Origin of the sequence: Bacillus sp. FSL R9-9497, from assembly GCF_038005805.1 — a bacterium.
In the GTDB taxonomy this organism is placed as follows: domain Bacteria; phylum Bacillota; class Bacilli; order Bacillales; family Bacillaceae_G; genus Bacillus_A; species Bacillus_A cereus.
The window spans coordinates 2,562,844-3,024,216 of record NZ_JBBOTY010000001.1; the positions used below are offsets into that span (position 1 = coordinate 2,562,844).

A 461,373-nucleotide genomic window follows, 5' to 3' on the forward strand; every position below is an offset into this window, starting at 1 on the left:
TATCAACAAAGTTAGTAGTAGCAATCGGTATTGGAGCAGCATTATACGGGATATTAGGACTTTGGGGATTTTCTATTGCACCGAATACATTTATTAAACCAGCATTAGCTATATTAACTGTTTTTGGAGCATTATTTGGTCCAGTGGCAGGACTGTTAATCGGACTTATCGGTCATACCGTAACAGATACGATTGCTGGATGGGGGATTTGGTGGGGCTGGGTTATTAGTTCAGGAATTATTGGTTTTTCAATGGGACTTATTCAAAAAAGAGTTGGTTTTAGTGTGAAAAACGGGTCGTTTAACAAGGGGGATATTTCTTATTTAGCAATTACTGGGCTAGTTGGTATTGTCATTGCTATTATATTTGCTGGGGCATTCGATATTATTGTGATGGGAGAACCATTTGACAAAATTGTTATACAAGTATTAGGAGCAACAATTTCCGATGTCATCGTTTTCTTAGTACTTGGATTGCCACTTACAATTGGTTTGGCGAAATCCAATAAGAAACATACACATTTAAAAATTGAAAAGTAGGGATGTTAACATGCAACCAATTATTTCGTTTGAACAATTCACCTTTCAATATAGGCATGCTGCGCAGCCTACTTTAAGTGATATTACCTTTCATATATACCCTGGGGAAAAAGTGCTAATTGCTGGACGAAGTGGTTCAGGAAAGTCGACATTAGCTCATTGTATAAATGGGCTAATCCCATTTTCTTACGAAGGGAATAGCACAGGTAACGTTTTAATTGCCGGTAAAGACCCGAGGGAAGGAAGTATTTTTGAACAAAGTAAACTGGTAGGAACAATTTTGCAAGATCAAGATGCTCAATTTATTGGTCTGACAGTAGAAGAAGATGTAGCTTTTTATTTAGAAAATGAATGTGTAAAGCAAGATGACATGAAAAAGATTGTTTCGGACTCATTAAGAAAGGTGAAGATGCATATGTTTCATAAACAAAGTCCACATGAATTATCAGGAGGTCAAAAGCAAACAGTTTCTCTTGCTGGTTTATTAACAACAAATGCGGATATATTATTGTTCGATGAACCGTTAGCTAATTTAGATCCACTAAGCGCCTTACATACGATAGAACTTATGAAAGATATACATGAACAATATAATAAAACGATTGTTATTATCGAACATAGAATAGAAGAAATTTTAAAACTGGATTTAGACAAAGTTATATTAATTGATGAAGGTAAAGTTATTGCGATAGGAACACCAAAAGAAATCTTAGCGTCAAATATATTACCACGTATCGGCTTAAGAGAGCCTATTTACATCGAAGCATTAAAGAGATTACATTTTGATAGTAATAATGACGTAATATATCCAATGGAAAACCTTCAAAAAGAAAAGGTAAGCAACGTTATAAAAGAGTGGATGGAGAAACAAGTCATATTAAAAGGGAATACTAAAAACAAGGAATTACTTAAAGTGGAGAATTTATCATTTTCATACCCTAATAAACAAAAAATATTAGAAAATGTAAACCTTTCAATATATGAAGGAGAAATTGTGGCACTGTTAGGACATAATGGAGCAGGGAAATCAACATTAGCTCATAGTCTTATAGGCATAAACAAAATGAAAAATGGGAAAATCTTGTTAAAAGGTGAAGATATTAATTCTTGGTCTATTCGTAAACGTGGGGAAATCATATCTTACGTGATGCAAAATCCAAATCATATGATTACACAGCCTACTGTTTTTGAAGAAGTTTCATTTACATTAACATTACATAATTTTTCTAAGGAAGAAATTAAGAATAAAGTAGAAGGAACTTTAAAAATTTGTGGTTTATATCCATTTCGTAATTGGCCAATTCAATCGCTAAGCTATGGGCAAAAAAAGAGATTAACAATCGCATCTGTATTAACAACAAATCCTAAGCTTATCATATTAGATGAACCGACAGCGGGACAAGATTATTATCATTATAAACAATTTATGTCGTTTATTAAAACTTTAGCTAAAAAGGGTATTTCATTTGTTTTTATCACTCACGATATGAATCTCGTACTAGAATATGCAGACCGTGCAGTAGTTCTACATGAAGGGAAAATTATTGCGGATAATACAGTGTCTAATGTATTTGGTGATCAAGAAACGTTTCAAAGAGCCAACTTAAGAGAGAGTTCTTTAACCAAGCTTGTTAAATTTAGTGGGATTGCATCTCCAGAAAAATTTATGGAGCTTTATTTAGACAGTAATAGGAGGGAGGAAGGTGCATAGTACATATTTTCATCGTATGGATGGGGTAGTGAAATTGTTTTTATTTATTTTTTGTATGACGCTTACTTTTTTATTTTTTGATTTTCGGGTGTTGCTAATATTATTTATTATTGGGTGTATCGGACTCAGCGTTGCTAAAATTCCATTTCGTAAAATTTTAATTGTTTTTAGTGTCATATTTACATTTAGTTTATTAAACTCTGTCATGATTTTATTTATTACACCAACTCATGGATCTGAATTAACTGAATCATATACCGCGTTTTTACATGTTGGATATGCAACGATTACATATGAAACATTATTTTATGCAGCTACACTTTCATTAAAGTATTTTACGTTATTACCATTTACACTTCTTTTTATTTACACGACAGATCCAAGCGAATTTGTAAGTAGCTTAAGTAAACTTGGTATTCATTATAAGATTACATATGCAATAAATATTGCACTACGTTATATTCCTGACATCCAGTCTGAATATAAAATTATTAAACACGCGCAAGAAGCAAGAGGAGTGGCTTTTGAAAAAGGAGAAGCAAGTTTATGGGTTCGTATGAAGAACCGTGTTTTAATTTTCTGGCCACTGATCATTCATTCTCTAGAAAGAATAGATACGGTTTCAAATGCAATGGATTTAAGAGGATTTGGAAAGAAGGATAAACGTACATGGTTTTATACAAGTAAGGCGAAATGTGAAGATTTCATCGCTTTATTTGCCGGTTTTTTCATATTCATTGTTGCGGTATATTTAAAATTAAACGTATTTCAAAACTTTTGGTATCCGTTTTAAAGCACTCTTACATGAGTGCTTTTACTTATTTTTATGTAGACATGCTCAAAAAAGGGATATACACATAATGTATAATACGAACCAGTTAAAATGATCAACTACCTATTAGTTTTCAAACCAAAAGGAGGAGAAAATATGAGTTACGGTGGTTCTTGTGGTTTTGGTGGAGGTTTCGCTTTATTAGTTGTGTTATTCATTCTATTAATAATTGTAGGATGCAGCTGCTGGGGCGGAGGATACTAATTTTTAATTAGTCTTCACAAATGTAAACTAAAAAAACATTGAAGATACTTATGTATCGAAACAAATAAAAAAGGAGCGACTATGCTCCTTTTTTATTTGTTTTAATGCGTATTCTTACTATATTTCGGGAACGTAATCGTTAAAGTCGTTCCTTTACTAACGATACTTCTGATTTTTAAACTTCCATGCATCGTCTCAATAATCTTAACAGCAACCATTGTACCTAAACCAGTTCCTTTTGTTTTTGTACTAAAATACGGTTCACCGAATCGATGTATTTGCTCCTGTGACATTCCAACTCCGCTATCTTCAATTCGTATTTCAACTTTACTATTATTGATAGATGAGGAAATACTTAAGGTACCACCATTAGGCATTGCTTCAATACTGTTTTTTATTAAGTTTAAAAAACATTGTTGAAAGTGCTGTTTATTACCAACAATGGTTGCCTCAGAAAAATCCTGTGTAATATGTATCGTATTCATATTACACAATGGCAATATCATATTAATAACTCGATTTAACTCTTGTTTTACTGAAATTTGATCTAATTTTTCTGGAGCAGGTTTGGCAAACGTTAAGTAATCATCGATAATTTCTTGGGCACGATTTAACTCTTCAAGTATATGTTTAATATATTCGTCTCTTGATTCAGGAGTTAAATTTTGTGTTTTTAAAAGCTGTGTAAATCCTTTTACAACCGTTAAGGGATTCCTGACTTCGTGCGATATACTTGCAGCGAGTTGGCTAACAATCTCCATTTTTTCCATTTTAATTAATTTTGAGCGCATTAATACAGCATCTTTAATAACTTCATTTATATAAACAATAAATAACATTAAAGTAGTCGGTAATACCATGAAATAAATAATATACAAATTATTCACTTCAAAATCTGATAAGGTTAATACAATTAAAGTTGTAAATATTGCTAGGAAAAAGGTTAAAAACATGGAAAAAGCTACTTTAAGTTTTCTATTATATGTATTAAATTTTGAAGATGCGAGTGCTGTAACGATGAACATTATTCCGTAAACAACAACTGTCAGCATGTTAAAGCCATAAAATAAAAATCTCGTAATTAATAAAATTGTAAACAATATGATACCGACAGGGAATCCACCATAAAGCGTACCTATTATGACCGGAATTTGTCTTAAATCATGAATACAACTTTCATCCATATAGATAGGGTATCGCATACATAAAATAAGCGGGATACTAGAACAAAGGGTAATCAGTAGTATTTTATATTTCTTTAAATAGTGCCGGCTATCATATATGAAATAAAAAACAAATATACTACATAAAATGTATAGAAGATTATTTAATACGTTTTGATTAATATAAACAAAGTCCATAATATTTGCCTCGTTATTCTGAATTTCCTTTTCATATGTATTATACATGATAACATGTGTTAAGCTGCACGAAACTTGTTAATAAAATTCACTTGTTTTCGCGGTATTTCTAGAAATAATATTTTATTTAACTGCTAGATTTAAAGCTGCTTTTACTATCCAATGCAATAGGAGTATGGAATTATTTAAAATACCATTATCTAGTGCTGATTTATACTATTCTTGAATGTGCATAACATTTAATTTCTGAAGTGCAATCATTCCTATGTTAGTTATAACATGGTGGGGCATGTTGCTACTATAAGAAACGTAGATATTCTTTTCTATACGTTTCATTTTAATTTCTAACCACTGAACCAGATAGTCTTTTAAAGCAAGCTTAGACGGCTCCACAAAAGTCCCTTTATTTAACTCCGTAATTTTTTTCGCCTTCTTTTTTGTCTTATAACCAGTAAACCACTTTTATCTTCTTTTTACTGTCTCTGGATCAGGACCGATATCAATAATGATGCAATATTTATTTCCTCTTTTTCGAATATGTCCTTTCACTTAAAACACTCCTTCATTTGTTTTGAATCATGTTGTATAAGTCTAGTTGTAATTTTGCTGCTATGAAAATTACATAGTTGGACATATCAGCGATGGATATATTTTACCATATATAAACTGAATTGATTATTTAATATATTAGTTGTTTTTTTACAAAAGTTAATTTTATAAAATGATTTTGTATATTTGAAGCAATATTTTTATTTAAAACACCTTATTTGGAATAGTACATCTTGTATATATCATATTTTGTACAATTAATATTTTCTTATTTTAGAAATGATTTTAATTTGGAGTGAGATATATGGAGAGGAAAAAGAAATGGGAAGGATTAAACTCTAAAAATCCATCTGCTGATTCACTGGATTCGAGTTTAATAGGACCGACATTGCCACCGATTTCTTCATTTACTCTACCAACGGGATTTGAATCTGCATTCAGAGCTTTCAAATCTACTGATCAGTCCGTTACTGCTAATACACTGTCTATAGTAACATTTGAAACTACACAATTCGATTTAAATGGTGAATATGATGGTGTATCAACATTTATACCGCAACAAGATGGAGTATATTTAATTATTACTACTATAATTTTTAGTCCTACTGATCATACTCTAAATTATGTGACGGAAGTATTTATAACAGTTAACAGTGCTTTAATAGCAGGAGATGATAGCTTTTTTGGTGGAAATACTGGGCTTTTAAATGCAGTAACAGTTTCTACCATTGTACAATTGAATGCAGGAGATATGGTGCAAGTCCAAGCCGGTAGTACCATAGATGGCGTTATTGCATCTCCGCTTCTTACAAATTTTCAAGCTGCGAGGTTTCCATTACCAGTTCCAAATACATTTTTCTTGTTAAATAATTTATCTGCAGATTGGAGTAAAAGGCCGTTTAGTAGAAAAACATAATTATGTTCATTTTAAAAATAGTGTGAAGAAAATGATGAATTTAAATTAATTTTGTCTATTAAGAATAAGAAAAGCCACTTAGATAAGTGGCTTTTCTTATTTTTAAATTATGGGATATACCTTAGAAGATATCACTCGAATGAATATTACTAAATTAGCAATAAGATACTCAGAGAGATTTAGTCGTGAAGCTAGTCAAATTCGTAATAAAAAAGAGCCATGAGTGGAAAGGTTCATAACTCTTTTTGTAAGGGTAATGATTTTATAGGTAATAATCATCATGAAACCCTAAAAATGTAAGTTGATTAATTTCTATAAAATTTGAATTTTATAGAAAAAGAGCGACTGACAACAGCTAACTGCTTAGCAGGTTCTTTAAGATAAAAAAGAAGAGAATATAGAGGTTCATTCTGATTGTTTGAAGGTAATGAAAGAAAGAATATCACATACTATCGATCTTAATAAAAACTATGTTTGTTTTTCATTTTATTCACAAATAGTTCCAGTTGCTATTCCTGTTGGAGCGAAACCTACTGGGACATTAGTGATAACAGTATTCGTGGCAATATCAATAACAGAAACAGTATTACTACCTTGATTTGTAACATAGGCACGAGTGCCATCAGGTATGATAGTTACCTGATCAGGGGATAAAGCAACAGGAATTGTATCAATCACAGTATTTGTCGCCACATTTATTACCGAAACATTATTGCTAACTTTATTTACAACGTAAATAAGATTTCCACCTGGTGTAATATCTATACCAACAGGTTCGGTACCTACGTTAATTGTATTAATTACGGAATTGGTAGCGGTGTTAATAACAGAAACAGTATTGCTGTTCTGATTCGTGACATACGCACGAGTGCCATCTAGTGTGAAAACGATTATTCTAGGGCGAATGCCAATAGGAATGGTAGCGGTAACTGTGTTAGTAGCAGTATTAATAACAGAAATTGTGTTACTTAATTCGTTTGCAACATATGCAAAGGCTCCGTTTGGAGAAACAGTTATTCCTTGCGGAGCGATACCAACAGGGATGGTAGTGATAACTGTATTAGTAGCAGTATCAATAACGGAAACGGTATCGGAAAAAATATTAGTAACATAAGCACGAGCCCCATTGGGTGAAACTGTTACTTCAAGAGGTGCATTATCTACAGTAATTGTAGCGACTACTGTATTTGTTGCGGTGTTAATCACTGATACTGTATCATCTGCAGGGTCATCGATTGCTCCTGCGTTAGTAACATATACAAGGAAATTACATCCAGGTCCAGGTGGTCCGGTTGGCCCGGTCGGCCCAGGTGGTCCAGGTGGACACTCACAGTCTCCAGTCGGCCCAGGTGGTCCTTCCGGCCCCTGAATACCTTGCACACCTTGAGGTCCAGTCGGCCCTTCTAATCCTTCAGGCCCTTGAATGCCTTGCACACCTTGAGGTCCAGTCGGTCCTTCTAATCCTTCAGGCCCTTGAATGCCTTGCACACCCTGAGGTCCAGTTGGCCCTTCCGGTCCTTCCGGTCCTTGAATCCCTTGTATACCCTGAGGTCCAGTCGGTCCAGGTGGTCCAGGAATTCCCATTCCGGTTCCCGAACCAGTCGGCCCAGGTGGCCCTGGCGGTCCTTGAATGCCTTGCACACCTTGAGGTCCCTGAGGCCCTTCCGGCCCTTCCGGTCCCTGAATCCCTTCTACACCTTGAGGTCCTTCCGGTCCTTGAGGTCCTTCAGGCCCTTGGATGCCTTGCACACCTTGAGGGCCTTCCGGCCCTTCCGGTCCTTCAAGTCCCTGAATGCCTTGCACACCTTGAGACCCCTGAGCTCCTCTAGGTCCAGGAATTCCTCTAGGTCCTGTTGCTCCAGTCGGCCCTGGCGTTCCGATGTTACTCAATAACGAACTATTCAAGATTCCTTGTAAAATTAGGTTGAATGTTTGCTGTAATAAGGGGTCTGATATATTTGAACAACTGATAAGTGAAGACAAGCTTTGGAATAGAAATTGGAGTAACGCTGAGATTTGAGTGAGAGATGCAGTAGGTAAGGAATTGATTAATTGATTTATAGTTCTTATGACTAAATTTCTATTTGGTGTACTTGGTTGTACTGCTATTAATAAATTATTTAATGCCTGTAATGCAGATTGGAGTATTTCTATAGTTGTTGAATTTGGTGTTGTGAAAAAAGAAAGAATAGCTTGATTTAATTGGCTTATTATTTGTAATAATTCTTGTTGTTGAGAACTTGAGAGAAAAACAGGTGTACAGCAATTACTTTGATTACAAGGGGATATAGAAATAAAGCAGGGCTGCTGGAATTTATCACAAGGATTTGGTGAGTTTGATTTTTGATTATATCTCATAAGTAACCTCCTTTTTAAAAAATAAATGTTAGGTAAGTCTAGATAAATTATTTTAGCAACTATGTTTAAAATGTTTGTGGGTATATGTTTAATGTTTTTTTCTTCAAAGTATATGTAAACAAAATGGAGATGTTCTTAGGGGACGTATAATCAATGCTTAATTACTAATAAAGATTGTAATCATAGGAGGAGAAATGAAAGTTACAAAGTAAAATATACAAGCTATTAAATTTATCCCGCATTAACGGGTAGTAAGATCCCCACCTCAAAATTCAGCGGAAGCAAAGAAGTTAAGTGAGGGATCAACTGCCAATAAAAGCTCCATTGGTTCAACTAATAATAAGTGGGGATAAACACCCCACCAATTATTAAAGTTTCACTTTATAAAATCAACAAAAGCGTTATTTTAGAAAAAAAGGTGACTCAGCAATTCTGTCAGCCGAGTCACCCAGTACTATCGATCCAAATAATATTTTTTTATATGTAGTTATAGCGGTTTCTTAGCGGCTAACCCAAAATGGCGGTCGAAGAACAAAGAATTTTATTTTAGAAAGTATTAGATTTTACTATGTTAATGCTACAACAGCAAGAGTTAAGCCCAATGTATTTAATGTATTAGAATATGGTCCTACATTAACAGTAAGAGTACTTGTTATACCTAAAGGTGTAGTGAAAATAGCGGGTGCTGATACAGAAGTGAATCCTGCAGTATATCCCAGAGAAGTACCAGAGCCAATGATTGGATTATTATTCAAATACATAGTGATACCTGCCGAATTACCTCCTGGTTGAATGATAACTTGCACTTCATAGATTGCCAAATAGGTTCTTCCACCTTCAAGTAAAACAGTTGTTGGTGGTGTGAATGAGATTGCCGTACCATTAGAATTTACCACGGTATCTAGTGGAATCGCAGAATTTACAGAGACTATTGATGGGGTAGTTTGAACAACATTTAAACTGTTAGCCGTGGGGGATGGACAAGTGCAAGGTTTGTGAATGTTAGAGTTATTATCATTTTGGTAATTCACAAATAATCAAGCTCCTTTGCGTAAGATAATTTTTTATCCTATATAAAACGTAGCCTTTTTGTATCTAAGTTATTTTTAATAAGTTTTTAAAGATAAGTCGAATATTGTTGGTCAGTCAACTCTTAAAAGTATTTGATACTCTGGGATTTTAAAATGCATCTGATAAATATATATGAATGTTTTTTTAAGGACATTACTGTAAGTTAGGAAACATAATAAAATAGTTATTTGGGCATAAAAAAGAGCACAATATATGTGCTCTTGGACAAGAAAGGTAGATTTCTATGAGTGGATGACTCCATACAATAATATATGCTTGTCCAGTTAAAAGGTGAAATGTTTTAATAAAATAGTTATTTGATAGAATTTTGATAAAAAGCGATGATCATTAATTCACTCCTTGACTCATGACAATTGCTTATGTATTGAAAAGTTATTCAGCTATTTGAAATATAGTTTCATTAGGTCTGGAGAATCCATATAGTTTCCTTGCGAACTTTAAAATACCTTCTTCGCTCTCTGTTAAAGTTTTAACATCGTTTTCAAAATAACGTCCTATTAGTTCTAATTCAGACAATTTTTTCTTTTCTTTATTAAGTGTAATTTGTTTTTCTTGAATCATATCTTCTTGTTTGTAAATGCAGATTTGAATGGAAATAACCATAGGTAGCATAAAAGCAAGTGCTAATAACAGACGACGTCTTAGTTTTTTATTCGTTTGTTGATTCTTATTAGGGTTAATTTGTTTTTTTGAGATTGATTGTTGTGGTGTTAAATTTGGGACACTCCCCATTTTAAAGCCTCCATTACTTATGTATAGAATTTAAATTGTTTAAAAGTATTATATATGTTAAATAGATAATTTTGAATCTATTTGGATAAAGGGGGGGATTAAATTTAAATAAAAACGTTATTTGAATAGAGAAGTCCTAGATTTAGGGGGTCTAGGGCTTCAAATCTGAGCATATCTCACACGGCATTATAAAGAGAAAAGAACGTACTGAAGATAACATATGAATGTTTCATAAATGTAATAAAAAAGCGCCCTATGACTAAAATGTATATTGAAAAAAAGGTTCACATCATATTGTATGTATGTTTTTTATGATGGTGCAATTTTGAAACAAAAACGTTATTTGAATTATCAATGCGAGTTTTACATTATTAAAGGAGGGAGAAGGGGGGAATAGAAGTATAATTCTACTTTTCCCTAAGAATAAATAGATTTGATTAAGGTTGAGTTATATTCGTTGTGACACAACTTGCTTCGAAATTATTGTTAAATACAAGTGTACCTTCACCAGTAAATGGCACTCTAATAACTAGATTCTTACTATCATAATCAAATTCTGTTGATAGTGAACGTGATCCGTACTCAACGGAGGAGAATACAAGTTTACCGTTAGAAATATTATAAATAAGAGTTAAACAAAGTGGCTGAGTTAATCCTGTGATAATGCAAGACATTCTATTTAAACCTCCTATCTTCTTCCTTATTAATAGCGTATGCAAATAGTACAAGCTTTGGCACAGTAGAAGCGGATAGGGAATGATGTAAAGATAGAAACTTTTAATAAAAGTGCTATTTTAATCAAAAGGAAGAATGAACATTGAACGTAAAGGAGTACGTCGTTTATAAAAGTGAATCATCTCTATGGATTGGAACTATACAGGAGTACGCTGAGTATATGATCGTACTTCCTGCAACAGTTCGTTTTTATACAAGACCAGTGTATCAAAGTAGAATAGTAAGTCGGAAGAATGCTAGGAATTATATAACTGTTACGGAGGTGAGGAAGATTAATAAAAATTTCATTTTGTAGAGAAATGGTGTGATTAAGTATGGGCATTGAATACGGAATGTTTGTATTAAAAAAGAGCAGACTTTAACCTACACATAAAAGTGCTGGAATTGTTCTAAAGGAAGGAATATCTGAAATATAAATATAATTGAGGGGAGTGAAATAATAATGGAAACTAGTACTTTTTTAGGGCTGTTCTGGGGGTGGATGACGGTTATCGTATCGGGAATACTTTTCGTCCGTCCATCGGTGCTACGTGAGTTAAAAAAATTAGTGGTTGAAGACAGAGGGTTTGGTATTATGTATGGTTTTCTATCGATTTTCCTAGGATTAGGTACTGTAATTCTACATAATGTATGGGTATTCAACTGGCAGGGATTCCTAACGGTTATTGCATGGCTTGCATTATTAAAAGGAATTTACATAATTGCATATCCTGAACCCTCTAAGAAAACAGACTTTGAAGTAAGGATACTATCAACACGTATAGTACTCGCTATCATTGGTGCTTTGGCTTTATGGATGCTTATAGTAATCTATATAAAATAATCTTTTTTTAATAAATAAAAGAGCCTGATATGAGAGAAAAGGCCTTTTCAAAAATTGCAATAGTAGGAAAAAGAAATACTTATATTGTCATCACCCTGTACCATCCATTTTGTTTAAAATATGGGGAGTTAAACTCACACATTAGTACACAATTGGAAATATAATCAGTATGTAAAGAAAGAATATGTGAATTATTTAAACAAAAAGTGCTAACAAGTTTGCAAACGAACTTGCTAACACTTATACAAAATATACATAAATTATCGCTGATATGTCTTCCTCAATAATAGCCATAATAAATTAGAACACACTAGTACGAAACGCTCATAAAACCATTTTTAATTTACATGATAATAGTATAAACTCTATATTTCTTTTAATAATTTAGGGTTATATCTTTTCTGCATTAGATGCTTTTAACCACGCTTCGTAAAATGCTGTAACTGATGCATAACGTTCTGCACGATTTTTATTTACAGCACGATACGCTACCTCATATAATTCCTTACTTGCTTTCCATTTTATAAAAGAACGATCTTTTTCACCGCCTAAAAGTGAGAAAGCCATTGCTCCCATATTAAATACATTTGTTCTTTCATCAATTGTTGCGTTTAGTTCAAATTCCTCTGGTGACATAAAACGGGAGGAACCCCATAGCCGGCCCATTTTATTTATGTAAGGTTTCTTACTGTATAAATCTATATCACAAATTTTTGTTTCTTTTGTATTAAAATTATATAAAATACTACCGTCATAAAAATCTATTGCTACATAGTTTTTCTTTTCTACATAAGTATGGAAAGAAAAAATGGAATGTAAGGAATGAATTCGTTCTATAGCAGATAAATGCCTAAATTTATAAAATGGTGAGTTTGGATTTTTATATTTTTCAGGAGGTGGGAAACTCCAATGCGAATGAAGACATTCACCATCAAACCAATCGAAAATTAATACATATCCAGATTGAACTGGAAAATGATCAATTAGTCTTATGAGCGATTCATGCTTTAAATCTTCATAGATAGTAACTGAATTTTTTAGCCTTTTAATAGCATCACCCGTTGTTCCTTCATATGCAATTGTTTGTGCTCCTGCGTATTTGATAAATTTCTTGTGACCATCTTTTTCTACACCAAAACTTATATTACCTGAGTCTTGCTGGTCAAAAACTGCAAATACGGTCCCTAATTTAATAAGCCAATCAAAATTATGATATTCTTTTAATTGGAATGTTACACTATTTAACTGAATTTCGACGGAATTATCTTTCATAGCTTACCTCACATTTAATATAATTAAGTTGTACATTCCACTATTCGACATATTTTATGGAAATCCTATGCTAACAATATTGAATTTTATAAATATAATGATAAATACTTATAAAGAGGTGAATACAATGGATCAACAAATTGTTATTAAACCGTATCAAAAAGACTGGGTTGAAGAGTATATAAAAGAAAAAGAGAAATTCTGTTCCTTGTTAGGACAAGAAATAATTGCTGTTGAACATATAGGAAGCACAGCAGTAGAAGGATTAGGAGCTAAACCTCTTATTGATATGATGATTGGCGTAACAGAACTGCAAATAACTGAAAAGTGGATTGAAGTTCTATCGGAAATTGGATATGAGTATGTTCCAAAAGATGCAACCAATTGGCGTTTTTTTAGAAAAGGAAAGTGGAGAGCGGGTACTCATCATTTGCATGTTTATATTTATAATAGTGACGAATGGAGGAACAATATTTTATTTCGTGACTTTCTAATAAGCCATGAATGGGCACGTAAAGAATATAGAGAATTAAAAGAGATACTTGCTATTACATATGCTTTTGATCGTGTTTCATATACAAAGGCAAAAGCGCCGTTTATTCGAAAAATATTAGAATTGGCTAGAACTCAATGAATTTATAGATTCTTATCTAACTAGTTTTGAAACCTCTTCCTACACTTTTTATAGGGAGGGGATTTTTTGTTTTTTCATGACTAAATATATAATTTCTAATTATTGGAGGCAAACTATTTTATTTATTTTGATATTTCTAGTACATTGGAAATATTAAGGGGGAATTAAGCAATGAAAGCTATTGTACATCAATATAAAAAAGGATTAGAGGGAGTAGGATATAAATTTTCACCTAAGATAAGTCCTAGTGCAGGTGAAGTAAAAGTAAAGTTAAAAGCTGCCGGGTTAAATCATAGGGATTTATTTATTATAAATAATAGAAAAGAAATGGATCTACCATTAGTAATAGGGTCAGATGGATCAGGAATTGTTACAGAAATAGGAGAAGGAGTTTCAAATATTACACTACATACAGAAGTTATTATTAATCCTAGTATTGGATGGGAACATGCTACTGAAGTACCGGAGTTACCGGAAGTGCTAGGTGGGCCGAAAGATGGAACGTTTGCTGAATATGTAATTGTACCAGTTGAAAATGTTGTAGAAAAGCCGTCATATCTTACTTGGGAAGAATCAGGTGTTTTATCTTTATCCGCATTAACTGCATACAGAGCGCTTTTTACTAAAGGTAGATTGAAGCGCGGCGAACACGTTTTAATTCCGGGAATAGGCGGTGGTGTTGCTACATTTGCCATGTTATTCGCGAAAGCAATTGGCGCAAAAGTGAGTGTTACTTCAAGGGTAGAGAATAAAAGGGAACTTGCTGCGAAATATGGTGCAGATATTTCTTTTCATAGTGCCGGAAATTGGGGGGAGAGCTTACAAGGTGAAAAAGTAGATTTAATAATAGATAGTATAGGTCCAGCAACTTTTTTGAAATATTTTGATGTATTAAAACCAAACGGAAGAATCGTGAATTTTGGTGCAAGCTCAGGAGATAAAATTGAATTACCATTACGCGCGCTATTTTACAATCAAATTGATATTATGGGAACATCCATGGGTAGCCGTGAGGAATTTAATGAGATGATAAAGTTTATAGAAAAACATCAAATTAAACCAATTATTGATAAAGTTTACTCGTTAGAAGAAGCAATTCGAGCACTAAGCCGTATGGAACGTGGAGAACAATTCGGAAATATTGTACTTCAAATGAATTAAAAAATATGATTTTACAATTAGTATATTTAAATGAACATGTTATGTATTCCAAACATGAAAAAAATACGAATCGCCTTATTATAAAGGTTTACGAACTTTATACATAAATAGCGTATAAAATTTGTTTTATAATTGTCACATGAGCAATAGTAAAATGAGAATTAGATGAGAAAAGTTTAAGCCCATTTTCATAATGGTATTGTATACTGTGTAAATCAAGAACACTTGTAAGTAGGGAGAGAGTATTATGAATTACACAGTATTTCGGTGGTTTAATAATTTTGCTGATTCATCCAAACTATTTGATACGATAATGGTTGCTATTACAAATAGCGCTGCATACGTAGCCGTTCTATTTATGCTTATCTTATGGTTTAATAATGGAAAGAAAGAGAATGCAATTAGAAAACAATATACAGTTTTATATACGACGCTTTCGGTTATTATTGCATTAGTAGTAAATGTTCTTATACACGCAGTATATTACCATCCGCGTCCGTTCGTATCACATGATGTACACCAATTAGTGCCACACGCAGCAGATTCATCATTCGTTAGCGATCATTCTGTACTTGTATTTTCAATCGCCTTCGTATTTATTCTTAGAGGAGAAAAACTGAAATATATCGCGCTATTATGGGCAGTGCTAGTCGGTATATCACGTATGTACGTAGGTGTTCATTATCCTTTAGATATACTTGGTGCAGCATTCTTAACGCTTATTACGAGCGCTTTAGTAATGCAAAGTACACGTATGTTTGAACCAATAGCGAAACTTGTATTCAAAATGTATGCATTAGTAGCGAGACGAATTCCTTTCTTAGCGAAATATAATCATATCACGTAATTTTCTTATAAAAAGTTCCCCTTTGGACATCCAGAGGGGAACTTTTTTATAGGAAATACGAAAAGAGTGTAGAGTGCTCTGTAATCAAGTTGTACTGATTAATATTCTGAAATTTCACGCACCGTATTTAATATATATAAAATAATGACACAAAATAACAACAGTTAGTTTCGTATTGTTTTAAAGGAATTAAAAAGAAAACTTCGAAACATATAGTATCGTAAACAAAAACTACAAATTATAAAACGCATCTTCGTACGAATCCATTCCAAAAGAGAGGAGATAAGTATGCAAAAACTTCAAACGAATAAAGGCGCTCGATATATGATGATTGCTTTTATTGTTTTGTTTCTTATTATGATTTTGCGTATAGTCTATATTCAGGCAGTAGGAGTCGTGCATAATGTAAATGTAAAGGACCTCGCGGATGAACAACATAATAAAAAAGGTGTTTTAGAAGCGAATCGTGGCACTATCTATGACCAAACGGGAAAGGTGTTAGTACAAGATTCTACAACGTATCGAGTTGTTGTGAATTTAAAAGGAAAAGATAAAGTGAAAAATAAAGATGAAACCGCACAACAATTAGCCGATGCGCTTGAAATTGATAAAGAAGAAGTATTAAAAAACTTTCATGAAGGGCGTACGCAAGTTGAAATTGGGAAAATTGGTCGGAACTTATCTAGGGAAAAGAAGGAAAAAATTAATGATTTAAAAATACCAGGTGTATCTTTTATGTCGGAAAAAGCAAGAGTGTATCCGAATGAAGACTTTGCATCCTATATACTGGGTTTTGCTAGACCAGATGATAAAGGGAATACGGAAGGGAAGTTTGGGCTTGAAAAGTGTTTGGATAAATATTTGCGCTCGACAAACGGGAATATAGAATATGTGGGTACACGAAGGGGGATTCCGCTTACAAATGATATAGGTAAAGTAGAACCTGCTAAAAATGGGAATAACGTGTATTTAACGCTTGATAAACAAATTAATAGCTTTTTAGAAGAAGCGATGAACAAAGCACAAGAGCATTATGATCCTTCTATGTTAATTGGCATTATTGCTGATCCAAAAACAGGAAAGGTTTTAGCGATGTCTAGTAAGCCTAGTTACAATCCTAATGTAGGTGATATCGAATACTTTTTAAATGATCCGATTGCAAATGCATATGAACCAGGTTCAACTATGAAAGTTTTTACGTTAGCAGCTGCCATTAATGAAGGTGTATATAACGGAAAAGAATATTTTCAATCTGGAAAATATTCCGTTGGTTCCTCTGATATAAAAGATCATAATGGTGGATTTGGATGGGGATCAATTACATTTGATGAAGGTTTTGAAAGATCATCAAACGTAGCTTTTTCTATTTTAGAAGATCAGTTACTGAAACCAAATAAATTTAAGCAATATATGAATAAATTTGGATTCAATCAAAAAACAGGAATAGATTTACCTGGAGAAAGTAAAAATACTTTATTATTAAATACGCAAATTCAACAGGTTACAACTTCTTTCGGTCAAGGTTCTACAGTAACTCCGATTCAATTAATCCAAGCGGCTACTGCTATAGCAAATGACGGGAAAATGATGCAACCATATATCGTTGATAAAGTTGTAAATCCAACAAATAAAGAAGTTATTATGGAAAATCAACCGAAAGAAATTGGGAATCCGATAAAAAAAGAAACAGCGGACAAGGTTAGAAGCTTAATGGAGCGTGTTATAACATCTTCAAAAGGAACTGGTACAATGTATAAAGTGGATGGTTATCCAATTGGAGGTAAGACAGGAACAGCACAAATACCGAATCCTGAAAACGGCCAATATATGGAAGGGAAAGAGAATTACATTTTCTCCTTTTTAGGAATGGCTCCAATTGATGATCCGGAGTTAATCGTATACTTAGCTATTAAGCAGCCAAAGTTAAAAGGAGATGAGTATGGAGCTCAGCCTCTTGCTGAAATATTTAAACCTGTTATAAAAAACAGCCTTGAATATTTAAAGGTGAAACCGTATACAGAAAAACAAATAGCTGATGCAACGAAGCAATCTCAATTAAAAGTACAAAATTATGTAAATCAATCGATGGGTACAGCAGAGAAAAGTGTAGAAAAAGAGAAGCTACAGCCAATAATTTTAGGAGAAGGAAAAATAATAAAACAATATCCACAGTCTGGCGAGGTCATGAGTGAAGGGGATCGTATATTTTTATTAGGGAATAACGCACAAATGCCAAATGTAAAAGGTTGGTCCATGCGTGATATTATGTATTTCTCTAAGCTTTTGAAATTAGATTTGAAAACTTCTGGTACAGGTTATGTAACGAGCCAAAGTATTGAAAAAGGACAAAATTTACAAGAAGGAGATACACTAGAACTAGAATTAGAACCGCCGTTACAACCGTTAACAGAGGCGAATACGAATTAATTCAAACTTGTTGAAGAACCTATATCCAATAGGTTCTTTTTTAAAAATTTATGAGTAATTTCACGCACCGTATTTTTTAGAAAAAATAATAAATAAAATACTTAACAGTTACTAAAACAAAAAAACTTACATATATTGAAATTAGAACGATTGTTCAATTTTTGTATTAAACGATGGAAGGAGTCTACATTGAATAAAAGACGATATGATAGTGATTTAGCCAAAGAAATAATAGGAGAAAAAGCGATAGAGTTATTTTCCTTAAAAGGGTATACAAAAACCTCCATTGATAACATTGCTAAAGCCTCTGGTTATAGTAAAGGACATATATATTATCATTATAAAAATAAAGAAGAATTATTTGTTTATTTAGCTAAAGACAGTATGAAAAACTGGCATGATAAATGGAAAATGGCAGAAAAACAGTATACAAACGCAACTGAAAAATTATATGGAATGGCTAAATTTGTACTTTATAATTACAAAACGCCGTTATTAAGAGCGGGGCAAGAACTTGCCTCTGATCCGAGCACGAATCCTTCTACAGTTCAACAACTTTATGGTTTAGCTGTTGTCCCTTTAAAGGCATATCAACAAATTTTAGATGAAGGTATAAAAAGTGGTGAGTTTTATATGAAAAATGTTGAGGGTTCATGCCTTTTATTAGGTTCATGGCTAGGTGGATTATGTCAATTCATTCATTCAATTGAAATGGAGAAATTAGAAGTTTTATTTGAAGAAGCTATTAAAATTTTTTTACTCTCTATTTCAAACAAATATATGTAGCGTGACACGCGAATTAGAACGATTGTTCAAATCCTTACACTCGTCCGTTTTCATTATATGTATAAACAACAGGAGGTTATTTATATGGATGAGCAAAGAGTCGCAATTATAACTGGCGGCGCTTCTGGTATTGGTAAAGCTTTAGCCATTCAATTAGCAAATAAAGATATATTTGTAATTATCGCTGATATTAATGAAGCCTGTGGCCAAAACCTTGTGAATAATATAAAAAATAATAATCAACTAGCTAGGTTCGAATATTTAGATGTTACTAACGCTGGATCCGTAGAAGAACTTATTATAAAAATAGTTAATGAGTTTGGTAGAATTGATTATATGTTTAATAATGCAGGAATTGCTATGTATGGAGAAGTATACGATATGTCTTTGGATGATTGGAAACATATTATTGAAATAAATTTATTAGGAGTAATTTACGGAACACAATTGGCTTACCAATTCATGAAAAAACAAGGATTTGGTCATATCATTAATACTGCTTCTGCAACTGGTTTAGGACCAGCTCCCCTTTGTACCGCGTATGCAACAACCAAACATGCTATCGTAGGTTTAACAACTTCATTACATTATGAGGCGGAAGAATACGGTGTAAATGTAAGTGTGCTTTGTCCAACTTTTGTAGATACACCCATATTTAAAAAATCAATTGCAATTAATATGAATAAGAATCACATTATAAAACAACTAAAAACAAATAAGCCAATTTCAGCTGACAAGTTTGCTGAAATTGCACTGAAAGCTATTCATAAAAATAAATTAGTAATTTGTCCAATGCCATTAAAAAAAACGATGGACGTATTCTTTACTTTATTTCCTTATCTTCATAAAAAGCTAATGCGTTTCGTATGTCGAATTGGTCGTAAAGCAAAAATGACGGAAATATAAATATCTGATTATTTTTTATTTACAGTTAAAAATAATTGTGATAATATGGAAAAAATCAAATGCAGTGAAGAGAAGAGTAATAAAATGAATTTTTCACAGAGAGCTCCATTTAGCTGAAAAGGAGTAAAAATTCTTTATTGAACCAAGCCTCTGAGCAGCGCATCGGAACCTATTATTAGGGGATGGTGTGACGGGAGCTCCCGTTATAGAGCTATGGTATAAGCATGAGTTAGAATGCAGTACCTGATAAGGTTAATATGGTGACATATTAACAAACTAGGGTGGCACCGCGATGATAAATCTCGTCCCTAAGATTAAAAGTCTTGGGGGTGGGATTTTTTTATTGTTTTAAAACAATTTGGAAAGCGGGGGCCAAAAATGAAAAACTTTCTTAAAGATTGGAAATATCCTTTATTACTACTGTCCGGTGTTGGTATTGCGAATTTAGGAGCATGGATTTACTTAATAGCATTGAATGTACTTGTCTATCATATGGGCGGATCAGCCTTAGCTGTTGCTGCTTTATATGTAATAAAACCATTAGCCACTTTATTTACAAACGCTTGGTCTGGGAGTATGATTGATCGTTTAAATAAACGGAAATTAATGATTCACCTCGATATATATCGTGCGTTATTTATCGCTATTTTACCTTTACTTCCGTCACTTTGGATTGTTTATGTATTTGTATTCTTTATAAGTATGGCCAGTGCAATTTATGAGCCAACTGCTATGACGTATATGACGAAATTAATTCCAGTAGAACAAAGACAACGTTTCAACTCATTACGTAGTTTAATAGGATCTGGTGCATTTTTAATTGGTCCAGCGATAGCAGGGGTTTTATTAATTGCGAGTACACCAGAGATTGCTATATATATAAATGCTATAGCATTTCTGTTATCAGGATTCATTACATTACTTTTACCTAATCTTGATAAGAAAGAAGCTTCGGATACAACAAGTAATACATTATCTCTTACAGTATTAAAAAAAGATTGGAACACTGTTATAAATTTTAGTAGAAAACATGTGTATGTCGTATGCGTGTACTTCTTATTTCAAAGTATGTTCGTATTAGCAACCGCTACTGATTCACTTGAACTATCGTTTGCGAAAGAGGTATTACTACTAACAGATAGTGAATATGGTTTTCTAGTTAGTATAGCTGGTGCAGGATTTATTTTAGGTGCCATAACAAATACAATTTTGTCAAAGAAATTAGCACCTTCACTTCTAATTGGAATAGGATCATTATTCATTACAATTGGTTATTTAATTTATGCTTTTTCAAATGTATTTTTAATAGCTGCTATTGGATTCTTTATTTTATCTTTCTCTATGGCGTATGCAAACACAGGATTTTATACCTTTTATCAAAATAATGTCCCTGTCCATATCATGGGACGGATTGGGAGTATATATGGGCTTGTGATTGCTGGCATCACCATTTTAATTACGATTTTGTTCGGAGTTGCAACTCAATTTATTTCTATACAACTTGTGGTTATTGTAGGCTCATTGGTAATGCTGCTTATAACTATCATATTGTGTGTATTTACTTTATTGCCCTCACATTCTAAAGTGCATTCCTCTGAGTCAATCAATTCAAAATAGTAATCTTGGTTTTGATTTACGGTATTCAATTGGAGGGTTTACCCTCCTATATATGGAAATATAAGAAGGGTGAACAATATTGATAAACGAGGGTGGTTTTTGTAATGAAAACAAAAGATCAAATAGACAGCATTGTAAAAGAAATGCATCAGCATATAGATTTCTCTGGGATAATTTTAGTAAAAGAAGAAAAAGGCTTAGTCTATGAAGAGGCGTTTGGTTACGCAAATCGCAATGAATGTATAAATAATACGCTACAAACAAGGTTCGGAATTGCCTCCGGTTGTAAAATATTCACTGCTATCGGTATCTGTCAACTTGTTGAGAAGGGGATAATTACTTTTCAAACAAAGTTAAAAGAGTGTTTACGTATAAACTTTCCAAACTTCAATGAAGATATTACAATACATCACCTTTTGACGCATAGTTCGGGTATTCCAGATTATTTTGATGAAAGTATTATGGATAACTTCGAAGATCTTTGGGAACAAACTCCTATGTATCTATTAAAAAATTTAAAAGACTTCTTACCATTATTCCAAAGCAGAAATATGATGTTTGCACCTGGAAGTAAGTTTCACTACAATAATGCAGGTTTTATCATACTGGGATTAATAATCGAAGAACAGACAGGATTTGAATTTACGGAATATATAGAAAAAAACATATTCAATCCAATTGGTATGAATGATTCTGGCTATTTTTCTTTAGATAGTTTACCAAGACACACAGCTTTAGGATATATAAAAGACGAAATTAACCAAAATTGGAGAACAAACGCCTACTCTATACCAATAAAAGGTGGTTCTGATGGTGGTGCTTTTATTACTGCGCCAGACATGCTGAAATTCTGGGAAGCGTTATTTAACTATGAAATCATAAGCCGAGAATATACAAACATGCTTTTAACTCCTCATATGCAAGTAAATAATAATCAGTCTTACGGCTATGGAATATGGATTGAAACAAGAGAAAACAAGATATTCAAATATCATGTAATGGGATATGATCCAGGAGTCAGTTTTCGCTCAGCCGTATATCCAGGCTTAGGTATTACAGTAGTTATTCCGTCAAATAAAGGAGCGGGTCCTGAAAAGATAATGAAAGAATTAGAAAACTCTTTTTCATAAGGTTAAAAGAGTTTATGAACGCATTAATAAATGCAAAAAAGACGTACTATTTATTTGTACGTCTTTTTTGCATAAACAATGCTTAAAACTGATGGGAAATCACATTCTATATTTTATAATTTTTATTAGCTAGTATATTTAAAGTATGGAATGAAAAGAAGCGAATATAATTTTCAAATGTAAACAAGTAAATAGGAGGACTCTAAATGGATATTCTATTTGTTATTCTACTTGTTGTTTTTATAATGATATTAATGCAAGGTAAAGAATATAAAGTGAATATTAATCGTATTTGGTTCATTCCGACTTTGCTGTGCTTTGCGACAATCCAGTCTATTATTCATATGGGACAATTAACTATATTGAAAGTATTACTATTCGTTGTAATGCTGGGGATTGGATTGGGTCTTGGAATGATTAGGGGAAAAGTTTTAACATTTCGATTAGATAGTGAAACAGGTCATGTATTACGAAAAGGAAATTGGTTAAGTACAACTATTCTACTTGCCATTCTAGGTACGAAGGTTTTGATTAAACAAAGTATGTTTTCTAGCAGTACTCACTATACATTAATGGTTGTAACAAATACCTTTTTATGTATCACATTAGGTACTGTAATTAGTAAACGATATTATATTTGGAAAAAATATAATGAATTAATACAAAAAACATGAAAGTATTCATCCATTGTTTAACAGCGCCGTGAACGGTAATACTAAATAACATTGAACTTTTACAACAAGGGATGATAATATGATATTCATTTATACAGATTTTGGCGGAACACATTCAACTTCACTTGCTGCAGCTTATCATTTAAATAAATTACCAACGGATCGCAAGTTAACGAAAGAAGAAATTTTGAATGTAGATTACTTTAATAAATTGAAAACAGAAGATATGGGCAAAATCATTTTTCATGGAATAGACGAAAATGGTAATCCGGTTTATACAATTGGATGTGGTGCATCAAAAGTCGTTGTACCTGCGATGAAACATTTAGGAGAGATTTTGCAAAAACATTATCAAAGTCATGAAAAGATTATTTTTTCTAATACATCACCAACAGTGCCTTTACCAATGACTTTCGGTGGTCTGTTTTCTAGAAGATTTCACATCGACTTCATCGGCGTACCGTTACTCGTATGGGGAGCGAAACTTTGCTGTGATAATATACAAAGGCTTGTTAGTTATACAAAAGAAGCTGGCCGATTAACGAATGATTATGTTGTAATTTTAGATAATGAAACTTTTAAATAGTATATGATAACAAGAAAATCGAGCAAATTCCTTGATTTTCTTTTTTATTTGTGAAATAGACAAGAAATAGTCACATTTAATATGCATCTACTATAGCCAAAACAATAAAGTCCTGTTACTATTACAGGGATATTCTCTTTTCGTAACATAAATATATAGAAAAGTCAGAAAAGAGGAATTGAATTAAGGGAGGAACAACATGAAGCGTGTTGCTTGGATTACTGATAGTACAACTGCGAGTTTTAAAACAGAAGGAGATAACTTTGTTATTCCAATTGAAGTTATTATTGATGGTGTGTCGTACAAAGATTGTGAAGAAGGTGTGCGTGAGCGCGTCTATAATGCGTTAAACGAAGGTAAAACTGTCACTACATCACAACCTAACATAGGGGAAATGGTAGAGTTATTTTCGAAATGCAAAGAAGAATATGAAGAGGGATTTGCAGTTGCTATTAGCGGAAAAGTAAGTGGAACTTATCAAAACATGAAGTTAGCTGCAGACATGGCAGGTTTCCCATTAACGGTATTGGATAGTGAAACAACAAGTTATCCAATGGATGAACTAATTAGAAAAGCGAAATCGTTATACAATGATGGTATGACGTTACAAGATATACACAAAACATTAGTAGATGAAAAAAGAAGACCTTTCCACGTATTCCCGAAAAGTTTAAAAGGCCTTTACGCAAGTGGACGTGTAAAGGGAGTTCAATTTTTACTTGGAAGTTTATTAAGTGTCAACTTAATATTAGAAGTAAAAGGTGGAGAGCTTTTACTTGAAAAGAAAGTTCGCAAAATCCAAAAATGTCGAGAATACATTAAAAATGAACTCGAAAAAGAATTACCAAAAGTACTTCATATGTTCCATGCTAACGATAAAGATGGAGCTGAGGAATGGATTTCAGATATTAGAAAAGCATTCCCTGAAATGGACTTTAAACTATATCCATTACCAATTTCATTTGCGGTTCATGCAGGTGAAGGTACAATAGCAATTAGTTATTAAGAGGAAAACCCGTGAATAATTCACGGGTTTTTTATTTAATTAAATTGAAATTGGAGGCATATCACGTCGCCATCAAACAAAAAGGCTCATTTTATTGTTTTGAGGAGCAACCAATCCCTCAACTTGATTTGAAATTAAAAATATAAACCTTTGCCTACTGGCTGAACAGTTTCTAGAACAGTATCGACCATTTCTTCATTGATTAGGGTTCTTATAATCCAGGCTGAGAGATCTTGAGCAGCAAAACAGCCTGCAGCAGTCGAGATATTTCCTTCGTTTACGAAACTTTGTTCAATAACGTCTACATCAAATTCTTTAAGCTGTTCTACTACGGACGGATATGTAGTGGCTTTCTTACCTGTTAGTAATTTTTTAGCTCCTAGTAGTAATGAACCAGAACACATAGATCCTATTAATTGTCTTTGAGGATCTACATGAATGCTATTCAGATACTCTTGATTTTTATATAAATTTTGTACACCCTTACCACTTGCAAATATTACAGCGTCAGCAGACGGAATATCAGATATGCTTCCTGTCATGGGAATACGTAAGCCAGACATGGATATATGAGTTTTTCCCGTTCCTAATAGTTGAACGTCCCAATCAGAAATACCGCCAACTAAACGTACACGATTTAATAAATCCCATGGTAGAAAAACATCTATATCAGTAAAGTTATCAAAACAGACTATTGCAATTTTCATTTTCTAATCCCTCATTCCGTATGTATGTCCCCTAATTTAGAATATAAACTGCTCCTTTTTATGTTCTATATTAAGTTGTAAATTCCTGTATATTCTATGCGATGGAAATTTAATTAAATAAAAGGATTATACACCTATAAAATATGTGGCATTCAAATATCCCATACATAACGTAAATAATGTTGTTTCGAAAGTTTAAAGGGTTTTTAAATATAAAAATAGAAATCTATATAAAAAAATATATAAATGGTAGTGATGCTATGAAAATAGGTAAATTTGGAGAATTAAATAACATAAGTATTGATACAATTAGACATTATATGGACCTGGGTCTCATTATTCCTGAAAAAAGGGGAGGGCATTATTTTTTTGATGAGTATTGTCAAATAGATTTAGAACTTATATTACATTACAAAGATCTAGGATTTAGCTTGAATGAAATTAAAGAACTATTTTTTTATAAAAATTTAGCGAAATCTATGAATTACGAAAATGATACTTTTTACCAATCTTTATTTAAATTGAAATATGACAAGATGGAACAGGAAATAGAGCTTTTGGGGAAGAGGCGGGATAAATTAAAGGAAGTGTTACATAATTTATCTATAGAAACTGAAATTTCGAGTTCAATTTTAGGGGTAGATTTAAAAGTACTTCATTTATTTAAATGTGTTAAGTGTAACGGAAATTTAATTCTTGAAGATGGCATTATCAATAAAAATCAAATTATTGAGGGAAAGTTAATTTGTAATTGTGGTGAAGAATACGCGATTATTTCAGGGGTTTTAACAGCTGGCAACTCATTGAAAGCGTGTGAAAAGACATCACTTGAAGATTCTATTTCGGATTATATCCATGAAACTGATACTGCTTTTTTGGAAAATGTTCAAAGAGGAGGAGAATGGGCGAAAAAGAAACTAATGCAACTAGATTTAAATGAAAAAATACTACTTGATTTAGGATCTGGTATTGGGTTCTTTTTACGAAATATTTATGAAGAACTACCGGAAGAGTGTTTATATATTGCTGTTGATCGAGATTTGAATAAACTTTTACTTTTAAAAGATGTAATTGAGAGAAGAAATGTGAAAAGAAATATTGTATTTATCTGTGCCGATTTTCTAAACATACCTATTCAGAATTATTCTATTGATATTGTAATTGATCAATCAGGTACAAGTAATTATAGTTTTGAACATGAGGAGTTCTTATTGTGCGAATTAAATTCCTTTTTTAAACACAATAGTTATTTATTAAGTTCGTTTATTTTATTTAATAAATTTAGTATAAATAGCCAAATTGCACCTAGACTCAGAGTGAATTTTACATCTGTAAAAGTAACGAAAGAAATCCAAAGTTTACAGTTTCAATCGATTGATGAAAGTACTTCAAATTATTTGACACGAGGAGGAAAGTACGAGGATTTCTTTGTTCAAGGAGAAGAAATTTATACATATTCATTTTTCGGAAAAAGATAAGGGCAATCCCGTCAAAAAAAGTCCGGTTTTATAACTGGACTTTTTTGACGATTTATATTTATACTCTTTGCGATTAAAAGACAAAGAGTATGTTAATCTACATGTTTAGCACTCACATGACACTCTCTTGTCGATGTATGTCTAGTAAGAGAAAAGATAGCCAAACCTAAAGACAATAGAACTAGAGATCCACCAACCCAGGCCATATTGGCGACATTATGTACTTGTTTTAAAGCTATACCTCCAACTGCAGAGCCGAGTGAAATTCCTATTTGTAGGGCTGAATTATTAAAACTTTGCTGTATATCTGACGTATCCGGGGCAGTTTGGATTAAATAACTTTGTTGAGGTGGTGCAAGCCCCCAACTCAATGCAGCCCAAACTATCATAACAGGAATAAATAGGATAATAGAAACTGCCGTAAACGGTAATATAAATAAGATTAGAGCAAATAGAGTAATAACTATCACAATACTTTTTTGAGCGCCTATTTTATCTGATAATACACCGCCAAACGCTCCGCCACTTACTGCAGCTATACCAAACACTAAATAAAATATGCTAATCCAATAAGGGCTTAGGTGAAACTTATTTTCTAAAAAAGGAGTAAAATAAGCATATAAAGTATAGTGTCCTGCTAACATAAACATGGTAGCTAGATGGGCAGATCCTAGTTTAAGACTACAAACGGCCTTTAATTGGATAGATAAAGGAGTTCGGTTTTCCTCTCCAGGTATTTTATCTAAAAATACTGAAATTAAGATAATAGACCCCAATGATAAAATAGCTATACATAAAAAAATAATTCTCCAGCCAAATGTGTTTGAAATTAATATGCCTAGTGGTACTCCTAGTACAAGTGAAGAACTAATACCCATATAAATTAATCCTAATGCTTTTGCTCGATAAGCGGGATTAACAATTTTAGCTGCAATTGTTAGGGAAAGTACTACAACTAAAGCAGTACTCATAGCAGTTAAAATTCTTGCTATCATCATAAAAGTAAAGTTCGGACTAAAATAAGTAAGTAGATTACCAATTAGAAAAATGTAAAGTGAAATAATATATAATTTTTTTCTTTCCACTTTACTTGTGAAAATCAATAATACAGGACCTGCTATTGCATAAGTAAAGGCGAAAATTGTAATTAATTGACCAGCGAAACTTAATGAAACATTAAAATCTTTAGCGATGTCTGGCAATATTCCTCCAACGATAAGCTCTACAAGACCTACCGCTATCGTTGCTAAAGCTAATATAAATACTTTGAAATTCATTTTTTATATTCCCTTCTCTGCATTATTTACCGTAGAACAAAAAAAACTCCTGACTACAAACGCTAAAAGACGCATTTTGTAGTCAGGAGTTGTTGGTTCCTGGTAGAGACCCCCAAGCCATATTCTTGGAGTTATACATGATTCTCATATGTAATTAATCAACGTAATAGAAGATACCATATTATTTTTTAGATTTCAATAAAAAATTTGCATTTGTACATGTGATCTTATTAATCATTTTATTTTTTATCGTTGTAGGATGCACTAATATCTTCAGTTGATGTGCACGGGGTTAACCCCATCTTTTTTCATTTCTTTGTAGTAATTTTTAAACACAGTGTATTGATATTGGGTTAACCCGAGAATTTACACTTTATGTAATACAAAGAAAAGTGAGGGGAAAGTGATGGGAAGTTTACGATTACATATAGAAAATAAAAAAAGAAACCAAGAACTAAGAAATATTTGTTTATATTCAATTGCAAAAACAGTATCACTATTCGGTAGCTCTATTTATAGTTTTGCATTAGGATTGTATGTTTTACAAATAACCGGATCTGCGTTAAATTTTGCGATTACGCTCATATTAGGAACAATTCCAATGATTGTTATGAATCCATTTGCTGGTGTCATTGCTGATAAGGTTGATAAAAAGAAACTCGTCGTTTGCATGGATGTATTAAGCGGGTGCTTATTAATAACTGTTTATATATTAAGCAACTATTATGGATTAAACTTATTCATTATTTATACTACTACCTTTCTTATGACAGTATTTACAACGTTTTTTGGAATAGGATTAGAGGCCGTAAAACCGAATATGGTTACTAAAGAACGGTTAATGAGTATTAATTCTATAAGTAAAATTATCGATTCTATATCTTTAATTTTAGGGCCTATGTTAGGGGGCATTGTTTTTGCAGTCTTTGATATAAAAACTTTTATCATTATTAACGGCATTTCATTTATCCTTTCGGCTATATCCATATTGTTTATAAACTTTAAATTGTGCGAGCAAAACATAAATGAGGAATGTTCAATTAGAGAAATTAATTTTATTGAAGATATAAAGGAGGGATACTCTTACTTATTGGAGCGGAAAAGCTTAAAAAATACTTTTAGTATTTTAATTTCACTTAATTTCTTTTTAGGCTTTGCTGTAACTGTTCCATTGCCATACATTATTAACACAGTTCTCAATCTTAGTTCTAAGCAATTTGGTATGATTCAAGGGACTTTTCCGATAGGTATGATAGTTGGTGCAATATTAGTAAAAAAGATAACTGATTGTTTTTCTTATTCTTATCTATTGAAGAAAATAAGTTTTATGTTGGCAATTTTTATGATAGTTTCAGGAATACCTGTTTTATTTAAATCTATTGTAGTAAATAATTTGGTATATGTTACTACGTATTGCATGATTATGTTCTTTTTAGGATTTATGATAGCACAAATTGATATTCCTTTAATGTATTTCATGCAAAATGAGATTCCTGAAGAATATAGAGGAAGAGTTCTTAGTATTGGATTAAGCTTAGGTAAAATAATGCAGCCAATAGCACTTGCAATATCAGGACTATTATTAAATTTTATTCCAGCCTATACGCTTCCCATTGCAGGGGGGATTGTATTTTTTATTTTGAATAAAATTTTAGCAAATAAGTTAAATTTAGAAATTTATTCAAAAGATTATAGTGTTTAACGTAACTTAAAAAGCGCAGGATTAGAATCCTGCGCTTTTCTATCGTAATTCAGCTGTTTTTCTAATAACGATCTTATCAATTTCATCTTCTTCATCACCAATAAATAATCCTCGTTCTTTTAAATATGCTTCAAAATATAAATCTGCTTCAGCGCGTTCGTCATATGGCTTTACAGAGAGAACGAAACCTAATTTGTTTTGTTCTTCTAAATGAGAAGTGGAGATGTAAGCCGGTACATTATGGCGTAAAAAGAGTTCTTTAACCGGAATAATCATATCTTTCATTAATTTCGTTAGCATACCCATTTCAAACTCGAAATTAAAGCGATCTATACTAGATAAATCAGCGAATACTACACCGATAAAACCTGTATTAAATACTTCTTGATATTCTACATCTTCGTCATGGCCGCCGTAAAAATTCTTTTCGATTAAATAATTGACAAAATAAGAAACGCCATCACTTTGTTCAAATGGTTTCGTTGAAAGAACAAAGCCAATTTTCTTTTGTTTATGTAAATACACACATGACATGTATGCTGAAATGTTATGTTCTTTAAATAAAGCACTTGTTGCTCCAGAGAGACCATCTAATACGTGATGAACAATTTGAAGTTTTTTACGAGCGAAATAATAGGATTTCTTTTGTAACTCCAATGTATCAATAAAGACAGAGCCGATAAAGCCTGTATTTGAAATAATAGGTGCTTGCTTTTTTCTTCCTCTGCGCTTTAATGGAGCCATTGTTAAAATCATCCCTTCATGTACGTTTAAAATAAAAAGAACATTTGTTCGTATATTTATATTTTACTATTAAAACGCTATAAAGTAAAGGGTTTTTGATGAAAATATAACAAAAAAGACACCTTATAAAAGGTGCCTTAAACGCTGTAGGGAATAGGGTTTACCCTAACTATTTATATTATGATACAGAAACAATCTCTTCTGTATCTTCTACATCTAAATGACAGTCCATAGTACGAACATCTTGATCTTCATGACTTCCGAAATAAATAGTAATTTTCATATGTATCGCTCCTTTATTCTAGGAATACCTAAAATAATTACTAGTAATGTTAATATTTATTATATACCACTTTTTTCATTCCGACAACGTTATATCATTTTTAATTATTTTAAACTATAGAGCACAATTTAAAGAGGTACTTTTTATAGAAAAAGGTAAATTTCTAATATGTTATATTTAATATAGAAGAATTCGAGGAGTACTTTTTATGAAAAGGAGAACTATTGATGAATTATAAACAACTACTAATAGATAACTTTGCATTTAAAACTTCATATGTTGCGCAATTTGTGCCCGGAATGAGTATAAAAGAAACGCAAGATTATATTGCTGTTGATTGCGGATTACCTGCCGATACATTCAATATCATCACTCTACTAAACAATAATTTAACGGTAGGGATAGAGAAATTATATAAGGAGGTAGACTACTATAATCAAAAGAAAATTCCAATGAGTGTTTGGTTATGGGATGAAGAGCAAGAGCGGGATATAAAAAGCGAGTTAATTAAAATTGGTTTAAAAGAAGTGGAACAGAATATTGCGATGGTAGCAGACTTAAAAACAATTTCTCCAACAATAAACATGCCAGTAAGTTTTACAATTCAACAGGCATCTTCACCTGCACAAATAAAAAAATTTGGAGAAATGTTAGCTAATCTATTCGGCACATCAGAAGAAGGTATACATGTACAAGCATTCTATAATCAAATTTCTAATCTTGATTTATGGAACAGTGAAAATATGAAACTATTTTTAGGATTTTATGAAGGGGAAGTCGTAACTGTTGGTTCATTGATATGTTCAAAAGATAGTATTGGTATTTATGATATCGCAACTAAAGAGGAAATGAGAGGACGAGGATTCGGATCTACTATGTTCAATTTCCTTCTGCAAGAAGCACAAAAATTAAAAAATATGTATTGTGTGTTACAAGCTTCACCCGATGGAATCAACATTTATAAAAACTCGGGATTTCAAGCTATCGGCAAAATGACTGTATTGGAAAATCGACATTTAATTGAGTAAATCATTCAAGTTAAATCGTCTTTATATAGGAGCTTATAAATCGTTATGAAAAAGATATATCTCGTTACAATAATTTGTGCCTTTATAGTAATAAGTATCTTTGTTTTTCAGAAAATAAATGAACATAAGTATACTAAAGCTATTAATCAATCAAATCATATAAAAAATATCGCACATAGAGGTGCTTCTGCGTATGCACCTGAACATACAATAGCAGCATATCAATTAGGCCAACAAATGAATGGAGATTATATAGAAATTGATCTTCAAATGACAAAAGATGGACATTTAGTGGCTATGCATGATGAAACATTAAACCGTACAACGAATGGTACTGGGCTGGTAAAAGAGCATACATTAGAAGAAATAAAGCAACTAAATGCTGGCTCTCTTTTCAATGAAAAATATCCGAACTTAGCAAAGAAAGACTTTGAAGATGCTAAAGTTCCAACACTAGAAGAAATTATTGAAACGTTCGGGAATGGTGCAAACTATTATATTGAAACAAAATCACCAGATGAATACGCTGGTATGGAAGAGAAGCTATTAGAAATTATAAAGCACTACGAAATAAGTGATAACGTTATTATTCAATCATTTAGTGAAGAAAGTCTGCAAAAAATTCATAGTTTAGATGTTACTTTACCGCTAGTACAATTACTACCTTACAAAAAGGCAGTTCAATTAACTGAATTAGAGATAAAAAAGTATAAAACATACTGCATCGGTCTTGGGATGAACTATAAATATATTGATTCCGCTTATGTAAAGAGAATAAAGAAACACGGATTAGAAGTTCATCCATTTACTGTAGATAATGAAAAAGATATGAAAAAGTTACTTTTATGGGGCGTTGATGGGATGTTTACTAATGATCCGGATCGTTTACATTCAATATTATTGGATTTGAAAAGTCATGAATAAGAAGTGTTATTCATAAAGGAAAAATTTACACAACCTGTATATTAGGATTATCAATGCAAGAAGGCATGTAGCATATAAAAAGAAAATACCAAAAACCGCAACTGGAAGACTTAAGTTGTGGTTTTTTTATTGCTTCGATTTCAACTTACAAAGTTTGAAGCTAGAAGTGAAAACCTTTTTAGCTGAATTGGCTTCCTATGTATTTGTACTTCGTATCGTTGTAGGTATATGTACAACCCGTGAGACGAGTTTTGCATAGGATAATAGAAAAGGAGATGTTGCATATTGAAATACCACAATAGAAATGTAAGTAATCTGAATAAATTAGCGGATAATACGAAAGCTGCAGCTTTTAAGTGGTATCAGTACTGTATCGACAATGGAATTGAAGTATTAATTTATGAAACAATCCGAACGGTCGAGCAACAACGTGAATATGTTCGTAAAGGAGCATCACAAACGATGCGCTCATATCACTTAGTAGGACAGGCATTAGATTTTGTTCCAATTCAGTCGAATGGTACAGAAGATTGGAATGGCTATAATAAAGAACCGTGGGCATCAGCAATTCGTTATGCTAAACAAATTGGTTTTGAATGGGGCGGTGACTGGAAAGGATTTGTAGATAGCCCGCATTTGCAATATAACTACAAAGGATATGGAACGGATACTTTTGGAAAAGGTGCTCAAAACGTAGTGGCTCCTCCCACGTCGAATGATAGTGTAGGGATTGCTTATATTAACGGTAGTAATGTAAATTTACGAAAAGGACCTGGTACTGGATATGGCGTTATTCGTCAATTAGGGAAAGGAGAGTCCTACAAAGTATTTGGGCAATCAAATGGCTGGTTAAATCTCGGTGGCGATCAGTGGATTTTTAACGATCCATCATATATTCGTTATATGGGAGGAAATGTGCCAACACCTTCACAATCATCAAATGAGGGTATAGGTGTAGTTACTATAATCGCTGATGTATTACGTGTTCGTACCGGCCCAGGAACAAATTACGGCATTGTGAAAAACGTGTATCAAGGTGAAAAATATCAATCATTTGGATATAAAGATGGTTGGTATAATGTTGGTGGAAATCAATGGGTTTCTGGTGAATATGTTACGTTTGTAAAGTAAAAATAAGAGCCGTCCTGTTGGGCGGCATTTTATTTTAAATATTCATAGGGCGAGCACTCATGATATCATTCGTGATACATAGATTATAATTTTTCATTCTAATAATCAGAAAGTAATCAAAATGTAATTAATTTCAACTACGCTTTTTATATTTTTTTGATACACTGGCTACGAGGGGGATACCAATTAAGGTGGGTAAAAACCAAAACCATATTGGCGGAAGTAAATTTATAATGGGAATATGGATGCCGACATTTACTAAAAGTGCGGTGACTGCACCTATATAAGAACCTAACATACCTCTAATGTGGTGATGGAGCCAATTTTTCCAACGTTTTTTTCGTGCAAGGTATCCATAAATCGCAAATGAATAAGAGAAGATTGCTACATAAAATAAATATGCGATTTTATCCCAGTTTATAATGGATAATATAATGGCAGTAACGGTGATAACGACATAGGATGCGTGATATATTTCACCCCATTCCGTATGTTTACCTTTCTTCTTTTGAGCAACCATCGCTATTATCCCAGTTATTAAACATATCATTCCAAATAATATGTGGATGGTTAAAAGAATGTTGAAAATGCTCATCATAATTCCTCCCTTTTTATTTTTATAGTATTGCAGCATAGGAGAAAAGTTGAAACATATTGTTTATTCACTTTAATATATTGAAGTAAAGGTACTTCAAGAACAAGTTTAAACGGACAAATTTTTCTTGAGTTTAGTGAGACACGTATTACGTGAAATGAAGGAGAGACTTCCATGTTTACATCTATTACATATTTACAATCAGGGAATGACAAGCAACAAAAAGTATATGATGTTTTGAACAAACTAAATATTATGGAGGATTTAGCTTTATATAATCCCGTTCTTTGCGGGACAATCCCTATAAGAATTGATACTCCTCAATCTGACTTAGATATTGTAATGGAAGTATATAACTTTGATGTTTTTGAGCAGGAAATGAGATCTTTATATGGTTCTTATAGAGGGTTCAATATAAAAAAGAAAAAAATGAAAGGTACTGAATCGATAAAGGTGAATTTTGAATTCGAAGGTTTTGAATTTGAATTATTTGCTCAACCTAAGCCAGTGCGTAATCAAAATGCATATAGACATATGATAGTGGAGCACATGTTATTAATGCAGCATCCCCATATAAGGGAAGAAGTTATTCACTTAAAGGAACAAGGTTTAAAAACAGAACCTGCTTTTGCTCAAGTATTAAATATTGACGGAGATCCTTATGAAGAACTTATTTTATTAGGGCAGGAAATGAAATTGTGGTAAATAAGATACGTAAAAAAATCCTCCAAAAACAAAAGAGGATTTTTTTATGCTGTTAACTTCCGAATTAATTCACTGAGCAATTTAACCCCGTAAGTCATTTGTTCTGGAGAAGCATATCCATACGATAAACGAATGTACTGATCTGATTCTTCTTCATAAATACGTCCCGGGTTTAAAAGAATTCCTTTTGATAGTGCCTCTGAAAATAGTTTTTTCATCGGAATGTTATGTACAACCTTTAGCCATATAAAAACTCCACCACTAGGAATATCCCACGATGCAATATCTGCACAATATTTATTTAAAGCTCGTATCATTATTTGTCTTTGTTCTTTCAGGTGCATTCTTACGTTTGCTACATGTTCTTCATAAAAACCTTCATTTATCCATTCAGCAGCTACTCTTTGAGATAAAGAACTCGATCCATAGTCTGTTTGCATTTTTATATCTGACAATCTATCAATAACAGGTTCTGGTCCGATTATCCATCCAATTCTAAGTCCTGGGCTAAGTGTTTTAGAGAGACTACCAATATATAATACATGTTCATGTTTATCCATCGACTTTAAAGGAGCTGGAGGTGATTCATCAAGCCATAACTCTCGGTAAATATCATCCTCGATGATAGGCAATTTCTCTTTTTCACATATTTTTAATATTTCTTTTCTTCGCTCTTTGGACATCAATATCCCCGTTGGATTTTGAAAACAAGGGATTGAATATAAAATATTATTCTTTTGACTATATTTAATTCGTTTTAATAAGTCGTTAGGTAAAATACCGTGATAATCCATTGATATACCGGATAAATTTATATTTGCTGATTGAAAAACATGAAGTGAATATAAGTAAGAAGGTTGTTCAAGTAAAACAGTTGATTTTCTATGTAAAAGACCAATTGATATTAAATGTAATGCTTGGAGTGCACCAGACACTATTAATATAGAACCCGGTGATGCATGTATTCCAAATGATCTTACATATTTGCTTATTGCTTCACGTAACGGATAAAAACCTTTTTGTTCTTCGTATCCGAAATAATCTAATTCCTCACTGACGTTTTTTATTATAGATTGCATAGTTTCGAGCGGGAAAAGATGAGGTGCAAGTTCACCTTTACTAAGATGGATAAGCGTTTTATTTGCTTCTGCTGCATTTATTTTTCGCACCATTAACTTACTTGGTTTATGAATACCTGTCTTTACATATTCACTCCAATCAGGCGGGGGATTAGTTGCTAATAATGACCATGTATTATTTGTTACAATTGTTCCTGCTCCGATTTGTCCTTGAATTAAACCATCTGCCATAAGTTCATCTAGCGCAGTTATTACAGTACTTCGATTTACATGAAATAATTTTGCTAACTGCCGCTGACTAGGGATTTTACTTCCAATTGGCCATTCTCCGTTTTCAATTTTTTCTTTCATATAGTCTATTATCTGCCGATATTTGGGCACTTTTTTATCGTTTGTCATATAAAAAACTCCCTCGTTTATTTAAAAGATTCAAAGTGGTTGGTTTTTCCGATAAATAACTGGTTGAAGACATTGTATCAACTATTAAATATGATGAAAAGAAATAATTGGTAATTTAAAAATGGTTGGTTTATTAGGGAGGGAGAGAAAACATGCATAATAAAAAATGGGATTTACGCATTATATGTGCTCACGCTTTTACAATTCTTATATGGGGAACTGCTTTTCCAGCAATTCGTATGGGGCTTGAATCTTATACGCCGGAACACCTTACTTTACTACGCTTATTAATCGCTTCATTTATACTTTTGTTATTTTCATTTATATACAAACTACGACTACCGGATTTAAAGGATATCCCAGCAATTTTTATATTTGGTGCTTTAGGGTTTACTATTTATCACATCGCATTAAATTACGGCGAAAAAACAGTCAATGCTGGATCTGCAAGTTTAATAATTTCAGTCACTCCAATAGTGACGGCAATTCTTGCTTTTGTTTTTTTGAATGAAAAAATGAAATTAAATGGCTGGATCGGTGGTGTAATGAGTTTTGCAGGAATTGCCTTAATTTCATTTAGCCAAGGCGACGCTATTCAATTAAATAGCGGGGGGTTATTTATATTATTAGCGGCGATTTCAGAAAGTCTATTTTTCGTTTTCCAAACATCTTACTTAAAAAAATACGGCTTCTTACCATTTACCATATATACAATTTTGTCTAGTACTATATGTATGCTTATTTTCTTACCCGGAGTTTATCAAGAAATACTAGCAGCTCCTCTTGAAGTTAACTTGAGCGTTATATATTTAGGTGTCTTTCCAACAGTACTCCCGTATATTGCATTGGCCTATATTATATCTCGTGCTGGTGCTTCTGAAGCAACAAGTTCTCTATATTTAACGCCAATAACTGCGTGTTTCATTGCTTGGATATGGTTAGGAGAAGTGCCAACTTTAGTTTCGATAATTGGCGGAGTGATTACTATACTTGGAATTGTGATTGCTCATATACCAGTATTAAGAAAAGAAAAACATGGGAATTTAGCAAATAATCAATCCGTATAATGTAATTCAATAATGACTTTAAGATACTTTTTTATATAGTTTCTTTCTTATGTTGATAAATATAATATTTTGTATTTCAGTTAAATATTGTATGTTACATTTTATGTAGTAAGCATTTTAAAAGGAGCTGACAACATAATGAATGGAAAAAGAAAAATTTTCACATGTATTTCTATTGTAGGAATCGGACTAGCTAGTTTTTCTAATTCTAGTTTCGCAGCAAGTGTAACGGACAATTCAGTACAAAATTCTATTCCCGTAGTTAATCAACAAGTAGCTGCTGCAAAGGAAATGAAACCATTTCCGCAGCAAGTTAATTATGCAGGTGTTATAAAACCGAATCATGTTACACAGGAAAGTTTAAATGCTTCTGTAAGAAGTTACTACGATAATTGGAAAAAGAAATATTTGAAAAATGATTTATCTTCTTTACCTGGTGGTTATTATGTAAAAGGAGAGATTACAGGTGATGCAGATGGGTTTAAGCCACTTGGAACTTCAGAAGGTCAAGGGTATGGGATGATAATTACAGTATTAATGGCTGGTTATGATTCGAATGCTCAAAAAATCTATGACGGTTTATTTAAAACAGCAAGAACTTTTAAAAGTTCTCAAAATCCTAATTTAATGGGATGGGTTGTCGCAGATAGTAAAAAAGCACAAGGTCATTTTGATTCTGCTACTGATGGAGATTTAGATATTGCGTATTCTCTTCTTCTTGCTCATAAGCAGTGGGGATCTAATGGAACAGTTAATTATTTGAAAGAAGCACAAGACATGATTACAAAAGGTATTAAAGCTAGTAATGTTACAAATAATAACCGACTAAATTTAGGAGATTGGGATTCTAAAAGTTCACTTGATACGAGACCATCTGATTGGATGATGTCACACCTTAGAGCATTTTATGAATTTACAGGTGATAAAACTTGGCTTACTGTTATTAATAATTTGTACGATGTTTATACGCAATTTAGTAATAAGTACTCTCCAAATACAGGACTTATTTCAGATTTCGTTGTAAAAAACCCACCACAACCCGCACCTAAAGACTTCTTAGAGGAGTCAGAATATACAAATGCATATTATTACAATGCTAGTCGGGTACCATTGAGAATTGTAATGGACTATGCGATGTACGGCGAGAAAAGAAGTAAAGTCATTTCTGATAAAGTTTCTTCGTGGATTCAAAATAAAACGAATGGAAATCCTTCTAAAATTGTGGATGGTTATCAATTAAATGGATCTAATATTGGTAGTTATTCAACTGCTGTATTTGTTTCACCGTTTATTGCTGCAAGTATAACAAGTAGCAATAATCAAAAGTGGGTAAATAGCGGTTGGGATTGGATGAAGAATAAGAGAGAAAGTTATTTTAGTGATAGTTATAATTTATTAACTATGTTATTCATTACAGGAAATTGGTGGAAACCTATACCTGATGATACAAAAATACAAAATCAAATAAATGATGCAATTTATGAAGGATACGATAATTAATTAAATTTGAGAATGGTTACTCAAGAAAGGAATTAGCATACGCTAGTTCCTTTTTAATATTTTGTAAAACATTATCCATTCTAAAATTTGCATAGATATACTTGCTTTTTTCATATACATAGTTACTAATGACTCGATTTTTTCGTGAGAGGAGCGTATTTCTTGGAAAAAGTATTATTTTTCGGAGACCCAGGTATTGATGACTCATTTGCCATTATGTATGGCTTACTGCATCCCGAAATTGAAATTGTCGGTATTGTAACTGGATACGGAAATGTTGAGCATATACATGCTGCACATAATGCAGCGTATATTTTACAGTTAGCAAATAGACAAGACATTCCTGTCATTAGTGGTGCAACAAAACCACTTACAGAAGAAATTACTACGTACTACCCTGAAATTCACGGAGCAGAAGGATTAGGTACCATCCATGTTCCAGAAAGCGTATTATCTATTCCAATATACAATTTTGGCAGTATTGCTGCGATTCTTATAAATTACGGAAAAGATTTAACGATTGTTGATGTAGGAAGATCTACCTCGTTAGCAATTGCTTTTAATTTGTGGAATGATTTAATGCTAAATGTAAAAGGAATCTATTTCATGGGTGGTGTTTTTTTAGAAGTAGGAAATGTTACGCCGTTAGCAGAGGCAAATGTGTATGGAGATCCTATAGCAAGTAAAATTGTTTTCCATCAAGCAAAGAATTTATTAATATTCCCTTTAAATGTAACAAACAAAGCTGTGTTAACACCAAATGTGTTTGACTATATTCAAGCTAATTCAAAGAATCCATTCCATACGATAATGAAACCAATGTATGATTACTATTTTTCTGCATACCAAAAACTTAATCCATCTATCGAAGGGCCATTGCTTCATGATGTGGTTGCTATAAGTGGATTAGTAAATCCAAACTTTTTTGAATTTGTACATCGTACAGTGAATGTTGATACATACGGAGATACGAAAGGACAAACATTTGCTGATTTTCGCCTTAGCTCTATATCTGAAGGAGCCCATATAGCATTAGAAATAGATGAACAAAAATTCATTCAAGATTTTATAAAAATTATGTTATAAGTTGTTGTCGAAAAAGGGAATTATTTCAATGCGTTGAATATAAACATACATCCTCTATATAAGGGAGCTTACAATATTGAATATCCAGTTAAAGGTTGTTACGAGAGAAAATTGGGAAGAAGCATTAAAACTACAAGTTAAAGAAAATCAGTTGAAATTTGTTCCACCCGTAGCAGTTTCGCTTGCTAAAGTATATATAAAACCAGATGGTGACAATGTAGAGTACATACCATTCGCTATATACCATGGTGACCTTATGGTTGGTTTTGTTATGCATGCTGTTGTAAGAGAGACATCGGATATGTATTGGATTAACGGATTTATTATTGATCAATCGCAGCAAGGTAATGGTTATGGAAAAGCAGCATTACGAGAAAGTATTAATATAATAAAAAATACTTTTAAATCGTGTAAAGAAATAAGATTAACAGTACATAAAGATAATCTCTCTGCAAAGAAATTATATGAACGATATGGTTTCATATCATTAGGACAAGAGTATGATGGTGAGCAAGTATATCGTTTATTTGTTTAACTATTAGGAAGTAAAGGTGTGAAATGAAATATGCAATTTACTGAAGTGAAAATTGAAGTGTTCATTCCTGAAGAATATATTGAAACATTAAGGGATGAATTAAATAAAATTGGAGCATGTAAAACGGGCGAATATGACCATTGCCTTTCCTATAGTTCAGTGAAAGGATATTGGAGACCTTTAGACGAGGCATCTCCTTTTAATGGAGAAATTGGGCGAATATGCGAAGGGCAAGAATGTAAAGTTGAAATAAAGTGTAAACGAGAAATTGTAAAAGATGCTCTTGAAGTTATTAATGATATTCATCCGTATGAAACACCTATGATTTATATTATACCAATACTAAATGACTATTTTGAGCAACTATACATTGAATAACTAGGAGGGATATCAATTGAAAAGTAAATTCCATCATATTGTACGAGCAGTCATGATAAAAAATGAAAAAATATTAGTTGCTGAATATATTGGCCATCATTATTTTTTACCTGGTGGCCATATTGAAATTGGAGAATCAGCAGAGAATGCATTAATAAGAGAGCTAAGGGAAGAACTTGGAGTAAACTGTAGTATACAACAATTTTTAGGAGTCATAGAAAATCAATGGCAAGATAAAGAAGTGCTTCATCATGAAATTAACCACATTTTTGAAGTAGAGTCACAAGATTTACATACGGACTTAACACCGAAATCTAGCGAGTCTCATTTAGCATTTCACTGGATAGATTATAATAAAGAAGCCTTAAATCATTATGAAATCATGCCAATGCCATTAGTGAAGGAATTACTAGAAAGAAAGTTAAGTGATGAACTACTAAATTGTTGGATAAGTAATTTTTAAATCACTCTATTTATATTAAATAGGTCCATCGCAAGGATATAAAGAAAATAGGCTAAAAAACAAGGTACATCACCTAGTGTAAGTTCATATTTTGTTGATGTACGCATTTAGTCTATAGTCTTGTTTCTATTTTGTTTACAAAAATATATAAACTTTAACGTTTGGGCGAAATTTATATTTATAAATGGAGGGGTTCGTAATGAATCAGTTTCAACATGAATTACAAACATTAAACCTTAATGATTATCAAACTGGTAATGTTGTGTATTGGGATCAACAACAAAGTCAATATCCATATTATTACATCCAAGGCGATGCACGTCGTTGTGGCGGATGCGGAGGTTGTGGTGGACGCTGTGGCGGTTGTGGCGGCGGCAGATGTGGTGGTTGCGTAGGTTGTGCCGGATGTTTTGGTTGCTTTAATTGCTGGAACTGGTGGATCATTTAAGTATAGAAGATCAAAACTATTTTACATGAAAGAAAGGTGTAAATACTGTTTATACTTTTCTTTCATGCTGTAATTTTGTATTAGGATTAAGGAGGATTTATTTGTATACATACGAAAAGTTGACTTCTTGGGTAGAGAATATAAAAGAAAAAAATCATAGTTCTGCTACAGCACTTTGTATTATAAAAAATAATAAAGTCGTATTAGAGCATTATAGCGGTTATCACTCAAATACAGCGACTAATAAAAAAGTAACTGCATCTTCGCAATTCAACGTTGCTTCTGCTAGAAAAAGTTATTTAGGATTAATGATAGCGTATGCGCTTTACGAGGGGAAAATAAACTCTATTGATGATGAAGCGATAAAATATTTTAAAGACTTTGATCCTGCATTGCTTGGTAAAACAACGATAAGACATTTAGTAACACATTCGCACGGATTAGAAGAAATGAATGACGGGACAATTTTTCGTGAATTTGAACCGGGACAAGCATGGGCATATAGAGATATTAATGTAAGAATGATGACACGTCTTATTTATCAGCTATATAACAAAAGTTTTCCTGAATTGTTAAAGGAGCGTGTTTTTAAGCCTGCTAATTTTCAAGAAACAGGTTGGAGAGTTCAGCGAGATGAAAATTTAGTTGGCGTTGTTAATAATCCAAATGAAGACGCAATTAGTGAAATTGGTACGGTAGATGACGGTACTGAAAAAAATCTGTTTGTCTCAGCTAGAGAATTTGCTTATTGGGGCAACCTTCATTTAAATCAAGGTGTGATAAACGGTAAGCAAATTGTTCCAAAAGAAGTTATAAAAATCGCTACGAGTTTGCAGAGTCCAACATATGTAAATAAAGAGCTACCACAAAATGGCTTGTTTTGGTTCGTTCAAAATGAATCTGCACAATTAAGCGAACTTGGTGAACGTGTTCCAAAAGGGTCATATCAAATATTAGGGATTACTGGACCGACTATTTTAGTAATACCTGAATATAATGTAGTTGTTGCAAAAATGTATAACAAAAGATATAACTACGGCGGTGATAATTACTTATATTATTTACGTGAATTTAGTAATTTAGTCGCTGATACATTTAGTAACGGTAATAGGGCATAATTACTCCTATAACAAAAAGGAGTGATTGTAAGTGAAAGATAAAGTGAACAAAAATAAAAAACAAAATATAAAAGATGTAAATACAGAGCAAAATGCAATTTATAGCGATCCTAAAGATGCAGCTAATATGCAAACTGTACCGCAGCCGAAGGATTTTGATGAAATCGAATATTAATTTTTCATCCGACTATATGATGAATGAAAAATACGTCTTAAGTCTCATCACATATAAGAAATTATTTGATAACATATATACATAAGCATTTGAAAATGGCTTATCTTAACAAAGCTTTCTTTAGAAACATCTGATATAACCTGCAAAAGACACTTCTTTATGAAGTGTCTTTTTGTGTATATGAACTTAATTACCATTTTCCGTACAGTATCTTGCAATTTACGATGGATATACTAACTGTGAAAATTCATGTCAAGATAAAAGAAGGGGACAGTTAGTATGAAACAAACTTCTATAAATCCGTTACTAATTGTTCTAGGTACAATCATTGTTCAAATTGGCCTTGGAACAATTTATACATGGAGTTTATTTAATCAACCCCTTGTAAGTAAGTTTGGATGGAATCTTAATTCGGTAGCGATAACTTTCTCCATAACAAGTTTTTCTTTATCATTCTCAACTTTATTTGCAGCAAAATTGCAGAAAAAATTAGGACTTCGGAAACTTATTGCTACTGCAGGAATTGTTTTAGGACTCGGCTTAATACTTAGTTCACAAGTTTCTTCCTTACCACTCTTATATTTATTAGCTGGTGTTGTTGTTGGTTATGCGGATGGAACAGCTTATATTACATCACTATCTAATTTAATTAAATGGTTTCCAAATCGGAAAGGGCTTATTTCAGGTATATCTGTATCAGCGTATGGAATGGGCAGCTTAATCTTTAGATATATAAACGGAAATCTTATCGATAACCTTGGTGTATCACAAGCATTCTTATATTGGGGTATTATCGTGTTACTTTTAGTGTTAATCGGATCGTGCTTCTTACGTGAGGCAATTGTAAGTAATGCTGTAACTGAAACATTACACAATGACTATACTCCGCGTGAAATGATGCGAACGAAACAAGTATATCTGCTATTTTTTATGTTATTCACCTCGTGTATGGGTGGTTTGTATTTAATCAGTATGGTAAAAGATATCGGCGTACAACTTGTTGGACTTAGCGCAGCAACCGCTGCAAACGCTGTTGCTATGATTGCAATCTTTAATACAGTAGGTAGAATCATTCTTGGGACGTTATCAGATAAAATCGGGCGAATGAAAATTGTCTCTGCAACGTTTATTATTATAGGTTTGTCAGTCTTTACTTTAAGTTTTATTCCGCTAAATTACGGAATCTATTTTGCTTGTGTAGCAAGTGTCGCCTTTTGCTTCGGCGGTAATATAACTATATTCCCAGCTATTGTCGGAGATTTCTTTGGATTAAAAAACCATAGTACAAATTATGGGATTGTCTACCAAGGTTTCGGATTTGGTGCGCTTGCAGGATCATTTATTGGAGCGATACTCGGAGGATTTCAACCAACTTTCATTATAATCGGTGTTTTAAGTGTTATTTCCTTCATTATTTCAATATTAATCCGCCCACCAAATGCAGAGAAGAAAAAGGAACTAAAACATTTACATCGGAAAGTAGCTTGATACTAAAAAGAGTCCTAATATAGGGCTCTTTTTTATGTAGAGAGAATAGAGTTATTTAATTTAAAATGAAATGATTTGAGAAGCAATAAAGTTGTTTATTTCTTGATGAACTAAGTAGCAGATACGTAGAATATTCATATTGTTTTATAAAGGAACTAACATGTTGTTAAAAAACATTTAGAAAATTACAGTTAACCAACTTTGTGATGGAACGTTCACTTCATTCATAGATCATTATTTTCTTATAAGTTTACAATGAAAGTAGTTGGCTTATATTGATTACAACCATAATTTCTTCTGTTGTGGCATTCGCTACAACAAATATTGACGACATTTTTATACTGCTTATTTTATTTTCACAAGTAAGAACAGAAGTAATTAGGAAAGAAGGAAGAGCTGTCCGCGAAAAAGCTATGAGAAAAAAGCTTTATATTGTTATTGGACAATATGTAGGGTTTAGTATGATAATTTTTCTAAGTATCGTTGGGTCTTTAAGCTCTTTTTTCATTCCTGTTTCGTGGATTGGGTTATTAGGATTCGTGCCAATTTATATGGGGGTTAAAGGACTATTCTCGCTTCGTTCTAACAAAAGTAATGAAGTTATTGATAACACTTCCGATTCATTATTTAAAGTAGCTGCGATTACATTAGCCAATGGAGCTGACAATATCTCAATTTATATACCAATGTTTGCTAGTCAAACTCTTGAAGCAAATATCGTTACATTAGTTATCTTTTTTTCCATGATAGCGATATGGTGTTTTATTAGCTACAAATTGATAAGAGCTCCTATTCTAGCTAAAGCACTTGAGAACAATTGTCATATTATTGTTCCAATTGTTCTAATTGGTTTAGGAATGTTCATTCTTTTTCGCAGTGATACAATTGGACTATTCTCCTAAGGTGTTGAAATAACGGAAGTTTTCATAAAAAAGAATTGAACAATTTTAATATTTTTTTGACCAATCACATTCATTGAGATTAATTGGATTCTACACAACGTATATAAGTCTTATTACAGATGAAATGTAGTAGGGCTTTTTTATTTTAGTGAAATGAAACAATTGTATTAGTCATCTACGACTATTATTTAGACAGGACATTAGAATTATGAAGTTGAATAGCTATCGTAAAAGGAGTGTGACACTTAAAATGAAAATAGTACAGCAGTGGGTACAAGAAGATAGTGATTACATAAGAGAGAAAGTAATTGAATACAATCAAAAATATCTTGCAGATGAAGAAAAAACACCTTCAGAAAAGGTTAGTTTCATAGTAAGAAATGAAAAAGAAGAAATAGTAGGTGGGGTAACAGCAATAACTTTTTGGCACCATGTCCACGTTAACTTTCTATGGGTTTCTGAAGAATATAGGCATGAAGGTTACGGAAGCAAGTTAATAAAGCTTATTGAAGAATTTGCAATTGAAAAAGGGTGTAGGTTAATTAATTTAGATACTTTTAGTTTCCAAGCACCTGATTTTTATAAGAAACATGGATATAAAGTAATTGGAGTAAGTGAAGATCATCCGAAAGGACATAATCATTATTATTTAGAAAAACGGTTAAAAAGTATATAGAATTTGTTAACATTAGTATTTGGAATACAAATGCAATAAGGGCGAGGTTATTATTAATTTCAGTATTAATTGAATCAATTTTTATACTAAAACTGCAAGAACGTACTTTGGATAATCTGCCTAAGGTACGTTCTTTTTTATATCAGTAGCCTATTCTTATTAACTCCACCAATAGCGGTAAAGGCAAGACTTAACTAACTTATATATATTAAAAGGAGTTAATGGTAGAATGAATAGAAGACAGAAAATTCCTTTTATTTAAAATAGAGGAGGTACATATGAAAAAAGTTAATGTTACATACGCGATTTTGTACGATAAAACTAATGAAAAGATCTTAATGGTAAAAAACAAAGGGGAAAATGGTTCTTATTATACATTACCAGGTGGCGCAGTTAAACTAGGAGAAACATTAGAAGAAGCAGTAATTCGAGAAGTAAAAGAAGAAACAGGGTTACATATAAACGTAAACGGGATTTTTTCTATCAGCGAAGCCTTTTTCGAGGAAAGAGATCATCATGCCATTTTCTTTAATTTTCTAGGCGAAATAATCGGCGGGGAGACATATATATCAAGGCCAAAAGAAATCGAAGAGATTACTTGGATGGAATTACATAAAGCAGCACCGTATTTACGCATACCAGAACATTTACTATATTTATTACAAAAGAAAGAAACAGTACCTTATTTTTTTAATGGAACAATCGTTCATCAATCTTCATAAAAATATTATCTCATGTAAGGCGGGGAAAACATGGAGTTTATCGTTAATCACAAACAATTCACTCAAGCACTTTCAGAAGTCAACAAAGCAATATCAACAAAATCTTTAATCCCTATATTATCTGGTATAAAAATAACTGCAGATCAATCTGGAATTACTTTAATTGCAAGTAACTCGAATATTTTTATTGAAAAATTCATTCCTGTTTTAATTGAAGACGAAAAGATTGCAACTATTTTAAAGGCAGGAACTATTGTTGTACCTGCAAAGTATTTCATTGAAATAATAAAGAAAATGCCAAGTGATATAGCAATAAAAAGTAAGAATGAGCAAATTATTAAGATACAATCAGAAGAAATCACATTAAGTTTAAATGGATTTCCTGCAGATGAGTTTCCGAATGTACCGCTTATAGACAATCATGCAGAAATCAAAGTAGAGACAGAGCAATTGATTGAAGTATTTAAACAAACAGTCTTTGCGGTAGCAAAAAATGAATCTAGACCTGTTCTTACTGGGGTGCATATAGAGTTATCTAATAATAAGTTAATTTGTGCTGCAACTGACTCACATAGACTAGCGATACGCGAAACATTACTTTCCTCAGATGTAAAAGCAAATTGTATTGTACCAAGCGCAACCATTAGTGAACTTCTAAAATTAATGAACAGCAATTCGGAATTCGTATATATCTACCTTTCAGAGAGTCATATTATATTTACGCTCGGAACAACTACATTATATTCAAGACTAATTGAAGGGAAATATCCTAATATTTCTAACCTTATTCCAAATGATTTTAAAACGATTATTAACGTAGATAGAAAAAAGATATTACAAGGTGTAGACCGATCAAGTTTATTAGCAAGTGAATGGGCCAATAACAATGTTAACTTAGAAATCATAAACGAATCCACAATTAAAATTTCTTCAAACGCTTCTCAAATTGGGCAAATATCCGAAACGCAACAAATAGATGCAATTCAAGGTGAAAAACAATTAAATATATCTTTCGATGGGCGTTTTATGGTTGATGCTTTAAGAGCAATAAAAGAAGAAACGATTACTTTAAGCTTTGGCGGTTCTATGAGACCGATATTGATTGAAGCAGGAGAGCAATCTGCAGCAGTACATCTTATATCGCCAGTAAGAGCTTATTAAGGATAGAGGAAGGGATTAATAGACAAAGCAGCAATGGTAATCTGAAATACAAAGCAAAATAATAATAACCTGAATATAAAAGCCATAGATTAATCGATATGGGGTGAGTACGATGAAGAAAATAATTGTTTTACTCATGGGTATAGTTTTAATTATTTTTGCTTTTTATCAATACAACAAAAAAGACTATGCAGCTAAAAGTACTAACTTGTATGTAGAAAACTTTAAAGGGGAAAATGATTCAATAAAAATACAATCTGCTATTAATAAAGCAGAGTCTAGTAAAATTAAAACTGTATTGCTTGATGATAAAAAGTATAAAATCACGTCACCAATCATTGTTAAAAAAGGTGTGAAATTATTATTTGGTTACGGATCCCAATTTGTAGTTGAGGGAAACTTTAGAGTTTTAGAACTAGAGAAAAACGCATCCATTGAAGGAGCGTATATAACTATTGACGATCCTAAATTTAACTCTGAAGTTATTTATTTAGACGGTAAAAATAAATATTATAACACTTGGAACAAAACACAAATAAAAGATATAAATATTATCAATTGGACGGAAACGAATAAAGGTACCGGAATTTCTTTATACTCTGCTGGAAAAGAAAATGAAATTTCGTTTGTTAACTTCGAAAATATTAAAGTTGTAGGAATGGAAACTGGACTGAAATTAGTAGCGAAAAAACCGAGCACCGGACAAGCTTGGATAAATGCCAATCGTTTTATGAACTTTTCTTTAGAAGACTGTGTAAATATGATTTATATGGATAGTCAAGTAACTACGCCAAATGAAATTAGTGGGAATCAATTTACAAACCTTCAAATACAGCCTTCAAATAAAACAAAAAGCATTATACAGGTAAGTGGTCAACACAATGAATTTCATGGGATGGTGTGGGATTTAAATAAAATAAAACATGAAAACGAACTCATTGAACTGACTGATAAGAGTATGAATACAGTGGTTGAAATATCCAGTGTACCAGCAAATAGAGTATTAGATAGTGGGAGATCCAATATAGTGAAATAAGTTTAAATACAGAAAAAAGAGCGAATTCTTTATAAGAGGATTCGCTCTTTTTATATTTTAAAATTAAATTTTCTTCCACCAAGCGGATAAAGGATAGTCTGTAGATTTTAACGTAATAGATTCGCCAATTTGTGGCGTTGTAATTTTAACTCCTAAACGGTTAGCTTCTTTCGTAACACGTTCTATCGGCTCACTCCATTCGTGTAATGCTAACGTAAAAGCACCCCAATGAATCGGAAGAAGTAATTCTCCTTTAACATCAATATGAGCTTGTACCGTTTCTTCAGGCAACATATGAATAGCAGACCACCTCGGATCATATTGCCCGCATTCCATTAATGTAAGATCGAATGGACCGTATTTATCACCAATTTCCTTAAAGTGAGGGGCATAACCGCTATCACCACTAAAGAAAATTTTAGTCTCTTGACCAAGAATAAGCCATGAACACCATAATGAACGATCTCTATCTGTCATACCACGTCCAGAGAAATGCCTTGCAGGCGCACATACTAACTTAATATTATCAAACGTAATTTCGTCCCACCAATTATGCTCACTAATTTTACTAGGTGAAACACCCCATTTAATAAGATATTGTGCAACTCCAGTTGGAACATAAAAGTGTTTTGCGCGATTTTTTAACTGCATAATACTTTTGTAATTCAAATGATCATAGTGATTATGAGAAATGACAATCGCATCAATTTCTTGAAGGTCATCACGTTCTAAAGAAAAAGCACCACTATAGCGTTTACTATTAAACAAAGGAAATGGGGAAGAGGCATCTCCAAACATCGGGTCTAATAACAGTTTTTTACCTTCTATTTTCAAAAGAGAAGCAGAATGGCCAAACCATGTAACACTCTCTAACGCTTCATTATCTTTATTTGATAAAACAACAGGCAAATCCTTTATAGGACGCAGCTTTGATTTCATTTTAAAGTAATCCGTCATTAAACTTATAATATCTTTCGGTTTAAAACTCATATCAGTATGCATTTGATTTGTATATTTCTTATTCATTCGTTCTCCTTTTTATGATTAACAATATACGTATGTTGTTATTGTAGCTATTTGTAGTTTAAACGAAATCATTTTACCTTTCACCTTAAATGCAGTTGCAGTACATTTCATAAATTTGTTAAATTCATTATTCTTATATGCAAAATAAAAACCATGTAGCAGCAGATAAAATCAATATTAAGTAGATGTAAATTGTTTTAATTTAGTAAATTTCTTCTTATAAGCAACAAAGAACGTATGTTTCGTTATATGTTATAGAAGAAGATAAGTCTCAAATTATTAAAAGGAAGGAGAGGATGTAAGTGCAAATAGAGCGAAAAAAGAAATCAAAATGTAAACTATCAAAAGCTGAAATCATTCATATGTATGCAGAAGGGGAAAGTACTTCAGAAATCGCCATGCTTGCTAATGTGTCTGCAAGATATATTCGTATGGTTCTATCAGACAGCAACGTTCCAAGGCGCGCTATAGGGAGCTGGAAGAGAAAGTATGACATAACAGAAAATTATTTTAAAACGTGGTCAAATAATATGGCTTATATTTTAGGATTTATAGCAGCAGTATATCACAAAAAGAAAGTTATATTTTAGAAGATATAAAAAAAGAATTAAACACCAACCAGCCACTTTATCAAAACAAAAAAACAGACGTATATATGCTAAACATTAATAGCAAAACAATAAAAGACGACCTTATGAACATACATGGAATCATGCCATGTAAATCATTAAATATTAAATTTCCATTCGTGCCTGAAGAATATTTACATCATTTTGTTCGTGGATATTTTGATGGGGATGGTTACGTCAAGTATGAAACGTATACAGTAAGCTTTGTAGGAGGATCATATAGCTTTATGAATTCTTTAAATCAGGTACTACAAAATCACAATTTACCAGCCGATTTACTAAATCAAAATAAACATTATCGCGTCATTTTAACCGGGAGAAAATCAATACAACTATTTTCAAATTGGATTTATAAAGACAAAGATATTTATTTGCATAGAAAATATGAAGAATTTCAGAAAGAAAGTCTAAGTCTAGATCAATTAAAAGATCGAAACCTAAAAAGAACCCAATCTGCTGTTAAGCAGAGAAAACAAAATTTCCTTAAGGAATATATGAAAAATAAATGTATCGCTAAAACTTGTTCCATTTTAGAAATAAAGGAACCAACTTTTAAAAGTTGGTTAAAAAATGATAATCAATTTAAAAAAGACTATGAAAGAATTCATTCATTATAAAAATACAAAAAACCTTAGTATATCTATGCTAAGGTTTTTAATTTGAGATTATTAGAGGATACTTATTTTCGTTTATAGAAGTTAGTAAATACATAAATCTTACAATGAATTTACTAGTAAGGGAGGGGTTATGAAGTGTTTACTAATAATATTCCGGAGAATATATTACATACAGCTTATGAAGCTAAAATGATTTTCTCTGGAGATAATTCGCCATCTATAAAAATAAAAGGAACGAAACTTCAATATTTACTTGTAATGCTTCATCTTGGATCAGTAAAGATTTAGTCTTATTGTTTAATGAAAACGATAAATCTTTAAAAGAATACTTTGCCAGCAGCAGATACTCAAAAGAAATTACTTATGAAGAGTTTTTTATCTGGTGGTATCACTTTTTCTATACAAAAGTAACTGAAGAATTAATAAAACAAGGTGTAATTATAACAAGCACAAAAAAAATCAAACGTACATAATCCATCAATAACTTTAAATTAAAGTGCTAATACACTTTTACAAATGTAGCAGCTAAATCGATAAATAATTATTAGTAAATAGAGGATAATCTGAAATCAAAACCTAACATTAAGAAAATGAAATGTTTAAAGGGGAGAAGAGCCTTGCAAAAGAAATTTATCAATCCAGAAACGATGCCATCAACTTTTGGATACTCGCATGTAGTCGAAGTTACAAACGCTAAACGAACAATTTACATATCTGGACAAGTAGCGATTAACACTGACGGTCAAATAGTTGGAATTGACGATTTAGCTACACAAACGCGACAAGTATTCGAAAATATTAAAAGTGCATTGGAAACTTCGGAATTAAAATTTAATGATGTAGTCAAATTAACATTTTTCTTAACAGATATTTCTCAAATGGCCATTGTGAGAAATATTCGAGATCAATACATTGACACTAATAATCCACCAGCAAGTTCAGCTGTAGAAGTTAGAAAGTTAATTAACGATAACTTATTAATTGAAATCGAAGCAATCGCTGTAGCAAACTAGTTATAAAAAAATATTCGTCATCATAATACAATTCGTTTAAAATGAACAGATTAAACGAATTGTATTTTTATTATTTAAAATCTAATTTATATCCGAAAATATTATTATCAATAGCTAATAAAGCGAATAAATACATAACCAATCACACATTACTAATTCGGTGGAAAAGGGGATCATAATAAACGCAACTAAAACTTAGTAAGTTCATTACTTTTTTACAGTTAACATAATATATATTATAGGCAGTTGTAGAAAGAAAGTGATTACAGGTATCAAAAACCAAGTAAACTATACTTAATGAGATGAAACAGAGATTTTTAGTGAGATTTACACAAAATCTTATCTAAACGAATTTCTACAGTTTTTATCATTTATTTTGCTATAAATCCTTCACAGCAAATTCAAATCAATAATCCATTAAGAATTATCGAATCAAAAACATTTTTGATCGACAAGAAATTTTTTATACAGAAAAACTATTGCTATACAAAATATAAATTATTATATTCATTTTATGTTTTACTTTATGAATTTGTTGCTATTTACACACGTTTTATAACTTTAGATTATTTGTTGCTATTTATGCTTGACTTTCATTAAACTCATTGTTTTTTTATTCTAGTTAACATAACACTTATTTTTAAAATAAAAAAATCCTCCTCACCTTCAGGAAGATTTTTTATTTGCTATTATTTTATTTATATCTTCTAGTAACAATCCCAATTGTAAATGACATTGGAAAAATCTAGATTTAACAGCTCTTCCTTACGTATAAAGAAATTAGCAACCCCAGAATCGCCCCACATAATATTTAATGAATCGTCTGTATCAATTTGCAGCAATAATATGTCATGTTGCTGGTATTTTTCTTCCCATTCTCTCGGATCTGTCTGTGTGAAAAATGGATATCCACCAATTTTATGTCCTTGATCTTTACATAAATCATCATACAGTTCGCCTAATTCTGTATTATTTTCTTCATCAACAATTTCTTCCCAATCAATTTTATCACTAAAAATCATTTCAAATCGATAATCTCTTGGTGTTACTGGCTGATATGCCAACTCAAACTTTAGTTTTGCTGCTTCGGGTATGATAAAATTCTCTAAATCTAAAGTGTTTAAATAACTAAAATCAGTAATCACCTTAGTTAAATCCGCTGTGATTGTAGAATGATAAACAATTCGAAAGTCTTTTTGGCTTGTGGGATGATCAAAATCTGCTCCAAAAAGATCTTCTTCAGCACTTATGAAAAACTGTAACATTCCATGTTGAGGCATATGTTCAATGTTAGGTATTTCTTCAAGGTTTAACTGCGCAAGTAGCATCATAGGTTGTCCGTTTGAGTCTTTAGGATGCTCTTGATCTATAGGTAAATACGGATATCCACCAAATTTACTTTCAAAAAGCGTTGTCTCTGCTTGCGTTCCAGACACTTTAATATACGGTTTCACACTTTTTTCTAAAATACTACGATACTGTTCTAGTTCTTTCGGAATTTGAAGTTGATACGTATTCTTCACTACATTTGCCTCCCTTTAGTAATGAATTGAAAATGCCTTACTTAATTATATAGCAAGAAATAGCTTCGTGAAAAATTGTTAAAAGTCCGTTTTCACCCTCGTTTTTTGCGCACTTGGTGGACAAAGTAAATTGTGTTCTAAAACCTTTTTATTAATAGTTCGAATTAAATCCGCTGCTTCTGCCGTATTTGTATTTTCTTTTAGTCTTTCTTTTAAATCATCAATTTCTTTTGAAAGCTCAATCCACCTAGGTAAAACATGATTATTTGCTAAAGTTCTATAAAGTTGCTTTTCAGGATTGTACGAAAGATCTTTATCAAGATTAAGAGGTTTCCCTTTACCAGGTAAATTATCAAAAGCTCCTTTCTGTTCTGCTTGTTTAACGATAGAACTAATATGATCCTCATACGTATACGACCAAACTTTCTCATCTTTTACTAAAATCTCTTGTTTTTTTAGTTTTTTATCTAGTTCTTCTTGATTCATAGCTTCTCTCTCCTTTTTATTTTTTAGTGTCGTTTTTGTAAATTCCAATGCCCTTAATCCTTCGAATAGCTTTTCTCGCCACCACACGCTATCATGATCGCCTTGAAACTCTTCATAAGTAATTTGGTATTCCTTTTCTTTTAAAGCTTCATACAGACGTCTATTAGCCGTTAAAAGAGGTTTGTTTTCAAGTTCTCCTACTGCTATGTAAGAATAGAGATGAGTCGCATTAGAATCTATTGATTAAATTTGATTTTCAATCCAAGGAATTGCATTTTCATAATCATCTTTTTTCCAATGTACGGATCCAGACATTGACAACACATTTCCGAAAACATGTGGATTTTGAAGTGTTGCATAACAAGCTGCTAAGCCACCAAGACTGAAACCAGCAATTGTTGTATGTTTTGCTTCTTAATGCACACGATACTTCGCCTGAATCCACGGAAGTAATTCCTCCTTGAAAAATGCATTCATTTTATCGTTATAAGTTAGCTCTTCTAATCGATCGACAGGATCTATAGCAACAGCAATACAAGATGGGATTTCATTTTTGTAAATTAAATAATTAAGTGTTTTTGCGATTGGAAGGTTATGAATGAATGAATTCTCATCAAATACAATGAGAAGTTCTTGAAGATGTGAAGTGTGAGAATAATCATGAGGCGTATAAATATGAATTTTACGTGTGTTATTTAAAATCGAACTATAAAAAGAATATGTTTCAATCTTTCCGGATGGATAATCATTTGAAGGAAAACGACTGCTATACTGCACGTCCATACCTATTTTTAACACAAACTAAAAATTGTATTAAGATGTTAGGTATCTAGTTAAGTTATTTATTAGAAAGTTTATTAATTGCTTGAATAGAAAGTTCCAACGCTTTTATTCTTCTTGTTAAAAGTGTTCTTTGCGGACTACCAGCTTTAGATTTATCATAGGCTCTCTCAATTGATGGAAGCAAGCCAGTAAGGACGTTACGAGCTTCTTCTAACTCTTCTTGGCTATACATATGATTTTCTTGATTCCAAACGTTTTTTAGCACTGCTAATCCTAAGCAAACAGCTTTAAGTCGTTTTTTCACTAGTGTAGTATTTGCACCTTTTTGAGTCATCTGAGATAGTGCATTTTCAAGTTTACGGATTGTTGACTGTAAAGACTGTATAGATTCTACTTTATCTACATTTGATACGTTTTCCATATTAAACCTGTCCCTTCTTCGTTTCTAAATTAGTTTTCTTGATATTTGATAATACCATTTAGAAGCGAATTTTACTCGAAATATTTGAGTTGGACATGAATTGAAAGGAAAACAGCTAACAAGCTTCTATCTCCTCCCTCTTACATATTCTATATGTACTTCTTTTTTCTCGTTAAAATACCTACATGGACAAGGTGTTAATATTGTATATTTTATGAACAAAAAACGTACAAGCAGCATCACTTGTACGTTTTAATTTTTATTCAGTAAGATAATAAAGTAATAGCTTACGGGTCTTTTCATAATTTATGAAATCTCTATATAAAATGGGATAATTCATAATCTCCTGTTCATTATTATTAAGCACGTAACTTAAAGTACCTGCTGTATGCATCCAATAATAATTTAAATCAGCGCTTATACAACCATCTTCTGTAAACGTATTATTAAAATCTTTTCTTATTTTTCGAATGTCACAATTCGGAAACGGTTTATACAGTGGACTAGGCATGTTCTGCAATTCATTAAAAATAACCTTTTTACCTACCCCCCTTTATTTCTCTAGCCAATTTAATAAGTTTTCATAATGATATTGAGCATCGATATACCCAAGATTATATAAATTAACGAGCTTTTCCTTATTTCTTTCTATTCCGCTTATAGGAAGCTGTACACTTGGTTGAATTACATAAAAATTATCTTTTTGTTCTTCTTGATTCATATAAGATATCGTCTCGTTATAAAAACGATAATGGTCTACTAAATTCTCTGCGATTTTCGGATATTTTCTATATAGAATTTTAGCTAGACCAGAAAATTTATTTCGCTGCTTCTCGTATCCTTCTGGCTTTGTCATAATTACAACGTTCTTTTCATAACCATCAGTTTGAGCTTTTAAAACTGGTATAGGATCTATAATTCCTCCATCTAGTAATTTTCGATTATTATATTCTACAGCAGGTGCTATAAACGGCACAGAGCTGGATGCACGGATGATTTTTAAAATATCATTTCCATGTTCTTTTTTATTATAATAAACAGCTTGTCCTGATTCGCAATCAGTCGTCCCTATAACAAATTGTTCATTACAGTTTAAGAAAGTTTGAAAATCAAATGGAACAATTTTATTAGGTACTTCATCAAATAAAAAGTCCATTCCAAATAATTCACGTTTTCGAATTAAATTTCGATAAGATATATACCTGTAATCTGATACTAGCTCTGTATTTACTTTCTTATTTCTCCCTTGTTGACGCGACAAATAGGTTGCTCCCATACAGGCTCCAGCTGATACGCCGACTACATACGGAAAGAATAAGTTCTTTTCCATGAAATATTCGAGTACACCTGCAGTATATAAACCTTTCATTCCTCCGCCCTCTAATACTAAACCGATATTCTTCATTCTATATCCCTCTGCTTCTTTTTTCTTAATTTCATATTAGCATAAGATTTTAAGATGAGGTTATATAAACTAATTACAACAATAACCAGAAACTACTAAAGTAATGTGATAATATCTTTGTGAGTAACATGTTACAATATAAGTAATTCATTCCACATATATTAAAGGAGGAATTTAATATGGGTTTATTTAGCGGTATTTTAGGAAATGCATCAAATACGAGTTCTGAAAGTGTAGAACGTGATTTAGAGAAGATTATGCTAGACGATGAAAAAGTAGAGCATGCTTATAAATTAATTCGTGATCTAATCGTATTTACAAATCGTCGTCTTATATTAGTAGATAAACAAGGAGTAACTGGCAAAAAAACAGAATACCATTCTATTCCTTATAAAAGTATTACACAATATAGCATCGAAACGGCTGGGCATTTTGATTTAGATGCAGAACTTAAAATTTGGGTGTCTAGTATGGAGGAACCAATTACGAAAGAATTTAAAGGTGACGATAGTATTTTAAGCATTCAAAAAGCGCTAGTAACCTTTACGACAAAGTAGTGGTTTTTGTATCTTTATTCATTTTCAAAATTACTAACCCGAGTATTTTGGAAGAACATACATTATTTTTGTATATTTAATCTAAAATAACATAAAAAGGTAAAGCGTATTTTAAATGCTTTACCTTTCTTTTTTGTAATAAACAAGTGTAGTTTTATCATTTAATTTCTTTATTACTTCTGTTCTTTTATACCCCATTTTCTCGTATAGAAAACAATTTCTTTCTTCTTCTAAAATCGTAGCAAGTTCAAAACTTCGTGCTTCTGGAAACATTTCTTCGATTAAAATAAGTACCTTCTGAGCAATTCCTTTCCCTTGATAGATTGGATGAATAAACATTGGACTAATCCAAAATTTATAAGGTAGTTCTTTTTGGGATATACATATCGCTCCAACAAGTTTCGAATCTATTATCATCTTATAAAAATTACTGCTGGGATTATTTATTCTAAAAATAGTTTTTTCAATAGATTCATTTGCTGGATTTGTTTCATAGTCTTTATATTTATGTAATAAAGAGCTAAATGAGTCTATTTGCATTTGAAATATAACTTCTGCATCAGTTTCTGTCGCCTTCTCTAATATAATCTCCATGTTACCAATTTAGACGCTTTCTTAAAGAAGTAATATGAGCTGTATGGTGACGACCATGCCATGCGTATAGTCCTATTGCAACAGCAAGTTTTGTTTCACCAGTTTCAGGATGGTTAAATGTCTTTTCTAAATCTTCAATTTCTAGAGAATATAAAAGATTAACCCATCTTTTATGTAATGAATCTAGCATTACTAGTGAAACATCTACCGGTAATTTTGAATCAGGTAACTCTGCCCACTTCTCTTCTTTATACGGCTTAATAGTTGGATTCTTTTCTGTCAGTGCTAATTTAAAGCGTATGTAGCTATTCATATGGCTATCAACGACGTGATGAACTACTTGACGTACAGTCCAACCTCCAACGCGATATGGTGTATCTAACTGCTTCTGATCTAAATCTTTAATTGCCCTTGTTAGTTCATTAGGTAAATCTTCAATTTCTTGAATCCATGTATCAATCATTTCTTCAGTTATAGGACGTTTGTATGTAAATTGGCCAATTGGATAACGTAAATCATTCATGAATAAGTCCTCCTTATTATAAGTGTGAAGTATTTCTCCAAATATAGTGCACAAACTTCACATGTTCTCCATTTAATTCTACAGATGTTATATCTGATTCGTTTTGATAAGAAGAAAATCCGCTTTTTTCTAGTACAATTTGTGATGCGAGATTATTAGTCGTTGTTTTAGCATAAACTTCAGTAATTTCATTATTTTTCGCTACATCTAAAATTAATTTTACGGCTGCTGTTGCAACTCCTTTTTTAGTAAATTTTTCTCCGACACGATACCCGAGCGAACTAATTCGAGTTTCCGTATCTATATCTACTAAATTGATTCGCCCTACAATTTCTTTTTCTTCATTACGAATTAAATAAAAATAAGAATCTCCATCTGCCTGTTCTATTAATAAATCGTCTAGTAGTTTTTGGAAATATTCAAATTCAAAATATTTCGAGCCACGATTTGGTACCATTGTTTCAAAAAAAGATTTATTTGTAAGTTCAAACGTAAATAAATCCTTAGCATCTTGTTTCTTTAGTTGCTCTATGTATATTTCCATTCCGTATTCTCCTTCTTGATTTACTAACTGTTATACATTCTTTTTTAATCAATTATATTCCTGCTATTTCTTTCGATTAAGTAATACAGATAGTAGCACTTTCGGATGAAAGAGATGAAATGGACTACGAATTAAATTCATCACTCGTACTAACCGAATATAAACATCAGAATTACTTACGGATAGTCGATATATTTGCTTCGTATACCATAGTTGAAATTTTTGTTTTGTAGTTAATTCTCTCTTTAGTTGCGGGTGACGTGATATTTCTGTTGTTGTCATATCCCAAGGGGTTTCTATTATAGTAGCTGCCTTTTTATAAAATTGTTGTGTAAATGTTTTATCAAGTTGTTTTCTATCTTGCAAAAGTAATTGCAATTGGTGAGCCTCCATAGCAGCAACTGATACGCCTTGGCCGAAAACGGGATCAAAACGACATTGCGCATCTCCAACAACTAATAATCCTTCTGGTACATTATTCACTAAATCAAATCGCCGGCGTACTTGATAAGGAATTTTGTATGTCTTTATATCAGTAATTCCCTCAGCCTTATTTAAGAAGTCTGTAACATTAGAAATTGATAGATTTTCAGCAAAATCATAAAACTCATCATCTGTTTGTGGTGCTTTCTCATTTGCGTATCCACTAAAAGTAACAAAATAACGATTATCTTCTATCGTTTGAATAAGAACGCCATAAGGGTTATCAGGGAAACTAGGAGACATTAGCATATTACAACAGTCTAACTCCTCATTTTCTTTAAGTTTGAACATTTTCGTTGCGTAAAATAAATCAATACGAACTTTCTCTTCTTGTACTTTAATTTCGTATTCTCGTAGCCACTCTATACTTTTCGAGCCAAATCCACTCGCATCAACTACAAGATCCGCATGAACTTCTTCTTGTGTGTTTGTCTCTAAATATTTAACTTTTACTCCACACACTTTGTTAAGCTTTGCATCTACCAATACCCCTTTAACCAATGTTTCATATTTAATAGTAATATTTGAAATTTGATGTATTCGTTTTTGAATATGCCATTCTAGCAAAGGACGACTTTGTTGAATCATATGTACTTCCCCTATGAACGGTTGTTTCCATAGACCGAATTGATGCCATTTCAAATCACGCGTAAAGTTGTTTATAATACTACCCGCTTCTATTAATTCGTTCGTAATATTAGGAAACAATTCTTCAATTGCGTTTTCTCCACCTTTTAATAACACGTGAGGATGATTACTTTGTGGAACTCTTTTTCTCGAAGACTTTCCATCCCATCTTTCACCAGCTTCTATAATGATTACTTCTTTAAAAGAAGTTGATAATGCTTTTGCTGCAAACTTTCCTGCCATACTTCCACCAATAACGATAGCCTTATTAAACATATTTTCCCCCTTAATAAAAAGAGATCCTGCCTTGTATGAATGAAACAGGATCTTAAACTAATTAACTTCTTTATCATTATACTTAAAATACATCAGTAAATTGCAACATTAAAATTAAAATACCTAATCCCCATACGTAATACGCGAATCCTTTTAAGGAGTGACGTTTTAAATATTGAATCATCCATGAAACGGCTATGTATCCAAAAAACGCTGCTGATAACGTTCCGACAATTAAAGATGTGCTAGAAATAGATTCTGCTTTCCCTTGAAAAACGTCTACAAATTGCAAAATGATAGCTCCAATGATGGCTGGTGTCGATAGTAAAAAAGAAAAGTAAGCAGCAGTTTCACGGTCTAATTTTCTCCATAATGCAGCGACAATTGTCATTCCAGAACGGGAAATGGCTGGAAAAATAGCAGCAGCTTGAAATGAACCGATAATTAATGCGTCTTTATATGTTATGTCATCCATTTTTTTACGACCATTCTTTTGTTTATCTGCCATGTAGAGAAAGAATCCGGTCACTAAAAACTCCCAACCGATCGTGATTCCTGTTTTTGAAATATCTTCAAAGAAGTCTTTAAACAATAAACCAATTACAACTGCGGGTATTGTCCCAACGATAAGTAATAACATGAGCTTTGAAAATGGGTTTTTAATTAAATATATAAATTCTTTTTTGTAATAAATAAAAACCGCAAGTAAAGTCCCAATATGCAGCATCGTATCTAAAAATAAGCCAGCCTCATCTAATCGGAACAAATGCCTTCCTAAATAAAGATGTCCGGTACTACTGATTGGTAAAAATTCTGTTAAACCTTGAATTATACCTAGTATGAAAGCTTCTAACCAATTCATGATGGTCTCCTTTCTCTTTTGCTTGTACCAATATATGAGGGTTAAATTTTCGATATGAAAAAAACTATATTTCTCTATGAATTTACTTTTTATTTATGGATATATATGTAAAGAGGGGTAAGGAGGGTTATTATGTGGAAGCACACAAAATTCGGTAATGTATTACTTTGGGTGGGCCCTATCCTTGTATTTTTAGGACTATGTATGACAAATGTTATTTCAGATATTCCTTTCTTTGAGGGAAAACATAAAACGGTTGGTATTGTACTTATATTTATAGGTGTAATCTGTTTTGTTGCTGCTAATCATTTGAAAAAAGGAGAAAGATATGAAGAATAAATCTAAATAAAAAACAATCCTTGCATATTAGCTAGGATTGTTTTTTATTAATGTTGATTATTTGTAGAATACTTTATCAACGTTATATTTCGCTTTGTATTCATTAATGATATATGTTTCGTAAATTTCTCTTTCTGTTGGATCTTCTACGATACATGCATCAATGCGGTATACTTCATCACGGTGATTTTTAATTGGTGAAACATTATCTTCAAAATGCTTCTTAATACGTTGTCTAATTTTACGAGCTTTACCTACGAAAAGAAGTTCGTCATTAATATTGTAAAACATAAAAATGCCGCCTTTATCTCTAGGGAACAAGTGGAAATCGATAAATCCATTAATTGGAGTAATGATTGGCTCGTCTCCTTTAATAACTTGTTTACGTTCAGTAATTGAAACATCAGCTTCAGGAATATTAATTTTAATCAAGTTCATTCACGTCCTCTTTTATTATAAAGATAAATAATAGCATACATAAGTAAGAAAAGCTATGTTCAGAGGCATATTTCATTTTATAATTCAAATATTATAGGTGTATCATGTAAACTTTTCTTCCAAATCATATGATCACTGGATTCTCCCCAGTAATCTTTCAATACATAGTTAGGTTTTCCAAACTTTTTCGTCCATATACTTTGCGCATTTTTATATCCACTATCTAAACAATATTCTGTTATCCCTCTGCTAAGTAATGTAAGAAACATTGTATGTAGTAATAAACTCCCTATTCCCTTTCTTTGATACTCCGGAAGTATGAATACAGTTCCTATTTCATACAAATTTTTAAGTACACCACCTGTACAACTATTAATCAATGTACTTGCTGGACCGATTTCGATTGTTCCAATGATTTTATTGTTACTTGTATCAATTGCTAATAAAAAGTAACGACTTTCTCCGTTACTATCAAAATCACTTTTCAAATACTGCTTTTTTGAGTTAATTTCATTTTCTATGTCATCCAATAATTGTGACAGTCCTTCATTTTTGTATGTATTTGTAATAACTATACGGAAAAATAAATATAGTTCATCTACATCATTCAAATTCGGTCGTCTAACTGCAACGTTAGTCATGAATTCAATCTCCAATCCTCATTATGCCATTGTCAATACAACACTTTATATAATCTATTCATCATTATTCTGCAAAAACCTGCATAAATCCAACAGTATAGAAAGCTCATTATAAATATTGATAAAATAATTTTTATATCCATAGTTGTATGAACAGCAGGACCAAGTACCGGAAAGTGGAAAACATCGAGAACGATCATAATACCTATAAGTAGACAAGTTGCTGAAAAAGAAACAATCCATATTCTCCTCTTTAATTTTAAAAAGGATACTCCTAAGGCTAGACCTAATAAGCCTGTAGTAAAAGGAAAGACAATTAGTTCACTGGGCTCAATAATAAATAATAGAAAAATAGTAAGAATATAAGAAAGTATTCCCTCACGAATAGAATAGAAAATAGCAAAAAAAATCGGTAATGTCGAAAATGGACTAATGAGCAAACCTATACCAGGAACTAAGTTCCCAGCTGCTTGAAACATGGTGGCCAATGCACTCATCAAAGCTGTAAGTACTAACTTATTCGCAAGGGACAATTTTCTTTTATGAACAAAGCTCGTATCATGTTCTATCATCAGTTGATACCAATAACGTACAAACCAATTCATTAAAATACCCCCTAAAGATACCACATTCATTACTTTCTATATTATTCATACACTTATGGTTTATGAGTTGCTTTCTATTTGTTATGAATTACTATATAATAAAAGACTTTTAGGGGGATAAATTGTGCGTGTTGAAACAAAATGAATTCCTTGGATTATTAAACTGCGAGTATATATCGTATCAAGGAATAATTTCAAAAATGGTACCTTTGTTAAAATCAGTTACTTTCATAGAACTGTAAACTCCTAAATATAATTTAGTTTGATCCGAATTTGTTCCTAAACTCATATAATAAGCTGCTTGCGTACCAAAATCATAATTGGTTTCAATAGCATAAAAGTCAGCATGTTTACCGTCTGTACCTGCTCTAGTATAGGCTAAAACACCCTTAACTGGAGACTGAGATTCTCCTTTCTTGGCAAGGTCAGTAAAAACAACGCTACCTGTTAAATTTGGAATTGCATTTCCCATATATGGCTGAACTCCTGTAAGTGAAGTTCCTCCAAACTTATCTGTTCTAGAATCTTTATGAAAATAACTAAGTAGAGGCAGAATACGCTTCACTGAAGTTTGTATTGTTTCATCATAATAAACCATTGTTCTCTCATCCGAAGTCTGATTCTCAGAACAATGTCGTATAAAAGAAGTAGGTAAATCCCCTTCCCATCCTCGCCACCCAAAATTGATAAACCCATCTTGATTGGGAGTTAACCTCATAAAATGCATTTGAACAAGTTCTGTTACCAGTATAGGTTTATATTGAACAAATGAAAAAATAGACTCTACAATATCTTGTCCGACATTTCCGGCGTATTTGATATATTGATTATAAAACCTTTGAAATGAAATGCCGGTTATATTACGTACTCCTTTTGCAATTACTGTAAGTGTTTCTTGTATAGATAAAGGAAGTTCATTAAAGCGTGTAACTACAGGAGGGTTATTTATAAATGTATTTTTACTTACATCGATTTCAATTATTTTTCCTGCTATTTCTAAATCATCTTGGCTTAAATTAAATGGATCATAACCTGATCCGCCATCTCCATTTGTAAAAACAAGTTTTCCAGTCTCAGGTGAAAAGTTTAAACTATTGACTCCGTTATGATTAAAAAATGGTCTTCTTACATTCAGTAATGTTCGTCGCTTTTGAACTTGACCATTAGATTGTAAAGTCCATTCTTCCACTGTATCAATGTGATCATATTGCGTATTTCTATTAACCCACTTTAAATTTAACGTTTTAGGGTCACAAGGATTCGGTTTAAATTGTTCAGAAAGTGCACCTGGTCCTTGAGTTCCGGCTACTGAATAATGAAGATAAAATAACCCATTTTGATAAAATTGTGGATGGAACGCAAGTCCTAGCAATCCGCGTTCATCATAACCGCTACTAGAAACACCTTCTTCAAATGTACCTAATTTAATAATTAGGTGACGAATATCTAAAAATGTCTTTATAACTCCGTCCCCTATGTAAAAAATCTCTCCTAATTGAGTTGCGATAAATAGTCTTTCGGTCGATTCACCTGGAAGTATCGTTGTTTTCAATACAGTTGGTAAATTTACGTTATGAACAATGGGTCGTAAACTAACTTTAACTTTTGTCAATTAACTGTACACCCCTTTTTCTTCTTTTTTATAGAAGAATATGATTAGAGTAGTTCTGTTAGTATCAAATAAGTTTTATTCCTTTTTATTACAATTTTGTATATAATATAATTATAAATAATCTGGGGGACGAACTATGATAATCGTACTACAAATCATCTTACCACTAATTTTCGCAGTCTATTTATTTACCCTCTATCGTAAAGGGACGTATGGATCAGCTTCATTCCTTTTAGCAGTCATGATAGGAATTTTCGGTTTAGAGAATATTTTTCAGCATGCTAGTCTAACAGATCATGCTATTTATCCATATTGGGGCAGTTTGAAGGCTGTTGTTATCGTTTTATCAGTCGTATTTCTATTTAAAAAAGGTGGTTTAACAGGAAAATATTGATTTTTAATGCGTTACATATTTTCTTGTTAAATTGCTTTTATTTTATAAAAGAAGAAATATTTATGTGAAAACAAGAAGGGATGTGTTACATATGTCTATAAATATTATTTCAATAGTTTCTATCATAATATGGATTGTGTTAATTACAGAACTTATAAAACCTTCAAAAGAACAGAATGGACGAAAAATAGTAACTTTAGTAACTGCTGGTTCCGCATCAACACTTATTTTGACGGTTTCATTTATTCAAAATATCCCGTTTTGGAATTGATAGTGATATAACTAACAAAAATATGTATAAATAAAAAGATTAGGGTTCACTCCTAATCTTTTTATATTTTGAGGTAGCACCACATGCCCAGCAAGCTAAGGTCTTGAAGTAGCCCCTAAACAAAATTTAAAATTTTTCTAAAGTTATTTATGTGAATTTAACTCATTTTCAGGAACATATGTGGTCCTTTTATAATTTGAAGTTCTTTTTAAGCTTCTTATATTTTCTATACGAACGTCTAACAATGTTTAACATAAAATACGGTATTTTAACAGAGAAAGGCAATTTATAAATGAAAGGAAAATAAAAGGTGAAATATGCCTTTTCTAGATCCCTCCACTTACTATCTTCTTTTGTTTTTAAGAAATCAGATACATCGACTACATATCCCCTTCCTTTTTCCATCATCACATTTTTCCCGTGAACATCACAAGGAGTTAATCCTTGTTCCCTCGCATACTCTAAAGCTTTATTTATATCAAGGATTACCTGCTTAGGAATTTTAATCCCCTTATGAAGGGCATCGTATAAGGTAATTTCTTTTAAACGTTTCAATACTATGAAATTTTCCCCTTTATATATAAGCTTTGAATAAGAAGGATGATCTCCAATTCTTCGGTATACTTCTGACTCTTTTTCAATTCCTTCTCCTTCTCGCACGTAAACTTTCACTACCCAATCTTTGTATTCTCTGTGCATGAATACTGCGGCATAATTACCTGTTCCTAAACACTTCCAAAGTCTAGGAATACCTTTAACTACTACAGGCTCGAATTCATCATCACTTCTTATACTTACCTCTTTTAATAATTCGTCATTTATCAATCCCACAAAACTATTTATACTCATCATTTCCACTCCGGTTTTGCTAAAAGGGGGCCCACCCACATTTTAACGAAAATATACACTAAGCGAATTTTAGCATAACATGCCAAATCTATATTACTCTATTTTATAATCTAAAACATTGTTTAGAAATGTAGCAAGGGTTTGTTAATGGTTCAATTCTTCTTTCACTACTATTTTTGTTAGCTAACACTTTTATTGTTTTAATAATCTTTTGTTTAATTCCCACAATGCTGTTTTGTTGCTATCCCATTTCAAAAACGTTACTGCTTCCTCAAAGCATAACCATTTATAATTAAAGTGTTCTTTAGATAATGATATGTTTTTTGTAGGAACTTTAACTCCAAAAGAAAATTCTTTTATTACATAAACCTCTTCTCCCCAAAGGAATCCTCCAACTACATCCTCTACTGGTAGTGAAGACACAGAATCTAATTGTATATATGGACATTCTCTTGTAATACCAGCCTCTTCAAACGCTTCCCGTTTTGCTGATTCAATAGGAATCTCACCGTCTTCTCCGCCACCAGCTATTCCTTGCCAATAACTATAATCACTTCTTTTGAAAATAGCATATTGAATGGAATTAGCAGTTTTTATATAAGGAAATATCAATACTTGATATGGCGCTCTCATTGCTTAAGCTCCTCTCGAAAATAAGTTTTAAATAAATATAAACAAAGAGCCGACATCACAATTCTACATTATTAATGCAGGTTTATAATGTCGGCCTTCTATTTTTAAAGAATTTTATTTTTCATAACCAGGTTTACTCTTAACAGAGGAAAAACTGCTTATTCCCTGTCGAATGTGTTTAGCATGGTTTTTCCTAAATGTTAGCAGTACCCTATATTATTCAATTGCGCCAGCAACATCATAATCATTTAAATCTAATTCAATCGGTTGTCCGAGCGCTAGTTTAGCAAGTTCCGCTCCTAGATATGGACCAGCTGTTAAACCCGAAGCCCCTAATCCATTCGCAACGAGAATTCCTTCAAAGTTAGGTAGTGGTCCGATAACAGGTAAGAATCCTGGTGTAAATGGTCTGAATCCAACTCTCGTTTCAAGCATTGTAGCATTTTCTAAGCCAGGTGCAATTGCTAATGCCTTATGGAATACTTCATGTAAACCACCTGCTGTTACACGATGATCGAAACCAGTATCATTCTCATGTGTTGCACCAATTACGACATGCCCATTGTCAAACGTTAAAATATATTGATCGTTCGGTGGCATAACAACTGGCATATTTTCTGTTGCTGTATTCTCGATTTGCAGATGAACAATTTGTCCTTTTTGGAATGTAACTAAGAAATTAATTCCTAATGGATTCAAGATTTCGTTCGCCCATGCGCCTGCAGTTACAATAACCTTTTCCGCTAAAATTGTTTCATCGTTTACTGTAACTCCCGTAATATGATTTCCTTCACGGACTAATATAGCATCGCCTTTTATTAAAGTTGCACCATGTTTTTTCGCAGCACTTATTAATGCATTGCGTAATAATCTTCCATTTACTCGTGCAGCACCACTAATATGAACAGAACTATATTCGTCTGATAATGCTGGGAATAATTTTTTTGTTTCTTCAGCTGATAAGCGAGTGATTTCACCAATCTCTGGGGCATCTTCACGTCGTTTATAAGCTCGCTCTTCCATTTGATCTAACTTTTTCTCGTCAGTATGTAAACTAATTGCACCTACACGATTATATCCTGTGTCAGTTTCACCGTCTTCTTCTAATTGCTGAATTAACGAAGAATAGTAACGTGCACCGCCTTTAACAATTTTATACCATGCTTTATTACGACGCTGCGATAGCCATGGACATACAATACCTGCTCCTGCATCAGTTGCTTGCCCTAATTGTTGGCGATCCACGATAGTAACATTCGCACCTGCCTTAGCAAGATGATAAGCAGTAGACGCTCCTAAAATTCCAGATCCAACTACAATATACGATTTCATCTCAAACACCTTTTCTCTTTTGCTAATTATATAAATATAAGAACATTCCTTAGTATAATAGAAGGAATGTTTTTTTCAATGTACTCATCACAATTAATTGTTGCAGCATTGTGACTTTCTTAATCATTATTTTTTCTTCTTACGGAATAATTCAATTGTTTTATAGCCTTGTGAAAGGATCTCTATCATTTTCTCTAGACGTTTTTCACGTGTTTTTTCTTGTTTTACAGAAAAAAGATTACGTGCCCAATCTTTCTGATATCCAGGCGTTAAACTTTGATAAAACTTAAGTTCATTCGGATGATTAGCTAATAATGCTTCAACATCTTTAATTCGATCTGCATAATCGGCAACACATTGACTCATAGCAGATGTTTTCGTTGTTTTTTTCTTCTCGCGTTTTAAACCTACAACAGTAAAGACTTCATCCATACTTACCATTCGTGCAAATTTAATATCACTTTCTCCCACATAACCATCTTCTCCAACATTTAATGCCGGAAACATCTCATCACGGTGAATAAACGTACTATAACGAGCATTACCTTTTTTCGGATATGCGAAGAATACGTAACCTTTTTCAATTAGTAATTCTTCATTACTTATAATAAAATTCGTTTGTTTCACCATTTCATCAAGCGTTTCTACAAATATAAAGATAGCATCGTGTTCTTTTGAGAATGCAGTTTCTTTACCTGTAAAAATGTCATAATCACTTGGTTCGTTAATAACGACCATATTTGTATACTTATTAAGTTTCAATTTATCAATAACTGACATATTAATCTTCCTTTACATTCAAAATTCATTGTACATACTTTTGCGTACTGTTCTAGTGTATTATATGTATTAAGAAAATCAACTTTAAATCGTATTATTCTGCTGCAAAAGAATATAATTCTTTACTAGATGGGGTGGTTTTATGCCATATGTAATCCGAGATGAAGGGCTAGTTTTACAAGGGGATGATGGAAAAGAACCAATTTTTCATACATATGAAGAAGCGGAGGAAACATTAAAAACATTAACTATACCGCAGTTTCCGAAACATATTAGAAGAAAACCATTTACACCAAAATAATAAAGATAGCCGCTTCTGAATAAGAACCGGCTATCTTTATTATTCATAACTTAATAGCAAATAAAGTATATAAAAACTCTTTATATTGATCTTCTGTAATTTCACGCTTAGTTTTTTCCCCATGAATAATTTCGGTTAAACTTGTATTCGTTAATGAAATATGGCCAGAGTTCGTCAACTTTACTGCAATTGGTCCTTTATTAAAAATAGACTTCTCATCTTCTATCACTCTTCTTTGAACATCGTTTACTACTATCTCATTAATATTAGGTTTATAAAAAGCATGACAAACTTTCCATTCTCCATCAGTATCTATTCTTTCTAAAACATAATTTCCTTTACTTGTATCTTTTCGTCTCACTCGGTACGAACCATTTTTTGAAGAAACAGACTCGCCAGTAAAAGGTACAGGAACAAGAGGTACTAACGAAGCTATACCTACATCAATTAAATACTGTAGATTATCATAAGTTAAAATAATTGTTATATGACCATCCTCCAGTGCCCATGCATTTATATCATTTTTATACACCGTACCTAATGCCAGTTGTACATCATAGCCACAGTCTTTTAAGAAATAGTAAAAAAGAGTATTTAATTCGTAGCAAAGTCCACCACGGGAACTAGTTAAAATTTTCTCTCGTAAGTTTTCCAGAGAGATTTGATTCGTATTTCGTGCTATAACATCTAAATTCTCAAATGGTATAGTGTGTGCAAACGAAAAGAGTATGGTAGGTAATTCTTCAAACGTTACATCATTACATTTTTTAAGATTTAATCTTGTGAAAAGCTGATCTTGTAAACTTGTCATATTTAGCACCCCTTAAAAATTTATAAGTTTAAATAATATATGCTGATTGTAAATTTTAAGGGGCACTGTAACAACGTACATTTCATTTAACTGTACCGGTACAAAAATTACGATTCACGAGGTAAATTAATAGAAGGCGTCATTACAAATGCCTTTTCTGTAATTACTTCTTTTTGGAGTAGATCAAAAGCTACGAATATAAATTTAATAGTTTATCTATAGGCAAATTATTAATATCACTTAAATCAACAAAATATTGAAGTTGCCACATTTGACTCTTTTTAGCTTGATTGCTAACAGTGGTATCCCAAACAGGATAAATTCTCATTGCCATTTTCCCTGTTTGACTTTGTGTTCTCAATATTTTTTCTTTAAGAAGAATCTCTTTAGGAAAAATAAATTGTCCTAGTTTATTATCAGCAATACAAGTGATTACTAATAAATCAGGAGCAGCTTCATAAGAGAAAGCTCTATTTCGCATATTTTCATCTTTCTCCCAAAAAGAAACAAATTGACCAATTTTATTAGGTGTAACTTTTGATTTTCTAAAACGAATAGTTTTGTTATTTAAATGGAATAAACATCCTGCATATTCTGCGTTTTGCTTTTCTTCTTTTAGATTCGTAATCATTAAGTTGTTAGGTTTGTAAACTATATTATTTAAATTTTGGATTATATTATTAAAATTGTTCAAGAAAACTCCCCCTTTATTCATCTCTTAGTTTACCACAAACATCAGTTCTTCTATATCGTATATAATCATGAACTAAGTGAAATGGGGGAATTTAGCGGGATATAATTATTACTTTAATGTACTTAGTTTTTCAATTGCTTGTTGTTCAGTTGCTAAGTAAAAAATGTCATTCCCTTTATTACATTCATAAATAAAATCCTTTAAGCTTTTACTAGTATACATAGAGAAATCTCCAACAATAGCAATCTTTACCTTGTAGTTTATAAACTTTTGAAGGATATCGCCCGCAAGCCGTGTTTTTAGATCAAAGAAATCTTCATTTATTAAAGATTTATGGATAATAATATGTTTCGCATCTACCTCATATTGAACTGTTGCCATAGTATCTAATGCAGACTGAACATCCGATATTAATACCTTATCGTTTCTAATGACCGCAATATTGATTCCATCGATTACTACTTTCTTTATTTCCATAGTCCCACCCCTTTATAATTTACAGAGTATGAGTAAAATTGTTTTACAAAACTTCGTATTAATCATAGATTAAATTAGCCGCAGCTATTAAAATTGCCTCTATTTTTTATTGTAAATATATATTTTTTTTATTACTAATACGGTCAATGAAATTAATGATAGTTTCTCTTTTTTATATTTTTGAATGTATATATATGAAATTGCTTTTACTTGTTATAAAAATATTGTGGAGTAACATAACTTAACAAACTATCCAAAGTGTTAATCTCGGCATATGGTTGTATTTTGGTCGTATTCTTGATTTTTTGAGGGTTAAACCACACACCTTTTATATTTGCATTTTGAGGACCAACAATATCCTTTTCTAAGTCATCCCCAACAAATAAAGTATTTTCCGGCTGTAAATTTAGCTTATTTAATGCTAGTTCGAATATACGTTTATCAGGTTTACTAAATCCCACTTCTTCAGAAATAATGATTGTTTCAAAATACCTATTTAAATTCGTATTAAATATTTTAGCTTTTTGCCTCTGAGTTGAGCCATTTGTTATAATTCCAACTTTAAAGTGCTTCTTTATTTGATTTAAGAAATGAATAGTATTTTGGTCTATTGAAAAACATCTAGGGAAATTTTCATTCCAAAAATCTTGGATATAATTGTGTGGCAATCTATATTTCGGCGCGAATTCATCAAATAATGATTCTAAAACTATCGTTTTATCACTAATGCCGTATTCCCTTTTATCGTATTCTTTGAATTTCTGTAACATATTGTTTTTGACTGTATCACTAACATCCTCATAACATTTTTCTAAAACTAATAAAAACAAGTTATCTACTGCCTTATCCCTATCAATTAACGTATCATCTAAATCAAACAGCATCGCTTTATAACCCATCAAATAATTTCACAACCTTTCTCACATGATTTAAATAATCCTTAGTTCAACTTTAAGCGTTTACTAAATTAGCAAAAAAACTCTAAAGTTTGTGAAGTACACTCTATAATTTCGCTAGCTTTTTTTATATTGAAATTCATTTCCGTTTCCCCTTTTAGTAAGTAGCGCAAGTATATGTTCACACAGTTTAAGAAATCACATGCAGTTCCCAATATTATACATTGGTTTTTTAGAAATATAAATCGTTCAGCTTTTCATACGATAAGTTTTTTCAAGCATACAATTATTTTTTCATAAAAAGGAATATGGCTAATCATATTTTTTGGAGAATACACATTCTTGAAAATGAAGCTAATACGTTAAACGTCCTATGAAGTTCCTATTGTATCTCCACATAAACTCCAGATAGTACGGCTATAATGACTACCAGAGGTGATATTATGAAAAACTATCATATTCTCGTGGTAGAGGACGATCAAGAAATTCAGGAATTAATTAAACAATTTTTAATGACACAGCATTATACAGTGGTAGTCGCTTCAGATGGACTAGAGGGTATGACACAATTTAATAAGCAATCATTTGATTTAATTCTTCTAGATGTCATGATGCCCAATCTTAATGGATTTGAAGTTTCTAAAATGATTCGAAGTCAGTCAAACGTACCAATTATTATGCTAACTGCGTTGGAAGAAGAGGAAGATCAAATGAAAGGATTCGACCTTGGGATCGATGACTATATAACAAAGCCCTTTTCATTTCATGTTTTGATTAGACGAGTCGAAGCTGTACTTAGAAGAAGTTATGATAAAAATGTAAATAATCATTTGATATTTAAAGAAGTGCGTATTGATGTGGATGCATATAGAGTATATGTAAATGACGTTGAAATTATATTAACGACAAAAGAGTTTGAAATTCTACAACTACTATTTCAAAATGAGAGAAAAGTACTCACAAGAGAAAATATCGTTGAAAAGGTTTGGGGTTACGATTATTTTGGAGAAACACGAATAATTGATACACATATTAAAAACCTACGCAAAAAATTAGCTATCCCTTATATTAAAACAATAAAGGGTATTGGATATAAAATTGATGAATAGTATTGTGAAACTCATGAAAATGAAGCAAATTACTTATAAACTCTTTATGACTACATCTCTCATTTTATTATCCTTTGCAGTATTGATTTATTTAACTTTATACTTCTTTCTCCCTACGTTTTATGAGCAATATAAAACAGATCAACTTCAAACAGGGATAAACGAAATCATTGATAAGTCTAAAAATCTTACGTTTCAAGATGCGATACCACTTTTTGATGAATACGCCAAAAAAAATAATGCGATGCTTTATCTTCAAAATAAAGAAGGAGTAATTATTTACTCTCCTTCATTTTCTTTTATTCAAAGTGGTACCCAAAAAACAGTAGTTACTAAAGCAACACGATTCGAGAATGCAAGTACCCTTAGCAATTCATATAACGTTACGAAACCAATTCAATTTCAAGATGGTAGTTTAACGCTTGTAGTGTTTGCTACATTTCAACCGATTGATGAAGCTTCACAGGTTTTAGTACGCTTTCTCCCCTATATTAGTATCATTGTGCTTGTTATTGGTATAGGAAGTGCTTATTTTTATTCCAGGTTTATTACAAAGCCACTTATTTATATTAATGAAGGTGCACAAAAGATGGCAAATTTAGATTTCTCCGAAAAAATTGAGGTTCGCTCTACAGATGAGTTAGGAGAATTATCTAATAGTTTGAATGACATGTCTATTAACTTGCAACAAGCTATGTTTGATTTGAAAAAAGCAAATGAACAATTAAAAAATGATATTGAAAAAGAAAGAGAAATAGAAACAAAACGCAGAGAGTTTTTTGCGATTGTAGCACATGAATTAAAGTCCCCTCTTACTGTAATGAAAGGATACTTAGAAGGAATGATATACAATATTGGCCCTTATCAAAATCGCGATCAATATTTAAAGAAAAATCATCAAATTATTGAAAGTATGGAACAATTAGTTCGTGAAATTTTAAGCGTATCGAAATTAGAACAACACACCTTCAAACTAAAAGTAGAGGAAGTTAATCTTTCAAAGTTAATAGGTGCAATCACAAAAGATCTCGAATTTTTTGCTTCTCAAAAAAGCATTGAAATAATAAAAGAAATTGATTCTGACCTTTCTATTTATACCGATTGTGCTATTTTAGAAAAAGCATGTAAAAATATTATTCACAATGCGGTTATGTATTCACCACATAATGAAAAAGTCTATATAAAGTTAAGTGAGGATTCGAAACAAGGTCAAATCGAAATGCAAATTATAAATACAGGTGTCAATATTAAAGATGAAGATTTACAACAAATTTTCAAACCATTTTATCGAATTGAAAAATCAAGAAATCGAAATACTGGAGGAAATGGTTTAGGGCTATATATTGTTAAGCAAATTCTTGAAACGCTAGATATAAAGTATTCAATAAAAAATATGGAACATAGTGTGCAATTTTACATGAGTATTCCATTATCTAAACATAAAAACAAACAAACTCTCCTTTAAATAGGACGAGTTTGTTTGTTTTTGTAGTAAGTATAAATTTATTAACAGGTTTTTCACTTAATGGACAAATGCTGCTTCTTAAATGGCGATTATCATAAGTAGTGACAAACTGTATTCAATTTACATATTTATCTTCTACTATAATAGTAAAAAAACGAAATTCCGCTTAACAGCAAATTAGATTCTCTTATTCGAGATGCATTTCATCTATGAAGATGAAAAGGAAGATGAAAAATGCATATTTCCCTCCATTTTTCAGATTAATTTAGAATTCTTTTATGATAAGCTATATGTAAAGATTAAATATAAAACATAAAGGATGATTCATATGCAAATAAGACCAGAGGTAAGTGAATATAACTCCTATTATGCAACGTATACCAACTTGGTATCAGACGGAAATATCATACATATTCTAGAACAACAAATGAAGGAAACAAATCTTTTATTAAAGGGAATTTCTGATAGTGAGGGACTTTTCCGGTATGCTCCTACTAAATGGAGTATAAAAGAAGTAATCGGTCATATAGCAGATACAGAACGGATTATGGCGTATCGATTGCTATCAATCGCTCGAGGCGAGACAGCAGAACTTCCAGGCTATAATGATGATATGTATGTTCTTAGAGCTGGTTTTGATAAGCAATCTATGCAAAATCTTCTTGAGAATTTAATAGTTGTTCGCCAATCTACCTTGTATTTACTTAGAAGCTTAGATAAAGAAGCTTGGTCACAAAGAGGAAATGCGAATAATTCTGAAGTTACAGTTCGTGCATTAGCATACATCATTGCTGGTCATGAGCTTCATCACCTTCAAATTATAAAAGAACGTTACCTTGGTTCTGATTTATATCCAGCAACTTAATATTTGAAGAAAAAGAGTCCTATTTATGTAGTGCTCTTTTTCAGTATTTATAACGGATTAGCGCTTAGAACCATGGCAATTAAATGCATTTATTTATAAAATTCACCACATAATATTTATGCTATCCCCTCTTATTCTGTACATAATTTTCTTTAGGCTGATATACTATAAACGCAATAGTTCTGGAAAGGTGATGATAGTATGTATGAACAACAAAATAATAGAGATAGAGATCAAAAAATGATGTTTTCTATGCAGGGAGTTCCCTCAAATAAAATTAACATGAATCAATTACCTAAATGGATTAGAATTTTTGGCTATTGTGCGTTTGGTTGGATAATAGTATTTAGTTTAATTATGATTGTAGGTTTAATTCTGCAATAACTATACAGAGTAGGTAAACGGGACGATATTTAGGTCATACATCTAGGTAATGTCCCATTTTTTATGTGTGATTATCCCATGATATAGGCAACCAATTATAATAAAAAGAACCTGTAGAATATCCTACAAGTTCTTTTTATTATATTATTAAAACGGGAACAACAAACTATTTTAACATTCAGTACAGGGAGACCATTTTGATTATGGCTTGATTTTATTATAAATCAAATATAAGCTTTTGAAAGGTCTAGATTTTGAAAATTATGTGAATTGAAAAGCTACGATGTTTATATTAGATTTCATTTACGACCAACTTCTTCTTACTTAAATACACTGCACGATCTGATTTTTTAGCAACCTCCTGTGAGTGCGTCACAACAATAATGCATTTATTCTCTTTATGTGCAAGTTCTTGAAATAGTTCTATTATATCCATTGCAGTTTCCTCGTCGAGGTTTCCTGTCGGCTCATCTGCAATCAGTAAATCAACATTACAAGATAGTGCTCGAGCAATTGCTACACGCTGTTGTTGTCCACCGCTTAGTTGCAGGACGTTTCGTTTCGCTTCAACTTCTGTGAGTCCTACCCTTTCTAACAATTCTAATGCTCTTGCTGTTTTATTTTGCACTTTAACACCTGTAATTTCCATTGCTGTTAAGACATTTTGAAGAGCTGTCATATAGGTTATTAAGTTATAAGATTGGAAAATTACAGATACATTTTGATTACGGTATCGATCCAAACCAATTTTTCTAATATCTTTGCCATTATACAGTACATAACCATTTTTAGGGACATCTAGTCCACAACCTAAGCTTAGAGTTGTGGTTTTACCAGATCCAGATGGTCCTAAAATCGTGTAGAAATGTCCTTTTTGAAAAGAAAAGTTAACATTTTCTAGTATCGCTACATTTTTTCCATTACTTTCATAATAATAATCCAAATTTTTAAACTGTAAAATTGTCTCCATATCGAGCCTCCTCATTCATCTTTTAAAAGAATTTGTTTTGGGTTTAAACGTAGAATAGATAATGCCGGAAGAAGCGTTGCTATTATAGCAATAGCTAGTCCAATTCCACCCATTTTCCCTACATCTTCTCCTGTTACACTTACATCAATTTTATCAATTGGATCTTCTTTTTGATTTTGTAGAGTACCACCAGGTCCAGCCATCATTACAGTACCATGTTGCGAGGTATCTGTTTCTTCGCTTGCAGTAGCAATTTCATTCGAAAGTAAATTATCCCCGATATATTGAGAAACTTTAGCTCCTGTTGTTATAGATAATCCAAATGCTAAAATAGCGACACATACTACTTCTACTACGAACTGTGCCATCAGTTTCCACTTTTTCTCTCCAATGGACAATAGAATCCCCATTTCCTTACGACGTCCTTTAATTGATAGCATAATAATTAATCCTAAAATAATCGCACCTGCAATCGATACAATATAAATAATCATTTGAGAAGTCGAAGAGATATTTTCGATAGGACCAATCATTTGCTTGTACAATGAATCATGCGCATCTAATTTATAATAATTAAAATCAATATTAGATTTTTTTGCTTCTTTTTTAAATGCATCAATATATTGTGGATCATTCAAGAAATACACGACTTGAACACTACTTATACCTTGGTCTACTTCTAATTTTTTCATAGTTGAATGCGGCATATATAGTTTATTAGCTGGATCCATAATAGGAGGAGCCTGTTGACCCATTGCTTGCTCATTTGTTTCGTAAATACCGATAATTTCAACTTCAAGGGTTTCCTTCTTATCCCCTGATTGCACTTTAACTTTGTCTCCTAATTTCAAATTGTTTAATTCCGCTAATCGTTTTTCCATTAAAGCTACATTCTGATCCTTCATTTGCTCTGTTATTGGTTTTCCATCAATGATTTTACTTTTTCCGTTTTTAAAGCTTTCTTGTAATGCAGTCTTGCGAACTCCCTCAATCATAAAAGAAGCATTCATATCTATTTCTGTACCAGAGCTTGAACCGCCTCGCGCAGCCGTCATTCCCACTTTACCTTTTCCTTCTTCTTCTCCTTCTGAAGCTCCTACTAGTTTAAGCCCATCAGAAATACCGAAAGTGTTAGCTATGTAATTATAATCTTTTACATACTTGGACTTCGCTAATTGATCTGTTTCTTTTGCATCGAGCTGCGGCGGATTTGGCATTTCTCCAGTTTCCTTAGCTTTTTGACCTATTTTGTCGAAATCAAGACCTAAAGTAACATCTGCACCAAGTTTTTTTCTTGCAGCATCCGCTGCTTTTTTTGATGCATTTTGGATTGTGAAACCTGAAAGAACCAAATTTGTAACAATCAGAAAAACTGCCATCAAAATTAATGATGTTCCTATCCTTTTTTTCATACTGAGAATCGCTCGTTTCATAAAATTCATTTTTCTTACCTCCTTGATAACTTGTATTCTATATAGGTTATCTAGAGTTTATATGGAGCTAATCGGTAGTTTAACTAGAGATATAAGGAGTTTATGTGTAGTTATTCATTTACCTGTTCAAGAAAAACTAGAACACAAATTCAAAAATGCAGTCGTTTTTGAATATTGGTAAGGAGTTAGTCAATTTAAGAGATTTATAGAAAAGAGAGGTTAAGCTTAATTTAATGTATATAATATAAAAAATATATTTATTGTATAATTTCTATACAATAAATATAGAGAAGCTATTTGTGAATATCTAGATGGGAATTGTTAAGTTCCTCATAGAAATTACATCTTTTAATAAGAAAAGAAACAAGTTAACATTCTTCTTAAATTTTAATATAAATTATTTATAGTTTTATTTTATTGCAAGATTTATAATATAATATACAAATTTATCACCTATTTTTATAATTCAAGCACCTACTATTAGGAAAAGAGAATATTTCCCAATTAATTTAAAACATAAATTTTGTCTATGTTTTAAACAATATGTATTTTGGAGGAGGTTAATTTGATTTTTTCAAAACTCATTGATCGGTACGCCTTATATGATTTACACAAAAAAAGAAGTGTAGCGTTTCAGTTTACTTCCCTTTCTAACACTTCATTAAATATAAAGAACATAGAATCTTTTTATAAAGTAAAACCATCACATTTTCATTTTGACATTAAGCATTCAAAGCAGGAAAATGAATACATGGTTGGGCAATTCAACTATAAAAGTTCGGTTCAATCCGGTGATTCACACAACGACTCTGTAACTGGGGAATTATTCTTACATAAAAATGAAAATGCACCTCATGTTATCTTTGTTCACGGTTGGAGAATGGATTCTAACGAACGTGTGAAAAAAATATTCCACGATCATATGACCAGCCTGAAGTGGAATATGTATTATTTCACTCTACCCTATCATTTTGAAAGAAAACCCGATCAATCCTTATTCAGTGGAGAGTATATGGTAAGTGCAAATATTGAACGAACATTACAAGCAACTAGACAAGCGGTAGCTGATTTACGAGCTTTGATTAAATGGATTAAAGCAAATAAAAAGGGGCCCCTGATTCTAATAGGAATTAGTTTAGGCGGATTTATTACTAACTTAACCTCTCTTGTTGAAGAAGAGATTGATGTGTTAGCATCCATTTTCTATGCAAATCGACTTTCTTATTCTATTTGGAATACAACTCCAGGTAAATTTATTAGAGAAGACTTGGAACATCATGGTGTTACGTATGATGATTTAATAGATTATTGGAAAATCACTGAACCGAGTCAAGCATTACCAAAAGTACAAAAAGAAAATATTTTATTAATTTCAGGTAAGCACGATCTATATGTGCATTCTGAGGATACAGACTACTTGTGGGAAGCTTGGGAAAAACCTACACGATATATTTATACATGCGGGCATGCCGGGATCGTTCTTAAACGTAAAAAAATTGCAACTGATACTATCAATTTTATTCAAAATCGATTGAACGCCCCGCACTTATCCAATGCCATGCCTTAAATCGCGAGATTACTAAGTACAAAATCTTATACTTATATTGTTATATTTTTTACTAGTCACCTTTGTAAATCTTAGCCCCAAGCCTTACACGATTGAAAATGAAATAAAGTAAATAACTAAAGAACTAATTTACCATATGGAAAAACATCGCTCAGCATTTTCACCAGTGGTCCCTGTATATGCAATATTACATACAAAAATATTTATTTATTACGTTATTTATTTAAAAATAAATTATTCATCCATTAATCTATACCATCCTTATTTACATTTATGGATACCCTAATTACATATGAAAAAGAGAGAAGAACATTGGTTAGTTCTTCTCTTTTTGTTTATTTTTAAGGTAACTATCTATAAAATTTTGCTTTTCATAATTCTTCATGAGTCTAGAAAATAAATTTTTCTAATGTACATAATTACAACGACATTAAAACACTTTGCTCTTAAATCCGCTACTTGTATTATTAATTGCATGAAACTCCTTCTTGAGAAAGGTTTTAATTTCCGAATATTCTGTTGACCGTTATAACATATCCAATTTACAATTTAATTGTGGTGTTCTTTCACAATTAAACTACTTAGAATACACTTCATTTATTTGAAAACAATTACAAATAGAGGTGCTAAAATGAAAACTAGAGTAAATCCAGAATTATTACAAGGGTTAGAGATGTTTCCGGATCTCGATTTACGCCCAGAGAATTTGCAATCAATCAGAGAAGGAATAGCTCAAATGAGACCACCTACCGTTGTTGATGACTCTCTTTCTTTAACAGATAAAGTCATTGTTGGGCCTGATGATAATCCGTTACCATTACGAATTTATCGTCCAAAATCAAATCATGAATCTTTACCTGTCTTATTATGGATACATGGTGGAGGTTATATCTTAGGGTCTATAGATGATAACGATGATACTTGTATGAGGTTTGCAAAAGAAGCTAGCTGTGTGGTCGTGTCTGTAGACTACCGCTTAGCACCTGAACACCCTTACCCAGCACCAATTGAGGATTGTTATTCAGCTTTAAAATGGATTGCTGATAATGCAAAGTCATTAAACATTGATTCGAATCGAATTGGGGTTGCAGGAGTAAGCGCTGGCGGTGGACTAACAGCAGCATTATCATTATTAGCCCGAGATCGAAAATATCCTTCAATTTGTTTACAAATGCCACTATATCCAATGATTGATGACAGAAATGATACACCTTCAGCGAATGAAATTAAAGAGGGATTTGTTTGGAACCAAAAGGCAAATGAAGCTGGCTGGAAAATGTATTTAGGAGAAATGTATGGAACGGATCAAATCCCTGCCTATGCAGCACCTTCTCGAGCTGAGGATTATAGTGACTTACCGTATACTTACACATTTGTTGGTCAATTAGATCCATTCCGCAGCGAAACATTAACCTATATAAGCAAACTAGCACAAGCTGGTGTTGATGTGGAGTTTCATTTATATCCAAATGCCTATCACTGGTTTGAAGGGTTAAATCCAAATGCCGATGTATCTATTTATGCTGTGAACGAAATAGTACAAGCAATAAAGACTGGTTTCAAACGAGTATCCAAGGTTGAGGCTTAATCCCATTACAAGAGAAACACTTATAAATAGTATATATGTATTTATCATTTAAATATAATAGCCGATTCTAAATAAGAATCGGCTATTAATATGTAAAATCCGCCTAATATATCAAGGTTGAGAAACAGATATAAGATGTTTAGGCGATGTGTTTATTTCCTCTGCTAATGCTTTTATGTTCATCATGATTTGAAGTATTTCTTCTTTTGTTGTCCTTGGGTTGATAGAGCAAAGTCGAATTACTACTTTTTCTTTTAATTTAGTCGTACTTAGCATAGCAAATCCTCTTTGATTAATTTCTTCCACCAATTTTTTGTTTATTTCATGAATTGTATCTGTAGATGTTAGCTCACATGGAATATAACGAAAAGTAACAATTCCTAATTGGGCAGGTGTTACTACTTCCCAATCTTTTTCTTTCCTTAAAAACTCTTCAACTTGTTCAGCTAGCATAATGCCATGATCAATTGCCTCACGAAAAGCTGTAACTCCGAATGCTTTAAAAGAAAGCCATACCTTTAATGCTCTAAATCTACGAGAAAGTTCAATTCCACGCTCCCCAAAATTCACTTTTTCTTCTATATTAGTTTCTGTATCCTTAATATACTCTGGGATCATACGAAATGTTTCACTTAAATATTGGCTATTTCGAATAAGTACACAACCAACATCATAAGGCTGAAAAAGCCATTTGTGCGGGTCTAACGTTAAAGAATCGGCACGATGAATTCCACTTAATAACTCCCTTCCTTTTTCACTGAGAATTGCTGCAGCCCCATAAGCCCCATCCACGTGTAGCCATATATCTTCATCACCACATACATCAGCCAATTCATCGAGGGAGTCCACCGCTCCGCAATTCGTTGTCCCTGCATTAGCAATAACACAGAATGGTTTTTTCCCTTTTAATCGATCTTCTTTTATTTGTTTTCTTAAAGTACTAACTGAAATTTTTAAATCTTCATCTGTCTCAATTCGGCAAATTTGATGCTGTTTAAAACCTAATACTTTAAGTGCTCGATCTACAGAAAAATGAGTTTGGTTAGAAAAATAAACAATCGCATTTTCTATGTCATTATTCAGCTTGACCTGTCTCGCTACAGTAAGTGCAGTCAAATTAGCCATGGAACCACCACTGACAAATAGTCCTTCAGCTGAATCAGGGAATCCTAGCATTGATTTTAACCAGTTAATTGTCGTTAATTCAATTTGTTCGGCACCTGCACCTACTATCCAAGCTGTAGGAAATACATTAAACCCACTTGCTAAAAAATCTGCTAATACACCAACATAATTATTAGGACCTGGCACAAAAGCCATAAAATGAGGATGATCCACATGAGTAATTTGATTAAACACATTGTTATTAAGAAAATAAAGTAATTCTTTTGGATTAGATCCGTTTTCCGGAATCGTTTCAATTAGCTTGTCTCTAAAAATATTACTATCAATCGTTTCTGAAACTGGTTTACTTTTTAAATGATTCATATGATCAACAATCAAGTCAACCGCTTGATATCCTAACTGACGCATCTCTTCGGCTGATAACTGCAAGTTTTTTGTCATTTGATTTACTCCTATTCTATTTAAAAAGACGAGTTCTTGCTCGCCTTTTTAATTTTTATAATTTGTAATCACCAATTGCTTGTATTGGATTTTGAAGAATCATGTTGATTAATCCATGGATGTGATTTAATATTTCCTGTATTTTCTCTGCTTCATATACCGTTTGATCAAATCCAAACTTTATTGTAAGTTTTTCTTCAGGGAAGCACATAATTCCATACTTTACATGTGGCTCATCAACAACTTCGTAATCCGTGATAGCAAAATGTCTGTTTTCATTTGAAGAAAAGATTGCTGGATTAGTTGGATAGTTTTCAAAAACCCAAAGATGGTCAGTCAACTCAGTTTTTAATTCACTTTGCTTTTGTATATCAACAAATGAATAGTATGCATACTCATTACATTTCAATGTCTCTAGTTGTACCTTTTGCAGGAAATCCACAAAAGATTGCGTTTCTGTCCATGCTAATCGGATAGGCAAAACATTTGTGAACAGCCCGAACATATTTTCAATTCCTTCTACTTCGGGAGGTCTGACTGATACTAGATTAGGCAATACTACTTCTCTCGTTCCGTTAAATTTGCCAAGTAATATTCCCCATACAGCTAGTAGTGCTGTATTCATAGTTATATTGTTTTTAGTTACAAATGTCTGTAACTGATTAGTCAAATCCTTTTCTAATGTTAAATCCATAAAAGTGAAGTTTAACCCTTCACTTCTAGATGGGACTTTCTTTTTAGGAATACTAATTTTCTGATTGTATCCTGATAAATAATCCTGCCAAAAATGACGTGCTTTCTCATGATCTTGTGCCAAAGTCCAGTCTATGAATGTTTCAAAAGGTTTTACCATAGGTAACTCTGCCGTAGTTCCCGCATTTGTTGTTTCATAGAGCTGGAATAATTCGTCTATCAAAATGCTGACGCTCCAACCATCACATAATAGATGATGGGAACTCCAAATTACCTTATGCTCGTTATTACTTAGTTGGAATATACAGAGACGGGTCATAAGTTCATCATTTTTAAATCCTTGACTTAAATTTTCATTCATCCACTGATCTAGGAATTCTTGCTGTTCTTGTTTCGTCATCTCAATTAAGTTTTTTATTTCTGAATTTATTTGAACATCATATAGAACAGCTTGCCAAGGTTTTGCTTGTTCATCTTGCACAATTATTGTTCTTAAAGAATCATGACGATCAACTAATTGTTGGAAACACTGAATAAAGAGTTTAATATCCAGCTCCCCCTCAAGTGCCCAAATTGTTTGTTCAAAATATGCATTTGTATCAGGTTCATTCGTAGCGTGCTCATAAATAACTTCCTGGAAAGGTGCTAACGGATAAATACGTTCTATTTTTATATCCGGCATTTTTTCTTGTATTTTGGTAAGTGTATGTTGATTAAGTTGTTTATCTTTAACATTTAGTAATATAGCTTTATTATCGTTCATTATATTTACATCATTTGTTTGTGAACTTGAAAACTGGTCTAGCTTTTTAACAAATTGAACCATGTCCCTTAATATAGGAAATGAAAATAGATTTTTTGGTTCAAGCTCGAATCCTTGTCGATACAGTCTAACGGACACTTGAATCGCTTTTATCGAATCTCCACCTAAGGCGAAGAAATGATCATTTACTCCAACTTGATCTATTTTGAGTACTTCTTGCCAAATACTAGTTAATATTTTTTCCATTTCAGTTTTTGGGGCAATAAATACTTCATTTTTTTGTTTCTCCGGAGTAGGAAGCGCTTTTCTATCTAATTTCCCGTTTGGAGTCAGGGGTAATTGTTCCAAATAAACAAAATAAGAAGGAATCATATAATCTGGCAAGTGATCTCGCAAATGCTTTCGTAGTTCTGTTGTACTAATATTTTGCTCAGTTACCACATATGCAACTAAAAATTTTATTCCGTTCTCATCTGTTTGATCAATTACGACAGCATGTTCGACTTGTTTATAAGTTAGAAGACAATGAGAGATTTCTTCTAACTCTACTCGATATCCCTGAATTTTCACTTGGTAATCTTGGCGGCCTAAAAATTCAATATATCCCTCAGAATGCATTTTTCCACAATCTCCTGTTTTATATATAAGACCAAAATCAGGATGTGACACAAACGCTTCATTTGTTTTCTTTTCATCATTTAAATATCCTTTAGCAAGGCCCACTCCCCCGATATATAAATCTCCAATTACACCAACAGGGCACATTTTCTTTTCATAGTTCAACACATAATACGTTTGGTTTGCCAAGGGCATCCCGTATGGAATACTATTCCAATGTGATTCCACCTGTTTGACCGGATAATAAATTGACCAAATCGATGCTTCTGTTGCCCCTCCTAGTGAAACTACTTCTGCAATCGGAAAATGTCTTTTTATTTTTTCTGGTAAAGAAAGCGGAATCCAATCTCCACTATGTAAAACTAAACGTAAAGAAGGATATTCAAAATGAGAACCTACTTGATCCAATGCCAAATCCATGATTGCAGGCACTGTATTCCAAATTGTAATCCCTCTACGTTCGACAGTGCGGATTAATTCTTGCATGTCTCTCGGATCACGAATCATTACTAACATTGCACCTGTGCTTAAAGCTCCGAAAATATCGTATACAGATAGGTCAAAACACATGGAAGAGATACCAATAATACGATCATCTTCATTCACCTCATATTTTTGATTTATGTCTTGAATAGTATTTGTAACCGCTTGGTGAGTAATAATTACTCCTTTTGGTTTTCCTGTACTTCCTGAAGTGTATATAATATAGGCAATATCTTCTGAACCAGCAATAGCGGGCATATCTTCTGTTGTATAAAATGACAAATGATTTTCTTCATAAAGACTAGGTTCTAATAAAAGCTTGCATGAGCTATTTTTTAAAATATATGTTTGGCGATCTAAAGGATGATCGGGATCAATCGGAACATAAGCGGCACCTGATTTTAAAATACCTAACATATTAACAATTGTCTCAACTCGCCTTTTTGCTAAAAGACCCACTTTGTCACCTAGACCAATACCTTGCTCTTTTAAGAAGTGGGCAATTTGATTAGAACGTTTATGAAGTTCCGAGTATGTTAACCATTCTTGTTCAAATACCACTGCTACTTCATCCGGCGTACGTTTTACTTGGTCTGTAAATAATTGATACAGGGTAGTTGAAGGTATTTTTTCTGTTGTTTCATTGTATTGCTTAATTAGAGTTTGATCCGATTCTTTCATCTGCAAAGATGTTATATCGCTTTGTTTCACCAATTGTTCCAATAAGTCAACAAATTGGGAAAACATTGCTTCTATTACATCAACATCAAACAACTCTTCAACATAGTTCCAGCTAATTAATAACTCTCCATTTTTTTCAATTACTACATTATCCAAATACACTTGTGGAGTCCGAGCATGAATATAGCGAAGAGAACCAAGTTGTTCCCAAGAGAAAGCACCTGCACCTGCTAACATCGAGGTGAAAACGATTGGCATAACTGCTTTTGGCGTCATTTGATGATATCGAGTAAAATCTCGAATAAAGTTAACTCCATCGTAATGACGATGTTCAAGGCCATCTAATAAAGTAGCTTGCGTTTCTTTTACTCTAGTAAAGAAAGTTTGCTCTGATTTTACATCAACATCCAATAAAATAAGTGATGTGAAATCTCCAACAATCTGTTCTACTTCATCATGAACAGGATAACGGTTAAATACAGTCAAGTTAATTGCTAATCGACGTTGATTACTCCAATATGCCAACACATCACCATATATTGTACAAAGTAGAGCGGAAGGCGTTACCTCTTTCTCTTGTGCTAACTTTCGTAGCTTTGTCCATTTTTTATTATCCAGGATTTTTGTAAGTGATTGGAATTTAGGAGTAGCAATCTCTGCTGGATCCTTTTTTAACAGCAAAGAAGGTGCAAAAGGAAAGTCAGGAAGCTTACTTGTCCAATAATCTTTTGCTGTTTTATATTCTTCGCTTTGTTCCATTTCATCATAGATAAACATATAATCTTGAAAATCAAAAGATAAAGATTCTAATTTTTGATTTGGTTTATAATAATAATGCAACAAATCCTGTCCAACAATGTTCATGCTTGCTCCGTCCATTAATAAAGCATCGTATCGAAAACATAATAAATACGTGTCTTCTTTTAAAAGAAAAGCTTTCAATTCAAACAAAGGCCATTGCCCCAAAGGGAATACATGGTTAGTCATTCGAGAACGCTCTTCTTGTAAGCGAGCATTTTGATTCCTATCATCTAAATCTATGAGACTCACTATTTCAATCTCGTAATCAGGAACGCTTTGTAATATTTGCTGTTTTCCCTCTGGTAAAATTACAGCTCGCAACATTGGATGACGATGAATTACCTTTTGAAAACTTTTTGAAAGACGATTGATATCCAATGCTGTTTCATATTCAAAATATGTTTGAGGGGAAATACCACTTAATTCAAACTGTGAATTCCGTCCTATCATATACGCGGTCTGAACTTCTGTTAAGGAAAATGGCTTAGACAAATCTTTAACATGAGTTGGTCTACTTTCAAGGTTTTCCTCTTTATGCTCTAGCTTTACACAAGAACTCAGTTGAGCGATTGTGGGGTGCTTAAAAAAATCTGTTGTACTTATTTTTAAGCCGTCTTTTCTTAATAAATTAATTACCTGAAGTGCTTTAATAGATTCTCCTTTTAATGCAAAAAAATTATCATGAATACCGATTCCCTCGATCTCCATAACTTTTTCCCATGCACGCACTAATTTTTGTTCAAGTTCATTGCGCGGAGCAACGTATGGAATTGATACATAATCTGTTTGTGTTATATCCAACAATCTTTTTCTATCCACTTTTCCATTTGGATTCAATGGAATCTCTTCTACCTGAATCATTTTTTCAGGAATCATAAACTCAGGTAATTTATCACTTAAATATTTTCTGATTTCACCAAAAGACACCTTGTTATCCGATACATAGTAGGCAGCTAATAATTTCCTATTTCCATACACTTGATCAACAACGATAGCCTGGTTTATTTCTGGATATTCCCTTAATCGAGTTTCGATTTCTCTTAATTCAATCCGATACCCCCGAATTTTCACTTGATGATCCATTCGACCTAAATATTCAAGTTCTCCATTAGGCAACCAACGAACGAGATCACCTGTATGATACATCATTTCCCCTGCCGCAAAAGGACTCGGTACAAACTTTTCATCTGTCAGTTTATTTTTACCAAGATACCCTCGTGCTACCGCTACGCCAGCAATGCAGAGTTCACCGGGAATTCCAAATGGTTTTAATTGGCCATACTTATTCAATATATAGGAATGATAATTCGGGTTAGGTTTGCCAATCGTAACTTCTTTGGAAGTGCTCAAGTCTTTTACTGTTGCGCAAATGGTTGTTTCTGTGGGACCATAAATATTTAAAATTGTTGCTTCACTGATACAACGAATTTTTTCAACCAAATCAATGGGAAATGATTCTCCTGCTAATAAAATAGATTTTAAATCTTTTAGAAAATTTGCCCCTTCTGGATCACTCAAAATCACTTCCATTCGCGATGGCGTTGATTCCCATAAATCCACCTTATGTTTTTTGACTAAAAGAGCCAATTCTTTTGTTGCAAACTGGTCCTCTGTAGCAATTACTACTTTTGAACCTTGCGTTAAAGGAAGACATATTTCTAACAAGGAAATATCAAAAGATACACTAGCAAGAAACAAGAATGATTGATTAGCTTTTACTTTTTCTCTCATTACATTTAAAAAATGAACTAGCGATTTTTGTTCGATCATTACCCCTTTTGGATTTCCTGTCGATCCTGATGTGTAAATAACATAAGCCAAATCATTAGGATTATGTTCTCGTACTAAATTACTTTCTTCACCTTGGAAAAGATATTCTTTATCAAGATACAGTACTTCACCCGCAAATTGCGGCAATACTTCCTCTGTTCGCTTACTAAGTAAATATTTTGCTTGACTATCTTGTAACATATATTCAATTCGTTCAGTTGGGTAGTTAGGGTCGATTGGTAAATACGCTGCTCCTGCTTTTAAAATCCCCATCATACCAATAATCATTTCTAATGACCGATCTACCATAACGCCAATAATACTTTCTTTTGAAACACCTTTACTTTGAAGAATAGAAGCCAATTGATTCGCTTTCTTATTCAATTCTCTATATGTCAAAGATTGATCATTACAAACAACAGCAATTTGATCTGGAGTTTTTAATACTTGCGCTTCAAACAAATCTTGAAATGATTGAAACAAATCTATGCCCGTTTGAAAAGTATTCAATCCTTCTAACAACTCTTTTTCTTCTTCTGCAATAATACAAATATCTTTCAATGCCAAATTCGGATTTTGTGAAACTTGCTTTAAAACATAACAATACGAATTGGCAAACTGTTGCAAAGAAGAGAATGAACGGGACTTGCAAGAAATTTGAAATTCAAATTCATTATGTATTTCATTCCATTTTCTTCGTATCCATAGGACTAAATTATTCTCTGCGTATTCTTCTAGCGAATTTTCATTATGTAATCCTTCCATCCCGATTACAATTTGAAAAGGAGTTAAATTGTGTTTAACTAATAATTCAGAGAGCGGATACTCCTGATTTTCATACCCGAATAAAGTCGTTTGTTCAATCTCATTTACTAATTGTTTAAAGGTGTGATGCGGATGGATTTCACTTCCTAAAGGAATCAACTTATTAAGATTCTCACTTTGTTCAAGATTCTTTTCAATTATAGGAATACCAATAGTAATTCTTTCTTGGTCTGTATAATGTGCCAAACAAACCCTTAAAGCGGCTTGAAACCAGCTAAATAATAATAAATCTTGAGACTTACTTATTTTTTGTATACTTTTACTAAATTCTACATTCACTATGACTTGAACGTACTCACAAGGTATTTCTTTATTTAGTTGGTAATCGCTATTAAATTTAAATACAGAAAAATCGAGAATCTCGGAAGATAATTGCTCCTTCCAAAACGCTTCTACTTCTTTATTTTCATGAATCGAACTTCGATCTTTAATGTGCATTTTTATCTTTATCCCCCTAATATTCATTTCTTCTACTCGTTAATTTTTAAGCCAACTTCAAGCCCATGGAGAAACACTTGATGATTATCCAAACATAAAAATTGCTGAATATCTTCAAATTTCATATGACCAACTGAACAAACCCCTAAATTTAATGTCTCAGCAACTATATTTAAGGTAGCAGTGATAATGCCTGACTCAATACAAGCAAATAAATATCCATCTGAACCGTATTTCGGGATGGAAGCGTTCGCATTATAAACCAAATAAACTGAGAAGGCAGATTGAGTAAATAAATCCTGATTAATTAACTCATGATCACTTTTGATTACTTGATCAATGCTATTTACAATCACAAGACTATTTTTTGATGGGTTATAATAATAAAATCCAGCTTTCATACCCTCTATACGTTTTGGTTTTACATAAACAAAGATATCAATGGGATAGAGCCCGCCTGCACTTGCGTAATGATAGTATATTTTTTCTTCCCTAACCTGTTTTAGAGTTGATAAGAATCGGGAAAATTCCGAAAAACTAATATGTTTTTCCATATCAAATTGACGACAAGATCTACGTTCCTTGATTATAGTAGGTAGCTCATTTGTTGTTTCAAGTTGAATTTCGGTCGACCGTGCAGCAACGTGCGTGCGATTTAATTGTTCACTCATATACTTATCTAACTTTTCTTTAGAAAAGCGAATCTGGTTGCTATATGGATTGGAAAAAATCTTTTCTTGTGAAGAAAATACTTCTCTTGGGTGTAATATGTTACTTACTAACACACGATTTTTTATCATGAGCTCTATGTTTTTGTGTGTCTCTTCTACATTTCCTAATGAAAAGCGCTCTACTAGTTCACTGATTTTCACACCTTTTTGAGCCATAAAATAAAAATCAGGAAACCACTCAGACAGAATACCTGTAAATCTCATTTCCCCGATCAAAACTTCATTATGCAACTTCTCCCAATGCTTAATCGGAGACCAGTAATAAATTTTCTCGCTCATATAACCCTCCATAAACGTTTAACTTATTTTTGAAATGCAATTTTCTAATCTACAAAATTTTTTTTAGATTCTGCTCCTTGTCTCATAGTGATTATAAATACATGCACTTTAACGAAACTTGAAAATAATGAAATAACTTTTTCTTCATTAAAATTTTTTATTTCATCATAAAAAATGATTTTTTTTTGGATATTTCACATCCTTTCCCATAGTAATCCTATAAGATATAAACCATTTATAACATTGAGAATATTCATGTATTTCCAATGTGAAATTATTGTAATGGATTGGAGAGCGGTTGAATATAGTTATTAAATCAAATAATGTTGAGAAAGTTTTATTTATTATATCGATAAAATTTTATGATGTAATTTATTACAAATAGATTAAGAAAAGAGTTTTAAATTTTTCTTAATCAGTTAGTGTGAAAATATCACATACTATTACATACAATCGAGTTACTTACATTTCATATTCAAAATAGAGAAAAGACACCTTGAATGGTGTCTTTTCTCTATTTTAATTCCATATACTTTTTACGCCTTTGTTATTTTTAAACGATTTGTAGGAATTAATACAACTCGAACATCTAGTTCGTTATATGTTCGAATATATAATAAACATTATCTGAATTACGAATGTATTTCAGATAATTTTATAAATAAACTCAAAGATATCTTCTTCTCCTACTGCCATAAAAGAAATAATCTATTGCTTATTTCTTTTATTAAATTGTAATATAATTACAGTATGTGAAATTATATTACATTAACTTTAAAAGCGAAGTGAGAATAATCTTCACTTCGCTTTTTTCATTTGCAATCCTTGTTAAATTTGCTCAATGCAGTATTTATTTCCACATTCTTCGCTTTTATTTAATCGGTTTCTCTGTTTTTAAGACAAATGAACTTAATGCAGGAACTTTAATTTTATTGTCATGGACAACATAAAGTGGTTTACTTCCCGCCTGCTTGCTGTCTACTAGTACTTTCCAAGGCCCTTTCGATGGAAGTGTTATTTCAACAGCTTCTCTATTTGCATTGTGAGCCACTGTAAAGTATTCATTTTTATTCCCCTCTATTGTATAAGCTACAGTATTTTTCGGAGCATCAATAAATGATACGTGTGTTTTTATTTGCTCTGCAGATGTCATTCGAAAAGCTGAGTACTTTTTGCGTAATTCTATTAAACCCTTCATATGATCTACTTCATTATTAAACGTTGCACGGCGCAGCCAATCCATCTGGTTAATTGAGTCTGGAGATTTGTAACTATTATGATCACCGTATTTCGTCCGCATAAACTCTTGCCCTGCATGTAAAAATGGAATTCCTTGTGATGTTAATAAAATCGAAGAAGACAATTTGTGCATTTGTGTTCGCGCTTCATCGCTGTCACCTGGATTAGTTAACTCAAGTTTATCCCATAATGTATGATTGTCATGTGCTTCCACATAAGTTAATACCTGTTCCGGATCTTGATAGGTAGACGAATTTGTATCATAGTCAATACCTGCCGTAATACCTTTTTTAATACGATTTTCCATGTTTTCCTTTCCATTTATAAAGCCATTTTCTTTTTCCTCAAATACACTACCTTTCAACCCATCACGTATATTATCGTTAAAATGAGCAATCCCTTTCATTTTCTCTGCATTTTTTTGATTTGCTTTCAGCTCAGCTGCAAGAGGTGTATTTAAATCCCATCCTTCTCCGTGTAGTATAATAGAAGGGTCAATTTGATTAACAGCTTTACGTATTTCATTCATCGTTTCATAATCATGAATACCCATTAAATCAAAACGGAATCCATCTAAATTGTATTCTTTTGCCCAATATGTGACGGAATCTATCATAAATTTCCTCATCATTTTTCTTTCTGAAGCAGTATCATTTCCTACTCCAGTTCCATTTGCAAATGTTCCATCTTCATTGTAACGATAATAATAACCTGGAACTAACTTATGAAAATTAGATTCAGCAGCATTATACATATGGTTATATACTACATCCATCACTACTCGAAGATTATTACCATGTAGTGTTTGAACCATTTGCTTTAATTCAGTTATTCGCACAGTCGGCTCATAAGGATTTGTAGAATAGGAGCCTTCTGGAACGTTGAAATTTTTAGGATCATATCCCCAGTTATATTGCGGTTCATTTAAAGTCTCTTCATTTACTGAAGCATAATCAAATATCGGTAAAAACTGAACGTGAGTAACACCAAGGTCCTTTATATGATCAAGTCCTGTTTTTACACCTCCTGGCCCTTTTGTTCCTTTTTCTGTTACACCTAAATACTTCCCTTTCTGTTTAATACCACTTTCAGGTTGAATGGAAAGATCGCGTACATGTAACTCATAAATAATAGCATCTTCCGGATTTTTAAATTTTGGCTTTTTGTTTGCTTTCCATTTTTTCGGATTTGTTTCTTCTAAATTAACGACTGCACCTTTATCCCCATTTACAGAAGCAGCACGCACATATGGATCAACCGCTTCAGTCCACTTATCACCAATTTTGACCTTATACGTATAAAAGAGCCCTTTTTGGTTCCCCTTTAGTTCTGCTGTCCAAGTTCCCTTTTCACCTTGTTGCATGTTTATTTCAGTACCTATTTTATCGTTCCATTTTTTATATGTAACTAACTTCGCTTCACTTGCAGTAGGAGCCCATACACGGAACTTTGTATGTTGCGGAGTATATGTATTCCCTAAATCGTTACCACTATAATAAAATAAATTATCAAATTCCTCGCTACGAATGACTTTACCAATTTCAGTATTCGTATCAGCTAAGTTTTCTATTTTAAGTTTGTATGTTTGTTTTAAATCAATTTTCTGTTCCGTAATTATTTTAACCTTATTAGTAATATCTCCACTGTTTATATCATAAGGACTAATATCCTTAATTTTAATGCCTTCAATTTCAATTTTCTTTTCCCTAATATTAAATGGGACATTAGTCGTTACAGTAATTTCATGGAAACTATCAATAGTTGCTTTTTGAATTGAGAGATCCGATGAAGGTTTAGAGTTATATACTTTTTCATCACCCGAAAGAATCCATACTTCAGCACGACCGTCCTTTATATTTTCAATCCAACGATCTCCACCATCTTTTTCCCATTCATTTGTTCGAACTATAAATCCTACACGATTATAGTCACCGTCTATTTTTATCTTAGCGTATTTTCCAAATTCATCTTCACCAGTAAATTCATAAGATGTACCATTTGCATTTTCACCCCATAACCAAAGATTCCAGTCTTTTGTATTTCCAAGCTTCTCTTTGTAATGAATGATAATTTCAGTTGTTTTCGAATTTGAAATTGCCTTCACACTCTGAAAGGAGAAAACAGATGATAACATAACGATTATGGTAAGTAATAAGAATGATTTGTTAATTAACCTTTTTGTAATTTGCACCACATACACCCTTTCTTCAAATATTACTAGCGATTTATTATGCTTACACTGAATAACACTGCTTAAATTAATCTAGAAATCTCTTTTAATTCACCTCCATATTGGCTATTTTCACGTATGTATTTCAATGACCTTTTAATACGAAAGCGTTTGCATTAATGCTTAAAAAAATAGATTTGTTAATGCCTTCATATGTTTGTAAATGCTAAAAGGTCAGGGAAATCATTTTAAAGCAATCGTTTGTTATCGCTTTCATTTTATAGACTTTCTATCAAGAGGTCAATATATTATTAATTTTCTGTTTTTATACACTTTAAACCTTATTGATTTGTCACTACTTCTTAAAGAGAAAACGCCTCATTATTGCTTAGTCAGTTTATTTTCAATAATACATTGCTAAGTAAAAAAACAGCTAATATCCTTAAAATGATATTAGCTGTTTTTCATAATGTATTAATATATGAATGAGAACTATATTTCTAAATTACTTAATTTTTGCTGCATCAAATGCTTTTTGAACTGCTTGAACTTCAGCTGTATTCGCACCATATTTATTAGTTGCCACTCGAATACATGCTGATCTCAATTCTTTGAAATTAGAAGTCATGTTTAACTCATCTGTATTTGCATAATAGAAAATATCAAACATTTTATCTTCACCAATTCCTTTAACAGTTACTCCGTTATGAGTTCCGCCTTTTGCAATGAGATACGCAACTTTATTAATAATACTTGAATTAAAATGAACACCGCCTTGATCCCATCCATTAAAATCGTTAAATTCACTGTAATCATCTGGATAAGGTACTCCTAGTGAAGATGGAACAGAAGCTGGGTTTTCCATATCACGGAAAACAGATCCTGTTTGTTCTCCCATTGTCCAGTTAAAGTTTCCATTATTTACGTATTTCTCAATAGATGTTCCCATAATATCAGATAATGCCTCATTAATCGCACCGGATTCCCCGTAATATTCAAGATTAGATTCGCTAGAAGTAACAGCATGTGTAAATTCATGTCCAGCTACGTCATATGCTTTAACAATAGGATCGCCATATACAAGCATACTTCCATTATTAGCACTTAATGCATTCTGCCAATTTTTCGGATCATTCGTCTCTTCAGAATCCCAAGCGTGTACAACTGAAACTACTTTTTGTCCCTTATTATCAAAGCTATTACGCTTGTATTTATCTTTATAAAAATCAAATACTTTTGTTGCTAAGTAATGAGCGCTTACTGCTTTTGGATCGTTAAATGTTGCCGAAGTACTAGTCGCTAATGTACCAGGATAATAGCTTTCTTCTTTAGTAATATCTCTGTAATTCACATCATATGTTTCAATGCCTTGCCCTCTTGTATAATCAGCAAGAGCATATTTGCCATTACTTTGTTTAGAGATACCAAATGAACGAGAAATACCTAAATCATCTTTTCCTGTTCCAGTTAATGATGTAAGACTGCTTTGTTTACTTTTCTTTAAAGCTCCAACTAGTTTGTCACTGGCTTTTAAGTTAGATTCTTGTACCATATTTTTTAACATATCACCATTTTGTGCATTTATTAAATAAGTACCAGAAACATAGGTTGGTGTTGCAGCTTCAAAGGTAACTTGGTATGCATTTTTAGCTTGTCCATTATTTTCATCAACAAAAATAACCTCTTTAACTTCTGGCTCAGAAATAAACTTGATATCGTTCCCGTACTTCGTATAAATAAATTGTTTTGCTTCATCTTTTGATAGATTAATAGGTTTTTTCAATTCTTCTTGTTTTAAATTTTGCGCGCTATCACCTGAAACACTTTTAATAACACCCTTATTATCTACGTGTGCAGTTAATTGATGGCCATATACTTCTTTTCCTTCGTATGTTTGCTGCATACGCACAAGTGTAGTTCCATCATACGAACCACGTTTTTGAAGGACTTTATAATCTACCCCTGCTTCTCCATTGACTTGTTTTTGGGACAGAGCTTGCTCTGTTTTCTCCTTAAGTGCATCCTTTACTACATTTTCTGGTGCCTTTTGTGACGGCTGTGTAAGTTCACCCGAACGGAACGATTCCTCTTGAATTTGAACTTGTAGTTGATCTGTTTCCTCTGCATGACCTACGCCATATGGTGCCACAGCTGTTAAAGCTAATCCTGTTGTTAATGCTACCTTAGTTAATGTCTTTTTGTTTTTCATTATTTCACCTCGTATAATTTTTGAAATAGAAAGCTTGTACAAAGTATACTGTCTATTCCTGTCGGAAAAAAGAGAAAATACGAAATTTATGTAACATTATGCAAAATTACATAAATTGTGGTCAATATTATAAATAATGAACGGAACACATATGTACATTATTTTGAATAAAAGAGAATCCTTATAGACACTCATCCAATTGGTTAGTTATTAATTATCTATATTCATTCTAATAAAAGTATACTTGCATCTAAATAACAACATAAAAACCCACTCTTTACTATTGTAAGAGTGGGTTTCATACTATTAAAATAACAATTACTATAAGAAACCTTATAATTTATATTTTTTTAGTAATCCTATTAAGTTTTTTATAAAATTCACCTTTTGTCTTTGCATGATTAAACTCATTTGGATTAATATTTGCTTTTTGTGCGAGTGCTACAATCTCTTCTTTTGAAATTGAGTCTTTCGTATTTATAGATGCTATATTTGTGTATTTTCCGTCTTCTGTTTTTGGAATTTCTAAAATCCCTTTATTCACAAGATCAACTACAGCCTTATGCTCTGAAGAATGTAAATCTACACCAGTAATTTTCCAATTACGCATAACTTTTGGTGTGTATACACCGTTCTTTACCTCTTTTAAATATGTAATAGCAAGGTTACGAATGGTTCCACCAGTTTCTCCAAATGCATTCTCTTGTTTAGATGACCAAATTTGTTCAAACTTACGCCCCTCTAAAGCTCCCCCTTTTGCCTGAAGAGCCTCCATTCTATATGCATTCATTCCCAGCGTCATAACATCGCTCGTTTTGATTGGTTTGTTTGTACGAATAGAGCGTAAATTTGTAATTCTACTTCCATATGGTTTTGTTAAGTCAATTTCGTATTTTACGCCTCCAAAGAAATCGTTCGTACTGTATTTAGATGCACGGCGGGTTTTATCAAAGCTAACGGTTACATCTCCGGCACGAGATGAGTTAAAATATCCTGCTGCCCATTCCATATAGTCTTTTAAATCTTTTCCAGAAATCTTATATACTGTAATTTCTCCCAAGGCATATTGGTAATTGTACGCAATATCTTTTTTCTTAATAGGACCTATATCCAAACGGGCATAATCATTATCAATTTGATGGGCTACTACATCCGCTTTACTGTAGTAGAGCATGACTTCATGAAAGAAATCTGATAAAGGTGTTTCTTGAATCTGAACACTTGGAATACCTTTTATTTCATTTTCAGGAACAAGATTTCTCCCCTTTAATTGAGCGACTACAACATTTGCATCTCCTCTCGCATATTCGTGAAAAGGTGTTAATGTTTCTTCAAGTGTAGGATCAGATAATATCGTTGTTCCATCAGCATTTTTTACAGGTATAGCGGTAGCAGTTTTATCTTTTAAAACCAATTTCCCATCTTGCTTTGTAAAAGTAAGGTCAATACGTGAAATATGTGTTCCATATTTATCTGGTTCTGTAATAATTACGCCATTTACAACTTCTTTTTTTACAAGTTTATGCATATGAGCCGCAAAAATAGCGCTTAGTTCCGGACAAGCATTTGCAATATCTTGAACACCAGTACCAGGGATACCATTCTCATTTTCTAATCCCATATGCATAACTCCTACCATTACATCTACTTTACCTTCTAATTCCTTAATTGCCTTTTTCGTCTCTTCTACCGGATTTTTCACCACTAAACCATCTAAGTGATCTGTCCCTTTTTCAAAATCACTAATCATTGGTGTATTCATACCAATAATCCCAACTTTAATTCCACCTTTTTCTACAATTGTATATGCAGGAAGAAAGCGCTCTCCATTTTCCTTATAAATATTTCCTGCTAACGTTTTTCCCTTATATTGCTCACTAACTTTTTTCAATGTATCTAATCCAAAATTGAATTCATGATTTCCAAATGCCCAGGCGTCATATCCCATTGTATTCATCGCTACCATCATTGGCGATTGTGGTTTATCGTTGAATAATTCTACTGAGTTTCCTTGAATTGTATCCCCAGCATCTACTAATATGGTATTTGGATTTTCTTGACGGACCTTCTTTATAACCGTATAAAGCTGCGTCAAACTTCCACTCATATTTGCTCCATCAAGCGCATAATCCCAAGGCATAAATCTACCATGAATATCTGCAGTACCTAACAATGTGATATTAACTTCAGATTCCTCAGCCTTAGAGATAGGTGGTTTGACTATTACTGCTGTTCCAAGCAGTAATAGAATTACAAAGTAACATACATAGTTCTTCCATTTCATTTTTTGCATAATAATAATATTTCTCCCCTTTTTGTACTTTCATAAAGTTGCTTGAACTTTAAAAATGTAACTTATTATTCAGGAAACTTCAACTACAAAAGATAATTTTGAAGGTGGTTCTGTTGCAAAATAAAGAGAATAAATTGCATACATCCCCTAACAGAATTGTATTTTATCGTTTCCTGACAGAATACCCCTTCCTTAAGCGTGTGAAGAGTACTTTCAAAATAAGGACATATCATTCATCATCATAAAATCATTATTTCAATTTACTAAAATTCGCATATAAAATATGTTATGATGATTAATTTTTTGAATTTCATTGTCGAAGTATTTCCTTCTCAATGAAAATACTTCCAAAAAAATAACCCCGCTCTTCATTTAAGACGGGGTTACACTTATACAGAAAATCGGATAGTTTCATATTTTCTTAAGCTTATTGGTTACTTTCAACTAATTTCATTCTATTTTTGTTTTCTTCTGAATCAATATGAATCAACCGTTTTCCCTGTTTATAATACGCATCAATAAATAGGGAATGATTTTTACTTTTCAATTTCACAAAGCAATTTTATCTCTTTTATTTGTGAAATATGACGCTGTTCATGTAAATAAATCAGTTCTATCCACTGATCAAGGGATAATTCTCCAAGAGCTGGATGCATCACTGCTTTTTTCGCTAATATAGACTCATCTTCTATTGTACTCAGGAAACGCATCAATTCTTTTCTTGATTCGTTTAGCATATTGAGCATTTGCTCCACTTCAAATGGTTCTATACTTGGTTCAATCATTTCTGGAGCTATAAACTTTTTCGTTCTATCTAATAAAATAGTGTGAATTTCTTTACGCTCATTTTGGGTACTATCTAACTTTTTTAATCCTGATGAAATAACTGTTATAACTCTCTCATCTAATAAAACTAAATGATGACAAACTTGTGCAATACTCCATTTATCCTTATCTGGTTTCCTATTAAATTGAGCATCACTCAACAAAGTAATTTCCTCAACTAATTGATCTCTCGTTTCATAAAACTTGTCATTTACAAATGTATCCATGTGGATTCTCCTTTCATTGCAACCTACATACTTAAATTCCTACGCTAGAAATATTATCTTCAAAAAAAGTTTTTCTTTCACTACTATTCCAATTTCATTTTAAAGCTACAAATGAAATTATTTGTTTTTTATATCTTTTTAATTGGCACAAATAAATTAACCTTTAACTTTCCGTCTAGATCTTCAGCAACATTATTTAAGCAAAACTCTAAATTATCTCTATCATAATCTGCATCATACTCACTATTTGGTAGCCACTCTGCATACATGTATTGATACGCTTCACTTAATTTATGAGGTTCATCATAGAACTGGTATAGACCATATGTACCTACATCTAATCTTTTAAATTGCACATCATGATGCTTTTCTTTATCGAAGTTTTCAGGAATCGTAACACATGCATCATGCCGGCACTTATGACTTGCAACAAGTTCAGGATTATCTAATGATATTCCGATAAATGATTGCTCTGGTGGATAAAGTTTATTTTCAATTGACCAATTTAGTAACTTTCCCCAGTGATCTTGTGGTTCAAAGTAGCTACCAGTTCGTCTTATATATGCTACTTCTAATGGTGGTAATTTTTTTATAAAAACTTTCATTTACATCTTCTCCCCTATAAATATGTACACTGTTTATTTAGCTTTCTTTAAATATTTATTCCTTCTTAAATAAAAAGAATCCTCTAATCACATGAATTTTAATTGAAATACAATTGATTACTATTACTACTACTAAAGTAGTATGTACTTTCATACTTTTATTTGATTTTAAAGTCTTTTTAAATCGATATATTGATTGTAAGAAAATAAAAAGGTGGAGGATTTTAATTGATTAAAGGAATATACGAAGCGCATTTACCAGTATAATGTCCTATCAATTTATCATTAAATAAATGTAAAAAACGACCCTATTTATTCATTTTTAATGCGTATGTATGTACATTTGTTAATTTATTCGATATATTATGGGTATTGAATGATTACGTAAAGTGTATAGGTCGCTTATATAACACCTTATATTTTTATATCCGTGAAAACTACAAAGTGTATGAAAATCCATTTGTCAAATGAATTTAGTGTGGAAGGAGGTTTGTGGTTACTTCATAGGGTATAATAATCAGTTTTTTACTGATAAAAATATAGGAGGCGACATAATGTTTCGTACGATTTCAAATTTCATGAGAGTAGCTGAGATAAGAAGGAAAATCCTTTTTACACTAGCGATGTTAATCGTTTTTCGAATTGGCACGTTTATTCCAGTTCCTCATACTAACGCAGAGGTATTAAAAGTACAAGATCAAGCTAACGTTCTAGGTATGTTAAACGTATTTGGCGGAGGAGCATTGCAACACTTCTCAATCTTTGCTGTAGGTATTACACCATATATTACAGCTTCCATCATAGTACAATTACTACAAATGGATGTTATACCTAAGTTTTCGGAATGGGCAAAGCAAGGAGAAATGGGCCGTAAGAAATCAGCTCAATTCACTCGATACTTTACAATCATTCTCGCATTCATACAGGCCATCGGAATGTCTTATGGCTTTAATAATATAGCAGGTGGACAATTAATAACAGATCAAAGCTGGACTACATACTTATTTATTGCGACAGTTTTAACTGCAGGTACTGCATTTTTACTTTGGTTAGGCGAACAAATTACCGCTAACGGAGTTGGTAATGGTATTTCGATGATTATCTTCGCAGGTCTCGTTGCTGCGATTCCAAATGTTGCAAATCAAATTTATTTACAACAATTCCAAAATGCTGGAGATCAGCTATTCATGCACATAATAAAAATTGTTTTAATTGGACTCGTAATTTTAGCGATAGTTGTTGGCGTTATTTACATTCAACAAGCTGTACGTAAAATACCGATCCAATATGCAAAAGCTGTTTCAGGAAACAATCCATATCAAGGAGCAAAAAACACTCATTTACCTCTTAAAGTAAATAGTGCTGGTGTTATACCAGTTATCTTTGCTTCTGCATTTTTAATGACGCCACGTACAATTGCGCAGCTCTTCCCTGATTCAAGCGTATCAAAATGGTTAGTTGCAAATCTTGATTTCGCACATCCAATTGGAATGACACTTTATGTCGGTCTTATCGTTGCTTTCACATACTTCTACGCATTTATTCAAGTAAATCCTGAACAAATGGCTGAGAATTTGAAAAAGCAAAATGGATATGTTCCTGGTATTCGTCCTGGTAAAGCAACTGAACAATATGTAACTAAAATTCTATACCGTTTAACATTTATCGGTGCAATTTTCTTAGGTGCTATTTCTATATTACCGCTCGTATTCACGAAAATTGCTACGTTACCACCTTCTGCTCAAATTGGTGGTACAAGCTTACTTATCATTGTCGGTGTAGCACTAGAAACTATGAAGACGTTAGAAAGCCAGCTTGTAAAACGTCATTATAAAGGCTTTATTAAAAAAGTGAATTAATTATAAAAAACACAGTTGGTTATTTTTCCAACTGTGTTTTTTATTTTATCAGTCCTGTAATATACAGGGCTGTTGCTTTATGGAACTACATCTCCTTCTCTAATAACCGCCCTTTTTTGAAATAAGCCCGTAGCGTTGAACGATTGGCCAAAAATACACCAATCAATATAAGACAAGCCCCCATTCCCATTGTAGGATTTAAAGGTTCCCCTAAAATGATATATCCCACAATTATTGCAATTAATGGTGATACATATAACCACGTCGATGGAAATACTGGATTTGTTTTTGATAAGAGCCAGTAATATAATCCGTGTCCACCAATCGATCCGATAAATATGAGATATAAAATAGGCCATTGCACACTCCATGAAGTTAATACGGTTACATTGGGTTGTTCTACAATAATAGATGTGATTAGTAGTAAAATCCCTCCATAAAACATTTGAATACCGTTAATAAGAAATGGTGATACATTTGATAGATCTGAAAGTATTTCTTTCGAACGAATAGAGCCTATTCCGTAAAATAACTCTCCTATAACTAAAACAATACAAGCAATACTCCATATGAAACTTACTTGTTGATGCATTCCTGGTAAAGAAACAAATATAACACCTATTAGTGCAATAACTAAAGCAACGAGTTGTTCCTTTTGTAATTTCTCCCTATTCCTCTTTGCTTGTATTAACAAAATCATCATTGGTCCCGTAGCAGAAAGAACAGCAGCTAATCCCGAAGAAATATATTGTTCTGACCAATATAAACTTGCGAATGTCATAAATGTTAAACAAAATCCAGCATACATAATGCGTTTTGAAAATATATGTGGCATAATTTCTTTTCGCTTGAATTTAAAAATAATCATAAGGATTATGCCCGCTAAAAAGAAGCGAATTCCTGCTGAAAACAACGGTGGCGCCCCTGCTTCAATTCCAATTTTTATCGTTAAAAATGTTGTCCCGAAAATAATACATACTAAAATGTAATTAAAAATGACCATTTTGCTTCCTCCTTTTTACTCTTAGAATGAGTATAGAGGCTATGGTGTATAACAGTGTATCGGTACATATAACAGTTACTTCAAGTTGTAGTTGATTCCCTATATATTTTTCGCTTTAATTAAGTTAAAAAGAAAAATAGGTGAACCTATGAAAATTGTATTGCGTAAAGAAACAAACATACCGTATTACAAGCAAATATATATGCAAATTGTTGACAGAATACAAAGTGGTATGCTTTCACATGGTGAATCTCTTCCTTCTTTACGTTGTATGGCCACAGATTTACAAATCAATGTATTAACAGTTCGTAAAGCGTATAAACAGTTAGAAACGAAAGGGTATATACGCATCGAACAAGGAAAAGGTGCTTACATATATAAACGGGTAAAGAAAGATTTCAAACCAATTCCGTATAAATGGCAACAAACGAAAACGATTAATGTTATGCGTTCTCAATATGCAATGAATAAGCACCGTAAATATTATAATTTTTCACAAGCAATTCTGTATCCTCGTCTGTTACCAAATCCATTTTTGGCAGATGAAATGCATAAATTGCTGGATAAAAATCCGATGTTGTTAGCAACTTATGGGCCAGTTCAAGGCGATTATGAATTGCGAGTTGAAATAGCAAATTACTTAAATGAACACCAGAAATTAGTGACAGACCCATCTCAATTATTAATTACAAGCGGAGCACAACAAGGAATTGATTTAATTGCTCAAACATTATTAAAACCTGGAGATATTGTATTAGTAGAAAGTCCATGTTACAGTGCTGCGCTTGATGTTTTCATCAATAAAGGTGTTCAAATCATTCCCGTTTCTCTTGATAATCATGGAGTTCGCTCCGACTTAATTGATGATATTTGTCAAAGTAAAAATCCCGTTTTATTGTATACAAATCCAACCTTCCAGAATCCGACAGGTACAGTAATGAGTAAAGAACGAAGAATGGAACTTATAGAACTAGCGGAGCTATATCAATTTTTTATCATTGAAGATGATTCTTTCGGAGAAATATATTTTGAGGATGCTATAATCCCGCCCCCAATCAAAAGTTTTGATAAAGATGGCCACGTAATATATATAAAAGGATTTAGTAAAACGTTAGCACCAGGACTGCGTATCGCAGCACTTATTGCCGATGGCCCTATTTTTGAATGGCTATATGCAGTAAAAGGTTCGATGGATATCGGTAGTCCTTTATTAACACAGAAGGCACTTCTACCATTTTTACGTGCAGAACGTATGAAAAACCATTTAGAAAAATTACGTACAGCTTTACAAATGAGACGTGATTTAACAATTGATATATTGTCGCCATTAAAAGAACTAAACTTTGAAATACCAAATGGAGGTTTTAATTTATGGGTGACACTGCCTGATTCGATAGATCCCTTTACCTTATTACAAAAAGCAAATGAAGTAGATGTCTCTTTTTTACCAGGAACGGCTTGTCTATTAAATTACGAAACAAATGATAACCAATTAAGAATTAGCTATTCAATGTTAAACGAGAAAGATATGGAAATTGGATTAGAAAAATTACACGATACAATACGAAACAGTATTTGTTAGAAGTAATATCACAATAGCTAACAATAAATAATACCCGCAAATGAAAATGTATAGTATGGGATATTATTTATTGTTGAGCTTTTTCGTTATTCTGAACAACCGGTTTTAAAACTTGCCTTTCTTTTAATTCTTCAACACTACCATATTGATCAATAACAATTGCTTTCATTTCCTCTCCTCCTTGCTGTTTATTTTAATAACATACAATTATTTCTCAAAATTTTTTTCCTTGAATTAACATATAATTATTTTTGGGGGTAATTATGCAAGAAGCATTATAAAGTGAAACTTTAATCAACCCTCGCCAATTGGGCTTTTTCGGGCAGTTGGTCCCCTCCCAACCTCTTTACTTTCCCTGAATTTTGAGACGGGACTCTTACTGACCAGCAAATAGCGGGATGAATTCCAATACGAATCTTACACACATCTTAGAATCATCCAAAACTGTTTTATTAATTAAATTCAAAAGAAATGGGGCTAACTATATGAGTGAAAAGATATTTAAAATAAACGAAATTGATATATGTACAGAAAGCTTTGGAAACCCTAAGAACCCTGCTATTTTATTAATTATGGGTGCTACATGTTCCATGGTTTATTGGGATGAAGAGTTTTGTGAGCTGTTGGCTAGTACGGGGAAGTTTGTTATTCGCTTTGATAACCGTGATGTTGGACGCTCTGTTACCTATGAACCTAGAACTTCCAATTATACAGTAACAGATATGGCTGAAGATGCAATTGGAGTACTAGATGCTTATCATATTGATAAAGCTCACCTATTTGGTATGTCATTAGGTGGTATGATTGCTCAAATTGCCGCTGTAAAACATCCCGAAAGAATTTTGACGCTAACTTTACTAGCGACTAGTGTAATAGGATCTGATGACAATACTCGCGATTTACCTCCAATGGATGAAAGGATTTTAACACATCATGTAAATGGCACAAGTATAGATTGGACAAATAAAAATGATGTGGCAGAGTATTTAGTTTCAGGATCTCGTCTATTATGTGGATCAGAACGAATATTTGATGAAAATAGAGTTTATAAACAAGTAAAACAAGAAATAGAACGCGCAAACAATTTATTAAGTATGTTTAATCACGCTTTACTTCAAGGTGATGATGCATATGAGGGTGTACTTCACTCCATACAAGCACCTACATTGGTTATTCACGGAACAGACGATACAGCACTCCCATTTGAACATGGCCTCGCACTAATTGATGAAATTCCAAACTCAGTGCTATTAACTCTTAAAGGGGCAGGCCATGAAAACCATCCAGATGACTGGGAAAGCATAATTAATGCTGTTTCTAAACATACATCTAAAATTTAGATAAATAACTAATGGAAGGGGCACAAATTGTATTGTGCCCCCTTCTATTTACAAACAAAACCCCATCACTGTATTCGTATGTATAGTGATGGGGACTTCTTATATTTTTCTATGTTTAAAAAAATGGACAATCTAATTGATCAACAGATTCCCATAATTTTTTTTTTGCATTTTCGGTGGATGTATTTGTGTCTAGTGTCATGTTTTTAAAAGGGTTTACCTCGACTTTTAATAAGGATGAAGGCTCCACATATAATGAGAAAACATGGCTGCTTGGTAAAGCTTTAGAAACGTCAATATCTCCTACTTGTTTAAATAGTTGCTGCGCAGCAAAGAAGAAGAAATTAGTTGGATTTGATTGTTTATTCAGCCACGCAAGCATTTCAGGTGATACCGATTTATGAATATTGATTTTTACTCGATCACCACGTTTATATCGCCTAGATCGCATACTTCCACCAACTAACTTATCGTTAAGTTTGTAAATCCTAACTCTTTTTGCTTATGCTCTCTATATTTTGGCGAACAAGTATAGACTAATAATCCTCGTGCATTTGTAAATAACGGATTATCTACAAAGATTACATTTTTGAGTCGTCCTTTTTGCTTTAAAATCATTTTTAAACTGTTTTTAATAATTACTGCACCCCCGCCATAAATAAACACGTATGGATCGTCTTTCATATCATCAATTTTATTTATAATATCTGTTGCAACACGTGCTGCTAAACCTAATAGTGCTGGCTGTGATTCCTCAACTAATAATGTATTTCTCGGATGCTTATCATTTAAATAAATTTGATTGAATTCTGTAATACTATCAATCGTTTTAGTTGGATACTTCCGGTTCCATCTCGTAATGATTTGTAGTAACGTCTCTTTTACACCATAAGATAAACCTTTACTTAGTTGCGGACGGAAATTCACCCCTAATGAAACGACTTCTTCTGTCGTCCCTGCGCCAATATCAAAAGAGAGTAGCGTTTTATCTACAAAATCAATTTCAGAAACTTGATTTTGCTCACATTCTATTTTATGTTTCACAACATTTCCTTCTTCATCGTATACAATGCCCCACGTCCCAGAAGCACCCTCAGGCAGGCATTTACAATACTCAATTGAAACATTAATTGTCACATCGCGTCCGTTCGGATAATGGAAAATAACCTTATGATTTCCCATATAACGTTTTGCATTTTCAGCAGCTATTTCTTGTGTAATAAGTTGCATAGGAAGAGCGACAGATAAATCATAACGAATATTAATATGGCTAGAAGTTGGACTTTGACGCATAGCGCTTACCGCCAAACCTGATAGTATTGTAATAACCATTAACTCATCCGTTGACTTATTTGATTTCTTCTCTACCTCAGTACCTTTTAATTGATCTTGAATGACTTTTTCTCCAACGATGTATCGTACATTATTTAGCATTAACGATGGCGAACTTATAGTCACATCAATGTGGTTTTCTAATTCAGATAATGAAACATCTACCTCATCTAAGAGTCCTGTAGGCTCACCTATATATAAAGAATAAATACTCGGAATAAAAATAGGGTCTTGCCCTTTCACCATTAACTTCAAACCGTTGTTTCCTGCATCTGCACCAGCTTTTAAAAGTATAGACATAACTACCCCCTAAATTAATCTGACATCCCTTCCAAATATATGCGAGCCCATTCTTTTACATTCAAATGTATTGTAATTTTTTATTTATCATAGAACTAAAATATTACATACTTACATATTTCATGTAAAAAGTATTTGACATGATACTTTTCCAATTTTATACTTATATTTGTAAAGAGTTTTTTACAATCGAGGGGGCAATTATTTATTGAATACTAAAAAAACTATTTTTATAATCATTGTTTTAGCATTAATTGCAATACTAGTACATGGCACATATAAATACATAACTGAAGGTTCTATTTTGGGCGGTACGATTTTTGCTATTTCGTTAATACTTAGTAATTTAATTAATTACATTACTTGGGGAGATCCCCACGGTGTATCAGAAGAAAGTCAAGATGAAATGGGACAACAAATTACATATAAAAGCTTTAAAATTGCATATTTTGTGCTTGTAGTTGTAATGTTCCTTATATTAATCTTCTCTGAAGGATTTTCTATGGGGGCTAATTTAGATGGAGTAAAAAACCTCCCTCTGTTCATCGCAATTTGCTCTTCATTCTTTATTTATCCTATTGTCGAACTCGTAGTTGCAAAACAATATAAATAAAAAGATGAGGTTTTCTACATGTAGAAAACCTCATCTTTTTATATTTACATACCCTCTACAATTGCTTTTAATTTGTTCACAGTCCGCCAATTCCTAACTGTAGCTGGTGTATGTAACTTCTGAAACTGGTTCATTAATTTAGAATTTCGAATGCTATTTTTGAAAAACAAATAAACGACCTTCTCATCTATATAGCAATCTTCAAGTTCACTTTTAAATATAAGCAATTGACTACTCTCTTCTTCAGAAAGTACATTAGCTAAAAAAGCAATATGAACACTTTCTCCTTCTAACAATGAATGAACTTCATACGGACATTGCTTAATAATATTTATAAATTCATCATGTGTTCTTAGCATGACTGGAACATCGAAATCAAATTCATTTTTTATTTCCATTTGTATTCGGTCTTTTAGAAAGTTTATATCTTCCTCAGATTCGAACACTATATTACCACTTTGTATATACGTTTTCACTTGTTTTAACCCTATTGATTCAAACACTCGTTTTAACTCAGCCATTTTGATTACTTTATGTCCACCGACATTGATTCCTCTTAGTAATGCAATATAAAGTGTCATACTATTCCCCCCACAATAAAATGAACTTATCAATTGAATCGATTTTCCCACTCATATTTCTCGGATATTTGTTTTAATTCTTCTAACATATCATGAATAGATAATACCTCAAATAAAATAATATACTCACTTGAAAAATGGTGATGATAATGATTTGGTTTATAATCTTTTAAATCATTTTTATAACTCCAAGTTGAGATATTAAAAAATTCACAAACTAACACTGTAAGAAAAACTGCAATCCCAGTTTTAATCACTCTTCCCCCAACGATATTCCATTTTCTATCTTGATTCATTTTTTATATCCTTCATTTCTATTTCATTTTATATACATATATTATATATTGTTAAAATAAAAAAACCTACTACATGAATATTCAAGAGTAAGTTTTCTATCTCATTATTTCATTATAGACAAATGCATTATTATTTGTTGGCCTATTGGTCCCATTCTTCTAAAACCTTTATCTTGGAAGCCGACTTTTGCATATAAATCTTGTGCAGGAATATTTCTTTCATTCACAGCAAGTACAACTTCATTTTTTATTGGAAAATAACGTTTTACAAACTCGTCTAATAATAACAATGACTTTTTGGCGTATCCTTTTCTTTGTCTATTGTGATTTATAGAAAATGAGGTTAAAAGTAAAGCGTTTTTATTGTCTATAAATTCCTGTACTCTATCGCCTGTTTGCAATGAGAAAAGACCCACCGGTACCCCATTGTAATCTAAAATAACAATCACATTTTTTGTACGATCACTTTTTGCTTTCTCCAGTAATGCGCTTGGATCTGATGTAAACTGAACTTGTTCACTTGGTAAAGTAAATGTTTGTATAACTTCTTTATATTTCTCCTTATACGGAACTAATTGAATTTCCCCTGTGTGTATGTTCATGCTAAACTCTCCCATTTTTTAGCTTATTAACCTATACCTTGCTGTGCTTTTGAATGCACTCTTCCATCTAAAAAGGTAATTTCAAAAAATGAATTTGGATTGTTTCCTTTCCAAGCAAAAATTTGTTTAATTTGTGTAGAATGTTCTACCCCTTCTTCTATAAGTAAATCTCCTTCAAAACCAATTAAATCTTTCACTTCTGTATAAGTCATCCCTTCATTTATACTCGAGAAATGATTTATATTGATAGACTCTTTCTGTTGCTTTTCCATCACAGTAGAAGAAGTTGCTGTTTGATTTTTCACTTCTTTTCTCTGTTCACACGCTGTCATACTGAAACCTAAGCATAAACTAAACAATATACATGCGCTTTTTTTCATCATAACAGTTGTCCCTCCCATCATAATTAAACCATATTTTCCCTTAAAAATAAACTGAATATTTAATATTATATTTAAAAACCTCGTACAATTAAGTACGAGGCTAATTTCATTTATTCAAATGATTATTTGATTGATCATTCTGTTCTTTTCTTAACTCTTGTTCTTCATCTTTTGGTAATTGTTTATCATTATCTTTAATTGGATTCGTTTCTCTATTTTCTATCATATCATTTGGAACTTGTGGCATTACTCGGCCCACAATAGCGGCTAATTCATCTAGTATACCTTCACCTGTTTTTCCTTTTTTAATTTGCTTTCCAATTTGTTTGAGGCGTTCATACGTATCAACATCTGCTACAACGACTGCATTAGCACCGTCAGGGTCATTTTTTAAACTTTCTGCAACAGAGTATTTAATTGATTCAACTCGAGTTCGATCAAGTTTTGCTTTTACATCAATACCTACAATAGCATATTTTCCAACAACGACCGCGGTTGCATCATTCACACCTGGCACACTTGCCGCTAAAGATGCTAAATGATCTGCTGCTTTTTCATTTGGCTTATTTGATTTATTCGTATAATTAACATTTTTCATTGAAACATTTTTTTGTTCCGTTTTTTCGTTTGGATTGTCTTTTTTTCCAATACTGCATCCAGTTATAACAAAGCAAAGCATCAATATATATATTAGAGTTTTCATTATTTTCACCACTTCACTATTAAGGTTTAATCATAAATTTTTTCAACAGCTTGCATTTTCTTTACCTTTTCCTCGGCCCCGCTATTAGCATTAATGAATATTTGGTACGTATCTTTTCCTAAAGTGCCTACAAATTCATAGCAAAGTACTTCATTATGCAAATCATTGACTACTAAAGCTTTACGTTCTTCCATGACTTTTACATCCGGATTGATTTTCTTTCTTGCTTCTGCTGCAGTTAGCTTTGCCGATGGAACTGTTCGCTTTTGATGTGATGCTAAATATTCTTTTGCGGAGAACCCAACAATAGAACCATCATCTAAAGCAATTTTCATTTGGATTGCTTCTGGATAAATTCGTACTCCATTTTCATTTACTACATACGTAAATACACCAACATTATCATATTGAGAGCTATCATAAAGCTCCATATTATTAAACTTATGGTCCTTTAAAAATTTCAAACCTTTACTACCTGCATCGTTTAAACTAACTTTCTGTTCTTTAATTTCGCGGTTATTCATAACCCAAATTGGATATCCGCCTTTTCCGGTAATATCCATATAGAACTCATTGTTCGTTGCTTCATCTTTAATTTTCACACTATAGAAGGATTCTTTCGCACCTTTTCCGCTTTTCTCAACATCTACTTTTTCATTTCCTTTTAAATTCAAAAATGATTTGGCAATTTTCGCCGCTTCATCTTTAGAAATTGCCTTTCCTTCCGCTTCAAATCCGCCTTTTTTATTTTTTTGCGCACTTGTAAAGGTCGGTCCGAAGTTTGTAGAAGAATATGATGTTACGTTTTTCTCTACAGTTTTCAATCCATCAATAATTGTGTTATCTGCTGGATCGCGATTTGATGCAAGTGCCATTTCTACATCCATCCAGCGTAAATTATTTTTCAAAACAAGATGTTGTACTTTTCTTAGTTCATCTTGTATATTTCCTGCATTTGAATATAAAGTTTGCAACGTTTTATATTCTTGCTCATTTAACGGTTCTTTTTCTAAATCACGAATGGCTGCACGGTAACTAAAATCACCGATATTCGCTAAAAATTCTTCCGTTTTATTAAATGGCATTAATGTTAAAGGAAGTTGTCCTACATCTGAGCGAGCTTCAGATGTTAAACGCCATACATCTGCTAATGCAGGTGATAAAGATGATCGTGAATTCATCGCAAGTGTTGTGCCAATTTTATCGTGTAATAAATCGACTTCGTATGCTAAATCATGGAATGCACGTTGATAGCTATTTTCCGCTCGAATTAAAACCGCATTTTTCTCTTGGTGCTCTTTATAGCCCCAATATCCTGTTCCTACTACACCGACTGTTAATAATACAATAATAATACCTCGTAACATTGTCCCACCTCCGCTCTATTTACAGAAAATATGTTTACCGATTTTTTTAATTTGTGGACGAGTCCAAATCCATTTACTAGTCGCAGTATCTGGATTGAAATAATATAAAGCATTTCCTGTTGGATCCCATCCGTTAATCGCATCTAAAACTGCTTTTTTTGCTGTTTCATTTGGCGTTAAATATATTTGTCCATCGGCTACCGCTGTAAATGCTCTAGGCTCAAAGATTACACCTGAAACAGTATTTGGGAATGATGCACTTGTAACACGGTTCAAAATGACAGCAGCTACTGCAACTTGTCCTAAATATGGTTCACCGCGTGATTCTCCGTATACTGCGTTTGCCATAAGCTGAATATCATTTTGAGAATAACCGTTCGGAACATTTGTCCCTTTATTTTGAGGTGGTTTATTCTCTTGTGCAGTGCCACCACTATTTCCTTTATTCGTTGTCGTCCCTTTATTAGCAGTTGACTTGTCATACTTTGTTGCTTTCACGAGCATTTGCTTCGTTTTAGCTCCAGCTAAACCATCAACGGGTAATCCGAATTTCTCTTGAAAATTCCGAAGTGCCCAATATGTACCCCATCCGAAAACACCATCCGCTTTTCCCGTATAAAATCCGTTATATTTCAAACGAGATTGCAGTTCAATGACATCTTCGCCAGATGCCCCTCTTTGAATGACTTGATTAGAAAAAGCTTCTACATTCTTTAATTGTATACTACTGACCATTAAAGACAGTCCTATGAACGCAAGTAAAACTGCTATTTTAAAAATAGCCTTTTGGCGCATAATTTTCCCTCCTTAATTACGGAAATGATTTCTTGGTTATGTTTTGTAAAAGCCTCGCTTTTATGTAAAGAAGACAAAAAAATCCAAACTCATATCGTTGAAAAAATATGTAAACAATATACAAAAAAGATAAAAGGAGTTCATCATGAAGAAATTGTTAAAGCGTGTCGCACTTGTCATTCTGTTCCTAACAACATGTTCAAATATATATACAGGCTCATCAATTGTTCATGCGCAGCCGCCGTATGCCAAATGGGGTAAGCTTGCCGTAGAAAAGACGAAAGAACAATACCCAAAAGCAGAAATTATTGACTATCTTCATATAGGTAGAAAACCAAAAACAGTTCAAATAACTGTTGAAAAATTTAAATTGTGGTTACGTGAAGATGGAAAAGAATACGGTGTTTTTGTTGATGTAGAATTTGAAACGAAGACGGAGAAATTTATAAAGTTGTCGTTTCAGAAGACGAGTAGATAAAGTGAAACCTTAATCAGTGGGGGTTTTGTTCATCTCCCACTAATCATCAGCCCTCACCAATCGGACTTTTACGGGCAGCCCGACAAATAGCTGGATAAAGTGAAACCCCCACTGTTAAAAACAGACACAGTGGGGTTCTTGCATTTCTAAAATTCTTTTCTAAAGTTTCGATTCCCTAAAAATCTTACCAATATACAAATAGCACCGATTACAACTGCTATCCCTATACTGTATAAAAGTACTTTACCATACCCACCTATTCTTGGATCTAAAAACGGATATGGATACCAATTCACGATTGGGCCACGTATTAAGCTATATACAACGTAAAAACACGGGAATAAGAGCCAACTTGCAGATTGTTTCCAAGTGATTTTCTTAATAGGTGGATTTAAAATCCAATCTAAAAGCATTGCAATCGGCATGATATAATGTAGCACAGTATTTACCCATGGTATTGCCGTTTGAAGTGACTCTTCTAACCCTCTTAGTAACAAAAAATAAACGAGTCCTGTCGTAAGTATGTATACCGTTGCCGCACCACGAAGTATACTAAACTGTTCTGAGCGACCAAATGTAGCTGTTCCGATACTGCTTAAAAGGAGAATACATGCAACTAAAATGTTACTTTCGATAGTAAAGAAACTAAAAAAGTTAACTGGATTGAACGGTTTCACTTGTGCCCTGATTATGAATTGCGTAATAATGGCGCTACATACTAGAAGACTTAAACAGAATCTAAATAAAGATAAAATTTTTTCATCCTTCATACATTCCCTCCTTTTCTTATATATAATTAGAAATTCCCTGTACATGCTCAATAAATAGTTTTAATGGAACGAGCCCACGTTTTGGCATATGACTACTTATAATAGCTACTACTTCTAACTGAGGAATGATAACGATGTATTGTCCGCCGTATCCCATAGCGAAATATATACAATACGGTATGTGAAATCTTTCGGTATGTAATACCCACCAGTGATATCCATATGCGCCGACATGTTCATATGTTTCAAAATGCGCCCTACTTGACTCTTCTAACCATTTCGCTGATACAATTTCTTTTTCATTCCAATATCCATTTTGCAAACATAATTTTCCTAATTTTAATAAATCGGTAGATTTCATTTTCATACCGAAGCCGCCGACATATATACCCTGCGGATCTTGTTGCCACTCGTATTCGTTAATTTCTAATGGATTAAATAAATATTTCTTTGCAAACCGCTCTGTCGACATTCCAGTAGCTTCTTGAATAATATAGCTCAGTAAATGAGAAGAACCTGAATTATAATTCATTTTTGTAGCAGGTTCTTCAATTATTGGCTTTTCTAATATGTACTGTACCCAGTTCTCTGATTCTACAAAGTCATTTGGGAATACTACTCCATTCCCAAACTCTTTCCAGTCCTCACCAGTAGTCATTGTTAATAAGTGATATAGTGTTAAATTATGTTTTCCCCTAGGTACATTTTCAATCCACTCTGTGATCGGTGTATGTATATCATTTATATAGCCCTTATCAACTGCAATACCAATTAATAAAGATACGATACTTTTTGTAATCGAATTTATTTTATATAAGTTATTTGCACATTCGGGTGTTTTATAATACTCAGTTGTTAATTGTCCTTTTTGATAAACAAGAAATGTATTCACTTTTTTCTTTTCGAATTTATTTTCTAGTTGCTTGAAATCCAAAACTTTACCTCCATTTAAATAGTTAATCCATTTATTATATCTTGTTCCTTCATTTTAAACATAATTGTGCTCAAATAAAAATAAACCTGTCAGCCATAATGAACTGACAGGTTTATTTTTATAATTTCGTACGAACATTCCAAAGCTCTGGGAAGAATTGTTGATCAAGTACTCGCTTTAAATAAGAAACACCGGAGGATCCACCTGTACCCATTTTATGTCCAATAATTCTTTCTACTGTTTTCATATGACGGAAACGCCATTGTTGTAGCCAGTCTTCAATATCAATCAATTTTTCAGCAAGCTGATATAAGTTCCAATATTTTTTCACATCCGCATACACTTCTAACCATGCTGCTTCTACTGTTGCATCTTCTTCATAAGGCTGCGTAATATCACGGTTTAACACATCTTTATGAATAAGGAATCCTTCTTTTACTAATGCTTGAATCGCGACATCATATAGACTTGGTGCATGTAGCGCTTTATGAAGTCGTGCATGTAATTCTGGATCCTTTTCATAAATTTTTAATGCATGTGGCGTTTTATAGCCAAGTGCATACTCAATCATACGATATTGATACGATTGAAAACCTGAAGCTTGACCGAGTGAATCACGAAACTCAATATATTCTGATGGTGTTAATGTCGCAAGAATATCCCAAGATTGAATAATTTGAGACTGAATTTTTGATACACGTGCTAACATTTTAAAAGCTGGTTGTAATTTATCTTGTTTAATAGATTCAATCGCCGCATTTAGCTCATGTAAAATGAGCTTCATCCAAAGCTCACTTGCTTGGTGAATAACGATAAATAACATTTCATCATGATGGTCTGATAATCTTTTTTGAGAAGATAGTAAACTATCTAATTGTAAATATTCCCCATACGTCATATTCTCTTTAAAATCCGTATGAATCCCTTTTTCCATAATTACTTTTTCATTTTCTTTCATATTAGCCAAACGCCCCTTTTATATGATTCTACTTATATTGGTCTAATAACGGCTCGAACTGGACTTCCATCTGCATCAGTTAATGCAAGTGGTAATGCAATCAATTCATAATCACCGTCTGCTACATGATCTAGTACGACATTTTCTAAAATATGAATTCCATGTTTAAATAATTGATGATGCGCTGCTAATTCTTTATCATCTAGCGGATCAACTGATGGTACATCTACTCCGATTAAACGAATACCTTTCTCCGAAAGAAAAGGTGCTATGTCTGCACGTAAATGAGGGATCACATCTGGAAATTCTTCAGCTTTTCCATGTGAAGATGTACGTAATAATAATCGTTCTACACCTTCTAAATGAAAGCTTTCTAATTCCTTTTCCCCGATGCTTTCAAGATTAGAAACGTCAATAATCCGTGCTGGGCCAACATAAACTTGAACATCTAAATCCAATACTTTCTTTCCATCATTATCAAAATGAAATGGTGCATCAATATGAGTGCCTGTATGAATACTCATCGTTAACTTTCCAACATTTACCGAGCCACTTTCTTCTTTTGACCATGAAACTTCATATGAGAACGGTGTGTCTCCTGGCCACGTTGCAATATCATTATTTAGCGGTTGTGAAATATCAATCCACTCTGATGTTTTCATGCTTATGCCACAACCTCTCGCTTATTTTCAAACTGTTTATACTCTTCTTCTTTCATAATTTTCTTTAATATTTGTACAGATTTCCACACTTCTTCATATGTGTTATATAAAGCGACCGGCGCCAGTCTTACTCCATTAGGTGCTCGGAAATCAGGGATAACTCCATTTGCTTTTAGCGCTTTACAAATACGTGCTGCTTCTGCATGTTCTAAATATATGTGCCCGCCACGTTTTTCATCCTCTAATGGATTTCCAATTGTAAATCCGAAATCTTTTAATTCGTGATCAATTAAATTCAGCATATATCTTGTAATATGTAAAGATTTTTCGCGTAAACGTTCAATACCAGCATCTTTAAACATTTCAAGAGAACCAATTAAAGGTGCTGTACTTAATACGTGCGGTGTACCAATTTGATAAGCACCTGCATGATCGGCAGCTGTTAATGTATGCTCCATATCAAACTGCTTATCTTTTCTAGAACTAAACCATCCAGACAACCCTGGCAGTCTATTAAAATGTTTACTATTTACATAAATTCCTGCAACGCCACCCGGTCCTGCATTTAAATATTTATAATTGCACCAAACAGCAAAATCGACATCCCAATCTTTGAAATGATGCGGAATAGATCCTATTGAATGGCATAAATCAAATCCAATATGAATACCGCGTTTATGAGCTTCCGTTGTTAAACGTTTCATATCAAGAATTTGACCACTTCTATATAAAACAGAAGGTAATAAAATTAAAGCGATATCATCTTCCATCGCATGGATAATATCTTCTTCAGAAAGTGTTCTACCATCTCTGCTTTTCACTCTTACTAAATGTTCATCTGGATCTAATCCTTTTAAACGAATTTGACTTTGAAGTGCATATATATCTGACGGGAATGTTAATTCATCCGCAAGAATTTTTGTACGTATTCCTTTCGGCTCATAAAATGTGGCAATCACTTGGTGTATATTTGTCGTCGTGGAACCGGTTACAATAGTTTCTTCTGGTAAAGCTCCAATAAGAGGTGCAGTCAACTCACCTAATTTCTCCGAGAGGAAAAACCACGGATGCTCACCCTCTGTCCAGCCGTCAATGCCATACTCTTTCCATGAATCTAGCAAAGTAAGTAACGATTTCTCTGCTCTTTTTGAAAGTAGTCCTAATGAGTTTCCATCTAAATATATCGTTCCTTCTTTTTTATAGAATTCAGTTTGAAAATCTTTCAGTTCATCATGTTTATCACATTCAAGCGCATATTCATAATTCGGTTGAAATGGTTCTTTATACATGGTGTCACCTTCTCTTAATTTTCTTTTTATTCTAACTAATTGAAATATATCACCTCAATTGATACGACGTCAATGATATTATGTCAGTTGACTTTATATATGAATTTCTTTTACAATACAGTTATATTTTCAGATATTTCAGTGTAAAGAGGTGATTCTTTGAAAAACAGTACCCTTTCATCAAGAAAACACCGCTCCTTAGAAACCAAGAAGAAACTATTACACTCTGGTTACACTATTTTTATACGTAACGGATTTCAAAAAACGACAATTACACAAATTATTAAACATGCAGAAACCGGATATGGTACAGCATATGTATACTTTAAAAACAAAGATAATCTCCTTATCGTTTTAATGGAAGATGTTATGAATCAATTTTATGATATTACCAAGCGCTCCTTTTTGCCTCAAACGAAGGAAGAAGCACATAAAATGATTCAAAATCAAGTTAGAGCATTTCTACAACTAGCAAAGAAAGAACGAGCTATTTTACAAGTTGTAGAAGAAGCAATCGGATTATCAAAAGAGATACGTCAAAACTGGGACGAGATACGGGAACGCTTCATAAACAATATTACGCAGGATATTACATACTCTCAAGAAAGTGGATTAGCACAGCCTGAATTAAATAAAGAAATTGTAGCACGTGCTTGGTTCGCAATGAATGAGATGTTTCTTTGGACGATTGTGAAAAATGATAAAAAATTAGAGTTAGAAGAGATAATACATACATTGACGGAAATGTATACGACGGGGTTATATAAATAGCACACCTGTAATAAATACGGTGTGCTATTTTACATTTATAAAAATATTTTATCTGGGTATGGCAATGCTAAAAGGGGCTTTTCAGATAAAGGGAAATATTTTAGTTTTAACGATTCGTCATCTATCGATCTTAACTCGCCACTAGTAACTTCACACTCAAACACAACAACAATATATTCTACTTCATCACCATTCGGATATATATGGCGGTACTTTTCTCCTCCAAATACTCCTTTTTGTTTTTTTACTTGTACTTCCAATCCTGTTTCTTCCCAAACTTCCCGAATTACTGCTTCTTCTGGAGTTTCCCCAAGTTCAATTGCTCCAGCTGGCAAACTCCAGTATTCCCCGCCAGGATATTGAAACAAAATATCTCCCTGCCCATTTTTTATAACAGCAGCTACACTTGGCATGAATATTAGTTCATGTCCTAATTGCTCACGGATTTTTTTATAATATAGCGACATAGACATAAAATTCTCCCCCACTTCATTAGTAAATACCTTTATTTCCTGACATCTATTGTATAATAATACCAATAACAATTCCTATATAGAAAGGACAAGAAAATGTCTCAAGAACAACTAGTAAATAGTTTTCTATCATTTTTAGGTGCTACAAAACAGCATACTAGCTTAAAGTTTTTAAATGAACTTATTAAAGCTCATCAAGAAAAAGTAAAGTGGGAAACTCTTACTAAAATAATTGACTGGAAAAAGGTAATAAAACAGGTCATTTTTTTCCTTCCATTGAGACATACATATACCGTATTTTCCAAGGTAAGAAAAGAGAACATAACCTTACCTCTTCTGAACTTACTTATTGGATAACAAAGAGATTTTGTATTGATAAAGAAATATAAAAAAGAGCTTTTAAGATTTCCAATGAAAAATCTTAAAATAATAAAAACGTTACTCAATCCTTTGAGTAACGTTTTCCTCTTAATATTTCTTTAATATTAATTTTCTTTATTATAAGCAGTTTCTACACATTCTGCTAGACGCTCCATTTGTTCCATAGTTATACCTCGTGATATCCAGCCTGTTAACTTATACATAATTTTATAATAAAAATTACTAGGTTCATATTCTGAAATTACTGTTAGTGCTGTACCTTCCTCATCTTCTTCTAACATATAAGTCATTGCTGAATATCCTTGCTTCATTTCACTACCAAGTGAAATAATATGCGGTGCATCGTATTCAAGGATTTCTACTTCAGCCTCGAATATTTTCTTACCGACTTTTTGAACAGTAATATATTTATCTCCTACACGTGGATTCTCTTTATCCATATTTGAAGGATAGCGATTTTCTATTATAAACGTATTCCATTCTTTTATTTTTTCATCTTCTATTATGTAGTCACATACAACATCCAATGGTGCTTTTATTACTATTTCAATTGCAAAACTCATTATACTGCCCCTCTCAAATACCCTATCCATTTCTATTTTAACTAAATCATTATGCCATATTTTATATAGTGAAATACAAGTAGAATTTCAACTTTTTATTGTGAGGGGGATTCAATAAATAATCATTTTTTATTAATTTAAAAACTTATTCATATAAAATATTTTATTAAAGATACAACAATTAAAAACAAAGCCACGAGTAGTAAAGCAATTCCTATACTTCTATTTTCTTTTCGGTTATTTTTTAAATTTTGCACACCTAAGCTAACTAACATAAACCCTAAAAGCGTTTGTAAAATTAGCATACTCAGTTCCGAAGTATCATTCCAACTATAAATGGAATACCCCATTATAATAATTGCAAGTAAAACAGTTACGATCCTATTCATACGCAAACCCTCCCTTTTTAAAAAGAAACCGCTAAGTTTTCTTAGCGATTTTATTAACAATTTATATTTAGTAAATGTGCTTTTCATGAATTTGATATAAGTCAAAAGAATTTCCTGTCCAATATAACTACGCATGTTAGCCCACTTTTTCTTTATTCAGTCTACTTACAATTCCAACAATAAATTTATATTCAACCCTTCTCTTCTTATCTTTCTTAAAACCCTCTTTCGTATCAAAAATAAAACAAGTTTTCCGAAACCAAATACGTACGTATAATGACTCAAAATAAATAGGTTTTATAATACCTCGTTCTTCAAATTCAGTCCCATCTTTATTTTCAGTTTCCGTTCGAACAAACCACCTATTCCCGATTCCAATTTCAATGTACTTCACACACTAACCTCCATTAGGAAATTTCCCTTCTAACAATTCTATTATTTCCCCGGTAAGCGCACATTCCGACAGAACATGAGCCCACAAAGAAAAAGTAGATTACAAAAATCTACTTTATAACTTATATTTTTGCATTCGCTTATAAAATGTACTACGGGGTACATTTAATAGTTTTGCAGCTAACGAAACATTTCCATTTGTCTTTTGTAATGCTTCAATCATGCTATCACGCTGTATTTTTTCACGAAAATGTAATGTATGTTCTGTTTTATTTTCAACTTGTAACTCAAGTTGTTGTTGATTTCCCCTCATTGTTTGTAACAAAAAAACTACTTGTTTTTCGCATATTTCCCGTCCTTGCGACAAAATGTAAATGCGTTCTAATACATTTACTAGTTCCCGAATATTTCCGGGCCATGTATGTTGTAAAAATTGATTGTATATACTCTTTGGAAATACAACATTCCAATTCTTCCGTTCGCAAAAGTGTTGTATAAAATATGGGATATCCTCTTTTCTTTCTATTAACGATGGAACATATAACGGATAAACGTGCAAACGATAATATAAATCTTGACGGAATTTCCCTTCTTCTACTAACCGTAGTAAATCTTTATGTGTGGCAGTAATAATACGAATATTTACTGGTACCGATTTTGAACTCCCAATTGGAGTTATTGTGCGTTCTTGTAAAACACGCAATAATGCTACTTGCATCTCTGGTGGTACTTCACCAATTTCATCTAAAAATAATGTTCCTCCGTTTGCTTGTTCAAATTTCCCTTTATATCCTTGACGTCGCGCACCTGTAAATGCACCTTCAGCATAACCGAACAATTCACTTTCCATTAATTCTTTAGGCAAAGAACCGCAGTTAACAGCTATAAAGGGCCCGTCTTTTCTTGGACTATTTTCATGAATCGCTCTCGCAACATATTCCTTTCCTACTCCTGTCTCACCACATACATACACACTAGCATCAGTCGGTGAAACAAGCTTAATTTCTTCTAGTGTGTGTTGAAATGCTCTGCTTGTCCCGGTAACTCCTGAAAAAGTAATCCCTTTTATAAATGTGAGAGCAGAATATGTATTCATTTGTTTATTTTCCTTTAAATACATACATTTCCCAATCATTCTTTCATTACTATATACTGGTATCTCTAATTTAGTTTCCAATCCATGGTGCATTAACTCTTCAAGTTTCATTCTTGACCAATTATTTATTCGTTCACGAACGCTCTTACTCGCAGAAACGATAACATCACGATGATTACAAATAACTACTTGTTCATCACTATCAATGACATCTAAAAAACGATGGATTAAGTGTAATTCATTTTGATGAACTCTTATGCTACATTCACGTTCTATTGCATGTGCCATTGAAGTTACCATACCGAGCATATATGGATGCGAAAATTCAATTGGACATGAGAAATTTAGAACACCAATTAATTTCCCGTCATCGTTATGAATGGGAGCGGCCGCACAACTCCAGCTATGAGATACCACGGAGTAATGTTCAGTACCACTTATCATAATAGCTTCTTCAATTTCTAGCGCTGTTCCAATTGCATTTGTGCCAACAGCTGCTTCCGTCCATTTTACACCTTCAATAAAATTAATATGTTTCGCTCGCTTTAACGTTTGTTTATTTCCACTTAACGATAGAACATAACCATCTGGATCGATTAATAATGCCATCATTTGTAGTTCATCAATGGTTTTTCTCATATTTTGTATTTGAGGTAATGCTATATCAAGGAAAATTTCACTCTTTTTCTTTTGTTCTTGAAAAAAAACAGAAGACAAAATTTTCTGACCTTTACTCATATGAGGATTCACATTTGCTTGTTTACATCGGTACCATGATTCTGAAATTCTTTCGTTTATACGGTTCGAATCAAGGACTCCTTCATCAATAAACTTTTTCCATGTATGTAAGTAAAACGGTGAAGCTAACATTGTATCATCTCCCTTTTAATTGTTTTGGAGATTTATAAAACATACTTTTATTATAAAACTGAATAAAAGCGTTTTCAATAAAACTAGCAAGACGACACAAATATGTTAATAATTTGAATATCCTAATGCATTTCTTTATTCTTTTTTAGTAGCACTATATTTTGTATAATGGACGCAAAGAAAATACATAACCAAAACCACTTTTGTGGATTACCATTTATAAAGAAAACAATCACGGCTATCGCAAATAAAATAGTGGATGCTAAACTAAAATATAATTTTGTTCTAATTTCTATTATCCCTCACCCCTCTGTTACTTTACAGTACATACTAACTCTTCATTTTTCATCTCTACTATGTACTCCTGTAAAACATATTCTTTCCCGCCATGGTTTTCATACCATTCATGTATTCTTTTAATATGCCTCTCGTCACTTCTAATTTTCGATTCTATTTCTTTATACTGTTCATAACTATCATATTCCCATATGGCAAATACTTCATACGTACCATTCTTATTATCTTTCATCCAGCGTCCTATTAGCCTAGAACCATGCTTTAACTGATTAGGTAAGTTTGTGTGATTGAAATGATCATTAAATACTTCTATGAATTCATTTTTCACTACATAGTACTTCCTTCTGTAAAACATACTTCTTCACCTCTTTCATGAAAAGTATTAGTAAATCTTCCCATCACTACCGTATTATAATACTTTCCATCCGATAGTCTTTTGTCATTTTTCAAAATGCCTTCTACTTCAAAACCTAATTTTTTATAAAGATGAATAGCTTTCTCGTTTGTCTCTAATACTTGTAAAGATATTTTATTTACTGCATTTTCGTCAGCCCATTTAATAGATTGTTGTAATAGGCTCTTCCCCATTCTATATCCCCAAAACTCTTTTAAAATGCAAACACCAAACTCCACTTTATGAGATAATCTCTTAAAATTTGATCCTTCACACCTTGAAAATCCAACGATTCGATTGTGCACTTCTGCAACTAAAAAGAGATTCTTCGTTTCTTCACTATCTGTTTTTATTATTTTTTGAAACCCTAGGTCATCTATAAATCCCTCTCCAGCATCTCTATCCATATTTTCAGTTTCTCCATCAATCTGAACTCTAATTTTTGATAACTGCTCAGCATCTTTCTCAGCTGCAGAACGAATTGTATAAGTTAATCCATTTATATGAAACTCTTGCTCTTTTACAATCATGTCAAACTCCTTTCAAATCAATATAATGGCGCTATTACAACTTGTTTACCTTGTTTCTCAAAGTCCTGAACAGTTTCTTTACTCGCCTGTTCGTCAGTTATAATAATGTCAATTTCTTTTAAAGACTCTCCTCTTATAAAACAATCTATTCCAAGTTTATTATGCGGAGCTAAACAAATATTTCTTCTAGCAATTTCACTTACTCTTTTACTAAAATAAGCAACTTCAGGTGTTGCAGTACTAATACCTTGTAATGAAATGCCTCCACCTGTAGAGAAATAAAGATCAATAGAAAATCTACTTATCAATTCAGAGGCAAGTGTATCAGTAATATTCCCTGAAGGTTTTACTTTTCCGCCAATTAAATACGTATCAATATTCTTATATTCTCGTAGATAACCAGCTATTTCTATAGAATTCGTAATAACCGTAAATGATACTTCCGGTAAATATTTCAGCATCGCATTATGAGTGGAAGCCCCGCCAATAAAAATTGAATCACCTTCTTGTATATAAGATACCGCAACTCTTGCAATTGTGTCCTCATATATTGAGCTATCACTATAACGTTTAGCTGGTTCCGCGGCTAAATTTCTCACTCGCGTAAGTTCAATTGCACCTCCGTGCGTTCTTTTTAATAAACCATCCTTTTCCATAATAGACAAATCTCTTCTTATAGAATCAATAGACATATCAAATCTTTCCGCAAGATCCTTTGCGATTACTCTTCCATCTGTATTAAGTAGTTCTAAAATTTTCTCTCGACGCTCTTCAGTAAACATGTTATCACCACCGTTATTGAAGATTCAGAAACTTAAACTTTATTTTAATTATATGCATGCCTCTTCTGTTTTACAATATTTTCAATTCTTATTTATTCCGTTTTATACAGTCTTCTCCCTCTTTCTATCCTGTTAACTTGACAACCAAATAAATGTATATCTGTATATTACGCAAAAATACTTCCATTCACCTTCCTATTGATGTAAAATTATTCCTATATTTTACTTTTTAACACAGAAAGGGATTACTATGAAATCATTAATCAAAACGACATGTACAGCATTATTATTTACTGGAATATTGACAGGATGTAATAGCAATACTACATCAAAACAAGAAAAGAGCGCTCTCGAAAAGAATGCAATGCACTATGGAGAAATAGTTAAAAACGAATACTATAGAGCGACAGTTGAAAATGCAAAGTTTGAAAAAATAGACAAAGAGCGGCGCCTTACTACTCGTGTTATGATTAATAATGTTCGGGACGATGGACAAACTATTGATCTTTCGGAAATAAAATATTTCATACAAGATGAAAAAACTGGTCAGAAATATGAAGGTGAAGCTCATCCGATAGATGACGAGCACTATAAAAATGTTCCACACGAATTCTCTTTAACTACTGACGTTGTGTTTGAACTGAAAACTTCACCAAAAGATTTAAATAATATGTATTTATACATAGATAGCAAAGCTGCGCCGTTAACAGATACATATTGGAAGCTTGATAATTTAGTATCTAAATAGAAAGACCAGTCTTACATGACTGGTCTTTTTACATTCATACATTTACCTTTCATTAACACTTATATTCATTTTCTAATAACAACTTGAATAACATCAGCTAAACCAGTGTGCCCTTTCCCTTCAACTCGCTCTTGTTCTCCATTAAAGAAATGAATTACCTTATGTTCTTCACACCAAGTAAGAATATCAATTGGATCATACAGCATATCAACATCTTTTGGTCCACCAGTACTATAGTTTATTTGTTTTTTTGAGTAAACCTCAAACATAATTAAACCACCAGGCTTTATCGTTTGTATCATTTTACCTAATATCATTTTTTTATAATCATCATGAAAATGTCCAAATACCATAATTGCTGCATCATATTCATTTTCTGGCAAACTATCAGCTAATAAATCTACTTTTTTTGTATGCACGTTTACATTATGCTTCTCTGCCAATTTTTTTGTCTTCTCTAATCCATCTTCCGAATAATCAATAGCTGTTACTTCGTTCCCTTGTCTTGCTAGAAATACAGCATTTCTACCTTCTCCCTCCGCGAAAGCTATTACTTTATTGTGATTTGCTAAACGAAATGCTTGTTCTTTAATAAATGTATTAGGTTCTTCCCCGTAAAAATATTCATCTGATTTATATCGATCATTCCAAAATTTAGTCATCATCTTCTCTCCTTCTTCATATCATTTTCTAACTACAATTAAAGATATCAAAGAGTCTTTTTATCCTTAATTAATTTAAAAATAAAAGCAGATTAAAAATCCACTTTTATTTTTTTCGCAAGATCTACGATTTTTTGATTTCGTAACTCTTCTTCCATTTTCTCTTCTGCTGCAAGCATTACTTCATTAATTAAACATCCAGGTTTGTCATGTAAACAACATTCAAACAATGATGTTTTACCTTCAATTGCATGTATAATATCTAAAAATGAAATATCTTCCCAATTCTTACTAAGCGAGTAACCGCCCTTTGGACCAGATGATGAATGTATCATCCCTTCCTTCGTCAACTTAGTTAGTATTTTAGACAAGTACGTTGGTGAAACATTTTGCATTTCTGCTAATTGGTGAACACTAACTAACTTATTTGGTGTAGCCTTTGCCAGAAAAAGTATTGTATGAAGAGCATAATTTGTAGCTTTAGAATATTTCATAGTACAGCCCCTATTGTAGACTTCATGTCTCTACAATAACTTTATTTTTTTATTATGTCAAACGTTTGTAATGCTCCATAAAAAGTTATTTCTTCACAAGTAATGCATCTGCCGCGCAAATCGTCACTTCTCTAAATGGACAGTCAAATAAAACACCTAGTTCAAAACCATCTTCAGTAAGAGCTATTTCATGATATAACCACCAAGCATCTTCAAAGTTTTCCGGCATAGAACACTTTGTTACTCCTATAAAGTGAAACTTTAATCAGCGGGGGTTTTGTTCATCCCCCACTGATTATTAGCTCTAACCAATCGGGCTTTACGGGCAGTTGATCCCCACCTAACTTCTTTGTTTTCGCTGCATTTTGAGGTGGGTGTCTTACTGCCCGTTAATGCGGGATAAAGGTTACTTCAAGTTTATCAAATTCACTAAAAGTACCACTGCAATCTAATATGATAGACAAAGTATCTTCTGACTTTCTCTTTACTACTTTAATTACACTATCGTGTAGTGATGTCTTGTGTAACTGAGCGACATTTGACGGAAGTTTTTTCTCAATGGAATTAAAATATTCTACGTATAATTGATCTAATTGTGCCACTCTTTTCTCATAATCTGCTGTCCACTTTTGCATACGTTTTTTCAGTTCACCTGATGGGTATTTTGAATTAGTTGTGATGTTTTGTATAATTGAGTATATCGATTCAGGAAGGAATTTTAATAAATCTATTTTCCTTTTCTCCATTTCCTCCTTTAAACTTTCTATATCCATTTCCGACCATTCTTTTATAGAATCTATAAAACTTACAAATTCTAAAACTTGCATTTCTTTATACCAATCTCTTGTAAAATATTTCAATGACACCTCTCCTAAAACATCTTTACATCCAGTAAAAACAATATATCCACTTATTGTATCATTCCAATAACCATTCTTTCTAAAGAAAAAATGTAAAACTATAAATATTCCGCCTATTATTTCTAAAACTTCAGAATATTTACAAAAGTATAAAATTAGAATACATTTTAGCTGTACAAGATTCACCTGTACAAAAATTCAAACAAAAAGGGATGGTTATATGTTGAAGAAATTAGTAGCAGGGACATTAGTAGCGGGTTTTGCACTAACTGGAGGACTAGGTGCGGTAAGTGCTGAAGAAAAAAGTAACACAATTAAGTCATTTGATTATTTAAAAGTGGATGAACAAAATGTTAATTCATTTGCAAAATTAAGTGATCAGGATAAGAAAGATATCCAAATTACTATGGTATTACCAGAGCAAAATGAAAATGGAGATTGGCTAGCTTATGGTTTTACTAGCCGTGAAACATTAGATGCGTATATTGAAAAGGATAAAAAAGCAATTAAAAATAAAATTAATCCTTTAGGTAGCGGTGCTGGTAGTACTGATTTTTATGAACATAAAGATAAAGGTGGCCAATATATTTACTGGAGTAGCGGCTTTAAAAACTTACCATCTAGCTGGAATGACAGAATTTCTTCTGTAAGTACAGCGTCACCTTCTGCAAGTTATTCAACGACACTTTGGGAGCACACTTCAACACAAGGATATGGAAAAGGCGTTTTATTTAAACATGCTGATTGGTACGGTAAAACTGCTAATTTAGCTGCTGATTGGAACGATATTACTTCAGCGATTGAAATTAAATAGTAATAAGGTATTATTAAAAGTCAAACCACTATTCTCTTATTTATTTAGAGAATAGTGGTTTATTATATTTCCCTCTAAGCATGTACAGCATGTCCTACCGCTTGCATTAACGCTTCATGAATCGCCTCAGATAAAGTTGGATGTGCTGCAATATAATCTCTCATTATATCAGCGGTAACTTCTGTATGAATCATTGCGGTTCCTTGACCAATAAGTTCAGTTGCATAAGGACCGATAATAGAAATCCCTACAATTTCTTGGTATTTAGGTTCCACAATGACTTTTACTTTCCCTACTTGTTCTCCTAAAATAAGAGCTTTTCCGTTCGCTGTAAAAGGAAATTCTCCGATGAGAATATCACCATATTGTTCTCTTGCACCTTTTTCACTTAACCCGACACTAGCTATTTCTGGAGCTGTGTATATACATCGAGGCACAGCGTGATAATTTACTTTCACGTCTTCTCCACTTGCGTGTAATGCTGCTTTCGTTCCTTCATGGAAGGCAACGTGAGCAAGCTGAATTCCACCGATCACATCACCAGCTGCGTAAATATGTGATACGTTCGTTTGCATATGTTCGTTCACAGCAATCCCTTTATTTGAAAACTGAACCCCTGCTTTTTCTAAATCTAATTGTTGTACACGTGGTTTTCGGCCGACAGAAATGAGAACATATTCCGGGTTAGCTTCTTGGATACTACCTTCATATTCAAATGAAGCTTGCTTCTTATAATTATTTAATCCTTTTAAAGCAGCTCCTGTAAATATTTCTACGCCATCACTTTCTAATTTCTCTCTTAAAATATGTGCGATATCTTCATCTTCACCTGGTAATAATTGCGGTGCCATTTCAACAATCGTAACTTTTGTCCCAAGGCGACTATAAATACTTGCAAACTCACATCCTATTACACCACCGCCAACGATTAACAATGAAGATGGTACACCCTTAAGAGACATCGCATGGCTACTATTTAAAATCCATTGTCCATCAAACGGAGCGAATGGTAATTCTGTAGGTTCGGAACCAGCTGCGATAATAAAGCTCTCTCCATCAACTACTTCTTCTTTATTTCCTTGTACAACTCGCACACGATGATCCGTTTCGAATTTCGCTTTTCCTTTTACAACTTTAATTTTATTTTTCTTCATTAAATATTGTATTCCTTGGACGAGTTGCATTACGATTTGTGATTTCCTCGCCTGTATTTGATCCCAATCAATTGATATACTTCCTGTATTAAGCGTAACCCCATAATCATTCGCTTTTCTCACAATGTCATGTACTTCAGCACTTTCTAACAGTGATTTCGTCGGCATACACCCAACATTTAAACACGTTCCGCCAAGGTCAGCTTCATCAATAAGAGTGACCTCTTTTCCATTTTGAGCCGCGGTAATTGCCGCTACATATCCAGCTGGTCCGCCTCCAATTACAACTAGTTTACTCATTCTCTCACCTCCTCTTTATAAAAGAATTGTTATAGGTTCTTCTAAATAATGTTTAATTGTGCGTAAAAATGCTGCTGCTGGTGCACCGTCTAGTACACGATGATCGAATGTTAAACTTAAAGGTAACATACTACCTTTTTTAATTTTTTTCCCTTTATATACAGGAACATGTTCAATTGCGCCAATACCTAAAATACCAGTCTCAGGTGTATTTAATACAGGTGTGAAATATTCAATACCAAAGCTACCTAAATTACTAATTGTAAATGTCGTTCCATGCATATCATCACTACTTAAGCTACCTGCTCGTGCCTTTTGTGCCATATCCTTAATCTCTTTAGACAACTCTACTAAAGATAAATTATTTGCAAAGCGAATAGCTGGAACGACTAATCCTTTTTCTAATGCGACTGCCATGCCTAAATGCACAGGTTCAAATTGATGAATGGCATCATCTATATAAGCACTGTTCATTTCTTTATGCTCTCTAAGTGCTAATACAACAGCACGAGAAACGAAATCCGTAATGGTTAGTTTGTTTTCGTATCGTTTTTGCACAACTTCCGCTATGTCTTTATGTAATGCAACTAAATCTGTAACATCTACTTTCATCGTTAACGTTAATTGCGCACTATTTTGTAAGCTTGCATGCATACGACTCGCAATTGCTTTTCTCATACCAGTAACAGGAACGACTGTACTTTCTTCTTGTTCAGGTACTTCTGGATTTGCTACTCTTTCTTCTAGCGCCTTTAATACATCTGCCTTTGTAATCCTTCCGCCAGGACCTGTACCAACTAATGCCTTGATATCCAGATTTTCAGACTTTGCAATTTTCTTCGCTACAGGTGAAATTTTAATTCTTTGCTTCGCTACTTCTTTCCCATTTGGTTCTTGATTTTGTACTTCTATATTAGATGTTTTTTCTTCTACCACATGTGTGCTTTCCTGCATTTCTACTTTTTCATTTGGTTTACCGATGTAGCAAATTACAGTACCAGGCGGCACTCCTTCATCTTCACTTACAGCTATATCAAGTACCGTACCATCAGCTGGCGCTTCAATTTCCGTTTCAATTTTTTCTGAATTAATACTAGCAATTAGTTCTCCTTTTGCTACATTATCGCCTGCTTTAATATTCCAGCTCGTAATAATACCTTCTTTCATCGCCATACCTAACTTCGGCATTACAACTTCTACAGCCATGTGTCTCTCTCCCTTCTCATCGTTTTATTACACATGTAATAAAGATTGGTCTCCAATCATTTCTGATACAGTTTCAATTACTTTTTCTGGCGTTGGCAAATACAACTTTTCAAGTGGTGGTGAGAACGGAACAGGTGTATGTGGTGCTGTAATTCGTTTAATAGGTGCATCTAACAAATCAAAACCTTTATCCGCTACAATTGCCGCAATATCTGTTGCGATACTACATCTTGGATTCGCTTCGTCAATAACGATAAGACGATTTGTTTTTTCAACAGATGATAAAATAGTATCTTCATCAAGCGGTGATAAAGATCGTGGATCAATTACTTCTACTTCAAGCCCCTTTTTCGATAATTGCTTTGCAGCTGCAAGTGCTGTATGAACTTGTTTTCCGATTGCGACAATTGTTACATCAGAACCTTCTCGTTTAATATCTGCTTTTCCTAAAGAAATTGTATAATACCCTTCCGGCACTTCACCTTTCATATTGTAAAGTGTTTTATCTTCAAAGAAGATTACCGGGTCGTCATCTTCAATTGCCGCTAATAATAAGCCTTTTGCGTCATATAGAGTAGAAGGAACGACAACTTTTATACCTGGAATGCTCGTAAATAAGGCATACAAACTTTGTGAATGTTGTGCAGCTGCGCTAAAACCTGCACCGTGCATCGTACGTACCGTAACTGGCACTTTCGCTTTACCACCAAACATATAGCGGAATTTTGCACCTTGGTTTAATACTTGATCAAGACAACTACCGATAAAATCATTAAACATTAATTCAGCTATCGGACGTAACCCAGTTGCAGCAGCTGCCATCGCAGCTCCCATATAACCCGCTTCAGAAATTGGTGTATCCAATATACGATTTCGGCCAAACTCTTGTACAAGTCCTTTCGTAACACCAAGAACACCACCCCAAGCTTCATCATCTTGCAGATGATCAACTTGTGCACCGCCTGCAACGTCTTCACCTATTAAAATTACATTTTCATCACGACGCATTGAGATTTTCATTGCTTCATTAATTGCAGTTGACATACTTACTGTTCTAGTCATATTTTTTCACCCTCCTCTTATTTGTAAGAAACGTATACATCTTTTAATAATTCTTCATCGTCTGGGTATGGACTATTTTCACTAAATTCAATGGATCTTTGTACTGCATCATCTACTGCTTTTTCCATATCAACAAGTTCAGATTCCGTTAATAAACCTTCATGAATTAAATGCTTACGGAAATTCACAATCGCATCTTTTTCATTTAAATGTTCTTCTTTTTCTTCTGATGTTTTATATGTTTGCGCTTCACCTTCAAAATGACCGTAATTACGATATGTCATACATTCAATAATTGTTGGACCATCACCATTACGCGCACGTTCCACTGCTTCTGCAGCAGCTTTATATACAGCTAGAAGATCTTTTCCATCTACTTGAACACCTGGAATATTATAAGCTTTTGCACGATCCGCAATAGAATCACAACTTGAAGCATATTCAAATGTAGTTGCTTCACCGTAACCGTTATTTTCTGCAATAAAAATAACTGGTAACTTCCAAATCGCCGCTAAATTAACCCCTTCATGGAATGTTCCTTCATTATTTGCTCCGTCACCGAAGAAACAAACACTTACATCTTTTGTTCCTTTATATTTAGCTGTCAATGCTGAACCGCAAGCAAGTGGGAACCCCCCGCCTACAATGCCATTAGCACCAAGCATTCCTTTATCTAAATCCGCAATATGCATGGAACCGCCTTTACCTTTACATAATCCTGTCGCTTTCCCGAAAAGTTCAGCCATCATACCATTTAAATCACAACCTTTTGCGATACAATGTCCATGACCTCTATGTGTACTTGTAATACTGTCACTATCCGTTAAGTGGGCACATACACCAACTGCTACCGCTTCTTCACCTGCGTATAAATGAACGAAACCTGGCAAAACGCCTTGCGCGAACAATTCATGCACCTTATCTTCAAACTTACGAATCTCTAACATTTTTTCGTACATCCAACAAGCTTGTTCTTTCGTAATTTCATTCTCTTTACTTTCAGTTGTTTTTAACATATCCAGCCCTCCTATTTTCTTGATCATCTTTTATATTGCAAGTACCGTGCCAAATTCTAATCCTTGATTTAATAGGTTTTCTCTTTTCTTTCATAATAAAAAAGTGGACAAAATGAGACATCTGTCTCGTTTTGTCCACTTTTGTTCACCTAATTTGAGAACTATTATTTTATTCATTATCAAAGCTCTGCTGTAATTTTCGGATGTAAATAATTTGGCCAATATGATATGCATTATGAGTTGTTACATTCGCTAACACTTCCCACCACTTTACAGAAACAGGAAATCCTACTACATCACTTTCAACCTTTTCTTCATTTAGAAGATTTTGCCATTGTAACAGTTTTTCTAATAGTTTTTCCCGTAATTCATCGAAAGTTTGATTATCTGAAAGCATAAAACTTTTGTTATTATCTCCAATAGCGGGTACTGCATTCACATTTGATTCTTTATACCTAGTTTGCCACGTTGAGTTCCAATACAGTAAATGTTGTACAATTTCAGCTATACTATTACTCTCTTCATTCGGTTTCCAGAAAGCTTCTCTCTCAGATAGATCTTTCACTGCATCTGAAAATGGAATATACCAACTGGGATCGTTTGCATTCGCCAACAATTGATCTGCTAATACATCCTTCACATGGACCATTTTTCTTCCCTCATTTCATTATCATATTAATATACACTACTCTATATACGCTCATTCCCTATAATCCCCTTTTTTACATACAAATTGATTTCATACTGAATGTAAGAATAATAGATTTTCTTATCATAACTCGTTATGATAAAAGAAAAAGAAAGCTGGCGGAAAATGAATAAAAAAATCGCAATAATTACAGGAGCCTCAAGTGGATTTGGACTATTAACTACACTCGAACTCGCAAAAAAAGATTATTTAGTTATTGCTACAATGCGGAACCTTGAAAAACAAGTGAACTTACTATCTCAAGCCGCTCAACTCAACTTACAACAAAACATAAAAATTCAACAATTAGATGTAACCGATCAAAACTCTATACATAACTTCCAATTATTTTTAAAAGAAATACAAAAAGTAGACCTACTTGTTAATAATGCAGGATATGCAAATGGCGGCTTTGTAGAAGAAATTCCAGTAGAGGAATACCGTAAACAATTTGAAACGAACCTATTTGGAGCTATATCAATTACCCAGCTTGTCTTACCGTATATGAGAAAACAAAGAAGTGGAAAAATCATTAATATAAGCAGCATTAGCGGCCAAGTTGGATTCCCTGGTTTATCTCCTTATGTATCTTCAAAATATGCATTAGAAGGCTGGAGTGAATCGCTTCGCTTAGAAGTAAAACCTTTCGGAATAGATGTTGCTTTAATTGAACCAGGTTCTTATAACACAAACATATGGGAGGTTGGGAAACAACTAGCTGAAAACCAATCTGATACAACATCTCCTTACAAAGAGTATATGGATAAAATACAAAAACATATTAATAGCGGTAGTGATACATTTGGTAATCCGATAGATGTTGCTAATAAAATTGTAGAAATTGCTGAATCTAAGCGTACAAATTTACGATATCCAATCGGTAAAGGTGTGAAATTTATGATCTTTGCGAAGAAGATTCTTCCTTGGAGATTGTGGGAACACCTTGTTTTGAGAAGCTTTAAGAAAATGTAATAAACTTTTTGAAAACTATTTTGAAAGGGATGCTAATTAAATGTTAGGTTTACCGTATGGGAAAGTGTTTTTAGTGCCGTGGACTGAAGAATGGGAAATTGAGTTTATGAAAGAGAAACAACTCATTGAGGAACAAATTGGCGAACATATTTTAGCGATACACCATATTGGTAGTACTTCTATTCCATATTTAAGTGCAAAGCCAATTATTGATATAGCAATTGAATTAGAAAATTATACGGACGGTATACATTGTATTAAAAAGTTAAAACTACTAAACTATAAATATAGAAAAGAAGTATTACCCGAAAGATACTATTTTAATAAAGGTGAACCAAGAACTCATCAAATTCATATGTATGAACAAGGGAATACATATTTAATAGAACAATTACAATTTCGTGATTACTTAATAGACAATAAAACTGCACGCATGCAGTATGAACAGTTAAAGATTCAACTTTCACAAGCTAATCCTACTGATAAACATAAGTATGCAGAGGATAAAACTAATTTCATTACATCTATATTAACTAAAATAAATGCTTAAATAAACAAGAAACCATTTAGTAGTAAATGGTTTCTTGTTTATTAGTTATTTCATTTAATTACTTGAAATAAATTGGACTATATTACGGTTATCCCCTTCTAAATAACTTATGATGCCTTCAGGATATGTCGGCTTCTCCTGTAATTCCTCTAGACTTTTCCAAATTAATATAATATCCTCATGCTCTTTATGCCTTATTTCATTTGTAATGATTTTTTCAACAGTCCCCCAATGTATCAATGTACAATGATGACCTTTTTCGTTGTCCCACTCAAAAATGTGTTCATTTACAATTGCTAACTCTTGAACATCAACTTTCAAATCGTATTCTTCTATTAACTCTCGAATTATTGCTTCTTTTGACGTTTCACCAAATTCAATAGAGCCACCTGGAAAACGATAAAATGATCCATTTTCATCGCATTGTACAAGTACTTTAGAATGATCTTCATTTAAAATCATTGCTTCAGCACGTAATTTAGGATTTTTCATTTTGTCTCCCCATTCATTCCACATATGATTAAATCCAATAGGTATAAAAGAAAAAATTAAGAATAATTCCTGTTATTACTAATAGCGGAACCGTTCCTAAAGAAATGACATATTCCCTCGATTCTTTATCAAATTTCCACTCCATAAATGATTGAAAGCAGTATAAAGTTATTAAAAATAAAATGGGTAAATTACTAATATAAACGGGATTTAAAGTAGCACATATCATCGTAAAAATTATATAAGAAATAATAAGAGCCCTAGTGCCCCATTTATGAAAGTTGTTTACATATTTACTATTCCAGTCTGTTTGTTTCGGGATATTTAGTTTTTTCCTCACTACTTTTTCAAAAACAACTAAGGATATAATCCATACTATTAATAAAATTCCTTTAACCCAAAACAGTGATGTTTCCTCCTTTACCTTTTCTCCGGCTGATCACTCGGATACGTAGCATTCCTTTTATTTTCTACGTCCCAACTAATAATTGTCGCACTATCACGTCCCAACTGATGATGCACGTGTTCTAAAACATTGTGAATATTTTCTTTAAGTGTTTTATCATTTCTGTTCATAGCATTATACAAATTTACAGGTATTTCATATCGGCGTTCCCCGCATTCTAATACTCCATCTGTCACCATTACAATTCGGTTCTTTCCAGTACGTAATTCACGAATACCTGATGAATAGCAAGGAACAGGTAAATCAAATTTGTTTACATTTCCAATCCATTCGTAAAAATGACGTTGATTTAATGCATATTGTCCTAACTTATGTAACTCTTCATGAAATACATACACTAAACAATCACCGATAGAAAGCCACCATATATAATTTTCTTTCCTTACACATAGTAAGCAAGCTGTTTCACCTTTAATTTTTTTGCACTTTTCCTTAAATGAAGATGACTGAAAAATTGTAAGTATATGATTTTCAACAGACTGAAATACTGAATTAATTGGTTCATTCAAAATTACTTTTATATTTTCATATTCTTTTTGGATTGTATTTACTACTAACTCAACACTTTCCGCACTATTATGTCCATCTAGAATAGCTGCAAATTCCCATTCACCATTTGACCAAACTAATGCACCATCTTCATTCTTTTTCGCTCCAGCACTTTTATTCCCGCCATATTTACCAAGTACAATATCACCATATTGTTTAACTGAAATTTCTCCTAAACACATTTCTATATTTCCAACCCATGAATATTGTGTATTATTTGTTGTATGCATACTCATTTACCATATACTTTCGTATTCTTTCACATAGTTTTTTTATTTTCTCTTCGTCACCATATGGTGCGCCAGTCCATTTCGCTATCTCGGTTGGTGACCAAAACTCTTTTGGTGTATTCGGATAACGCGGAATAATGTGCATATGCATATGTGGTACACCATTTCCTGAAACAAAAGTGTAAATATGCTCTGCACCTTCGCTTTCTTTTAGCGCTTTACTTACTCTACTTGTTATAAGTCCGAACGCTTTCGCTTCTTCATCTGTTAGTTCAGCAAGGCCAGGTACATGTCTTTTTATATCTATCATTACATAACCCAGGTATGTTTCTTCACTATCCCAGTGGACATGTCCAACGTAAACGAGTTCATCTTCGTAAATAGCTCCACCTGGAACTATAATATTTCCTATATGTTTTTTGCAAATGAAACAGTTTTGTTCTATTTGATTGTTTGTTGACATATCCATCACCTTCCTTTTCATATATAATATCACAATAAAAGGAAAAACAGGTTTCATATTCCGAATTTTCATTCTTTTGATACAATAATTTTTGAAATGAATTTACATCTCATTACTTCTTCAAAAACGCAATCCCAATTATAATCCCAATCACAATTCCGATTACTAAATTATTTGTAAAGTGCCCTTGAAATACACCAATTACAACCCCTATACCGACACCTATTGCCAAAGCATCATTTCTTTTTTTATTTTTAGCCAAAATTACATCTCCTCCCACCATTTCTCCCTAAATAACATACATTTACTTGAATGTATTAATATACGCACTATTTCGCTTAAATATTTCCAAAAAATGTCCTGTAACTTCACATATAATATTTTCCATTTTCTGTACATACTCCTTTTATATTGGAAAATTTTCAAGTAACTATTAATTATACATAGGCATTTACTATAAGAAAGCTTCGTAATTTATTGAAGGAGGAACGATTCAAATGTATCCTCATTGGAATCCAAATATAAATCAACAGTATGTTTATTCCCCTCATCCCGCAAGGAATACATTGCATCATGATTCACAATATATGATGCAGCGTATTGCAAGTCTTGAAAATCAATTAACTAAATTAATCTCATTAATCGAGGAAAATAATCAATTAATTAAATCAATGGAACAACAAAAAAACCAAGTTTGTGCACCAGCTGGAGGTTCTGTTATCGTTCGTATGTGATCTGGATGCAATAAAAAACACACTTTGTATTATAAAAGTGTGTTTTTTATTCATTATTTTCTTTTCGTATGGAACCCTTGTGTAATTCGATCTAATATAATTGCGATTACTACGATAGCTAATCCAGCTTCAAATCCCATTCCGATATTAACTTGTGTTACAGAGCGATATACATCAACTCCAAGTCCTGGAGCTCCTACAAGTGATGCTGTTACAACCATCGATAACGAAAGCATAATGCTTTGGTTCACACCAGCCATAATCGTTCCGGTTGCAAGTGGTAATTGTACTTTAAATAGTTTTTGTGATGCTGTGGATCCAAATGCATTCGCTGCTTCAATTAAATCTTCTGGAACTTGTCTAATTCCTAAGTCAGTAAAACGAATTGTCGGTGGCATTGCAAAGATTACTGATGCAATAATTCCAGGTACTACACCTACTCCGAAAAATGTAATCGCTGGAATAAGGTATACGAATGCAGGCATTGTTTGCATAAAATCTAATGTTGGTTTTAAAAATTTTGAGAAACGTTCATTTTGAGATGCTAATATACCAATTGGAATTCCGACAATAATTGAAATAATAACAGACGTAAGTACGAGTGCCAATGTTTGCATCGTTTGTGCCCAGTAGTTAATATTCAAAATAAATAATAATCCAATGAGCGTAAAAATGACTAAAGATAATTTCCTCGTTGTGTACCAAATGAGGAAACATAAGATAATAATCATCAATATGGCAGGTATTATTGTTAAAAAATTAGTGAGTAAATCAACAAATCCGCCAATAATATAAGAGAATCCTCGGAATAAGCCTTCAAAGTGCTCATATAAACTTGCAACAAATGAGTCGACCCATTCCCCTAATGGAATACGCGGTATACTATTCATCGTCTTTCACCTCTTCCTCAATGTTTCCTGCAAGAGCTTGAATGACACTTTCACGTTTAATAATTCCTCTTAGCCTTTTCTTCTCATCGATTACTGGTAACGGATATTTCATCTCCGCCATTTTTGCATAAGTCTCTTCCAGTAAAGTATCCAAATACACATGCGGAATATCATTAAGTAATAAATCAGCAATCGGCCACTGTTTTTGTACTGCTTTACTCGCATCATCCGCAGTTAATATACCTAAAAACTCATACTTTTTGTTTACAACATATACAGTTGAGACACCTGCATTCCTCATAATTTGAAGGGCTACACGAGGTCCACGATCAATTAATAAAGTTTCTGGTCGTTTTAAAATAGACTCAGCCGTAATTACTTTTCCTAAATTCACGTCCGCAACAAACTTTTCTACAAATTCATTAGCGGGGCTCATCATAATTTCTTCTGGTGTTCCAATTTGGACAATTTCTCCATCTTTCATTAATGCGATACGATCTCCAATTCGAAGCGCTTCATCTAAATCATGCGTAATAAATATAATCGTTTTTTCCATTTTATCTTGTAACTCTAACAATTCATCTTGCATTTCTTTTCGAATAAGTGGATCTAATGCACTGAATGACTCGTCCATTAGTAATACATCTGGATTATTCGTTAGTGCCCTTGCGATTCCAACGCGCTGCTGCATACCACCACTAAGTTGACTTGGGTAATTATCTTTATGATGATCGAGTCCTACTAACTGTAGCGATTCTAACGCTTTTTTCTCTCGCTCTTCAACCGGAACTCCTTGAATTTCTAAACCATATGCAACATTTTGTATAACTGTACGATGCGGAAATAGAGCGAATTTCTGAAATACCATACTCATTTTCGTTCTTCTTACTCTCCGTAACTCTTCTTTTCCCATCGTTGCGATGTCTTCACCATCTATGTATATATGACCTGCAGTTGGTTTAATCAATTGATTTAACATACGAACTAGCGTAGATTTCCCGCTACCAGACAAACCCATAATAACGAAAATCTCTCCAGAGTAAACTTCAAACGTTGCTTTTTTCACCCCAACGTTCATTCCTGTCTCTTTTAAAATTTCCGATTTACTTTTTCCTTCTTTTAATAAGGAAAGGGCCCTTTGCGGATGTTTCCCGAATACTTTTGTTACGTTTTCAACACGCACCTTTGTATTATCCATGTCACTACTCCTTTTCTACCCATCTATTCACATAGTGTTGCGATTTTACAAAGAAATATTACATAAAAATGACATTCATAAGATTTCTTTAAAATTCTCGTTTCCGTTCATAATAAGAATGCTTACTTATACATTTATTTTATAAGGCAAACGTTACTTAGGAGGTTTTCGATGCGAAAGAAAATTTGGTTTATATGCCTTGCATTATTTATTACTATGATTTTCACTTCATGTAATGCAACAAATGCAAATTCGAAAGGAAAAATTAAACTTGGTGTAACAAGTTGGAAAGAAAATATTGCAACCGCAAACATGTGGAAAGTTTTATTAGAAGAAAAAGGCTACAAAGTTGAACTTATGTATTTAGAAAAAGCCGCAATTTGGACTGGTGTCGCTCGTGGTGATGTTGATGCGAATTTAGAAGTATGGCTACCAGTTACAGATAAACCGCTAAACGATCGTTATAAAGATGATATTGTCTTAAAATCAAAATGGTACGAAGGTACTGGACTAGGTTTAGTCGTCCCTTCTTATATGAAAAACATAAACAGTATCGAAGATTTAAATGCTCATAAAGATGAACTAGAGAATAAAATTGTCGGTATCGAACCCGGTAGTAGTCTTATGAATTTAACGAATAAAGCAATGAAAGAATATGATATAAAACTAAAACTTGTCCAATCTTCTGAAGCTGCGATGATGAGTGAACTAAAGAAAGCATATACGAAAAAGAAACCAATCGCTGTTACGCTTTGGAATCCGCATTGGGGCTTTTCAGAATTTGACTTAAAATATTTAAAAGACCCTAAGAAAGTATATGGTGAAAAAGATGACATTTATTACTCTGTTCGTAAAGGTTTCGAAAAAGACCATCCGGATATCATAAAATACTTTGACAAATGGAAGATGAACGATGAACAGCTTGGTACGTTAATGGTCGAGTTAAATAAAACGAAAGATCCCGAAGAAGCGGCGCGAAAATGGATTAAGAAGAATCAAGCGCTAGTTGATGAATGGGTAAAAGATTAATAAAAATAGGCTAGAGGGTTAGCATATCCTCTAGCCTGTTTTTAACTTATTTTTTCGTAACAACGTCATCTACAATCCCATATGCCTTGGCTTCTTCTGCAGTCATAAAATAATCTCTTTCTGTATCATGTGCTACTCTTTCAATCGGTTGGCCTGTTTTTTCTGCAATCATTTTATTAATATCATGCTTTAACTTTAATATTCTTTTCGCAGTTATTTCAATTTCTGTTGCTTGCCCTTGTGCACCACCAAGCGGCTGATGAATCATAATTTCACTGTTAGGGAGAGCAAACCGTTTTCCTTTTGCTCCTGATAATAATAATAATGCACCGAATGATGCCGCAAAGCCCATGCATAGCGTTTGCACATCTGGTTTAATTAAATTCATCGTATCTAATATTGCAAAACCTGCTGTCGTTGAACCGCCAGGGCTATTGATGTATAAGAATATATCTTTTTCTGCATCTTCTGCTTCTAAAAATAATAATTGCGCTACGACACTACTCGCTACTTGATCATTAATTTCTGAGCCGATAATAATAATGCGGTCTTTCAATAACCTTGAATATATATCATAGGAACGTTCTCCTAATTTTGTTTGTTCTACTACATATGGAATTGCATTCATTTTAAATCCCTCCAATACTTGTTATGCTGCGTAAAGCATATAACTGTAGGAAGAAGGGTTTTTCACATTAAATAATAAGACTGGCTGTTTAGATGGTAATTTAGTAAAATCTATTGTCGGAAGAAGCTTCGTTAATAATTCTGGTCTTTCCTCACGAATAGATGTTACAACAACTTCAATATCCTCTGTGAATTCGACTATCTCAATCCCTTCTTCACTTACAGTTTTCAGCCTATTTCTACTCCGAAATAAAGAAGCTTTCACTGCACCTTCTGATACAGAACACAATTTAGCAATATCAGCGATACTATATTGAAAAACATCTTTTAATAATAAAATTGCGGATTGCTGTACATTTAATGAAGACAATACTTTCCCTACCATTTCATGCAAATCTGCAATGTTCTCATGTGGTTCTTCAAAAGTGATTTGTGCTCTTATTTTTTCATGAACAGACTTAGACTTCATCTGATCTAACCAACGATTTCTTGCTATTTTATAGACGAGTGTCATACAAATATCTTTATTTCTATATTTTTGAAGCACTTTACACACTGTTTCTTGGGCGAGATCTTCCCCATCCCATTTGTTTTTCGTTAAAAAAGTACAGTATCTTTTTAACTCTCCATATTGTTCAATTAAAAAGTTTATATTTGAATGATTCATATCGATATGGTTCTTTGAAACATGAGTTACTTTTGTGCACAAAATAACCACTCCTTTTCAGCGCTTACTTAATAAACGATTCAACATTAAAAAAAGTTACGGGGATATAAAAAAATAATGTTTATGTTCAATAATTCGCGGTCATAAATATGTTATGTACAATTTTACGTGAGGAGGAACAAATTTGCCAAAATTAACAATTGAAGGTGCGGGAACTTTTGATGTGAAAGAAGGAACAAAGTTAGTATTAGCAATTGAAGATAGCGGTGTCAACATTCTTCATCGTTGTGGCGGGAATGCACGTTGCACAACTTGTAGAGTAGAAATACTAGCAGGTGATTTCTGTGAAGCAAGTGCGAATGAGAAACATGCAATGACGGAAAAAGGAATTGAAGATCATTTACGATTATCTTGTCAAATGCGTGTACATAAAGATATAGTCGTTCGTCCGGTACTTACAGTTGAAAATTCAGGTCTTGATGCCGGGCCGCGTCCGGCGGAGTAAAGCGATGAATTTAAAACAGCTCGCTGGCGAATATGCCGCTAACTTTGTAAATGATGGCATGAAGATTGGGCTTGGTACAGGTTCTACTGTATATTGGACAATACAAAAATTAGGTGAGCGTGTAAAAGAAGGATTATCATTTCAAGCTGTACCAACATCAAAGGAAACTGAAGCATTAGCACATCAACTAAATATCCCCCTACTTTCGTTAAACGACGTACAAAGTCTTGATCTTACAATTGATGGAGCGGATGAAATTGATTCAAATTTACAACTTATAAAAGGCGGTGGCGGTGCATTACTTCGTGAAAAAATCGTTGCCTCTTCCTCTAAAGAACTAATTATCATTGCTGATGAATCGAAACTTGTAACACATTTAGGTAATTTTCCATTACCTGTTGAAATCATCCCTTTTTCATGGAAACAAACCGAAAATAAAATTCAGTCTTTAGGGTGTCAAACAACGTTACGTTTAAAAAATAATGAAACCTATATAACCGATAACAATAACATGATTATCGATTGTATATTCCCTAATCATATTTCTAATCCTGCCCATTTACACACCCAATTAAAAATGATTACTGGTGTAGTTGAAACAGGGTTGTTTATAAGTATGACGAGTACAGCAATTATTGGCACTAAAAATGGGATAAAGAAATTGTAATAAAAGCTAACTTTTTAAAGTTGGCTTTTTAGTATGTTCTTCTTCTCTTAATAGTGCTTTATTATGATATACTAGGAAAACGCAAACTGATTACACTAGAAAGGACTGAACATTTTGCAATCCAAACTTATAACAGAACTTACTGATTTAGAAACTGCCTTTCATATTCGAAAAGAAGTATTTGTAAAAGAACAAGGTGTTCCTCTTACAGATGAATTCGATACATTCGATGAAATCGGAGAGCAATGTAAACATATTTTAGTTTATTATCATGATCTTCCTGTAGGCACAGGGCGTATACGATTTGTTGATGGTGTCGGAAAATTAGAACGTATTTGTATTTTAAAAGATTATCGTACATATGGATTAGGTAAAGTCATCATTCAAACGTTAGAAGAAATTGCTCGTAACGAACAAGCTACAAAAGTGAAGCTACACGGTCAAACACAAGCTGAAGGATTTTATAAAAAATTAGACTATCAAACTTCTTCTGATATATTTATGGAAGATGGCATTCCGCACATACTTATGACGAAAGTGTTATCATAATAAAAAGGGTAGTATATGAATCTTATGTATTCATACACTACCCTGTTTTATTAATAGAAAAGTGAATTCTCAAAATTACCTTTTGCATCAAAGCCCATCATCTTTTAGTTCATACCTAGGTAAAACTTACACTGTTTTCCATAATGATAATGCATAAATCCAGTTTGGATCACCATTTCCTTGATAACTCTGGACTGCTTCATATACTTTTCCTTCGTGTAGAACTCTATCTCCCTTTTTATATGCTTTTTTTGCATCCCACGCTTCATGTGAAGCGCTTTCAGTTTTTGTAGTAATTGTGAATATATCACTCTGTACGGATTCATTTCCAGCTACATCAACAGCTTTCACTACATATTTATAAGTAGTATTAGCGAGCAGATTTTTATCCAAATAAGAAGTTGTATTGGATGTTGCAATCTTTTTCATTGACCCTTCTGTTTCTCTATAAATATCATAATGGTCTACACCAATATTATCGTCAGATGGACTCCACATTAAATCCACACTTGACGCTGTCGTTCCCATACTATGTAATCCTTTTGGTTGTGTTGGTGCTTCTGTATCAGGAGTCTCAACTGTCGTTTTTACTGTAAGCGCTGTACTTTCTTTCGATACATTGCCAGCTGCGTCAATTGCTTTTACAGTATAAGAGTATTCTGTACTTGGTTGTAACTTCTTATCAATAAAATGAGTCCCTGGTACTGTATCAATCATCTCTCCGTTACGGAAGATTTGATATCCTTTTACCCCTACATTATCCGTAGAAGCGTTCCATGTTAGTTCTACACTATTCGCTGTTACTTTTTGCGTCTGAAGTCCATTTGGACTACTTGGCGCTTCTATGTCTGGTTTCACATCATTAATAAGATTAACATCAATTACATTATAGAATGCATTTGCTGTATCAGCTACATCCCATACTGCTAAAATCACATGATATCCACTACGATCAGTAGGTACATTGATTTTATGAGTTAAATTATTTGAAGCTGCAGAACCATCATGTTGTACAGTTCCAATTGGTTCGAAATCTGCTCTTGTTAGCGCTTTATTTGGATTCCATCCTTTTTTAGTAATATAGTAATGCCACTTACTCGTTAAGTGAGGCGCAGTATACTTCCAAGTAAATGTATTTTCCCCACCAGTGATTGTATTTTTAAACCAACGATTTTCTGTTTGTTGATCTAAAATACCACCAAATTTTCCGCCTGCTGAAGCAATTTGTCCATCTACTGGACCACCTTGCGGGAACCCTTTTGGAGCTTCTAAACTTTGTGGTTCATACATAACACTTCCACAGTTTACATTTAGCGCACCATAAGTTGGACTACATAAAGCGGATCGGCTACCGGGCTTTTCAACAAAACCGTGCGCATAAGCATTTTGAGGAATAAGTGTCGTACTAATAATTCCAGCTGTTAATGCTACAGCTCCTAAACTTTTTTTGTTCATTTTCATATTTTGTAGTTGTTTTAAAAATCGATTATTCATGCTCATGTCTCCTTCTTGTTATACTTTGTAGTGGAATGTGGGCTTTGATGTAAAAGAATAAAAAGAGACAAACTTGTACCGATGTATGTATTAATTATGCATACACCGCAGTGAAAATATATTTTTTCCTTGTGAAACATTTCACTTTATGAATATATCATGACATAGAACTCGCCTAAGCATGTGCAGAAGTTGTGCAGAAACAGTGAAATTATTACTAACATATAAAACCACATCCTGAAATCATAAAGTAAAACTTTAATTAGTTGGGGTTTTACGGTCGGTTACTACGGGATAAAATAAAAGTGTGCAGCAGAAATTGTAGACTTAGTTCTCAAAATTCACATTTAGTATTTTCATTTAAACAATTCTTCTCTTCTTACAACAGAAAAGTGTCTATATCATTTAATATAGACACTTTTTTCATGTATAACTTTATATTTATTACTGATCTACAAATGTAAAAATTTCATCAACAGCTTCCTTATATCCACCCGATGTTCGGAATGATTCCTTCAAATTCAAAGCAGCTTCTTTATATGAAGGGTTATTTAAAATTAACTCCACACTTTCACGCAATTTCTCCACGGTTAATTCATTCATATGTAATTGAACTCCTGCTCCAAGACTCTCCACTTGCTTTGCGATTGCTGGCTGATCTGCACTTTGCGGTATTACAACGAGCGGAACCCCGTTATATAGTCCTTCATGCGTACTGTTCATCCCGCCGTGTGTAATAAATAGTTTCGTATAAGTAAGCAGTTCGGTTTGAGGCACATAGTTTTTCACAATGAAGTTTTTAGGGATTTCGCCTAGATCACTTATTTTTGTTTTATTGCCAATAGACATAACAATTGTATGCTCACTATTCTCAAAGGCCTTCATACACAGTTTATAAAAGTCAATCGCTTCATTAAAAACAGTACCTAATGAAATATAAATCGGACTTTTTTCTTCAATTGAAGTAAAATCAACGTCTCTGTTTTTCATTTGTGCAGAGATAGATGGTCCTACAAATTTATATGTTTCATCAAACGTATCACCAAAAGGCTGGAACTCCTTAATTGTATACACAATAGTAAGGGGTGCAGGATTACAGAAAACTTCATACGATGATTTTATTTCAACACCATATTTTTCAGTAATTCCCTTTGTTAAGTTTTGAAAATCATTCTGTATTTTATCATGAATTTCTACTGGGATATTTTTTGACAGATGACCTAACATTTGCTCAAAGGATTTTTCATCCTGCGCAAAAGATGTGCATGAATTTATGGCTGGAAGTTTAAGAATTTGAGCAATTAAATGGCCACAACCAAACATAGAATCATGAATCATGTAATCAAAATGTTCACCTTCAATTTGTTCTAGAACGCTAGATATTACAATATTCGCTGTATGTAGAAGGCCGTTTATTCTTTCCTGTAAATAATTTCTGCCTCCAGATAGAAACGCTTTTATAAATTTTTGATCATCAATCGTTCGTACAGTAGCACCTGTCTTCTCAATCCGCTCCCTGAAAGCTTCTATTGAAAAATAAACGACCTCTTCACCACGAGAAATCAATTCTTCTACAACTTGTAAAGTTGGATTTATATGTCCTTCTGATCCAGCGTTAATAAATAAAACACGCGCCATAATAAACACTCCTTACGTTAAATCGTTTCTATGTTGGCAAGAGTACGGATTTTCTCCATACCCTTTTCTTAGTTGTTCGTAGCATGTTCCTACTAAATTGACCTAGCGAGTCTAAAACCGAGATCATCTATATGAAATGTAGGATGGCTTCGACGACGACAAGTAGCGCCGCACCCTCTCGCTGTTTCAGCCCAACTACCACCACGAAAAATGCGGTATGATCCGTACACTGTTTCATCATACAAATCATAACACCATTCCCAAACGTTCCCTAGCATATCATAAAGTCCCCATGCATTCGGTTCTTTTTGGCCAACGTCATGAATCTCTCCATTTGAATTTTCATTATACCACGCTATATCATGAAGTTTCCCGTATGTATATCCGGTTGTACTTGCTTTACATGCATATTGCCACTCTGCCTCACATGGTAATCGGTAGCCATTTGAATCTAAATTACATTTCACAATTTGACCACCATCACTAATAGAATAATATTCTTTTAATCCCGCTTTTTTTGAAAGTACATTACAAAACGCAATGGCATCGTTCCATGAAATATTGACAACTGGTTTATGATTTTTATCAAAATTATTTAATGTACTATTTGTAATAGCATCATATAGTTCGATTGTTACAGCATACTTCGCAAGAAGAAATGGTTGAATTTGCACTAGCCATTCTTTTTTTATTCGATCATCTCTTAATACTACCTCTCCAGCTGGAATATTTACCATTAATGAATCAATTAGTTGAATTAAATCATTAGTCATTTTCTATTCCTCCAAACGTTCATTTTATATGAATTTATAGTCATATACTCATTACAAAATACAATTTTCAAAAGCGTTAAATTTTCCATAATAAAAAACGATTAGTTTAATTAAACTAATCGGTAAGATTCAAAAAGAATTGTTGTGTCACATTCTATTATTATATGTGCTCTAAAAATTTCCGAACCTCATTTGGAGATTTTAAAACAATAACCTTTTTCTCTTCGGACAATTGCTCTAACCCTTTTAAAATTGTAGGTCGTTTAGCATTAGGATATTTCCATATCCATTTAAAAAATTGCAAATCAAATCTTTCTTCACATCCCGCGCCCATATCTGGTCTTTTTTTATTCCGGTATTTTACAATTCTTTTAAACGCACGATAAATACAAATTGTTCTATGAATATCAAGGAAGATAATTGTATCAGCTGCATTCAGTCTGATATCCATCGTCCCGCCATAATTCCCATCAATAATCCACTTCTCATCTTTAATTAAGTTATTTTGAACTGCTATTTGTTCTTCTCTCGGAACACCTTCCCAATTCGGTTTCCAAAATAATGCATCAAGATGATGCACCTTAATATTTAATTTATTTCCTAACTGCCTTGCTAATGTAGATTTTCCTGAACCACCAGAACCAATTAATATTATTTTTTTCATACCTTTACGATACCTTCTATAACTTCTTCAATAGCTTCCTTATTAGCAAAAATCCAGAAGAACATTTCTTCATTTAACTTTAATAAATCTGGTAACTGGACAAAATAAGCAATAAAGATAATTTGAATTGAAAGCATAACATACCAAATGGCTTTTAGTTCTTCTTTCGTTAAATCATTTTGTTTATAATAACCTTCAAAGACTTTGCTAACGATATGTAACCATTTCCCTCTTAATTTTTCATCACTAAATAGCTCGCTTAATATACTTGTACAGCAATAACATAAATCAAATATTTTTACATTATTTTCCAAAATCTCAAAATCTATAAACCCTTCCAGTTTATCATCTTTAAAGATTACATTTGATAGATGCATATCACGATGAATAATTTGTCTCGGTAATGGATGGACCGTTTCCTTGAAAGCTGCGTGCATTCGCTCCATCTTTTGAATTACCTCTCGATGAACATGCTCATTCTTTTCTAAAATCGGTATAGCCCATTCAAATACCATCTTATATAAATCTCTTTTTATTAACTCATGGTCACTATTCACCGAATGTAATGCTTTGTGCAGATTAGCTATTTCTTCTCCAATTGTACTTGCTAGCCTTTCCAGCTTATTCGTATCTTTTATTTCTAAAACACTTCCGGCAACATACTCATATAAGCAATAATATTTTTCTTTATATAATACATATTGTTCATCATTTTCTGTCTTTACTACTCTCTGTACTTTAATTCCCTTTTCATACAGTTGCTTCAAAACATCGAATTCAACTAGAAGTTGCTTTATCGATCCCGTTCTCTTTAAAATGTACTCTTTATTCTTGCATAAAACCTTCGCTACTTTTGGTTGCATTACAGTAGCTGTGACATGTTCATTTCGAAACCAAAGCTTTGCAATTTCCAGTGCTTGTTCCATTTACAATACCCCTTTTACAATTCTTATTTCTTCCGAAAAATAACCTCACACAGTATTCCCACTCCAACACCAATTGTATAAGCCACTAAATCACTCCACAAAAAACCGTATCCCAACACGAGTCCGCCCAAAGTCGTTCCACGAATGCTATCTATCCATTCCGCATGATACAATTGGCTCGCTTCAATCCCGTAGCAAAACATTAAACTAATAAAAGCCAACTTCTTCGTCTCTGTTTTAGGAAACAAAAATCCAAAGCCAGTGAAAATCATTAATGCCCATAATGCATCACCTAAATAATCATTTAATAGATGTGGTAGTGCAAAAGCAAACTTTCTTGAGCTAAGACCTAAAATAATAACAACTATAGTAAATAGTGCATATACTACTCTATTTCGTTTCGTATTCATTTTAAAGTCTCCTAATATGTAATGTAAAACTGTAAATAGCTAGTAAAACAAAGTTATTTTACTAGCTATTTATTGATTGCTTTTATGATAAGAAAATGTGGATTCATATTTAAATAATGATATGATTTTTCGCTTACTTCTTTCATTTTTTCAATTGCCTTCGGTTCCACTATCTCTTCTAATACAAAATAATTTGTAGTTTCATTTAGTATGTCTTGTAATGATCTTCTAAAAAACTTGACTTCAATAGTAATATTCGGTTTAACCCAAGTATCTATTAATAACTGTTTTTCAAAATAATTTTCACATGGAAACTTTGTGAAATCCATAAAAGGATGATGAATAGAATATATAAGTTCTCCACCTGGCTTCAATACACGACGAAATTCTTGAAATACTTGATTCCAATTTTCTATATAATGAAGAGTTAATGAACTTACAATCACATCATACGTATTATCTTCAAATGGCAATGTTTCTTGCAGATCATGACAAAGGAACGTCGCTTCTTTTCCTATATTTTCTTTTGCTGCTTTTACCATTTCAGGACTTACATCAATTGCTGTAACATTTGCTCCTCTTCCTATGAATTGAGAAGTATACCATCCAGCTGCACATCCAGCATCTAATATCTTTTTTCCTTCTAGTTCCTTTGGAATAAGCTCCATCATCGCCGGTCTTTCATAATAACTGTTATATGGATTTGCGAAATCTAGATTTTCTTTATATGTACTCGCTAATTTATCATACGTATCTTTAATCGAATCTTTCATTACACACACTCCTAATACATATTAATCCATTAACTCCTGCTGCTTTTTCTTTGAAAATGATTGTAGTACTAAATCATACGACCAATCAATCATTTTATTAATTTGCTCCTGCTCTATACCCTTATGAATATAAACGGTATTCCAATGTTTTTTATTCATATGATACCCTGGAATAATTGTTTCTGGATAATCTTCTCTTATTCTTAATGCGACTTCTGGATCACACTTCAATGTAATCGCAGCCTTTTCACCTTCTTCATGATTTACTATCGCAAATATTTTATTATTAAGCCTCATACATGTTGCACTCCATCCATCTGGAGAATCTTCTGTCGCTTTTCTTTTCGATAAACAGTACGCTCTTGTTGCATTCATTTTAATTGGCACCTCTTATTCTTTCCCTGTTTGATTACGATGCATCACAATTTGCTTCGTTGCTTGAAATTGCTGCTCACCGTAAAACTTTATTAGCTTCTCTCCGCAAAATAGACTAACAATATCAATATGAGATATTTCTCGAAGTAATATTGTAAGCATTTTCTCTCCAATACCTTTATTTCTTACATTCTCATGTACGACAACATCTTCAATGTATGCTCGAAAAACACCATCAGAAACGACTCTAGCAAATCCAACTAATTCATTTTCTTCCCATACTCCAATGGCTATGCTATTCTTTAACATTTTTTCAATATCGACTTCTTTTCTTTCTGGCCACCAACCGACAGAATCATAAAGCTTCTTTATTTTTTCTGCACAGATTGGTTGTTCTTGTTGCAATTTATACGTGTACATATGCTTTCTCCCATCAATCAGTATACATAATATTATTATAATCTCTTTTCAAAAAAGTGCTGACTATGACCTTTCGGATGATCTTCAACGATACCATACTCTCGGTAACCATGCTTTTTATAAAATTCTGGCGCTTGAAAACTAAATGAATCTAGCAATATTAATCTGCACCCTTTTTCCTTCGCAATTTCTTCAATTTTATGTAAAAGTTGGCTCCCCCAACCGTCATGACGAGCTGATTTATCAACCCATAAAAAGTCGATATGAAGATGATAAAAATACATCGTACCTGTTACACCACCAAATATTTTTCCTTCTTCATTTTTTACTACGAGACTTACTTCTTCCATCGGCTGTTTTACTTCATCTGTTAAGATGGACATATTATATTGAATGACTTTATTTTTAATGTATTCTCCTTCAATACGTGTACCGTTCTCTATATGTTTCATATACATTGCTTCCTTTCAACTTAGTAAGCTACATTTTATTTTTCCCCTTTAAAATACTAATCAAAACGAATCCACCATATGTAACAAAGCATGAAAAGCCAATTATCCCTGGTACAGAGACATAGCCTACCCTACCCTTATGTAACTTATAACTGCAAAACAAGCGATAGACAATGAAATAGATAGCCAAAATATAACAGCTATTTTTCTTCGTCCTCGTTTCGATGTACTTTCTTTCTCTTCAGAAACACGTGTGCCAAAAAGCAATACAATACAAATAAGAATTGCTGCAAAGTAAATTGTATCTAATGACAAATTGTGATCATATAGTGCGATTCCAACTTCAAGAGCAATAATCGTTAAAATTAAAATAATGATTGTTGAAGTCTTTAAGTTTCTTTTCAATCGCTCACTCCTAGCATGCTTTCACTATATTCTTTGTATATGTACTTTAAAACTACTGCAAAAGCTTCATCTACCTCTTTATTTTCACGGCGATTCGGTAAATCTTTTCCCCCAATCACATAAAGAAGTGGAAATTCGTTAAACATTCCTATAATACCAATATTTATTGTAGCTGTGAGTAATCCACCTGTCATATGAGCTATATGATAATATGGAATTTCTTCATACTCTCCTTGCTGTCTTACCATGCCGCTAATAATTGGTTCCCATAATTCTGGTTCTGATTTATAACCTTGAAAGGTTTGTATGAAAAGGGCAAGAACTTCACTTAATTCTCCAACATTTTTCTCATCTCTAGCATTCTCTTGTATATGAATTTTTGAAAAGTACGTTTGTGCGTACATTTTCACAGCATCCCATCCACCACAGTGCATTACAACTGACTGTGCAACGTAACTATCATGACAAGCAATCATTACCTCTACCGCTTCACTAAGTGTTAAAGAAGTTCTTCCTTGTAAATGCGGATATAACTGCGCACTATCTTCATGTGGATTAAATTTAATGTAATGAAGTATATCATTCCAATTATGTTTATTTTCCTTCACCATTTGCGTTACTACAAATCCAATGACTAATTTTGCTGCTGATGCTAACGGAATATTTAATTCACTATTATACGAAGCAACTATACGATTATTTTTTGTAGAATAAATTGCCATTCCCACATAATTAGATTGTACCTCTTTTATTTTATTTATAACAGTTTCCATTTCTATCCCTCTTTTTATATCGTTATATTAACTTCTAATATTTCAACATTGAATGTAAAAAACCTTTTCATTAGCTATTAAAATAAGAAAAAGGTAGCATGAATTTTTTCTTGCTACCGAAAAATATTTATTCTTCTATAGGATTTTCAGGACCGTTAAGTTCCAGCTGATAAAAAGCTAAATCTAGCCATTTATTAAACTTATAACCAGCTTTTTTTATTGTTCCTGCATGAACAAATCCATAGTTTTGATGCAAGGCAATACTTTTCTCATTCTCTGCATCAATTCCAGCAATTAAGGTCATATACTCTCTTTCCTTTGCAATTTTGATTAATTCCTTCATTAATGAAGACCCAATGCCATTTTTTCTATATGCCTTATCTACATACACAGAATGTTCAACTGAATATTTATAAGCAGGCCACGTTCTAAATGGGCCGAATGTCGCAAATCCTACTACTTTATTATCTAATTCATATACAAAAATTGGATACCCTTCAGCCTTTTTTTGTTCATACCAATCTATTCTATTTTCAAGGGTTACAGGTTTATACGCATATACAGCTGTTGTATAAAGTATCGCATCGTTATAAATATCTAAAATGTATGCTAAATCTTTTTTCGTTGCTTCCCTTATCATTGTTTTCTTCCTTTCATCATGTTCACCTTATATCACTATCTTTTCAATAGTTTTATTTTATCGAAATTTCCGATTTTTATCTACATACGAATACTAGCTTTTCGGAAACCGTCAAATATATTTATTGCAGCAGATAATGTGTAAATTACAATTCCACCGCCAACTAACCACGTTTTAAATCCCTCTAGGGAAATAGTAAATGCATTTGCCAAATACGTAATAAACCCTGCGTTAAATACATGTGGATTTACTACAATTACAATGAATACTATCGTCCCAGCTACCTGAAGAATAGCATTCCCAATCGCCAATCTTTGAGTCCATTGTCCCTGCACTAATTTATAAAGGGATATACATATTTCAAAAACGATCATAATTACAACGATTGGCCAGTACTGCAATAAAACATCTTGATTAAAAGTTGGCGAGACAAACTTCAGTCCATTTGCCGTACCGTTATATACGCCAACAAGATGATTCGCATAAAAGTAAAGTGTAGCCCAAACTGCTGTCCACATTAAACCTCCAAAAACTTCAAACTTCGAGATTGCTTTTTTCTTTGGAATATACGAGATGTTTTTCAAATCATCTGGTGTCCATTTTTTTAAACTTGTCGTCAACGGCTCAATACCTTTGTCTGTATCTGTTCTTTCTAAAATAACAAACACAAGTGTCAACCAGAAAAATACATGGAGGCCCACTTCAAAAATTTCCCCAATGCCTTTACCTATCAATTGAAAAATAACATTTAATACTGCTTGATCACCACTATAGCCTATAAAATTTTCTGCAACCATTGATATGAGTGCAATGACAGCTGCGATTGGTATAATCATTTTTAACAACGTTGTATATACATCAAAATAACGTGGTCCAATTAAATGCATCGGTCTATCCAAATAACCATTAGCCAATGAAACCGGACTCCCCAATTTTTCGAGAACGCTCTTTACATCTTTCTCATTATAATCTTCAGGTAACATATCATCTATAGTTGACCTTAGTTCAAGTGTAATATCTTCACGATTTTTTTCAGGTAATCTCTTCGCAACCTCTTGGATATAGAGATCAATTAAATTCATTCTCTTCCTCCTCCTTTAATAAGTTATAAAGTTCTTTCGAATCCTTTATCCATTCTTTTTTCAACTGCAAAAATATTTCTAATCCATAATCACTTAAAACATAATACTTACGAGGTCTACTCTCCGTTTTATCCCAACTACTCGTCACTAATTCCTGCTTTTCTAATCGGCGAAGTAGTGGATATAAAGTACTTTGATCAATTGTAACCCCTGATTGCTCCAATAACTGGACAAGTGAATATCCGTACTGCGGCGTTCTTAATTGACTTAAAACAGCTAACGTTAATGTCCCTCTTCTTAACTCAGTAATTAACGAGTTTAATAAAGTATCCATTCACTCACCTCATTTCCATTACTATATGTCATACAGTATGTGTTTTATACTATGTATCGTACAGTATTAATGTGACAAAAACTATAATTTTTTACCAAAAAACAGATAATGAACAGCGCAAATTATATGATTTGTGCTTTTTTAGCTAAGTTATATATAACACTCTAAAAGGTAACAACCTTAACTACTAATTTTGAAGTTCCAGTAATGCTATATTAAGTTACAAATATCGTATACATATGATGTGAACATAACATCTCACTATAGGAAGCTATAAAAACGGTGAATTACCATGCTTGAATGATTCCCGTTTTCAGCACCTAATCAACGTTATTTCCTTCATAAACTTCATCTTGTTCAAAATCTCTATTTTTGTTTGGTTTATTAGAGGAAAATAAAAAAACAATTAAATTAGGTTAATTGTTTTTCAAATACAAAATCTTTATTTTTTTAAATAACCTATGATATTCGAAAAGACAAATTCTCCAAATGCAAGTGGTATATAAATAAACCATAACTTTAATATTGCCTTTGTTTCTTTGTGATCAGAATCCCCCATTAAAACCAACCCTATCCTTTATTTTCGAATATTTTGATTTTATTTCCAATAACAAGAAGATTATACCATTTACAAATTTAATAGTCTATGTTTTCTAAAAATTAAATAAACATATCCCCTCAATATTCAGATAAACATAATAACTTTTTTCGTTTCATCTTCAAAGTCAATAATGGGTCCTGTTAGAATCGCTACATTACCAATCGATTAGATCCCGTGACCAATAAAATCCATCTTAAATTCTTCCCACTTTAATTTATGTAATGATATAGCAACACTAAATTTTCAACACGTGCTTAATAGATTGGGGACTTATAATGGATAAACCTCTCACTGCATTACAAACTATTATTATACATATGAATACAAATGAGCATTGGCATGATTTTATTTGTTACTGTCAGCATCGCGAAGCGGGACTTCGAAAATTAGCTTTTAAACATTTAGGGACATTTATTACAAATGCAAAAAAATGGGAATCAAAAGTTCAAGAAGAGTTTGCCATTTCGCTGTTTACTATTTTAGATGCATTAAACGAAAAAGATGAGGTCTTAACTTTCTCACTAAATAGTTTTCTAATTGACATTCTATATAGATGGACAGAAAACAACCCATTTGATTCAAGACCTTTTAGATGGATAGGAATTTATATGGACTCTAGCAATAAAGAAGACGATTTAGAAAAATTCCTTCGAAAAGCGATTGAATTAGGTGGTGATACCGAACAAGAAGCTATGATATACCTAGTTTCTAATTACATCAATACTTTAGAATTTGGCACACATGAATTCCCTTCAGGTTATTGCGGAGATTTAAGCGAATGCATAGAAAAACTTCCCTATATGCTTCAATTAATTGATAGAATTCAGAATAAGAACATAAAGGAGCAAAACATTGGGCAAATACAAGAACAACTACATCTTATTCTAGATTGGTTAAAACACACACAAACTCTAGTAGATGCCGTTCGTATATGGGAAAAAGAACAAACTAAGGAATTAGAAAAGGTCATTGTATATTATTTACACAACAGCTCAAGTCATTAATTCATCTTGTACAGAGATAATAAAGTTGTTTAAAACATAATAAAATTGTTTAAAAAACGCTAGTCATGTTATTCAACAATCGGGCTATATTAAGGAATAAATCCTTGTAAAAATTAAAAATATTTGAAATAATCATCATTAAGTTGAAGCAGAGCGATTGCAGAAAAAGGTGATACGACTTTTTCTTACTTAATAATTGCACGATAGTTAAAAAATTCAACTAATTATATTCCGAAAGGGTGTGTGTAGTATCTTATCAACTAATGTTTTTACTTATAAATCTAAGGATGGAAAAACAATAATAATTAGAGAAGCTAAAGAACAGGATGCAGAAAGAATACTAGATTCTGCTTCAAAAGCTTTAATAAACGCTCCATACATGCTAAGTACGGTTGAGGATGTAAAAAAGGTGCGTATCGATGTTATTCAAAAAACGTTAAAATCTTATCATGAAAATCCAAATTATGTACAGTTTATTGCTGAAGTTTCTGGTAAGTTAGTCGGTGCAATAGATTTTAAGAACGGAAACAAAGAAAAAATCAGTCATCAAGGGGCTTTTGCGATGAACATACTACCTGAATATCGAAATTATGGTATTGGAAGAGCTCTTCTAGAAACGTTAATCAATTGGGCTAAAAATAACAGTAAGATTGAAAAAGTTTGTCTTGAGGTAATGGAAGATAATCTAAGTGCAATCCAGTTATATAAGAATCTAGGCTTCTTTGAAGAGGGTAGAAAAGCAAAGGGTGTAAAATTGGATGGTGGCTATCAAGATTTAATATTAATGGCTTTATTCGTTTAAAATTGAACATTATTCAAATGTAGTGTAGTGCTTTGATAAAAAGGATAAATCTTTTACAAAAAATACCCCCTACTTTCTAAACCACGAGTAGGGGATTATGGCGTTTTAATAGACTTAGGAAGATAGATACCATTCGTTGATAATAGGACCATCATCCGTTGTGGATTTGAAATAAAGTTTGATTATTTTTTATCTATTTTATGCCACAATCGCACCCTTTAGTTGAATAAAGGAACAATTATCTATGCAGTGATCCTTTCTAGTAGTATAAAATTAAATGTAAATTAAGCTAAAAGTCATTATATTTCGTTATCACTGATTTAGCCCTTTCAATAAGCTTATTTTTTATGAAATCAGGTTCTATTATTTCTGCTTCTTGTCCAATATTCCAAAGTAGTTCAACATAAAACCACTCTTCTGAAGGGTTAATATTCTTTGTTATTTTCGCGGTTCCATCTGAATTGTATTCCATATTATCTCTTAACCATGATATGCTCTCAGCTTTTCTTTTTCCTTCTTTGCTTAAACTCACTTCGAGCTTTATGAGATTAGATTCACACTCAGAATACAGCCATTCTTTAACATTCGAATGGACATTAGTGGAATGAGAAGTAGAATTAATAATTGTTTTTTTTATTCGATCTACTCTGAAAAGCCTTATGCCTCTTCTCATTCTACAGTAAGCGGGACAATACCAATACCCGTCATATACGTATAAGCCCATAGGTTCTATCTCTCTATAGATTTCATCTTCAGTTGTTTCATATAAGATATTAACAGTTTTCTCTTCTACAGATGCATCATAAAGGTTTCTTAGGACCCTTTTATCTACTTTAATATTTGGTTGCCACATCAAGATTTTGTCTCTAGTATTCTCAATTGCATCGGAAGTTTCCTGAGGAATCATATTGAACAGTTTATTTAAAATTACATTATATGAAGTAGAAAAAGGAGTGGCGCCAACATATTGCATGGCATCTATTGCAAAAAATAAAGCTATTATTTCATCCTCACTAAACCAAATAGGAGGGATCATTTTATTTTTTAGTGTACTAAATCCTCCATTTCTACCTCTTTCTGAATAGACTGGAAAGTAAATTTCACTTAGCTCCTGTATATCTCGGAGGATTGTTCTCTCTGAGACTCCTTCGGATTTAGCAAGTTCCTTTGCAGTAATGGAATTATTATTGTTTAATGCCAGCATGATTCTAATGATACGTTTAGTTTTAGACATTTAATCACCTTTTTCATAAAATATGACAAAATCTGTCTTATTTATAGTATAAGCTAATTTTAAACTAAGTGAAGGAGGCTAATGCAAAAATGAATACCATCGAATATATTACTGAAACGAAAGAAGTATTATTTTCACGTAAAAACTTAAAAAATGAAGAGATATCTGCGAGATTAATAACTGATTACATTGTAAGTAATGGTGTAGTTTACGAGAATATAGGCTCTTGGGTTGATGATGTAGTGAGAATTAAACTTAAAAAGTTGAAGGAAGAAACAACTTACCTAACTCAATCAAAGAAATACAACTTTAGATGTGTTGAATACCGAAAATATGAAGATGAACCATCGCAAAGAGAGGTGCTTCATGTTCTTGAGAAAGAAAGTACTTCTGACTTACTACCTCATCTTTTAATTTTTAATCATTCTCTACAGGCGAGACCATTAAAAAGATGTGCGTCAGAAATAGACGAAGATCGGGAAATATTTGTTGTATATTATTTAGATGATTGTGAATGTGAAAAATAAAGTGTATGCTGAAGACCCTACTTTCTCGATATTGAGAAAAGGCTTTTATTTTTTAGAACTCACATTTAAAAATAAATGTACATTTGTTCTCATTAAATTATATATTAATCATTATCTTTATTCATTATTATTTATTTCTACAGCTATAAATTAAAGACTTAAATTAGCAGCATGTAGTCTATTAAAAAGTACATTTTTTTCTTAAAGCACTACAGAAACGACTTTATTGTTATATTTTTAAGTACAGTGAAGTATCTTATATCGAAAATTAAATAACTTTATTGTCATTTTACACGTCTACCATTTTAATATAAAAAAGAGGATTTTCATACAGTACTAGAAAATCCTCTTTTTATATTTATCCCACATTAGCTTGCAGTAAAACTCCCCACTGATTATAGTTTCACTTTATTTTAATCCTTTAATTAAAGGTGACGCTTCCCCACTATGGAAAATCCATAAGTCATGAAGTGATCTCGTACATCCGACATATAGTAACTTTGCATCATGTTTTGTGTTTTTGTAATGTTCCTCATCCACATCAATTAAAAGCACCGCATCAAATTCTAAACCTTTCGCTAAATAGACAGGTACTACTGATATACCACCTTCATATTTACTTTGGTTTGCTTCAATTACGTTTACCGTTAATCCTGCATTTGTTAATTTCACATATATATCACGGCATTCATCTTCTGTTCTTCCGATTACCGCAATTGTTTTCACATCTGCATTTTGCAAATGTTTTACCGTCTTCACAATTTCAGTAAATTGATTTTCCGCATGAATTACTTTCACATCTTCTCCACTGCGGAAGACTGGTGTTGCGAGTCCTACTGGGATTTCTGCATTTTTAATTATTTCATTTGCAAATTCAATAATTTCTTTTGTAGAACGATAACTTCTTGTCAATTCATAATAACCGGTTTCTTGGAATACTTCCTTAAAAGCATTCCAATCTTCAATTCCTTGGTAATCATAAATCGCTTGCGATAAATCACCTAATATAGTGAAAGAATTACCTAATGTAATTTCTTTTAATACATAAACTTGGAAAGGCGAAAAATCTTGCGCTTCATCAATAACAACGTGATGAAACTTCTGCCCGATTTCAATCCCTGTTATACGATGATGTATGTATATTAAAGCTGGTAAATCTTCTACATACACTTCTTTTTTACGACAACTCTTTTCTGTTTCTTTAACAAGTTCTTCAGGTAATACCTCGAGTATTTCTTTACTTTTTACTATTGAACTATACAGTGAAAGAGCACTCATTTTCGGCCAAAACTTCATATATGCGTTCAGTCTCTTAGTCGCTTCTTTTTTAAGTAATTTTTTCTCGTTTGTTTCCCCGAATTTTTTAAGTTCAATTTCAATCCAGCGCTTCATTCGTCCTACTAATCGTTCTCTTCTTTTCTGTAAAGGATAATGTTTATATTCAACTTGCATCCATTTTTTAATATCTTCTACTGGAATAGTCGCTCTATCCCACGCCTCAAAATCTTTTGTCGGAACTAACTCATTTTCAAATTGGATCATTCTCTCTTCAATAAACGTCTTAAATTCCAACGTACCCTTTAATTTACCTAGCATTACCTTCTTTTCATCACGATTAATTGAAAATGCTTCTTTCAATTTTTCTTCTGTCTGCTTTAGTTTCACTGAATCATCTAACGTACGTAATGCCCAATCCGGAAACGTTGTTTGACTAATATTTCCTACACCTAATTCAGGAAGTACACTCGAAATATAGTCTAAAAACAGACTATTCGGCGCAAATACGATCATTCTTTCTGCTTCTAATTGTTCACGATATTCATAAATTAAAAAAGCAAGGCGATGTAAAGCAATTGTTGTCTTTCCGCTCCCTGCAACCCCTTGAATAAGTAATGGTAAATTTCTTTCCGCTCGAATAATATCATTTTGTTCCGATTGAATTGTTGAAACAATATCCTTTAGCTTATTATCTTTATTCTCACCTAATCGATATAGAAGAAAATCATCGGCATGCGATACATCTTCATTTCCTTTTACATATGTATCAACAACACGTTCAAGTTCTCTTTTTCGAATGGAAATGTTTCGTTTTAAATACACATCACCTTCTACTAACCCATCTGGTGATTGATAAAATGCTAATTCTTCTCCACCGGTAAATGAATAAAACATACTTGCGACAGGCGCTCGCCAATCAATAATGATTGGCTTCATCGTGTCCATATCCGAAACCCCTACTTTTCCGATATAAATCGGCATAACTTCTTCTTTTCCATCTTCCTGAAAATCTAACCTTCCAAAGTACGGCTCTTGCACACCAATACGTAAGTTTTGTCTATTAGACTCCCTCATACTTTCAAGAATTTGCTCTTTAAAATCTTCTCCATAATAAACCGGGGTTTTTTCAAGCTTATCCAATTGCTCATCCATCGTATGTAAAGTATCCTTCATTTTTTGTAACTCATCTTCAAATATGTTGCTCATTTCGACGATTCCCTCCTGTCCGTTCTAATTTTTCAGTCGAAGTATCATTGTATTAAAAACCCAATCATAAAGTCAATAGTTTCCATTTAAATTTTCCGAAAAAACTTACTTTTCATCTTTCTAATTTAAAAAGAATATGCAACATCTAAATCACAGAAATACACATATAGTATAGTGATGCATACAAAAGATACTACTTTCTATTTGTCTACTATTTAATTTATCTATTAAAAAACATTGTAAAAATGAAAGACTTTAATCAATGGGCGTTTTACTGCCCACAAATAGTAGGATAAATAAAAGTAAAGGAGGCTCTTCAAATGAATGTCGCGAAAAAGAAACCGTTAAAGTTATATTTACTTATTTTTGTATTCACTGTTTTGGCCAGTGGGTGGATTGGGGTATTTCTAGATTCTCTTCTAACAAATCAACCTGAAGGAAACACTTTAGGTATGGGATTATGGCTAATATTACCTTTCCTCGTAAGCATTTTACTTAGAGTTATTAGCCGAGATTGGAATGATTTTGGCATCAAGCCAAATTTGAAAGGAAATTTTATATGGTATTTCACTGCACTACTTATTTATCCATTTGTTACAGTAATAACGATAAGCATATCGCTCATTTTTGGAATAGCTCATATTTCTAGTTTTGATATATCCACGTTATTGTCACTCATAGTCATGTCTACTATTGGTAACTTTATTAAAAACATTTTTGAAGAGTTTTCTTGGCGGGGTTATTTAACTCCAAAGTTGATTGAACTAAATCTAAACGATTGGTACATTTATATTATTTCTGGTTTCATTTGGGCACTTTGGCATGCTGCTTACTATCTAGTCTTTTTACCAAATGAGTATTTTGAATCTATCTCAAGATTAAATATGCTTCTATCTGGCTGTATCCTTATGGTTTGTTGGTCAATTATGTATGTTGAAATATATAGACTTACAAAATCCGTCTGGCCATGTGTTATCATGCATGCGATCGAGGATGCTGTTCCTACTGTTTTAGTTACAATAACAGGGATTATTACTCTTACAAACAGTAGTGATTTTTGGTTAAATCCTATTAGCGGGGTCGCTGCTACTGTTTTATTTCTCGGAATTGGAATCGTACTAAGAACTATAAGAATAAAAAGAGAACGACAATTATTCACACAATAAAAAGCAGATAATGAATTCGTCATTATCTGCTTTCCAATTTTTAAAACTACCTTATTATATTTTTTGATACATAAGCCAGTCACCAGAGTCTATCACTTTCTTTAACATCTTTTTATCCTGAGCGATATACACATATGCCTCAATTTCCCTATCAGCAACATATACTGTTTGCGTGATTCGATTATATAAATCAGTCTCCGCATTGCCTGTATATTCTTCTAGTTCATCTAACTTACACAATATCTCATCATTTACTACATAAATTTCTCCATACACTTGTTCTTCAATCGAATAAGTCATGGCTGGATATCCTTCGTTCGTATCAAATAATTTTCCATATGTCCAAGCTCTGTCTGCGATGCATGTTGCACCTAGCATATAATGAGCATTCGTTTGTCCTCTTCTTAACGTTCCATAAACGAAAACATGATACATAAATTCTTATCCCCTTTATATGCCTCTACTTTCTTATTTGTAAATAAGCACGAATCATAAAGTAACTCACTTCATTCGGAAGCTGTTCTTTAATAGATTTCAGACCACCATCTGCATTTTGAACGGCAGTTTCAATAAGAGATTCATACTCTGCTGAAACAAAGCTTTGCCAATCTACTTCCATTCCATCCTCATAGCAGCGAATTAAATGGTTTTCGATTGTTTGTCTTGATAAGTTACGTTCTTTTGCAATCTCATTCAAATCAATACCTTGTTTATACATTTCATACGTTTCTAAATGAGAATTTGCGGACGCTTTTCCTGACTTTTTACGCTCTGAAACTACTTCTGTCTTAATCGTTTCAGCATAATTTGGATTTTCCTTAATAAAATGCTGAACTGCTTGTAAGAAGTGCGAGCCATATTTCACAAGTTTGTGTTCTCCGATACCTTTTACCGTCAACAATTCGGAATCACTTTGCGGCATTTTCACACACATATCTTTTAATGTTTGGTCAGAGAAAATAACGAACGGAGGTACACCTTCTCCTTGTGCAATTTCTTTACGTACTTCACGAAGCACTTCAAATAAAGGATGGTCTTGAACAATTTGTCTTGTCTCTACTCGTTCTTTTCGTAAAACATTCTCTTTACCAAGTAATACTTCTTTCCCTTTTTCAGTTACTTTTAACGTCGGATAAGTGCCATGTTCAACTGCAATTAACTCGTCTGAAATTAAAAACTCAATAAACTCACTGACCTCTTTTACACTACGGTTCGATAAAAGCCCATACGTTGGTAAAGTATGAAAATTAAATTCAATAACTTTTTTATTCTTCGACCCAGTTAATACTTGCGCTATCATTTGCTTTCCAAAGCGTTGGTTGGTTCTAATCATGCATGATAAAACCATTTGTGATTCTCTTGTCACATCGATGCTCTCGCGATTGTCTGTACAATTACCACAGCGTCCACAATCTTCTTTCGGTTCTTCTCCAAAGTATTGCAAAATGAATGATTGTAAACATTGTTCTGTATGACAGTAATCGGTCATATTTTGCAATTTTTCAAGTTCATTTGAAAAACGTGATTCTCCAGTTGATTGATCAATTAAAAAACGCTGTACTTGTACATCTTGAGAAGAATATAACAATATACATGTACTATCTAATCCGTCACGACCAGCACGTCCTGCTTCTTGATAGTAACTTTCCATATTTTTTGGAAGCTGATAATGAATTACGTAACGAATATTCGATTTATCAATACCCATCCCGAATGCAGATGTTGCTACCATTACACTTACTTCATCTCGTAAAAAGAGTTCTTGTTGCTCATTTCGATCAATATCACTCATACCAGCGTGATATTTTGATACAGAAACTCCTGCCTTCATTAAATCTTCATATAACTGATCGACTACTTTTCTAGTAGCTGCATATATAATCCCAGATTCCTTTTGATTTTGACGAATATAATCCGCCAAATATGCATTTCGATCTTGCCCTTTAATGACAGAAAACGATAAGTTCTCACGCTCAAACGTTGTCATAATTGTATTTTCTTGATTAATTTCAAGTGTATTACAAATATCATCACGTACTTGCGGTGTTGCTGTTGCTGTTAATGCTAATACGAGCGGCTTTTCTGGAAGATAATCTAATATGCGATGTATATGTAAATAACTTGGACGGAAATCATGTCCCCACTGTGAAATACAGTGTGCTTCATCAATCGCAATCATAGGGATTTTCATATCGATAAGTTGGTCAACAAACTCCATCGAATCAAGACGCTCAGGCGCCACATAAAGTAACTTGTAATGTCCTTGTTTCGCTAATTGAATTCGCTGATTTGCTTCTGCAATAGATATAGAACTATTAATATATGTAGCTGAAATGCCATTCTGTACCAATGTATCTACTTGATCCTTCATAAGTGATATTAAAGGTGATATAACCAACGTCGTTCCTTCAAATACTAATGCCGGAATTTGATAACAAATCGACTTACCGCCACCCGTTGGCATGATACAAACCGTATCTTTCCCATCTAGTACATTTTTAATTGTTTCATCTTGTCCTCTTCGAAACGAAGAATAACCAAAGTAGGACGCTAAAAGTTCTTGTGCTTTAGTAAACAAAAAAGAGTCACCTGCTTTTCTTTATCTTTCATCTACTTCTATTATATCAATCACTTATGCGACTTGAAAGGGATGATTAGATGCTTATTGTTTTTTCATTATTCTATGTTTCTTCACTTATTTAATATGAATTAGCATCATTATTTTATATGTTTTACAACATTTATAACGTAAATCCAGTACACAAGAAGAAAGAGTTTCAATTTAAATGTTCATTTTATTTCCCTTTCTTGAATACTACTAATCGTATACATATAAATTCAGGAGGTTACTATATGAAACATCGTAATATGAGGTCCATCACGGCAAAAACGAAAACAAAACAACTCCAATTCTCTAATAATGATGCGTGGAAATATGAATCATACTATAAGTATCAGCCATTATTCTCTTATAAAAAGCTTTTTAATTTTCTTTCTCAACTTTTTAAACGTTAATATATGCGCAAAAAATATATTATTCACAGAAGTTTTCTCAATATTAAACATATAGACTTACTACAATTGAGTTGTTAACATATATAATAATCTGTTGGATAAACCCCTTAAGTTGACCTGCTTATATTAGCAGGTCTTTTTCATGATTACATACTTCTGTGTACCTCGATCTCACTTCCAAGTCTTTTCTCCATTTTATAACCATATTTAACTCCCAACAATTAATGATAATCATAAATTGTTGGGAGTTAAATTGTTCGTATATAATTATGCAATTCTTCTTTCTCAATACACAAAACACATTTTACTTGTTACTATAAAAGTACTCCAGATGAGTTTTTTGCTCATCGACATTATCTAGTTATTGGGATCTGCCGCGGGAAGCAGGTCCCTTTGACTGTATGAAGGTCCCAATTTCATTTGGACACATTTACCAGGTTTTTTCAAAAGAATTTTATGATAACATTACGTAGTCGAGTCCGACATCTCGGCAATACCCTTTTGAGGGTCTGTAACTTCCCTTGCAGACCCTCTTTTACTTTATATTCAAATTATTCATATATATCACAACATCATTCATTGAATTTCTCCATTTCAAATTCCCTAAAAATAATCTAGGACACGGAACTAAAAATAAATCTTCATCATACTTTGAGTTATACATGTTCAAAGGAGTGTTACTATTTATGTATTCTTATTGGCAATCGTATTACTCCCCCTACCATAACCCTTATGTAAACTATGATTTATCCGTACGGAACTACCGAATTAGTAAAAATGAGAATTTTTTAAAAGGATATATGCGTTCTTTATGGGAACAACACGTCGCTTGGACGAGATTGGCTATTATAAGTATAGTATTTAATTTACCAGATGTTAACGTTACTGTTGGACGACTTCTACAAAACGCAACACATATGGGACTATCACTTGAACCATTTTACGGTGAAGATGCAGTAAAAAAATATAGTGCATTAATTAAAGTTCACTTAGTAATTGCAGCGGATCTTGTTAAAGCGGCAAAAGCTGGTAATCAAAATGCAGCGGCCGCTATAGAGAAAAAATGGTACGCTAATGGTGACGCAATTATTGAATTTCTTAACAGTATCAACCCATATATAGATAAAGAAGAATTTAGAAAAATGTTTTATGAACATTTAGCACTAACGAAAGCAGAAGCACTTGCCTTCCTAAATAAAGATTATGAAGCAGGAGTAAAACTTTACGATAAAATTGAAAAAGAAGCATTAGAAATGGCTGACATGATAACAAACGCAATCGTAAAACAATTCCCGCAAGTCTTTCAATAAAGTGAAACTTTAATCAGTGAGGGGTTTGTTCATCCCCCACTGATTATCAGCTCTCACCAATCGGCTTATTTAGTTTTCTCTCCATGATATTTCACCTCTCCTCTTTACATTTAGCTTATATCGATATATTTTATTAATATCCGTTTTTTATAGGAGGAAATAGTTTGATTAACGCGATTGGTCTCGTTTTTATACTTACAAATAAACACGAGAAAAAAAAGAAAGTTTACTTAAATGAAAAATTTGCACTAATAGATATTATTGATTCTAAAGAAGTATTTGATGATGAAGGGAATCCTTTAGTAGAACTAACATGTAAATACAGTATATATTTAGATGAAAAATATTACTGTAAATCTCTCGATGATTATACCGGACAAGTCTTTCCTTTCTTAAGTGCAAAAATAGGAAAAGGTCTTCTAAGAAACTTAAACTACTACTTTTCTTACGTTGATGCCTATGATAAGAAACCACCAGTTAAAGAAATAAGACCACTTATGAAACAAGTAACTAACAGATAGCCAAAAATACCAAAAAAAGAAAGCATCTAACCCTGGATGTTTTCTTTTTTATTAAAAACTCATTAACTTTCATCCTCTTCTAAAAGTATGTATCCAAGCATATTTTAAATTAAAAACATTGGAGGATTAGAGTGAATGAAATACTCAGAAACAATTATAAGCAAACGACTTCGAATACTTAAAATGACGGGTATGTTTTTCATGCTAGTGTTAATAGCATGGATTGGCTATACAAAATTACTTTATGAAAACGGCTTTCTTCAAGAAAAAAAGAATTCAGTAGAAGTAATGAACACTAGCATTACAGGAGAAATAGAGCAGCTTTTTCATATAAACTTGCAAGGTTATCGAAAAACAAGCCTTGATGCTGTTATAGAAGCCAGTAAAACCGATCCAAGTGAACTATCCTTAATTGAACTAGTCAACAAATCCTGCTCGCGAGATTGCATAGGCGAACCAGTAACATATGTAAACTCAAATAATGGATATATCTTTTATAAGGAATCTAATGGAACTAATGTAGCTATAACGGTTAAAAAGAAAGACACATGGGTAATTGTAAAGAAATCTGTTCAAAATGGAATATAATCACCCCAAAAAAGAGTACGATGCGTACTCTTTTTTATTATTAATACCCTTCCTCTTCATGCCTACAATGGCATTTCGCTTTTGTTTTACAATGACATTTTTCACACTCACACTTCGGTTTCTCTTTGCAACAACACTCGTGAAAATCATTGCGCTTACATCTCCCAAACATTAAATCATCCCAAAATTTATTACAATCTTGAAAATGTCCACAATGACAAGTATTTCTCATAAATATGCTTCCTCCTTGATAGAATTCATCATATTCTATGTTTGAAAGTATACAAAGGCTTGTTTATTAGTCTATTTTCTCCATATTATAAGTAGAGTTAAAAGATTAAATAAAAATAAAAACCGTCACATGACGGCTCTTATTTTTATTTAGCAAACTACTCTTTTGTATAAAAATATTTAATTCCTTTCATATCTAACCAAGCAGTTGCTTTGTCCAGTTCGTTCCCTTGACGATAATCTGTTTCGAAATACACAAGCCCTTGGTTATCTCCACGAGATATTATTTTAGAAATATATCCAAGCTTATCCATCATTTGAATCATGTCAGAAATTAAATTTACACCAAATTCATAAGTAACTACTTTGTTATATTTATTCACTATAATTCCAACCCCTTCTTGTTTTTTTATCGGCTCAACAATTTGATTTGTAAACCAAGCTAACGGCTTATTTCCAATCAGCTTATTTAAATCACACTTGCCGATACCAGCCACATTGCCTGTCTCTGTGTATTGCCAAATATCACATGGATAGGCCGGTTTGTTACCACCATAACGAGGAATCCATACAAAATCACAATTGACATTTGCCATTCCAAATGGAGCATACATATGATGAGCAATATATAAACCGACTTTCTTAGCTCCTAATCTGCGTAATTCATCAATAAAAGCTTGTGCACCCGCTCTCATATCGTTCATTGTTCTTACTTCTACGTCAACTACCCAAACTGTTGCATTTTTATCACCACGGTTCCAAAAGTCTCTTGCTTCTATCCGTGCATCCTCTACTGAAATGAAACGACAGAACGCATAATTACCAAACGGAATATTCCTTGCTTTCATTGCTTGTACATAATTTTTATATAAAGGATCTACATAGTTTGAACCATCTTGCACACGTGCAATTACGAAATCTAATTGTGGTGCTGCGATATCCCAGTTAATGTCGCCATTCCATTTCGAAATATCTACAATATAACCCATTATTTAACATCTCCTTTTTCATTATTATATTCAAAGCTTGTTTTTTTGTTATTATCAACTAATAAATAGTATGAGAGGTATTATATTATTGGGTAATAATTTAAAATTCGGCTTATGTATTGAGAAAACAAAATATTATTACGGGTTTAATAAGTAAAGATTTACAAAACTCTAAACTATATAAAGTGAAACGATAATTAGTAGGAGGCTACGAGCAGTGTAATTCCCACCTAATTTCTTAGCTTCATCCGAATTTTGAGGTAAGAATTTTACTTCCCGCAAATAGCTTGATAAATAAAACCACCTTTCTGACAGGTGGTTTTGTGTACTAATTTACATATAAATTGTCCATATTTTTATAGTTACTTAATATACTTGTTAACTAAAAATAAGACAATTTTTAGTTTTTAATCAAACCAATTTTCGTTTTATCTCACGTACTCATAGTACCATTTACGTGCATCTAACCAAGCTGTAAATTTATCGATATTCCCGGACGGATAGCCATTCGTTATAGCATAACCAATGCCATCTTTTTGAACGACAATTTGTCCATCAATACCCGCATCAACCATAGCTTGAGCCAAAGCTTGTAAATTACTAAATGCTACACCACCAGTTTTTACTTTGAGCAAATTCGCTTCACCTCCTCCAGTTTGTCCTGTAAGAGCAAATACAATAGAATTAGCGATTTTATCAACATTCCATTTTGCCATGTCGGATTCATTATCAATAAATCCTAATTCAATAAGAATAGCCGGTGCCTTCGTTCCATTTAATACTGCTAAATCTGTACGTTGTTTCGCACCTCGATCACGCCATCCAATATCTTTTGCTAGTTGAGCTGAGATTTTAGCCGCCAAATCTTTCTGATCATAATATAAAACCTCAACACCCTGTCCATTTCCATCACTTGCATTAAGATGAAAAGAAATAACTAAATCCACAGCATGGGAATTGCTATTCCGAATGATATTATTTAAATTTTGTGATTGAGTTGCCCCTACCTCGTCCGTATCGTCATAAACCGTGTGTCCTAGGGCTCTTAACTTAGCCGCCACGGCATCTTTAACTTGCCTATCTAGAACGTGTTCTTTCCGATTCCCGAAATTAGCACCTTGAACAATACTATTGTGTCCTCCGTGCAAACTATATCTAGCCATTATTCATCAACATCTCCTTTCTTAATATCTTATTCAAAACTTGTCTTATTGCTATTCCCACTTACAATCTTAACTGTGCCCATACGTCCTACATTTTCTAAAAGTGACGCAATTTGTTTTCGATATAAAAAAGCTATCGCTTCATAAATCGAATGATTTATTCTCTAAATTACTTTTACATGAATGACGACACGAACAAAAAAGCATCACCCTTTCGGCGATGCCTAAAAACTCTATTTTACTTTTCAGCTCCCTAAATAAATAGAGTTTAAAATCACTGAAACTACACCTATATTTCCTCCCCTTCCTTCACAGCTTCTTTCAACCTCTGCAACATATACCCAATCCCTTTACACCCCTCTAGCGGATATGTAATCATTTCTTCTGGATATAGCTTTGTCACTACTTTTTTATGCTTCTTCCCTGCTAATAAGACGATTTCGTCAAACTGTAATAAACTTTTATCTACCATCTGTTTTTGTAATTGCTCTATACTTATTACCTCATCGCTTTTTGAATCAAATGCAAGATCATAGTTTTCTAATACAATATCACTTGGTCTTAAAAATCCATGTTTCGCTGATAATATAACCCAGTTTTCGAAAAACATAGTTGCGTACGCCTGACATGCTTTTCCGAACGGACTAATATATACATCTTTTGCTTCCATCGGTCCGTAGTCTGAATGTTTATCCCAAATTTTCTTTTTTCCACATGGAATTATACATAGCCTTTTCATATATATTTCTACTCCCTTTACTTTGGTAAATAAAATTCGTTATTTTGTACATTTTTCTCTCGAAATACTATATAATAATTCTGAAAGTTAAAATTACACATTTTACCATATACGTACTATAGATTACTCTCATTGCAAATATTATAATACCATAAAATTTTTTCATTTTTTCTTCAAAATAATGAAAGTAAATTATAATACTAGCATGTATTAATAAAGCAATAAAGGAGGTTCATAAAAATGAAAAATATTATCCCTGCACTATTAGTCTATTTTATCGTTTGCGTTATTTCCGTTATCATCCCAGCATCTGAAGGCTATAATTATGTCGGCTGGAAGTTATTTGTTGGGCAAGTGTATGCGATACCTATTTTCTTCATTACTACGATAATCACATTTTATATAAACAAGAAAAAATCTTACGAATAAACGATTATAAGGATAGCTAACGCTATCCTTATTTTAATTCGTTAATCAAAACTTTATATCCTTTCTTCTAAAAAGTTAAACGCAGTTCCTCCGAAATCCAGCTCTCTAATTTTGAAACAGATTCAATATTTTTTCAAAAAGCCCCTGTAATTTACTTTTCAATACTTCCATATCATTAAGCATACACAATGCGACTGTTTAAAAATTAAAAATTTCTGCTTATTATAAATAAAAAAGGACAAGTAGCCAATCTGACTACTTGTCCTTACTGTTCATCTGTACGCAATACGATTAAGCTTGGAATGCTTCTGTTAATACTGGTACGATTTGTTTTTTACGAGATACAACACCTTTTAAAGTAGCTGTATTGTTTTCTAGTGATACGTTGTATGCTTTCTCAACAACGTTTGCTGCTTTACCGATCGCAAGACCGACAGAATCGTTAGTTAAGATATCAGTTACAACGAATAAGAATAGGTCTAAACCTTTTTCTTCTACTACTGCAGAAATTACTTTTTCAAGTTCCGCTTGGTGTACAAGAACGTCGTTTGTATCAACAGCGTTTACTTGTGCGATTTCAACTTTCGCATTACCCATTTGGAATTCTTTAGCATCAAGAGAGATTAATTGCTCCATTGTTTTTCCGCTTAAGTCAGCACCAGCTTTTAACATTTCTAAGCCGTAGTTATCTGCATCTACACCAGCGATTTCCGCTAATTCACGAGCAGCTGCTACGTCTTGTTCTGTGCAAGTTGGAGATTTGAATAGTAAAGAATCTGAAATGATTGCAGATAACATTAAACCTGCAATTTCTTTACGAATTGTTACGCCATTTTCTTTGTACATTTTGTTTAAGATTGTAGCTGTACAGCCAACTGGCTCACAACGATAGTATATAGGATCGCTTGTTTCAAAGTTAGCAATACGGTGATGGTCAATAACTTCTAACACACGAACTGATTCGATATCGTTAGCACTTTGTTGACGCTCGTTATGGTCAACTAAAATAACGTTGTCCACTTCGCTTGCTACTGTCTCAACAAAACGCGGTCCTTCTACTTTAAAATAGTCTAACGCAAATTGAGTTTCACCGCTGATTTCGCCTAAACGTACAGGCTCAGCATTCATTCCTAATTCTTTTTTCAATTCTGCATAAGCAATTGCAGAACAAATTGCATCTGTATCTGGGTTTTTATGCCCGAAAACTAGTACTTTTTCCATGTTTTCCACCTCTTCATGAAAAGGATATCTTAAAGAAGCAAATATGACAATATTTAAAGCATATTTTTTTATAAATAATTGCACTTTCTTCTATATTTTTCATCATTTTCATAAAAAAAATCATCTAAAATGAATTAGATGATCGAAATGTATGTTTCAATTAAAATAGTGTAGGAGCTTGCACTACATTGTTAAAAGCGAAATTTGAGGATAAGCCATTATTCAAAAGGTTTACATCTATAACTTGATAAAACGCATTTCCAGTGTCTGCAATTTCCCAAACAGCTAAAATAAGATGGTATCCACTACGGTCAGTTGGTACATTCGCTTCGTGCGTTACTGTTGTTCCTGGTCTAGCTCCACCGTCATTTTTCACATAGAATGGCACTAAATCTAAATCTGATCGCGTCAAAGGTTTATTGGGATTCCAACCTTTTTTCGTAATATAGTATTTCCACTCTTTCGTACTATGAGGAGCCGTTAGTTTCCACTTGAATGTATTCGTCCCGCCATTTAACGTAACTTTCTTCCACCTATCTACAGTTTGAACATCTAAAGCGGGAAAATGACCAGCCCCTGCAATTTGTCCATCAGAAGGTCCTAGTTGCGGAAATCCACCTATTCCTTCTACGCTTTGAGGTTCATATTGAATCGGTCCACAATTTACATTTACCCCTTGCTTACATAAATAAGATCGGCTCGCTGGTGATTCTACATATCCATGAGCTGAAGCCATTTCTGAAAATCCAAATGTTAATAATCCCGTAAGTAATACGCCACCACTTAAAATAACTTTCTTCATCTTTTGTAAACTATTCTTTTTCATTCTTTCATCCCCTTCCCATAATAAAGCGAAAATAACTATAGTTGGCTAGTCATCTTCTCTACATTTATTATAAGACGAGAATCATTACTAAAAGAACCCTCTAAAAACTTTCTCAAATTCATTTAGTGCGTTAATTAGATTATAATTAACTATTTTAACACCGCCAGAAAAATATAGACGGTGTTAAAAATAGTCGTTTATTATTCACTTACTAATAATTAAGCACTCTCCCCGTTTGATTATACCTTAAATGTTTTTATAATAAATAACCGTAGCATCTAACTTTCCATTCGGAGAAATTGCATACCCTGGTATTGTTCCAACTTCTTGGTAGTCTAGTGATTTGTACAATTTATTGGAAGGATCTCCTTCTCTAGTATCTAATACTAAAAGAGACCTGTTTTCTTGCTTTGCTCGTTCCTCTGCTTTTTGCATAAGCGCTCGTCCAATACCGTTACGTCTAAAGTTTGGATGAGTCATTAATTTACAAATCTCAGCTCTATGAATTCCGTTAGGCTTTGTAACTAACTGTAATTGAATACTCCCTGCTACTTCGTTGTTTATTTTAGCCACATACAATATCACTTCTGGCGCTAATACTGTTTGCCAATACTTTGTTGCATCTTTTTGTTCCAGTGGAGGCAAAAAACCAATTGATGCCCCATCATTTACAACCATTTTCAAAAGTTTCGAAAGTTCTTCTATATCATTTTCTAGTTTCTTAATTTCTTCAATTACTAAATTTCGCATTACTTTTCCCCCTTTTGTTTCATTGTAACAATTTTTAAAGAAGGAATAATGAAATAATAAGAGGAATTTATAGTAAGATATGATTTTTTGTGAAAGGATAACGATATGAAATATATATTAGATAGAACATACGCAAAAGAATTACTCGAATGGGCATATGAACAAAACCCGGGCCCTTGGTTTGAACATTCACTACATGTTGCTCATGCAACTGAAAACATAATTATAGAACTTATAAAAAAAGGGTACAAGCTAGATGCTGACATAGCATATAACGCTGCCCTTTTGCATGATATCGGAAGATACAAAGGTTTTACCAAATCGGTCATTCATTCCTATGATGGTTATATGTATATGAATGATTTAGGGTATACAGGAAACGCTGTTATTTGTGTGACACACTCATTCCCATGCAAAAATGAACATATAGATATCGCAGCGGAATGGAGTCTCGTTCCTGACCATATGAGAAGCCGGTTAGTTGAAATATTAAATGAACATTGTAACTACGATTTATACAATAAAGTAATTACTCTTTGTGACGCTCTTGCTGATGCGGATGGCTTTACTACGCTGGAAAGAAGATTAATTTCTGTTGGTTTGCGTCATGGTACAACATCTCATACATCTTTACATTGGAAAGGGTTTTATGCGATTAAGAAAGAATTAGAAGCTTTAATCGGTAAGAGTATATACACAGTTCTTCCTGATGTAGAAAAATCTATTTATGAAGATATAGAATATTAAATTGAAAACGATAAAAATTTGTATGTATGTTTCTAAACAGAAAAACAAAACAAAAGCCATTGATTATATGAAACAATTGAAGCTTTTTACAAAACCTTAAAACTAAATAAATAGTTGTTATTTCTCATTCCTACTAAATTTAAAATTCTCCCATTATTGTATAACCATAAATTGAACCCATCCTAGATAATTTTTATACTCAAATTTAATTTCACATAAAAAACGTTTTAAACATAAAGTTTAAAACGTTTTTTTATTCAATGCTTTTGATTTTTCAGTTCTGTTAAACACTCTTGCACTAAAGTTACCGCTTGACTCATCGCAGCTCCGCCAGCAAATGCTGCTGAAACACCACATGCTTCCAGAATCTCTTTATCCGAACATCCTTGATCAAGACAACCTTTTGTATGATAAATTGTACAATACTCATCTTGCGTTGCTAAACTAATTCCTAATGCAATAAGTTGCTTTTCTCTTTTTGTTAAAGCACCCTCTTGAAAACAAGCTTGCGTGAACGCATTATATGTCTCAGCGATTTCAGGAATTTGATTTGTAAAACTACCTATACCTTCTTTATAATGATGTAGAATATCATTTATCGAACTATGTTGCTCATGTTCCATCTTATTCCCTCCAGTCATATTATCCATACTTATTGTAGTATGTGATAATATGGAGGTAATATACCTTCTTTTAAATTAAGAATTTTCAGTTAATTTAAGTTATAATTTTAAATTATCATCTACAATAACTTTTTCTCTAGAACTTTTTCTTTCAACCTCTTTACTTCTTTCTTCCCAAAATGTTAATCCTTCAATCCCCACATTTTTAGGATTAAATACTGGATCTTTCCCTTCTTTTTTCTGCGTTTCATAATCTTTTAACACTTTTAATGCGGTTTTACTTAAAAGTAAGATTGCGATTAAGTTTAACCATGCCATACTACCGATTCCTAAATCTCCAAGATTCCATAAAAGCGACGCTGATTCAACGCTACCGATGTAAACCATAATTAAAAATCCAAATTTTAAAACTGGTTTTAACCAGCCATACTTCAGTTGACGATCTAAATAAGTAAGTGTTGTTTCAGCGATATAGTAGTAAGCGAGTAACGTTGTAAATGCAAAAAAGAAAATCGCAATTGAAATAAATATTGGACCAAACCCTGTTATCACAGTTTCAACTGCTTGTTGTGTATAAATTGGACCAGCTTCCACATTTCCTATGTTTTGTACAATGGTGGTTTTCCCTTCAGGTATAACATTGTACATACCTGTTATTAAAATCATAAGAGCTGTCGCTGTACATACGACAATTGTATCGATATATACGGAAAACGCTTGAACTAATCCTTGTTTTGCGGGATGCGATACTTCAGCAGCCGCCGAACTATACGTCGCTTCTCCGACACCAGCAACGTTTGAAAATACAGCGCGTTTTACGCCCCATGCAATAGCTGCACCAACAATTCCACCAAACATTTCATTTACACCAAATGCGCTAGAGAAAATTAAAGCAAACATACTTGGAATCTCCGTTACATTCGCAATTAATATGATACATGTAACAATTACATAACCAATTGCCATAAATGGAACAAGCATTTGAGAAACGCCAGCAATTCTCTTTACACCACCAAAAATAATTGCTGCTAGTAACAAGACTAAAAATATACCAGTTATATATTTGCTAATACCATTAGAGTTTTCAAATCCAACTGCGATACTACTAGATTGAATACCTGGTAATAAAACGCCATATGAAAGTGTTACAACTACTGCTACAATGACTGCAAACCATTTCATTTTCAAACCTTTCTCAATGAAATATGGAGTACCGCCGCGATATTCATTCCCTATTTTACTTTTGTATACTTGAGATAATGTTGATTCTACAAACGCGCTCGCTGCCCCTAACAAAGCCATTACCCACATCCAAAATACAGCTCCAGGACCGCCGAAAGCAATTGCTGTCGCTACCCCTGCAATATTACCAATTCCAACTCTTCCTGATAAGGCTAAACAAAATGCCTGAAAAGATGATATTCCCGTCTCTGAACTCTTTCCTTCAAATAATAGTTTAATCATCTCTTTAAAATAACGGATTTGCAAAAAGCGTGTTGCAATCGTGAAATATACGCCTGCCCCTAATGCAAAAACAACTAAACCGATACTCCACACTTGCCCTACTAACCATTCTACTAAATTCTCCATCCAAATCCCCCTTATCATTCTTTTGAAAAGCAATTTTGTATATAAAAAAAACGGACAACTATTATCAAACTTTCTAGTTGTCCGCATCTTTAATTATTTCATCCCTCAATTTTTATCAGTAAAACGCCCTATTACTTTATATTTACCCAAACACTTTTCACTTCTGTATAATTATCAAGCGCATATGAACCTAATTCGCGGCCAATACCAGATTGTTTATATCCACCAAATGGTGCAGCTGCATTTTCTAAGTTATAATCATTAATCCATACTGTTCCTGCTTTTAATTTATTTGCCACTTGATGACCCGTTTTGATATTTTGCGTCCATACACCCGCAGCAAGGCCATAGGATGAGTTGTTCGCTCGTTCAATTACTTCTTCTGTCGAATCAAATGGCAGAACAACAACAACTGGTCCAAATATTTCTTCCTTAACGATTGTCATATCGTCTGTAACGTCTGTGAATACAGTTGGCTTAACGAAATAACCCTTTTCAAGTGCACGTTCACCACCAGCCGCAACTGTAGCGCCTTCTTTCTTCCCTTGCTCAATGTAATTTAACACACGCTCTTGTTGTTTCTTAGATACGAGTGGACCCATTTCCGTTTCTTTCTCCATACCTGCTCCAAGTTTTACGTTGTTCGCCATTTTCACAAGTGCATCTACTACAGTTTCATAATGTTTACGATGAACAAACACACGTGATCCTGCGCTACAATTTTGACCGTGATTATACATAATACCTTGGAATGCACCATTAATCGCTTCTTCCAAGTCCGCATCTTCTAAAATGATATTTGGTGATTTTCCGCCAAGCTCTAACGTTACATGCTTAATCATTTCTGCAGACTGACGCATAATGTACTTTCCTGTAACAGTAGATCCTGTAAAAGCAACTTTATCAATGTCGTGATGATTTACAATTGCAGCCCCTGCTTCAGGACCAAAGCCTGGTACAAAGTTTACAACGCCGTTTGGAAATCCAGCCTCTTTAAAGAGTTTCGCTGCATATAGTAAAGATAAAGGCGTTTGCTCTGCTGGCTTTAATACAATCGTACAACCTGTCGCCAGTGCAGCTCCCATTTTCCAAGAAGACATAACAAGCGGAAAATTCCACGGAATAATTTGTCCTACAACACCAACAGGTTCATGTCTCGTATAATTTAAGTAATCTTTTGAAATCGGGATTGTTTGCCCAATAATTTTTGTAGTCCATCCTGCGTAATAACGATAATTTTCTACAGTCGCTGAAATATCATCATCAAGTGCTACTTGGTATGGCTTTCCATTATCTAAAGCTTCTAGTTGCGCTAATTCTTCTCTATGTTCTTCAATTAAATCTGCTAATTTATAAATAAGATGCGCTCTTTCAGCAGTAGTCATTTCTGCCCACGGGCCAGATTCAAATGCAGATCTTGCCGCTTTTACTGCAGCATCAATATCCTCTTCTTGCGCTTCACATACGACAGCTAGAACATCTTCTGTTGCTGGATTGTACGTTTCAAACGTCTTTCCGCCAATAGCAGAAACAAATTCGCCATTAATAAACATTTTAATTTCTTCATTTAAAAACGCTTCCACTTTTGGTTTCAGCTCAATATTTGTCTTTAACATTATGTCCTCCTCCTTATTTAAACAGCTGCATGAGCTGCAATATTTGATAAAATCGTTTGAAGCTTTTGATCTTCTTCTACAGTTAACCCTAGTCTTGGATAGCGAGAAGGTCCTCCCGCTTGCCCATGTAATTCCATAGAACGTTTAACGATTTGAACATATTTCCCTGATCCTTCAAGAAACTCGCAAAGCGGTAAAATAGCATCGTTTATTTCCCACGCCTTTTCTAATTCACCATTTTGAAAATGCTCATACATTTTTGTAACGAGACCGGGAACGATATTTCCTGCTACTGAAACCCATCCCGAGGCACCAACTAAATATGATTCCATAACTAAATCTTCAGAACCACAGAAGACTTGGAAAGCCCCTTCACTTTGTCTTACTAAATCTCTCGCTTTTCGAATATCTCCGCTAGATTCTTTAATATGTGTAACATTTTCACACTCTTTTCCAATACGGAGCATTAGCTCTGTACTCATATCAACACCAGAAGTAAATGGATTATTGTATAACATAATTGGTATATTTACAGAGTTTGAGATTTCTTTAAAATGAAAATAAATCTCCTCTTCCTTCGGTTTACAATAGTAAGAGTTTATAATTAATGCACAATCCGCTCCGTGTGCTTCTGCATGCTTCGTATATTCAATTGTTTCTTTCGTCGTTTCCGCAGCAGTTCCAACAATAACTGGAATACGGCCATCAATTTCTTTCAAAACGGTTTCTACCATTTTAAATCGCTCTTCTTTTAATAAACTTACAAACTCTCCTGTACTTCCATTAATGATGATACCTGCAACGTTTTGTTCGATAAAGTAATTTACATTTTGCTTTACCCCATCCCAATTAATTTCCTGAAATTCATCCATCGGTGTTATTAATACTGGGAATGCCCCTTTAATTTTTTGCATATTTATCTCTCCTTATCACATTTTATTTTAATAAGAAACCTGCCGGAAATGGATCCGTAGGGTCTAATAGAAACGTCTGCATCCCTGTAATAAATCCTCTACTTTCAAAACGGAAAATGTATCCTAGTTCCTCCTTCTTCACTTTTTCCACAGTTATAAAACTATTAAATATACTTTCATTTTTAAAAGGTTTATCCGCCATATAATCATTTTTAAATAACGCATGAACATAGGATACAATAGTAGAAACAAAACCTGGCGAACGTACGATAAAGTTATCTTCATGAAATGTAATCGATTTTATATGGTTCTTTTCTTTTTGCGAAGGATCTACTAAAATAAGCCTTTTTATTAGCGACTGTTTTTGTATAGCCTGCAGTGTAGCTTCTCCCCATCTTTTCAATTCAGAAATGTTTTCCATGCGAATTTCTGGCGAATACGCACCTTTTTCTACAACTGCATATACTTTATCTGCTTGTATAAGAGAATAACTTACATTACCAACCTGTAAATTTTTCTCAATCATATAGCATAGTTTGCTTTCAAACGAAACCGATATAACTTCATCATTCTCTACATACGCATGAACTAAAAATATTCCACATAACGTTTCAATTTTGTATTGATTGGACTCTCTCTTTTTTAAATACCTACTTTCGAGTAACATCGTTATTACTGCAACAATGCCTCCATAATGAAGCGGAACCGAACCTTCATGATTAAAAAATAATACAGCTGCATCCACTTCATTATAGATAGATGGAACGACAATACACCCATTCAAACCGATAAAACCACGTGGTTCATTTAATAAAAGCTTCATCTCTTCTGCTAATTCACCTGAAAATTGTTCATTTAATTGCTCCAAACTGTAGTAGTATTTGCATGGTACGTCTTTCATTACACGAAATGCCTCGCCATTTACATGTACGTCTACTGCTGTATACATTTTTTGAATGTTCATTTTATATCCTCCGTTTCATGTTCCATCGGCGGAATTAGCAAAAATCCTTCTTTAAGTGGATCCATTTCATTGTAAAAAAATCTATGCATACCCATAAGCCAAGCTGATCCCGTAATTTTCGTTATGACAGCTTCAATATTTTCAACATGTGTCGTATTCATGACATATCCTTTAAATAAAGAACCAACGATACTCTCATGAATGAACTCTTCACCAATCTCGATTTCTTTCTGAGCGTATAATACAGCTAGCTTCGCAGATGTTCCTGTACCGCATGGAGATCGATCTATTCCGCCTGGTGGTACAACAACTGTATTTTTCACATGCGCACATTCATGAGTAGGATCTGTATAAAATTCAACATGTGTTAATCCTCTTATAAACGAATACTCTGGATGAGTGATTTCAAACTTCTCATTAATTGTGTTCCTTATATGAATCGCCTTATCGATGATTGTAGATGCATTTTCTGGTACTAATTCTAGACCTACTGATTTCGCATCAATAATGGCATAAAAATTCCCTCCATAGGCAATATCAGCCTCTATAGTTCCAATGTCTTTCACTTGTACAGTAATATTTTTCAATAAAAAAGCTGGTATGTTACAGAAAGATACTTCTTTTGCTTTTCCATCTTGAACAGCAATATCTACTTCAACTAAGCCAGCCGGTGTATCTAGTTTTAAAGAAGTAATCGGTTCAACTACCGGAATTAAACCTGATTCAACTAACGCTGTACATACACCGATTGTATCGTGACCACACATCGGTAAATATCCACCTGTCTCTATGTATATAACACCTATATCAGCCTCAGGATGACACGGGTCTGTTAATAATGCTCCTGACATTACATCATGACCACGCGGTTCATTCATTAACAATTTTCGAATCCAATCATACTCCTTTTTCATATGTAACATCTTCTCTGCTATCGTCTCTCCAATCAACTTTGGAAGTCCACTAATTAATGTCCTCGTTGGATTCCCACCTGTGTGTGTATCAATCGTCGTAAAGACTCTTTGTGACCTCATCCGTTTAACACCCTTTCTGTAAAACGACTCAAACGAAGTGGTTCAATAGGAATAATTGTCTCTTTTTCATTTAATAACTCTTCAATTACTTTTCCAGTAACTGCTGCAAGACTAATCCCATCACCTTCATGTCCAGCGGCAATGAAATAATTCGGAATATGTTCCACTCGTGAAATAATCGGTAAATGATCTTCTGTCCACGGACGTAAACCAGCGTAAGAACGAATTACCATCATATCTGCCATTTTCGGATAAAAGCGAATTGCTCTATTTGCGATACATTTAATGACTTCATTATTTATCCTCGTATGAAATCCTACAAATTCACGACTACTACCAATTAAGAAATTTTGACTTTCAGTAGGCTCAAATACGAGCGCAACCCCGTATTTTTCAGTTAAAGCATCCACTTTTCGTTTTCCGCCAAATTTAGAAATTAAATAACCGAATTCCATTACTTTACGGCATCCTACGTGTTGTTGCCTTGAAGCTACAATAATATGCCCTTTTCTCGGTTCAATTGGTATATTTATATTTAACATCTGACCAATCTTAGGAGCCCACACACCGGCTGCATTTACAACTTGTTGTGCTGTAAAAGTTCCATTCGTAGTTTCTACAACAAATGAACCATCCGTCTCTATTTCCATACTCTTTACTTCCGTCTGCTTAAAAGCTTTTGCGCCAAACTTTTGTGCCTCTGACAGAAGCGAGAAAGCAAGGAGATATGGATTCACAGTTGAATCCGTCGCACATTCTAAACCGCCTAATAAATCATCAGCAAAAAAAGGCGACTCTTCCCTTATATCTTGCCTATCAAGCATTCGAAACGGTAATCCAGCTTCTTTTTGCCGATTTACCCATTGCTGCGCAGCTTCCATCTCTTCGTCTGACTCACATACGAGAATACTTCCTGGTGCCCTATATTCAAATGAATGCTCTAATTCTTCACTTAAATCAGTTACTAATTTTTGACTTACTAAAGACATTTGACTATCAAATCCCGGGTCTTTATCAATGGCCAAAATATTCCCATCACACCGTGAAGACGTCCCGCTGACAAATTCCCCTTTTTCAATGATTGTTACGTCTCTTCCGTATTTTGAAGTGTAATAAGCGATAGAACACCCTATTATTCCACCACCTATAATTAAAACGTCGCAGTGCCTCACAATATACTCCTCCTTTCCTAGCCCTCTCACTTTCTTTTTATGCAATTGACGTGCCAATTCTGTACATATACAATTTTTATAAATAATATTTTTATTTGTAAAAATATTTTAAATTCATAGTAAATAGGTGTATTATTTTTTTATCACTGTCAAAATTTTTATACATAACAGGAGGACATTATGGAATTCTCATTTCCGACTATACAAGAATTTTTGGAAAGCGTTTTAATCAATCATACATGTAGCCTTGATCCCATTAAGAAAATAAACGAAAGGTTTTATTACCTCCCTTCTACTACAGAAGAATATAATTGCGCAATTATTTATGTAGATGACTCATTCACTGCATTAATTGACGCTTTTTCTTATGAATTAGCTGTTATCATCCTTAACGAAAACGATGAGCCGATATGCTGTATAACTTCTCAGCAAATGATTCCATTTCTTTATAAGTCCTACAATGAACTACAGTCATTTTATGACACTGTAATACAAACAACTGACTCTTCTGTTACAGTAATTGATAGTAAAGAATGCGTTCGAACTTGGACAGATGGTGCTGAAAAAATATTTTCAGTCAACCATAATGAGATTATTGGGCAACCGATTACTCGTTTTTTTGATTATAAAGACTTGGAAATTTTACAATCTTTACATGATGGAAAAAGCATAGTCGCTCAGTTCCATCAGCCTCGTCCCGATTTATTCGTATTAATTAATTCAAATCCAGTTTATTGTAATGATGAAATTATAGGAGCAGTCGTTTCAGAAACAGATGTTACAAATCAAGTCGCTTTAAATGAAAAACTATTTAATATGTCACATGAAATGCACCGTTTAGAACAAGAAGTGGCAAAGTATAAAGATGAATCCGATCCATTCCTTGCGATGAATGGAAAAAGTCCTGTTATACAAAGAACGATACAATTAGCTAGAAAAGTTTGTTCGGTGAAATCAACTGTTTTAATACTTGGGGAAAGCGGAGTTGGAAAAGAAGTATTTGCGAAAGCAATTCATGAAGCAAGTGAAGCAGCGAAGGCGCCTTTCATTTCGATTAACTGCGGGGCAATTCCAGAAGCATTATTTGAAAGTGAATTATTCGGTTACGAGCGTGGGGCGTTTTCTGGAGCAAATAGTAAAGGAAAAAAAGGTAAAATTGAACTCGCGCAAGGCGGTACTTTATTTCTTGATGAAATAGGTGAAATGCCACTTGATATGCAAGTAAAACTGTTACGTGTACTGCAAGAGCGAAAGTATTACCGAGTTGGTGGTGAAAAAGAAATTAATATTGATTTCCGTATTATCGCTGCTACAAATCGTGATTTACAAGAAGAAATGAGAAAAGGAACTTTCCGAGAAGATTTATATTACCGCTTAAATGTAGTTAGCTTGCAGATTCCACCGTTGCGCGAAAGACGCGAGGATATTATTGAATTAACCTATTCTTTCTTAAACGATTTTTCAATCAACTATAACAGACCAATTCGTGACTTACCTTCAAGCATTATGCATGAACTGCTTCATTACAATTGGCCAGGTAATATTCGCGAACTTCGAAACGTTGTTGAACGGCTTGTGGTATTCGCAACAGACGGAATTATAAAACAAGAATATTTACCATTTCATACGACTGAAACTTTAGACAACCATACAGCCCATTCCCTATTACTCAGCAACAATAATACAATCCTTTCTTTACAAGAAGAGATGGATGAGCATGAGAAAAAAGTTATCGAAAGGGCTTTACGAATTTTAAATGGGAATAAATTAGAATGCGCAAAACAACTTGGTGTAACAAGGGCTACTTTATATAACCGTTTAAAGAAACTTGGACTTCAATAAAGAAGCAGTATGCACCGATCAGGCATTTACAGATAGCCCTCTCCTCCTCTATATTGGCATGATTTTTGCATATGTAATTTGTGAAAACCGAACTAGAGGAGGAATACACATGACAAATAAAAACAACTTAATCGTTTGTCGTTGTGAAGAGGTTACATATGGGCAACTTCAATCGACAATTGCTGAATATAAATGCTCGGCAAGAGAATTAAAACTAAGAACACGTGCTGGCATGGGATTTTGCGGTGGTCGCACATGCAGAATAATGATAGATCGAATGATTGAAAATGCGAATCCTGACGTAACTCTTAATGAACTACCGTTAAAATATCAACCACCAATACGTGCAGTTACTTTTGGATCGGTAGGTGAAAGTAAATGAGTAGAATTACACATCACCCTATTTTAGGCACTTTACAAAGTAGTAAGCGTATTACCTTTCAATTTAACGGTCATCAATACGAAGCATATGAACATGAAACGATAGCTGCTGCCCTGTTAGCAAATGGAATACGGACATTAAGAGTTCATGAAGATAGCGGAACACCGCGAGGTATTTATTGTAATATCGGGCACTGTTCCGAATGCCGCATGACAGTAAATAATCAAACAAATGTACGCGCATGCTTAACTGTTGTAGAAGAAAACATGGTTGTTGAAAGCGGGAAACAGCATCCGAATATCGTGAGAGAGATGGTGAAAAAACGATGAGTGATGTAATTATTATTGGTGCAGGGCCAGCGGGATTATCTGCTTCTATTTCTTGTGCTCGTTTCGGACTAAAAGTGCTCGTTATTGATGAATTTATGAAGCCAGGCGGGAGATTGTTAGGACAGTTGCATCAAGAGCCTACTGGAGAATGGTGGAACGGAATAAAAGAATCGAAGCGACTTCATGAAGAAGCAGAATCACTTTCAGTACATATCAGGTGCGGTGTTTCGGTCTATAATTTAGATAGAGATGAAAACAATTGGTTTGTACATACTAATATCGGTACGTTAGAAGCACCTTTCGTACTACTTGCTACTGGAGCTGCGGAATATTCTATTCCCCTTCCTGGCTGGACACTTCCAGGAGTGATGTCAATTGGAGCAGCTCAAGTTATGACAAATGTTCATCGCGTGCAAGTTGGAAAAAAAGGAATTATTATTGGTGCTAACATTTTGTCTTTCGCCATTTTAAGTGAATTGCAATTAGCGGGAATTACAGTGGATCATATTGTACTCCCTGAGAAAAGCGAGTTAAGTCAAAAAGCTGGTGAACCTGAAGAAGTTTTAAACTCTCTTTTAAATGCAGCTCACCTCGCTCCTTCTGCTTTCTTGCGAATAGGTAGCCACTTTATGAAATTTGATTGGATTCGAAAAGCTGGATTAACATTCTATCCAAACAACGGAATGAAAATAAACGGAACGCCACTTCACCTTCGGAAAGCAGCTCTTGAAATTATCGGAACAGATCAAGTTGAAGGTGTACGTATTGCTAATATTGACTCTAAAGGAAATGTTATTAATGGATCAGAGAAAATATATGAAGCAGATTTTGTTTGTATTGCCGGAGGATTATACCCACTTGCCGAACTTGCAGCTGTAGCTGGTTGTCCCTTCCATTACATTTCAGAATTAGGCGGACACGTTCCTCTCCATTCCGAAACAATGGAAACCCCTCTTCCTGGTTTATTTGTAGCCGGCAATATTACAGGCATTGAAAGCGGAAAAATTGCGATGGCGCAAGGAACAGTTGCAGGTCTATCTATTGCTAAATATGCAAGCAAAAAACGTGATATAGTCGACCAACAATTATCTCACGCCATTCAAAACGTTCACTTTGTTCGTCAGAAAGCTGCAATTCAGTTTAATCCGATGGTAGATATCGGTAGACGAAAGATGAATGAAATTTGGCGTGATTACTCATCTACATATGCACATACTAAAAAGAGCTGCTGAGATTATTCTCAACAGCTCTCTTCTCTACTCATCTGAGTTATTAATTTTCGCTAATGCGTAAATGCCTTCTTCATCATCTAATTCAAGTTGTAATCTCGCTGCGAATGGATTGACATTATATTCTCTGTCAAGCAATAAGCGTAAAGCTTCGATTAAGTTTGCTTGAATTAAAATTTGCTGGCGACCATTTACCTCTACTTCCGCAGAGAAACCGTAGTCGTCATCATACATGAGTTCAACTAATACTTCTTCTGGACCCACTTGTCTTTTTTCAGCGATATATATACAAAGCGCATTTATAAGCTCTTGTTCAGAAATTTTTATTGTTTCCATGCTACTTCATCTGCCTTCTTCTTACGTTGGTCTTTGAAGTATTTAAATGCACGAACTGCTAACATTACGATACCAGCCATTACTAACATATTTACCATAAACGCTAATACAGAACCAAGAGCTCCCATATTTGCAAATAAGCTACCCATTAGTAAACCACCAAGACCACCTAGTAATAAACCTTTCATAAAGCTTCCTTTATTACTTTTTGGTGCCGTGTTTGTTGCTTTCGTTTTTGAATCTGGAGTCGTTTTTTGAGAATTTACATTTGAGTCTTTTTTGTTTAAATCAACTTTTGACTTTTGACCTGAACTTGGTGTAAATGATTTTTTACCAGATTTGTAACTTTTCGCTGCTGCATGATCTACGAACATAAAGCTACTAGCCCCAAAGATAACCATGAATGCTGTCATTACTGCTACAAGTTTTTTCAACATATTATATCCATTCTCCTTTTATATAGATATATGTGAAATCTATCTTTCTAGTAAATTCAGAATGATAGATTTGTTTTTAAGAACATTTTAAAGGTTCTTATGAACTTATTATATGAACTTTTGTCGAAATATGCAAGTATTATTTACTTTCAACAGTTTGGTCACAAAGGAAAAATTAAGCAAAACAGAATTGACTTTAAATGAAACAAAACATATTATAAGTTCATAAGAACTTTTTATTATTTTGGAGGTGAAAAGATGGAAACATTTCATCTCACACGAAACGAAATGGCTACCCTTCTTCTATCACTAAGAGGATGGAATACGAAAAAGCCTCTCGGTATTTTACAAGAAGCTTGGGCAAAGTCACATAAAAAAGATATTGAAAGCGGACAAAGCGTTACAGCTTTTATTACTACCGCACTTTCACCTATTTTTGAAAAGCTGATTAAAATTGACGATACTGATGTCGGTTTTTCTTTAAATGAAATAGTTGCGCTTGGCAATCAGATTGAAAACACAAGTTTCTCTGTAACTGCTATGCAAAACTGGGTGAAACGAGATATAAAAGAAATGATTGGCTCTCCTCAAAAAGGGAAAAAATATTCAATTGAACAAGCAGCCTTACTATTTATTGTCGAAGATTTAAAAACAGCACTTGATTTTGAATCCATTCGTAAGCTATTACGCCTTATTGTAAATGATCCAGCTGATCGAAGTGATGATTTAATCAATCCTGTTCATTTATATGTAGCATACTCTTCTCTATTTGAAGAACTCAATCAAGGAAATTGCTTACAATTAAATGCAACAGATACCGTTCATACAATTGAAAACATCGTAAAAGAAAAAGCTGATAAAATCGCAAGTAAGTTCGATCAAATTAATAACGAACAACGCGAAGCAATTCGTAACGCTATTATTATTGCGACCCTTTCTGTACATACCGCTTATGTACAAATGTTAGCAAAGCGTTACGTAACAGCAACTTTATTTTTACAGAACTTAGATGTGAAGCCTTAAAAAAACAAGCATCCCCCCGTCATATACCTAGGACAGGGGGATGCTTGTTTTCAATCAATATAAAATACAAAAATCATTTTACATCTAAGTTTCATTATAAAATAACTCTTGATTATGTATTATGTAAAAATCATTACTAACCTAACATTCAACAATGTTCATTTCTTTCTATTAAATTCCTATCAGATTTTCTCGATAAACTTAATTACTTCATCTTTATAATTATATTTGTCATTAATTTCTTGTAATAATTCAATATCATGCGTATGAGTTTTTCCTGTCTCTAACAGCTCACGATATAAATCAATGTAAGGAAGATTTTTATTCATGGCATTTTTATATTCCTTTTCTACATCGTAAAAAACCTTTTTAAACCTCACATCAGTAATCCCTGCCTCATCAATTTCAAGAATTGCATACTGAGCACGCAAGTCAGAATTTAGCTTATTCCACTTGTAAAAAGGTTGTCCAACTGTTCCTGGGTTAATAATTAATTGATCATTGCTACTATAGCGCAACAATTGATGGTGGGTATGAGCGTAAATCGCAATATCATAATCACGATCAAATAGCCGATCAAACTGTTCCTGATTATTAGTGGGCCACAAATCTCCTCCGTAATTTTTATTTTGTAGATTATGACTAATACTGATTGATAAATCATTAACCTGTTTTGTTATATGTAATGGTAAATTTTTAACATGCTTAATATAATTTTCATCCAGGTTTTCACATTGATACTGAACTAATCTAGAAACATAAATATCAGTTGCGTTATCAATATCAATATTTTTATTAAGAACGTCAAGAAAACTATCTTCCCAGTTTCCTTGTACATAAGTATCAACGTTAATACTTTCTAATATTTCAAACAAATCATTCGATCCAGGACCAGGCATAATTAAATCTCCTAAAAACCAATAATCAGTCACACCTTCTTTCATAGAATCTTCGATAACTGCTTTTAAAGCAGTTGCATTTCCATGTACATCTGCCAGTACAGCAATTTTATGTTTCATGTATTTTATTCCCTCCTCTAAATTTACGTTTCCATCTCATTCATTTTTTATTTTCGAACCAAATCAAATTGAATAGGCATATTCTTTTTTAGGCAATTTTACTATCTCTTGAATGAAATTTGATTTCTCTAAAATGTCCTCTAACTGCCCCTCACTATGGACGTAAATACCACCTGCATATGAACTGTACGCCTTTTTCTCAGTTATTATCGCTAAATTGTTATTTTCCTTTCTAAAATCACCCTCCACTCCTTTTTGAAATGATAAACTTTTAGTTGTTGAAACATAAAGTTGAATTAAAGATACTATTTCAACATCATCTGATTTTGCAAAGCACTGTATTTCATTTAAAATCATTTCATCTTGTAACGGAAGAAAGTCTTCTACTTCTAACTTCTCTCCTTTATGAAAGAAGTTTTGAAGTTCAGGAGTATAGAACGAAAGATTTTTCTCCTCTATCATTTTAAAAATTGTTTGCAGCAATATATCTTTTCCTATCACAAACGGATGGCCAAATCCATTATTGTAAAGCCCTTCTTTCATTTTCATTAATTGTTCGATGAAGGGGATTCCCGATTCTTCAATAACAAGTTTACCGTCAATTAAACGCATGTTAGCAATCAATCCTTCTATCTGTAAACCTTCTAATTCAAGCGATGAGTAATATAAATCTCTATTCCAAAAATCTAATTGATCCATTCCTAATGAATTAAATAAGAGCTCATCTATAATTGGAAAAAACCCATCTTCTGTTAAAGCTTTCGTTACATCATCTAATAATCTAGGTGTTTGATTTAAAATCGTACGTATTTCTTCGTCCTCTTGAATGATTCGTACCGTCCACTCACTATGATTTTCACCCGATATTTGCTGAAAAAAAATGTGAATATGGCCCATGTCCAACATCGTGTAGAAGGGCTACAGTAGATACTAGCTTTCGTTCATATTTCGATAAATGTATGTCACCAATCTCAGTAAGATGTTCTATCACTTTATTTACTAGTGCATATACACCTATCGAATGTTCTTCTCTTGTATGTATTGCGTTCTCATGTAAAAAATAAGTATGTCCTTGTTGTTTAATATACGCCAACCTTTGAAATGCTTTTGTATCTATCAATCGAAGGATATCTCTATCACGAATAGAGATTGGTCCATAAATCGGATCTGTAATATACATACGTTCTCCTCCTATTTTTGTAAATGAAAGGCCTATACCATTATACTTAATTTTCAGTCTATTATCATTGATATATGAGAAATTTTTAATAATCTTTTCATTAACCCTTCATGAAAACGTGGCTTATAATACTTTACTATAATACTTTACTATAATACTTATGAGAGACATAAAAAAGTTGAAATAGCAATCCCCTATGCAAATAAGGTATAATCTACACATGGTGAACCTTTTATGTGATTAAATAAAAGGTTCTTATACTCAAAAATTCATAAACTAGAAGGTGCAACAATGTTAAGTAGTTTTATTCATTCAGTATTAACGTTTTTTGAAGGATTAGGTTATTGGGGCATTATGCTTGGACTTATGATTGAGATTATCCCAAGTGAAATTGTCCTTGCTTATGCAGGATACTTAGTATTCAATGGAAGTATCTCATTTATAGGCGCAGTTGTATTCGGTACAATTGGCGGTGTTATTGCCCAAATCTTTATTTATTGGCTTGGACGATACGGCGGACGCCCTATATTAGAACGTTATGGAAAATATATTTTCATACATAAAAAACAAATAGATGCTGCAGAAGATTGGTTTAATCGTTACGGAACTGGCGTCATTTTTACAGCACGCTTCATTCCAGTAGTGCGTCATGCGATTTCAATTCCTGCTGGTATTACAAAAATGCCATTACTACGTTTCACTACATTAACAGCACTTGCGATTATCCCTTGGTCTATTATTTTCATTTATTTAGGTGAAAAACTAGGTGAAAATTGGGAGAATATTAACGATATTGCTGGTCCGTATGTGAAATCATTCGCAATTGGTGGCGTCGTACTTATACTTTTATACTTCGTTATAAAAAAATGGACAAAAAAGCGTAAAAATCTTACTTAAGAATATAACAAAAACCGCTATAAATTCATTTGGAGTTATAGCGGTTTTTTATTTATATTAATCTTCAGGAATTATATAACACCTTTCCATCTACATTTACATGGATAAGCAACCATTCAATCATTTCTTTCGTATATTATCTCAAAAAGGAGTGATTTCTCTATGCATTGGCAGCAAAAAATACCATACTTAATCGGACGCCCTATCGGTATTTCCTTCATAAATGGGCAAGGAACTTCTGGTGTATTATGTTCAGCGCACGATGGTCAATTATATGTGTATGAATACCTTTATCAAGCCCAGTTCGCAATGAAACATTATGATTATAGACAGGTTCAAGATATACATGCATTCCCAAATTGTCCTCACCAAAATCCTCTATACTAAAAAAATCAGAACGGCTCATAGCCATTCCGATTTCTATACTTTATTTCTCAGAATTAAATTTCTGCACTGCTTCATCAAAATAAATCCAACCTTTCCAGCCCAAATGAATTGTATCTTTTAAGAAATACTTATCATATTCATGACCAGAGAAATCAACTACTGGATATCCTGCTTTCTCAACCTGTTCTCGAACTTTTTTATAATACACTTCACGGCGTTCTTTCGGGAAGCCAGTATAATCATACCAAGGCCCATTTACAGGTACAGAAATAAAGAGTGGTTTGACATTTTTCTCTTTAAATAAATCTAAAATAATTTGTAAATCATCGTATTCTGGTGATTCATCATATGTTTCATTTGCTCTAAAGTTTTTTAAACCTTTTAGTTTTTTCTTCAGATTATTCTTATGATAATACGGATTTTCAATTCCGAATGTATTTGTAGTAGACTCCGCTTTCCCTTCTTGTTCTGCGTGTTTACGTGCGTCTTCCCAAGAAATTGAACGCAGTCCGATATTTGTTTTCTCTTTCATCGGTTCGATTTTAAATAAAGAGTTAAATAAATCTCTATGATCTAAAATATTTCGATGCATATAAGCAAGTGGTTTAACTAAACCTGCTTTTATGTTATGTTTCGTATCATTATATACAATACCTTCTAATGAATTTTTTAATATATCATCTTCTTGAACAACTTTATAATCTAATAGCCGTTTCGCGATTTGCTTCTTCATTTCTGGATTTATCTCATCATTAAAAATAAAATGATATGCTTGTTGTTTGGAGAAATTATTAGTGAAATCCCCTTGTGATACACCAGTCTTTGTAAACCATTGTGGTGAAAGAACAAAGACTACTTTTTTACCTTCTAATTCATCCATAGTAGATGTCATATTTAAAATATGAGCTAAACTTTGTGTACCACCAGTTCCAATTAAAAACGGTGTAAAACCAGCTGGATTTACTTTGAAATAATTAGACGGATGATATGCATCCATTCGTAAAAATTCTGATGAACCGTACATCGGTAAATACTGTGAATTCTCTAACATTTTTTGCTGTAAGAAAACACTTTGTAATTTCTCTTTTTGTAAAGAAGTTGCCGCATCTTCTACCTTCTTATCACTAATAAGCGACACTAAACTTTTCGATGGGATTAGAATGATAATGAAAAAAAGCACACACGCTAAAATTATAGGACCAAAAGCATGCTTCATTTTCATCTTCTGTCCCTCTTTCTATCGTTATTAAATTGTAACCCTTGTTTTTGACACGTCATCTTTTCTCTCCTTTTTCTCTATACATGTTCCATTCTATTTATCTATTATATACATGTATGTATTTCCTTACTTGTTCTATTAAGTCCTATATAAATAGCACAAAAAAATGTTTCCATAGAAACACGTTAATTATACAAGATTCTACATAAATTTCACACTGGAATTTTAGTAATAATTTTATTTTTTAACAATGAAAACACATATGAAATGTCTAGAATTCTTTGGATGATGTATGGAGTTCAAAATATGATAATAAGCGCCCGCTATGATCAACTTCATGGGTATATATAAACCCGAGCTTTCGTAAAAGTTTTTTCGAGCTCTCATTTTCTACTTTAACTCTAGCAATTATTCTTGTTACATTCAAAGTCTCTATTGCATATTTGATGGAAGCCTCTGCTGCTTCTAATGCATACCCATTCCTCCAATGTTCTGGGTCAAGGAGATACATAATTTCTATTTCACCTGTTTCATCTACCTTTCTTAAACCACAATGTCCTAAAAGCTTTCCTGTTTCACTATTAAATAACAACCATACTCCGAATTCAAACTGTTCCCAATGTAAGATAAGTTGCCCGATATAGTCATTTGTTTCTTCCTTCGACATTCCTCTTGATTTAGCCAGCCATTTGCCAACAGTATCTTTTTTTAATATGTTATAAAACTGATCAATATCTTCTACAATTGGTTTCCTCATGAATAATCTTTTTGTATAAATTACTTTCTCTTCTTCAAACATAGACATCATTTTCCCTCCAAATACTGTTTACAGACTAATAAATTATACCATGAACTATTTTTCTAACTTTAAATAAGAAAAAACAGACTATCACATACGTGAAGTCTGTTTCCCCATTCTTTTATTTTTGTAAATCTGCCCATTTTAAACTTGTAGCTGGACCAAATTGATGTACATATAAATCTTTCACATATGGTTTTTGTAAGTATGATAATCCGCGCTGGAATACCGGTGCAATTACTGCATCATCAAGTAGCATTTTTTCAGCATCTTGCATTGCTTTCCAGCGAGCCTTTTCATCATTACCTAATTCTGTTTTAATCTTCTTAATTAATGCATCATATTCTGGATTTGCATATTCTGTATTATTGACGCTACTTCCAGAAAGGAATACTTCTAAGTAAGTCATTGGATCCGGATAATCTGGTAACCAGCGTGATAACGACATTTCATATTCTTTCTTCTTCTCAAGTGCTAATTTTTGCGTATGTGGTTGTAATTTCACATTCACTTTTAATCCTGGTAAGTTTTTCTCAAGCTGCTCTTTAATGTACTCTCCAACTTTTTTAAAGTTTTCTAAGTCATAATTTAATAGTTCTAACGTCACTTCATTTGTACCTGTCTCTTGTTTCGCTTTCTCCCAATATTCCTTCGCCTGTTTTACATTTGTCTTATTAAACTCGCCAGCCGTACTTCTAAAATCTTTCTGATCTGGGCCCTTTAAAAATCCTTTTGGTACGTAATAGTTTGCTGCAACCGATCCATCATTTAAAAATGAATCTGCGAGTCCCTTCTTATCAAAAACTGTACTTAGCGCAAGACGTGCATTTTTATTTTTAAGAATTGGTACATTTTCATTAAATCGGAAGAAGTACATAACTGGATCTGTATATTGTTTTAGCTCTTTATTATTTTTATATTTATCTACGAATTCTGTAGAAATAACAGCTCTATCAACTTTATCTGTTTCATATAAATTTACCGCAGTTGAAATTTCTTTTACAATTTGATAGTTTACTTCATCTAACTTCACTTCTTTTTTATCCCAATACTTATCGTTTTTCTTCATTGTAAAGCTAGCTTCATGCTTCCACTCTGATAATGTAAACGGTCCATTATATACCGCTTTATTTGCTTCTAAGCCGTATTTATCACCTTGCTCTTTCGCATATTTTTCGTTAATTGGATAGAAGGATGGTAAAATTAATAATTTCGTAAAATACGGTACAGGGTGTTCTAGCTCTACGACGAATGTTTTATCATCCTTCGCTTTTACTCCTAATTCATCTAGACCTAGTTGTTTTTTATTTATCTTCTCAGCATTTTTTACATCGTACGCAATGTATGCATATTGAGAAGCTGTATCTGGATTAATCAATTGCTTCCAAGCGTATACGTAATCATGAGCGGTTACTGGATCTCCGTTAGACCATTTCGCATCACGCAATTGGAATGTATATGTCTTTCCATCTTTACTCACTTCATATTTTTGTGCGCCGGCTTCAATTACTTCATCATTTTTCGATAGACGGAATAGTCCTTCCATTACGTTATTCAAAACGTTAAACGAGACTGCATCTGTTACTTTCCCTGAATTTAACGACGGAATTTCACCCGTTTCTAGTAACTGTAATACTTTCTTCTCATCTTTCGGCTTTGTTGCAGTTTTTTCTTTTGCGCAACCAACTAAAAATGAAGAAACTAATAGAGTACTAACTAATGAGTAACGAACAACTTTTTTCATTTAAAAACCCCCTCTATTTTTAAGGTAAGTAACGACGAGCACCAGCGTATTCTTCTATATATCCTGGTGTATTTAGCGGTATAATCTCTACCGATCTTTCAGCTCTTGGTGAGTGAATCATATTGCCATCACCAATATACATTGCAACGTGATGGACACTACCTTTCCCTTGATCATGTGCAAAGAAAATTAAATCACCTTTTTGTAGATTTTCTTTATCAACTGCAACTCCTGCTCTTGATTGCGGTCCAGAATCTCGCGGAATTGTAATGCCGTGCGATTTGTAGATTGTATGCGTGAAGCCAGAGCAATCAAATCCAAAACCACTTGTACCAGCCCATATATACGGTAATCCTAAAAACATTTTCCCTGTGTTAATTAAATCATCAGCGGCCGGAGTTGGAATATCAGTTTGAGATTGGTAAACTGTTCCATCATTTTTACGTATCCATGCTTTTTGACCATTTGGCAACAATACACGGTATGAAATTGTGTCTTCACTTAATAGCGGCAGTCTTGTATTATAACTGACTTCAAGTGATTTATGTTTTTCAGAAGGGTTTATATATAAAATCGCTGTTGGTTTGGTTATTAAGACAAAAGGTTCATTTGTTTTATCTGCAAATTCTTGATTATATGTTAATTGTTTTTCAGGTATCCAGCCCGGATAACCTTCTTCATTTCGTGGTGTTGGCTGTCCATGCACTAATACCTTCACCCATTCGCCTTTCTTATCAATAACAGTTACTTCTTGACCGAGTAACGCTTGTGTTTCTAATTTATTTGCATTTGTTAACCATAGTTTCTCGTCAAGTGTCATTGATTTCGTCCATTTCCATAGATCCACTGGATTTGTTGCACTCGGTGTATCGATTGGCCTTAATGAATCAGGTACTGTCCATAACGTTGCAGCAGATACATCTATAAATGCTTTATTATCCTTCTTTTCTTCAGCATTTGCCGATGTAAACGATGAAAATATAAATAAAGTTGTTAAAAATGCAGTTCCTACTTTTTTCATATTTATCCCCCTTAAAAGATAGTTTACTAGTCTCTTCTCCTAAAACTTACTATTCACTGCCGATTGAAGGTTTATCTTTGATCCAGAATAAGTCATTCCTTCTGGCTCTTCCATTAACCAAAGCGGTGCATCAAGATCAAAATAATGAATATTAGGATGCGCTGCCGCTAAATGCGCAACAGCACTAACGGAAAGTGAAGACTCCATCATGCTGCCCACCATACACTTCACACCAGCTGTTTCTGCGATATCTGCAATACGCCATGCTTCACGTATGCCACCACACTTCATTAATTTAATATTAATGAAGTCTGCATATCTTCCTTGAACGAGCTTTAATGCGTCACTTGCTGAAAATATACTTTCATCGGCCATAATTGGCGTTTGCACACGATCTTTGACGTACTTTAACCCATCCCAATCTTTCGCGTGTACTGGTTGTTCAATAAATTCTATATTTAAATTACGATTTTCCATCTCTTGAATGATAGAGACCGCTTCTTTTGGACTCCAACCTTGATTCGCATCTAAACGTAATGTCGTATTTCTTGGTACCACATTTCGAATTGCCTCAATACGTTCCAAATCTAAATGCGCCTCTTTACCCACTTTAATCTTTAATGTTTGAAATCCTTTTTCTATATGTTTCTTCGCTTCTTTTGCCATTAATACAGGTTCATCCACACTCACTGTAATATCGGTATGAATTTTTTTCTTCCCGCCTAACAATGCATATAACGGCACATTTTGATATTGGCAATATACATCATATAAAGCGATATCTACCGCTGCTTTCGCACTTGAATTTCCAATACAACTCATTTGAATGTCCTGTAATAACTGCTGAAACTGAATGATATTTTGACCAATTAAACATGAACGCATCGGTCCTAAAATCGCTTCTTCTATTCCGCTGGTGAAATCCCCCGTAATAACTGGCGTTGCGGCTGCAGCCCCCTTACCAATCACTCCTTCGTCTGTATGAATATAAACATCTATACTTTCAATTTCTGTTACAGTACGAAGTGCGGTTTTAAACGGTGTATGCAGTTTTACACGTCTACGATTTACTTTTACATCTGTAATTTTCATTTTGTTCATCCTTTCGTTCCCCAATGAAGTGAAATCTTAATCCACCGGAGATTTATACCCACGAATTATTAGGTAAACCCATTGGACATTTACTCTTCTATCACTCTACTTTGTTTTCGTTTACTTTTGATGTAGAACGATAATGTGAAATAAAAAAATCCAGCCATAAGAATGATTCTTATGGCTGGATTTTGTCTATGATTGAGTAGACAAAGCAGCAATCTGATTATATTTTTTCTGTGCATCTTTTAGCGCTACAAGTAACGCTTTTTGAGAAGAACCGAAATATCGGTTCTTTACTTCCATTACTAATGCCGGGTCATTTATATTTTTATGTAGAAATAAATATTTAACAAATTGAGATGTTAATGCAATTGTCGCTGAGCAGTCTGCATCTACAATTTCCCCTGTATCCTTAACAAGTATAAATGCTACAAAATAGCTTTTAAACTTTTCAGTAATGGGATTATTTTGAGGTGCTTTCGCATCCCCTACGATATAAATTGTATTTGAAGCGTACACAGCTATCTTCCTTTCTTATACGAGGATAACGGGTTTCTTAATAGTCGTATGAGCGAGGAACTCAACGTTGATTAAAAAATATATCCGCTTACCTTGTATTATAATATAATTGACAGAATTTTAACAACATTTATTTCAATGCATATTCCATATTTATGAAAATAGCTTAAACTCTTCATTTCTACAATATGTGATTGTTCCTTGTACCATGACATTCATACATAAAAAACTGCACCCCCAATTGTTAGACGGCGTCTAACAATTGGGGGTGCAGTTCAATAGCTAACTGTTTTTTATTACTTTGGCATCACAAATATAGTTTCATTTGACTTAGAAAATTGATACTCTTTTCTCGCTAACTTCAAAATTTCTTCCTCATCGTCTGTTAAATTTTCTATGTTAGTCTTTAAAGAATCTTTATCTTTCTTTAAAGATACTAATTGTTTCTTTTGATCCGTAATCGTATCTTTCTTTTTATCAATTACTTCTTGTTGTTTCGTTAAAATATATTGAACATATAGAGTAGTTGCCGCAATAAAAAGGACCATTAAAATAAGTCGCCTTAACTTCTTTTTATTTACCCTACGCTTGTCACTAGGTTGTGATAATTGCTCTGGTATATTAGGAACATTTACTCGCTCGAGTTTCCTCATTCAAATCCCCCTAACCCATATTTTTCACTACCATCGGCACGTTTTCTTACTAAACTAAATTCTATTCTTATAAAATAAACTCCTTCACAAAAATATCCCATAAATTAACCAATTAAAGATAGCATTCGACGACATTTCCATATTTACACCGATTTTTTTTATACATGCTGCTATAAAATAGTAGTTTCTGTAATTCTTTTTCTACTATTGTAGAAGAGTTTTTTCACACACAAAATTCCTTCCCCACATATCCATGTTATAACATGCTTACAAGGAGGGGAAATATGCATTACCGCACATTAGGTAAAACTGGAATAACTGTTTCTGAAATAGGTTTTGGCGCATGGGCAATCGGTGGTGATGAATGGGGACCTGTTAACGATAAACAATCTATAACCGCTATAAAAAAAGCAATTGAATGTGGTGTGAATTTTATTGATACTGCGGATGTGTATGGTTTAGGACATAGTGAAAAGTTGGTGGCTACCGCGATTAAAGGACATCGTAATGATATTATCCTATCAACAAAAGGTGGTTTAATCGGACATCACTACGACCTTAATGGAGTTCCTGTATATGATACTCCCGAAAAAATCATCGCCGTATTCGAAACAAGTTTACAACGTCTTCAAACAGATTATATTGATCTTTATTTTTGTCATATTTGGTGGCATAATCGTAGAGAAACAGAAGCATTTCTACGTGCATTTGACATATTAAAACGTGATGGCAAAGTAAGAGCAGTCGGTGTTTCGACTCATGATTTACAATACATTCATCATTTCAATAACAACAACGAAATTGATATCGTACAACTTGATTACAATATATTAAATCGAAAACCGGAAAAAGATATATTACCATTCTTACAAGAGAAAAATCTAGGAGCTGTTATTCGTGGTCCATTAAAAATGGGCATTTTAACTGGAAAATTCACAAATAAAACAATTTTTCCAGATGGAGATTTACGCAAAGATTGGCCAAATGAAACTTGGTTTCAAGAAGACTTACAAACCGTAGAGAAACTTCGGTTGCTCTCAAATAAAAATCAAACCCTAGGGCAACTTGCACTTCGCTATGTACTCTCTCATCCGGCAGTAAGTGTTGTAATTCCTGGTGCAAAAACAGGAACACAAGCACAAGAAAATGCAAATGCATCTGTTCGCCCTATTTTGAGTGATGAAGAGCTTAACTATATTCATTCAATATAAAAAGCCCAATCCGGGCTTTTTATATTGGCAAACTAATATCATACTCCATTCGCTTCGCTGTGTCCTCCGCAACATGCACACCTAACAAGTTTTTCACAATATGAAATGCCATATTAATTCCAGCTGAAATTCCGGCAGATGTTATAATATGTCCTTCATCTACAAACTTTACATTTTCTATAACTTCAACATTTTGAAACTCATTTTTAAACTTTTCAATACTAGCCCAATGTGTTGTTGCTTTTAAACCTTCCAGTAAACCTGCTTTCGCCAGTAATAGCGCTCCTGTACAAACTGAAGTCATCAGCTTTACTTCTTTCATTTGTTGGCGAATCCATTTTATTACTATTTCATTTTTTATTTCATATTTTCTAGCACCTAGCCCACCCGGAATTATTAAAATATCCACTGGTGGTAAATTTTCAATACTATAATCTGGCTGTACCTTCAATCCATTCCTTGCTGTAATCATTTCCCCATTCTCGCTAACTGTATAAACAGTAAATGTTTTTTCTTCATTCACCTCAGTTACAGAAAAAACTTCAAATGGCCCTGCAAAGTCTAACACTTCTACTTCATTAAATAAAAATATACCAACACTCCATTTATTCATCATAAGTTCACTTCCTGTTTCAAATGATGTAAAAGGTGATTATATCCTTTTTCTAATGCAATATCATACGCTGTTTTCCCATCATTTTTCTTAATCATCTTATTAGCTCCATTTTTAAGGAGCAACATAATTATTTCTTCATTTCCTAATAATGCTGCTTCGTGGAGTCCTGTCCAGCCACCACTTTGCATAATATTTACATCTGATCCTTTTTCAATTAAGAAAGCGACAAGTTCACTTTGCTTGTTCGCAATTGCCGCTTGCAAAGGTGTATTTTCATTTTCGTTTTTCGCTCTACTATGTATATCTGCACCGCTTTCTAAAAGAAAACTCACTATTTCTTTCTGTCCAAAATAAGCTGCTAAATGAAGTGGTGTCCAGCCATCTTCACTACATTCGTTAACAATACTTGGACTCGCCTTTATAAACTTCACTACTTTTTCCTTATTACCACTTATAACAGCTTGTGCTATTGATTGTAAATGCTCCATAATAATCTCCCATCCTTCAAAATATTTAAGCATCTCCTTCTACATGTTCTATTAATTATTATATTTTCCTTTTAAAATCTTAAGTTTACATAATAATATTATATATATTACTTTTTTGTGCTTAATGCTGAATAGCAATAATGTTAAAAATACTACCTTTAAACAATGAAGACCATGATTTCATTAGAGTTACTGAAAAAGCAAGCAAAAAACTATACACATAGTTTTCATCATATTTGTTCAGTTGCATGAACTAAAACAGGTAATGTTTATTCTGCTATTTATGCTTTCAACATATCAAATAATATTATTCCAATAAAAAAACAATCCATTTTTAAAATGGATTGTTTTTTTATTTCTGTTTTATGCGGTTTATTTTATTTTTGTATTTTCAATGATGAAATAATTACATTTACAAAAATGAAACGCTACTATCTTAGCCCCTCTTATAGTAAGTTTTTCGTTTGAAAACAAAAATACAATTTCACCTTACGATTGAAAAAACATATGTAAAAGTTTCTAAAACAGCTGCCTTATCATACTAATCTATAGCAATTCTGTCTTCTTCCCTTACCTGTTTCCTTTAACACATACGATTTTAAAACTAGCGCCGTTAATGAATCTGTTAATGTTTTATATGATAAATTTGATAATGCCAATAGATCGTTCGTATATAACATTCTATGCTTCTCTAATAATAATAGTACTAATCGTTCAGACGGTTTTAATGCCTCATCACTTTCTAGTATAAAGTCTATATTTTTCATTTCTCTAATTATTACTCCTTATATAAAAAAATACTTTAGACGCTTATTTAATATAAAAATAATACATAACAAAATTATAAATATATTAAAATAGCACCATCTAAAAACACTATTATACTATAACATAGAAGTAGTGTTTACCCAAATAGGAAATGCTTTTTTATATCGCTTATAACATTTTTGCAAACCTACATAATATTTTGTACCATTACCCGCCAAGTTTTCTTCTAATTTTGCTGGTCATCCCGATGTATTTGTAATCAATGAAGTTCTTCTAAATTTATAAACAAATAAAAACGGTTCGTCTATCATGCCCTAAACATGAATGACAACCGTTTTCCAGCTTCTTCTTAATTAACATGTTCTATCTTAAATATTTCTTGCAATATGCGGCTTACTGTAATGACTTGTTTCACCGCCACCTACTACTACTTTACCGCCTTTTTCGAAAATTAATAATTTACTTGAACCATCTGCAAGAAGCACTATTACTTCAGCATTATTACTTGTTGCTACATAAATTACATAACCACTCTTTGATATACAAGTTTCCCAATTCGAATCAAATTCTGATCTTACTACACGATTTGAATACACTTGATTTTCAATTCTATCTTGTTCTACGTTTTCCAAATTGATTCCTCCCACTTCACTAAAATAGCATTTATAGGAAAATAACAGCCCTATATAAAATAGTAGCCGACTTTAACATAAATAGTATGTGTAATTAGTAGGAGAATGCTTGGACAACGAAAACGAAATAGACTTCAAAAATTTCACAATTGAAACTTCTCTTTAATCATTTCCGCTACTTCTTTTGCACTCAAATACGTGTTATTAATTTTTATATACTCTTCTTTTTCAATTTCACCATGAAGAGAGTTTAATCTATGCTTTTTCATCGTTTCTTTCAAATTATTTTCAGACCACTCAATATCTCTTTTTTTCGGTTTATGTTCTAATCTATTCGGGCTTTTATTTCGTTCTAATCTTTCATCTAATTCCGCTTCCAGCTCTACAAAATACACTGTCCCACCTTTTGATTCAAAAATACTTTCTACATGATGTATATAATTCCAATCCGCTTGGAGGTCAAATGCCCATATATACGTAAAAATCATTCCAGATAAATCACTTTTAGATACTTCTTCAAATATTTCATTACGAAATAAACTTACTAGTCTTTTTGCTTCTTTCGTACTGTAATCAAAAATTGGACTTACTAAATCAATTGTCATGTGGTTATGAAAAAGTTTTAAACCGGTTAATGTTGCTAATTCTTGCCCCACTGTCATTTTTCCAACTGCTTGTGGGCCAAATATTAATATAAGTTTCATTTATTTCCCTCCAATCTTTCTCTATAAACCATTACATAAAATTAAAAATAAGGCAGCCGATTTTAAATCGATTGCCTTATTTTTTATTCATAGTTTTAGTTCTATTCTTTTCGCATAGCTTCAAAAGTAATCATTTGATTTGCATTTGACGGTTCTTTTTCATAATCATATTCAGCAGAGCAAGTAATGTTAGAGAAACCTATACTTTCTAACAGAAGTTTAAACTCTTCTATTCCACACCAACGTACCGCAAAGCGTTGTAGTTCTGTTTGTACTAACTGTCCTTTACTCCACTTTTCATATTTCAAATATGATACAGTAACTTGGTTCAGCCAATCTATTTCAATTGATTTATTTTCTAATGTGATTCCGTCTCCACTCGGCAAAGAGAAAGTCGATGTATGAATTTCTCCAGTCTTCCAGTCATGCGGAAGCATAATATCTACGATTAATCGTCCATCTGGATTAAGATGTTCATAAAAACATTTCAATGCATTTATAGAATCCACACGATTTTCAATTAAACAAAAAGATCCAGTAGGAATGATAATTGCGTCATATTTATGCGGAAGTGAAAATTGTTGCAAGCTTCCTTCATATAAATTAGGATGTAAGCCTCTCTCTTTACAGCGCTTACGGCAAGAATCTAGCATTTCAGGTGAATAATCTATCCCATCCACTTTAAAACCAGCCTCTAGAAGCGGAATGATGACACGCCCTGAACCTACTGCAGCTTCGAGGATTCTTCCTCTACAATCTTTTAAACGTTCTTTGTAATACTCAATATCACCATTTAAAGAATAACCGACTGGTTTTGTGTAATCATACAGTTCCGTACAAAGTGTACTATAAAAGCTAAACATTTATTTTCTCCTCCGTTTTTACGTACGGAAGATTTCAATTCAACTAATCTTCCTGTACCTCTAATTTTAATGATATTTCGAAAGAGCTGACTGTCATAATATATCACTCACTTTCCATAGAATATAATGATATTGTATTACATAACCTTCCAATTTGAAATATAAAAATTAAAAATTCAGACTACAAATTAAAGAGCTTACTTTAGTAAGTTCTTTAGAAAAAATATTTATTTCACAATCGGCAATGTCACTTCACTTAATTTCACTGTAAGTTTCGTGCCAGCTTTCGGTCTAATTGTATAATCATAATCACTTGCAATTAAAACAACTCCGATTTGATGCCCCACTTTAAATACATAATCATCTGGCTGCATGTCCCATGTAAATGTATAATCTTTGCCCGGTTGAATCGCTGTTGAATTTTCTATACTCTTTAAGTTTTGTGGATCCATCCAGCCTCTCGTTACGATTTCCGGCTTCGCTCCTCCATAGTCAACAAGTAATGCTGTTAAATTTGATACAGATCGATCAATATTTCCTGTAATTGAAATCTTTGGTGTACCACTTATACGCGTATCTTTTTGCAGTACAGGCATTGTATATACTAATCGATTTGCTACTTCTAATTCTGGGTTTGCTACTAATTGGTTTGATTTCATTTGTGCATCATCTAAGACTGAGAAAACTTTATTAGCCGCTCCCATACTTAATGGTAAATTGACTGATTTATTACTTAAATACATACGGATTTTTGAAGGTACAGCCGCTGGATCTGGCCAATTTTTTATCTTTTGCCACGTTTTATTTTCTCGTTGCACATCAACCATTGGTTCATCCATAATTCCATTTTCAATTCCGTACAACCAATAATCTAACCATTTATTTTGTGTTTGCTGCCAGTTATTACTTGATGTCCCACCATGACCACCTTGGTGTAGCCACATTTTACGAGGAACATTATTTTCCGCAAGTGCTTCCCACCATTGCGCGAACTGTTTCGTCTTAACATTCCAATCGTTTAAACCATGAACAACAAATACACTCGCTTTTACATTTTTAGCATCTTTTACATAGTTACGTTTATCCCAAAAATCATTATAATTACCTGTTTTTCGGTCTTGTCCAGCCGTTAATTCTTTTATAACTTGTCCGCAAACTTCAGGATTTTCCCTTGTCAGTACTGCTTCTGCCATATTATCTGTATCTTCTCCTTGATATCCGCCTGGAGCAATGACTGCACCATTTGCACGATAATAATCATACCAACTACTAATTGCTGCGATTGGAATAATTGTTTTTAAACCTTCGACTCCAGTAGTCGCAACAGCATTTGGTAAAGTACCATTATAGGAAACTCCAGTCATACCTACATTTCCTGTAGACCAATTTGCCTGAACTTCCTCACCCTGTTCTGTAAATGCTTTCGCGCGACCGTTTACCCAATCAATAACAGATTTTGTCCCGAGTATCTCTTGTTCATCTCCAGTTGTAGGGCATCCATCTGATTTTCCAGTACCGATACTTTCGCCTAGAATAACTGCATAACCTCTTGGCACGTAATAGTTCCCATACGAACCAAGATTAACCGCTCCATACGGTTTTCCTTCATACGCATACAATTCTTCATCTACATTATATACAGGAACATCTTTTAATCCAGATCGATATGGACTCATTTCATAAATAACAGGAACTTTCACATTCGGATCTGTCTTTGGACGCATAACTTTTATCGATACTCTATCTTTCTTACCGTCTCGATCACTATCAACTTCTGTCTCTACATATAAATTTTCGATAATAGCTTCATCGAGAGAATAAATCGGCTTTGTCATCCCATTTTCTAATTCAATTTTCGTATTTTTAATCTCTTCCTTCTTCTCTGCATGCACATTCATAGTAAAGCTAGGTATAATTGTTGCAGATAGCATTGCTGACAGTGTAATTGCCATTTTCTTTTTACTCAAAATGTTCCCTCCCCTTATTCGTTCTCTTTTACTATATAACAAAATAACTGAAAATTCAGTTTTATTTTTATATAAAAGTTGAGAAACTCAAAGATTTCTTATTAAGTAAAATTTAATGCAGGTATGAAAGTATTTTCCCGCTTCCTCCTTCTTTATAAAGTAAAACTTTAATCAGCCCTCACCAATTGGGCGTTTACGAGCAGCAGGGCCACTTCTTTGCTTTCGCTGAATTTTGAGGTGGGGTCTTACTGCCCGGCAAATAGCGGGATAAATAGAGAAAAAGACAACCGATATTTCTATCGCTTGCCTTACATTCCATTTATTATTTTTCTAACTCTTTAAAGGTATCTTTCAAGTCTTTATCAGATACCTTTATATCTGCATTTTTAAGCAGTTCTCTAGTAACTTGTTGATGGAATTGAGGATCTTGTATACGTTGCTGTTCTAATTCTTTACGAATATTCTCTTTCTCTTCCTCATACGGTTTAAGCTCTTTTTTATCCGTTAGCTTAATAATATGATATCCGAAAGAAGATTTAACAGGTTCACTCAATTGACCAACTTCTAACTTATACGCAGCATCCTCAAATTCTTTCACCATCATACCAGGTCCAAATTCAGATAGTTCCCCACCTTTTTCTTTAGAACCTGGATCCTCTGAATATTGTTTAGCCAATGCCGCGAAATCTTCGCCACTATTTAATTTTTCTTTAATTTCTTTTGCTGTCTTTTCATCTTTTACTAAAATATGGCTAACTTGAAGCTTTGGCTTATAATGATCTTTAATATCTTTTTCCGTTACGGTTGCTTTAATAGCTTTTTCAAAAGCAAAAGTAAGCTTTAATTTCTCTTTCAACTGATCTTCATTTTTCACACCATTAGATTCCATATATGTATTAAAATTATCGCCCATCTTGTCTTTTAATTCTTTTAGTTGTTTCGTTACCTCTTCATCCGTAACTTTATATTTATCATTTAATACTTTTTCTACTACCATTTCAGATAAATTCTGTTTACCGTAGTTTTCTTTTAATTTTTTGTTAAAATCACTTTCTGAAATGCTTCCTGATTTTGTCGTTACAATATTATCTGATGAACCACATGCAGATAAAGATAACGTCATACCCATTAAAATGCTACCAATTACTAATTTCTTTCTTTTCAAATCTGAATACCTCACTTCATTAAATTCAAATATAACTATGTAAATATAACGTTTTCCTGTGAACTTCACGTGAATTTAATGAAAGTAGAACATTTGCTAATTCTCCATTTAATACATCAATTTTGAAAATTATGGTGATTCATCCTGTATCGCTAATCTCTAAAGCTGCAAAAAGGACTAATATTTTCATTAGTCCTTTTTCACATTTATATAAAATTGAATTTCTCTATCTATAGAGGAAACTCCATATTCAAAACCATGCCTTTCTAAAATACTTTTCACTATCGCTAGACCTAATCCTGTACCTGATTTTTCTTTACTACGAGAAGATTCTAGTACATAAAAAGGCTCCCAAATTTTCTCGATATCCTTAATTTTATCCGTAGGAATGCCATTTTTTATTTGGAAATATATACTTTTATTTCTATCTTCTAATGTAATTATTATGTTTTGATTTGCTGTATATTTTATCGCATTAGAAATTAAATTTTGAAACACCATTCTCATTTTATTTAAATCTGCATAAACGATTGTATCGCCCGCATTACAATTTACTTGCAAGTTAATTTCTTTCGAATCCAGTTCAATCTGATGCTTATCTAATATACTCTGGACCAGTGGTTCAATGGGGAATTCTTCTTTTTGTAAAATATCTCTTTCTAGTTTAGAAAATCGTAATAGTTCTTCAATTAAGTTTGATATTTGATCTGTTTGTTTAATAATTGTATCTACATAAGTCCCATCATCTAATCCATCTTTAATCCCCATAGAGTATGCTTTTACTAATGCGATCGGTGTCTTTAATTCATGCGTTACATCACCCATAAATCGTTTTAAATGTTCATTACGATCAGTTAAGTCTTGATGTGCTTCATGTAGTTTTTCACTCATGATATTAATACTATTGGCCAACTCTCCTATTTCATCATTCGTTTTCACTTTCGTTCTTTTAAACTGCAAATGTGAAATATCCTGAGCCACATCACTTAACTCTTTCAGTGGTGTCGTTATTATTTTTGAAAGTATCCACACAAGTAAAATAATAAGAAGGAGCGAGAAACATAGGATATATAAGTAAAATGTATTTAACGTATTTATAATTTCATTTGAATTCGCAATGGAAGTCCCAATTAAAATTATCGTATCATCTTTCGCAATATATTTAGCAAAAAAACTCGCTTTTACCTTTCCTTGATCGTACAGTTTATTCGATTGCCCTTCCGTCTTCACTTTCATAACTTCGTCTTTCGTAATCCAAAGCTTATTTAACGTTACTTTCTTTTTCGTAAGTTGCATGCGTAACGCGTCGTTCATAGCATCTTCTGACTGATTAATTGGCGTATACGCAATTGTAACATTATTTTCACTTTCAATTGTATGAATAACATCTTCTAAATCATTGACTGGCGCATTTTGTATTTGAGTTGTAAATTCATTTAAGTTTTCACGTGTTTTATAAATATTATATTTCGGCAGGAGAAAGTTAATTAATAATAAAGAAATTGTAAATATAAGAATAACGGTTAAAGAAATGCTGAGAAATAGCTTTTTCCCAAGTTTATTCACTTTGTTCCTCCAAACTATAACCCAGCCCACGATGCGTCTTAATAATATTTTCTCCAATTTTTTTACGCAGCCTTCTTACATGTGTATCAACCGTTCTCTCTTCTCCAAAATAGTCAAATCCCCATACAATGTCTAACAATTTTTTACGAGTTAAAATAGTTCCTTTATGATTTAAAAAGCATTTTATTAATTCGAGCTCTGTTTTTGTAATTTCTAACTCTATATCATTTTTATATACTTTATTTTTGGCGAAATTTATCTTTACATCTTGTACTTGAATAATATCATCATGCTGAATAAGTTTTTTCGCTCGTGTAATTAGTACTCCTGGATGAAATGGTTTTTTTACGTACTCATCTGCCCCACTTTGAAGCGCTGCTAATTCATCTTCACTTTCACTTTTCGCCGTAAGCATTAATACTTTTACGCTTGAATTCTTTTTTATTTCCTGACAGACAGTAATACCACTATGTTTCGGCATCATCCAATCCAAAATAGCTAAATCAATTTTTTCATCATAAAATATTTGAAGTGCTTCCTCTCCGTCTTTCGCTAATAATACTTCAAAGCCTTCTTTTTCAAAATAAGCTTTTAAAATCCTTAACATATCTTGTTCGTCATCTGCAATTAAAACTTTCATATTTTTTCCTCCATTGCTTTTAAACAAAAACCAATTGTATCATACAACATCTTTGTTACATGAATGTGACAGAAAAATATTTAAAGCTTTTGAGGGGATAGTAATGGTGAGGTGTTGTACTATGATAAAAAAAATCGGGGTCATTTCTCTTCTTCTATTTCTATTATCAACAAATGCGTTCGCAAATACAAATCAACAAATTGAAGTATTTGATTGTCAAAAAGAAATGGTCATCCAAAAACAATCTTTAGATCCAGTAATCCAAAAAGAAGCAGTTCAATACGCTAAATCAATTACTGGTCCATTTAAAAACTTAAATGTCGTTCCAAAAGATGGCTATATGATAAAAATCCCTTTATCTAAGCCGGTTTCTATTACTAATCAATGGTTACACACTACAATAGACGAAGTACTTATACTACTCCCACTAAAAGAAAAGCCTTATATTATGCTTTATGATGATGAAAATAATCCGCATTTTTATTATGTAAAAGGTAAACCAGGATTATTATTGAAACAAATGAAGGTTAAAACGTAATTGACTGAAAAGGAGTCACCTTATAAGCTAAATTTTAAAAGCTAAGGTGCTCTTTTTTATAATGACAATTTGGTAAATGAAATTATAAAAGTTGTTTCTAATATAAGGGTCGCACCTTCATATATATCAGCGATTTTTTAAGATATATCGACTTATCAACGAAAATACCTTTCCGTAGCTATTGTTTGGATAGCAATCTCTATAATACTTTGTAGTGACTTGATCCCTTATATAATCCCCCTTTCACAAATCCATTTGCAGTATAAAACACATCCCCTTGCTTCGTGTCAGTATGTAAAACAATCACTTCAAAATACTTTTCCGCATGACCTAATAGCTGGTTTAATAATAAGTTCCCTAACCCTATACGCCGATAATCCCTTAAAATATAAAATCTCCTTAACCGCCCAATCCTATTGTCTTTTATGTACGAATCTTTATTTAAACCTCCAACTCTGACTAACATATCCCCTTGGAAAATACCATATAAACATTCTCCAGTTTTATTGAATACATTTATTTTGTTTTTATATTCATTTATTAGCCTTATAAGGAAATTAAAGCCCTCTTCTTCACTGTCTTGAACGAGATGACTGAATTCATATTCCATTAAATTTTCTATTTGTTGAATATGTATATCTTTCAAGTCCACTCCCCCTAAGTACGAAAATACATAAAAATGCTCGAGAACCATTTATTCTGAGCATTTTTATGCTTATTACTTTATTTAATTCATAGTATGCATATACTTCACTTCATATGTAAATCGATAATACAGTCGATTAATTTTATTATGAAAATATAAGAGTCTTGTTACAATCTAGTGTGTCGTAAGGCTCTTTAAAGTTGTTTAATTCTTATTGAACTAAAGCATCTGTTTGTTTAAGTGTATACATTCACCATTTATAATTTCTCTCAAATATACTATCAGTTTATATATTCCTCATTCTTCTCTAACAGGTTCAAGATAAATTATAATTTGTTAATCGATATGTTTGTGTAACCACTGTTCAAATATCTTTAACTGTTCTTCGGTATGAAAGTAATGTTCACCCGTCTCCATAACTTCTAATTCACAACGATGTTTTTTTGTAAAATAGTTAATAGTTTCAAGTTCACACAGTTCATCCTTAGCTCCGTACATAATATATGTATCTGTATTCCATGTACTAATAGGATGCTCTTTTACATAGCATAAATAATCCCAATATAACTTTTGACCAATAGGTGTCTCTATAGTCATTTCTTTTTGCAAAAGCTCCGGTGTTACATTAAACCATTTCATCATATTTTCAATAATTCGTTCCATATTAACTACTGGTGATAAAAATAATGCCTTTTTTAGCACATCATTTTGATAAGCTAAAAGACTAAAATACGCCCCCATACTACATGCAAATACGTTTATTTCTTTCCAATGTACTTTTCCATAGTTCATAATTATAGATAATTCATTAACACAAAACTGTACTTTACAAGGAGTGTTATCATTTTTTCTTTCTCCATGCTCAGGTAAATCAAAGCTTAATACTTGATAACCTTTTCGATTGGCTTCTTCAGCTAATATTTGAATAACTGCATCTTCCTTATTTGACATATTTCCATGTACTGCAATAAAAACTTTTTCACTCTTCTCTCCCCACAAAACCGCAGGAATATTACTAATTTTAAAATTATTTTTAAGCATACTCCCTCCATAAAATAAGACATATAGGACTTGGAAAAAATGCACACACTTTATTTATCTCTGTACAGCAGGCAGTATCCGCTTTAACTCTATTAAATCATCTATTACTATATCAGCGTGAGCAAGTTCATCTTCTTGCGCAAAATCAAAATTGCACCCAATTGCAAGTAAACCGTTGTCTTTCGCTGCATTTATATCAGATAGCCGGTCACCAACTACCGCTGCCTCTTTTATATCATATTTGTTCATAATACTTTTAACTAAGTCACCTTTATTTAGCGATTGTATTTGTTCAATACTAAACGTTTCTGTCACCCACTTGTCTAAAGCATAATACGTTACGATTGCTCGTAAATATTCTTTCAAACCATTACTAGCAATGTAAATTGAACAATTATTTTCTTTTATATATGTAAATATTTCTTTTACATTTGGATATAAAGCGCCTTTTCCGCTTTTTATGTTTTCAATTAGTCTATCTAAAAAATATGCATCTGTTTGTTCTCTTATTTCAATAGAATGGTCCGGTAATAAAGCTTCCCAAACTTTCGGTAGCGGCACACCCATAATTTCACGGTATTTTTCAATCGATGTTACCGTATCCCATAATTGAAGTGATCTTAAGTGATCAAAAGTATCATCTAACGATAATTCTAAAATTTTATCTGTTTGAAATAATGTTCCATCCATATCAAAAATTAATGCTTGTAACATTCCTATCTCTCCTTTTGGACTATAGTTTTACCAGATATATTTTTAAGCATCTCAATAATAATTTCTGAGCAATAATTCGCAGCAGTTTTCGCGAAGTCATCATAAGAAACTTGAGCTTCATCATCTGCGCTGTCAGAAATACATCGTATAACAAGAAACGGTATATCATTTATGTAGGCGACATGTCCAATTGCTGCCCCTTCCATTTCTGTACAATGAGGTGCATATTCATCTATTAATTTTGCCTTTAACTTTGAATCTTCAACAAAACATTCACCACTTACAATTCTTCCTTCGTGAGCTTGAATATTTGAACTATTACTGTTACATGCTTTACGTGCTAACTCTATCAATTCCTTACTTGCAATAAACTCCTCTTGAAACGGGAATAATTTTTTCATTTGATTTTTACTTACATCATGATGGGTAACGTTAGTTGAAATAACTAAATCGCCAACTTTTACACCTGGATGTAATCCACCAGCAACGCCCGTATTGATGATAGAGTCTACATTAAATTTATGAATTAATGTTTGCACACATGCAGCAGCATTTACTTTCCCTACACCAGAACGTGTAATAATTACTTCTGTTCCCATGAATTCTCCAATATAAAATGGCATTCCCGCAATTGTCTGTTCTTCTTGTATTACTAGCTTTTTTAAAAGTAAATCTATTTCAATTTGCATTGCTCCGATAATGCCGATTCTGTTCATGTATGTAGTCCCCTTTATTAATTAATCCCTTTAATCCTCTCAGACATAACCGATAATAAAAATTTCGGAAGTACAAGTTGTCGCTTTAATCTTTTCGGCTGTGAGAGTAACCTATACAGCCATTCAGTTCCAGTATCCCTCATTATTTTTGGTGCTCTTTTTACAGTACCAGATATTATATCAATCATACCTCCGATACCAATAGATAGCGGAACGTTTAATGTTTGTATGTTTTCATAGATGAACTCTTCTTGTTTTGGTGAGCCTAGTCCTACGAGTAGTAAATGCGGCTTGAACTGCTTAATTTTCATTTTTATTTCTTCTATTTCTTCACCATTTACAAATCCATGCTGTCCTTTAAATTGTGCTCCTGGGAACTGCTCATTTAATTTTTCTAATGCCTTTTTATTACTTTCTGGCGCAGCTCCAAAAAGAAAGACACGATATTCATTGTCGTTACAATATTTTATTAAATCGTGAGTTAAATCCACCCCAGTAACACGTTCTTTCAAAGTTCCTTTTAATATTTTCGAGCCAATTATGACACCAATCCCATCCGCTGTTATTAAATCCGCAGATAGTAACATCTTTTTAAACTCCTTTGATTTTTCCGTATTTTCCTTTGCAGACATAACAATTTCAGGATTTGCAGTTACTACAAACCTGGGTTTCTCTTGTTGTTCATGTAGCCAACCTTTTAATAAACTTATAGCTTTTGCATATTCTAAAGTTGAAAAAGGTATACCTTTTATAAACTGCTGATCCACTGTACTCTCCCCTTACATAAGCTGCAAATATTTATCAATGTCTTTAGAAATTTGAATAAAAGCTTTATTCCAAAATTCATAATTTCTTATATCTATTTCAAAATGTTTTTTCATAAGCTCCTCTACTGGAGCCTTTCCTGTTTCTCGTAAGAACTCTTTATATTTCGAATGAAAAGTACTTTTACCTTCTTGAGCTATTTCTAATAAGCTAAAACTTACTAAATATCCAAATGTGTATGGATAATTGTAAAAAGGAACATCTGCTATATAAAATTGAATATATTTCATCCATACAAACGGCTGGTATTCACTTAAAGCTTTTCCATAAGCTTCTTTTTGTGCAATTATAGATAATTTCTCAATTTCATCAGCACTTAAAGGACCCTCTTTACATTTTTCATAAAATGTTTTTTCAAACTGATACGATGCTCGTATTGCCATTACATAATTAAAACTATTTCTTATTTTCCAGCTAAGTAATGACTTTTTCATATCTTTACTATCCGTTGTTTCAATTAGATAATTTAAGAGTACCGTTTCAAAGAAAATAGATGCTGATTCAGCCGTACTCATTGGCAAGTAATCATCTAAAAAAGATGTAGATTGTTCAAAACTCATATTATAAAAATGCCAAGCATGTCCTAATTCATGAGCGAGCACTCTTACACTATCTATACTCCCATCATAACGAATGGAAATTCGCGATTCTTTCTCACTGAAAAATGGAGCACAAAACCCACCTGGTGGTTTATTCTCTCTCGGTTCAGCATCTACCCAACCACTTTCTATCGCATTACGTGCAAATTCTGCTAATTCTTCATCAATATTCTTACATGCATCATAAACGTTTTGTATTGCTACTGAAAAAGGAATCATGACCTCATTACTTTCCTTTACCGTCATAAGTTCATGCCATGTAATTGAAGCTTTTCCTTTCTTATACACGTTTAAAGCACTTACTAATTTATCAAGGTTTTCTTCTGTCGCATTCCGCATTTGGAATAATACAGTTTCTGAAATGCCATTCGCATGAAAAGATTGTGTTAAAATCTCTCTATCTTCTATTTCATTACTCTTTGCATTACGCAATCTCCCTATTTGATTTAATACAGTAGCAAAGATTTCTTTTTCCTTATGTAAAGTACTTGTAAGTAACTCGAATACTTCTAATCTTTCCTTTTCATTATCACTATTCATTGCAATAGTATTTGCTTGTCCAAAGGATAATTGTCTATTATTGCGCTCTATTTCTATCCTATCCCGTAATTGTATGTACATATTTTCCCACGCATTAAGCTCATCTTTTATTAACTTAGTATTATCTGAAGTTTCCACTTCATTATGTTTTATTACTTGCTGTAATTCATTTTTTAGTTCCTTCACTTTCACGGTCAATTTAGTAAGGTCAGATGGTACACTTTCTTCAACTGATCTACAGTACAAATAGTATTCTGCTTTTTCAATAGCTTGTATTAGCTTTGAAAGAACCTCTACATCTTTTGTTACAAAATATTGCTCTTTCAACTCCAAAATCGGAAATAGAATATCCTCATTCGAATACAATCGATTTAAATCCCATCTAGCAATTTCTTGCATTTTTATAGCCACCCCTATTTTTACAAATAGTTACAGATATTTCTCCCCACACAATTATATATGAAATGGCAAAATTTCGATATCTTCAAATATTTAAATTCCTACAAATACATTCTTATTTATACTCTTTTCTTCTACCATTAAGTATCATTCCACATATAAAAAATACTCCCTCTACAAGAGAGCAATTCATATAGGAAAACTTCAAAAATTTTATCTTCACCAATACCATATCGACCGGTAATCACAGATTAAAGAAAAAAGGATTGATCAAATGATCAATCCTTTACTCTACTTCATTTAAGAAAAATAACGTTATAACGCCAGGTCCTGTATGTGCTCCGATTGCTGCACCAATTGTATTTACGATAAATACTTCACAACCGAATCTTTCCGTAATTAATGATTTTAATGCTTCCGCTGTTTCTAAGTCATCACCATGAGTCATACCGATTGTTTGACCTTTAAGGTCTTTACCACGTTCTTCCATAATATCAACAATTCGGCTTAATACTTTCTTTTTCCCTCTTACCTTTTCAAGTGGTACAAGTTTTCCTTCTTCCACGTTTAAGATAGGCTTAATGTTTAGTAAACCACCGATAAAACCAGCTACTTTACTTAAACGTCCACCTCTAACAAGGTACTGTAAGTCAGCTACAGTGAAGATGTGCTCCATATGGTTCATTAGAAAAGCGACACGGTTTAAAATATCTTCTTTTGATGCGCCGTCTTTTGCCATTTTAGCAGCTTCTAAAACGACAAGACCTTGACCAAGCGAAGCGCATTTTGTATCAATAATTTCTAAATCTAAATCTGCATATGTTTCTTTTACTTCCTCTTTAATGACAACTGATGATTGATATGTACCAGACAGTTCAGATGAAAAAGCTAAATATATACAAGGATTACCTTCTTTTGCATAAGAAACAAATTTTTCTTGGAAAGTTTCAAGCGAAGGCAATGACGTTCTATAAACAGCGCCTTCTCTCATTTTTTGCAATAATGTAACTGACTCTAATGTTACTCCATCTAAATACTCTGTTTCTGCTTCATCATATACACGGAGTGGAATTAAATCAATATCATATGCTTGCAGCAATTCTACTGGTAAATCCGCCGCACTATCCGTAATGATTTTAACACTCATTTTTAAACCTCTATTCTGTTATAAATATAAAATAATAAAATAAAAATAGTACTTTTAAATTATATACGTAAAACTTAAATGAAGAAAGGAAAACACTTTATATTGTATGCACTATTCTTCAAAACTTGAACTATTAATGAAAATGATTCTATTTTAAACATCCTTTTCTTATTATTTTTCTATAACACGAGTAATTTTATAAGTATTTTGTATCAGTATATTTTACTTCTTTAACTTAATATTATCTTTTCAAATTTATACTGTTTAAAATTTAAAAGCCAAATCCAATAAAGGAAATGGCTTTTAAATTTTCGTAAAATAACCAAACTTTATTTTCCATCACATTGTTTGTTTACATTCATACTTTGGTGATGTTGAATATTAGTCCAGTTATGATAAATATTTATAGCCTGTACTATAATTAAAACAGTGAATATTTACCTGTAAGATGCACTATATCTAAAAAAGGTTAAACATTTTATAAAATATTTAATTTTACTAGTAAAGCTAATAAAATTTGGAGAAGAATTTGAACATTTACTGCTATGTCTGTATCTGTAGTCGTAACTGTAACATTTCTAGAATTTCTAATAACAGTTTCTTGTTTATTAATTTGTTTAATAGATGATTTTTGAAACAATTCTTGTGCTACACGGTCAGCTTTTTCACTATCTGCTATAGAAATACTTATTATAACCACGATAGCTGCTTGTAATGCAGCTTGAATAGATAACGCAGCTTTTGTATCTGTAGTCGTAACTTCTACATCTGCTGAATCTACAATTGTAATAGATTCTTCAGAAATTTGGTAAGTTTTACTTTCTTGTGCTGCAGCTTCTGAAACGGTATCATTTTTAAAAGATGGATGAGGATTTGAGGAGTCTAATGCACTCCACCTTTTATTTTCATCTGAATGACATGTTTTTTTCATACATTCACCCCCTTTCAATCTAAATAATTATTAACTTGTGATTGTATTTCAGAAACAATACTTTTAATTTGCTGCTTTTTTTCTGGCGATAAATTTTTTAGTTTTTCTTCATTTATCCCATGCCTATTAAAAATATCTGAGAGTAAAAGGTCTATAATTATATTCTTTTGATCCTTATCAAACTTAAAGGAAGAAAACTTATTTAAATCATCCATTTACAATATTCACTCCTATCAGTTTTCTATAAAAATTTAGATTAACTACCAGCATTATATGTATTTAAATAAAAAATGCTTGGACAAGTAACTTAATCTTTTATTTTCACGGCTTTTTACTAATAAAATTAAAAAGCTGTCTTCTAATACGAAGACAGCTTTCCTTTACTTCACATATATAAGTTTTATTCACTGTTAAATAATAGGTTCACCTTTGTTATTGTGTAGTTTTCCACACTTAATTTCCCATCAATCTTGAATATTAATTCGGTCATAATGAGAAAGTCCAAGCTTGTACCACATATTACAACAAAAAATATTTACTTAGTGTGAACCCTTATAGCTAAATATAAATAGGATAGACACTTTATAAAATGTTTAGTTTAACTAGTAACGCTAATAAAATTTGAAGCAGAATTTGAATATTCACTGCAATATCTGTATCAGTAGTTGTTACGGTTACGTTTCTGGAATTTTTAATAAATGTTTTTTGTCTATTAATTTGTTTAATAGATGATTTTTGAAACAATTCTTGTGTTATTTTATCTGCCTTTTCACTATCTGCTATAGAAATACTTACTACAACCACAATAGCTGCTTGTAACGCGGCTTGGATAGATAGTGCAGCTTTTGTATCTGTAGTCGTAACTTGTACATCTGCTGAATCTACTATTTCAATATATTCCTCAGAAACTTGATCGATTTCATCTGTTTGTATAGCTTCTTCTAAAAAATTTGCATTTTTACTAAATGAATAAGAATTCACTGATTCGGAATCCTGTTTTTTTGGTTCAGAACCCCGATTTAATGGATCACGTTTTTTCTTTCTTCTACAAACTTCACAATCACACATAAAATCACCCCTTTTAGTCTAAAAAATTAGCAATATAAAAATATTGGCTAACTACTAGCATTTTATGTATTTTAAAAAAAATTGTTTGGACAAGTAACTGAATTTATATTTTATTTCTAATTCTTTTTTGTAATAACAAAAAGCTGCCTTCTAATAAGAAGACAACCCTCTTTTATTTCACATTTATATAAAAGACCCATACTTAAATACACTTAACTTCATATGATATATTGCATCCTTTCTTTTTAGAATGAGTAGTCGTTACTGAAGGGCACTTTTCGAAGTGCTCTTATCTTTAATCCCCCTCTTTTTCAGGAAGAATTTTTTTTACTAAATCCTAATATGATTTGTATCACTAGGGCTGGCGATTACCACATTTCCTTAATAGCTTCAATGAATACAGTAGCTACTAATTAAAATAACCCTATGATTTTCTCTACACTTAAACAATCGTACGTTACCGAACACATAAACTAATTTTTATTTTGACTATGTAACACTAAATTCACAAGATTATTATCCTATGTTTGGTGAAGCCATGATTTCAATGCCAGCAATCCCACACTTTTAACTAATAACTTAAACAAATGTGCTATCTCAAGGTTCTTTTGATATAGTATCTTATGTTCTATATAATGAAGAGAGCGCTAGTATTCCGAAGGAGGATGTATATGAGTATTCAATTGGCCACATCTAACGATTTAGAATGGATTAATAACCAATATGACTCAATAGGATTTGTACGGAGTGATTTAAAGAGAGATAAAGTTGCAATTATTACATATAACAACGAGTATGCAGGTGTTGGCCGATTAGTCCAAATAGATGAAGATACTTTAGAAATGGGCGGAATTTTTATTCTGCCTCAATTTAGAGGGCTACAATTAGCTGGTGAGCTTGTTTCATTTTTAGTAGAAACTGCAAAAAAATCACAAATACAAAATGTATATTGTCTTCCTTTTGAGGAATTAGAAAACTTTTATAAGAAATATGGATATACTGAAGTCGATACTACGAAAGAAGCAGTCCATCCAATCATTCTAAAAAAATATAATTGGTGTTTGGAGAATTACGATAAACACGTTCTACTCTTCAAATTGTAAATGTAATAAAAAAATATATTCTCAATCGTTTTTCTATCAGTACTCCTAATTGGAGCTAAGGATTAATCAAAGATATTTTATCTCTCCTTTTATAAATGGCTGATTAAAACTCAATGTTCTGTCAATACTATAGGTAACATGATTGTATTTCTCCATTCCCCCTTGGAGAAGAGCAGTTAGCTTTTGCTAGCTGCTCTTTTATTTTTTCAAAAAGTCACATAAATATCTTTAATTCCAAACATTCAAAAGATAAAATATGATAAAATTGTTATGAAGATATTTACCAACTAATAAATACGCCCTAGACTTACGTACTAGGGCGTATTTATTTTTTAGTATGTAACTCCTTCACTCATCTATTATCTACAAAATAAGTATCATATGCCTTATCAAATTCATATCCTAACTTTTCTGCTAGTTTAGCAGATGTAGTATTCGCTGCGTCCCAGTTTGGATACTTTCCATTTTCTAAGCAATCCAATATAATAGCTGCACTAACTACAGTTGCCAAGCCCTCTCTTCTATGATTGTGATCAGTCGCAACTTCAATTTCAATCCCGTCATTATAAATACTATACGAGGATGCACCGCATACAACTTCTCCGTTATATAAAATGCTATAACCTATACCACGGTTTATATAATCTTCTACCGAATGAAATTGACTTGTAAAATCTTCAGATATCTTATGTAATTTGGGGCTATTTGCGATATGCTCATCTATTCTTCTTAACTCATATTCTTTTGGAAGTGTTGATATAAAAGATTGTAATTTTGAACGATTAAAAACTTCTGGATTTCGTTTGAATTTATAACGTAAAAACTTATCTATTTTTCTTTCATGGAATGTTTCTAAGCGTTGTTTCCACTCTTCACTATTTACGATAACTAAAATTCTTTCTGGAATATTACGTAATAACTCTTCTGTTTCTTTCGTATTTGGGTCTCCAGCGTAAAATGTAAAAATCCCTACCGTAACTTGTGCTACTTTTGGATTTTCAAGGTCATTTACCCAAGCAGTACCCATATGCCCTTGTAAATAAGAAAGTAAAACAACGTTATTGAAATCCTCAAACATAGAAACTAGTTTTTTTCTTGTATGTATATTCGCTTCATATATCATTTACATTCCCGCCTTCTTTAGAATCAACTACTCTTAACATTTTCATGAGCGCTCCATAATTCGTATTCATATACATACCCACCTGTTCATCATAAAAGCAATTGACTATTAAATTAAAACTTCGAATATTTATAAAATATCAGTAAACATAAAATGATTATAACATCTACTAACTATGAAATGATCAACCTATAAAATAAGTCAACAATAAATATATTTCTTACCCGTTAACAAACGGTTTGAAGGACCAACATAATTAATTATGTAACAACCCTCAACAATAGTTTGAGGGTGCATTTAAATACATGTATTATAACTCATTTTTATAAATAAAAGATTCCGTCTCACCGTTCTTATATACTTTAGTCAATTTAACAACTGATTTGTACGTGTTAACGTCATCCTCTATCATTTTTTTATCTCTTCTATTTCGGCATCACCAGTTCCGCCCTCTATTTTTAAACAGTTCGAAATGGAAAGGTATCCGCTTGATGCCAATATAAAAATAAAAATCGTATCAGGAAAATTAATAAATAATAATCCGTAGTTTAAAGGGTCTCCAGCTGGATGTGATAAAAGTAATCGAAAACCTACCAGTTCAGGTACTTGAACAAAATCTCTAGAAACTCTCGGTTCACAACCCACTTACACTCCATCCCTTCTCTATATAGAATTGCTACTACATATATATGAGAAGAAAATAAGAAAAGCTTGGACAATATAACTTTAACGTAACATTATCGTTACCTACTCGTACATTTATATGGAAATTACACCAATTTTGAGTAAGGACACATAATTTTTACTATAAATACATATAACAATTTCATCTTTCATAAAAAAAACGTTATAATGAGGTGTAGCCTCTACGATTACGTTATAAAGGAGATTAAAATTATGGCTAAAATTAAAGTGTACCAAGCAAAAGAAGAAAATATGGATGCAGTAAAAAATATCATTGATGTTGAGGAACAAAACCCAACTACTGAAAATTTACAAAATCTATATGCGTGTGTATTAGATACTGAAGATATGGCATTGCCTGAATCATATATTGAAGAAGATATCTTAATTGATTCTATTGAAGTTATGGTTAACGCTTCTCAAAGCAAAGTAAGAGACTTAGGCGCATACGATGTAATCGAAGTTCAAAACAAAGGCAAGAAAACGCAAATTTTATTACTTGCAGACGAAGAATACGAAATTATCGAAGGCTAATCTAACACCGTACATACGAAAAAGCTCCTTTCCAATTGGAAAGGAGCTTTTTCATTACGCTTTTGATGTTTCACTCTTTTTATTCATTTGTTCTTTCTTAATTACCATACGCTCATTTCCCATAAAGAAAATGAATATGAATGCTAATCCAGCTGGTACCAATGCCCACATGAATGTTTGAACAATTGAACTAGAAAGAGCGTCAATAATTTTATCTAATATTTGCGGAGGGATTTGAGATCTTGCCGATTCTGATAAAATGGCTCTTGAATCCCCTAATTTTGTATTCATTTCCCCGCTCATCCCTTTAAATGCTTCTTCTAATTGATCTTGGAAACCTGTTCTTTGGATCATTCCGAAGATTGTAATACCTAGTGTCATTCCTAATGAACGAATGAAGTTACTCGTTGAAGTCGCAGATCCACGCTGTTCCATACCGAAGTTATGAATTGAAGCCATACTTAGTACAGAGAATGAGAAACCTACTCCAAATCCGATAATAATCATATAAACTGTTAATAATACACGACTTGTTTCTGGCGTTAATGTACTTAATAAGAATAATCCGATTAACATAATAACAGCAGAAATAATCATAATGTTTCGGTAGCTCAGCTTAGTCGTTAAAAATCCACCTAACTGCGCTGTTACGACTGATCCTAGCATCATAGGTAAAAGTAATAATCCTGAGTTTGTTGCAGTCCCGCCGTATACACCTTGAATGAATAACGGAATGTAAACAGTTGCTGACATAAATGCAGCACCGTAACATAATGCAATAATTGTACTCATTCCGAATAAGCGCTGCTTAAACATCTCAAATGAAATAATTGGTTCTTCTACTTTTCGTTCAATAAAAATGAATGCGATGATTAAAATAGCGAATCCACCAAATAAACTTAAAATAAAGCTAGAATCCCAATCATATTTTTGTCCGCCTAGTTCAAGCGCAAACATTAAAGAAACTACTGCACCAACTAAAGTAATTGCGCCAAACCAATCAATTTTTTGCTTTCTATGAACGCGTGATTCTTTATAAAAGAATGTAATAAAAATAAGTGCTAAAATGCCAAGTGGTAAGTTAATATAAAATACCCAGTGCCAGCTAATGTAATCGGTAATATATGCGCCAAGTAATGGCCCGAAAATACTAGATAATCCAAATACAGCTCCGAATAAACCACCCATTTTCCCGCGTTTTTCAGGTGGAAAAATATCAAAAACGATAGTAAACGCGATCGGCACTAATGCCCCGCCACCAATACCTTGAATGGCACGATAAATACCTAACTGTGTAATATTTTCAGCAGTACCACAAAGTGCCGAACCAATCATAAAGACAATTAAACCGAAAATAAAGAATCTCTTTCTACCATACATATCTGATAGCTTACCGAAAATCGGCATGCCTGCCATTTCTGCGACCATATAGGCAGAAACGACCCATACAAAGTTTTCAAGGCCTCCTAAGTCACCAACGATTGTTCCCATCGCCGTTACGACAATGGTATTATCCATCGATGCCATTAAAATACCTAGCAATAAGCCCGCCACAACAAAGCCGAGCTTATTATTCTTCTCAACCATATCTCTTGCTCTCCCTCATACTACTTATATTTGTTTATGTTCTTTTACGACTGCATTACCTTTTTGATTAAAACTAGTATGATATTCTACAACACTAATTTCACATCCAGGACCAATTGTGACGTTGTTGCCTCTTACCACTTCAGCGATCGTATGTTCTAAATAGATATCATCTCCTTCAACAATCGAAGTTTGGAGGCTCCCAGCATGACTAGTAAAAGGAATAAATCTCGCTTTTTTACGAACGGTAATTTTTTTACCACCAATTTCTCTTATCTTACTGCCTTCATAACGAAGTGAAATTTCAATATTTTCAGCATTAAGTAATCCATCACTTTCAAGACCACCAGTTAATGATAAATCTTCTACTTCAATATCTCCCTTTACATTTAAAGCACCTTTTACATCTACGAAATCACCTGAAAACTTTCCTTCAATATTTATCATACCTCTAACTTTTGTTTTTTCAATATGAGCATCACCATGAATTTGTGTATTACCATATACTTTTACATATTCCGCATCTACATTTCCTTGTACTTCGTTATCTCCATACACGACATAATTTTTCACTTTCATATTACCGCGTACATCACTCGTTCCGTACGTTTTAAACTCATTACAACTCATATCATTCGTAATTGTTCCTTCACCGCGAATCTTCACTTTATTATAATCTCCGCCTGCTGAATTACCAGAACCATTTACTGTCAGACTATGTGGATGTTCCATACTGATTTCTCCCTTCCGTTAAACCTGCTTAATTTCTTTTACATTTGCATTTTTATCAACAGTAAGAACACCAGTATATTCAATCAGTTCAATCTCACAGTTTGCTCCTACTGTAACATTGTTTCCTCTTACTGTTCTTATGTGAGCATAATCAATATCGATATTGTCACCTTCTAATAGTTCAGCTTCTAACTGCAAGCCAAACACTGTTTTAAATAGCCTACTAAATGTACCTGATCTATGTCTTACTTTAATCGTTTGACCACCAATTTCTTTCGCTCGACATGTACCGTGAATATTTATATTAATTTCATCTGCGTTTAATAAACCACCGATTGTAAATTGTCCTTCTGAAGAAAAAGTATCCACTTCACAATTACCGTCAATTGTAGCTTGACCATTGACTTTAAATTCTTCACCAGTGACATTTCCACCTATCGTACCTTTTCCTGCAATTTTCAAACTGTTTGCTTTTACATTTTGCGTAATTGTTGCTTTTCCATCAATTCGCATCGTTTCAGCATGAACTGTGCCATCAACTTTACCAGATCCGCTAATTCGTGCACTACTACTTTTCAAATTGCCAGTAACTGCACCGTAACCGTTACATTCAAATTGCTCACATTCAACATTTCCATTCACAGTTCCTTTTCCGTTTAATTGCACTTTATGAAACTCGCCGCCATTCGATGAACCGTAACCATTTATAATCAAATTATCTGTACGCATACTTTCTCCTCCACTACAACAATTTAGTTTTTAATGCTTCGGTATATTTCATAATCGCTTCGCGTAAAACGATTTTGGTGCCTTTTTCAAAAATTAAATCGTCCACGTTTGAAACTAATAAACATGTAGAAATCCCTAACTTTCGGACAATGATTAAGTCACAAGTTTTATGTTTAATTGCTTCATAATTTTCACGTAAAACTTGCAAGACCATTTTTCCTTCTTCTAAACTAATCTCTCCTGATTGTAGTAATTCTTCTAACATGTACACATAAAGAATATCTACAAATTGAAAATCTGCTCTTTTATTCGTTTGTTCTATGAAAAATTGTAAAACTGGTTCTGATGCAATCCCCTTGCGTAAAATGTCTTCCTTTGTTAAAAGAATTTCTCTCACACTCGGTGAAAACATGTTAGCTAGTTCATCAAGTGATAAATCCTCTTTCATCGTTTGGATTTTATCGATACGCTCTAATATCTTTTCTTTCGGAAAAAATGTCTCTTGACCTGTAAACGTTGATTTTCGTACAAACCAATCTTCCGGAATTAAATTTTTTCTTTTCCACCTATATAACTGTCCATATGAAATACCAGTTAGTTCTAATAAATCTTTTTTTGAAATTAAATCTGTACTCAACTGTATAACACTCCTTCCTGATAATAATGTAACATAACACTGTTACGCTGTAAATAAACTTTTATCACAAGTAGCGTAACAATGTGTAAAACAAACCTATTCCTACATACAAAAAAGGCTCTTACACACCTTATGAAAATGTGCAAAAGCCCTTATATATCAAGACTTAAACCAAATATTATAAAAATCAATCCAACCTTGTGAATTAATCATTATATTTTGAACTTTTTCATGTGTACTTACCTCTTGTTTATTACGATATAAAGGAATAATATGAATTTGACGTAACAAAGTATCCTCGATATCACGTAACAGTGTAACTCTTTTCTCTAATTCTTCTTGTCTAAAATAAGGAGACAACTTTTCATGAAAGTCCATGCTGCTTTGTCCATGAATAAAACTATTTTTTGTAAGAAACATATATAATAGACTATCTTCTATTCGTTCACTAATTGTGGCACTATCATGCATCATATCGGCCTTTTGTATCGTACTTACTTCCAATAGCTCTTCTATATCAAGAAAATTATTTTCTACACGAATCCCATATTTCGCACACTCTTTTTGTATCCACTGTGCATCTTCAACATGATCTCGTCCTGTAAATGTGTAGAGTTGTAGCACTTCATTATGATAAGTACTCCTTTTAATTAAACTTTCTACATCTTCCTCAATCTCTACAATGCTTTCACCTGCTAATATTAGTTTTTTTGCCACTTCTCCACGTTCTCCGCCGAGTTCTTGAACGATTGTATAACCATGAATGATGTTATATAACGCTTTCCGAAATAACTCATCTTGCATTGGTCCTTCTTTCGTAAGATTACATGTTATATATGTCACGTTCGACTCAAGCCGAGACAATTCTTTATTATGTTTTTCTTTATCTTTATACTGCGCCTTTACTAAAACATCGTATGTACCTACACCTTGTTCTACATTCCACAACTCAACACGATCTAAAAAAGGTCTTTCACGAAAATATAAAGGATGTCCTTCTAAAATGAACAGATTTTCATTACTTTTATATAATTGAAAAGGCCCGGTTCCAATTAGCCCTCCTGCTTCATCTTCATTCACGATAGAACACTGTTCTGCACTTAGCATATGTAAAAACATTCGATTTTCTGTATGTAATTGAATTTCGAAAACGTAGTCATCCACTGAACGGATACTTTCAACGTGTTGTAACATCCATGCGTGTGCATTATTTTCCAGCTTCATAAATCGATTCAACGAGTATATAACATCATGTGCAGTAAGTTGTTTTCCATTATGAAAGTGAACTCCTTTTCGTAAGTAAAACGTCCATATTTTTTCAGCGTCATTATATTCCCAGTGAAATGCAAGTCTTGGCTCTATAATGTTTGTATTACCGTCTACATACACGAGTGTGTCGAATATATGTTTTACCATATGGCATTCTGAGCGCATTGTAGCGTATACAGGATCTAATGTGATATCTAAATTCATTTGTACTTGCAACCGGAGTACATCTCTTCTCCCTTCAGATGTCATTTCAACCTTATGACCAAATATTGAATCCACCCAGGAATGATATTCTCCCTTTACTGATGGAAAATGTGAGCTATAGCGTTCCACAAATATACTTCCGCTTTTCACATCCCCTTTTTTCGTTATTTCTTTTCCTCTATCTAAAATTAAAGATATCGGGTGCTTTTGAAATATTAACTTAGACCGATTTCCTCTGCCGCGACCTGGAAACCACTTGATCCAATTTAACTCATCTAATTTTTTTATAATTAACTTACTATTGCGCTCTGTACAAAATAATGTACCAGATATATTTTGCACTGTTACTTCCAATCGTTCTCCCTCTTTTTTTCCTTTTCCATAAGCAATCCATAGTTCAATGTATTGATCTAAAATAAACATCATACTCCCCCTAAAAGGTGAAAAATCCTCCCTATAGTCTCTACCCTTTTTCCAACTCTCCTTTCATCTTATCATTTCAATATAGAAAGGAGGAATTAATATTGAATTATCTCTTACTTCGTTACAATAAACCTATTTTTATTAGATTGTGTGGTGAATTATTAACCCGAACGACTGAATCTATGTTAGCTCTCATTATGATTATTTACGTCAATAAAATGTTAAACGGCAATGTAATAATAACTATGCTAATTTTCGGATTACAGCCACTTTCAGACATTTTATTTACGCTTATTGCTGGAGGAATTACTGATAAATATGGCCGAAAAAAGATTATGTTACTCGGATTATTACTACAAGGTGTTGCAATCGGCAGTTTCGTTTTCGCTCAATCTGTTTTTATATTTGCACTGTTATATGTCATTAATGGTATTGGCCGTTCCTTATACATTCCAGCTCAGCGTGCACAAATTGCTGATTTAACAAAACAAGAGCAGCAAGCAGAAATTTTTGCTCTCCTACAAACGATGGGAGCAATTGGATCCGTAGTCGGCCCTTTAATCGGTGCATGTTTTTATAATACTCACCCAGAATATTTATTTATCGTGCAAAGTGTAACCCTTACGATATATGCCGTTGTTGTTTGGACCCAGCTCCCAGAAACCGTTCCACCTATGAGTAAGTCGAAACAAACAGTTGAGGCAAGTTCACCAAAGCAATTTATTTTTAAACATTATGCTATATTCGGTCTTATGGTTTCTACACTCCCTATTAGCTTTTTTTATGCACAAACTGAGACGAATTATCGTATTTTTGCAGAACATGTATTTCCTAATCTCGTATTCATACTCGCATTTATTTCAACATGCAAAGCCATTTTGGAAATCATACTACAAATCTTCCTCGTAAAATGGTCTGAACGATTTTCTATGGCGAAAATCATCCTTATTTCTTACGCCTGCTATACAATAGCTGCAGTTGGCTTTAGTTATTCAACGACGATATTGTCGTTATTCTTCACCTTACTCTTTTTAGTCATTGGAGAAAGTATTGCTCTAAACCACTTATTACGATTCGTTTCAGAAATTGCACCTCACAATAAACGTGGTTTATATTTTTCAATTTACGGTATACACTGGGATATATCTCGAACGTGCGGACCAGTTATTGGTGCAGTTTTATTAAGTAAGTTAAATGGAAGTATGCTGTTTTATATTTGTGCTAGTTTCTTATTAATTGGAGGTATTGTTCAAGCACTGTTTGTTCAAAATTTAGAACGTAAAAAAATCACGAACCAGCCTACACATAATTTATAGGTTACTACTTTTTCAGTAGATCAATATTTCTTATTGGATGAATATTAAAAAACAAAAGTGAAGTATTTCGCGTATGAAAGTATGTTTTATATGGCAGGAGACGTTCCTTATTTACAACTAAAAACACCTCATTTAAGGAAAGTGAGGTGTTTTTGAAATCACTTAATTTCTTATCCTGCCATTTTATTAATACTATCCTCTGGTGAAAATACAGAAATATGATCTACCTTACCAGTCGATTTTGGAATGACAAATTTCAGCTCATACTGGTTATTTACTTTGTATACATATATTTTATCTTCACCATTCTCTTTAACTGAAGATGGTTTTCCTAATGCTTTTTCAATTTCTTGTAATGTAATCAATTTTAGTTCTGCATGATATGAGCGTACATCAAAAACTTGTGACCCTTTATTAAATCCGAAAACAATATTTTTATTTGTAAAAGTTGCGTACATTCCGTTCCCTGCATATTCGGTTTTATTTGCTTTCCCCCACGCTTTTTCAATTTCTTCAATATCCCCTGTATGGGCTCCAAATGGTACATTAGGTACTTTTCCTTCTTTTGCGAGTTCAAACAAATCTTTAACGTGGTTAATTGATTTTTGATTAAGTGTTCTATTTTTCGAATCTGGGTCAGGCGATGGTTTTGTTGTTTTTTCATTGCTTGGTTTTGCTTCAGGATTTTTCTGTTCTTCTGAAAAATTACTTTGTTCATTTTTATTATTTTCCGAGGTTGGATTTGTTTCCTTTTTTTCGTCTGTCTCTTTACATGCGGCTAGCGCAAACATACATGTAAACACCAAAAATAACATAACTATTTTTAAATATATTTTCATCATCTTTACCCCCTATTGCATCTTATTCATTTCGTTAACCAACCCATTACACTACTTTTCAAATTATGTTTGTTCCAAAAAAGTCAGTGCTTCACTCTCTCCAAAAGCTTGTACAAAATATATTACAAAAGCTGTTTCTAAAAAGTAACCAAGTCTGTTATATCCGAAGTAACTACCTCCTGATAAACGAAACCATTTTCATCTCCTTATTTAAACCTTCTCTTCTCAATGATAATATCCTCTATCTATAACTTAAAACATGCTCTCACAACAGCTCCTTGAAACAGAAAAAAACCAGTAGGAAGTGATTACTCTTTTCCTACTGGTTAAAATAAAATTATACGGTAAATCTTAGCTTCTTAAAAAATGTAGCGATAGTATTTTTTACAGTTTCAAAATTATAAGCAAACGTGTTATCTCCACTTAATGATGAAATACATGTTAAAACTGCAGCTTTAATAAAAGCTTTTACATCTACAAGCATAAAATTAGCCTCCATGAATTTAATTACAATCATTATAACAGGTGTTTTACGATGCTAACATGAAAGTAATAAATAAATTTCTATTATTAATTTATCCCGCTATTTGCCGGGCAGTAAGATCCCCACCTCAAAATTCAGCGGAAACAAAGAAGTTAGGTGGGGGCCCTGCTGTCCGTAAAAGCCCGATTGGTGAGGGCTGATAATCAGTGGGGATGAACACCCCACTGATTAAAGTTTCACTTTATTTAGCTCACAGTACACCATTCCAATGTCATATAAAAAAGCTGCCCAAAAAGGGCAGCTTCAAATATGTATATTACACTTCGATTGATTTACCATCTTCAACAATATGATAAAGTAAATGCGCTAAATGATGAATTGGACCGTATTCTTCCTCTTCCTCATCTGTTTCACCTTGGAACTCAAGATCGTTTAAGTACAGTGCTAAAAATTGATAGTATAGTTTTAAATCAAATCCGTAGCACGCAGTTGGCTCTTCATGATCACCTTCGTATTGTAACATTAAGTATTGATCGTTTCCTTCTGCATCTTCTGCATCAAAGAATACGAAGAATCCAACGTTTGTATCTAAATCAAATAGATGACGAGTGCCTTTTTCTGTTGCTTTGTTAAAGTCCTCTTCACTTAATTTATGTACTGTTGTCGCTTTAGCATTATCTTCTTGATGGAAATTTACTGTGAATGTTTTCAATGCTGACACCTCCTGATTGTATAATACTAGCATAACATATAAAAAGGACTGCTTACAAATGTAAACAGTCCTTACATTCATTTTCGCATTGCTCGTAATAAGAAGCTTACGATGAAAATTAAAATGATCGCACCGATTAAAGCTGGAATAATTGCATATCCGCCAATGACTGGACCAAAACTACCAAGTAATTTCGAACCAACCCAAGAACCGATAATACCAGCAATAATATTACCAATTACACCACCAGGTACGTCTTTTCCAGTAATTAAGCTCGCAAGCCATCCTAATATACCACCGACGATTAAAGACCAAATCATATAATAACCTCCTTTACATTTCACCAATCAAAATATAATTAGAAACAATTGCTTACCATTAGTTATGTGACATTTTTCATAAGTTATTCATGTTGTTCAACTTTAAGATTTTTGAGAATAATACACACAGATTAAACCTTTTTTTGAACTAACGATTTATCCGACTTGTTATTACACACATTAAGGACAATCTGGCTTCAATATTGTTCGCATAAACTCTTCTTTAAAAGCTGCATAGTTAAAACCAACAGCAATTCTTTGAATCGGCCGATCATCAAACCTTGTTGGCTCAGCTATTTTTCTAAAGTCTGCTACACTTTGGCCCCTAGTCACATCATTTGTCGTACTAATCCACACTGCCGATTTTTTATATTCGAAAATACTGTCATTTATAAACGAGATAAACGGTAGTAAATCGTGTATAGGACTTCCACCAATACCCGGATATTCTTTTTTATAAAAGTTCTCATAATAAAAATCAATCATTGGTTTAATGAGTTTCGCCTGTCCAGTTCCTTGTTTATCTATTATATTGGCCATTTCAGGTGTTATAAGCGCGCCCTGTGTTACATTTAACGGGTATATGCTAGCGTTTTTCGCATATTTCATAACAATATTTGCTGCAATTGGATCACCATAAAAATTCGCTTCAGATACTGGTGTAACATTACCTGGAAATAGGAAAGCGCCGCCCATTATATAATACGAACAAATACGATCCATTATATTTGGATACAATAAAAATAACGTAGCAAGCGTCGTTAGTCTCCCTGTCGCCACAATTATAATATCTTCTGGACAAGGTTCGATTAATTTGATTAATTCACAAAAATTTTCTCGTTTACAAATTCTCATCTCAGGTGGAATAATAGGACCTAAACCGTGATCCCCGTGGATTTCAGGGAAAAACAAAGGCTCTTCAGCTGTCATCGGTCTACTCGCACCTTCAATAATTTTCACTTGTGTAGCATAGTACCTTTCTAAAAAATAAACATTTTCCGTAACGATATCTCGTGATACATTCCCGTACTCAGCAACAATACCTAGAATATCTAATTTACATGTTTTATTTGCATAAATTAACGCTACGGCGTCATCAATACCAAAGTCTCCAAAAAAGATAATTTTCTTATTAACTATTCTCACCCCTCTTGAGCATAATCTACTATTATTATTATGTAAAAAAGACAAGGCGGTGAAACAGCGCAAACTAAAAAAGCCGCCTATTTATTGGCGACTTCAATCTTTTTATAAGACAAATATGCAAGTACATTTTTACTTGAATCGTATTTCGGGTTATTTCCTTTTCTCGGCTCTCTCATATGTGTCTTTTCAAATCCAGGAATGTCTGGCATTTTCCCCATAAATTCAAGCATTTCTTCCTCAGTACCTTCAATGCGTACACGAATCATTATAACTATTCCTCAATTCTCAGTTTCTCTGTACTAAGTATATCGTACTTCAGAAAGACTGCAACACATTTATCTTTTTAACGTTGTACTTTTTTTACATATAAACATAGCCATTTCAGTATAGAACGATTCTACTTTATTATTTTTAAATTGAATATTAAAATATCCCTTCATTTCGTTTGGTGCTTTCATCATACATTCTGTTAATTTTTCACGCTTTTGTAAAGGGACATCCATCATATTACACCACCAGTCAAAATCAAACTTCTTATCAAAAGTAAGACATGACTGCATTTGCAAACCGTTTTTTTCTAATAAAGTAAGCCATTCTGTCTTTTTTAGAGCTCGTTCATGACTTGGGTCACGCTTTTTTTCTATAAAATTATAAAATGTATCATATTCATTATTTTCTGGCGAAACATTATCTATTAAGATGAATAATCCATTATCCTCCAACGTACGATTTACTTCATAAATAAATTGAGCCGGACTCGTAAAATGATGGGCTGCAATCCGGCATGTAATTGTATCAAAAAAATGGTCTGCAAATGGTAAATTCTCTGCATTCCCTGCTACAAAAGATACATTTTCATGACCATTCTGCTTTATAAAAACTTTTGCTTTTTCTAACATCTGTTCTGTTAAATCAAGTGCAACTACTTCTTCAAACATAGGTGCTAACATATTTGCCACATGCCCGCCACCAGTAGCAACATCAAGAAGACGATTATTATGACGAGACTCAACTTGTTGAACTACATATTGTAAATCCAGTCCTTTAGCATGTATTTTACTATTTACATATTTATCTGCATTGCTGCCAAACTGTTTTTTCACAAGCTCTTCTTTACTCATATTAGCATCTTCTTTCTATTGTTATTTACATATACGACTCATATAATTATTACAATTCTCTTAATGTATTTTCAAATCCTCTTTTCATCTCACTTCTTATCATATTACCTTTCATTAAAATAATATAATTTTGCATTTTATTATTAAACAAAAAAAGGCTATGGGAACTTCCCCCCTAACCTGAATAAATATTTACTACATTTTTATTTCTTCGTATATATCTATATAATATAAATCCTCTTTCAACTTCATAATAACATCTACTTCGTTATAAGTAGCCTCACGAGCATGTAAACCAAATTGATCCATACCAATCCATATCCACCCAGGTGTAAGATATAAAACATCTATATTAAAATAATCTAACTTAGTAAGCTCCGATGTAATAAATTTATCTTTATTAGCGATTTGTTTATCTATTAAACCGTATTCTTTCCCATTTTCAAATAGCGATATAAATTTCCCTACAATCGGATGTTCACGAACAATAAAATGATATTCTTTTTCTTCTATATTTACCACAATCAAACGAGAAACAGATAAATCAGGCCCTGAATTCGACATATTTGTTTATTCACCTCCTTATATAGGCTTCTTAAATATGATAACAAATGAATATTCAAATTAAGTTAATATAATGTAAAAAATAAAAAAGCTGATTTCTCTTTAGAAATCAGCCTTTATAATTTGATCAACTTTATTCTTTTACAAATTATTATAATGTTTCTTTTTCCTCATCATTTCCAGAAACTAAATTTCCTATAGCATCCGCTGTTACTTCCACTACAAATTCACAAATACCAGCTACAACTTCTCCAATTATTTCATCCATCTTTTTACCCCCTTATTTTATGTAACCTATTTGCATTATAGAAGAAACTGGTAAATACAAACTATCGAAAAAGGTGACATAAACCTTACAGAATTGTAAGCTCTTTCATCCCTTTACTTATCCCCTTTGAAACTCCAAGTATTTTTAGCAGACATATAGGCCATCATAATATGAAGCAAGTAATAATCTAGTGTCAGGAGGCGTTTAATATGTATTACGTAAAATTAATTAAAGGTCAATCTTTCTACGCTTTTGATCATCGTTTCTTAGTGTCTGAAGAAGAAGAGGTTTCAGAGAAAATTTATAATTACTTACGACGTAATGAATTTTTTGAAGTACGTAAAGAAGAATATTCTGCTTAATTACAAAAAGCATTAAGAAAAATATCATCTTATTGTGATATATTCTTAATGCTTTTATGTGAATTTCTTCTTTTCAATAATTATTGTTGACTCTATTAAATAATCTAGTATTTGTCCAAACTAATTATTCACTATTTTCATATTCTAGTATATGAGGAGGTGAAGAATATGACTCATATCATTGATTACCAAGCTACTCAACCTATTAGTAAAACTGGTGAAACAACTTTTGCAATCCCATCTTCTCCAAATAAAGCAATTTTAGCAAATTTGAAATTGCGAATTTCAAGTAGAGATTCACGTAATAATCGAGTAGAATTAATCGCTACAATTGGTATAGAAGGTATAACTGAGACTTCACAAGTTTTATTCCGAATTTTCCGTGATAATATTGAAATTTTTAATGCACAAGTAGGTATTGAATCTACAGATTCTGAACAATTCTATGTACAAACATTTCAAGCTATAGATCAAAACGTTAGCAGTGGAACACACGAATATTCATTAACTGTAAAAAACCTTACTAGTGGTGCAAGCGCAGAAGTTGTTGGCCCACTATCTTTTAGCGCTTTAGCTATTGGACAAGAGCGTAAATGTTGCTAAGTGAATCTAATATTTAATTTTGTACTTGAGAAAAGCGAGGCGTAGTTATACGTTCTTGCTTTTTTATATGTCCCCTTACTTTCTATTAGCTTTAATCATAAATTTTTTACGTTTTGATTCACTTATTTCATCAATTAACACATCAAATTTTTGACAAATCAAAAAGATTGAAATCCAATTATGAAACACGTAATATAGACTCTGACTCTAAAAAAGTTCGTATAAAAATACTACATAAATAAGGAGGTTTTATATACGCGTTTTTCATTTTAAAAGACGGAGAGGTTTTATGTTATGTGGCGTAATAAAAACGTTTGGATTGTTTTAATTGGGGAGTTTATTGCAGGTCTAGGATTATGGCTTGGTATTCTTGGCAACCTTGAATTTATGCAAAAATATGTCCCTTCTGATTTCATGAAATCAGTTATATTATTTATCGGACTATTAGCCGGTGTTCTAGTTGGACCTATGGCTGGCCGTGTCATCGATCAGTATGAAAAGAAAAAAGTTCTTCTTTACGCTGGGTTTGGTCGAGTTTTAAGTGTTATTTTCATGTTTTTTGCTATTCAATTTGAAAGTATCGCATTTATGATTGCATTTATGGTTGCTCTTCAAATTTCAGCAGCATTTTATTTCCCTGCATTACAATCTGTAATTCCACTCATCGTACGTGAGCATGAGTTATTACAAATGAATGGTGTACATATGAATGTTGGTACAATCGCTCGTATTGCAGGTACTTCACTAGGTGGAATTCTTTTAGTTGTGATGAGTTTACAGTACATGTATGCCTTCTCAATGGCAGCATACGCCTTATTATTCCTCTCGACTTTCTTCCTACAATTCGAAGACAAGAAATCAACAACACCAAGTAAACAAGCTGCAAAAGATAATAGCTTTATGGAAGTATTTCGTATTTTAAAAGGAATTCCTATTGCTTTTACAGCACTTATATTAAGTATCATCCCTCTATTATTTATAGCTGGGTTTAATTTAATGGTTATTAACATTAGCGAAATGCAACATGATCCTACGATTAAAGGGTTCATATATACAATTGAAGGTGTCGCATTTATGTTAGGTGCCTTCGTAATTAAACGTCTATCTGATCATTTCAAACCTGAAAAATTACTATATTTCTTCGCAGTTTGTACTGCTTTTGCACATCTGTCATTGTTCTTTAGCGATATAAAATGGATGGCTCTTACATCATTTGGTTTATTTGGGTTTAGTGTTGGCTGCTTCTTCCCTATTATGTCGACGATTTTCCAAACGAAAGTGGAAAAAAGTTATCACGGTCGCCTCTTCTCATTCCGTAATATGTTTGAGAGGGTTATGTTCCAAATCGTCTTACTTGGAACAGGCTTCTTCTTAGATACAATTGGGTTACAATATATGGTTCTCATCTTCGGAGTCGTTTCATTATTGATTATTTCTATTTCCCTTTCTAAGCAGAAACATTATGAAAAACAGCATTCACAATCTGCGAATTTATAAAATAAACAAAGAAGTATGGATCTAATATTGAATCCATACTTCTTTGTTTTATAATACGCCTATTTATTACGTTTATTGAAATTACCTAAAGGAGTATCCCCCTTTTATTTCGAATAGATTATAAAAAGTACTCTTTATAAAAGGAGTGGTAAAATGTCTGATGGCATCCAAGTATTTATTGTCCTGCTCTTTGCAATTGCTCTGTTTAGCATCCTAAACTTTTTAGCCATTTCCTTATCTGGACATAGTTTTAAAAAAAGAATCGTGGCAGGTTTCATATTTTTACTACTGACTCCCATTATCTTTTTGACTATCGCAACATTTGCTTCTATATTCGATGCAGGTACGTTAGCCTTTATGATCGCAAGCGTATATATATTAAATGGAATAGTAATTCTGCTTTCCTCTTTATTTATCCTCAAAAAAGACATAACATAGGCTATAGTACTAGCATGAATCTGACTTTACACTAGATTCATGCTTATTTAATTTCTCCTAAATTTTTATATGAAATTAAATAATTCTTTAAAAAAATTTAAACTTTATTTATTATAATATCCCTATCGTATTCGCACGTTTATTCAAATTTAAAAGAAAGGAGCACAAAATGAAAAAGGTTCTACTTACAATTCCTATACTAATCATCCTACTTAGTGGATGCAGCAATAACGATATATACGGTTCTTGGGAAGTCGTTGACAATAAAAAAGGTGAATGCCCTGTATATTATAAATTTGAAACAGTTGTCAAAAAAGAAAATAAAGAGGAAATTGTGCAAAATTTAGTAGAAATGCAAACAACAAAGAATAAAGACGATTTATATAAAGGCTCATTTGTCAAAAATTCTAATGTATATCACATTGATTATGGTAATTCATTTACATCGGACCAAACTTTAAAAGTTGCCGACGGTACATTAAATGTATACTTTTTGACAGCCGAAAAATTATGCACATATAAAAAGAAATGATTACATTTCAGAGGAGACGCAGAAAATATTTTCTGCGTTATTTCACTTTAGAAATCGTCCGCAAAAATAGCCCTTGTTTTCGTATTCTTTTTCATTCAAAACATGAGAAATATACTTAATAAAAACTAGAAAATACCTTAAGTTATATAAAATGAATTATATAATACACATTTCAATTAATATATCTACGCTATTTACATCGTTACTTTTCAAAATAGGCTAATCCTCCCTCTAAATTTATCAATCGTTTTAATTTTCATAAAAAAATGATAAAATGTAAACATGTGTTTTCAGAATAATTAAAAACGCAGAATGAAAGCACTGTTTTTAGGAGGGGTTTTGATGACTTACACGTTAGCAACTAGAATGAAAGCATTCCAATCTTCTATATTTAGTGAATTAGGAGCCTATAAAAAAGAAAAAATTGCAGCAGGTCATAACATGATTGATTTGAGCATCGGAAATCCTGATATGCCGCCCGCTGATTTTGTAAGAGAAACAATGGTACATACAGCGAGTGAAAAAGAGAGCTACGGGTATACATTATCCGGTATTCAAGAATTTCACGAAGCTGTAACTGAATATTACAACAACACTCATAACGTTTTATTAAATGCGGATAAAGAAGTTTTATTATTAATGGGTTCACAAGACGGGCTCGTTCATTTACCTATGGTTTATGCAAATCCAGGTGATATTATATTAGTTCCTGATCCAGGATATACAGCTTATGAAACAGGTATTCAAATGGCTGGTGCAACATCTTACTACATGCCTTTAACGAAAGAGAATGATTTCTTACCAGACTTAGAAGTCATCCCTGAAGAAATTGCCGATCAAGCGAAGATGATGATTTTAAACTTCCCAGGGAATCCCGTTCCAGCAATAGCTCATGAAGATTTCTTTAAAGAAGTAATCGCATTCGCGAAAAAGCATAATATTATCGTTGTCCATGATTTTGCTTATGCTGAATTTTATTTCGATGGTAATAAGCCAATTAGCTTCCTCTCTGTACCTGGTGCTAAAGAAGTTGGTGTAGAAATCAATTCTTTGTCAAAAAGTTATAGTTTAGCAGGTAGCCGTATTGGATATATGATTGGAAACGAAGAAATTATTCGTGCACTTACTCAATTTAAATCTAATACCGATTACGGTGTATTTTTACCAATTCAAAAAGCGGCATCTGCAGCACTAAGAAATGGCGCTGCATTTTGTGAGAAAAACCGCGATATTTATCAAGAACGGAGAGATACTTTAGTCGATGGATTCCGAACATTTGGCTGGAATGTCGATAAGCCAGCTGGTAGTATGTTTGTCTGGGCTGAAATTCCACAAGGATGGACTTCTCTAGACTTCGCTTATGCATTAATGGATCGTGCGAATGTCGTTGTTACACCTGGTCATGCATTTGGACCTCATGGAGAAGGCTTCGTACGTATTGCACTCGTTCAAGATAAAGAAGTTTTGCAACAAGTTGTTGAAAATATTAGAAATAGCGGCATTTTCGTCCTTGAAAAAGTAGATGAATTAGTTAAAAATTAGTTCCCACTCCCCTGCTTAACTTTAGCAGGGGTATTATTAATTGGAGGTACTTTCATATGCATATTAAAGACACGCTTCCCCATCGTTATCCATTTTTAATGATTGATAAAGTAACAAATGTAAAACAAGGTGAATCCGTTACAGGATATAAACTCATTACAAATAACGAATGGTTTATAAATGATAGTCAAAAACATATGCCTCATATGTTAATTGTAGAATCACTTGCCCAGCTTAGTGCATTTGTACATACAAGTGATTCTGAAGGACTAGGATTCCTCTCCTCTTTAGATGGAGTTGAATTCCACGGAAAAGCATATCCCGGTGATAAACTTGATTTACATTATGAGCTAACGCGCAATCGCCGAGGTTTTATTCTTGGTAAAGGTATTGCAACTGTAAACGACCAGCCTATTGTAACTATAGAAAAACTATTAATATATCAAGCAGATTAAAGTGTTCCTTATATCAGTTGGAAATATCTATTCTCAACCAATTAAGTAAATAGGAAAACATATTACGTAGTTAGGAGCAGGAAAATGGAACGTACTATCGGTATCGATGCTGGAGGCACATTAACGAAAATAGCTTATTTTAACGAAAAAAAGCTATTAACTTTTGAAAAATTTTATTCGCATGAACAACATAAAATAATAGATTGGATTAAAAACAACAATGGCATAAAACAAATATGTATTACGGGTGGTAAATCGAAACTATTACAGCATCTGCTTACAGCTTCATATAAAATAATAGAGCTAAACGAATTTGAATCTACTCTTGCAGGTGTCCAATACATATTAAAAGAAGAAAAACACACTATAAACAATTTTATTTTAACCAATATCGGTACAGGTACTTCTATCCATTATGTTTATAATGAACAATATATTCGCGCTGGTGGAACCGGAGTTGGCGGTGGGACTATTATGGGACTTTCAAAATTGTTAACAAATATAGATCATTTTGAAGATGTAATCCCTCTAACAAAAGTAGGATCTAGAAAAGAACTAGATATTACGGTTGGAGATATTTATAGTGGTATTCTCTCACCTATTGATAATAGCTTAACTGCTAGCAATTTTGGTAAAGCCGCTATTTCAGAATCGAAATATAATAGCTCAGACATACTTGCTACTATACAAGGACTTGTCGGTGAAGTCGTTACTGCATTAAGCCTTCAATTCGCTGAAACAAAAAACATTGAACATATTATTTATATTGGTTCGACTTTATGTAATAACGTACAACTTCAACATATTATGAGTAGCTACACCGAATATCAAAATAAAACACCAATCTTTTTACAAGATGGTGGTAATAGCGGTGCAATTGGTGCATTACTTCATGCTACGAAATAAAAAGCTGACTTTTGTCAGCTTTTAAAAAATGGCACTTCAAATTCAATAATTGATTCCCCATTCTCTCCAATTCGCTCCACGCTTATTCTATCAATCACACAATTTAACTTCCCATGAAAACTAGGAATCTCCTTCACTACTTCAGCAGCTAATTCGGCACTTTCTTTTCTTCCGACTGTTACATGTGGGATGTACGGAATGTCTTCTTTCAAAAATTGTAATAAAGGTCCTGTATACAGGCTATCATGTAGTTCTTCTATTTGTTTTCTTCCTCTATCAACTTCTAAAAACAAATAGTTTCCTACGCTAGTGATACGATTTGCAAACTCAATTTCAATTTTGCCTCCCCCTTTTGATACATTAAAAATATGAGATTTTAATTCATCATTTGAAATATTACTCTTAAACGGGAATACGATTGTTATATGCGGTGGAATTAATCCAAATAAAGGATCATGTTTATGTCTAATGTTCTCTATTTTATCGATGGACATGTTGTTTAGAAAAAGTAAAATTGTACGCATTTTTATCCCCTCAACTTTTCCTCATTATAATATGTATCATATTCTATGACAGCCTGCCCTTCAACAACTTGTTTTGCTTACCTATAAAAATAAAAAAACTTCTCAAATGAGAAGTTTTCATATAGCATGATTATTATTTTCCCGCCAAACTTTCCTAAACTTTATATAACAAGCAATTCTCCATGGAATAATATACGAGACAGCAACAACGTAAAATAATAAACCAATCGTTTGTTGATCTAAATCAACGATAAATTGTCTTGAACCATATCTTAAAACGACAAGTGCAATAAAAGTAATTAAAAAAGCTGCACTTTTTTTCGTATAAATATTCCCATCATCTCTTCGCTCATAATTTGTTAGTGCTATAAGTGGTACAGAGAAAAGAATCCCAATAAATGCTGCTATAGCCACTTGTAGTACAGCTGGATGTACGGGACCTAAAATCCATACAATACCTGGTGTTAAAAATAGTAATGGCCATAAAATACGTTTTCCCGATCCCTTTATTGGCTTATACATGGAGCGATAACGACGCCAAAATATTAGTAGTGCAATGCATAAAAAAACGGTTATTAATGAAGAAGTATCTCCCATTTACTCTTCCTTCTCCCCTAAAATAATTGTATTTAAATTGTATCTTCAAACGAAACCTTACGAATAAATAGAGCGCTAATTACAATATATATGCAAATAAGAACTATCGAAACTAATATGAAATTAGGTATTTCTAGTAACATTTTACTATTAATAAACACCAACTCTTTTATACCTATCCCTGCATACATTGTACTCGCCAATCCGAATAAAACTATTATACTAAAGGCCAATCCGAACCAATTAAATCTTTTCTGAACAATAGTTGTTGATTGGAATAAACAAGCTAATGTACTATAAAATATGAATTGTACAAAGAATTGTTCAATTGCAGATGCTCCTAAATTTACATGTTCTGTTTTATAAAATGTATCCTGTAAAAACAAAGCTTGAAGACATGAAAACAATGCTGATTGCAATAAATTAAAACATATTGAACCAATCAAAAATTGCAACCTAGTGACACCAAACGAGACGACTGTAGGAAAAATATCAAGTTGAATAAGAAACACGCTTATCACAATAAACATTACGATTACAATTGATGAATTATTGAAAATATCATGTAAAAATGCTACCTTTATTCCCTTTAAATCAGTTGCAGTCATTGTCCCTTTTATAAGTAATGCCACAGTCCAAAAGATAAGAATGGCTTTATACTGATATTTTATATGTAACTTCAACTGCTTCATTAACATCGTCATTTTATTTCACCACCAGTTATATGAATAAATAGTTTTTGTAATGTAATTCTATCAATTGATAACCCTTCTTTTTCAAGAGAGTAATAATCTTCATTAGAAAGTTCTTCCCATATAACAGAAATCCCCTTATTTCCATAAACTTCTCGATTTATAACTTTTTTATTAATTGAAAACTTACCTACTTTATCTTTTTTCCCTGAAATAATATGACCTTGTCGTAATAAATCTTCCACTGATGATTGAACAACAAGTGCACCTTCTTTTATGATGATTACATCTTCGATAACATGGGTTACTTCTTCTACTAAATGAGTTGATAATATAATTGTTCTTGGATGCTCACCATAATCTTCTAATAGTAAACTATAAAACAGCTCTCGATGTGCTGCGTCTAAACCGGTAGTCGGTTCATCAAAAATTGTAATCGGCGCCCTACTTGCTAATCCTTGAATAATTCCTACTACAGTTTGCATTCCATGTGATAATTTATGGTATTTGTCTTTCAAATTAAGTTGAAATCTCCTAGCAAGTTCTTCAGCAAACTCTTGATCCCAGTTTTTATAAAACATGTTACATAAATTAAAAATATTTTTTACTTTATCATTTAAATATGCAGCTTCTTTAACTCTAACAAAACAAATATTTTGCATTGCTTTACTATTTTCAAATACATTTTCACCAAATATTGATACACTTCCACTACTTGAAGTAATTTGACCTGCAAGTAAATTTAATAGTGTCGTTTTCCCTGCTCCGTTCCTTCCAAGCAAACCATATATTTTATGCTCTTCCAATGAAATCGTTACTTCATTTACAGCTATTTTCTTTTTATATTTTTTCGTTACATCTTTCGTTTCAAGTGCAATCATCCCTCTTTCCCCTCCTTCGTAATCTTTTGAATCATATCCATCAATTCATTTTTTGATATTTCTAGTACTTTCGCTTCTTCCCACACTTTAGGTAAATATTCAGTCATAAAAGTATTTTGTCTTTTTTTTAGTACGACTTCTTTCGCTCCCTTTGCAACAAACATTCCGATCCCTCTCTTTTTATATAAAATCCCCTCATCCACTAATACATTTACCCCTTTAGCTGCAGTAGCCGGATTTATTTGTAACATCTTCGCAAATTGATTTGTCGATGGAACTTGTTCTTCTTCAAGCAATATGTCTTTTAAAATATCAGATTCAATCGTTTCTGCAATTTGTAAGTATATTAATTTATTTTGCTCCAGAGTAGGTTTCACACTTTCACCACCTTAGGTTCATAGGTTCATTACTTGTGTAATTAACCATATCACATAAAAATGTTTTTTTCCATAAATTTCTTTTACAAAAAAAGAGAATCATTCGTTTAAGAATGACTCTCTTTCTAAAATTTCGAAGTTTCAACTCTTGTTCTCAAATTCTTTTCATTTATACCATTTTGACAAAAGTTAAATTGTTGTCCCTTTATTGACTTTGTACGATCTACTATTTGCCCTAAATGATAACTTGTATGCTCCACTAAATGTAATAAACTATGAAGTTCAATATGCCTTTTTTCTTCCCATACTTGTATATATACTTTTCCCCACTCATCAAATATTTCTTCAACAGTTTTTAACAAAGTTTCGGAGCTTAAATGTTTTATTGGAAAATATTCTTCAATTCCATTTTCAAAAACTATATTGGGATCCTTATAACGCCTTGTATTTCTCTGTAAATGTTCACAAATATGTAGTACGATTCCACCAATTGAATTAACAGAAGTCTCTTGTTTCCACAAATCTTCTTCACTAACGAGCCTAATTGCCTGTACTAACTTAGGTAAATAATGATCCTGCATTCTATGATAAGAAATTTTGTATACTAACTCCATCTTCTCCCCTCCATTATTTCAACTGGCTCACTGGATATTTAGCAAATAAAGATTTCCGAAAATCTTTATCTTCCACAAGCATTTTAATTTTTTCTTCATTGCCGTTAAAGAACTTTATAACTTTATTTTTATCCCATATATCTTTTTCTTTTGGAAAATCATCGAATATACTATGCAAAATTGATAACATTTCTTCCCTCGTTATCTTAAAGTTTTTATTCTCTACCTGAAACTCATAACTTTTTGCATTTGGCACTAAAATTACTAAATATATAGCATTAAAGAAAAAATTCTTCTTCATCGTATCCTTCTCATCAAACCAATACGTCTCAATCATTTCTTCTGTAAGAGCCCCACTTTCTTTTGCGCCATAGTTCACTTTTATATTTTCATTTTCTAAACTTATACTTTGAACTGTTCCACCACCGGTTAAATGATTAACAATTGCAACCACATCTGAGTTATTACCAACATATGTTCCAGCATATTTCTTAAAGTCACTAGGTTTCACATCACATATTTCTTTTATTCTTTCTCCGCTAGAACAAGCAGTAATAAATAAAAAAATTGTTAGCATAACAACTACATTACGATGCATATATTTCATTTAGCATCCCCCATTTTTATCGATATTTCGTTAATTACAATACATCTTCTCAAAACCCTTTAAAACATACGCATTTTAATCAAAATTAAAAATTTTCAATTTTTCCGTTTACAATTATCCATTAATTGTATATAATTACTAACGTAAGAAAAATATTCTAAAAGGAGGTCGAAGGAAATGATGAAATTACAATTACATGCATTAACTTTAGCGTTAACTGCACCTGTGGTTTCTGGACAATTAAATATGAATTCGACCACCCTAATGGAGAATTGAAAATCGTACTTTATTTCATTTAATTCATAAATTCGCCACAGGAGGTCGTATACTTTCCTGTGGCTTTTTCACGCCCAGCCATAGGAGAACTGTATCTTCCTGTGGTTTTTTTGCGCGATTTTTTAGTCTCTTACATTATTTTTCTAAGAAAGGAGCAACATTCAATGACTATTAGCGTATTGTTTTTAAGTATTACGATTCAAAGAAATACAATTTCCAAAGATGAAATTCTTCATAATGAGCAAATTGAAAAAGCTATGAATGATGTTAAGGAGCGCCAAGCACTTTACTGTGATTACCTGTAATTCCTTTTCGAAAGGAGGAATTCATTTATGACTTTTCATATTTTCTTTTTTACGACTGTACTTCAAAAAAATACTTTATCTGAAACTGAAATTAATCGTAAACAACAGTTAAAACAACTAACTGATAAAATAACTGACATTAAAAGTTCATACTACACTCAAATGTATTAAAAATATATTTTAAAGGGGTAATATATTCATGAAATTTAAAGCATTCTTTTTAACAATCACCATTCAAAAACGTAAACTTTCACAGAAAGAGATTTTACGTGAGCAACACATCCAAAATATTATGGACGAAGTAAAAGAACGCCAATCTTCTTATTACACTCGTCTTTTCTAAAACACTTATAAAGGGGCAATTATTTTATGAAATTTAAAGTATTCTTTTTAACCATTACCATTCAAAAAAATAAATTTTCCGAGTCTGAAATGCTTCATGAGCGACAAATTAATCAGGCTATGGATTCTGTAAAAGAAAGACAAAGTCATTACTGTAGTCACCTGTAATTTCTTATTACACTCGTTTTTTCTAAATCACTTATAAAGGGGCAATTATTTTATGAAATTTAAAGTATTCTTTTTAACCATTACCATTCAAAAAAATAAATTTTCTGAGTCTGAAATGCTTCATGAACGACAAATTAATCAGGCTATGGATTCTGTAAAAGAAAGACAAAGTCATTACTGTAGTCATCTGTAATTCCAATTCGAAAGGAGGAATTCACATATGAAGTTTCACCTATTCTTTTTAACCATTACGATTCAAAAAGAAACAATATCTCAAAATGAATTAAAACAAGAAAGACAATATAAACAAGTTATTGATGAAATTCGAGATCGTAGAAGCAAGTACTACACTCACCTTTAATCGTTTAACTATATAGAATTGAAAGGAGTCGATTATGATGATGATAGCACGCTGTAAGGAAATGATTTGGATAGTTCAGAGGGATTCCACATAGTTTTATAGAGCTTATATCACACAAGTTCATCGCTGAATTTGATGTATAAAAAATATATAATAAAATCAAATCAACCCGCTTTTAATTATTTTTTTATAAACAAAAGATACACCACTTAAAAAGAGGTGTATCTTTCTCAGGTTTTACTATTTCCGATTACTTCTCTTCGTCTTAAACAATCTCACTAAGTTCGAAACAACTGTTTTTGTTACTGCATAAACTGGTACTGCTAAAATCATTCCGATGATTCCAGCAAAGTTACCTACCCCTAAAATTAGGATAATAATTGTTAATGGGTGGATGTTTAATTTCGAGCTCATAATACGTGGTGAAATAATATTACTTTCAAACTGTTGTACAATTGTTACGATAATAATTACGTATAAGGCTTGCATCGGAGATACGAACAGTCCTACAATAACAGCTGGTGCTGCTCCGATAAATGGGCCTAAGTTAGGAATGATGTTTGTAAATGCTGCGATAATCCCTAAAACGAAAGCGTACGGTAAATCGATAATTAAATAACCGATAAAAGTAAACGCACCTACAAATATACAAACGAGCGCTTGCCCTTGAATATATGCAGATAATGTTTCGTTCGTTTCCTTAATGATACGAAGCCCCTCTTCACGGTAAGACTCTGGTAATAAACTTACCGCTTTCCCTGGAAAGGCATGTCCATCTTTAAACATGTAAAATAAAATGAACGGTACAGTAAATACAACTAATGCAACGTTCGTGATAATACCAAATAAAGCCGTTGCACTCGACGTAATTGTATTTGGTATATCTTTTAAGTATTCAATCGCATTTTTTTCAATTGTTTCAATGGAAACGTAGTTTTGTGTAGATAACCATTCAAACAACCTATGATGTGATAATTCTTGTATGTATACTTTTCCCTCTTTTATGTAGCCTGGCATATTTTTAACCAAGTCCATTAGCTGTTGTGAAATCGTAGGAACAACTACTCCAACGCCAACCGCAGTTAATGTTATGATAAAAAGATATAACAGCAATATCGCTAAATTTCTAGGTACTTTTTTATTCTCCAAAAAGATTAATACAGGATTAAATATGAAGTATAAAAAAAGCGCGATTAAGATTGGGAAAAATAATGTTGATATGAAGATACCAATCGGTTGAAATAAAAATGATATTTTTGTGCAAATAAATATGATTCCTACAACCATTAGCACTTCTAATGTCCAAAAGTGCACTTTTGATTTCAAAAAAATGGCCTCCTTTAAACTAGCACTTTTCTTCATTGTACCAAAATAAGTATGAATTTCACATAATATTTTCCTTTACAATATTCCAAAATACCAATAAATACACTACAATGAGATTACATACAAATTTGCAGGTAAAGGTGATAAAAATGACACAATGCATCATTTGCAGAAAAGATACGAAAGAACTTAGTGAACAATATGTCATTCCAGAAATATTATGTGGATATTATTTCACAAACTCAATTTGTGATACTTGTCATGAACAAATGACAACAAATATTGATCGTCCTTTAATTAGGCATAAATTGAGTCAATTTAAGATTGAACAAATGAAAAGACAAATTGATTCCCCACTCTATACGAATGAGCACGGTGAAGAACTTGCGGCTGCTGAGACTGATGTTGTCGAAGTAAGCGACGAAATTCTTTATTCTAATGCATTAATTATGAAACTATGTAAAAAGCACGATATTTCCTTACATAATGAAATTTGGAAAGAGGAACGTGTAACGAAAGTAGCGAGTTCTATTCAACGTGAATTGCTATTGGATAACCGTAAATATAAAATGAGTATATTAAAAATGGCTTATACATTCGCTGTACAAACAGTTGATGGCTACTTTGAAAATCAAGATGCGATTGATATCTCTACCATTCTCTCAAATGCAGATTTCGTGGAACTAAAAGAAAAAAGCATTGTACGTGATTTAAGCAAAAGTTCTTTATGGAATACGCTAAATACAAGTAGTGAAAATCATTACTTTATTTTACTTAGCGATAAAGACGGTCTGTTTTGCTTCATTCGTTTGTTTGACATCTTTGATGTTGTCGTTCATTTATCAGAAAAAAGATTTGACCTTCCATCACCCATTGTCGGTGTAAATAATGTGAATACACAGAAATTTTATGTCCAAAGTTTAAAACAGTATATGGATGGTCTGTTTAAAGAAAAAGCACCTACTATATAATAGGAACCAGAACGTACGGTCTCCTTTCTTGATGAAAAGACACTGTGTTATAATGAGTATGAAAAGAACAATACAATCACATAAACCAATTATAAATTGTATATAAATAAAAAAGACTAGTGTGCGGCTACACACTAGTCCACGTAACTTAGCAGATTGGATTGTTCATTTATCCTATTTGTTTCTTACAAACAAAACAACCCACATTCTATAGGCATAGGTGGGTTGTTATTTTTTGAGCTTGTCTATTAAAACGACGACGAACGTTAACAATGCAACGAGAAACAGTCCACCCTGCAATAGCAACGCTATTTCACTCACGAATTATCACCCCCCTCCTACTTGGAGAAGTGATAATTGAACAACCAACCGCACCTTAAGTTACCCTTTAATTTTACCATATTTTCTAATAATTTACGATGAAAACCCGCAAGCGAATAACTTGCGGTTTTTTTATACCGTATTAACAGGCAGTAAACAAAATGAAGCAATAAATAGGTGAAACTTTATTTCTCACTATTTTTTTAATGCATATGCATCAGCAATCATTTCACCAACAATTTTATTTTCTTCTTTCTTCTCGTCTTTCAATAATGGGAATAACAATTCTGCCACTTCATACGCTTCTTCTAAATGCGGATATCCTGATAAAACAAACGTATCAATTCCTAACAATTCATATTCTTTTATCCTTTCTGCTACTGTATGCGGATCGCCTACAAGTGCAGTACCTGCCCCACCTCTTACAAGTCCGATTCCAGCCCATAAATTAGGGCTTATCTCTAACGACTCTCTCGTACCTTTATTTAAATGGGTCATCCGTTTTTGACCAACCGAATCATATCTTGCAAATGTCTTTTGAGCAAGCCCAATTGTTTCATTATCCACATATTGAATTAAACGTTCTGCCTCTTCCCATGCTTCTTCTTCTGTTTCTCTTACAATTACGTGTAATCTAATGCCAAATCGCACTGTACGCCCCTTCTCTTCTGCAAGTTTTCTTACTTCTTCTATTTTCTCTTTCACTTGCTCTGGCGGCTCTCCCCACGTTAAATATACATCACTATGTTCAGCTGCTACTTCTTTTCCAGCAGCTGACGATCCTCCAAAATATATAGGAGGATATGGTGTTTGAACTGGTGAGAAGACAACTTTACTATCTGTAACTTTAATATGTTTTCCTTCTAAAGAGATCGTTTCACCTTGCAATGTCGATTTCCAAACTTTTAAAAATTCATCCGCTGCTTCATATCTTTCATCATGATCAAGATATAATCCATCTCCTTGTAGTTCAACTGGATCTCCTCCAGCTACTACATTAATAAGCAGCCTCCCATGTGAAATTCTATCAAATGTAGATGCCATCCTCGCTGCAACTGTAGGGGACATTAGTCCTGGTCTCACTGCTACTAAAAATTTTAGTTTTTCTGTTTCAGCAGCAAGAGCTGAAGCTAACACCCAAGGGTCTTCACATCCTTGACCAGTTGGAAGTAAAACACCCGTATATCCTAAATAATCAGCTGCCGCAGCAACTTGCTTATAATAACCATATTCAGCTGCTCTTCCTCGTTTTGTCGTTCCTAAATATCGACCATCTCCATAAGCCGGAATAAACCATAATAATTCCATACCTTTACACACCCCTTATTTATTTTGAATCGTATACTAACACATTCTATATAAATTACCCCTAATAATTTATATGTTAATTCCCTGTCTCACCTTTAAAGTTATCTCGCCATCTTAAAAACTTCACTTCTAGTAAACGTACTAGAGAGTCAGAAAACTTCCCAACAAATGCAAATATAATTATGCCGACAAATACAATATCTGTATTTGAAAATTGCCTTGCATCCATAATCATATAGCCAATACCTTCTGTAGACCCCATAAGTTCTGCTACTACTAAACTCACCCATGCAACACCTAACGATAACCTTGCTCCTAGTAAAAGGTTAGGCAATGCAGCTGGTAAAATTAGTTTCGTGATTAATTTTCTTTTACTAAACTCTAACACTCTCGCAACATCAAATAACTTTGAATCCACACCTCTAATACCTAAAAATGCGTTTACGTATAAAGGAAAAAATGCACCATCTGCAATTAATAACACTTTCGATGTTTCACCAAAACCGAACCATAATACGAAAAGCGGTGCAACAGCTAAATGAGGTACAGTTCTTAACATTTGCACAGATGGATCTAAATATTGCTCACTTCTCGTTGAAAATCCAACAATCGTTCCTAAAATGATTCCTAAGCCCCCACCAATAAAGAAACCAGCCGCAGCCCTAAATACACTAATACTTAAATGGCCGAATAACTCTCCTGTTTTAATAAGCTCTTGGAAAGCTAGAAAAATATCTAATGGTGTTGGTAAAACTGTTTTAGAAACAAGACCGAATACACCAGCTAACTGCCAAATTATTAATATAATAACCGGTATAGTAATCGCCCTTACTAAAACTTTTACATTTAACTTTCGCATCTTCTTGACGTTGTTTTTCTCAATCGTTATACTCGCTGGTTTAATAACAGCTTTCGTATTTCCCACTTTACAAAACCTCTTTTCACTTCGCTTTCAATGCTTTTTCTACGAAAGAATTATCTACAACTTTTTCCGTCTTAATTTCTTTCTTTATAGAACCGAGCTTATATTGAAAATCCGCTGTCTTTTGTTGTTCTGCTATTATTTCCTTCGTTACTGGAACTAAAATTGGTTTGTCGTGATTAAACACTTCTTTTACGATCTTCGCATCTATCTTTTTTACAGAAGTATATACTTTTATTGCTTCATCTAAGTTAGCATCTTGCCATACACGTGCTTTCTCATAAACTTTGAGGAATTTCTCAACTAATTCTGGATGTTCTTTCGCAAATTTTGTTCTCGTAATTAAAAATTCTGGTGAAGAGACATTTAATGTTTCACCGTCTGCAATCACCTTCGCACCTTTATTTAACGTATGTAATGATATGAAAGGGTCCCAAATCGCCCATGCATCTACTGATCCTGATTCGAATGCAGGCTGCGCTTCATCTGGTTGTAATTGAATGACATTTACATCTTTTGAATCAATCCCTTCTTTATCAAGTGCTCGATACAATAAATTAAAAGCACTACTTCCTTTTGCTACTGCAATTTTTTTACCTTTTAACTCTTTTACACTCGCAATTTTGCTATCTTTTTGAACGAGAATTCCAGTTCCTTTTCTCGCATAACTTGTATTGGCGATTTCGGTAAATCCAATACCTGCTGCTTGCGCTGAAATGACTGGAGAATTCCCTACTTCACCAAAGTCTAATCGGTTTGATGCGATTGCTTCAAAATAAGGAGGTCCACTTTGGAACTCTGTCCATTTCACTTTAACTCCTTCTTTTTTAAACTCCTCTTCAAACCACCCCTTTTTCTTTGCTAGTAATAGCGGGCTTAATCCTTGCTGTATACCAATTTGTATTGTTACATCTTCTTTCTTACTACTTGCTGTACTTTTTTCACATCCTAATAAACATACTGATATAGCTAAAACAAAAGAAAGAATTTTTAATTTTTTATACATATAAAATCCCCCTTTTCCTATATACTTGTTTGAATCAACCCTCCATATTCAAACTGCTGTAATACTTTCGTTCGAAGTTGTTGGAACGATTGAGAAGTTTTATTCCGCGGATAAGGCAAATTATTTTCAATCACTTTATGTATTTTCCCTGGTTTTGCACTCATAATGATGATTCGGTTTGAAAGATATATCGCTTCGTCTATATCATGTGTAACGAATATCATTGTTGTTTTCTTATGCTCCCAAATATTTAGCAATACTTCTTGTAAATGACTTCGAGTAAAAGCATCCAGCGCTCCAAAAGGTTCATCAAGTAATAATACATTTGGATCTCTTAATAACGCTCTCGCTATCGCAACACGTTGTGACATCCCGCCTGAAATTTCTTTCGGATACGATTTTTCAAAGCCATCTAACCGAACGATTTCAACCCATTCTCTCACCTTATCTTTCACATACTTATCTTTTAACGACAAATCTGCCGCTATATTTTCTTCAACTGTTAACCATGGAAAAAGCCTATGTTCTTGAAAAATAAAACCTTGTTTCTTGCTCGTTTTTAAGATAGGCTCCCCGTCAATAACAACTTCACCTTCAAAATCATTATCTAGACCTGCAACAATTTTTAGTAATGTACTTTTTCCGCACCCACTCGGACCAATTACTGTAACAAAATCCCCTTTCTCTAATTGAAAATTAATATTCTCTAGCACTTGAACCGTACCAGTTTGTTTCAAAAAATATTTTGATACCCCATCAATTGAAACAGTCATTTCTTCCCCTCCTTAAAATGATTCATATAAATGAACAGATTCAGTATTTGTGCAATAAAAAAACCAAAGGCATTTTATCAACAGATAAAATGCCTTTGGTTTCTCCAATCGGCAATACGTTATGGAATTAAGTACATATTATACAAATATTTCCGATAAGTCAACTAGGTTTTGTCAAAACATACATATGATTCGTTTGAACATTTTTACTGTTGTTTATTTGAACAATATCATTTACTTACTATTTTTTCTGATCTTTAATCTACTGTAACCAATAAGAAAACTCACACGCTAAATGCAGTTGATGGGATTTAATAACTAAGCGACGAAATTTCTACAAAAAAAGAGTAATTTCAAGAAATATGCTACTAACCTTAGATTTATTAAAAAAGTTAGATCGTATAACTTGAGACTACTCATTCCCATTCAAAATATTTATGTAATTAAATTTTATTTCCTCTGCACCCTGGCTGTCTCCAAAACTATTGGTGGCAGCTCTTTTTGAATGATTTCTTTTAATCCATAAAGAGCTTTCCTCACATAACCACCTTCGAAATTCCCTAATGGTTCTGGTAATTCATCTTCATCCAATATGAAGTATTCTCCATTTGGAAGTACCATAATATCGATGATTAAATCTTCAAAGGAAACCACTTCATCTTTTATTTGTGTGTTTTTTACGATATTAAAATAGGAACCTAAATACTTTCCTTTTATATCTCTCCATACGTATAAATTGTATGGACGATCTTTCCAGTAATATGCGATTGTATAACTTCCTTTTGGGATTGTTAACTTAGTATCATTTGCAGTCATTGTAAATGAATACTGCACCTCGTGAAATAAAACGATACTTTGTGATTGCTTTTCAAGTAATAAGCAATTGTGATCTACTATTGTTGAGTTATACTGGATTTTTCTTTCTATAATTTCAATTTTCGATGTAAGTAACTTATTCATTATTTTGTTTCCCCTTATGCTAGTTCTATCCTCAATTATATCCATTTATATAGCGATAAAGAAGTGTATAGTTTTTTATATAATGATTTATACAAGTACATAATAAAAACTCCTTCTTATTTAGAAAGAGTTTTTATTATGTAACTAACAGCACTATTACTCATGTTTTAACTTTTCCTTAACCGCATCATAAAATTTTCGTTCTTCATCAACATTCAAGTAAACACGACTTACTCTTTTAGAAAAGCCGTATAACAACTGCGCTTTCACTGGCTCTTTTAATGTTATTTCAAAAGTAGCAGGTTCTTTTATGAACTCCATAACAGTTGCATCCAATACCTGTTTCCCTTCTTTTGCCGTTAGCAATTCCCCCTTGTAGAACGCAATACTATCAATTTGTGTAAATGGCATAACAATTTTCTTTCCTAATCCGATTTGAATGATTACTTGTTCTTCTGTTACGACAAGGGGATTTTTGCGCATCGCTTGTATTTCAGCTATAAAATAAATCATCGCGTATACATTTAAAATAAGTAAAATCCATGCTATTACTGGATTCCACTGATGTAGTAAATAATGAAAACCAATGCTTTCAATTATTGTTGCATGAATAATCATGATATACACACCTATAGCACCAGTCTTTTTATGATATGAGTATACAGATTTACCTGTTGGTACTTTTTCACGCCACGATAAAAACGCATAATAGATTAACTTACACTCTGTTAGAATGACATCTACTAACTTACTTCTTTTCATAGTAGCGTCAAACGCTGCATCAATTGCATAAGAAAAGGAATAATTTTCTCTTCTATATTCTTTATATTTTTTTATTATTTTAGGAAGCACTCTAACAATTTTATAGAGAAGGAATAATTCTAGACCTACAAATGCAATTTCAGCCGCAACAATAATATAAGAGATGAATGAAAAAGCTTGTAAATAGTCACTTGGAATAATAAATCTTGCAAAAATATAACCAGCTATTACAACAGGAACTATATACGTTAACGAGTATCTTTTTCGAATAATGAAGAAATACGTGATGATTGGAATGACAAACATGCAATCTAATAATGACCCAAGCACAACTTCTTTCGGCGCAACTGGTACAATTGGAAGGGCATACAATAAATAGTTTGATAGCATAATTAAAGAGACGAGTCCAATCCAAATACCTTTTCGCCTTCGTGATAGTGTAGCCTTCATACGTTCACTCCTTTATTTAAAAACCTCATTTAAATGGTCTTTATAAAATGAAATGGCACGTTCAAATTCTTTTACTTCCTCTACTTTCACGACAGTTTCAAGTAATAATTTCATCGCTGATTCGTGATCGTTTACGTTATATTTTGCTAATGATAAAAATACTTTCATCGGAGCGTTCTCTGGGAATTTTTTCACCCCAGCTTCTAATACTGTAATTGCCTTTTCATATTCACCTATACAACGATATGTACTTCCTAAACCAATATAAGCACCGCAAAGCGATTCGCCATCAAGTCCATTTGCGATTGCCTGCTCATAATACGGAACTGCTTCTGTTTCTAGCCCCATTACATCATGTATCCACGCACACTGATACAGTACTTCTGCATCCTTTGTAAAGTTTGTTAATCCTATAAGCATCTCTTTAGACTGCGCATATTTCTTTTCGTTTCTAAGTTTAATAGCTTGCTTTAATAAATGTTCCATAGAATCCACTCCTCACCAATTATTCTGTGTATAGCTCTTGATTGGTATACGCTTCACATTCGTGTAAAAGTAAAATTCCCACCAATTAAAGTTTTGCTTACTTATTACTATGCGGATTCATTCTCATCTAAAAACTTAATTTTAAAAAGCAGTGACACGATTACATAATAACTCTAAGCTTTTGACAATTTCTTTCGCTGTTTCATCTTTCCCATTACACAACTTCCCTTTACCATCCTGTCCAATTACATAATGCACAGCTCCGCGCGAATATAAAGAATGTGGTGAATTCGCAATCATTACATTCGCCCTTGCTTCTTTCATTCTATTTTTTGCTCTTTCAAACAGTTCTTCTTCATTTAAATCACTTTCAAGTTTAAAACCAACAAGTACTGTTTCTGGGTCCCATTCTTTTATTTGTTTTAATACTTTTGGAGCCTTTTGAAAGTGAATAATCGGTGCTATATCACTTGAAATTTTTCCGTTCATATTAAGAACATTACCATCTTGATCACAAATTTTCTCCACAATCCAATCTGATCCAGCCGCTGCCATAATGACTGCATCAATCTTTTCATGTGATATGATACTTTTCATTTTATCTTGTAAATCAACGATTCCTTCAAATGGATGTAATTCTAACCCTCTATGTACATCACTCGGTTTCTCCGCAAAATAACCGTGTAAATATATAACATGTGCCCCTTTAGCTAGAAGTTCTTCTGCGATTATCCTTCCGATTGTACCTTTGGCCATATTCGTATGCCCGCGTACTTGATCCCATTTTTCTAGACAACCACCGCTCGTAATTAATACCTTTTTCCCCTTCATTGTAACCATCCCTTACTAATTTTTCTTACGAAACCATTCTGTTCCAAAGTCAACTATATCACGTTGTTTCATTAGACGACACGTTGCATTCCCTATCTTCCCATTTTTTACAGTTCCTTTTCGCTCAAACTCCACACCAATTTCTACAAACTTCTCAGATTCGTAATCCATTTCAAAAAACTCTTTCCATACTCTTTCACCATTTTCTATAATAGGTGCTCCTACTTGTATTAACTCACATGCACCAGAACGCACCTCGGATAAATGAACAGACGTATTAGAATCATATCCAACACCAATTAATAATACGTACCCGTCTAAATCATATATTTTTCTTAATGGAGATTCTTCTCCAAAGCTCATTGATAACGAATGGTTCATTGTTATTTCTACTGCATGTTTCCCCCATGCAGCAAAACTTCCTAACGGATGATTACTACGTACTACATTCGGATATGTACGAAAACATTCAACTATTTCACCCATTCCCCTTGTTGGGGTTATACGTGAATCAAATGCTGGGACGTTATCTCGGATAATTTGCCACCAGTCTTCCGGTACAGGTGGTCTTGACCAATGTTTCGGATCGGACAAATCCGAAGATTGCGTTGGCATTATTATCGTTCCTTCTTCCGTAACAACTTTCATTAATGCTTCTACTACAGCAACCGCACCACCAGATATCCACCCGATAGAACTTAGTGATGAATGAACGATAATTGTCATTCCTTTTTCGACTCCTAATGCTTTTAAATCTTTTGTTATTGTTTCGATTGTATTTGGAAATTGTGTACTTGCTACTATTTCATTCATTTTCATATTGGTTCCCCCACTAGCTACGTAAATTTAAACTTTTATATAAATATATTATCATATTTTTCTTAATTTTTAACTTAATCATTTTTCACATCTATAAAAAATAGTAATATTATTACACAAAAAATATTTGAATTATGATATTCAGATTTAAAACACAAAAAGAAAGTGAAGATTTTACATCCCCACCATAAAAAGCTGTTTTATACATAGACGAAAGAGCTCATCACAAATGATGAGCTCTTTGTTTACTTTATCCTTCAATTGTAACCCCAGTAAACATTGATAAGTTTCCCGTTATTTTCTCACCTACACGTAAAAATAAGCCTGCTGCTCTTCCACTTATACAGTGAGAGCCAATTAATAGTTTACCAGTATATGGACCATCCCATGTGTCAATGGTACAGTCAGGCATTTCTATGTATTGCTGGTATATCTTCCTTTGTTCAAAGTAATACTCTGTTTTATCTTCAGCTAATAATTCATCATTTTCGTATATAGATACTCCGCCACCTTCACGACCAAATACAGGTTTTGAAACGTATGATTCATGTCTTTCTAGAAATCGCTTATTTGAAAAATATGTTGGTAGAAAGTATTTATAAATAATGTCTTGCTCTTCTTCTGTAAAGAAAACACTTTCTTCATAAAGCTTCCAAATTAGTGCGAGTACACTTTTGTTTTGCATAACAAACGCGGCTGGCGGATTAATAATTTTCACTCTTTCTTGCGCAATATGATCTAAAAATTGTAAACCAATCCTTTTTCCATTCTTATCAACGTCCGTTACTAAATACTCTATTGGATACAGTCTATATAAATATTTTATTTTTTCTCCACTTGGCGTATATATACCATCTTCCGCAACGACAATGTCTTGTATTCCTACATAGTCCGTTGACTGATTTAAGCAATACGTTCTTAAAAACTGAACCGTTTGACTATCTTCATCGTGCCAATCATAACTAGTAAAATATATCGTCTCTTCAGGGCCTATATGATAGTCATGTTTAATTTGTTCCCATGCCTGCACAATATGCTCTTCTATATGGTTTGGGTGATTTACATCATGATAACGGCATAACACTTCATTTGCGACAGACGGTTCTAAATAGCCTGTTGGCGTATCACAATTTACTTCTATTAATTTTATATCGTCACCATTTACGATAAAATCAAACCTTGTAAAATATGAAAATAAACCATTATGTTTCATTCTCGCCATTTCCCACGCTTCAGCTGGGAATCCAAGTTTTTGAAAATCTTTTGTCGTATTTACAATATATTGATACGTTCTATATAACACATACATGATTTCTTCTGTCGCTTTTGAGATAGCAGTATAAGTTTTTGCTGGCATGCGATACATCCCTGTTGCCATATATTGATTCCATTCTTCATTCTCTAACAGACTAGGCCAAGTGAAACCATTCCTACTAGCCTCTTCTGCAAGTGAAAACCATACTTTCATATACTCTTCTTGCTCTCGTTCTGTATACATTACTCCATTACCCTTTCGTTTTAGGATCCTACTGGCGCTTTTGCGTTTCCAATTCCACTTGAACCAGAGTTTACTTTCGGTGTTGGCGTATTTGTATCTGGTGTTACTTTATTGGATGGATTTGGCTGCTGTTTATTTAAATCTACTTTATTGGAAATATTATTATTACCGTTAGAACCACCAGAATAACCACCGCTACTACCGCCACCTGTTCTACGCTCATCTTTTTCACGATATGGAATAACATTATTTGCATACGGTTTCTTCATTAAATTTGGTTTTGCTGTATAATTCATATTTGAAGTTCTACTCGCTAATAAATATCCTGCTACAAATGGAAGTATCGGTAAATGAGAGTTTTCATGATAAGATGAAAATGACGGATTATTTTCCTTGCATAACTCATCTGTCTCTACATTTTCATTGGTTGGGGCTTTATCATCACAATTTAATGTTTCTTGTTCATTTCTTTGTTTTGCACCATCTGTTTTAACAGCTGTACTTTCTTGCTGAGCAGTTTCTTCTTCATAATCACCACAACCTGTTAATAAAAAAGATGACACCCCTATTGAAGTAGCTATTTTTATAAACTTACTTTTCTCCATTCTCACGTGTTATACACCCATCTTCTTTTATCTATATTTTTCCAGATACCTATATTATATAATGAAATTATTATTTTTTTCAAACTATATTCAATATGTACAATTATATATTTTCATGCTATTTTTCCATGTAACAATGAAATCTTTCTATCCCTGGATATTTTTCTCCTAAACTTTTAACTTGAAAACCAATTCTTTTATAAAATTCTACCGCCCCATCGTCTGTCTCCGCTTCTATATAAGTCAATTGGTATACTCTTATAATCTCTTTAATCATTTGTAGTGCAATTCCTTTTTGACGATAATCTGGAGCCACTGCTATATGACATATTCGTGCTTTAGTTTCTCCGATTATTTCAATACCTAGACAAGCTTTTTCTTCATATTTGTACAAAGTCCCTTTATTACTTTGATAAAATATTATTGCCTTCTTTAAGCTTATTTCATTTCGACCGACGGCATATTGTAGCACATTTAATATTGAATCTTTTTCAATTTGTTCAACGCGATGTATATTCATACTTTCATCCCTTTCTATGAAAAAAGACTAGCTCTTAATAAAAAGAGCTAATCTCATTACGCCGTTATTTTTTCTTCTTTTTTTACAACGACAGCCACATAACTATGAAGTATCATTCCAATAATAACGAGACTCATACCAATCCAAGATAATGATGACGGAATTGGTGCAGATAACCAGATCAGCTCTCCTACTAGCGCAAATAAAACTTCACCAGACTGCGTCGCTTCCACTGTTGCTAATTTTTGCGGATCATCTTTCACAAGATCTGTTGCAAAGAAAAATAATACTGTCGCGATTAACCCAGAGCTAACTGCTACAATAAAACATTGAAGAACTTGGCTACTTGACGGTAATCCGCCAGTTGATACTTGGTAACCAGATAATAAAAACCAAAATGGTAAGCTTGATAAAGTCATACCGAGTACTCGCTGAAATACATCTAATTCCCCTTTACAAACTTGCATCATTTTTCTATTTCCAAGAGGATACGCAAATGCTGCAATAAGTACAGGAACTACACATAAAACGGTTTCACGAATACCTAATGAAGAAGCATGTTCTACTTGCATGAGAACAACACCGAATAAAATAATGCCCGACATAACTAATTCCTTCATCGGAAGTTTTTTATGTAGTGGATCCACCGCAAAAAATGGTGTTAACAAAATCCCTGCAACGATTGTAATTTGCCATGTTGATGCAACAAGCCAACCTGGTCCGAACGCTCCAGCAAAACTAAGTGGTGCATAAAAGAGACCAAATCCAACGATACTCCACACTAACCATTCTTTCGGATTGTTTTTCATATATTGAAAGAGTTGCTTTAAGTTCCCTCTATACATAACAATAAGTAATAGCATTGGAACCATAAAATAATACCGTAATGATGCACTCCAAATCCAGCTTCCACCTTCTAAGTCCATTGCCCTGTTTAAAACAAAAGTAAAGGCAAAGAAAAAGGATGCCAATATCCCTATAACAATTGCTTTCATTGTAAAACCCCTTGTATTTAATTTTTTATCTCTATGACATATATTTTAGTATACGCGATGAAAAATCTACATTCAAACTTACATTTCACTTTGGGATGATGAAGGAATTGTAGTAGATTTACATGGGAATAAAGTGCATTGGTATGAAATCGAGGCCATTACATATCAAAATTTTCAAGGGTCAAAATCTACTTTAATCTCGCCCCACTATACTCACCATGAAAATATACGCATCCGCTATAAAAGATGGCTACCAACTATTGCACATTCAATTTACTGGTTTTCTATTGAGAAACCAAAAGATTATCATAAAAATTTAATGATAGCTTGGGAAGAAAAGCGAACGAATAAAAACAAACGTCTCCTTTAATTATTATTTAGGGGCGTTCGTTCAAAAATTAAAGAATCTGTAGTTTATATTCTCTGTATAATTTCTTCAATCGACTTATATGGGCTTGATGATACCGATTATGATCTGCTATATGCCATATTCCCCATCTTATTGTCGCAGTTTCCCCTTTTTCATACAAAACTTCCCGCGTTAAATCAGTTTCTGTTAGTTTCATACATTCTTCATAAAACAATTTTTGCACTGCTTCATAATCTTGCATTAACTCTTGCAATGTGTTTTTTCTTAAACTTGGTAATTCTCCTACTTCATTTAACATAGGACCATATTTATTTTCAAATGCTGGCGGAACATCTTCTCCCTTGAAACGATACACCCAATGTAAATCAACAACTGCTAAATGCTGAAGTAACTGCCCAATACTATTTTCATTATTTTCAGACCCTTTATAGGATAGTTCGTTCTCTTCAGTACCTTCGACTAACCTTTGCAATCTATTAAACGTATCAGCAACCGTCGCATACAAAATCGCTACTTGAGGGTCCATATTTCTTTCTAAATAGAGATCTTTCATACAAAACTTCCTCTCTTAAAAGAACAACACCATATGTTCATCATCACTATACACACCATTCATTTTTATAGCCCTTTTTTCAATTCCGTATGTTTTAAATCCCATTGATTCATATAATCGTTTGGCTGGTTCGTTCGTTGACACAACCCCTAAATTCAATTGCTCTAGCTTCATCTCTTTTGCCCTTTCAATTGCTTTACGTATTAAATCACGTGCAAGACCACTTCTTCGATTTTCAGTATCTACATACATTGCAACGATATGTCCTTTATGCTTATATGCGTCTTTTTCTTCTGTTAATAAAGTAACTACCCCAACTAAACAATTTTCATTATTAAAAGCACCAAATGTAAAACTACTATTGGATGAAAGATTACTAGCAACTCGTTCAAGAGGATTTTCTTGACGTACTGCTTCTTCATAAGTCGTTATAAATGCTTCTGGATTTACTTGTAATGCTTGTAAACGTAACTCCCAATATTGTTTTGCATCCGCTTTTGTAAGTAATCGAATCATTTTATCTTCCCCTTTTTAATTTACATAATATTTTTATAGGCTACTTTTTGATTCATACTCTTCTTTTAATATACTGTAACGATTGCGATGAATGAACTTCCCCTGTCTCAATCGATCATTTCTCATTAACCCTTCGCATACAAATCCGGCACTTTCATAACTCTTTTTAGCTTTTGTATTATCTTCATCTACACGTAACCAAATTTTCTCCAATTCAAACTGAGAAAAACCTATTTGTAACATGCTGTTTAGAGCTGCCATTCCAAATCCTTTACCCCAATAGTCTTTATTTCCAATCGCAATTCCTAGTTCAGCATTTTTATTTGTTTTATCAAAATTTTTAAGGTCTACCCATCCAATATGTATACCTGCCTCAGTAACGATTGCCCTTTGTTCATAACCATTTTTTCGGCTTATACAAGCTTCAATCCAGTTTCTCGTATCTCCACGAGTGAATGGAGGATATCGATCTGGTACGACTAAATGCTTTATTACATCTCTATCTAATGACCATTGATAGCGATCTTCTACATCATCTAGTGTCAATTCTCTTAATTGAACATATGGTACATTCATTTTTCTCGCCCCTTTTTATTTACCAATAGAAAATCCTTCGAACACTCTTCCACCATACTGTTCTAACGTCTTTTCTATAAAATGAATTAATTCATTTTTCTCTCCCGTTTTATAAAAATGATCAAAAGCGGCTACAAATTTGTTTGCATATTGCTCATCATATCTTCTTAGCACTCTAATAAACCATTTTGAACTCCCAAGCCACTTACCATTTACTCTTAATACATATTCATGTACTAAATCCGCTAATAAATTAGCGATAAACAATTCTTCTTCTCTTTTTGTTGCACCAATAAAGTCATCTAAAGTATCTGTAATAAAATATCGCTTCTGCTTAATCGTTTCTTCGGACCATTTAGCTGGTCCTTTATGTAGTAAATCATTCGCTTCTTTTTTTAATTTCTCAATAATTTCCTTTTCCCCTTTTAATGCAATCCCTTCTGAAACTAATTGTGGTAACGACGGTCTCCCTCGATCACAATCCATTTTGAAAAAGGTTTTATATGTTTCAAAATTATGAACAAACACCTCAACAGGCCATCCATTACTATAGAAAGATTCTCTATAGCAAGAAGTTAAACTTTGGTCAACTATTACAATATCAAGGTCAGATGTTTTTGTCGCTTCTCCTCGTGCAACGCTTCCGCCGAGTAAAGCTACATCACAATTCGGAAATTGTGATGTAATTATGTTTTGTGCTGCTTCAATTGGTTTCATAACTGTTCCTCTTTTCTTATTTCACTTTCTTTTTTCAGCTCTTTCTCTCGCTTTTTTTATATAGCTTTCTGCATCTGGTGTTTTACATGACGTTGCACCGTGATCAACCTCTACTTTTCCAATTTCACGTGCAATTTCAATCGCTTGTCGCTCTAAGTCTTCATTGCGAATTCCTATTGTGATTAAAGCACTATTCATCGCTTCTTTTTTTCTATTTTTTTCATTATGTATATTTTCTTTAATCTCTTCTAAGTACGGAGAGAAGAAATCATCATGTAACGTTTTATTTTTAATCGCTATATTTGCTAATAAAGACCAGCCAGCTCTTCCAATCCATTCATCATTAGACTTTGTCCACTCTTCCATTCTTTCTATTGCAATTGGCGAAGTACATATAGATTTCATAAGAACATCCATTAAACAGTAATAATCAACATTCTGAATCCAACTATTAAGCTGTTCTGTCGCTATTTTTTTCGGATCTAAAATATAAGTTGCTAATGTCATTGCGTCCATATTGTTCGTTTCCCACAATCCAACTGCTAAATCGTGATCTTTTTTTATCTTCTTTTTTAACAATTTTAAATTCGCAAAACTAACTCCAAATAACGGCTCTTTCGCTCCGTGGTTTTTATACGTTTTTCGATTTTGTTCTGTTCCATATCCCTCTAGTTGCCGCATTACTTCCTCAAGTAGCATATACCCACCTCTTTATCTTTTATGTTGACTGTATATATGTATGTACGATATATTCTACATTACTTTTTGGTTTTCCTATATTTATTTTGAAAGTACGGTATGTGAAATTTCTAAACATCGCACAGCTACACCATCAAAAAACTGTATGTTTAACATGTACAGTTTTTTGATGGTAACAATTTTCCGTAGAATAAAATATTTTGTTTTTCGTCCGCTTCTTGTAAATATTTATTAATCATTCCAAGTGCTGCCCTACCCTTAATTGATCCTGTAGGGTTATGCCATTCACATTTAGCATAGATAGAAAGGTTCTTCGTTTCTTCGCATTCTAATTTAATGAGAGGTGTATTCCCGACATTTTTAGAAAACTCATACAAATGTTTTAATGTCATACTTCTATACCTCCTGCATAAATGATATTGATTACATTTATTCTTAACCAAAATACTTTCTACAATTTAATAACTCTCTTAACTAAATCTTCTTATATAAAAATCCCTACAAACGCTGTAGGGATTTATGTCTAAATCATTTTGTTACACTCTATTTCATATGAAAATAGTTTCCTTATTCAGATGCATTCATAAGCACAATTCTCCAACCATCGGGATCCTCTATTGTGGTTCCCTTTTCTATCCAATACGGGTTTTCTGGTTCCACCTCATGATAGCCCATATTACTTAATCGATTCACTATCTTTTCAATTTCATCTTTATTAGGCATATAAAAAACTAGTAAATTATCTTTTGTCGGTGCCGGACATGGACTTCCATTAACATGTGTAGTAAACTCCAAATGATACTCTTCATCTGGTAATCCAAACATAACCCCGTCATATCCTTCGTGATTTTGAAATTCCCCTATACGTTTTAGTCCTAATCCTGTTTCATAAAAACTGATCACTTCTTCAAATTTATCTGTTGGTCTTGCAATTCTAAATCGAACCCAATTCTTCATGCAAATCTCCTCCTTTTCATTTTTCAAAGCTTTATAGTAATTAGTATAAGTTACATATATTCCCTTTAACATCCCTCATTAGTGTGAGCTTCCTAAGTTGAAAGACCTATTAGTTAATAAACAATAGGACTTTAGTATAAATTGCTATTTTGCATTGTTTCTAATGTTATCCATGACTGCCCAATTTGATTAACATATGGCCTTTCCTCATTACAAATTTTACAGCGAGAAGGTGCTTATTCATTTTCGGGATACTGTACTCCACATGTAGTGCAAATATAATTATTCATATTCCCGCTCCTTTTTTCATGTAATTGTTTCTTTATCAATATTTTAATAAAAATCAAAAATATTCGAATCAATAATTGGAACGAAAACGAAGTGATACGAAAATATGATTTGGTGATTGAAAGTTTAAATAATAAAGTTTAAATTCATTCTATTTTTCAAAACTGCAATTGATATAAAATCTTGCATACTTTTGAGTAAACTTTTTTACACTTGTAAAAAAGTTTTTTTGCATTTCCCTACCTATAATTGCTAATATAGTAGAGTAGAACTTTTATAGAGAGAAGGAAAATTATGCACAATGGAATTCGAATGACAACTTTAGTAAAAAGGGCTATGTTAGTTTGTGCGGGGGTATTATTCACATACGAAGTGGCTTTTGGATCAGTACATACTGCTCTAGCTAGTACAGAAGATGAAGCAAAATCTGTTCAACTTGTAAGTGAGATTCAAACATCTCTTGCTCCGAAAGAAGCTCCAAAACATTATAACGGGCAAGTTAGAAAAGTCGCTTATTTAACATTTGATGACGGTCCTGGAAAATACACAGCTGAGCTTTTAGATATGTTAAAGAAAGAAAATGCAAAAGCAACATTCTTCCTAATTGGTTCAAACGTAAAAGCTTTCCCTGATCTTGTAAAACGCGAAGATGCTGAAGGCCACTACGTTGGGATGCACAGTATGACTCATAACTACAAGAAACTTTACACTGAAGGTCATTACGTAGATGAAATGAAGGAAGACCAAGGCTTAATCGCTGGTGTTTTAGGTAAATCACCAGTATTAACTCGTCCATCTTACGGCTCTATGCCAGGATTAAACGAAGCTCTTCGCAACAAAGTTGTAGAAAATGGCTTAAAAGTTTGGGATTGGACAATTGATTCTTTAGACTGGAAATATAACAAAATGCAAGTTGATGCTGCATCTGCTAAAATTGTAGAAAACGTTCTAGCTCATTCTACAAATCCAACAGAAGTTATCCTTATGCATGATATTCATCCACAATCAGTAAAAGCAGTACCTGGAATTATTAAAGGACTGAAAGAAAAAGGATATGAATTAGAAGCGTATAATGAGAACGAACACTTCCCATTAAACTTCTGGCATGATAATCGTATGTAATGAAAAGACTTGATTCCCTCTAGTAGGTTATCAAGTCTTTTTTATCGTTTTTAGAATTTCCTTATAGAGAAAACCTATACACGCTTGCACCATATCAATAGTATACGTCCCTTTCCTTTTATCAAATAAATTTAACTTTGAAATATCACATGCTATCTTTAACCTAGTTTAAATAAGTGGATGTTATATAATCGTATTTATAGTGCAAACTGAAGAAGCTTGGAATCAATTTAAGAAAGAAACGCGATAAGTAAAAAACTACAAAAGCGACTTATTCAAAATAAAAACATACATATCAGAATACAGTCAAAAAAGGATTGAATATACAATTTCAATCCTTTTTTTTATATTATCAACACTTTAGCACATATTACTCTTAAGGAGTGATATGTATATGGATTTTCTTTCATCTGAATATTTGTCTGCCTTGCTTGCCATTATTGTAATCGATTTAGTGTTAGCCGGAGATAACGCCATTGTAATTGGATTAGCAGCAAGAAGATTACCGAAAGACCAACAAAAGAAAGTTATCATTTGGGGAACCATTGGAGCAATCGCTATTAGGGCCCTCGCTACCTTAGTTGTCGTTTGGTTATTAAAAATACCTGGATTACTCCTAATTGGTGGTGTACTTCTTATTTGGATCGCTTACAAGCTGATCGCTGAGGGCAAAAATCATGATATTAAAGCCGAAGAAGGATTTTGGTCTGCTATTAAAACCATTATTATTGCTGATGCGTTAATGGGCATTGATAATGTACTCGCTGTTGCAGGAGCTGCCCATGGTAACTTTTCTTTAGTAATCATCGGACTATTAGTGTCTATTCCAGTAGTCGTATGGGGCAGTACATTAATTTTAAAATGGGTGGATCGTTTTCCTGTCATCATTACGATCGGAGCAGCCGTTTTAGCTTATACTGCCGCGAAAATGATTGTAGATGAGAAGTGGTTCGCTGGATTTTTCGAAAGTAACCCTTTCGTTAAATGGGCATTTATCATTATTATCATCGTCGGTGTAGTTTTCTTCGGAAAGGCAAAACAAAAAGCAACAGCTGGTTCTGTCTCATAATGATGGTATATTTACAAATAAAAGGCGCTATTCATATGAATAGCGCCTTTTATTATTTAGCTTCCCCTTCCGGAGTCGTTTTTACCTTTGTTTTGTTTTTATCACGGTTGTTATAGTTATACTTCGAACGATCTACTGGAGTGAATCCTTCCGGTGTGTAGAATCGTAATAAGTCACCATTTACGACTTGGTCAGAGTATTTTAGTGAGTTTTGAACCATTTGTTCATTTTTCTTTATTTCATCTGTAAATTCTACAGGTTTTCCAGTAGTTGTATCATAGTATTTGCCGTTTAGTGCAGTAACTGTTGGGCTTACGTAGTTACCGTTACGGAACGCAACGACTTGTTTATGATCTGGTGATAATAAATCAGAACCGAATTGAACATAATTCTTTGTATCTGTACCTAGTAAGTGTAATAGCGTTGGAAGAACGTCAATTTCACCACCATATTGATGTTGTACGCCACCTTTCACTCCTGGTACACGAACGATTAATGGTACACGTTGTAACTGTGCATTTTCAAATGAGTTCATTTCTTTACCCATTACTTTTGACATTGCTGCGTTATGATTATCTGAAATGCCGTAATGGTCTCCGTACATAACAATAATTGAGTTATCATATAAACCAGATTGTTTCAAGTAATCGATGAAGCCTTTTACAGATTCGTCTAAATAGCGTGCTGTTTGGAAGTACGTATCTACTGATGAATCACCTGTTGTTGCTGGTTCAATCGTTGCTTCTGCCTTATCGATTGGATAAGGGAAATGGTTCGATAACGTAATAAACTTCGTATAGAACGGTTGTTTCAACGTTTGTAATAACGGAATAGATTCATTAAAGAACGGTTTATCTTTTAACCCGTAGTTTACTACGTCTTTTTCATTCATATCGTAGTATGACGCATCAAAGAATTTATTAAAACCAAATGATTTATAAATATCATCACGGTTCCAGAATGTTTTGTAGTTACCGTGGAATACTGCTGATGTGTATCCTTGTTGTCCTAAAATAGCTGGTGCTGATTGATACGTATTATGAGATTTCGTTGTAAAGACAGAACCTTGCGGTAAACCAAACATTGAATTCTCTAACATAAACTCCGCATCAGATGTTTTCCCTTGTCCTGTTTGATGGAAGAAGTTATCAAAATAAAGTGTATTCGCATCTTTTGTAAATGAGTTTAAGAACGGTGTAACTTCTTGACCATTTAATTTGTAATCAATTAAGAAGTTTTGGAATGACTCTAAATGAATGTAAATTACGTTCATTCCCTTTCCTTTACCGAAATACTCAGGATTTGGACTTGCATAAGTTGATGTTAAATAATTTCGTACTTCTGTCATATTATCACCATCAGCTAATGCTCGTTCTGTCGATGCTTTCGCACTTTGAATTCCATCATAAATTGTGTAGTTGTATGCACCTAAATATTTCACAATATAATTACGGTCAAACGTTCTTGTTAATAATTCAGGACGGTCAGACTCTGCAAGACCTAAGTTAACACTGAATAATAAAATACCTGCTACAAATACTAGAGATAATTTATGCTTCGCAACACGAATTGGTTTTGGATTTGCAAATTTTGTTGCGACTAACACAATTAATATAATCGTGTCTAAGAAGTATAATGGATCATAAAGATGTAGCAATGCAAGAATACTACCACCTAAATCTCCAAAGTTATTCGTTTGTGTTAATGTCGGGAACGTAATAAAGTCACTGAAAAAGCGATAGTATACTACGTTTGCGTATAAAAGAATCGACAATAACAAATTAATGATAATTAACCAAATATAAGATCGTTTCCCTTTTGCAAATAATGCTAGTCCTAAAAATAGAACTGCTGAACTAAGCGGGTTAAAAAACAGCAAGAATTTTTGGATTGTGTTTGAAATTCCTAAATTGAATTCTGTTACATAAGCTGCATATGTTTTGAGCCACAATAAAATAACGGCAAACAGAAAGAATCCAAAATGATTGCTTAACACACTTTTGCTCTTTAATAAGAACTGTTTCATTTCTCCACCTCTTTTGATCATCCAAGGCTTATTTTTTTATAAGTCTGTCTCTCTATTCAAATTTTCTTCTTCAAATAGATTATCTTTATTTAACTATATGAAGAATATTAGTAATTATAATTTGAAGCTAGTATTTATTCAACTATTTCTTTCTAGACATTTTGACCTTGGTTTCTATTTAACAAAATAAATTTGTAACATTTCCTGTTTTCTCCCAAGATTCATCCACTAATTATGACACTCCATACTATATACCTTTATAAACTCATTCGCAAACTATTCTATCTCCAAATTTGGTACATATTTCACATGACAAAATAATACGATTTGATTATATTACTCCACTTACATTTCCCTTCTTCAACTAACTCTTTAAATCTTAAAGTCATTACATCCCTTCCATACATGAAAGAATTCTCCTGTTCATTAATATTATATTTGAATAATTATTCATTTGACCGACCAGCGATGTTACATTTTCTCGACAAAAAAACTCGCTCTAAAAAGAGCGAGTTTTTTCATTATATATTATTGACCTTTGTACATTGCATCTACTTGTTTTTGAAGTTCCTCATTTTCTAAGAACTCATCATAAGTAGCCTCTTTATCGATTACACCGTTTGGTGTTACTTCGATAATGCGGTTTGCAATTGTTTGCACGAACTGATGGTCATGAGATGTGAATAAGATTGTACCTTTGAATGCAATTAAACCGTTGTTTAATGCTGTAATTGACTCAAGGTCTAAGTGGTTCGTTGGATCGTCAAGTGTGATTACGTTCGCACCACTTAACATCATTTTAGATAACATACAACGAACTTTTTCGCCTCCAGATAATACAGAAACGTTCTTCTTAACTTCTTCACCTGAGAATAACATACGGCCTAAGAAACCACGTAAGAAGCTTTCAGACTCATCTTGTGGAGAGAATTGACGTAACCATTCAACTAAGTTGTAATCACTGTTCTCAAAGTACTTAGAGTTATCTCTTGGGAAGTAAGATTGAGAGGTTGTAACACCCCATTTGAATGAACCGCTATCCGGCTCCATTTCACCCATAAGAATTTTAAATAATGTTGTCATCGCAATATCGTTACGGCCGATAAATGCAACTTTATCACCTTTATTTAAAGTGAAGTACACATTATCTAACACTTTTTCACCATCAATTGTTTTAGAAAGACCTTCAACAGTTAATAAGTCATTTCCTACTTCACGCTCAGGTGTGAAGCCAACGAATGGGTAACGACGTGATGACGGTCTAATATCATCTAATGTAATTTTGTCTAATAATTTTTTACGAGAAGTTGCTTGTTTCGCTTTAGAAGCGTTTGAACTAAAGCGTGCAATGAAGTTTTGTAACTCTTTTACTTTCTCTTCTTTTTTCTTATTAGCATCTTGTGTTAATTTTAAAGCTAATTGGCTTGACTCATACCAGAAGTCATAGTTACCAACATAAAGTTGAATTTTACCGAAATCAAGGTCAGCCATGTGCGTACATACTTTATTTAAGAAGTGACGGTCATGGGATACTACGATAACTGTGTTTTCAAAGTTCATTAAGAAGTTTTCTAACCATTGAATCGCTTTTAAGTCCAAGTGGTTGGTAGGCTCATCTAATAATAGAATGTCAGGTTGACCGAATAAAGCTTGAGCAAGTAATACTTTTACTTTCTCTGCCCCAGTTAATTCTGACAATTTCTTATCATGAAGGTCTTCACCAATACCTAAACCTTTAAGAAGAATTGCAGCTTCTGACTCAGCTTCCCAACCGTTAAGCTCAGCGAACTCACCTTCAAGTTCAGCAGCGCGCATTCCATCTTCATCACTAAAGTCTTCTTTCATGTAAATAGCATTTTTCTCTTGCATTACTTTGTAAAGTTGCGTGTGACCCATAATTACTGTTTCTAATACTGGGAACTCTTCATATTCGAAGTGGTTCTGTTTTAATACTGCTAGACGCTCACCTGGCGTAATATGTATGTCACCTGTTGATGGTTCAATTTCTCCAGATAAAATCTTTAGGAATGTAGATTTACCAGCACCGTTTGCTCCGATTAAACCGTAGCAGTTACCTGGCGTGAATTTTATGTTAACATCTTCAAATAATTTGCGATCCGCGAAACGCAAACTAACGTTACTTACTGTAATCATTTGTGTCCTCCTACTAATACCGCTTATTTCAGCGTTTTCTCACCGATTGTCTTAAAAAATCGCATATTACGACTCAATTATTGTAGACTATAGCTATTATATAGTAGAAGCTGGATGAATAGCAACGGTTGATTACCTTTCTACAATGAAATCGGATAGTTTTTGTCCATTCCCCTAGCTATTTGTATGTATATCATCGACCTCTTTCTCATATAACCTTTCACTACTCATTCTGTAATATATCGGATTCATTTTCATCTGAAATATTATATACCGAAAAAACTGTAGAGAAATCATTCCCTACAGTCTCTTCTTATTTCGTATTTATTATTTTCTCTTTGTAACTCTTCATTTTACTCGTTAACCCTATTAACGCCGGTAATAATATCGGCATCACAATTAAAGCTAATAGAAGAAGTGCAACACCAACTACTGACGCAACTTGTATAAGTGTTAATACACCTGATGGAATTAATGCTGCAAATGTCCCGCCTAAAATTAGCGCAGCTGATAATACAACTCCTCCTATATGACGAGATGCAGTTACAATTTTCGTTACCGAATCCCCTTCTACCTCGTTATAGCGCATCATTACGAAAATACTATAATCCACTCCTAAAGCGACAATCATAATGAAGCTAAAGAATGGAACATTCCAGCTTAATGACTCTACATGTAATACATGTGCACTAATTTGTTCGCTTATACCGAGTGATGCAAAGTACGCCAATAGTAATGAGCCAATAATAAATATTGTGTTTAGTAATGAGCGTGTAATTACGATTAATACAATCGCAATGCCAATCAACATAATCGTAGCTGTACGTAAGAAATCTTGCCCTGTTACTTCTTTTAAATCAACGTTTCTAGCTGTTGTTCCGCCAATTGCTGTTTTCGCATCATGTAATTCCGTTCCCTTTACAGTGCCATCGATTGTTTTATTGATTTCTTGAATAATTGGCATCGCTTCTTTTGAATACGGATTTACATCTAAAATGATAGTCATTTTAGCAATTTTTCTATCCTGTGACATGTACGTGTTCAATGCTTTTTGGAAATCTTCTCCCTCTAGCACTTCTTTTGGAATATAAAACTTCTCAGAGCTCTTCGATTCATTGAGCTCCCCTAAATATTTCTGTGCGTCATGCAGGCCATTACTTACTTTTCCAAGCCCTTCTGTACTTTTAGATAAACCAGATTGTAATTGCCCCATCTTTTCTTGCAGGTCTTTAAGGCCCGTTAAAAGTTGTCCTTGCCCATCGTTTATTTTCGTTAATCCAGATTGTAACTCAACTGATTTATTTGCAATTTGTTTTGAACCTGAAGAACCTTCATTTAATCCATTTTTAAGATCGGCTGCTCCCTTTTGTAACTTATTAACTCCATTGCTCATTTCTTTTAAGCCGTTATCCACTTTCAGTAACGATTGATTCGCTTCTTTAAATGAACTCATCGCCGTTTTGTGCTGCGTTGCTAATTGATTTAATTCATTTGAAAGTACGCTTAATTTCTTTTGAGCCTCTTTAGCAATTCCTATCGTTTGTTGTATGTTTGGATCATTCGCTAATTCCGGTTTCGTTTGAACGAAATTGGTCATTAACATTTCAATTTGTTCATACCCCTTTTTCGCACCATCAATCGCTTGAGAAATACTTCCGAAGTATTGATCGTAAGAGTTTAAACCTTTTTCTAACTGTGCATAACCAGCATGCAGCTGCGACGTTGCATTAGATAGAACATTTATATTTTCGTTTACTGAAGCTAAACCACTCTCAATTTGCTGTGCTCCTTGTACACCGTCGTTTATGCCATTTGATAATTGATGTAAAGCTGTTCCTAATGCTGATACCCCGTTTTTCGCCTCGTTCGTTCCATCAATTAATTTTTGAACATTCGCAAGACTATTTGAATCATTACTTCCCATTTTATTTTTCGCATCCGTTAATCCATCATTAATTTCCTTTATGCCACCATCGGCATCTCCTAATCCTGTATTCAATTCTCCCGCTTGCTTATTTAAATATAATTCTTTTATCTTCTCACCAGTTGGACGTGTTGGTGCATATACTTCTGACACACCTTTAACTTTCGAAATTTTATCAGTTAATTCATCTAAAATTTGTAGAGAAGTTCCTTCATCCAGCTTTTTATCAGATTGAATGACTAATGTACTCGGTGAAGAGAAACCAGGCGGAAAATGATCTTCTATTACGTTAATACCCATCTTTGATTCATACTTATTATCCACTTCAAATAAATCATTGTAATTAAGTGTATTAGAGTATTTTAATACGAAAGGAATCGATATTACGAATACGATGATTAAAGCGACAAATGGCCTTGCTACTGAGTTTTTCGCAAAGAATCCCCATAAGCGACTATCCTCATGACCTTTAAATGTTTTAACTGGATAAAACATTCCTTTTCCTAAAAGCACCATAAAAAATGGATTTAAAGTCGTTAATACGAGTAATAATACTAAAACACCAATTGCTACCGCTGAAGTAGATTGATATAATTTAAAACTTGCTAACGCAAGTGATGCAAAACCAATTAGCACCGCTATTCCGCTATATAATACAGTTTTACCTGCTGATTTGAATGTTTCTTTCGTAGCTAAAAATGCATTTTCTTGTTTACTTAATTCTTCTTTAAACCTCGTATATAATAAAATGTTATAATCTGTTCCTACCCCAAACAGGACGACGACTACGAACACTTGTGTAAAGTTTGAGAATGGAAAATTAAATTGATCTACAAGCTGGGCAATAATCCCCATTGAAACTAAATACGATATACCAACTGTAAGAAGAGAAACAATTGGAACAACTGGTGAACGGAATACGAGGATTAATACTACAAGAATGAAAATGATTGAAATAACTTCTGTCTTTTTCACTCCCTCTTGAGAGGATTTAAGAAAATCACCCGCTATTAAGTCACTTCCTGTTAAATACGTTTTTACCCCTTTCGTTTGCACTTTTTCATGAAGATTATTTGAAACTTTTGATATTTCACCATGTTTTTTATCTATCGATATTTGCGTTAAAATAGTCGTATTATCTTTAGAAACTAATTGTTTCTCCAAGTCTTTATTGTCTAAATGTGAAACAACTTCCTTAATTCCTAATTGCTCTTTTTCATTTTGCAGGGCGTTGATTGTTTTTGTTATTTCCTTTTTTTGTTCATCTGTTAAAGCTGCCTTATTGCCACTATTAAAAACGGCTATAATTTCATACTTTTCAACCCCTTCTTTATCCATCTCTTTCATCATCTTGTCAGCAATACTGCTTTGCTTTGTATTAGGGATTGTAATTTTCCCTTTTTCTTTCACTAATTGATCCATATTAGGCATCGTTACGACCATTGTAATAGTAATAACTATCCATAATAGAAAAGATAAACTTCTCCAACTTTTTAACTTGCTCATTTGAATCATCTCCCAATATGAAATTCACATGTGGAATGAATATTCATTTCTACTCTTTTGAAAACAATTTTCGGAATGAACGTTCATTCCTATCATTCTATTAAATTATTAATTAACTTTATTAAACTAGGTAAATCGGAATGAATATTCATTCCTTCGGTTATAAAGATTTATTATCTCCTGTTATTCTTTTTCATACCTTTTTTCGGAATGAATGTTCATTCCTGTCCTTATAACGCTATAGAATCAAATGATTCTAATAGCATTCCAACAACTTTCTTCCAATTCCTTTACCAATTCATCTGTATATTCTAACTGCCCTGTTTCCATTACTTTAATTAATTTTTCTATTGGTTGATATACAATAATAATTAAAGCAATTGGTGGTAATGGACGAAGCAAACCTTTTTCGATTCCATCTTCAATCAAGTTCATGAAGAAACCCATGAAGTCCTCGAATATTTCATTACTATGTTCATCTAGAAAATAACTATCACAGTGAGAATTTGTAAAAAGAAAAGCATCTGCATTTTGTCTCGCAAATTCAAATAAACGGTTGTATGTATGGCTAAACTGTTCACGAATATTTGCGTCGACCGGGAAATCATTTTTTATTAATTCCGATAGTTGTAAAACACTTTTCGTAAATAAAGAATTAACAAGCGCTTCTTTATTTTCAAAATAACGGTAAATTGTACCTGCACCTACTTTTGCTTTTTCAGCAATCATGGGAATTGTTGTACCATCATAACCTCGTTCTGCAAAAAGTTGTATTGCAGCATCAAAAATATCTTCTTGTTTGTTTTTAGCCATTTTTCCACCTCAATTTCCAGGAATGAAAATTCATTCCGTTTTTAATTATAAATTAGATGCGCTAAAAGTCAAGTGTGTGGCAAAGTATAGCTGTGATTTTTTATCCCCTATTTATGAATGAAATTATATGAGCGATTTTCTAGATATATTGGCGCAATTTAAAATTATATCAGCGATTTTCAGGATATATCAGCGAAACTCTAATTATATCAGCGATTCTCAGGATATATCAGCGAAACTCTAATTATATCAGCGATTCTCAGGATATATCAGCGAAACTCTAATTATATCAGCGATTCTCAGGATATATCAGCGAAACTCTAATTATATCAGCGATTCTCAGGATATATCAGCGAAACTCTAATTATATCAGCGATTCTCAGGATATATCAGCGAAACTCTAATTATATCAGCGATTCTCAGGATATATCAGCGAAACTCTAATTATATCAGCGATTCTCAGGATATATCAGCGAAACTCTAATTATATCAGCGATTCTCAGGATATATCAGCGAAACTCTAATTATATCAGCGATTCTCAGGATATATCGACTTAACGAAAGAAGTTCACAATATAAGAGGAGGCTATCCCAAAATTTCACTTGGGATAGCCCGCCTTCATACATGCAAATTAAAAGAAATCATAAATAAACGGCTTACGCACTGGTACTAAATTCTCAAATGATCGTATTGCCTCGTCACTTCCACTAATGAATTCAAGTTCATTTAGTTCTAATGGCCGTTTATATCCAAGCATTATTGCCGATAACGCAGTTATATCCAGTTTAATTCCTTTTTCAGTTTTTTCTTCTACAATTGTTATTTCATGATTTGCAAGTCTCACTGTTATGTTATTCCACGGAGCAAATGCATCTGTAATGTTTAGGATCACTTCTTGCTGTACATTGTTCCAATTCAACTCATATTGTTTTAAAAACTGCTCCACATCTACAATTCTTCCCATAAAATATGGTTTTATTTCTGTCTTCACGCGTGGCTCTTGCAATGAATATAATAACGATTCGCTTTCACTTACTGTCATTTCAATTTCTTTAATCATAGAATCATGCTGACAAATAAAGTTCCACAGACCATTTCTTGCTTCATTATGCAGTGGTACAAATTCTTCTACTGTCATTTTATAGTTTTCTATTTTGTATAACATGTAACCTGCTGCCTTTTTATTTTCATCATAGTAAATCGCTAATGTTAAATCATCATAAACCGCTTGTAACCACCAGTTCTTCTCTCGAACTAACATACATGAAAAACGTTCTGCAAATGCTTCATAGAGCTTCTCGACTTCTTCTGGATGATTTTCTTTATTAAAACGTTTCACAGTACCATTTACTTGTTTTTTCATCACTAAATCGCTCTTACTCATATGACATTTGAGTAGATTCGCACAAAGTTCCCAGCCGTATTTACGGTAAAATGAAACAGCAAATGGATGTAACATAGAGACTGTAAAGCCATCTTTTTTCATTGTTTGAAGTGAATGTTGAAGTAGCTCTTTTACATACCCACTTCTTCTGTACTCTGGATACGTCGCTACTCCTGCAACGCCACCCATTTTAAATTTTTCTTTACCTATGTAAATATGAAACGGGATGAGGTGTAGTTTTGCAGCTAAGTCTTCCCCTTCCATAATGCCGTATATTTCATGACTTTCCTTCATTTTTGTAAGTTGCTGCTGTAATCGTTCCTCATCTACTGTATATTGAAAAGCGTATTCTGATAAACGTAATGCTTCTCTGAACTTATCTTCTTTTAATTGTATGACATTCATATAATTCTCCTCCATTCCCTGTTTGAATTATATCATAATTCTCACTATTATAATTCGGTAAGTGAAACTACAAGGACGTTTCAACAAAAAAAGCAGATACATCACGTATCTGCTTTCCATCCTTTTTATTTAGCTAATTTTTGAAGTTCGTCAAAGAATGTAGGATATGATACACCTACTGCTTCTGCATCTTCAATAATTGTTTTTCCTTCTGCCAGGCAACCAGCAATTGCAAGCATCATTCCGATACGGTGATCACCATAACTATTTACTGTATTGCCTTTTAGAGCTGATTTTCCGTAAATGATCATACCGTCATCAGTTGCTTCTATGCGAGCTCCTAGTTTCGTTAACTCAGCAACGACTGTATCAATACGGTTTGTTTCTTTTACTTTCAATTCATGTGCATCTTTAATTACTGTAATTCCTTCTGCTTGCGTTGCCGCTAATGCGATTACAGGAATCTCATCGATTAATCTAGGGATAATATCTCCGCCAATTTCAATTCCTTTTAATGAAGATGTTTCGATTGTAATATTTGCAGCTGGTTCTGATGCCCCTTCGTTAATTAGATCTACAGTGAACGTAGCACCCATTTTTTCTAAAACATCAATAATACCTGTACGGGTTGGATTCATCCCTACATTTTGTAATACTAGTTTACTATTTGGGATGATTGCACCTGCTACTAAGAAAAATGCTGCTGATGATACGTCACCTGGCACTTGAATGTCTGTTGCTGTTAATTTTTGTCCACCTGACAACTTCACTGTTTTCCCTTCGCGAGTTACTTTAACACCAAATGCTTCGAGCATTCTTTCCGTATGGTCGCGTGAAATATGTGGTTCTGTAACAGCTGTTACACCTTCTGCACGAAGACCTGCAAGTAAAATAGCCGACTTTACTTGTGCACTTGCAACAGGAGAAATATATTCAATTGCTTTTAAATCTCCGCCACGTATTGTTAACGGTGTAAATGTTCCTTCTTCTCGGCCGTCTATGTTTGCGCCCATTTGTTTTAATGGGTTTGTTACACGCTTCATCGGTCTTTTTGCGATAGATTCATCACCTTGTACGCAAGAGAAAAATGGTGTGTTAGCTAATATACCTGACATTAATCTGATTGTTGTACCAGAATTACCAACATCTAATACAGCTTTCGGTTCTTGTAAACCTTCTAATCCTTTACCAACTACAGTAACCTCATCACCGTTTTGCGTAATTTCTACTCCCATTTCTTTAAAACATGAAATCGTACTTAAACAGTCTGCACCGGGCAAGAAACCTTTAATTGTTGTTTTCCCTTCTGCAATAGAACCGAACATAACAGCACGGTGTGAAATGGATTTATCACCTGGGATTGTAATATTGCCATTCAATCCGTTATTAACAGGTTGTATTGTTCTTTCTTTCACGTTTTTCACCTTCTCATTTAAATTGTTTCATAAGTTTGGTATTCTTCTTCTCCAAGCGCTAGCTTTGCTTTCATACGATCTTCTTCCCTTTGGAAGCTAATACGTAATACCCCAAGCAGTCCTTCACGCGCTTCTAATATTTGCAAGTTCGTAATACTAATTTCCTCGCGCGCTAAAATGCTCGTAATATGAGCCAATGCCCCCACCTTATCTAATACATCGACGTATAAGTCGTGATAGGCAGGAATTGCCCCTCTCTTTCTTACTGGTAAAGAATCACGGTATTCTTTCGCATCTGCAAAATAGTTTTGAATCTCGCCTGCATCTCCGGTAGAAACTGTTTTATATAAATCTTCCATTTCAGAGATCCACTCTTTTAATAATACCATTAAATGCTCTCGATTTTGCTTTACAATATCACTCCACATTTTTGGACTACTAGATGCGATACGTGTAATGTCTTTGAAACCTCCAGCAGCTAGTTGATGAATGAGCGGATTATCTCCTGCATGTTTCTCAACTTGCTTTACTAAACCTGCTGCGATAAGATGCGGAAAATGACTAACGATCCCTGTTACATAATCATGTTCTTCCGTATTTAAAACAAGAAAATGTGACCCTGTTCCTTTTAACCATACTTTAAGGTCTTCCACTTGTTTATTTGGCACGTGATTCATCGGTGTTAAAATGTAAAATGCATTTTCAAATAAATGTGCCTTTGCACTTTCAACTCCCGTTTTATGAGAACCCGCCATCGGATGTCCACCAATGAAAGAAACATCCTTTGAAAATAAAGCTTCCGCTTCGTTCATAATAGACCCTTTTGTACTACCAACATCAGTCACTATAACATCTTCTCGTAAACGGAATGACGCAAGTTTGTGTAATAGCTTCTTCGTTTCTTCAACTGGAGAAGCAAAAACAATTAAATGTGCCTCTTCACATGCACGCTGTAAATCACCTGCTATTTCATCTACTACGTGTAATTCTTTTGCACGCTCTACTTGCTCTTTAAATATATCGTACCCTGTTATTGTTACATCGTGCTCTTTCTTAATTGCTAATGCGAGAGAGCCTCCTATTAAACCTGTTCCAATTAATACTACCTTTTTACGCATTGGCCTCATCTCGAGACTTATTTTTTTTATTTTCAAAGTGTTGTTTTAACACTGAAATCACTCCTTCATTTTGCTCCCTTGTTCCAACTGTAATACGGACACCATTTGGGAATGGACGAATAATAAATCCTGCATGTGCACAAGCTTCATAAATCTCTCCAGCATTATCTACCGGTAAAAAGATGAAATTAGTTTGTGACGAATAAAATGGTATTTCGTTTTCCTTACAGAAACTCTCGTATTGCTGTAATCCTTCTGTATTCACGTGAACTATTTCTTTAATAAACTCGTCATCACCAAAAGCAATCGTAGCTGCTTTTTGCGCTAATGAAGATACGTTAAATGGTAAACGTACGACATTTAATTTCTCAATTAGCTCTTCCTGTCCAATCGCATATCCAACGCGGAAAGAAGCTAATCCGTACGCTTTAGAAAACGTTCTAAGTACAAGAATGTTTTTATGTTTTTCTAAAAGCGATAATGTCTCTGGGAAATCTTTTGCTGTTACGTATTCATAGTACGCTTCATCAATGACAATTAACGTATTCTCACTAATACCTTCAATAAATTGATTCAATTTTCGATCATTCACATATGTGCCTGTCGGATTGTTCGGATTACAAATCCATACGATTTTCGTATTATTATTTACTGCTAATGAAATTTCGTCTAAATCGTATACACCGTTATTTAAAGGAATTTCTTTCACTTCACAACCTTCAATAATTGCATGATGACGGTACTGCGGGAATGTCGCACCAGCTGTCACGATGTTATCTCCTGCCTTGAGTACTGCACGACTTATGATTTGAATGACTTCATCTAAACCACTACCACAAAGTACTTGTTCCATTTGCACATGCAACTTATCTGCGATTGTTTGACGGAGCGTTGTAGCACCTCCGTCAGGATATAAAGCATGTTCCAACCAAGAATTTTGCAACTCTTCTAAAACTCTCGGTGAACAACCGAATGGATTTTCATTCGATGCTAATTTCACAAACGAATGATCTCCGTACACTTCTTTCATTTGTTCTGGTGATTTACCTGGTTTATATGGTTGTAATGATGATAGTTGATCTTTTACTTGCACATTAAACCCACCTTTTTATTAAAATTCTTTTGCGTAGTTATTGTGTTGCATAATGTTTTGTTTTAATAATTCCATACGATCTTTTCCGAATTGTTCGACTAGTGCATCTGCAAGTTCCCATGCCACAACAGATTCAGCTACTACACCCGCTGCTGGTACTGCGCAACTATCAGATCTTTCAATACTCGCTTGGAATGCTTCTTTCGTATCAATATCAACGCTTGCTAACGGTTTGTATAAAGTAGGAATTGGCTTCATCACGCCTCTTACGATAATTGGCATACCTGTTGTCATACCGCCTTCTAAACCGCCGGCATTATTCGTTTTTCTCGTGTATCCTTTTTCTTCATCCCACAGAATTTCATCATGCACTTTGCTTCCCGGTTGTCGTGCGGCTTCAAAACCTACGCCGATTTCAGCACCTTTAAATGCATTTATACTCATAATTGCACCAGCGAGTTTTGCATCTAATTTACGATCGTAATGAACGTAACTACCAACGCCAATTGGCATACCTTCTGCAATGACTTCCACAATACCACCGATTGAATCTCCACTACTTTTTGCGTTGTCAATCGCATTCATCATTTCTTGCTCTACTTCTTTATCTAAACATCGAACTGGTGAGTTTTCAGTAATTGTTTGAATTTCTTCAATTGATAAGTTTGAAATATGTTTTGCTTTTACTCCACCAATTTCAAGAACATGTCCTGCAATTTCCACGCCTAATTCGCTTAAAATTTGTTTTGCAACTGCACCAGCAGCTACACGAACTGTCGTTTCTCTTGCAGATGACCGCTCTAATACGTTTCTTATATCACGATGACCATATTTAATTGCTCCATTTAAATCTGCATGTCCGGGACGTGGTTTTGTAATTGTACGTTTCATGTCTTTACTTTCTTTTTCCGAAATTGGCTCTGCACCCATTACTTTCGTCCAATGTTTGAAATCATCATTTTTTACAATTAACGTAATCGGTGATCCAAGTGTCATCCCGTGACGAACACCACTTACAATTTCAACTGTATCTGTTTCAATTTGCATACGTCTTCCGCGTCCATGACCTTTTTGTCTTCTTAATAATTCTTTATTAATATGTTCCGCCGTAAGTGTCAAACCTGCTGGTACACCTTCTAAAATAACTGTTAACTGCGGTCCATGTGATTCTCCAGCTGTAATGTATCTCATTTCTCTTGCCCCTTTACTATTTTTTTGTACAAAAAAGTCCCTACTGAGCGCTCAGTAGGGACGATATTTATCGCGGTACCACCCTAGTTGTAGACTTCTTTCGTCTACCTCTCTTCTTCTTTAACGATCGTTCGACCGTCTTACCCTCCAAAAGTTGTCGGGAAAGATGCTCCAAGGCTGTAATTCATGCTTACCTTTGTACTGATTCACACCGACCATCAGCTCTCTTTAACAGTGAGATAAGCACTACTGTTTCCTCTTCAACGCATATATGATATGGAATTAAGATAATTTATTTTTGAAACCTTTTAACTCATCCATGAATCTATGGAATTCTGGAATGTCCATTTGTTGTGCAGAATCTGATAATGCAACTGCTGGATCTGGATGAACTTCAGCCATTACTGCATCTGCACCAATTGCAAGTGCCGCTTTCGCTGTTGGTAATAATAAATCTCTGCGTCCAGTTGAATGTGTTACATCAACGATAACTGGTAAATGTGTTTCTTTCTTTAAAATTGGTACTGCAGAAATGTCTAATGTGTTACGTGTTGCTCTTTCGTATGTGCGGATACCGCGCTCACAAAGAATAATTTGATCGTTACCTTGCGCAATGATGTATTCCGCTGCGTTAATGAACTCATCAATTGTTGCTGCTAATCCACGTTTTAATAATACTGGTTTGTTAACTTTACCTACAGCTCGTAATAAATCGAAGTTTTGCATGTTACGTGCGCCAACTTGAATTACATCAACGTAGTCTAATGCCATTTCAACATCGTTCGGATTTAAAATTTCACTAATAATTGCTAAGTCAAACTCGTCTGCTACTTGACGTAAAATTTGAAGTCCTTCTACTCCTAAACCTTGGAAATCATATGGAGAAGTTCTCGGTTTGAATGCACCACCGCGCATTAATTTTAAGCCTTGGTCTTTCATCGCTTGCCCTACTTGACGAACTTGTTCTAAACTTTCTACTGCACAAGGTCCCATGATGAACGTTTGTGTTCCGTTTCCAATCAATTCACCTTTTACATCAACGATTGTATTTTCTTGTTTCTTTTTACGTGATACTAGTAACGCTTTACGGTTATCATCTTCTTGTAACTCTAAGCTTGCTTTGAAAATCGTTTTGAAAATATGTTGAACTGTTGATGTTTCGAATGGTCCTTCGTTATGCTCTGCAATCATATCAAGTACTTCACGCTCACGTACTGGATCAAAGCGTTTCGTGCCTTGTACTTGCTTTTGCTCTCCAATTTTTTGAACAATTTCACCACGTTTGTTTAAAAGGTGTAATAGTTGTAAGTTAATTTCATCTACCTGTTTACGTAATTGATCTAATTCATGATTTGCCATTTGGAAATCCTCCTCTAATGTTTTAAAAGTATAGTAAGAGAATAAAAGATTCTCTATTTTCTGAACTGACTAATTATACAAATTTATAGTGGAATCGATACCTCTTCTTATTTTAAACTAATAATTCGTACAAAGACATGAACTACTAGTTAAAAACCCACTTTTTTGTACAAAAAAGCCCTACTGATCCAATCAGTAGGGACGATATTTATCGCGGTACCACCCTAGTTGTAGACTTCTTTCGTCTACCTCTCTTCATTGTTAACGATCATCTGACCGTCTTTCCCTTCATAAAGACAATACTATCTTTACTACGAAAAAGATGCTCCAGGACTGTAATTCGCTCTTGTTTATGTACTGGTTTGCACCAACCACCAGCTCTCTGTTACAGGGAAACAACAACTACTGCTTTTCCTTTCAATGCATGACTATTTAATTTTCAAGTTGAACCACTAAAATACAAAAAGTCCCTACTGAATAAATCAGTAGGGACGATATTTATCGCGGTACCACCCTAGTTGTAGACTAACTTTCCGTCTACCTCTCTTCACTGTTAACGATCAATTGACCGCTTTTTCCTCATAAAGACAAACTATCTTTATTACGAAAAAGATGCTCCAAGACTGTAATTCATGATTATCCCTGTACTGGTTCACACCAACCACCAGCTCTCTGTTACAGTAAGACTAACCACTACTGTGATCTCTTCATTGCACTTTGTTTATTCAAATGTTTTTGAAATTGAATAAGTATGATTCGTATTATAGAACGCTTTTCAAAACACTGTCAACAACTTTTTATATATTTTTTTAAATTCCACTTTCGTCCTATAATTCTTTTTGTAAATCACCCATTACAATTCCTATGCGAATTATTTCATTTTCTAGTAAATGTAAAACATATTCCTCTACTTCATACTGAACTAATAATTCTTTTATTTTTATGATTTCTTTTTCAAATAAAACGGCTTCGTGACATGTTTGTAGTAAAATAAAAAACACATTTGCAAATATTTCTTTATGCGCTTTCATACTTTCTTTTTTATGAAGCATTTCAATCAATAACTGCTTCATTTCCTCACCTGTACATTTACCATGTACACTTGAAAATGCACGAGACATAATACATAATCCTTTTTCTAATATTTCATCCATGTATAAAATAATACGTAAAAGCATTACATATTCTCTTGCAGTTATCTCACCCATTTTTGGTCGTTCTCGCAAAAATACACTGAGCCAAGCTGTCCAAAATTTTTGTTGTTCTTTTACACTTAATGTTTTGACGTAATAGCATAAAAACTGCATAAACTTAATTTTATTTTCTTCATTTTCTAGTATGAGTAACGGGTATAACCAATCTGTTTTTTGCTCCCAATATAGTACACATTTAATAAATACAAAGCTAAGCCACTTCAAGAAAGCTTCTCTCGTATGCGGATGTAATACTTCCAAATGTTCTATCGCATACTTAATAAATCGCTTCATTTCTGTAAATAAAGGTAAATTTATTTGCGTGTAACATAAGCCGGCCCATGCATATTCCGTAATCTCATTTTGTTTTTTTAAATCTAAGTATGGTAACAAATATTTTCGGCACCATTGTTTTTCAATATGATATAGAAATGTAATATCTGCTATTAAACGAGCAAACATAAAGTTTGTTCGTTCCGAATTAACTCTTACTTGTTCTTCAAATAAAAATAAATATTCATATACATTACGATCGTATAAATGATCATATGATAACAACTTTAATAATACAGCCGTCATTTTTCCAACTGGATGCTGAATTGATTCATTATAAAAATCTTGTTTCCCAAGCTTAAAGTCTGTATCACTCTTCATAACTTGAGGAAACACTGAAAAAGCAAATCCTTTTACAACACGTATACTATTCTCTTCTAACTCTTCTAGTCGATTACTAATTTCATATAGAAAACTACTAATTAACCAATGAAAAGCAGTATTTCTAACAAATTTCTGCAATAGCGGAATAATTTTTTGGATTTGCTCATTTGTCATTCCTCGATTATTTCGCCATTCTCTAATACAAACAAACCATACTTCATTACTTATTTCTTGCACTCCTACTAATTGGTATGCAAATGAAATACTCCACTCTGTGTTTAATTTACACGCTTTTGATAACATCTCTAAAAAATGACGTTGTTCAAAAACACCATCTTGCGAAAATTGCTGAACTTGCTTCATAATTTCAACATCTTTCAGCTGCAATAATCCGTCAGCAGTTACATTACAAGTAATGCTTTCTGCTGTATCTTCTTTCTTTTGTACACTGTATCGTTCAGAATGAAAATGAGGATGCTTTTGCTTCATTAACTCATACCCATTTGCCGTAGATGGGCTATTCGAATCACACTTGAATAATAAGTCTAATACGAGACATGCATCAAATACCCTCTCTTCTGTAAGATGCTTTATTACAGTTCGAGTGACTTCTTCTTTTGTTTTTTCTAAACAATGTGCATAATGCCTTTTTAAAAGTTGAAAAACTTCGTGTTTATAAGTGAAATCTAAAAGAAGTCCTTCATGTAACAACCATTTCATTTTGTCATCTACACGAACAAAAATATTTTTATTCATCGCATCAATTGCAATTCGCTTTTGAAGTACACTATTTGCTTCTATCATTTCTGTAATATAATAATCCGCTTTTTTCTCATTGTTTTCGCATAAATAAGTTAGACACTCTTTTACAATTCGTATTAAAAATGCAAGATCATTTTGATGAAACTCTTTCTCTACATTTTCCTTATTTCTTTTTTTCAGTGCCGTTTGTCTTAACGACAACATTCTCAATTTTTCTAATCCAATCATCATAATTGGAACAGCATAATAAGCGATATATGGCCTCATCTTTTCGTTCCAAATTTGCTCCACATGAGAAAATGTAGATACTGGTAAGCGACTCGATTCCTCGAGTTCTATTGATTCTTGCGTATCATTTCCCCATTTTCTTACACGTTTCAACTTCAGTTTTCCGTCTAAAATAAAAGTTAGTAACAATAAGGCAATTTCTTTATGCTCAGGAAAAGAACATTTTTGCAGTAACTTAGAAATCTTTTCTATAGAGCTACTATCTTTTTCAGCTGTTTCTAATAAAAGGAGTGTCCACCTTGCAAACAACAGCGGGTCCATCTTACTCTTCGTTTCGTTTAAGTAGTTACAAATTGTTCTCCATAATAACGGTGATATTTTAGAATAGTTTTTATAAATTAATTGAAATAATTCTTTCTGATGACTAAAAAGAAATTGTTCCACTAACCATTCTGCAAGTAATTCATCTACTTCATTATAGTTTGGCGTAAGCATAAACAAATTTTGTAATTTACCTTCTGCTTCTAACCATTCGACCCATTCATAATCATGAGCAAATTCCACAAAGTAACGTACTGTTTCAATTTTTTTAATCGATTGCTTTATGTATGATAATTGTTCCTGTTCTACTGACGGGGGAACCGTTACAATATCCCGAATACGCATTCTTTTCGTAATATAATTATCACCCATTAATTCAGCCCAGCGTTTTACCGCTTTTACGAGGGATTGATGATTATTCACCTTATTCGGATACACAATTGGTCTTATCCCTAAATGTTCCCAATGGTACGTATTTTCTCCTTGTGCGACAAAAGCAAATCGTCTTGTACTTGGTGGTAAACCAGTTGCTAAATATTTCATTACTGGGTCATTATGACTATATCCAACGAATAAAACGGTGTAATTTGAGAATAGATCAACTAAAAATCTTCTCGCCCACCCTTCTGTTAAGTAAGCCCTTCCAAAATCACCATCTGTTAAAATTAAAGCCTCTTTCTCCTGTTCTACATTACCATGTATGTAAGCAAGACCTTTAAAAGCTCTCCCAGTCGGTAAAGCTGGAGCGTAATAAACATTGATATCTCTATTTATTTCTTTAATTGCTGTTGTAAAATGTTGATCAAAATTTGTTGTTACAATGCGGATATCTGTATCTAAAGGAAATAGCCTTGGAATTGCATAATGCAATGGATTCGGTTTTGATTTCTCTATATGAACAAGATCTCTTGCGACTTGATGTACATCTTTTGTTTTCGCAATTTTACCAAGATAATAATCATGTGGTTCTGTTATTTCACGTTTTTCGACATATAACGTTTTTGCAATTTCATCAACTAAATCATCAAAATTCGGTAAGTTTGATTTCCCTTTCATAGAAACTCCCGCTCCAACAAATAACACTAACTTTCCTTGCTCAAGGTGATCAATTAACTCATCTGGAATTTCTACTTCTGAAGTAATCCACATCCTGGATTCCCCCTTACCTAAAAATGTCATACACTCTCATTTTACTATAACATTTTTTCATTGTTTTTATAATATTTAGACTAAATTCCGAACATGAAAAAGTTTTATGTAAATAAATCCGTTACAATGTATGAACTCCAGAATTTATTGAAAAACTATGTATAAATCGGAGGTGTAAATTTTGAATGATTTCACAGTAGTGCTTATCAAGTTTATATCGTGCATTATCGCATTTAGCATTGGGCTTGCTTTATTTTTCCCTGCAACGTTTGTTCAAATTATTTCATTCAGTCTCTTTGTTACAATCGTATCCTACATGTTCGTTGATAAAATCATTTTAAATCGAATTGGCAATACTGGTGCCATTATGTCGGATTTCTTATTAACATATTTAAGCGTATGGATTTTCGGTAATATTTTATTAGACAACTATATGCAAATTGCATGGGGCAGTATCCTTTCTGCCATCGTCTTCACTTTATCTGAAGTAATCGTTCATCGCTTCTCTAACTCTCATACAAGGCACAACAATGATAACATTCGTATTAATCGTCGCTTTGCATATGGTACAGAGTTTGCTGAAGAACAAAATATATTGGATAAAGATAAAAAAAAGTAACGTTTTAATACAGGAGCGCCCTTTTTAATTATGTGGTGCTCCTTTTTTGTATTTTTTCATTATGGTACGTGAAATTATATAAGTGATTATTTCAAAATACCGACTTACTAACAATATTTGACGCTATTTTTTCTAATAAAAAACTGCCTCTTATTTAGAGGCAGCCACTTTTAAGTCTTTTACTTCAACAACATCCGCAAACGCTCCCAATACTGCGTTATGATGTTTCACAATATCTTCAGCACGTAACACTTCTGTATTAAATGTACTATGTGCATCACTCACTAACGTTACTTTATATCCTTCACTACATGCTCTGCGCGTTGTCGTATCTACACAATACTCTGTTTGCATTCCCGAAAGAATAACGTGTTCAATTCCTTTCTCTTGTAACACTTCGCTTAAGTTTGTATTATGGAATGAATCTGGAGTCGTCTTTTCAACTATATTATCTCCTTCTTGCGGAGCGATGGCCGCATGGATTCGCCATCCATCCGTACCTTTTTCTAACGGGTGATCTTTAGGACCGTTATGTTGGATATAAATAACTGGAATACCATTTGAACGACATTCCTTAATAAGCTCTTGCAATGTTTGTAAAAACTTTCCCCCATTATGTACTGGCATTCCAGCTGTATACATACCCCCTTGCACATCAATTACGATTAATGCTTTTTTCATTTCACACATCCCCTTTGTTTGTATAAGCCATTATTATTGTTTATATTCCATCATCCAACAATCTTCTAATTTCCCCTCATGCAACTCATGTTCCTTTAAAATCTTTACTTTTTTAAATCCACTTTTTTCATAACACTTTATTGCTCGTTCATTATTTACTTTCGGATCCATTGCAATTGCTTCTGCTCCCATTTCACTCATAATATATGTAATTGCTACCTGAACGAGTTTTGTTCCAATTCCCTTTCCCCAATAGGCTGGTTCACCGATAAATTGGTCCATACCCCATACATTTTGTGATTCTTTATAGCCATATAACGCTTTCCACTCTGAATCCACTGGGTACATTTGTATGTAACCAATCGGAATGTTATCAAATTCTATTAAACATCTTTTTTCATTACTGTTTGGACTATGTATAAAATGATTAAGCACCTTTTCTACAGATTGCGGATTATCTCGTCCTTCGTAATAACGCAGGACTGCTGGGTCCGTTAACCATTTAGAAATGATAGATGCATCATCTTCCATTACGTATCTAATCAATAAACCTTCTTTTTGAAAAAGCATATTATACCTCTATTATTCCTTTATATTTTTTCTTGCTGTTACATCTTTCATTGCACCTACTAATGCATATGGTAGTAATGTAATCGCAAAAAATGCTGTAAATACGTTAAATTGCGGGATTGTATAGAGTGTGAACCATTCAGTGAAAAATTGAGAATTTAATATTCTATTAAAAAACTCTCCGCCTGGCCTAAAGTTTGGTGCCCACCCAGTGATTTCACACAAAATAAACAGTAACTGAACAATAAAAAATGCCCCTAGATAACGAAACCATGTCCGTTTCCATATAGGTTGTGCATTTTTTAATATATCCCCCATCTTACCCCCTCCTTAAATATCCATCATATTGATTATACACTTTCCTCACTTCATTTGTTAAAATTTTCTATATAATTAATACTGTTGGGGGGAATACATTATGTCTAATCCTATATTTACATCCACTTTAATCATTCTTAGAGGAAACTCCGCAAGTGGTAAAACAACGATTGCAAAACAACTACAAGAACATTTCGGACAAGGGACACTTTTAGTATCACAGGATGTTGTACGTAGAGATATGCTTAGAGTACACGACACAATGGGTAATTTATCACATGATTTACTATTTGAAATTACGAAGTACGGAAAAGGAAAATGTGAATTTGTTATTTTAGAAGGTATATTGAACAGTCATAGGTATGGTGAGATGTTAAAAGAATTAATTCGTTATTTTGATGAAAATGCATTTGCATATTACTTTGATTTATCATTAGAGGAAACTATTAGACGACATAACACAAGGGACAAACGACATGAATTTGGTGAAGATTCCCTACAAAAATGGTATAATCCGCACGATACTATTAAGGTTGCCAGAGAAACTATTTTTACAGATAACTTTACGCAAAAAGATATATTTGATGCAATTCTTAATGATGTTGCGATCAAAAAACAAGCCTAACATAATATGTTAGGCTTGTTATGTATTTTGTATTTCAGTTTTTATAATTAAACAATCTATACATAAATAATAGTATATATTCATTTCCCCAAACTGGAAATCAACTACTGAAATAAGTCCACGTTCCTCAATATCTTGAGTAATTGTAGCAACATATTTCATCTCTTTCGCACAAGTTGGACACGCCAAATCCTTTGGAAGATCATCATATAACGGTACCCCTAATAATCTACATACATATTCAGAACCGAACAAGTTAAAAGCTTCCCAGTAACTATCTTCATCTGTAGGTATATCTTCATTTTTCATATTTATAAGCTTTACCGTTGTTTTTGGTAATAAAACTGGTAACTTATATTCCTCTTCCATTATCCATTCTTCTGTATTTTGCTGCTGTATGATTTGAACAGTTTTCCCTCCATCACTTAACTGAAAATATTGCGGTTCCCATACCATCGCGCAGTTTAAACATGAAACGAATGGTAAAATATTTAGTTCATTACTTTTAAGTTCACCAAGTCTCCCATCTTTTAAATCAAAACAGAGAATTTGATGCATCTTTTCACCGCATAACTTACATACTGGCAAATTACAATCTTGACCGCCAAACTAATGATTATATGAACCTCTTCCTTCAATTACTCTATACCCTTTCCTTTCTTTGCAATGTGCACCATATAATTCTGTTGTCATATTCTATCCTCGCCTTTTATAAGAGTGATTCACAAAATGATAATAATTAAGACTAAAAAGCATCGTCTTCCTGAATAGTTTCCATAATAAATTCTTTTAAACTCGGACATATTTCTTCCATTTCGTCATCCGCGTGATACCAAATATATATTTGATCATCCATTTTTCCATTATTTATTTTAAAGCACAATTTATCCCCTGAACCATCGTCACCAATTATGATAAGGTTTTCTGACATATACTCATCTCTCATGTCAACATTTTGTCTAACTATATCATCCCAAGTTTTCGTTACATTTCTATTATCTTTAATCGGATATAGTACCCATTCCCCTATTTCAGCATTATTAACTAATTTAATAAGATCCCTATATTGATTTGGGAAAGCAGCACCTAACTTTTCTTCAGTTTCTTTTATTTGCAGCTCCAATACACCTTGTTTCTTTATTTCAATATATTCTCTTACTTCTTTCATGAAATACACCTATCCTTTGAACTTAATTACACTATTATGAGTGAAAGTGTTTAGTAAACGATTTGATCCAATTTATACATTTCATTATACGTTAATCCTTCGTTTTCAACATACTACTCTTCTCTACTTCTCAATAAACTTCTGTTCTACTTCCTTACCTCATTCTTAATAGTTTTATTTTCTAAACATCATACAATTTTTATGTTTTATTACAGATTTAGTAATAAGCCATTTATAAATCCTATTATCCTTCTACTAAAAAAATAAAAGCCAGCCTCAATAAAGAGAACTGACTTCTATTTGGATAATTATTGTTATTATAAAATTTTCACTTTAACAGTTTGTCTTCCCCAATTCATAGCTTTACTTTTTGAACCCATTAAAACATCAATACGATTACCTTTAATTGCACTTCCAGTATCACCAGCGATAGCTTCTCCATAACCTTCTACCCATACTTTAGATCCTAATGGGATTACTTTCGGATCAACTGCGATAATTCTCATATTCGGATTTGCCGTTAAATCATGACCCATCGCAGTTAAAACGCGTCCACCATATGTACCATTTTCACTTGGATCAGCAGTATACGCTGTCGCTACTACCGTTAATTCACGTTTAGCAGACTGTATGTTATTTTTAGATACTTCTTTCGCTCTCTCTTCTTCTTTAGCCTTTGCTATTTCTCTTGCTTTTTCTTCTTCTTTAGCCTTTGCTATTTCTCTTACTCTCTCTTCTTCTTTAGCCTTTGCTATTTCTCTTGCTTTCTCTTCTTCTTTAGCTTTTGCTATTTCTCTTGCTTTCTCTTCTTCTTTAGCTTTTGCTATTTCTCTTGCTTTCTCTTCTTCTTTAGCTTTTGCTATTTCTTGTACTTTTTCTTCTTCTTTAGCTTTTACTATTTCTTGCACTTTCGCTTCTTCTTTGACTTTTGCTTCTTCTTTAGGCTTTACTATTTCTTGCACTTTCGCTTCTTCTTTGACTTTTGCTTCTTCTTTAGGCTTTACTATTTCTTGCACTTTCGCTTCTTCTTTGACTTTTGCCTCTTCTTTAGGCTTTACTATTTCTTGCGCTTTTACTTCTTCTTTGACTTTTGCTTCTTCTTTAGGCTTTACTATTTCTTGCACTTTCGCTTCTTCTTTAACTTTTACTTCTTCTTTGACTTTTACCTCTTCTTTAGGCTTTACTATTTCTTGTGCTTTCGTTGTTTCTTTCGCTTTTGCTACTTTCTGCGTCTTTACTTCTTTCTTTTCTTTAACTGATTTTTGTACTTTCGCTACTTGCTTCGTTTTCTCTTCGGTTTTCTTTTCAGTTGGTGCTGTACTTGATAGGAAAGAAACGTTTGCATAAGCAGTTTTTCCTTTATACTCAAATTGCAGCCATCCGTCTTTTACTTGATGCGTTGATTCAATTACATCATCTTTTTTTAGTCTGCCAAGAATTTCTGAATCCGTGTTTGCTTCAGTACGTACATTTAACAAATTCGCCGTTACATGATATACATCTTTTGTAAACTCCGAACTTACAAACACTTCTTTACCATTCAACTCAATTTTTGACCAGCCATCTTCGGTATTTATGACTTTTAACTCTTGCCCATTCTTTACTTTTTCGACCACTTTTGATTCTGTAGTCGGTTTTTCACGTACGTTAAGTACATCTGCTGTTACGATTGTTTCTGCGGTAGCAGTTGAGGTAAACGCCCCCAATCCAAAAATAGTTGCGGTTGCTGCGCCAATTACTTTTTTCATATTAGCCTCCATTATATTTTTTCGAATTTTATCAAATGTCTCCGTAAAATTGTATAATTTTACATAATATCAAAACATTTGCAACAGTATATTAATATTGTTTAATATACCGTTATTAAAACTCCTTACTCCAATACTATCAAATTCTCATTTCTAATTCTATATATTATAAATCTCCTTATCTTTTATAAAAGCTCCATGCTCTTCTTCACACTAAATAGTTGTAGCAATTCCCGCCAAAAATAAACTTACGATTGCTAAAATTTGAGTAGCGACAATAGCCCCTCTTAAATGAAACTTATAATCTTTATATCCTTTCATACCTTCCGTACTAGGAATCACAACAAACCTTGGAGTAATCCAGCAAAAAATTAGCCAATCAATTATAAGTAAATCTACTAAATTGAAAATCATTAAAATACCAAAATTGTGTAAATAGGCATCCATATACATTAACTTTTCATGCTTATGTAGTATATATGTAGAAACGAAAGGACTACCGAAAAGAATAGTATTATATACAATATTAAAATAAATGCTTTGCTTTTTTTCATGAATCGATTTTGGAAAAACTACTTTTTGAATATCTTTCGGATAATCAGTTAACGAAAGTCGAGGATTATAATATAAGGACCCTAAAATCATTACAGATAGTACAATAGACATGATGACACCAACGTACATCATTTGTTCAAATTGATTCATATACTGTATTCACCCTTTTCTGTAATTACTATGATGGTCATTCACTTAATTACATATTGTATGTACGTACACAATCAAAAATTAACAACTAGCTTTAATAGCAAAGCAAAATTGTTGCAATGCAAATGCAAATTTAATACAGTGGAAGCCTAATTGATACAGATAGGATTGGTGAAACCTATGAAAATTGAACATATTGCAATTTGGGTAAATGACTTAAAATGTATGCGTGATTTTTATATAAAATACTTTAATGGTAAAGCAAACTCGTTATACCATAATGAAATGAAACAATTTGAATCTTATTTTATTACGTTCGAATCTGGAGCAAGGCTTGAACTTATGCGTAAAAAAGGGATTGAAAATAAGCCTAATTTAAACATAACCGGCTATGCTCATATGGCTTTTTCTGTCGGTAGTGAAGAACGTGTGAATGAACTAACAAAGGTGATAAAAGATGCTGGTTATCCTTTATTAAATGGACCACGTTTTACTGGAGATGGCTATTATGAAAGTGTAATAGGCGATCCAGAAGGCAATCAAATAGAAATTACGATTTAACTTACCCTTTTCCACCACCTCCGTATTTTTCCACGGATTAGGCGGTGCTGTTGCTGAGGTGCCAAATGAGCAACTGCTTACTTTTACCGAAAAGCACTATCAAACATATCAATATTCGCTACTTGGGAGCCACCAGAAGGTGCTGGTGGAAGTATTCGATGGGTGAAGACTTCCGTTTGGCAATGCTCCCCTTTACAAAAGGTGTCTATGTTAATACTCCTGACCTATCCATTAAAAATTGGCCAGATGCATACTTCAGTTGCAACTTTGACCGATTAATGGAAGTAAAAGCGGAATACTTTGCGAAAAATGTCTTTAACTTTCCGCAAAGTATTCCGCTTTTTTAAACTATATATTCCACCTAATATATCAAAATATAAAACATCCATTTTTTATGGGTGTTTTACAAAAAGAATTTACATAATATAATTATTAGTTGCTTTTTTTACTAAATATCTATTCAGCAATCGAAAGTAACACTTTCTCAAGGTCTTTTTTAGATAACATACTTTCGTTTATATAGCCATTCTTTTAATTGTACTTCATCCAAAGCTCCGTTCCCCTCTCATAATCCTTCACACTATATTCGCTCGTTTTTCACAAAAGGTTCATTTTACATGAAAATTTATTTATTACAATAAAAATATAAGGTATATTTTTATGAAAAGGAGGAATTCAATAATGAATACAGAGGATAAAATTCACGCTGAAAAAGTGTTAAAAAATCTATTCATCGGATCACAAGTTGATGGATTACAATTTGGTATTTCTCCAGACGCTATAAAAATTCATTTCACAAACTTTCACGACTCAGTTGATTATGACGGACAATTATATATCAATATCGAATCCAAATGGTGTTTATTTAATAAACCTCAAAAAAGCTACCCATTAAATGAAGATGAATTTGAAGTTTATTCTGAGAAAGAAGAATATGAAAGAATATGTAAGATAAGAAGACAAAAAGTTACCGATATACAACTTGGCTTAGAAAGCCCTCATTTAATTATTACATTAGAGAGTGGACAAATTATTTTTTTAAATGGTTTTCATGATTATTATGAATGTTGGCAAGCTGGTGTCCTATGTGAGCAATGGCTTGTAGTCGCTGCACCTGGGAATGAAATCGCCACTTGGGCTCCCGATGAGTTTACCGATAAGTAAACTGTCTTCACGAAGAAGAAACGAAGATATTTTATGAAGTACTATACTAATGAACTACATAATCATTTCTATTACACGTAAACAAAATGACGATTTTACTTTAATAGAACTCACTTTATTAAAGTTGAAAGGATGATAATGATGGCATGTGTCCATGATTTTGGAATAATTGACGATTTTACTTCTCAAAAAAATTACGAAGATTATACACCAGAGAAATATCATTGTATATCTGTTGATGATGATATTATCAGTAGTTTAAATCAAAATTTATCAATTATGAAAACCTACTTCCATACAGTCAAAAATCAGAAATACGGTTTAGCTTATTGTGGTATTACAATTATCCCGCCTGAATCATTAGCAATTTTCTATGAAACAGTTACATCCTCAAAGTTCTTCAGAAAATCTGATGAGCTGAATGAGTTAGCTTCAAAAATTGTACAAGCTGCAGCAGAACAGAAGTACATGATCCATTATGGGGTTTAAATGTAATTCAAAAAATGCTTAGGATTTCTCCGAAGCATTTTTTGTATGTTACTAATACATTTATTCCTTAACCAATTTAGTCAATGCTTGAGCCTATGGTCCCTTCTTTTACAAGTGAGGGCGCCCCTATTAATCTAAATAAGCGTCTCGTTTCCAATCTTCCAGCTAAACCATCTCCCGTGTCCTTCTGTTTCTCCAACCGTTTCACGATATTCGTTTCCGTTAATATAATAATCAATATGAAGGTCACGATCCCACATGTTGTTATACAGGTGGAATACATCACGTTTTGCGCCAATTTCTTGTATTTGTTTTTCTAACTTATGTTTTACTTGTTCTGGTATTTGATTTGCAACATGTGTATGGAAAATACAAATAACAGCTTCTTCACTTATTTGTTCAATAATAGATGATAATAGCTCTACACCGTCTCCTTCTATTAATTGGACAGATTCATTTTTCACTAAAGATGCAGCTTGATCAAACATCTCAAGCCTTTCTTTATGTTCTGGCCAAATTAAAGCACGTAACCATAAATAATCTTCCTCATTATGTAAATCATTCACATGTAAGTCCAGTCCAATTCTTTCTACGACAGATGGGCTTTCTTTTAGAAAATGCGGCACATTCGTCCCTCTTATTTCAGAAGTTACATGCACATTTGAATTTATATTTCCGTACATTTCATCCGTCCCGTACGAATAACGATATTGGTCCCAGAACAGTTGCAACCCAGAACTTGTCCCAATTTCAATTAACGCTAACGGCTTCTTCACTTTGTTAAATATGTAGCAGAAACTTGGGTATAAGTATGCGCACCGTCTTACTTCATTTGTTTGAACGAGTTTCGTTTGTAACAAAGTAATGATTTCTTCGCGGTACTCTTTACAGAAATCTTTAAAATGATTAAAAGCTTTATCTAAATTTGTATCAGCATTTTCAACTAAACTACTATAATACGTTTTTAAATGATGTTCTTTCCCTGCTAGCAATAAATAATGTACTGCACCTAATAGTAAGTTTGGGACTGGTTGACCTACCTGAGCATAGGACGATAGTGTAAGTACTTCCTCATCTTCAGCAATTTTCATTGATAAATATTCATATAAATCACTTGATCCTTTACATTCCTTTATTGAAAAGTTTCGAAATAAGTTTGAAATTTGTTCTTTTGTACACATTAGAGTCCCTCCTTTTTATTTTTCAGAATAATCTTACCATTTCAGAAAGAATAATCCCATAAAAAGGTACTCGATTTAGTCACTTAAGGATACGTAAGCTTTTTCGAGATAATTTCAAACTGTAATTTTTTTCTATTTACCACCTTAAAAGAGCTTGTTAAATAAGATTTTTAGCGAATAAAACGTTAAATAGTTTAAAATTATCAGATAACACTAGATATTTTAGTCTATTAATTATTATAATAGAGTATGAGATGGTTATATAATTGAGACAAAAAAGGTATACACCTAGGTGGGGCCTAGGCGGTGTTTCTCTTTTACGGCTTAGACATAGAAAACACCTACACTTTTTTGCCAATATAGGGGATGGAGAGATTATCATGAGCAACATGCAGCAAAAAACAGACGTTATCTTAATTGGTGCAGGAATTATGAGTGCAACGTTAGGCTCATTACTAAAAGAATTAGCACCAGAATGGGAAATTAAAGTTTTTGAAAAACTCGCAAGTGCCGGGGAAGAAAGCTCTAACGAATGGAATAATGCAGGTACAGGGCATTCTGCGCTATGCGAACTGAACTATACTTCCGAAAAAGCTGACGGATCTATAGATATTAGTAAAGCTGTAAAAGTGAATGAGCAATTCCAGCTTTCAAGACAATTTTGGGCATATCTTGTAAAGAGCAAATTAATTCGTAATCCACAAGATTTTATTATGCCACTACCTCATATGAGTTTAGTACAAGGGGAAAAAAATGTTGAGTTTCTAAAAAACCGTTTTGAAGCGCTTTCAAAAAATCCACTGTTTCAAGGAATGGAATTTTCTGATGCTCCTGAAACATTAAAAAAATGGCTTCCACTCATTATGGAAGGTCGCACATCTAATGAACCGATGGCGGCAACGAAGATTGACTCTGGAACAGATGTTAACTTCGGTGCATTAACACGTATGTTGTTTGATTACTTAAAAACAAAAAATGTCGAGCTAAACTACAAGCATAGTGTCGAAAATATTAAGCGCACGAAAAATGGTTTATGGGAAGTAAAAGTACACGATATGAATAGTGGTAAAATTGAGCATCATACTGCTAAATTCGTCTTTATTGGCGGCGGTGGCGGTAGCCTACCTCTACTTCAAAAGACTGGTATCCCTGAATCAAAGCATATCGGTGGCTTCCCAGTAAGTGGACTATTTATGGTATGTAAAAACCAAAAAGTTGTAGAGCAGCATCATGCGAAAGTGTACGGTAAAGCTAAAGTTGGCGCTCCGCCAATGTCTGTACCTCATCTAGATACGAGATATATAGACAATAAAAAAGCTTTACTGTTTGGACCATTCGCAGGCTTCTCACCTAAATTCTTAAAAACTGGCTCAAATCTTGACTTAATCGGTTCTGTAAAACCGAATAACGTCTTAACGATGTTAGCCGCTGGTGTAAAAGAAATGGGACTTACAAAATACTTAATTCAGCAAGTTATGTTATCACATGAAAAACGTATGGAAGAATTACGCGAATTCATTCCGAACGCGAAAAGTGAAGATTGGGATATTGTAGTTGCTGGACAACGTGTACAAGTAATTAAAGATACTGATGCTGGCGGTAAAGGAACACTTCAATTTGGTACAGAAGTAGTAAGTGCAGCTGATGGCTCAATCGCCGCATTACTAGGCGCATCACCAGGTGCTTCTACTGCTGTTCACGTCATGCTCGAAGTATTAGAAAAATGTTTCCCAAGCCGCATGGTAGAATGGGAAGAAAAAATAAAAGAAATGATTCCTTCATATGGCATTTCACTAACTGAAAATCCAAGATTGTTCCAAGACCTTCACACTTCTACTGGTCGTACACTTGGATTAAACGAAAAAGAAACTGTTCATAATTAATGCAGAAATAAAAAAACGTCCGATATATTCGGACGTTTTTTTGTCTACTAAAAATTATACTTATCAATATTATCTTTCGTAAATACAACTCGTTCTGGTAATACGATAATTCCGTTCCCTTCTGCCTCATAATCATATCCTTGAATGGAGTTTGGCTCTACTTTCACTTTTCCAATTCCTTTTACTTCGAAGCTATCCCCTACTTTTAACTTCTTCCCTTTTACAACAATTTCATTTGCTACATACGTTGCGAGAGCACCTTGTTGTTTTACATCCCATAAACCAAATTGTTGTACTGTTCCTCGTTTTACATAATCACGCATAACGTTCGGTGTAGAAAATCCAGTTACCACTACTTTTTTATCCATTTTTAAGTTTTCAGCTGCCTGCGCCATTGCTGGGAGTGCTGTTGCATCTGGACAAATAACTGCGTTAATATCTGGATACGTTTTTAATATGTTCTCCCCTACGGATAAAGATTTTTGTGCATTATTTTCACCGTACTGCGTCGTTACAATTTCCCAGTTCGGATATTTCTTTTTAATAATTTCTTTCGCTTTCGTTACCCATTGGTTTTGATCCGTTACTGTCGGGCTAGAATAAAAGAATGCTACTTTTCCTTTATCTCCAATTTGCTTAGAAGTCATTTCTATTAATAAGTTAGCAAGTTGGTCTGGTGTTCCTTGGCTTATATAAAAAGAACGATCTTTCGGATTCACATCAGAATCCCATGTTAAGACGGTCATTCCTTTTTTCTTAGCACGTTGTAGTGATTGCGATAAACCATCAACTGATGTAGAGGAAACCATAAGTGCATCATAGTTTTGGTTAATAAAATTATTTATATACTTTACTTGCCCTGATACACTCGCTTCAGACGGCCCATCATATTTCACTTGTACGCCTAGCTTCTCTCCCATCTCCTCTGCTCCTTCACCTCCCGATGTGAAGAACCCAACTCCTGTTAATTTCGGAATAAATGCAAATTTCACATCATCAGCCTTTTTCTTATTTGCCGTTTGGCTAGAACACGCAATTAAACCGATTAAACAAATACATACAATCAATACAATCCCTAGTTTTCTCTTCATGACATTTCCCCCTTATGCAAACTCTGTCTTTTCCCCGCTAAAAATTGATGTAATTTGAAATGTCTCATAATAACTGAAAGAATAAGGATAATACCTATTACTACATTGGATTGTTCATTTGTTAAACCCGTCATTTGCAAGCCATACTGCATGAGCCCAATGAAAATACTCGCCAGTACAGTACCGAAAATACTTCCTTTTCCACCTGTAATAAGTGTCCCGCCTAATACTACTGCTGTAATGATTGGTAATATTGTTTCGCTTCCTATATCAGCACGTGCAGAACCGAAATATGCAGTTAAGAAAGCTCCTCCTAATCCACCTCCTAACCCAGAAAGTATGTAAGCAATGATTACTACTTTCTTCGTCTTAATCCCGGTGTATTTTGCTGCATTTTCATTCGCGCCTGTTAATTTTACGTGGCGCCCATATATCGTTCGGTGAAACAAAATCGTGCATACAATTGTTAATAAAATAAGTAGCCATAATAAATTGGGTATTCCTATAAAACTACCATTTGCTAGTTGTACATAAGTATCAGGTAAACCGCTTATCCCTTCATATCCAGAAGCACCTGCCCCTCCTGAAATGACGAGTGCAATTCCTCTGTATAAAAACATCGTTCCGAGTGTAACGACTAGTGGTTCTACATCTGTCAATTTTATAATAAGCCCATTTAAAGCTCCTGCTAAGCAACTGACTATAAGTGCCATTATTACTGCTAGTAAAATATGAATTCCATTCATCCAAAACACACCAATTAAAATCGAGGTTAGCCCCATAATTGATCCTACAGATACGTCAATTCCTCCTGTTACAATAACGAAAGTCATTGGAATTGCCGCGATTGCTATGAATAGAAAATCATTTGTACTAAAAAGGAGATTACTAATATTTAAGAAATTGCTGTTTATAAAACTAAAGAGAATGAATTCTATAAGAAGTAATATGATTAACACACCTTCCCATCTGTAAAAATACTTCATAGATTCATTCTCCTTTCTGCTTTCCACTTCTTCATGACGCTATCTAATATGATAATAAGTAATAGTAAAAAACCTGAAATAGCATTATTCCAAAATGCTGGTATTTTTAAAAAGATAAGTGAACTGCTTATCACTTCTAAAAACAATGCTCCTAGTGCAGCTCCAAATATAGAACCTGTTCCTCCTTTTAGATGAATTCCTCCTAGCACAGCAGCTGCAATCACCTGTAGTTCCATTCCTGTACCAGTTTGATTTGGAACGAACCCGATATTCATAACAAATATGCAACCAGCGAGCGCAGCGCTTATGCCTGAAATCATAAACGCATATATCTTCACTTTATTAACAGGTATACCAATAAGCCTCGCGCCATCTTCATTATCACCTACCGCATAAAAGTATCTTCCCAATGGCACTTTTCTTAAAAAGAAGTATAGTAGTAGTAAAATAATAAGAACGAACCATACAGTTATAGGTAAACCAAGAATGATGATAGATGACAGCTGCTTAAAATCGTTTGGAATATCTTCAATCCACTTTCCGCCTGTGAAAATTAACATTGCACCTCTAACAATTCCTAACATGCCTAATGTCATAATAATGGCTGGTACCCGAAACTTCGCAACTCCAATACCATTTACGAAACCGATAATGGCCCCAAGTATAATAGCTACAAATATCGACAAGAATGCACTATACCCATTCGTTAACATCATTCCGCAAACTGCTGCACTTAATCCCATGCTTGAACCAACTGATACATCTATATTTTTCGTAAATAAGACGAACGATTGACCGATTGCTAGCACGACTAAAATAACGCTTGATTTCATCAGTAAAGATAACGAGGTAAATTGAATAAAACTAGGGTTTATCATCCCTACAATAGCTATATAAATTAGTAGTAACAGTATGATAGACGTTTCGTGCATTTTATACATACGTTTCATTCCGTTACACCTCCGTATGCAAGGCGTGTAACTTCATTCACACTCAGTTGTTCTTTTTCCATATGAGAAACAAATCGCCCATTTCTCATTACATATACACGGTTTACTAATTGGATAATTTCTTCAACATCTGAAGAGATTAATAAAATTGCGAGTCCTTCCCTTTTCATTTTTTTTATCGTCTCATACACTTCAAGCCTTGCTTTCGCATCAATTCCGCGAGTCGGCTCATCAAGAATAATAATTTTCGGATTACATGCAAGATACTTCGCAAGCACGACCTTCTGCTGATTACCTCCTGATAAAGATGCCAATTCTTTATTCATATTCTGCACAACAATTCGGAACTGTTCTATAAACAAATTAACTAAAGCGCTTTCTTTTTCTTGATTTATAAAAAAGCGATTATTTTGATATAAACTTGCTGCTGCAATATTTTCTTTAACAGAAGCAATTGAGAAAATTCCATTCCTCGCCCTATCCTCTGGCACATAAACTAGGCCTTCGTCTAGCCTTTTATGCAAAGAACACGTATCAATTGATTTTCCACCCAATAAGATAGACCCTGATTTTATAGTTTTCAATCCAAATATCGCTTCTGCTAATTCCGTTCTGCCAGATCCTATAATGCCAGCAACACCTACAACCTCACCCGCATGTACAGTGAATGATATATTTTCGAATGCGTGACCATTTATATCAACCACTTCTAATATTTTTTTCGTCTTTACTGTCTCTTGAACTACTTCTATTTTCTCTTTCTGTTTATATCCTTTTGGCAATAGTCCCTCCATCAGCATGTCATATGTATAGTCACATACATCACCTTGGCTTACAACCATTCCATCACGTAGTATTGCTACTTTGTTGGCAATTTCAAAGATTTCTGGAAAACGATGCGTAATATAAATCATCCCAATTCCTTTTTCTTGTAAACTTTTCATCAACACAAAAAGACTCTTAATTTCGTGTGTTGTTAATGTCGATGTTGGCTCATCTAGAATAAGAATCTCAGCTTCTCTTATTAATCCTCTAACTATTTCTACTAACTGTTGTTGCGCAATCGATAATGTTCCTCCTAGTTTATTAAGGTCAATATCCCATCCTAAGCTGCTAATCAATTGCTGAATCTGTACTTTTAGTTTCTTTTTCTTTTTCTTTTCTTTTAACCCGATACATATATTTTCTTCAATAGTCATATGCGGAAAAATGAGTGGTTCTTGCGGTATTAAATAAATACCTTTTCGGTGTGCTTCTGATGGATTTGAAAACTGTTGCTTCATTCCTTTTACATACATCTCTCCATCATCATACGAATATAACCCCGTTAATATTTTCATTAATGTCGATTTCCCGGCGCCATTTCCACCAACTAAAGCGTATATATCACCATGCTCTACTTGTAAGTTCACTTCCTTTAGCACAAGTTGATTCGAAAACGCCTTACTCATTTTCTTCACTTGTAATAAGGGCACATTCTCCACATGATGTCACCTGCCTTTACCCAGAACATTTTTTGAGAAAATGATTATTTGTTCTACTTGTTTTGTAGCATTGTATATTCCTTTTTTTATATCTAGAACACTTTTTTCTACGTACTATTAATCGTTCCAACTGGAATAAACAAAATATATGGTACATATGTTTAAGCTGTGGTCAATTGTTGAAAGGGATGAAGAGTATGACTCAGCTGAACTTTGAAGAAAATTTATTAACTAAAGTAGCTTGGTACTATTATAAAGACCAATTAACACAACAGGAGATCGCGTCACTTCTTCATATTTCAAGAAATAAAGTCGTCCGGTTATTAGATAAAGCGCGCAGTGAAGGTATCGTTACATTTCACGTAAAAGGAACCGGTTTGCATTGCTTGAGCATTGAACGTGACTTAATGAAAAAGTTCCACTTAAAAGATGCTTTCATTATCCCTACTCCAATAAACAATTATGCTACTTCTCTCGGAAAAGCCGCTGCACAATATTTAGAGACTCATCTCCAACAAGGTGATTTACTCGGCATCGGCTGGGGTGAAACGATAAGTAAAATGCTAGAAAACATTCATTTTGAAAGTTCTATCAACCTTTCAATCGTAACGCTAACAGGCGGGGTAAATCACTATCTCCCGAGAAAACAAAACTATTTACACTACATGCAAGGCGAACTTCACATTATCCCTACGCCGTTTCTAGCGTCTACAACCGAAATGGCACAAAGTATTCTATCAGAACCGAGTGTAAAAGATATGCTTCAAGTCGCTTCACTTGCTCATACGGCTGTTGTCGGTATTGGGGGATTATCTCAAGACGCTACGATTGTAAAAGAAGAAAAATTAACACTACGTGAGATGACATATATTCGTAGTCAAAACGGTGCTGGCGATATTTTAGGACAGTTTTATAATACAAATGGCGATTTATTAGAGCTCTCGCATCACAATCGTCTAATTGGCACGCCCCTCTCTATTTTGCGCAATATGAATCATGTCGTCGGTGTTGCTGGAGGTACTGAAAAGATAGATGCAATTTATGGTGCCTTAAAAGGAAAGTTTATTCATTCATTAATTACCGATGAGGAAACTGCCCTCTCCTTATTACGAAAGGATGGTGATTGTTAATGTCCCATTTATTAGCTTTCGATGCTGGTACAGGGAGCATTCGAGCAGTTCTTTTTGATTTACATGGTAATCAAATTGCAGTAAGTCAAAAAGAATGGATTCACAAATCTGACCCTCGTTATCCAGGCTCTATGAACTTTGATGTAATAGAAAATTGGAAGCTAGTACAAGAATGTACGAAAGAGGTTCTTCAAAAAAGCAATACCCCTGCCTCTTCTATTCTTGCTATTAGCGCTACAAGTATGCGAGAAGGTTTTGTTTTATATGATAAACATGGGCAAGAAATATGGGCATGTGCAAATGTTGATGGCCGTGCATCCGCTGAAGTTAGTGAGCTAAAAGAAATCCGCTCACATCTTGAAAAAGATTTATACAGAAAATCTGGGCAAACTTTTTCATTGGGTGCTTTACCACGTCTACTTTGGATTAAAAAACATGAACCAGACGTCTATAGCAATATTCACTCCTTTACGATGTTAAATGATTGGATTTTGTATAAATTAAGCGGCGTACTGCAAATCGACCCTTCCAACGGTTGTACGTCCGGAATCTTTGATTTACAAAATAGGAATTGGGATAACGATGTCGCTAAAGAGTGTGGTATAAATTTGCCATTTTCACCAAAAGTAAATGAAGCTGGCACTGTGATTGGTAATGTTTCAAAAGAGTGTGCAACACTAACTGGTTTACTTGAAGGGATTCCTGTCGTCGCTGGCGGCGGTGATGCTCAAATGGCAGCACTCGGGACTGGAGTCGTAAACCCAAATCAAACTTTAATATGCGGCGGCAGCTTTTGGCAACAAGAAGTGAATGTTACTGAGCCAATAACAGATCCACATGCTGCGATTCGAGTAAATTGTCACGTCGTTCCGAACCTTTGGCAATATGAAACAATCGCCTTTTTCCCAGGTCTCGTTATGCGCTGGTTTCGAGAGGCTTTTTGCCAAGAGGAAAAGAAACTAGCTGATAAGCTCGGTGTAGATGCTTATGCATTATTAGAAGAACAAGCGAAAGACGTACCTGTCGGCTCACATGGTATTATCCCTACTTTTTCAAACGTAATGAACTACATTTCTTGGCGTCATGCCGCACCTTCTTTTTTAAATTTAAGTTTAGATGCTGACAAATGTGGAAAAAAAGAACTGTTCCGTGCTATTGAAGAAAATGCTGCCTTCGTTACACTTGGTAACTTAAAATTAATAGAAAATCTTACAGGAACATTCCCTTCTGAAGTCATTTTTGCTGGCGGTGCTGCTAAAGGAAAACTATGGCCACAAATTCTAGCGGACGTCCTTGGTATTCCTGTAAAAGTACCCGTTGTGAAAGAAGCAGCTTCTTTAGGAACTGCGATTGCTGCTGGAGTTGGCGCAGGCATCTATTCATCTATGGAAGAAACTGCTGAACAGTTTGTACAGTGGGAGCACACATTCGAGCCAATTACTGAAAATCATGAACTATATAAAGAATTCTATGAAACATGGAAAACTGTGTATGACAGTCAACTCGCTTTAGCTGATAAAGGGCTCACTTCACATATGTGGATTGCGCCTGGTGCTCTGTAACACCTTACATAAAGGAGTGAAAATGTATGTTAAAAGCGAATGAAAATGACTTCTCCTATCGCTTCGGTGATAATGGGCCGAAATATTTAATACAAGGTCCGAATATTGATCTTGGCCTTGTTGTCATTCAGCCTGGGCAAGAGTTTCAAAATCACTACCATACGACGTGCGAGGAAGTCTTTTATGCATTAGAAGGTGAAATTGATTTCTATGTGAATAATGAAAGAGTTCCAATTAAACAAGGTGATGTCCTGCAAGTTCGTCCTCATGAATCTCACTATCTGATTAACCATTCTGACAAACCTTTTAAAGCTGTTTTTATAAAGTCACCACATTTACCAAATAAAGATACAGTACAAACGGAAAATCCAACATTAACGAAGGAGTGATTTGGAATGACTTGGGGATTTAAAAATCGATTAAATACAATTTTACCTGATGGCAGAGCGGTAATGTTAGCGATAGATCACGGCTACTTTTTAGGGCCAATTCACGGGCTTGAACAGCCACTTGAAACTGTTAAAAACTTACTTCCTTACACGGATTCTCTCTTTTTAACGCGTGGTGTACTTAGCTCCTGTATTCCTGAAAACTGCAGCACACCGATGGTTATGCGTGTATCTGGCGGCGCTACTGTCGTCGGTAAAGATTTAGCGAATGAAACAATTGTTACACCTGTGAAAGAAGCAGTAAAACAAAACGCAATTGGCGTCGGCGTTTCTGTTTTCATTGGATCAGACTATGAAACACAAACTGTTACAAATCTCGCAAATGTAGTTTCTGAAGCTCATGATTACGGCCTGCCAGTACTCGGCATTACCGCAGTCGCAAAAGAATTACAAAAACGTGAAGCTCGCTTTCTAGCACTTGCTTCCCGCGTATGTGTTGAAATGGGTGCTGATATTATTAAAACGTATTACTGCGAAGGATTCGAAAAAATAACGAGCACATGCCCTGCCCCAGTAGTCATCGCGGGCGGCCCCAAACTAGATTCAATTGAAGACGCATTAAACATTACGTACAATGCGTTGCAAGAAGGCGCAATTGGAGTAGACATGGGCCGAAACATATGGCAATCCGAGCACCCAGCTGCGATGATCCAAGCAATACATGGCATTGTAAAAAATGGATTGAATGTGAAAGAGGCACTCCAATTATTCGAAGATGTAAAAAATTAAGCTAAAATATAAACAAAATCAATATTTACCATAAAGAAAAGCCCATATGTTAGATTACTTAGTAATCTAACATATGGGCTTTCTTGTATATTTTTTATCGTTCCGAATTTGATCAGATTTCTACAGGTAGCGCACATTCCAAACAATCTCACCGCGTTCGCCAAACGTACTATGATGCCGCTTAAAGCCTATCTTTTCTAACACCCGAAAAGACGCAGTATTCCAAGCACCTACAGTAGACCAAAGTCTTTGGCGCCCCGTAGCAATCGCTGCCTCTAGCACTGCTGATGCTGCCTCTGTCGCATAACCTTTGCGATGAGCATGTTGAAACAACTCATATGCAATCTCTGGCTCTTCAAGCGTGGAACGACCAATGATTAAGCCACAGTATCCGATAAAATCCCCTTCTTCTCGCCTACGTATAGTAAGAAGAGAAATGCCATTTTCAGTTGCTTTCTTGCGCATTTCGATAAGAGAGCTACGAACAGATTCAATGGTTGGCATGTCCACCCCACGTTCACCAATTAATTTTCTCAGCCAGACTGCATCAGATTCCTCCCACATATTCAGATCGAGTCGTTCCGTTTTTAACTGGAACGCCATATCTTTAAAAACAGCTGTCATAGCGGTAACCTCCTATTTATATCACTGTACTACTTATAATAGTTTCGTACTTTACCATATGGGAAACCTGCTTGATTCATACATTATTATTATTTTATGCATAAGCAATTTCTTTGCAAAATAGAACTTGTTTTCAAACTTCATTTTAAGTCTATAACATTTGATTTACACTTAATATTTAAAAATGTATTGCCCTTTCTTTTTTGCTAAAATAAAGAAAAGGAGGAATGATTATGCAACGAATGAATTTTGAACGCCCTACTGATTATTACGATGAAAGATTATATACTATCGATGAAAAAATTTGTGCCCTATTAAAAGAACGGAAAGAACTTTCAGGTGGTGATCCAGGTTTTCCACATGATGAAGCTATTTATAAATGGGCAAAGCAATACGGATTTTATCCAGACTATTTAAATTCACTGTTCTCTTCTATGATGGACGAAGGTGAATTTAAACCTCGCGTCGAACCAACTACATTCAAAAAACATATACCTGTTTTTAAAACGTATGAACATAAAGGTATCATGTATACCGTAACTTTTATTCGGCAATATGCAAATGCTAGTGTAGTTTATTTATATAGCGATTGGGATTCTACGAATGATGCTTTTAATGAAAATAAGCCTCATAGTTTCTTTCAATTATCAATAGATGATACATATGACTGCTGGTCAGAAGGTGGTGGCGGCACTGATGGACATTTTAGTCATCATTTCGTTATATCTCCTGCCCTTCCTGATAATTTGTCTGGAATAAGCTTACGATTTAAAGAACTCAATATGCCGTTTAGAAAAGATCAAGCTGTACTTGAGTTTGAAATTCAATTGGATTAAAAAGAGCGTAATCTAGCTGGAAATTAGACTAGATTACGCTCTTTTAGTTGCTAGTTATGTAGTATATGAAATTTATATCAACGATTTTTCCAATATATCGGATCTTAGAAACGAGATATCGATTTACCAACAACATTAGACACTATTATTTATTTAACACCCACTCCATTAACACGATTGCCGATTCAATACGTTCTTTCGTATCGCCTAAAAATAATTTATGAAGTAATGCTTCCAAATGAATTGGCTTATTCGGCAACGTTTGAATATATCTTAAAACAGATCCAGCTGGCGGTGTAGGTTTGTTATTAATGGCCCATATCCCTTCTAACAATGTCCAAATTGACGTATAAACGATGTATGAAGCCTTTAACTCATCATTTGCTTTCAAAGCAGACTGAATTTTAATGAGCGAACTATGTAACCAATGAGAAATACCTTTCACTTTGTCGCTAGAAACACGATAGTTTTCAAATTCATATGCAGCTATTTCCTTTAACTTTTTTAACTCACCGCTTTTATCAAACAAAATTTCCCCTTCTAAAAATGAGTATAGTTCCATTGGATTATTTTTAAAGTTTACTAGTATTTGATTAACGTCTGCATACTTATATTCAACTAAAATATCTTCTCTCGTTTCAGAATGAAATTTCTTCTTTTGTCCGTCCTCTAACAGAATATATAAGTCTAAATCCGACTCAGGATATGCATCACCTCTTGCGACAGAACCGATAAGCATACATCCAGTTACCTTATCTATTGATAAGATTTCAGCTACTATTGCTTGCACTAATTTTTTATGTTGCTCATGTTTAATAGATGTTTGTGCTTCTAACATTTGTAACCTCCAAACATTTTTTTCACTTCATTTCCCTCCATTTATAACGAAACAATAAAACATATGTAACATCCATATTTTACCACACATCAAAAAAAGAGGATATTCGTTTATTACTAAACAAATATCCTCTACCTTACATATATATTACGATTGTTGATAAGCCGCTTTCGATGATTTTACATAATAAACGGCGTGATCCACGTTAATGATATGATCTGGTTTTGGTTTACCACGACTCGCTCTATGACCTGCTAAATGTTCTTCGCTTGTTTCCCAGTTTTTCCATGCTTCTTCAGATTCCCAGCGAATCATAACGACAACTTCTTCGTCGCCGCGTCTTACTTTTTTCACAAGAACACTTAAATCGATGAAGCCTTCAAATTTTTCAATAATACCTTCGCCAGTGAAACGTTCTACAACTATATTTGATGTACCTTCTTTTACTGTAAATGTTTTCGTTTCAATAAACATATATCCCACTCCCTCTTTATAATACGAATACTACTATTCTTCCATTATAATTGATTATGATAATTATTTTCAATTATAAAGTTTGCATTATGCTGTTTTCTCTTTAACCGCTTCATCTAAAAATTTGAAATATGGAAGTAATAGTCCTATTAAAGAAGTAATACATATAATCGCACCGATGATAAAGTAAAGTGATCTTACTCCCCACATTTCACTTAGTATGCCTCCTAATAACACACCTAACGGCATAGCGGATCTTATGAAAAATAAACGCACTGAAAATATTTGTCCTATCATATTGTTTGGTACTGTTTGTTGGCATATTGTTGTGTTATGAACATTGAAAAATGAAATACAAATACCTGCAACAACTTCAATGGACACCGCAATTACTATACTATGATTGAACGCTAGAGAAATGTATGTGAGTCCTCCTATAAACAATCCACCAAGCATAAGTATACGCCGGCTTTTATATGTTACTTTTCCAACTAGTATAGATCCAACTACATAGCCAAACGGGAAACCAGCCATAAAATAACCAAACTCTGCATACCCTGCTGACAGCTCATCTTTTATATAAGGAAGGTTTGTAACTAGCGTAACCCCAACTCCAAATTGCACGAAAGTAAGAAAGACACTGAGCCAAACGATAACTGGTTTTGTGAAAAAATATGTAAAGCCGTGAAGAAACTGTTCTAGCCACGTTTTCCGAATGGATTGTGTTGTTCTCTTTTCTTTTATATTCCTCCCTTTATGTACATTCCCGTTGTTAATTATCTATTCAAAAACATATCTAATTCTTTCGCTAAAGACTGTACTGCTTTCTTTCTTAATACATATTTTCCGTCATGTATATCAACTAACTTCGCTGCACGTAACAATTTCAAATGATGGTGTACAGTCGATTTACCAAGCTGTAATCTTTCCGTTATTTCCTGTAATGTACGTTCTTTTTCAAACAACATTTTTACAATTCGCAATCTCGCTTCATCTCCAAGAGCCTTATGTTTTTGAACTAAAAAATAATTCGGTTCATACGGATCTTCAGGATGAATGCTTTCATTCGCAACTGGATAATGAAATACTTTCGTATCTTCAATATCCGCTTCAATATTCCACGGTCTGTACGTCATTTGCGGGATAAGAAGCACGTAATGAACACTTGGTTCTGGCATATAGTTAATGCCACCAGTAGCCCACTCAACAAACTCTTCTGGTTTCATCTTTTTATTCATTTCATTTTTTGCTTCATAATCTCGTTTTAATATAGAAAGTATTTGTTCTTCCTCTCTTTTAATAACACTCTCATACCAACCTGTCATAACAGCGATTAAATGCGATTTCAGCACTTGTACATCTACATTACATATAAAGCTAATATAAGTAGAAAAAAACTGATGATTATCTGTTAGTTCCTTTAGTTCGTGTATTGCACATACAACTCCCGTTGCAGCTAAACGTCTTTTCTCTTCATACTTCTCTCCTAAAAACGGTAAACATATAAATTTCAAATCTTCTTCTGAAAATGAATCAATTTTAAAATTAAACTGCGATAAATCTTGAAAATCCTCTTCATACAATAACTGGAGTAATGCTTTCCACGTATTATGTTCTTCTACAAACTGTAAGTGTTCTCTCATTTCTTCTGTTAATGCTTCCTTAATTTCTTCCCATTCACTTTGAGTCTTTTCAAGTGTATCAATTAACCTCTTATGAGTAATTGCTGCAATGCCAAGCGCACATTCGAAAAGTATCGAATATTTCACTTGAACGTTATAAGTTTCCCTCTTTCTACTCGTTATGTGATAGACCTCCATTTTTATCCCCTCCTTGTTTGCTATATATCAAATTCTATTTTTATCGAATTTAACCTTCTATATTTTTAGAATTATTTTGCGACTTCAAAAAAACTCTAATCAATGGGCAAATAGAGAAAGGTTTATACTCTTTTTCATTCTGACTCAATTAAAGCCTTGATTATTAAGTATCATATTAAAAAGAAGTTTTTTAATGGCTCTGTTATAAGTTGTCTTTCACCCTCTTGTGCAACTATAGAAAAGGTTTATTGAAGAGAAAAGAGAATTGGTTTTATTAAGAAAAATGAACAGGAGGCTATAGGAATGGGAAGAAAAGAAATGTTGCAAAATGGAGTCCAACAAGTTTTTTACGAAGAAGAATGGTACCCACCAATATCAGAAGCGTTAAAGAATCTTACGGCTGAACAAGCATGTTGGCAACCAGAAGGTGCTGCCAGTAATACGATTTGGGAAAATGTGAACCATTTATTAATCTTTAAAGAACGCCTACTTTCCCGCTTACATGAAGACGACACATTTGTTGCTCCACAAAATAATGATGAGACGTTTATCCAAGGTGGACCTAATGATGATGCCGCTTGGCAGCAAACAGTGAAACGAACGCTTCAAGTACATGATGCCTTACAAGCTTCATTAACATCCTTTCAAGAAGCAGAACTAGATCAGCCAAAGCCTTCTCTACCAATTTGGCAACAATATTTGAATATCCTTTTGCACGATGCTTATCATACAGGACAAATTATACAACTTCGAAAACTCCAAGGTTCATGGCCAACTCACCGTTCTTATTTATAAGCGATGTTTACATTTGCTGACGTTTAACATGCAACCAAATAATTGAAAATAGCTACTTGTTTTGTAAATACTGCGATTGCTCAAAATAAAGCAAATCAAAATATAGGAATCCCAAACATCATTTACCTTCTTCATAACTTCTGATCATAATCCAAATTTGGAAGAATAGAGGCTTTTTTATATACAAATAATAAGCCTCAAGGAGTTGTTGACATGTATTTCATATTGAATATGTTAGGGATTTTCGTTGTCTTATTAATCGTTTTCTTATGTTCGCCTAATAAAAAACATATAAAATGGAGACCAATTGTAATTCTCATCATATTGGAGCTTTTTATTACGTGGTTTATGTTAGGCACAAAGCTAGGCAGTATTATCATTAATAAAATAGCGTCATTTTTCAGTTGGCTACTGGCATGTGCAAATGAAGGAATTCGATTTGCATTCCCATCCGCTATGGAAAATCAAACAATTGATTTCTTCTTTAGCGCATTACTTCCTATCATTTTTGTTATTACTTTTTTCGATATTCTATCTTATTTCGGAATCTTAACTTGGATTATTGATAAAGTAGGTGCAGTTATTTCAAAGATTTCTCGTTTACCAAAGTTAGAAAGTTTCTTTTCGATTCAAATGATGTTTTTAGGAAACACCGAAGCACTTGCGGTTGTTCGTGATCAATTATCTGTTTTAAAAGAAAATCGATTATTAACTTTTGGGATTATGAGTATGAGTAGCGTTAGCGGATCCATTCTTGGCGCTTATTTATCAATGGTTCCAGCAACTTATATTTTCAGCGCAATCCCATTAAACTGTATTAACGCATTAATTTTAGCCAATGTATTAAATCCTGTGGAAGTTTCGAAAGAAGAAGACGTTGTTTACACACCTTCCAAACATGAAAAAAAGGATTTCTTTTCTACTATTTCCAACAGTATGTTAGTCGGGATGAATATGGTTATCGTTATTTTAGCTATGGTAATTGGATATGTAGCTTTAACAGCATGTTTAAATGGGATTTTAGGATTTTTTGTAACGGGGTTAACAATTCAAAAAATCTTCTCCATTATCTTTAGTCCTTTTGCATTTTTACTCGGTTTATCAGGCAGTGATGCTATGTATGTAGCTGAATTAATGGGGATCAAAATAACAACGAATGAATTTGTTGCAATGATGGATTTAAAATCAAACTTAAAGTCGCTACAACCGCATACGGTTGCGGTTGCAACGACATTTCTAGCTTCTTTTGCTAACTTTAGTACAGTAGGTATGATTTACGGAACTTACAATTCATTATTTGGCGGAGAAAAATCATCAGTCATCGGTAAAAATGTTTGGAAGCTTCTTGTTAGCGGGATGGCTGTTTCTTTATTAAGTGCTATGCTCGTTGGGCTATTTGTATGGTAATTAATTTTTATAATAAAAGACACCCAAGCCAATTGAGTGTCTTTTATTATTATTTTCGAATTTGTCCATTTCCACGAATCACATATTTTGTAGAAGTTAATGCTGGAAGCCCCATTGGTCCTCTTACGTGTAACTTTTGTGTACTGATACCAATTTCCGCTCCGAATCCAAATTCGGATCCATCTGTAAAACGAGTCGATGCATTATGATAAAGTGCCGCGGCATCTACAGAAGTAAAAAACTTGCTGACGTTTTCCTCGTTTTCAGTAATAATTGCTTCAGAATGCATAGATCCATACGTATTTATATGATGAATCGCTTCTTCAACAGTGGAAACCACTTTCACTGCTAGTGTAAGAGATAAAAATTCTGTCCCCCAGTCTTCTTCTGAAGCAAGTACAATTGAAGAATCCATTGCAAATGCTTTTTGATCACCACGTAGCTCCACGCCTCTATCCTTCAAAGAAGAAAACAACTCGCTACCATATTTCTCTGCCCACTTCTCATGAAGAACAATCGTTTCAATCGCATTACATACAGATGGACGCTGCGTTTTTGCATTTATAATAATATCCAATGCCATTTGTTTATCCGCTGTTTCATCAATGAATATATGACAATTTCCCGCACCTGTTTCAAGTACTGGAACAGACGCTTCTCTCACAACAGTATCGATTAATTGTTTGCCACCTCTTGGAATAAGAACGTCTAGATAATCCTTCATTGTAAACAACTGCTTTGCGCTATCTCGCGTTGTATCTTCTATAAGCTGGACGCTTTCTTGAGGTAAGCTTGTTTGTTTGAGCGCCCTGTGAATAACGGCAACGATCGCTTTATTAGAATGAATAGCAGAAGAACTACCACGTAATATGACTGCGTTTCCTGTTTTCAAACAAATTGTAGCAGCATCCACTGTTACATTCGGTCTTGCCTCATAAATCATCCCAACAACACCAAGTGGTACGCGCATTTCCTGAATAGATAGTCCATTTGGCCTTTCCCATGCACTTACACATTCTCCTACAGGATCACGTAATTCAATTAGCTGCTTAATCCCCTCTGTCATATCAATAATACGATTTTCAGTTAGCAGAAGACGATCAAGGAGTGAATCAGAAAATCCTTTTGCCTTACCTTCTTCAATATCCCTCTTGTTTTCTTCTAAAATATAAGCTGTTTCTAATATTAACTGATCAGCTATTGCGGAAAGTGCTTCGTTTTTTTGCTCTGTAGATTTAAGCACAAGCTCTCTAGCAACCTCTTTTGCTTTTATCCCCTTTGCCAACACTTCATTCATTTTTATTTCCTCCTTTTTAAAGTGAAACCCAATGATCCCTATGGATGACTTCATAACTATGTCTCTCGCCTCTTACTTGAATATCTTGGCTTTGCATACCTTTTACATCTATTAGTTCCTCTGCACTATATGTGCATTGTCCTTTTCCTATTACGCGCCCTTGTTGCGTTACAACCTCTACAACTTCACCCACTTGGAAAAATCCTGATACATTCGTAACACCAGCTGGAAGTAAACTCTTACCATGCTGAATGATGGCAGTAGCTGCCCCAGCATCTACTTCAATTTGTCCGCTAACAAGCGAATGTAAGGCAATCCATTGCTTGTTCATCTTCATTTCTTTTTGAGGAGCATTACCAACATACGTTCCATCACCCTTACCCTTCAAAACATCTACAAACTTTTCCTGTCCACGTCCTGTTCCGATAAATACACTCACACCAAGAGAGAGCGCTGTCTTTGCAGCATCGATTTTTGATTTCATACCGCCAGTCCCAAGTTTTGAGCCAGCATCTCCTGCAAGAGAAGAAATTTCTTCCGTAACTTCAGGAAGAAAATAATATTTTTTTGCATCCGCATTTTTCTGAGGATTTTTGTCATATAACCCGTTCACATCCGTAAAGATCATAAGCATATCCGCCGAAACAAGCCCGCTTACTAAAGCTGACAGCATATCATTATCACCGAACGTCAGCTCCTCTAAAGAGATGGAATCATTTTCATTAATAATTGGAAGAGCGGAGCGGTTTAATAATTCTCCTAACGTAGCGTAAGCATTACTATATTGTTCTTTTCTAGAAAAATCACTTCTCGTCAGCAAAAGTTGCGCAGTAACGATGCCATATTTACGGAATTCCTCCGTGTACGCCTGCATTAACAAACTTTGTCCGACAGCTGCTGCAGCCTGTTTCCCTTTAATCGTTACAGGTCTGCTAGGATATCCTAGCGCTGAAAAACCTGCAGCGACGGCTCCAGATGTAATTAACACAACCTCGTGCCCATCTTCTTTCAACCGAGCCAATGCGGCAACGTGATCTGAAAGCTGTTCTGTAGAGATGCCTCCGTGACTATCTGCCAAGGAACTACTCCCAATCTTTACAACAACTCGTTGTTTTTTCACTTTTTTATCCCCCAAATCTAAAATCAAAGTTTTTTATAAATTACACTTCATTCACTTTGTAACTATATCTATTCTCATCAATGCTGCAATGAAGTATTTAAGAGCAAAATAAAAATGACCGCTTCGCCCTTAATAAAATAAAAAGGACGAAACGGTCATTGTTCCGCGGTACCACCTTAATTGATATACATAGATATCCACTTGGTGCCTATAACGCAGGCGAACGCCTAAACTTTCATTTAAGACTCAGGGATAGGTTCGATATATTCTATACGAGGAATCTTTCAGCCGGTGAATTCCACTCTCTTTCGCAAGAAGACATATGTACTAGTTCCCTTCAACGATTTTCAATCTAATTTTTTTATATTATGCGATATAGTTCGATTCGGTGTCAAGAGGTATTTTTAAAAATAAATAGAGCCGCAAGTTATTTGTATGAAATTATCTCCCTACTGAATGAAAATACAAAATGATATAAGTTTAACTCATATTCATAAACATAAAACCTTACATTATAGTGTATATATTTACATAATGTCGAATATAATTATTTTTTATCTTTTAGTGTTGCAAAAAGGAATATATTCTCTTAGAATGTTTCTTTATATTGCACAGGGATGTTATTCTTATTCTAAGAAAATAATATCAAACCGATATAATTGATTATAAAAGGAGCAAAATTGAGTTATTATGGATAAACAAATTGGATTCATCGGTTGCGGAAATATGGGAATGGCTATGATTGGCGGAATGATAAACAAAAATATAGTGTCTTCAAATCAAATTATTTGTTCAGATTTAAACACTGCTAATTTAAAAAATGCTAGTGAAAAATATGGGCTAACTACAACTACCGACAACAATGAAGTAGCTAAAAATGCTGATATTTTAATTTTATCAATCAAACCAGACCTATACGCATCAATAATTAATGAAATAAAAGAAGTAATCAAAAACGATGCTATCATCATTACGATCGCTGCTGGGAAAAGTATTGAAAGTACTGAAAATGCCTTTAATAAAAAAGTAAAGGTTGTAAGGGTAATGCCTAATACTCCTGCTCTTGTTGGAGAAGGAATGTCTGCATTATGCCCGAATGAAATGGTGACAGAAAAAGATTTAGAAGATGTACTAAACATTTTCAATAGTTTTGGTCAAACAGAGATCGTAAGTGAAAAATTAATGGATGTTGTCACATCCGTAAGTGGTTCTTCACCAGCTTATGTATATATGATTATAGAAGCGATGGCAGATGCTGCTGTACTAGATGGTATGCCAAGAAATCAAGCATATAAATTCGCTGCTCAAGCTGTGTTAGGCTCTGCAAAAATGGTACTAGAAACAGGAATACATCCAGGTGAATTGAAAGATATGGTTTGTTCTCCTGGCGGAACGACAATAGAAGCTGTAGCAACATTAGAGGAAAAAGGATTACGAACAGCGATTATTTCAGCTATGCAGCGTTGTACGCAAAAGTCTGTTGAACTATCTGGTCAAACTAAAAAATAAAACTATAAAAGAGATTACGTTAGCTATGAATTCACATAATTTTAATTAAAAATTCACTACATGATAAACGGCCAAACACATATAAAATTGAGCTTGGCCGTTCTACTTTTTAATTATATTAAAATAATTTGATTTGACTCTTCTTTAAAGGTTCTGTTTTATCCCTTACCTATTCCCTACTAGGATTGTGTAATTTTATTAGAAACTAATAATTTTTCAATGCATTTCGGTAACATATCTAATAGTGTTTCAAATGCGTAGTTTACATCTAGACGTTCTGTCCATTGATGTGCATCTTTTCCTACCGGTCCCATATTTAATACTGGAACATCAAACTCTTCTAATTCCTGAAGCGGAATTGAATAGCCTTTATCCCATAATGGCATATTGTCTACAAGCGAACTCATTGAATCCAGTGGATACTGCAAGCCTACATAGCTTAAATCTGAAATCCCCCCAAAATAATTTTGGTTTTCAAATGTAATTTTATGATTGTAATGTGCATACTTTTCCATTTCTACAACTACCTCTTTTATTAAAGGATTGTTGCGTGAACTCACAGCTGGATAGTACGGCGGAGCGAAGAAAAGTACAATCATCGGTGCCTTTTCTTTACATAAAATCGCTAATTTATCTACTAAATCAATCGTTACCGCACGATCATCTTTATCTTCTCTATTTTTTATAATATTAGATTGAATATGATTTATTTTTTCTTGTCCATGTTGCTCAATTGCATATGTGATAAGCTCTTCATACGTTAATACATTTACTTTGAGATTAGGTGGTATAAATGGATTATATTTAGAAAAACGATATGCATGTTTTTCATACGACTCTTCTATTTTCTCTGCTATTTTCGTTACTTTTTGACGTAACAATGAAACTACATCTGTCATTGATTTTTCTAATAAAAACAAATTAAATAATGTAACTGCACGATGCGGAATTTGTACAGAATAATCCTCCTTCAAGTCCCTTTGAAGTAAGTTAGTTGGCGGAGGACTCGCTTCCCCTTCTACAATATCACAAAGGTCTGTGTTTAACTCTAATTCTGCTGTTATTAATGAAGCCATATAACTCCCATTTAAGCCTGCAAAAGGTTCACCTACATGTGTCTCTTTTCCATAGCAAAGAAAACCAGGTAACACTTTACCAATAGAGCCAGTGTAAATATACTTATTTTGGTCACCAGGATGTCTTGAAAACATAGGCTCTGAGTTTAAGACCGTTTTATAATCTAAGTTATGCTCTCTAGCTAAATCTAACAGTCTCGGAACAGCGGCCCTCATCCCTACAGAATTCACTTCTTCATCTGGTACAGCCAATAAAAGAACATTCCCATCGAATCTTCCTTCACATGCTTGTTCAATCATTGCCATTTGTAATGCTAGACCGCATTTCATATCCATTGTTCCTCTACCAAACAGCCATTCCCCATGTTCTATATCTTCACGCACATGGTCTGGAAGTTCATCTTTATGAGAATAAAACATAGATGTTAACTTTTTAGGATTAAATGCATCTTCTTTCCACACTCCGTAATCTTGTACATCTACAACATCAAAGTGACTTACTAGAATTACAGTATTTTTTGTACTATCTTTTTTCTTTACTAGTGCTGTAACAAAATATCGTCCGTCCCCTGTCGGATTTTTTTGTAAATGATGCGGGTTTTCTTTGAAATACTGTAATTCAGATAATTGTTCCACAACAAAGTCTGGCAATATTACTTCAGCTTCTGAACCGGTAATACTAGGAATTTCAACAAGACTGCTTAATAATTGAATCAATTGTTCTTTTGATTGCCACTTTGACATATAAATCCCCCTATTTTTCCGCATTATGAAAACTAATTCCAGTATATGAATAAAAAATGACGACAGCTATCAAAATTATAGTTCTGATGTACTGCCGATTTTTATTGATATTTCATGAGCTGCTTGTTTTACCTTGCTAATAAGAAAAGATAGTCGATCATCATTAATACGATGACTAATTAACCCAACACTTAATGCTCCTACTACTTTATGATTAAATCCGATAATAGGTGCAGCTACTGAAGCTGTCCCTTCTGTTTTTTCACCATAACTGACAGCATATCCTTCATTTTTTATTTGCTTTATTTGATTAAGAAGAATTTGCTTTTGTTCTGGTAATGAAGGAAGTAAATACTCTACAATATGTTCCATTTCATTCGTTTTCATATTGGCAAGCATCGTTTTATTTGCAGCACCAATTGAAAGTGGAATTTGTTCTCCTAGATTATCGATAACCCGAATTTTTAAAGGACTATCAATTCTTTCAATGATAATAGAATGCGTTCCGTTTGGAATATTCAAATAGACACTTTCTTCCACTTCAGCAGCCAAACGTTTCATCACTTCTCTTGCAACAGATCTATAGTCTACCTTCTCCAATTGACGTAACCCTATTTCCATCCACATTGGTCCAATTTTGTACTGTTTTGTCTCTGTAATTTGTGTAACTAACCCATGCTCCATTAGAGAGTTAAGTAATCTATGTACTGTACTAACCGGGAGATGTGTTCCATCAGCTATATCAGAAATAGCCCAATACTCTTTTTCATTTGTAGAATTCAATAATTTAATAATACTTATCGCTCGATCAATGGACTGTACCATAACTCGCCTCAACTTTACTCGTAATATGTTAGTACGCTTAATTAACTATCAATTTAGCAAACATTCGAAATGAAATCAATCTATTTATTTAATTTTCTAACAATAAAAACATATCACTAACAATGAATTGAAAACGCAAACAAAAAAATATTGACTTTTCTTTTTAATTGTCTGAAAATTATAACAAGATTTCACATCACGGAATACATTCCATAATACGGAAAAACATCAAACTTTATTCTATCAACTACGAAAGTGAGGAAAACAATGGCGCAAGTAAACAATACAAACAATGAATTAAAACGTACGATGAAAAGTAGACATTTATTCATGATTGCACTCGGTGGTGTGATTGGAACGGGGTTATTTAACGGATCTGGCTTTATAATAAGTCAAGCTGGACCTGGTGGATCCGTACTTGCCTTTATGGCCGGTGGATTATTAATGTATTTCGTTATGCTATGTCTTGGTGAACTCGCTGTAGCCATGCCTGTTTCGGGTTCTTTCCAGGAATATGCCACTAAATTCATCAATCCTGCAACTGGCTTTACAATTGGATGGTTGTATTGGTTAAGCTGGGCGAATACGACCGGTCTTGAATTTACAACTGCTGGTATTACAATGCAGCGCTGGTTTCCTGATATTCCTGTTTGGGTTTGGTGTTTAATATTTGGTGTTACAATCTTTACTATTAACGCATTATCTGCTCGTAGTTATGCAGAAACAGAATTTTGGTTTTCAAGTATAAAAGTATCTGCCATTATAGCTTTTATAATTCTTGGTGGCGCCGCTATGTTCGGCTTTATTGATTTAAAAGGCGACGAACCAGCTCCACTTCTTTCAAATTTCGTAAATCATGGTGGTTTATTTCCGAATGGACTTGCAGCTATTCTATTAACAATGGTTACAGTCAATTATTCCTTCCAAGGTACAGAGCTTGTCGGAATCGCAGCAGGTGAAAGCGAAGATCCAGCAAAAACTTTACCTCGTTCTATTAGAAATATTATATGGCGCACAATGTTTTTCTTCGTCTTAGCAATCTTTGTTCTTGTTGCTTTAATTCCTTGGGAAGAAGCAGGACTCACAAAGAGCCCATTCGTTGCTGTTTTTGATAATATCGGTATTCCATATGCAGCTGATATTATGAACTTTGTTATTCTTACTGCTGTTCTTTCTGTTGCAAACTCAGGACTATACGCTGCTACTCGCATGCTTTGGTCTTTATCAAAAAACGAAATGGCTCCAGCATTTTTAAAGAAATTATCATCACGTGGGATTCCTCTCAACGCTTTAATCATGACAATAGCTATTTCTGCTTTTTCTCTTTTAACAAGCGTCGTAGCTGCTGAAACGGTTTACTTATGGTTAATTTCCATTTCTGGAGTCATAACAATTATTGTTTGGATGTCAATTTGTGTTTCTCAATTCTTTTTCCGCAAACACTATTTAGCTGAAGGTGGAAAATTAGACGATTTGAAGTTCAGAACTCCACTCTATCCCCTTGTACCAATTCTTGGTTTTGGATTGTATGGCATTATATTAGTAAGTCTTATCTTTATCCCAGATCAAAGACTAGGCATTTATTGTACTGTACCATTTATCATCTTTTGCTATACCTACTATCACTTTAAAGTTAAGAAAAGAATTGCAACTAACACTCAAAGTGAAACTAAAATTAGCGAAACTTCGTAATATTGTACGATACAAAAAAGACAACACGTGGCGTTTCACTTCATGTGTTGTCTTTTTTTATTATTTAAATATGAGTTCACCTGAATTTAATGGATTTTTCTCTTCTCCTACAAAAGTAGTAAAATTTTCATTTGAACTTGCTACCTCAGTTGGATTTATCGTATTTCAATTTCGATATAATAATAAATAGGTATATCAGATATAGCTGTACATTATTAGAATTACATTCATTACTCAACTGTTAGTTACCAAGAAAGAAAGAAAGGAATGATCATAATGATACAGAACATATACGAGACTCATTTACATGTAAGAAATTTAGAAAAAGCGATAAATTTCTATCAAAACAAGCTAGGATTAACGTTAGCAAGAAAACTCTCCAAAAGAAGAGTGGCTTTCTTTTGGGTCGGAGAAAATAAAAAACAAATGCTTGGACTATGGGAAGTAAATAATATCGAAGACTTTGAGCTGAGACATTTTGCTTTTGGTGTAAATTTAGAGTTTTTAATGACTTCTAAAGCGTGGTTAGAGGAGCGTGGAATAGAAGTGATAGGAAGTCAAGGAAAAGGAAATCAAGAGCCAATTGTCCAAAGGTGGATGCCCGCTGCAAGTGTATACTTTCTAGATTGTGATAGAAATAAATTAGAATTCATTTCTATGTTACATGACAATCCAGATGAATTAGAATATGCATCCTATTTAAGTGTATGGAATGCGGAACACCAAGAAAAATGAATGAAATTTCCGTTCAAGTCTTTTCTAATTTTTTAGATATACTGTTGTACGATCCCCCTTTTGCTATTAATTTTCGTCGGATTTATGAACAGTTATCGTAATGGAACATTCATGATAACTCCAATTGTTAACATAATGCATTTATTGTCATCTTGTATTTGTACTTACGTACTAGCAATTCCTAATCTGCTTCCATTACAATTTGAAACATTTAATTTTTCTTCTTATCTGGCATCTAATCTTTAAACAAAAACTCCCCTTAAATCGAAAATGATTAAGGGGAATTTTATATACGATGCAATTATAGTTCAGATTTCACCCGAACAGAAACATTATTTTTAATTATATTTTTGACATCTTTAAAGCTAACAAAATTGTTACTTTTCTCATCCCAAAGACGGAAACGGAGTGAACGCAAGCTTGTAGCAAGCGTAATTGTTGGTACATTTTTTAAAGGAAGGGTATTGTTGTGTGCCTCTTCTAGTTTATAGTTAGGTACTCTTGGACTTAAATGGTGAACATGATGAAATCCAATATTACCCGTTAGAAATTGCAAAATTTTTGGAAGTTTATAAAAAGAACTTCCCTCCACTGCCGCTTTCACATATTCCCATTCTTTATCTTCTTCAAAATAAGAATCCTCGAATGTGTGCTGTACGTAAAACAGCCAAATCCCTATTGAACCTGCTATTAAAAATATAGAACCATGTACTAAAAGAAACGATTGCCATCCAATTGCCCAGCAAAGCATTCCTACAATAGCAACGATTAAAATATTCGTTAAATAAGTGTTCATACGTTCTTTTTTTCTAGCACCTTTTCGGTTAAATCTATTTTTAAGCAAGAAAACATAAATCGGGCCTAACCCAAACATAACGAATGGATTGCGATATAAACGATATGCTAAACGGAGTCTAAATGGTGCTGCTACATATTCATCTACTGTAAGCGTCCAAATATCCCCTGTACCCCTCTTATCCAAATTACCACTCGTAGCGTGGTGAATAGAATGCTCATGCCCCCACTGATCAAATGGGAATAATGTTAAAACACCCATACACGTTCCAACTATTCTATTTGCACGTCGACTCTTAAAGAATGAATAATGGGTACAATCATGAAAAATAATGAAAATCCTTGTCATAAATCCAGCGGCTAACAGTGCTGGAACTAATGTTAACCAATAAGAAACTGACAAACTTTTATAAGCAAGGTACCATAAAATAATAAATGGCACGATTGTGTTGATCAGTTGCCAAACACTTTTTTTAATCGTTGATTTTTCAAAAGGAGCAACTTGTTTTTTTAAATTTTTAGTATTTTCTAAGGTCATTGTTCTAATTCCTTTCCTTTTTGTTGCTAATTCATATTATAGCACACTATTAGTATCAGGTGTTAAAAGTAGCTATAATAAATATTTTATACTATGAAAATCTCTTTTTTCTTACTCATTACTTACAAATTTCTTACGTCCAAAATAGCTTCTATAATTGGACAGACGGAGCATTTTATGTATCAAAGAAACTTCATATTTTTCCAATAAGTACATAAAAAACAGCGAGTTTTTTCACAAGAAGAAAAAAGCTGCAATCAGTCAGTTTCACCGACTTATCGCAGCTTCTCTTCTTTTTACCTTATTTTATCGATGAAGCCAAACTGCACCTGCAGACTTGTCTTCAGCTTGGCCTACCACTTCAAACTTCAGTCCTAGCTTCGGTAACTTACGTCCTGCATCAGGAATAACGCTGTTGATGTATTGCTTAGAATCATCAAATTTTGCCACTCCTGGTAATCCTTTATAATCAAAGATACCGCGTGTTGGTGAATTTACTTTCCATGCTGGCGTTTGATCAAATGAGAATGCCGCATCGGCAATTTGATAACGCGTACTGCTCTTCACAGTAGGTTGTCCGTTTAATGTCCCTACAATTGCCTCTGGATGAGAATCTACTACTCCTAAGAACCCTTCACCTGGATGAACGCCTACCCAGTTATCTGTAAAGCTTTGATCCGCATACCATACAACCATTCCTGTATTAAATACTGGGCCACGTGCATATTGTAACGCAGTGTCAGAACCAGCGTAATTTCTCCACTCTACATAGTAATTATGTTTTTTCTGTTCAAATCCGTTAGACACAGTAAAGCCTTTTAACGTCATTGCAGGCTGACCTTCTGCATCATCAGAGAAAACAACTTTTCCATCTACAGTTAAGGCTGCATTATCTAACGCAAATCCTTTATAAGCTACTGCAATATCTGTTAAGTACTCAAATTGCAGTTTTACTTTTTTTCCTTTGAATTGGCTTAAATCGTATGATTTATCAACCCACTTACCATCAGTTGTATCCGCGCCGCCTTTTATATCTTTTTCGCCCATTCTATCAATGCGTGTCTTCGTTCCATCTTCTGCAATCGCATATACGTCAAGGAAATCATACTTCGCTTCAAGTTCGTAAAATGCCTTATAATCGAACTTAGCATCCTTTGCATTTGTTAAGTCAAATACTGGTGTCTCAAGTGTTGTATGAATGTCATTTCCTTTTGTACTGTAATAGAACTTCTTACCAAACGCTGATTCGATATTTTTTATATCTTTGTCCGGCAAGTTAACACGAACAATTCCAGGTCGTTTAGATTTTGTAGTACTTTGATCTACATATGTTGCAACACCGATTCCTTTGCTAAGTTTGTCATAATCTACTTCAAGAATATTCGCCCAGTTCCCCTTCATATTCTTTTGGAAAAACTCTTTATTTTGTGGCGAGAAACTCGTTGGCTCTGTTCCTGCAATTTTTCCAGCCCAGCTACCACCACTCATAATAGACCATGACTCAACAGGTTCACCTTGTCCTGAGTACTTTGTATCATATTCATCTGGTAAGCCTAAATCATGGCCATACTCATGTGCAAACACACCAACTGCTCCGTCTTCAGGCTCGATTGTATAATCATATGCAGCCATCTTTCCGCCCCAGTTCGAAACAGAAGATTTCGTGCCATCAATTGCATATGGTTTTGAACCTAGTTTTGAACGATGTGACCAAATCGCATCATCTTTCAATTTACCGCCGCCAGCTTCTTGACCAACGCCAGCATGTACAACCATTAAATGATCAATAATGCCATCTGGCTCATTTTTATTTCCATCACCATCTTGATCGTATTGATCAAATTGGTCATAGTCTGCTAAATTGATTCCTTTTGCTACCGCTGCTTTTAATGCTTCTTTCACAAAATCTTTTGGTCCTAAAGGCCCCTTGTTATCATGCCCAGTACCCGCATCAGCACCATAATCTGATGCTTTTCCTGGAACAGTAAGCCATTCTGTTACAGTCCCATCAACTGTATAGCTACCACCAGATTGTTCTTCATAATATTGCTTAAATGTGTTAATTTTCGATCCATCAAATAAAGTAAATGGTTCATCACCAAATAACATTTTTTGATAATGTTCACGATTAAAGTCCTTAGAATACATGTATCCTGGCTCTTGATCAATATTGTTATGCTTAAAATCGCTAAATTCTACAAGTAAAACAAGTACTTTATCTTTTCGAACAGCTCCATTGTATTCTTCTTGCTTCGCTGATGTAGTAGGTACTTTTCCATTTAATTTCCCAGGGTTCAATGCTGCACCTTGTCCAGCTACTGGGCCTACTTCAGGCTGCTGCGCCTGTTCATTTTCCCTCATTTTTGCATCTTTTACTTTTTTCATAAAGTCAGAGGCTTCTTGCGTAAGACTATCTCCTGTTAAGATTTCTTTCCCAGGGTTTTCCCCTTTCTTTTTCTCAACATATTTTTCGACAGCCTTTGAAGTCTCAGCTTGTGATGCAGATTGATCAATTACCCCCCGTTGTTTTAGCGCTTCAGCCAAACGCTCCTCCGGTATTAAGTGCTCATCTATTGGTAGAGATGATGTTGGTGTCTCAGCATACGCTGCGTGACCTCCAAAAGCAAACGTACTACTTAGTACTGCTGCTGTTGTTAATACCGCTAATGGTTTTAATTTCTTTTTCTTTTTCAATGTATTTCCTCCCCAGTGTCTGCAAATTATCGTTTTTTGCCGATAACAACATAATATTCGTTATAATACGAATATTCAATCTTTTTCAACAAATAAAATGTTGAGAAATATTTTTTTATGCAGGGTGAAATACATAAGATATAAAAACAAACAGACTCTCCTATAAATAACAGTGAACTTTTATATGTTCTTAGTTTCAATCAAAATCCAGTAAATCTGGGATTCATGCTTTTTTAATAAAAATAAGAATTAAATATTTTCTATACTATTTAATCTATGGATTACCATATTACTCACTATTCTCATTATTACAAGCTAATAGTGGTTCGTACATCATTATAGCGTGATTCTCTGTTACATATTGATCTTCTATTAACTGTTTCTGTTGATTATATACTTTACGTTGAATCACATTATGTCGTATATAACCGCCCCAGTATGCAGGTTGAATTGAGTGTTCTTTCTCATACACTTCATATTGATAAAGTTGCGGATAGACTGTTCTCCATTCACCAACTAAATGTTCATCTGTCATATAAAGGTGAAGTTGATACGGTTGGTCCGTTTCATTTTTAATTTGTAAATCCAAATAGTTATAGGAACAAGTCGCCCCACTCCCAAACGGTTGAGTGCGCCTAGAGTCAGGAAAGACATCAAAGCTATGACGATATCGTTCTGTTACTGTCAGTGGTGTATGTAAAGTCATCCAATATATTAAATTCGAAAGCTGACAAAGACCTCCTCCAATACCTGTTTGAAAAGATCCGTAATGTAATACCATACCTTCTACATACCCTTTTTTCCTCGTTGGCTTACCTATTAAACGCCAGTAAGAAAATGTTTCTCCCGGTCTAATGACGATACCATTTAGTTTTTTAACAGCAATTTTCAAATTAACAACCTTATTCTGTTGATACCACATATCTACATCTTTGAGCTTACGAAGTAATATCGTTCGGTGCTGAATTGCTGTACAAGGTAGCTTTTCTTGTTGGAACCTTTTTGCATATGTTTTTCCGTCTGCCAACCACTGAATGTACCTCTTTGTAGAGTAATACCACTTCCCTAGCATAATGCGATACTTAGACCGCTGTTTAGGACGTAAGTGCACTATATTCATTTTATTCCCTCTCTCTTTCTTCAAGTAAATTCTAATATATTTCTAATCCAATAAACTACAGTTTTCTTAGCTGCATAATAATTTCCGCAAAAAAATAATAAATTTACTCTAGTGGAGATTTTATTTTGATGATTGCTTTATAATTATATAAAACTGAGCTTCAATACAATAAATTGAAATAAACATATTATAAATATAACGGATAACCTTAAATAAAAAATAATGAACATTAAAGAAATTCTAAAGTATTAATATATTTTTCATAAATATTAATTGATAACACATTAGACTTTACTATATGTATAACTTCTTATTCTACAAAATGAAATTTTTTAATGTAAGAAAAAATATAATTTCCCTTTAACATTTATACAAGTCTCATATGGAAAACTTTACAAAACAATTCGAACACTTATATTTAGAATAAACACAAAAAATTGCCACCAGTTAACTTAACTGGTTGGCAATTTTTTAACGAGAATGCTTTACAAATAGTTGAATTGCTTCTTCTGGTACATAGCACTTTCCATTACTCTCTACAATAATACTTCTTAATTCATACCCTTTACCATTGATACGAATTATATTTTTGTTACCAAATAATTGTGCTTCTACTTTATTATGTTTTACTACGAGTAACGGGTTTGCTCCTTCGGTTTTGTCGGCTGTGACAGTTGCACCGATTTTCTTAAAGGCTTGTTCACTCTCTAAAAATATTTTATTCGTTACTTCTTCTAAGTTAAAGCCCATCGCTTTCGCCATCGTCTTCGCAATGTCTGTATTTTGGATTAAGCCTTCTGGTTTTTGAGGTCCATAAGAATGTAAGAATACATCCTCACCTGTATGTCCTCCTGTCGTAAAGCCGATATTTGCACGATTAGCCAATAATGTAGTAAGAATTCGTCCTACATCCATTTTCTTTTTTGCCACTTTTAATTGTTCTTTTTCATCATGAGTTAGATTATCCAAACCGTATAGTTTAGCTACATCTTCTACATTTGATAAATCAGATTTCAGTTTATTTATAGTTCCTTCAAGTGTCATTTTCGCCTTTTTCAATGGATCAATGTATGCAGAAACCGGTGTAGTATTGTATCCTTTTGTCGTATTCCTATTCCCTATAGAGATGCCGCTGTTACCATGATCAGTTAAAGCGATGAGCATCGTATCCCCATCTTTCTTCGCAAATTGTAACGCCTTTGCTACCGCTTCATCAAATGCCAATACATCACTAATCATCCCAATTGGATCATTAGCATGAGCTGCCCAATCAGGCTTACTACCTTCTACGAATAAAAAGAAGCCATCTTTATCTTTTGATAATGTTTGAATTGCTTTTTCTGTCATTTGAGAAAGTGTTGGTTGTTCTGGATTTGTTGCTATACGATCCATATCAAACGCAAGAGCATGATGTGAGAAAGAGCCCCAAATTTTATTAGATTTGGAGTTCAATAACGCATCTTTCGTTTCAACGAAATCGTATCCTTTGTCTTGAATCACCTTTACTAAATTTTCACCATCTTTTCGGATTCCATTACTTTTTATAGGTAGCAGCGCCGCTTTTCCCCCGCCTAATACGACATCTATATTTTGATATACTTGCTGCTTCGCAATTACGTCAAAATGTTTGCGATTGACATGGTGAGCAGAGAATCCGGCCGGAGTAGCATGCTGAATTTCAGATGTAGCAACAATGCCAGTTGCACGACCAGTACATTTTGCGCCTTCTAATACGTTTGCGACCGGCCGTAACTTTTCTTCTTCTTTTATTGGCTGTAAGCTAGGCGAACTTACAATAGAAGGTAATACACCTACATATCCTGAATTCGATTTATTTCCAGTTGCTAAAGCTGTTGCTGCTGGCGCTGAGTCTGTAATAGCTGATTCCGCCGAAAATGTACGAACACCTCCTGTTACAATTTGATCTAACGTAAGCGGTGCCCCTTTATACCAGCGAGCCAATGTTGTCGCCGTTGAACTCGTTCCGTCCATAATCATCATAATTATATTTTTAGGCTGGTGTTCTACTTTTTTCACCTTAGCTTTGGCCGCATGATAATTCATCATACTTTCCGTACTTAATACGCTTACTATTATAGCTCCCACTAATAGTAACTTTTTCATCTTCACACCATAATTCAACATGATTGTTCCTCCATAAACTTTGCATTCATTTCAATACACCTTATTTCCTTTTCCATACCAAAACCTACATATGTTTTATTAGTTCCCAATTCTCATAAAGCTAACAATAGTTACTTTCTCTTTCTTTAATTAAATATCGATATGTATCATTTATCTTATAAAAAAGATTTAACATCCTTTTCATTAATTACTTGTTTAACAATAAATCCTCGATTAAAAGAAATAAAAATTTATTGTTAAACAATAAATTTCATGTTAAATTAATAAGATATTAAATAAATGAGGTGCTTTTTATGAAACAAGGATCCACACTCTTTTTAAAGACCGTTGTAATTCTGATCGGAATCCCCGTTCTTGCTATGTGCATTTTTTTAGTCCCTAAAATAGGAAATTTTGCCGCAGAATTATATCCAGATATTGCATATATTAAATATCTTGTATTTATCAATTTATACGCAACAGCACTACCTTATTACTTCGCACTGTACCAAACATTTAAGCTTTTAAACTATATTGATAAAAATAACGCATTCTCAGAGCTATCTGTTCAAGCTTTAAAAAATATTAAGTACAGCGCATTGGCAATTAGTGTATTATATGTATTAGGTATGCCACTTTTCTATCTCGTGGCAGAGAGAGATGACGCCCCTGGCATTATTATTATCGGAATGATTATGATTTTTGCTTCAATGGTAATCGCGGTCTTTGCTGCCGTTCTCCAAAGACTATTAAAAGATGCTATAGATATAAAATCAGAAAATGATTTAACGGTCTGAGGTGAATAATATGGCAATTATTATTAATATTGATGTAATGTTAGCAAAAAGAAAAATGAGTGTAACAGAACTTTCGGAGAAGGTTGGAATTACAATGGCTAACCTTTCTATCTTGAAAAATGGAAAAGCAAAAGCAGTCCGTTTTTCAACTTTAGAAGCAATATGTAAAGCATTAGAATGCCAACCGGGTGATATTTTAGAATATCAACCTGAAGATACCAAGTAAAAAGAGTCCTTCATACGAGAAGGACTCTTTTTATTACACATTACGGCGCAAAACTAATTTGACCAGTAAACAATAGGATAATTGCTATGATCCAAAATATAAAAAATGATGAGGACAGTATTAATGAAAGAATAGCAATTCCCTTCTTCTCTGTTCTTTTCGTCATTGTGATTATTGAAAGCATGATACCTACACCTGTCAGGGCAATTGTAATATAATCTCCAACTATATTACCTGCATTGGCTATCCTTGTTGGCGTTATAAAAACGAATAGAAAACACAAAATGCCGATGAGTAAAGATACATAACTTATTATACTATACTTCTTTTTAGGAACTATTTCAGTTTTCATACTAACCCCACCCCTTCTATATAGCTATGAGTTCATATTAACATGAATAACCATAATTTGGTTAAAATAAACTGACCACTTCCTTATTAAAGATGGACGATTATCCTTTAATCTCTAGTAATTATTATATACAGAAAATAAAGTGAAACTTTAATCAGTGGAGGTTTTGTTCACCCTCCACTGATTATTAGTTGAAGCAATCAGGCTGCCCGTTATTGCAGAATAAAATGAAAGATTCAGTCTTTATTAATAACTTTTTTTATAAAGAAAACTCTCTATCACTCACTATCTTAAAAAACTCCGAGTAATGTGATAAAGAATAATCCGCTACATCACAATTACCTTGAAACATACATGTTGAAATACCTAATTCTTTTGCAGGTAATAAATCTAATTCTCTATCTCCAATAGCTAAATCAATATTGTATTTTTTATGCAGATGATTATAAGCTAAAGAGTTTGGCTTTCGAGGAAAGCCATCGTCAATTGTAACCATATCTACGAAGTATTTTTCCCAGCCGTAATATTTTAAAATGCCCATAACCCCTTCCCTATGTTTATGGGTCATAATCACATTTTTATTTGCAAATTTCAAAACCTCTTCGACACCTGCAAAAGGTTTCATATCTTTTGACGTGAATTTTCCCTTCAAAACTTTAATCTTTTCTTCCTGCTCGCATGAAATATTATAATACTGAATTGCATGAGAGTATGATATTTTTAAGTTTTTGTATATTTCTTGTTTTTCTACTGAATCACCTAATATTTCAGAAAGCATCATTGTATATGCAGGATACGTATCAAATAACGTCCCATCAAAATCCCATAAAATATTCATTCTATTCACCTTCTATGTTCAAATCATTTAATGACTAAATCCGCCCTATCCCTCGGCGATTCCATTTCTAAGTAATAATCCTCTGCTTTCCAATACCTATTTTCAAACTTTGAAAGGTTTTTCTGTGTCTCCTCACTCTCACGTAGAAACCTTGTCTCTCTTGGACAATCCAAATAGACCATATAATGAAAGAAATCTCTCCATTCTTTTCGCTGCAGAAAAACTCCTTCAATAACAATTACCCCTACAATAGGAATCTGTACTTTTTCCATTTCACATATATCTGTTTCTTCATGAAAGAAAGGTAATTTCAATTTTGTTTCATGTTGTAGCTTTTGAAAAAATTTCTGCCTTAGCCATTCAATGTCCCATTGTAAATAATAATACTCGTACCATTCTTCATATCCAGTATGATATCGTTTATTACGCTCCACTATGTGATCATCAATATGGAAAATATGAAACGGAATGCCTTCTTGTTTCATATTTTCTTTTAAATTGGTTACGAATGTTGTTTTCCAGATCGACTTAAACCATCTATACCTAAAATGAATCTATTTTCCCTATGCTTCTTCATAATCGTTATAAGTTCGTTTGTGCTCATTACTTCTTCCACTCTTCTTTTAATAAAGAATATAAAATAGTATTATGAGCAACTCCATTTTGAATCATATGTTTTCGAAGTAATCCTTCTTCTTGAAATCCTGCTTTTATTAACAACTTTTGAGAAGCTTTATTTTCTACATATACAACCGCTGCGATTCTTATCAGTTGCAGCATTTCAAATCCGTAAGCTAAAATCGCTTGTAATGCTTCCGATGCATATCCTTGTCCCCAATATGTATCATCTAATTCATAACCAATTTCAGCTCGTTTATGATTATTATTAATTAAATGAAATCCGCACGTTCCGATTAATTGGCCCGTCCCTTTTTTCTCGATTCCCCAGCGAAATACACTGCCCTCTTCATAACGATTTTTAAACGTTTGAATCGTTGTTTTCGCTTGCTCAATATTTTCAAAAGAATCCATTCCGAAATAACGTATAACTGATTCTTTCGAAAAATATTGGAACATCGTTTCTGCATCTAATAGTGTAAGTTCTCTTAAGAGTAAACGTTCTGTTTCTAGTTTTGGAAATCCCATCTCTCTTTCTCCCTCTATTCTAATGAACTGCAAATTTCAATATAATTTCCATCTGGATCAGCAATGTAAGCAATTGTTTGTCCCCACGGTTTTACAATCGGTTCAACTAAAATCTTGATTCCTTGTTCTCTAAATTGCTCAATCGTTTCTTGTACATTCTCAACAACGAATCCTAATTCGAAATGAGAAGACTTTAATTCACCTTCTGTAAGCGGTAGTCCTGTTAATTCTTTCACATCTTGCCGCGTATTCATCGCTAAAATGGTAGTTCCAGTATTAAATTCAATATATGTACCGTGCTCTGCTTTTATAGGTAACTGTAAAATATCTTTATAGAATTTTAAACATTCCTCAAACTTTTCTACATATAAAATAATGTACTTCATTTTCAAATCCATTTTACATCCCCCTTTGTATCTATCCCTAAAATTTCGACAAAAGTCTCACAAAAACCTTGTTCCTTGTAGTAATGAGCAAAAAAAATGAGGCCGATTTCTCGGCCCCCCAGCTTATTGGCATAAAACAGGAGATTTGGTTTGGACATAACCAGTTCGTACTTTTATTATATTTTATTTTTTCTGAATTTTAAATACATTAAACACCTATTTATATTGAGAAAGTTTTTTGCTTGCATAAAATTAAAGATTTTAAGAAATGATACAAATGGAGGTGTATACATATGGAACCAATGCTATGTCCAAGCTGTAAAACGAACCGTACTCGCTTTAATATTCTTGAGCAACAAGTAAAACCAGTCAAAATAAATCCACAAACTGGTCAAGTAGAAGAAGAATACACAAATGAAACGATGAATGCTTTTCATATGGCCTATCAAGGACCTACATACCGTGTCCAATGTGCTGTATGCGGACTTGTTGAAAACCCTGAACAATTTATTAAACCTGCGCAAAATCAGTCTTTCTAATAAAAACATGATTATCCCTTATAGAAATAGATTTTTCTATAAGGGATTTTTTCGTTTAATACGGTAAAAAAACGTATTTCTTCCTTATTATATATTAAACTTCGCACTCTTTTGTTAATATTCAAAAAAGGACAATACATCAAGTAATATTAATATTTAGGATTTCGGATCATTTTAACTAGTGGTTTATTATTAAGAATCATTTCTTATTCATTTATGATTTTTATTTGGTTATAAGATTTTAATACTTAACTAGTAGTTCTACACCTTAATTGCATAGTTTTTATTATGTAAAAAAGAGTGAGCAAATTAAGTTTATATAGAAACAAAAGAAGTTGATCCCGGTTTTCCCTCTCATCAACTTCTTTTAAACTCCACTCTTTATTATAATATTTCACTTTTTAATTTTTTGATTTTCCAAGAGAGTCTTATAAAAAAGTACATCCACATACAACCTGAAAGACCTGTCGTAACTTTCGCCCACATTGGCAATCTTGATTCCATCGGGCTTAAAAATAGGTTATACATTGATGGTAATATACTTGCTGATATAATAACAAGGAATAGCAATAATTCATTTAGTTTTTGTATCCTCGTCTCTTTTTCTGAGTAAATATCAGGCAATTCATTAACCTCTTCTACTTCTTTACAAAAATAATTCCATCTTGTGAAACTTGTTACGCGTTTCCAACCTGACATTTCGTATATTTCGAAATACTCTTGTTGTTGTTCTTTCGAATCTCTATAAACTAATCTAAAATCAGCTTTGTATATTACATCTTTTGGCTCAGTTTTCTGAAACGTATACATTAAATTATATTTTTGTAATGCCCAACCTTGCTGATGCATCTTTCGTAAAAAAGCTTCTTCTTTTTCTAAATTCCATGCCGTAAAAAATTTAAATACCCTTTTTGTCTCCATCTTCCATTCACTCCCCTAATATACTGTTTCCATTCTTTACAGACCGCTGTAATCTGTTGTACTCCAGTTCCAGTACTTCTCTCCCAAACGGCGTTAACTCATAGCACTTCTTTCTATCTGTAGAGGCAACTTCAACAATTAATTTTTCTTTAAGTAATTTCGTCGTATTCCCGTATAAAGTACCAGGACCGAGCTTTACTTCCCCATTTGTCATCTCTTCTACCATTTGCATAATTCCATATCCGTGCATTGGTTTCACTAGTGATAACAGTATGTAATATGTCGCCTCAGTTAACGGAATATATTTTTGCGCCTTCCCATTCATTATAACTACCTCCGATACATCGCCTTATGATATATCGACTTACGATACATCGTATATCGATATTGTATAATCATATTCCAAAATATGCAAGAGTAATTTAATAATTAAATATCCATTTCTTTGAATTAAAAAACCATACAAATTTTCTGAATAATTTGTTAAAATATAGAAATATTAGCTCTTTTATAATGAAAGGAATGGTACATATGATAAATAAATTGAAAGAAAACATCGGATCTGTGTTTGTTGGGAAAGAAAATGTTATTGATCTACTGCTCGTTTCACTTCTTGCTGGTGGACATGTACTGCTCGAAGACGTGCCTGGTACTGGGAAGACGTTACTGGCGAAAACCATTTCCAAAAGTATTGGTGGTAGTTTTTCTCGCGTTCAATTCACTCCTGATGTACTTCCAAGTGATGTAACAGGTATTGAATACTTCAACCCAAAAACAAGCGAATTCGAATTAAGAATTGGACCAGTTATGACAAACATTTTGCTAGCAGATGAAATTAACCGTGCAATGCCGAGAACGCAGTCGAGTTTGTTAGAAGCGATGGAAGAACGACAAGTGACGCTTGAGAAGCAGTCAACTCCTCTGCCGAAACCGTTCTTTGTTATTGCGACGCAAAACCCAATTGAATCACAAGGGACTTTCCCTCTTCCAGATGCACAGCTTGATCGCTTTTTAATGACGATTTCAATCGGTTATCCTACTCCTAAAGATGAGCTACAAATGATGCGACGTTTTCGGAACGATTTACCATTAGAAAGTGTCACATCTGTCATCTCATTAGAAGATATTTTAGAATCTCAAAAACGAGTAAAAGAAATATTTGTTTCGGAACCGTTAGAACATTACATTATTAAACTTGCTCATGCTACAAGAAATCATGATTATATCGCTAACGGTGTAAGCCCACGTGCCACATTAGCTTTAGTACGTGCTGTTCAAGCTTTAGCCTTTTTACGCGGGAGAGAATATTGCACACCAGAAGATATACAATTGTTAGTTCCTTCTGTTTGGAATCACCGTATCGTCTTATCAATGGAAGGTGCATTACGTACGACAAAAAATGATATTATGAAAAGTATTTTAAAAGAAGTTGACGTACCTGTGGAGATTGAGCAAGCATGAATGGACAGCGTGTTGTAACTGTGCCTTTATTTTTTCAACTCCATATTATTCAACTAACCGTTCCAATCGCGTTACTTTTCACATTCTTTTTCCCGCAACGAATGCTTATGTTTCTCTTTTTCTTCTATTATATATTTGCGATTTTTATTTATAAATATGTCGCTTTCATAGAGAAGAAGTTTCAAATCATAAATGAGAAACAAACTACACGGCTTTTTCCTGAGGAATCTGGACAGTTTTTTATTCATTTAAAAAATGGAGCCAGCATACCGCTCGTTAATGGTGTTTGTTACTTTCATTTAAATTCGTCCCTTATACCGCATAAAGAGCAAGGCATTGAACAAATATCAAAAACATTATTCTCTTTCCCATTTTCACAACCCGCACATTCGGCACAAAAATGGGGTTTAACATTAACCGCAACGAAGCGTGGTGTGTTTCAAATTGAACAGTTTGAATGTGTATTAAAAGATCCATTTCATCTATTAACTGTACATTTACCTGTTTTTGATAAATTAAGGACTGAAATTATTGTGTATCCTTCTTCTAAAGAAGTAGCAGGTTTGCAAGAACTTCAGCAACTTTTGAATGGATTTTATCGAACGAATTTTTCTTTTTACAATGATGAAACATCTATTATCGGTGTAAAGCGATATGAGCGTGAGTCTTTCCGCTCTATTCATTGGAAGGCATCTGCTAAAATGCAACAATTACAAGCGAAGCAATATGAACCTGTAAAAAATTATAGTTGGACGATTTGTCTTTCTTTAGCTGCCGATCGTGGATTTGGTTGGAAAGATAATGTAGAAGAACTTATTTCATATGCAACATACATTTTCCAGTACACAACGAAGCACCACATTCCGTTTGAATTGTTTATTAGTGTATTAGCAGAAGGCGGTGCATTACATGTACCGTTAAATGAAGGACAAACACAATATGCAAAAGCTTTAGAAGAATTAGCCCGTATTTCAGATGATAGTACGTTACTTCCGAAACAAGGATTCCTTCATTATGTAAAGAGAAAGAGAGAACGATCGTCTACAATGATATACATTGGTTTACAAAGAAATGAACTCCCTCTTCTCTCGCAGCCAACGTTTCTCATTACTAGTGAAGGGATGGTGGAACCAGTTGAAAACTTGGCTATATCACATTCATGATTTCATTCTGCTCCTCCTGCTTTCATTATTAACAGAAAGAGATGAACTAATTAGTATTGCAATATTTTTAACAACAGGCTATATTGGAGTATTTCTTATTCATAAATTTATGCAGAAAAAAACAACAGGATTTGTAATACTTTTAGTTCTTCAAATCGTTCTTTTCTCTTTATTTTTACCTTTTTCTCTTTTTGGCACAATCATATTACCACTATTTTTCTTTATCGTGCATGTGGTCGGACCTGGATATCCAGTTCAAAAATCTTTAGGTGGTATTGTATGGTTTGTCGTTTCAGTTATATTTTATGCACCCTTTCCACCGTTGTGGAAACTATTAATGTTAGCCTTGCATCTTATGATTACATTTTGGTTAACCGGGGCAAATCGCAAACAACAACTATTACGTTTTGCTTCTATCATTACGATTGGCTTAATGAGTATATTCATTGTTCAAGTATTTCCTTTCATTCGACTTATTTTTGGTTTTATAACGGAAGTAGTCGCATTAGGCGTCGGCTATGCTTTAATGCCATTAATTAAAGCAGCGGAATTAAAAGATACTGAAGATGTTTGGGCAAATAAAGGACATCTCTTAAAACCCAAAATTGAAGATGGGAAAAAAATTCCTGATTTTGATCCAATACTCATAAATAGCGCTACAATAATAGTCTGTACAGCTATCGCTATTTACGTGGTTTGGAAAATAGTAAAAAAACGAAAACATTTAAGTTTACCAAATATGCCCGCCTTCGAATCTACTATCATTACTGATAAAGAAGGAATGAGCCAAAATCGTTTTAAACGAAATAAACCGCCACATAACGAAATTCGGAAGGAAATTTTCAAGCTAGAGAGTAAGTTAACCCCTCCTTTAAATAGAAAACGGGGAGAAACTGTTGAGACTTGGCTAGAAAGAATAAACGATGAAGAAGATGTAAATATTCAAAGTGATATTATTATAGATGCTTATAATACTGTGCGTTATTCAAATGGTGCAAACACTGTACTTCTACATGAATTTAAGGAAGAGATTCATAAGCTTTATGCATATCAAAAAAGTTTGAAGAAACGAAAGAAATAACGTAATAAAAAGACTCCTATTTTTTCATAGGAGTCTTTTTATACTTCTACGTTGCTTTTTAAATGGAAGCATTCTTCCCTGCTTCAATTTCTAATGACTCTTCATGCCACCAAAGTGTTTCTTCAGGATCTTCTTTAGCAATTTGGTGTGCTTCTTTTTTCGTTTCTACTGTAGGATATGAACCTTTTAGCGCACGCCCTGAAGTCGTAACGAATAGTACACTAAATACAACTAATCCAATAATACTTACACCTGCTAAATAAAATGCCGGTGCGAGCGGGTTACCAGTTGCATGAACTAAGTATGAACATACAAGCGGTGTTGTTCCACCGAATATCGATACAGAAATATTAAATGAGATCGAAAGTGCTCGATAACGTACATCAGTGAAAAAGAGTGATGGTAATAATGAAGGTAATGTTCCTTCATATACACTTAAGAAGAAACCTAGTACGAAAATACCTGCAAATATGGCTGCAATATGTCCGTTACCTATTAGTAAAAATGCTGGAATTGCAAATACAGTTAAACCAAGTAAACCAATTTGCACAACGCGTTTATTACCAATTTTATCACTTAATTTACCGAAATATAGTGCTAGTGGAATCATAAGTGCCATCGTAATAGAAATAATTAATAGGCCTGTTGTTTCTTCGACTTTAAGTACTTGAGTTAGATAAGAAGGAATATACGAAAGAATCATATAATTCGTAATATTAAAGAAGGCGACAATTACTGTGCTTAATAAGAAGTCTTTTTTGTGATACTTAATAATGTCCATAAATGAAAATTGTTCATTGTCTTCAGATTCCTCTTGTGCTTTTTCCATCTCTTCAAAGATTGGAGATTCATCTAGATGACGGCGTAAGTATAAACCGACCAAACCAATTGGTGCAGCTACTAAGAACGGAATACGCCATCCCCAGCTGAGCATTTGCTCATCTGTTAACAATAACGTCAAAATGGTAACAATTACCGATGCAGCAATGTAACCTGAGAGTGTTCCAATTTCAAGACCACTACCGAGTATACCACGCTTTTTATCTGGAGAAGATTCTGCGATATAAACCATTGCTCCTGAATATTCGCCGCCTGTAGAGAAGCCTTGAATCATTCGGGCAACTAAAAGTAGTATTGGTGCCCATACACCAATTTGTTCATAGGTTGGTAGTAATGCGATGAATAATGTAGAAAGTGCCATTAAAATAATAGTAGTACTTAACACGATTTTTCGGCCGTACTTATCTCCTATTCTACCAAAGAATACACCTCCGATTGGTCGAACGAGAAAGGCTGCTGCAAATGTACCGAATGTAAGTACAAGTTGCAATCCACTATTATCAACACCTGAGAAGAATAATTGACTTAAAATTACCGCTAAATACGCGTATAATCCGAAGTCAAACCACTCCATTGCGTTCCCTATACCAGTAGCAATTACTGCTTTCCTGGCTTGTTTAGGATTGACAATATTAACGTCTTGAGGTTCAAAATTTAAATCATTATTTTGTTGCATATAATAAAACAGCTCCTTTTTTAATTTAACTTCTTTAAGCACACCTTCTCTTATTGAATAAAATTAATTCGAAGCACTTAAGGGAAATCAACGTCTCCTTGTCTGTTATTATTATTTCACATAATTAATTATTTGTCCAATTAAATGCTCTTTTTGTATAAATTTACACCCTATTTAACTTTTTATAAAATGAAGTTTAGGCTATATAATATATACCTTTACACTATAAATGAACCTTTCATTTATTTATATTTATAACGTTTCTATAATTGCTTCCTCTAACTTAGAAATCAGTAACTTTTACTAAAGACTTGCATATATTTAAAAAGTGAACTCATTGGCTCGAATTCTGTTTTATTACATTCAACTATTAATATTATTGTAGTTTTAAAGGAGGCTCTTTTATGTTGGAAATAATACTTTTACTTGCTACTGTTTCTTTTCTCTTTATTATTTCTGGATTTTTCATTACCTTAAAACAATATAAAGAAATTAAAAATATAAAGACTATATTAACTACAAAAAAAGAAAATGAGAAAACTACATCCGAAAACTCAATCCCTATGCAATTAGACCTTAGCGTTCTCAATAATTTACTCGCTTCTGGAATAAATAAAAAGTCTAACTCAAGTAATGAAAATTGTGAATCTGATAAAAACAAATGATTGTTATGCTTATAACAAAAAGAAAATATATCTCCTATTTTATCTAACCTTATTAACAACTACCTCTGATTAAAAAGGAGACTGCTTATGTGTAAAAATTCAATTTCTATTATTATCCCTATACAACATAAAATAAAAAATTTAACTGGAATTTTGAAAGCATGTGAACAACTACAGCCTTTAGAAATTATCCTTACTATTAACGGATATACCCAGGATTCAATTGGGAGTGCAGATTCCTACAATTGTGAAATTATTACACTAGAAGAACCGATAGAATCTCCTAATCTTTATGTAATTGGTGCAAAAAAAGCAAAGGGGCAGTATCTCTTATTTTTAGATGAAAATTACATGGTTCCCCCCTCCTTACTTATACAATTTCTTCAACCATTACTAAATGGATGTGCTGACGTCGTATTAAATAATTTAGATGATTTTTTTTATCAAAAACAACAGCCCAATTTAGCAATGATTTGGCAGCAAGTTACAAATCATTTTTTTTATCGCCCAGATTTAAATATTAACTCCTTATTATTTCCTCCCTATGCAATGACAAAAGAAGTACTTGATGTAATTAATCCAGATAATTTATCAAATCCCATATTGGCACAAATGAAAATTATTGAACATAAATTTCGGATTTGCGATCAATTAAACATTCCTATCCCTCAAGTTCTCCCTTTTCCTTCAACTCAACTCATTCATTATCATCTTGAAGCCATTGCAAATTGGATAAGTAAAATGCAAGATCCAAGAGGAAACTATACCGATAATAATCGAAAGCGGGATATTATTTTAGGGCTTCAAAACGGAGAACAAAAATCCATTCCAAAAATAATTACAGGTAAAGAGTTTTATTCAAATACTTATGGAGATCAACAATTATCAGTTATCATCCCTGTTCAAAATGAAGAAAAAACGATAGAATCTGTCATTTTTGAGGTACAAAAATTAAAACCTTTTGAAATTATTGTTATTGTTAATGGATCAACAGATAAAACAGAGGAATTGGCGAAGAGTTGCGGTGCAACAGTTATAAGCTACGAAGAAGCACTTGGAAATGATACAGGACGTGCTGTTGGTGCCTTTTTTGCAAAAGGTGAAATACTATTATTTATAGATGGAGATTTCTTAATTTCTAGTCATGATTTATTACCATTTGTACAATCTATTCAAAATGGCACAGACTTAGCTTTAAATAAACTAGAGCACTACTATATGTATCGTCTACCGTATTCTATTGTCACCGCATGTAAATATGCTATCAACTTAGCATGTAATCGAAAAGATTTAGGTATGGGATCCACAATTGCTGTCCCTCATGCTTTTAGTCGAAAATGCATTCATACAATTGGGTTTGATTCACTTCTTTCACCAACCTTAAGTCAAGTAAAAACAATTGTAGCAGGCTTACATGTACAAAATGTCTATTCTGTCGACGTTGATAAATTGAATCGTGTTCGACCTGAAAAACACTTCTCTGAGGAAGGTTCCCTTTCATTAGCAACACAACAAATCATTGGCGATCATATAGAAGCAATTTCTTACCTCATCGAACAAAAAAGAGGTAAAGAGTGCTTCTAATTATACATCCTACCTACTAAATAATATATTATATCATTTTTAATATATGACAGAATAAAAAAGATGGGTTGTAACCATCTTTTTTATTTTTACATCAACTCAAAAGAAAAGTAGAAGGCAGGTTTTTCATTTCTGTATCTTCTTAAGAAGTTTGAAAAGAAAGGCTTGTTAATGAAGATTCAACACTTAAATCATCATTTAGTGCAATTGAGAAACATGCAACTAATGGTAAAGTAATAACAATTGATCCACTAGGATTAATTATAATTGTAGGACTTGTCCCACATTCGCCTCCACAATCTACTACTGCATCAATTCCACTACCAGGGGTAATTGTAATTTTAAGACACACATCTAAACAAACATTATTCGTAATACATGCCATAACTCTCCCTCCTTTCCTTTAACAATATATGCAGTTAATTAAATTCGGACACGACTCTCGTACTAATTTTTATAAATTAGATGCTATTTTACTATTCGTTTTATAGGTAATTAACGTTTGATTAAACTATCTAAATTAACTAAGAAACTCAAATCATCTTTCACTGCAATAGAAATACATGCGATAAATGGTATTACATTAAAATTAGACAAACTTTCATCATTGCACCTTACGAATATTTCTGCACCACCATTTGGATTGACTTTAGTTTCTAAATAAATCTTAAAATACCTTTTATTGATGTAAAAAAAGGTATTCTCTCCTTTCTTGCATCTAATATTAAGTTAATTCCGTTACTGCTTTATTTACTCTTTACTTTATATACTTATAATAAATTGAAATAAAAAAGTAAAAACTTCTTCATGTATTTGAAGAGGTTTTTACTTTTCACTTACACTGAATTAAAAAAGCAATTTTTAAAATTTTGTTTTTATTCCAATACGTAACTCATACTTTATCCGTTGCTATTTCAAGCCGGTTAATAAAGTAGCTTCCAAATTAAAATAAATCTTTAAAATCCCTATTCTTTAGTAAATAAGAAAACCCTTCTACATGATCGCCGGTAATTCTCAATACAGCTGGTGGATGTCCTACTGTTGCGAAGTGTTCATTTGGACGAATACGATTTGGTTTCATTACATCTACAAAATGGACACATCCGACTTTATACCCTTCTAATATTGCCTTTACTTGTGCAACACACGCTGTGTGAAGAGTGTCCCAGCCAATTCCCTCTAAACATTTTCTACTAATAGCATGGGGAACAGCAATTGTAGATCCTACCCCTAAATCTTTACGGTTACAAGCAATATTCAACATATATTTATATAAACTTACAATATATAGAGGAAATCTAAGATTTAAATTTAAATCATTTAAAACCATATCAACACCATCCGCAACAGCTTGCGTTAACGGATGAAGATCTTTTGCTGGAATAGCAAAATCAGCATCAATAAAGAGAAGTATATCCCCTGTGGCTTCTTGTGCACCAATTGCCCGTCCTACATCATGCCCTAATCTTTCTTCATAAACAATTACTGTTGCCCCTGATTGCTTAGCAATTACTTCTGTCTGATCTGTTGACCCATTAATGACAACAATTATTTCTTTCGGTTCAATTTTTCTTGCCTCAAGAATAACTTCTTTAATCGTTGATTCTTCATTTTGTGCTGGTATAATAATTGATAACTGTTTTCCATTATAAATTGATGAATTCATTCCCCATCCTTTATGGAAACGTGAATAATTCTTTTGTTTTTTTAACTGCTCTATAATTTCTCTTTTTCTTCCTCCATCTGTATAGTTACCTCTATCATCTTTTCGTTGTAACCAACTCTCCAAAGCTTTTATATTTTCTTTAATCTCATATACTTCTAATTTAGTTAATTCATTTTTATAGAAAGAGGTTTCGTTTGCGGGCATATTATTCAAGGAGGTGTTAGTGATGGCTGACGAGGATTGTAGTCGCCACCCTTTCTCAATAAGAGTGACTTGGGACAGAATAGGGTTCTGCAAGATATCATATCCAATGTCTTCAATTGCTTTTTTAGTAATAGCATATGGCATAGATAACATCGAATCATATTTTAAATCCATACGCCCCAATACATCGTTTACTATTTTTCTATACACCATAGCAATACTTGGCCATTCTACTCTCATCTTTTCAAAACATACGGAGTCTATGTTATTTAAGATTACATCCTGTTCCTTTTTCAGTATCGGTTCTATAAATCGCTCTAATTCTACCGAAAAAATAACATCTTCCCCATCTAAAAATAAGACTACATCACCATTGGCGATTTTTGCCCCATGAACTGGTGCTTTCCGTTTACTTTTCTCCTCAATCACAACAACGTTACTTTCAACAAATGTTGGTATAGATTGTATCGCACTCATTCTATCATCAGCTACAATAATAATTTCTATTGGTTTTATATGCTGCACTTTATTTAAAATTTGATTCAATTTTGATTTTTCTTCTCCTAAAACTATAACGACTGATAGGTCCACTTCTTTTTGTTCTTCTTTTACAGTCTGATTAGGTTTTACTTTTTTTATATATTCAATTGTTTCACTCTTCCCTACAGCTGCATGCCCTGCTTTTTTATCAAAATATAAGTCAATTATAATTTGATTTACTTCCGTGTCTTTATCAAGTTGCTCTAATTCAGAAATAAATGGTAGTAAATGATTTTGCACATCAAATTCACACGCGAAATTTTGTAAAAAATAAATATTCGGTACATATTTAATGTGATTAAAAAATTTCACAACATTAATTCTTTCGCCAAATTTCTCCTCAACTTCTTCTCTTGATAAATTTGGATAAGACAAATCGAAAACTAGATTTATTGGTACAGGTATCCATTTTAATAAATTTGTTTGAGGATTATTAATTAAAGCTGTGGAGCCCTTAACGAATCCAGCTAAAATTAAAGACATAAATCCTCCCCCGGAACTGCCATAAAACAACACATTTTTCGAATCAACTTTTAACTTTGCAAATACTATTTCTAAAATATTTGCTATATCTTGTAAATAAAATCTATTTAACTCTCCCTGTCCCCAGCCTAAAGATAATTTTCCAAGATATAACGTAGGGTCATTATAATATATAACAGTATCTTCAAATTCATCCATCCAAGAATGTCGATGAAAAATAGGTGGACCAATTGGCTGTTCTTGAAACCCACCTGCTCCGGATCCAAAAACAATAGTGTTAGAAGCATCGGGCTTAATACGAATTAAAAATTCATACGTTACTTTATCCCAATCAACCTTGAGTATAAATGGTTCTGTAATTTGAAAATCCATTTGCCATAATTGTTCATATGAAATGTTAATTTTTTTGTACTGGTCTAACAGTTTAATCACCCTTTCCATCTATTTCAAGATGTTCTATTAAGTAAGAGAGAGCTTCAACGTGATCACCAATTATTCTTAATACTGCCGGAGGATGTCCATTGTGACTTACATTCTCCATTAAACGAATTCTATTCGGTTTTACAACATCAACGTAATGTACACATTCTACTCTATACCCTTGTAATATAGCTTTTACTTGTGCAAGACTAGGGCATAGTAAGCTTTCCCAGCCTATTGCATCTAAACATGATCTACTCATAGCATGTGGAATTGCTACTAATGAGCCATTGCTTAATTCTGGACGATTACATGCTAAATTAAGCATATATTTTACGACGTCTACAACATAAAACGGAGGATGTAACATCGGATTCAAATCATTTAATGCTATGTCTACACCAGCTGAAACTGCTTTTGTAAAATGATGCAAATTACTTCCTGAAACACTAAAATCACCATCAATAAATAAAAGAATATCTCCTGTAGCTTCAAGCGCTCCAATAGCACGTCCAACATTATGACCAAGTCGTTCGTTATATTCAATAATAGTAACACCAAGTCTTTTAGCAATATTAGCCGTTTGATCTGTCGAACCATTTACAACGACAATTATTTCTAGTGGTTCTATTTTTCTCGCCTCAAGTATTACTTGTTCTATAGTCTCTTCTTCATTTTGTACTGGTATAATGACAGAAAGCTGTTTCCCGTTATAAATTGAAGAATGCATTCCCCAGCCTCGATGATACGAAGGATACTGCTTGCTTTCACCTACTCTTTGAATAATATCTCTTCTTTTTCCTGCATCAGTAAAACCTACTCTTCTTCCCTTTTTCTCTATCCATTTGGATATACCAATTAAATATTTTTCCACTTTCTCTTTTTCATTTTCTAATAATTCTTTTTTAAATAAATACCCTTCTTCTTCTAACATTTCATCTTTAGATAACATTCTTATTGCATATTGATTGTTAATCCGCCAGCCTTGATTCACTATGTTCATATGAGCTAGAACGATATCTTTTATATAATCAAACCCGATATTTACCACTACTTCTTTCGTAAGTGCATATGGTAATGAAAGTATTGAATTGCTTTTTAAATCTGGTCGACTTAAAATTTCATTTAACATTTTTCTCCAAACAATATCCATATTTGGACATTTACCAACTTCTATAAATTCATCTATTTTGTTTAATACTACATCCGCCTGATTTGTAACAACTGGCTCAATAAAATTCTTCATTTCAGTTGAAGATAATAAAAAATTACTATCTACAAATAACAATACATCTCCTTTTGCTGCCTTTACAGAAGCTTCATACCCATCATAATACGTACTATATTTATCCATCAAAACAATATGGCATTTATGTTTCTTTGCTATTTCATACAAATTACTTCTATCGTTAGGAACGAAAATTATAATTTCAAGAGGATTTAGCTTCCATATAGATTGAATTGACTCTTCTAATATTTGCTCTCTTTCACTGTACAAAATAATAACCGTTAACGATTTCATTACACGCCCCCTTTACACATCATGTGACATAAAATATTAAGTATTACCATTTCCTATGAATTTGCTACTTTATTAACATATTCAAAAGTGAATTATACTGTGTAAAAACAACCGTCTATTTTTAAAAATATAAGTTCTGCACTTACCTCCTTTCTCTTATCATTGTTTGTTACAACTCTCACCATAAAAAACAAAAAAAGTCCTAATTTCTTTAGGACTTTTTCAAATAAATTTATCAATATTATTAATTTTATATACTACCTTTTTCCATGTTATACCGCGATCTTTTGTAGTAAATATTTCTTTTTTATTACACGCCCAACCTTTACGCCGATTAAAAAAATGCAAACAAAATACATTTTTTAATAATGGATTGCTTGATACTTTAATCCATTTTGCTCCTTTTTTTATTATTTGATACACACTCCCATTTTCACTATTTATAACCCAGCCATAATAGGAACTAAAAAACGAAACAGCCACTTTACTAGTATTTATTGTTTTATTTGAAATATGCCACGAATTCCCCTTATCAAATGAGTAATTCATTAAAAATACATCATCATTCTTTTTAGTAGGTATTACTAATAAGTTATTTTTATAGATTGCTTTATAAGCCATAGCAGTCCCATTATTAATTCCTTCAAGACTTGGAATATCTTTTATAGGATGCCAACTTTCCCCACCATTTATTGTTTTAAATACCGTTGATGTTTCATAATGTTTTTGTAGTGAAATAACCCCAATTAGATCGTTTATAAATGTTATCCCTGAAATACTATCACTAATACTTATATTTTTTATTACTTTCCAAACTTTCCCTTTCGTTTTCAAATAGTATAAATTATGTTCAAATTTATTTGATGCAAGCTTTCTAGATAATACAATCCATATACTATCCATATTCGTAGCATGCAATTGTACTTGAACATCAGTCGATTTCTCCCAATCTTCTTCAACCGGTAAAATAAACTCACTCCACCTTTCTCCTCTATTAACTGTATAAAATATAGCTGGCAATAAATCGTCATTCTTTTTTGTTAAACCATATGCCCAAGAGCTTCGAGCGTTTATTGGATACCCACATAATACAATTGAATTAAGAGGATTGACAACATCCCATTCTACTCCTCCGTTTCGAGTATATAAGATAGCCTGCTTTTTATTTGTATATTGAATACTAGCCCAACCATATTTATCCGTTCTCATTTGTAAAGAAGTAAATTGAATATCATTATTTTCCAATATATCACCTCATTCTTATTATTTATATATTCGTATGCTATTATTTTCAAAACGTTCTATCATTAGTTATTTAAACCACCCGCTTTATCTACTATCTTTATACTTACTTTCCCTTTTCTTCACCACTCAAATATAACGAAATTCCTTCTATTTTTCCGTTATCATATACAAACGACTGTATTTTACAAAATTCAACTATAAAAAATGCACCCCAATTGTAAACTATCCCCAACAATTAGAGTGCACTTTATATAAAATATAGCTTTTAATTTTTAAGCACTTACTACAGTAGCAACCTTATCCATACAAGTAATAAATTGAGTAATAAATGTATCAATTTCTTCTTTTGTAATTATATATGGAGGAAGTAAACGGATAATATTCCCTTGTGTTACGTCAACTAATATCCCTTTTTCCATTAGCTCTACCTGTAATTTCTTCACATTTTCATTTGTATCATTTAAACTAATTCCAAACATCATACCAGCATGACGTACTTCCTGAATATAATAAGAGTTTTCTTTCTGAATTTCTTGTAATTTATCATTTAAATATAGTGACGTTTCATACGCTTCGTGCATTAAACCATCTTCAATCAATGTGTTTAATACCGTTAACCCTAAAGCCGTTCCCATTGATGAATGAGCAAATGTTGTTCCATGATCTCCAGGTGCAAATACATCACATAGCTTTTCACCTACAATAATTCCTCCTAGCGGTATCCCGCCTCCTGCTCCTTTACCAATTTGAATAATGTCCGGTGTGATATTAAAATTTTGATACGCAAACAGTTTCCCGGTTCTCCCCATACCACTTTGAATTTCATCAACGATAAGTAGTAGATTGTATTTCTCACATAAGTTTTGAACGCCATGTAAATATTCACGCGATAAAGGATAAATCCCCCCGCTTCCTAAAACCGGCTCTAGCATAATCGCAATTGGATTTTCATGAATAATTGTTTCTTCTAATTGCTCTATATTTTCGCGCTCTACTTCATATACAGGAATCGATGTTTTAGGGAAATTTTGATATACACTTTCTTGTCTCGTAAAATGAAGTGCCCCTAACGTACGCCCATGGAAACTATTCTTCAGCACTACAATTCCTTCACGTTCTTCATTCGTATTAGCTCTATATTTATCAATTAATTTCAAAGTTGTTTCTGTCGCTTCCGTACCAGAGTTTGTAAAAAAGACCTTTCCGTTTTTTAATGAGCAATCCACTAATTTCTTTGCATACTCAATCGCAACTGGGTTTAAAAAATGAAACGGCAGATGCAACGATTTTGTAACTTGCTCCATTGTCGTTTGTACAATTTTAGGATGATTGTATCCTAATACATTTACTCCTACGCCAGAAAATAAATCTAAATACTCTTTACCATCTACATCATATAGTTTACATCCTTCTCCTCTTTCTATCGCAACCTTCGTACGACAATACGTAGACATCATATATTCTTTATCTAATTGAAACCAATCCGACATGTTAAATTCCTCCTATTTATTTTCCCTGTTTATTTCTGTTCATTCTCTATAAACTCATGTATAAATTCATTTTTTAGATTAAAATTTTAATAGTAATTTTCTTCACGATATTCATTTTTCCATAATTTCTTCTATTTCAACAGGTCCACTACATACACGTTTTTTTCATCTAGCGGTCTGTTACTACTTTGCATATCATACATAATCAAGATTATAAAATCATATTTAGTAACAATAGACGAAATAAATTTGGAGGCTATATCGATGAATGAAAACTATGATAAACAGGGGCAATCTTTACTAGGGAATCACTTTAATGAAAAAGGCGAACGTAATGAACAAGCTACCCTTCACTCACAAACAGTTGGTTCACGTGGACCTGTTCTAGAGCAAGATAGTGTACTTCACGAGACGTTACAAGAATTTATTCATGAAAAAATTTTAGAAAGACCTGTTCATGTAAAAGGATTTGGTGCGTTCGGTTATTTTCAAACGATATATTCGATGTCTGAACATACTAAATTAAGTTTTTTACAAAATTCTAATGAGAAAGTTCCTGTTATGGTGCGATTTTCGTTAGCTGTTAGTACGAAAGGAACACCGGATACTGCTAGAAATGTACGCGGTTTTTCTACAAAATTTTATACAAAAGAAGGCATTTTTGACCTTTTATGTAATCACATTCCTGTTTTTTCTGTCCGTGATCCGATGCGTTTCCCTGAAACGATTCAAGCATTATTGCCTTCACCTAAAAATAACTTAATAGACTCTAATAGATTTTGGAGTTTTGTCGCTAAAGCACCTGAATCTATTCATTTTGTTGTCCGTTTATACTCTAATAATGGTACGGCCAAAAGTCTTCGCCACATTCCAGGACATAGTGTTAATACATATGTATGGAGAAATGCGGAAGGTAATCGAAAGTATGTAAAGTATCATTGGTACCCGTTTGAAGGTGTACAGTACATTACTAGTAAAGAAGCAATTAAACTAGCTGCCGAAAATCCTGATTATAGCGGGAAAGATTTATATGATGCTATTGAAAATGGTAAACCAGTGGAGTATGGTTTATACGTCCAGCTCATGGATCCGAAAGATGAAGCGCACCTTTCTTATGATCCTTTAGATGACACAAAAGTATGGGATGAACAGACGTATCCTCTCATACCAGTCGGGAAAATGGTATTAAATAAAAATCCTGAAAATTTTATGGAACAAGTAGAAAAAGTCGCATTCTCTCCTTCTAATTTACTGGATGGTGCAGAACTATCAGATGATAAAATGCTGCAAGGGCGCGCTAACATTTACAGTGATTCACAAAGAAGAAGAATTGGTCCAGAATTTCGCAAATTAACGATTAACCAGCAGCAAGATTGGACACCTGCTAATCAAATTACAACCGGTGAAGGAAGGTACGTTGAAGGTAAACTTGAAAGAGCTTCTATAACGAAACAGGATGACTTTACACAAGCTGGTGAATTTTATACGAAGTTACAGCCAATAGAAAAAGAACATCTCGCCGAAAACTTAGCTAGTGATTTGAAAGTTATATCCGATGATATTAGGGAGATCGTTTTGGGGTATTTCAATCAAGTATCAACTGATTTGAAAACAAGCATTGAGACAAAAATGAAAGAGCATTAAGAAGATTAAAACATGCTTTACGAATGAGAATTCAGATCTATATTAATTATTTTCTTATCAAAATCCAATGAGGTTATTTAATTTAAAAATATAAAGCCCACATATCCCTGTTCTATAATTAGAACAGGGATATGTTGAATTAGTTTAATGTTTAACATTAAATACTTTATTTCGCTAAAAAATGTAATAAGTAGCCTTTCAAAACAAACTATAGTAAACTATTTTACTTGTACCGTATAATTCCCTGTTCCACCACCATACTTATATACACTTAAGTAATATTTCCCTGGCTTTGCATTATAATTTCCAAGCAATTTGTTTCCATCACGTTTTGTTGCATAAGCTACATAATTATTTAAATCTGATTCAGAATATAATACCCAGTTCAATCCAAGATTTTGTTCGTTCGTAACAGAAATTTGTAAATCTTTTTGATCCTTTACATCAATAACAAATTTATCCCCCTGATCTTGATCGCTCAAGGTTCCTCTTAACAAAATATTCAAAGATAGTGGGTTTGCTGTTTCAAATGAATTATTCGGTTCTTTTTCTACAGCCGTACCTTCTTCCGTATTCACTCCGCTAAACACAACATCATATTCAAATTGCCCAGCATTATTTACACGGTAATTTACAAAATAAGCAGTCAATGTTTTATATCCAGTCCACTCTTTTCCTGAAAGACGTTTCAACATATCATTCGTTGCTTCATTCATCACTTTCCAGTCCTCAACTTCTCCTTTAGCCGCACTTCCTGTATATGTCCCCTGTAGTGTAAATGTATTAAAGAATTGTGATTTATTCTTTGTTACTTTCACATCTTTTAATTTCGCTTCATTCGTAATATCTGACGTAACGTCCGAAAGCGATTTTGGATCATGCTGAGTTAAATACTCATCTGATACTTGTGGAATTGTATACTTATCACGATTATCAATAAGCATTTGCATATAAGATTGATATTCTTCATTTAACTTATTATCTTTGCTTAATGTAGCACGGTATTCATCGTAACTTGAAACATCATTTGCGCGAATTAAATCATGTACTTTATCGAACATTTCTGGGCGCTTATTATACATATATGATTGCAGTGCAAACGAATAATTATAAAAATCCCACGTTCCATATTTCGCATTTAATGTTTGTGATGCTGTATAACGTTTTGCAGGATCATTAGATAACCCACCAATTATACTTTTTCGTGGTACTACACTATCTAATCGCGTTGCACCTGCAAAGAACTCTGCATTCCCTTCTTCAAACCATGTTAAACGTTCATTTTGATACATTTCCCCTTGGCCCCATAATCCCTGAACTTCGTACCTTCCCTGTAAGTAGTGCGTAAATTCATGGCGGAACAATTCTTCCAGACTATAAATACTTTGCTCTGGTGTACGTTCATATGTAAAGAAAGTCCCTGTCCCTTCAATATAAATCCCACCATTATTCGTTTCATATCCGTACAGTTGACGATTAAATTGATACTCATCTGGGCTATTATAAATAACCATCGTTAACACATCATCAGCATGTCCACTTTCAAGTGGTTTATCGCTACCAACTGTACGATAAAATTGAGAACGCACCTCTTTTGCCGCCCAGTATAGACGTTTAATTTTCTCTTCGCTAACTTTATCCCCAGCTTTAAAGACAATTGCACCATCATCAAACGTATACGTTTTCGGTAAATATTTCTTTTTACCCTCTTCTCGAATTTGATCTAAATTTACAGTTTTTCCATTCGCATCTATTCCTCCATAATTTGTAGTAATTTGTTCTGCCGCAACAAAGTATTGCTCTCCTAAATATGGATAAATTCGCATTGCATCTGTAACAACTTGTTGTCCTTTTGTGGGCGTGCTATGAAGCTTGCCCAATCGGCCAGCATAGTAAATTCCATTATTAATTAACCATCCGTTTTTATTTGTTACTGTACCAAGTAGTGCAAAACGATTTATTTCATTAATAAAGTTATCAATATTTCGAAACCACATCGTATCTTTTGGCTCTTTTCCAGTCGTGTACATATCCGTCTGAATATCAAAGTCAATTCCCTTCATCAACTCATATATAGCGTCTCCTTTTGTTCGGTCTTCAATGAAAGTTGCAAGATTATCGTTATATTGTTTAAAAATTTCACCTGCATATAAAACCGTTTCAACATCTGCTGATGCATTTCCAATTAATTTTCCATATGATGCAATTACTTTATTTTGTTCTGATGTACCAAGTTTGAAATTTGGATTTTTTGCAATTGTTTTTAAAGCTGGTAAACATTTATCATGGTAGCTACGCTCATTTAGTTTGCTTAATTCATCATGGTAAAAACCTAAATAAAACGCTGCACGTAGAGCTTCTACTAATGTTTCAATCCCTTTTGAATCATCTTGCGTATAAGCTTGTCCTTGTTCTGCTAGTTTATTAATAATCGCTTGCATTCGGCTATCATCTTGATAGAATTTAAGACTATCACTATTAAACTGAAATAATTCTGGAATTTGATACCATTTAATTGTCACAAGAAGGTCAGTTAATTGTTTATTATTTAATTGATTTAACTCAGCCATCGAATACTTTTTTTCTTCAGCTAACGGCTTAATATTATCGGTTGGTGCTAGTGGACGCTGCGATAAATCCGCTAATTTTAACCGTTTTGTAAAAGATTCATTTTCTTGTACTTTTGAAGGGTGCGCCAATTCATCAACAGATTTCTGTATTCCTACCGGCTCCATTTGTAATACGTTCTTCACATTTTTCTCTTTTGTCTCTGCTTGAATTTGCAAACCATTACATGTTATTGTCACTAGTCCAACACCAAGAATCCACTTAGAAATTTTCGAATATTTAACCATACCATTGCCCCCTAATGATTTAAATGAAAATTCAGAATTTTAAAATCAAAAAACCCACTTATTTGTATGTATTTACAGTTCCCCTATAAATACAACTATGATTAATAATGCAATAGTAGCTTGTTTTATACTATTACGAGTACAGATTCCTTACATACAATCTCCCTTCCTTACATGTAATACAAGCAAAAACCGTGCCAATCATATTTCTTATGAATAGCCAACATTCTTTTATAAATACTGTAGAATAAAATATACATAGGTGTTTCGGCAATGTATAAATCATTTGACACAAAATCTAATGTTTATGAAGAACAAATTCATTGAATGTTATAAATTCATTAGGCAGTAAATAATCCCCAATTATTAAATCTCTCAAAAAAAGGTAAACAAACATATTCCATAAAGCTAATATGTTCGTTTACCTTTTTCTATTTCAAATCAACAGCAAAATATCGTTGAATAAAAACAGCATGAATAAGTATTTTGTTATTCATTTCTCTTTTTCATATAATCTTTTTCACATTGCAACGGCTTAAATTTCACTTTTTTCCCTTTCTTCTTTTTCGTTTTTATAACGAGCCATTCCCCTTTTTCAACGTCTAGTTTTAGGCGTTTCATTACATTGATATTATCTTTTTCTTTATAAAGTAAAAATGCTTCTTGCGCCCTCACAAATAGGCTGGGCTGTTCGCTAAATCCACCACTATCATAAATTTTAGTTAGCGAAGTATAATAAGAATCATTTTCCTTTCCACCATACATCAAATGAGCAGCCTCCAGATCTCTTTTACTTACTTCCCAAAAACTATGTTCATCAATATTTAAATTAAATGTGGATTTAATGTCCTGTATTATATTCTTCACATACTTTTCATCTCTAACTTTTCTTTCTTCGAGACAATCCGAAGATAACTCTGGTGCGTCTGATTGGGAATGTACAACGTGTTGTATCGATACACACAGAATAAATACGCTTAAAATGTAAAATATTTTTTTCATATTTACATATCACCTCAAATGATTTAGATACTATATCATTTGAGGCTTACAATATTCTTATGCTAATAATAAGAAAGATCCTATAAAATAAAATTTTTATAGGATCTTTCCTTTTAATATTGCTTTATCAAATTCACGGGCGGGACAACTACCTTACTACTTTTCACATCATATAATCCTATAGGTGTTACTCGTATAAAAGGCAAGTGCGTCGCAGAAAAGAATAAAATTGTAAATGCTGGATCATCATACGCGTAGCCACGCTCTTGTAGTAATTTCACCATCTGTTTCTCTTCCTGTATTAATTCTCTCATTTTTAAATTAGACATAATCCCGAGCAATGGTAATGCTATTTCGTGTAACACTTCATTGTTTTCTACTATGACCATTCCACCACCGAGCTCTTTTACTCTACGAAAAGCTGTAAGCATATCTTCTTTTCTTTTTCCGATAAGAATGATGTCACCTGTACCAGAATAAGAGCTAGCAAGCCCACCTAGTTCTTTTGCAAAACCTTTGACAGCTATATTCACTTGCCAACTGCCATCACGAGCAATCATCATAAGGAAACATTCATCATGATCTGTGGACAATTCATCACAGTCTATATTGATTTCACTAGTGTATGGTTTTGTAATAACGTTATTTAATAAGTGTATCCCCGTTTTATTAGAGAAAATCATATCCTCTTTTTCTATTGACCAATCTAATGATAATTGAGTTACTTTATGTTTACTCCAGTCTATATGTAATGCCTCATGTGTATTTACACCGTCACGCTTCACCCATTTCCCCTTTGCAAGGACACTAATTGGTACTGGGTTTTCTTTACTTTCTAAAATATTGATATTAGCAATTCTACCTGTCGCAATCGAACCATGTACATGTTCCATATTATAATAACGAGCAATATTATAACTTGCCATATCGTATGCATCTATTACTGGCACTCCTTGTTTTATCGCGGTAGAAATCATAACGTTTGTCATTCCATTCTCATAAAACGAAGGATGTGAGCCGTCTGTTGTAAAAAAGAATCTATCAAACTGCTTTACGCCTAGTTCCAACAATTCTTTCAGTAAAACTTCTAAATCTGGGCGGATTGAAGAATTTCTTAGGGAAACAGTGTAACCTTGCATAAGACGAGTAAAAGCTTCCTGCCCTGTCATCGCTTCATGATCACAATCTGTACCTAACAGTTTTAACTTCGCTAAAGTCGTTTCAGATGCACCTGGAAAATGTCCTTCTACTTTCTTCTGCAATCGCTTCGTTTCCTGCATCCAAGTTAACATTTCATCATCGCCATGTAATAGTTTTGGCCACGCTGTTAGTTCGCCGCCTTGAAGAACTGCTTTATGCTTAAGCCATTCTATTATTTCTTCACGATTAAATAAAGTTTCCCCGTTTTGCAATTCAGTTTGTCCATCAAAACGACACCACCAATACATACTTGCTGGAATCTTTTCAAATTCATCTAATAAACGAAATGCTTCTTCACGCTTTAATGTGAAAAATAAAGTTAAATTATCATTAATAAAAGTTGTTGTCCCAAACTGCATCGCATGATTCGCTAAAGTTTCAGGATTATATAATTGATATGGATGTGCATGAGGTTCTATGTAACTTGGAACTACATACTTTCCATCACAATCAATGACTTCACATTCATGCAGTTGCACTGGCAGCTTTTCCCCTACATAAACAATCCGGTCATCATAGATCCAAATATTTGCTTGCATCCACTCGCGCATATAGGAATTTAAATAAGTTGCGTTCTTACATAAAATGTGCGGACTTCTTTTACCATCTATTACTTCAACATGCTCTCGTAATTGTTTATTACTCCATTTATAATGATTTTCTCCCATTGTATTCAACTCCAAATCAACTCATAATCATTTTGATTAAAACGAGAAATAATTAACTAACTAAAGTATTTTCCATTCATAACTCCCCTATTGGCGCCCCTATATCCTTTATTATATTTAATAATTTAAAAAATAACAATTTTCAGAACTGTATACCTTTTTTATCCAAAATAAAAAGAATGTCATGTAACTGACATCCTTTTTATTTTTATCGTAAGCATTAAGATTGATTTTCACTTTGAAATACACTTGATGCCATATCATAAATGCAACTACTGTCCATAGTTGCGAACTTAAAAAAGCACCTCTTTTAAATATAACTATAACAAAATTCCATTCACTTTCTTTTCATCTATTTATTAAATTCAATTTGCATCATTTTATTAAACTGCGGAACAATATCGACCCCACCTATAGAGTTGAGACTGATAGCCAATGTATGTTTGCCTCCAATTACTCCCCCAGCAAAAGTTGTAAATCCAGGAATTCCTCCTCCATGCCCCCAAACTGAAACACCGTTTGGAAGTTTAGTCTCATAGATTCCAAGACCGTATGCGTCACCAACCCCTTTTCCTTCTATAGGAACTGTAGTAAGCATTTCTTTTAGCTCGCGTTCCTTCAGTAACTTACCACCGAGTAAAGATGAAAAGAACTTATTTAAATCATCCGCATTAGAAATCATATCTCCAGCTGCATTAGCTAAACTCGGATTATAATAAGTAATATCTTTCAACTCGCCTGTTCCTTCCATTTTCACATATCCACGAGCATGATTCTTTCCTGGGATGACGGGTGAATTTCCTGGTAAAAACGTATTTGATAGGTCCAAAGGTTCAATAATTCGCTTTTCGATTTCTTCCGCATAACTATTTCCAGTTATTTTTTCAATAAGCATTCCTAGTATTACGTATCCTGTGTTTGAATACAACCAGTCTTTTCCCGGCGAAAAATCTGGAGGCAGCGAAAGACCTATTTTCACTATTTCTTCTGCTGTATACGTTTTTTTCGAATTCATTATGTCCGCGTCTTTTGACTTTAAGTATTCAGCGATACCACTCGTATGATTCAAAAGTTGTCGTATCGTAATTTGATTACCATCATACCCATTTTCTTGCACGAGACCCGGTAGCCACTTTTCAATTGGATCGTCAAGTTGTAAGCGATTTTCTCCTACTAATTGAAGAATAGTCGTGGCAGTAAACGACTTCGTCACACTACCAATCCGAAAGCGATAATCCGAATTCACCGGTTTCTTTGTACTTAAGTCCGCCACGCCAGCAGTAAAACTACTAGTTTTTCCGTTATTAGACGCCTTAGCTAATATTCCTACAGCACCAAGCTGTACTGTTTCCTGCATTACTTGTTTCCAGCCATTACGATTCTTTTGATCATGTACTTGTGACGAACTAGAAATATTTTGAGTTGACTCTGCAGTCACAGTAAAACCAGGTGTAAATAGAGCAGTACCCGCTAATAAAACTGCAAAACTTGCTAACTTAATTGAATTACATTTTTTCATAAGGCTTTCTCTCCTCCATTAATATCGGATTGATTCAAGCTATACTTTCATCCTATATGATAAATCTCTCTTTTTTCTTATCCATTCCTTACGAAATACTTACGTTTAAATTTAAATACGGTAAACTGAGGAAGAGTTATGCATGCAAATAAAAAGAGAACATGTTTTCATTTTTTATGTAAACATGTTCTCTTAAACATTTAAAATTCTATATCAACTTTTCATCCTATTCTTTACACAACTAATTTATATTCCTTTTTACCAGCCCGCACTAGCATTCATACCATTTCCAATAATAGAAAGTAATAGCGGCCATAATACTGGTCCTAGTGTAAGAAATACATTTAGAAGTATGAGCATTCTATATCCAACGGTGAAATTGTGATTTTTACGATTAACAAATACTAAACTGATTAATGATATTATAGTTGTTAAAAATAATACTAACATTAGCAACCAATACCACACCATTAAACTAAGACTCCATGGTGTTAATAGCTCATGTATGATACAAAATGAGATTCCTAATACAGAAAAACTAAAACTAGTCACCGCTGTTTTTATAAGCCATTTATTTATTTTTTTATCGTATGTATTTTTACAATATAAATCTATTAAAGTATATAAAGATAAATATGCCATTAATACACCTATCCAAGACAATAACCAGTCTCCGTCCCCTTTGAATAATACGTACAGTAACCAACACATGCCTACTGCTGAAAAAACAAAGGAAATAAGTATGCTTTTTAATACCGATTTCATTACATTTTCACACCCTTAAAAAATTAAGTATAGGTTAACATGTAATGAAGTATAAGTAAATAAAGTTAATTTTGTTTACCTATTTGAATACGGTTTCATATAAGAAAATAATTCATGTTAATCAAATTTCCATATAAAAAAGAAAAGGTGAATATTTATGTATCCACCTTCCCATCTCCCTCTACCCACTTCATTATTTCTTCCACATCTAAATCCGTATACGTCTTTTCACCATAACGAACAGACTCATATAACGAGATAATATCCCTTGTTCTACAAATTCTTTTTAACCATTGTTGCATCGTTTCATAGGACCTTCTCTGTTCATGAAATGGTAATGTTCTTTCCCATTCAACTAACGTTTTTCTTATCTTATCTGTCGGTAACGGCTGTTCTAACTGATGAATGACTTTTTCATTCTTTATGCTTCTTACCGCGGTGTGCTTTGTAATCAATTCTTTCTCCTGTACTATTTCTGTTTTCGTCAATTTTTTCCTAATATACTTGTAGATGGCATATATAATTGATATTGCAATTATCACATAAAAAGCTATAGTAATCCATATATTTGAAAGAACAGAAAGCACGTCACTCCATAGACTTTCTCTTTCGAAAGGTTGAAATTTTTTACCCGTTTTCGTTCTTATACCTGTATCTTCTACTTCTTCATATTCATCTTCATCTATTTTGGAATCATCAAAATTTTCACCTATACTAGTAAAGTCATAATTTCTTTCCGATATTGTCTTAGTCTTACTGAAAAAACGCTCTTTTACTATGTCCTGTACATACACAACACCTTGTGATAACGTTATCGCACTAATCGCAAAGAAAAGTATGATTAAAGTTCTTACACTCCATAACTTCACTTTCATATGCCGCTTCTTATTCACCATGACATAAGCCCCTTCTTATTCTTTCATTACAATCCATTTATTCGTTCTACTGTATTTCTTTGGTGAAGTACCGATAATTAAAGGAACCGCATCCAGTTCCTTTCGACGAAAGCCTGCTGTGTAAAAGTAAGAAGAAGATATAGGCGTATCTTGGTCTGATATCGAGGCAAGTACCTTTAATACATTTTGCAAATGTTTCCGATTATCCCCATTTTTTATATGTAGCAAACCGTTATCTTTTACACTATTGATCCATACTTCAAACGAACAGTTTTGCATAAGAAGTTGTTTGCATATACCTGCTGTTAATTCAATTAGTTCCTCTATATCATTTCGCAAAGAAACACCACTTTTATTTTGCAAGTTGAGATAAATCGCGTATTTATCACATTGTGTTCGCTCATACTTTTTCGCAGTTATCGTCCCTGTTTTCGCTGTTGCACTCCAGTGGATGGAACGAAAATCTTCATTTTCATAAGACTTTACTCCCATTACCTTCGTTTCATCATATAAGGGTGAAGACATCGCTTTTCGAAATCCTCGTGACCATTCTTGTAATTCAGGAACTTGTATTTTCGGAACAGCTGGTAAGACTAAATAAGAGGGCGTATCAACTTGTTTATATGTTATATGGTTCGTTATAAATCCAAAGAGATCAGTAATAACAATTTCAACTTCTTCCCATTTCGCGATGCCTCTTTTTAACGCTACAGCTTGCAAATCAAATGAAACCGACTCCCTTCCTTTTAAATTAAAATTCATATAATAATTTGAACCTGTACTATGATTTTTGTTTATTTCATCATGATTCCAAGTTAGCTTATTTTCACATTTAAATCGAAATACGATATTAAGAATAGGAAATATCGACTTGTTTGAAATTTTCATTTTGCACATATTCGTTTCACCTATAAAAACGTTCGAATTCCCTTGACTGTATTCCCATTCAACACGAGATACTTTACGTATATATACATGCATAGCACCTATTAAAATTACATATAAAAATACGAGAGATAAAAACAGTAGATTACTTGAAAATACACTTAAAATAACGGCTACAACTGACATAACCCCCATTACGAAAGGCTCCGCTAAAGATGTATACGCAAGCTGTTGATTCATCGTACATTCTCCACTGGCACACTAATCGTATGAAGAATTTCTTTCATAATTTGTTCTTTCTTCGTTTTCATCTCTCCCTCAATCGTTAACGTTAAACGATGAGCACAAACGGATGCAGCGAGCGTGTTAATATCATCTGGCGTACAGTAATCTCTTTCATTTAATATTGCCCGTGCTTGAATTGCTCTCATAAATGCCAACGTTCCCCGAGGGCTTACACCAATTTCAATTAACTCATGGTTACGAGTTGCTTCAATAATTTCAAGGAGATAATCTTGCACATCATTCCCTACTAACACTTCTCTTGCACGCTTTTGCATCGTAATAATTTCTTCACTTGAAATAATAGAATGTAACGTTTCTAATGGATCATTCATTTGAAACCGATTCATCATTTCCTTTTCAGCTTCTCTCGTAGGATAACCTTGGCGTATTGTGAGTAAAAACCGGTCTAACTGAGCATCTGGTAACGGAAATGTGCCCGCTGATTCGAGTGGATTTTGCGTTGCTATAACTAAAAAAGGTTCTGGTAATGAATGTGTCTGTTTCGCAATTGTAACAGTACGCTCTTCCATAACCTCAAGTAACGAAGATTGTGTTCTCGGTACAGCTCGATTAATTTCATCCACTAATACGATATTTGCAAAAATAGGACCTAACCTCGTTTTAAATTCAGATTCCTTCACATCAAAATATTCGAGACCAATAACATCTCCCGGCAAAGTATCCGCTGTAAATTGTATTCTTTGAAATTTAGCGTCCACACTTTTAGCCAAACTTTTCGCTAATGTTGTTTTTCCTGTCCCAGGTACATCCTCTAATAAAATGTGTCCTCTTGCTATAAGAGCTATAGCTGCAAGTTCAATCGCTTCATCCTTACCTATAATAACCTTCGAAATATTGTTAGTAATTTTCTTTAATGTACTCATATAGTAATCTACCACCTTTTAATTATCTAAAAATTAAGAATATATTTTTTCCAAATTATAACATTTAATTCGAAGATGAAATAGAGTGAAAATAAATCTTTTATTTTTTCTTCATTGCACGCAAAAAAGCACCTATTGTCGTATATTGACAATGAGGTGCTTAACTCAATCCAACAGCCTTCTTTCCCTCTAATTTTTAGTAACAATACATCCTTTTTTCTCCCACGCATGCATTGTTTTCAATTAACTAGTAAAATGCATTCTAATATTACATATAATAAAAACCATTTCGATTTGTTCGTTATAGAACTTCCTCTACATCAACACTCTCTATCTTCACTTCATACATATTTGGGATATTTACTCCTTTTGGTACCCATGCATAATAATTTTGATCATTTTCTAATATAAATTGAACTAACTTTGTTTCTGAAACATTCCAGAAATTTTTAAGATTATCAATGTAGTCTTCTAAATCTTCTTTATAGTCCAGTTGTAATATATAATCTCTTACCGTCAGGGCAAACACAATTAAACTTCCTAATAGATTTTTTTGCTCATTTTCTTCTTCATACTCTTGTGGTAAAAACCATACTTGACCTATTCCTATCGTTTTTTTGTATTTTTCATAAAAACTACTATCATCCATATTCTCATAGTCATGTATTAATTCATTGACCAATGAATGCCATCTTGGCGGAATAATATTTTCCAATGTAGGATTATGTTCAATTCCTTCTACTATATCCTCGATTTCTTCTGTCTCATCTTCATAGTGATATTCACTTAGGTCTATATGCTTGAATTTCATTTCATTTTTATAATGTGCCAAATCATATGGATAATGGTTATTACCTTTTAAACTTGTATCATCAAGTTCGAGTATCTTTACTATTGCAGCTGTCTCAAAGCTCCAATACCCTACATATCCAGGTTCTTTATGCGCATTTTTCCATTCATAATCATAATGGCCTTTAAACCATTCTTTCTCCATGTACGTTTGTAATCTTTTAGATGCTTCTTTTTTATCTGTTTGTGCAAGTTCTATAATCTCTCTCGTTTTTGCATATGGATTTTCTTTATAATATCTATTCGTCACTTTTGTGTATCCGATATCACTAGCGCATAAGAGGAAATCAATTACTGCATCGTTCATATTTTCTTTCTCAACTAGCTTAGCTAAACTTACAAGATTCTTTTTCTCCGTCTCTAATAAAATTCCTAGAGATATCATCCAAATTAGATTTAAATATCCAACTTCTCTTTCCCCTATATGCCCCAAATCAATAAGAGCGTTGTCAAAATCTCCTTCTATTGTATGGATAGCTTCTCCTAGGGAATATTTTGCAATAATATCCTCTAACTCATAATTAAAGCTTGATAAGTAGGTTCCTTCTATAATACTATTATTATCCTTAGAATATCTTTGAATTCCCTTTTTCTCATCTTCTTCTAAACTTTTAATATCCTCTTTATTTTCTTGAATAAACTCTTTATTATATTCAATTCCTTCTCTACATTTTTCTTCTATAATTAAATAATCTCTCATTCTATTTGATTCCTCCTAGCTTCTAAATTATGGCCATTCTCCAATAATATTTCCCTTTGCATCTAATCTATATGTTTTTACTTTTCCGGTACTATCGACTTGTGATAGTACTCTTTCTACTTGATTTCTTTCCAGCGCTCTTTTAATCTTATCTGCCAATTTCTTATCTCCATCAACAGCTTTAAATATTCTACTTTTTTGGTCTTCGCACCATTCAACCAATCATTAGACATTTGTCGTCCATCTTTAGTTTTTCCTAATTGTGAACTGCCAAATTTAGCTTCATCAATAACATATTTGATCTTTGATTCTGCATTTGCATTTTCGTATAATCCATCAATCCCTTTTACTATTTTATCATTTATGCCTGATGGTGTACTTTTTCCGACTGGCTTTAAATCAAATCCAGCTTCTTTTAAACTTTGATTATTCAATAAATTGTCACTAGATTTTATTTCACCATAATTCCCTTTTTGCTTATTGGTAGCTGTTTTTGCATCAAAATTATCTACAGTTGTGTTTTTGTTACTGCTAGGTTTACCCTTACCACCATCTTTAGACTTCGCAAACTTATAAAAAGCTTCTAATAATTCGCCTTGAGGTATTTTGGTTACAATAGTTCCACCAACACTAGAGAATGCATAGGAAGCCTCTCTCTTAAATGATTGTAACATTTCAAGCGTAGGCTGCAATTCTTTTGCTAATTTTACTGCATTAGCAAATGTACTTACTCCACTTGATGCTTTTGCTCCTTTTGTGATATGGCCTATTGAAGATTTAATTAAATTATTCAATTAATTTCTATATACAGATATAAATAGAAGGTGATAACAATATGTTTATGAATTTACTAACATTCAATTAGATATTATGGATATTTAGATAAAAAAATCCAGTGATAATTCATAATTCGTCTGCGTTTCAACATCTCGTACATATTTCCTAATTAGCTCTTACATCTAGCTCACTGGATCCATTACCAACATTACCCTTATACCTACTTTAATACAAACTAAAAAATCCACAGTGTTAAAATTTATCACTGTGGATTCCAACATTTATTTTTCTTGGCAATGCACCATATCATAAGGGTAATATGAACTATCTTTCAAGGTTGAATCATCTAATTTTAAAATTTTAGCGATTGCTCCACTTTCAAAACTCCAGTAACCACTATAAATGTCATGTTTATTTTCATGTGCATCGTACCATGCTTCTTCTAAATGTCCCTTATACCAATACTCCTTTATATATTTCTCTAAATTTTTTATAGATTTCTCTTGTGAAATTTTATTACTCTCAATTACTTCTTTTAATTTGAAATATGGATATTTTACATAAAACTCACTTTGCTCATAAAAATCTGATGGCTCACTATTTCTAAAAGCAATAAAATAATTAATCAGATAATCATTTAATCCTTCTTTCCTTACCATTGCTATTAGTCTATTAAATTCTTTATCTTCAACATTTAGCATTACTGCTATAGATATTATCCATAACATACGTATATATCCACTTTCTTTATTCCACACTTTTTCCATTATATTTATTACTTCAGGTAAAAAATCACGAATAGTTTGGATAGAACAACCCGCAGAGTACATTGCCCTTAATTTATTAAAATGATACCCTTGTAACGCTATATATCCATTCTTTACACCTTTATCATCTTTGCCTCTTTCCTCAATAACCTTTTCAACCAATAATAAAAACTTTTCTATTCTCTTTTCCTCATAATTGATAAATTTGTTAAAATATATATCATTTTTGATTTTATCCCTTAGCATAATTTCTTTTCCACCTTTTATACTTCAAGAATTTTCTTCACAATCGTTCCGTCAGGCATAACTTGAATAACAATTCTTTGAACATTTTCTGGATTCAGCAACATCTCTTCCACAATTTCATCTGCTTTTTCTTTTGACAAAGTACTATCTAACCTTTCACTTCCAAGAATCCAATCTTCACTCATTTGCTTACCATCATTTGTTTTTCCTAATTTGGATGTGTTATACTTAGCCTCCGCTATCACATACTTAGGTGGCGGAGATGAATTTTCATATACAGCATCTATTCCCTTAACAACTTTTTGATCTAATGTTAATACACGATCATCACTAATTCTAGTATATGTTTGACTTTCAAAAAAGTCATCCATCTTCATTTCACCATAATTTCCTTTACGCTTCGTTGTTTTTAAAGCTACTTCGCCACTTTCTACTGATTCTATTACCGTACGTTGTTGTGCTCTAGCTGCTTCTAATGTTTGGGCTACTTTTCTAGATTCCTTAGCTATTTCACCAGTTTTACCCTTACCACCATCTTTAGATTTCGCAAACTTATAAAAAGCTTCTAATAATTCGCCTTGAGGTATTTTGGTTACAATAGTTCCACCAACACTAGAGAATGCATAGGAAGCATTTCTCTTAAATGATTGTAACATTTCAAGCGTAGGCTTCAATTCTTTTGCTAATTTTACTGCATTAGCAAATGTACTTACTCCACTTGATGCTTTTGCTCCTTTTGTGATATGGCCTACTTTATTTAGTGCCCTATCGCCTAATATTGTGGTAGCTATTTGTGTTAATCCATAGGTAGTCAATTCTGTACGACTCTCTGCATCTCCCTCTATCATATCTCGTTTTATTTTATTTGAAAATGCATGCCACATATTTTTTGCAGTTTCATCCAAATGGAAAAGTGCATAGGTTACATTAATAAAAGTTCCTATGTCCATATTACTTAAAGCTATTGCGGACTCGATTTCATCACCAATAGCTTTCCCCGATCCTCTTTGAATAGCTTCCCACATCTTTTTCGCTGTTTCAAACGTGCCAACTATACTGTCTGTCGCATCGTCACAAGCATTTCTAACCGGAGATTTCTTCTCAATTATGTTATTTGTTTCTATATCTTTAATTGACTGATCATTTTTTCGAGCTGTTTCTTCTATAATCCCCTGAATCGAACTCACCCAATCCATATTCAACCCTTGTGTACTAAACGTACCACTCACAGGACTAAATCCTTTCCCACTTTGCACTTCAGCGAGTCCGGCTGTGATGCTAGCTGCTAATTGGAGGGTGGTGCTGTAGTTGTTGCTGGATGAATGATTGAATTCATATAAATGCTCTAGTTTTTCTTCCAGTTTTTTTCTCATTGCACCTAATACCGTTACAATTGCATCTACTCCGGGCATTGGTGTAAGTACTTCTATTGCTTCTATACTTGTAATCGATTGATTAATTCCCCTTATTTGTTCTCTTATTTCTTGTTCAATCACATCTGTCGAAGCAACTTTCGCTTGGAACTCATTTGGAAATGCTTCATTTTGGCGAATTAATTCTTCACATAAGCATATGATTCCTTGCGCTAATGGCCGAAATGTTTGGACAAGGTAGGCTTTTGCACTACTGTATGTTTGTCCTTGTAATACTGTGTCTATCGCAAATGCATCAATAGATTGAATGGCTTGTTCCATACTTTGAATCGTAGCATTACATATAGCGTTCATACTTTGAGTTTGACTTTGTACTTCTCCCAAATACATGTTTAAACTCATGTATTGGCCTCCCTTTGTAGTTGCTGCTGTTCATAGGAAAGGTCGTTTTCTTTCTCACTGAGATGCCGTTTTTCTTTAAGCAACGTCTCTTTTTCATTTTCTAATTCGAATGTAAGTTTTCTTTCATACTGTCCGATTTCTTGCCGCATATTCGTAAAAAGGTGAAACACTTCTTTGTCGCCGTGCCAAGTTTCTAGTATTCGGTTAAATAAACGATTACTTCTATTTTTCCATTCATGAAAACTAACCTCAGCTCGTTCTTGATTTTGCAGCGCGATTCGGTTTTCATTTTGTTCTTCAAATATAATTCGTAATTTTTGATTACATTGACTGATTCTCGTTTCAATTTCTTGACTCATCTTTTCTCCCTACCTTTTCCCCTTTACGTAGGTTGTTACATTATTGAAAAGTCTTTTGAAGTCCTGTATCCATTTTCTCAAATTCATTTGCTACGGAATGGATATTATCAATTGTTTGTTGAAAAGCAGTACAAAATTGTTTCGTGATCTGTAAATTTTGTTGATTTGCCTCTTGTGCTTGGAAGTTCACAGATAGTGTCGTACGCGTTGCCTTATTTATAGAGCGACTAGTAGCACTTTGCATTCTATCTGAAGCATTTCTCATTTTCGTTGCAAGTTGCGTTGCCGTATGCAAATTACTTTGAAATTCTCCCATCACTTACTCCCCTCTACCTTGTATTTACAAGAAAATTATACCACGGAAAAATATCCCAATAAACCGAATATTCGAATTTAACATACAATTCAGCACTGTTACTGAGGATGCGAGCAACGCTTATCTATCAACATAACTGAGTCCAAAATGGATTCTACTTATACAAAAAAAGATGACTTCAGCCATATGCTAAAGTCATCTTTTTCTACCTTATTATTTTACTAATTCTCCATTATAAGCTTTTATATTAAGCGGAGCAGTTAAAAATTGTGCTGCTTTACTAACGAAAGATGTGAAGTGTTCACTCGTATTATGGCTCGCAACTGCTGCTTCATCTTTCCATACTTCTACCATCGTATAAACACTTTCTTTTTCTGTATCTTTATATAAGTCATAAGATACATTTCCACTTTCTTCTCTTGAACCGTGAATGAGTGGCTGAATTTCTTCTAAAAATGATTGTTGTTTTGCTGGGTCTACTTGAAATATTGCGTGAATAATAATCATGGTGTTTCCCCTTTCATATTCCATATATTTCTATGACCTAATTAGATTACTTCCACTCAGCAACTTTGTCAATTGGAAGACGTACTGATTGGTAACCACTATCAGCAGCTTTTCCGATTGAAATTAACATTACTGGTACGTAACGTTCTTTATCTAGTCCAAATGCTTCTGCGATTTGGTCTTTTTCAAATCCACCAATTGGACAAGTATCGTAACCGTGAGCACGAGCTGCTAGCATAAATTGCATTGCTACAAGGCCACCGTCAATTAATACTGTATCTTTCATTACTGCTGGTGTAACCATTGAGAAGTAAGCTGAAAGCTTTTTCATTTGGTCTTCTTTTACTTCTGCCGGCATTAAACCGCGCTCTACTGCTGTACCATAAATTTCTTCTGCGTTATCAAAGTTGTTTAAGTCACCAAATAAAGCGATCATTGCTGAAGATGTTTCTACTTGAGATTGATTGAATTTCGCTAGTGGCGCAAGTGTTGCTTTCGCTTCGTCACTTTCAATTACTAAAAATCTCCATGGTTGCATGTTTACAGATGATGGTGCAAGTGTTGCTTCTGTAAGAATTTCTGTCATTTCTTCTTTGCTAATTTTCACTGATGTGTCATATTTACGAATTGAACGACGTCCTGTTAAAATTTCGTTAAAATCATTTGTTTTTACTGAGTTAGTCATAGTTGTATTCTCCCTTTTTTATAATTCTTTTATATTTTCTTGAATGTGATTTAACATATTTAAAAGATTATCGCGCTGTTCTTCACTTAATCCTTTAAATGCAGATGCTGCAAAACGTTCTTTTTCCTCTTGAAACGCCTGAATTTTATTTCGTCCCTCTTCAGTTAGAGAAACTAACGTAATTCTGTTATCTTCTGGATTTTTACGTCTTACTATCATTTCATTTGCCTCAAGCTGCTTTAAATGCCTTGTTATCGCAGCATTATCAATATTCACTTCTTGTTGAAGTGCTTTTTGACTAATTTCACCTACTTCATATAACTGAAGTATAAGCTCTAACCTAGACTGGCTCATACCCGTACACCCTTCAAATTTCGAACTTACTTCTTTATTTAGAAAGTGTAATTTATATAAAATAATCGCTTCTTTTGAGCATGAACTTGTCAAATTACCCCTCCTTTACATCTAAAATAAAAACGTTTGATGTATCAATAGTTGATACGTCAATTAATATAATCTATATCGATTTAGAATGCAAGCATTTTGTTTTCATTTATATTTTTCCAAATTAAGGCGCTTTGCAGCATTACAAAAAATGTAAATTACATTATAATAGTAATAATTCAAATGACTGGAGAGTGATTGTAATGCGGCAATACACAAATAGAAATGAGGAAATAAAAATGGGAAATGAAATGAGGATATTCACATATGACAACAATAAATATAGGGATTGTCGCGCACGTAGACGCTGGCAAGACGAGTTTGACTGAGCGTATTCTTTATGAAACGAATGTGATTAAAGAAATCGGCCGAGTAGATAGTGGTAATACACAAACTGACTCAATGGAATTAGAAAGGCAGCGCGGAATTACGATTAAAGCATCTGTCGTTTCTTTTTGTATCAATGACTTAAAAATAAATGTTATAGATACACCTGGACACGCTGATTTTATCGCTGAAGTGGAGCGATCATTTCGCGTTTTAGACGGTGCAATTTTAGTTATTTCTGCTGTTGAAGGTGTGCAAGCACAAACAAAAATTTTAATGCGAACATTACAGAAACTAAACATACCAACCATATTATTCATAAATAAAATTGATCGTAGCGGTGCAAATACTGAAAAAGTTACGAAGCAAATAAAAGAGATTCTTTCAAATGAAACATTCCCTTTCTACTCTGTAGAAAACGAAGGAACAAAGGAAGCACGAATTTTTGAATGCAAATCATATGACGATTGTATGGAACTGTTAGCACCATTTAATGAATCGTTACTTGAATCATATGTAAATAACGAAATAATACCGGACGCACTATTAAGAGAAAAACTAGAACAGCAAATACAGCAAGCGAATGTGTATCCAATCTTTTTCGGTTCAGCAATGACTGGTATGGGCGTAACAGAACTTCTTGAAAAACTTCCGGCTCTCATTCCAGCTCTTACATCGGCACAAGAGGAACCATTATCCGGTGTTGTTTTTAAAATTGAACGTGAACCTTCTGGAGAAAAGGTTGCTTATATAAGAGTTTTTTCAGGTAGCTTACATGTTAGAAAATATGTTAATATACAGCGCAGTAAGTCTCTATTCCATAAAGAAAAGATAAAAAAAATGTGCCTATTTCATAATGGAGATACCGTTCAAACTTCTACCGTTCCTAGCGGTGAGTTTTGTAAAGTGTGGGGGCTGAATGATATTAAAATTGGTGATATTATCGGTGAACGTACGGATTATATAAAAGATATTCACTTTGCCGAACCACAAATGGAAGCTGCCATTGATGCCGTATCTAAAGAGCAAATTCATAATTTATACGCTGTTCTTATAGAACTATGTGAAGAAGATCCGCTCATTAAAGTTTGGAAAGACGATGTTCATAATGAACTATATATTCGCCTTTTCGGTGAGGTACAAAAAGAAGTAATTGAAACAACACTTTATGAGAAATATAATTTGCAGGTTACTTTTTCAAATACGCGAGTTGTATGTATCGAGAAACCAATTGGCGTAGGCAATTCTGTTGAAGTAATGGGTGAAAAAGAGAATCCATTTTACGCAACAATCGGATTCAAAGTTGAACGTGGTGAACTTAATTGCGGCATAACATATAAATTAGATGTTGAGCTCGGCTCACTACCTTTAGCATTTCATAAAGCGATTGAAGATACGGTATTTCAAACGTTAAAACAAGGATTATATGGATGGGAAGTTACAGATATTATCGTCACGTTAACACATACTGGTTATGCTAGTCCTGTTACAACAGCGAGTGACTTTAGAAATTTAACACCGATCGTATTAATGGATGCTTTAAAGCAAGCTGAAACATATGTATATGAACCAGTAAATGAATTTGAATTAACTGTACCGGAGCACGCAATTAGTACTGCAATGTATAAGCTTGCTGCCGTTCCAGCAACTTTTGCAGAGCCTATATTCAATAACAATTCTTATCAGTTAACAGGATCATTACCTGTTGCGAAAACAGAGAGTTTCAAACGAATACTACATTCATTTACAGAAGGAGAAGGCATATTTACAACGAAGCCAGCTGGTTTCACAAAACTTATGGCTCCCTTCCCTACTCGAAAACGTGTTGATTATAATCCGCTGAATCGTAAGGATTATTTACTTCATGTTTTGAAGGCTTATTAAAGTAAAAGAGGTGCAATTCGCACCTCTTTTGCATGTATTAATAGGTTAGTTTGTCCTAACAACTTCTTTAAGTTTTCCTATTATTTTCGCTATAGCCTCAATTGAATTTTCCGTTTCATATCCCCCAACATTTACAGAATGATTTGCATTTTTGACAACTTCAATCTGTAAATTCGTTTTATATAACTGATCAATTTGATCTGCATTGTATTGGTGATCTTTATCCCCAATAACTAAAAACCCTTCGTGTCGACTATGTAAGATAGAATCAAAAATTGTATCAAACGTCAGTAAAGGTGTAAGTAGTATCATTTTTGACTGCGCGAATTCTTCTCTCTTCATTAAATCATTTGCAATCGGAATTGTTCCGAGTGACTTCCCTAAAAACATAGTCTCGTTGTATTGCTCATCTTTTAATACTTCATTTATTACAGGATTAATATCATCCATCATTACTTTCGTTACTTCTTCCATTGGTTTATTCATTAATTGTCCATCATAAGAATAATGAATATGTACAACATCTATTTTATGTTCAAGCATTAACATCGTTGCGTAATAAAATAACGGCTTATCATAATTGTATCCTGAACCTGAAAACATAAAACAAACCGTACTAGAGCCTTTTTCGATATGTGTGTAACGAATTACTTTGTCATTTATATGTACCTCTTTTTTAGTTCCCTTCACCATTTTCCCCTCCGAATACATTTACTTTTGTAATACGATATGTTCTGTGTGAACTGATACATCCTTTACTTTCTCTTTTATAAATGCAGGTTGTAAGTTATATGTATGCAGTTCTTCTACTGGCACCCATCTAAACAAATACGTTCTACCCTCTTCTTCCAAAATATATTGATCCGCTCCACTCGCAGGTAACTCATGTAGCTCTACTTCATAATAAAAACTAATTTCATGAAACTTTCGCTCAGAAAGTGTAAAGAAATTTTCTACTGACCATATTAACCTTTTCCTTTTAATAGGAACACCTATCTCTTCCGCAAGCTCTCGTTTTAATGCATCTTCACTATTCTCTAGCATTTTTACTCTACCGCCGGGTACATACCAAAAATCTTCACCGTCACCTTGCAGAATGAGCATTTTATTATCATGTTTACAAATTGCTCCAACGCGGTAATTAAAACATGTTTCCTCAACTTTAAACGTAAGATCCATCCGTAACGCCCCCTTATATAAATATCGAATTATTACAAAACAATTATGTAATTACTGTACAAATAAGGTTACTAAATTTATCCACTCCATTCAATGGTTTTTGAATTTTCTAAACTATTATTTTTCATCATTACAAGTGTATATACATATGTTACAATCATATTGCACACTAGAAAACATTATGGGGGTACGGATGGAAACGTTATTAATCCAGCAAACTGAGAAATCAAATAAGTTTTGGAAAATCGTTGTGAAAGAAAAAGACTATGTTGTGTTTTACGGAAAAATTGGCACAGCTGGCAGTGTGAAAGCGAAAGAGTTTGAAACAGAAGAAGAATGTATGAAAGAAGCTAATAAACTAGTTGCTTCCAAACGTAAAAAAGGATATACAGACCCGTTGCCTGGGGAAGATTACATAAAAGAAAAAACGATAACCGAAGAAGAATTTTGGGAGCTACTTCATCGTGCAAAAACGAAAGGTGAGGACCAAGAAGAACAAATAGAATGGCTTACTTCTCACCTTGCTAAACGTACAGTACATGAAATTGTAGCTTTTGATACGCATATGCATCACCTTTTGAAAGACTCCTATACCTCCCGTTTATGGGCAGCAGCCTATATTATTATGGGTGGCTGTTCAGATGATACTTTCGATTACTTCCGCGGATGGTTATTATATCAAGGAAAAGAGACATACGAAGCTTGTATTGAAGATCCAGAACGATTAATTCCTGTATTAGAAAATTTGAGTGAGTATGACGTCCCAGAAATAGAAGAACTTTCTTTATATTTCGGTTTCACTGTATATGCAGAAAAAACTGGTGACGAAGATGATACTTACTTTACACTTTACCATGTCTTATCTAATGAAGAATTCGACGATGTAGATTTTGAATTTGACTGGAATGAAGACGATGAAGAAGGTTTAAAAAAGATGTTTCCTAAGCTATGGGAACTGTATGGAGAAGAACCGTTTGAGTGGTAGATTCATATTAGGACTCTGTTTAAGCAATAAACAGAGTCCTTTTTTCACAAGATTCTTATTTAAACTCTCTTTATTTCATACCACTTATCCAATAACATCTTTTCTCTTTCCCTTGAAATACCTGCTTTTAATTCCCATTCGTCCACACTCTTCATCCACTCATACACATCTGTAACTGTATCTTCTAACCTTCTAAAAGTAAGTCCTTCTTTAACAGCACTTTCAATACTAATTGAAAATCCACCTTTCCACGGCTTCGTTTCACCTTCTAATGAAAAAGTTTCTGGAAGCCATAAAGGCATCTCTGTCCAAGGCTGCACTTTATGTTCATTCATAAACGATTCCTCTATCCAAACGAATTCAGCATCACTATTCGTAACTTTTTTACACGTATTTAATAGCTCTTCCATCGTCAAATCATAATTCGGACCTGTTACATTGAATGTACCTGCATTTTTGTTTTCTGCCATGTTTAGTCCCCAGTTTGCGACGTCTTTTATATCAACTATCTGTACTGGACGGTCTTTTCTTCCTGGAACTAACACTTTACCTCCTTTTGCTACACGCCCGATCCAGTATGGAAGTCGATCTGTATAATCGAACATTCCTGAAAGAAGTCCTGCTCTTACGTGTAAAACACGCCCCGGCCAATACTTCTCTGCTTCTTTTTCGCATAATACTTTCAGCGCACCATAATGCTCATAATGAGATATTTCACCATTCTCTACAGCCTTTATTTGCTCTTCCATCGGTTCAGGTTGTAATATATAGTCTTCTTTTATGTCATGCGGAATCCAATCTTTATATACGGAAAGGCTTGAGATGAATATATAGTGTTCAATATTATCTTTGAGCACTTCTCCAACATTCCTAATATGATGTGGAGAAAATCCACACGTGTCTATGACAACATCCCACTTTCGATTTTTTAAACTTGATACATCACCATTTCTGTCACCGATCAGCTGCTCCACTTCAGGAAAAACTTCTTTGTTTGTTCCTCGGTTAAATAACGTAATTTCATGCCCTCTCTGTAAAGCCTCATCTGCAAATGCTCTTCCCAAAAATCGTGTACCGCCTAGAATTAGAATTTTCATGGTTCTCCCCCATTCGTGATTAATAACCCTTCCTAATGTTTAACGATTTTTTATTGCGGAAAGTTACGGGGAGCGTTTAAATTTTTCTACAAGTTCACCATTACTCTTTTAAAAGTATATACTCTTTGATTAATCTCCATCTATCCTTTGTTTCTGGCACAACTTCAGAAGCCATCACCACCACCAATTCCTTCTCTGGAATACAACAAATCATATTCCCACCATCACCCATTGCACAATACGAATAGACACCCTCTTCTTCTCGTAACCACCATAAGTAACCATATTGATTTGAATTCATCGCTATTGATTCTTTTATCCATGATTTTGATAGAACTTGTTTTCCATTATGAATACCTTCATTCAAATACATCTGTCCAAACTTAGCCATATCCCTAACCGTTAACGTTAGTCCCCAGCCGCCCGTCGAAATACCATTTGGATCGTGAACCCATCCTTTCACATCTTTTCCGAATAAGTCATCAAATCCAAATGCTTTCATATTATAGTTTGGAATTTCTCTCATGCCGAGTGGCTGAAATAAGTATTCATTCGCAAATTCACGCGCATTTTTTCCTATTGCGTTCGTTATGATCGCTGATAGTATATGAGCTCCTGCAGATGAATATTTAAAAGCTCCAATCTCTCCACCGTTCCCCATTCTATGAAGTGTATACTGTACCCAGTCTAGTTGTGTACATAATTCTTCTAACGGTTCCTGCCAGTCTACAAAAGGGTATGGAGCTGTCATTGTAAGTAGGTGTCGCACTGTTACTTCAGATGACTTTACTTTATATTCAGGGAAAAACTCTATTACTTTTTGATCAACACTTTTTATATAGCCCTTATCTATACATATTCCAATTAGCGCAGAGATTATCGTTTTTGTAACTGACGCTACATGAAATGTATCATTTTGTCCGTAATCGTTATAATATTTTTCAAAAATAACATTACCTTTCCGCACTACTAACATACCACTCATATTTTCATATTCTTCTTTTATAATCTGATCTAACTTTTCAGCAGTTTTCATTATTCTTTCCCCTTTAACCTGTAATTAAAAAGGTTCGATAGGTACATATATATCAACTATATGTTTATGCTTTGGATGCTGCTTTGGGTCATTTCTATATACTTCAAAAGGATACGAGTCTCTCGGTTTATATCCGCTATTTGGCAGCCACTCACCATATATAAAGTCCCACGCTCCCTTATATTCATCTTGGAATATTTCAAAATGTCCTACTGTATACTTGCCTGAAGGTATTATCATTATTCCAATATCACTCGTTTCTACTGCGGACGCATCCGGAATTGTTATACATAAACTTGTTCTTAAATGATAGTCCTCAGTAAATTCATGATGATTGTGGTAAATGGTTAATACTTTCGTATCCTCAAATACATGATAGTTTTTCTTCGCCGCGTAACGAAATAATTTTTCTATCATTTCTGGAAAAGCTATAGCTAACTCTTCATATGTACCTGTATGTCTTATGTATGCGACGTTTATATTATCCGCTGTTACAATTTCAACATTTCCTCGAACCTTCTTACATTCATTGTATTGAGGAATTCCCCTTACGTCTTTGCAATTCTTGCTATTATCGTTTCGATATTGAGACGGACTTACGCCGTAATAATTTTTAAATGTTCGGGAAAAAACTGCTGAATCTGTGAATCCGAAGTGATACGCAATATCTGTAATCGTCATGTCTGCGCGATATGTAAGTAAATGTGTTGCCCTTTCTAGTTTCAAGCGATTCACATACCGAGATAATGGCTCATCAACTATTCCTTTAAAAATCCGATGAAAATGATACTTCGAAAATCCTGCTATATCAGCTAGCTCTTCAATGGATAATGAACTGTCTATGTTTGATTCTATATAATCTTGAACCTTATGTATGCGTCTTACATACTCATTTCTACTCTGTTTATTCTCCATACTCTTTATCTCCTCACAACAAAAAGAACCATCCTAGAATACTTTTAGGACGGCTTTCTATTCGTAATAGATTCTTCCATATTCTATTGTTAAATCGATATAATTTCACTATATTTTTTAAATTGATGGTAATGTGGCAGTATCCCGATTTAATTGAAAGAAACAACTATTTTTTTATAGCCCTACGCAAATTAATAATATTATTGGGATTTAGCTCCCATTGTCTCATAAGTTCTTTTTGTCTTGTTTTTAAGTCTTCAAATGGTTCTTCCACTATGTCGATTTTATTAAATTTCCCTTCGAAAACTAAAGCATTTTTTATCTTTTTATATCCACCAAAACCTAAGTCATCATTTAGTAACCAGACTACTCTCTGTATTTTTGCGAATAAAATACCACCTGTACACATTGGACACGGTTCCAACGTGCTATAAATAGTAAACTTCTCATTTTTTATTTTTGCATCAAACATTGCTTCCCCTGCATTGCGAATAGCGTCTATCTCTGCGTGAGCTGTTATGTCTTTTTGTGGATGCACTCTATTTCTTCCTCTTGCAATGACATTATTATTTCCATCAACAATAACTGCTCCTACTGGATATGTATTTTCTTTTAATGCCATTTCAGCTTCTTCCAATGCCATCTCCAAAAAATATCTATCTCTTTCAAAATGCATATAAATCCCCTTCTTTTGATGAAATTATTTTACAGAAATTGCTTTTGACATCCCACTCACTTCTATTAAATTAACAAAATAAAAAAGGATATCATTATGTCTGCAACAACAGGGCAAGCATGGTGTTTTGATATAAACTTAATTTAATAGAATTTGTGATACAATCCAATCGCCATTAAGCTAAGAAAAACAAATACCCTAAAACGAGAATTTTTGAGGTATCATAAAATTTTCAAATTTTTAATTCTTGTTTTGACGTTTCTTTTGTATGCTACCTATAACCCCAAATACAATCGCTACTGCTAAACATACGATTGAGAAAGTTTGTAATACGTTTGTCGAAAAATAGCCTACCCCTAACACTACTGCTAAAACAATTCCTGCTACTAACATTCTCCGTTGCTGCATATCCATGCAATCATTCCCCTTTTATCTACACATTTTTCAAAAATAAAACTCTACTCCCGCCATTCCCATCATAATTTGTATGTACCGATACACCCTCTACCTCATCATCCCCAGCCTCAATTCGAAAATCGATTTCTTGATGAAACTGTATCGACTTTTTATTAGTTGGTGACGTAATTGCTTTTACAACTGTACGATTATTTGCACGAGCGACATCAAAGAAATAAGAATACAATGTCGATGCGATTCCTCTTCTTCTATACTTCGGATTTACACCGATAAAATGAACGTATGCTTCATCTTTATATGTTTGTGAAAAAAATCCGCATAAGAAACCTAACGTTTCGCCCTCTTCTTCAATGATAAAACTCGTTTCTTGAAAGTGAACAAAAAACAATTTTGGCAACATGGCAACCATGTCTCTCCCGCCCCACCAATCATTTAAAACTGAATGAATCTTTACATAATCTTCCCCTTGGATATTTCTTACTCGCATATGTTTCTCCCTCTCACTCACTTCATTTTTTCATAAATTTTAATGACTGTTTCTACTAATAGGATGAATACCCATATCCCGCAAAATACAAGAACAGACTGGAATATGGATCCAATTATCATAACACCAACTGTACCTGTTATTGAAAAAGATATTCCACCAAGCCCTGGATCTTGTATAAATGCTCCAGCAGAAAAAGCAGTTATAATTGATACTATTAAATAAATAACACTCGTTATTTTTAATATCTTTATAGAAAGATACGAGGTTTTTTCTTGTTCCACTTGTGATAATTCGATTTCCCCGCTCTCAATTCCTTTTTGCAAACAGTCTTCACATAGAAATTCTTCCTTAATTTTTTTACCACCGTGCATCGTACCTGTAATTTCTTTACAGCGCGTACACTTTCGATTTATCATTTTGTTATCACTCCAATCTCGTAAGATTATACTTATACAATTTTGTTTTTACCTTATTATTCCTTTTATGTATTTTATAGAGAGGTGACGTGTTTTATGATATCTAAACTTACTTTTGGCTATAAAAAGCCTACTGAGCAATATGTATTACGACCTAGTTGTTATGCAATTATTTTCAACTCAACTTCTTCAAAAATTGCTGTTATCCAAAAAGGTGACCGTTACTTTTTACCTGGTGGCGGTATGGAAGGTAATGAAACAAAAGAAGAATGTTTGCACCGTGAACTACTAGAGGAATTAGGATGGGCAATTAAAATTGATCAGTATGTCGATAATGCGGCTCGATATTTTTATGCAGAAAAGGAAGATATATATTATTTAAACGATGGATTTTTTTATATTGCGAATATGGTGCAGAAACAAACTGAAAACTGTGAGGAGGATCATGTTCTAAGGTGGATGTCTCCATTGCATGCTATAGAGCTTCTCATGCACGATCATCAAAAATGTGCCGTTGAACAAGCGCTTTTATTACAAAAACAAAAAGGATCTCCTTCTATATGAAAGAGATCCTTTTTACTGTTAACTTACTTTTTTCAAATTGAGAGCTGGCTTTTTGATTCCACCTTTTTTTACAACATATAAACCGATGAAGATAATAAGCCCGCCAACTAGTTGCATCAAATTAATTTGCTCTCCAATGGTTACTGCCGCAAAGATCACTGCAAACAATGGCACAAGATACATATAAACCATTACTTTCGTTGAGCCTATTTTACTAATACCGACATACCACATTGCAAGTCCGAATATGGTCGCAAAGACGATTGAATATGCTAGTGATCCCCAGCTTGGCATATCTACTGGCCACGTTAGTGTGCTTACATTGAGTAAACAGTATATAACGAGAGGTCCAATTCCAATTAAAGTAGACCATGATGTAACTCTCATTGCGGAGTATTTTGTAATGAGTGGTTGCGCTAAAATTGGATACCATCCCCACGCAATTGCTGCGACTAATCCAATTATATTTCCGAGCCACGCATACTCGTAAGTAGCTCCTCCTGTATGTCCTGTTAATAAAACGAATGCTGCACCAATAAAGGCTACGATTGAGCCAATTTGTACTTTCATCGAAAAACGTTCTTGTTTATGCAATACTGCTAATATCCCTGTAAAAATAGGTGACATTGCAATTAATAATGAAGCGTTCGTTGCTGAAGTATATTTCACAGATAGCATAAACATCGTTTGATACATTGTCGTTCCAACGATGCCGACTGCTACTAATCGTAACCAATCTTTTCTTTCAATACGTAATGAGCGTTCCATCATAAAAGTAATAAGTAATAATACCGGTGATGCTACTAAAAATCGTAAACTATTAAATTGAATAGATGACATATATGCCACGCCATACTTTCCTATTGTATAATTTGCTCCCCATACTAATGCAACAGATACTAGGAGCCATTCCATTTGCCATCGTTTCATCCGAATCTCCCCTTCCATATTTAGCATAGTAAAATTGGCTGGATATAACACCGTCCAATTGGCTGTTTTTTTACCCAGCCAATTTGTTATACTGAATGTATATAAGAGATGCGGAGGCGTTTGTATGGAATGGAAGCTAGATAACGACAGTAAAATCCCCATTTATCAGCAAGTTGTTGACTTTATTGAAAAACGTATTACATACGGAGAACTTCCTCCAGGAAGCTTCCTACCTTCCGAACGAAAATTAGCTACACAGTTAAATGTAAACCGAAGTACAGTAACGACTGCTTATAACGAACTACGTGCTATGGGAATTGTAGAAAGTACGACTGGTAAAGGTACACGTGTAAGTACACATATGTGGGGCGTTTCTCCAACATTAACGCCGAACTGGAGAAATTTCGTAGAAGGCGGTACGTTCTTACCAAACTTACCGTTACTTCGCCATATTCGGGCAGAAGTACAACAAAATGAAAACATTATTGATTTTGCAAACGGAGAGCTCGGCTGTAATCTTTATCCTCACGATCAACTACAAACGATTTTACGAGAACAACCGTTAACGCATTCATTAAGTTATGATCATCCGCAAGGCTATCTCCCGCTAAGACAAGCGGTCGTAAAATATATGAAAGAATATTTAAAAGTTGAGGCGACTGAACAATCCATTATGATTACATCTGGTGCACAGCAAGCACTTCACCTTATCGTACAATGTTTATTAAATCCCGGTGATGCTGTTGCTTTCGAAAGTCCTTCACACTGTTATTCCCTGCCTCTATTCCAATCAGCAGGTATTCGTATTTTCCCATTACCTGTCGATGAACATGGGATTAATCCAGACGATGTACAGGAGTTATATAGAAAACACCGTATTAAAATGATCTTTTTAAATCCAAATTTCCAAAACCCTACGGGAACGATGCTTCATCCAAACCGTAGAAAAACACTGTTATCACTTTGCGCAGATTTACGAATTGCAATCGTTGAAGATGATCCATCCAGCTTGCTGACGCTAGAAAAGAAACAGCCTTGTCCTACTTTGAAATCAATAGATGAAAACGGAACAGTTATTTATGTACATTCTTTATCAAAAATGATTGCGCCAGGATTACGAGTCGGCTGGCTCGTTGCTCCGCAATCTGTAGTAGAAAGATTATCCGACGCACGGCACCAAATGGAATTAGGTATGAGCATATTCCCGCAGTGGCTTATGCAGCAGTTTTTCGAAACTGTACCATTTCAGTCGCATATCGTACCGTTACGAAAACAACTAGCAGAAAAAAGAGACGTTATTGTTCGTGCTCTAAACGAGCAACTTCATGATAAAATCTCTTTTTCAAACCCTACTGGTGGTATTTACATATGGGGAAAATTAAAAGAACCGATAAACGAAAAACAACTCATTATGCAAAGCTTAAAACAAGAAATTGCTTTTATGCCTGGTAGTATTTTCGGCGCGAAAGATGGTTATATTCGTTTATCTTATGGAAAAGTGGATATTGATCAAATTGAGGAAGGTATTTCTCGTTTGCGGGAGGCTATTTTGGTTTGTGAAAAATAACTTTACATAAAGCTCTATCGTTTGACAAAAGAAAAATCTACCATTATTATCAACACGAACCTAGTTACCCCGCATTAACGGGCAATAAAACTCCCAGCTCAAAATTCAGCTGTAACAAAGAAGTTAGGTGGGAGATTAACTGCCCGTAAATGCCCGATTGGTTCAACTAATAATCAGTGGAGGGTGAATCCCCCCACTGATTAAAGTTTCACTTTATAGGAGTGGTAAAAATGAAAATTTACGTTGATGCAGATGCTTGTCCTGTAAAAGATGTAATTATTTTTGAAGCTACGAGTGCAGAAATTCCTGTAACTCTAGTTACTAGCTTTTCTCATTATTCTAATGCTCAGCAGCCTAAAGGTGTAGAAACAATTTATGTTGATTCCGGAGCAGATGCTGCCGATTACCGAATTATGCAATTAGCAAAAAAAGAAGATTTAATCGTAACGCAAGATTACGGTCTTGCTTCGCTTGCATTAGCAAAAGGCTGTATCGTTCTACACCATAAAGGCTATAAGTATACGAATGATAACATTGAACAATTGTTACAAACACGATATTTAAGTGCAATGGTTCGAAAAAGTGGTAAACGTACAAAGGGACCGAAACCATTTACAGCAGAAGATAAAGAGAAATTTAGAGAGCTCTTTAAAAGTATGATCGCACTTTAAAAATGAATCGTCTATTTGCAAGGAAAACTTCGCAAAACAAAGAAGAGAATATCGTAATGAACATTCTCTTCTTGAGGTTTACCCGTTTAAAATGAAGGTAAATTATCTAAGTTATTTTCTTTTATTCCATCAGGTTCACTACGTATAATATCTCTGCCATACTTATGAAATACGTCCACATGAGCTAACTTCCCTGATTTTGCTTCACTAAGAGCAGTCATATAATCTAACTCTCTCCCGCTACTTGTTTTAAAAGCAATCAAATCACCTTCATCATTTTTACGAACAGCAACAATTTGTTCTGCTCCTGAAGTAACTTCCTGAGCTATTTCAAATTGAGCTTGCTCTTCCCCTTGATGTAAATAATCATTATATACTTTTTCAAAGTCTTTTTTGTCCATTAAACTCACCTCCAAAACATTTTATTAGTATGGTTGGGAGGTGTTGGTTTTATGTAATTTGCTCTAAACTTTAGTATTTTCAAATGAAAACATAGTACCCTCACTATTTGATTGTAAAGTGTATTTTATGTCGAACATCTTTGATATATCTTCAATATTTTTCAAACCAAGTCCTGTACCTTTACTATTTATATCAAACCCAATCCCATTATCTCTAAAAGAAACAATATTTTCGTCTATATTAATTTTGAGTTTTTTAGCTTTTGAATGTTTAAGGACATTTTGAAAAATATTATCAAATAACCTTTGAATCCATAACTCATTACTATTCCATATCAACTCTTTATCTTGTGGATTATATACTAATTCAATTTTATGAATGCTATACAAATAGCTCCATTTTTTAATCATATTTTCTATTAAATTATGTATATTAACTTCATCATTCACAATATAAGTATTCTCTAAGGTTTCTGTAGATTGAATATTAAATTCGTTAGTTAAATCACTTATATATTGTATCTGCTCATACATTGATTCAAGTACTGGTGCTTGTTCCTTGTACTCACCTTCTAAATAATATAATTGTAATCTGACCGCTGTTAAGGGTGTATTAATATCATGCCGTAATTTATTTAATAGTTCCTTTTTTATTTGTTCCTGTTGTTGTAGTTCTAATTCTCGATAAGTTGTTCTTTCTATAAGCAAGTTCACTGATTTAATCAGCTCTCCCATTTCATCATCGCTTTTAACATTTATTATATTAGGGATTTTTTTATCACTAGCTAAATCTCGAATCGTTTGATTTAATACATTAATTTTATTTAATACTGTGTTAATCGATTTTGAAAATACAAAAGCTAATATTAATAGTGATAATAAAAATATGATTAACATCGTAGGATATGCATAGGATTCGTGAAAAGGAATGTTCTGATTTTTAGTTTTAAAGACAACATTATAAATAACTGATACTAAGATACTAATTGATAACAATAACAGTGGTACGCTAATAATAGCGGAGAATAATAGTAACTGATATTTTTTCTTTAAATTCATTTCTTCATATAGGTATTTAATCTATACCCTTCTCCATATATGTTCTGAATAATATCACCTGTTTTATCATCAATTTTGGTTCTAATTTTCTTTATATGTACGTTCATGATATTTTGATTTCTATCTTCGAGTTGCCATAGGTAATCATAGAAGTGTTCTTTAGATAGAACTCTATCTCTATTTTCATATAAATAAAAGAATATTTTACGTTCAATTGCTGTAAAAGCAACTTCATTACGCAAATCATTAATAAAAACTCTTTTATATTCTGCATCTATAAATAAATGGTTAATTTGCGTGAACGTACCATATTGATTATCTAACATTTTCTGAATCCTTAACAACAACTCTCTAGGGTCAAAAGGTTTTATCATGTATTCTTCTCCAATGGTCAAACCTTTTAGTTTACTATCCATATCATTCCTTGCTGATAGAAATATAATTGGAATATTTAATCCTAGATTTTTTATTTTCTTTGTAATTTGATAACCATCTTCGCCTGGTAACATAACATCCATTACGACTAAATCTATTTCATGAATTATATCAAGAACTTTCCTTCCCTCTTTCTCCCAACACACACTATACTTCTCACGCTGTAAAATTTTTTGTAATAAATCTCCTATAATCAAATCGTCTTCAACAATTAATATATTATATACTTTCATTATGTAAGCCTTTCATCGCTAAAGTTACAATTGTTTAGTTCTTCACTACTTTATTCTTAATAAAATCCATAGCAATTTTGTATATTTCATCAGGAGCATATAAATAAATACTATGTGTACCTTCAATTATTTTTACATCAGCTATTAATAACTTGCTAGCAAACTCCTTATAATCTTCGTTTTTTTGCTTTGTATACTTCGAATCTTTATATTGCCTAGCAATCGCATCTATAAATAACATAGGTGTTTCTTTTGGGATCGATAAAGAATTTGATTTTTTACCGTTATTGTAGCTTTGTAAAAGTTCTTGCTTCATATCATCATTAAAAGCCCTCTTATACGTAAGCGCTTTATAAATATCTTTTTCCTGTTCGTTTAAAAAGGATTGACGAATGACTTCGGGATTATAAGTAATAGAGGGAGCTAATCTCTGAAAACCAATTTCCGTTAAAATATTCATCCCTTTTATTTTTAATGAATCAACCATACCTATTTTATTAGTCACATACTGTTTAGGTAAACCAATATCTAACGCAATAATCCCTTTTACTTCACTTGGATATTTTTGTGCCCAATAAATAGCCTCTATACCCGATAGAGAGTGTGGTACTAAAATGTAAGGTGGTTTATTTCCACTTCGAATAAGCGCTTCTCTCGTTTGTTCTAATATCGTATCAATATCTCTATCATCTTGAAAAACATCACTGTATCCATAACCAGCTCTCTCAATTACAGAAATCTTGTTTTCTTTCGAAAATTTACTATATAGGCCTTTCAATTCATAAACAGGAGCGGCAATTCCAGATCCGGCCATAAATACAAACGTATCCTCCCCGCTCCCCTCATTATAAACATTCACTTTTTTATTATTGAAATTAACAAGTTCGCCTTCATTCTTCATTAATTTCGATTCCATTTTTAATTGATAGTTATGATATATAAATACAACGCCTGTTCCAAAGAAAATCATACTAACACTCATTAAAAATATTATTTTCACTGCCTTTAATAATTTTTTCATTTGACACCCCTTTCAACCTATAACGAAAGAGTACAATATAAAAATAAATTTCTAATAAATTTTCAAAAATAATATCTATTCATTGTTTCTAAGAATGGACCATTTTTAATACCTACGCAAATCCTTCAAAGTTTCCAATATATCATCTGTAAAGGCTGTACTACCCTCTGTCTCTAAAGCTCTGAAATATAAACTTCTTAAGAAAGCTCTAATATTTTGTACTAAAATATCATATTGAGGATGCGGGATGTCTTCAACAATTGCTATGCTATGTAGCCAATTGCTCCACTCTTCTTCAGTTAAAAGATTTTGGTTACGTAACGACATAATTGGTGCTACTAATCTCTCATCCTCAAAGTGAATGTATACGTAGTCATGTAAGCGTACCTTCTGACGAACAGCTGCAAGAATCGCATACGAAAATTCACGATTTTGGATTGTACGTGCTAACGCATCAAGCGCATCTGCTGCATGTGCAGTAGAGTGTGCCCAGCCTTTTCCTTCTACGTAACCTCTTACATCTTCTTCTAAATATACATATTCCAGCACTTGTTCTGCTACACTGTACAGTTGTTCTTCGGATAACAACGGTTCTCTTTCATGAACAGATAAAATAAGCGGTGGAATTAATACGGAGAATGCACGTTTAAATACAGAGTCTGTTCCCTTTTCACCAATTTTATAAAATAAATAATCAGGACTAATTGCTTGTAACATTAATCCTCTTAACTCTTTTTGTCTAAATACATCATTTGTAATCCATGTGTGAAGCGTACTATAAATTAAATCATCACGTAATTCAGCATCAGGTGATCCGATATAATCTAGCATCCACTGCGCATATGGATATGCATCTACGTCTTCTGGTACAGCATAATTATTATTTTTAATTTGTAGTAGTTCTTCTTTTAGTTCTAGTACTTCATTCATTCTATTCCCTGTCCCCTTTTTACGTTTTTTTATTGCCTTATCCCCCGTTTTTTACTTTCTAAAGTTAATTTAATTATAAGAGAATTATAACTATAAATAAAAGGCTATACATATAATTTTGATTATGTATTACTTTCGCTCTTGAAATATAACTTCTGGATTTGCTAAATCACTATTCCGAAATACAACATCCGCATAACTTTTTGGATTATGCTCATCTATATACATCTTACAGGCAGCATGATATCTGTTTAAAAACATCTTCTCTGCTTCTTCATAACTTCCAAAAGCTTCTGTCTCCCGCTTTGCACCACGTTTTCTCGCAATCTCAAAATCTGTATCTACAAAGATTTTGTAATCAAATAAATGCGTAACGTCTTTTTTCAATAGAAACGTTCCATCTACTATTAATATCATATTTTGCGTGGCCAATAGCGGCTCATTATGTACAGGCATATCCGTTATTAAGTTATGAGAAATCGTTTCATACTGTAAATTCCCGTTAAGTCCTAAAGGCATTAATAATCTTTCTTTGAAAGCTGTATAATCGTGTGCATCTTCATAATACCCTCTTGCAGATTCTTTTCCTTTTGCATAGCGAATCACTCTTGGATTATGAAAATCATCAATGCTGGCGCGTGTTACTGGTAATCCTCGTTTTTTTATTTCTTCCGCTAGTTCGTTTGCAAATGTTGTTTTTCCTGAGGCTGTAATACCGCTTACTCCAACTCTTATTGGATGGGTTAAGTTTAGCTTTACAATATGATCTGCAATTTCTTTGATTCTTTGTTTTCGGTTCATGATATCTCCCTTTATAATTAGTTGACATAATATAATTATAGATAATAATTCATGTCACTATTTGTCAGTAAATTGATATCCTTTCTCGAATCGCTGATATCTCGAAAAAATCATTGATATATTTTAAGTTATGATAGATATATTTGAAAAATCGTTGATATATTATTAGCTTACTTTCCCTTAAACCCTCGATATAAAGCAGTCCGTAATTCTTGTTTGTATTCTTCAATTTCTGGCATTTCGAGTTCTTCTGCTAGTCTGATAGCTAATTCAATATCATACGGTACTCGTACAAGTTGAATAGAAAAGCTCGCTGCTTCTTTTTCATTGTAAGTTCCTTCAAATATTAAATAGGAAGCTTGTGTTATTTCAAGTGGGTTTCCTACGCTACCGGCATTACATAACGTTTTCCCTCTGAAATTTTGAACGAATGCTTGGTGAACGTCACCGTAACAAACGACATCTGGTTTTCTTTCCCCTTCTATATTTTCCGTCAGATCACTATTTTCGAACATACTAATACGTTCTTCTCTTGAAGCGTGTGGTTGAATTCTTTCATATAAACTTCTCGGTGAAGCGTGAAACATACGAATGAATTTCCCACTCATATAAAACTCGATTGAAAATGGTAAGTTTCTTAAATAGTCATTTTGTTCTTCCGATAATTGTTTTTGATGCCATTTCAATGCTTCAAATTCAGTCGGCTTTGTAATAAAATCATCCCAGTTTCCCATTACGACTACTTCACATTCTTTACGAATGATTTCAACTGCTTCACTGGAATGAGGTCCTTTTCCTACTAAATCTCCAAGGCAAATAATGCGCTCGATTCCTCTTAATTTAATATCATTCAACACGGATTCTAATGCTTGAATATTACCGTGAATATCTGAAATTACTGCTATTTTATCCATATAAATTACTCCTTTATTTATTAAATTCGCTTGATTGATACCATTTTGGAATATAAGATGAAAAATGATTATGATCTTCTAAAATTCCATTTAATCTTTCCTTCATATCATCTACTAAATGCGGTGTACTTCGATTCGTCCAAACGATATCCGCTGGGAATGTCATCGCGACGTACAATGTATACAGTTTCCAAAAATGAAGCGATGGTTCGCCTCCGAAATAACCGTGAACTTGTCCAACCGCAAATGGTTTACTTATTCTTATAGTAAAAATCGCTACGTTATAAAAATCGTGTATTGGATCACCAAAATCATATCCACCAAAATCGATAACGATAAATTCCTTATTATGAATCATGCTATTTGCTGGATGGAAGTCATCATGTAAAAATCTTATTGGACGATTTCCCAATAAATCTTTATGATTTTCTACAAAGGTTAATACTGGCTTCAAATCCAGAAAATTCACCTCGTAATCTGTTAGTGCCTCTATGTATCTTTCGTATTTATTCCATCTAGATGTTTCCCATTTATTACTTGCACTTTCTCTTTCAATTGAGTGAATCCTCTTTAATACTTCCCCTGCTTTTCTTCCTGCATTATACTGTTCTTCCACCGATAACTTCTTTAAACCTTCTTCACCATTTATACCTCGGGTCCATTCAAATACTTGAACACATTTATTTAATTTCTCAATTATTATGAAATGAATTAACTTGGGTGTTGGAATATGTAATGACTCTAATTGTTTCATATACGTATATTCTTCTTGTTTACGTTCAAAATGAACAGCATCACATACTTTTACAAAATAGGTTTCTTGATTCTTTAATTCAATTTTATACTTCTCTTCATGTGAAAAACCTTTTGAAATAGCTGTACACGTTGCAATACGAGGCCATTCTAGTATTCTCTCTATCTCTCTAAGCATTTCTTCCACAACGTTCACCTCTATCAATATATGTACAAACTCCCTAACACTTCATGCTCCCGTTTATTTCCCCCTTTAAACTCTACTGCAAATGGATATTCGCCATGATTCTTTATGTATTCTTGCACTAGACCTTCTCCAACCGGTTCACAAAACTGTACTTGAATGTCACCAAACGATACACTTTGACACTCAGCATTCCATTTTTCATTTTTCACAACTAAGCTTGTAGATAGCTCCATTACTTCTTTCCATTTCCGTACTGTTTCTCGAACATTTTTTACTGCGTAATGAATCGTTTCAATTTGTTGCACTTTGTTTTTATGTTCAGTAATCGTCCCACTGTTACGTAAATCGTTTCTTCTTTCTTCGTCCGTTTCATTCCACTGTATAAAGAAAGGTAATTTCGGTCCGTTCTCTTCTTGCTTAACGAATAACATTTTCCATTCTAAAAGTCGGCCATCTTTTCTCATACGTTTCCCTTCAAATGGCCCTATCGTATGTAAGCCGTACTTATTAAAGTTAACTGCTAGCTCCTCAATTGCATCTGTTCGGATCGCGATTTGTAGCATTCCTTCTCCATTTTGTAGTTTCACCACTGTTTCTTGTACTAATGGATTTTCTGCTTCTTTCGCTTTTTCTTCATGTTGAACTGCTAAAAATTCAATATATGATAAATCAAAATAACTTAAACTATTCCAAGTACCCCAATTCCTATGCTCTCCGCCTAATACAGTATGAAATCCAAGTTCCTGCATTTGTTTTGCCGCTTCCTCCGGTGTACCATGAACTGCGTGAACGAGATGATCAAATCGTAACATGTCTTTCTCCCCTTTCTCTCCATCCTTTTATTGTATATTTTATTTTTCTTTCATTCAATTCAAAAACTTTAAAACCTAGTTGATTTATACGATTAATATGTATTATAATGAAACAAATTTAATTATTGCTGATTGGAAAAACCAAAGGCACTTTTCTCATACGGGAAAAGTGTCTTTTTCATTTATTATTACAGGGGGATTATTTATGCAGAAATTAATTGTCTTTGCTATTATTGGATTTTTCGCTCAATTGATCGATGGAGCACTTGGAATGGCGTATGGAGTAACGTCTTCCTCTTTATTATTAATGTTTGGTATTGCACCAGCTGTTGCATCTGCATCAGTTCATTTAGCTGAAGTCGTTACAACTGCAGCTTCCGGCGCATCTCATATCAAATTTGGAAACGTTGATAAATATACAGTTTCCAGGCTTACATTACCTGGGGCAATCGGCGCATTTGTTGGGGCATGTTTTTTAAGTAATTTGCCCGGAGATGTAATCAAACCATACATTTCCGTATTTTTATTTACTTTAGGGGTTTATATTTTATTACGATTCATCATTCAAAAACAAATTGTCACTTCAAATAAGCGTATGTCTGCAAAACAACTTGTGCCGCTTGGTTTATTCGCTGGATTCGTTGATTCAACTGGTGGCGGTGGTTGGGGGCCCATTACGACACCTGTTCTTCTAGCAAGAGGAAATGAAGCTAGAAAAGTTATTGGATCTGTAGATACGAGTGAATTTCCTGTTTCACTCGCTGCAACAATCGGCTTTTTCATTTCACTTGGCTGGGAACAAGTAAGCTGGGTTTGGGTATTTGCCTTAATGCTCGGCGGTATTGTCGCAGCTCCAATTGCTGCATGGTTAGTCCGCATCGTTCCACCCCATTTACTTGGCGTATTAGTTGGTGGTCTTATTATCTTTACAAATATTCGTACACTGCTTACTACATTTAAAGTGGATCCAACTGTTATTTCACTTTCTTACGTTGCAGTTGGTCTTGTCGTTATTATTTCTATTTTCATTGCTGTTCGAAATCATTCCAATCGTCCTAACGCATCAACGGCTGAGTATCCAAATGATCAGAAGCAAATGCTACCATAACTATAAAAAAATACCGCTCAATTTAGAGCGGTATTTTTTATTTTTCTATTTTCCAATTAATCATCGTTTCTGTAGCATTTACTCTCTTCATATGTAACTTTTCTAAAACACGCATCGAACTATAGTTATCTATGAGTGTCTCTGCAATTATTGTTTCTACCTCTCCTGTTTTGAAAGCCCAATCGATTAGTTCTCTTACAGCTTCTGTTGCATAGCCCTGATTCCAATATTTCTCAATGAATCCATAGCCAATTTCTACTGTTTGATCCTCTTTTGGTTTCCCTTTAAACCCAATATCACCTAAAACGCTATCATCTTCTTTCCGAAGAACATACCACGCCCCCCATGGTAATAAAGCCGAATCTTGTTTTACATTCTCTACATGCCCTACAATATGCGGACCGCTATTATATCCTTGCTCGTTAGCGACTTGAATACTCTCTTCTGTACACGGCACTATATAGAGCCTTTCTGTTTCTAATTTCATTTTGATTTCCCCTTTTTGCTTAAACGTTACTCTAATTATAACAAATAATATGACTTTATCATGAATGTCGAATTATATTTTTCTGAATTTTCTTTTTATTTAGAGGGTTTTTCAATATTTTTTGCGAAACATTTGTATAACAATTTTTTCTTTGCTTATTGCTACATAATAGTAGGTTCGGGTGGAGTTTTGCAAGCGTTTCCTATACAATAACCGATATTTTTTGACTTTTCCTAACAAAATATCTTGCAATATATTCAGAAAGTCATTACAATTGCCATATATTAAAAATCTTAGCAATATATAAATCCTCATCAATCCGATGAGGTAGAGGTTGCGACTTTTAATAGTAAAACGGACGAGACACAGAGAATGTCACTGACTCCGTTTGAAAGGAAAAGTTGCCGAAGTTTATATTTCTTCTCTGGAAATATGAGCTGGGGCTGTCTCCGAAAGGAACAGAACTGTCACGTTTACAAAATTACCGTGTAAACGTGGGGTGCTATCTTAACGGAAGGGTATGATGGGGTGGTTATTTGTGAAACGTTCCGCCAAATTCCTTTGGCGGTTTTTTGTATTTTTCTCCCCCGCTCCTTCCTAACCTACAAGAAAAGGAGTGTTGAACATGAATAGCGCAACAAATCAATCTACCTCTAAAACGCAAACTACACAAGGACAAGGTGAATTAAAACGCGGATTAAAATCGCGTCACCTTACGATGATTTCTCTCGGCGGTACAATCGGTACCGGACTATTTCTTGCCAGCGGTGGTGTCATTCATTCAGCTGGTCCTGGCGGTGCACTAATCGCATACGCCGCAATTGGAATTATGGTATATTTCTTAATGACAAGCTTAGCTGAACTTGCAGCTTACATGCCTGTTACTGGATCTTTTAGTACGTATGCAACAAAATTTGTTGATCCATCACTTGGTTTTGCACTTGGATGGAACTATTGGTATAACTGGGCGATTACAATTGCGGCAGAACTAGCGGCCGTAACATTAATTATGAAATTTTGGTTCCCAGATACCCCTTCTCTTATTTGGAGCGGATTATGTTTAGCTATTATTTTCCTTTTAAACTATTTATCTGTTAAAGGGTTTGGTGAATCTGAATATTGGTTCGCACTTATTAAAGTAGTTACAATTATTATCTTTTTAATTGTCGGCTTTATGATGATTTTCGGAATTATGGGGGGCGAAACTGTTGGCTTCAAAAACTTCACTGTTGCTGATGCACCATTTAACGGTGGTATCATGGCAATTATCGGTGTATTTATGGCAGCTGGTTTCTCCTTCCAAGGAACTGAATTACTTGGGGTAGCTGCTGGTGAAACTTCTGATCCAGAGCGTAATATTCCGAAAGCAATTCGTTCGATCTTTTGGCGTATTCTTTTATTCTATATTCTTGCGATTCTCGTTATCGGTTTATTAATTCCTTATACAACTGAAAGTCTTGCCGCAAGTGATGTAACAGTAAGTCCATTTACACTTATTTTCGAAAAAGCGGGCGTTGCCTTTGCTGCTTCTGTTATGAACGCTGTTATTTTAACTGCTGTACTATCTGCTGGTAACTCTGGTATGTATGCATCAACTCGTATGCTTTGGGATTTAGCTCGCCAAGGAAAAGCACCAAAATTTCTTGGTAAATTAGATAGCCGCGGTGTACCTGTTAACGCGTTAATCGTAACGTCAATTGTTGGTAGTATTGCTTTCATTGCTTCTTTATTCGGTGACGGAGTTGTATACATTTGGTTATTAAACGCATCCGGAATGTCTGGTTTTATCGCATGGGTTGGCATTGCAATTAGTCATTACCGTTTCCGTAAAGCATATATCGCACAAGGGAAAGATTTAAATGACTTACCATATAGAGCAAAATGGTTCCCATTCGGTCCACTCTTCGCATTTACTCTTTGTATTATCGTAATTTTAGGACAAAACTATGGCGCATTTATGGGTGAATCAATCGATTGGAACGGCGTACTTGTTTCTTACATCGGTTTACCACTCTTCTTAGTACTATGGTTAGGATATAAATTTACGAAAAAAACAAAAGTGATTCCACTCGATAAATGTGAACTAAAATAAAGTGAAACGAGCAAACAAATTTGTTTGCTCGTTTTTTGTTGCAAACCTCTTTGCTTCCCTATTGCTCCTGTTTTTGCAATAATAAAGGAAATATAAATAAAGGTTGGGATACAATGAACATTCGCATTACTGATGAAGCGATAGCAGCTATACATAGATTAGAACTTGAAGATAAAAAGATCGTTCGCATTAGAGGAACAATGACGAACTCTTGTAGTATTTTCGTTGATGTCGATTTAATTTTGGATACATATAACGCAGATGATGTTGTATATGAAGATGCAGATCTTATCGTACAAATGGATTCATTCACGAAAGACTACACTGGTGATACGGCGAAACTTGATTATAAGACGACAGGTTTTAGTATTACGACTCCGAGTGAGACGTTAGTTTATGGATTGTCGATTAAAAAATAAAAATTGTTTTCATTTGACCACCGAGGTGAAAAAATGGGTAATTATGTTCCGTTAAAATTTTTATTTAGCGAAGAATTAGCAGAAAAAATAGCTGATTCTATTTGTAAATACGATCCGAATTTCTCTAAAAAAAACTTTGTATCCTCTGTAACATGTAAAGTTGAAGGTTTAGGGTTAAAACAACGTATTGAAGTAATAGCAGATGAATTACATAATGCATTACAAAAAGATTTTAATGAAGCAATACATATATTACTAAAAACATTAGGCCCAGAAAATACAACAGAAGTAGGCACATTTACAAACGGATATATGTACATGCCTCTTGCAAAATACATTGAAAAATATGGACTTAACGACTTTGAAACCTCATTCAACGCCATGTATGAAATAACAAAAAGGAATACTGCTGAATATGCCATTCGGCCTTTTCTTCAAACATACCATGAAGACACACTAAACATATTACAAAAGTGGATTCATGATAAAAACAGCCACATTAGAAGATTAGTTTCTGAAGGTACGAGACCAAGACTTCCTTGGGCTAAAAAAACAGGAGCTCTAAAAGGTGATTTTAAGTACAATTTACAGCTTCTTGAACCATTAATGAATGACCCTTCTAAATATGTTCAAAAATCTGTAGCCAATCATATTAACGATATTACGAAAGAAGATAAAGAACTCGTTTTTCAGTGGTTACAGCAATTACGTGATAAACAGCATCCTATTAATCCTTGGATTATAAAACATGGGCTAAGAACAGTAATAAAAAGTGGTACTTTACCAAAAAATTTTTCTTTTTAAGTATTTTAAACAAAACCGCTTATGCTTCAAAAATGAAGCATAAGCGGTTTTCCTTTTGAATACAGAAATAACAAACATAAAAAGTACTTTAAATTTCTTCTTTATATCATTATTTTACTAACTCTTCTATGTTATTACTTTCCTTAATTTTTTCGGATGATAGCCAGAGTGAATAACTTGTTCCATCCTTGTTCCTTAAATATATGTTAAATTCCTTATTATATAGTTCTTCTTTAAGAATAGTGACTACCTTTCTCAAATCATCTATTACATATGGATCATTTCTATATTTTATCTCACTGTCATTGAAAACTAAAGTCAATTCATACTCTAGACAATTGCCGTCTTTCGGGTGTGGACAAGTAATATCCTCAATTACAAAACGATCATTTTGAATTTCATTTAACCTTACGCCTACTTTTGTTTCAGTTTGAATCAAATATGTCCAATAACCGCTTACTGTGTTTTTCATTGTTAAAAGCAGTTCTTCTTTCGTTATAGCTTTTTGCACATTTTGAAAAGGGAAACCTATAGATTCACCATTATAATCCTCAATTTCAAGTGTTGTTATCTTTCTATTACTCTTCTGAATGAATTGAATTAGAGCATATAAACGATCTAATTCTTTTGATTCAAATTGACTGTAATCAATCTTGTCACTCGTTTTTAAAGTTAATAATAACTTATCCGTTGGTTTCTCCTCTATATCATCATCCACTATATATTGAAAAACATTTTTATTTTCAGGTTCCACGTAACCTAATTTTTTAATTTCTTCTAGCATTGGTTTAAATTTCTTATATTCCTCATATGTTTTTTTCCGTATTGATATTCATCACCTTTTATTCTTGAATATAAGAAGCCATCTACCTCTACTCTAAATTGAATATTTTTGTTATTTTTTGCTTGAACAGTATGATATGTATGCCCCATATTCCCTTCGTTTATAGCACCCCAATGTGTTACAATCACATCAATTCCGTGCTTTTTTTTCACATATTTTTTCACCTGATCGTCATCTTTATAATTACACCCACTTAAACATAAGAAACATAACAATACTAACATTACATTTTTCATTCTTTTCATATAGCACCTTGCCCTCTTTTTGCATAAACAAAATATTCCATATATAAAGAATACTAAATCGCTGAATGTTTTCAAAGAATTAAAATATTTTTACACTCGGTTTATATATCTATTTCTTTTATTAATGGCTCTAATAAGTTTTAATATTGATAATCGAATATAATAAAAAGAAACCTAAATTTAAGGTTTCCCATTTTTACCAACAATTTAAATTTTAATAGATATTTTTTAGCCAAGTAATAATTCGTAGTACCTGAAACGACTCAAACCAAGTAATGAAAAACAGGAGAACAAAGAAAGAGATAAGTGATATGAATTTTAATCTTCCATCTTCACGTCTAGCAATCGCTATAATACTCAGAACCACTCCAATTAAAAAAGAAATATACCCTAATAGGATAATAGGCTCAGAATAGCTATCTATTATCCTATTTAATCCAAATAATAACATTCCAAAAGTCATCAATGTTATTGAAAATACACTAAATTTTTTCATAATTCAACCTCCAATATAATTTTACTATTTTATGGAGAGAATAATTTTTTTATGCGTATGGATGAACAATTACACTATAAAATTAGATAACTCAATTTATTTTTTCATTAAACAACTGCCTTCTTTTATACCCTCAAAGGATTTTCACTCAATTAACCCGAATATATAAATAACAATTCTCACAAGGAGTAACTTTATATGAATCTATTCGAACACGAAACATAAAACCGTTCCACTTTAATAAGAGGTCCTCCCTTTTTCTTTTCTCATCATATCATCCATTAAAAAAATAGGAGGACATAATTATGAAACGTGATCCATTATTTTTAACTTTATTAGAAAGTGCAAATACACATTTTAGCGGCTGGGATTTTTCTTTCATTTCAGAAACAGGTCGAATGAAGAGCGAGCCTTTATCGTGGTCATACGGCAGTACTGCTTTTCAGCTTATGCAACGTGCAGAATCAATGCTCGATATGGGTACTGGCGGCGGAGAGTTTTTATCTATGTTACAACCGTTCCCGTCAACTATATTCGCTACTGAGGGCTACGCTCCAAATGTGCCAATTGCTCAAAAGAAATTAGAGCCTTTAGGGGTTACCGTTGTAGAAGTGACCGATGATACTGCTTTGCCATTTCAAGATGGTCAATTTAATTTAATTATAAATCAACATGAATCGTATGCTGCTTCTGAGGTAAACAGAATTCTTTCTCCAAGTGGCGTTTTTCTTACACAACAAGTTGGCGGTCTTGATTGCGCGGAACTTAATGAGCAGTTTGGCTCACCACTAAATAGCGAATTTGCAAGTTGGTCTCTCGAAACCGCATGCAGTGAGTTAAAGCAAAATGGATTTACTATCTTAGATGCAAAAGAGGAATTCCCTTTCCAACGCTTTTATGATATTGGCGCTATCGTCTATTATTTAAAAGCAATTCCGTGGCAAATTCCTGATTTTACTGTTGAAAGGTATTGTGAGGAATTATATCGTATACATGAAATCATCTTACAAAAAGGTTATTTTGATGTGAAGCAACATCGTTTTATGATTAAGGCGATTTGTAGCTAACAAAAAGAGGTGGCAAAGCCACCTCCTTTTTGCTCCGTTTACATATGTTCTCTACTCTTTCATAATAAGAAAAGTTATATCATGCATATTACAATTATGACCAATGAATTGTATTTCTGAAACATATAATCACCTCGCATATATGATGAGAGCAAAACGTGATTTTTCACTTTACTCTTCTATTGAGAAATGAGTTGTTTTTCATATCGCTTGTTCGCATTATCTTCTGTCAAACATGCAGTTGTGTAATGAATAATATTCCGGTTATCATACGTAAACATATGTTCTAACTTATTTTCTTCTGTTAATACTGTCGGTAAGTATTTTGGTAAATTGCTAACTACTCCTCTATTATCACCATCTAATATCCAATCAATTTCTTTCCATTCTAATAGACCTTCAGCCGTACGTAATGGTGTATTCATTTGCATTCCATCTGGCAAATCAGCAACGAACACATACATTCCTTCACTAGCCTGGGGCTCATCTTTACCTTTAAAACCAACAGTCCCTTTATACGTTACACTTGAAAGTTCTATGCCCGTTTCCTCAAATGTTTCTCTAATTATTCCTTCGTATGGCGTTTCATTATCTTCTATTTTTCCTCCAACACCATTCCACATCCCCATATTCGGCTTTTTATTTCTATTTAATAGCAGTATTTTATCGCTTTTTCTAATAAAGCAAATTGTGTATTTGTACATACGATCATTTCCTTTCATTTTCCACATGAGTTATTTGGCTTATTTTCAAGTAAAAACACTCGCCTTACAATTCCTTACTACATAATATATAGTACAACTTTCATGCGTAAACACTTTACGTCAAACGAGAGAATCCTTTTTAGAAAGGAGAATTTAAAATCGATACTATAAGCAATGAATTTCTAAACCAATATTACAACAGCCTCGTATGGTTAAACGATACACACTGGTTCGGGGTTCCAATCTGTAAACTTCCCTCTGATCTCTTTTTGTATCAAGAAATCATTTATGAATTAAAGCCCGATTTAATTATTGAATGCGGGACTTTTCACGGTGGTAGTGCACTGTATTTAGCTTCTATGTTAGATTTAATTGGAAAAGGTCACGTACTTACTATCGATATAACTCCGCAGCCAAATCGACCATCACATAATCGGATTACGTATTTAACAGCATCTTCTGTTTCTGTGCAGGCCGTCCAAACAATAGTAAGCATGCGCAAACCTGATGATGTGGTTTTAGTTATTTTAGATTCTGATCATAGTAAAGAGCATGTATCCAAAGAACTATTACTATATAAATCTATCGTCACTACTGGCAGTTATATGATTGTAGAAGATACCTCCATTAATGGACATCCGCTTCTTCCCGATTGGGGGCCTGGCCCGATGGAGGCTGTGGATGAGTTTTTAACTAAAAATAATAACTTCATAATCGACGAGTCTAAACATAAATTTTTCATATCATTTAATCCAAAAGGTTTTTTAAAGAAAATAAAGTGAAACTTTAATAAGTGGGGTTTTGCTCCTCTCCCACTTATTCTATTATTTTCATTTTTGAAAAAGGATAATATACAAATTCCACCTTGCCAATTATGTTATCTTCTTCAATATATCCTAAGCCATTTCGACTATCTCTACTTACTTCGCGGTTATCTCCCATTACAAATAACTTATTTGGCGGAATTTTTGTCTTTTGAAAATTATAAAACACTTGTGTGTTGTTAAATAAATCTTTGTTTGTATATGGTTCTTCTTGCTTTTTATCGTTCACATATACCTTTCCGTTCGTTATGTTAATTACATCACCAGGAAGCCCTATTACACGTTTCACATAATATTTCGATTCATCCTCTTCTTTTATAATGACAATTTCTCCGTGTTGTAAATTAGAAAGACGTACTACTGCTTTATTTACAAATACGTAGTCTTCTTCATATAAAGTGGGCTGCATCGATTCCCCTTCCACCTTACATAAAGTAAAAGAATGGTAGCCTATGACTATCACCAAAATAAATAGTATGTACTTTCCCCAGCCTCTCTTAATCTCCTTTTTCATATCCATTCCCACCTTATAAAGCGCTTTTTAACTCAAAAAATATATCACTGCACAATATGTTTCCATGCAGTGATACTATTTTTACTGTGCCTTGTTCGGTTGTTCTACTGGAATTGAATTTGTATTTGATCTATTTGTTTTTAATTCAAAATACGCATCCAAAATTTCTTTACCAATGGCAGAATTAATTCCTGATTTATCATCATTCACCCATGGTACAACAACTGAAAAGGCTATTTCCGGATCAGCATCATATGGCGCATAACCGGCAAGAGTTAAATTATAACATTTTTTTCGGTTGTTGTTCTCATCTCTTCCAATATCACTTTCTCCACCATATACTGTCTCAGCTGTTCCTGTTTTTCCCGCTGGTTTATATGGTAGACCTTTAAACGTTCCGGTACCTGTTCCGTCAGCTTCTTGAAAAACTCTTCTAAATCCTTCTTTTACATGATTAATGTACGAAGTGTCCATATCCACTCTATTTAATACAACTGGTTCAATCGACCGAACGACTTTTCCTACATCCTCTGGTCTATTCGGTTGCTCTCTAACTTCTTGTACAATTTGTGGCTTCATTCGGTAACCGCCATTTGCAATGGTTGAAATATATTGTGCAAGCTGAAGCGGCGTATATGTATCATACTGTCCAATCGCGTAATCAAGTAAAAATCCGGGTATGTTATCAGTTCTACCTACTTGACCAATTGATTCATTTGGCAGGTCAATACCAGTCGACACACCTAGGCCAAATTGTCTAAAATAGTAGCGCATTTTATTAAATGTTTCTTGTTTAATGTCTAATGGATTATTTGGGACATAATTAATGCCTGCCATTTTTAAAGCCGTATTAAACATATAAACGTTCGATGACACTTGCAAAGCTCTTAAATCATCAATATCCCCAAATTCTTTCCACGATTTCTTCGGCTTAGAACTTCCTTTAAAATACATTGGTGCATCAAAGAAATGTGTATACGGCTTAATCGCTTCTGTTTGATATCCAGTTAATAAAGTAGCACCTTTTACAGTTGACCCTAACTCATAAGAACTTGTCATCGTTCCTAATGCATAATCTTCTATTTGCATACCGCCATCTTTATTTACAATTTTCTTTCCTGCCATTGATAAAATTTGACCGTTTTTCGGATTCATCATTACTACGAACGCACGATCCATCATCGGCTCTGCAGCATGAAAGGCTCGTAAATTCTTTTCAAGGCTTCCCTCTACTCTTTTCTGTAAATCCATATCGACTGTTAACATCAAGTTATTTCCACTTTTTCCTTCAGTCACTTTTTCTGTTCGAACAATCTTCCCTGCTTTATCCATAATATTTTTAGACTGTTCTTTCGTTCCGTGTAGTGCATCTTCGTATTGTTTTTCGATGTAACTTTTACCAATACGGTCGTTTCGATTATAATCACGAACTAAATAATAATCTAATTGTTCTCTTGGCAACCCTTCATTTTCATTAGAAACGCTACCTAGTATAGAGCGCAGTATTTTATCATTTGGGTATTCACGTTCCCAATCTACTGTTGTATCTACCCCCGGTAAACTTGCCAACCTTTCACTAACGACAGCATATTCATTTTGACTTACATCTTTTTTAACGATTTGCGGCGTCATTTTATATCCCGCATTCATTTTGCTTTTAATGGCTAGTACTTCTAGGTCTTCTTTTGAAAGTTCACTTAATTCTTCTTGTGTAATTCTTTCCCTACGTAACTCTTCAACTTTTTTATCTAATTCTTTCCCTTCTATCTCCTGCTTTCTAAATTTACTCTCATCTTCTTTCGTTACTTTCGCTGCTGCCCGCTTTTCATTTAACTGCATCCAAAAATCCTTTTTATCTGTTTCTGTTAACTTGTCTATGTCCTCTTGCGACATTTCAATTAGCTTAGCTAAATCTCTTGCTACTTGTAAAACTTCTTTCGAGTCTACTCCTCTCATTTTCGTATATGTAACGGTTCGCAATGGTTTATTATTTACAATAACGTGGCCTTGCCGATCAAACATTTTCCCTCTAGGAACGGGAGTGCTTACCGTTACATCTTCCTTTTTATTTACTTCATTTCTATACGTTTCTCCATCAATGATTTGTACTTTACCTAATTGAATTATAATAGCTGAAAATAAAAGAAAGACAATAAAAAATAGTACATTTAACCGAAATGGAATATGAGTCTTTTTCTTTTTCGATAGTTTTTTCTGCTCCTTTTTCTGTCTCATTTCGCTCCCTCGCTTCATTCTATTAACATTTCTACGCAAAGTCATTATGTATCAAATTTATTTATATGATATATATAGAATTTTATATTAATTATAAAAGAAATAAAAGATTTAATTTTCAGTTTTTTATTTTTATACCCTATTTATTACCATTCCCTTAATGCACAATAAAATGAATATTATTCTAAAAGAAAAATGGGGCAAATTTATTTTTATACCATTAGTTTACATTTCTTTGTATACTAAAGAAATAAATTCATAAAAGACATTACTTAAGGAGAGAACGAAAATGACAGATTCGTTTATCATACATACTAAAACGCCACATTGTTTAAACTTTATGATCTACATTCAAAATATTTATCTCAATCAAAAAGGAAAAAAAGAAAATTTTCGTTTTCCTTACATAACAAAAACATTACATTTCTCCACTGACTTTAAAACAAATTTCAAAGAATTATGGCTGACTCTTCGTAAGCAAACTGCTAACGACAGATATGATTTACAAATTTTCCACGAGGAAAATCATATATTTTATAAGAAACTTTTTGACGCTAATTTATGTGATGAGGAATCATTTAAAGAATTAATATGTAGCTTTAAAGTATGGTGGACTAGCATAGTAGGTCAGCTTTCAATAGAATGTTCCGTAAGTAATTATAGTGAACAACTTTATAATGACTTAGTTTTATACTTAAAGCAAAACGAAATAGAGCCTTTACAACAGCTACATATTAGCTTACTTTATGACGATTGTGTATTCACTAAAGATAATATTACTTCTTACTCTGCTATTTTACCTATGAAACAATTTTTTATAAATTATAGAGATGTTGTTACTACATTATCAAAATGTTTTCATATGGCTTAAAACAGCGATTACTCAAATAAAAAACTGAGGTATCTACCTCAGTTTTTTCGATAACTTATTTCATTAAAGATACCTCTTCAACAAATTCACCAATTTTATTTTGAAAAACATAATCAAAGTTATATTCCTGTCCTGTTAACTCTTCATTTACTAAAATAGTTGTTGCCCCTACTTCTCTCTTTGCGATTTGTGGGAATGAAGCGACAGGTTGTACTTTTAATGACGTTCCCATAACGAGAAGTACATCTGTTTCATATAAACGTTTCATTGCATTTTGATATTGAGGCAGTGTATCTCCGTATAAAACAACGTCTGGATTTAAAATGAAATTACACTTCTGACAGCGCGGCACTTCATGATCAATCATATACTGTAAATCATATCCCGCTTTACACTTCGGACAATGTGCTGTTTGAAGTGTTCCATGTAAATCAATGACATGTTTACTGCCACCTAATTGATGTAAACCGTCAATATTTTGCGTTAAAATCGTAATATCTTTCCCTTGTTCTTCTAGCTCAGCTAAAAAACGATGTCCACGATTTGGTTTATATTGATGGAACGTATTAATTTGAAAGATTTCTTTATAATGCTTCCAAAATTCTTTCGGACTTCGGTTATAGTACCCTCTTGATAAGTACATCTCCACATTCGCATCAGCATACAATCCATTTGCTGAACGGAAATCTGGGATACCACTTTCCGTACTTGCACCAGCGCCTGTTAATACTGTAATTTTCTTCGCTTTTTCTAAAATTGAACGTACTTCTTCAAATTGTTGCACAAAAATCACCTCTATGTATTTTCCTATTCTTATTATACCAGTTGTTTACAGGAGGTGTTGTACAATTCATTTTACTTAATGCGTTGCGCCCCCAATCTCTACAATATCTACTTCAACTGTCATCGTTACTTCAATTGCCAATTCTATTCCCTTACTAATAGTAGAAAGTGACATACTCGGTTGCCCTGGATAATTACTCGCTTGTTCTGGTAAAAACGGAATATGAATGAATCCGCCTTTTATTTTCTTATCATGTTTCTCTAGTTCATGCATAAGTCCATAGAATAAGTGATTACAAACGAATGTGCCTGCCGTCTGTGAAACAGATGACGGTATGCCCTCTTCGCGAAGTTTTTTTACGATTGCTTTCATCGGAAGTGTAGACCAATACGCAATCGCTCCTTCTTCTACAACCGGTATATCTACCGGCTGATTTCCTTCATTGTCTGCGATTCTTGCATCATCAATATTAATTGCAACACGTTCTATCGTAATATCTGGTCTGCCCCCAGCTTGTCCAATGCATATAATAATTTCCGGCGCTAGTTCTTCTATATACTCTTTTAATACGCTTATTGATTTATGAAATACAGTTGGTACTTGTTTGCTTATTACCTTGTATTCTCCAATTGTTTTTTCATGCAAACCTTTTGCTACTTCCCAAGCTGGATTGATATTTTCTCCGCCAAACGGATCAAACCCTGTTAATAATACTGTTTTCATAGTTTTATCCTCCTAATTAAAAACGATATACAAGGCCGTACATAATAAACATATTTATGATAAAAATTGAAAGAGCAATTGGTACTTGCGCTTTAATAACCGCATTTTTATCCTTTAGCTCTAAAAGCATCGCAGGTACGATATTAAAGTTTGCTGCCATTGGTGTAAGCAGCGTTCCGCAATATCCAGCAAACATACCGAGTGCTGCCATAATTGCTGGGTTTCCGCCGTGCATTTGAACTATTAAAGGTAAGCCAATTCCGCCAGTAATAACAGCAAACGCTGCGAATGCATTTCCCATTACGACTGTAAATAGCATCATGCCTAAACAGTACGCCATAACAGCAACGAACGGATACTCTGTCGGTAATACTTGACCGACTAAATCTGAAACAACTTGTCCAACGCCAGATTTCGCGAAAATACCGCCAAGTGCTGCTAACATTTGTGGTAAAATGACAGCCCAGCCGACAGCTTGTAATAGTCTGCTTCCTTCTTGAACAGGCGTTGTTATTTTTGATTTTGTAATACGCATCGCCGCGACGAATGCGAGTAATGCACCAAGCGCTAACGCTACTAACGTTACTTTATCTGGATCAACAAGAGAGACATTTCCCCATTTAATTTTCCCTAACGTTAACGTACCGATAATTGTAAAAATAGGAATTAATAGTGCAGGCATAAAAATTTTATTTTTTAATTTCTCAGCATGTTTCACACGTTCTTGTACTGGAACTTCTTTTTCCTCTGATTTTGTCACTTTATTTAGCGAGGCTAAAACGACCATAGCGAGCACGATACAGCCCACGTAAAACGAAGGAATTACATTTCCAAATAAAAATGTAACTGCAAACAATGCCCAAAATAAACTAGAACCGAATCTGTTTGGATGTTCACGATCGAATGCGATACGAACAGCGATAAAAGCAACAATTATCCCTAATACATAATAGATTGTATCCATTGTGATGATGTTCATATTAGATTGCCTCCTTCTTTTCTTTTCCTTCTGCCTTCATTGTTTTCTCTATATATTTGTCAAACCTTCTAAATCTAATCCAGCTTACAATAAGTGCAGATATTGCTGTCGGAATGCCCCAAAGTGCCATATCCCATACACCGACATGCATACCTACTGAATCGAAGAATCCTTTCATTAATAAAATAGCACCAGTTGCGATGAAAATATCTTCTCCGAAAAACCAAGCTGTATTTTCCGCAGCAGCTGCGTTTGCTTTAATCTTTTCTCTTAATTTTTCAGGAAGTTTACCGTATTTACCTTGCGCGGCCCCTTCTGCCATCGGTGCAACGAGCGGCCTTACTGTTTGCGCATGCCCACCAATATTAAGCCCTAGTGCTGCTGATGATTCTCTTATCGTAAAATATGACATTAATACTCTTCCAGTTGTTGCTCCTTTTGATTTCGTTATAAGTGCTTCGGCTCTTTCTTTTAAACCGTAACGCTCTAAAATTCCGATTACAGGTAAAGTTAATATAATTGGCATAGACATATATCTATTTTCTATGAAAAATTTACCGAACATGCTGATCACATCATAAAAACTTAATCCTGAAACCATACCAGTAACAATACCTGCAACCATAACTACTAAAAGTGTGTTTAATCTAAATAAAAAGCCCACTGCCACTAATAATATTCCGATTAATTTCACCAATTCCAACACTTCCCCTCATTTTTTATTTCGGTGCACATATAGAAATACCATTATGTTCGAATGTTCTGTATATTCTTTCTGCAAATTGCACTGCTTTTTCCCCATCACCGTGTAAACAAATCGTTTGCGCCTGAACTGCTACTTTCTCTCCATTGATCGAATTTACATGGCCTTCTTTCACCATTTGAAGTACTTGCTTTATCGCTTCGTCTTCATCTTTTATAAGCGCATTTTCTTCTGTACGGCTCGTTAATGTACCATCTTGCTTATATGTACGATCCGCAAAAGCCTCTTGTACGAGAGTTACTTTGTATTTTTCTGCAGCCTGTATAAATGCCACGCTATTTGCTAATCCATAAAGTAATAGACTTGGATTTATACGATAAATTGCCTTTGCGATTGCATCTGCAATTTCCGAATTAGACGCCGCCATATTATATAAGGCACCGTGCGGCTTTACATGATGCATCTTCCCGCCAGCCACTTTTACAAACCCGTCTAATGCGCCGATTTGATATAAAACATAATCGTATACTTCACTTGCTGAAACATTCATGTTTCTTCTACCGAATCCAATTAAATCAGGAAATCCAGGATGCGCCCCTATTGCTACGTTATGCTCCAAAGCTTTTTCAACAGTTTGACGCATAACAGACGGATCACCTGCATGAAAACCGCAAGCAACGTTTATAGAGGAAACGAACGGAAGAATTTCACCATCATTCCCCATCTTATAAGCTCCAAAACTTTCTCCTAAATCACAGTTTAAATCGATTGTAGTCACACTGTTTTCCTCCTAATTTTAACTTCGTAAAGCGATAAATCTCTTTAATAGATTGCTATTTACTTCTTGTTCTATGTACAATTGTTCCGCTTCTTCAAGCGTAATTTTCTCAAAAGAAACATAGTCCCCCGGCTTTAGCTGGGCAAGAAGAGGTAAATCTACTGAAATGATATTTCCCATTCTCGGATAGCCACCTGTCGTTTGCCTATCTGCCATTAATATAATCGGCTGTCCACCATTAGGAACTTGAATGGTTCCAAATGTAACAGGACTCGATAAAATCTCTTTTTCTTCAATCCTATTTAAAACTTCTCCCTCAACCCTGTAGCCCATACGGTCAGCATAATTAGATACCTTATACTCTTTCGTAAAAAATGCCTTTCTACTTTCTTCGATAAATTGATCGTATTCAAAGTCAGTTATGACACGAAGCTTAGGATGTTTCTTATACTTTGGTAGTACGCTGTTGCTAATTACCCATTTCGTTTTTATTCGCTCATCTTTTTGTAAGTCTTGAATGAAACGATTCGCCATTTCTGAGTACGTACCAATTTGAAAACAATCTCCTTTTTTCAGCATTCTTCCTTCTATACCACCAATCGCAGCACGTATGTACGTACTTTTGCTTCCCATTGTACGCTCAATATGTATACCACCCGCAAAAGTCACATACGCTCTACAACCACTTTTCACTTTTCCAAAACAAAGCATACTACCTTCTTCCGCTAAAATGGGACGCCATAATGGGATACGTTCTCCATTTAACAACGGTTCCATATCAGCCCCACCAATTGCGAGTAAAGTCGTTTTCTTTATTAACAATTTAGGACCTAAAATCGTCATTTCTAATCCTGCTTCATTCTCTTCATTACCGACTAACATATTGATGAGCCTAAGCGCATTTTTATCCATAGCACCCCCAACAGGTACACCAAACTGTTGATAATAAGATCGCCCTAAATCTTGGACTGTTGTAAACATTCCTGCATGCAAAACCTCTACATCCATTCTTTAGCCCCCTCAAGAGATACATACTCTTCCTTCGTTATCGGGATAAATCGTAAATACATACCACTTTGAATATATGTTGGTATTTCTTCTTTCGGATTAAATAGAGTAATAGGTGTTCGGCCGATAATATTCCATCCTCCTGGTGTTTCAAGCGGATATATACCTGTTTGATTTCCGCCAATACCTACTGAACCAGGAGAGATTTGTAACCGTGGTGTTTCTTTTCTAGGTGTTTCTAATTCTTTTGATAGTCCTCCTAAATACGGGAACCCTGGTGTAAAACCTAACATATATACAAAATATGTAGTTTCACTATGTATTCGAATCACATCTTCTACTTGTAAACCTTTATAATGTGCAACCTCTTCTAAATCAGGTCCATATTCTCCCCCGTAGCACACTGGTATAGAAATATGTTTCACATCCTGTTTTACTTCTTCTTTATAAGAATCACACAGCTCCTTTATATACTGGCGAACGTAATCATATGATCTTTCACTTCTCTCATTTCTCTTCCATACTTCGTATACATTGTAGTAAACAGCTAATGAAGTAAACGACGGAACACACTCAATCATTCCTGCAAACGGATGTTGTTGCAGTGCTTGAAATAACCGCTGTACTTTCTCATATATACCCATCTTAATTTCTTCACCAAATGTAACAATAATTGCTTGATCCCCTAACGCAGAAAATTTCATCCTACTCCCTCTTTCTATGCCAAAAAGCCGAGTTCTTTCGAAATGCGATGCGCTGTTTCTTTCACCTTCGCAATAAAATATGAAATGTTACTTTCGCTGTACTCAATTGCTAATCCTGAAATACTAATGCCTGCTACAACCGTTCCATCGCTCGCGAAAATGGGTGCTGCTATCGCGGCTGTATGATTTTCTAACTCAGAATAACTAATTGTGTAGCCTTCCTTTTTTGCCATTTGCAACACTTCTAACAATTGTTCCTTATCCACGATTGTTCCATCTGCAAACTGTTTTAAATCCACTTCCTCTATGTATCTCCGTTTCTCTTCCTCAGAGAAATACGATAGTAAAATTCTTGGACATGCACCAGCATAAAGCGGTGCTCTTCTTCCAACCGCCGTATACACGCGTACCGGCTGAACACCCTCCATCTTTTCAACGTAAATTGCGTCATTACCATCTTGAATTATTAAATTAACTGCCTGTCCTAAACTATCTCTAAGTTCTTTCATATAAGGAATTGCTATATTTCTTACTGATAATCGTTGTGAAACAAGTTGACCGAACCGTAAAAATACAACCCCTAAACGATATTTCCCCTTTTCGTTTTTTTGTAAAAACGCCATCTCTTCTAACGAGCCAATTAAACGATAAACAGATGTTTTCGGCATATTTGTAAGCCGAACCACCTCAGTTAAACTTAGCTCTTCATGCTCATAAAACAACTCTAAAATATCCATTGTCTTAACTGCCGTTTTATTTATACTCATTCTATCTCCCTTTCGTTCCAAATTACGGAACTTAAATTCCATTTTTCGAAACAAACATATAATTTAAAATTATAAAATATTCTTTCAATTCAATCAATAGATTTTAAGCAAATAAAAAAGTATGGAAGAATATCTCTCCCATACTTCACCACACTTTATAACGCTCTTACTTGTTCCAACGGCCAGAAAACAGCTTGTCCTTTTCCGACAATTTCATCTTCTGAAATAAAGCCAAACATGCGACCATCCTTAGAAACTTCACGATTATCCCCTAAAACAAATACTTGGCCTTCTGGCACTTTCGTTTTCCCTGTGATTTGTTCTAACGTAAAGTCTGGAGTTAATACACGGCCTACTGCTTTTTCTTTAAACTTTTTTAAATATGGTTCTTCCATCGCTTTTCCGTTTACATATAAAACATCATTTTTATACTCAACTGTATCGCCTGGCAAACCAATTACTCGTTTTACTAAATCGTATCCTTCTTTTCCGTGGAAGACGATAATATCAAAGCGATCTAATCCACTTATACTATAACCAATCTTATTCACGAGAACTCGTTCGTTATTTTTTAAAGTGGGCATCATCGATTCACCTTGCACTAAAGAAGGTGTAAATAAAACACCGCGAATAATAGCAATTAATACAAGGGTAAACCCTATCGTTTTAGCCCATGAGAATAATTCTTTCTTTGTATTTTCCTTCATCGTTTCTCCTCTTTCTTAAGCACTTATTTTATTATTTCAACTAATTCTTTTACTAAATTAGGATCTATTTCAGAAAAACATGATTTTCCTTCTCTTACCGCTGTACCGACGTGAGCTTGCGAAATTCCAGTTTCATCTAGCAATCGCTTTATATTTTCTTTCGTCACGCCAGCTCCAGCTACAAGCTGAATTTGACCATCGCTTACCTTTTGCATTTCTGTAAGCACCGGAATATTCTCTACTATATTTCCTTGTCCACCTGAAGTTAAAACGTGAGTCACTTTATGAAACTTCTTTAAAGTTCTCATCGCTTCTACTGGATTTTCTATATCATCTATCGCACGGTGGTACGTTACATTTATTCCATCTACAACAGATAGTAAGTCCGCTAATTTCTCTTCATCCACTTCATTTCGTTCGCTTAATACGCCTAATACTACACCAGCTGCTCCTAACTTCTGTGCAACTATAATATCTTCTTTCATCATTTCAATTTCTTCTTCCGTATATGTAAAAGACTTCGCATGCGGACGAATCATAACATGAATTGGTATACTTACCGCTTCTACCGCTTTTTTTATAAAAGCATAACTCGGTGTTAAACCACCTTCTGTATAAGATGAAATTAATTCAATCCGCTTCCCGCCAGCGCTTTCAATTCGTTTTACATCTTCTAAACATGTTGCAATAACCTCTAGCATGAGATGACCTCTTTTCGTGCTTTTTTCTTATTATAACATTAGTAAAAATAAGAAGCCTAGCTTTCTCCTTTAAAACTTAAAAAAGAAGAATGAAAAGAAAGATTTTTTTATTGGCAACAATTATTGGTAACATCCTATTATTCATGTACACTCCTACCATAATGAAAAAACCCGTCATTTTGACGGACTTTTCTAATTTCAAGCTTTTCTTTCCTCAGTTTTCATATCAATGCCTAATTGATCTTCCAATAACTTTACACCTTTCTTTGTAAGATGGACAGCTCGGTTCTTATCCATTTTCGTAATCCATCCCTGTTCAAAAAGCAGTTTTGCAATTGCAGACCCTAACCAACCAGAAATATGATAACGCCGTTCACTCCAATCAAGGCAAGGTTTTGCAAATACCCTCCTTTTTGTATCTGCCTCATCAACATTTATTCCAAAATTCAGAAACCATTGCTTACCTTGTTCCGTTACAATGTATTCTCCATCCTCTAAAATTATAAATTGCCTATCTAGTAATTTTTCAGTTATCTCTACACCGAGTTTGCCTGCAAGATGATCATAACAAGTTCGAGCATAACGAATTTGTTTTAGTTGACTTGATTGTTTTAAAGAGCGAACTTGAACTGTTGGTGCGATTGTCCCTAACTTTTCAAGCACTTCTGCAACTTCTTGATTAGCAAGTCGATAGTAACGATGTCTACCATGTTGTTCAACTGTAAGTAAATTCCCTTCTACTAATTTAGAAAGATGAGAACTAATTGTTGGATGTGACACTTTTGCCATATAAGCCAATTCACTAGCGGGTAGTGCCTGATTATTCATTAGACAATCTAATATGATTGCTCTTGTAGGTTCAGCAATTAGTTTAGCTATATATGAGATATTCGGATATACATTCATATTTCGATGATACCCTAACTATTAAATTGATACAATTATTTTAAGTTTAATAGTAAAGGAGAATTTATTATGAATGCAATTGATCTTAGTATATTAAATTTGAAAGAAACGAGAAGGCGCTCAAAAAAGTTATGGAATTCTCTTCCTAATAATTTTCTTAATTGGAAGCCTGATCCTGAGGCTATGTCCTTTGGTGAGATGATTCGTCATGTGTGGAGTTCAACTTTTTACTATCATATGATTATAAAAAACAACGGTTCAATAAACGACATATGTATCCCGTATGATGACGAGCCGATTACTTGTGTAAAAAAAGAAATTGAATTGGCACAATCATACTTTACTGACTTCATAGAATATGTTCAATCAATAAGCATAGCCGAGCTAGATTCAAGACTTATTGATAGAAGCGATGTTGGCTATCAACGATATTTAGGCGATATGCTATTACGAATTGCCTATCATGATGCGGTCCATGCAGGTCAATTTTTACAATATTTACGAATGGTTAACTTAGAAAGACCATTAATTTGGGATTAAATACGAAAAATGTTTATACAACCTCCAAACTGGCATTACAATAAGAATTTTTCAACAAGAAACAATCAAAAAACCATGATAATCATTTATATTAAAAACCTACATCTCAACTAAGTACTTCATACACATAAAAAGCACGGGTTTGATTACTAATCAAACCCGTGCTTTCAAAACAACTATAGTATCCATAAACAATAAAATGTAAGCTTTAAAAACTACGACCGAAACGCCGCATCCGCCAACATAGACAATGTTGCATCATCCATCGGTGGATTATGCAGTCCTGCTCTGACGTTTAAATAGTAACGATGGAGCGGATTTTTTTCTGATAAACTTTTTGCCCCTACGATGCGCATCGATTTATCCACTATAGATATCGCCGCATTTGTTACAGCATATTTCACAGCTGCTAATTCTGCTTGCAGTGATAGTTTATCTTCTGCCTCATCGTACTTTTTCGCAATTTGATATAAAAAGACACGAGCTTGCATAAGCTCGAGTTCTAATTCTCCAACTAATCTTCTAACATTCGGCAATAAACTAATAGAATGGTTTAAACTGTTTGGCTTGTATGATTCCGCAAATTGAACTGCATAATTTCTTGCTGATTGTGCAATTCCTAAATAACATGCTGGTATATGTAGCAACCAGCCAACACCCTTTTGTTTTACTTTCCCACCTTTTATATCTGTAAAAAAGCGACTTTCTATCTCTACATTTTGTAAGACAAGGTCGTGGCTAGCAGTCCCTCGCATTGCAACGCTATCCCACGTTTCTTCAATAGATACACCGAGTGTATTTCTTGGAATAACAAACTCACCAACTTCTTCTTGGCCTTCCATACTTGCTGAAATAATAAAATAATCAAGTACTGGCGCCATCGTTGTAAAAGTCTTCCTTCCATTTATAACCCACTTCTCGCCTTGTTGAACCGCTATTGTTTCTGGTTTGCCGCCACGCGTCGGACTCCCTGTTTTCGGTTCTGTTGCTGCCCTGTTAAAGAGCGCACCATTACGTACTTCTTCGCAAAACCATTTGAACATCTCATCATTCCAAGAGCGATTTTCCGCTAGCTCTTTCACAATGCCAAGATGCCAGCCAATCGATAATGCAGTAGCTCCGCAGCCTTCCGCGATTTTCTCTTGAAATAAAACAAAGTCATATAAAGAAATCGCACTACCACCAAATTCCTTCGGTAACGTTAATTTCGTATATCCGATATCTTTCAAATCATTTATATTTTCATACGGAAATGATCCTAATTCACTTAGCTGATGCTCCCTTTCCATGAACTTCGGAATCAATTTATTTATTTGTGCAATAATGAAAGATTGTTCTTCTGTTTCAACAAATGAGAGTGCCATACTATAATCTCCTTTATGTTCGATTCATCAACCGCTCACTTTTTCATTATGATTATATGAAGCTACCTCTCTATTGTTTCACTATTCCGATAAAAATACAATGTTTTTGACTAATAAGAAAAGTTCCTATTTAAGGATAGGTTCTTTTCTTATGTTAATCTCCCTTCAATGCCTTTAATGGCAAAGAGGTTACATATCCAATATACGAGAATAATTCTTTAAAGAAGAATGGAATTTCTGTGTCTAACGTTTTATATGCTGATGTCGGCGTTGGTGAAGCATACGCTTCAATATTAATATGTTTTGCAATTCTCATTGCGCGTTTCATATGAAGTGGATCACTTACAATCGTGTATGTGCGTATTCCGTTCTCTATTCCAACTTGCTTCGCATTTTTTAAATTTTCTTCAGTGAAAAGGGATTTAGTTTCAATTAAAATATCTTCCTCTTTTACACCTTGTTTCATTGCATATACTCTTGCAGTACGTGCTTCCTCAAGTTCTGCTTCGAACTTTGTACCACCTGTAAAAATAATCTTTTTAATATTTCCGTTCTTATATAAAGAAATCGCATGATTAATTCTTTCTTTAAATACAGGAGATGGTTTTCCGTTCCACGAAGCTGCTCCTAGTACGATACCAGCATCCGTTTTCACGTCATCATTTGCTTTAAAACGATAACTCCAAATATCGTAAGCTGCATAACTTACATATAAAATAGCAGAACAAATCATTAGTAAAAATACTTGAAAGATTCGTCTTTTCTTACTCTTCTTATTTTCTTTCATTTGTAATTGCCTCCGTACATCATCCATACTTCTATAAAAAACATTTATATCAAATCGTTTTGTTTGAGTTTATTTAAAAGAAGGAACTTTACTTGTTATTTATGTATAAAAGGGTTTTCATTTAAAATTGAGGATTATCAATTCATTTTCATTTGCGGTTTTCATTACATTTTTTAAATTCATAAGTTTATTACCATACAACTACATTGTAACGAATTTTTTCTCAGAAGGGAACGATGAAACAAAAGGAATTAAAATAAAGTAGCATTTTGTAAGAAAAAAGGTATATTTTTCATATGTCACGAACAATATACCTTTCAAAACACGAATTATAACTTTTCTTTATATAACTCTAATTTTTCTAACAATTGTTCTTTTACGCCTGGCCATTCACTCGAGATAATACTGTACACCACCGCATCTCTCACATAACCATTCGGTAATTTTCTTTCATTTCGAAGCACACCCTCTTTTACTGCTCCTAACCTTTCAATTGCTCGTTGTGCTTTTTCATTTCTTGCATCCGTCTTAATTTGTACCCTAAGCATATGCAGTTTTTCAAAAGCATACTGGAGAAGCATATACTTACACTCTGAATTTATACTCGTACGTTGCACACTCGGATGATACCACGTTTGCCCTAACTCAACTGTCTTATCTTCTACTGAAATATTATATAAACGTGTACTTCCTACAATCTTATTCGACTGTTGATCTACGGTTACGAAAGGTATTTGAGTACCTCTTCCGTAACCTTTTATCGCTTTTTGAACGTATTGTTGCATATCTTGCACACTATCCATTTTAGAGATTAAATACGCCCAAATAGCCCGATTTCCTTCTACAATCGAAAACAAAGTTTCGACATCAGTATTATCCATTAACCGCAACTTTGCTCTTTCGTGAATAATTTCCATTTTTAAGCCCCCTTTGTTGTTACTATATCATAAGAATATAAAACGTATTATAAGAATATAAAAAATATAGAGCAAAGAATTCTTTTCAAATATATTCTTCTCGTATAAGGTAGGAAGACTCATCAGTAACCCTTAAAAAAGAATTTTTGGTAATTTCCAATAAATTCTATATAATGATAAACGGGAGGGGATAAAAAATGCTAGATCAAATTACTTGGGGAACGCCAGGCAGCTTATTATGCTTAGGGTTCTTTTTTGCGGGACTAGGAATCTTCTTAAGAAGCGTTACGTCATATACGAAAAATAAATAAGAATATCCCGCTTTTAAACAAAAGAAGCCCTCTTTTTACAAACGGCTTCTTTTTTATAACTTTACCTTATTAAAACTTTAAAGCAATAAATAAGCAATCGGCGTAATAATAAGTAACGTTAAAATCGTTCTCTGCACATATAAAATAATAAGTTCAGACACTTTTAACGGAATATCTGTTGATAATATACAAGGAATGGAAGCGGAGAAAAACAAAATAGATGATACGGAAACAACTGCAATGACAAACTTTGTCAAAATTGGTGCACTTACTACTAATAATGACGGTAAAAACATTTCTGCAATACCAACTGATGCGGCTTTAGCAGCTAATTCTGCTTCCGGTAATTGTAATAGCCATGTAAATGGATAGAAAATATAACTAATCCAATCAAATATTGGCGTGAACTTCGCTAAGACGATACCAATTAATCCTACTGACATAATAGATGGTAAAATTCCCATCGTCATAATAAATCCATCTTTTAAATTCACTGCAATATTTTTCATAATGCTCGGTGCAGATTTTGATACTTCTAACGCATCTTCCCAAGCACGTTCTAACATTTTCTCTTTATAAACAGGCTCTGGGAACCCTTCTTCTGTTACATATGTATCTGGTTTTCTACTAAGGGGTGGGATTCTTACGGTGATAGCAGTCACGATGAATGTTACAACAAGTGTAGTCCAAAAATAAACATTCCATAAATGCATAATATCTAATGTTTTTGCGATGATAATCATAAATGTAGCGGATACTGTAGAAAATCCTGTAGCGATAATCGCCGCTTCTTTTGTCGTATACTTTCCTTCTTTATACACGCGGTTCGTAATAAGAAGGGCAAGCGAATAACTTCCAACGAAGGACGCAACTGCATCAATCGCCGATCTCCCCGGCGTATTCCATAATGGCCTCATAATCGGACGACAAAATGTACCTATAAATTCAAGCAATCCATATCCGACTAATAACGCTAAAAACGCCGAGCCAATTGGAACGAGCAAACTTACTGATATGACTAGCTTCTCATACAAAAACGGTCCAACATCTGGCGCAAAGAACCAAGCTGGTCCTACTTTTAAACAATATAATATGCCAAAAACAACGCCAACTACTTTTAAAATAGAAAAACAAATGTCTACGATAGATGCATTCCATTTCTTCGTATAAAATGGATAAATCGCACCAATCGCCATAACGAACAATGCATAATAAGGTACTACGCCTGGAACCGAAGCCCTAATCCACGATACGATATGATCAATCATAATAGACGATGCACCGTTTATCGTAACAGGAACGAAAAACATAAACACTCCAACGAGACTAGCAAGTATAAACCGAAGAATAATTCCCTTCTCTTGCCCTGTCTTAATTACATTACTCTTTAATTCAATTTCACTCAAAATTCGACACCCCCATTATCTAAATATTATGTATAATTATATTAGATTCCTTCTTTCCATTTCTAATATTTCATCATATAAAAAAAGCCTATTTTAAAATAGGCTTTTTCTACTACCTCTCATAATCATCCACAATTACTTGAATAACACGATGCGATTCTTCTGCCACTATTTTATTACTAGTCTTATTCGCATCATATGTAATTAACGCTTTCCAAAGTGCCCATCCTCTTGCTCTATTCCACGTTTCTTCATCTATGCGCAATACTTCTTTAAATACGTTTCTGCTATTCTTATCAAAAAAAGTCCATGCCATCGCTGCATCACAAGCCGGATCCCCTACTCCTAAAATACCAAAATCAATTACGGCACAAAGCTTTCCGTCCTTAACGAGTAAGTTTCCAGGTGCAACATCCCCATGAACCCAAACTGGTTTACACTCCCACGTTGACTGAAGTGCTAAATCCCAAAGATGCTTTAATACGATTTCATCAAAAACGTCCTTATTATTTTCGATCGCACCTCTCGCCTCTTTATCATATACCGATATAAGTCCGCCCCTGTAAAAATTATGTGCTCCAGCTAAAGGGCCGTTACTCGCATTAATAGATTGCAATTCTACTAAAAAGGATCCTAAGTCCGCCGCAAATTCATTTAAATCACGAACATTTTGTTTCGTAACTGTTTCTCCCTCTATCCACTTATTAATAGACCAAGGCAATGGATACGCTTCAGACGGATTTCCTTTCGCAATTGGTGTAGAAATTGGTAAAGAAAGTCCCTTACTTAATATAGGAAGCCAACTATTTTCTTTCTCTACTTGCGGTGCATATGCCGCATCACTTGGCAATCTTACACTCATCTCATCCCCTAAGTGAAACGTCCTATTATCATGCCCACTAAACTTTACAGGTTTCACTTCTAAATGGGCCCATTCAGGAAACTGTTCCTGTATTAACTTTTCAACTAAACTTACGTTAATTGGATGTATTCACATTCTCCTTTTCTTTTGAAACTTACTAAGCCCATCCGTACTTCCAACATATTCAAAACCATTTTTCTTATAAAAATCATTTAACGTACGATTATGTCCCACGCAATCTAACTTCAAATACTCTTTATCACATTGCACATTCTCTTCTACCCACCGTAAAATCCATTCTCCTATTCCATTTCCCTTGTACTTCCGTTTCACCGCAAATCTATGAATATATAATGAATTAGAAACTTCCTCTTTACCAAAAATATGTTCATCCCATTCATTTTGTTTAGGAGAAACTGTAACCGTACCAACTATTTCATCTTCTTTCAGAACAACATATGTATTTTTTTCTCTTATACATTCTAGTATTTCAGCCGTAGCTTTCTCTCCTAAAAGATACTGCCACTGATCCACTTCTTTATATTGTAGCCATTGTGCTACTTCTTTTAATAGAGTAATAATGCTATCGCTTTCCTCTTCAGTAGCAGTTCGAATTGTATATTCTTTAACTGTATTTCTCTCCATATCGCTGTTCCCCTTTCCTATCGCTATCATACTGATAAACGCGTTCTACCGTCATTTTCGTCGGTAACGTATTCAACATAATAACCTTGATTCCTTGCGTTTTCATACATCAATTCAATCTGTTTTTGATCTTTAGCGTAAATTGTGACGTATGTACAATCCGCAACTAGTAAAACTAATTCACACTTACTCTCTTTAAATTCTTCATATGTTTCAATATCTACTACTTCCTCTCCTTTTGAATACGCTTTTAAATCTGCAAAAATAACATAATATATATTGTCTTTAAATAATATTTTCAAATCTGATCCTTCCACTATACTTGGTTCTTCTGGAAATAATGCCTCATCCAATCCACCACGTGCTATTAAGTATGACTCCTCACTCCCTACCCACCAATCATATGAAGAAATATCAATTGGCTTTAACACTTTCCAAAGTAAATTATCATATTCATTTGGAATATCTACTGTAATTCCTCTTTTCATTTATTTGCTCCTAGCTTATTTATTTTCGTTTTCATTTCATACATTATATACCAAATTCAATTACCATATTTTGTCGATATCTATGTAACTTGTATTTCACCGCGAAAAAAAACCGTCCCACTACTTATGAAACGGTTTCTTTATGCTTATTAAGTTTTTCATGCAATTGTTGCACTGCGCTTTAAAATAAATTCTAATATATTCATTACATCAGCCATTTATTCTTAATGCTCACTTCGTCTTCACAAAATAATATAAAAACCACACCGCATGATTTTGTTCATCGGCAGCTATTCTGCGCAATAACTCTTTCATATGTGCATCCGATGCTTCATCTGAAATTTCCAAGTAAAAATCTACTGTCTTCTGTTCATCTTGTATTGCGAATTCTAATCCTTGTAAGTACGTATTTGGACATTCTTCTGTAATTTGTGGTTTAGGCTGCTGACCAGTTAAATTTGTATAGATCTGTACAAAATGATGGAAATGCTTTATTTCATCGTTACGAATTTCAAGAATTTGATTTCGTTCCGCCGCATTTGGAGCCATGTTGGCTAATTTCGCATAGCAACTTATTGCACTAAACTCTCCATTAATTGCTTTCTCAATATCACGAATCAACTTATCATTTTGCCTATACCAATCATAATCATTCGAATTATACATCGTATCCCCTCCATTATTTCACATAACATTTTATGCAATTTGAAATAGCAGGAGCATGTATATAAAAGGAAAACGCAAATCCGAACTCTTCAATTAAAAAACCTATCTATCACTACTTTATTTTCCTATAGAGTAATAATGAATTCAAAAAAAACCGGTTCACTAATAGTGAACCGGTTTTATCTTTTACACATTTCATTTATACACAACTTTAAAATAGGAATAAACAGTTAATACATAATACCCAAAGTAAATTATGCAATATGCACCACTACTAATTAAAATTGGAATAATGATGTTATTTATAGGTATATTGTTAATTATCGGTATCGCAAATAAGCTATGAACAAGTCCGACTATTAGAGGTGAAATAAAACTAAAGCTAACTTGTTTCGAAATTGACTTTCTTACCTCTTTTTTCGTAACACCTATTTTCCGAAGAGTTTCATAATATCTCTGATTAGCATACGCTTCAGATAATTGTTTATAATATATAATTGAACCTGTCGCCAAAACAAATATTCCCCCTAAAAAACTTCCAATAAATAACGCAACTCCATACAGTTGCATAAAATCTCCATTTGTTTCAGATTGCCCTACATAATACCCTGCTGCGACTGTACTAATTGCCGTTAAAGCTGTAGCGCTTAATATAGCAATTGTTGCAAGTAACTTAGCGTTCCCTTTTACTCGGTATAGTAATTGCGAAATGTTTATTATATTTATACCGCTATAAAATATTTCTCTTTTACTTCTAATTTTCTTTAAAACAATAACTGTATAAGAAGTGAATAGAAAATATGTCCCAAAAACAACTAAAAGCAAAATAAAAACTGGAATCATTATAGGATTTATAATAGGGTTCATAGGATCAATGGGATTCCGCACAATATTTACTACTTCACGGAAGAAGCCTGCTAATATATATCCTAATCCCATTAAAATAAGACCTATATACGCCCTAAGTACAGAACCTTTTGGCATCCGTTCTCCTTGATGATTAGCTTGAAACATTTCAATCAATGGAAATTTATAAATAATGCGAGAGTTTTTCCATGCTGTATATAATAAAATAGATAAAAAGACGATGAACGTGTCTATTATTGCTTTTATAGATAACTCAAAATGAATAGGTACATTTAATTTCATTAAACTCATTAGCAGCTCTAAAAATAACTTAAAACTCATACTGCCAATCAGTATGCCAACTACTAAAGCAAAGCCTCCCATTATCATAGTCTCACAAAATAACATCGTACCAATTTGTTTTTTAGTTATTCCTAGTAAAGAATATAATCCTACCTCTTTTTTACGTTTCCTTATAAAAAAATTAGTAGAATAAATAATAAATATGGCTATAAAAATAATGAGAATCACTTTTGAAGATTGAAGAACACTATTAATCATCACATTATTAACCATTTCTTTTTTTATTTGAGTACTATATCGAAGTGATGCAAATATAAAATAGATAAGCATACTTGAAGCTAACGATACAAAATAAAGTATATACTCTTTAAAATTACGCCGTATGTTACGTTGAACTATATCAAATAAATTCATTTATCTGAACCTCCAGGAAATAATTGATGTAAAATATGACAAAGGGCACAGCTAGATAAGGTCACCAGCCAGCCCTCCAGAAATAGAAGACATTACATCAATGACTTTTTGAAAACACCTTACTAAAAAATTACCTTTTCACTTATTCATATCGCAAACACTCAATCGGATCTAATTTAGCCGCTTTATTAGCCGGCAGTATGCCAAAGACAATACCAATTGACATCGATATTCCAACTGAGAGTAATCCAAGACTTACAGAAATAACTAGTGGCCATTCACCTATTGATGAAGCGATCCAAGCAAAAAACATACCTAATCCAAAACCAATCGCCCCGCCTAATGACGTTAAAATACATGCTTCGATGAGAAATTGTGTTAATATTTTTCCTCTCGTTGCACCGAGCGCTTTTCGAATACCTATTTCACGTGTACGCTCTGTAACGGATACTAACATAATATTCATCACACCAATACCACCTACAAGTAAGGAAATCCCAGCAATACTAGCAAATACTATTTTCATCGTTCGTGTTGACTCTTCTATTTTTTGACCATATGCTTTCGTATCCTCCACTGTAAAAGAATGCTCAAATTCTGGGGATTTCAATTCATTCAATACAGATATAGCTTGTTTTTCTACAGCCTCTCGCTCACTTGGAGAAGATAACTTAATTTTCACTGTATCGTATTCCTCAATCCCTGCAATTAAAGATGCATTGTCGATAGATGTATATCCTTCATACAATTTAAATTGACGTTGAAAACCGTCTTCATATTTGTACACCCCGACAACTTTATATGGTTTTCCTTTTATATCTATATACAAATAATCTTTCCAAGTATCAAATAGTGTTTTAAATAAATCTTCAGCTACAATTACAACAGGAATTGGCTTTTTCAGTTCATCCGTTGTTAACTCTCGCCCATGCACCATCTTCATTTTAAAGTCCTGCATAAAGTTTCCTGTTCCCCCATTTAAACTAAAGGAAACATTTTTTGATCCCGTATATACTTTTACGTCCCTATGCACATTGGGATACACATCTTTTACACCTCGTATCACTTGCAATTGCTTTACCATATGTGGTGTAATTTTTGCTTTTTCTGTCGGAAAATCCGGGTTGAAGTATTCTATTTTAAGTTCATCCATATGCTGATTCTCTGCAAGTTCCTTTTGCATCTTTGCAGTCTGTCCATCTCCCATTGAAATAATTGTAATAATTGCACTTATTCCAATAATAATACCTAGCATTGTTAATATAGATCGCATTTTATGCGCAAAAATAGAAGATATGGCCATGCGTATATTTTCATTCGTATTCAAATTTATTCTCTCCAATCTTGTACGATATTGCCGTCACGAATTACAATTTGACGTGCTGCTGCTTCTCCGATTTCACGATCGTGAGTAATCATAATAATCGTTGAACCTTGTTTATTTAATTCGTAAAAGAGCTCCATAATTTGTTCACTCGTTTTCGTATCAAGTGCACCAGTTGGTTCATCGGCTAAAATAAATTTCGGATTATTTACAATTGCACGCGCTACAGCAACACGCTGTTTTTGACCACCTGATAACTCACTTGGAAGATGAGTAGCACGTTCAGCTAACCCAACTTTCGTTAAAGCAGCTAACGAAAGCTCGCGTCTTTCTTTTTTATCAACTCCTGCATAAATAAGAGGTAATTCTACATTTTGAAGGGCTGTAAGCCTTGGTAGTAACATGAAATTTTGGAATACAAAGCCGATTTCTTTATTACGTACGTGTGCAAGTTCTGTTTCAGACATAGTTGAAATGTTTTGACCAGCTAGCTCATACGTACCTGCAGTTGGTTTATCTAAACAACCGATAATGTTCATTAAGGTTGACTTACCAGAACCTGATGGTCCCATAATGGAAGTGAATTCCCCCTGATTCAGTATTACATCGATTCCATGTAATATTTGGACGGACTCTGTACCGTTTTGAAAAGATTTCGTGATGTCTTTTAAATGAATCATTTTGTGTTAACCTCCATACCATCTTTTACATTTTTCATAGGTTCAGAGATAATTTGTACACCTTTTTTCACTCCAGAAACTTTTGCTTCATGATCCGTTTCAAATTCAACCGTAACTACTTGTTCTTTCGCTTTTCCATCTTTGACAACGAATACAACATCTTTGTCACCTTTTTTCACCATACTGCTTTTCGGAACGATTGTACCTGTTGCTTCGCCTGTTTTATTTGTCACGTTTACGTGGAAACCGTTTTGTAATCCTTCACTCTCGTTTAATGTAACAGTGAATGGATAGCTAGAAACTCTTTTGTTTTCATCCATATTCTTTACTGGTGTAGATCCGATTTCTGTAACTTTTCCTGACCACGTCTTACCAGATACAGTTTTTGATGAAACTATTACTTCTTGTCCAACTTTCACACTCGCAAGCTCATATTCAGACAGTTGACCTTTTACTTTAAATGGACCAGCGTGACGAAGCGTAATCCCACTCATTCCAGCATCATTATTTTTGACGATGTCATCAATTACACCATCAGCCGGGCTCGTTACTGAAAGTGTGTTTACTTTCTCTTTTGCTGCTTTAATCATTTCATCAGCTTTTTCTACTTCAAACCTTTTCATTTCAATTTGTGATTCTAATTGTTGTACTTCGATTTCTGATGCTTTTAACGTTCCCTCAGGAAGACCAGCGTTTTTATCTTTTTTTAATTTCTGCTTCGCTGCATCCATTTGTTTCTGATGCAATGTTACTTCTTTTTGCGCAATTTTCTTTTGCATTTCCGCTTCTGTTACACCTTGTTTAGTAATTGGGTCATTATATTTAAAAAGAAGTTGCCCTTTTTTTATTTCATCACCTTTTTTAACAGCTATTTCATACGTACCTTTTGTTGGATCGAATGAAATTGTTTCTATACCATTTGGGATAACCTCTCCGCCTAATTTTTGCTCCTCCTCTATTTGTTTTTCTGTCACTTCATATGTTTTATAAGTTTCAACTGGTTCAGATTCTCCTGCAAATGTCATATACGACCCTACTCCTAAACCAATTGTGACCATACCAACGATGACTAGTTTTTTTGCTTTCTTCATATCATAATATCCTCACTTTTTCATGTGTTTTACTTTTAGAAACTGTACGTCCTTTTCTTTAATAATTTTTGAACGTTTTTGAAAATGATATATAAAGCCTCGTACATACTATGTACAATATAAAAAGCCCCACTTTTTCATTACCAGTTCCTCCTTGACCTAACATACGTATAGGATAGAAAAAACTAATTAAATAAAAAGTGGGGTAAACATTAAATTTTTATTAAATTCTTGAACTCTCTTCTTTTGGCAATCTTACTTCAAATATTGTTCTAATTACATTACTTTCTGCTGAAATCGTTCCATTATGCTGTTCAACAATATTTTTTGCAATAAATAACCCAAGGCCTGTACCACCTTGTTGCCCTGTTCTTGCTTTATCACCTGTATAAAGCATGTCAAAAAGATAGGGCAAATCTTCTTCTGGAATGCTATCTCCGTAATTAATAATTTGTATGATAACCTCTCCATTTTCAATATATCCATTCATATCAATAAATTGGCCAGTATCTCCGTATCTAACCGCATTTGTTACAAGATTTTCAAATACTCGAGCTAACAAATTCCCGTCACCATAAATATATAAATGAGGATTAACATTCAACCTAGCTTCTAAATGATGTTTCTCCAATAATGGATATAATTCCTCATCTAATTGTATAAGCAATTCACTTATATTAATTGTTTTTTTATCTAACTTTAGCACGCCATAGTTCATTCGCGTAATTTCAAATAACTCATCAATTAAACTTTCAAGTCGCTGCGATTTCGCAAATGCAATCATAGAAAAATGTTTAATTTGCTCCTTCGATAAACTCTCATCTTTAAGAATTAAATCTAAATAACCTAAAACAGACGTTAAAGGCGTTCTTAAGTCATGAGCTAAATTAACAACGAGCTGATCTTTACTACTTTCTGCAAAGTCACCTCTCTCAACAGCCTCTTTTAGTTTTTCACTCGCTATATTTATTTCACGCGCAATCTCGCCAAATTCATCATTTGAAGTAATATGAACTCTCTTTGTAAAATCACCGTTAGCAAGATGGTGAATACCGTTAGAAATTTCATTAAAATATTTTAAGTATGGTTTTGTTAAAAAGAAAAAGAATACAACAGATAGTGGGATAAAACACATTAAAAAGAATTTAATATCTACAATTGGTCTAAATTGAGCTAAATAATCTTCGTAACGTACCATCGTTCTATAATAAAGCTGTAATACTTTATAAATTATATATGTTCCACCAGCTGCTAATACCATGCTTAGCGCAAACAAGGCAATCATTTTAAAACGAAAACTTCTCATCATGTTAGCCATTGAACGTATAACCTACCCCCCATACCGTTTTTATTAACTTATCCTTTCTTGTATCCTCCCCAATTTTTTTTCGTAAAGTACGAATATGTACCGCAACCGTACTTCCACCATCGTAATAATCACCCGTCCACACTTGCTGAAAAATGTGTTCCACACTGTACACTTTCTTCGGATGACTCGCTAATAAATATAAAATATCAAACTCTTTTGGAGTTAATTCAATTTGTTCGCCATATACATTTACCTTTCGTTGATCAAGATTAATAGCCACTCCGCTTGTTTCTAAAACGGATTTCTTCTCCTCTACTTTCGGTTGATTTAACGTAAGAAATCTGCGTAATTGTGCATTTACACGTGCAACTAATTCAATTGGTGAAAAAGGCTTTGTCATATAATCATCCGCACCTAACCTAGTACAAGACCTGTCACCTTATCAAAATCAGATGTTTTCGCGCTTAGGAAAATGATTGGCATATTATGTTTGATACGAATTTGTCTTGCTACTTCATAACCATCTATTTTTGGCATCATAATATCTAAAATAACTAAATCAATTGGTTGCGATTGAATGATAAGAACTGCTTCTTCTCCATCAGTAGCTTTCACAACATGATAACCTTCTTTTTCTAAATGTATCCCAATTAACTCCGCAATTTCCACCTCATCATCCGCTATTAATATTGAAATCTGCTTCATTTTACTCTTCCTCTCATTCCTTTTTCATACGTTCAATTTTAAACTAGTCTATTTGTTTATCCCCTCTTCAAAGAGCTTTATTATGAAATCCTTACTTTTTAAAAATAATCTTGAGTACTATATTTCTTTATGCATTTATTTTTGCATGTTTATATTTTGTTAACTTTGCAACACCCTCTACGATTTCACGTTGTGTGGTAGAAAATGCAGAAAAACTAACAAAATTAAAGCATATCAGAGATAATCATTATATAGTACAACAGGTTTTTCAGGAGGATTTCTACATCCCAAGCCTAGCTAAGGGACAGTTAGTTCAACAAACAACTAACTCCCTTTTCATTATATCAATATATTTTGTACACTTACATGTATTTCAACATAAAAAACTGCTCCACTACTAGTGAAACGGTTTTTCCTTTATTAATTTTTATGCATTCACTTCAGTTTTTTGTTCCTTTACTCCACTACGTTTGAAAGCAGTCGCTAAAATAATCATCATACTTACTGCACCAATCCAAACGAGCACAGTAAGAGGTGTACTCCAGCTTAATCCTTTTCCGAAGAAGAATATTTCTCTAAGCCCTTCAATCATAAATCGCATTGGCAACCATGCGTACACCCAGTCTTGATAAAATGGTAACAACATTTCCGGTGCTAACGATAATAACGGTGCCCCGAAGAATAGTAAGAGAGCGAATACACCGATTCCCTTTAGTCCAACTAATGAAAGTACCGCCGATATCATTAAGAAGAAACTAAAGGATGTAATAGATAGAAACAGTGCCGTATCTGTGAAGTTCGAAATATTTACCCCTACCATACCATCCGCGATCCATGTAAGACCGAACCCAATGACAAATATGGCATCTGCTCATATTGGTGTGATTCAGCAATGGCTAAATAACGGGCAAAAAGAAACACCAGAGGAAATTGCTCACTTTTTATCAACAATCGCAGTTCATGGACCTTTTTATGCAGCTGGCTTAAAGAAATAATTCAGCTATATAATAAAAGAACATCCACTATAATAGCGGATGTTCTTTTATTTCATTACAACACTTCAATATACCCTTCTGTTCCATGTACCCGAATTCGTTGTCCGTCTTTTATTAAATTCGTAGCATTCTCTACTCCAACAACTGCCGGTAATCCATATTCACGTGCAATTACTGCTCCGTGCGTCATAAGTCCGCCAACTTCAGTGACTAACCCTTTTATAGACACAAACAATGGTGTCCAGCCCGGATCAGTAAAAGCTGTAACTAATATGTCGCCCTCTTCTAAATTCGCTTCTTCCATGTTTAAAATAACGCGAGCTCTCCCCTCAATCACTCCTGAAGAAACAGGCAAACCTACAATCGCATCATCTGGGAGGTTTTCTCGTTTATATTTACCTGTAATGATTTCTCCATCAGACGTCATTATACGAGGAGGCATTAGTTTTTCATATAATTTGTAATCATTTTTTTGTTTTTGGATAAGCTCATAATCTAGTTTATTCGTGCGAACTACTTCGTGAAGTTCTTCAAAAGTTAAATAGTATATATCATCAACTTCATGAATGACACCGCTCTGCACAAGTTGCTCAGCTTCTTTCAGTAACGCTTGCTTATATATGAAATAACGATTAATCATACCGTATTTTGGATATTCACGATAGCCGATAAAATTACGGATATTACGAATCATTCGCTTCGTTTCTTCTACTTTTTGTTTTCCACCCGGTAAGTGCTGTAATCGATTTACTAACTCTTCTTCTTTTTTTAAAGCTTCTTGCAGTCCTTCTTCAAATTTCCGCTTACTCGCACCATATTCAAAATCTCTTATATTATTTAAAATCATCGGGATAATTGTAGTTGGCTTTTCACTCCAGCGCGTTTTCGTAATGTCGATTTCTCCGCTACATCTCATTCCGTATTTATTTAGAAAAGTTAGAATGGCATCTCGAGCTTCTTCTCCACCTTTAAACTGAACTATTTCATCCAAAAAGTTCTCATTTTCTACATGTTGTAAATACGTAATAACTTCTGGATATGACCGAATCACATCAGCGACATCCATTAATGCTAAACCCATTTCAGATGTAATATTATTTTGTACCGATTGAGAAAGCGTGTCTGCTGCATTTTTTTCGCCTAGCCATTGCTCCATTTTTTCATTCATCCATGCTGAAGCATTCATTCCTGCCATAATAACAGCGATACTTTGCGGGTTAAATAATACTTTTTTTAATTGCTGGATGTCTTCCAAAATAAAATTAAGTACATCCACCCCTGATTTCATTTGCATGTTTCGTTTTAACTCTTTGATTGATGCTTCACTATTCTGTATTAAATTCGTAACGATTGCCGGATTATTTTCGATTTCTGGTTGCGAATTTGCAAGTTGCTTATTTTTACTAACAATCTTTTCTTTTTCATCATCCGGCAACAATGTAATAAAATTATCTCGCTCGATTATAGTCGTTAATGCATCTCTTACGAGTGGATCTGATTTTCCTAAAGTGTTTATTAAGTAATTTCTGCTAGCAGGTGAAGCTAATTGTTGCGTAGCATCAACAAACAGCCGTCCTCCCGCTTTACGCATAGGAGCATTAGTCGTTAACAGGAAAAAAGATAACCCAAGTGGTTTCATCGCATCAGTCATCATTTGTTGATGGCCAACTGATATATATACATGATTTCCCCCATCATTTTCTTCAGGAATTGGATATAAAGTCGTAATGGGGCGACTTTGGACAATATAAAATGTATTATGGGCTAAACACCATTCAATATCTTGCGGACAACCAAAATAAGCTTCAATCTGTCTTCCGATACTTGCTAGTTGTAAAATTTGTTGTTCAGACAATGTTTGAAGTTTTTGCTGATTAGGAGCAATTTTCTTTCTCTCTGTTCCGCCTTCTTTTCGTCCATAGATGGCTAATTTTTTCGTTGCGATGACCTTTTCGACGATTTCATCTTCTTTTACCTTATAATTATCGGCAGAAACCAATCCAGATACTAGCGCCTCGCCAAGTCCAAAGCTGGCATCGATTGACAACACCTTCCTATTCGAAGTAATCGGATCCGCAGTAAATAAAATCCCTGAAGCCTCAGGGAAAACCATTTTTTGAATGACAACACATATAGAAACTTGATTATGTTCAAAACCATTTTGCATGCGGTACGTAACTGCTCGCTCTGTAAATAAAGACGCCCAGCACTTTCTTACATGCTGTAAAATCGCTTCTTCTCCAATAATATTTAAATACGTATCTTGTTGACCTGCAAATGAAGCATGCGGTAAATCTTCAGCCGTAGCACTCGAACGCACGGCATACGCATGTTCATTTCCAAAACGCGAGAGATAATGAGCTACTGCTTCCACTACATCAGTAGGGATTTCTACTGCCATAATGACTTCTCTAATCTTCTTACTCATTTCACCAATTTGAGCACGCTCTTCCATTTTCAACTTTGTTAGCTGCTGCAACAAAGTTTGAAGCTCTTCATTTTGCTCGATAGCCTTTTCATATCCTACCGTTGTAACACAAAAACCTTCGGGTACTTGTATACCTTGAATGTTTGTTAACTCCCCTAAATTCAATCCTTTTCCACCGACGAGAAAAAGCTGCGTTTTTTCTATTTCCTGAAAATCGAGAACGAAAGAACTCATATAACATCTCTCCTTACTTTGCATGTGTACTTGATTGTAACAGTAGTAAATGAGAAGAAACAGTCTATTTCGAACTTGATTTACATGATATAATTAAGTTAGGAAGAGATTAAAAAATGCCCCAGTTGCATAATGAAGTAACTGGGGCTCCTTATTTCCGCTCAATTTTAAATTATAATTTATTCACAACTAACTTCAATGTACTTCTGTTTTTCTCCTTTTTTATAACACGCCATTAATTATCACACACAATTCTTACCTCGACAAATAGTATATAACTCGAAATACGCTTTAGTTTAACCTCCTGTGAGCCTTTTCACAGGAGGTTTTATACATACATATATTATTTATAATGAATTAGTTCTCCCACTTTCCAAAAAAAGGATGATTGTATTGGAAATGAAAAAACTTCAAGGAATTTATGATGATGTTATTAGTTTAGGGGAAAATTGTTATACCGCTATTCATCTAAAAAAATATAGGCTGCGGAAATATTCAGGTCCTCTAGATTGGTTTGAATCACCGAATCTTTCTTCTATCAACACATTATTGAAAAATAATTTTATAGACTTTATGGATTTAAAAAACATGCACGCAATGCAGGAACAAAATATTGTGTTTAATGATGGTGTGATACAACCTGTTTTTTCTCATATTATAAAAGACACAAAATATAACGTAACATCTTATCATGATTTCCCTGTTGTTCCAAATGAAGATTGGTTCATCACATACCATGATTTTAAACAAAAATTAGATCGAAGAATTGATAACTTTTACGAAAAAATTCATCATTCACAATCCATTTTATTTGTTAGATGGGGCGGAAACTTGACTGAAGCACTAGAATTACAAACCGTTTTATCAAATATTGTTAAAAATAATTTTAAGATTCTTTTACTCTATCCAACAGGACTTGAAAATGAAATAAACGAATTAGAATGGGGGCTTGATCATGTTTTCCCTATTCAAGTTTCAAGTAATTATCAAAATAAAAGAACTTGGTATATCCTCTTAAAAGATATACACTTAAACTCAAAATAATAGTAGAAACTACGACTTTACAATCAATATTTTTTGTTTGCACTTTATATAAATTGATATGTCTCCATCTTAATTCTAGGAGTAAATTATTGCTTTTTTAATCCCCCCACTCATTCTTTTCTCAAATCCTCCAAAATGGATTTGAGAAATTAGGGAACTATAATGTCGTATGAACATATAGTAAGGGGGATAAAAAGTGGACAATGAGATGAATTACGGAAGTGATTACAAATTTATTCCAGCAACTTCAATTGAAAGTGGTCATGGCATCGAAGTATTGCCTGATTTGTTTTGCTACACGATTCAAATCGTCAACATATGTTTTGTTGGGAATCCGCATACCGATGATTTTGTTTTAGTTGACGCTGGAATGCCTAAATGTGCAAATGAAATTATCTCTATCGCTGAGGATCGATTTGGTACCAATAGTCGCCCAAAAGCAATTATTTTAACTCACGGCCATTTTGATCATGTTGGAGGAATAATTGAACTCATTAAATATTGGGATGTTCCAGTCTATGCCCATCAAATGGAGATACCGTTTTTGACTGGACAACAAAGCTATCCTGAACCAGATCCAACAGTTGAAGGTGGTATGGTAGCGAAAATGTCTCCCCTGTTCCCTAATGAACCGATTGATTTAGGAAATAGCGTAAAAGCACTACCTACCGATGGAACTGTTCCCCATATGCCAGAGTTTAGATGGATTCATACATCAGGGCATACTCCTGGGCATATTTCATTATTCAGAGAGAAAGACCGAACTTTAATTGCTGGGGACGCTTTTGTTACAGTGAAACAGGAGTATCTGTATAAAGTAATAACTCAAGAACAGGAAATAAGCGGTCCGCCTCGTTATTTAACAACAGACTGGAAAGCAGCTAAAGAATCAGTCATTAAATTAGAAGAATTAAAGCCTCTAGTCGCTATTACTGGACATGGGATACCAATGTCAGGTGAATTGCTATCAACAAGCCTCAAAACACTGGTTCAAGAATTTGATAAAATTGCTGTACCTGATTACGGAAAATATATAGATAAAAAGATGCATTAAATGCGGAAATACTTTGTTTATTTTTATATTAATGAATCAAAACACCAACGAATATTAAGTTTAATATGAAAAAACACTGTACTTAGGCAACATCTCTATTATAAGAATGGAACTACCCTTTATGAATAAAGCTCGATATTCCGCAAATACTATCCATAGTATAAGCCTGCTTCTTACCCAGGTTGTACTTCTTACCATTAAAGGTTGATTAAAGTGGGTTACGCTATATAGCATAACCCGTTTTTAATGAAATCTTTTATTCCATATACGTTTAAACAATGGAGGAAAATAATGAAACATATTGTTGCTTTATTAATTAAATACACAGCGATAACTGCAGTATTACTTATCGTACTTGGTATCTTTCAAGGCATTTCCATTCCTAGAGTATTACTCATTTCTCTTTTCTTAACAGGAGCTGCCTATTTAATTGGCGATCTCTTCATTTTGCCTAAATACGGAAATATGATTGCTACAATGGCAGATTTTGGCTTAACCTTCTTCGGAATTTGGCTTTTAACATCCTTATTTACTAATTTAGATGCTACTCGTAATATTGGATTTTCTTCATTTATGGCCACATTAATTATTGGCGGAATAGAGGTTTTCTTCCACATTTATATGAAGAGGTTAGTACTGCATAACGACGATGAATTAAGAAATCACAATCATATTCGCCATGATAAATATGCTATGGAAATGTCAGATGAATATATGGATTCTTCCACAATAAATAAATCCAAGCTTGAGGATACATCTAAAAAATAAAAAAGTGGCCAACGCCACTTTTTTATTTTTGTTTATTAAGCTTGATCAGAATTTCTTACATGTAACGGAGGTGGTACTACCCACCCTTTTTTCTTACTTAAACGCAGCAAAGTTACACCTGCTTGCGCCTTTTTCATATGAAATTGTCCGAATAGCATGCCTACATCTTCTCGAAGACATTTTCCCATCACTTGACTACATGTCACAAGTCCAGCTGCTAATCCTGTAGCAACAGCTGCTGCTATTTCAACATCATTAATACGTGCCCCTGGGGGAATGTCTTCGATAGATGCAACTGGTCGTTCTGGAGGAGCAGGTGGTAAAGCTACGCCATTAACCTTTAAAAGAGTTTTTAACTCTTCTATCTCCGAATTCATATCATTTTCAATTAAGCCTTCTAAAAACTTCTTCAAATCTTCATCACCTGTATGATTCATAAACACTTGATGGCTTGCAATTGCACCTTGTGCAGCTAAAAGATAACTCCAAATATCAAATACTTCTCCGTAATGTAACGGTTCATTTTGAGGATTTCCACTTAAAATACCCATCTTTAAATTCCTCCCTTTCGAAAATATCATAATAAATATTGATTTCAATATTGAAACCAAATTTTCAAGTATGCTTTTTCCTGCAAAAGATTTTCTACTATGCATGGAAAACACCTTTCCAACACTGTGTGTTTATTGTTTAGGAAAGTAGTTTACAAATCAAATACTCAAAGATTATGAAAGAAGATTATCGATAATCTTTGAGTGAGAATTCATTTACTATAAGGGTTTGTTTTTATACATATACAAAAGAAATTGATTTACATACCTGCTATATTGTATGCCCATTTACTTAGCGGTTAGCTCTACCACCAAGTTGTTGTTCAGCCATTGCTACTAAACGTTTTGTAATTTCACCACCAACAGATCCGTTTGAACGAGCTGTTGTATCTGCACCAAGTTGTACACCAAACTCTTGTGCAATTTCATATTTCATTTGATCAAGAGCCTGTTCAGCGCCTCGAACTAATAATTCATTACGATTTCCACTATTATTGTTTGCCATATTATTTCACCTCCGATGTTTTTAATATGTTACAAATTATGAAATAATAATTATCCTTTTTATGGAAATTTTATTGTGAATAAATATTGAGTTTCTTCTTAAAATAGAGCAAAAGACATAAGAAAGAAGAGTTGCTATAACGTACTTTCATAACAACAATATGTGTAAATTTCTCTTTACTAAAGATTTCTGTTTTGCCAAGAGATACATATAAATTATGAAAAATGATTTCTAAGGAGATATGAGATGAAAGCTGTAACCTATCAAGGACCAAACCAAGTACAAGTTAAACAAGTTGATGATGCAAAGTTAGAGAAAAAAGATGATATTATTGTAAGGATTACTTCAACCGCTATTTGCGGTTCTGATTTACATTTATATCAAGGTAACATGCCCTTACCTCAAGGATACATTATCGGCCATGAACCAATGGGAATCGTTGAAGAAGTCGGGCCAGATGTCACTAAAGTGAAAAAAGGCGATCGTGTTGTCATCCCCTTCAACGTTTCTTGTGGACATTGTTTCTATTGCCAACATGAAATGGAAAGTCAATGTGATAACTCAAACCCTCATTACGATTCTGGTGGATACTTTGGTTATACAGAGAAATTTGGTAATCATCCAGGAGGACAAGCAGAATATTTAAAAGTTCCATTTGGTAATTTTACTCCATTTGTTATACCGGAATCATGCGAACTTGAAGATGAATCCCTACTATTTCTATCAGATGTTTTACCAACAGCCTATTGGAGTGTAATAAACGCAGGCGTTAAGCCAGGTGATACTGTTATCGTCCTTGGTTGTGGACCTGTTGGATTAATGACACAAAAATTCGCTTGGATGCAAGGTGCTAAACGTGTAATTGCAGTGGATTACTTAGATTATCGGATGAATTATGCAAAAAAGATTAACAATGTTGAGGTATTTGAGTTTACAAAATTCCCCGATATGGGAGAACATTTAAAGGAAATTACACATGGCGGTGCTGATGTAGTTATTGATTGTGTGGGGATGGATGGAAAAAAATCGCCTCTAGAATTTCTGGAACAAAAATTAAAATTACAAGGTGGAACTCTCGGTCCTATTCAAATCGCTACGAAAGCCGTAAGAAAATATGGAACGGTTCAAATGACCGGCGTTTATGGTGGCAATTATAACGCCTTTCCACTCGGTGCATTTTGGGTTAGAAATATTAATCTTAAAATGGGACAAGCACCTGTCATTCATTTTATGCCGGAACTATTTGAAAAAATAACAAATAAAGAATTTGATCCAAAAGAGATTATTACACACAAAATTCCCCTTGAAGAAGCGAGTTATGGTTATCAGATTTTTAATAATCGTGAAGACGACTGTATAAAAGTCATTCTGAAGCCTTAAAGCTACAATTCATTATTCTTAATGAAAAGATAAGATTACATTTCGTAATCTTATCTTTTTTTATTAAATGCTAAGTATCTATCCCCTATTTTCATCTCACATCTAAAATAGTTATTTTCAAAAACTTTGCATTTTGAGGTAATAAATAATTGGTAAAAACATGAATTAAAGTATTAAGTAACCAAATAGCGGACACGATAACAATGTTAACTAACTTAAAAGTGATGTTGATTATATTGCTGCTCCTCTTAATTTTGTTTCTATGAACTATTAAACGCCACTGTTACTTACTTATAATCTCCCTACCTCTATTCACATATAAAATCCCTATATTGTAAACAAAGAGGAGGGACTTGTCCCCCCTCTTCTTTTAATTTTTCTTTAAAAGAGTTGCTCCTGCAATCCCTGGGTGTGTCATTTCGAATGGATCTAGAATTAACTCTAAGTCCTCTTGTGACAATACACCATTTTTCACACAAAGTTCTCGAACAGATTGCCCTGTCGCGATTGCTTCTTTCGCAACGCGAGCTGCTGCTTCATAACCGATATGAGGGTTCACGGCTGTAATAATTCCTACACTTTTCTCAACATACTCTTTTAAGCGATCTTCATTCGCTTCAATTCCTTTTAAGCAATTATCTGTAAAGGCACGGAAACCGTTATTCATAATGCTAATCGATTGCAGTAAGTTGAAAACAAGTACTGGTTCCATAACGTTTAATTCTAATTGTCCTGCTTCTGAAGCAAGGCAAATTGTATGGTCATTACCAATTACTTGGAACGCAATTTGATTAATTACCTCTGGCATAACAGGGTTTACTTTCCCTGGCATAATAGATGAACCTGGTTGACGAGCAGGCAGCATAATTTCTGCTAAACCAACACGTGGACCCGATGCCATTAAGCGAAGGTCATTCGCAATTTTAGACATATTCATCATACATACTTTCAGTGCTGCAGATACTTCAGTATAAGCATCCGTATTTTGCGTCGCATCTACTAAATCTTCTGCACCAACAAGCGGTAATTCACTAATTGCAGCTAAATGTTTTACAACTGCTTCAATATATTCTGGATCTGCATTTAAGCCTGTACCAACTGCAGTTGCCCCCATATTTACTTCATATAAATGTTGACGCGATTGTTGAATTCGTTTCATATCACGTTCAAGTACGCGAGAGTATGCTTTAAATTCTTGTCCAAGACGGATTGGCACCGCATCTTGTAAATGTGTACGACCCATTTTAATCACATGATCAAACTGTTCTGCTTTTAATTCAAATACATCATGCATATAACCCATCGTTTGTAATAAGCCTTCTAATGCATTTAACGTTGCGATATGAATCGCCGTTGGGAATGCATCGTTTGTTGATTGCGCCATGTTTACATGACTATTTGGACTAATATAATGATAGTCTCCTTTTTCCATCCCTAATAATTCAAGAGCACGATTGGCAATGACTTCATTTGCATTCATGTTCATTGAAGTACCCGCTCCGCCTTGGATTGGATCTACGATGAAATGATCATGCCATTTTCCATCAAGAATTTCTTGAGCAGCTTCTGCGATCGCGCCGCCCTTGTTCAATTCCAATCTTCCTACATCTGTATTCGCAAGCGCTGCAGCTTTTTTTACAATTGCGAACGCTCTAATTAAACTTTCATGAATTTTATACCCTGTAATCGGGAAATTTTCAACAGCGCGTAAAGTCTGAATTCCGTAATATGCCTCAATAGGTAATTCCTTTCCTCCCAAAAAATCATTCTCCACTCGCACGTTCTTGTTTGTCATTGCCATTTTAATTTCTCCCCCATATTAAATGTAAAACCTAAATAAATCATATGAAGTCATTACCAATCCTTATCAGATTTTATTGTTAAATCGTAGGCTAAAGGCTCTTCAATAATTTTTTTAATCTCTTCTAATTTATTAGTTTTCCCAAGCGCCCACATCAATTTTGCTATGATGGCTTCCGTATTCATATCTCCAGACAATATTACTTGATGTTGCGCCACTTTCCGTCCTACTTCATAGAGAAGTATGTCTTCTCCTTCTTCCAGGCATTGAGTAGTAATCACTACAGCAATCCCCATTTCAGTCAACTCTTGAATTTTCGAAAGCAAGTTCCTTCCTTCAAAAGGTAATCCACCGTTTCCAAAACTTTCAATAATAATCCCTTTATACAAATCTTTTAAACAATCAAATACCTCAGGCTTTGTACCTGGATACAATTTCATAAGAAAAACATCCGTACATAAATCAGTATTTATTGAAAGTTCACTATGTGAGGAAGTTGGCTTCCAATGATATTTCACTTCATCTTCATTTACCTCAGCAACATATGGATAATTCACACTTTCAAATGCATCATAACTTTTTGTTCGCATTTTAACTGCTCTCGTCCCAATAATCACCCTACTATCAAAAACAATAAACACACCGCCAACATCCTCACAGGCAAACCTAAGAGCATCAGCTACATTTTTCTTTGCGTCTGTCTTTTTAAAACTAATAGGTACTTGTGAACCTGTTAAAACAACTGGTTTTCTTAAACCTTGCAGCATATAAGATAACGCAGAAGATGTATAAGCTAACGTATCCGTTCCATGTGTAATCACAAACCCGTCATAGTCATCATAGTGATTAAAAACAGCATTAGCTATTTCTTTCCAGTGCTCAGGTTGCATATTGGTACTATCAATATTCATTAAGATTTTGCAATCTATTTCTAAGTTTCGAGAAGACTTCGAAAAATAATTCAATAATTCCTCAGCGGACAATCCTGGAACAAGCCCCTCATTCCCCTCCACAGATGCAATTGTCCCACCAGTTGCAAGTAATAAAATTTTCTTCATACACAACCCCTCCATAAAATAAACAACGATATATCGTTCGCGTAATGCGTATTTATATTTATCATTATAGAACTTAATTTGAATTAATCAAGATTTTGTATTCAATACGCGTACTTTTTTTCTATTCTTGATTCTTTTTCTATGTTATAATTAATTTAATAAAATTAGATGGGGTATGAGACGAATGCTGGAACGTTTATCTAAATTAAGAAAAAATCAAAAATGGTCCTTACAAGAGACAGCAGATCGACTTGGGATTGCGAAAAGCACCTATGCCGGGTATGAAAATGGTTATAGATTACCTTCATTACAATCTTTATCAAAAATAGCCGATTTATTTGATACATCTGTAGATTATATATTAGGTCGAATTGAACATTCACATCAAAACAAAGATGTAATTGATATTACAAGACTCCTAAACGATCCAGATCCAACACTTTTAATAGATGGAGAAGCACTGTCAACAGAAGAGATAATAGATTTTATTGCTTTTGTGAGAAGTAAACGAGAACTAAGTTCCAAGAGAATAGAAAATATTGAACCAACATGTAAAAGTTGATTCAATAAAAAACGAAGACACTGTACTCTTTAAACTTAGAAATACTTAGACAATTAATTTGCAAACGGTTTATATAATGAATTCTTAGCAACTGGCCTCATTCTGGGACTTATACTTGGAAACAATCCCATTGGTTATATGATTCAATTATTTTTCATCATTTGTGTAGTGATAGCAGCTATTTTCGGAGGTTTCACATCCAATAAATCAATTATCATGAAACAAGGATTTCTCGCTATTTTAGCGTTGCTTGCCCTTTTATCTGTCATATAGAACTAAAGCTTTTCAATAAAGGAACTCACTTTTGAAGAATACGCCATTCTTTCTGTAAATTTATAAGAAAGAATGGCGTTTTTGTATGTCTATTTCTGTATCGAAAGAATTTGAAAGTATAACAGAATTCAAACAAGAATTAGCAAAGTATATAAAGTACTATAATCATGAAAGAATCAAGGAAAAATAAAAGGAAATGAATCCAGTATTGTACTAGGCTCATTCCCTAGAGGCTACTTAATAAACCGACCTTTCTAACTTTCGGGGCACAGTCTAGTTGAAGTGCTACAAGCAACGAATTTACTATTTTAAAGTTAAGTGTTTAACCTTGAAGTACTTAAATTCTTTTTTCCAGACAAAGCATACATTATATCTTGATGCTTTATTGTCCTCTTATAATTATGTGGTATCGGAAATTTGTTTCGGTGTTCTTTTATTATAATTATGATTACTATAAGTGATAAAGCTACAGGTATAAAAACGATTAACAAAGCATCTTAATGTTTATGAAATTCTTTGTTAATCGTTTCTCTTCTCCCTAATCTCCTGCGAGACTATATTTTTTTGTTGAAATTTACCATATCTTATTTGATTTATTCTGTAACACCAGATTGGGTTACTTTTACATCAGCTGTTACACGAAAACGTAAATGTTTATAGGATTCTTCCCATTCTTGACTGTTCCATTTTCTTACGTGAGTTCTACCAAGCTTTCTAAGTCCTATAGGATCTGTGTCTTTTTTAATAAATCTCTTTATCAATGTAGTTGCTTTTTTTTCTATTTCTTTTTCCATAATTTTTTCTAATTTTTTTATTTCTTTAGGATTATCTAGATTTTTTGTTTTTGTAAATTCTTGAATTTCAGCTTTAACTTGAATATGAGCATTTACGAATGGATGCTTACTATTCCCTTCCATCTTATATTTTGTTCTAGCCTTTATATTCTCTATCGTGGCGTACGTATTTGAAGAACCAGGTAGCTTGAATTGGTATGTACCTTGTTTAAAATTATCTGTCAACAATTTAAATACAAATAAATCTTTAGGATTCACTTTATCAACCATTTTACATCTTTTAAAAAGTGCTATTCCATCTAACTCCAACACGTTACCTTTTTTAGATATCATCGGTAAATATGAATCTCTCGCATCATCATTAAGTTGGTTTAAAAACATAAAAAAATTTGTTTTTGGTTGCGTTCCATTGTCCATATTTTGCTCCAGTAAAGAGGATAGATAGGAAGCAATTTCTTTTTCTTTAGAATAGTTCCCCTTTAATAATGATTCCCCTTTTACATTTGTAATTGCTAAATAAATTGCATTTCCTACACTAGGATTTCGATTCAAAGTCTCTAAAATTTCCTGCATTCCCTTTTCAATTATTTTTTCATTAAATATAATAACACGCAATTGCCCCAACTCTAGAGGTCCAGAAGACTTTTCGGATGCTCTTGCAAGAACTTCTCTACCAGTCTGGCCTGATGCTGAATAGATTTTCGTTTCACCTTCCCCGCCTCCTTTATAAGCTGAAATCGCAAAGGTTCCTTTTAGCTTACCTTTTGCTTCGGTATCATATGCCGCAACTTGAACTAAGTCAATGTCATCCACAATTTTCGTTTTAGCACAACCTATTAAGAAGACACTTACTATAAGGAAAAGTATCCATCGCTTCATGTTTATCTCCTTAACTTTATTTTGGCGGTTTGAATTAGCCATAATATAGGTAGGTATACATATATATATACAAAGCCAATTTGACCTGTCCAAGTATTTAATAAGTTAATTTTATTACGGTTATTCAAGAAAAATGATAAAACAAAGATGAACAGGATGATAACTGGCAAAACATATTTTTGCTTTATTCCCAGTGCCTCTTTTATACCACGACTTACTCCCCATAATGTAAAGGAAACGTTAGGTAATATAAAAAAAGCCCAAACAGAAACAATAATGTATTCAAACCGCTCTATAAAGGGAAATTGTATAATTTTAATCATGCTTAAATATGCCCATATCGCGCTCGCTAGTTGTTTTTCACTAAAAAACGCAAGAGTTAAAATCATAAGGTATGTGTAGACAATAGTCGTTACTAAATTTGCATAGTGCGCATATTTTTGAGAGGTTCTTGCCTTTTTAATAAATGGGTAGTACAACAATAACATTTCAAATCCAAAAAAACTAAACATATTTCCTTTCATTCCTTTCATGATTTCTAGGAATGAATGCTGTGCAATTGGAAATAAATTCTGAAAATCTGCATACTGCAAAGGATAAAAAAATGTGAAGATTAGAATGCTTGGGATAACGATTCCAAAGAAGCCAATTCCGGCAACTACACGAAATCCTCCAGTCACAATGTAATAACATAGACCCAAAAAAGCCCCTGCTATAATCCAAGATGAAATAGAAGGAAACATCCAAACATGTACTACTTCGATATAAGTATGTAGTGTTGTTGCACCTAACAATATAATATAGGATAAAAAAATGAAGTTAAGCAATCCACCAATCCATTTTCCAAGTACGTCTTGATTGATTGCAATGATATCTCCATTACCCTGATTTAAAATCTGATATATGATCCAAATCATAAGATTAACAGATATTCCAAAAAGCAGCGTACTAATCCACGCATCATTTCCAACTAATTTTGCACTAATCCTTTCAAAACCAAGCATACCAACCCCCATCTGTATAGTAATAATTAAAAAAAACACCATATATGGAGAGACTTGATACTCAATTGGGATCTGTTTCATAATGCTCCTCCCTGTTAATTTCAATCATCAAAATCATTTCGTGATTTGATTTTATTTTTCTCTACCTCTTCTGGATTAAAACGAAAACGCTGTTTAGATCTTGAAAAAATAGGACGTCGAAACATCGCTGAGATCGGCAAACGGATAATGCTGTCTTTCCAATCTGTAGGGCGTGTAGGATAAAAAGGAAACAAATAAGGACGTCTTAATGATTCTGTACGTAATAAACGTGCTAAAAGCAAAGAGCTTGTTAAAACAATTCCTAATAAACCCAACAGGTGTGCAGATATTATAAAAGGAAAACGAATTACTCGAATTGTATTACCAATTCGATATATTGGTGCTGTAAATGAGCTAAGCGCTGAAAGTGCAACAATAATAATAAGTACATTACTTGTAAGACTTGCCTCTACAGATGCCTGTCCAATTACAATACCACCTACTATACCGACAGTTAGACCCACTTTAGTTGGTAAACGTGCCCCCGCTTCTCTCAGTAATTCAATCGTTATTTCTAAAAAAAGCGCTTCAATTAATGGAGGAAAAGGTACTTTACTTCTCGATATGATTAACGTTTCAAGAAGTTCTTTTGGAATAAGCTCGTAATGATATGTTAAGATTGCAACATATAATGGAGTCGTTAAGACAGAAAACATAAAAGCAAAAAGCCTTAATAGACGAAAAAAAGAGGCAATAATCCAAGGCATGGTGTAATCTTCTGTCGTAGAAAAAAAGTCAATTAATGTTGTTGGAAGAGTGATTGCATAAGGTGAGCCATCTACAAAAAGTGCAATTTTCCCTTCTGCCAATACAGCAGCTACACGGTCTGGTCGTTCTGTATTCAAAAATTGAGGAAATATAGAATTCGGGTTGTCTGCAATTAACTGCATCAAATACGTGCTATCCAAAACGTGGTCTGTTTTTATTAGACTCACCCGTTTTATAATTTCTTGTAGATTTTGATCATTTACAATTCCCTCAATATATACAATCGCAACGGTTGTGTTAGATAGAGAGCCTACTTTCAATTCCTTCATTTGTAAATAAGGTGTTGGAAGCTTTCTACGTACTAAATTTAAGTTTACATCTAAATCTTCAACAAACGCGATTTGTGGACCCACGATATTGTATTCAATTTCAGCTTTTGTAATATCTCTTTTTTCTTTCTTTGCCACATTGATTAACAAGCCATTTAATTTATCTGTATCGAACTGAATAAGTATATAGCCGTTTAAAATACTATCCTGAATATCTTCCATTTGATTTGTTATTTTTGAATTTTCAAAGGGTAAGACAGACCGAATATCTTGTAATGAATCGAAGCTCTTCTCTTTTATATAAGTTAAAACCTCTTCATGAAATATATTTACATCGATTAAGGTTCTAAAATATGAAATGACTATAGAGGATTTGTTTGAAGCGATCTCCAACGTTATAAAATCTTTAGATTTTTTTAGTAATTGCATTAATTCCTGCAAAGATTTTATAGAGTGAACAGGTACTTTTTCATGTGGTTTCAATTGATAATACCCTTCCTTTCAAAAAGAACCTATATATAGTTTTTAGAAATTTCTATTTTAAAAATGAGGGATATTTATATGTCAATATGCTCATTAAAAATAATACCTTTTTAACTAACTTAACCAAAATTAGTTAAAAAATGTATTACAAGTAAAAATTTGAAATGTCCCCAAGAAAAATTACAATATTAAAAACATCCTTTCTTTTGGTTCTAAAGAAAGGATGTTTTTATAACAGGCTTTTTCAAGTGTCTATTCTATAGGGTACATTTACCAGTGTTCTTCTCTTTATTATTTCATTAAGTAACATTGGCATTACATTCTGTATGGTTTCTTAAAAAATTTCAGTAAGAGAATATCTTAATTTTGAAGTGTACAAATAGGGAGAGTGACTTCAACTGTAGTCCCCTTATTCACTTCACTCTCAATAAATACCTTCCCCTGATGTGTTTCAATGATTTTATAACAGATCATTAACCCTAAGCCAATCCCCTCTTCTTTAATACTATAAAAAGGTTCTCCGAGGTATGGTATACGTTCTTTTGGAATCCCACACCCTTGATCGATAAAACGAATACTTACTTGATTATTATCAAGTATATTTAATTGAATCAGAATTTCTCCTCCCATCGGCATAGATTCAATTGCATTTTTTAATATATTAACAAATACTTGCTTTAATTGATTTCCTTCACATGAAATCAATGGAATACCAGGGTTAAGATCGATTCTAATTTTTATATTATTCATCATTGCTTGAGGTTGTAGTAGCATTAAAACTTGATCCATTAGCACACTAATATCATTAGGTTTTATTTTTACCACCTGTGGTTTGGCTACCGCCATAAATTCAGTTGTTATGCTCTCTATACGCTCAATCTCTGATGATACTATATTTATATAACCTTGATTATTTTCATTTTCCGTTGATTTTAGTAATTGCATGAACCCTTTCATTGCAGTTAATGGATTATTAATCTCATGAGCCATTACAGTCGCTAATTGTCCTACAACAGCAAGTTTTTCAGATTTTCGTAATAATTCTTCTGTTTTTAGCCGTTCAGTGATATCACGAGAAATACTTAGGAAAACTTTTTTACCATTTAAGTTAAAAACACGAACACTAAACTCAGTTGTTATTACTTTTCCTGTTGGAAAAACATATTCATCTTGCAAAGTGAAGGAAGTTTGTCCCTTTTTAATTTTTTCTAATAACCTTACGATTATTTGAGAATCTTGTGGTACTATATTTGAAAATGATAATGAGAGCAACTCTTCTCTACTATATCCAAATCTTCTACACCCAACAGGGTTTACCTCAATAAATCGACTTGGAGCATTATCTTCATTCAGCTCTACTACATATACCGCATCAGTTGCTTGTTCAATTAGTGCACGGTACTTCATTTCACTATCTCTTAATTGCTGGTGTAATCGATGTCGTTCTCTTTCTGCTTGTTTTCTTTCAGAGATGTCTCTACATATTGCTGATAAAGCTATCACATTTCCTCTTACATCTAGTATAGGAGAAACTGTCAGACTGACATCAAGAAGACTCCCATCGCTCCTTTGTCTAACAGTTTCTAATCTAGTAACCACAGATTCACCTGTTAGAATTTTCTGAATATTTTTAAGTGATTCTTCCATTAAAAAATCTGGTACACAAGGTAATCTCTTACCTATGATTTCTTGTGATGACCACCCAAATATCTTTTCATAAGCTTTATTGGCTTGTAAAATATGCCCTTCTCGATCAGAAATGGTAATAGCATCTAGATTGTGCTTTATAAATGATTCCAATAATTCTTTGGTAGCGCTTAATTCTGATTCTACCTTTTTCCTTTCGGTTATATCAACTGTAGAACCAACAACTTCAATAACTTGTCCATTTCGTTTAATCGGCCTAAGCGCAATAAGAATAATAGTTTTATCATTTGGCCAAGGTAATTCAAATATAATTTCTTTTCCTTCCCATGCCTGAAGATAGTACTTCATCAATTGTGGAACTAAATGTGGAGGAACAATAGAAGCATCAATAGTACGTAAGCTTTTTCCTACCACCTGTTCAGAATAAAATCCGTTTTGATAATAAAACTGTCCATCACATAAAGTGTGTATAAAGTGCTTACCCACTTTTTTAAATTTAAAAATTCCTCCTTGAAGCTCATGTACGGTATCTGCAAGTTCTTGCTTCGATTTTTTTAATTCTCGATTCATTTTAGATAAGTCCTGTGTTAAATAATACAATCTCTGGTAGGCTTCCATAAGAAATAGCCCAATTAAAAGTCCTAACGCTATATATAATAAGCCTCCTGTGTAAAGTAATGTAGTATTAAATAATACGCCAACTAACCACTTTATTCCAATAAAAACAGAAAAATATAACGATGCACTTTTAAAAGGATGTAGTTTTTTAAAATAAGTTTTAAAGGTAGAAAATAGAATCCCCATACCTAAATAAGCAATCACAGGAGGTTCCCAGTACCCTCCTGTGTAAAAGATACGCATTACAATTATGCTAATTAACGTAATCCAACCAGCAATACGACCAAAGTAAATAAAAGATAGAATAAGAGGAACAACTCGAAGATCGTAGGAAAATCCCATGTATGGAAAAGAAAAGAACATTAACGTAACTGCAATAATCCCTCCATAGAGCTTTTCAAAATATCGACTAGAATTAATTGTAAACACTTGAATAAATATTGCTGCGCTAACTAGTAAAGAAAAAATAGAAAGGTTGATGAAATAATCTTTAATAATCATGTAATGTCCCTCCTTGCATTAAGTGTATTCGACAAAAAAGCTAAAAATCCTACAAATTGTATAAACAGTTCAAATGCATAAATTTTAAACTAGGATAAAATCTAGAAAAGTAAATAAGGGGCACAGCAGATGAGATATTTTAATAAAAAATAGTTCAAAAAAGATAATAGTAACCGTTGACTACTATTATCTTTTTTCTTTAAGTTATCGTAATACGTATGAAACTCTAAGGGACGTGGTATGTCATTTCATCAAACAATGATTATATGCTGAGTCATGAATATAGAAATTTCAGCAGTAATTTTTGAAAAATAACATAAAAAACAAAACTATCTTTGAAAATGGAAAAAATCTATATGAATGTCAACTAATCTATGTACAAAAACGTTCACTTAATTTTGCATAAAATCACTCCACTTAGGAAGCTAAGTAGTTCTTCAAGGTCGATAAGAACACCTGTAGATGCTTCAGGATAACTACATAATTGTATGGGTAATGTACTTGAAACCTTTCGGTAAAACCATACACATAATACAACTAACTCCTTGGTTCAATATTTACTTTTTCTTGAGCAAAATATTCTAGGATATAAGGAGATTTTTCGATTAACTTGGTGTCTAGTTTATTCTCCAGCTCCAATTACTTCGTTACTTTCAGATTCAGTTCATTATATTTTGTACTTTGTCTTTATACACAACATATTCTTTACCATCCACTACTGCTACTACCGCAAATTCATCATTTGGATTGAATGAAAGCCAATCAGCCCACATGTTAGTATTAGCCCCTCCACTCCACATATTATGAACAGTGTTTTTCGTTAAATTCATAACTTTATAAGACGCATTTGGCGCATTTGTTCCAGTCTTTATTTCAAAAGTGTATGCGTTATGAATTTTTTTATAAAAGTAGAAAACGTTTGATGGACGAAGCTGATTCAAAAAATCCTGTTCTTTTTTCTCTGCAATTTTTATCCCTTCTTGCAAAGTGACAACATCTGTTTTTAATGTTTTCCAACTGTTTTTCGCTGCATTCAAGCTAGGGGTTAAGAATTTATATTTATTTTGATCAGCTTTTTGATCAGCTTTATCAATATGTCCCAGTACACCCGAATATTGAGAATCTAAATCCTCCCATTGCGTAGACATATAAGTAAGAGCAGTGATAGCACTATCAAGCATACTATGCATATCACTAATATTATGAAATGCAACTCCAACTACACGATTCAATGTTATTTTATAATCTACAGTCTGACGCAATTTTGCTAATTCAGGTTCTAGCCAACCTAACTTACCTCTTGCATCACCTATCATTATGCCACCAGCAATCAAGGTTGGAATAAAGGGGATTTTCACCATGTCTAACCCCTTAGATTCTATGTCTTTCTGATATTTTACTTGTCCTAAAAGGTCCTCTAGACGCTTTTGGTCCGCCTCCACATCAGCACCTTGGTTTTTTAAAATCGATTGCAATGTCTCTTTATGACTTCCAAATGTTCTAACATCTTCTCCAATAGCATTTTTTAATTGAATTAATTCTTCTATTAATGCTTTTGCAGACTTTTGATTTTGTTGAATTCCTCCCTGTAAATCTGTAATCCCTTTTTTTAAAGTATCTCCATTTCCAGTATTGATCGCCTCTACTAATGTTTCATAATAATTTTCAAATTTTGTATCGTATTCTATAATGCCTGTCAATGTATCAAAAAGCTGTTTTTTTACTTGTGTATTCCATGTAACAGCATGTGCTCTTGCATTCTTTTGATCTTGTACAATTTTACTAGGTAAATCTGCATTTCCATTAATAGTTATTCCTTCAAAACTCACATCTGGATTATTAATTAGCAAATAAGAATATTCATTCATAGCTTTTGCAAATAAACCAGCATCTTGCAAAGCTTTTTTCATCTGTTCTTCATTTGCTGAAAGAGACATATTTTCAGTGTTCGTTTGTTCAATTTCAATTGCAAAAGTTTCTAGTGGTATGACTGCATAAGTAGTTGTTATAGTTAAAAACGCTGATACAGCGAGTAGTTTATTAGGGATTTTTTTCATCATTTCGTTTTCCTCCTATATAAGGTATGGTTTCAAGTTCTAATCTTATTAAAAAGCGATGTCTTTCAAAATGAGTTCTACATCTTTTATCAGTATCGTTTGAACTTTCTTTAGCAGCCTTCAAATCATTAAGTATTAAAGAAAATGTAGCTTCAAATTAACCGATTCTGTTGCAAATTTTAAAAAAGCAATTAAACTACAAGGTTATTTTTTATTCGAATCATACTTATATATAATTGAAAGGCGAAGTCTTTAATGAGACTCCGCCTTTCTGTTATATAAGGATTTATTAATTATTACTTTTCTGTTTAACAGTGTAATCATAGACTTTCTATGTTTTAGTTCACTTTACAACAGAATTAATATTTCCCTATTTTTGTGGAGTAACAGTTTCCACTTTTAATTCCTTTATTCCTTCTTTTAATGTAACAGCATCTGTTCGTAATGTTTTCCAACTGTCTTTCGCTGCATTTAAATTAGGTTTTAAGAATTTAAATTTATTTTGATCGGCTTTTTGAGCTGCATTCTCAATATGCCCTAGAACGCCCGAATATTGAGAATCTAAATCATGCCACTGCGTGGACATATAAGTAAGAGCGTTAATAGCATCATCAAGCGCCTTGTGCATTTCATTAATATTACTGTAAGCAACTCCAACTACACGATTTAAGGTTACTTTATAATCCACGGTCTGACGTAATTCTGCTAATAAAGGCTCTAACTTACCTAAATTATCCCTTGCTACTCCCACTATGATACCGCCAATTATTGGTAGACCCAAAATAGCGCCCTTCATTACATTAAACCCATCAGATTCTAATTGTTTATAATAGTTTACTGATCCTAATACTTCTTCTAGACGCTTTTGATCGGCATCAACATCTGCACCTTGATTTTTTAAAATTGACTGCAAGAGCTCTTTATTACTTCCAAATGCTCTAACATCGTGTCCAATAGAGTCTCTTAATTTAGTTAATTCTTCTATTAGTTGTTGTGCATACTTTTGATTTTGTTGAATTTCACCTCGTAAATCTGTAATCCCTTCTTTTAAAGTTTCTCCATCTCCTGTATTAATCGCCTCTATCATTGTTTCATAATAATTATCAAATGTTGTATCGTATTCAACAATACCATTCAATGTATCTAAAAGCTGTTTTTTTACTTTCGTATCCCAAGTAACGGCATGTGCCCTTGCATTCTTTTGATCTTGTACGATTCTACCAGGTAAATCTACATACCCATTAATGGTAATTCCCTCAAAATTCACATCAGGATTCTTAATTAACATATAAGAATAGGCATTCATAGATTTTGCAAATAATCCAGCCTTTTGCAAGGTCTCTTTCATTCTCACTTCATTTGCAGAAAGTGCTGTATCTTCATTGTTCGTTTGTTCAATTTCACTTGCAAAAGTTGTTACTGGTGAAACTACATTAGCAGTTGTAATAGTTAATAACGTCGATACAGCGAGTAATTTGTAAGGGATTTTTTTTATCATTTCATTTTCCTCCAATTTAGGTTTTAAATTTCAGTTCTACTCCTGTTTAAAAGCAATATCTTTTGAAATGAATTCTGCATCTTTATGAATATCATTCCAACTTTCTTTAGCGGCTTTTAAATCATCTGGTATTAAAGAGAATTTGTGGTCTTGCATAGAATCGATATTATCCAATAAATCTGTATAATTTGCACCCATTGTATTCCATTGCTTTTGAATATTTGTTAGAGACAATATCGCTTGATCTACAGTCTGATATAAATATGCCAATGTTTCTTTCGCGTTAGTAAGCGAAAGAACTGCTTGATTAGCACGATCTGCTTTCATACTTAATTCTCCGATTTTGTTAGAAATTTCATTATAGGAGTCCATATGCTTAGATGCTGTGACACCAGCCGCTGTTCCTAGACCAATACCAGCTGCACCAAGAGCCGAGAGTCCACCAACAACAGCCGGTGTTGCTGTACCGCCAGTTACAACAATAACTACCGCTCCTCCAATAGCTGCAATAACTAAAATAGCTGCTCCCAATCCACCACCAATTGACCATGCTAATACATCATCAAAATGTTTTTTCTGAGTAGAACGAAGTTGCTCAATTTCAGCTTGAAGTTGTGGAATCGTTGCCTGTTGACCTGCTAATATTGCAGTTAATCCACCTTTCCCATCTGGACCACCAACATTATTTTTAAAATCTGTAGAATTTTGATATAGTTTCCCTTTGAAGTCTTGTAGCATCTTAATCACATCTGTAACTTCTTTTGAATTTGTATTGATTGTAGTAATTAAATCATTTATACCCTCTTTTAGACCTGCCTTATCTTTCTTTTGTACAGTTTCTACTAATGTGTCGTAATAATTTTGAAATTGTTCATCGTAATTTACAATATTACGAGCAGTTTTTTGAATCTGTGGCTTCGCTGTATCTAACCAGTAATTCGCATTGATTCGTGACAGCTCTTGATTAAGGTGAATATTTTTGAGCAACTCTCCCCCCTCTGACCCTAAATCGATATTAGATAAATTTACATTTGGTTGCTTAATCATTGTTTTTGCATATAAATCCATTACTAGAATATGAGACCCTGTTTCAGCCAATGCTTTCTTCAGTCCTTCGGGGCCTAATGCATAATTGCCTACTTTTTGTTCTTGAGCGGTCGTTTCTTGTGCAAATGCATGAATAGTGTTACCGGTAGTAGCAGTTATAACAGTTGCTAATGTAGCTAAAGTTAGTACTTTGAATGGAAATTTTTTCATGACTATTCTCCTTCTTTCGCTAAATGCTTATAATCTTTATGAATTCCCCAAAAACGCAATATTAAAATTTATATACTTGTTCTTCAAGGTAACTTATTACATTTTTTAATTGTCTTAATGTATCTTTTTGAGACTGCTCGTTAGTTGTATCAACATTAGTAGATAATTTTGTAATGCTATTTTTTATTAGATTTAAATCTTCTTTATAGCGCTTTAGTAGATCAAGTTCTACATCTACTTGATTTGCAAACGTATGCAAATCATTTTGTGTAAGAAGAAGCATTGATTTTTGTAAATCAGCTATTGATAATTTCGTTGTTAAATCATATATTTTTTGATTTTGTTTCTCTAAATCATCTAAATATGCTCGCTGTTCTGCTGTTAATTTATTTACTTCAGCAAAAACGCCAAATGTTTTCTTAATCTTTTCGGTATCAATGGCTTTCATCAGGTCATACTCTTGTGTTTTTGCTGCGGCTGCGGCTGCTATTTCACCTTGTTTGCTTTTCTCAATTGCTTCACGAGCTGCTTTTTTTGCTGATTCAATCTCTAGAGCAGTTTTACCTTGTTCTGTCGCTTCTTGCGCCGCTTTTTTCTCCGCTTCTAGAATAGAGTTGTTAATTTCTTTTCCTTTGTTATACGCTGCCACCCCTGCTTGAGCAGCCGGTTCAATAATTTCTTTTGAAAGACTATAAACTTCTTTGAATATAGCAAATCCCTGCTCATTTAAAGCTCCTGGTATTAATGCAATTTGCTGTAAATCATTTTGAATTGCTTTTTTGGTATTTAATATTTCATTTTTTAACTGATCTATTTTTCCTGTTCCATCTGTACTTAGTATGCCTTGCGCAGTTGCCACATCAGTATCAAAATCTTTTAATTTTTTATCAAGCTGTAATTTAAGATCTGTTAATTCATTGATTTGTCGTTGCGCATTTTCTTGATTCGTCATAGCCATTTCTTGAAGTACTTCAAGTCTATCCGAAAACCCTTCTCTATCTTCTTTATTGTCTACAAACGATTTTAATGTCGGGTAATAACTATTAAATTTTGTTACAAATCCTTTACTTTTTGAATTTAATAGAATTAACTGTGGATAAAGTTCCGATGACCATTCCTTCATATCTTGTTTGATTAGGAATTGATTGGTATTTAAAGCTGGGACTTCCTCTAGCTGTACATTAGGACTCATTAAAGATTGATCAATATACGTTTGGACTAATTTAGAATGCGCACCTAATTTTCGTAATGATGAAGAAATATCCATGTTTTCTTGTTGAGTTTCTGCTTGAACGATTGGTGTTGCGAGAGTATTGATAGGAATAGTTGCTCCAGTTACAATGGATGTGACTAATAATCCTGTCATTATTTTAGTTTTCATTCCGTACACTCCTTTACCATTGTTTTTATAACTTAATTCATATAACTTGTACGACCGCTCTCTTTGTAAACTGAATAAGAAGGAGAAATCTTTCAGATACGTTAATATCGTTGTTTTTTACTTCTAATAGGATGTAAGGATTTTATTTATCTCTCATTTCGATACTCTATTTTTTTAAATATAAATAACAAAAATTTATTAACTATATTTGAATCAGGCACCTTATGAGTAGTAAATTATTAATTCTTTCCTAAAGTTGCGGTTTAACTTACAGAATCGTGAGGATCAATAAACCAATGCTTACAGTTAATCTTGTCATAACATTGTTTAATTTCAATTTGATAATATCCCTCTTAGTTTTGTCAGCAAACTCCTTACTAGACAACAAAAGATGAAATTATACTGTACATTGCTTATACTTTTATTGCGGAATAACTTCACTTTTGTTATGCAGAAACTTAGAACACGTTTATTACCAATTTGATTCTTGACCTCTTATAAATAAATTGACTATTTAGAAAATTATTAAAGGCATAATGTTACTTACAACTTCACTATAATTCCTATTAGCGTAACCTTCTCCTTTCTGTCTGGTCATACCAGTTATGTTGTTCATTAAAACATTAAATTTTTAATGCGTAAATAGAAAAATTTTGTCGATTAAGCTCGATAATTTACTGTTAAATAAAAATATGTCCCGAAAAAAATTATATAAATATAGTTATTCGTAAATTTCATTTCTGTAATTGGAATGATTACAAATTAATGTGTATACGGTTAAAAATAACTATTTTAGCTCAACCAAGAAATTTTATTTTAGAAAAAATACTTATAGAATAATATAATAGGTCTTTTTATACTTTTTTACCTTTATTTACTTATGTATAATTGCATAAAATGTAGATATATTTAGTAATATATGTTATATTGTTGATTTTTTACAAAACATCCTAATATCATTATTAATGAATATCTAATATGAAGATATTAGTCTATAAACTTATCTTCGTTATAAACGTAGGTTTTTAATTACAAAAAAGCTGCAAAGCTTCCTTGGAACACTTTGCAGCCTTCTGTCTTTTTATTTCCTTTAGCAAAATAACGGTTAGTGTATTTTTTCAAATTAACAATATGGTACAAAGATTTCCATTGAGCTTTTGCTCACATATGTGTTTATAAAGTCTTCAAGAGCTATTTGTTTGAGCTGACATCAGACTAGTTTATCTGATTCAGAACTATACCGATAAATTCAGCACATGATTGTTATTAAAAAAATAGATATACTTTGTTTCTCCATTATTTTTCTAACTCCTAAAAATTGAAACTGTTCCGCTAACAAGATAATATCTGGTTAATCTCATACGTCTATTTGAATACAAGTTCTTTTTCTAGACAAATCACAAACTCTTTCTAGCGTAATAAGTCCAGTATTTTCATCTTTTGGGATACTTACACCCATGTTTAAGTCTTTACATTGGAGACAGCAAATAACAAGCTTATATTATTGTATATTTTTCACGGTACTGCCTAGGAGTCATGCTAGTGATTTTTTTGAAAACTCTTATAAAATAACTTTGGTCATTAAAGTTAAGCCAAGCACAGATATCTGATAACGAATAAGTAGTGAGGGTTAATAATTTCTTTGCTTCTTCCACTCGTTCCCTTTGAATATATTCGCTTAAAGTAATTCCCATTTCTTTTTTAAATAGTTTAGACAGATAAGTAGGCGTAATTTCTAAATGATTAGCAAGTTCATTCAGAGATATTCCATCGTAAACATTTTTATTAATATGTTTTATACATGTAGTAACCGCGTAAGAATACTTTTTTGCATTGTATTCTTTCACACGATCTGCAAAGGTACGTAAAGCGTCCCCTGATAATCGCTTTACAGATTCTACATTATCTAATTGTTCTAGGGTTTGTATATATAAAATACTATGGGCAAAAGCAATATCTGGTGGCAGATTTCCTTCTATTGCATATCGAGTGGCTAAGGTAATCGCAATAATTCCAAGGTTTTTTTGATTCCTGAGCGGATCCTCTACTAGCATAAGTTCAACATCTTCTTGCGAAACCGCATACATATACTGTATTAACTTTTTTTTATTTCCTTCTTTGATAGTCGAAAAGAAATCATTTACTAATGCCATATTGTGCGTTTTAGGTTTGTTTTGTCGACGTTTTAAAATATATAAATCAGGTTTCACATTTTTATTAGGAGTTTCCTCTAGTACTTTATTTTTTTCCAAGACAATATCTACATCTAACTTTTCATTGAAGATCATGTAATGTAATAAAATTCCCATATCAATTAATGTAGTTTTTTTAATCTCAGATAAACACTGATAATAGGCAAGTCTTTCTTGAATGTTATCATTTGATTTAAATTCTTTCTGAAATTTTATGATCATATCATCTGAATCTTTTGAATGTATAGTAGGACCGATTATAATAGTCCCTTTAATATCATCATGATTTTCTATATGAATTAGAACAAAATTTTCAAGATAGTTGTTGCTTCGAAAAAGTGGCAAGTTACAGGGATCGTTTTCTTGATAAATATCACTAAGATGTTCTTCTTTTGAAGAATAAAAAGGACTACAAACATTATCAGATGTAGAATGATATAAAATTTTTCTGTCTGCAGATAAAATATGTACAGGGGCATTAAATGCTTTATGTGCAAGATCACACAAGTGTTGTATATCGATAGAAGTATTCATTACATTCTCCTTTATAGATCCATAAAATATATTTTGTTATATATAATTCACGACAAATAATACTATAAAATATCAAATTAGTACAATTCACAACAAAATATTACTATATCTTTTTTATAAAAATCATATATTATTTAATTGTAGTTAGCATCTAAATATCAGAGTAGATAAGTAAAGGAAATACACTAAGTTCTTTTCTTAATTCTACAAAATATAATTATTGAACTTGAGAAAACAGTGAAGTACTTCAAAATACAGTGGTAGTCAATGCGAGGACCAAGCTGGAAAAAGATTTAAAATAAAGCGAAAGTAACAGGAGATACTGTACCACCGCAAGAAACAACAGTCAAAGTTCCAATTCAATCATTTATACAAATTGAATTCAAAAAATAAATACTGCTAATTTAAATGTGAAACTGAAAAACTATTTTGCTCCAAATTTTAGAAAAAGATAATAAAGAAGTTGTGAAATTGGAAACAGATGAAAGCGATACGGCTATTTTTGAAGCACTATGCTTTGAAAAGTACAAGGTGGAGGAAATTCAAGTACTCAATTAAATATTTAATTGAGAGAAAGGTCTTTTCATCAACTAAAAATAAAAAACGAATGGAATATTCAAAAACATGACACTATATTACTAGTCGTAACAATAGTTTTACTTTCCACAAAAGAGGAAAAATATATAGACTTTACAAATACTAAGAATAGCAAACTAGATAGTTTTATTACCGCATCACATAAAGTGAAACTTTAATCAGTGGGGGTTTTGTTCATCCCCCACTGATTATTAGCTCTCACCAATCGGGCTTTTACGGGCAGCCCGCCCCCCACCTAACTTCTTTGCTTCCGCTGAATTTTGAGGTGGAGGTCTTACTGCCCGGCAAATAGCGGGATAAACTTATTATTAATTTCCAAATACAATAGTTTTTAATCAACAAAAAAACTTCAATAATTAAGGTGCACAGTAAATTGACCTCAAAACAGTAATTACTACAATATCAGTTTTTACTTATTCTATAAAAAAGAAATATCACTTAATAATTATTACTTTATATCAATTTAGACATAAA

459 protein-coding genes, 26 pseudogenes, 2 riboswitches and 5 other annotated features (1 of these 492 only partly in view) are annotated in these 461,373 nt (G+C 33.4%); of the genes and pseudogenes, 157 read left to right on the forward strand and 328 right to left on the reverse strand.

The window, feature by feature from the left end:
• From MKY21_RS13180 to MKY21_RS13195, 4 genes are all read left to right on the forward strand, one after another.
• A protein-coding gene (locus tag MKY21_RS13180; protein ID WP_001038210.1) for an ECF-type riboflavin transporter substrate-binding protein crosses the window boundary here: on the forward strand, positions 1 to 539 show its 3' portion. The gene continues 10 nt to the left of window position 1, outside the view; the window shows 539 of its 549 coding nt (coding positions 11–549); the start codon falls outside the window, past its left edge; its stop codon occupies positions 537 to 539.
• Between the two features lie 10 nt (positions 540 to 549).
• Positions 550 to 2,250 (forward strand): ABC transporter ATP-binding protein, encoded by a 1,701-nt coding sequence (locus tag MKY21_RS13185; RefSeq protein WP_341076469.1) that lies wholly within the window; start codon positions 550 to 552, stop codon positions 2,248 to 2,250.
• Positions 2,243 to 3,043, forward strand: a complete 801-nt coding sequence (locus MKY21_RS13190; protein ID WP_016117999.1) for an energy-coupling factor transporter transmembrane component T family protein — start codon at positions 2,243 to 2,245, stop codon at positions 3,041 to 3,043. Before MKY21_RS13185 ends, MKY21_RS13190 begins: the two co-directional genes overlap by 8 nt.
• A gap of 135 nt (positions 3,044 to 3,178) precedes the next feature.
• A complete protein-coding gene (locus tag MKY21_RS13195; protein ID WP_000120182.1) occupies positions 3,179 to 3,286 on the forward strand; it encodes a YjcZ family sporulation protein in 108 nt (35 codons plus the stop codon).
• 101 nt (positions 3,287 to 3,387) lie between these two features.
• Here MKY21_RS13195 and MKY21_RS13200 read toward each other — a convergent pair whose 3' ends face one another.
• Together MKY21_RS13200 and MKY21_RS13205 are read right to left on the reverse strand one after the other, a co-directional pair.
• The gene (locus MKY21_RS13200; RefSeq protein WP_016118000.1) at positions 3,388 to 4,647 is read right to left on the reverse strand and encodes a sensor histidine kinase; all 1,260 of its coding nucleotides are present in this window, start codon (positions 4,645 to 4,647) and stop codon (positions 3,388 to 3,390) included.
• Between the two features lie 126 nt (positions 4,648 to 4,773).
• Positions 4,774 to 5,196: pseudogene (locus MKY21_RS13205) on the reverse strand (site-specific integrase); the annotation flags it as partial.
• Between the two features lie 304 nt (positions 5,197 to 5,500).
• Between MKY21_RS13205 and MKY21_RS13210 the strand changes: the two are divergent.
• Entirely contained in the window at positions 5,501 to 6,112 is a 612-nt protein-coding gene (locus MKY21_RS13210; RefSeq protein WP_098783463.1) for an exosporium leader peptide-containing protein, read from the forward strand.
• Between the two features lie 486 nt (positions 6,113 to 6,598).
• Here the strand turns inward: MKY21_RS13210 and MKY21_RS13215 are convergent, their stop codons facing one another.
• The 4 genes from MKY21_RS13215 to MKY21_RS13230 form a co-directional block, all read right to left on the reverse strand.
• Positions 6,599 to 8,470 carry a YVTN family beta-propeller repeat protein gene (locus tag MKY21_RS13215; RefSeq protein WP_341076473.1) on the reverse strand — a complete coding sequence of 624 codons (1,872 nt, stop codon included), beginning with the start codon at positions 8,468 to 8,470 and terminating at the stop codon, positions 6,599 to 6,601.
• A gap of 566 nt (positions 8,471 to 9,036) precedes the next feature.
• Positions 9,037 to 9,501: a hypothetical protein gene (locus MKY21_RS13220; protein WP_001109248.1), complete on the reverse strand. Its 465-nt coding sequence runs from the start codon at positions 9,499 to 9,501 to the stop codon at positions 9,037 to 9,039.
• 433 nt (positions 9,502 to 9,934) lie between these two features.
• The gene (locus MKY21_RS13225; RefSeq protein ID WP_016118004.1) at positions 9,935 to 10,294 is read right to left on the reverse strand and encodes a septum formation initiator family protein; all 360 of its coding nucleotides are present in this window, start codon (positions 10,292 to 10,294) and stop codon (positions 9,935 to 9,937) included.
• A 437-nt stretch (positions 10,295 to 10,731) separates the two neighbouring features.
• The gene (locus tag MKY21_RS13230) at positions 10,732 to 10,968 is read right to left on the reverse strand and encodes a hypothetical protein (protein WP_001277642.1); all 237 of its coding nucleotides are present in this window, start codon (positions 10,966 to 10,968) and stop codon (positions 10,732 to 10,734) included.
• 143 nt (positions 10,969 to 11,111) lie between these two features.
• Between MKY21_RS13230 and MKY21_RS13235 the strand changes: the two genes are divergently transcribed.
• Both MKY21_RS13235 and MKY21_RS13240 read left to right on the forward strand, forming a co-directional pair.
• The gene (locus MKY21_RS13235) at positions 11,112 to 11,324 is read left to right on the forward strand and encodes a hypothetical protein (protein ID WP_001101128.1); all 213 of its coding nucleotides are present in this window, start codon (positions 11,112 to 11,114) and stop codon (positions 11,322 to 11,324) included.
• Between the two features lie 147 nt (positions 11,325 to 11,471).
• Positions 11,472 to 11,852, forward strand: coding sequence for a hypothetical protein (locus MKY21_RS13240; protein WP_000450248.1), 381 nt, complete (start codon positions 11,472 to 11,474; stop codon positions 11,850 to 11,852).
• A 390-nt stretch (positions 11,853 to 12,242) separates the two neighbouring features.
• Here MKY21_RS13240 and MKY21_RS13245 read toward each other — a convergent pair whose 3' ends face one another.
• The gene (locus MKY21_RS13245) at positions 12,243 to 13,124 is read right to left on the reverse strand and encodes a protein kinase domain-containing protein (protein ID WP_000654549.1); all 882 of its coding nucleotides are present in this window, start codon (positions 13,122 to 13,124) and stop codon (positions 12,243 to 12,245) included.
• 127 nt (positions 13,125 to 13,251) lie between these two features.
• Here MKY21_RS13245 and MKY21_RS13250 point away from each other — a divergent pair, with 127 nt between their 5' ends.
• The 11 genes from MKY21_RS13250 to MKY21_RS13300 all read left to right on the forward strand — a co-directional run bounded on the left by MKY21_RS13250 (position 13,252) and on the right by MKY21_RS13300 (position 24,898).
• Complete coding sequence (locus MKY21_RS13250; protein WP_000372688.1) at positions 13,252 to 13,758, forward strand: GrpB family protein; 507 nt, start codon at positions 13,252 to 13,254, stop codon at positions 13,756 to 13,758.
• Positions 13,759 to 13,929: 171 nt separating this feature from the next.
• Positions 13,930 to 14,919 (forward strand): zinc-binding dehydrogenase, encoded by a 990-nt coding sequence (locus tag MKY21_RS13255; RefSeq protein ID WP_016118005.1) that lies wholly within the window; start codon positions 13,930 to 13,932, stop codon positions 14,917 to 14,919.
• A 247-nt stretch (positions 14,920 to 15,166) separates the two neighbouring features.
• Positions 15,167 to 15,766: an undecaprenyl-diphosphatase gene (locus MKY21_RS13260; protein ID WP_016118006.1), complete on the forward strand. Its 600-nt coding sequence runs from the start codon at positions 15,167 to 15,169 to the stop codon at positions 15,764 to 15,766.
• A gap of 288 nt (positions 15,767 to 16,054) precedes the next feature.
• Positions 16,055 to 18,193 carry a penicillin-binding protein gene (locus MKY21_RS13265; protein ID WP_341076476.1) on the forward strand — a complete coding sequence of 713 codons (2,139 nt, stop codon included), beginning with the start codon at positions 16,055 to 16,057 and terminating at the stop codon, positions 18,191 to 18,193.
• Between the two features lie 189 nt (positions 18,194 to 18,382).
• A complete protein-coding gene (locus MKY21_RS13270) occupies positions 18,383 to 18,979 on the forward strand; it encodes a TetR family transcriptional regulator C-terminal domain-containing protein (RefSeq protein ID WP_001042683.1) in 597 nt (198 codons plus the stop codon).
• An 84-nt stretch (positions 18,980 to 19,063) separates the two neighbouring features.
• Positions 19,064 to 19,885, forward strand: coding sequence for an SDR family NAD(P)-dependent oxidoreductase (locus MKY21_RS13275; protein ID WP_000344372.1), 822 nt, complete (start codon positions 19,064 to 19,066; stop codon positions 19,883 to 19,885).
• A 55-nt stretch (positions 19,886 to 19,940) separates the two neighbouring features.
• Positions 19,941 to 20,198, forward strand: a binding site (T-box leader).
• A gap of 65 nt (positions 20,199 to 20,263) precedes the next feature.
• Complete coding sequence (locus MKY21_RS13280; RefSeq protein WP_206904760.1) at positions 20,264 to 21,502, forward strand: MFS transporter; 1,239 nt, start codon at positions 20,264 to 20,266, stop codon at positions 21,500 to 21,502.
• A gap of 104 nt (positions 21,503 to 21,606) precedes the next feature.
• A complete protein-coding gene (locus tag MKY21_RS13285) occupies positions 21,607 to 22,632 on the forward strand; it encodes a serine hydrolase domain-containing protein (protein ID WP_000849938.1) in 1,026 nt (341 codons plus the stop codon).
• 206 nt (positions 22,633 to 22,838) lie between these two features.
• The gene (locus MKY21_RS13290) at positions 22,839 to 23,306 is read left to right on the forward strand and encodes a DUF1453 family protein (RefSeq protein ID WP_000353195.1); all 468 of its coding nucleotides are present in this window, start codon (positions 22,839 to 22,841) and stop codon (positions 23,304 to 23,306) included.
• Between the two features lie 79 nt (positions 23,307 to 23,385).
• Positions 23,386 to 23,892 (forward strand): DUF3189 family protein, encoded by a 507-nt coding sequence (locus tag MKY21_RS13295; RefSeq protein ID WP_044797683.1) that lies wholly within the window; start codon positions 23,386 to 23,388, stop codon positions 23,890 to 23,892.
• Between the two features lie 199 nt (positions 23,893 to 24,091).
• On the forward strand, positions 24,092 to 24,898 hold the full coding sequence (locus MKY21_RS13300; protein WP_016118012.1) for a DegV family protein: 807 nt from the start codon (positions 24,092 to 24,094) through the stop codon (positions 24,896 to 24,898).
• Positions 24,899 to 25,032: 134 nt separating this feature from the next.
• On the opposite strand, the gene MKY21_RS13305 is transcribed toward MKY21_RS13300, so the two are convergent.
• Positions 25,033 to 25,605, reverse strand: a complete 573-nt coding sequence (locus MKY21_RS13305) for a DJ-1/PfpI family protein (protein ID WP_000684442.1) — start codon at positions 25,603 to 25,605, stop codon at positions 25,033 to 25,035.
• A gap of 260 nt (positions 25,606 to 25,865) precedes the next feature.
• On the opposite strand from MKY21_RS13305, the gene MKY21_RS13310 reads away from it, so the two are divergent.
• On the forward strand, positions 25,866 to 27,083 hold the full coding sequence (locus MKY21_RS13310) for a methyltransferase domain-containing protein (RefSeq protein WP_341076485.1): 1,218 nt from the start codon (positions 25,866 to 25,868) through the stop codon (positions 27,081 to 27,083).
• Between the two features lie 92 nt (positions 27,084 to 27,175).
• Here MKY21_RS13310 and MKY21_RS13315 read toward each other — a convergent pair whose 3' ends face one another.
• Entirely contained in the window at positions 27,176 to 28,360 is a 1,185-nt protein-coding gene (locus MKY21_RS13315) for an MFS transporter (RefSeq protein ID WP_341076488.1), read from the reverse strand.
• 59 nt (positions 28,361 to 28,419) lie between these two features.
• Positions 28,420 to 28,519, reverse strand: a riboswitch (purine riboswitch).
• A gap of 247 nt (positions 28,520 to 28,766) precedes the next feature.
• Here MKY21_RS13315 and MKY21_RS13320 point away from each other — a divergent pair.
• Positions 28,767 to 30,062: an MFS transporter gene (locus MKY21_RS13320; RefSeq protein ID WP_044797681.1), complete on the forward strand. Its 1,296-nt coding sequence runs from the start codon at positions 28,767 to 28,769 to the stop codon at positions 30,060 to 30,062.
• Between the two features lie 39 nt (positions 30,063 to 30,101).
• Here the strand turns inward: MKY21_RS13320 and MKY21_RS13325 are convergent, their stop codons facing one another.
• Entirely contained in the window at positions 30,102 to 30,806 is a 705-nt protein-coding gene (locus tag MKY21_RS13325; protein WP_044797680.1) for a hypothetical protein, read from the reverse strand.
• A gap of 510 nt (positions 30,807 to 31,316) precedes the next feature.
• Between MKY21_RS13325 and MKY21_RS13330 the strand changes: the two genes are divergently transcribed.
• The 3 genes from MKY21_RS13330 (at position 31,317) to MKY21_RS13340 (ending at position 34,172) form a co-directional block, all read left to right on the forward strand.
• Positions 31,317 to 32,117 (forward strand): GNAT family N-acetyltransferase, encoded by an 801-nt coding sequence (locus tag MKY21_RS13330; protein WP_341076496.1) that lies wholly within the window; start codon positions 31,317 to 31,319, stop codon positions 32,115 to 32,117.
• Positions 32,118 to 32,162: 45 nt separating this feature from the next.
• Positions 32,163 to 33,041 carry a glycerophosphodiester phosphodiesterase gene (locus MKY21_RS13335; protein ID WP_016118016.1) on the forward strand — a complete coding sequence of 293 codons (879 nt, stop codon included), beginning with the start codon at positions 32,163 to 32,165 and terminating at the stop codon, positions 33,039 to 33,041.
• A 285-nt stretch (positions 33,042 to 33,326) separates the two neighbouring features.
• Complete coding sequence (locus MKY21_RS13340) at positions 33,327 to 34,172, forward strand: SH3 domain-containing protein (RefSeq protein WP_044797677.1); 846 nt, start codon at positions 33,327 to 33,329, stop codon at positions 34,170 to 34,172.
• 133 nt (positions 34,173 to 34,305) lie between these two features.
• On the opposite strand, the gene MKY21_RS13345 is transcribed toward MKY21_RS13340, so the two are convergent.
• Complete coding sequence (locus MKY21_RS13345) at positions 34,306 to 34,767, reverse strand: hypothetical protein (protein ID WP_000021726.1); 462 nt, start codon at positions 34,765 to 34,767, stop codon at positions 34,306 to 34,308.
• Between the two features lie 174 nt (positions 34,768 to 34,941).
• Here MKY21_RS13345 and MKY21_RS13350 point away from each other — a divergent pair, with 174 nt between their 5' ends.
• Positions 34,942 to 35,472: a DUF4269 domain-containing protein gene (locus tag MKY21_RS13350; protein ID WP_000495176.1), complete on the forward strand. Its 531-nt coding sequence runs from the start codon at positions 34,942 to 34,944 to the stop codon at positions 35,470 to 35,472.
• A 44-nt stretch (positions 35,473 to 35,516) separates the two neighbouring features.
• On the opposite strand, the gene pdxR (MKY21_RS13355) is transcribed toward MKY21_RS13350, so the two are convergent.
• The gene (gene pdxR, locus MKY21_RS13355; protein WP_000180306.1) at positions 35,517 to 36,950 is read right to left on the reverse strand and encodes a MocR-like pyridoxine biosynthesis transcription factor PdxR; all 1,434 of its coding nucleotides are present in this window, start codon (positions 36,948 to 36,950) and stop codon (positions 35,517 to 35,519) included.
• A 152-nt stretch (positions 36,951 to 37,102) separates the two neighbouring features.
• Here pdxR (MKY21_RS13355) and MKY21_RS13360 point away from each other — a divergent pair, with 152 nt between their 5' ends.
• The 15 genes from MKY21_RS13360 to MKY21_RS13430 all read left to right on the forward strand — a co-directional run bounded on the left by MKY21_RS13360 (position 37,103) and on the right by MKY21_RS13430 (position 49,705).
• A complete protein-coding gene (locus tag MKY21_RS13360; protein ID WP_061664609.1) occupies positions 37,103 to 38,017 on the forward strand; it encodes a DMT family transporter in 915 nt (304 codons plus the stop codon).
• 138 nt (positions 38,018 to 38,155) lie between these two features.
• Complete coding sequence (locus tag MKY21_RS13365; protein WP_001013599.1) at positions 38,156 to 39,517, forward strand: glycosyl hydrolase family 8; 1,362 nt, start codon at positions 38,156 to 38,158, stop codon at positions 39,515 to 39,517.
• 162 nt (positions 39,518 to 39,679) lie between these two features.
• Positions 39,680 to 40,603: a nucleoside hydrolase gene (locus tag MKY21_RS13370; RefSeq protein WP_044797674.1), complete on the forward strand. Its 924-nt coding sequence runs from the start codon at positions 39,680 to 39,682 to the stop codon at positions 40,601 to 40,603.
• Positions 40,604 to 40,679: 76 nt separating this feature from the next.
• Positions 40,680 to 41,138, forward strand: a complete 459-nt coding sequence (locus tag MKY21_RS13375; RefSeq protein WP_001025613.1) for a GNAT family N-acetyltransferase — start codon at positions 40,680 to 40,682, stop codon at positions 41,136 to 41,138.
• A gap of 30 nt (positions 41,139 to 41,168) precedes the next feature.
• Positions 41,169 to 41,516, forward strand: coding sequence for a divalent cation tolerance protein CutA (cutA, locus tag MKY21_RS13380; RefSeq protein ID WP_001160788.1), 348 nt, complete (start codon positions 41,169 to 41,171; stop codon positions 41,514 to 41,516).
• A 16-nt stretch (positions 41,517 to 41,532) separates the two neighbouring features.
• A complete protein-coding gene (locus MKY21_RS13385) occupies positions 41,533 to 41,979 on the forward strand; it encodes an NUDIX domain-containing protein (RefSeq protein ID WP_000836840.1) in 447 nt (148 codons plus the stop codon).
• Between the two features lie 199 nt (positions 41,980 to 42,178).
• Positions 42,179 to 42,427, forward strand: coding sequence for a heterocycloanthracin/sonorensin family bacteriocin (locus tag MKY21_RS13390; RefSeq protein ID WP_001071345.1), 249 nt, complete (start codon positions 42,179 to 42,181; stop codon positions 42,425 to 42,427).
• Between the two features lie 101 nt (positions 42,428 to 42,528).
• Complete coding sequence (locus MKY21_RS13395; RefSeq protein ID WP_044797673.1) at positions 42,529 to 43,545, forward strand: serine hydrolase domain-containing protein; 1,017 nt, start codon at positions 42,529 to 42,531, stop codon at positions 43,543 to 43,545.
• A gap of 31 nt (positions 43,546 to 43,576) precedes the next feature.
• Entirely contained in the window at positions 43,577 to 43,720 is a 144-nt protein-coding gene (locus tag MKY21_RS13400) for a hypothetical protein (protein ID WP_000653680.1), read from the forward strand.
• A gap of 279 nt (positions 43,721 to 43,999) precedes the next feature.
• Positions 44,000 to 45,208, forward strand: a complete 1,209-nt coding sequence (locus MKY21_RS13405; protein ID WP_000815126.1) for an L-lactate MFS transporter — start codon at positions 44,000 to 44,002, stop codon at positions 45,206 to 45,208.
• Positions 45,209 to 45,483: 275 nt separating this feature from the next.
• Positions 45,484 to 46,110 carry a cadmium resistance transporter gene (locus tag MKY21_RS13410; protein ID WP_341076503.1) on the forward strand — a complete coding sequence of 209 codons (627 nt, stop codon included), beginning with the start codon at positions 45,484 to 45,486 and terminating at the stop codon, positions 46,108 to 46,110.
• A gap of 250 nt (positions 46,111 to 46,360) precedes the next feature.
• Positions 46,361 to 46,786, forward strand: coding sequence for a GNAT family N-acetyltransferase (locus MKY21_RS13415; RefSeq protein WP_025966151.1), 426 nt, complete (start codon positions 46,361 to 46,363; stop codon positions 46,784 to 46,786).
• A 278-nt stretch (positions 46,787 to 47,064) separates the two neighbouring features.
• Positions 47,065 to 47,508: an NUDIX hydrolase gene (locus MKY21_RS13420; protein ID WP_000757611.1), complete on the forward strand. Its 444-nt coding sequence runs from the start codon at positions 47,065 to 47,067 to the stop codon at positions 47,506 to 47,508.
• A 30-nt stretch (positions 47,509 to 47,538) separates the two neighbouring features.
• Positions 47,539 to 48,669 (forward strand): DNA polymerase III subunit beta, encoded by a 1,131-nt coding sequence (gene dnaN, locus MKY21_RS13425; RefSeq protein WP_000394473.1) that lies wholly within the window; start codon positions 47,539 to 47,541, stop codon positions 48,667 to 48,669.
• Between the two features lie 112 nt (positions 48,670 to 48,781).
• Entirely contained in the window at positions 48,782 to 49,705 is a 924-nt protein-coding gene (locus MKY21_RS13430) for a hypothetical protein (RefSeq protein ID WP_000721088.1), read from the forward strand.
• A 63-nt stretch (positions 49,706 to 49,768) separates the two neighbouring features.
• Here MKY21_RS13430 and MKY21_RS13435 read toward each other — a convergent pair whose 3' ends face one another.
• Positions 49,769 to 50,731 (reverse strand): MBL fold metallo-hydrolase, encoded by a 963-nt coding sequence (locus tag MKY21_RS13435; protein ID WP_341076507.1) that lies wholly within the window; start codon positions 50,729 to 50,731, stop codon positions 49,769 to 49,771.
• Positions 50,732 to 51,033: 302 nt separating this feature from the next.
• On the opposite strand from MKY21_RS13435, the pseudogene MKY21_RS13440 reads away from it, so the two are divergent.
• The 4 genes and pseudogenes from MKY21_RS13440 to MKY21_RS13455 all read left to right on the forward strand — a co-directional run bounded on the left by MKY21_RS13440 (position 51,034) and on the right by MKY21_RS13455 (position 52,990).
• Positions 51,034 to 51,977: pseudogene (locus MKY21_RS13440) on the forward strand (LAGLIDADG family homing endonuclease).
• 135 nt (positions 51,978 to 52,112) lie between these two features.
• Positions 52,113 to 52,265 (forward strand): hypothetical protein, encoded by a 153-nt coding sequence (locus MKY21_RS13445; RefSeq protein WP_002005131.1) that lies wholly within the window; start codon positions 52,113 to 52,115, stop codon positions 52,263 to 52,265.
• Positions 52,250 to 52,461, forward strand: a pseudogene (locus tag MKY21_RS13450) (hypothetical protein); the annotation flags it as partial. The gene MKY21_RS13445 and the pseudogene MKY21_RS13450, both read left to right, overlap by 16 nt.
• 133 nt (positions 52,462 to 52,594) lie before the next feature.
• Positions 52,595 to 52,990 carry a RidA family protein gene (locus tag MKY21_RS13455; protein ID WP_341076509.1) on the forward strand — a complete coding sequence of 132 codons (396 nt, stop codon included), beginning with the start codon at positions 52,595 to 52,597 and terminating at the stop codon, positions 52,988 to 52,990.
• A gap of 707 nt (positions 52,991 to 53,697) precedes the next feature.
• Here the strand turns inward: MKY21_RS13455 and MKY21_RS13460 are convergent.
• The 6 genes and pseudogenes from MKY21_RS13460 to MKY21_RS13485 all read right to left on the reverse strand — a co-directional run bounded on the left by MKY21_RS13460 (position 53,698) and on the right by MKY21_RS13485 (position 57,608).
• Positions 53,698 to 54,513 carry a YwqG family protein gene (locus tag MKY21_RS13460; RefSeq protein ID WP_000799812.1) on the reverse strand — a complete coding sequence of 272 codons (816 nt, stop codon included), beginning with the start codon at positions 54,511 to 54,513 and terminating at the stop codon, positions 53,698 to 53,700.
• Between the two features lie 78 nt (positions 54,514 to 54,591).
• Positions 54,592 to 54,999, reverse strand: a complete 408-nt coding sequence (locus MKY21_RS13465; protein WP_033683881.1) for a DnaJ family domain-containing protein — start codon at positions 54,997 to 54,999, stop codon at positions 54,592 to 54,594.
• Positions 55,000 to 55,125: 126 nt separating this feature from the next.
• Positions 55,126 to 55,797, reverse strand: a pseudogene (locus MKY21_RS13470) (alpha/beta hydrolase); the annotation flags it as partial.
• A gap of 40 nt (positions 55,798 to 55,837) precedes the next feature.
• Entirely contained in the window at positions 55,838 to 56,203 is a 366-nt protein-coding gene (locus MKY21_RS13475) for a hypothetical protein (RefSeq protein ID WP_000432686.1), read from the reverse strand.
• A gap of 259 nt (positions 56,204 to 56,462) precedes the next feature.
• Positions 56,463 to 56,714 carry a YxiJ family protein gene (locus MKY21_RS13480; protein ID WP_445662223.1) on the reverse strand — a complete coding sequence of 84 codons (252 nt, stop codon included), beginning with the start codon at positions 56,712 to 56,714 and terminating at the stop codon, positions 56,463 to 56,465.
• 42 nt (positions 56,715 to 56,756) lie between these two features.
• Positions 56,757 to 57,608, reverse strand: coding sequence for a patatin-like phospholipase family protein (locus tag MKY21_RS13485; protein WP_000789288.1), 852 nt, complete (start codon positions 57,606 to 57,608; stop codon positions 56,757 to 56,759).
• Between the two features lie 179 nt (positions 57,609 to 57,787).
• On the opposite strand from MKY21_RS13485, the gene MKY21_RS13490 reads away from it, so the two are divergent.
• Positions 57,788 to 58,165, forward strand: a complete 378-nt coding sequence (locus MKY21_RS13490) for a PH domain-containing protein (protein WP_000522476.1) — start codon at positions 57,788 to 57,790, stop codon at positions 58,163 to 58,165.
• A 120-nt stretch (positions 58,166 to 58,285) separates the two neighbouring features.
• Here the strand turns inward: MKY21_RS13490 and MKY21_RS13495 are convergent, their stop codons facing one another.
• The 5 genes from MKY21_RS13495 to MKY21_RS13515 all read right to left on the reverse strand — a co-directional run bounded on the left by MKY21_RS13495 (position 58,286) and on the right by MKY21_RS13515 (position 62,074).
• Positions 58,286 to 58,759, reverse strand: coding sequence for a GNAT family N-acetyltransferase (locus tag MKY21_RS13495; protein ID WP_000402627.1), 474 nt, complete (start codon positions 58,757 to 58,759; stop codon positions 58,286 to 58,288).
• Position 58,760: 1 nt separating this feature from the next.
• Positions 58,761 to 59,282: a YfiT family bacillithiol transferase gene (locus tag MKY21_RS13500; RefSeq protein ID WP_000999082.1), complete on the reverse strand. Its 522-nt coding sequence runs from the start codon at positions 59,280 to 59,282 to the stop codon at positions 58,761 to 58,763.
• Between the two features lie 16 nt (positions 59,283 to 59,298).
• Positions 59,299 to 59,826 (reverse strand): GNAT family N-acetyltransferase, encoded by a 528-nt coding sequence (locus MKY21_RS13505; protein ID WP_000409244.1) that lies wholly within the window; start codon positions 59,824 to 59,826, stop codon positions 59,299 to 59,301.
• A 63-nt stretch (positions 59,827 to 59,889) separates the two neighbouring features.
• Positions 59,890 to 61,212: an FAD-dependent oxidoreductase gene (locus MKY21_RS13510; protein ID WP_000482054.1), complete on the reverse strand. Its 1,323-nt coding sequence runs from the start codon at positions 61,210 to 61,212 to the stop codon at positions 59,890 to 59,892.
• 82 nt (positions 61,213 to 61,294) lie between these two features.
• On the reverse strand, positions 61,295 to 62,074 hold the full coding sequence (locus MKY21_RS13515) for an undecaprenyl-diphosphate phosphatase (protein ID WP_341076513.1): 780 nt from the start codon (positions 62,072 to 62,074) through the stop codon (positions 61,295 to 61,297).
• Positions 62,075 to 62,206: 132 nt separating this feature from the next.
• Here MKY21_RS13515 and MKY21_RS13520 point away from each other — a divergent pair, with 132 nt between their 5' ends.
• Positions 62,207 to 62,413 carry a hypothetical protein gene (locus tag MKY21_RS13520; protein WP_000265477.1) on the forward strand — a complete coding sequence of 69 codons (207 nt, stop codon included), beginning with the start codon at positions 62,207 to 62,209 and terminating at the stop codon, positions 62,411 to 62,413.
• A 57-nt stretch (positions 62,414 to 62,470) separates the two neighbouring features.
• Here MKY21_RS13520 and MKY21_RS13525 read toward each other — a convergent pair whose 3' ends face one another.
• From MKY21_RS13525 to MKY21_RS13540, 4 genes are all read right to left on the reverse strand, one after another.
• The gene (locus tag MKY21_RS13525) at positions 62,471 to 62,851 is read right to left on the reverse strand and encodes a nucleotide excision repair endonuclease (protein ID WP_001048941.1); all 381 of its coding nucleotides are present in this window, start codon (positions 62,849 to 62,851) and stop codon (positions 62,471 to 62,473) included.
• A gap of 77 nt (positions 62,852 to 62,928) precedes the next feature.
• Entirely contained in the window at positions 62,929 to 63,492 is a 564-nt protein-coding gene (locus tag MKY21_RS13530) for a GNAT family N-acetyltransferase (RefSeq protein WP_000185963.1), read from the reverse strand.
• Positions 63,493 to 63,524: 32 nt separating this feature from the next.
• A complete protein-coding gene (locus MKY21_RS13535; protein ID WP_001103993.1) occupies positions 63,525 to 64,097 on the reverse strand; it encodes a hypothetical protein in 573 nt (190 codons plus the stop codon).
• 181 nt (positions 64,098 to 64,278) lie between these two features.
• Positions 64,279 to 65,709 (reverse strand): PQQ-dependent sugar dehydrogenase, encoded by a 1,431-nt coding sequence (locus MKY21_RS13540; protein WP_086392478.1) that lies wholly within the window; start codon positions 65,707 to 65,709, stop codon positions 64,279 to 64,281.
• 136 nt (positions 65,710 to 65,845) lie between these two features.
• Here MKY21_RS13540 and MKY21_RS13545 point away from each other — a divergent pair, with 136 nt between their 5' ends.
• Positions 65,846 to 66,103, forward strand: coding sequence for a hypothetical protein (locus MKY21_RS13545; RefSeq protein ID WP_000587704.1), 258 nt, complete (start codon positions 65,846 to 65,848; stop codon positions 66,101 to 66,103).
• Between the two features lie 91 nt (positions 66,104 to 66,194).
• Positions 66,195 to 66,374, forward strand: a complete 180-nt coding sequence (locus tag MKY21_RS13550) for a hypothetical protein (protein WP_000026325.1) — start codon at positions 66,195 to 66,197, stop codon at positions 66,372 to 66,374.
• 189 nt (positions 66,375 to 66,563) lie between these two features.
• Here the strand turns inward: MKY21_RS13550 and MKY21_RS13555 are convergent, their stop codons facing one another.
• From MKY21_RS13555 to MKY21_RS13570, 4 genes are all read right to left on the reverse strand, one after another.
• The gene (locus MKY21_RS13555; protein ID WP_086392479.1) at positions 66,564 to 67,223 is read right to left on the reverse strand and encodes a serine/threonine protein kinase; all 660 of its coding nucleotides are present in this window, start codon (positions 67,221 to 67,223) and stop codon (positions 66,564 to 66,566) included.
• A 192-nt stretch (positions 67,224 to 67,415) separates the two neighbouring features.
• Positions 67,416 to 67,856: an NUDIX hydrolase gene (locus tag MKY21_RS13560; protein WP_001202591.1), complete on the reverse strand. Its 441-nt coding sequence runs from the start codon at positions 67,854 to 67,856 to the stop codon at positions 67,416 to 67,418.
• A 216-nt stretch (positions 67,857 to 68,072) separates the two neighbouring features.
• Entirely contained in the window at positions 68,073 to 69,188 is a 1,116-nt protein-coding gene (locus MKY21_RS13565) for an NAD(P)/FAD-dependent oxidoreductase (protein ID WP_000844388.1), read from the reverse strand.
• A 126-nt stretch (positions 69,189 to 69,314) separates the two neighbouring features.
• Entirely contained in the window at positions 69,315 to 69,968 is a 654-nt protein-coding gene (locus tag MKY21_RS13570; RefSeq protein WP_000110844.1) for a YdeI/OmpD-associated family protein, read from the reverse strand.
• A gap of 142 nt (positions 69,969 to 70,110) precedes the next feature.
• On the opposite strand from MKY21_RS13570, the pseudogene MKY21_RS13575 reads away from it, so the two are divergent.
• Positions 70,111 to 70,292, forward strand: a pseudogene (locus tag MKY21_RS13575) (hypothetical protein).
• Between the two features lie 20 nt (positions 70,293 to 70,312).
• Here the strand turns inward: MKY21_RS13575 and MKY21_RS13580 are convergent.
• The 4 genes from MKY21_RS13580 to MKY21_RS13595 all read right to left on the reverse strand — a co-directional run bounded on the left by MKY21_RS13580 (position 70,313) and on the right by MKY21_RS13595 (position 73,150).
• The gene (locus MKY21_RS13580) at positions 70,313 to 71,080 is read right to left on the reverse strand and encodes an arylamine N-acetyltransferase family protein (protein ID WP_341076517.1); all 768 of its coding nucleotides are present in this window, start codon (positions 71,078 to 71,080) and stop codon (positions 70,313 to 70,315) included.
• Positions 71,081 to 71,270: 190 nt separating this feature from the next.
• A complete protein-coding gene (locus MKY21_RS13585; RefSeq protein ID WP_080451570.1) occupies positions 71,271 to 71,795 on the reverse strand; it encodes a MepB family protein in 525 nt (174 codons plus the stop codon).
• 87 nt (positions 71,796 to 71,882) lie between these two features.
• On the reverse strand, positions 71,883 to 72,251 hold the full coding sequence (locus MKY21_RS13590) for a DUF4180 domain-containing protein (RefSeq protein ID WP_341076522.1): 369 nt from the start codon (positions 72,249 to 72,251) through the stop codon (positions 71,883 to 71,885).
• A 206-nt stretch (positions 72,252 to 72,457) separates the two neighbouring features.
• The gene (locus MKY21_RS13595; RefSeq protein ID WP_000540702.1) at positions 72,458 to 73,150 is read right to left on the reverse strand and encodes an HAD family hydrolase; all 693 of its coding nucleotides are present in this window, start codon (positions 73,148 to 73,150) and stop codon (positions 72,458 to 72,460) included.
• Positions 73,151 to 73,590: 440 nt separating this feature from the next.
• On the opposite strand from MKY21_RS13595, the gene MKY21_RS13600 reads away from it, so the two are divergent.
• The 4 genes from MKY21_RS13600 (at position 73,591) to MKY21_RS13615 (ending at position 76,970) form a co-directional block, all read left to right on the forward strand.
• Positions 73,591 to 74,256 carry a response regulator transcription factor gene (locus tag MKY21_RS13600; protein ID WP_000800727.1) on the forward strand — a complete coding sequence of 222 codons (666 nt, stop codon included), beginning with the start codon at positions 73,591 to 73,593 and terminating at the stop codon, positions 74,254 to 74,256.
• Entirely contained in the window at positions 74,249 to 75,721 is a 1,473-nt protein-coding gene (locus MKY21_RS13605) for a sensor histidine kinase (RefSeq protein ID WP_341076523.1), read from the forward strand. The genes MKY21_RS13600 and MKY21_RS13605 overlap by 8 nt, the downstream gene beginning before the upstream one ends.
• Positions 75,722 to 76,049: 328 nt before the next feature.
• Positions 76,050 to 76,586, forward strand: a complete 537-nt coding sequence (locus MKY21_RS13610) for a DinB family protein (protein ID WP_001167106.1) — start codon at positions 76,050 to 76,052, stop codon at positions 76,584 to 76,586.
• A gap of 201 nt (positions 76,587 to 76,787) precedes the next feature.
• Entirely contained in the window at positions 76,788 to 76,970 is a 183-nt protein-coding gene (locus MKY21_RS13615; RefSeq protein WP_000273229.1) for a hypothetical protein, read from the forward strand.
• Positions 76,971 to 77,262: 292 nt separating this feature from the next.
• On the opposite strand, the gene MKY21_RS13620 is transcribed toward MKY21_RS13615, so the two are convergent.
• Both MKY21_RS13620 and MKY21_RS13625 read right to left on the reverse strand, forming a co-directional pair.
• Positions 77,263 to 77,940, reverse strand: coding sequence for an ABC transporter ATP-binding protein (locus tag MKY21_RS13620; protein WP_000447863.1), 678 nt, complete (start codon positions 77,938 to 77,940; stop codon positions 77,263 to 77,265).
• Between the two features lie 11 nt (positions 77,941 to 77,951).
• Positions 77,952 to 79,382, reverse strand: a complete 1,431-nt coding sequence (locus MKY21_RS13625) for an ABC transporter permease (RefSeq protein WP_086423213.1) — start codon at positions 79,380 to 79,382, stop codon at positions 77,952 to 77,954.
• A 556-nt stretch (positions 79,383 to 79,938) separates the two neighbouring features.
• Here MKY21_RS13625 and MKY21_RS13630 point away from each other — a divergent pair.
• Both MKY21_RS13630 and MKY21_RS13635 read left to right on the forward strand, forming a co-directional pair.
• Positions 79,939 to 80,940 carry an alpha/beta hydrolase gene (locus MKY21_RS13630; protein WP_061663157.1) on the forward strand — a complete coding sequence of 334 codons (1,002 nt, stop codon included), beginning with the start codon at positions 79,939 to 79,941 and terminating at the stop codon, positions 80,938 to 80,940.
• A gap of 631 nt (positions 80,941 to 81,571) precedes the next feature.
• On the forward strand, positions 81,572 to 82,528 hold the full coding sequence (locus tag MKY21_RS13635; protein ID WP_341076527.1) for an alpha/beta hydrolase: 957 nt from the start codon (positions 81,572 to 81,574) through the stop codon (positions 82,526 to 82,528).
• A gap of 111 nt (positions 82,529 to 82,639) precedes the next feature.
• On the opposite strand, the gene MKY21_RS13640 is transcribed toward MKY21_RS13635, so the two are convergent.
• The 8 genes from MKY21_RS13640 to MKY21_RS13675 all read right to left on the reverse strand — a co-directional run bounded on the left by MKY21_RS13640 (position 82,640) and on the right by MKY21_RS13675 (position 101,744).
• The gene (locus MKY21_RS13640) at positions 82,640 to 84,094 is read right to left on the reverse strand and encodes a pyridoxal phosphate-dependent decarboxylase family protein (protein WP_136986620.1); all 1,455 of its coding nucleotides are present in this window, start codon (positions 84,092 to 84,094) and stop codon (positions 82,640 to 82,642) included.
• Between the two features lie 55 nt (positions 84,095 to 84,149).
• A complete protein-coding gene (locus MKY21_RS13645; protein ID WP_341076531.1) occupies positions 84,150 to 91,166 on the reverse strand; it encodes an amino acid adenylation domain-containing protein in 7,017 nt (2,338 codons plus the stop codon).
• Positions 91,167 to 91,198: 32 nt separating this feature from the next.
• Positions 91,199 to 92,176 (reverse strand): SagB/ThcOx family dehydrogenase, encoded by a 978-nt coding sequence (locus MKY21_RS13650; RefSeq protein ID WP_061663155.1) that lies wholly within the window; start codon positions 92,174 to 92,176, stop codon positions 91,199 to 91,201.
• A gap of 871 nt (positions 92,177 to 93,047) precedes the next feature.
• Positions 93,048 to 95,606 carry a type I pullulanase gene (gene pulA, locus MKY21_RS13655; protein ID WP_341076532.1) on the reverse strand — a complete coding sequence of 853 codons (2,559 nt, stop codon included), beginning with the start codon at positions 95,604 to 95,606 and terminating at the stop codon, positions 93,048 to 93,050.
• Positions 95,607 to 96,090: 484 nt separating this feature from the next.
• On the reverse strand, positions 96,091 to 97,794 hold the full coding sequence (locus MKY21_RS13660) for a M4 family metallopeptidase (protein WP_000791444.1): 1,704 nt from the start codon (positions 97,792 to 97,794) through the stop codon (positions 96,091 to 96,093).
• A 340-nt stretch (positions 97,795 to 98,134) separates the two neighbouring features.
• Positions 98,135 to 100,087, reverse strand: a complete 1,953-nt coding sequence (locus MKY21_RS13665) for a bifunctional metallophosphatase/5'-nucleotidase (RefSeq protein WP_001171078.1) — start codon at positions 100,085 to 100,087, stop codon at positions 98,135 to 98,137.
• A 536-nt stretch (positions 100,088 to 100,623) separates the two neighbouring features.
• On the reverse strand, positions 100,624 to 101,139 hold the full coding sequence (locus MKY21_RS13670; protein ID WP_137075004.1) for a DinB family protein: 516 nt from the start codon (positions 101,137 to 101,139) through the stop codon (positions 100,624 to 100,626).
• A 128-nt stretch (positions 101,140 to 101,267) separates the two neighbouring features.
• Positions 101,268 to 101,744, reverse strand: a complete 477-nt coding sequence (locus MKY21_RS13675; protein ID WP_098782798.1) for an AraC family transcriptional regulator — start codon at positions 101,742 to 101,744, stop codon at positions 101,268 to 101,270.
• A 554-nt stretch (positions 101,745 to 102,298) separates the two neighbouring features.
• On the opposite strand from MKY21_RS13675, the gene secY reads away from it, so the two are divergent.
• Positions 102,299 to 103,603, forward strand: a complete 1,305-nt coding sequence (secY, locus tag MKY21_RS13680; RefSeq protein ID WP_000490131.1) for a preprotein translocase subunit SecY — start codon at positions 102,299 to 102,301, stop codon at positions 103,601 to 103,603.
• An 85-nt stretch (positions 103,604 to 103,688) separates the two neighbouring features.
• Here the strand turns inward: secY and MKY21_RS13685 are convergent, their stop codons facing one another.
• The gene (locus MKY21_RS13685; protein ID WP_098283420.1) at positions 103,689 to 104,606 is read right to left on the reverse strand and encodes a DMT family transporter; all 918 of its coding nucleotides are present in this window, start codon (positions 104,604 to 104,606) and stop codon (positions 103,689 to 103,691) included.
• 148 nt (positions 104,607 to 104,754) lie between these two features.
• Between MKY21_RS13685 and pdxR (MKY21_RS13690) the strand changes: the two genes are divergently transcribed.
• Complete coding sequence (gene pdxR / locus MKY21_RS13690) at positions 104,755 to 106,188, forward strand: MocR-like pyridoxine biosynthesis transcription factor PdxR (RefSeq protein ID WP_000706799.1); 1,434 nt, start codon at positions 104,755 to 104,757, stop codon at positions 106,186 to 106,188.
• A 485-nt stretch (positions 106,189 to 106,673) separates the two neighbouring features.
• Complete coding sequence (locus MKY21_RS13695; RefSeq protein ID WP_044797657.1) at positions 106,674 to 107,528, forward strand: alpha/beta fold hydrolase; 855 nt, start codon at positions 106,674 to 106,676, stop codon at positions 107,526 to 107,528.
• Positions 107,529 to 107,643: 115 nt separating this feature from the next.
• Here MKY21_RS13695 and MKY21_RS13700 read toward each other — a convergent pair whose 3' ends face one another.
• Positions 107,644 to 107,979: a hypothetical protein gene (locus MKY21_RS13700; protein ID WP_001257760.1), complete on the reverse strand. Its 336-nt coding sequence runs from the start codon at positions 107,977 to 107,979 to the stop codon at positions 107,644 to 107,646.
• Between the two features lie 11 nt (positions 107,980 to 107,990).
• The gene (locus MKY21_RS13705; RefSeq protein ID WP_000025622.1) at positions 107,991 to 109,160 is read right to left on the reverse strand and encodes a ParM/StbA family protein; all 1,170 of its coding nucleotides are present in this window, start codon (positions 109,158 to 109,160) and stop codon (positions 107,991 to 107,993) included.
• Positions 109,161 to 109,368: 208 nt separating this feature from the next.
• Between MKY21_RS13705 and MKY21_RS13710 the strand changes: the two genes are divergently transcribed.
• Positions 109,369 to 109,773, forward strand: a complete 405-nt coding sequence (locus MKY21_RS13710) for a hypothetical protein (RefSeq protein WP_001093144.1) — start codon at positions 109,369 to 109,371, stop codon at positions 109,771 to 109,773.
• 44 nt (positions 109,774 to 109,817) lie between these two features.
• On the opposite strand, the gene MKY21_RS13715 is transcribed toward MKY21_RS13710, so the two are convergent.
• The 7 genes and pseudogenes from MKY21_RS13715 to sleB form a co-directional block, all read right to left on the reverse strand.
• Positions 109,818 to 110,354 (reverse strand): DUF1697 domain-containing protein, encoded by a 537-nt coding sequence (locus MKY21_RS13715; protein ID WP_016118045.1) that lies wholly within the window; start codon positions 110,352 to 110,354, stop codon positions 109,818 to 109,820.
• A gap of 224 nt (positions 110,355 to 110,578) precedes the next feature.
• Positions 110,579 to 110,650 (reverse strand): annotated as a pseudogene (locus MKY21_RS31185) (hypothetical protein); the annotation flags it as partial.
• Between the two features lie 104 nt (positions 110,651 to 110,754).
• Entirely contained in the window at positions 110,755 to 111,267 is a 513-nt protein-coding gene (locus tag MKY21_RS13725) for a GNAT family N-acetyltransferase (protein ID WP_341076538.1), read from the reverse strand.
• An 11-nt stretch (positions 111,268 to 111,278) separates the two neighbouring features.
• Positions 111,279 to 111,635, reverse strand: a complete 357-nt coding sequence (locus tag MKY21_RS13730) for a hypothetical protein (RefSeq protein ID WP_341076540.1) — start codon at positions 111,633 to 111,635, stop codon at positions 111,279 to 111,281.
• Between the two features lie 106 nt (positions 111,636 to 111,741).
• Positions 111,742 to 112,338, reverse strand: coding sequence for a YhcN/YlaJ family sporulation lipoprotein (locus tag MKY21_RS13735; protein ID WP_000854059.1), 597 nt, complete (start codon positions 112,336 to 112,338; stop codon positions 111,742 to 111,744).
• 26 nt (positions 112,339 to 112,364) lie between these two features.
• A complete protein-coding gene (gene ypeB, locus MKY21_RS13740; RefSeq protein WP_000943727.1) occupies positions 112,365 to 113,705 on the reverse strand; it encodes a germination protein YpeB in 1,341 nt (446 codons plus the stop codon).
• Positions 113,706 to 113,720: 15 nt separating this feature from the next.
• Complete coding sequence (sleB, locus tag MKY21_RS13745; RefSeq protein WP_341076543.1) at positions 113,721 to 114,500, reverse strand: spore cortex-lytic enzyme; 780 nt, start codon at positions 114,498 to 114,500, stop codon at positions 113,721 to 113,723.
• 145 nt (positions 114,501 to 114,645) lie between these two features.
• Here sleB and MKY21_RS13750 point away from each other — a divergent pair, with 145 nt between their 5' ends.
• Entirely contained in the window at positions 114,646 to 114,978 is a 333-nt protein-coding gene (locus MKY21_RS13750; RefSeq protein WP_000734901.1) for a DUF3889 domain-containing protein, read from the forward strand.
• Positions 114,979 to 115,124: 146 nt separating this feature from the next.
• On the opposite strand, the gene MKY21_RS13755 is transcribed toward MKY21_RS13750, so the two are convergent.
• The 5 genes from MKY21_RS13755 to kynU form a co-directional block, all read right to left on the reverse strand.
• Positions 115,125 to 115,748 (reverse strand): Pr6Pr family membrane protein, encoded by a 624-nt coding sequence (locus MKY21_RS13755; RefSeq protein ID WP_000650949.1) that lies wholly within the window; start codon positions 115,746 to 115,748, stop codon positions 115,125 to 115,127.
• 16 nt (positions 115,749 to 115,764) lie between these two features.
• Positions 115,765 to 116,682, reverse strand: a complete 918-nt coding sequence (locus MKY21_RS13760) for a serine hydrolase domain-containing protein (protein ID WP_000346264.1) — start codon at positions 116,680 to 116,682, stop codon at positions 115,765 to 115,767.
• A 118-nt stretch (positions 116,683 to 116,800) separates the two neighbouring features.
• A complete protein-coding gene (kynA, locus tag MKY21_RS13765) occupies positions 116,801 to 117,640 on the reverse strand; it encodes a tryptophan 2,3-dioxygenase (RefSeq protein ID WP_000661953.1) in 840 nt (279 codons plus the stop codon).
• A gap of 32 nt (positions 117,641 to 117,672) precedes the next feature.
• Entirely contained in the window at positions 117,673 to 118,302 is a 630-nt protein-coding gene (kynB, locus tag MKY21_RS13770; RefSeq protein WP_000858060.1) for an arylformamidase, read from the reverse strand.
• Between the two features lie 2 nt (positions 118,303 to 118,304).
• A complete protein-coding gene (kynU, locus tag MKY21_RS13775; RefSeq protein ID WP_000276259.1) occupies positions 118,305 to 119,591 on the reverse strand; it encodes a kynureninase in 1,287 nt (428 codons plus the stop codon).
• 159 nt (positions 119,592 to 119,750) lie between these two features.
• Here kynU and MKY21_RS13780 point away from each other — a divergent pair, with 159 nt between their 5' ends.
• The gene (locus MKY21_RS13780) at positions 119,751 to 120,362 is read left to right on the forward strand and encodes a TetR/AcrR family transcriptional regulator (RefSeq protein ID WP_000798556.1); all 612 of its coding nucleotides are present in this window, start codon (positions 119,751 to 119,753) and stop codon (positions 120,360 to 120,362) included.
• Between the two features lie 35 nt (positions 120,363 to 120,397).
• On the opposite strand, the gene MKY21_RS13785 is transcribed toward MKY21_RS13780, so the two are convergent.
• Positions 120,398 to 120,835 carry an NUDIX domain-containing protein gene (locus tag MKY21_RS13785; protein WP_000062930.1) on the reverse strand — a complete coding sequence of 146 codons (438 nt, stop codon included), beginning with the start codon at positions 120,833 to 120,835 and terminating at the stop codon, positions 120,398 to 120,400.
• Between the two features lie 96 nt (positions 120,836 to 120,931).
• Here MKY21_RS13785 and MKY21_RS31190 point away from each other — a divergent pair.
• A pseudogene (locus MKY21_RS31190) lies at positions 120,932 to 121,134 on the forward strand (hypothetical protein); the annotation flags it as partial.
• Positions 121,135 to 121,320: 186 nt separating this feature from the next.
• On the opposite strand, the gene MKY21_RS13795 reads toward MKY21_RS31190, so the two are convergent.
• From MKY21_RS13795 to MKY21_RS13825, 7 genes are all read right to left on the reverse strand, one after another.
• Positions 121,321 to 121,779: an SRPBCC family protein gene (locus tag MKY21_RS13795; RefSeq protein ID WP_000006409.1), complete on the reverse strand. Its 459-nt coding sequence runs from the start codon at positions 121,777 to 121,779 to the stop codon at positions 121,321 to 121,323.
• A gap of 149 nt (positions 121,780 to 121,928) precedes the next feature.
• Positions 121,929 to 122,168: a DUF3953 domain-containing protein gene (locus MKY21_RS13800; RefSeq protein WP_001080076.1), complete on the reverse strand. Its 240-nt coding sequence runs from the start codon at positions 122,166 to 122,168 to the stop codon at positions 121,929 to 121,931.
• A gap of 136 nt (positions 122,169 to 122,304) precedes the next feature.
• Complete coding sequence (locus tag MKY21_RS13805) at positions 122,305 to 122,562, reverse strand: DUF3977 family protein (protein ID WP_000873842.1); 258 nt, start codon at positions 122,560 to 122,562, stop codon at positions 122,305 to 122,307.
• A gap of 114 nt (positions 122,563 to 122,676) precedes the next feature.
• A complete protein-coding gene (locus MKY21_RS13810; RefSeq protein WP_000881383.1) occupies positions 122,677 to 124,527 on the reverse strand; it encodes a sigma-54-dependent Fis family transcriptional regulator in 1,851 nt (616 codons plus the stop codon).
• A gap of 313 nt (positions 124,528 to 124,840) precedes the next feature.
• Positions 124,841 to 125,179: an NIPSNAP family protein gene (locus MKY21_RS13815; protein WP_000499985.1), complete on the reverse strand. Its 339-nt coding sequence runs from the start codon at positions 125,177 to 125,179 to the stop codon at positions 124,841 to 124,843.
• Positions 125,152 to 125,748, reverse strand: coding sequence for a GNAT family N-acetyltransferase (locus MKY21_RS13820; RefSeq protein WP_000635675.1), 597 nt, complete (start codon positions 125,746 to 125,748; stop codon positions 125,152 to 125,154). Before MKY21_RS13820 ends, MKY21_RS13815 begins: the two co-directional genes overlap by 28 nt.
• Positions 125,749 to 125,765: 17 nt before the next feature.
• The gene (locus MKY21_RS13825; RefSeq protein WP_000493640.1) at positions 125,766 to 126,530 is read right to left on the reverse strand and encodes a DeoR/GlpR family DNA-binding transcription regulator; all 765 of its coding nucleotides are present in this window, start codon (positions 126,528 to 126,530) and stop codon (positions 125,766 to 125,768) included.
• Between the two features lie 250 nt (positions 126,531 to 126,780).
• On the opposite strand from MKY21_RS13825, the gene MKY21_RS13830 reads away from it, so the two are divergent.
• Entirely contained in the window at positions 126,781 to 127,278 is a 498-nt protein-coding gene (locus MKY21_RS13830; protein WP_000838469.1) for a hypothetical protein, read from the forward strand.
• A gap of 65 nt (positions 127,279 to 127,343) precedes the next feature.
• Here the strand turns inward: MKY21_RS13830 and MKY21_RS13835 are convergent, their stop codons facing one another.
• The 4 genes and pseudogenes from MKY21_RS13835 to MKY21_RS13850 all read right to left on the reverse strand — a co-directional run.
• Complete coding sequence (locus MKY21_RS13835) at positions 127,344 to 127,943, reverse strand: class I SAM-dependent methyltransferase (protein WP_001999933.1); 600 nt, start codon at positions 127,941 to 127,943, stop codon at positions 127,344 to 127,346.
• Positions 127,944 to 128,032: 89 nt separating this feature from the next.
• Positions 128,033 to 128,434: an Rrf2 family transcriptional regulator gene (locus MKY21_RS13840; RefSeq protein ID WP_000877642.1), complete on the reverse strand. Its 402-nt coding sequence runs from the start codon at positions 128,432 to 128,434 to the stop codon at positions 128,033 to 128,035.
• A gap of 85 nt (positions 128,435 to 128,519) precedes the next feature.
• A pseudogene (locus MKY21_RS13845) lies at positions 128,520 to 128,687 on the reverse strand (DUF4085 family protein); the annotation flags it as partial.
• A gap of 151 nt (positions 128,688 to 128,838) precedes the next feature.
• Positions 128,839 to 129,294: pseudogene (locus MKY21_RS13850) on the reverse strand (DUF4085 family protein); the annotation flags it as partial.
• Between the two features lie 220 nt (positions 129,295 to 129,514).
• Here MKY21_RS13850 and MKY21_RS13855 point away from each other — a divergent pair.
• Positions 129,515 to 130,108 (forward strand): hypothetical protein, encoded by a 594-nt coding sequence (locus tag MKY21_RS13855; protein ID WP_000914434.1) that lies wholly within the window; start codon positions 129,515 to 129,517, stop codon positions 130,106 to 130,108.
• Positions 130,109 to 130,182: 74 nt separating this feature from the next.
• Here MKY21_RS13855 and lpdA read toward each other — a convergent pair whose 3' ends face one another.
• The 5 genes from lpdA to MKY21_RS13880 form a co-directional block, all read right to left on the reverse strand.
• A complete protein-coding gene (gene lpdA, locus MKY21_RS13860; RefSeq protein WP_341076555.1) occupies positions 130,183 to 131,562 on the reverse strand; it encodes a dihydrolipoyl dehydrogenase in 1,380 nt (459 codons plus the stop codon).
• Between the two features lie 15 nt (positions 131,563 to 131,577).
• Positions 131,578 to 132,768: a dihydrolipoamide acetyltransferase family protein gene (locus MKY21_RS13865; protein WP_000257769.1), complete on the reverse strand. Its 1,191-nt coding sequence runs from the start codon at positions 132,766 to 132,768 to the stop codon at positions 131,578 to 131,580.
• A gap of 27 nt (positions 132,769 to 132,795) precedes the next feature.
• Positions 132,796 to 133,830, reverse strand: coding sequence for an acetoin:2,6-dichlorophenolindophenol oxidoreductase subunit beta (gene acoB / locus MKY21_RS13870; protein ID WP_341076557.1), 1,035 nt, complete (start codon positions 133,828 to 133,830; stop codon positions 132,796 to 132,798).
• A 17-nt stretch (positions 133,831 to 133,847) separates the two neighbouring features.
• Complete coding sequence (gene acoA / locus MKY21_RS13875; protein ID WP_000921259.1) at positions 133,848 to 134,846, reverse strand: acetoin:2,6-dichlorophenolindophenol oxidoreductase subunit alpha; 999 nt, start codon at positions 134,844 to 134,846, stop codon at positions 133,848 to 133,850.
• A 169-nt stretch (positions 134,847 to 135,015) separates the two neighbouring features.
• Positions 135,016 to 135,495, reverse strand: coding sequence for a DinB family protein (locus tag MKY21_RS13880; protein WP_341076559.1), 480 nt, complete (start codon positions 135,493 to 135,495; stop codon positions 135,016 to 135,018).
• 165 nt (positions 135,496 to 135,660) lie between these two features.
• Here MKY21_RS13880 and MKY21_RS13885 point away from each other — a divergent pair, with 165 nt between their 5' ends.
• Both MKY21_RS13885 and MKY21_RS13890 read left to right on the forward strand, forming a co-directional pair.
• The gene (locus MKY21_RS13885) at positions 135,661 to 136,506 is read left to right on the forward strand and encodes an oxidoreductase (RefSeq protein ID WP_001034801.1); all 846 of its coding nucleotides are present in this window, start codon (positions 135,661 to 135,663) and stop codon (positions 136,504 to 136,506) included.
• Positions 136,507 to 136,546: 40 nt separating this feature from the next.
• Positions 136,547 to 137,056 carry a GrpB family protein gene (locus tag MKY21_RS13890; RefSeq protein WP_000901215.1) on the forward strand — a complete coding sequence of 170 codons (510 nt, stop codon included), beginning with the start codon at positions 136,547 to 136,549 and terminating at the stop codon, positions 137,054 to 137,056.
• A 54-nt stretch (positions 137,057 to 137,110) separates the two neighbouring features.
• Here MKY21_RS13890 and MKY21_RS13895 read toward each other — a convergent pair whose 3' ends face one another.
• The 5 genes from MKY21_RS13895 to MKY21_RS13915 all read right to left on the reverse strand — a co-directional run bounded on the left by MKY21_RS13895 (position 137,111) and on the right by MKY21_RS13915 (position 139,536).
• The gene (locus MKY21_RS13895) at positions 137,111 to 137,548 is read right to left on the reverse strand and encodes an NUDIX domain-containing protein (RefSeq protein WP_000795352.1); all 438 of its coding nucleotides are present in this window, start codon (positions 137,546 to 137,548) and stop codon (positions 137,111 to 137,113) included.
• A 28-nt stretch (positions 137,549 to 137,576) separates the two neighbouring features.
• Entirely contained in the window at positions 137,577 to 137,915 is a 339-nt protein-coding gene (locus MKY21_RS13900; protein WP_074628857.1) for a DUF4181 domain-containing protein, read from the reverse strand.
• A gap of 53 nt (positions 137,916 to 137,968) precedes the next feature.
• Positions 137,969 to 138,793, reverse strand: coding sequence for a protein phosphatase 2C domain-containing protein (locus MKY21_RS13905; protein WP_206904799.1), 825 nt, complete (start codon positions 138,791 to 138,793; stop codon positions 137,969 to 137,971).
• On the reverse strand, positions 138,777 to 139,277 hold the full coding sequence (locus MKY21_RS13910) for an HIT family protein (protein ID WP_002005170.1): 501 nt from the start codon (positions 139,275 to 139,277) through the stop codon (positions 138,777 to 138,779). The genes MKY21_RS13905 and MKY21_RS13910 overlap by 17 nt, the downstream gene beginning before the upstream one ends.
• A 91-nt stretch (positions 139,278 to 139,368) precedes the next feature.
• Positions 139,369 to 139,536, reverse strand: a complete 168-nt coding sequence (locus tag MKY21_RS13915) for a hypothetical protein (RefSeq protein WP_000508470.1) — start codon at positions 139,534 to 139,536, stop codon at positions 139,369 to 139,371.
• 217 nt (positions 139,537 to 139,753) lie between these two features.
• Here MKY21_RS13915 and MKY21_RS13920 point away from each other — a divergent pair, with 217 nt between their 5' ends.
• Positions 139,754 to 139,990 (forward strand): hypothetical protein, encoded by a 237-nt coding sequence (locus MKY21_RS13920; RefSeq protein WP_000283222.1) that lies wholly within the window; start codon positions 139,754 to 139,756, stop codon positions 139,988 to 139,990.
• A 53-nt stretch (positions 139,991 to 140,043) separates the two neighbouring features.
• On the opposite strand, the gene MKY21_RS13925 is transcribed toward MKY21_RS13920, so the two are convergent.
• Both MKY21_RS13925 and MKY21_RS13930 read right to left on the reverse strand, forming a co-directional pair.
• On the reverse strand, positions 140,044 to 140,880 hold the full coding sequence (locus MKY21_RS13925) for an ABC transporter permease (RefSeq protein WP_001084760.1): 837 nt from the start codon (positions 140,878 to 140,880) through the stop codon (positions 140,044 to 140,046).
• On the reverse strand, positions 140,873 to 142,078 hold the full coding sequence (locus MKY21_RS13930) for a quaternary amine ABC transporter ATP-binding protein (protein ID WP_000370606.1): 1,206 nt from the start codon (positions 142,076 to 142,078) through the stop codon (positions 140,873 to 140,875). Before MKY21_RS13930 ends, MKY21_RS13925 begins: the two co-directional genes overlap by 8 nt.
• A gap of 171 nt (positions 142,079 to 142,249) precedes the next feature.
• Between MKY21_RS13930 and MKY21_RS13935 the strand changes: the two genes are divergently transcribed.
• A complete protein-coding gene (locus tag MKY21_RS13935; protein WP_001227620.1) occupies positions 142,250 to 143,107 on the forward strand; it encodes a glycine betaine ABC transporter substrate-binding protein in 858 nt (285 codons plus the stop codon).
• 46 nt (positions 143,108 to 143,153) lie between these two features.
• Here MKY21_RS13935 and clpP read toward each other — a convergent pair whose 3' ends face one another.
• Both clpP and MKY21_RS13945 read right to left on the reverse strand, forming a co-directional pair.
• On the reverse strand, positions 143,154 to 143,735 hold the full coding sequence (gene clpP, locus MKY21_RS13940; protein WP_000991610.1) for an ATP-dependent Clp endopeptidase proteolytic subunit ClpP: 582 nt from the start codon (positions 143,733 to 143,735) through the stop codon (positions 143,154 to 143,156).
• A gap of 21 nt (positions 143,736 to 143,756) precedes the next feature.
• On the reverse strand, positions 143,757 to 144,443 hold the full coding sequence (locus MKY21_RS13945) for an RNA polymerase subunit sigma-70 (RefSeq protein ID WP_000337523.1): 687 nt from the start codon (positions 144,441 to 144,443) through the stop codon (positions 143,757 to 143,759).
• A 142-nt stretch (positions 144,444 to 144,585) separates the two neighbouring features.
• On the opposite strand from MKY21_RS13945, the gene MKY21_RS13950 reads away from it, so the two are divergent.
• From MKY21_RS13950 to MKY21_RS13960, 3 genes are all read left to right on the forward strand, one after another.
• Positions 144,586 to 144,906 (forward strand): 2Fe-2S iron-sulfur cluster-binding protein, encoded by a 321-nt coding sequence (locus tag MKY21_RS13950; RefSeq protein WP_001125388.1) that lies wholly within the window; start codon positions 144,586 to 144,588, stop codon positions 144,904 to 144,906.
• 4 nt (positions 144,907 to 144,910) lie between these two features.
• Entirely contained in the window at positions 144,911 to 145,573 is a 663-nt protein-coding gene (rpiA, locus tag MKY21_RS13955; RefSeq protein WP_001049985.1) for a ribose 5-phosphate isomerase A, read from the forward strand.
• Positions 145,574 to 145,687: 114 nt separating this feature from the next.
• Positions 145,688 to 146,122 (forward strand): GNAT family N-acetyltransferase, encoded by a 435-nt coding sequence (locus MKY21_RS13960; RefSeq protein ID WP_001190880.1) that lies wholly within the window; start codon positions 145,688 to 145,690, stop codon positions 146,120 to 146,122.
• A 126-nt stretch (positions 146,123 to 146,248) separates the two neighbouring features.
• Here MKY21_RS13960 and MKY21_RS13965 read toward each other — a convergent pair whose 3' ends face one another.
• From MKY21_RS13965 to MKY21_RS14035, 15 genes and pseudogenes are all read right to left on the reverse strand, one after another.
• A complete protein-coding gene (locus MKY21_RS13965) occupies positions 146,249 to 147,616 on the reverse strand; it encodes a lytic polysaccharide monooxygenase (protein WP_001065150.1) in 1,368 nt (455 codons plus the stop codon).
• 444 nt (positions 147,617 to 148,060) lie between these two features.
• Positions 148,061 to 149,254, reverse strand: a complete 1,194-nt coding sequence (locus MKY21_RS13970) for a macrolide family glycosyltransferase (RefSeq protein WP_086392496.1) — start codon at positions 149,252 to 149,254, stop codon at positions 148,061 to 148,063.
• 92 nt (positions 149,255 to 149,346) lie between these two features.
• Positions 149,347 to 150,027, reverse strand: a complete 681-nt coding sequence (locus MKY21_RS13975; protein ID WP_025966128.1) for a formylglycine-generating enzyme family protein — start codon at positions 150,025 to 150,027, stop codon at positions 149,347 to 149,349.
• A 160-nt stretch (positions 150,028 to 150,187) separates the two neighbouring features.
• On the reverse strand, positions 150,188 to 150,691 hold the full coding sequence (locus MKY21_RS13980) for a DNA topology modulation protein (protein ID WP_000720551.1): 504 nt from the start codon (positions 150,689 to 150,691) through the stop codon (positions 150,188 to 150,190).
• Positions 150,688 to 151,617, reverse strand: coding sequence for a phosphotransferase enzyme family protein (locus MKY21_RS13985; RefSeq protein ID WP_061663207.1), 930 nt, complete (start codon positions 151,615 to 151,617; stop codon positions 150,688 to 150,690). Before MKY21_RS13985 ends, MKY21_RS13980 begins: the two co-directional genes overlap by 4 nt.
• A gap of 23 nt (positions 151,618 to 151,640) precedes the next feature.
• Positions 151,641 to 152,027, reverse strand: a complete 387-nt coding sequence (locus tag MKY21_RS13990; RefSeq protein WP_001093462.1) for a ribosomal maturation YjgA family protein — start codon at positions 152,025 to 152,027, stop codon at positions 151,641 to 151,643.
• Between the two features lie 65 nt (positions 152,028 to 152,092).
• Positions 152,093 to 152,800, reverse strand: a complete 708-nt coding sequence (locus MKY21_RS13995) for a class I SAM-dependent methyltransferase (RefSeq protein WP_044797634.1) — start codon at positions 152,798 to 152,800, stop codon at positions 152,093 to 152,095.
• A gap of 21 nt (positions 152,801 to 152,821) precedes the next feature.
• A complete protein-coding gene (locus MKY21_RS14000; RefSeq protein ID WP_000994622.1) occupies positions 152,822 to 153,175 on the reverse strand; it encodes an MmcQ/YjbR family DNA-binding protein in 354 nt (117 codons plus the stop codon).
• A 15-nt stretch (positions 153,176 to 153,190) separates the two neighbouring features.
• Entirely contained in the window at positions 153,191 to 153,595 is a 405-nt protein-coding gene (locus MKY21_RS14005; protein ID WP_000288969.1) for a GNAT family N-acetyltransferase, read from the reverse strand.
• 35 nt (positions 153,596 to 153,630) lie between these two features.
• On the reverse strand, positions 153,631 to 154,047 hold the full coding sequence (locus tag MKY21_RS14010) for a GNAT family N-acetyltransferase (protein WP_000680411.1): 417 nt from the start codon (positions 154,045 to 154,047) through the stop codon (positions 153,631 to 153,633).
• Between the two features lie 28 nt (positions 154,048 to 154,075).
• Positions 154,076 to 154,452, reverse strand: a pseudogene (locus MKY21_RS14015) (hypothetical protein).
• Positions 154,449 to 155,225: a serine hydrolase gene (locus MKY21_RS14020; protein WP_000450750.1), complete on the reverse strand. Its 777-nt coding sequence runs from the start codon at positions 155,223 to 155,225 to the stop codon at positions 154,449 to 154,451. The pseudogene MKY21_RS14015 and the gene MKY21_RS14020 overlap by 4 nt, the downstream one beginning before the upstream one ends.
• A 127-nt stretch (positions 155,226 to 155,352) precedes the next feature.
• The gene (locus MKY21_RS14025) at positions 155,353 to 155,865 is read right to left on the reverse strand and encodes a GNAT family N-acetyltransferase (RefSeq protein ID WP_000617513.1); all 513 of its coding nucleotides are present in this window, start codon (positions 155,863 to 155,865) and stop codon (positions 155,353 to 155,355) included.
• Between the two features lie 80 nt (positions 155,866 to 155,945).
• Positions 155,946 to 156,947 (reverse strand): HAAS signaling domain-containing protein, encoded by a 1,002-nt coding sequence (locus tag MKY21_RS14030; RefSeq protein ID WP_016118056.1) that lies wholly within the window; start codon positions 156,945 to 156,947, stop codon positions 155,946 to 155,948.
• A complete protein-coding gene (locus MKY21_RS14035; protein WP_000380301.1) occupies positions 156,934 to 157,281 on the reverse strand; it encodes a PadR family transcriptional regulator in 348 nt (115 codons plus the stop codon). Before MKY21_RS14035 ends, MKY21_RS14030 begins: the two co-directional genes overlap by 14 nt.
• Positions 157,282 to 158,157: 876 nt before the next feature.
• On the opposite strand from MKY21_RS14035, the gene MKY21_RS14040 reads away from it, so the two are divergent.
• Together MKY21_RS14040 and MKY21_RS14045 are read left to right on the forward strand one after the other, a co-directional pair.
• A complete protein-coding gene (locus tag MKY21_RS14040; RefSeq protein ID WP_016118057.1) occupies positions 158,158 to 158,886 on the forward strand; it encodes a hypothetical protein in 729 nt (242 codons plus the stop codon).
• Positions 158,887 to 159,127: 241 nt separating this feature from the next.
• A complete protein-coding gene (locus MKY21_RS14045; RefSeq protein WP_170964354.1) occupies positions 159,128 to 159,688 on the forward strand; it encodes a GNAT family N-acetyltransferase in 561 nt (186 codons plus the stop codon).
• Positions 159,689 to 159,977: 289 nt separating this feature from the next.
• Here the strand turns inward: MKY21_RS14045 and MKY21_RS14050 are convergent, their stop codons facing one another.
• Positions 159,978 to 160,922 carry a helix-turn-helix transcriptional regulator gene (locus MKY21_RS14050; protein ID WP_044797631.1) on the reverse strand — a complete coding sequence of 315 codons (945 nt, stop codon included), beginning with the start codon at positions 160,920 to 160,922 and terminating at the stop codon, positions 159,978 to 159,980.
• A gap of 89 nt (positions 160,923 to 161,011) precedes the next feature.
• Here MKY21_RS14050 and MKY21_RS14055 point away from each other — a divergent pair, with 89 nt between their 5' ends.
• Entirely contained in the window at positions 161,012 to 161,449 is a 438-nt protein-coding gene (locus MKY21_RS14055) for a hypothetical protein (protein ID WP_044797630.1), read from the forward strand.
• A gap of 408 nt (positions 161,450 to 161,857) precedes the next feature.
• On the opposite strand, the gene MKY21_RS14060 is transcribed toward MKY21_RS14055, so the two are convergent.
• On the reverse strand, positions 161,858 to 163,933 hold the full coding sequence (locus MKY21_RS14060) for a HelD family protein (RefSeq protein ID WP_016118059.1): 2,076 nt from the start codon (positions 163,931 to 163,933) through the stop codon (positions 161,858 to 161,860).
• Between the two features lie 320 nt (positions 163,934 to 164,253).
• Here MKY21_RS14060 and MKY21_RS14065 point away from each other — a divergent pair, with 320 nt between their 5' ends.
• Positions 164,254 to 165,099 (forward strand): CPBP family glutamic-type intramembrane protease, encoded by an 846-nt coding sequence (locus MKY21_RS14065; protein WP_016118060.1) that lies wholly within the window; start codon positions 164,254 to 164,256, stop codon positions 165,097 to 165,099.
• Between the two features lie 54 nt (positions 165,100 to 165,153).
• Here MKY21_RS14065 and MKY21_RS14070 read toward each other — a convergent pair whose 3' ends face one another.
• The gene (locus MKY21_RS14070) at positions 165,154 to 165,534 is read right to left on the reverse strand and encodes a gamma-glutamylcyclotransferase family protein (RefSeq protein WP_000274905.1); all 381 of its coding nucleotides are present in this window, start codon (positions 165,532 to 165,534) and stop codon (positions 165,154 to 165,156) included.
• Positions 165,535 to 165,559: 25 nt separating this feature from the next.
• Positions 165,560 to 167,677 (reverse strand): DNA helicase RecQ, encoded by a 2,118-nt coding sequence (recQ, locus tag MKY21_RS14075; RefSeq protein ID WP_000494268.1) that lies wholly within the window; start codon positions 167,675 to 167,677, stop codon positions 165,560 to 165,562.
• A gap of 275 nt (positions 167,678 to 167,952) precedes the next feature.
• Between recQ and MKY21_RS14080 the strand changes: the two genes are divergently transcribed.
• The 4 genes from MKY21_RS14080 (at position 167,953) to MKY21_RS14095 (ending at position 170,533) form a co-directional block, all read left to right on the forward strand.
• Positions 167,953 to 168,114 (forward strand): hypothetical protein, encoded by a 162-nt coding sequence (locus MKY21_RS14080; RefSeq protein ID WP_000682736.1) that lies wholly within the window; start codon positions 167,953 to 167,955, stop codon positions 168,112 to 168,114.
• A 686-nt stretch (positions 168,115 to 168,800) separates the two neighbouring features.
• Complete coding sequence (locus MKY21_RS14085; RefSeq protein ID WP_341076572.1) at positions 168,801 to 169,424, forward strand: acetylglutamate kinase; 624 nt, start codon at positions 168,801 to 168,803, stop codon at positions 169,422 to 169,424.
• A gap of 164 nt (positions 169,425 to 169,588) precedes the next feature.
• A complete protein-coding gene (locus tag MKY21_RS14090; RefSeq protein WP_000606231.1) occupies positions 169,589 to 169,945 on the forward strand; it encodes a hypothetical protein in 357 nt (118 codons plus the stop codon).
• 135 nt (positions 169,946 to 170,080) lie between these two features.
• Positions 170,081 to 170,533, forward strand: a complete 453-nt coding sequence (locus tag MKY21_RS14095; RefSeq protein ID WP_000877574.1) for a hypothetical protein — start codon at positions 170,081 to 170,083, stop codon at positions 170,531 to 170,533.
• Between the two features lie 389 nt (positions 170,534 to 170,922).
• Here the strand turns inward: MKY21_RS14095 and MKY21_RS14100 are convergent, their stop codons facing one another.
• The 3 genes from MKY21_RS14100 to MKY21_RS14110 all read right to left on the reverse strand — a co-directional run bounded on the left by MKY21_RS14100 (position 170,923) and on the right by MKY21_RS14110 (position 173,655).
• Positions 170,923 to 171,753 (reverse strand): GH25 family lysozyme, encoded by an 831-nt coding sequence (locus MKY21_RS14100; RefSeq protein WP_044797626.1) that lies wholly within the window; start codon positions 171,751 to 171,753, stop codon positions 170,923 to 170,925.
• A gap of 428 nt (positions 171,754 to 172,181) precedes the next feature.
• A complete protein-coding gene (locus MKY21_RS14105; protein ID WP_000135281.1) occupies positions 172,182 to 172,916 on the reverse strand; it encodes an N-acetylmuramoyl-L-alanine amidase in 735 nt (244 codons plus the stop codon).
• Between the two features lie 289 nt (positions 172,917 to 173,205).
• Positions 173,206 to 173,655 carry a DUF6884 domain-containing protein gene (locus MKY21_RS14110; RefSeq protein WP_000824872.1) on the reverse strand — a complete coding sequence of 150 codons (450 nt, stop codon included), beginning with the start codon at positions 173,653 to 173,655 and terminating at the stop codon, positions 173,206 to 173,208.
• A gap of 240 nt (positions 173,656 to 173,895) precedes the next feature.
• Between MKY21_RS14110 and MKY21_RS14115 the strand changes: the two genes are divergently transcribed.
• Positions 173,896 to 174,084, forward strand: coding sequence for a DUF4017 family protein (locus MKY21_RS14115; RefSeq protein WP_000789486.1), 189 nt, complete (start codon positions 173,896 to 173,898; stop codon positions 174,082 to 174,084).
• A gap of 291 nt (positions 174,085 to 174,375) precedes the next feature.
• Here MKY21_RS14115 and ppaC read toward each other — a convergent pair whose 3' ends face one another.
• From ppaC to MKY21_RS14130, 3 genes are all read right to left on the reverse strand, one after another.
• Positions 174,376 to 175,305, reverse strand: a complete 930-nt coding sequence (ppaC, locus tag MKY21_RS14120) for a manganese-dependent inorganic pyrophosphatase (protein WP_000416861.1) — start codon at positions 175,303 to 175,305, stop codon at positions 174,376 to 174,378.
• Positions 175,306 to 175,465: 160 nt separating this feature from the next.
• Entirely contained in the window at positions 175,466 to 176,131 is a 666-nt protein-coding gene (locus MKY21_RS14125; RefSeq protein ID WP_341076575.1) for a lytic polysaccharide monooxygenase, read from the reverse strand.
• A 246-nt stretch (positions 176,132 to 176,377) separates the two neighbouring features.
• On the reverse strand, positions 176,378 to 176,881 hold the full coding sequence (locus tag MKY21_RS14130; protein WP_001245249.1) for a GNAT family N-acetyltransferase: 504 nt from the start codon (positions 176,879 to 176,881) through the stop codon (positions 176,378 to 176,380).
• 105 nt (positions 176,882 to 176,986) lie between these two features.
• Here MKY21_RS14130 and MKY21_RS14135 point away from each other — a divergent pair, with 105 nt between their 5' ends.
• The gene (locus tag MKY21_RS14135) at positions 176,987 to 177,628 is read left to right on the forward strand and encodes an HD domain-containing protein (RefSeq protein WP_000874109.1); all 642 of its coding nucleotides are present in this window, start codon (positions 176,987 to 176,989) and stop codon (positions 177,626 to 177,628) included.
• Between the two features lie 257 nt (positions 177,629 to 177,885).
• Here MKY21_RS14135 and MKY21_RS14140 read toward each other — a convergent pair whose 3' ends face one another.
• The 7 genes from MKY21_RS14140 to MKY21_RS14170 all read right to left on the reverse strand — a co-directional run bounded on the left by MKY21_RS14140 (position 177,886) and on the right by MKY21_RS14170 (position 185,541).
• Positions 177,886 to 178,278, reverse strand: coding sequence for a carboxymuconolactone decarboxylase family protein (locus tag MKY21_RS14140; RefSeq protein WP_001999958.1), 393 nt, complete (start codon positions 178,276 to 178,278; stop codon positions 177,886 to 177,888).
• A 72-nt stretch (positions 178,279 to 178,350) separates the two neighbouring features.
• Complete coding sequence (locus tag MKY21_RS14145) at positions 178,351 to 179,841, reverse strand: alanine/glycine:cation symporter family protein (RefSeq protein ID WP_000429511.1); 1,491 nt, start codon at positions 179,839 to 179,841, stop codon at positions 178,351 to 178,353.
• A gap of 131 nt (positions 179,842 to 179,972) precedes the next feature.
• Positions 179,973 to 181,457 (reverse strand): aldehyde dehydrogenase family protein, encoded by a 1,485-nt coding sequence (locus MKY21_RS14150; RefSeq protein ID WP_000920976.1) that lies wholly within the window; start codon positions 181,455 to 181,457, stop codon positions 179,973 to 179,975.
• A 17-nt stretch (positions 181,458 to 181,474) separates the two neighbouring features.
• Complete coding sequence (dapA, locus tag MKY21_RS14155) at positions 181,475 to 182,371, reverse strand: 4-hydroxy-tetrahydrodipicolinate synthase (protein ID WP_001169457.1); 897 nt, start codon at positions 182,369 to 182,371, stop codon at positions 181,475 to 181,477.
• 22 nt (positions 182,372 to 182,393) lie between these two features.
• On the reverse strand, positions 182,394 to 183,335 hold the full coding sequence (locus MKY21_RS14160; protein WP_001025573.1) for a proline racemase family protein: 942 nt from the start codon (positions 183,333 to 183,335) through the stop codon (positions 182,394 to 182,396).
• On the reverse strand, positions 183,332 to 184,369 hold the full coding sequence (locus MKY21_RS14165) for a proline racemase family protein (RefSeq protein WP_001257519.1): 1,038 nt from the start codon (positions 184,367 to 184,369) through the stop codon (positions 183,332 to 183,334). Before MKY21_RS14165 ends, MKY21_RS14160 begins: the two co-directional genes overlap by 4 nt.
• The gene (locus MKY21_RS14170; protein WP_016118066.1) at positions 184,366 to 185,541 is read right to left on the reverse strand and encodes an NAD(P)/FAD-dependent oxidoreductase; all 1,176 of its coding nucleotides are present in this window, start codon (positions 185,539 to 185,541) and stop codon (positions 184,366 to 184,368) included. Before MKY21_RS14170 ends, MKY21_RS14165 begins: the two co-directional genes overlap by 4 nt.
• Positions 185,542 to 185,721: 180 nt before the next feature.
• Here MKY21_RS14170 and MKY21_RS14175 point away from each other — a divergent pair, with 180 nt between their 5' ends.
• The 4 genes from MKY21_RS14175 (at position 185,722) to MKY21_RS14190 (ending at position 189,326) form a co-directional block, all read left to right on the forward strand.
• Positions 185,722 to 187,383 (forward strand): sigma-54 interaction domain-containing protein, encoded by a 1,662-nt coding sequence (locus MKY21_RS14175; RefSeq protein WP_000395822.1) that lies wholly within the window; start codon positions 185,722 to 185,724, stop codon positions 187,381 to 187,383.
• Positions 187,384 to 187,492: 109 nt separating this feature from the next.
• Positions 187,493 to 187,765 carry a (2Fe-2S)-binding protein gene (locus MKY21_RS14180; protein ID WP_086392499.1) on the forward strand — a complete coding sequence of 91 codons (273 nt, stop codon included), beginning with the start codon at positions 187,493 to 187,495 and terminating at the stop codon, positions 187,763 to 187,765.
• A complete protein-coding gene (locus MKY21_RS14185) occupies positions 187,762 to 188,094 on the forward strand; it encodes a (2Fe-2S)-binding protein (RefSeq protein ID WP_000087074.1) in 333 nt (110 codons plus the stop codon). The genes MKY21_RS14180 and MKY21_RS14185 overlap by 4 nt, the downstream gene beginning before the upstream one ends.
• Positions 188,091 to 189,326 (forward strand): NAD(P)/FAD-dependent oxidoreductase, encoded by a 1,236-nt coding sequence (locus tag MKY21_RS14190; protein ID WP_016118067.1) that lies wholly within the window; start codon positions 188,091 to 188,093, stop codon positions 189,324 to 189,326. The genes MKY21_RS14185 and MKY21_RS14190 overlap by 4 nt, the downstream gene beginning before the upstream one ends.
• Positions 189,327 to 189,350: 24 nt before the next feature.
• On the opposite strand, the gene MKY21_RS14195 is transcribed toward MKY21_RS14190, so the two are convergent.
• Positions 189,351 to 189,659: a YxcD family protein gene (locus MKY21_RS14195; RefSeq protein WP_000447748.1), complete on the reverse strand. Its 309-nt coding sequence runs from the start codon at positions 189,657 to 189,659 to the stop codon at positions 189,351 to 189,353.
• A complete protein-coding gene (locus MKY21_RS14200; RefSeq protein WP_000914478.1) occupies positions 189,647 to 190,096 on the reverse strand; it encodes a hypothetical protein in 450 nt (149 codons plus the stop codon). Before MKY21_RS14200 ends, MKY21_RS14195 begins: the two co-directional genes overlap by 13 nt.
• A gap of 258 nt (positions 190,097 to 190,354) precedes the next feature.
• Here MKY21_RS14200 and MKY21_RS14205 point away from each other — a divergent pair, with 258 nt between their 5' ends.
• Entirely contained in the window at positions 190,355 to 191,119 is a 765-nt protein-coding gene (locus MKY21_RS14205; RefSeq protein WP_000447231.1) for a DUF1836 domain-containing protein, read from the forward strand.
• Positions 191,120 to 191,301: 182 nt separating this feature from the next.
• Here the strand turns inward: MKY21_RS14205 and MKY21_RS14210 are convergent, their stop codons facing one another.
• Entirely contained in the window at positions 191,302 to 192,138 is an 837-nt protein-coding gene (locus MKY21_RS14210) for a metallophosphoesterase family protein (protein ID WP_000680867.1), read from the reverse strand.
• Between the two features lie 63 nt (positions 192,139 to 192,201).
• A pseudogene (locus tag MKY21_RS14215) lies at positions 192,202 to 193,318 on the reverse strand (HD domain-containing protein).
• Positions 193,319 to 193,609: 291 nt separating this feature from the next.
• On the opposite strand from MKY21_RS14215, the gene MKY21_RS14220 reads away from it, so the two are divergent.
• On the forward strand, positions 193,610 to 194,215 hold the full coding sequence (locus MKY21_RS14220; RefSeq protein ID WP_000952914.1) for a DedA family protein: 606 nt from the start codon (positions 193,610 to 193,612) through the stop codon (positions 194,213 to 194,215).
• Positions 194,216 to 194,377: 162 nt separating this feature from the next.
• Positions 194,378 to 194,602, forward strand: coding sequence for a hypothetical protein (locus tag MKY21_RS14225; protein WP_000558692.1), 225 nt, complete (start codon positions 194,378 to 194,380; stop codon positions 194,600 to 194,602).
• Positions 194,603 to 194,642: 40 nt separating this feature from the next.
• Here MKY21_RS14225 and dltD read toward each other — a convergent pair whose 3' ends face one another.
• The 7 genes from dltD to MKY21_RS14260 all read right to left on the reverse strand — a co-directional run bounded on the left by dltD (position 194,643) and on the right by MKY21_RS14260 (position 201,652).
• A complete protein-coding gene (gene dltD / locus MKY21_RS14230; protein WP_000782300.1) occupies positions 194,643 to 195,824 on the reverse strand; it encodes a D-alanyl-lipoteichoic acid biosynthesis protein DltD in 1,182 nt (393 codons plus the stop codon).
• Between the two features lie 268 nt (positions 195,825 to 196,092).
• Positions 196,093 to 196,626: a GNAT family N-acetyltransferase gene (locus MKY21_RS14235; RefSeq protein WP_000061611.1), complete on the reverse strand. Its 534-nt coding sequence runs from the start codon at positions 196,624 to 196,626 to the stop codon at positions 196,093 to 196,095.
• Positions 196,627 to 196,741: 115 nt separating this feature from the next.
• Positions 196,742 to 198,364: a peptide ABC transporter substrate-binding protein gene (locus MKY21_RS14240; protein ID WP_000758259.1), complete on the reverse strand. Its 1,623-nt coding sequence runs from the start codon at positions 198,362 to 198,364 to the stop codon at positions 196,742 to 196,744.
• 19 nt (positions 198,365 to 198,383) lie between these two features.
• A complete protein-coding gene (locus MKY21_RS14245; RefSeq protein ID WP_000755427.1) occupies positions 198,384 to 199,385 on the reverse strand; it encodes a C40 family peptidase in 1,002 nt (333 codons plus the stop codon).
• A 39-nt stretch (positions 199,386 to 199,424) separates the two neighbouring features.
• A complete protein-coding gene (locus MKY21_RS14250) occupies positions 199,425 to 200,486 on the reverse strand; it encodes a dipeptide epimerase (RefSeq protein ID WP_001038455.1) in 1,062 nt (353 codons plus the stop codon).
• Between the two features lie 186 nt (positions 200,487 to 200,672).
• On the reverse strand, positions 200,673 to 200,999 hold the full coding sequence (locus MKY21_RS14255; protein ID WP_000271312.1) for a DUF3870 domain-containing protein: 327 nt from the start codon (positions 200,997 to 200,999) through the stop codon (positions 200,673 to 200,675).
• A 296-nt stretch (positions 201,000 to 201,295) separates the two neighbouring features.
• Positions 201,296 to 201,652, reverse strand: a complete 357-nt coding sequence (locus MKY21_RS14260; RefSeq protein ID WP_001228374.1) for an FtsB family cell division protein — start codon at positions 201,650 to 201,652, stop codon at positions 201,296 to 201,298.
• Positions 201,653 to 201,936: 284 nt separating this feature from the next.
• Between MKY21_RS14260 and MKY21_RS14265 the strand changes: the two genes are divergently transcribed.
• Complete coding sequence (locus tag MKY21_RS14265; RefSeq protein WP_000559352.1) at positions 201,937 to 202,863, forward strand: aldo/keto reductase; 927 nt, start codon at positions 201,937 to 201,939, stop codon at positions 202,861 to 202,863.
• Positions 202,864 to 202,882: 19 nt separating this feature from the next.
• Here MKY21_RS14265 and MKY21_RS14270 read toward each other — a convergent pair whose 3' ends face one another.
• From MKY21_RS14270 to MKY21_RS14315, 10 genes are all read right to left on the reverse strand, one after another.
• Positions 202,883 to 203,479 carry a DJ-1/PfpI family protein gene (locus MKY21_RS14270; RefSeq protein WP_016118075.1) on the reverse strand — a complete coding sequence of 199 codons (597 nt, stop codon included), beginning with the start codon at positions 203,477 to 203,479 and terminating at the stop codon, positions 202,883 to 202,885.
• Entirely contained in the window at positions 203,476 to 203,967 is a 492-nt protein-coding gene (locus tag MKY21_RS14275) for an ankyrin repeat domain-containing protein (protein WP_206904822.1), read from the reverse strand. The genes MKY21_RS14270 and MKY21_RS14275 overlap by 4 nt, the downstream gene beginning before the upstream one ends.
• A gap of 536 nt (positions 203,968 to 204,503) precedes the next feature.
• Entirely contained in the window at positions 204,504 to 204,734 is a 231-nt protein-coding gene (locus MKY21_RS14280; protein ID WP_000789031.1) for a hypothetical protein, read from the reverse strand.
• 369 nt (positions 204,735 to 205,103) lie between these two features.
• A complete protein-coding gene (locus tag MKY21_RS14285; protein ID WP_000432428.1) occupies positions 205,104 to 205,367 on the reverse strand; it encodes a hypothetical protein in 264 nt (87 codons plus the stop codon).
• Between the two features lie 143 nt (positions 205,368 to 205,510).
• Positions 205,511 to 206,071, reverse strand: coding sequence for an AAA family ATPase (locus MKY21_RS14290; RefSeq protein WP_000767064.1), 561 nt, complete (start codon positions 206,069 to 206,071; stop codon positions 205,511 to 205,513).
• 101 nt (positions 206,072 to 206,172) lie between these two features.
• Entirely contained in the window at positions 206,173 to 206,934 is a 762-nt protein-coding gene (locus tag MKY21_RS14295) for a class I SAM-dependent methyltransferase (protein ID WP_000490908.1), read from the reverse strand.
• 227 nt (positions 206,935 to 207,161) lie between these two features.
• Positions 207,162 to 208,901, reverse strand: a complete 1,740-nt coding sequence (locus MKY21_RS14300) for a Xaa-Pro dipeptidyl-peptidase (protein WP_063263994.1) — start codon at positions 208,899 to 208,901, stop codon at positions 207,162 to 207,164.
• 322 nt (positions 208,902 to 209,223) lie between these two features.
• On the reverse strand, positions 209,224 to 210,066 hold the full coding sequence (locus MKY21_RS14305; protein ID WP_002103226.1) for a peptidylprolyl isomerase PrsA: 843 nt from the start codon (positions 210,064 to 210,066) through the stop codon (positions 209,224 to 209,226).
• A gap of 189 nt (positions 210,067 to 210,255) precedes the next feature.
• A complete protein-coding gene (locus MKY21_RS14310) occupies positions 210,256 to 211,632 on the reverse strand; it encodes a sensor histidine kinase (protein ID WP_016118080.1) in 1,377 nt (458 codons plus the stop codon).
• Positions 211,625 to 212,272 carry a response regulator transcription factor gene (locus MKY21_RS14315; RefSeq protein ID WP_000865979.1) on the reverse strand — a complete coding sequence of 216 codons (648 nt, stop codon included), beginning with the start codon at positions 212,270 to 212,272 and terminating at the stop codon, positions 211,625 to 211,627. Before MKY21_RS14315 ends, MKY21_RS14310 begins: the two co-directional genes overlap by 8 nt.
• A gap of 121 nt (positions 212,273 to 212,393) precedes the next feature.
• Here MKY21_RS14315 and MKY21_RS14320 point away from each other — a divergent pair, with 121 nt between their 5' ends.
• On the forward strand, positions 212,394 to 212,810 hold the full coding sequence (locus MKY21_RS14320; RefSeq protein WP_000591772.1) for a hypothetical protein: 417 nt from the start codon (positions 212,394 to 212,396) through the stop codon (positions 212,808 to 212,810).
• Positions 212,811 to 213,009: 199 nt separating this feature from the next.
• Here the strand turns inward: MKY21_RS14320 and MKY21_RS14325 are convergent, their stop codons facing one another.
• From MKY21_RS14325 to MKY21_RS14370, 10 genes are all read right to left on the reverse strand, one after another.
• Entirely contained in the window at positions 213,010 to 213,504 is a 495-nt protein-coding gene (locus MKY21_RS14325; protein WP_136986716.1) for a GNAT family N-acetyltransferase, read from the reverse strand.
• Between the two features lie 288 nt (positions 213,505 to 213,792).
• Complete coding sequence (locus MKY21_RS14330) at positions 213,793 to 214,497, reverse strand: alpha/beta hydrolase (protein WP_000916869.1); 705 nt, start codon at positions 214,495 to 214,497, stop codon at positions 213,793 to 213,795.
• Positions 214,498 to 214,551: 54 nt separating this feature from the next.
• Positions 214,552 to 215,211, reverse strand: coding sequence for an HAD hydrolase-like protein (locus MKY21_RS14335; protein ID WP_341076591.1), 660 nt, complete (start codon positions 215,209 to 215,211; stop codon positions 214,552 to 214,554).
• Between the two features lie 2 nt (positions 215,212 to 215,213).
• Positions 215,214 to 215,927: a 5'-methylthioadenosine/adenosylhomocysteine nucleosidase gene (locus MKY21_RS14340; protein ID WP_001079732.1), complete on the reverse strand. Its 714-nt coding sequence runs from the start codon at positions 215,925 to 215,927 to the stop codon at positions 215,214 to 215,216.
• 17 nt (positions 215,928 to 215,944) lie between these two features.
• Complete coding sequence (locus tag MKY21_RS14345; RefSeq protein WP_341076594.1) at positions 215,945 to 216,694, reverse strand: WecB/TagA/CpsF family glycosyltransferase; 750 nt, start codon at positions 216,692 to 216,694, stop codon at positions 215,945 to 215,947.
• A 12-nt stretch (positions 216,695 to 216,706) separates the two neighbouring features.
• Positions 216,707 to 218,290: a M3 family metallopeptidase gene (locus tag MKY21_RS14350; RefSeq protein WP_341076597.1), complete on the reverse strand. Its 1,584-nt coding sequence runs from the start codon at positions 218,288 to 218,290 to the stop codon at positions 216,707 to 216,709.
• 286 nt (positions 218,291 to 218,576) lie between these two features.
• Positions 218,577 to 219,437: a DegV family protein gene (locus MKY21_RS14355; protein ID WP_000111646.1), complete on the reverse strand. Its 861-nt coding sequence runs from the start codon at positions 219,435 to 219,437 to the stop codon at positions 218,577 to 218,579.
• Positions 219,438 to 219,915: 478 nt separating this feature from the next.
• A complete protein-coding gene (locus MKY21_RS14360) occupies positions 219,916 to 220,368 on the reverse strand; it encodes a spore coat protein (protein WP_000750488.1) in 453 nt (150 codons plus the stop codon).
• Between the two features lie 14 nt (positions 220,369 to 220,382).
• Positions 220,383 to 220,583 carry a spore coat protein W gene (locus tag MKY21_RS14365; protein WP_000342253.1) on the reverse strand — a complete coding sequence of 67 codons (201 nt, stop codon included), beginning with the start codon at positions 220,581 to 220,583 and terminating at the stop codon, positions 220,383 to 220,385.
• Positions 220,584 to 220,950: 367 nt separating this feature from the next.
• Entirely contained in the window at positions 220,951 to 221,436 is a 486-nt protein-coding gene (locus tag MKY21_RS14370; protein ID WP_000332786.1) for a spore coat protein, read from the reverse strand.
• Positions 221,437 to 222,107: 671 nt separating this feature from the next.
• Here MKY21_RS14370 and MKY21_RS14375 point away from each other — a divergent pair.
• The gene (locus MKY21_RS14375) at positions 222,108 to 222,539 is read left to right on the forward strand and encodes a GNAT family N-acetyltransferase (RefSeq protein WP_000027151.1); all 432 of its coding nucleotides are present in this window, start codon (positions 222,108 to 222,110) and stop codon (positions 222,537 to 222,539) included.
• A gap of 352 nt (positions 222,540 to 222,891) precedes the next feature.
• Here the strand turns inward: MKY21_RS14375 and MKY21_RS14380 are convergent, their stop codons facing one another.
• Positions 222,892 to 223,662: a GNAT family N-acetyltransferase gene (locus MKY21_RS14380; protein WP_016118084.1), complete on the reverse strand. Its 771-nt coding sequence runs from the start codon at positions 223,660 to 223,662 to the stop codon at positions 222,892 to 222,894.
• A 310-nt stretch (positions 223,663 to 223,972) separates the two neighbouring features.
• Positions 223,973 to 224,298: pseudogene (locus tag MKY21_RS14385) on the reverse strand (BC_2878 family exosporium-associated protein); the annotation flags it as partial.
• A gap of 261 nt (positions 224,299 to 224,559) precedes the next feature.
• Between MKY21_RS14385 and MKY21_RS14390 the strand changes: the two are divergent.
• Positions 224,560 to 224,880, forward strand: coding sequence for a hypothetical protein (locus MKY21_RS14390; protein ID WP_001062731.1), 321 nt, complete (start codon positions 224,560 to 224,562; stop codon positions 224,878 to 224,880).
• Positions 224,881 to 224,934: 54 nt separating this feature from the next.
• Here MKY21_RS14390 and MKY21_RS14395 read toward each other — a convergent pair whose 3' ends face one another.
• The 5 genes from MKY21_RS14395 to MKY21_RS14415 all read right to left on the reverse strand — a co-directional run bounded on the left by MKY21_RS14395 (position 224,935) and on the right by MKY21_RS14415 (position 230,461).
• On the reverse strand, positions 224,935 to 226,467 hold the full coding sequence (locus MKY21_RS14395) for an MDR family MFS transporter (RefSeq protein WP_098616655.1): 1,533 nt from the start codon (positions 226,465 to 226,467) through the stop codon (positions 224,935 to 224,937).
• Positions 226,468 to 226,491: 24 nt separating this feature from the next.
• On the reverse strand, positions 226,492 to 227,199 hold the full coding sequence (locus MKY21_RS14400) for a polymer-forming cytoskeletal protein (RefSeq protein ID WP_000400904.1): 708 nt from the start codon (positions 227,197 to 227,199) through the stop codon (positions 226,492 to 226,494).
• A gap of 18 nt (positions 227,200 to 227,217) precedes the next feature.
• Positions 227,218 to 227,928, reverse strand: a complete 711-nt coding sequence (locus MKY21_RS14405) for a bactofilin family protein (RefSeq protein ID WP_001258387.1) — start codon at positions 227,926 to 227,928, stop codon at positions 227,218 to 227,220.
• Positions 227,929 to 227,941: 13 nt separating this feature from the next.
• A complete protein-coding gene (locus tag MKY21_RS14410; protein WP_000102244.1) occupies positions 227,942 to 228,565 on the reverse strand; it encodes a YhbD family protein in 624 nt (207 codons plus the stop codon).
• Between the two features lie 159 nt (positions 228,566 to 228,724).
• The gene (locus MKY21_RS14415; protein WP_000470200.1) at positions 228,725 to 230,461 is read right to left on the reverse strand and encodes an ABC transporter substrate-binding protein; all 1,737 of its coding nucleotides are present in this window, start codon (positions 230,459 to 230,461) and stop codon (positions 228,725 to 228,727) included.
• Positions 230,462 to 230,562: 101 nt separating this feature from the next.
• On the opposite strand from MKY21_RS14415, the gene MKY21_RS14420 reads away from it, so the two are divergent.
• Positions 230,563 to 231,777 carry an MDR family MFS transporter gene (locus MKY21_RS14420; protein WP_001108458.1) on the forward strand — a complete coding sequence of 405 codons (1,215 nt, stop codon included), beginning with the start codon at positions 230,563 to 230,565 and terminating at the stop codon, positions 231,775 to 231,777.
• 170 nt (positions 231,778 to 231,947) lie between these two features.
• On the opposite strand, the gene MKY21_RS14425 is transcribed toward MKY21_RS14420, so the two are convergent.
• From MKY21_RS14425 to MKY21_RS14465, 9 genes and pseudogenes are all read right to left on the reverse strand, one after another.
• Positions 231,948 to 232,619 carry a YjgB family protein gene (locus tag MKY21_RS14425; protein WP_001987496.1) on the reverse strand — a complete coding sequence of 224 codons (672 nt, stop codon included), beginning with the start codon at positions 232,617 to 232,619 and terminating at the stop codon, positions 231,948 to 231,950.
• 23 nt (positions 232,620 to 232,642) lie between these two features.
• A pseudogene (locus MKY21_RS14430) lies at positions 232,643 to 232,814 on the reverse strand (aminopeptidase); the annotation flags it as partial.
• Between the two features lie 139 nt (positions 232,815 to 232,953).
• Positions 232,954 to 233,100, reverse strand: a complete 147-nt coding sequence (locus MKY21_RS14435; RefSeq protein WP_000959554.1) for a hypothetical protein — start codon at positions 233,098 to 233,100, stop codon at positions 232,954 to 232,956.
• 316 nt (positions 233,101 to 233,416) lie between these two features.
• Positions 233,417 to 233,812, reverse strand: coding sequence for a hypothetical protein (locus tag MKY21_RS14440; RefSeq protein WP_000847587.1), 396 nt, complete (start codon positions 233,810 to 233,812; stop codon positions 233,417 to 233,419).
• Positions 233,813 to 233,889: 77 nt separating this feature from the next.
• On the reverse strand, positions 233,890 to 234,132 hold the full coding sequence (locus MKY21_RS14445; RefSeq protein WP_000638306.1) for a GlsB/YeaQ/YmgE family stress response membrane protein: 243 nt from the start codon (positions 234,130 to 234,132) through the stop codon (positions 233,890 to 233,892).
• A gap of 180 nt (positions 234,133 to 234,312) precedes the next feature.
• Positions 234,313 to 235,278: a nucleoside hydrolase gene (locus tag MKY21_RS14450; RefSeq protein WP_001223681.1), complete on the reverse strand. Its 966-nt coding sequence runs from the start codon at positions 235,276 to 235,278 to the stop codon at positions 234,313 to 234,315.
• 77 nt (positions 235,279 to 235,355) lie between these two features.
• Entirely contained in the window at positions 235,356 to 235,544 is a 189-nt protein-coding gene (locus MKY21_RS14455; protein WP_000621885.1) for a DUF3970 family protein, read from the reverse strand.
• 69 nt (positions 235,545 to 235,613) lie between these two features.
• A complete protein-coding gene (locus MKY21_RS14460) occupies positions 235,614 to 236,399 on the reverse strand; it encodes a class I SAM-dependent methyltransferase (protein WP_000031305.1) in 786 nt (261 codons plus the stop codon).
• A 195-nt stretch (positions 236,400 to 236,594) separates the two neighbouring features.
• Entirely contained in the window at positions 236,595 to 236,963 is a 369-nt protein-coding gene (locus tag MKY21_RS14465; protein ID WP_000071478.1) for a hypothetical protein, read from the reverse strand.
• Positions 236,964 to 237,440: 477 nt separating this feature from the next.
• On the opposite strand from MKY21_RS14465, the gene MKY21_RS14470 reads away from it, so the two are divergent.
• The 8 genes from MKY21_RS14470 to coaW all read left to right on the forward strand — a co-directional run bounded on the left by MKY21_RS14470 (position 237,441) and on the right by coaW (position 243,566).
• A complete protein-coding gene (locus tag MKY21_RS14470; protein WP_000291905.1) occupies positions 237,441 to 237,593 on the forward strand; it encodes a YqbF domain-containing protein in 153 nt (50 codons plus the stop codon).
• A 168-nt stretch (positions 237,594 to 237,761) separates the two neighbouring features.
• On the forward strand, positions 237,762 to 238,196 hold the full coding sequence (exsC, locus tag MKY21_RS14475) for an exosporium protein ExsC (RefSeq protein WP_341076605.1): 435 nt from the start codon (positions 237,762 to 237,764) through the stop codon (positions 238,194 to 238,196).
• Positions 238,197 to 238,490: 294 nt separating this feature from the next.
• On the forward strand, positions 238,491 to 239,693 hold the full coding sequence (locus MKY21_RS14480) for an MFS transporter (RefSeq protein WP_000269261.1): 1,203 nt from the start codon (positions 238,491 to 238,493) through the stop codon (positions 239,691 to 239,693).
• Between the two features lie 153 nt (positions 239,694 to 239,846).
• Positions 239,847 to 240,131: a hypothetical protein gene (locus tag MKY21_RS14485; RefSeq protein ID WP_044797261.1), complete on the forward strand. Its 285-nt coding sequence runs from the start codon at positions 239,847 to 239,849 to the stop codon at positions 240,129 to 240,131.
• 169 nt (positions 240,132 to 240,300) lie between these two features.
• Positions 240,301 to 240,663, forward strand: coding sequence for a hypothetical protein (locus MKY21_RS14490; protein ID WP_000757017.1), 363 nt, complete (start codon positions 240,301 to 240,303; stop codon positions 240,661 to 240,663).
• 342 nt (positions 240,664 to 241,005) lie between these two features.
• Positions 241,006 to 242,205: an LL-diaminopimelate aminotransferase gene (locus MKY21_RS14495; RefSeq protein ID WP_044797262.1), complete on the forward strand. Its 1,200-nt coding sequence runs from the start codon at positions 241,006 to 241,008 to the stop codon at positions 242,203 to 242,205.
• A gap of 56 nt (positions 242,206 to 242,261) precedes the next feature.
• Positions 242,262 to 242,660: a 3-hydroxyacyl-ACP dehydratase FabZ family protein gene (locus MKY21_RS14500; RefSeq protein ID WP_000547659.1), complete on the forward strand. Its 399-nt coding sequence runs from the start codon at positions 242,262 to 242,264 to the stop codon at positions 242,658 to 242,660.
• An 84-nt stretch (positions 242,661 to 242,744) separates the two neighbouring features.
• The gene (gene coaW, locus MKY21_RS14505; protein WP_000442489.1) at positions 242,745 to 243,566 is read left to right on the forward strand and encodes a type II pantothenate kinase; all 822 of its coding nucleotides are present in this window, start codon (positions 242,745 to 242,747) and stop codon (positions 243,564 to 243,566) included.
• Positions 243,567 to 243,580: 14 nt separating this feature from the next.
• On the opposite strand, the gene MKY21_RS14510 is transcribed toward coaW, so the two are convergent.
• From MKY21_RS14510 to MKY21_RS14540, 7 genes are all read right to left on the reverse strand, one after another.
• Positions 243,581 to 244,090, reverse strand: coding sequence for a 2'-5' RNA ligase family protein (locus MKY21_RS14510; RefSeq protein WP_001259207.1), 510 nt, complete (start codon positions 244,088 to 244,090; stop codon positions 243,581 to 243,583).
• 117 nt (positions 244,091 to 244,207) lie between these two features.
• Positions 244,208 to 244,687, reverse strand: a complete 480-nt coding sequence (locus MKY21_RS14515; RefSeq protein ID WP_003312345.1) for a CcdC family protein — start codon at positions 244,685 to 244,687, stop codon at positions 244,208 to 244,210.
• Between the two features lie 32 nt (positions 244,688 to 244,719).
• Complete coding sequence (locus MKY21_RS14520) at positions 244,720 to 245,391, reverse strand: DUF4052 family protein (protein WP_000178179.1); 672 nt, start codon at positions 245,389 to 245,391, stop codon at positions 244,720 to 244,722.
• Entirely contained in the window at positions 245,388 to 246,260 is an 873-nt protein-coding gene (locus MKY21_RS14525) for an ABC transporter ATP-binding protein (protein WP_000560918.1), read from the reverse strand. Before MKY21_RS14525 ends, MKY21_RS14520 begins: the two co-directional genes overlap by 4 nt.
• Complete coding sequence (locus MKY21_RS14530; protein ID WP_000805199.1) at positions 246,257 to 246,637, reverse strand: GntR family transcriptional regulator; 381 nt, start codon at positions 246,635 to 246,637, stop codon at positions 246,257 to 246,259. Before MKY21_RS14530 ends, MKY21_RS14525 begins: the two co-directional genes overlap by 4 nt.
• Before the next feature lie 125 nt (positions 246,638 to 246,762).
• Positions 246,763 to 247,251 (reverse strand): DinB family protein, encoded by a 489-nt coding sequence (locus MKY21_RS14535; RefSeq protein WP_000424640.1) that lies wholly within the window; start codon positions 247,249 to 247,251, stop codon positions 246,763 to 246,765.
• A 13-nt stretch (positions 247,252 to 247,264) separates the two neighbouring features.
• Positions 247,265 to 247,858: a DUF4825 domain-containing protein gene (locus MKY21_RS14540; protein ID WP_341076609.1), complete on the reverse strand. Its 594-nt coding sequence runs from the start codon at positions 247,856 to 247,858 to the stop codon at positions 247,265 to 247,267.
• Positions 247,859 to 248,298: 440 nt separating this feature from the next.
• On the opposite strand from MKY21_RS14540, the gene MKY21_RS14545 reads away from it, so the two are divergent.
• The 6 genes from MKY21_RS14545 to MKY21_RS14570 are packed head-to-tail and all read left to right on the forward strand — an operon-like array spanning position 248,299 to position 249,310.
• Entirely contained in the window at positions 248,299 to 248,439 is a 141-nt protein-coding gene (locus MKY21_RS14545; RefSeq protein WP_000156195.1) for a YrzI family small protein, read from the forward strand.
• 27 nt (positions 248,440 to 248,466) lie between these two features.
• A complete protein-coding gene (locus MKY21_RS14550) occupies positions 248,467 to 248,610 on the forward strand; it encodes a YrzI family small protein (RefSeq protein WP_000142729.1) in 144 nt (47 codons plus the stop codon).
• A 28-nt stretch (positions 248,611 to 248,638) separates the two neighbouring features.
• Positions 248,639 to 248,782 carry a YrzI family small protein gene (locus MKY21_RS14555; RefSeq protein WP_000668963.1) on the forward strand — a complete coding sequence of 48 codons (144 nt, stop codon included), beginning with the start codon at positions 248,639 to 248,641 and terminating at the stop codon, positions 248,780 to 248,782.
• A 26-nt stretch (positions 248,783 to 248,808) separates the two neighbouring features.
• Positions 248,809 to 248,949 carry a YrzI family small protein gene (locus MKY21_RS14560; RefSeq protein ID WP_000669805.1) on the forward strand — a complete coding sequence of 47 codons (141 nt, stop codon included), beginning with the start codon at positions 248,809 to 248,811 and terminating at the stop codon, positions 248,947 to 248,949.
• A 52-nt stretch (positions 248,950 to 249,001) separates the two neighbouring features.
• Positions 249,002 to 249,142 carry a YrzI family small protein gene (locus tag MKY21_RS14565; protein WP_000669805.1) on the forward strand — a complete coding sequence of 47 codons (141 nt, stop codon included), beginning with the start codon at positions 249,002 to 249,004 and terminating at the stop codon, positions 249,140 to 249,142.
• 27 nt (positions 249,143 to 249,169) lie between these two features.
• On the forward strand, positions 249,170 to 249,310 hold the full coding sequence (locus tag MKY21_RS14570; RefSeq protein ID WP_000668497.1) for a YrzI family small protein: 141 nt from the start codon (positions 249,170 to 249,172) through the stop codon (positions 249,308 to 249,310).
• A 240-nt stretch (positions 249,311 to 249,550) separates the two neighbouring features.
• Here the strand turns inward: MKY21_RS14570 and MKY21_RS14575 are convergent, their stop codons facing one another.
• Positions 249,551 to 250,636 (reverse strand): AI-2E family transporter, encoded by a 1,086-nt coding sequence (locus MKY21_RS14575; RefSeq protein ID WP_000837892.1) that lies wholly within the window; start codon positions 250,634 to 250,636, stop codon positions 249,551 to 249,553.
• A 149-nt stretch (positions 250,637 to 250,785) separates the two neighbouring features.
• On the opposite strand from MKY21_RS14575, the gene MKY21_RS14580 reads away from it, so the two are divergent.
• On the forward strand, positions 250,786 to 251,607 hold the full coding sequence (locus MKY21_RS14580) for an HNH endonuclease (protein WP_000189713.1): 822 nt from the start codon (positions 250,786 to 250,788) through the stop codon (positions 251,605 to 251,607).
• Positions 251,608 to 251,835: 228 nt separating this feature from the next.
• On the opposite strand, the gene MKY21_RS14585 is transcribed toward MKY21_RS14580, so the two are convergent.
• The 21 genes and pseudogenes from MKY21_RS14585 to MKY21_RS14685 form a co-directional block, all read right to left on the reverse strand.
• Positions 251,836 to 251,928, reverse strand: a complete 93-nt coding sequence (locus MKY21_RS14585; RefSeq protein WP_001289320.1) for a putative holin-like toxin — start codon at positions 251,926 to 251,928, stop codon at positions 251,836 to 251,838.
• Positions 251,929 to 252,123: 195 nt separating this feature from the next.
• Positions 252,124 to 253,236 carry an FMNH2-dependent alkanesulfonate monooxygenase gene (gene ssuD, locus MKY21_RS14590; protein ID WP_044797265.1) on the reverse strand — a complete coding sequence of 371 codons (1,113 nt, stop codon included), beginning with the start codon at positions 253,234 to 253,236 and terminating at the stop codon, positions 252,124 to 252,126.
• 76 nt (positions 253,237 to 253,312) lie between these two features.
• Positions 253,313 to 254,161, reverse strand: a complete 849-nt coding sequence (locus MKY21_RS14595) for an ABC transporter permease (RefSeq protein ID WP_000528518.1) — start codon at positions 254,159 to 254,161, stop codon at positions 253,313 to 253,315.
• A gap of 16 nt (positions 254,162 to 254,177) precedes the next feature.
• Positions 254,178 to 255,164, reverse strand: a complete 987-nt coding sequence (locus tag MKY21_RS14600; RefSeq protein WP_000277092.1) for an aliphatic sulfonate ABC transporter substrate-binding protein — start codon at positions 255,162 to 255,164, stop codon at positions 254,178 to 254,180.
• Positions 255,165 to 255,181: 17 nt separating this feature from the next.
• Positions 255,182 to 255,937 (reverse strand): ABC transporter ATP-binding protein, encoded by a 756-nt coding sequence (locus MKY21_RS14605; protein WP_016118093.1) that lies wholly within the window; start codon positions 255,935 to 255,937, stop codon positions 255,182 to 255,184.
• Positions 255,938 to 256,387: 450 nt separating this feature from the next.
• Positions 256,388 to 256,897 (reverse strand): DUF402 domain-containing protein, encoded by a 510-nt coding sequence (locus MKY21_RS14610; protein ID WP_001037870.1) that lies wholly within the window; start codon positions 256,895 to 256,897, stop codon positions 256,388 to 256,390.
• A gap of 156 nt (positions 256,898 to 257,053) precedes the next feature.
• Complete coding sequence (locus tag MKY21_RS14615) at positions 257,054 to 258,109, reverse strand: hypothetical protein (RefSeq protein WP_086392514.1); 1,056 nt, start codon at positions 258,107 to 258,109, stop codon at positions 257,054 to 257,056.
• Positions 258,110 to 258,121: 12 nt separating this feature from the next.
• Complete coding sequence (locus tag MKY21_RS14620; RefSeq protein WP_000400636.1) at positions 258,122 to 258,595, reverse strand: tetratricopeptide repeat protein; 474 nt, start codon at positions 258,593 to 258,595, stop codon at positions 258,122 to 258,124.
• Positions 258,596 to 258,736: 141 nt separating this feature from the next.
• Entirely contained in the window at positions 258,737 to 259,426 is a 690-nt protein-coding gene (locus tag MKY21_RS14625) for a phosphopantothenoylcysteine decarboxylase domain-containing protein (RefSeq protein ID WP_000676724.1), read from the reverse strand.
• 15 nt (positions 259,427 to 259,441) lie between these two features.
• Positions 259,442 to 260,245 carry an aminoglycoside N(3)-acetyltransferase gene (locus MKY21_RS14630; RefSeq protein WP_000783344.1) on the reverse strand — a complete coding sequence of 268 codons (804 nt, stop codon included), beginning with the start codon at positions 260,243 to 260,245 and terminating at the stop codon, positions 259,442 to 259,444.
• A gap of 250 nt (positions 260,246 to 260,495) precedes the next feature.
• A complete protein-coding gene (locus MKY21_RS14635; RefSeq protein WP_016118096.1) occupies positions 260,496 to 261,743 on the reverse strand; it encodes a glutathionylspermidine synthase family protein in 1,248 nt (415 codons plus the stop codon).
• A 20-nt stretch (positions 261,744 to 261,763) separates the two neighbouring features.
• A complete protein-coding gene (locus tag MKY21_RS14640; RefSeq protein ID WP_044797268.1) occupies positions 261,764 to 262,354 on the reverse strand; it encodes a hypothetical protein in 591 nt (196 codons plus the stop codon).
• Between the two features lie 112 nt (positions 262,355 to 262,466).
• Positions 262,467 to 262,868 carry a GNAT family N-acetyltransferase gene (locus MKY21_RS14645; protein ID WP_044797269.1) on the reverse strand — a complete coding sequence of 134 codons (402 nt, stop codon included), beginning with the start codon at positions 262,866 to 262,868 and terminating at the stop codon, positions 262,467 to 262,469.
• Positions 262,869 to 262,924: 56 nt separating this feature from the next.
• Positions 262,925 to 263,863: a DMT family transporter gene (locus MKY21_RS14650; protein ID WP_016118097.1), complete on the reverse strand. Its 939-nt coding sequence runs from the start codon at positions 263,861 to 263,863 to the stop codon at positions 262,925 to 262,927.
• A gap of 398 nt (positions 263,864 to 264,261) precedes the next feature.
• Entirely contained in the window at positions 264,262 to 264,786 is a 525-nt protein-coding gene (locus MKY21_RS14655; protein WP_044797270.1) for a DinB family protein, read from the reverse strand.
• Between the two features lie 15 nt (positions 264,787 to 264,801).
• On the reverse strand, positions 264,802 to 265,302 hold the full coding sequence (locus MKY21_RS14660) for a GNAT family N-acetyltransferase (RefSeq protein WP_074626038.1): 501 nt from the start codon (positions 265,300 to 265,302) through the stop codon (positions 264,802 to 264,804).
• Positions 265,303 to 265,335: 33 nt separating this feature from the next.
• A complete protein-coding gene (locus MKY21_RS14665) occupies positions 265,336 to 265,878 on the reverse strand; it encodes a GNAT family N-acetyltransferase (protein WP_098616664.1) in 543 nt (180 codons plus the stop codon).
• Positions 265,879 to 265,893: 15 nt separating this feature from the next.
• Positions 265,894 to 266,595, reverse strand: a complete 702-nt coding sequence (locus MKY21_RS14670) for a nucleotidyltransferase domain-containing protein (RefSeq protein ID WP_044797273.1) — start codon at positions 266,593 to 266,595, stop codon at positions 265,894 to 265,896.
• Between the two features lie 21 nt (positions 266,596 to 266,616).
• Positions 266,617 to 267,294, reverse strand: coding sequence for a DNA alkylation repair protein (locus tag MKY21_RS14675; RefSeq protein WP_341076619.1), 678 nt, complete (start codon positions 267,292 to 267,294; stop codon positions 266,617 to 266,619).
• 152 nt (positions 267,295 to 267,446) lie between these two features.
• Positions 267,447 to 267,686: pseudogene (locus MKY21_RS14680) on the reverse strand (pyridoxal-phosphate dependent enzyme); the annotation flags it as partial.
• A 175-nt stretch (positions 267,687 to 267,861) separates the two neighbouring features.
• Positions 267,862 to 268,251, reverse strand: a complete 390-nt coding sequence (locus tag MKY21_RS14685) for a VOC family protein (protein ID WP_000800682.1) — start codon at positions 268,249 to 268,251, stop codon at positions 267,862 to 267,864.
• Between the two features lie 582 nt (positions 268,252 to 268,833).
• On the opposite strand from MKY21_RS14685, the gene MKY21_RS14690 reads away from it, so the two are divergent.
• Both MKY21_RS14690 and MKY21_RS14695 read left to right on the forward strand, forming a co-directional pair.
• On the forward strand, positions 268,834 to 269,661 hold the full coding sequence (locus tag MKY21_RS14690; RefSeq protein ID WP_000551451.1) for a peptidoglycan-N-acetylglucosamine deacetylase: 828 nt from the start codon (positions 268,834 to 268,836) through the stop codon (positions 269,659 to 269,661).
• A 394-nt stretch (positions 269,662 to 270,055) separates the two neighbouring features.
• Positions 270,056 to 270,730, forward strand: a complete 675-nt coding sequence (locus MKY21_RS14695; protein ID WP_000346955.1) for a TerC family protein — start codon at positions 270,056 to 270,058, stop codon at positions 270,728 to 270,730.
• Between the two features lie 52 nt (positions 270,731 to 270,782).
• Here MKY21_RS14695 and MKY21_RS14700 read toward each other — a convergent pair whose 3' ends face one another.
• The 11 genes from MKY21_RS14700 to MKY21_RS14750 form a co-directional block, all read right to left on the reverse strand.
• On the reverse strand, positions 270,783 to 272,756 hold the full coding sequence (locus tag MKY21_RS14700; RefSeq protein ID WP_000808770.1) for an LTA synthase family protein: 1,974 nt from the start codon (positions 272,754 to 272,756) through the stop codon (positions 270,783 to 270,785).
• Between the two features lie 528 nt (positions 272,757 to 273,284).
• Positions 273,285 to 274,910 (reverse strand): ABC-F family ATP-binding cassette domain-containing protein, encoded by a 1,626-nt coding sequence (locus MKY21_RS14705; protein ID WP_000633864.1) that lies wholly within the window; start codon positions 274,908 to 274,910, stop codon positions 273,285 to 273,287.
• 313 nt (positions 274,911 to 275,223) lie between these two features.
• The gene (locus MKY21_RS14710) at positions 275,224 to 278,340 is read right to left on the reverse strand and encodes an MMPL family transporter (protein WP_016118102.1); all 3,117 of its coding nucleotides are present in this window, start codon (positions 278,338 to 278,340) and stop codon (positions 275,224 to 275,226) included.
• A 246-nt stretch (positions 278,341 to 278,586) separates the two neighbouring features.
• A complete protein-coding gene (locus MKY21_RS14715) occupies positions 278,587 to 279,153 on the reverse strand; it encodes a TetR/AcrR family transcriptional regulator (protein WP_001107290.1) in 567 nt (188 codons plus the stop codon).
• 632 nt (positions 279,154 to 279,785) lie between these two features.
• Positions 279,786 to 280,943 carry a GNAT family N-acetyltransferase gene (locus MKY21_RS14720; RefSeq protein ID WP_001100933.1) on the reverse strand — a complete coding sequence of 386 codons (1,158 nt, stop codon included), beginning with the start codon at positions 280,941 to 280,943 and terminating at the stop codon, positions 279,786 to 279,788.
• Between the two features lie 125 nt (positions 280,944 to 281,068).
• The gene (aroA, locus tag MKY21_RS14725) at positions 281,069 to 282,358 is read right to left on the reverse strand and encodes a 3-phosphoshikimate 1-carboxyvinyltransferase (RefSeq protein WP_000664630.1); all 1,290 of its coding nucleotides are present in this window, start codon (positions 282,356 to 282,358) and stop codon (positions 281,069 to 281,071) included.
• 17 nt (positions 282,359 to 282,375) lie between these two features.
• Positions 282,376 to 283,476: a prephenate dehydrogenase gene (tyrA, locus tag MKY21_RS14730; protein WP_044797278.1), complete on the reverse strand. Its 1,101-nt coding sequence runs from the start codon at positions 283,474 to 283,476 to the stop codon at positions 282,376 to 282,378.
• The gene (hisC, locus tag MKY21_RS14735; protein WP_001197277.1) at positions 283,469 to 284,569 is read right to left on the reverse strand and encodes a histidinol-phosphate transaminase; all 1,101 of its coding nucleotides are present in this window, start codon (positions 284,567 to 284,569) and stop codon (positions 283,469 to 283,471) included. The genes tyrA and hisC overlap by 8 nt, the downstream gene beginning before the upstream one ends.
• An 18-nt stretch (positions 284,570 to 284,587) precedes the next feature.
• Positions 284,588 to 285,760, reverse strand: a complete 1,173-nt coding sequence (gene aroC, locus MKY21_RS14740) for a chorismate synthase (RefSeq protein ID WP_001269424.1) — start codon at positions 285,758 to 285,760, stop codon at positions 284,588 to 284,590.
• Positions 285,761 to 285,813: 53 nt separating this feature from the next.
• Positions 285,814 to 286,033 (reverse strand) — a binding site (T-box leader).
• A 9-nt stretch (positions 286,034 to 286,042) separates the two neighbouring features.
• Positions 286,043 to 287,119 carry a bifunctional 3-deoxy-7-phosphoheptulonate synthase/chorismate mutase gene (locus MKY21_RS14745; RefSeq protein ID WP_001273575.1) on the reverse strand — a complete coding sequence of 359 codons (1,077 nt, stop codon included), beginning with the start codon at positions 287,117 to 287,119 and terminating at the stop codon, positions 286,043 to 286,045.
• A gap of 194 nt (positions 287,120 to 287,313) precedes the next feature.
• Positions 287,314 to 287,549: a binding site (T-box leader), on the reverse strand.
• A gap of 54 nt (positions 287,550 to 287,603) precedes the next feature.
• Positions 287,604 to 287,839, reverse strand: a binding site (T-box leader).
• 107 nt (positions 287,840 to 287,946) lie between these two features.
• Positions 287,947 to 291,429 (reverse strand): DUF4020 domain-containing protein, encoded by a 3,483-nt coding sequence (locus MKY21_RS14750; RefSeq protein ID WP_341076627.1) that lies wholly within the window; start codon positions 291,427 to 291,429, stop codon positions 287,947 to 287,949.
• Between the two features lie 181 nt (positions 291,430 to 291,610).
• Here MKY21_RS14750 and MKY21_RS14755 point away from each other — a divergent pair, with 181 nt between their 5' ends.
• Positions 291,611 to 292,048, forward strand: coding sequence for a YndM family protein (locus MKY21_RS14755; protein ID WP_000997702.1), 438 nt, complete (start codon positions 291,611 to 291,613; stop codon positions 292,046 to 292,048).
• 150 nt (positions 292,049 to 292,198) lie between these two features.
• Here MKY21_RS14755 and MKY21_RS14760 read toward each other — a convergent pair whose 3' ends face one another.
• The 3 genes from MKY21_RS14760 to MKY21_RS14770 are packed head-to-tail and all read right to left on the reverse strand — an operon-like array spanning position 292,199 to position 293,617.
• Positions 292,199 to 292,729, reverse strand: coding sequence for a cysteine hydrolase family protein (locus MKY21_RS14760; RefSeq protein ID WP_000709544.1), 531 nt, complete (start codon positions 292,727 to 292,729; stop codon positions 292,199 to 292,201).
• Positions 292,730 to 292,762: 33 nt separating this feature from the next.
• Complete coding sequence (locus tag MKY21_RS14765) at positions 292,763 to 293,299, reverse strand: GNAT family N-acetyltransferase (protein WP_000898775.1); 537 nt, start codon at positions 293,297 to 293,299, stop codon at positions 292,763 to 292,765.
• A 12-nt stretch (positions 293,300 to 293,311) separates the two neighbouring features.
• Complete coding sequence (locus tag MKY21_RS14770) at positions 293,312 to 293,617, reverse strand: YfzA family protein (protein WP_000502341.1); 306 nt, start codon at positions 293,615 to 293,617, stop codon at positions 293,312 to 293,314.
• Positions 293,618 to 293,717: 100 nt separating this feature from the next.
• On the opposite strand from MKY21_RS14770, the gene MKY21_RS14775 reads away from it, so the two are divergent.
• Positions 293,718 to 294,242 (forward strand): kinase, encoded by a 525-nt coding sequence (locus MKY21_RS14775; protein ID WP_000070081.1) that lies wholly within the window; start codon positions 293,718 to 293,720, stop codon positions 294,240 to 294,242.
• Between the two features lie 18 nt (positions 294,243 to 294,260).
• On the opposite strand, the pseudogene MKY21_RS14780 reads toward MKY21_RS14775, so the two are convergent.
• The 4 genes and pseudogenes from MKY21_RS14780 to MKY21_RS14795 all read right to left on the reverse strand — a co-directional run bounded on the left by MKY21_RS14780 (position 294,261) and on the right by MKY21_RS14795 (position 297,863).
• Positions 294,261 to 294,935: pseudogene (locus MKY21_RS14780) on the reverse strand (hypothetical protein).
• 52 nt (positions 294,936 to 294,987) lie between these two features.
• Positions 294,988 to 295,410, reverse strand: a complete 423-nt coding sequence (locus MKY21_RS14785; protein WP_098783533.1) for an SMI1/KNR4 family protein — start codon at positions 295,408 to 295,410, stop codon at positions 294,988 to 294,990.
• A 317-nt stretch (positions 295,411 to 295,727) separates the two neighbouring features.
• Positions 295,728 to 297,158 carry a cell wall-binding protein EntB gene (gene entB / locus MKY21_RS14790; RefSeq protein WP_341076633.1) on the reverse strand — a complete coding sequence of 477 codons (1,431 nt, stop codon included), beginning with the start codon at positions 297,156 to 297,158 and terminating at the stop codon, positions 295,728 to 295,730.
• Between the two features lie 213 nt (positions 297,159 to 297,371).
• Positions 297,372 to 297,863 (reverse strand): hypothetical protein, encoded by a 492-nt coding sequence (locus tag MKY21_RS14795; RefSeq protein WP_001071231.1) that lies wholly within the window; start codon positions 297,861 to 297,863, stop codon positions 297,372 to 297,374.
• A 180-nt stretch (positions 297,864 to 298,043) separates the two neighbouring features.
• Between MKY21_RS14795 and MKY21_RS14800 the strand changes: the two genes are divergently transcribed.
• From MKY21_RS14800 to MKY21_RS14815, 4 genes and pseudogenes are all read left to right on the forward strand, one after another.
• On the forward strand, positions 298,044 to 298,424 hold the full coding sequence (locus MKY21_RS14800) for a VOC family protein (protein ID WP_000687546.1): 381 nt from the start codon (positions 298,044 to 298,046) through the stop codon (positions 298,422 to 298,424).
• 4 nt (positions 298,425 to 298,428) lie between these two features.
• A pseudogene (locus MKY21_RS14805) lies at positions 298,429 to 298,771 on the forward strand (BBE domain-containing protein); the annotation flags it as partial.
• A gap of 334 nt (positions 298,772 to 299,105) precedes the next feature.
• Positions 299,106 to 299,588, forward strand: a complete 483-nt coding sequence (locus MKY21_RS14810; RefSeq protein ID WP_001090910.1) for a hypothetical protein — start codon at positions 299,106 to 299,108, stop codon at positions 299,586 to 299,588.
• A 138-nt stretch (positions 299,589 to 299,726) separates the two neighbouring features.
• Complete coding sequence (locus MKY21_RS14815) at positions 299,727 to 300,077, forward strand: hypothetical protein (protein ID WP_001999997.1); 351 nt, start codon at positions 299,727 to 299,729, stop codon at positions 300,075 to 300,077.
• Positions 300,078 to 300,211: 134 nt separating this feature from the next.
• Here the strand turns inward: MKY21_RS14815 and MKY21_RS14820 are convergent, their stop codons facing one another.
• On the reverse strand, positions 300,212 to 301,258 hold the full coding sequence (locus tag MKY21_RS14820; RefSeq protein ID WP_061664869.1) for a DUF2332 domain-containing protein: 1,047 nt from the start codon (positions 301,256 to 301,258) through the stop codon (positions 300,212 to 300,214).
• 380 nt (positions 301,259 to 301,638) lie between these two features.
• Between MKY21_RS14820 and MKY21_RS14825 the strand changes: the two genes are divergently transcribed.
• Positions 301,639 to 303,141 (forward strand): malate:quinone oxidoreductase, encoded by a 1,503-nt coding sequence (locus MKY21_RS14825; protein WP_000069138.1) that lies wholly within the window; start codon positions 301,639 to 301,641, stop codon positions 303,139 to 303,141.
• 47 nt (positions 303,142 to 303,188) lie between these two features.
• On the opposite strand, the gene lsrB is transcribed toward MKY21_RS14825, so the two are convergent.
• Genes lsrB through MKY21_RS14845 form a run of 4 tightly spaced genes read right to left on the reverse strand, consistent with a single transcriptional unit; the run spans position 303,189 to position 307,652 of the window.
• Positions 303,189 to 304,232, reverse strand: coding sequence for an autoinducer 2 ABC transporter substrate-binding protein LsrB (gene lsrB, locus MKY21_RS14830; protein ID WP_044797284.1), 1,044 nt, complete (start codon positions 304,230 to 304,232; stop codon positions 303,189 to 303,191).
• Positions 304,229 to 305,218, reverse strand: a complete 990-nt coding sequence (locus tag MKY21_RS14835; RefSeq protein WP_044797285.1) for an ABC transporter permease — start codon at positions 305,216 to 305,218, stop codon at positions 304,229 to 304,231. The genes lsrB and MKY21_RS14835 overlap by 4 nt, the downstream gene beginning before the upstream one ends.
• Complete coding sequence (locus MKY21_RS14840; protein ID WP_044797286.1) at positions 305,215 to 306,168, reverse strand: ABC transporter permease subunit; 954 nt, start codon at positions 306,166 to 306,168, stop codon at positions 305,215 to 305,217. Before MKY21_RS14840 ends, MKY21_RS14835 begins: the two co-directional genes overlap by 4 nt.
• The gene (locus tag MKY21_RS14845) at positions 306,165 to 307,652 is read right to left on the reverse strand and encodes a sugar ABC transporter ATP-binding protein (protein ID WP_341076639.1); all 1,488 of its coding nucleotides are present in this window, start codon (positions 307,650 to 307,652) and stop codon (positions 306,165 to 306,167) included. Before MKY21_RS14845 ends, MKY21_RS14840 begins: the two co-directional genes overlap by 4 nt.
• Before the next feature lie 197 nt (positions 307,653 to 307,849).
• On the opposite strand from MKY21_RS14845, the gene MKY21_RS14850 reads away from it, so the two are divergent.
• From MKY21_RS14850 to lsrF, 4 genes are read left to right on the forward strand one after another with little or no spacing between them, the layout of a single operon-like run.
• Complete coding sequence (locus tag MKY21_RS14850) at positions 307,850 to 308,782, forward strand: sugar-binding transcriptional regulator (protein WP_000192702.1); 933 nt, start codon at positions 307,850 to 307,852, stop codon at positions 308,780 to 308,782.
• On the forward strand, positions 308,782 to 310,344 hold the full coding sequence (gene lsrK, locus MKY21_RS14855; RefSeq protein WP_016118116.1) for an autoinducer-2 kinase: 1,563 nt from the start codon (positions 308,782 to 308,784) through the stop codon (positions 310,342 to 310,344). Before MKY21_RS14850 ends, lsrK begins: the two co-directional genes overlap by 1 nt.
• Before the next feature lie 26 nt (positions 310,345 to 310,370).
• Positions 310,371 to 310,733, forward strand: coding sequence for a cupin domain-containing protein (locus MKY21_RS14860; RefSeq protein ID WP_000909986.1), 363 nt, complete (start codon positions 310,371 to 310,373; stop codon positions 310,731 to 310,733).
• A 6-nt stretch (positions 310,734 to 310,739) separates the two neighbouring features.
• Positions 310,740 to 311,522 (forward strand): 3-hydroxy-5-phosphonooxypentane-2,4-dione thiolase, encoded by a 783-nt coding sequence (lsrF, locus tag MKY21_RS14865; RefSeq protein WP_044797288.1) that lies wholly within the window; start codon positions 310,740 to 310,742, stop codon positions 311,520 to 311,522.
• 120 nt (positions 311,523 to 311,642) lie between these two features.
• On the opposite strand, the gene MKY21_RS14870 is transcribed toward lsrF, so the two are convergent.
• Positions 311,643 to 312,146 (reverse strand): GNAT family N-acetyltransferase, encoded by a 504-nt coding sequence (locus tag MKY21_RS14870; protein ID WP_044797289.1) that lies wholly within the window; start codon positions 312,144 to 312,146, stop codon positions 311,643 to 311,645.
• A 233-nt stretch (positions 312,147 to 312,379) separates the two neighbouring features.
• Between MKY21_RS14870 and MKY21_RS14875 the strand changes: the two genes are divergently transcribed.
• A complete protein-coding gene (locus tag MKY21_RS14875) occupies positions 312,380 to 312,982 on the forward strand; it encodes a hypothetical protein (RefSeq protein ID WP_044797290.1) in 603 nt (200 codons plus the stop codon).
• A 145-nt stretch (positions 312,983 to 313,127) separates the two neighbouring features.
• Here the strand turns inward: MKY21_RS14875 and MKY21_RS14880 are convergent, their stop codons facing one another.
• The 4 genes and pseudogenes from MKY21_RS14880 to MKY21_RS14895 all read right to left on the reverse strand — a co-directional run bounded on the left by MKY21_RS14880 (position 313,128) and on the right by MKY21_RS14895 (position 316,114).
• On the reverse strand, positions 313,128 to 313,820 hold the full coding sequence (locus MKY21_RS14880; protein WP_044797291.1) for a nucleotidyltransferase domain-containing protein: 693 nt from the start codon (positions 313,818 to 313,820) through the stop codon (positions 313,128 to 313,130).
• A 147-nt stretch (positions 313,821 to 313,967) separates the two neighbouring features.
• Entirely contained in the window at positions 313,968 to 314,294 is a 327-nt protein-coding gene (gene hmoA / locus MKY21_RS14885; protein ID WP_000469503.1) for a heme-degrading monooxygenase HmoA, read from the reverse strand.
• Positions 314,295 to 314,381: 87 nt separating this feature from the next.
• Positions 314,382 to 315,038 (reverse strand): annotated as a pseudogene (locus tag MKY21_RS14890) (MFS transporter); the annotation flags it as partial.
• A gap of 32 nt (positions 315,039 to 315,070) precedes the next feature.
• Positions 315,071 to 316,114 (reverse strand): ArsR family transcriptional regulator, encoded by a 1,044-nt coding sequence (locus tag MKY21_RS14895; RefSeq protein WP_044797292.1) that lies wholly within the window; start codon positions 316,112 to 316,114, stop codon positions 315,071 to 315,073.
• Positions 316,115 to 316,417: 303 nt separating this feature from the next.
• On the opposite strand from MKY21_RS14895, the gene MKY21_RS14900 reads away from it, so the two are divergent.
• Positions 316,418 to 316,909: a DinB family protein gene (locus tag MKY21_RS14900; protein WP_000532726.1), complete on the forward strand. Its 492-nt coding sequence runs from the start codon at positions 316,418 to 316,420 to the stop codon at positions 316,907 to 316,909.
• Positions 316,910 to 317,122: 213 nt separating this feature from the next.
• Complete coding sequence (locus MKY21_RS14905) at positions 317,123 to 318,316, forward strand: NupC/NupG family nucleoside CNT transporter (protein ID WP_000273618.1); 1,194 nt, start codon at positions 317,123 to 317,125, stop codon at positions 318,314 to 318,316.
• Positions 318,317 to 318,365: 49 nt separating this feature from the next.
• On the opposite strand, the gene proA is transcribed toward MKY21_RS14905, so the two are convergent.
• Entirely contained in the window at positions 318,366 to 319,613 is a 1,248-nt protein-coding gene (gene proA, locus MKY21_RS14910) for a gamma-glutamyl phosphate reductase (RefSeq protein ID WP_001006611.1), read from the reverse strand.
• A gap of 16 nt (positions 319,614 to 319,629) precedes the next feature.
• Positions 319,630 to 320,733, reverse strand: a complete 1,104-nt coding sequence (proB, locus tag MKY21_RS14915) for a glutamate 5-kinase (RefSeq protein WP_000744803.1) — start codon at positions 320,731 to 320,733, stop codon at positions 319,630 to 319,632.
• A 139-nt stretch (positions 320,734 to 320,872) separates the two neighbouring features.
• Positions 320,873 to 321,083: a binding site (T-box leader), on the reverse strand.
• Between the two features lie 340 nt (positions 321,084 to 321,423).
• Here proB and proC point away from each other — a divergent pair.
• Complete coding sequence (gene proC, locus MKY21_RS14920) at positions 321,424 to 322,242, forward strand: pyrroline-5-carboxylate reductase (protein WP_000360724.1); 819 nt, start codon at positions 321,424 to 321,426, stop codon at positions 322,240 to 322,242.
• Positions 322,243 to 322,421: 179 nt separating this feature from the next.
• On the opposite strand, the gene MKY21_RS14925 is transcribed toward proC, so the two are convergent.
• The gene (locus tag MKY21_RS14925; RefSeq protein ID WP_137070469.1) at positions 322,422 to 324,086 is read right to left on the reverse strand and encodes a M20/M25/M40 family metallo-hydrolase; all 1,665 of its coding nucleotides are present in this window, start codon (positions 324,084 to 324,086) and stop codon (positions 322,422 to 322,424) included.
• Positions 324,087 to 324,137: 51 nt separating this feature from the next.
• Positions 324,138 to 324,887 carry an IclR family transcriptional regulator gene (locus MKY21_RS14930; protein ID WP_061655471.1) on the reverse strand — a complete coding sequence of 250 codons (750 nt, stop codon included), beginning with the start codon at positions 324,885 to 324,887 and terminating at the stop codon, positions 324,138 to 324,140.
• Between the two features lie 267 nt (positions 324,888 to 325,154).
• Between MKY21_RS14930 and MKY21_RS14935 the strand changes: the two genes are divergently transcribed.
• Positions 325,155 to 326,579, forward strand: coding sequence for an amino acid permease (locus tag MKY21_RS14935; RefSeq protein WP_000079967.1), 1,425 nt, complete (start codon positions 325,155 to 325,157; stop codon positions 326,577 to 326,579).
• Between the two features lie 276 nt (positions 326,580 to 326,855).
• On the forward strand, positions 326,856 to 327,314 hold the full coding sequence (locus MKY21_RS14940) for a VOC family protein (protein ID WP_000615639.1): 459 nt from the start codon (positions 326,856 to 326,858) through the stop codon (positions 327,312 to 327,314).
• 301 nt (positions 327,315 to 327,615) lie between these two features.
• Here the strand turns inward: MKY21_RS14940 and MKY21_RS14945 are convergent, their stop codons facing one another.
• From MKY21_RS14945 to MKY21_RS14960, 4 genes are all read right to left on the reverse strand, one after another.
• Positions 327,616 to 328,647 (reverse strand): fatty acid desaturase, encoded by a 1,032-nt coding sequence (locus tag MKY21_RS14945; protein WP_000171499.1) that lies wholly within the window; start codon positions 328,645 to 328,647, stop codon positions 327,616 to 327,618.
• Positions 328,648 to 328,953: 306 nt separating this feature from the next.
• On the reverse strand, positions 328,954 to 331,341 hold the full coding sequence (locus MKY21_RS14950) for an immune inhibitor A domain-containing protein (RefSeq protein WP_000727449.1): 2,388 nt from the start codon (positions 331,339 to 331,341) through the stop codon (positions 328,954 to 328,956).
• A gap of 289 nt (positions 331,342 to 331,630) precedes the next feature.
• A complete protein-coding gene (locus MKY21_RS14955; protein ID WP_001028242.1) occupies positions 331,631 to 332,461 on the reverse strand; it encodes a VanW family protein in 831 nt (276 codons plus the stop codon).
• 471 nt (positions 332,462 to 332,932) lie between these two features.
• Positions 332,933 to 334,606: an alkaline phosphatase gene (locus MKY21_RS14960; protein ID WP_044797296.1), complete on the reverse strand. Its 1,674-nt coding sequence runs from the start codon at positions 334,604 to 334,606 to the stop codon at positions 332,933 to 332,935.
• Positions 334,607 to 334,899: 293 nt separating this feature from the next.
• Between MKY21_RS14960 and MKY21_RS14965 the strand changes: the two genes are divergently transcribed.
• A complete protein-coding gene (locus tag MKY21_RS14965) occupies positions 334,900 to 335,382 on the forward strand; it encodes a DUF2975 domain-containing protein (protein WP_000809123.1) in 483 nt (160 codons plus the stop codon).
• 10 nt (positions 335,383 to 335,392) lie between these two features.
• Positions 335,393 to 335,608, forward strand: a complete 216-nt coding sequence (locus MKY21_RS14970; RefSeq protein ID WP_000974620.1) for a helix-turn-helix domain-containing protein — start codon at positions 335,393 to 335,395, stop codon at positions 335,606 to 335,608.
• A 40-nt stretch (positions 335,609 to 335,648) separates the two neighbouring features.
• On the opposite strand, the gene MKY21_RS14975 is transcribed toward MKY21_RS14970, so the two are convergent.
• The 5 genes and pseudogenes from MKY21_RS14975 to MKY21_RS14995 form a co-directional block, all read right to left on the reverse strand.
• Complete coding sequence (locus MKY21_RS14975; protein WP_000845560.1) at positions 335,649 to 335,960, reverse strand: hypothetical protein; 312 nt, start codon at positions 335,958 to 335,960, stop codon at positions 335,649 to 335,651.
• Positions 335,961 to 336,219: 259 nt separating this feature from the next.
• Entirely contained in the window at positions 336,220 to 336,798 is a 579-nt protein-coding gene (locus MKY21_RS14980) for an HAD-IA family hydrolase (RefSeq protein WP_044797297.1), read from the reverse strand.
• A gap of 23 nt (positions 336,799 to 336,821) precedes the next feature.
• Positions 336,822 to 337,402: pseudogene (locus MKY21_RS14985) on the reverse strand (kinase).
• Positions 337,402 to 337,944 (reverse strand): GNAT family N-acetyltransferase, encoded by a 543-nt coding sequence (locus MKY21_RS14990; protein ID WP_000506653.1) that lies wholly within the window; start codon positions 337,942 to 337,944, stop codon positions 337,402 to 337,404. The pseudogene MKY21_RS14985 and the gene MKY21_RS14990 overlap by 1 nt, the downstream one beginning before the upstream one ends.
• A gap of 14 nt (positions 337,945 to 337,958) precedes the next feature.
• The gene (locus MKY21_RS14995; RefSeq protein ID WP_000364497.1) at positions 337,959 to 338,342 is read right to left on the reverse strand and encodes a VOC family protein; all 384 of its coding nucleotides are present in this window, start codon (positions 338,340 to 338,342) and stop codon (positions 337,959 to 337,961) included.
• Positions 338,343 to 338,623: 281 nt separating this feature from the next.
• On the opposite strand from MKY21_RS14995, the gene MKY21_RS15000 reads away from it, so the two are divergent.
• Positions 338,624 to 338,869 (forward strand): hypothetical protein, encoded by a 246-nt coding sequence (locus tag MKY21_RS15000; protein WP_000433602.1) that lies wholly within the window; start codon positions 338,624 to 338,626, stop codon positions 338,867 to 338,869.
• A 384-nt stretch (positions 338,870 to 339,253) separates the two neighbouring features.
• On the opposite strand, the gene MKY21_RS15005 is transcribed toward MKY21_RS15000, so the two are convergent.
• Together MKY21_RS15005 and MKY21_RS15010 are read right to left on the reverse strand one after the other, a co-directional pair.
• A complete protein-coding gene (locus MKY21_RS15005) occupies positions 339,254 to 339,790 on the reverse strand; it encodes a DUF2812 domain-containing protein (protein WP_000448684.1) in 537 nt (178 codons plus the stop codon).
• A gap of 7 nt (positions 339,791 to 339,797) precedes the next feature.
• On the reverse strand, positions 339,798 to 340,115 hold the full coding sequence (locus MKY21_RS15010; protein WP_001013434.1) for a PadR family transcriptional regulator: 318 nt from the start codon (positions 340,113 to 340,115) through the stop codon (positions 339,798 to 339,800).
• 206 nt (positions 340,116 to 340,321) lie between these two features.
• Here MKY21_RS15010 and MKY21_RS15015 point away from each other — a divergent pair, with 206 nt between their 5' ends.
• From MKY21_RS15015 to MKY21_RS15025, 3 genes are read left to right on the forward strand one after another with little or no spacing between them, the layout of a single operon-like run.
• A complete protein-coding gene (locus MKY21_RS15015; protein WP_341076651.1) occupies positions 340,322 to 341,251 on the forward strand; it encodes an AAA family ATPase in 930 nt (309 codons plus the stop codon).
• A complete protein-coding gene (locus tag MKY21_RS15020) occupies positions 341,248 to 342,414 on the forward strand; it encodes a DUF58 domain-containing protein (RefSeq protein ID WP_341076652.1) in 1,167 nt (388 codons plus the stop codon). The genes MKY21_RS15015 and MKY21_RS15020 overlap by 4 nt, the downstream gene beginning before the upstream one ends.
• Positions 342,386 to 343,495 (forward strand): DUF4018 domain-containing protein, encoded by a 1,110-nt coding sequence (locus MKY21_RS15025; protein ID WP_272514326.1) that lies wholly within the window; start codon positions 342,386 to 342,388, stop codon positions 343,493 to 343,495. Before MKY21_RS15020 ends, MKY21_RS15025 begins: the two co-directional genes overlap by 29 nt.
• Before the next feature lie 58 nt (positions 343,496 to 343,553).
• Here MKY21_RS15025 and MKY21_RS15030 read toward each other — a convergent pair whose 3' ends face one another.
• Positions 343,554 to 345,011, reverse strand: coding sequence for an MFS transporter (locus MKY21_RS15030; protein WP_001186931.1), 1,458 nt, complete (start codon positions 345,009 to 345,011; stop codon positions 343,554 to 343,556).
• A 404-nt stretch (positions 345,012 to 345,415) separates the two neighbouring features.
• On the opposite strand from MKY21_RS15030, the gene MKY21_RS15035 reads away from it, so the two are divergent.
• Together MKY21_RS15035 and MKY21_RS15040 are read left to right on the forward strand one after the other, a co-directional pair.
• Complete coding sequence (locus MKY21_RS15035; RefSeq protein ID WP_044797303.1) at positions 345,416 to 345,676, forward strand: hypothetical protein; 261 nt, start codon at positions 345,416 to 345,418, stop codon at positions 345,674 to 345,676.
• 87 nt (positions 345,677 to 345,763) lie between these two features.
• Positions 345,764 to 347,260 carry a glycosyltransferase gene (locus MKY21_RS15040; protein WP_341076656.1) on the forward strand — a complete coding sequence of 499 codons (1,497 nt, stop codon included), beginning with the start codon at positions 345,764 to 345,766 and terminating at the stop codon, positions 347,258 to 347,260.
• Between the two features lie 142 nt (positions 347,261 to 347,402).
• Here the strand turns inward: MKY21_RS15040 and MKY21_RS15045 are convergent, their stop codons facing one another.
• The 6 genes from MKY21_RS15045 to MKY21_RS15070 all read right to left on the reverse strand — a co-directional run bounded on the left by MKY21_RS15045 (position 347,403) and on the right by MKY21_RS15070 (position 354,830).
• On the reverse strand, positions 347,403 to 347,645 hold the full coding sequence (locus MKY21_RS15045; protein WP_000752186.1) for a hypothetical protein: 243 nt from the start codon (positions 347,643 to 347,645) through the stop codon (positions 347,403 to 347,405).
• Between the two features lie 110 nt (positions 347,646 to 347,755).
• Positions 347,756 to 347,947 (reverse strand): hypothetical protein, encoded by a 192-nt coding sequence (locus tag MKY21_RS15050; RefSeq protein ID WP_044797305.1) that lies wholly within the window; start codon positions 347,945 to 347,947, stop codon positions 347,756 to 347,758.
• 256 nt (positions 347,948 to 348,203) lie between these two features.
• Positions 348,204 to 350,525, reverse strand: coding sequence for a glycosyltransferase family 2 protein (locus MKY21_RS15055; RefSeq protein WP_001986534.1), 2,322 nt, complete (start codon positions 350,523 to 350,525; stop codon positions 348,204 to 348,206).
• A 52-nt stretch (positions 350,526 to 350,577) separates the two neighbouring features.
• A complete protein-coding gene (locus tag MKY21_RS15060; RefSeq protein ID WP_341076659.1) occupies positions 350,578 to 352,095 on the reverse strand; it encodes a glycosyltransferase family 2 protein in 1,518 nt (505 codons plus the stop codon).
• A 222-nt stretch (positions 352,096 to 352,317) separates the two neighbouring features.
• Positions 352,318 to 353,340 carry a hypothetical protein gene (locus MKY21_RS15065; RefSeq protein ID WP_098781744.1) on the reverse strand — a complete coding sequence of 341 codons (1,023 nt, stop codon included), beginning with the start codon at positions 353,338 to 353,340 and terminating at the stop codon, positions 352,318 to 352,320.
• A gap of 272 nt (positions 353,341 to 353,612) precedes the next feature.
• Complete coding sequence (locus MKY21_RS15070; RefSeq protein WP_001286500.1) at positions 353,613 to 354,830, reverse strand: aspartate aminotransferase family protein; 1,218 nt, start codon at positions 354,828 to 354,830, stop codon at positions 353,613 to 353,615.
• A gap of 264 nt (positions 354,831 to 355,094) precedes the next feature.
• Here MKY21_RS15070 and MKY21_RS15075 point away from each other — a divergent pair, with 264 nt between their 5' ends.
• Complete coding sequence (locus MKY21_RS15075; protein ID WP_341076667.1) at positions 355,095 to 356,474, forward strand: catalase; 1,380 nt, start codon at positions 355,095 to 355,097, stop codon at positions 356,472 to 356,474.
• Positions 356,475 to 356,692: 218 nt separating this feature from the next.
• Here the strand turns inward: MKY21_RS15075 and colA are convergent, their stop codons facing one another.
• The 17 genes and pseudogenes from colA to MKY21_RS15160 all read right to left on the reverse strand — a co-directional run bounded on the left by colA (position 356,693) and on the right by MKY21_RS15160 (position 374,861).
• Positions 356,693 to 359,329, reverse strand: a complete 2,637-nt coding sequence (colA, locus tag MKY21_RS15080; protein ID WP_000241882.1) for a collagenase ColA — start codon at positions 359,327 to 359,329, stop codon at positions 356,693 to 356,695.
• Between the two features lie 489 nt (positions 359,330 to 359,818).
• On the reverse strand, positions 359,819 to 360,331 hold the full coding sequence (locus MKY21_RS15085; RefSeq protein WP_000719378.1) for a hypothetical protein: 513 nt from the start codon (positions 360,329 to 360,331) through the stop codon (positions 359,819 to 359,821).
• A 113-nt stretch (positions 360,332 to 360,444) separates the two neighbouring features.
• Positions 360,445 to 362,199: an adenine deaminase gene (locus tag MKY21_RS15090; RefSeq protein WP_341076669.1), complete on the reverse strand. Its 1,755-nt coding sequence runs from the start codon at positions 362,197 to 362,199 to the stop codon at positions 360,445 to 360,447.
• A gap of 352 nt (positions 362,200 to 362,551) precedes the next feature.
• Positions 362,552 to 363,718 carry a serine hydrolase domain-containing protein gene (locus tag MKY21_RS15095; RefSeq protein ID WP_070184040.1) on the reverse strand — a complete coding sequence of 389 codons (1,167 nt, stop codon included), beginning with the start codon at positions 363,716 to 363,718 and terminating at the stop codon, positions 362,552 to 362,554.
• A 258-nt stretch (positions 363,719 to 363,976) separates the two neighbouring features.
• A complete protein-coding gene (locus MKY21_RS15100) occupies positions 363,977 to 364,483 on the reverse strand; it encodes a DUF3902 family protein (RefSeq protein WP_000843833.1) in 507 nt (168 codons plus the stop codon).
• A 155-nt stretch (positions 364,484 to 364,638) separates the two neighbouring features.
• Entirely contained in the window at positions 364,639 to 365,379 is a 741-nt protein-coding gene (locus tag MKY21_RS15105) for a hypothetical protein (protein ID WP_000247505.1), read from the reverse strand.
• 15 nt (positions 365,380 to 365,394) lie between these two features.
• Entirely contained in the window at positions 365,395 to 366,504 is a 1,110-nt protein-coding gene (locus MKY21_RS15110; RefSeq protein ID WP_003312283.1) for a DUF58 domain-containing protein, read from the reverse strand.
• Positions 366,501 to 367,433, reverse strand: a complete 933-nt coding sequence (locus tag MKY21_RS15115; RefSeq protein ID WP_070184038.1) for an AAA family ATPase — start codon at positions 367,431 to 367,433, stop codon at positions 366,501 to 366,503. The genes MKY21_RS15110 and MKY21_RS15115 overlap by 4 nt, the downstream gene beginning before the upstream one ends.
• Before the next feature lie 301 nt (positions 367,434 to 367,734).
• Entirely contained in the window at positions 367,735 to 368,982 is a 1,248-nt protein-coding gene (locus MKY21_RS15120; RefSeq protein WP_030026209.1) for a PoNi-like cognate immunity protein, read from the reverse strand.
• A gap of 27 nt (positions 368,983 to 369,009) precedes the next feature.
• Positions 369,010 to 369,758: pseudogene (locus MKY21_RS15125) on the reverse strand (hypothetical protein); the annotation flags it as partial.
• 282 nt (positions 369,759 to 370,040) lie between these two features.
• Positions 370,041 to 370,772 carry a PoNe immunity protein domain-containing protein gene (locus MKY21_RS15130; protein ID WP_000942842.1) on the reverse strand — a complete coding sequence of 244 codons (732 nt, stop codon included), beginning with the start codon at positions 370,770 to 370,772 and terminating at the stop codon, positions 370,041 to 370,043.
• A gap of 17 nt (positions 370,773 to 370,789) precedes the next feature.
• Entirely contained in the window at positions 370,790 to 372,547 is a 1,758-nt protein-coding gene (locus tag MKY21_RS15135; RefSeq protein ID WP_341076676.1) for a T7SS effector LXG polymorphic toxin, read from the reverse strand.
• The gene (locus MKY21_RS15140) at positions 372,544 to 372,906 is read right to left on the reverse strand and encodes a DUF3958 family protein (protein ID WP_000076595.1); all 363 of its coding nucleotides are present in this window, start codon (positions 372,904 to 372,906) and stop codon (positions 372,544 to 372,546) included. The genes MKY21_RS15135 and MKY21_RS15140 overlap by 4 nt, the downstream gene beginning before the upstream one ends.
• Before the next feature lie 40 nt (positions 372,907 to 372,946).
• The gene (locus MKY21_RS15145) at positions 372,947 to 373,222 is read right to left on the reverse strand and encodes a TIGR04197 family type VII secretion effector (RefSeq protein ID WP_000503641.1); all 276 of its coding nucleotides are present in this window, start codon (positions 373,220 to 373,222) and stop codon (positions 372,947 to 372,949) included.
• Positions 373,223 to 373,435: 213 nt separating this feature from the next.
• The gene (locus MKY21_RS15150; protein ID WP_000583816.1) at positions 373,436 to 373,729 is read right to left on the reverse strand and encodes a putative quinol monooxygenase; all 294 of its coding nucleotides are present in this window, start codon (positions 373,727 to 373,729) and stop codon (positions 373,436 to 373,438) included.
• A gap of 46 nt (positions 373,730 to 373,775) precedes the next feature.
• Entirely contained in the window at positions 373,776 to 374,414 is a 639-nt protein-coding gene (locus tag MKY21_RS15155) for a nitroreductase family protein (RefSeq protein WP_341076677.1), read from the reverse strand.
• A gap of 18 nt (positions 374,415 to 374,432) precedes the next feature.
• On the reverse strand, positions 374,433 to 374,861 hold the full coding sequence (locus MKY21_RS15160) for a MarR family winged helix-turn-helix transcriptional regulator (protein ID WP_000204178.1): 429 nt from the start codon (positions 374,859 to 374,861) through the stop codon (positions 374,433 to 374,435).
• 264 nt (positions 374,862 to 375,125) lie between these two features.
• Here MKY21_RS15160 and MKY21_RS15165 point away from each other — a divergent pair, with 264 nt between their 5' ends.
• On the forward strand, positions 375,126 to 377,069 hold the full coding sequence (locus MKY21_RS15165; RefSeq protein ID WP_341076680.1) for a translation factor GTPase family protein: 1,944 nt from the start codon (positions 375,126 to 375,128) through the stop codon (positions 377,067 to 377,069).
• A 45-nt stretch (positions 377,070 to 377,114) separates the two neighbouring features.
• Here MKY21_RS15165 and MKY21_RS15170 read toward each other — a convergent pair whose 3' ends face one another.
• Complete coding sequence (locus MKY21_RS15170) at positions 377,115 to 377,780, reverse strand: alpha/beta hydrolase (protein ID WP_327641841.1); 666 nt, start codon at positions 377,778 to 377,780, stop codon at positions 377,115 to 377,117.
• A complete protein-coding gene (locus MKY21_RS15175; RefSeq protein ID WP_341076684.1) occupies positions 377,781 to 378,248 on the reverse strand; it encodes an NUDIX hydrolase in 468 nt (155 codons plus the stop codon).
• 193 nt (positions 378,249 to 378,441) lie between these two features.
• Here MKY21_RS15175 and MKY21_RS15180 point away from each other — a divergent pair, with 193 nt between their 5' ends.
• Positions 378,442 to 379,233 carry a DUF4240 domain-containing protein gene (locus tag MKY21_RS15180; protein ID WP_341076686.1) on the forward strand — a complete coding sequence of 264 codons (792 nt, stop codon included), beginning with the start codon at positions 378,442 to 378,444 and terminating at the stop codon, positions 379,231 to 379,233.
• Between the two features lie 59 nt (positions 379,234 to 379,292).
• Here the strand turns inward: MKY21_RS15180 and MKY21_RS15185 are convergent, their stop codons facing one another.
• The 7 genes from MKY21_RS15185 to MKY21_RS15215 all read right to left on the reverse strand — a co-directional run bounded on the left by MKY21_RS15185 (position 379,293) and on the right by MKY21_RS15215 (position 384,280).
• Positions 379,293 to 380,330 (reverse strand): SDR family oxidoreductase, encoded by a 1,038-nt coding sequence (locus MKY21_RS15185; RefSeq protein WP_341076687.1) that lies wholly within the window; start codon positions 380,328 to 380,330, stop codon positions 379,293 to 379,295.
• 100 nt (positions 380,331 to 380,430) lie between these two features.
• On the reverse strand, positions 380,431 to 381,366 hold the full coding sequence (locus MKY21_RS15190) for a serine hydrolase domain-containing protein (protein WP_016118175.1): 936 nt from the start codon (positions 381,364 to 381,366) through the stop codon (positions 380,431 to 380,433).
• A gap of 24 nt (positions 381,367 to 381,390) precedes the next feature.
• Positions 381,391 to 382,281, reverse strand: a complete 891-nt coding sequence (locus MKY21_RS15195) for an AraC family transcriptional regulator (RefSeq protein ID WP_000428664.1) — start codon at positions 382,279 to 382,281, stop codon at positions 381,391 to 381,393.
• Between the two features lie 166 nt (positions 382,282 to 382,447).
• Positions 382,448 to 382,957 carry a deaminase gene (locus tag MKY21_RS15200; protein ID WP_044796891.1) on the reverse strand — a complete coding sequence of 170 codons (510 nt, stop codon included), beginning with the start codon at positions 382,955 to 382,957 and terminating at the stop codon, positions 382,448 to 382,450.
• A gap of 240 nt (positions 382,958 to 383,197) precedes the next feature.
• On the reverse strand, positions 383,198 to 383,371 hold the full coding sequence (locus MKY21_RS15205; RefSeq protein ID WP_000367555.1) for a hypothetical protein: 174 nt from the start codon (positions 383,369 to 383,371) through the stop codon (positions 383,198 to 383,200).
• A gap of 19 nt (positions 383,372 to 383,390) precedes the next feature.
• Positions 383,391 to 383,861 carry a GNAT family N-acetyltransferase gene (locus tag MKY21_RS15210; RefSeq protein WP_341076692.1) on the reverse strand — a complete coding sequence of 157 codons (471 nt, stop codon included), beginning with the start codon at positions 383,859 to 383,861 and terminating at the stop codon, positions 383,391 to 383,393.
• A gap of 17 nt (positions 383,862 to 383,878) precedes the next feature.
• Entirely contained in the window at positions 383,879 to 384,280 is a 402-nt protein-coding gene (locus MKY21_RS15215; protein ID WP_098537065.1) for a DUF3980 domain-containing protein, read from the reverse strand.
• A gap of 96 nt (positions 384,281 to 384,376) precedes the next feature.
• Here MKY21_RS15215 and MKY21_RS15220 point away from each other — a divergent pair, with 96 nt between their 5' ends.
• Positions 384,377 to 384,844: an NUDIX hydrolase gene (locus tag MKY21_RS15220; RefSeq protein ID WP_098537064.1), complete on the forward strand. Its 468-nt coding sequence runs from the start codon at positions 384,377 to 384,379 to the stop codon at positions 384,842 to 384,844.
• Positions 384,845 to 384,862: 18 nt separating this feature from the next.
• On the opposite strand, the gene MKY21_RS15225 is transcribed toward MKY21_RS15220, so the two are convergent.
• Positions 384,863 to 385,774: a DMT family transporter gene (locus MKY21_RS15225; protein ID WP_069604667.1), complete on the reverse strand. Its 912-nt coding sequence runs from the start codon at positions 385,772 to 385,774 to the stop codon at positions 384,863 to 384,865.
• Positions 385,775 to 385,898: 124 nt separating this feature from the next.
• Here MKY21_RS15225 and pdxR (MKY21_RS15230) point away from each other — a divergent pair, with 124 nt between their 5' ends.
• Together pdxR (MKY21_RS15230) and MKY21_RS15235 are read left to right on the forward strand one after the other, a co-directional pair.
• Positions 385,899 to 387,341, forward strand: a complete 1,443-nt coding sequence (pdxR, locus tag MKY21_RS15230; RefSeq protein WP_341076696.1) for a MocR-like pyridoxine biosynthesis transcription factor PdxR — start codon at positions 385,899 to 385,901, stop codon at positions 387,339 to 387,341.
• Positions 387,342 to 387,571: 230 nt separating this feature from the next.
• Positions 387,572 to 388,012, forward strand: a complete 441-nt coding sequence (locus MKY21_RS15235) for a YaiI/YqxD family protein (protein ID WP_000708774.1) — start codon at positions 387,572 to 387,574, stop codon at positions 388,010 to 388,012.
• 86 nt (positions 388,013 to 388,098) lie between these two features.
• Here the strand turns inward: MKY21_RS15235 and MKY21_RS15240 are convergent, their stop codons facing one another.
• From MKY21_RS15240 to MKY21_RS15280, 9 genes are all read right to left on the reverse strand, one after another.
• Positions 388,099 to 388,413, reverse strand: a complete 315-nt coding sequence (locus tag MKY21_RS15240) for a DUF3892 domain-containing protein (protein ID WP_000358163.1) — start codon at positions 388,411 to 388,413, stop codon at positions 388,099 to 388,101.
• Positions 388,414 to 388,476: 63 nt separating this feature from the next.
• Positions 388,477 to 389,472: a sensor histidine kinase gene (locus MKY21_RS15245; RefSeq protein WP_098783193.1), complete on the reverse strand. Its 996-nt coding sequence runs from the start codon at positions 389,470 to 389,472 to the stop codon at positions 388,477 to 388,479.
• A complete protein-coding gene (locus MKY21_RS15250; protein WP_000870368.1) occupies positions 389,469 to 390,140 on the reverse strand; it encodes a response regulator transcription factor in 672 nt (223 codons plus the stop codon). The genes MKY21_RS15245 and MKY21_RS15250 overlap by 4 nt, the downstream gene beginning before the upstream one ends.
• 34 nt (positions 390,141 to 390,174) lie before the next feature.
• On the reverse strand, positions 390,175 to 391,161 hold the full coding sequence (locus MKY21_RS15255; RefSeq protein ID WP_201144331.1) for an alpha/beta fold hydrolase: 987 nt from the start codon (positions 391,159 to 391,161) through the stop codon (positions 390,175 to 390,177).
• A gap of 105 nt (positions 391,162 to 391,266) precedes the next feature.
• The gene (locus MKY21_RS15260; protein WP_001006671.1) at positions 391,267 to 392,091 is read right to left on the reverse strand and encodes a DUF2785 domain-containing protein; all 825 of its coding nucleotides are present in this window, start codon (positions 392,089 to 392,091) and stop codon (positions 391,267 to 391,269) included.
• A 129-nt stretch (positions 392,092 to 392,220) separates the two neighbouring features.
• The gene (locus MKY21_RS15265; RefSeq protein ID WP_086392018.1) at positions 392,221 to 392,892 is read right to left on the reverse strand and encodes a uridine kinase; all 672 of its coding nucleotides are present in this window, start codon (positions 392,890 to 392,892) and stop codon (positions 392,221 to 392,223) included.
• A 170-nt stretch (positions 392,893 to 393,062) separates the two neighbouring features.
• Positions 393,063 to 393,806 carry a metallophosphoesterase family protein gene (locus tag MKY21_RS15270; RefSeq protein ID WP_000357661.1) on the reverse strand — a complete coding sequence of 248 codons (744 nt, stop codon included), beginning with the start codon at positions 393,804 to 393,806 and terminating at the stop codon, positions 393,063 to 393,065.
• Positions 393,807 to 393,819: 13 nt separating this feature from the next.
• The gene (locus MKY21_RS15275; RefSeq protein ID WP_001986396.1) at positions 393,820 to 394,746 is read right to left on the reverse strand and encodes an aminoglycoside phosphotransferase family protein; all 927 of its coding nucleotides are present in this window, start codon (positions 394,744 to 394,746) and stop codon (positions 393,820 to 393,822) included.
• Positions 394,747 to 394,760: 14 nt separating this feature from the next.
• Positions 394,761 to 395,558, reverse strand: a complete 798-nt coding sequence (locus MKY21_RS15280) for a VOC family protein (RefSeq protein WP_341076704.1) — start codon at positions 395,556 to 395,558, stop codon at positions 394,761 to 394,763.
• A gap of 205 nt (positions 395,559 to 395,763) precedes the next feature.
• Here MKY21_RS15280 and MKY21_RS15285 point away from each other — a divergent pair, with 205 nt between their 5' ends.
• Positions 395,764 to 396,666 (forward strand): sulfite exporter TauE/SafE family protein, encoded by a 903-nt coding sequence (locus tag MKY21_RS15285; protein WP_001170721.1) that lies wholly within the window; start codon positions 395,764 to 395,766, stop codon positions 396,664 to 396,666.
• Positions 396,667 to 396,703: 37 nt separating this feature from the next.
• On the opposite strand, the gene MKY21_RS15290 is transcribed toward MKY21_RS15285, so the two are convergent.
• The gene (locus MKY21_RS15290) at positions 396,704 to 397,153 is read right to left on the reverse strand and encodes a GNAT family N-acetyltransferase (RefSeq protein ID WP_000764633.1); all 450 of its coding nucleotides are present in this window, start codon (positions 397,151 to 397,153) and stop codon (positions 396,704 to 396,706) included.
• Between the two features lie 320 nt (positions 397,154 to 397,473).
• Positions 397,474 to 397,666, forward strand: a riboswitch (Lysine riboswitch).
• A gap of 112 nt (positions 397,667 to 397,778) precedes the next feature.
• Here MKY21_RS15290 and MKY21_RS15295 point away from each other — a divergent pair.
• From MKY21_RS15295 to MKY21_RS15305, 3 genes are all read left to right on the forward strand, one after another.
• Positions 397,779 to 399,245 (forward strand): amino acid permease, encoded by a 1,467-nt coding sequence (locus MKY21_RS15295; RefSeq protein ID WP_001083387.1) that lies wholly within the window; start codon positions 397,779 to 397,781, stop codon positions 399,243 to 399,245.
• A 113-nt stretch (positions 399,246 to 399,358) separates the two neighbouring features.
• Complete coding sequence (locus tag MKY21_RS15300; protein ID WP_341076707.1) at positions 399,359 to 399,664, forward strand: iron-sulfur cluster biosynthesis family protein; 306 nt, start codon at positions 399,359 to 399,361, stop codon at positions 399,662 to 399,664.
• A gap of 33 nt (positions 399,665 to 399,697) precedes the next feature.
• A complete protein-coding gene (locus tag MKY21_RS15305; RefSeq protein ID WP_000528937.1) occupies positions 399,698 to 400,468 on the forward strand; it encodes a DNA alkylation repair protein in 771 nt (256 codons plus the stop codon).
• 109 nt (positions 400,469 to 400,577) lie between these two features.
• Here MKY21_RS15305 and MKY21_RS15310 read toward each other — a convergent pair.
• Together MKY21_RS15310 and MKY21_RS15315 are read right to left on the reverse strand one after the other, a co-directional pair.
• Positions 400,578 to 401,557 (reverse strand): annotated as a pseudogene (locus MKY21_RS15310) (hypothetical protein).
• Between the two features lie 214 nt (positions 401,558 to 401,771).
• Complete coding sequence (locus tag MKY21_RS15315) at positions 401,772 to 402,053, reverse strand: hypothetical protein (RefSeq protein ID WP_000714730.1); 282 nt, start codon at positions 402,051 to 402,053, stop codon at positions 401,772 to 401,774.
• A gap of 305 nt (positions 402,054 to 402,358) precedes the next feature.
• Here MKY21_RS15315 and MKY21_RS15320 point away from each other — a divergent pair, with 305 nt between their 5' ends.
• Positions 402,359 to 403,120 carry a methyltransferase domain-containing protein gene (locus MKY21_RS15320; protein ID WP_061663382.1) on the forward strand — a complete coding sequence of 254 codons (762 nt, stop codon included), beginning with the start codon at positions 402,359 to 402,361 and terminating at the stop codon, positions 403,118 to 403,120.
• 179 nt (positions 403,121 to 403,299) lie between these two features.
• Here MKY21_RS15320 and MKY21_RS15325 read toward each other — a convergent pair whose 3' ends face one another.
• Positions 403,300 to 403,824: an NUDIX hydrolase gene (locus MKY21_RS15325; RefSeq protein WP_069605089.1), complete on the reverse strand. Its 525-nt coding sequence runs from the start codon at positions 403,822 to 403,824 to the stop codon at positions 403,300 to 403,302.
• A 158-nt stretch (positions 403,825 to 403,982) separates the two neighbouring features.
• On the opposite strand from MKY21_RS15325, the gene MKY21_RS15330 reads away from it, so the two are divergent.
• Entirely contained in the window at positions 403,983 to 404,606 is a 624-nt protein-coding gene (locus MKY21_RS15330) for a cephalosporin hydroxylase family protein (protein WP_080119249.1), read from the forward strand.
• Between the two features lie 34 nt (positions 404,607 to 404,640).
• On the opposite strand, the gene lepB (MKY21_RS15335) is transcribed toward MKY21_RS15330, so the two are convergent.
• Positions 404,641 to 405,162, reverse strand: a complete 522-nt coding sequence (gene lepB, locus MKY21_RS15335) for a signal peptidase I (protein ID WP_033682956.1) — start codon at positions 405,160 to 405,162, stop codon at positions 404,641 to 404,643.
• A gap of 81 nt (positions 405,163 to 405,243) precedes the next feature.
• Complete coding sequence (locus MKY21_RS15340) at positions 405,244 to 407,397, reverse strand: peptidoglycan D,D-transpeptidase FtsI family protein (RefSeq protein WP_098616791.1); 2,154 nt, start codon at positions 407,395 to 407,397, stop codon at positions 405,244 to 405,246.
• Between the two features lie 289 nt (positions 407,398 to 407,686).
• Between MKY21_RS15340 and MKY21_RS15345 the strand changes: the two genes are divergently transcribed.
• Positions 407,687 to 408,268, forward strand: a complete 582-nt coding sequence (locus tag MKY21_RS15345; protein ID WP_016118190.1) for a hypothetical protein — start codon at positions 407,687 to 407,689, stop codon at positions 408,266 to 408,268.
• 55 nt (positions 408,269 to 408,323) lie between these two features.
• Here MKY21_RS15345 and MKY21_RS15350 read toward each other — a convergent pair whose 3' ends face one another.
• The 11 genes from MKY21_RS15350 to MKY21_RS15400 all read right to left on the reverse strand — a co-directional run bounded on the left by MKY21_RS15350 (position 408,324) and on the right by MKY21_RS15400 (position 417,028).
• On the reverse strand, positions 408,324 to 409,052 hold the full coding sequence (locus MKY21_RS15350; protein ID WP_001183800.1) for an NAD-dependent protein deacylase: 729 nt from the start codon (positions 409,050 to 409,052) through the stop codon (positions 408,324 to 408,326).
• A 75-nt stretch (positions 409,053 to 409,127) separates the two neighbouring features.
• Complete coding sequence (gene pcp / locus MKY21_RS15355; protein ID WP_000859713.1) at positions 409,128 to 409,775, reverse strand: pyroglutamyl-peptidase I; 648 nt, start codon at positions 409,773 to 409,775, stop codon at positions 409,128 to 409,130.
• A gap of 16 nt (positions 409,776 to 409,791) precedes the next feature.
• Positions 409,792 to 410,754, reverse strand: coding sequence for a DUF979 domain-containing protein (locus MKY21_RS15360; RefSeq protein WP_001021658.1), 963 nt, complete (start codon positions 410,752 to 410,754; stop codon positions 409,792 to 409,794).
• Position 410,755: 1 nt separating this feature from the next.
• The gene (locus tag MKY21_RS15365; RefSeq protein WP_000239811.1) at positions 410,756 to 411,451 is read right to left on the reverse strand and encodes a DUF969 domain-containing protein; all 696 of its coding nucleotides are present in this window, start codon (positions 411,449 to 411,451) and stop codon (positions 410,756 to 410,758) included.
• Between the two features lie 22 nt (positions 411,452 to 411,473).
• Positions 411,474 to 412,235, reverse strand: a complete 762-nt coding sequence (pxpA, locus tag MKY21_RS15370) for a 5-oxoprolinase subunit PxpA (RefSeq protein WP_000207352.1) — start codon at positions 412,233 to 412,235, stop codon at positions 411,474 to 411,476.
• Between the two features lie 18 nt (positions 412,236 to 412,253).
• On the reverse strand, positions 412,254 to 413,243 hold the full coding sequence (locus MKY21_RS15375; RefSeq protein WP_098616792.1) for a 5-oxoprolinase subunit C family protein: 990 nt from the start codon (positions 413,241 to 413,243) through the stop codon (positions 412,254 to 412,256).
• Complete coding sequence (gene pxpB, locus MKY21_RS15380; RefSeq protein ID WP_000672278.1) at positions 413,234 to 413,947, reverse strand: 5-oxoprolinase subunit PxpB; 714 nt, start codon at positions 413,945 to 413,947, stop codon at positions 413,234 to 413,236. Before pxpB ends, MKY21_RS15375 begins: the two co-directional genes overlap by 10 nt.
• A 14-nt stretch (positions 413,948 to 413,961) precedes the next feature.
• A complete protein-coding gene (locus MKY21_RS15385; RefSeq protein WP_000026393.1) occupies positions 413,962 to 414,714 on the reverse strand; it encodes an IclR family transcriptional regulator in 753 nt (250 codons plus the stop codon).
• Positions 414,715 to 414,869: 155 nt separating this feature from the next.
• Complete coding sequence (gene lepB / locus MKY21_RS15390) at positions 414,870 to 415,421, reverse strand: signal peptidase I (protein ID WP_000662498.1); 552 nt, start codon at positions 415,419 to 415,421, stop codon at positions 414,870 to 414,872.
• 23 nt (positions 415,422 to 415,444) lie between these two features.
• Positions 415,445 to 416,122, reverse strand: a complete 678-nt coding sequence (locus MKY21_RS15395) for a copper homeostasis protein CutC (protein ID WP_341076720.1) — start codon at positions 416,120 to 416,122, stop codon at positions 415,445 to 415,447.
• Between the two features lie 198 nt (positions 416,123 to 416,320).
• Positions 416,321 to 417,028, reverse strand: a complete 708-nt coding sequence (locus MKY21_RS15400) for an ArsR/SmtB family transcription factor (RefSeq protein WP_044796870.1) — start codon at positions 417,026 to 417,028, stop codon at positions 416,321 to 416,323.
• 69 nt (positions 417,029 to 417,097) lie between these two features.
• Between MKY21_RS15400 and MKY21_RS15405 the strand changes: the two genes are divergently transcribed.
• On the forward strand, positions 417,098 to 417,568 hold the full coding sequence (locus tag MKY21_RS15405; RefSeq protein ID WP_341076723.1) for a DinB family protein: 471 nt from the start codon (positions 417,098 to 417,100) through the stop codon (positions 417,566 to 417,568).
• 215 nt (positions 417,569 to 417,783) lie between these two features.
• Here the strand turns inward: MKY21_RS15405 and MKY21_RS15410 are convergent, their stop codons facing one another.
• The 15 genes and pseudogenes from MKY21_RS15410 to MKY21_RS15480 all read right to left on the reverse strand — a co-directional run.
• Positions 417,784 to 418,932, reverse strand: coding sequence for an acyl-CoA dehydrogenase family protein (locus MKY21_RS15410; RefSeq protein WP_001218341.1), 1,149 nt, complete (start codon positions 418,930 to 418,932; stop codon positions 417,784 to 417,786).
• A 154-nt stretch (positions 418,933 to 419,086) separates the two neighbouring features.
• Positions 419,087 to 419,719 (reverse strand): YdcF family protein, encoded by a 633-nt coding sequence (locus MKY21_RS15415; protein ID WP_000662216.1) that lies wholly within the window; start codon positions 419,717 to 419,719, stop codon positions 419,087 to 419,089.
• Positions 419,720 to 420,048: 329 nt separating this feature from the next.
• On the reverse strand, positions 420,049 to 420,636 hold the full coding sequence (locus MKY21_RS15420; RefSeq protein ID WP_000402581.1) for a GNAT family N-acetyltransferase: 588 nt from the start codon (positions 420,634 to 420,636) through the stop codon (positions 420,049 to 420,051).
• A 388-nt stretch (positions 420,637 to 421,024) separates the two neighbouring features.
• Complete coding sequence (locus MKY21_RS15425) at positions 421,025 to 422,353, reverse strand: YjiH family protein (RefSeq protein WP_341076725.1); 1,329 nt, start codon at positions 422,351 to 422,353, stop codon at positions 421,025 to 421,027.
• Positions 422,354 to 422,465: 112 nt separating this feature from the next.
• Positions 422,466 to 423,344, reverse strand: a complete 879-nt coding sequence (locus MKY21_RS15430) for an aminoglycoside phosphotransferase family protein (protein ID WP_341077918.1) — start codon at positions 423,342 to 423,344, stop codon at positions 422,466 to 422,468.
• A complete protein-coding gene (locus MKY21_RS15435) occupies positions 423,345 to 423,860 on the reverse strand; it encodes a GNAT family N-acetyltransferase (RefSeq protein WP_341076727.1) in 516 nt (171 codons plus the stop codon). It lies immediately after the preceding gene.
• 26 nt (positions 423,861 to 423,886) lie between these two features.
• Positions 423,887 to 424,348, reverse strand: a complete 462-nt coding sequence (locus MKY21_RS15440; protein WP_000820206.1) for a DUF2691 family protein — start codon at positions 424,346 to 424,348, stop codon at positions 423,887 to 423,889.
• A gap of 231 nt (positions 424,349 to 424,579) precedes the next feature.
• A complete protein-coding gene (locus tag MKY21_RS15445; protein ID WP_000282808.1) occupies positions 424,580 to 425,014 on the reverse strand; it encodes a ferritin-like domain-containing protein in 435 nt (144 codons plus the stop codon).
• A gap of 195 nt (positions 425,015 to 425,209) precedes the next feature.
• On the reverse strand, positions 425,210 to 426,577 hold the full coding sequence (locus MKY21_RS15450) for an FtsX-like permease family protein (protein WP_001047870.1): 1,368 nt from the start codon (positions 426,575 to 426,577) through the stop codon (positions 425,210 to 425,212).
• Positions 426,578 to 426,719: 142 nt separating this feature from the next.
• Positions 426,720 to 427,904, reverse strand: coding sequence for an ABC transporter permease (locus MKY21_RS15455; protein WP_086392027.1), 1,185 nt, complete (start codon positions 427,902 to 427,904; stop codon positions 426,720 to 426,722).
• A gap of 2 nt (positions 427,905 to 427,906) precedes the next feature.
• A complete protein-coding gene (locus MKY21_RS15460) occupies positions 427,907 to 428,581 on the reverse strand; it encodes an ABC transporter ATP-binding protein (protein WP_000581539.1) in 675 nt (224 codons plus the stop codon).
• The gene (locus tag MKY21_RS15465; RefSeq protein WP_000709395.1) at positions 428,578 to 429,672 is read right to left on the reverse strand and encodes an efflux RND transporter periplasmic adaptor subunit; all 1,095 of its coding nucleotides are present in this window, start codon (positions 429,670 to 429,672) and stop codon (positions 428,578 to 428,580) included. The genes MKY21_RS15460 and MKY21_RS15465 overlap by 4 nt, the downstream gene beginning before the upstream one ends.
• Positions 429,673 to 429,895: 223 nt before the next feature.
• Positions 429,896 to 430,990, reverse strand: coding sequence for a HAMP domain-containing sensor histidine kinase (locus MKY21_RS15470; RefSeq protein WP_000002612.1), 1,095 nt, complete (start codon positions 430,988 to 430,990; stop codon positions 429,896 to 429,898).
• A pseudogene (locus MKY21_RS15475) lies at positions 430,983 to 431,686 on the reverse strand (response regulator transcription factor). The gene MKY21_RS15470 and the pseudogene MKY21_RS15475 overlap by 8 nt, the downstream one beginning before the upstream one ends.
• A gap of 427 nt (positions 431,687 to 432,113) precedes the next feature.
• Positions 432,114 to 432,557: pseudogene (locus MKY21_RS15480) on the reverse strand (phage infection protein); the annotation flags it as partial.
• Here MKY21_RS15480 and MKY21_RS15485 point away from each other — a divergent pair.
• Positions 432,547 to 432,681, forward strand: a pseudogene (locus MKY21_RS15485) (TetR-like C-terminal domain-containing protein); the annotation flags it as partial. The pseudogenes MKY21_RS15480 and MKY21_RS15485 sit on opposite strands and share 11 nt — an antisense overlap.
• 55 nt (positions 432,682 to 432,736) lie before the next feature.
• On the opposite strand, the gene ppsA reads toward MKY21_RS15485, so the two are convergent.
• On the reverse strand, positions 432,737 to 435,343 hold the full coding sequence (gene ppsA, locus MKY21_RS15490) for a phosphoenolpyruvate synthase (protein WP_098616797.1): 2,607 nt from the start codon (positions 435,341 to 435,343) through the stop codon (positions 432,737 to 432,739).
• A gap of 384 nt (positions 435,344 to 435,727) precedes the next feature.
• Between ppsA and MKY21_RS15495 the strand changes: the two genes are divergently transcribed.
• The 3 genes from MKY21_RS15495 to MKY21_RS15505 all read left to right on the forward strand — a co-directional run bounded on the left by MKY21_RS15495 (position 435,728) and on the right by MKY21_RS15505 (position 438,209).
• Positions 435,728 to 436,387: a DUF1796 family putative cysteine peptidase gene (locus MKY21_RS15495; protein ID WP_002000036.1), complete on the forward strand. Its 660-nt coding sequence runs from the start codon at positions 435,728 to 435,730 to the stop codon at positions 436,385 to 436,387.
• Positions 436,388 to 436,583: 196 nt separating this feature from the next.
• Positions 436,584 to 437,441, forward strand: coding sequence for an MBL fold metallo-hydrolase (locus MKY21_RS15500; protein WP_000368278.1), 858 nt, complete (start codon positions 436,584 to 436,586; stop codon positions 437,439 to 437,441).
• A gap of 291 nt (positions 437,442 to 437,732) precedes the next feature.
• Entirely contained in the window at positions 437,733 to 438,209 is a 477-nt protein-coding gene (locus MKY21_RS15505; RefSeq protein ID WP_016118201.1) for a YndM family protein, read from the forward strand.
• A 35-nt stretch (positions 438,210 to 438,244) separates the two neighbouring features.
• Here MKY21_RS15505 and MKY21_RS15510 read toward each other — a convergent pair whose 3' ends face one another.
• Both MKY21_RS15510 and sasP read right to left on the reverse strand, forming a co-directional pair.
• Positions 438,245 to 438,760: a DUF3231 family protein gene (locus MKY21_RS15510; protein WP_000512125.1), complete on the reverse strand. Its 516-nt coding sequence runs from the start codon at positions 438,758 to 438,760 to the stop codon at positions 438,245 to 438,247.
• A gap of 292 nt (positions 438,761 to 439,052) precedes the next feature.
• Positions 439,053 to 439,265 carry a small acid-soluble spore protein, SasP family gene (gene sasP, locus MKY21_RS15515; RefSeq protein WP_000002833.1) on the reverse strand — a complete coding sequence of 71 codons (213 nt, stop codon included), beginning with the start codon at positions 439,263 to 439,265 and terminating at the stop codon, positions 439,053 to 439,055.
• Between the two features lie 246 nt (positions 439,266 to 439,511).
• Here sasP and MKY21_RS15520 point away from each other — a divergent pair, with 246 nt between their 5' ends.
• Positions 439,512 to 440,645 (forward strand): zinc-dependent alcohol dehydrogenase, encoded by a 1,134-nt coding sequence (locus MKY21_RS15520; protein ID WP_000649092.1) that lies wholly within the window; start codon positions 439,512 to 439,514, stop codon positions 440,643 to 440,645.
• 370 nt (positions 440,646 to 441,015) lie between these two features.
• On the opposite strand, the gene aspA is transcribed toward MKY21_RS15520, so the two are convergent.
• Together aspA and ansA are read right to left on the reverse strand one after the other, a co-directional pair.
• Positions 441,016 to 442,446: an aspartate ammonia-lyase gene (gene aspA, locus MKY21_RS15525; RefSeq protein ID WP_001251924.1), complete on the reverse strand. Its 1,431-nt coding sequence runs from the start codon at positions 442,444 to 442,446 to the stop codon at positions 441,016 to 441,018.
• Positions 442,447 to 442,499: 53 nt separating this feature from the next.
• Positions 442,500 to 443,504: an asparaginase gene (ansA, locus tag MKY21_RS15530; RefSeq protein WP_000722300.1), complete on the reverse strand. Its 1,005-nt coding sequence runs from the start codon at positions 443,502 to 443,504 to the stop codon at positions 442,500 to 442,502.
• A 184-nt stretch (positions 443,505 to 443,688) separates the two neighbouring features.
• On the opposite strand from ansA, the gene ansR reads away from it, so the two are divergent.
• From ansR to MKY21_RS31195, 3 genes and pseudogenes are all read left to right on the forward strand, one after another.
• Positions 443,689 to 444,066: an HTH-type transcriptional regulator AnsR gene (gene ansR / locus MKY21_RS15535; protein WP_000893569.1), complete on the forward strand. Its 378-nt coding sequence runs from the start codon at positions 443,689 to 443,691 to the stop codon at positions 444,064 to 444,066.
• A gap of 57 nt (positions 444,067 to 444,123) precedes the next feature.
• Positions 444,124 to 444,339, forward strand: a pseudogene (locus MKY21_RS15540) (DUF1304 domain-containing protein); the annotation flags it as partial.
• A gap of 103 nt (positions 444,340 to 444,442) precedes the next feature.
• Positions 444,443 to 444,529, forward strand: a pseudogene (locus MKY21_RS31195) (IS3 family transposase); the annotation flags it as partial.
• Positions 444,530 to 444,932: 403 nt separating this feature from the next.
• On the opposite strand, the gene MKY21_RS15545 reads toward MKY21_RS31195, so the two are convergent.
• The 10 genes and pseudogenes from MKY21_RS15545 to MKY21_RS15590 all read right to left on the reverse strand — a co-directional run bounded on the left by MKY21_RS15545 (position 444,933) and on the right by MKY21_RS15590 (position 460,302).
• Entirely contained in the window at positions 444,933 to 446,012 is a 1,080-nt protein-coding gene (locus MKY21_RS15545; RefSeq protein WP_000832878.1) for a Ger(x)C family spore germination protein, read from the reverse strand.
• 2 nt (positions 446,013 to 446,014) lie between these two features.
• Positions 446,015 to 447,097 carry a GerAB/ArcD/ProY family transporter gene (locus tag MKY21_RS15550; RefSeq protein ID WP_000809701.1) on the reverse strand — a complete coding sequence of 361 codons (1,083 nt, stop codon included), beginning with the start codon at positions 447,095 to 447,097 and terminating at the stop codon, positions 446,015 to 446,017.
• A gap of 20 nt (positions 447,098 to 447,117) precedes the next feature.
• Entirely contained in the window at positions 447,118 to 448,617 is a 1,500-nt protein-coding gene (locus MKY21_RS15555) for a spore germination protein (protein ID WP_000802295.1), read from the reverse strand.
• Between the two features lie 360 nt (positions 448,618 to 448,977).
• Positions 448,978 to 451,383 (reverse strand): PAS domain S-box protein, encoded by a 2,406-nt coding sequence (locus MKY21_RS15560; RefSeq protein ID WP_000584299.1) that lies wholly within the window; start codon positions 451,381 to 451,383, stop codon positions 448,978 to 448,980.
• A 430-nt stretch (positions 451,384 to 451,813) separates the two neighbouring features.
• A pseudogene (locus MKY21_RS15565) lies at positions 451,814 to 451,960 on the reverse strand (IS4 family transposase); the annotation flags it as partial.
• A gap of 82 nt (positions 451,961 to 452,042) precedes the next feature.
• Positions 452,043 to 453,443, reverse strand: a complete 1,401-nt coding sequence (gene hblB / locus MKY21_RS15570) for a hemolysin BL regulatory component HblB (RefSeq protein WP_000976163.1) — start codon at positions 453,441 to 453,443, stop codon at positions 452,043 to 452,045.
• Between the two features lie 367 nt (positions 453,444 to 453,810).
• A complete protein-coding gene (gene hblA / locus MKY21_RS15575) occupies positions 453,811 to 454,938 on the reverse strand; it encodes a hemolysin BL binding component B (protein ID WP_000591968.1) in 1,128 nt (375 codons plus the stop codon).
• Between the two features lie 36 nt (positions 454,939 to 454,974).
• The gene (gene hblD, locus MKY21_RS15580; protein ID WP_000714435.1) at positions 454,975 to 456,195 is read right to left on the reverse strand and encodes a hemolytic enterotoxin HBL lytic component L1; all 1,221 of its coding nucleotides are present in this window, start codon (positions 456,193 to 456,195) and stop codon (positions 454,975 to 454,977) included.
• Positions 456,196 to 456,256: 61 nt separating this feature from the next.
• On the reverse strand, positions 456,257 to 457,576 hold the full coding sequence (gene hblC, locus MKY21_RS15585) for a hemolytic enterotoxin HBL lytic component L2 (protein ID WP_341076739.1): 1,320 nt from the start codon (positions 457,574 to 457,576) through the stop codon (positions 456,257 to 456,259).
• Positions 457,577 to 459,072: 1,496 nt separating this feature from the next.
• Positions 459,073 to 460,302: a helix-turn-helix domain-containing protein gene (locus tag MKY21_RS15590; RefSeq protein WP_001097905.1), complete on the reverse strand. Its 1,230-nt coding sequence runs from the start codon at positions 460,300 to 460,302 to the stop codon at positions 459,073 to 459,075.
• A gap of 429 nt (positions 460,303 to 460,731) precedes the next feature.
• On the opposite strand from MKY21_RS15590, the gene MKY21_RS15595 reads away from it, so the two are divergent.
• Positions 460,732 to 460,860 carry a hypothetical protein gene (locus MKY21_RS15595; protein ID WP_000939299.1) on the forward strand — a complete coding sequence of 43 codons (129 nt, stop codon included), beginning with the start codon at positions 460,732 to 460,734 and terminating at the stop codon, positions 460,858 to 460,860.
• The last annotated feature ends 513 nt before the right edge of the window (positions 460,861 to 461,373 follow it).

Coding starts and splice junctions, on each gene's coding strand:
- MKY21_RS13185 (WP_341076469.1), top strand. CDS start 550: ATGCAACCAATTATTTCGTTTGAACAATTCACCTTTCAATATAGGCAT.
- MKY21_RS13195 (WP_000120182.1), top strand. CDS start 3,179: ATGAGTTACGGTGGTTCTTGTGGTTTTGGTGGAGGTTTCGCTTTATTA.
- MKY21_RS13200 (WP_016118000.1), bottom strand. CDS start 4,647: ATGGACTTTGTTTATATTAATCAAAACGTATTAAATAATCTTCTATAC.
- MKY21_RS13210 (WP_098783463.1), top strand. CDS start 5,501: ATGGAGAGGAAAAAGAAATGGGAAGGATTAAACTCTAAAAATCCATCT.
- MKY21_RS13215 (WP_341076473.1), bottom strand. CDS start 8,470: ATGAGATATAATCAAAAATCAAACTCACCAAATCCTTGTGATAAATTC.
- MKY21_RS13225 (WP_016118004.1), bottom strand. CDS start 10,294: ATGGGGAGTGTCCCAAATTTAACACCACAACAATCAATCTCAAAAAAA.
- MKY21_RS13230 (WP_001277642.1), bottom strand. CDS start 10,968: ATGTCTTGCATTATCACAGGATTAACTCAGCCACTTTGTTTAACTCTT.
- MKY21_RS13240 (WP_000450248.1), top strand. CDS start 11,472: ATGGAAACTAGTACTTTTTTAGGGCTGTTCTGGGGGTGGATGACGGTT.
- MKY21_RS13245 (WP_000654549.1), bottom strand. CDS start 13,124: ATGAAAGATAATTCCGTCGAAATTCAGTTAAATAGTGTAACATTCCAA.
- MKY21_RS13250 (WP_000372688.1), top strand. CDS start 13,252: ATGGATCAACAAATTGTTATTAAACCGTATCAAAAAGACTGGGTTGAA.
- MKY21_RS13255 (WP_016118005.1), top strand. CDS start 13,930: ATGAAAGCTATTGTACATCAATATAAAAAAGGATTAGAGGGAGTAGGA.
- MKY21_RS13260 (WP_016118006.1), top strand. CDS start 15,167: ATGAATTACACAGTATTTCGGTGGTTTAATAATTTTGCTGATTCATCC.
- MKY21_RS13265 (WP_341076476.1), top strand. CDS start 16,055: ATGCAAAAACTTCAAACGAATAAAGGCGCTCGATATATGATGATTGCT.
- MKY21_RS13275 (WP_000344372.1), top strand. CDS start 19,064: ATGGATGAGCAAAGAGTCGCAATTATAACTGGCGGCGCTTCTGGTATT.
- MKY21_RS13280 (WP_206904760.1), top strand. CDS start 20,264: ATGAAAAACTTTCTTAAAGATTGGAAATATCCTTTATTACTACTGTCC.
- MKY21_RS13285 (WP_000849938.1), top strand. CDS start 21,607: ATGAAAACAAAAGATCAAATAGACAGCATTGTAAAAGAAATGCATCAG.
- MKY21_RS13290 (WP_000353195.1), top strand. CDS start 22,839: ATGGATATTCTATTTGTTATTCTACTTGTTGTTTTTATAATGATATTA.
- MKY21_RS13295 (WP_044797683.1), top strand. CDS start 23,386: ATGATATTCATTTATACAGATTTTGGCGGAACACATTCAACTTCACTT.
- MKY21_RS13300 (WP_016118012.1), top strand. CDS start 24,092: ATGAAGCGTGTTGCTTGGATTACTGATAGTACAACTGCGAGTTTTAAA.
- MKY21_RS13305 (WP_000684442.1), bottom strand. CDS start 25,605: ATGAAAATTGCAATAGTCTGTTTTGATAACTTTACTGATATAGATGTT.
- MKY21_RS13310 (WP_341076485.1), top strand. CDS start 25,866: ATGAAAATAGGTAAATTTGGAGAATTAAATAACATAAGTATTGATACA.
- MKY21_RS13315 (WP_341076488.1), bottom strand. CDS start 28,360: ATGAATTTCAAAGTATTTATATTAGCTTTAGCAACGATAGCGGTAGGT.
- MKY21_RS13320 (WP_044797681.1), top strand. CDS start 28,767: ATGGGAAGTTTACGATTACATATAGAAAATAAAAAAAGAAACCAAGAA.
- MKY21_RS13325 (WP_044797680.1), bottom strand. CDS start 30,806: ATGGCTCCATTAAAGCGCAGAGGAAGAAAAAAGCAAGCACCTATTATT.
- MKY21_RS13330 (WP_341076496.1), top strand. CDS start 31,317: ATGAATTATAAACAACTACTAATAGATAACTTTGCATTTAAAACTTCA.
- MKY21_RS13335 (WP_016118016.1), top strand. CDS start 32,163: ATGAAAAAGATATATCTCGTTACAATAATTTGTGCCTTTATAGTAATA.
- MKY21_RS13345 (WP_000021726.1), bottom strand. CDS start 34,767: ATGAGCATTTTCAACATTCTTTTAACCATCCACATATTATTTGGAATG.
- MKY21_RS13350 (WP_000495176.1), top strand. CDS start 34,942: ATGTTTACATCTATTACATATTTACAATCAGGGAATGACAAGCAACAA.
- pdxR (WP_000180306.1), bottom strand. CDS start 36,950: ATGACAAACGATAAAAAAGTGCCCAAATATCGGCAGATAATAGACTAT.
- MKY21_RS13360 (WP_061664609.1), top strand. CDS start 37,103: ATGCATAATAAAAAATGGGATTTACGCATTATATGTGCTCACGCTTTT.
- MKY21_RS13365 (WP_001013599.1), top strand. CDS start 38,156: ATGAATGGAAAAAGAAAAATTTTCACATGTATTTCTATTGTAGGAATC.
- cutA (WP_001160788.1), top strand. CDS start 41,169: ATGCAATTTACTGAAGTGAAAATTGAAGTGTTCATTCCTGAAGAATAT.
- MKY21_RS13390 (WP_001071345.1), top strand. CDS start 42,179: ATGAATCAGTTTCAACATGAATTACAAACATTAAACCTTAATGATTAT.
- MKY21_RS13405 (WP_000815126.1), top strand. CDS start 44,000: ATGAAACAAACTTCTATAAATCCGTTACTAATTGTTCTAGGTACAATC.
- MKY21_RS13415 (WP_025966151.1), top strand. CDS start 46,361: ATGAAAATAGTACAGCAGTGGGTACAAGAAGATAGTGATTACATAAGA.
- MKY21_RS13420 (WP_000757611.1), top strand. CDS start 47,065: ATGAAAAAAGTTAATGTTACATACGCGATTTTGTACGATAAAACTAAT.
- dnaN (WP_000394473.1), top strand. CDS start 47,539: ATGGAGTTTATCGTTAATCACAAACAATTCACTCAAGCACTTTCAGAA.
- MKY21_RS13430 (WP_000721088.1), top strand. CDS start 48,782: ATGAAGAAAATAATTGTTTTACTCATGGGTATAGTTTTAATTATTTTT.
- MKY21_RS13435 (WP_341076507.1), bottom strand. CDS start 50,731: ATGAATAAGAAATATACAAATCAAATGCATACTGATATGAGTTTTAAA.
- MKY21_RS13465 (WP_033683881.1), bottom strand. CDS start 54,999: ATGAATCAAGAAGAACTAGATAAAAAACTAAAAAAACAAGAGATTTTA.
- MKY21_RS13475 (WP_000432686.1), bottom strand. CDS start 56,203: ATGGAAAACGTATCAAATGTAGATAAAGTAGAATCTATACAGTCTTTA.
- MKY21_RS13480 (WP_445662223.1), bottom strand. CDS start 56,714: ATGCCTAGTCCACTGTATAAACCGTTTCCGAATTGTGACATTCGAAAA.
- MKY21_RS13485 (WP_000789288.1), bottom strand. CDS start 57,608: ATGAAGAATATCGGTTTAGTATTAGAGGGCGGAGGAATGAAAGGTTTA.
- MKY21_RS13490 (WP_000522476.1), top strand. CDS start 57,788: ATGGGTTTATTTAGCGGTATTTTAGGAAATGCATCAAATACGAGTTCT.
- MKY21_RS13495 (WP_000402627.1), bottom strand. CDS start 58,759: ATGGAGATTATATTAGAGAAGGCGACAGAAACTGATGCAGAAGTTATA.
- MKY21_RS13500 (WP_000999082.1), bottom strand. CDS start 59,282: ATGAATGATTTACGTTATCCAATTGGCCAATTTACATACAAACGTCCT.
- MKY21_RS13505 (WP_000409244.1), bottom strand. CDS start 59,826: ATGGAAATATACATAGAGCAACTAAAGAAACAAGATGCTAAGGATTTA.
- MKY21_RS13510 (WP_000482054.1), bottom strand. CDS start 61,212: ATGTTTAATAAGGCTATCGTTATTGGTGGAAGTATGGCAGGAAAGTTT.
- MKY21_RS13515 (WP_341076513.1), bottom strand. CDS start 62,074: ATGAATTGGTTAGAAGCTTTCATACTAGGTATAATTCAAGGTTTAACA.
- MKY21_RS13520 (WP_000265477.1), top strand. CDS start 62,207: ATGTGGAAGCACACAAAATTCGGTAATGTATTACTTTGGGTGGGCCCT.
- MKY21_RS13525 (WP_001048941.1), bottom strand. CDS start 62,851: ATGAACTTGATTAAAATTAATATTCCTGAAGCTGATGTTTCAATTACT.
- MKY21_RS13530 (WP_000185963.1), bottom strand. CDS start 63,492: ATGACTAACGTTGCAGTTAGACGACCGAATTTGAATGATGTAGATGAA.
- MKY21_RS13535 (WP_001103993.1), bottom strand. CDS start 64,097: ATGAATTGGTTTGTACGTTATTGGTATCAACTGATGATAGAACATGAT.
- MKY21_RS13545 (WP_000587704.1), top strand. CDS start 65,846: ATGATAATCGTACTACAAATCATCTTACCACTAATTTTCGCAGTCTAT.
- MKY21_RS13550 (WP_000026325.1), top strand. CDS start 66,195: ATGTCTATAAATATTATTTCAATAGTTTCTATCATAATATGGATTGTG.
- MKY21_RS13555 (WP_086392479.1), bottom strand. CDS start 67,223: ATGAGTATAAATAGTTTTGTGGGATTGATAAATGACGAATTATTAAAA.
- MKY21_RS13560 (WP_001202591.1), bottom strand. CDS start 67,856: ATGAGAGCGCCATATCAAGTATTGATATTTCCTTATATAAAAACTGCT.
- MKY21_RS13565 (WP_000844388.1), bottom strand. CDS start 69,188: ATGAAATCGTATATTGTAGTTGGATCTGGAATTTTAGGAGCGTCTACT.
- MKY21_RS13570 (WP_000110844.1), bottom strand. CDS start 69,968: ATGTCAGTTATTGATAAATTGAAACTTAATAAGTATACAAATATGGTC.
- MKY21_RS13580 (WP_341076517.1), bottom strand. CDS start 71,080: ATGACAAGTTTACAAGATCAGCTTTTCACAAGATTAAATCTTAAAAAA.
- MKY21_RS13585 (WP_080451570.1), bottom strand. CDS start 71,795: ATGAATAAAGGGGGAGTTTTCTTGAACAATTTTAATAATATAATCCAA.
- MKY21_RS13590 (WP_341076522.1), bottom strand. CDS start 72,251: ATGGAAATAAAGAAAGTAGTAATCGATGGAATCAATATTGCGGTCATT.
- MKY21_RS13595 (WP_000540702.1), bottom strand. CDS start 73,150: ATGGGTTATAAAGCGATGCTGTTTGATTTAGATGATACGTTAATTGAT.
- MKY21_RS13600 (WP_000800727.1), top strand. CDS start 73,591: ATGAAAAACTATCATATTCTCGTGGTAGAGGACGATCAAGAAATTCAG.
- MKY21_RS13605 (WP_341076523.1), top strand. CDS start 74,249: ATGAATAGTATTGTGAAACTCATGAAAATGAAGCAAATTACTTATAAA.
- MKY21_RS13610 (WP_001167106.1), top strand. CDS start 76,050: ATGCAAATAAGACCAGAGGTAAGTGAATATAACTCCTATTATGCAACG.
- MKY21_RS13615 (WP_000273229.1), top strand. CDS start 76,788: ATGTATGAACAACAAAATAATAGAGATAGAGATCAAAAAATGATGTTT.
- MKY21_RS13620 (WP_000447863.1), bottom strand. CDS start 77,940: ATGGAGACAATTTTACAGTTTAAAAATTTGGATTATTATTATGAAAGT.
- MKY21_RS13625 (WP_086423213.1), bottom strand. CDS start 79,382: ATGAATTTTATGAAACGAGCGATTCTCAGTATGAAAAAAAGGATAGGA.
- MKY21_RS13635 (WP_341076527.1), top strand. CDS start 81,572: ATGAAAACTAGAGTAAATCCAGAATTATTACAAGGGTTAGAGATGTTT.
- MKY21_RS13640 (WP_136986620.1), bottom strand. CDS start 84,094: ATGACAAAAAACTTGCAGTTATCAGCCGAAGAGATGCGTCAGTTAGGA.
- MKY21_RS13645 (WP_341076531.1), bottom strand. CDS start 91,166: ATGCACATTAAAGATCGAAGTTCGATTCATGAAAATAAAGAAGTAGAA.
- MKY21_RS13650 (WP_061663155.1), bottom strand. CDS start 92,176: ATGAGCGAGAAAATTTATTACTGGTCTCCGATTAAGCATTGGGAGAAG.
- MKY21_RS13660 (WP_000791444.1), bottom strand. CDS start 97,794: ATGAAAAACAAAAAGACATTAACTAAGGTAGCATTAACAACAGGATTA.
- MKY21_RS13665 (WP_001171078.1), bottom strand. CDS start 100,087: ATGCAAAAAATGAAATGGAAGAACTATGTATGTTACTTTGTAATTCTA.
- MKY21_RS13670 (WP_137075004.1), bottom strand. CDS start 101,139: ATGGATACATTTGTAAATGACAAGTTTTATGAAACGAGAGATCAATTA.
- MKY21_RS13675 (WP_098782798.1), bottom strand. CDS start 101,744: ATGAAAGTTTTTATAAAAAAATTACCACCATTAGAAGTAGCATATATA.
- secY (WP_000490131.1), top strand. CDS start 102,299: ATGTTTCGTACGATTTCAAATTTCATGAGAGTAGCTGAGATAAGAAGG.
- MKY21_RS13685 (WP_098283420.1), bottom strand. CDS start 104,606: ATGGTCATTTTTAATTACATTTTAGTATGTATTATTTTCGGGACAACA.
- pdxR (WP_000706799.1), top strand. CDS start 104,755: ATGAAAATTGTATTGCGTAAAGAAACAAACATACCGTATTACAAGCAA.
- MKY21_RS13695 (WP_044797657.1), top strand. CDS start 106,674: ATGAGTGAAAAGATATTTAAAATAAACGAAATTGATATATGTACAGAA.
- MKY21_RS13700 (WP_001257760.1), bottom strand. CDS start 107,979: ATGCGATCTAGGCGATATAAACGTGGTGATCGAGTAAAAATCAATATT.
- MKY21_RS13705 (WP_000025622.1), bottom strand. CDS start 109,160: ATGTCTATACTTTTAAAAGCTGGTGCAGATGCAGGAAACAACGGTTTG.
- MKY21_RS13715 (WP_016118045.1), bottom strand. CDS start 110,354: ATGACACTTTATATTGCATTACTAAGAGGAATCAATGTCGGTGGACAT.
- MKY21_RS13725 (WP_341076538.1), bottom strand. CDS start 111,267: ATGGGAGAGTTTAGCATGAACATACACACAGGGGAAATTCAATTAGTT.
- MKY21_RS13730 (WP_341076540.1), bottom strand. CDS start 111,635: ATGATGAAAAAAAGCGCATGTATATTGTTTAGTTTATGCTTAGGTTTC.
- MKY21_RS13735 (WP_000854059.1), bottom strand. CDS start 112,338: ATGAAAACTCTAATATATATATTGATGCTTTGCTTTGTTATAACTGGA.
- ypeB (WP_000943727.1), bottom strand. CDS start 113,705: ATGTTACGAGGTATTATTATTGTATTATTAACAGTCGGTGTAGTAGGA.
- sleB (WP_341076543.1), bottom strand. CDS start 114,500: ATGCGCCAAAAGGCTATTTTTAAAATAGCAGTTTTACTTGCGTTCATA.
- MKY21_RS13750 (WP_000734901.1), top strand. CDS start 114,646: ATGAAGAAATTGTTAAAGCGTGTCGCACTTGTCATTCTGTTCCTAACA.
- MKY21_RS13755 (WP_000650949.1), bottom strand. CDS start 115,748: ATGAAGGATGAAAAAATTTTATCTTTATTTAGATTCTGTTTAAGTCTT.
- kynA (WP_000661953.1), bottom strand. CDS start 117,640: ATGAAAGAAAATGAAAAAGTAATTATGGAAAAAGGGATTCATACGGAT.
- kynB (WP_000858060.1), bottom strand. CDS start 118,302: ATGAAAACATCAGAGTGGATTGATATTTCACAACCGCTAAATAATGAT.
- kynU (WP_000276259.1), bottom strand. CDS start 119,591: ATGTATAAAGAACCATTTCAACCGAATTATGAATATGCGCTTGAATGT.
- MKY21_RS13785 (WP_000062930.1), bottom strand. CDS start 120,835: ATGTCTATGTCGCTATATTATAAAAAAATCCGTGAGCAATTAGGACAT.
- MKY21_RS13795 (WP_000006409.1), bottom strand. CDS start 121,779: ATGAGTTTTGCAATTGAAATAGTAATAAAAGCACCATTGGATGTTGTA.
- MKY21_RS13800 (WP_001080076.1), bottom strand. CDS start 122,168: ATGAATAGGATCGTAACTGTTTTACTTGCAATTATTATAATGGGGTAT.
- MKY21_RS13810 (WP_000881383.1), bottom strand. CDS start 124,527: ATGTTAGCTTCACCGTTTTACTTACATACATGGAAAAAGTTTATTGAT.
- MKY21_RS13815 (WP_000499985.1), bottom strand. CDS start 125,179: ATGTTTTACAGAAGGAAGTACTATGTAGTGAAAAATGAATTCATAGAA.
- MKY21_RS13820 (WP_000635675.1), bottom strand. CDS start 125,748: ATGATTGTAAAAGAGCAAGAGTTTCATATAAATGGATTAACTTATACA.
- MKY21_RS13825 (WP_000493640.1), bottom strand. CDS start 126,530: ATGTTTACTGAAGAGCGTCGAGAGAAAATTTTAGAACTACTTAATACA.
- MKY21_RS13830 (WP_000838469.1), top strand. CDS start 126,781: ATGAAATCATTAATCAAAACGACATGTACAGCATTATTATTTACTGGA.
- MKY21_RS13835 (WP_001999933.1), bottom strand. CDS start 127,943: ATGATGACTAAATTTTGGAATGATCGATATAAATCAGATGAATATTTT.
- MKY21_RS13840 (WP_000877642.1), bottom strand. CDS start 128,434: ATGAAATATTCTAAAGCTACAAATTATGCTCTTCATACAATACTTTTT.
- MKY21_RS13855 (WP_000914434.1), top strand. CDS start 129,515: ATGTTGAAGAAATTAGTAGCAGGGACATTAGTAGCGGGTTTTGCACTA.
- lpdA (WP_341076555.1), bottom strand. CDS start 131,562: ATGAGTAAACTAGTTGTAATTGGAGGCGGACCAGCTGGATATGTAGCG.
- MKY21_RS13865 (WP_000257769.1), bottom strand. CDS start 132,768: ATGGCTGTAGAAGTTGTAATGCCGAAGTTAGGTATGGCGATGAAAGAA.
- acoB (WP_341076557.1), bottom strand. CDS start 133,830: ATGACTAGAACAGTAAGTATGTCAACTGCAATTAATGAAGCAATGAAA.
- acoA (WP_000921259.1), bottom strand. CDS start 134,846: ATGTTAAAAACAACTGAAAGTAAAGAGAATGAAATTACGAAAGAACAA.
- MKY21_RS13880 (WP_341076559.1), bottom strand. CDS start 135,495: ATGGTCCATGTGAAGGATGTATTAGCAGATCAATTGTTGGCGAATGCA.
- MKY21_RS13885 (WP_001034801.1), top strand. CDS start 135,661: ATGAATAAAAAAATCGCAATAATTACAGGAGCCTCAAGTGGATTTGGA.
- MKY21_RS13890 (WP_000901215.1), top strand. CDS start 136,547: ATGTTAGGTTTACCGTATGGGAAAGTGTTTTTAGTGCCGTGGACTGAA.
- MKY21_RS13895 (WP_000795352.1), bottom strand. CDS start 137,548: ATGAAAAATCCTAAATTACGTGCTGAAGCAATGATTTTAAATGAAGAT.
- MKY21_RS13905 (WP_206904799.1), bottom strand. CDS start 138,793: ATGCATACAACAAATAATACACAATATTCATGGGTTGGAAATATAGAA.
- MKY21_RS13910 (WP_002005170.1), bottom strand. CDS start 139,277: ATGAAAAGGAAGGTGATGGATATGTCAACAAACAATCAAATAGAACAA.
- MKY21_RS13920 (WP_000283222.1), top strand. CDS start 139,754: ATGTATCCTCATTGGAATCCAAATATAAATCAACAGTATGTTTATTCC.
- MKY21_RS13925 (WP_001084760.1), bottom strand. CDS start 140,880: ATGAATAGTATACCGCGTATTCCATTAGGGGAATGGGTCGACTCATTT.
- MKY21_RS13930 (WP_000370606.1), bottom strand. CDS start 142,078: ATGGATAATACAAAGGTGCGTGTTGAAAACGTAACAAAAGTATTCGGG.
- MKY21_RS13935 (WP_001227620.1), top strand. CDS start 142,250: ATGCGAAAGAAAATTTGGTTTATATGCCTTGCATTATTTATTACTATG.
- clpP (WP_000991610.1), bottom strand. CDS start 143,735: ATGAATGCAATTCCATATGTAGTAGAACAAACAAAATTAGGAGAACGT.
- rpiA (WP_001049985.1), top strand. CDS start 144,911: ATGAATTTAAAACAGCTCGCTGGCGAATATGCCGCTAACTTTGTAAAT.
- MKY21_RS13965 (WP_001065150.1), bottom strand. CDS start 147,616: ATGAATAATCGATTTTTAAAACAACTACAAAATATGAAAATGAACAAA.
- MKY21_RS13970 (WP_086392496.1), bottom strand. CDS start 149,254: ATGGCGCGTGTTTTATTTATTAACGCTGGATCAGAAGGACATATAAAT.
- MKY21_RS13975 (WP_025966128.1), bottom strand. CDS start 150,027: ATGACTAATGATTTAATTCAACTAATTGATTCATTAATGGTAAATATT.
- MKY21_RS13980 (WP_000720551.1), bottom strand. CDS start 150,691: ATGAAAAAAATAATATTAATTGGTTCTGGTGGTTCAGGAAAATCTACA.
- MKY21_RS13985 (WP_061663207.1), bottom strand. CDS start 151,617: ATGGAACAAGCACTGGAAATTGCAAAGCTTTGGTTTCGAAATGAACAT.
- MKY21_RS13990 (WP_001093462.1), bottom strand. CDS start 152,027: ATGAATACGAAACGAAATAGAGTAGTATATGCACTATTTACTATAGTT.
- MKY21_RS13995 (WP_044797634.1), bottom strand. CDS start 152,800: ATGAAAGATTCGATTAAAGATACGTATGATAAATTAGCGAGTACATAT.
- MKY21_RS14000 (WP_000994622.1), bottom strand. CDS start 153,175: ATGAATGCAACAAGAGCGTACTGTTTATCGAAAAGAAAAGCGACAGAA.
- MKY21_RS14005 (WP_000288969.1), bottom strand. CDS start 153,595: ATGTACACGTATAAATTGCAACAAGAACAACCAATCTGTGCAGAAAAA.
- MKY21_RS14010 (WP_000680411.1), bottom strand. CDS start 154,047: ATGAAACATATAGAGAACGGTACACGTATTGAAGGAGAATACATTAAA.
- MKY21_RS14020 (WP_000450750.1), bottom strand. CDS start 155,225: ATGGAAACTGTTATAAATAAAATAAAAGAGGTACAATCTAATTATGTG.
- MKY21_RS14025 (WP_000617513.1), bottom strand. CDS start 155,865: ATGATAAGGGAAGCAACGAAAAAAGATTTAGCATACATTTTAGATATT.
- MKY21_RS14030 (WP_016118056.1), bottom strand. CDS start 156,947: ATGAATTTAATTGATCTCTATATCCAAGAGGTTGCGAAGAGATTACCT.
- MKY21_RS14035 (WP_000380301.1), bottom strand. CDS start 157,281: ATGGATACTTTATTAAACTCGTTAATTACTGAGTTAAGAAGAGGGACA.
- MKY21_RS14040 (WP_016118057.1), top strand. CDS start 158,158: ATGGATAAACCTCTCACTGCATTACAAACTATTATTATACATATGAAT.
- MKY21_RS14050 (WP_044797631.1), bottom strand. CDS start 160,922: ATGTCTAAAACTAAACGTATCATTAGAATCATGCTGGCATTAAACAAT.
- MKY21_RS14055 (WP_044797630.1), top strand. CDS start 161,012: ATGAATACCATCGAATATATTACTGAAACGAAAGAAGTATTATTTTCA.
- MKY21_RS14060 (WP_016118059.1), bottom strand. CDS start 163,933: ATGAGCAACATATTTGAAGATGAGTTACAAAAAATGAAGGATACTTTA.
- MKY21_RS14065 (WP_016118060.1), top strand. CDS start 164,254: ATGAATGTCGCGAAAAAGAAACCGTTAAAGTTATATTTACTTATTTTT.
- MKY21_RS14070 (WP_000274905.1), bottom strand. CDS start 165,534: ATGTATCATGTTTTCGTTTATGGAACGTTAAGAAGAGGACAAACGAAT.
- MKY21_RS14080 (WP_000682736.1), top strand. CDS start 167,953: ATGAAACATCGTAATATGAGGTCCATCACGGCAAAAACGAAAACAAAA.
- MKY21_RS14085 (WP_341076572.1), top strand. CDS start 168,801: ATGTATTCTTATTGGCAATCGTATTACTCCCCCTACCATAACCCTTAT.
- MKY21_RS14095 (WP_000877574.1), top strand. CDS start 170,081: ATGAAATACTCAGAAACAATTATAAGCAAACGACTTCGAATACTTAAA.
- MKY21_RS14100 (WP_044797626.1), bottom strand. CDS start 171,753: ATGGGTTATATTGTAGATATTTCGAAATGGAATGGCGACATTAACTGG.
- MKY21_RS14105 (WP_000135281.1), bottom strand. CDS start 172,916: ATGGCTAGATATAGTTTGCACGGAGGACACAATAGTATTGTTCAAGGT.
- MKY21_RS14110 (WP_000824872.1), bottom strand. CDS start 173,655: ATGAAAAGGCTATGTATAATTCCATGTGGAAAAAAGAAAATTTGGGAT.
- MKY21_RS14115 (WP_000789486.1), top strand. CDS start 173,896: ATGAAAAATATTATCCCTGCACTATTAGTCTATTTTATCGTTTGCGTT.
- ppaC (WP_000416861.1), bottom strand. CDS start 175,305: ATGGAAAAAGTACTAGTTTTCGGGCATAAAAACCCAGATACAGATGCA.
- MKY21_RS14125 (WP_341076575.1), bottom strand. CDS start 176,131: ATGAAAAAGAATAGTTTACAAAAGATGAAGAAAGTTATTTTAAGTGGT.
- MKY21_RS14130 (WP_001245249.1), bottom strand. CDS start 176,881: ATGCGAAATTTAGTAATTGAAGAAATTAAGAAACTAGAAAATGATATA.
- MKY21_RS14135 (WP_000874109.1), top strand. CDS start 176,987: ATGAAATATATATTAGATAGAACATACGCAAAAGAATTACTCGAATGG.
- MKY21_RS14140 (WP_001999958.1), bottom strand. CDS start 178,278: ATGGATAATATGACTGGAGGGAATAAGATGGAACATGAGCAACATAGT.
- MKY21_RS14145 (WP_000429511.1), bottom strand. CDS start 179,841: ATGGAGAATTTAGTAGAATGGTTAGTAGGGCAAGTGTGGAGTATCGGT.
- MKY21_RS14150 (WP_000920976.1), bottom strand. CDS start 181,457: ATGTTAAAGACAAATATTGAGCTGAAACCAAAAGTGGAAGCGTTTTTA.
- dapA (WP_001169457.1), bottom strand. CDS start 182,371: ATGCAAAAAATTAAAGGGGCATTCCCAGTATTAATAACACCGATGGAT.
- MKY21_RS14160 (WP_001025573.1), bottom strand. CDS start 183,335: ATGAACATTCAAAAAATGTATACAGCAGTAGACGTACATGTAAATGGC.
- MKY21_RS14165 (WP_001257519.1), bottom strand. CDS start 184,369: ATGAGGTCACAAAGAGTCTTTACGACGATTGATACACACACAGGTGGG.
- MKY21_RS14175 (WP_000395822.1), top strand. CDS start 185,722: ATGGAATTCTCATTTCCGACTATACAAGAATTTTTGGAAAGCGTTTTA.
- MKY21_RS14180 (WP_086392499.1), top strand. CDS start 187,493: ATGACAAATAAAAACAACTTAATCGTTTGTCGTTGTGAAGAGGTTACA.
- MKY21_RS14185 (WP_000087074.1), top strand. CDS start 187,762: ATGAGTAGAATTACACATCACCCTATTTTAGGCACTTTACAAAGTAGT.
- MKY21_RS14190 (WP_016118067.1), top strand. CDS start 188,091: ATGAGTGATGTAATTATTATTGGTGCAGGGCCAGCGGGATTATCTGCT.
- MKY21_RS14195 (WP_000447748.1), bottom strand. CDS start 189,659: ATGGAAACAATAAAAATTTCTGAACAAGAGCTTATAAATGCGCTTTGT.
- MKY21_RS14200 (WP_000914478.1), bottom strand. CDS start 190,096: ATGTTGAAAAAACTTGTAGCAGTAATGACAGCATTCATGGTTATCTTT.
- MKY21_RS14205 (WP_000447231.1), top strand. CDS start 190,355: ATGGAAACATTTCATCTCACACGAAACGAAATGGCTACCCTTCTTCTA.
- MKY21_RS14210 (WP_000680867.1), bottom strand. CDS start 192,138: ATGAAACATAAAATTGCTGTACTGGCAGATGTACATGGAAATGCAACT.
- MKY21_RS14220 (WP_000952914.1), top strand. CDS start 193,610: ATGTTAAGTAGTTTTATTCATTCAGTATTAACGTTTTTTGAAGGATTA.
- MKY21_RS14225 (WP_000558692.1), top strand. CDS start 194,378: ATGCATTGGCAGCAAAAAATACCATACTTAATCGGACGCCCTATCGGT.
- dltD (WP_000782300.1), bottom strand. CDS start 195,824: ATGAAAATGAAGCATGCTTTTGGTCCTATAATTTTAGCGTGTGTGCTT.
- MKY21_RS14235 (WP_000061611.1), bottom strand. CDS start 196,626: ATGTCTATGTTTGAAGAAGAGAAAGTAATTTATACAAAAAGATTATTC.
- MKY21_RS14240 (WP_000758259.1), bottom strand. CDS start 198,364: ATGAAAAAAGTTGTTCGTTACTCATTAGTTAGTACTCTATTAGTTTCT.
- MKY21_RS14245 (WP_000755427.1), bottom strand. CDS start 199,385: ATGAAAAAAGTAGGAACTGCATTTTTAACAACTTTATTTATATTTTCA.
- MKY21_RS14250 (WP_001038455.1), bottom strand. CDS start 200,486: ATGAACAAAATGAAAATTACAGATGTAAAAGTAAATCGTAGACGTGTA.
- MKY21_RS14260 (WP_001228374.1), bottom strand. CDS start 201,652: ATGAGGAAACTCGAGCGAGTAAATGTTCCTAATATACCAGAGCAATTA.
- MKY21_RS14265 (WP_000559352.1), top strand. CDS start 201,937: ATGCATTACCGCACATTAGGTAAAACTGGAATAACTGTTTCTGAAATA.
- MKY21_RS14270 (WP_016118075.1), bottom strand. CDS start 203,479: ATGATGAATAAATGGAGTGTTGGTATATTTTTATTTAATGAAGTAGAA.
- MKY21_RS14275 (WP_206904822.1), bottom strand. CDS start 203,967: ATGGAGCATTTACAATCAATAGCACAAGCTGTTATAAGTGGTAATAAG.
- MKY21_RS14280 (WP_000789031.1), bottom strand. CDS start 204,734: ATGAAAAATATAGACTTTATACTAGAAAGTGATGAGGCATTAAAACCG.
- MKY21_RS14290 (WP_000767064.1), bottom strand. CDS start 206,071: ATGAAACTTATATTAATATTTGGCCCACAAGCAGTTGGAAAAATGACA.
- MKY21_RS14295 (WP_000490908.1), bottom strand. CDS start 206,934: ATGTTTAGCTTTTATAGTACACTTTGTACGGAACTGTATGATTACACA.
- MKY21_RS14315 (WP_000865979.1), bottom strand. CDS start 212,272: ATGAAAGTTTTAATTGCAGATGACGAACAAGATATGTTAAGGATTTTA.
- MKY21_RS14320 (WP_000591772.1), top strand. CDS start 212,394: ATGATAAAAAAAATCGGGGTCATTTCTCTTCTTCTATTTCTATTATCA.
- MKY21_RS14325 (WP_136986716.1), bottom strand. CDS start 213,504: ATGGTTCTCGAGCATTTTTATGTATTTTCGTACTTAGGGGGAGTGGAC.
- MKY21_RS14330 (WP_000916869.1), bottom strand. CDS start 214,497: ATGCTTAAAAATAATTTTAAAATTAGTAATATTCCTGCGGTTTTGTGG.
- MKY21_RS14335 (WP_341076591.1), bottom strand. CDS start 215,211: ATGTTACAAGCATTAATTTTTGATATGGATGGAACATTATTTCAAACA.
- MKY21_RS14340 (WP_001079732.1), bottom strand. CDS start 215,927: ATGAACAGAATCGGCATTATCGGAGCAATGCAAATTGAAATAGATTTA.
- MKY21_RS14350 (WP_341076597.1), bottom strand. CDS start 218,290: ATGCAAGAAATTGCTAGATGGGATTTAAATCGATTGTATTCGAATGAG.
- MKY21_RS14355 (WP_000111646.1), bottom strand. CDS start 219,437: ATGAGTGTTAAAATCATTACGGATAGTGCGGCGGATTTACCAGTAGAA.
- MKY21_RS14360 (WP_000750488.1), bottom strand. CDS start 220,368: ATGAAAAAAACATGTCATTCAGATGAAAATAAAAGGTGGAGTGCATTA.
- MKY21_RS14365 (WP_000342253.1), bottom strand. CDS start 220,583: ATGGATGATTTAAATAAGTTTTCTTCCTTTAAGTTTGATAAGGATCAA.
- MKY21_RS14370 (WP_000332786.1), bottom strand. CDS start 221,436: ATGTGTGATTGTGAAGTTTGTAGAAGAAAGAAAAAACGTGATCCATTA.
- MKY21_RS14375 (WP_000027151.1), top strand. CDS start 222,108: ATGAGTATTCAATTGGCCACATCTAACGATTTAGAATGGATTAATAAC.
- MKY21_RS14380 (WP_016118084.1), bottom strand. CDS start 223,662: ATGATATATGAAGCGAATATACATACAAGAAAAAAACTAGTTTCTATG.
- MKY21_RS14390 (WP_001062731.1), top strand. CDS start 224,560: ATGGCTAAAATTAAAGTGTACCAAGCAAAAGAAGAAAATATGGATGCA.
- MKY21_RS14395 (WP_098616655.1), bottom strand. CDS start 226,467: ATGGTTGAGAAGAATAATAAGCTCGGCTTTGTTGTGGCGGGCTTATTG.
- MKY21_RS14400 (WP_000400904.1), bottom strand. CDS start 227,199: ATGGAACATCCACATAGTCTGACAGTAAATGGTTCTGGTAATTCAGCA.
- MKY21_RS14405 (WP_001258387.1), bottom strand. CDS start 227,928: ATGCGTACAGATAATTTGATTATAAATGGTTACGGTTCATCGAATGGC.
- MKY21_RS14415 (WP_000470200.1), bottom strand. CDS start 230,461: ATGTTTATTTTAGATCAATACATTGAACTATGGATTGCTTATGGAAAA.
- MKY21_RS14425 (WP_001987496.1), bottom strand. CDS start 232,619: ATGATGAAAATATATTTAAAAATAGTTATGTTATTTTTGGTGTTTACA.
- MKY21_RS14435 (WP_000959554.1), bottom strand. CDS start 233,100: ATGCTTGTAGATGTAAAAGCTTTTATTAAAGCTGCAGTTTTAACATGT.
- MKY21_RS14445 (WP_000638306.1), bottom strand. CDS start 234,132: ATGATTTGGTCTTTAATCGTCGGTGGTATATTAGGATGGCTTGCGAGC.
- MKY21_RS14455 (WP_000621885.1), bottom strand. CDS start 235,544: ATGATTCGTGTACGCATTGAAGGTACTGAGGAAGAAATGCTTGAATTT.
- MKY21_RS14460 (WP_000031305.1), bottom strand. CDS start 236,399: ATGAGTAAAGAAGAGCTTGTGAAAAAACAGTTTGGCAGCAATGCAGAT.
- MKY21_RS14465 (WP_000071478.1), bottom strand. CDS start 236,963: ATGTCGAATTCAGGGCCTGATTTATCTGTTTCTCGTTTGATTGTGGTA.
- MKY21_RS14470 (WP_000291905.1), top strand. CDS start 237,441: ATGTATTACGTAAAATTAATTAAAGGTCAATCTTTCTACGCTTTTGAT.
- exsC (WP_341076605.1), top strand. CDS start 237,762: ATGACTCATATCATTGATTACCAAGCTACTCAACCTATTAGTAAAACT.
- MKY21_RS14480 (WP_000269261.1), top strand. CDS start 238,491: ATGTGGCGTAATAAAAACGTTTGGATTGTTTTAATTGGGGAGTTTATT.
- MKY21_RS14485 (WP_044797261.1), top strand. CDS start 239,847: ATGTCTGATGGCATCCAAGTATTTATTGTCCTGCTCTTTGCAATTGCT.
- MKY21_RS14490 (WP_000757017.1), top strand. CDS start 240,301: ATGAAAAAGGTTCTACTTACAATTCCTATACTAATCATCCTACTTAGT.
- MKY21_RS14495 (WP_044797262.1), top strand. CDS start 241,006: ATGACTTACACGTTAGCAACTAGAATGAAAGCATTCCAATCTTCTATA.
- MKY21_RS14500 (WP_000547659.1), top strand. CDS start 242,262: ATGCATATTAAAGACACGCTTCCCCATCGTTATCCATTTTTAATGATT.
- coaW (WP_000442489.1), top strand. CDS start 242,745: ATGGAACGTACTATCGGTATCGATGCTGGAGGCACATTAACGAAAATA.
- MKY21_RS14510 (WP_001259207.1), bottom strand. CDS start 244,090: ATGCGTACAATTTTACTTTTTCTAAACAACATGTCCATCGATAAAATA.
- MKY21_RS14515 (WP_003312345.1), bottom strand. CDS start 244,687: ATGGGAGATACTTCTTCATTAATAACCGTTTTTTTATGCATTGCACTA.
- MKY21_RS14520 (WP_000178179.1), bottom strand. CDS start 245,391: ATGACGATGTTAATGAAGCAGTTGAAGTTACATATAAAATATCAGTAT.
- MKY21_RS14525 (WP_000560918.1), bottom strand. CDS start 246,260: ATGATTGCACTTGAAACGAAAGATGTAACGAAAAAATATAAAAAGAAA.
- MKY21_RS14535 (WP_000424640.1), bottom strand. CDS start 247,251: ATGGAGTTAGTATACAAAATTTCTTATCATAGAATGCAGGATCATTAT.
- MKY21_RS14540 (WP_341076609.1), bottom strand. CDS start 247,858: ATGAAATATATGCATCGTAATGTAGTTGTTATGCTAACAATTTTTTTA.
- MKY21_RS14545 (WP_000156195.1), top strand. CDS start 248,299: ATGACTATTAGCGTATTGTTTTTAAGTATTACGATTCAAAGAAATACA.
- MKY21_RS14550 (WP_000142729.1), top strand. CDS start 248,467: ATGACTTTTCATATTTTCTTTTTTACGACTGTACTTCAAAAAAATACT.
- MKY21_RS14555 (WP_000668963.1), top strand. CDS start 248,639: ATGAAATTTAAAGCATTCTTTTTAACAATCACCATTCAAAAACGTAAA.
- MKY21_RS14560 (WP_000669805.1), top strand. CDS start 248,809: ATGAAATTTAAAGTATTCTTTTTAACCATTACCATTCAAAAAAATAAA.
- MKY21_RS14565 (WP_000669805.1), top strand. CDS start 249,002: ATGAAATTTAAAGTATTCTTTTTAACCATTACCATTCAAAAAAATAAA.
- MKY21_RS14570 (WP_000668497.1), top strand. CDS start 249,170: ATGAAGTTTCACCTATTCTTTTTAACCATTACGATTCAAAAAGAAACA.
- MKY21_RS14580 (WP_000189713.1), top strand. CDS start 250,786: ATGACACAATGCATCATTTGCAGAAAAGATACGAAAGAACTTAGTGAA.
- ssuD (WP_044797265.1), bottom strand. CDS start 253,236: ATGGAATTATTATGGTTTATTCCGGCTTATGGAGATGGTCGATATTTA.
- MKY21_RS14600 (WP_000277092.1), bottom strand. CDS start 255,164: ATGTATAAAAAATTAAAAATTCTTTCTTTTGTTTTAGCTATATCAGTA.
- MKY21_RS14605 (WP_016118093.1), bottom strand. CDS start 255,937: ATGACTGTTTCAATTGATGGGGTATCAAAATATTTTTTGAAACAAACT.
- MKY21_RS14610 (WP_001037870.1), bottom strand. CDS start 256,897: ATGAATAAGTTACTTACATCGAAAATTGAAATTATAGAAAGAAAAATC.
- MKY21_RS14615 (WP_086392514.1), bottom strand. CDS start 258,109: ATGAAGGCTACACTATCACGAAGGCGAAAAGGTATTTGGATTGGACTC.
- MKY21_RS14620 (WP_000400636.1), bottom strand. CDS start 258,595: ATGGAACATTTATTAAAGCAAGCTATTAAACTTAGAAACGAAAAGAAA.
- MKY21_RS14625 (WP_000676724.1), bottom strand. CDS start 259,426: ATGAAGGGGAAAAAGGTATTAATTACGAGCGGTGGTTGTCTAGAAAAA.
- MKY21_RS14630 (WP_000783344.1), bottom strand. CDS start 260,245: ATGAAAATGAATGAAATAGTAGCAAGTACACAATTTCCAAATACAATC.
- MKY21_RS14635 (WP_016118096.1), bottom strand. CDS start 261,743: ATGTATACAGAACGAGAGCAAGAAGAGTATATGAAAGTATGGTTTTCA.
- MKY21_RS14645 (WP_044797269.1), bottom strand. CDS start 262,868: ATGAATATACATCGCGTTGAACAAATTGAAAAAGATTCAATATTAAAT.
- MKY21_RS14650 (WP_016118097.1), bottom strand. CDS start 263,863: ATGAAAGCAATTGTTATAGGGATATTGGCATCCTTTTTCTTTGCCTTT.
- MKY21_RS14655 (WP_044797270.1), bottom strand. CDS start 264,786: ATGAAAGATCTCTATTTAGAAAGAAATATGGACCCTCAAGTAGCGATT.
- MKY21_RS14660 (WP_074626038.1), bottom strand. CDS start 265,302: ATGATTCGATTACTTACAAAAGCGGATGCAAAACAATATTGGGAGTTA.
- MKY21_RS14665 (WP_098616664.1), bottom strand. CDS start 265,878: ATGAATGTACCATATGTTCAATTAAGAGAATTGACACTAGATGATGTA.
- MKY21_RS14670 (WP_044797273.1), bottom strand. CDS start 266,595: ATGAAACCAATTGAAGCAGCACAAAACATAATTACATCACAATTTCCG.
- MKY21_RS14675 (WP_341076619.1), bottom strand. CDS start 267,294: ATGCTACTTGAGGAAGTAATGCGGCAACTAGAGGGATATGGAACAGAA.
- MKY21_RS14685 (WP_000800682.1), bottom strand. CDS start 268,251: ATGAAGAATTGGGTTCGATTTAGAATTGCAAGACCAACAGATAAATTT.
- MKY21_RS14690 (WP_000551451.1), top strand. CDS start 268,834: ATGCACAATGGAATTCGAATGACAACTTTAGTAAAAAGGGCTATGTTA.
- MKY21_RS14695 (WP_000346955.1), top strand. CDS start 270,056: ATGGATTTTCTTTCATCTGAATATTTGTCTGCCTTGCTTGCCATTATT.
- MKY21_RS14700 (WP_000808770.1), bottom strand. CDS start 272,756: ATGAAACAGTTCTTATTAAAGAGCAAAAGTGTGTTAAGCAATCATTTT.
- MKY21_RS14705 (WP_000633864.1), bottom strand. CDS start 274,910: ATGATTACAGTAAGTAACGTTAGTTTGCGTTTCGCGGATCGCAAATTA.
- MKY21_RS14710 (WP_016118102.1), bottom strand. CDS start 278,340: ATGAGCAAGTTAAAAAGTTGGAGAAGTTTATCTTTTCTATTATGGATA.
- MKY21_RS14715 (WP_001107290.1), bottom strand. CDS start 279,153: ATGGCTAAAAACAAACAAGAAGATATTTTTGATGCTGCAATACAACTT.
- MKY21_RS14720 (WP_001100933.1), bottom strand. CDS start 280,943: ATGAATGTCATACAATTAAAAGAAGATAAGTTCAGAGAAGCATTACGT.
- tyrA (WP_044797278.1), bottom strand. CDS start 283,476: ATGCGTAAAAAGGTAGTATTAATTGGAACAGGTTTAATAGGAGGCTCT.
- aroC (WP_001269424.1), bottom strand. CDS start 285,760: ATGAGATACATTACAGCTGGAGAATCACATGGACCGCAGTTAACAGTT.
- MKY21_RS14745 (WP_001273575.1), bottom strand. CDS start 287,119: ATGGCAAATCATGAATTAGATCAATTACGTAAACAGGTAGATGAAATT.
- MKY21_RS14750 (WP_341076627.1), bottom strand. CDS start 291,429: ATGTGGATTACTTCAGAAGTAGAAATTCCAGATGAGTTAATTGATCAC.
- MKY21_RS14760 (WP_000709544.1), bottom strand. CDS start 292,729: ATGAAAAAAGCATTAATCGTAATTGATGTGCAAGGGGGTATGTATACA.
- MKY21_RS14765 (WP_000898775.1), bottom strand. CDS start 293,299: ATGCTTTTTCAAAAAGAAGGTTTATTGATTAGATACGTAATGGAAGAT.
- MKY21_RS14770 (WP_000502341.1), bottom strand. CDS start 293,617: ATGGGGGATATATTAAAAAATGCACAACCTATATGGAAACGGACATGG.
- MKY21_RS14775 (WP_000070081.1), top strand. CDS start 293,718: ATGTCTAATCCTATATTTACATCCACTTTAATCATTCTTAGAGGAAAC.
- MKY21_RS14785 (WP_098783533.1), bottom strand. CDS start 295,410: ATGAAAGAAGTAAGAGAATATATTGAAATAAAGAAACAAGGTGTATTG.
- entB (WP_341076633.1), bottom strand. CDS start 297,158: ATGAAAAAAGTAATTGGCGCAGCAACCGCAACTATTTTTGGATTGGGG.
- MKY21_RS14795 (WP_001071231.1), bottom strand. CDS start 297,863: ATGAATCAATTTGAACAAATGATGTACGTTGGTGTCATCATGTCTATT.
- MKY21_RS14800 (WP_000687546.1), top strand. CDS start 298,044: ATGAAAATTGAACATATTGCAATTTGGGTAAATGACTTAAAATGTATG.
- MKY21_RS14810 (WP_001090910.1), top strand. CDS start 299,106: ATGAATACAGAGGATAAAATTCACGCTGAAAAAGTGTTAAAAAATCTA.
- MKY21_RS14815 (WP_001999997.1), top strand. CDS start 299,727: ATGATGGCATGTGTCCATGATTTTGGAATAATTGACGATTTTACTTCT.
- MKY21_RS14820 (WP_061664869.1), bottom strand. CDS start 301,258: ATGTGTACAAAAGAACAAATTTCAAACTTATTTCGAAACTTTTCAATA.
- MKY21_RS14825 (WP_000069138.1), top strand. CDS start 301,639: ATGAGCAACATGCAGCAAAAAACAGACGTTATCTTAATTGGTGCAGGA.
- lsrB (WP_044797284.1), bottom strand. CDS start 304,232: ATGAAGAGAAAACTAGGGATTGTATTGATTGTATGTATTTGTTTAATC.
- MKY21_RS14835 (WP_044797285.1), bottom strand. CDS start 305,218: ATGAAGTATTTTTACAGATGGGAAGGTGTGTTAATCATATTACTTCTT.
- MKY21_RS14840 (WP_044797286.1), bottom strand. CDS start 306,168: ATGAAACGTATGTATAAAATGCACGAAACGTCTATCATACTGTTACTA.
- MKY21_RS14850 (WP_000192702.1), top strand. CDS start 307,850: ATGACTCAGCTGAACTTTGAAGAAAATTTATTAACTAAAGTAGCTTGG.
- lsrK (WP_016118116.1), top strand. CDS start 308,782: ATGTCCCATTTATTAGCTTTCGATGCTGGTACAGGGAGCATTCGAGCA.
- MKY21_RS14860 (WP_000909986.1), top strand. CDS start 310,371: ATGTTAAAAGCGAATGAAAATGACTTCTCCTATCGCTTCGGTGATAAT.
- lsrF (WP_044797288.1), top strand. CDS start 310,740: ATGACTTGGGGATTTAAAAATCGATTAAATACAATTTTACCTGATGGC.
- MKY21_RS14870 (WP_044797289.1), bottom strand. CDS start 312,146: ATGACAGCTGTTTTTAAAGATATGGCGTTCCAGTTAAAAACGGAACGA.
- MKY21_RS14875 (WP_044797290.1), top strand. CDS start 312,380: ATGCAACGAATGAATTTTGAACGCCCTACTGATTATTACGATGAAAGA.
- MKY21_RS14880 (WP_044797291.1), bottom strand. CDS start 313,820: ATGTTAGAAGCACAAACATCTATTAAACATGAGCAACATAAAAAATTA.
- hmoA (WP_000469503.1), bottom strand. CDS start 314,294: ATGTTTATTGAAACGAAAACATTTACAGTAAAAGAAGGTACATCAAAT.
- MKY21_RS14895 (WP_044797292.1), bottom strand. CDS start 316,114: ATGGAGGTCTATCACATAACGAGTAGAAAGAGGGAAACTTATAACGTT.
- MKY21_RS14900 (WP_000532726.1), top strand. CDS start 316,418: ATGGGAAGAAAAGAAATGTTGCAAAATGGAGTCCAACAAGTTTTTTAC.
- MKY21_RS14905 (WP_000273618.1), top strand. CDS start 317,123: ATGTATTTCATATTGAATATGTTAGGGATTTTCGTTGTCTTATTAATC.
- proA (WP_001006611.1), bottom strand. CDS start 319,613: ATGAATGAAGTGTTGGCAAAGGGGATAAAAGCAAAAGAGGTTGCTAGA.
- proC (WP_000360724.1), top strand. CDS start 321,424: ATGGATAAACAAATTGGATTCATCGGTTGCGGAAATATGGGAATGGCT.
- MKY21_RS14925 (WP_137070469.1), bottom strand. CDS start 324,086: ATGCGGAAAAATAGGGGGATTTATATGTCAAAGTGGCAATCAAAAGAA.
- MKY21_RS14930 (WP_061655471.1), bottom strand. CDS start 324,887: ATGGTACAGTCCATTGATCGAGCGATAAGTATTATTAAATTATTGAAT.
- MKY21_RS14935 (WP_000079967.1), top strand. CDS start 325,155: ATGGCGCAAGTAAACAATACAAACAATGAATTAAAACGTACGATGAAA.
- MKY21_RS14940 (WP_000615639.1), top strand. CDS start 326,856: ATGATACAGAACATATACGAGACTCATTTACATGTAAGAAATTTAGAA.
- MKY21_RS14945 (WP_000171499.1), bottom strand. CDS start 328,647: ATGACCTTAGAAAATACTAAAAATTTAAAAAAACAAGTTGCTCCTTTT.
- MKY21_RS14955 (WP_001028242.1), bottom strand. CDS start 332,461: ATGAATATAGTGCACTTACGTCCTAAACAGCGGTCTAAGTATCGCATT.
- MKY21_RS14960 (WP_044797296.1), bottom strand. CDS start 334,606: ATGTTGAATTATGGTGTGAAGATGAAAAAGTTACTATTAGTGGGAGCT.
- MKY21_RS14965 (WP_000809123.1), top strand. CDS start 334,900: ATGAAACAAGGATCCACACTCTTTTTAAAGACCGTTGTAATTCTGATC.
- MKY21_RS14970 (WP_000974620.1), top strand. CDS start 335,393: ATGGCAATTATTATTAATATTGATGTAATGTTAGCAAAAAGAAAAATG.
- MKY21_RS14975 (WP_000845560.1), bottom strand. CDS start 335,960: ATGAAAACTGAAATAGTTCCTAAAAAGAAGTATAGTATAATAAGTTAT.
- MKY21_RS14980 (WP_044797297.1), bottom strand. CDS start 336,798: ATGAATATTTTATGGGATTTTGATGGGACGTTATTTGATACGTATCCT.
- MKY21_RS14990 (WP_000506653.1), bottom strand. CDS start 337,944: ATGGGATTTCCAAAACTAGAAACAGAACGTTTACTCTTAAGAGAACTT.
- MKY21_RS14995 (WP_000364497.1), bottom strand. CDS start 338,342: ATGGATTTGAAAATGAAGTACATTATTTTATATGTAGAAAAGTTTGAG.
- MKY21_RS15000 (WP_000433602.1), top strand. CDS start 338,624: ATGGAACCAATGCTATGTCCAAGCTGTAAAACGAACCGTACTCGCTTT.
- MKY21_RS15005 (WP_000448684.1), bottom strand. CDS start 339,790: ATGGAGACAAAAAGGGTATTTAAATTTTTTACGGCATGGAATTTAGAA.
- MKY21_RS15010 (WP_001013434.1), bottom strand. CDS start 340,115: ATGAATGGGAAGGCGCAAAAATATATTCCGTTAACTGAGGCGACATAT.
- MKY21_RS15015 (WP_341076651.1), top strand. CDS start 340,322: ATGATAAATAAATTGAAAGAAAACATCGGATCTGTGTTTGTTGGGAAA.
- MKY21_RS15020 (WP_341076652.1), top strand. CDS start 341,248: ATGAATGGACAGCGTGTTGTAACTGTGCCTTTATTTTTTCAACTCCAT.
- MKY21_RS15030 (WP_001186931.1), bottom strand. CDS start 345,011: ATGCAACAAAATAATGATTTAAATTTTGAACCTCAAGACGTTAATATT.
- MKY21_RS15035 (WP_044797303.1), top strand. CDS start 345,416: ATGTTGGAAATAATACTTTTACTTGCTACTGTTTCTTTTCTCTTTATT.
- MKY21_RS15040 (WP_341076656.1), top strand. CDS start 345,764: ATGTGTAAAAATTCAATTTCTATTATTATCCCTATACAACATAAAATA.
- MKY21_RS15045 (WP_000752186.1), bottom strand. CDS start 347,645: ATGGCATGTATTACGAATAATGTTTGTTTAGATGTGTGTCTTAAAATT.
- MKY21_RS15055 (WP_001986534.1), bottom strand. CDS start 350,525: ATGGATTTTCAAATTACAGAACCATTTATACTCAAGGTTGATTGGGAT.
- MKY21_RS15060 (WP_341076659.1), bottom strand. CDS start 352,095: ATGAAATCGTTAACGGTTATTATTTTGTACAGTGAAAGAGAGCAAATA.
- MKY21_RS15070 (WP_001286500.1), bottom strand. CDS start 354,830: ATGTCGGATTGGTTTCAATTAGATAAAGAATATATGATGTCTACGTAT.
- MKY21_RS15075 (WP_341076667.1), top strand. CDS start 355,095: ATGAATGAAAACTATGATAAACAGGGGCAATCTTTACTAGGGAATCAC.
- colA (WP_000241882.1), bottom strand. CDS start 359,329: ATGGTTAAATATTCGAAAATTTCTAAGTGGATTCTTGGTGTTGGACTA.
- MKY21_RS15085 (WP_000719378.1), bottom strand. CDS start 360,331: ATGAAAAAAATATTTTACATTTTAAGCGTATTTATTCTGTGTGTATCG.
- MKY21_RS15090 (WP_341076669.1), bottom strand. CDS start 362,199: ATGGGAGAAAATCATTATAAATGGAGTAATAAACAATTACGAGAGCAT.
- MKY21_RS15095 (WP_070184040.1), bottom strand. CDS start 363,718: ATGAAAAAATGTAATTCAATTAAGTTAGCAAGTTTTGCAGTTTTATTA.
- MKY21_RS15100 (WP_000843833.1), bottom strand. CDS start 364,483: ATGAAATCGGTATTAAAAAGCATACTTATTTCCTTTGTTTTTTCAGCA.
- MKY21_RS15105 (WP_000247505.1), bottom strand. CDS start 365,379: ATGGTGAATAAGAAGCGGCATATGAAAGTGAAGTTATGGAGTGTAAGA.
- MKY21_RS15110 (WP_003312283.1), bottom strand. CDS start 366,504: ATGAATCAACAGCTTGCGTATACATCTTTAGCGGAGCCTTTCGTAATG.
- MKY21_RS15115 (WP_070184038.1), bottom strand. CDS start 367,433: ATGAGTACATTAAAGAAAATTACTAACAATATTTCGAAGGTTATTATA.
- MKY21_RS15120 (WP_030026209.1), bottom strand. CDS start 368,982: ATGAGAGATTATTTAATTATAGAAGAAAAATGTAGAGAAGGAATTGAA.
- MKY21_RS15130 (WP_000942842.1), bottom strand. CDS start 370,772: ATGCTAAGGGATAAAATCAAAAATGATATATATTTTAACAAATTTATC.
- MKY21_RS15135 (WP_341076676.1), bottom strand. CDS start 372,547: ATGAGTTTAAACATGTATTTGGGAGAAGTACAAAGTCAAACTCAAAGT.
- MKY21_RS15140 (WP_000076595.1), bottom strand. CDS start 372,906: ATGAGTCAAGAAATTGAAACGAGAATCAGTCAATGTAATCAAAAATTA.
- MKY21_RS15145 (WP_000503641.1), bottom strand. CDS start 373,222: ATGGGAGAATTTCAAAGTAATTTGCATACGGCAACGCAACTTGCAACG.
- MKY21_RS15150 (WP_000583816.1), bottom strand. CDS start 373,729: ATGATTATTATTCACGCAATATTTCAAGTAGACCCAGCAAAACAACAA.
- MKY21_RS15155 (WP_341076677.1), bottom strand. CDS start 374,414: ATGACTAACTCAGTAAAAACAAATGATTTTAACGAAATTTTAACAGGA.
- MKY21_RS15165 (WP_341076680.1), top strand. CDS start 375,126: ATGACAACAATAAATATAGGGATTGTCGCGCACGTAGACGCTGGCAAG.
- MKY21_RS15170 (WP_327641841.1), bottom strand. CDS start 377,780: ATGTATTCGGAGGGGAAAATGGTGAAGGGAACTAAAAAAGAGGTACAT.
- MKY21_RS15175 (WP_341076684.1), bottom strand. CDS start 378,248: ATGGATCTTACGTTTAAAGTTGAGGAAACATGTTTTAATTACCGCGTT.
- MKY21_RS15180 (WP_341076686.1), top strand. CDS start 378,442: ATGGAAACGTTATTAATCCAGCAAACTGAGAAATCAAATAAGTTTTGG.
- MKY21_RS15185 (WP_341076687.1), bottom strand. CDS start 380,330: ATGAAAATTCTAATTCTAGGCGGTACACGATTTTTGGGAAGAGCATTT.
- MKY21_RS15190 (WP_016118175.1), bottom strand. CDS start 381,366: ATGAAAACTGCTGAAAAGTTAGATCAGATTATAAAAGAAGAATATGAA.
- MKY21_RS15195 (WP_000428664.1), bottom strand. CDS start 382,281: ATGGAGAATAAACAGAGTAGAAATGAGTATGTAAGACGCATACATAAG.
- MKY21_RS15200 (WP_044796891.1), bottom strand. CDS start 382,957: ATGCATTTTGAAAGAGATAGATATTTTTTGGAGATGGCATTGGAAGAA.
- MKY21_RS15205 (WP_000367555.1), bottom strand. CDS start 383,371: ATGGATATGCAGCAACGGAGAATGTTAGTAGCAGGAATTGTTTTAGCA.
- MKY21_RS15210 (WP_341076692.1), bottom strand. CDS start 383,861: ATGCGAGTAAGAAATATCCAAGGGGAAGATTATGTAAAGATTCATTCA.
- MKY21_RS15215 (WP_098537065.1), bottom strand. CDS start 384,280: ATGATAAATCGAAAGTGTACGCGCTGTAAAGAAATTACAGGTACGATG.
- MKY21_RS15220 (WP_098537064.1), top strand. CDS start 384,377: ATGATATCTAAACTTACTTTTGGCTATAAAAAGCCTACTGAGCAATAT.
- MKY21_RS15225 (WP_069604667.1), bottom strand. CDS start 385,774: ATGAAACGATGGCAAATGGAATGGCTCCTAGTATCTGTTGCATTAGTA.
- pdxR (WP_341076696.1), top strand. CDS start 385,899: ATGGAATGGAAGCTAGATAACGACAGTAAAATCCCCATTTATCAGCAA.
- MKY21_RS15235 (WP_000708774.1), top strand. CDS start 387,572: ATGAAAATTTACGTTGATGCAGATGCTTGTCCTGTAAAAGATGTAATT.
- MKY21_RS15240 (WP_000358163.1), bottom strand. CDS start 388,413: ATGGACAAAAAAGACTTTGAAAAAGTATATAATGATTATTTACATCAA.
- MKY21_RS15245 (WP_098783193.1), bottom strand. CDS start 389,472: ATGAATTTAAAGAAAAAATATCAGTTACTATTATTCTCCGCTATTATT.
- MKY21_RS15250 (WP_000870368.1), bottom strand. CDS start 390,140: ATGAAAGTATATAATATATTAATTGTTGAAGACGATTTGATTATAGGA.
- MKY21_RS15255 (WP_201144331.1), bottom strand. CDS start 391,161: ATGAAAAAATTATTAAAGGCAGTGAAAATAATATTTTTAATGAGTGTT.
- MKY21_RS15260 (WP_001006671.1), bottom strand. CDS start 392,091: ATGAATGAAGTACTAGAACTAAAAGAAGAACTACTACAAATTAAAAAT.
- MKY21_RS15265 (WP_086392018.1), bottom strand. CDS start 392,892: ATGAACCGAAAACAAAGAATCAAAGAAATTGCAGATCATATTGTAAAG.
- MKY21_RS15270 (WP_000357661.1), bottom strand. CDS start 393,806: ATGGATAAAATAGCAGTAATTTCAGATATTCACGGTAATATTCAAGCA.
- MKY21_RS15280 (WP_341076704.1), bottom strand. CDS start 395,558: ATGTTACGATTTGATCATCTCGTTCACGCAGTTCATGGTACACCGGAG.
- MKY21_RS15285 (WP_001170721.1), top strand. CDS start 395,764: ATGCAGAAATTAATTGTCTTTGCTATTATTGGATTTTTCGCTCAATTG.
- MKY21_RS15290 (WP_000764633.1), bottom strand. CDS start 397,153: ATGAAATTAGAAACAGAAAGGCTCTATATAGTGCCGTGTACAGAAGAG.
- MKY21_RS15295 (WP_001083387.1), top strand. CDS start 397,779: ATGAATAGCGCAACAAATCAATCTACCTCTAAAACGCAAACTACACAA.
- MKY21_RS15300 (WP_341076707.1), top strand. CDS start 399,359: ATGAACATTCGCATTACTGATGAAGCGATAGCAGCTATACATAGATTA.
- MKY21_RS15305 (WP_000528937.1), top strand. CDS start 399,698: ATGGGTAATTATGTTCCGTTAAAATTTTTATTTAGCGAAGAATTAGCA.
- MKY21_RS15315 (WP_000714730.1), bottom strand. CDS start 402,053: ATGAAAAAATTTAGTGTATTTTCAATAACATTGATGACTTTTGGAATG.
- MKY21_RS15320 (WP_061663382.1), top strand. CDS start 402,359: ATGAAACGTGATCCATTATTTTTAACTTTATTAGAAAGTGCAAATACA.
- MKY21_RS15325 (WP_069605089.1), bottom strand. CDS start 403,824: ATGTACAAATACACAATTTGCTTTATTAGAAAAAGCGATAAAATACTG.
- lepB (WP_033682956.1), bottom strand. CDS start 405,162: ATGAAAAAGGAGATTAAGAGAGGCTGGGGAAAGTACATACTATTTATT.
- MKY21_RS15340 (WP_098616791.1), bottom strand. CDS start 407,397: ATGAGACAGAAAAAGGAGCAGAAAAAACTATCGAAAAAGAAAAAGACT.
- MKY21_RS15345 (WP_016118190.1), top strand. CDS start 407,687: ATGACAGATTCGTTTATCATACATACTAAAACGCCACATTGTTTAAAC.
- pcp (WP_000859713.1), bottom strand. CDS start 409,775: ATGAAAACAGTATTATTAACAGGGTTTGATCCGTTTGGCGGAGAAAAT.
- MKY21_RS15360 (WP_001021658.1), bottom strand. CDS start 410,754: ATGAACATCATCACAATGGATACAATCTATTATGTATTAGGGATAATT.
- MKY21_RS15375 (WP_098616792.1), bottom strand. CDS start 413,243: ATGGATGTAGAGGTTTTGCATGCAGGAATGTTTACAACAGTCCAAGAT.
- pxpB (WP_000672278.1), bottom strand. CDS start 413,947: ATGAAATTTTCTGCGTTAGGGGATCAAGCAATTATTGTTACATTTGGT.
- MKY21_RS15385 (WP_000026393.1), bottom strand. CDS start 414,714: ATGAGTATAAATAAAACGGCAGTTAAGACAATGGATATTTTAGAGTTG.
- lepB (WP_000662498.1), bottom strand. CDS start 415,421: ATGAAGGAAAATACAAAGAAAGAATTATTCTCATGGGCTAAAACGATA.
- MKY21_RS15395 (WP_341076720.1), bottom strand. CDS start 416,122: ATGCTAGAGGTTATTGCAACATGTTTAGAAGATGTAAAACGAATTGAA.
- MKY21_RS15400 (WP_044796870.1), bottom strand. CDS start 417,028: ATGAATGTATATCCGAATATCTCATATATAGCTAAACTAATTGCTGAA.
- MKY21_RS15405 (WP_341076723.1), top strand. CDS start 417,098: ATGAATGCAATTGATCTTAGTATATTAAATTTGAAAGAAACGAGAAGG.
- MKY21_RS15410 (WP_001218341.1), bottom strand. CDS start 418,932: ATGGCACTCTCATTTGTTGAAACAGAAGAACAATCTTTCATTATTGCA.
- MKY21_RS15415 (WP_000662216.1), bottom strand. CDS start 419,719: ATGAAAGAAAATAAGAAGAGTAAGAAAAGACGAATCTTTCAAGTATTT.
- MKY21_RS15420 (WP_000402581.1), bottom strand. CDS start 420,636: ATGGAAATTATTCACGAAAGAGCAAAGTTGCGGTTAATGGATAATACT.
- MKY21_RS15435 (WP_341076727.1), bottom strand. CDS start 423,860: ATGGAGAGAAATACAGTTAAAGAATATACAATTCGAACTGCTACTGAA.
- MKY21_RS15440 (WP_000820206.1), bottom strand. CDS start 424,348: ATGAAAAGAGGAATTACAGTAGATATTCCAAATGAATATGATAATTTA.
- MKY21_RS15445 (WP_000282808.1), bottom strand. CDS start 425,014: ATGTATAATTCGAATGATTATGATTGGTATAGGCAAAATGATAAGTTG.
- MKY21_RS15450 (WP_001047870.1), bottom strand. CDS start 426,577: ATGAATTTATTTGATATAGTTCAACGTAACATACGGCGTAATTTTAAA.
- MKY21_RS15460 (WP_000581539.1), bottom strand. CDS start 428,581: ATGATTCATTTAAAAGACATCACGAAATCTTTTCAAAACGGTACAGAG.
- MKY21_RS15465 (WP_000709395.1), bottom strand. CDS start 429,672: ATGAAGAAAGCAAAAAAACTAGTCATCGTTGGTATGGTCACAATTGGT.
- MKY21_RS15470 (WP_000002612.1), bottom strand. CDS start 430,990: ATGGCTAACATGATGAGAAGTTTTCGTTTTAAAATGATTGCCTTGTTT.
- ppsA (WP_098616797.1), bottom strand. CDS start 435,343: ATGAGTTCTTTCGTTCTCGATTTTCAGGAAATAGAAAAAACGCAGCTT.
- MKY21_RS15495 (WP_002000036.1), top strand. CDS start 435,728: ATGATTGTATTGGAAATGAAAAAACTTCAAGGAATTTATGATGATGTT.
- MKY21_RS15505 (WP_016118201.1), top strand. CDS start 437,733: ATGAAACATATTGTTGCTTTATTAATTAAATACACAGCGATAACTGCA.
- MKY21_RS15510 (WP_000512125.1), bottom strand. CDS start 438,760: ATGGGTATTTTAAGTGGAAATCCTCAAAATGAACCGTTACATTACGGA.
- sasP (WP_000002833.1), bottom strand. CDS start 439,265: ATGGCAAACAATAATAGTGGAAATCGTAATGAATTATTAGTTCGAGGC.
- MKY21_RS15520 (WP_000649092.1), top strand. CDS start 439,512: ATGAAAGCTGTAACCTATCAAGGACCAAACCAAGTACAAGTTAAACAA.
- aspA (WP_001251924.1), bottom strand. CDS start 442,446: ATGGCAATGACAAACAAGAACGTGCGAGTGGAGAATGATTTTTTGGGA.
- ansA (WP_000722300.1), bottom strand. CDS start 443,504: ATGAAGAAAATTTTATTACTTGCAACTGGTGGGACAATTGCATCTGTG.
- ansR (WP_000893569.1), top strand. CDS start 443,689: ATGCTGGAACGTTTATCTAAATTAAGAAAAAATCAAAAATGGTCCTTA.
- MKY21_RS15545 (WP_000832878.1), bottom strand. CDS start 446,012: ATGAAGCGATGGATACTTTTCCTTATAGTAAGTGTCTTCTTAATAGGT.
- MKY21_RS15550 (WP_000809701.1), bottom strand. CDS start 447,097: ATGAAACAGATCCCAATTGAGTATCAAGTCTCTCCATATATGGTGTTT.
- MKY21_RS15560 (WP_000584299.1), bottom strand. CDS start 451,383: ATGATTATTAAAGATTATTTCATCAACCTTTCTATTTTTTCTTTACTA.
- hblB (WP_000976163.1), bottom strand. CDS start 453,443: ATGATGAAAAAAATCCCTAATAAACTACTCGCTGTATCAGCGTTTTTA.
- hblA (WP_000591968.1), bottom strand. CDS start 454,938: ATGATAAAAAAAATCCCTTACAAATTACTCGCTGTATCGACGTTATTA.
- hblD (WP_000714435.1), bottom strand. CDS start 456,195: ATGAAAAAATTTCCATTCAAAGTACTAACTTTAGCTACATTAGCAACT.
- hblC (WP_341076739.1), bottom strand. CDS start 457,576: ATGAAAACTAAAATAATGACAGGATTATTAGTCACATCCATTGTAACT.
- MKY21_RS15590 (WP_001097905.1), bottom strand. CDS start 460,302: ATGAATACTTCTATCGATATACAACACTTGTGTGATCTTGCACATAAA.